Origin of the sequence: Bradyrhizobium sp. SZCCHNRI3052 (genome assembly GCF_032484895.1) — a bacterium.
GTDB lineage: Bacteria > Pseudomonadota > Alphaproteobacteria > Rhizobiales > Xanthobacteraceae > Bradyrhizobium.
In genome coordinates this window covers 394,696-852,172 of the sequence record NZ_JAUETW010000002.1, presented here as the reverse complement: position 1 = coordinate 852,172, position 457,477 = coordinate 394,696, and the positions used below count along the sequence as shown (strand labels likewise).

Genomic DNA, 457,477 nt, shown 5'->3' with positions numbered 1-457,477 from the left:
GCCGACCTCGCGGCCGCTGCCGCAACCGATGTCCGCGGTGCGGCCACCGGCGATGAAGAAGCGGAGGATGATGTCGTGCAGATCGGCCGGTGCCGGCTGCGCGTGCCAGTCGGCGGCAAACGCCGCCGCCCCATGATCATAGGCGGCGAGCGTCACACGATCCATCCTCAGCCCTCGATCTTGGAGAAGTCGGCAACGGCGCGCGTGGCGCTGCGGATTTCGTTCAGGAGCTTCAGCCGGTTTTCGCGGCTCTTGGCGTCGTCGTCATTGACCTTGACCTTGTCGAAGAACGCATCGACCGCCGGCCGCAGCTTCGCCATCGCGCGCATCGCTGCGGCGAAATCCTCCTTGGCGACGGCTGCACCCGCTTCCGCAGCGACCTCGCCGATCGCCTTCGCCAGCGCCTTCTCCTCGTCGAGCTTGTAGAGCGCGGCATCGGGCGCTCCGTCGAACTTGCGCTTGTCCTTCTTCTCCTCGATGGCGAGGATGTTGGACGCGCGCTTGGTGCCGGCGAGCAGGTTCTTGCCGTCGTCCGTCTCGAGGAATTTTCCGAGCGCCTCGACGCGGCGCACGACCATCAGCAGGTCATCCTTCATCTCCTCTTCCGGCGGAGGCTCACGATCCAGGGCCTCCTGGCTGCCGGCTGCTTCGATGAGATCGAGTTTGGCTGCACCACTTCTCACGGCATCCGACCGCCACCAAGGGGAAGGTGATGTCGCGAAAACGGCATCGACAAGATCGTGCCGGGCGCCTTGCTCACGAAGTTGCACTTTCAGACGGTCGGCGAAGAATGAGATGAGATCGACAACTGCCACTGGGACGCTGCGTCTACCAAACGTTTGCGCATCCACCCGCACAACAAACGTAGTGAACCCAGGCTTCTCACTACTCTCCACCTGCTTCACTTCGTTCCCCACTTCGCGCGCGCGAATTGCCGTAGCCAGTTGGAAAAACCAAGGCCCGCAGATACTAGCGAGGTGAAGTCGGAGATTATTTTCCAAGATGATCCGGATCACACCTAAAGCCGCGCGACGCAGCGCATACGGATCCTTCGATCCCGTCGGCTTTTCTTTGATCGCCCAGAACCCGACCAGGGTGTCGAGCTTGTCGGCGAGCGCCACGGCCACCGATACCGGGTCGGTCGGCACGCGATCACCCGGCCCCTGCGGCTTGTAGTGCTCCTCGCACGCCGCCGCGACGGACGCATCCTCGCCCTGGGCCAGCGCGTAGTACTTGCCCATCAGGCCCTGCACTTCCGGGAACTCACCGACGACCTCGGTGAGCAGGTCGGCCTTGGCGAGCTTGGCGGCGCGCGCAGTCTTCGCAGCATCGGCGCCGACCAGCGGCGCGATCTCGGCGGCGAGCTTCTCGATGCGTTCGATGCGCTCTGCCTGGGTGCCGAGCTTCTCGTGGAACACGATCTGCTCGAACTTCGGCAGCCGGTCCTCGAGCTTCGTCTTCAGGTCCGTCTCGTAGAAGAACTTCGCGTCCGACAGCCGCGCGCGGATGACGCGCTCGTTGCCGGCAATGATCGTCTTGCCGCCGTCAGTGGCCTCGATGTTGGCGGTCAGGATGAATTTCGGCGCCAGCCCGCCCGTCTTGGGATCGCGCACCACGAAGCATTTCTGGTTGTTGCGGATGGTGGCGCGGATCACCTCGCCGGGCACCTTGAGGTAGTCCGGATCGAACGAGCCCATCAGCACGACCGGCCATTCGACCAGGCCTGCTACCTCGTCGAGCAGCACGGGGTCCTCGACCAGCTCATAGCCTTGCGCAAACGCAAGCTGCTTGGCGTCGGTAACGATGGTGTCCTTGCGCCGGTCAGGATCGAGCACGACCTTGGCATCGAGCAGCTTGGCCTCATAGTCCTCGAAGCGGCGCACCGAAATCGGCGACGGCGACATGAAGCGGTGGCCGAATGTCGTCTGGCCCGCCTCGATACCGTCGACGGCGAAGCTGACGACATCGGGCTCCTCGGTTTCCAGGCCGAAGGTCGCCGTGATCGCGTGCAGCGGGCGCACCCAGTTCAGCGCGCCCGGCTTTTCCGAGCGCTTGCCCCAGCGCATCGATTTCGGCCAGGGAAAGGTCCTGACGATCACCGGCAGCATCTCGGCGAGCACGTCGAGCGTGGCGCGGCCGGGCTTCTCGATCAGCGCGACGTAGAAGTCGCCCTTCTTCGGATCGCGCTGGATCGTGGCCTCCTCGATCGAGGACAGGCCGGTGGCCTTGAGGAAGCCTTGGATCGCGGCATCGGCGCCGCCGACGCGCGGGCCCTTGCGCTCCTCCTTGAGATCAGCCTGCCGCGCCGGGATGCCGTGCACGGTCAGCGCCAGCCGCCGCGGCGTCGCGAACGCCTTGGCCCCCTCATAGACGAGGCCCTCGGCGACGAGCTTGTCGGTCACCATGCGGCGCAGATCGTCGGCCGCCTTGGCCTGCATGCGCGCGGGGATTTCTTCGGAGAACAGTTCGAGGAGAAGATCGGGCATATCTCAAGTCTCTCTGCACGAAGAACCACCCTCCCCTGGAGGGGGAGGGTCGCCTGCCAAGGGCAGGCGGGGTGGGGTGACCGCGATCTCCGTGTGAATGGCTTCGAGCACCGCCTCAGTCCTGGTCATAACGTCGTTGTTCCAAAATCGCAAAACGCGATAGCCTTCCGAGTTGAGCCAGCGCGTCCGGGCCTGGTCGCGCTGGATGTTCGCATCCTCTCCGTGCTGCGAGCCGTCCACCTCGATGATGAGGCGACGGGCCAGGCAGGCAAAATCTGCAATGTAGGGACCGATGACGACCTGTCGTCTGAAATGGGTCCCTTCGATCTCGAGGCGCCGCAGGTGACGCCACAGAATGTCTTCGGCCGCCGTCGTGTTTTCGCGCAGCCGTTTCGCGGTTCGGCGTTTGAAGTCGCTGATCGGCCGTTTGCCCATCTGGCACCTTCACCCCACTCCGCTCGCCTGCGATCAATCCTCCACCAAGTGAGGGTGATCACATCTTCCACCCACCAGCGCAGTGCCACCCTCCCCTGGAGGGGGAGGGTCGATTGCTCATGCGCAAGCATGAGCAATCGGGGTGGGGTGACAGTCTATCCATCATCAACAGTGCCCGAGCCGAGAGATCACCCCACCCCGGCACGCATCTCGCTTCGCTCGATCGCGTGCCGACCCTCCTCCTCCAGGGGAGGGTGAAGAGTCACTTCCCGCGTCGATATTGACTCAAACTCCCGCCCCGCCGGCCTCCGTATGCAGCCAGGCCTCGCCGCAGGCCTTGGCGAGCTCGCGGACGCGCAGGATGTAGCTCTGGCGCTCGGTGACCGAGATGACGCCGCGCGCGTCGAGCAGGTTGAAGACGTGGCTGGCCTTGATGCACTGGTCGTAGGCCGGCAACGCCATCTGATGCTCCCGGCGGTTACCCAGCTTTGAATTTTCTTGCCAGCCTGCGGCGAGATATTTGCGGCACGCGCCCTCGGCCATCTTGAACTGCTCGAACAGCATGTCGGTGTCGGCATGCTCGAAATTGTGCCGGGAATATTCCCGCTCGGCCTGCAGGAAGACGTCGCCATAGGTCACCTTGGCGTCGCCGTCGCGGCCGTTGAAGTTGAGGTCGTAGACGCGGTCGACGCCCTGCACGTACATCGCCAGGCGCTCGAGGCCGTAGGTGAGCTCGCCCGCGACCGGCGCGCATTCGAAGCCCGCGACCTGCTGGAAATAGGTGAACTGCGACACCTCCATGCCGTCGCACCAGCACTCCCAGCCGAGACCCCAGGCGCCGAGCGTCGGGCTCTCCCAGTCGTCCTCGACGAAGCGGATGTCGTGCACGGCGGCGTCGATGCCGATGGCGCCGAGCGACTTCAGGTACAATTCCTGAAGGTTCGGCGGCGATGGCTTCATGATCACCTGGAACTGGTAGTAGTGCTGCATCCGGTTGGGATTCTCGCCGTAGCGGCCGTCCTTCGGCCGCCGCGACGGCTGCACGTAGGCGGCATTCCACGGCTTCGGCCCGAGCGCGCGCAAGGTCGTCGCCGGGTGGAAGGTGCCGGCGCCCATCTCCATGTCGTAGGGCTGCAGGATCACGCAGCCCTGCTCGGCCCAGAACCGTTGCAGGGCCAGGATGAAGCCCTGGAACGAACGTTCGGGGCGCATGTGCGGAGGCAGCGAGTCCATCGTCGGTATCGGTCTTTCGCAGGCGTCAGAAAAGCGCGCGGACCGTATCGGCGGGGACATCAGGAATCAAGGCAATAGGGTCTCCGAACGGCGGCGACGTGCCGTCGTTCGAAGATCAGCGGCTCGCGTCAGCCCGGCCGGTAGGCGCCCGTGACGGGATCGCGGCGCAGAGTCTTGATCTCGGCGGCCTGTGCGGCCTCGGCGACGCGCGACAGCCGCGCCTCTTCGAGCTCGCGGTTGATCTTCTGCGCAGCCTTGTAGGCCCAGCGAACCACGGCAAGCCCGCCCAGCATACCCGCGAAAGCAACGAACGGCGGCATTGGTCGATCCTCGTTCATGAACAGAGCCACCCCGAATCCCATTGTCGCCGATCCCGGTTCCCCCCGCAATCCGGATTGCGAGGGGCGAAATGGCGCGCCCCCAGTCTAGAACCCAAAGCGGGCCCAGATCGCCCGGGTTTCGGCCGCGGAGATCACCTCCTCGGCCAGCCCCGTCCAGCCGAATCCCAGGCTGCCGGCGCCCGCGGCGCGGCGGCCGAGCAGACCTGACAACAGGCCGGACGCCGGCGCCACGACAGGCGTTGCGACCTTGTCGCCGAAGCGGGTGCGCAGCACCGCGCGCAGGTCGCCGATGGCGTCCGCCAGCCCCAGCGTGACGGCGCTGTCGCCGGCCCAGTACTCGCCGGTGAACAGCACATCGTCGGCGCCCTTCAGCCGGGTCGCGCGGCTCTCCTTGACCAGCGAGATGAACAGCGCGTGGATCTCGCGCTGGATCTTCTTCAGCCGCGCCACGTCGTCGGGATTCTCCGGCAGGAACGGATCGAGCATCGCCTTGTGCTCGCCGGCCGTATACAGCCGGCGCTCGATGCCGATCTTCTTGATCAGGTCCTGCAGCCCGAACGAGCCGCCGACCACGCCGATCGAACCGAGGATCGAGGACGGATCGCAGAAGATCTCGTCGCCGGCGCAGGCGATCATGTAGCCGCCGGAGGCCGCGACATCCTCGACGAACACGAGCACCGGCAGCTTCTTCTCCGCCGCGAGCTGACGGATGCGCAAGTAGATCTGGCGCGACTGCACCGGCGAGCCGCCGGGCGAATTGATCACCAGCGCCACCGCCTTGGCGTTGCGCATGGAGAAGGCGCGCTCCAGCACCTTGGCGACGCCCGCAAGCGTCAGGCCCGGCCGCAGCGGCGTCACCGCGCCGATCACGCCGGACAGGCGGACGACCGGTACCACCGGTACGCCGCGCAGCCGCGCCGGAAGCAGCGCCTTCAGCCGATCGAAGAGCCCGGCTGCATCGCTGGGTTGTGTCAAATTGTCCACCATCCTGTTACCTCGGATTAACCACTTTTTATCGCGCCGCTGCCATTCAAAGGGCTGGAACGAGCCTTGCAATCTCCTGGGCAATCGCACGGCGAGCCAAGGTGCAGAGTGCGGCGGAGGAATACATGAAGGTCTACCTGTTGATGCTGCTGATCGGTACTCTATTGACTGCGATCCGTTTCACGACGGTAACCGAACGCCAGTCCGAAGCTCAGACGCAATAACGCCCGACCACGATCAACCGTTCAGGGGGTGCTCAAGGCCAGCGCCCCCTGCCCCGACAGCACCCGCACGGCCTCGTCATTCGGCACGCCTGCCGCCTCATTCAGCACCACTCCGGCGAGAAGCTGGGTCGGCGCCCGCCCTCCCTTAACGGCCCTGACCAGGATACGGATCGCCGGCTTGCCCGCCTGGCCGTGAACCGGTTGAACGGCAAGACTGCCGAAGCCGCGCGCCAGCGCCGCGACAACCCCGCTCAAACCATCGGCCCGCCAGATCAAGGTCAGCACGCCACCGGATTTCAGCATCCGCCGCGCGGCATGCGTCCAGATCTCCAACGTCGTCGCCGTTGCCATGTGCGCGGTCGCGCGCGCGGCCTCGGGCGAGGCACGGTGACGCGCGGCATCGTGGAACGGCGGATTCATCAGCACGACGTCGACACTGTCGGGCCCGAGCCCTGCGGCCGCGAAAGCGGCCGCGTCCGCGGCGACGTCCAGCACCACGACCTCCGCGGGCAAGGCATTGGCGCGTGCGTTGTCGCGCGCGAGGCGCGCCAGATCCGGCTCGCGCTCGACCAGCGTCAAGCCGAGACCGCCCACGCGCCGGGCCAAGGCCAGCCCGGCCGTCCCCACGCCGGCACCGAGATCGACCACCCGCTCGCCCGAACGCGCGGCCGTCGCCGCCGCCAGCAGGATTGCGTCGTGGCCGGCGCGATGGCCCGTCGTGGGCTGCCGCAGCCGCAATTGGCCGCCGAGCACGGCGTCCTCGGAGATGTCGACAGCGTCACTCATCAGGGCGCAGCTCATGCGCCAGCCCGGCGTCGGTGAGAAGCCGCCGGGCCTGGAGATTGTCGTCCTCATGCACGAGGATCCGGCGCGGCAGGATGCCGAGCGAGCCCTCGATGATGCTCATGTTCTGATCGAGGACGAGGTGATGGATGTCGGCGCCATCGAGCAGCGCCCCGATCGCCGAAACCAGCACGATATCATTGGTCCGAACCAATTCCTTCAATCGTTATGTCTCCATGCGGGCTTGGGTCAAGAAGGGCTTCGGTCAACCAGGCTTGGGTCAAGGTTCCGTGTCTGCCCTTGCCGCCTGCGGCCGCAGTTTCTATTGTCGTTTCGAGCATAGCAAAATCGGAGACCAGAGTGGCGGTTATCGTACCTTTCGAGAGTCCATCGGGAGCCTCCATCGATGGGCTGGTCGCGCTGGTCGCAGCCGACATGGAACGGGTCAACGCTACGATTTTGTCGCGCACCGGCTCGGACGTCACGATGATCCCGGAGGTCGCAAACCACCTGATCTCCTCCGGCGGCAAGCGGTTGCGGCCGATGCTGACGCTGGCGATGGCGCATCTCACAGACTACACCGGCGACGGTCACGTCAAGCTGGCCGCGGCCGTCGAGTTCATGCACACGGCGACGCTGCTCCATGACGACGTGGTTGACGAGAGCGAAATGCGCCGCGGCAAATTGTCGGCGCGCATGCTGTGGGGCAACGAGGCCAGCGTGCTGGTCGGTGACTTCCTGCTCGGCCAGGCGTTCCGCATGATGGTCGAGGTCGGCTCGCTGCGTGCGCTCGACATTCTCTCGGCCGCCGCCGCCACGATTGCCGAGGGCGAGGTGATGCAGCTTGCCGCCGCCAAGAACACTGCAACCACCGAGGACGAATATCTCGCCGTGATCCGCGGCAAGACCGCCGAGCTGTTCGCCGCGGCCTGCGAGGTCGGGCCGGTGCTCGCCGATCGGCCCAAGGCCGAGCAGACCGCCTCGCGGTCCTTCGGCATGAATCTCGGCATCGCCTTCCAGCTCGTCGACGACGTGCTCGACTATGGCGGCAAGGCCGCCAAGCTCGGAAAGAATGTCGGCGACGATTTCCGCGAGGGCAAGATCACGCTGCCGGTGGTGCTGGCGTTCCGCCGCGGCAGCGACAGCGAGCGTGCCTTCTGGATCAAGGCGCTGGAGCGCGGCGAGATCAGCGATCACGATCTCGACCATGCGATCGGGCTGATGAACAAGCATCGCGCCTTGGAGGACACGATCAGCCGCGCGCATCACTACGGCGCCATGGCCGTCGACGCGCTGGCGCTGTTTCCGGCGTCACCGATGAAGACCGCGCTCGAGCAGGTGGTGGCGTTCTGTTTGGCCAGGTCGCATTAGTTGGTGAATCTGGGCCTGCCCTTCGTGATGTCATGCCCCGGCGCAGGCGGTGTGCGTTAATGCGCCCTCGCCCCTTGTGGGAGAGGGCATGCAGGACAGAGCAACAAGCTCGCTTGGGTGAGGGGTATGCCTCAGCAAGCGCGGCGTCCGCGGACAGATGCCCCTCACCCAACCCAGTACGTGGATGAGCCGGCGATGCCCTCTCCCACAAGGGAAGAGGGCGCTGTATCGGGAAGCCGCTCGCCGCTAGTAAGTAATTACGACTAACTCAACGTCCCCGCATGCACCCACCATTCGGGGTGCGCGACGGCGATCTCTGCGCCGGCGGCCTTCGCGTCGACCTCGCTGCCGTAGATCGCAAAGCATGTGGCGCCAGAGCCGGACATGCGTGCCAGCAGCACGCCGGCGCTCGCACGGAGAGCGTCGAGCACGGTGCCGATGATCGGCTGCACCTTTAAGGCTGGCGGCTCGAGATCGTTCTTCACCTGGTCGAGCGCGGCGCCCCAATGGGCGATGGTGGCACCGGCCTTCGGCCAGGACGGCGCCGTGAGAACATCCGTCACGCCGACCAGCAGATCGCCCGGCTTGAGGCCGAGCGCCTGGAACACGTCCTTGGTCGCCACCGGCACGCGCGGATTGATCATCACGCAGGGCAGGACGGGAAGCGCGAGCGGCTGCAGGTTCTCGCCGACGCCGGTCATGGTGCAGGCGTGCGAGGGCACGCAAACCGGCACGTCGGCGCCGGTCTTCAAGGCGACCGCAGTGAGGCGCGGGTCGTCCAGCGACAGGCCATTCAGCTTCGCCAGCAGCCGCAGCGCCGCTGCGGCATCGGCCGAGCCGCCGCCGATGCCGGCGGCGACCGGCAGCACCTTCTCCAGCGTGAAGGCGCCAAGCTTCAGGCCCGGAACGGCCTCCGCAAGCAGCCGCGCCGCCTTCAGCACCAGATTGTCCGTGGTCTCGCCGCAGGCCTCCGCGAGCGGCCCGGTTGTCGTCAGCCTCAGCTCCGGGCCCGGCACCAGCGTAAGCTGGTCCGCGCAGTCGGCGAAAGCAACGACGCTTTCGAGATCATGGTAGCCGTCGACCCTGCGGCCGACGACCCGCAGGGTCAGATTGACCTTGGCGCGCCCCTGCTCCTGCAGCGCGCCGGTGACCGTGGACGCCAACATCGGCGCAATGCCCCCAGCATGTTCGGTGGCGGATCCGGTATCGCGCTCGGCCAGCGGCCGAAACGAACGTGGCCGGCACCGCCACACGCTTCATCAAAATCATCCGGGCTCCCCGGCAAGCCGAGGAGCCCGTGATGGCTCTCACCTCGTGATCAGGGCGACCTAGCCGCCCTTGCCGTCGTCCTTCTTGGCGTCGGACGGCGTGTCCTTGCTGTCGTTGCTCGCCGCGGCCGGCGCCGGATCGTCGGTCAGGCCGTTCTGGATCTTGGCCTCGATCTTCGGCAGCTCCTCGGCCTCGGGCTTCAGGTCGCGGGCATGAGCCCACTGGAACTTGGCTTCCAGCTTGCGGCCGATCTTCCAATAGGCGTCGCCGAGATGGTCGTTGATGGTCGGATCCTCGGGCTTGAGGTCGATCGCGCGCTCGAGGTTCTTCACCGCCTCTTCGTAGTTGCCGATGCGGAAATAGGCCCAACCGAGCGAATCGACGATGTAGCCGTCGTCCGGGCGCTGCTCGACCGCGCGCTTGATCATCTTCATGCCTTCGTCGAGATTGACGCCCTGGTCGATCCACGAATAGCCGAGATAGTTCAGCACGTGCGGCTGGTCGGGCTGCAGCTCGAGCGCCTTGCGCATGTCGGCCTCGGCCTTCGGCCACTGCTTGGAGCGCTCCAGACAGATACCGCGATAATAGTAATAGACGCTGTTGGCCTTGTCGTTGTTGGCGGGCAGCGAATCGACGCCGAGCGAATAGGTCTTGGCGCAATCGGCGAACTTCTTGCGGCCGCGCTCGATGTTGCCGAGCGCCATGATCGCCTCCAGGTCCTTCGGATCCTGGGCAATCACGTCCTTGAGGATCTTGATCGCCTCGTCGCTGCGGTCGGCGCTGTCGAGATCGGTCGCCAGCTGGATCTGCGCATTGCGCTTCAGCGGCGAGCTCGCCGGCACCCGCTCATAGACCTTGATCGCCATCTGCGGCTTCTTCACCGTCTCGTAGAGATCGGCGAGTGACAGCAGCGCCAGCGGATGATTCGGCTGCAGGTGCAGCGCGAGCTGCAGATAGACCAGCGCCAGATCCTCGCCGCCGCGGCGACTCAACGTGGCGCCGATGCCGTACAGCGCCTCGGCGGCGCCGGCCTGGGCCGAATCGACCAGCGGCGGCAGCTTCCTGCCGGCCTTGGTCTCGCGCAGTCCCTCCTGCACCAGCGGATGGCGCGCGAGCTTCTTGTCGAAGGCTTCATAGATCGCGGTCGCCGCCGCCGCATCCTTGTTGCGCGACAGCCAATGCGCATAGGCCTCGGTGATGCGCAGCATCGAATCGTCGAGCTTGTAGGCGCGCTCGAACCGCGTGCCGGCGTCCTTCTCCTTGCCGGCCAGCTCCAGGATCATGCCGGCATGAAGATCCTTGAACAGCGGATACCATTCGGGACCGGTCAGCTTGTCGATATTGGCGACGGCGGCCTTCGAATCGCCCGCGCCCGCCGCGGCCCACGCCGACAGCAAGGTGGCGACGAGATCGGTGATCGGCCCGCGCACCGACTGGTTGATGTTGGTCTGGGCGGCAGCGTATTTCTTCTGCTTGATGTCCTGCACGCCGACCACGAGACGCGCGATGCGGTTGGACTTGTCGATCGTGAGCACGCGCTCGGCCAGCTTCACGGCCTCGTCGATATCGCCATCGGCGACCGAGGAGATGAAGGCGCGGTCGAGCAGCTCGTTGTTCTTCGGGTCGCTGCGTAGCGCCGAGCGGTAGAACGCCGCCGCCGAGGCCGCGTCGCGCTCGACGCTGGCGTGGCGGGCCGCCAGATAGCTGCCCGACGTGGTGAGCGACTTCAGATCGACGCCGGTCGGAAATTTTGCGGCGTTGTCCGCAGGATGATCCGGCGTCTGGGCCAGGACGGCACCGGGGATCAGCAAGGCAGAAACGGCAATTGCGGTCCAGCGATTGCGAATTGACAACATCACGGTGCGCTCTGGTTGTTGGAAATGACGGATCGGTACGGACACGAACCCGATCGGCAGCTCTTCAAGGCGCCGACAATGCCGCGTTTGGCGGCCAACCGCAAGGATCTGCAGGATATTCGGGTCAGCCGGGAGCCCCTTTGGCGAAGGTGACCTGCGTCAAACCGCGCCAGTATGGCCGTATCGTGGCCGGCTGCCCTCCCCGGAGCAGCCGACTCACGCAATCGTGCGTTATACGAGGCTACATCGCCTCGTAGTTCGGCCCACCGCCGCCTTCCGGAGGAACCCAGGTGATGTTGCCGTTGGGATCCTTGACGTCGCAGGTCTTGCAGTGGACGCAGTTCTGCGCGTTGATCACGAAGCGCGGGCTGGTGCCCTCCTCGACCCATTCGTAGACGCCCGCCGGGCAATAGCGGTTGGACGGCCCGGCATAGACGTCGTGCTCGGAGCTCTTCTGCAGCGCCATGTCGGCGACCTTCAGATGCACCGGCTGGTCTTCCTCGTGATTGGTGTTCGACAGGAATACCGAGGACAGCCGGTCGAAGGTCAACTTACCGTCCGGCTTCATCGCCGGCTTCGGCTTGTGCGCCTTGGCGGGATCGAGCGTGGCGCGATCGGGCTTGACGTGCGACTGGGTGCCAAACAACGAGAAACCGAGCGTGTTGCACCACATGTCGAAGCCGCCGAGCGCGACGCCGAGCACCGTGCCGAACTTCGACCATAGCGGCTTGACGTTGCGGACCTTGAACAGATCCTCGCCGACTGGCGAACCGCGCCAGGCGTTCTCGTAACTGACCAGTTCGTCATTGGCGCGGCCGGATGCGAGCGCGGCATTGACGTGCTCGGCCGCGAGCATCGCGCTGCCCATCGCGTTGTGCACGCCCTTGATGCGCGGCACGTTGACGAAGCCCGCGGCGCAGCCGATCAGCGCGCCGCCGGCGAACGACAGCCGCGGCACCGACTGGTAGCCGCCCTCGGTGATCGCGCGCGCGCCGTAGGCTAGCCGCTTGCCACCCTCGAACACGCCGCGGATTGAGGGATGGGTCTTGAAGCGCTGGAATTCCTCGAACGGCGACAGATAAGGATCGTCGTAGTTCAGGTGGACGACGAAGCCGACCGCGACCAGGTTGTCGTCGTAGTGATACAGGAACGAGCCGCCGCCGGTCTTCATGTCGAGCGGCCAGCCGAACGAGTGCTGGATCAGGCCCTTCTGGTGCTTGGCCGGATCGATCTGCCAGACCTCCTTGAGGCCGATGCCGAATTTCGCCGGCTCGCTCTTGGCGTCCAATGCGAACTTCGAAATCAGCTGCTTGGACAGGCTGCCGCGCGCGCCCTCGGCGAACAGCGTGTACTTGCCGAGCAGCTCCATGCCGCGCGTGAACGAGGCTTTCGGCTTGCCGTCCTTGCCGATGCCCATGTCGCCGGTGGCGATGCCGCGCACCGCGCCCTGCTCGTCATAGAGCACCTCGGTGGCCGCGAAGCCCGGATAGATCTCGACGCCGAGCGCCTCGGCCTTGCGCGACAGCCAGCGGCAGACATTTCCGAGCGAGCCGATGTAGCAATGATGGTTGTCCATCAAGGGCGGCATCGCGAAGCCCGGCAGCGAGATCGCGCTGCTCTCGGTCATCCAGAAGAACTTGTCGACCTTGACCTGGGTCTTCAGCGGGCAATCCTCGTCCGACCGCCAGTCGGGGATGAGCTTGTCCAGCGCCGCCGGATCGATCACCGCACCAGACAAAATGTGCGCGCCGACCTCGGAGCCCTTCTCGACCACGACGATGTTGAGGTCGGCATTGAGCTGCTTCAGCCGGATCGCGGCAGTCAGGCCCGACGGGCCGGCGCCGACGATGACGACGTCGAACTCCATGGATTCGCGCGGAGGTAACTCTTCGGTGCTCATGTCTCTCAATCTCAGGCCCGGCCGGTGCAGTGGATTTGACCTTTGCATCCCCCTGGCGCGTGCAAAGGTCAAACCCGGAGCTGCAACAGCAACAATGACTTAACTAGGGTTCCTGGAGGCGCCGGCGGTTCGCTGATGGGCTGGTCCTGAGGGGGAGCGAACGCTGGCGCCGGAACACTAGGGCGTTCCGTCCCTTTTTTGGGTTATTCCAAGCTCTTGTTTCCGATTTTTCGGGGCAGGACAACCACCGAAATGCATTCCGCCATGCGCCGAGGCGGCGTACATTGTTGCCACGATCGATCATGATGACCCCCGAGCCCCTCCCCGACGTCCGCCAACTGCTCGCCTTCTATCTGGAGGCCGGGGTCGATTGCGCCTTGGCCGACGAGCCGATCAACCGGCTGGTGGAGCCTGAGGCCGCATCCCCTGCCGCTCCTGCCGCCCGTCCGGCGGCGGCGCCGCAAGCCGGCCGGCTATCCGCGCCGGCGATCATTGCGCCGCGCGGCGAACCGCCGCCTCCGCCGGAAGCGGCCGTCGCCTCGGCCCGCGAGGCGGCGCTGACAGCGCCGACCCTGGAGGCGCTGCGCGAGCTCCTGGAGACTTTCGACGGTTGCGCACTGAAGCAGACGGCGTCGCGACTGGTGTTCGCCGACGGCAATCCGCAGGCGCGCATCATGCTGGTCGGCGAGGCGCCCGGCCGCGACGAGGACATCGAGGGCCTGCCATTCGTCGGCCGCTCCGGCAAGCTGCTCGACCGCATGATCGGCGCGATCGGGCTCGACCGCAGCAAGGTCTACATCGCCAACGTCATTCCCTGGCGCCCGCCCGGCAACCGGACGCCGACGCCGCAGGAGACGCAGATCTGCCTGCCGTTCATCCGCCGCCAGATCGAGCTGGTCGATCCCGACGTGCTGGTGACGCTCGGCAACCCGTCGACGCAGGCGCTGCTCGGCACCACCGAGGGCATCATGCGCACGCGCGGCAAATGGCGCGACTACGACACCGGCAAGCGCACCATCCGCGCGATCGCCACCTTCCATCCGGCCTATCTGTTGCGCTCGCCGTCCTACAAGCGGCTGTCATGGCAGGATTTGCGCGCGATCGCGAAGGTGATGGCGGTCTGAGCCGAACTCCCTCCGCGTCATTGCGAGCGAAGCGAAGCAATCCAGAATCCCGCCCAAGCCTCTGGATTGCTTCGTCGCTTCGCTCCGCGCAATGACGGCTTATGGAAAGCGCTACGGTCCCTTCGGCCGCACGATGGCCCAGCCGATGCGCAGCACCGGCTGGCGGCCATTGATCAGCCAGTCGAAGCTGCGCGGCACCTCCGGCACCAGCCCAGGAAAGCGCTGGGCGATCTCCGGCGGTGGGGTGCCGACCGTGTCGGAGGCGCGCCATACCACGACGCCGCCACTCTCGGCGAATTTGGCCGGCGTAACCCAGGGCGTCCGCTGCGGGGTGGCATCGAGGAACAGATGCGCGCGGCGGCGGCCGAGCGCGACCAGGCTGGCGAGTTGCGGATCGCCGGCGACCGCCTGCAGCGGCTGGTTGGTACGGCGCTCAAAACTCTCGACGAAGAAACGAGAGATGTCGCGGGCCGGCATCGCCGTCGCGACCTCGCGGTCGCCGAGCAACGGCAGCACCACAGCGCTGCCCGCCGCGAGGATGGCGGGCGCGGCGATCGCAACCGCCCAGACCAGGCGCAGCAGCCGCTGCCGCCGCAGATAGATCAGATCACCCGACGCGACCACCAGGGCAAGGCCGACCATGGTCAGGGTCACGGCAGTGCCGCCGAACACGGTCGAGAGGCCGAACAGGCCGGCGATCAGACTGCCGGCCAGCGCCGGTGCAATCGCGAAGCAATAGACGAAGTCGCGCGCGAGCGGCGGCACCGAGCGGCGATAGATGATCGGCGCATCGGTCTCGCCGCGATTGATCCAGCCGGCGTCGAGCAGCACCAGCAGCAGCACGGCCGAGATCGCCAGCAGCAGCTCCCCCGCCAGCGCGAGCCAATGCCAGGCGCGCGCCGAGAGCTCGGCGAGAACGGGCAGCGCCGGTAAGCCTACACTGTCGGAACGCAGCACGAAGATGAGATAAGGCAGCGCCAGCGCCACCACCACCAGCAGCGCGAACAGCGGATCGAACGAGCGCAGAACGCGGCGGCCCTGCGCGGTCGAGACCACGAAGCCCGCGATCAGCAGCAGCAGGCCGGCGGCGGCCGGCGTGGTCAGCAGCAGCAGGCCGGCCTCGATCGACCAGGCAAACCAGGCGTTGCGCCGGCCCTCGCCGAGAATCCGCCAGCTATGGAGCAGCAGCAGCGCCCAGAGCGGACGCGCCAGCACCTCCGGACCGAATTCCAGCGTGGGCGCACCGAACGCGGTGATGGTGATGGTCAGCAGCACGGCAAGCACCGCCTGCTGGCCGCCGACGATCGCCCCCGCCAGGAGATACATCACCCACAGACTGAGCGCCGAGCACAGTACAGCCAGCACGTAGACGCCGAGCAGATGATTGCCGGCAAGGCGATAGGCGACGTCCGACAGCCAGAACGACAGCGGCGGCCCGAGATCGGTGCCGACCTGGTACTCGCGTCCGAACGCGATGGTGGTGGCAAGCTGGCCGGGCGGGCTGCGATAGAACAGCATGGCCACGCCGAGCCACATCAGGGCCTGGCACAGCACCACGATGACGACGACCAGCCGCGGCCTTGCGCGGATCAGTTCGACAACCAGGGACGTGAAACGCATGAACGGCTGGATCGCTTGGCTGAATCGCTGAGGACGTCGAGGAGGCCGGCAGGACCGTCGCTCATCCGCAGCAGCCTCGCTGTCCGACGCCCGCAATCGATACCGTACGATCGGGGCGCACAACACCGCCCCTGCTGCGAGGAGTGACACTTCGTGCTGGCTGGCTGACCAAAACTATTAAGACCGCGGCGACCGCGAGGCAACCTGCATCAGACCCCGACCGAGATTTCGGTGGATGTCACCACGGTCACCTCGGCAAACAAATCCGGCTCCGGGACGTCGGTCCACGGCTGGTGCTTGCGCCGTGCGGCCACGACGGGTGCGAACAGGCTGCGATGATGCACCGACGGTCCGAGCCGGTCCAGCGCAGCGAGGTGCTCCGGCACGGCATACCCCTTGTGCTGCTCGAAGCCGTAGCCGGGGCAATCCTGCGCCAGCGCGCACATCAGCCGGTCGCGCGTGACCTTGGCGACGATCGAGGCGGCCGCAATCGACATCACCAGGCCATCGCCGCCGATCACCGCCTCGCAGCCGCAATCGACGTCGATGCGGTCGCGGCCGTCGACGAAGACGTGCTTCGGCGCCTCGGGCAACGCCCTCACGGCGCGCGACAGCGCCCACAGCGAGGCCCGCAGGATGTTGTCGCGATCGATTCGCGCCGGCGAGGCGACAGCCACCGCGAACGCCGACGTCTTGCAGATCTTGTCGAACAGCGCCTCGCGCTGCTCCGCGCTCAGCCGCTTGGAGTCATCGAGGCCTTTCGGGATGCGCGCGGGATCGAGAATCACGGCCGCGGCGACCACCGGACCGGCCAGCGGCCCCCGTCCCGCCTCGTCGCAACCGGCGACCGGCCAGATGCCCTGCTTGAGCAGCGCTCGCTCCCGCCGGAAGCTCGGCGGCGCCACCGCGATGACGCCCTTGCCGAGCTTGGCGGCCGACCTGCCGGCAGCATTCGTGGCAACAGGCTTGGTTGCGGCCTTTGCAGGTGCGCTCTTCGCCACGGCGCCGCTCGTCGCCTTCGCCCTGCCCGGCTTTTTCGATTGGTCGCGAATCATGGCGGGCATGGTGCGAAACGGCCCGCGGCGGCGCAACCCCGAACGGACCTCATTCCCCGCTATTCGCCCCTTGCCCGCGACCGACTACGCCGGCAGATGCACTCGATCATCCTTGCCGACATCAATCCCCGGCGCGATCACCACTTCCCAGACATGACCGTCCGGATCGGAGAAGTAGCCGCTGTAACCGCCATAGTCGGTTCGTTGCGCCGGCTTCAGCAGCATCGCGCCTTTCTCCACCGCCGACGCGAGCGCCGCATCGACCTCGGCCTCCGAGCGGCAGTTCCATGCCAGCGTCACGCCGCGGAATGCCTGGGGGCGCGGTGCGTCCGGCACGCCCGCATCATCGGCGAGCGCGCCCCACGGGTACAGCGCCAGCACCGTCCCGCCGGTCTCGAAGAATGCCACGGCCTCTCCGGTCGCGCGGAATTTTCGGGCGAAGCCGAGCGACGTATAGAAGGCGATGCTCCGCCGCATCTCGGATACACCGAGTGTGATGACGGTGAACCGCGGAACGCTCGCTTGTGCGCTCATCAACTGCTCTCCGCACGCTTCAGAACAGGCTGAGTTGCTGCCCGCCGCCCTTCGGCCGGACGAAATGATCGGTCGTCAACTTGGTCCGGCGCTTGTTCAGGCCGAGCTTTTCGCAGGCGATCTCGAAGCGGCGGCCGATCATCCAGGCCATCGGGCCCGTCCCCTTCATTCGCGTGCCCCATTGCGAGTCGTAATCGCGGCCGCCGCGCATGTCGCGGATCAGGGTGAAGACGTGGCGGTAGCGGTCGGGATAATGCTCGAGCAGCCATTCGCGGAACAGGTCGCGCACCTCCAGCGGAAGGCGCAGCAGCACATAGGCCGCCTCCTTGACGCCGGCATGGGCGGCGGCATCGAGGATGCGCTCGATCTCGCTGTCGTTCAGCGCCGGGATCACCGGCGCCACCATCACCGTGGTCGGAATGCCGGCCCTGGACAGCGCCTGCAGCGCCTCCAGCCGTTTCGACGGCGTCGAGGCCCGCGGCTCCATGGTGCGCGCCAGCTTCGGATCCAGCGTGGTCACGGAGATCGCGACCTTCGCCAGGTTCCTCTTGGCCATCCGCGCCAGGATGTCGGCATCACGCATCACCAGCGCCGACTTGGTCACGATCCCGACGGGATGGCCAACCTTTTCCAGCACCTCGAGGATGCCGCGCATGATCTTCCGCTCGCGCTCGATCGGCTGATAGGGATCGGTGTTGGTTCCGATCGCGATCATCCGCGGCTCGTAGCCGCTGGCCGCGAGCTCCTTTTCCAGGAGCGCGGGCGCATCCGGCTTCACGAACAGCTTGGATTCAAAATCAAGACCAGGCGACAGCCCGAGAAACGCATGGGTCGGCCGCGCGAAGCAGTAGACACAGCCGTGCTCGCAGCCGCGATACGGGTTGATCGAGCGATCGAAACCGATGTCCGGCGAGTCGTTGCGGGTGATGACCTTGCGCGAGGTATCGGTCGCGACCGTGGTCTTGAACGGCGGCAAGTCCTCGAGACTCTGCCAGCCATCGTCGAAGACGACGCGAGCCTCCGCTTCGTAGCGGCCGCTCGCATTGGATTGTGCACCCCGGCCGCGGCGCCGGCCCCGTTCGATGGCGACCGCGAGTTCGGGGAAGTCGTTTTCCGGGCCAGATGAAGGCGCGCCCACCGGCTCGGAGGGCACCGGGACCGGCGGGCGCTTGAGGGCATGTGAAGATGCTCGGCTCATGGCCAAGACATAGCACACAAAAAGAACAATACAAGAACAAAAGAGAACAACGTCTCGGAACGGTTCTGGAGCCACGGAAGGCCAACCATCACATTCCCGTTCTATCCTTCGCAGCGCACTGGAACGGAATGGTGCGGCGTTACTCTAATGCACTTCCCGCAGGCGCGAAGCGGACGGCAAGCGAGGTTCCATGAACATCACGTCTTCCCACCAGACCAACACGGCCGACGATCTCGACCTGCTCGATCGCTATTGGCGCGCGGCGAACTATCTCTCGGTCGGGCAGATCTATCTGCTGGACAACCCGCTGCTGCGCGAGCCGCTGAAAGCGGAGCACGTCAAGCCGCGCCTGCTCGGCCACTGGGGGACGACGCCCGGACTGAATTTCATCTACGCCCATCTCAATCGCGCCATCCAGGCGCAGGATCTCGACGTCATCTACGTGTGCGGTCCCGGCCATGGCGGCCCCGGCATGGTCGCCAACACCTATCTCGAAGGCAGCTACAGCGAGATCTATCCGGACATCACGCGCGATGCCGATGGCCTGCGCAAGCTGTTCCGGCAGTTCTCCTTCCCCGGCGGCATTCCGAGCCATGCCGCGCCCGAGACGCCGGGCTCGATCCATGAAGGCGGCGAGCTCGGCTACGCCCTGGTCCACGCCTATGGTGCGGCGTTCGACAACCCCGATCTGATCGTGGCCTGCGTGGTCGGCGACGGCGAAGCCGAGACCGGGCCCCTCGCCGCATCCTGGCATTCGAACAAGTTCCTGAACCCGGCCCATGACGGCGCGGTGCTGCCGATTTTGCATCTCAACGGCTACAAGATCGCCAATCCGACCGTGCTCGGCCGCATGGGCGATGCCGAGATCAAATGCCTGTTCGAAGGTTACGGCTACGAGCCGCTGTTCGTCGAAGGCGCGGAGCCGAAGGCGATGCATCGCCAGATGGCGGACGCGCTCGATGTCGCGCTCGCGAGCATCCGCTCGATCCAGCAGAATGCGCGTCAGCCGGATGCAACGATCCAACGGCCGCGCTGGCCGATGATCGTGCTGCGCAGCCCGAAGGGCTGGACCGGGCCGAAGGAGGTCGACGGCCTCAAGGTCGAAGGCTTCTGGCGCGCCCATCAGGTGCCGATCACCAATCCGCGCGGCAAGCCCGAGCATCTCGCGCTGCTCGAAGCGTGGATGAAAAGCTACGAGCCGGAAACGCTGTTCGACGCCCACGGCCGGCTCGTGCCGGAGCTGCAGGCACTGGCGCCGAAGGGCACGCGGCGCATGGGCGCCAACCTGCATGCCAATGGCGGTCTGCTCAAGCGCGAGCTCAGGCTCCCAGACTACCAGCATTTTGCGGTCGAGGTGTCCTCTCCGGGCCAGACCATGGCTGAAGCCACGCGCGAGCTCGGCAAGTTCCTGCGCGACGTGATCACGCTGAATGCAGAGACACGCAACTTCCGCATCATGGGCCCGGACGAGACCGCCTCGAACCGGCTCGATGCCGTATTCGAGGTCACCGAGCGGGTGTGGATGGAAGGCATCGAGCCCTACGATGTCCACCTCGCCCATGACGGCCGCGTGATGGAGGTACTGAGCGAGCATCTCTGCCAGGGCTGGCTGGAGGGCTATCTGCTCACCGGCCGCCACGGCCTGTTCTCCTGCTACGAGGCGTTCATCCACATCGTCGATTCGATGTTCAACCAGCACGCCAAATGGCTGAAGGTGTCACGCGAGCTGCCGTGGCGGCGCCCGATCGCGTCGCTGAACTATCTCCTGACCTCGCATGTCTGGCGGCAGGACCATAACGGCTTCAGCCATCAGGACCCCGGCTTCGTCGACCTCGTCGCCAACAAGAAGGCGGACATCGTCCGCATCTACTTCCCGCCGGACGCCAACACGCTGTTGTGGATCGCGGACCACTGCCTGCGCACCTACGACCGCATCAACGTCATCGTTGCCGGCAAGCAGCCGGCGCCGCAATGGCTGTCGATGCAGGAGGCGGCGACGCATTGCGACGCCGGCATCGGCATCTGGTCTTGGGCCGGCACCGAGCCCGCCGACGAGGAGCCCGACGTGGTGATGGCCTGCGCCGGAGATGTCCCGACCCTGGAGACGCTCGCAGCCGTCGACCTGCTGCGCAAGGAATTGCCCGACCTGAAGATACGCGTGGTCAACGTCGTCGACCTCATGACCCTGCAGCCGAAGCAGGACCATCCGCACGGCCTCAGCGACCGCGACTTCGACAGCCTGTTCACCACCAACAAGCCGGTGATCTTCGCCTATCACGGCTATCCGTATCTGATCCATCGCCTCACCTACAGCCGCACCAACCATGCCGGATTGCATGTGCGCGGCTTCATCGAGGAAGGCACCACGACGACGCCGTTCGACATGGTCGTGCTCAACGAGCTCGACCGTTTCCACCTCGCCATCGAGGCGATCGAGCGCGTGCCCGGCCTCAGCGTGTCGGCGGCCCATGTGAAGCAGAAATTCCGCGATGCGCTGATCGAGCATGCCCGCTACATCCGCGCGCATGGCGAGGACATGCCGGCGATCCGCGACTGGGTGTGGCCGAACAGCGCCGGCGGCACCACGCCGACACAGGCAGGCGACTGAGCCAGTCAAGCGCGAGCTTCAGCAACACGGCACCTTGAAATAGCACCGTTCGGGCGCAGCCCCGAACGGCGCGGCCAGGTGCGTGCTGCAAAATTCCGCAGCGCAGCGGGCTGATTTAGCTATGACAAGATGATAACAGTCATGCCGGAGGCGCGACAGATAGCGATGCCAGTTTCATGCTGAGCGTGATCATTCCGACCGAAGGTGTCGAGCAGACCGCCGTGGCCACCCTGTCCGCGCTGGTGCCGGGCGCCGCGGCCGGTGTCGTCACCGAGGTGCTGCTGGTCGATCGCTCGCCCGATTCCAGCGTGATCGAGCGGGTCGCGGACGTCGCCGGCTGCCACTTCATGAAGTTCGAGGGCTCCCAGGCCGCGGCCCTGGCTGCAGGGGCCGCCAGCGCGCGTGCGCCCTGGCTGATGTTTCTGCCCGCCGGCGCGATGCTCGATCCCGGCTGGATCGATGAAACCATGCAGTTCGTCCAGAGCGTCGCCACCGCCGGCCGGCCGCGCGCTGGCGTCTTCCGCTATGCCCGGTCTCCCTATGCCGCAATCAGCCTGCGCGACCGGCTGCGCGCGGTTGCGCGGGTCCTGGTCGGGCCGCTCGGCGACCAGGGTCTCCTGATCGCCAGGGATCACTACCGGCAGCTCGGCGGATACAAGCCCGACCACAAGCGCGCCGAAACGCGGCTGCTGCGTCAGCTCGGCCGTTCCTCGCGGACGATGCTGCGCAGCCGGATCGTGATGGTGTAGCGGCACGACAATACTTGCCAAAGTCAATCAATTGGTTGACAATGGCAAATATTGGAGGTGCCGCATGAATTCCGCCCCAGCCGACGGCCAGGTCGCCGCCATCCGCGCGTTCAACCGTTTCTACACGAGGAAGCTCGGCGCGCTGGACCAGCATCTGCTCGACAGTCCGTTTTCTCTGGCCGAGGCGCGTGTGCTCTATGAACTCGCACAGTACGACGCCATCTCGGCCAAGGAGATCGGTCTCTCGCTCGGCCTCGATGCCGGCTATCTCAGCCGCATCGTCCAGAGCTTCGACGAGCAGGGGCTGATCACCCGCACGCCTTTGCCAACCGATCGCAGGCAGCAGCAGCTCGGCCTGACCGCAAGAGGCCGGCAGGCCTATGCCAAGCTCGACCGCAGCTCGCAGAAGGAGATCGCGGCCATGCTGGCGCCGCTGGCGCCATCCGTGCGCGACCGGCTGGTCGGTGCAATGACGACGATCGAGACCGCCCTGGAGCCGCAGCAGCCGGGCCGCTCCCCAGTGCTGCTGCGCAGCCATCGCCCGGGCGACATCGGCTGGGTGGTTTCACGGCACGGCGCCGTCTACGCCGAGGAATATGGTTGGGACGTCTCGTTCGAGGCGTTGGTCGCCGAGATCGGCGCACAGTTCATCAGGAGCTACGACCCGGCGCGCGAGCACTGCTGGATCGCCGAGCTTGCGGGCGAGCCGGTCGGCTCGATCTTCCTGGTCAAGGGCAGCGACGAGGTCGCCAAGCTGCGGCTGCTGCTGGTCGAGAAGAAGGCCCGCGGTCTCGGCGTCGGCCGGGCCCTGACCGAACAATGCATCCGCTTCGCGCGCGAGAAGAACTACAGGACGATCGAGCTGTGGACGCAAAGCATTCTCACCGCCGCGCGCGACATCTATGCCCGCGCCGGGTTTCGCAAGATCGCCGAGGAGCCGCACGCCATGTTCGGCGTCCCGCTGACCGGCGAGACATGGCGGCTCGAGTTGTAGCCGGGCGGCTCGTGCAGCAACCGCCGGTAGGCCGAGATCACCGCCACAACAGGCTGCGCATGCCGATTGCGAAGTTCCCGCGCGCCGGTACTATCCCGCCAAACAGGGCGGGAGCAGTGATGGAATCGATGGTGCGATCGAAGCTTGCGGCGCTTGTCGCGCTCGCGGGCCTGTTTGGGGTCGAGGCTGGGACGGCGGCTCGCGCCGCGCCCAAAGGGCGCGCAACGGTCGCGATTACACGCACGACGGACTTCCTCTATCTGGCGGCACCAGCGGCGATCGAGATCAATGGCGCCAAGGTGGCGAGCCTTGGCCGCGGCGAGAGCTACAGCGGCTCGATTGCGCCCGGCGCCACCACGATCACCGTGTCGACATGGTCCTCGCCGGGCTCGTCGAACATTCGTTTCACCGCCGTGCCTGGCAAGGCCTACCGGATGGTCGTGGGACCGCGCGGCCAGAATTTCGCGGCCAGCATGATGGGCGGCCTCATTGGCGCGGCGATCGAAGGCGGCGGCGCTTTCGAGATCGTACCAACGAAGTGAGACGCGCGATCGACGCACGGTGCCGCATCGCGCCGTGGCCCTATGCCGTCGCGCCCTGCGCCTTGGGCCGGCGCAGATGCTCGTCGAGCCGCGGCATGATCTCGACGAAGTTGCAGGGTCGCGTGCGGTAGTCGAGCTGGGCGGCGAGGATGCCGTCCCAGCCGTCACGGCAGGCCCCCGGTGATCCCGGCAGGCAGAAGATGTATGTCGCACCGGCGACGCCGGCGGTGGCCCGGCTCTGGATCGTCGACGTCCCGATCTTGGCGTGGCTCAGCATGTGGAAGGCGATCGAGAAGCCGTCCATGCGCTTCTCGAACAGCGGCTCGATCGCTTCCGGCGTGACGTCACGGCCGGTGAAGCCGGTGCCGCCGGTGGTGATGACGACGTCGACGCCGGGATCGGCGATCCACGACTTCACCACCGCGCGAATCTTCTCGACGTCGTCGGTGACGATCTCGCGCGCCGCGAGCCTATGGCCGGCAGCGGTCAGGCGGTCACTCAGGGTGGTACCGGACTTGTCGTCGGCAAGCGAACGCGTGTCGGACACCGTCAGCACGGCGATGTTGAGGGGAATGAAGCTCTTGCTCTCGTCGATCGCCATCATCGCGTCTCCCTACAGCGAACTGGCGCTGAACGTATTGCAGGCCTGCACCGTGCCCTGCTGGTAGCCGATCATGAACCAGCGTTTGCGCTGCGCGGCGGAGCCATGGGTGAACGAATCCGGCACCACGCGTCCGGTCGCCTTCCGCTGCAAGGTGTCGTCGCCGATCGCCGAGGCCGTCGTCAGCGCGGCGTCGATGTCGCCCTCCTCGAGGAAGCCCGGACGCTTCTTGGCCTCGCGATTGACCCAGACCCCGGACAGGCAGTCGGCCTGCAGTTCGACCTTGACCTGCAGCGCGTTGGCTTCGGCCTTGTTGTCCGACTGCTGCTGCATCCGCGTCACGCGCGGCAGGATGCCGAGCAGGTTCTGGATGTGGTGCCCGGCCTCGTGCGCAATGATGTAGGCCGCGGTGAACTTGCAGGCGCTGCCCGAGCAGCCCCGGAAGCGCGTCTCGACCTCGCGGAAGAAGTTGGTGTCGAGGAAGATCTGCCGGTCCGGCGGACAGTAGAACGGCCCCATCGCCGACTGCGCCATGCCGCAGCGGCCGCCATTGGTGCTGTTGCGAAACAGCACGATCTTGGGCCCGGTGTAATTCTGGCCGCTGGCCTGGAAGATCTCGCTCCAGCGGTCGTCGATCTCGCCGAGCACGCCGGCGATCATGTCGCCCATCTCGTCCTTCGGCGCGCCGGTCTTGCCGGGCGAGCGCCGATCGGCCTGCTGGGTCGGTGCGCCGCCGTGGCTGAGCATCTCAGCGCCGCCGATCAGGATGCGCGGATCGATGCCGAAGGCGTAGCCGATCAGGCCGAGAACGATGATGGTGCCGATGCCCAGCCCGCCGCCGCCGATCGGCAGACCCATACCACCGCCCATCCCGCCGCCTTCGTCGCGACGGTCATCGATGTCGTCGCTGCGACGGAAATCATCGTAACGCATGGGCGGCCTTTCCTCACGATTCTTGCGCGGCTCTGCGCGAAATGCCTAACGCGGCAAACAGGTAAAATTTCCACTGTGTTAATCAATAACCCGGCCGGCAAATTTTGCCTAGCGCCGCCGAAAAAACTGGCCCGCGCCGAACCTCGATCGGCTGCGCTCGCGCTCGACCGGCGCGAAAAACCCATCGCAATCGGCGTCTTGCGCAGAGACCATCGTGTATCGACGAACGGAATTCGTCGCCGGTGCGCGTGATGAATGCGTGCGCATCGATGCGAATAATTTTCCGGGTTAAGTCCATTTTTACTTTGCCGGGTCAATGTGTGGGCAGTCGGTTGTTAGGTCCCGCGTCGCCGACAGCGTCGCCTGAGTCAGAGTTCTTGAGTCATGGTAGAGTCGCGTCGCGGGGCGTCTGCAAGGGCGCCCCGCACTAAATTTCAGACCCTCGAAGAGCAACGAATCATCGTCGGCGACTGCGTCGCCGAGATGTCGAAACTGCCAGGCGCATCGGTCGACCTGGTGTTTGCAGATCCTCCCTACAATCTGCAGCTCAAGGGTGAGCTCAAGCGTCCCGACGAATCGCAGGTCGATGCGGTCGACGACGATTGGGACAAGTTCTCCTCGTTCTCCGCCTATGACGACTTCACGCGCGCCTGGCTGCTCGCCGCGCGCCGCCTGATGAAGCCGAGCGCGACGATCTGGGTGATCGGCTCCTATCACAACATCTTCCGCGTCGGCGCGATCATGCAGGATCTCGGCTTCTGGATCCTCAACGACATCGTCTGGCGCAAGTCCAACCCGATGCCGAACTTCCGCGGCCGCCGCTTCACCAACGCGCACGAGACCATGATCTGGGCCGCGCGGGACGAGAAGGCGAAGGGCTACACGTTCAACTACGAAGTGCTGAAGGCCGCCAACGAGGACGTCCAGGCGCGCTCGGACTGGCTGATTCCGCTGTGCACGGGCGAGGAACGGCTGAAGGACGGCGACGGCAAGAAGATCCATCCGACGCAGAAGCCGGAAGGCCTGCTGGCGCGGGTGCTGCTGTCATCCTCGAAACCCGGCGATCTGGTGATCGATCCGTTCAACGGCACCGGCACGACCGGAGCCGTGGCAAAACGCCTCGGCCGCCGCTACATCGGCTTCGAGCGCGACAAGGTCTATGCGAAGGCGGCAGAGCGGCGCATCGCCGCGGTCGAGCCGCTGCCGGAGGCAACGCTCGCACCGTTCATGACGGCGCGCGAAGCGCCGCGCGTCGCCTTCTCGGAGCTGATCGAACGCGGCATGATCGCGCCCGGCACCAAGCTCGTCGACTCCAAGCGCCGCCACGGCGCGCTGGTGCGCGCCGATGGGGCCATCATGCTGGGTGACAAGGTCGGCTCGATCCACCGCATCGGCGCGGTGGCGCAAGGCTTGCCGGCCTGTAACGGCTGGACCTTCTGGCATGTCGAGACCAAGGGCGGGCTCAGGCTGATCGACGAATTGCGCGCCGAGATCCGCTCCGAGATGTCCGCCGCCTGACGCTCAGGAATTCCGGCGTTCCTGTCCGGAATAGCGCGCCAGCAGGTCTTCGACCTCGTACTGCTCATCGTAGCGAGCGTCGTCGCGCGGCACGACCGAGACCTGCGCTGTCGACTGCGACGATTTACCCCGGCGTCCCGCCAGCGCCGGATAGTAGCTGTCCACCGGCGGCAGGTGCATGCGATCGAGCTCGGGCTCCGCCGGCCAACGCGTGACGCGCCGGGCGGCCACCGGCTCGATGCGAAGCTGCCGCCTGCTCCGGGCGCGCGCAAACAGCACGCTGATCGAGAAGCCCGCGATCGCGACTGCGCCCAGGAAAGCAAACATCCGCGTCTTGGACGCATCATCCCCGGACATGCCGATCGTCACGGCCGGCGACGCATCCGCAGCGGCCAGCGCCGGCGTCGCGGGAGCAGCCGCTTCCGCGGCGTTGGTGTCGCTGGCGGCCGCGAGCGTGTAGGAGGACGCGCGGGGCGCGGCGGGCTGCGCCGCTGCCTGCAGCGTGCCGGACTGGTCGGGCCAACGCGTCGCAACAGCAGATTCGTTCACTGCCGCGCCGACCGGGTCGGGCGCAGCCGCCGCCGGCGCTGACGCCACGGGCGCCGGCGCGACGACCGGTGCAGACGCAGCCGGAAATGCAGCAGCCGACGGAAAGGCAGACGTCGCCGCCACGGTCGGTGTCGAGGACACGACCTTCACCTCATCGGCGGCGTCCTTGGACGACGATTGGATCTCGGCACGTGCATTTGCCGCGGTCGACGAAAGCTGAGCCCGTTCCTTCTGCGAGGCGAGCTTGCGCGTGACCAGCGACGCGCCCTTCGCTTCGCGATCGTCGTCGCGCAGATACCAGCACTGCTTCTTGGTCGCGCGATCGATGCGATAGAACCAGTGCTTCCCCGCCGGCGTCCCCGCAGGCTTTGCAAGGCATTCGTCTGCAGCCGATGCCGGTGTAAACTCGATTGTCGTCGCAGCCGCTCCCGCCAGCACGGCGACAGCAACGCACGGCAACAAACTCGTCGTTCGATTCGTCATCAGACCTCCGACGATTCAACGCGCCCCCGCTGCGCCGTTTCGGCGATGACTTCGTTCGGAATAAGGCTGCGGAGGTTCCATTTGTCGAAACAATGTTAGAACAGCGGTGTCCTTTGGATGCGTTCTAATATTTTCGGGCTGTTTTGTCGCAGCAACAGTGGGAATAGTCGATGATCTGTCTCCCGTCGTGCGTTGTCGCGCTCATGTGCAACACGCGGATGTGAGAAAACCCAAGACTGCAATCATGAATGCCAATCACCGCGACGCGCAAAGCCGACCTTGATGCGCGTGCGACTCATTTGATCTTCGTCAATGCCTTCTCGACGACTTCGCGCGTGTACGGCTTCTGAATCACCGGCATGTCGGACAGCTCCGCCGGAATCGGCGCACGCTCGCCATAGCCGGTCGCGAACATGAAGGGCACACCGAGTTCCTTCAGCCGGTGCCCGACAGGCAGGCTGCTTTCCGCGCCGAGGTTGATGTCGAGCAGTGCAAAGCTCGGCACCGCGCGCTCGATCGACTTCAGCGCCTGACTGACCGACGCCGCGGTGTCGATGTGCCGCGCTCCCAGCTCGAGCAGAATCACTTCGGCGCCCATCGCGATGATCAGATTGTCCTCGACGATCAGCACCGTACCGGACAGGCGCGGCGTGTCCTCTTCCTTGCGCTGGTGCCTGGAGGGTGCCCCCGTCATCGCCGGCACCATCTGGACGAAATTGGCAGGGATCACGAAGCGCGCCTGCACGCCGAGCAGGTCGAAGCGGATCTCGGCGTCGCCCTTGAGGTCGAACGGCACCGAACGCTCGATGATGGTGGTGCCGAAGCCGCGCCGCGACGGCGGCTGCACCGGCGGCCCGCCGCTCTCCTTCCAGTCGATGACCAGGCTCGCCCCGGGATCGAGCCGCCAGATCACTTGCACCTGTCCGGTGGAGTCGGCGAGCGCGCCGTATTTCGCTGAGTTGGTCATCATCTCGTGCACGACGAGCGCGAGCGTTGCGAACGCCTTGGGGTCGAGCGCGACCTCAGGACCTTCCATGCGCACCCGTCCGGCCCTTGAGCCGAGATAGGCGCCAGCCTCCGATTCGAGCAGATGGCGGAGCGCGACCGGGGCCCAATTCAGGTTGGTGATCTGGTCGTGCGCCCGCGCCAACGCCTGGATGCGGCCGCCGAGCACGGACGCGAACTCCTCCACCGAGGTCGCCGTGTCCTTGCTCTGCGCGACGAGGCCGCGCACGAGACTGAGGATGTTGCGGACGCGATGATTGAGCTCGGCGATCATCAGCTCCTGCCGCTCCTGCGCGCCGCGGCGCTCGCGCGCGGCGAGCTCGGAGAGTTGCAGGATCACTTCGAGCAGCGTGACGCGCAGGCTCTCGGCGATGCGCAAATCCGCCGCCGTCCACGGCTTCGACTGGCCGGCCACCGTCTGCTGCCACAGCTCGAAGCTCTTGCGCGGCGTCAGGCGGGAACCGTTCGGGCCCTCGGCATAGCTCTTGTTCGGATCGCCCGCCCAGTTGACCGCGCGCAGCACCTCGCGGCGGAAGAAGATCAGGCAGTCGCGCGGCGTGCGCGAGATCGGAATGGCGAGGAAGCCGGCGGCGCGATCGCGGAACGCCTCGCCCGCCGCGTAGACCTTGGCAATCTCGGCGCTGGCGCAGATGCGGCCGGGGGAGGTCCGGTTGATGAAGCCGATGAGGTCCTGCACCTCCTCTTCGGTCGGCGTCTCGCCGTCGAGCGTGATCTCGTCATCGGACCACACGGCGATGCCGTCGCACTCGATCATCTGGCGATAGTCGGCGACGAACTCCAGGATCGCGCGCTTGCTGTGGGCCTGCGCGGCCGCGCGCTCGATCAGCCGCTCCTGGATATGATGCGCGCGCGTCTCGTAGGCGATGTCGGTCTCGCGCTCGCGCGCCTCGAGCAGCCAGGAGTACATCTGACCGAACAGCTCGGCCGCAGTGCGCTTCTCGAACGACAGGTGATGCGGCGCATAATGATGGCAGGCGAACAGGCCCCACAGCTTGCCTTCGCGCAGAATCGAGACCGACATCGACGCGGCGACGCCCATGTTGCGGAGATACTCGATGTGAATGGGGGAGACCGCGCGCAGCACGCTCATCGACAGGTCGAGCAGTCCGGCATTGTGCGTCGGCGTCGACAGCAGCGGCGCCGGCGCGGCGTTGATGTCGGCGATGATCCGCAGCCAGTTGCGCTGATAGAGTTGCCGCGCCTGCTTGGGAATGTCCGAGGCCGGATAATGCAGCCCGAGGAACGGCTCCAGGCCGGAGCCCGCGACCTCGGCGATCACCTCACCCGAGCCGTCGGGATGAAACCGATACACCATCACCCGGTCGAAGCCGGTCAGCAGCTTGAGCTGGCGCGCCGCCTCCTGCGCCAGGTCCATCATCCCCGCCGTCTTGCGGATGCGGCCGAGCATCAACCGCACCAGTTCGCCGGAATTGACGCCGGGCTCGATCAGACTGGGCTCGGCCTCGACGACGAGATACGCACCGGAAAAGTGGATGGCGAGATCGAAAAGCTTGCCACGGCCCTGCAGATCGACGCCGAACACGCGCTCGACCGCATCGGGGCCGCTGAGATAGTCGACCCTGGCGCGGATCGCGGCCGCGGCCGCCTCCGAGAGCACGGCGTCGAGCGGCCGCTGCAGCAGCCAGCCGATATCGCCGCCGAGAAAATCCGGCGCGTTCTCCGAGGCCATGCATATGGTGAAGTCCGACACCAGCGCCAGCAGGAAGCCAAACGGCTGAACCGTCCCGGGAACATGGATCGGCTCGCGATCGCAATTGGTGAGGTTGACCGGCTCGTTCATGCTGCTGCCATCGCCTTCGCAAACATCGCGAACGCTTCGCGTGCACTCACGATCATCCTGACTTCCTCGTCGGCCGTCGTCCGCGCTTGCGCGAGTTGCGACAGGAAGCTGCGCCACAAGCCCTGCCGCGCGCCATGGCCGAGATAGCGCGTCGCGCGTCTCACCCGCGGATCGGCGGAGGCCGCGACCATGCGCAGCAGATACGCTGCGCCGAGCCGAGATCCCTCGAGTACGTAGAGCGTGCCGAATACGCCCGCACGGTCGAGCGAGGGTGCGGGAAGGTCCATCGGAACCGGCACGGCACCGAAATCCGCGAGATCGCAGGCGATCGCCTGCGATCGTCGGCGCTGCGGCCAGTCCTCGATCAGATCATCCACCCCGGCCTGATCGAGCGCCGCCTCCAACGGCAGCAGCGCGGCTGCGCTGGCCTGCAGGAACCGGCGGTAATGAGCCGTCGTGGTGAGATCGAAATGAACGAGCCCCTCGTCCAGCGCGCGGTGCGCCGAGGCCGTTGCCGCCTTCAGTCTCTCGCGGATGTCCTCGGTGCCGGTCGCGCGCAAACGGTCATCTGAAACGGCAGCCGGCAACATCAAGGGGTCCCAGAAAAGGAGATCGGTCGCAGGCGCGCCACGGCCTCCTGCAACGTCGATGGCCGGAGCTGGGTTCCGGCTTCGCGCGGCTATTTTTTCCCCTCTCCCGATGCGCCATGCTGGCGGGCGCTGTTCCGACGCCATGGCCTCGAGGATGGCCGTCAGCCCGCCAGCTCGGCCAGCGCCTTCTTGACGGCCGGCCGCCCGGACATGCGGCCAAAATGGTCGGCGACCTTCGGGAAGGCGTTGATGTCGACGCCGTCGCCTTCGAGCCATTGCGCGATCGTGAACAGATAGGGATCGCAGATCGTGTACTGCTCGCCCATCACCCAGGGGCCGCGCAGCATCTTCTGCTCGATCAGCGCGAAGCAGGCGCCCATCGTCTCCGGCACCTTCTTCTTCATGTCGGCGAAGGAGGACTCTTCGGTGGCCCAGCGATAGCCCCGCATCTTGTGCGCGTGGGCGATGTGGACCGTCGAGCAGAGATAGCTGTTGAAGGACTGCACCTCGGCAAAGGCGAAGACGTCGTCGAGCGGCGCAAGCCGCGCTTCCGGAAAGCGCTGCGCGATATAGGCGAGCATCGCCGGCGTCTCGGTCAGGACGCCCTGCTCCGTCACCAGCGCCGGCACGCGCCCCTTGGGATTGATCGCGAGATAGTCCGGGCTGTTCTGCTGGTTGGTCTTGAAGCTGAGCTTCTCGGCGACGTAGTCGGCGCCGGTCTCGGCCAGCGCGATGTGTGAAGCGAGCGCGCAGGTGCCCGGCGCGACATAGAGCTTGAGCATGGTGATCCCTGACAGATGATATCCGACCCTATCTGCACCGGTCCGGACCGTCCACCCCTGGCCGCCCGCGTGCGCCGTCATGGGCGATCTGCATTCTGCGGGCCGCGTGCTCGACCCGCGCGGATCCGGACACGACCCATGCCGATCGATGGCGATGCGACGACAGACATCCCGATGAAGGACATGAGCTCACCCTCTCGCGGCGCGCCGCGCCCGAGGTGTTGCCGAGAAGGACCCTCGCAAATGAGGAGGGCGCAGGGAATGCCGGGCGCTGGCCGCAACCCATGGCCCGCCTGCAGAAAGATAAGCAGGCGGCAGTCACCACAGGTCCAGCCGGTCATCCGGCATTCCCTGCGCGATGGGCTTTACGTCTTATACGTGATCTCCCTGGTGCGCCGGGCTTTCTGGCCACCATCCCCACGCGAAGCGAAGCTTCGTCGCGAGTTGACATCAGCATCGGGATGCCAGGACCACACGATTTCGACGTCCGCGAAAGGCCTCGCACCCGCGCCACGCCGGCAAGCCGCCGCAGCTCTGCACGAGGCCGGTCGACGTCGCTCGTCCTGACGACGCCGTCGCAGCCACCGCATCCCGCCCCGCGTGTCGTGACGACGCGTACGCCCCTCCTGCCGGGACGGAACGGCGTGGATAAGACACCTGATTTGGGGGTGGAGTCAAGCAATATTCTGAAAAACGGAAGCTGCGATTCGGAACGAAACCGGACGACAGATCGGGATGACGACCACGGTCGGCGCATTCTGCACGCCGAATGCGATCAGCACCGACCTGCACGACGCATCCGTCTCGTCGGTACTGCTCGCTACGGCAAGTTTTATGCACTGAAGATCATCTAGCCAGCCTTCGCAAGCGAGAAGGCCGTGGAGCTAAAGTGAATTCGTAATCATCGAATCACTTTCGACCACGAGGAGGCGAGGATGATGTATAGCGGGATTGATCTGCATTCCAACAACAGCGTTGTCGCGATCATCGACGATGCCGATAGTCGCGTAATCGTCTCATGCCGTCGGCGCCGGCGGACCGAGCGCGGTCTCGATCAGCAGCGTGTCGCAATATTCGATCCATTCTACGATGCGGCCGTTCTCCAGGCGAAGGACGTTGCAATAGCTGTTGTTGTAAACCTTGCCGTCGCTCGTCGTATTGCGGCCACGCGCCTCGACCACGACGCGGTCAGCCTCGGCCGTCAGCCGGATCGGGATGGTGGTGATGCGGCCGAGCCGCGCCCGCAGCGGCGCGAACAACTCGGCGAGAACGACCGCCTTGCCGTCATAGCTGCGCGACCAGGATCCGCTGCCCATGATGACGAAGCGGAAATCATCCGCAAGATGCGCGAGCAGCGGCTGCGCATTGCTCTTCGCCAGCTCGTCGAACACATGCTGCACGATCCGCTTGTTGTCATGACCCGTGGCTTCTACGGCGCTCATCGGCAAACTCTCCTTGAATTCGGTCATTGTCGCATCAACCGGTCTGCTTGAGCGCAGCCGGAAACGGTCCCAGCACCGCTTCCGTCAGCGCCGAGTCGCAATATTCGCGGATCTCGACGATGCGCCCCTCGTGCAGCCGAAAGATCAGGCAGTAGTCGTTGTTGTAAGGGCGCCCGGATCTAGTGCGCATCTCGCCCTTGCCCTCGATCACGACGAGGTCGTCCTCCGCCATGAAACGCAGCGGAACGGTGCGGCGTCCCTCCGCCAGCAGGCTGTTGAGATGGCCATGGAGATTGCGCAGCAGCGCGTCCTTGCCCCTGATCGTCTGCGACCACGAATATTGTCCCGTGATCACCATCGTAACGTCGTCGGCAATGGCCGCGACATAGGCCGCGCGGTCGCCGGCGGCGGCCTTGGTGAGCAGCTCTTGCATCAATCGCTTGTTGGCGCTGGCGGTCATGACATCTGTCTCCCGATCTCCTCTGCGACAGGGCGAAGCATGACGGGTGGCGGCGCATTCTTCCAATCGATATCGGATATGATATTAATTCGTCCTATGAATTTGGCCGCACTCGATCTCAATCTGCTGGTGGCGCTCGACGCGCTGCTCCGCGAGAGCAGCGTCAGCCGGGCTGCGCTGCGGATCGGACTGTCCCAGCCGGCCACCAGCCACGCGCTGCAGCGGCTGCGCGACTTGCTCGGCGATCCCCTCCTGGTCCGCACCGGCGCGCGGATGGAGCTGACCCCGCGCGCCCTTGCGCTGCAGGCCCCGCTCGCCCAGGCGCTGGATCAGGTGCGCGGCCTGTTCACGCCCGACGCGTTCGACGCTGCACGGAGCGAACGCCAATTTCGCCTGATGATGCCTGATCTCGCGGTCGAGCTGCTGATGCCGTCGTTGATGGCCAAGGTGACGCGCGCCGCGCCCAACCTCCGCATCGACGTCGTGCCTTGGCGAGGCCCTGCGATCTTCCACGCCGAGTTCGCCCGCACCATCGACATGGTGATCTCGATCGGCAACGCCTTCAAGGGCTTCCATCGCCAGTTGCTCTACACCGACAGCGATGCGCTGGCGGTGCGGCGCGGTCATCCGGCCGGCAGGCGACTGAACCGGCGAGACGCCTTCCTGGCCGCCCGGCATGTCGCGGTGGTGCTGCGCGGCCAGAGCGAGGACCTGATCGACGGCTGGCTGCGCAGCAAGGGCTGGGAGCGGCGGATCGCGCTGGTCGTGCCGAGCTACATCGAGGCGCTGCATGTCGCCGCGCGCACCGATCTCGTCGCCTTCGTGCCGCGCCGCCTGATCGCGGCGCTGGCGCAGGCCTTGTCGCTGTCGACCGTCGCGCCGCCGCTCGATCCTGGCATCGACGAACAATACATGTTCTATCCGACCAGGGCGCAGGTCGAGCCGGGGTCGATCTGGCTGCGCACGCTGATGCTGGAAACGGGTCGCGAACTCGGCGCGCCAGGACGTCCGACGAAACCGACTTGAGCATCCGGCGCCCGCGCGTCGTGCTCTGTCAGGCCGCCAACAGCAAAATGCGTTGATGCAGTTGAGGTCGCTCAGGGTGGGCAAAGCAGCCGCCCGGCAGGGCGGCGGCGTGCCCACCGCCGTGCTGCGTACTCCGAGTCAGATGGTGGGCACGGCGCGGGATCGAGCGCAGTCCGTGGTGAGTACGGTGATGGGCGCCTTTGCCCACCCTCCCCTCCAAACCGGCTAGCGCAGCAGCGGCATGAATTCCGGCTCGTTCAGTTTTTTGGCTGGCGTCCGCCTTGTTGTCAGGCTATCAGACGCCTGCTGCGCTGATGCGCACCGTAAGCGTCTCACGTCAGGCAACGCATTCAACGGATCGGCTCGATCCGGAGGAATGCAGGACGCGTTGCCCGTGATCGACCGATCGAATTCCGGAACTGCAATCATGAAACCATCTGGTGAACGGCGCGCGCGCAGAAAACTGCCGGCGCGCTATGCGGCCGTCGTCATGCCACTGACACTCTCGGTGCTGATGACGTTCGTCGTCTCCGCGATCGCCACGCTGAAGAGTCTTGGACCGACACAGGCGTTCATCGCGACCTGGCCCGCAGCATGGGCCATTTCCTGGCTCGTCGCGTTCCCCACGTTGCTCGCTGTCCTGCCGCTGGTGCGGCGGATGGTGGCGCTGGTGGTGGAGACGCCCAAGCCGAATTAACGAGCCGAATTGATCGGAGCAAGCGGGGCCGCCGAACTGCGGCCCCGTTTTACGCCCCGCCCCCGCGCAAGGGATGAACTGATCGCAAGCCTCGGGCATGATGTGCCGCGCGAACGCGGACGCGTCCCGGTCTCTGTTGCTCATTCAAGCCGCTGGTTGAGCAGTGAGTCCGCCTCGTCCACCGCTGTCGTCCCGGACAAGCCGCCGCCGTCGTGATGGGCAAAATGCCAATGACCCCTGTGCATCAAACCACTGCCTGTGGGTATGGGTCCCGGCTCAAGGCCGGGACGACGGCTGAGCGCGTGGATACAGTTCTCGTAGAAGGAACACATAGCGGAACGTCCCGCCCGCCCCGTGGTTTAAGCTTGAGGGTCGCATTATTTGGCGAGCGCCTTAGCCGCCTCCACCAGCCGCGCACTTGCGCTCGCGGTTGCGATCAGGGCGCCGTCGCCGTTGGTAAGACGTCCCTCGATGAAGGCGATGGTCTTGCCGAGTTGAAGCACGCGCGCCTCGCCCACGATCGGCCCGGGCTGCGCCGGCGCAAGATAGTTGACGGTCATGCTCACCGTCGTCGTGTAGAGCCGACCTTCGGTTCTGATAAAGACGGCGGGCCCCATCGTGTCGTCCAACATCGATGCAAGCAGGCCGCCCTGGATGAAGCCGGCGGGATTGCAGAACTCCTGCTTGCCGTCGAAGCCAATCTTAATCCAGCCGTCGGCCGGGTTGGCGTCCAGCAACCGCCATCCGAGCAGTTTTGCGCAGGGTGGCGGGGTCAGCGTATCGAGTGCGGTTGCGACCATGGGCGTCTCCTCTATGCGCCCGTTCTAGCTCCGCACTGCTGCCAGCCTCGTGTCAGCAGCGGCGAGATCAATCCCCAAGCCCGTGCGCGACGACCTTGCGCATCACATTGGGCAGCGCCTCGCCGTCGAGCGTCGCGATCGGCACCCAGCGCATGCCGTCCGGTGCGCGTGTCCGCGCCGGGACCCGCGCGGTATAGACCACGAGCTCCAGCGGGAAATGCGTGAAGACGTGGGTGACGACGCCGAGCTTGCGGTGCCAGCGTTTCACACCGGCCAGCTCCGGCGCCTGGGCGAGCGCGTCGGCATCGTCCTGGCCGGCGAGCCATTCCGAACCGGGAACCTCGGTCATGCCACCGAGCAGGCCCTTTGCGGGGCGCGAGCGCACCAGCAGCTCGTCGCCCCTGGTGACGACGAAGGCGGCGCCGCGCCGGAGCGTGCCGGTCTTCTTGGCGGCCTTGCGCGGGAACGTCTCCTGGTCGCCGCGCTCGCGTGCGGTGCAGTCCTCGCTCAAGGGACACAGCGCGCAGGCCGGCTTCTTCGGCGTGCAGATGGTGGCGCCGAGATCCATCAGCGCCTGCGCGCTGTCGCCGGCGCGCGACGGCCCGAGCAGGGTCGCTGCCAGCGCCTGGATCTGCGGCTTGGCCTGCGGCATCGCCTCTTCCACCGCGAACAGCCGCGACACCACGCGCTCGATGTTGCCATCGACCGGCATGGTCAGCCGATCGAACGCGATCGCGGCAATGGCCGCCGCGGTGTACGGACCGATGCCGGGCAGCGCGCGCAGCCCCTGCTCGGTGTCCGGGAACACGCCGCCATGCTCGCGCAGCACGGTGACGGCACAGGCATGCAGGTTGCGCGCCCGCGAATAATAGCCGAGGCCGGCCCACATCCGGAGCACGTCGTCGAGCTCGGCGCCGCCGAGCGCCGAGACATCAGGCCAGCGCGCCAAGAATTTCTCGAAATACGGCCCGACCGCCTTCACCGTGGTCTGCTGCAGCATGATCTCCGACAGCCAGACGCGATAGGGATCGGAGCGCTGCCCGGCCGGCGCGCGCCACGGCAGCCGCCGGCGGTGGCGGTCGTACCAGGCGAGCAGTTGTGCGGGGCGCTCGGCGGAGCCGCGATTCTCTGGTCGGCTCTTGCGCTTGGAAGGAAGGGCTGATGACACCATTGGCTTAATCTAGTACGTCAGGAGCCATCGTCGCCCGCTGGACCGCCGTCTCGTCTGCGGCATCCACGGCTTTCTTCGAGCCCAGGCGGCTCGGACGGGCGGCAGACCACGAGAAGCCTGCATCGATGGCAAAGCCCGGCCGCCTCACCGCAAAACCGCTGTCGCTCATGATGGGCGACGTGCTGACGGCCGCCTATGCCAAGCAGGGCTTTGCCGCGCGCGAGCTGGTGACGCGCTGGCCGGAGATCGCGGGGCGCGAGATCGCCGAGCACGCCCAGCCGCTGAAGATGCAATGGCCGCGGCCGGTCGAGGGCCAGCCGCAGGAGCCGGCGACGCTGATTTTGCGCGTCGAGGGGCCGATGGCGCTGGAGATCCAGCATTCGTCGGACGTGATCCTGGAGCGGGTCAACCGCTTCTTCGGCTGGCACGCGGTCGGCAAGCTGGCGCTGCGCCAGGGGCCGCTGTTGCGCCCCCCAGTGAAGCGCCGCCCGGTGCCGCCCGATCCGAAGACGGTCGCGAAGGTCGCGCAGACCCTGACCGCGATCGAGGACGACGCCCTGCGCGACGCGCTGGCCCGCCTGGGCGCCGCCATCAAGCGAAATTGACGCTGAGGCTTTGATCCCCATTTGCCGCCCGGCATTGCCTCCGGGTGGGTTTCAAGCTAGCGAAAAGCCGAGTTACGAGCGTTTCAGGCGCGAGATGCGCCCATTTCGGAGCAGAGCCTTGATCATCACCCGCCGCGCCTTCACCGCTGCCCTGTCGCTGACCGGCCTCGCCGCTCTGGCCGGCTTCTCCCCGCTGCGGCTGATCTCGGACGCGATGGCGCAGAGCGCCGCCGATGTCGCCAAGCCTCAGTCATTGCCCGACATGGCGATCGGACCGGCGGACGCTGCGGTGACCATCACCGAATATGCCTCCATGACCTGCCCGCACTGCGCGGCGTTCAACGCCACCGTGTTCCCGAAGCTGAAGGCCGAATACATCGATACCGGCAAGATCCGCTACATCTTCCGCGAGTTCCCGCTCGACATCAAAGCCGCCGCGGGCTCGATGCTGACGCGCTGCATCGCCAAGGACGACGCGCAGAAGTATTTTGCGGTCACCGACATGCTGTTCCGCTCGCAGAACGACTGGGTGGTGAAGAACACGACGGAGACGCTGACGCGGATCGGCAAGCAGGCTGGTCTCAGCCAGCAGCAGGTCGAGGCCTGCCTCAAGGACCAGGCGTTGCTCGACAAGATCGCCGCCGACCAGAAATATGCGAGCGACATTCTTAAAGTCGATTCGACGCCGACCTTTTTCATCAACGGCGAGAAGATCAAGGGCGAGGCTTCGATCGAGGAGTTTCAGAAGAAGATCAACCCGCTTCTGAAGAGCTGATTCGAATCACTGAGTCATCAAAGACACAGCGCGGCCCCTCAATGGGGCCGCTTCTGTTTCGTGGGCCGTTCGCCACGAGAAAGCCTTGGAAAAGCAGGCCCGGCGGGTTGCCCTGGGGACCAGCCCTCGCCATTGTCCCGCCCTCAGAATGAGGCGCCAGGGCGACTCAGTCCACATTGACATTGCCTTCCATGGTATTGTCGGGGCTGGGAGATTCGTCTCCCGCCAACAGAGAATCTGTGCATGAAACTCACGCGTCTTCGTCTTCACGGTTTCAAGACGTTCGTCGAACCGACTGACTTCGTGATCGAACCCGGCCTCACCGGCGTCGTCGGTCCGAACGGTTGCGGCAAGTCGAATCTGGTCGAGGCGCTGCGCTGGGCGATGGGCGAGACCTCGCACAAATCGCTGCGCGCCGCCGACATGGACGCTGTCATTTTCTCCGGCTCGAACACGCGGCCGTCGCGCAACCACGCCGAAGTGGTGATGACGATCGACAACAGCGATCGGACCGCGCCGGCCGCGGTGAACGACCGCGACATTCTCGAGATCTCGCGCCGCATCGAGCGCGAGGCCGGCTCGGTGTATCGCATCAACGGCCGCGACGTGCGCGCCCGCGACGTGCAGATCCTGTTCGCCGACGCCGCCACCGGCGCGCGCTCGCCGGCGCTGGTCCACCAGGGCAAGATCGGCGAGATCATTCAAGCGAAACCTGAGCAGCGCCGCCGCGTGCTGGAAGACGCCGCCGGCGTCGCCGGCCTGCATGCCCGCCGCCACGAGGCCGAGTTGCGGCTGAAGGCGGCGGAGACGAATCTGCTGCGCGTCGAGGACGTCATCGGCCAGCTCTCCGGCCAGATGGAAGGCCTGCGCAAGCAGGCGCGGCAGGCGATCCGCTACCGCGAGGTCGCGGCCAAGGTGCGCAAGGCCGAAGCGACGCTCTATCATCTGCGCTGGATGGGCGCGCATGCCGACCTCAACGACGCCGCGCATGTGCACGATGTCGCCGTTCGCGAGATGGCGGAGCGGACCCGCGAGCAGGCCGAATCGGCCCGCATCCAGGCGATCCGTTCGTCGCATCTGCCGGCGCTGCGCGAGGCCGAAGCCCGCGCCGCCGCGACGATGCAGCGGCTGAAGAATGCCCGCGATCTGCTCGACCGCGAGGAGGTGCGCGCCAAGGAGCGCGTTAGCGAGCTCGATCGCCGCCTGATGCAGCTCACCGCCGACGTCGCGCGCGAGCAGCAGCAGAACCAGGATGCCCAGGTCGCGCTGCAGCGCCTGGAGACCGAAGACGCGGAGCTGAAGGAAGAGATCAAGGCGCGCGTCGAGATGCGCAGCGGCGTCGACGAGCGCGTCGCCGAGGCCGAGGCTCTTCTCGCTGAGACCGAGCGCCAGTTCACCGAGCTGACGACGCAGCTCGCCGACCTCACCGCGCGCCGCAACCAGCTCGAAGCCAACGTCCGCAGCCATCGCGAGCGTCTCGCCCGCCTCGACCAGGACATCGCCAATGTCCGCGCCGACGAGGAGCGGCTGGCGCAGGAGACCGCGCATCTCGGTGATCTCGACACGCTCGCCGCCTCGCTCGAAGCGGCTGAGGAATCCGAGGCGCAGGCCGAGGCCGCGGTGCAGACCAACGAGTCGGCGCAGGCCAATGCGCGGCAGAAGCTCGAAGCCTCGCGCGCCCCGCTCGCCGAGGCCGAGAAGCGGGTGCAGCGGCTGGAGACCGAGGCGCGCACCATCTCCAAGATGGTCAACAGCGAGACCAAGAATCTGTGGCCGCCGATCATCGACGGCGTCACCGTCGCCAAGGGATATGAGAAGGCGCTCGGCGCCGTGCTCGGCGACGACCTCGATGCGCCGGTCGATGCCTCCGCACCGATGCACTGGACCGTCGCCGGCGCCGAGCTCACCGACCCCGCGCTGCCCGACGGCGTCGAGCCGCTCGCGGCCTATGTGCAGGCGCCGCCGGAGCTGTCGCGCCGCCTCGCCCAGATCGGCGTGGTGTCGCGCGATCGCGGCGCTCAACTCGTTTCTCAACTCAGGACCGGCCAGCGGCTGGTGTCGCCGGAAGGCGACGTCTGGCGCTGGGACGGCTTCATCGCCGCCGCGCATGCGCCGACCGGCGCGGCCCGCCGTCTCGCCGAGCGCGCCCGCCTGATCGACATCGAGGCCGAGCTGGAGCAGGCGCGCATCGACGCCGCCAACAAGCGCCAGGCGCTGGAGAGCGCCGAGGCCGAGGTGAGGGCCGCCACCGCCGCCGAGAGCGCCGCGCGCGAAGCCTGGCGCGCCGCGCAGCGCGAGGTGAACTCGGCGCGCGAGCGCCATGCCAATGCCGAGCGCGAAATCAATCGCCATTCGGCGCGCAAATCGGCGCTGGTCGAGGCCTCGACCCGTCTCGCCCACGACCGCGCCGAGATCGCCGAGCTGCACCAGAATGCGCTGGAGGCGATCGAGGAGCTGCCGGCGACCACCGAAGCCGATGGCCGGCTGGCGGCCGTGCGCGCCGAGATCGAGGCCAAGCGCCGCGCCGCGGCCCAGGTGCGCGCCGAGGCCCAGGCGCTGGCCCGCGAGGCCGAGCTCGCCGACCGCCGCGTGCAGGCGATCATCAACGAGCGCAACGACTGGTTCAACCGCATCCGCGGCGCCGGCTCGCAGATCGCCACCATCGAGGCGCGCATCGCCGAGGTGAGGGACGAGCGCGCCGAGCTCGACAACGCGCCGGAGATCTTCGCCGAGAAGCGCAGCGCGCTGATCGACGAGCTCGCCATCGCCGAGGAGGAGCGCCAGGTCGCGGCCGACGCGCTGGCCGAGGCCGAGACTGCGATGGGCGATACCGACCGCGCTGCGAAAGCGTCGCTGGAAGCGCTGTCGAAGTCGCGCGAAGCGGCCGCCCGCGCCGAGGAGCGGCTGGAGAGCGCCAAGCGCCGCATCGGCGACGTCGAGCGCGAGATCCACGACATGCTCGAATGCGAGCCGCAGGCGGTCGCGGCGATGGCCGAGATCGGTCCGGACACGCAACTGCCGCCGCTGCACGAGATCGAAGAGACCTTGGAGAAGCTGCGCCGCGACCGCGAGCGGCTCGGCGCCGTCAACCTGCGCGCCGAGGAAGAACTCACCGAGGTCGAGGGCTCGCATACCGCGCTGACCACCGAGCGCGACGACCTCGTCGAAGCCATCAAGCGGCTGCGCCAGGGCATCCAGAGCCTCAACAAGGAGGCGCGCGAGCGCCTGCAATCCTCGTTCGAGACCGTCAACGACCACTTCAAGCGGCTGTTCACCGAGCTGTTCGGCGGCGGCGAAGCGGCGCTGCACCTGATCGAGAGCGACGATCCGCTCGAGGCGGGCCTCGAGATCATCGCCAAGCCGCCGGGCAAGAAGCCGCAGACGCTGTCGCTGCTGTCGGGCGGCGAGCAGGCGCTGACGGCGATGGCGCTGATCTTCGCGGTGTTCCTCACCAACCCCTCGCCGATCTGCGTGCTGGACGAGGTCGACGCGCCGCTCGACGACCACAACGTCGAACGCTTCTGCAACCTGCTGCACGAGATGAAGGGCTCGACCGAGACCCGTTTCATCATCATCACCCACAACCCGATCACCATGGCGCGCATGAACCGGCTGTTCGGCGTCACCATGGCCGAGCGCGGCGTGTCGCAGCTCGTCTCGGTCGCGCTCGACGAGGCCGTGAAGATCCTCGACCAGCAGGTGGCTTGATCTTGCTCCGTCATTCCGGATCGCCGCCCGCGCGGCGGCCGGACTGACGCGTGGAGAGGACCGATGATCTCTCCTGATCTGCCCGCCGCGCTGAAGGCGTCCCTCGAAGCCATGCTGCACGGGCAGTCGCGGCAGGATGCAGCCGCCCGGGCGGCCCGCATCTCGGCCGCCTACCGCAGCGGCGGCAATTCCGGAACGATCACGAGCGACGCCGACGCCATTGCCTATGCCACGGTGCGAATGCCGGCGACCTACGCGGCGGTCGTTGCCAGCCTCAACGCCGTGATGCAGGCGAGCCCGGACTTCGCTCCGGCCTCGCTGCTGGATGTCGGTGCCGGACCAGCGACCGCGAGCTTCGCTGCGGCGGAAGCGTTTCCGCTGCTGACCTCGTTCAACGCCGTCGATTCCAATCCAGCGTTGCGCGGGCTGGCGCTGACGCTCGCTGACGACACGATGCGCCTCCGCGACCTCTCTTATGCGCTGGGACCGGCGCGAGCGCTGCTCGATCGTGCCGGAAGGGCCGATCTCGTCATCGCCAGCTACATGATCGGGGAGCTGACGGATGCCGAGCGCTCTGCGACCGTCGATGCGCTGTGGGCCAGGACCGGCGATACGCTGCTGATCGTCGAGCCCGGCACGCCCGCCGGCTATCAGCGCATCATCGCCGCGCGCGACCGCCTGATCGCAGCAGGCGCTCATGTCGCGGCGCCCTGCCCGCACGCAGCGCCGTGCCCCCTCGTGGCACCGGACTGGTGCCATTTCGCGCAGCGGCTGGCGCGATCGCGGGCACACCGCGAACTGAAAGGGGCTGACGTCCCGTTCGAGGACGAGAAGTTCAGCTTCGTTGCCCTCACCCGCAAGCCAGCAACGCATCGGCCCGCCGCACGCGTGCTCGCGCCGCCGTCGGTCACCAAGGTCGCGACAACCGCGAAGCTGTGCCAAGCCGATGGGACCGCTGCCACGGTCAATATCCCCCGCCGCGACAAGCCCGCCTTTGCCGCCGCCCGCCGCTGGGACTGGGGCGACGGCGTGGAGCCGCCGCCACGACCGTAGATACCGTCGCGGCCGCAGATGGTTAACGACAGGTCGTGTTTGTCTCTCATTTTCGCGATTTCGCGAAACCCGAGAGAAATCGATGCTTGCTACGGTGAGCTGCAACAGGCGCTGAATGCGCTGCTCACACGGGAACGCGTTTCGATGTTCAGGACGATGATGATCACCGCCGCGCTGCTGGCTTCGGCAGGAACGGCCCTGGCAAACGGCCACGGTGGTGGATCCTCGGCACCGCCCCCACCGAAACAGGAGGGCCCGCCGGCCAAGGCCATCGTCGGCAAGAACGGTCCCGTCCTGGTCGACCCAAAAGGGATGACGCTCTACTATACCGAGCGGGACAACACCGGGAACAAGTCGACCTGCGACGGTGCCTGTGCCGAGAAGCGGCCGCCGCTGATGGCCCCAGACAACGCGACCGCCAGCGGCGACTTCACCGTCATCACCCGCAGCGACGGCAAGAAGATGTGGGCCTACCGCTACCGGCCGCTCTACACCTCGCAGCTCGACAGCGCCCCCGGCGATATCAAGGGCAACGACCCCACGCAGCAATGGCGGGTCGCCCGTCCCTATTGAGCCCTGCGCATCGTTGCCTCCGACGCCAATTCGGTCGCCTGGGCGCCCATCGAACGGACCGGCCAGGCTCAAGCGACTTGAACGGGCATCCCCCCTGATGCGACCAATGCACGCCGGTCCATCTGCGGACCGGCGGCGCCGTCGCGTGTCGGCCGCCTCGTTCTCCCGCCCTCTCCCTCGGAGCCCGTCATGTCCGGCTGGATCGTCCTCGGCATCATCGTCATTCTCGTGCTGTTCGCCCTTGGCGCCTACAACCGGCTGGTCGCCCTCAGCCAGCGGGTCGGCCAGGCCTTTGCCGACATCGACGTCCAGCTCAAGTTGCGCCACGACCTGATTCCGAATCTGGTCGAGACCGTGAAGGGCTACGCTGCGCATGAGCGCGGCACCCTCGACGAGGTCATCAAGGCTCGCAATGCGGCGATGTCGGCGCAGGGCCCGGCCCAGGTCTCGGCCGCCGAAGGCCAACTTTCCGGCGCACTCGGTCGCCTGATCGCGCTGTCCGAGGCCTATCCGGACCTCAAGGCCAACGCCAACTTCCAGCAGCTCGCCGGCGAGCTCTCCGACATCGAGAACAAGATCGCCGCCAGCCGCCGCTTCTTCAACAACGCGGTCCAAGAGTATAATACCGGCATCCAGCAGATGCCCGCCGCACTGTTCGCCGGGACCTTCGGCTTCACACGCAAGGAGTTCTTCGATCTCGGCGCCAGCCGGACCGAAGTCGAGGCCGCGCCGAGCGTCAAGTTCTGATCCCGCGCCCTCCGCGCTGAAGGGTCCGACGCCATGGCCGCCTACGGTCTCTACACCCACATCGCATCGAACAAGACTCGTTCGGTGCTGCTGCTCGGCGGCCTGTTCCTGCTGATCTACGTGCTGGTGTTCGCCGGCGCGCTGATCGCGGAGGTCATGATCAACGGCAATGGCAGTGTCGCCTATTACATGAACGCGGCCACCCGCGACCTGATCAGGGCGCTGCCCTGGGCCACGCTGGGCGCGGCGGCCTGGATCGTGATCGCCTATTTCTTCCATCAGAAGATGATCGACGCGGTCACCGGCGGGACCGCGGTGACGCGTCAGGAGCAGCCGCGGCTTTACAATCTGCTCGAAAATCTCTGCATCTCGCGCGGCATCACCATGCCGCAGCTGAAGATCATGGACAGCCCGGCGCTGAACGCCTTCGCGACCGGCCTGAACCCGCGGCAATACGCGGTCACCGTCACGACCGGCCTGCTCGACGCGCTCGATGACCAGGAGATCGAGGCGGTGCTCGGCCACGAGCTGACCCATATCCGCAACGGCGACGTCCAACTGATGGTCGTGGCCGTCATCATCGCCGGCGTGGTCGGCTTCTTCGGTGAACTGTTCTTCCGCCTGTTCACCAACATGAGCTGGGGCGGCGGCTGGGGTCGCTCGTCGTCGTCCTCCTCCTCGTCCGACTCCGACCGCAAGGGCTCCGGCGGCGGGGCCATCATCGTCGTGATCATCGCGGTGGTGCTGATCGTGGTGGCCTGGCTGCTGTCCCAGGTGGTCAAGCTGGCCCTGTCGCGCACCCGTGAATACCTTGCCGATGCCGGGTCGGTCGAGCTGACCAAGAATCCGGACGCCATGATCACCGCCCTGCGCAAGATCGAAGGGCGCGGCGAACTGCCGGGCGCCACCTCCGCCGTCATGGAATTGTGCGTCGACAATCCGCGCGAGGGCTTTGCCGACCTGTTCGCCACCCATCCCTCGATCGATGCCCGGGTCCAGGCGCTGATCAGGTTCGCCGGCGGCCATGATCCGGGCCCGCTGGCGCTGCCCACGGACGAGGCACAGCCCGACGATACCGGAGCCGATGCTCCAGACGGCGACGCTCCGCCACCGTTGCCGTCCGGTGGTCCCTGGGGCCAGGCCGATGGCCCGGCCCCGCCATCTGGCCAGGGTCAAGCCGCTCCCCAGGGACCGTGGACCACCCCCGCGACCGGTCCCTGGGGCCGGCACTAGTCGCCGCCTTCGCCGCGGAATTCAGCCGCCAATCCCGTGCGACGGGCAATTGTCCTGCCATTCGCTTGCAAGTGCTTCCTCGCCGGCTCGAACGCGCGGGCCGGAATGCCTCCGATTGCTCCAGCCTGTTGCGGCGAAGGCGCAAATTTCCCCGGTCCCGTGCTGCAATGAATTTGAATTCTCCAGCGTTTCTGCCATGTTCGCGCCCAAAGCAGAATGCAATGCGCCGGCCCCCTGGCCGGCCTCAGGGCTGAAGGACTTTCCATGGCGAAACCGGCAGTGGTTGTGGTGGGTGCGGACAAGGGCGGGGTCGGCAAGACCACGGTGTCGCGGACGTTGCTCGATTATTTCAGCGCCAACAACGTCCCCACCCGGGCGTTCGACACCGAGCATCCGCGCGGCACCTTGAAGCGCTTCCACCCGGAGATCACCGAGATCGTCGACATGAATTCGACGCCGGACCAGATGAAGATCTTCGACACCCTGAGCGCGGTGGCGCCGTCGGTGACCGTGATCGACGTCCGCGCCGGCCTGATGTCGCCGACGCTCGCCGCGCTGCGCGACATCGGATTCCTCGACGCCGCCCGCTCCGGCCAGATCACCTTCGCGGTGTTCCACATCCTGGGCTCGTCGATCGCCTCGCTCGACGAGATCGCCGAGACGGCGAGCTACATGATCGGCGCGAAATATTTCCTGGTGAAGAACTTCATCAACAACACCAGCTTCTTCGAGTGGGACCAGTCGACCTACAATTCCTACTTCCACCGCATCAAGGACGCGACCGAGCTGACCATCCCGAAGCTCAACGAAATGGCGTTCGAGCAGGTCGAGGTCGCCTCGGTGCCGTTCCTCAAATTCGTCGCCAACAAGGGTCCCCGCGACGAGGCCGCCAACTACTCCTTCGTGCTGCGCGGCTATGTCCGGCATTGGCTCGCCAACGTCTGGAGCGAGTACGACCGCATCAAGCTGACCGACATCGTCGGCTCGACCAAGGCGGCGGCGCCGCGGCCGGCCGGGGAAAAATAGCAGCTCCGTGAAGGATGGGACTTTATCGCAACCGCATTTGACCTGATATAGGTCGGATGCCCGCGACGCCTGTCTACATCGTCTGCTCGCCCCGGCCGCAATCCGGGAAGACGCTGCTTGCGCGGGTGCTGAGCGAGTTCCTACTGCTGAAGAACGGCCAAGTGCTCGCCTTCGACGTCACCTTGCGCGAGCCGTCGCTGCTCGACTTCCTGCCGCAGATCACGGAGACCGCGACGATCGAGGACACCTACGGCAAGATCCAGCTGATGGACCGGGTGATCCTCAACGACGGCATCCCCAAGGTGATCGACCTCGGCTACTACTCGTTCGACGAGTTCTTCAAGATGTCCGAACAGATCGGCTTTTTGAAGGAGGCCGCGCGGCGGAACGTGGTCCCGATCATTCTGTTCTGCGCCGAAGGCGACCGGGTCTCGATGCGCGCCTACGATGCCCTGCGGCGCCAGATCCCGAAGCCCCAGCTGATCGTGGTCGAAAACGACCACGTCCTGCGCGAGGAGCTCCCCGACCTCTACAGCCGCAGCAAGCATCTGCACATTGCCGCCCTGCCCGCGTTCCTCAGAACCTATATCGAACGTTTTTCGTTCTCCTTCACCGGCTACCTGCGCCAGGAGAAGGACCCCTCCACCGAGCTCTATCAATGGATCCGGCGCAACTACTATGCGCTGCGCGAGATCGAGAATGAGCTTCTGATGCAGCGGTCCTGACGCCGCCGCGCGCTTCTCAGTGCCCTTCGAAGGAGATCAGCGTGCGCACGGGCACGTCGAGCGCGCGCAGCTTGGCGGCGCCGCCGAGATCCGGCAGGTCGATGATGAAGCAGGCCGCCACCACGGTCGCGCCGATCTGGCGCAACAGCTTCACCGCGCCCTCGGCCGTGCCGCCGGTGGCGATGAGGTCGTCGACCAGGATCACGCGCTCGCCGGGCTGCACCGCGTCGACATGCATCTCCATCTCGTCGGTGCCGTACTCCAGCGCATAGGACATGCTGACCGTCTTGTGCGGCAGCTTGCCTTTCTTGCGGATCGGCACGAACCCGGCCGACACCTGATGCGCCACTGCGCCTCCGAGGATGAAGCCGCGGGCCTCGATGCCCGCGACCTTGTCGATCTTGGAGCCGGCCCAGGGATGCACCAATTCGTCGACCGCGCGGCGGAACGCGCGCGCGTCCGCCAGCAGGGTCGTAATGTCCCGGAACAGGATGCCCGGCTTCGGATAGTCCGGAATGGTGCGGACGGTGTTCTTGATGTCCAGATCGAACGTCATCGTGCTCTCATTGCCTCGTTTGGCCGTGACCGCGAGGAATTCATCATTGCGAGCGAAGCGAAGCAATCCAGGGCCGCGAAAACAACTCTGGATCGCTTCGTCGCTCACGCTCCTCGCGATGACGGCAACCACCTCTCACTCCGGCTGATTGAGCCGGAACGCATTCTCCACGATCCTCAAACCCACGGCATCGCCGAGTGACATCAGCGATTCCGGATGGAACTGCACGCCGCCGACCGGCAGCGTCTTGTGCTCGATCGCCATCGCCACGCCGTCCTCGGTTGCCGCCGTGACGGTCAGCACCTCCGGCATGCTGTCGCGCTCGACGAACAGCGAATGATAGCGGCCGATGACGATCTCGTTCGGCAGGCCCTGCATCAGGCGGCCGCCGCGCACCTGGACCCGCGAGGGCCTTCCATGCGCCGGCTGGGCAAGCTGGCCGAGCTGGCCGCCGAAATACTCGCCCATCGCCTGCACGCCGAGGCACACGCCGAAGATCGGCAGCTTCTTCGCGAGCGCAGCGTCGATCGTCGTCGAGATCTTGAAGTCCTCGGGGCGGCCTGGCCCCGGCGACAGCACGATCAGATCCCAGCTTCGTTCGGCGAGCATCTTCAGCGCGTGGACATAACGCACCACGGTGACGTTGGCGCCGACCTGGCGGAAATAGTCGGCCAGCATGTGAACGAAGCTGTCGTCGTGATCGATCAGCAGCACGTTCTTGCCGGAGCCGGTGGCATCCGGCGCGGTCGACGACAGCGGCTTCGGCGGATCGCCGCGCAGCGCCTGGAACAGCGCCGCCGCCTTGACCTGGCACTCACGATCCTCGGCCGCGGGATCGGAATCGAACAAACAGGTGGCGCCGACACGGACCTCGGCGAGCCCGTCCTTCATGCGGATGGTGCGGATCGTCAGGCCGGTGTTGATCGAGCCGTCGAAATTCACCGCGCCGATGGCGCCGGCATACCAGCGCCGCGGCGAGCGCTCATTGTCCTCGACGAACTGCATCGCCCACAGTTTTGGCGCGCCGGTCACGGTCACGGCCCAGGCGTGGGTCAGGAAGGCATCGAGCGCGTCGAAGCCCGGCCGCAGCATGCCCTCGACGTGATCCACCGTGTGGAACAGTTTCGAGTAGGTCTCGATCTGCCGGCGCGCCAGCACCTTGATGGTGCCGGGCACGCAGATGCGCGCCTTGTCGTTGCGGTCGACGTCGGTGCACATGTTGAGCTCGAACTCGTCCTTCTCCGAGTTCAGGAGCTGGCGGATCTGCTCGGCATCGCCGATGGCGTCGCGGCCGCGGGCGATGGTGCCGGAGATCGGACAGGTCTCGACGCGACGGCCGTCGGAGCGGACGAACATCTCGGGTGAGGCCGAGACCAGGAACTCGCCGTCGCCGAGATTCATCAGCGCGCCATAGGGCGACGGATTGATCCGGCAGAGCCGCTGGAACACTTCCGCCGGCGAACGCTCGCACGGCTCGGCAAAGAGTTGGCCGGGCACCGCCTCGAACAGGTCGCCGCGGGCAAACGCGGCGCGGGCCTTCTCGACCGTCGCCTGGTACTCGCCGGGCGCGTGATCGGCAAACCCCTGGCGCGGCTCCTTGAGATAGATGCTGGCGTCGGTGTCGCGCGACAGGCCTTCCGTCGACTGTCCGTTCCAGGAAAAATCATAAGACAGCACGACGCCGCGGCCGGTGGCGCGGTCGTAGGCCAAGAGGCGATCCGGCACGTAGAGCACGATGTCGCGCTGGTCCTTCTCGCGCGGCCGCTTCTGCTGGAGGTCCTCGATCTGGAACACGAGGTCGTAGGCGAAGGCGCCGAACAGGCCGAGCAGCGGGTCGTCATTGGCCGAGAGCGCCGCGATCATCGCCCGCACCAGCGACATCACGCTGGCGCGCCGCGTGCGCTGGTCCTCCTCGACCGGGGCCGGGCCGCGGACGATGTGTCCAGCGAGCCGCGCCGGCGAAGCTTCGGTGATGACCACACAGGGCTCGCGCAGCGTGTCCTTCAGGAACGCGATCAGCACCTCGCCGCGGCGGTTCAGCGCCTGCAGGGTGAAGTCAGTGCCCTTGGTCTCCAGCACCAGCGGCGGATCGGCGAAGCCGAGGTCGAAACTCTCGTAGCGGCCGGGCACGGTCGTGCCCGAGGACAGCACCACGCCACGGCGGCGGTCGAGCAGGTCGATCAGGTCATCGAGCCGGCTGGCGCCACCGGAAAACTGCTCGACGGCGCGCGTGATCGCGAGCCCGCTGGAGGTGCGGTAGTCGCTGCGGGCCGGAAGGGCGAAAACGGTCCTGTTCATGGGGTCCTCTTGGGCGTCCTCTTACGGAATTTGCCGAGGAAACGCCACACAGGACCAACCGGAAGCCGCCGCTGCGTGGCGGCCCCTCTGCGATCTCATGTCAAACAAATCGCACCGGCCACCTTTTACAAGGTGCGCCACCAGAGACGGGCTGGGCGGACAAGGGTGCTCATGGGGCGGAACTGACCACGGCGGGCAGCCGGGGTCAAGGGCGGCGGGGCCACAAATGGGGGTGTGATGCCTCAGCCGATCAACAGAGGCGCCGCGGGCCGGCTGCCCGATACAGCGCCCTCGCCCCTTGTGGGTCCCCTTGTGGGAGAGGGCATGTGCGGCCCATCCGCTAACGCGGTTGGGTGAGGGGTCTCTCTCCGCAGCGGCGCTTGCAGAGGCATACCCCTCACCCAACCGAGCATGCCGCTCTGTCCTACATGCCCTCTCCCGTAAGGGGCGAGGGCGCAATAATACGCACCGGCGAGCCGAAGGCACTGGCGCCGACGAGAATGACAAAGGAACATGCAGCAGCATTCTCGCGACACATGATGCCCGAGTGATGATCATCAATTCCGCCCTCCAAGTCGAGGGCGCAGGAAAGGCCGGGCATCGGCTGATGCCCGTGGCCCGCCTGCAGCAAAAAAAGCAGGCGGCAGTCACCACAGGTCAGCCGGACGACCGGCCTTCCCTGCGCGATGGTCTGACGGCTTATACGCACTCTCCCCGGGGACCGGGCTGTCTTGCCCCCGTGACCGGCGGATCATCATCACCACCGGCGCGGCCTCAGCGTCGGGAGGCCAGGACCATGCGACTTCACCGTGCGCGCCCGCCGTTCGTCCGCACGACGTCTGCCATGCTGCGACGTGACACGCCCACCGCATCTCCACCCCGCGTGTCGTGACGATCGCGATACGCCCCTCGTGCCGGGGTGGGACGGAGATATCAGAGCACGAATTCCGAAAAATAGAAACAAGAATGTTTTTTGGCGAAGGACTGGACAGGGCAAATCAGCTTGAGGCGGCTGATGAATTTCGCGGGGCGGCGCATGATCGACCAGCCCGGCACGGAGATCATCGGCAGAGCGAATATCCGAATTGCCGGGCATGCAGTGCCCGGTCTATGCTGCATCGTCTCCCTTGCTGAAGGCATTCGTCCTTTGCGACGCCATCCCCTGGCCTTGCCCGCCATGCTCCTCTTTGCCGCGGCGACGGCGCCCGACGTTGTTGCGCAGGGCAAGCCGCCACTGGCCTGGTGCCTGGACCGCCGTTTCCCGGCCGACCAGCGGATCGAGAGCTGCACCTTCGCATTGCAGTCCGATCGATGGTCCGGACAAGATCAGATCCACGGCTATTTCAATCGTGGCAATGCGTACTATGAGAAACAGGAGTACGACCGCGCCATAGCCGATTTCACCGAAGCGATCAGGCTCGATCCCTCCTACCCGGCGGCCCGCAACAATCGTGGGTTCGCCTACGCAGGCAAAGGCGACTACGATCGGGCGATTGCAGATTATGACGAGGCGATCAAGCTCGATTCGAAGAAGCCGCTCTACTACTACAATCGCGGCTTGGCCTACTTCTCGAAAGAAAATTATGATCGGGCGCTCACGGACTTCAATCGAACGTTGGCGCTGGACCCCGAGCAAGCCAAGCCCTACGTTGATCGCGGCGCAGTCCATGTTCTGAGGAACGACTTCGATCGCGGTCTCGCAGATATAGACCAGGCGATCCGACGCGACCCGACTGACGCCACCGCATACACCCTTCGCGCCGCCGTGCATAAACACAAGAAGCAGTTCGACCGCGCCATCGCCGACTACAGCGCTGCAATCAAATTCGGCCTGACGCCCGCGAAAGCCCTTAACGCCCATTTCAACCGAGGGATCGCGTATTTCGAAACAGGTGACATCGATCACGCCATCGCCGATTTCGACGAAACGATCAGGCGCGATCCGGGTCACGTTCTTGCCCATGTCAATCGCGGCATAGCATATGACGATAAGGGCGATCACGACCGTGCCATCATAGATTTCGGCGTGGCGATCAAGCTCGAGCCGCAACACGCGAAAGCATACATGAACCGCGGCGCGGCCTACGACAAGAAAGGCGATCATGACCGCGCCATCGCCGATTTTGACGAGGCTCTGAGGCTTAATGGCAAGCTTGCAGAGGCCTTCAACCGTCGCGGTATCGCCTACGACGACAAAGGGAATCACGACCGGGCCATCGTCGACTTCGATCAGGCCATCAGGCTCGATCCGAGCTATGCCGATGCCTACAACAATCGCGGCCTCGCCTACAAGGAGAAGGCAGACTACGATCGCGCGATCGCCGACTTCGACGCGGCCATCGCCCTGGCGCCGGATTTCTCCGAGGCCCAAGGCAACCGGGATGAGGTTCGCGAACTGAAGAAGAGCCGCGGGGCTGCAATGCCGGCCCCGGAACGTTAGACGGGTCCGCGGCTGATGCGGACGCGGCGCTGGGTCCGGCCAACCCGGCTATTCCTGACGCGTCATGCGCAGCCGCCCGCTAACCGCAACTCACTGCGATGCATATCGAACAGGTCGCCACGAGACTCGAGGCGACCTGCTGCTACGAGCGCACGGGCGCGCGCGAACAACTCGATATCGCCCGTCTGCAGCACAATCGTCCCGGTTTCGCAAAGCGCCTCCCCGATAATGCTCGCCGTCTTCTGCCAGTCGGCCGTGGCAAATGACAGCAGCACCGAATCGAAGAACGAGATCGGCGCTGACAGCAATTCGCCGTCGCGAATGACGCGCAACGGCGCGTTCTCCGCTTTGAGGCGCGCCCAACGTTCTCGGCAGGCATCACGCCGACTCGGCGACAGAACGGTCCGCAGATCCCACAGTGCATTGTCGCGAATTGTCTCCGGCGACACTAAACCCAGGCTGACGGCCAGCCGTGGCGCCTTCGGCCCAGTCTCCCCTGCCCGCACGACTGTGTCGGTGAGATCGACGATCTCGATCGGCTCATCGCCGAGCCGCCACAGGAGTTCGAGGAAGCCGGCATATTCCTGGGTCGATCGCCGCGTGAACCAGGCGATCCGTCGGTTGTTGCTCGAGAGTGCCTCGTCCCAGAACGATGTTGCCTGGCCGCCCACCTCTTCCCAGCCTGACACTTGCAATTCCTGGTCCATCCAGGCGGTTCGCAGCTCCGGGTCGGGTGGATTGATCGGACCAAAGCTCAGGCTGTCGGCAAAGCCAATCACGCGGTCGCTGCGCCCAGCCTGCTGGAGCGCAGCGCGCAACGTGCCTGCAGCGGACATGTTGAAGACGACATGAAGGATCGCGTGGGGAATTGTTATCTCCCTTGCCAGACGTGCGTTCACGTGGGGCGAGTCACGATGACGCTTCCCTCGCGCCCCATCGCCGCGCGAGCTTGCTGAAGCGCACCGATGACTCGATCGAGCTCTTCGGCCGCCATGAAGACCTCGATGTCGCCGTCCGTCCTCAACGACAGCGCCAACCCGATGCTATCGCCGACGACGCGAACCAGCACGCATGCGTCGTCGCCGGACGACTTGTCGACGAACGTGATCGGCTCGGTGCTCATGCGGGATCCAGGATCATCTGATAGGCCATGCTAGCAGATATCGAAACGTCGTTGGATTCGACATGCCGCCAAACTGGCGGTGCGCTCCCCTCCCCCTTGCGGACAGGGGAGCTCACTGGCGTTGGGGCGAGCGGCACCTCACAACTTGCGAAGCCGAGCGCTCGCGCGGCAGCGGCTCTACAGCAGCGCCAGCGCGGCTTGTTTGAGGTGGGCGGCGATGGCATCGCGGGCTTCGCGTGAGCCGACGCTGCGCGCCATCGTCACCCCTCCCGAGAGGATCGCCATCAGCGACCAGGCCTTTTGCAGCCGAGCTTCATCGGTGCTCCCCTGCAACCCCTTTGCGATCTGCTGCGCGACCCTTTCGAGCGCGGTGCCATAGGCGGCCTTCGTTTCCTCGCTGGCGCGCGTCACGTCCGGCGTCAGGCTCTGCAGTCCGCAGCTCGAGTCCAGGATGCAATGGAGACGTTCTCCGAGATAGAATGCGATGAACGCCTCGGCCCAGCGCGCTCCCATCTGCTGCTGAAGACTCGCAATGCCCGTCCTGAGATCGTCCAGCCCGGCCAACGCGGCGGCTTCGAACGCGGCGTCCTTCGACTTGAAGTGACCGTAGAACGCGCCGGACGTGACCCCGGCTTCCTTGGCGAGGCCGTCGACGCCGATGCCGCCATAGCCAAGCCGGCGAAAGCCGCGCCCCGCGGCCTCCAACAACTTCGTCTTTGCTTCCTGCTTATGCTCGGCGTGGTACCGCATCTGGCGCCTTCCATAGCGATCGTTATTTCATGCTTGACTGATAACGATCGTTATTCTATTGGTTGATCACGGTCGTTATATAATGACCGCCGTTCCCCGGGACAACCGCCCTAGGGCGAGCACAGGAGGAGTCATGCCGATCAGTCTCACACTCACCGAAGGCGTCATCGCTGACGACCAGGCGCCGATCGCCATTGCGCGGATCACGGAATCGTTCCTGAGACACCATGGTCTGGCGGGCAACAGGATCATGGGGGCGAACGTCACGGCCCATCTGAACATCCTGCCGAAGGGCCATACCTTCGCCGGCGGCACGCCGGTCGATGGCGCCTGGATCGAGACCAAGACGCCGTCATTCGCGCTCGCCAGTCACGAGGTCCAGACGGCGTTCTTCGGCGAAGCCACCGACATCCTGCATGACCTCTCCGGCGGGGCGCTTGCCAGGGACCGGATCTGGTCCAACGGCGTCCACGCCGTGGACGGCACCTGGAATCTCGACGGCAGGCCGATGACCAACGACGCGCTCGTGGGGGCCATCACCGCAGGATGACCACGGTCGTCACGGCCGCTACCGCATTGCGCGGCGGCGGCCGTGATTGAATGCCGACCGCTCACGTCCCCGGCTTCACCAGCCCCAGCTCGGCGAACTTCATCTCCGTCGCCACCACCGCGTTCTCATACACCTCGCCGCGCTCGACGAAGTAGTTGAAGTAGCCGGCCGGCGTCTCCGGCTGGATCTCGACCAGCTCCACGGTTTTGTATTTCGGATCGGTGATCACGCCGCTCGCGATCAGGTCGTTGATGCGCTTGAGCGCGTCGACCTCGGCCTTGTAGCCGACCGAGAACCACATCTCCGTGGTCCAGTCCTGCACCTCGAACCAGTTGGCGGGCGCCTGGCCCTGCCACCCCTCGGCGAGCGGGCGGACGGCAAAGACGCGGTCGAAACCGTGCAGCTCGGAGATGATGCTGGCGCGGTGATAAGCGCCGTCCATCTGTCCCTGGGGCAGCTTGGTGAAGCCGTAGAGCGACAGCCACAGCGCGGCCTTGACCGCCTCCGGCGTGATCGGGCGGATGGCGCGCTCGGCCAGCACCTCGGAGGCGTAGCGCAGGTCGCGCTTGGCCGCCGATTGCCGCGCCTTGACGGCATGGGCGTTGGGAACCGACTTCTTCGCCGGCAGCAGCGCCCGCGCCGCCTCGTTGCCGTAGAGATAGCCGGTGCCGGTCTCGGGATCATAGGTGTTGAACACGACGCCGACCGACGTGGCGTTGAGCGTCTCCGCCGCGTGCGCGAAGTCGGCCTCGCTCCGCACCGGGACATATTGCTGCGCCGGCCACAGCCGGTCGGCGAGGGCGTTGAACGGGCCGTCACGCCAATCCGGCCAGGAGACGAAGCGCGCAAGCGCCTCGGCATAGGCGGGACGAAACACCCCGGGATAGCCGAACATCACCGTGCGCAACTGCGACGCCGGATCCCGGTGGCGGTCGGAGGACATCAGCTCGTTGCGCAGATCGAGACCCTGAAGCCACGCCGACAGCACCAGGATCTGGCCGGACGTCGCGGTGACGAGATCCGGCGTCACGCCCCAGGCGCGGGCAGTGTCAAGGAAGCCGGCGCCATGGGCGTTCAAGCCGCCCAGCCCGGCCAGCGCAAAGGCCACTCGCACGGCTTTCTCCATCAGCAGAGGGACCGGAGAACGCTACCTCAGATTGTTTCGGCGATGCAACCGGCGGCGAGACGCAGCGAATTCGAACATCGAACGAAGCGACGCGCTTCGAACATGATCAATGCTCAGATCTCGGCGGGATCCCGGTGATTCGCCGAAACGTGACGGCGCCAAGCGACGAAAAGCTGCAGCCGGCGGCTGTGTGGTGCCTCACAACCTCATGTTGCGCGCGTGCACGCCGCCTCGGGATCGACCCATGATTGTCGCAATCCAAAAAAGTTACATAACTTGGCTGTGCGCGAGGGCAACACTGTTGTCTATCTGCAATAGTGTGGCAATGATTGGTTAACCATATTGAATTACCTTGGTTAACATGGCCCGCGGCAAACAGCCCTCAGTGTCGCATGCGCTCCCGAAGCAGCCGACGCTGCTCGATTGCTTCCTCGAAGCGCAGGCAAAGCGGACGAAGCGTCGACGGCGCTCCGCCGACGCAGTGACCAGCGCCGACCCCTTGGCTCCTTCAGACGACGCTCCGACTCTTGGTGAGGCCGAAGCGCCCTCGGCCGAAACCAAGACCGCCCGCGCGGTTTGAGTCCGCACGGCGCGGTTTGGAACCGACGCGCCGGCCCTCAGCTCAGCCGAGGTGCTTGTGGAAAAACGCCGTGGCGCGGCCCCAGGCGAGCTCGGCGGCCCTGCGATCGTGCACGGTCATGCGCTGCTCGTTTACGAAGGCATGCTCGGCATCGTAGCGATAGAGCTCGAGCGACTTGCCGGCGGCCTTCATCGCCTTCTCGAAGCCGTCCACCAGCGCCGGCGTGCACCAATCATCCTTGTTGGCAAAGTGGGCCTGCAGCGGGATCTTGACGTCGGCCGGCTTCGCCGCCTGCTCAGGCGGAATGCCGTAGAACACGACGCCGGCGGCGAGCTCGTCGATCTTGGTCGCGCCGATGATCGTCACCGCGCCGCCGAGGCAGAAGCCGGTGAGGCCGACCTTGGCGCCGTTGCGCGCCAGATATTGCGCGGCCCCGCGCACGGTCTGCGTGGTCGCGTCCATGAAGTCGAGCGAGTTCATCTCCCGGCCCGCCGCATCCGTATCGTGATAGGGCACCACCGTGCCCTTGTAGAGATCGGGCGCCAGCGCGTTGAAGCCGGCGAGCGCGAAACGATCGCACATCCCCTTGATCTGGTCCTGCAGGCCCCACCATTCCTGGATGACGACGACGCCCGGCGCATCGGCCTGCGCGGCCTTGGCGAGATAGCCCTTGGCCTCCTGGCCATCGGGGCGCTTGAAGCTGATCAGTGTGCCCATGTGTTCCTCCGCAGGTTTTGTTGGAAGCTGAGGAGCGGGGTTTACCGCAAATGCGCGTCCGGCGCGACGGGAGGCGATCGGGTTCGCTGCAACGTGAGAGGATTCGTAGCCCGGATGAGCGCAGCGACATCCGGGGTCCTCGCCGGCACTGTTGCGATCCAGGATGTCGCTGCGCTCATCCGGGCTACGGGCGCTAGACCGGCATCGCGCGCGGCGCGAACAGGATCACTGCCATGCCGGCGAGGCAGATCAGGGCGCCGGCGGCGTCCCACGGATCGAGGCGATGGCCCTCGACCAGCCAGCCCCATAGCAGCGCCGCGGTGATATAGATGCCGCCATAGGCGGCGTAGGCGCGGCCGGCGAGCGGGCTGTCGGCCACGGTGAGAAGCGTCGCGAAGCCGGCGAGCGCGGCCATGCCGGGCAACAGCCATAGCGGCGACTGCCCGAGCCGCAGCCAAGCCCAGAACGCGAAGCAGCCGCCGATCTCCAGCACGGCGGCGCCGGCGAAGGCGAGAAGTGACGGCATGGGCGAACTCCGTTTTGCCGGCTGCGCCGCGGACAAGGCCTCCCCTGGCCCGAGCCCAACTAACACAGGGACAACAAAAAAGCCCCCGGAGGGGCTTTTCGTTTTCATCAGACGTTTCCGATCACCGCTCAATGCGCGGCGGCCCAGACCCGCTTCTTGGTGAAGTACATCAGGCCGGCGAAGATGATCAGGAAGATGAACACCTGATAGCCGATGCGCTTGCGCGCTTCCATGTGCGGCTCGGCGGTCCACATCAGGAAGGTCGCGACGTCGTGGGCATACTGCTTCACGGTGGCCGGCGAGCCGTCGTCGAACGTCACCTGGCCGTCGGACAGCGGCGGCGGCATCTTGATCGCATGCCCGGGGAAGTACTTGTTGTAGTACGAGCCGTCCGGAATGGTGACGCCGTGCGGCGGGGTTTCTTCATAGCCCTGCAGCAGCGCGTTGATGTAGTTCGGGCCCTGCTCCTGGAACTGGGTGAAGAAGTCGATCAGGAACCAGGGGAAGCCGCGCTTGTAGGAGCGCGCCTTGGCCATCAGCGACAGGTCCGGCGGGGCCGCACCGCCATTGGCGGCCCGTGCGGCCTGCTCGTTCGGGAACGGCGACGGGAAGTAGTCGGCCGGCCGGCCCGGACGCTCGAACATCTCGCCGGCGTCGTTGGGACCGTCCTTGATCTTGTACTCGGCCGCGAAGGCGGCCGCCTGCGCCGGCGAGTAGCCCGGGCCGCCGGGCTCGGCGAGATTGCGGAACGCCACATATTGCAGCGAATGGCAGTTCGAGCAGACTTCCTTGTAGACCTTGAGGCCGCGCTGCACGGCGCCGCGATCGAAGGTGCCGAACGGACCGGCAAACGACCACTTCGCCGAAGGCGGGTTCTCCTGGCCTTCGCTGGCACGGGCGTCGCCCATGCTGCCGGCGAGCAGCGACACCGCGGCGACCAGCGCGATCACGGTCGAGACCATCGGCGCCGCCTTGCGGCCGGACCTGGCCAGCACGTCGTCAGCGATCGAGTTCGGCAGCGGGCGCGGCCGCTCGATGCGCGCGAGCAGCGGCAGCACGATCAGGAAGTAGGCGAAGTACAGCACCGTCAGGATGCGGCCGAGCACGACATAGACACCCTCCGGCGGCTGCGCGCCGAGATAGCCGAGGCCGATGCAGACGACGACGAAGATCCAGAAGAACTGCTTGCCGAGCGGACGGTACTTGTTGGAGCGGGTCTTGGCCGAGTCGAGCCAGGGCAGGAACACCAGCACGATGATGGCCGCGAACATCGCGATCACGCCGGCGAGCTTGTTCGGGATCGAGCGCAGGATCGCGTAGAATGGCAGGTAGTACCATTCGGGCACGATGTGCGCCGGCGTCACCGCCGGGTTGGCCGGGATGTAGTTGTCGGCCTCGCCGAGATAGTTCGGCATGTAGAAGATGAACCAGGAATAGAAGATCAGGAAGCAGGCGACGCCGAAGAAGTCCTTGATCGTCGCGTAGGGCGTGAACGGCACCATGTCCTTCTCGGTCTTCGGCTCGACGCCGGCCGGGTTGTTCTGGCCAGTGACGTGAAGCGCCCAGACGTGCAGCACGACCACGCCGGCGATCAGGAACGGCAGCAAATAATGGAGCGCGAAGAAGCGGTTCAGCGTGGGATTACCGACGGAGTAGCCGCCCCACAGCAGGGTCACGATGCTCTCGCCGAAATACGGCACGGCCGAGAACAAATTGGTGATGACGGTCGCGCCCCAGAAGCTCATCTGGCCCCACGGCAGCACGTAGCCCATGAAGCCCGTCGCCATCATCAGGAGGTAGATGATGACGCCGAGGATCCAGAGCACCTCGCGCGGCGCCTTGTATGACCCGTAATACAGGCCGCGGAACATGTGGATGTAGACGGCGAGGAAGAACATCGACGCGCCGCAGGCATGCATGTTGCGCAGCAGCCAGCCGTAGTTCACGTCGCGGACGATCAGTTCGACCGACTTGAAGGCGAGGTCGGCATGCGGCGTGTAGTGCATCGCCAGGACGACGCCGGTCACGATCTGGATGCCGAGCATCATCGAGAGGATGGCGCCGAACGTCCACCAATAGTTCAGGTTCCGCGGCGTCGGATAGGCAATGAAGGACGAGTGGACCAGGCCGATGATCGGAAGTCGTTGCTCGAGCCACTTCAAGGCGGGGTGGCTCGGCTGGTAGTCAGAAGGTCCACTCATGATGCGTTCCTGAAGAAATTATCTTGCACGATCGAGCGTGAGCTCAAGACGAACGTCTGCTCAGCCGATCTGGATCTTGGTGTCGGAAACGAACTGATAGGGCGGGACGGGAAGATTGAGCGGCGCCGGCCCCTGGCGGACGCGACCGGAGGCGTCGTACTGCGAACCGTGGCACGGGCAGAAGAAGCCGTCGTAATTGCCTTCGTGGGCGATCGGGATGCAACCCAGATGGGTGCAGATGCCGATCACGACCAGCCACTGCTCGTGGCCGTCCTTGGTGCGGGACTGGTCGGTCGCCGGATCCGGCAGGCTCGACACCGGCACCGCGCGGACCTCCTCGACCTGCTTCTTGGTGCGGTGGGAGATGTAGATCGGCTTGCCGCGCCAGAACACCTTGATGTCCTGTCCTTCGGCGACGGGCGCGAGATCGACCTCGATCGGCGCACCGGCCGCGATGGTCGAGGCATCGGGATTCATCTGGGAGATGAAGGGCCACAGGGCGGCCACAGCACCGACAGCCGCGGTAGCGCCCGTGGCGACGAAAAGAAAATCCCGGCGTGTCGGATGATCCGCAGTAGACGCTGTCACGATTCCAACCCTTTCTTCGTTGCAGCCGGTGGAACCGCCCCGCTCGACGTCTTACGATCTCGACCTTGGAGATCACGTGACCGGGAGATCCTGCCGGCGCCCGCGTCCCCCGCGGCGGCAGAAAACGGCTCGCTCCACCGCCCCTGGGGAACAAGCCGTCCAGAATCGTTCTATTGGCACCCTTGCGATACGAGCGCAAGCCCGCTATCGGCCCTGCAGCACGCCATGCACCAATTCCCGCTTCGGAAGCGGACTTTCCGCCTCAGTCCTAAGACCAATTCGCATGCAGATCGCGCTCTATCAGCCCGACATTCCGCAGAACACCGGAACGATTCTGCGCCTGTGCGCCTGCCTCGGGCTCGCGGCCCACATCATCGAACCGGCGGGCTTTCCTGTGTCCGACCGGCAGTTCCGCCGCGCCGGCATGGACTATCTGGACCAACTGAATTGGCGGCGGCACGATTCCTGGAGCGCGTTCGAGGCCTGGCGGTCCGCAGAGGGCCATCGCCTGCTGCTGCTGACGACCAGGGCCGCGACCTGCTATCTCGACTTCAGTTACGGCCCGGACGACATCCTGCTGCTCGGGCGCGAGAGCGCCGGCGTGCCGGACGGCGTGGCGGCGGTCGCCGATGCGCGGCTGCGGATTCCGCTGCAGCCGGGGCTGCGCTCGCTGAACGTGGCGATGGCCGCGGCGATGGCCGCCGGCGAGGCGCTGCGCCAGACCGGACAATTCGTCCAATTGCAATCCGCACAAGGAGCCGGAGGGTGAGCTACGCGGTGAAGGAAATCTTCATGACCCTGCAGGGCGAAGGCGCCCAGGCGGGCCGCGCTGCCGTGTTCTGCCGCTTCGCTGGCTGCAACCTGTGGAGCGGCCGCGAGGCCGATCGCGCAACCGCGACGTGCCGGTTCTGTGACACCGACTTCGTCGGCACCGACGGCACGCTGGGCGGCCGTTATGAGACCGCCGCAGCCCTGGCCGAGGCCATCGGCGGGCAATGGACAGGCGGGGCCGCCGACCGCTATACGATCCTCACCGGCGGGGAGCCGCTGCTGCAGGTCGATGCCGACCTGATCGAGGCGCTCCACGCCCGCGGCTTCGCGGTCGGGGTCGAAACCAACGGCACGCTCATTCCGCCCGACGGGATCGACTGGATCTGCGTCAGCCCGAAGGCCGGCGCCGAGCTGAAGCTGCGGCAGGGCCACGAGCTGAAGCTGGTCTACCCGCAACACGGGGCCGAGCCGGAGACGTTCGCGGGGCTTGCCTTCGAGCGCTTCTCACTGCAGCCGATGGACGGGCCCGAAGCGGCCGCGAACACGGCGCGCGCCATTGATTACTGCCAGCATCATCCGGAATGGCGGCTCAGTCTGCAGACGCACAAGATGATCGGCATCAGGTAGGGATTGTGACTGACACGATGTGGGAATTGACCAAGTCGTTCACCTTCGAGGCCGCGCATACGCTGCCGATCACGACGCTCGGCGAAGCCAGCCAGGAGATCCATGGCCACTCCTTCCGCGCCGAGGTGACGGTGCGCGGCGATGCGACCCATCCCGAGACCGGCATGGTGGTGGATTTCGGCGTGCTGACGCAGCGGCTGAGCGAGATCCAGGCCATGCTCGACCACAAGTTCCTGAACAAGATCGAGGCGATCGGGCTGCCGACGCTCGAGAACCTGTCGCGCTTCATCTATGAGCGCGTCCGCTCGATCGGCCATGTCACCAAGGTCAGCGTCCACCGCGACAGCTGCCGCGAGACCTGCACCTATTTCGGTCCGCAGGGCTGATCGATTGTGGTAGGACCGAACCGTAGCGACAACAGCGCTGTCACCTCCGGCTGTCATGGACGCTTGATGGCAGGGTGAGCGCCAATGTGCCAGGGGAACGTCCATGACCACCGCCGCCATCGAGGATCGCAAGGCCCGCGCCCGCGCCTGGTTCGAGAGCCTGCGCGACCAGATCTGCGCGGCGTTCGAGCGGCTCGAGGACGAGGCGCCGGCTGACCTTTATCCGCGCACACCGAGCCGGTTCGTCCGAACGCCGTGGGAGCGCACCGACCATGCCGGCGGCCCGGGCGGCGGCGGCGTCATGAGCATGATGCACGGCCGGCTGTTCGAGAAGGTCGGCGTGCACTGCTCGACCGTGCATGGCGAGTTCGCCCCGGAATTCCGCAGCCAGATTCCCGGCGCCTCGGAAGACCCGCGGTTCTGGGCCTCGGGCATCTCGCTGATCGCGCATCTGTGGTCGCCGCACGTGCCGGCGGTGCACATGAACACGCGCTTCGTCGTCACGACGAAAGCCTGGTTCGGCGGCGGCGCCGACCTGACGCCGGTGCTGGACCGCCGCCGCACCCAGGAGGACGCGGATACGCTGGCCTTCCACGCCGCCATGAAGGGCGCCTGCGACGCCCATGCCGCGGTGGCCTCGTACGACAAGTACAAGCGCTGGTGCGACGAGTACTTCTATCTGCCGCACCGCAAGGAGCCGCGCGGCATCGGCGGCATCTTCTACGACCATCACGATTCCGGCGACTGGGAGGCCGACCTCGCCTTCACCCAGGATGTTGGCCGCGCCTTCCTGAAGGTCTATCCCGAGCTTGTCCGGAGCAATTTCAGCAGCCCCTGGACCGCCGCCGACCGCGAGGAGCAGCTCATCCGCCGCGGCCGCTACGTCGAATTCAACCTGCTTTACGACCGCGGCACCACATTTGGGCTTAAAACCGGCGGCAATGTCGACAGCATTCTGTCCTCGATGCCGCCCGAGGTGAAATGGCCCTGAAACTCGATTTGTTGAACCGCGTAGATTGATCATGACCGCCGCCCTGCCCCGCGCCATGCTGATCGACATGGACGACACCATCCTGTCGGCCTATGGCCGTCCCGAGATCGCCTGGAATATCGTCGCCACCGAGTTTGCCGACGAACTCGCGCCGCATACGCCGCAGGCGGTGGCCGCCGCGATCCTGGCCTCGGCACGCAGCTTCTGGTCGGTCGCCGGCGCCGAATGGCGGATGAAGCTGATCCAGGCGCGGCAGGAGGTGGTGAAGGACGGCTTCGCGGCGCTCGCCGGCCACGGTCCTGCTCTACCGACCGAGCTCGCGATCCGCATCGCCGATCGCTTCACCGGCTATCGCGACGAGCAGATGTTCGTCTTCCCCGGCGCGCATGAGGCGATCGACGCATTCAAGGCGCGCGGCGTCAGGCTGGCGCTCGTCACCAACGGCGAGGCCGGCCAGCAGCGCGCCAAGATCGAGCGCTTCGCGCTGGCGCACCGCTTCGACCACATCCAGATCGAGGGCGAGCACGGCTTCGGCAAGCCCGAGGAGCGCGCCTATTGGCACGCGATGGAGCGGCTCGGCGTCGGCCCGGAAGACACCTGGATGATCGGCGACAATCTCGAATGGGAGATCGTCGCGCCGCAGCGGCTCGGCATCTATTCGATCTGGATCGACGTCCATGGCGACGGCCTGCCGGAAGGCACCGACGTCAAGCCCGACCGCATCATCCGCTCGCTGACCGAGCTGGTGCCGGCGGGCTAGGCCCGCGCGGCGCCGGCGTCACTTCGCGCGCCGCGGACCTCCGGCGACTGCGCGCTTGTGCGCCTCCATCAGCATCGCCACGAAGGCCGTCACCTTCGGCGGGCGAAAGCGCGCCGCTGGGAACACGGCGTGGATGCCTCCGGACGGCAGTGTCCAGGACGGCAGGATGGCCACGAGGCGGCCGGCCGCGAGATCGTCCCTGATCAGGAAATCGGGCAGCACCGCCAGGCCGCCGCCGGCCAGCGTCGCGGCGAGCACCGCCGGCGTGGTGTTGATGGTAAGCGTCTGGCTCATCTCGACGCTCTCGCGCTCGACGTCGCCTTTCATGAACTGCCAGGTGAGCGGCTCCCTCAGCGCGGCATTCGCAATGAACGGCAACGCGGCGAGGTCGCGCGGATGCGCGACGCGCCTGACCACGTTCGGCGCGGCCACCAGCTGCTGCCGGAAGCTGCCGACCCGGCGGGTCTGCAGGGTGGAATCGTCGAGCCATCCCACGCGGATCGAGAGATCGATCTGGCTGGCGACGAGGTCGATCTTGCTGTCGGCGAGGATCAGCTCGACCCGGCAGGCCGGATAGGTCCGCGAGAACTCGGTTGCGATCGCGGCGAGCGTGCAGGTGCCGTAGTCGTTCGGCGCGGCGATGCGCAACAGTCCCATCGGCTCGGCGTTGCTCTGCGCCAGCTCGGCCAATGCGCTCTCGGCCTCGCGCAGGATGGCAGCACAGCGGGCATGCAGCAGGCGACCGGCTTCCGTCGGCTCGACCCTGCGCGTGGTCCGCACCAGCAGGTCGGTCCTGAGCTCGCGCTCGAGCTGGGCGACCTGCTGGCTGACCACGGCTTTGGTGATCCCGAGCCGATCGGCCGCGCGGGTAAAGGACGCTGCGTCCACCACGGCCGCGAAATAGACGAGGCGGTTGAGATTGATCGCCTCCATGCCGGCGGCTCCTTCTATTGTCCATTAACAGCATACAGTCTGTCTCATTATGCTGTATTTATGAACAAACGAGAACCCGCTATCTCGGCGCCATGCCGCTCCAAGACAGGGTTCCGGAAATGCGACTGACCTATCTGTTCGACCCGCTCTGCGGATGGTGCTACGGCGCCGGCCCGGCGGTCGAGACGCTCGCCGCCCACGACGCCATCACGCTCGAGCTGCTGCCCACTGGCCTGTTCGCCGGCCGTGGCGCCGGCAGGATGGATGCGCAATTCTCCGAATATGCCTGGAGCAACGACCAGCGCATCGCCAAGCAGACCGGCCAGCGTTTCACCGACGCGTACCGCACCCGCATTCTCGGCGCGGGCGGCGCCTTCGATTCGACAGCCGCATCGCTCGGCCTGACGGCGGTCCACGTCACCGACCCCGGCCGTGAGCTCACGGTCCTCAAGGAGCTGCAGCTTGCGCGCTACGTACACGGGCAGGACATCGTGAGCGTCGCGGGCGTCGGCGAAGTCCTTCGAGCGCAGGGCCTTGCGAGCGCCGCCGAGCGGATGCTGGCCCGGGATCACGCGCTGGTCGAGGCTTATGGCCGCCGGCTCCAGACCGCGCATAGCTTGATGCGACGCTACGGCTTGTCCGGTGTCCCGGCCCTGCTGGCGGGTGACGGCGAGCGGCAGAGGCCGCTGCCGGGCAACGCCTTGTACGAACCGCTCGACGGCCTGCTCGCACAACTCGGAGCAGCCTGAGCCGCTCCGTACTCGATGCCTGGCACAATCCACCCAGCCGTCGCACACGGCCGGAGCGCCGCCTGCTGCCCGGCCTCATCGTTTTATCACTCCAAGAAAGAGACTGACATGCCGACACGGAGACAGATCATGACGACAGCGATTGCAGGGACCGCCGCAGCCATTCTCGGTGCATCGGACAGCGGCCGTGCCGCTGGCAGCAAGCTGGTCTGGACACACTTTCCCGCCGGTCCGAACGGCTTCTTCCGCGCGCCCGTGCTGCTGAGGGGCCCCACCGAAGCACTGCTGATCGACGGCGGCTTCAACTATCCGGACGGCCGCGCGGTGGCGGCCGCAATCAAGGCGAGCGGCAAGACGCTGACGGCCATCTACATCAGCCAGTCGGACCCGGACTACTACTTCAGCCTCAAGCCGATCCGCGAGGCCTTTCCCGGCGTGAAGGTGATCGCCGCCACGGCGACCATCGAGGCGATCAAGGGCAATGTCGAGAAGAAGCTCGCCGTCTGGGGCCCGCAGCTGAAGGAGAACGGCCCGCAGACGATGGCCGACATCGTTCTGCCCGAACCGTTCGATGGCCCGTCGCTGTCGGTCGATGGCGAGACGATCGAGATCGTCGCCGCCGAGGGGCTGGCCAATCGGCGCTATCTCTGGGTGCCCTCGCTCGCAGCCGTATTCGGCGGCGTCATGATCTTCTCGGGTGTCCATGTCTGGACGGCCGACACCCAGAGCAAGGAGCAGCGCGCAGCCTGGATCGCGACCCTCGACAAGATCGCTGCACGCGCTCCGACGGTGGTGGTCGCCGGCCATGCCGTGGCGGACGCCGCCACCGACCTGTCGGGTGTTCGGCACACCAAGTCCTATCTCATCGCGTTCGAGGAGGAGCTCGCCAAGGCCAAGGACGCCGCAGCCCTGAAGGCCGCAATGGAGGCGAAGTTCCCCGGCCTCGGCATGGGCGTGGCCCTCGACATCGGCGCCAAGGTGGCGAAGGGCGAGATGAAGTGGGGCTGATGCAGGCCGCGGCCACATCAGGCTGACATGACAGAAGCGCCGGCCCGTCAGGACCGGCGCTTCGGCCTTTCGTGGATGGCCGCGTCGTGCCTCAGGCCGGGCGCTCGGCGACGTTGGGACGCCATTTGATCAGGCGGCTCTCGACGAGGTCGAGCAGCGCGTCGATGCGCGCGGAGGAGCTGCGCGCCCGCGTCGAGGCGCTCAACATCAGCTATGGCGTGGGCATGCTGCCGCGGGGGACGATCTCGGTCGGCGTCGCCGCCTATCCCGAGGCCGACCTCGATCTGACGGAGATCCTGCGCGTCGCCGACGGCGCGCTGTACCGCGCCAAGCACAAGGGCCGCAACCGGGTCGAGCTCGCCTCCGGCGGCATGGTGCCGCCGCTCGACGAGGTGACCACCCGCGCCGTCGCCGCGCTCGATGCCATCGTGGCACGCGCCGAGACCGGCACCATCACGCCATCCGATCGGGACACGGACCAGCAGGTGGCTTGACGCCGGAAGGCTACGCCGCCGGCAGCAGATGCCGCAGCGCTGATGCGATCATCACGCCGCCGCCGGTGATGACGGCGGCGTCGAGGATGGCGGCGTGGATGTGCACCGGCATGCGCGCGACGAAGGCCTTGGCGAGGAACGCGCCGGGCACCGCGACCGCGCCGATCAGCAGTGCGAACGCCAGGACCTGCACGGTGACCACGCCGGCCAAACCAAACACCGAGATCTTGATGACGCCCGTCGCCACCGAGATCATCGCGTCGGTGGCGACGACCGCGGCGCCTTCGAGGCCGGCGGCCATCAGCAGCGACAGCAGGATCACGCCGGAGCCGGAGGTGCCGCCGACCAGCACGCCATAGCCGACCGCTCCGGCAGCAAGCCCGCCATTGCCGATCCTGACCTCGCGCTTGCGCAGGATCCGCCGCAGCGGAACGCTCATGATGAGCATCGTGCCGATCACGAACGCCGCGCCGGCATTGGTCAGTCGCGTGTAGCCGTAGGCGCCGAGCGCGGTCGTGAGCGCGGCTGCCGCGATGACGATTCCGGCGCGCGTACGGTCGGCATGGCTGATATAGGCGACGACACGGCTGAGATTGGTGAGGATCGCCGAGATCGCGATGATCGGCACGACCGGCTCGGCCCCGACCATCGGCACCAGCACGAGCGGCATGAGAGCGCCGGTGCCGTAGCCGGCAAGACCACCGATGATGGAAGCGAATAGAGCGACGGAAGCGACGAGCAGGAGTTGCAGCAGCGAGATGTCGGCAAAACCTGCCAGAAAATTCATGAACGTCCGTCGCGGTTGACACGCGCCGCCGCCTGATCGGCGATCGCATTCAGCGATGCCTCGTCGAGCGGGAAGTCCGCGGCTAACCAGGCATCCTCTGCGAGGGTAAGCACATGACCGAGAAGCGGCCCCTCCGCAACCCCGCGCGCGATGAAATCGGCCGCCTTCAACGGCAATTTCGGCGGCGTGAAGCGCTGCGGCAACAGCGCACGCTCGCGCCAGCGCCGGTCGTCGCGATCGCGCGCCCGCGCCCAGCCGAGCATCAGGCGGTCGCGATAGACGGTCTCGCCGAGACGATACAGCAGACGCCGGACTCGCGCCTCGTCGGCGGAAGCGAACCGCCACCAGCGATGGCCCATGCCGTCGAGCGCCTTGGTCTCGGCGTTGGAGAGCTTCAGCCTGAAGCCGAGACGGCGCGCATCCTCGGTCACGGCGACCGCGAGCGCCGCGAGACGGCGGACCGGGCTCGGCGAAAGCTCCAGCTCGCGCTCGATGCCGATCATCGCGGCGAACGGACCGAGATAGGCGACGCCGCCGAGGATCGCCGTCAGCAACCCGCCATCCGCCATCGCCGTGACCGCGCCGACAGCGCCGTCGGTGACGAGCAGCTTCAGCATCTCCATGCGCACGCGCTCGGCTGACAGCGTGGCGAGCCCGGCACGGCCGGCGATGCAGGCCAGATAGCCCTCGCAATCGGGGGCGCCGTGACCGAACGCCGAATGGATGCGGAAGAAGCGCAGGATGCGCAGATAGTCCTCGGCGATGCGCTGGGCGGGGTCGCCGATGAAGCGCACGCGGCGCTGGGCGATGTCGGCGAGGCCGCCGACGTGATCATGCACCACGCCATCGGGCCCGACGGAGAGCGCATTGATGGTGAAGTCGCGCCGGTGCGCGTCGCCGACCCAGTCGCGGCCGAACTCGACCTTGGCCTTGCGGCCGAAGGTCTCGGTGTCCTCGCGCAGGGTCGTGATCTCGAACGGATGGCCGTCCAGCACCAGCGTCACGGTGCCGTGGTCGATGCCGGTCGGCACGCTCTTGATCGACGCCGCCTTGGCACGCCGGAGCACCTCCGCCGGCAGCGCCGTGGTCGCGATGTCGATGTCGCCGATGGCGATGCCGAGCAGCGCATTGCGCACGGCGCCGCCGACCACCCGTGCTTCCTCGCCATCGCAATTGAGCAGCGCGAGCACGCGCGCGGCGGGACCGGACGAGAGCCAGGGCGCGTGCAGCACCCGCGCGTCGATCATTTCTCGACCCCTGGAACGAGCCTGCCGTTCTCGACATGAGCGGGGACGTAGGTCGAACGCGGCGGCGCGCCGGAGAACTCGGCGAGCAGGACCAGACTTGCAATCACCAGCACCAGCGCCGCCACCGTCAATTTTGTGGTCAGATGAAAGGGCCAGTTGGCCGGCACCAACAGCCCCGATTTGGTCGCGAGCAAGAACAACACATAAACCGCAAAAGGAATGAGGAAAATTCCGATTTCCGTCAATACGCCACGGATCATGGCCGACCGATCCGCTCGTACAACACCCGAAGGATGCCCGCTGTCGCGCCCCATATGTAGCGCTCGGCGAACGGCATCGCGTAATACGAACGCTCCATGCCGCGAAACTCCTTGGAATGCAGCTGGTGATTGGCGGGGTCCATCAGGAAGGCCAGCGGCACCTCGAAGGCGTCGTCGACCTCGCCCTCGTTGATCTTGAGCGTGAATCCCGGCCGCACCCGCGCCACCGTGGGCAGGATGCGGAAGCCGAAGGCGGTGCCGTAGACGTCGAGATAGCCGATCGGGTCGACGAAGCTGCGGTCGAGCCCGATCTCCTCTTCGGCTTCGCGCAGAGCGGCATCGAGCGGAGAGGCATCGGTGACGTCGATCTTGCCGCCGGGAAAGGCGATCTGTCCGGCATGGCTCGAGAGGTTCGGCGAGCGCTGGGTCAGGAGGACGGTCGGCTCGGGGTGGTCGACCACCGGGATCAGCACCGCCGCGGGGCGGATCGGCTGCTCGCGGGAGATGATCTCGAGCATGCGGTCGGTGCCGGAATCTCCACTGGCCGGAATGACGTCCGGATCGAGCAGGGCCTGCGGAACGTCGAAGTGCAGCCGCGCGCGGCCCCGCGCGAAGAAATCGGCCGAACTGAGTTCAGCGGTCCTGTTCCTCACCATGGGCTGGTTCAAAGCGCCGCCCTCACCTCTGCTGCATCGGCCATGGGGAAGAACGCGCCGCCCGACCCCACGCCGAACATCACACGACCATCGATCATCCGCTCCTCACCCATGTCAACAAGCTCGTAGTACAGCGCCCGCGTCACCTTGGCCCAGAGATCGGCTCGCACATGCAGATAGGGCGTCAGCCCGCCGCTCTCGCCGGGCTCGAAGCGCAGCCGATGCTCGGCATCGCACGCGACCCAGTCGTCGACATTGGTGCGGAAATGCAGCAGCGGCCCGCGCGCATCGCTCTCCGTCCGCATTTCTACGGCCGTGAAGGGGGCATCATCGACGCGGATGCCGACCTTCTCCACCGGCGTGACCAGAAAATAGCGGTCACCCTCGCGCTTGAGGATCGTCGAGAACAGCCGCACCAGCGCCGGCCGCCCGATTGGCGTGCCCATGTAGTACCAGCTACCATCACCGGCGATTCGCATGTCGAGATCGCCGCAGAATGGCGGATTCCACAAATGCACCGGCGGCAGTTCCTTTGCCGATGTGCCAGCCTGCGTTGCCGCCGACGTCAGCCGATCGAGTCCGTTGTCGGTGGTCTGCCCTTGCTTCGCCATGGTTTGCCTTGAGTTTGCGTCCACCTTGGCACGATTGGTGCAAGATTCCATCGCCGTCGTCTGTGCAAAAGTTCCTGGCGGCCCTGCAGGTCATGTAAGGTCGCCATAACGTGATGCCGTCAATACCCCGTAATGCCGATAATATGGGGATAGTTTAACTCAACGAATACAGCGCCTTCGCATAGGTTGGCATCCGCTTCCCGGCAAACTGGAGCGGAACGTCCGTCCGAAAGTTCAAGATGCGGGGCAGAAGGAGCGACGGAAATGGCTGAGAGTGCCGAGAAGCTCGAGGATGCGATCGTCCGGTCGGCCGAACAGGTCTCCGGCCAGATCCGAGCGGCAAAGGATGCGATCTCCGGCGTCATCTTCGGCCAGGACCGCGTGGTGGAAAACACGCTGGTGACCATCCTGTCCGGCGGCCACGCGCTGCTGATCGGCGTCCCCGGCCTCGCCAAGACCAAGCTGGTCGAGACCTTGGGCGTGACGCTCGGCCTCGATGCGAAGCGCATCCAGTTCACGCCGGACCTGATGCCGTCGGACATTCTGGGCGCTGAGGTGCTGGACGAAAGCGCCGGCGGCAAGCGCTCGTTCCGCTTCATCGCCGGCCCGGTGTTTGCGCAACTCCTGATGGCCGACGAGATCAACCGCGCCAGCCCGCGCACGCAGTCGGCGCTGCTGCAAGCCATGCAGGAGCAGCACATCACGGTTGCAGGCGCCCGCCATGACCTGCCGAAGCCCTTCCACGTGCTCGCGACCCAGAATCCGCTGGAGCAGGAAGGAACCTATCCGCTTCCCGAGGCTCAGCTCGACCGCTTCCTGATGGAGATCGACGTCGACTATCCGGATCGCGATGCCGAGCGCCGCATCCTGTTCGAGACCACCGGCGCCGAGGAGAGTGCCGCCAAGGGCGCGATGACGGCCGATGCGTTGATCGCGGCCCAGCGTCTGGTGCGGCGCCTGCCGGTCGGCGATTCCGTGGTCGAGGCGATCCTGTCGCTGGTGCGCTCGGCGCGTCCCGGTCCCGAGGCCGGAGAGGCCGGCAAGCTGATCGCCTGGGGCCCCGGTCCCCGCGCCAGCCAGTCGCTGATGCTCGCGGTGCGCGCCCGCGCGCTGCTCGACGGCCGGCTCGCGCCCTCGATCGACGACGTGCTCGATCTCGCCGAGCCCGTGCTCAAGCACCGCATGGCGCTGACCTTCCCGGCGCGCGCCGAGGGACGCACCATTCCGGACGTGATCCGGCAATTGAAGAGCCGGATTGGCTGATGGCCGCAGCGACAGGGCACGCCGACAAGGAGATTCTCGCGATACGGCGTGCCGATGGCGAAAGCCGGACGCTGGCATCGTCGCTGCCGCGGCTGGTGTTGGAAGCCCGGCAGATTGCCGCCAACGTCATTCATGGCTTGCATGGAAGGCGCCGCGCCGGCTCCGGCGAAAGCTTCTGGCAGTACCGACGCTTCGTCTCCGGTGAGCCGTCGCAGCGCGTCGACTGGCGCCGCTCCGCGCGCGATGACCATCTCTATGTCCGCGAGCAGGAATGGGAGGCCGCGCACACGGTGTGGATCTGGCCGGACCGCTCGCCGTCGATGGCCTTCGCGTCGAAGGGCGCGCGCGACAGCAAGCTCGAGCGCGCGCTGATCGTGACCTTCGCCCTGGCCGAGCTGCTGGTGGCCGGCGGCGAACGCGTCGGCATTCCCGGCCTGATCAATCCGACCGGAAGCCGCAACGTGATCGACCGAATCGCGCAGGCGATGCTGCATGACGAAGCTGTCAGGCCGAGCCTGCCGCCGTCCTTCGTCCCCTCGGCGCTCGCCGAGATCGTCGTGCTGTCGGATTTCTGGTCGCCGATCTCCGAGATCAGCACCATGCTGGCGGGCCTGTCCGCGTCCGGTGCACACGGCACGATGGTGCAGGTGGTGGATCCGGCCGAGGAGACCTTCCCCTATTCGGGCCGCGTCGAGTTCGTCGAGCCGGAAGGCGGCGAGGTGATCACGGCCGGCCGCGCCGAGAGCTGGGCGCAGGACTACGTCGCTCGCGTGGCGCTGCATCGCGACCAGATCCGCGCCGAGACCGGCAGGCTCGATTGGCTGTTCACAACCCACACCACCAGCCGCTCGGCCGCCGAGCTGCTGCTGTTCCTGCATGCCGGCATGACCACGGCCAAAGGTAGCGCGCGCGGCGGCGTCAAAGTGGGCGCTGGCCCCGGAGGGCTCGGCGCATGATGGGCCTGCCGCTGTCGTTCGCCGAACCGCTGCTGCTGACCGGTCTCGTCAGCCTGCCGGTGCTGTGGTGGCTGCTGCGGGTGATGCCGCCGCGGCCGCGCCGCATCGAGTTTCCGCCGACCCGGCTGTTGTTCGACATCACGCCCAAGGAAGAGACGCCGTCGCGCTCGCCGTGGTGGCTCACCCTGCTGCGGCTGGTGGCGGCGGCGCTGGTGATCTTCGCCGCAGCCGGCCCGATCTGGAATCCGCGCACCGAAGCCGTCGGCAGCAAGGCGCCGCTGGTGCTGCTGCTCGACGACAGCTGGAGCGCGGCCGCAAGCTGGGACACGCGCATCAGGGCCGCCGACGAGATCATCGCCAACGCCGATGCCGACCGCCGCGGCGTCGCGCTGCTGCCGCTGTCGGAGCCCGCGCGTGACCTCACCTTGATGCCGGCCGGTGCTGCGCGCGTCGCGCTGCGCCAGATCGCGCCCAAGGCCTACACGACCGAGCGCGCCGACGCGCTGCCGCAGCTCGATCGCTTCCTGAAAGCGACCGGCGATGCCGAGATCATGTGGTTCTCCGACGGCGTCGATACCGGCCGCGGCAGCGAGTTCGTGGGGGGTCTCGCCAAGACGATCGGCGACCGCAGCCTGACCGTGTTCGAAGGCGGCACGCCCTCGCCGCTGGCGCTCGCCGGCGCCGAGAACGCGGCCGCCAAGATGACGGTGAAGGTGCTGCGGGCGGATCTCTCCGTTCCGGGCGGCATCGTGCGGGCGCTCGATGCCAAGGGCTCGCCGCTCGGCGAGGCACAGTTCAGCTTTGCCGCCGGCGCGCACGACGCCGAGGCGAGCTTCGACCTGCCGGTCGAGCTGCGCAACGACATCACCCGGCTCGAGATTGCGGGCGAGCGCTCGGCCGGCGCCGTGCAGTTGCTCGACAAGCGCTGGCGCCGCCGCGCCGTCGGCATCGTCTCCGGCGCAACCAGCGACACCGCGCAGCCGCTGCTCGCACCGACCTTCTATCTCACCCGCGCGCTGTCGCCGTTCGCCGATCTCAGGCTCGGCGATCGCGGCGCCCCGCAGCAGGTCATCACGCAGTTCCTCGACCAGAAGGTGCCGATGATCGTGATGGCCGACGTCGGCACGCTGTCGCCGGAGCTGCGCGACCGTCTCAACGGCTGGATCGAGAATGGCGGCGTGCTGGTGCGCTTCGCCGGCCCGCGCCTGGCGCAGGGCGACGACGACCTCGTGCCGGTGAAGCTGCGCCGCGGCGGCCGCACCCTGGGCGGCAGCCTGACCTGGGAGAAGCCGCAGCACCTGGCCGCGTTCGCCGCCGACGGCCCGTTCGCCGGCATCACTGTCCCGAAGGACGTCACCGTCAACCGCCAGGTTCTCGCCGAGCCCGACGCCGTGCTGGCGACCAAGAGCTGGGCGTCTCTCGAGGACGGCACGCCGCTCGTCACCGGTGAGCATCGCGGCAAAGGCCTGATCGCGCTGTTCCACGTCAGCGCCGACATGCGCTGGTCCGATCTGCCGATGTCCGGCGCCATGGTCGAGATGCTCCGCCGCATCGTCGACATGTCCGGCTACACCTCGACGCCGGGCCCTGGTCCCGCGGGTGAGACCGCCAAGGCCACGCTGGCGCCGCTGCACATCCTCGACGGCTTCGGCGCCTTCGGACCGCCGCCTTCGACCGCCAAGCCGCTACCGGCTGATTTCAACGACCGGGCTTCGCTGGATCATCCGCCCGGATTCTATGGCCCAGCCGAGGGACCTACCGCAGTGAACACGCTCAGCCCCGCCGATCGCATTCTGCAGCTCGACACGGCAGCGCTGCGCGCCAACCGCGCCAGCTACACCACCGCCGAGCCGCGCGATCTCCGGGGCATCCTGCTGTCGACCGCACTGCTGCTGTTCCTGATCGACGCCGTCATTGTCGCCCTGCTCGGCGGCGTGCTGGCCGCGTTGGCAAGACGACGGCGTGCGGCCCCCGCGGCCATCGCGCTTGCGGTGCTGGCAACCGGCGCCCTGCTCGCGGTCGCGATGCCGACGCCCGCACGCGCCGACGCCGCCAGCGATGATTTCGCGATGCGCGCGGTGTCACAGACGCGGCTTGCCTATGTCGTGACCGGCAATGCCGACGTCGATTCCATCGTCAAGGCCGGACTGACCGGGCTGACCTTGTTCCTGGCGCAGCGGACTGCGCTTGAAGCCGGCGATCCCGTCGGCGTCGATCCCGCCCATGACGAGCTTGCCTTCTTCCCGCTGATCTACTGGCCGATCGTGCCGGGCGTGCCGAAGCCGCCGCAGGACGCGATCAACAAGATCGACGCCTACATGAAGCAGGGCGGCACGGTGATCTTCGATACCCGCGACGCCGTCGAGGCTCCTCCGGGCGAGAACGGCGCGCAGCAGACCCCGGGCATGCAGTCGCTGCGCGAGATCCTGTCGTCGCTCGATGTGCCCGAGCTCGAGCCGGTGCCGCGCGAGCACGTGCTGACCAAGACGTTCTACCTGCTGCGCGACTTCCCCGGCCGCTTCACCGCGGGCCAGACCTGGGTCGAGGCGCTGCCGAAAGATGAGGACGAGGACAGCGCCTCCCGTCCGGCGCGTGGCGGCGACGGCGTCTCACCGATCATCATCACCTCCAACGATCTCGCCGGCGCCTGGGCCATCCGCCCCGACGGCCAGGCCATGCTGCCGATGGTTCCGGGCGAGCCACGGCAGCGCGAATTCGCCTTCCGCGCCGGCGTCAACATCGTGATGTACACGCTGACCGGCAACTACAAGGCCGACCAGGTGCACGCGCCGGCGCTGATCGAACGGCTCGGGCAGTGACAATGCGCGTCGTCGCTCTCGATATCGCAACAACAATGGTTGTCATGGCCGGGCTTGACCCGGCGATCCACGAGCAGCGACGCACGCTGCGCGACGTGGATGCCCGGCACGAGCCCGGGCATGACGACAACTGCGAGTTTGCCTCATGAACTACGGCATCGCGTTCACACCTCTGGTTCCGCCGATCGTGCTGTGGCTTGCGATCGGCGCAATCGTCGTCATCGCCGCGCTCCTGTTGCTCGGCCGCTCGCGTTCGGCCTGGATCCGCGTCACCGCGCTGGCTTTGATCGCGCTCGCGCTGGCCAATCCGCAGTTCACGCGCGAGGACCGCGAGCCGCTGAGCTCGGTCGCCGCCGTCGTGGTCGACAAGAGCCCGAGCCAGAATTTCGGTGACCGCAACAAGCAGACCCAGGCGGCCCAGGAGTCGCTGGTCGACAGCTTGAAGACGATCAAGGGCCTCGAGGTCCGCGTCGTCGATGCCGGCCAGGCCGACGGCGAGACCGACGGCACGCATCTGTTCAGCGCGCTGACCTCGGCGCTGTCGGACGTCCCCGTCGATCGGGTCGCGGGCGCCTTCATGATCACCGACGGCCGCGTTCACGACATTCCCGGCAACGTGGCCGCACTCGGCTTCCAGGCTCCGCTGCAGGCCCTGATCACGGGCCAGAAGGCCGAGCGCGACCGCCGCATCGCGATCACCGCCGCGCCGCGCTTCGGCATCGTCGGCCAGCCGCAGACCATCAGCTTCCGGCTCGACGACCAGGGCGTCAGCGGCGCCAGCGCGAAGGTCGTGATCCGCCGCGACGGCGAGGTCATCAGCGAGCGCACCTTGACCAGCGGCCAGGCCGCCAATGTCGACGTCGACGTCAAGCACGAAGGCCAGAACATCGTCGAGATCGAGGCCTCGCCGCTCGACAACGAGCTGACCCTCGTCAACAACCGCGCGGTGGTCTCGATCGATGGCGTGCGCGACAAGCTGCGCGTGCTCCTGGTGTCGGGCGAGCCGCATTCGGGCGAGCGCACCTGGCGCAACCTTTTGAAGTCGGACGCCAGCATCGATCTCGTCCACTTCACGATCCTGCGGCCGCCGGAGAAGCAGGACGGCACCCCGATCAACGAGCTGTCGCTGATCGCGTTTCCGACCCGTGAGCTGTTCCAGCAGAAGATCAACGAATTCCAGCTGATCATCTTCGACCGCTACGCCCGCCAGGGCGTGTTGCCGATCGCCTATTTCGACAACATCGCGCGCTACGTCCGGAATGGCGGCGCGGTGCTGGTCTCGGCCGGCCCGGACTACGCCTCCAACACCAGCATCTGGCGCACACCGCTCGATTCGGTGCTGCCCGCCGAGCCGGTCGGCGTCACCGAGAAGCCCTTCTATGCGCATCTATCTGACGCCGGCAAACGCCATCCGGTGACGCGCGGCCTCGAAGGCTCGGGCTCCGAGCCGCCGCGCTGGAGCCGCTTCTTCCGCACCGTGGAGACGCGCAATGCGGTCAGTCCGCCGGTCATGACCGGCGCCGACGGCAAGCCGCTGCTGCTGCTGTCGCGCTTCGGCGCCGGCCGCGTCGCGCTGCTGCTGTCCGACCACATCTGGCTGTGGGCACGCGGCTACGAGGGCGGCGGACCGCATCTCGACCTGCTCCGGCGCATGTCGCACTGGCTGATGCAGCAGCCGGATCTCGACGAGGAAGCACTGCGGCTGCAGATTCAAGGCAAGGATCTCGCCGTCATCCGGCAGACGATGGGCGACAGCGTCCCGCCGGTGACCGTGACCTCGCCGTCGGGCCAGACGCGTGAGCTCACTCTGAGCCAGGGCGATCCCGGCGAATGGCGCGCGACCCTTCCCGCCAACGAGCTCGGCCTGTGGCAGGCGACCGACGGCACCTTGAAGGCGCTGATCAATGTCGGCCCGACCAATCCCAAGGAATTCTCGGAGGTCACCTCGACCACCGAAACCCTGAAGCCGCTGGCACAGGCGACGGGCGGCGATGCCCGCCGCATCGGCGACGGCTCGGGCATCGACATGCCGCGCATCGTCCCGGTGAGGTCATCGACCTTGTTCAGCGGCGACGGCTGGATGGGCGTGCGCATGCGCGATGCCAGCGTGGTCAAGGGCGTCGGCGTGCTGCCGATGTTCGCCGGCGTGGTCGGCCTCTTGCTGCTGCTCGGCGCGCTCGCCGCGACCTGGGTGCGCGAGGGACGCTGACACGAAGACACAAGCACGCACCACCGCGGCGCGCCACGTGGCGCGAAGGGCACAGCGACGGGGATTCCGACCACCGTTGCAGTGCACTGATTGACAGCTGTGAAGCTCCCTTGCGATGTTATATTGTAACAAAGGCTGAGCCTCTCAGCCGAACGGGGTGGCCTATTCATATGAGCCAGAGCTGGCGATGAGCTGGTTTCGCGCGAACATCAAGGATGTCTCGCGGCTAGCGCTGCTGGCGCTGGTGCTGCAATTCGCGCTCGCGTTCGGCCATGTGCATTGCCTCGCCGGACAAGCCCGGGACGGCGGCGGCATCTCCATCGCCGAGCGGCACACTGGTCCCTCTCCCGCTGACCAAGATCCCGATCAACAGCCGTCGCCGGATGGCTGTGCCATCTGCGCCGTCATGGCGATGGCGCAGTCGATCCTGCTGTCACCGGCGCCAGTTCTGACGCCTCCTGAAGCGGTCGCATTCCGTCTGCCCGATGCGATCACCGCCACTGTCGCGGCTGTCGTCATCGACACCGCCTTCCAGCCGCGCGCTCCTCCCACCGCCTGATCTGAGCCGCTCGAAACGCTGCCCTGCGCGCGAGCGCACGGCGGCCGCGTGAAGGAATGGGTCCGTCGCACGACGACGGCAGGCGCATCCCGCCGGCAACGAAAGACGTGGGACGCCTGATCAGGATCAGGAAGTGAAAGATGTTGTCGAGAGCCTTGATGTCGGGCTGCAGTGCCGCAGCCATGTTGTGCGCTTTGGGTGCGCCCGCGCGCGCTGACGATCCTGCGAAGCCGGCGGCCGAACTGCCCGAGGTCACAGTGACCGCACCGAGCCCGATCCGTGCCCGCAAGCCGGTGGTGCCGCGGCCCAATCCCACAGCGCGCGTGGCCCGGAGCGGCCCACGCACGCCGGCGCCCGCGCGCGAGGCACAGACCGCGCCGCCCCCGCCGCAACAGGGCGTGCTGCCTGTCGTCACCGACCAGTTCGCGACCGTCACCGTGGTGCCGAACGAGGAACTGCGCCGCTCCGGCGCCGCCACGCTCGGCGACCTTCTCAATTCGAAACCCGGCATCACCGGATCGAGCTTCGCGCCGGGCGCATCGAGCCGGCCGATCATTCGCGGCCTCGACGTCAACCGCGTCGGCATCGTCGAGAACGGCCTCGGCGGCGGCGGCGCCTCGGATCTCGGCGAGGACCATTTCGTCCCGATCGATCCGCTCACCAGCGACCAGATCGAGGTGGTCCGCGGCCCCGCGGCGCTACGCTACGGCTCGACCTCGATCGGCGGCGTCGTCAGCGCCACCAACAACCGCATTCCGCAGGCCCTGCCGACCTGTTCGACCGCGCCGTTCCAGACCTATGGCCTGCCGGCGAGCGCTCCGGCCGCGGGCAGCGCGCCTTGCGTTACCGTGGAAACGCGCACCTCGTTCAGCTCGGTCGACCGCGGCGTCGAGGGCGGCGTGCTGCTCGATGCCGGCGGCGGCAATTTCGCGCTTCATGCCGATGCCTACGGCCGCAAGACCGGCGACTACTCCATTCCCGGCTATCCCTATCTGTTCGACCAGACCCGCCCGGTGAACGGCCGGCAACCGAACTCCGCCGCGCAGAACGATGGCGCCTCGATCGGCGGCAGCTACTTCTTCTCAGGCGGCTTCGTCGGCGCCGCGATCACGCAGACCGATGCGCTCTACCACATCCCCGGCATTGGCGGCGCCGACAGCCGGACCCGGATCGATGCGCACCAGACCAAGATCACCGCGAAGGGCGAGTATCGCCCGGACTCCGCGGCAATCGACGCGATCCGGTTCTGGGCCGGCGCGACAGACTATCGGCACAATGAGCTCGGCCTTGCAGCCGTCACCGACCCGACCACCGATGGCGTGCGCCAGACCTTCACCAATCGCGAGCAGGAAGCGCGCGTCGAGATGCAGATGATGCCCGTCAATCTGCGCTTCGCCACCCTGACGACCGCCTATGGCGTGCAGGCCGGGCACCAGGAGCTGAATGCGCCGAGCCCCGACAATCCCGGCTCGGTGTTCAACGGCCTGTTCGGCCCCAACACCAACAACCGCGTCGCCGGCTATGTCTTCAACGAGTTCGCCTTCTCGCCCTCAACCAAGGCGCAGGTCGCCGGCCGGATCGAGCACATCGCGCTGAACGGCTCCACGCCGAACTTCCCGGTCGACTATCTGCCGGACGGCACGCCGCAGGCCAACATCGCCCGAAATCCGTCATACACGCCGAAGAGCGCGAGCGTCGGCCTGTTGCAGAACCTGCCGGGCGATCTGGTGGCGAGCGTGACCGCGCAATATGTCGAGCGCGCGCCGAAGCCAGCCGAGCTCTTCTCGCGCGGCGGCCATGATGCGACCGCAACCTTCGACATCGGCAATCCGAACCTGACCATCGAGACCGCCAAGACCGTCGAGGCCGGGCTGCGCAAGGCCACCGGCCCGTTCCGCTTCGAAGCCACTGCCTACTACACGCAGTTCAGCAACTTCATCTATCGCCGGCTGACCGGCGTGATGTGCGGCGACGATTTTGCCTCCTGCGGCACCACCGGCACCGAGCTGAATCAGGCTGTCTACTCGCAGCGCAACGCGCTGTTCCGCGGCTTCGAGTTCCAGAGCCAGTTCGATGTTGCTCCGCTCGGCAGCGGCATCTGGGGCATCGAGAACCAGTTCGACGTCGTCCGCGCCACCTTCGCGGACGGCACCAACGTGCCGCGGATTCCGCCGATGCGCGTCGGCGGCGGCCTGTTCTGGCGCGATGCCAACTGGCTGACCCGCATCAACCTGCTGCACGCCTTCGCGCAGAACGACATCGCGCCGATCGCGGAGACTCCGACGCCGGGCTACAACCTGCTCAAGGCGGAGGTCAGCTACCGGACCAAACTCGATGCGAACATGTTCGGCGCGCGCGAGATGCTGGTCGGCCTCGTCGGCAACAATCTGCTCAACGAGAAGATCCGTAATTCGGTGTCCTACACCAAGGACGAGGTGCTGCTGCCCGGCATCGGCGTGCGGATCTTTGCCAACCTCAAATTCTGATTCGAGGAGGGCGCAGAACGCGACCAATCTGCGCCCCCTCCTTCGTCATTGCGAGGAGCGAAGCGACGAAGCAATCCAGAGACGTGGGCGGAACTCTGGATTGCTTCGCTTCGCTCGCAATGACGGAGAGACCGAGATTACTTCGCGTAATCCCAATCGGGCCGGATCGCACCCTCGACGCCCTCGAACGCGCCCTCGATCAGTTCGTTCACCAGCAGCCGGTTGTAATCCACCGGTCCCGGCATGATCGCCCTGCCCTTCGGCACCGGCTTGAAGCCGACGCGCGCGTAGTAGGCCGCGTCACCCACCAGCAGTATCAAGCGGTGGCCCTGCGCCCGCGCGTCCACGACCGAGCGCTCCATCAGCATGCGGCCGATGCCGTGCTTGCGGAACGGCGGCTCGACCGTCAGCGGCCCGAGCATCAGCGCCTTGGTGTCGCCGACGCAGATCGGCAGTTGCCGCACCGAGCCGACCAGCAAAGTGCCGATATGGGCGGTGAACGACAGCGCGAGCAGATGATCGACATGCTCGCGCAAGCGGTAGGCGCTCAGCACGAAGCGGCCGGGGCCGAAGGTGCGCTCATGCAGCCGCTCGATCGCCTGCGCGTCGCCCGGCTTTTCGGCGGAGATCGTAATGGACAGGTCACTCATGTGGGGTGGCGAGATAGCATTCTGGAGCGGCGCGGTCCATGGCGGGCCGTCCACGTGTTGACAGCATTCGCCCGCCCCCGAGGGTCACCGATGCCAGTTTTCTGAGCATTCGCGCGGCGTGACCGAAGATTGTGCTAAGATGTCAAGTTTCCGGAGCCGCCCTCGCTTAACCTGTCCCAGCTCATGAGCGTTGTGGTCGCCATCGCGGCCGCTTGGACCGCTCTGACGCAGCACGAGCGGCAGGTCGAAGATGACGGGTGCGTTCCGGTCGCGCCATCGCGGCGAAACTCATGTGTTCGACGATCTCAAGACGCTGCTGGCCTGCGCCTCGCCGCGCCGCTCTGGCGATGAGCTGGCTGGCATAGCAGCCGACAGCGCCGCGCGGCGGGTGGCGGCGCGGATGGCGCTCGCCGACGTGCCGCTGCGGCGTTTCCTCGACGAGCCGCTGATTCCCTACGAGAGCGACGAGGTCACGCGCCTCATCCTCGACAGCCACGATGCCGCCGCATTCGCGCCCGTCGCGTCGCTGACCGTCGGAGAATTGCGCGAATGGCTGATGTCCTGGGAGGCGGATGCCAACCGGCTGGCCGCCCTCGCGCCGGGCCTGACGCCGGAGATGGTGGCCGCGGTCTCCAAGCTCTGCGGCAATGGCGATCTCGTCGCCGTCGCGGCCAAATGCCGGGTCGTGACCCGCTTCCGCTCCACCATCGGCCTGGAGGGGCGGCTGTCGTCGCGGCTGCAGCCGAATGATCCGACCGACGATCCCCAGGCGATCGCCGCAGGCACGCTCGATGGCCTGCTGTTCGGCATGGGCGATGCGGTGATCGGCATCAATCCCGCGACCGACAATGTCGAGGCCTGCATCCGCCTGCTCACGATGCTCGATGATCTCAGGCTCAAATTCGAGGTGCCGACGCAGTCCTGCGTGCTGAGCCACGTCACGACCTCGATCCGGGCGATCGAGAAAGGCGCGCCGCTCGACCTCGTCTTCCAGTCGATCGCCGGCACCGAGGCTGCCAATGCCGGCTTCGGCGTGACCCTGAAGCTGCTCGCCGAGGCGCAGGACGCAGCCTTGTCGCTGAAGCGCGGCACGGTCGGCAACAACGTCATGTATTTCGAGACCGGCCAGGGCGCGGCGCTGTCGGCCGACGCCCATCACGGCCTCGATCAGCAGACCGTCGAGGCCCGCGCCTATGCCGTCGCGCGCGTGTTTTCACCGCTGCTGGTCAACACCGTGGTCGGCTTCATCGGTCCCGAATATCTCTACGACGCGAAGGAGATCATCCGCGCCGGGCTGGAGGATCATTTCTGCGCCAAGCTGCTCGGCGTGCCCATGGGCTGCGATGTCTGCTACACCAACCACGCCGAGGCCGATCAGGACGACATGGACGATCTGGCGCTGCTGCTCGCGGCGGCCAACGTCAACTTCCTGATCGCCGTGCCGGGCGCCGACGACATCATGCTCAACTATCAGAGCCTGTCGCATCACGACGTGATGCGGCTGCGGCATCTGCTCGGCCGCCGCCCGGCGCCGGAGTTCGAGGCCTGGCTGGCGCGGATGGGCCTGCTCGACCAAAGCGGCCGCGTGCCGCCATTGCCGGGCAGCGCGCCTTCCGTAGTCCGGCTGATCGGCCAGGGAGCGCGGGCATGAGGGGCGATCCGTTCGACCTGCTGCGCGGGATGACGCGCGCCCGCGTCGCACTCGGCCGCGCCGGCGACGGGCTTCCGACGGCCGCGAAGCTGGAATTCCAGATGGCGCATGCGCTCGCGCGCGATGCCGTATGGGGCAAGGTCAATTTCGACGGCATCGCCGACGCGCTCGCGCCGCGGGAGGTGATCGAGGTCGCGAGTGCAGCACCGGACCGCGCCAGCTATCTGCGCCGGCCCGACCTCGGGCGCCGCCTCGCCGCGGAGGAAGCCGACAGGCTGACATCCGGTCCGTACGATCTCGTCTTCATCATTGCCGACGGGCTGTCGGCGGATGCCGTCGAAAACCATGCCGCCGCTGTCGTGATCGCCACCGAGGCGCGTCTGACGGGCCTGTCCATCGGCCCGATCGTGCTGGCTTCGCAGGCGCGCGTGGCGCTGGGTGACGATGTCGGCGCCGCGATGCGCGCACGGCTGGTCGCGGTCCTGATCGGCGAGCGTCCGGGTCTGTCGGCCGCGGACTCCCTCGGAGTGTATCTGACGCTGCACCCGGCCCCGGGCCTGCGCGACAGCGCCCGCAACTGCATTTCCAACATTCACGACCACGGGCTCTCGGCCGAGCGCGCCGCCGACAAGCTGGCCTGGCTGGTGCGCGAGGCGCTGCGGATCGGCGTCACCGGCATCGGCCTCAAGGAGGCGGCGCCGGATGCCGCGATCGAGACGACCACATCGTCATCCCAAATCACCCATCACAAGCAGACAGGAGCGACTGGACATGAGTGACGAGGCCAAACCGACCCTTTCGAAGAGCCTGACCGGACTCCATCTGTGGGGCATCGCGGTCGGGCTGGTGATCTCCGGCGAATATTTCGGCTGGAGCTATGGCTGGGACAAGGCCGGCACGCTCGGCTTCCTCGTCACCACGATCTTCATCGCGGTGATGTATACGACCTTCATCTTCTCCTTCACCGAGCTCACCACCGCGATCCCGCATGCCGGCGGACCGTTCGCCTATTCCTACCGTGCCTTCGGCCCGCTCGGCGGCTTCGTCGCCGGCTTCGCGACGCTGATCGAGTTCGTGTTCGCTCCGCCTGCCATCGCGCTCGCCATCGGCGCCTATCTCAACGTCCAGTTTCCGGCGCTGTCGCCCAAGACCGCCGCGCTCGGCGCCTATCTGGTGTTCATGGCCCTCAACATCGCCGGCGTATCGATCGCCGCGACGTTCGAGCTGTTCGTCACGATCCTGGCGATTGCCGAGCTCCTGGTGTTCATGGGCGTCGTGTCGCCCGGTTTCTCCTTCGCCAACTTCGCCGCCAACGGCTGGGCCGGTGAGAATTCGTTCTCGCTGACGAGCATCGGCGGCATCGTCGCGGCGATCCCCTTCGCAATCTGGTTCTTCCTGGCGATCGAAGGTGCGGCCATGGCCGCGGAGGAGACCAAGAATCCGACCAAGACGATTCCGCTCGCCTACATCGCCGGGATTCTGACGCTCGTCGTGCTCGCCTTCGGCACCATGATCATGGCCGGCGGCGTCGGCGACTGGTCGAAGCTCGCCAACATCAACGATCCGCTGCCGCAGGCGATGAAGATCGTGGTCGGCGAAAACTCCGGCTGGCTGCACATGCTGGTGTGGATCGGCCTGTTCGGACTGATCGCCTCGTTCCACGGCATCATCATGGGCTACTCGCGGCAGATCTTCGCGCTGTCGCGCGCCGGCTTCCTGCCGGCCAAGCTCGCCGCGCTGCACCCGACCTGCCGCACGCCGCATTGGGCGATCTTGGCCGGCGGCGTGATCGGCATCGCCGCGATCTACTCCGACGAGCTCATCCAGTTCGCCGGGCAGACGCTGACGGCGAACATCGTCACCATGAGCGTGTTCGGCGCGCTCGTGATGTACATCATGAGCATGGCCGCGCTGTTCCGCCTGCGCGCCACCGAGCCCAACCTCATCAGGCCGTTCAAGGCGCCGCTCTATCCCGTGCTTCCGGCCGTGGCGCTGGTGTGTGCGACGCTCTCGCTGCTCACGATGATTTGGTTCAACCTGCAGGTGTTCGCGGCCTTCGTGGTGCTGTTCGCCGTCGGTCTGCTGCTCTATCGTCTGACGGCCGGCAAGCGCGGCAACGCGGCGAGTGACAACCTGCTCGACATCGCCTTGACCGAGGCCCGCGCCATGGCCGACTGATCCGCGAGGACTCGCGAGATCCAGGATCAAGGCAAGCCCTCCGCGTCCCTGCGCGGGGGGCTCTATCGATAGCCCGCTTCGGCAGGCACGTGACTTGCATAACTACGAGGTGTCAACCGACGGCGTACGTCCTCAAAGGCGAGGATTTCATGGCACAGCCTCCCGCAGCCGAACACCAGCATCCGCGCGACCGCAGCCGGAACATTCTGGCCGCTGCTGCGACCGGTGTCGCCGATTTCATCGCCCTGACGGGAGGCCGCCCCGAGGCGGTGTTCGAACGGGTGGGCATCGATGCCGAATGCCTCGGCCAGACCCGCCGCGCGCTCGACCTCGCCGACTACGTCGCGATGATGGAAGATGCCGCGCAGGAGACCGGTAACGACAATTTCGGACTGTGGTTCGGCCAGCGCTACCAGCCGCAGATGCTCGGCCTGATCGGCGAGATCGCACTCGCGGCGCCGACGCTGGGCTCTGCGATCGAGCATCTTGCGCTGTGGTTTCCCTGGCATCAGCAGGCGACCGAAACCCGTCTCACGCGCCATGACGGTTTGCTCCGGCTGGAATATCGCATTCTCGACGGCTCGATCGTCGATCGCCGGCAGGACGCCGAATTGACCATGGGCATGTTCGCGAACGTCTTCCGCGCCTGCCTGCCATCGGGCTGGGCGCCCGACATGGTGCTGTTCGAACATGCCCGGCCGGCTGCCTGGCGCGATCATGAGGCAGCCTTCGATGCCGACGTCGGCTGGTCACAAGGCACGAATGCGCTGGTGTTTCGCGACCGCGGCCTGGACCGCGCCATGCCCCAGGCCAATCTGTCTCGCCTGCAGCGGCTGACGACAGATCTTGCCGGTGTCGCCGGCTCCTGCGGCACGCCCGCGTTCCTCGATCTGGTCCGTGGCGAAATCCGGCGGCGGTTGTCGGCCGGCGCGCTTCATCTCGAGGAGGTCGCCGAGGCGCTGTCGACCACGTCGTGGACGTTGCAGCGCCGGCTTGCCGAGTTCGGCGCCACCTTCTCCGACCTCGTCGAGGTGACGCGGCTCGACCTCGCCCGCCACTATCTGCGCCAAGCGCATCTGCCGCTCGGCGACGTCGCCTTCCTGCTCGGCTATTCCGAGGCGTCCGCATTCTCCCGTGCGTTCTCGCGCTGGAGCGGCTGCAGCCCGCGGCAGTGGCGCCAACGGTCATTGCAGGCGACCGCTCGCAGCTAGCGCCACGCCGCCGGCATCAATCGGCCGGCATCGTCTTCTCGACCAGCCGCACCCAATAGGACGCGCCGTGGCCGAGAATGTTGTCGTTGAAGCGATAGGCCGGGTGGTGGCAATCCTTGCCGTCGCCCATGCCGAGGAAGACGAAGGCGCCGGGACGGGCCTGCAGCATGAAGGCGAAATCCTCGGCCCCCATCAGCGGCGGCGCATTGTCGACCACCCGCTCCGCGCCGACAACGTCGCGAGCGACGTCAGCGGCGACGCCGGTCTCGCGCGCATGGTTCATCGTGATCGGGTAGAGCCGCGTGTATTTCGTCGTCGCCTCACCGCCATAGGTGCGGGCGATGCCGTCGGCGACCTCGGCAATGCGGCGCTCCACCAGGTCCTGCACCTCGGGATCGAGCGTGCGCACGGTGCCCTTCAATTCGACGGTCTCCGGAATGACGTTCATCGCCTTGCCGGCCTCGACGACGCAGATCGAGATGACCGCCGACTTGATCGGATCGACGTTGCGCGACACGATCGACTGCAGCGCCGTGATGATGTGCGCGGCGATCAGCACGCTGTCGACCGCCTTGTGAACGCCGGCGCCGGCATGACCGCCCTTGCCGCGGACGGTGATCTCGAGCTGGTCCGATGATGCCAGCATCGGACCCGGCCGCAGCGCGAACACGCCTTCGGGCACGCCCGGCGCATTGTGCAGACCGTAGACCTCCTGGATGCCCCAGCGGGTCATCAATCCATCGTCGACCATCGCCTTGCCGCCGGCGCCGCCCTCCTCGGCGGGCTGGAAGATCACGATCGCGGTGCCGTCGAAATTGCGCGTGTCGGCGAGATGCTTGGCGGCACCCAGCAGCATCGCGGTATGGCCGTCATGGCCGCAGGCATGCATCAGGCCCGGCGTCTTCGACGCATAGGGCACGCCCGAGGCTTCCTCGATCGGCAGCGCGTCCATGTCGGCGCGCAGGCCGATGGTGCGACCTGAACTGGTCCGACGGCCGCGGATGACACCGACCACGCCGGTGCGCCCGATGCCCGTCACCACCTCGTCACAACCGAATTCGCGCAAGCGCTCGGCGACGATGCCGGCGGTGCGGTGCACCTCGTACATCAACTCCGGATGTTCATGGAAATCATGGCGCCAGGCGGCCATGTCGTCGGCGAGCGCGGCGATGCTGTTGAGGATGGGCATGGAGGCGGTGTTCTCGTTCAGGACATTGACGCCCGAACCATGACCGGAACGGCGGACGGACACAAGCTTCCGCCTGCATCAGCCCTCGATCGGGGCGTGTGACAGGTAGGCCAGCAGCTTCATCTCGCGGCGGCCGCGGGTGACGGTGTCGAGCACCAGGCCCGACGAGGCCGACAGCAACGCCATGATCATCAGGCCCATCGACAACACGGCGGTCGGCAGCCGCGGCACCAGTCCAGTCTCGATATAGGTGACGAAGATGGGAATCGCGAAGCCGATCGAGACCAGCGCGAGGAAGATGCCGATCGCGCTGAAGAAGCGCAGCGGCTTTTCCGAACGATAGAGCTTCAGGATCGTGCCGAGGATGCGGAAGCCGTCGCGCCAGGTGTTTAGCTTGGAGACGGACCCTTCGGGCCGCGCGTAGTATGGCGTCGCGAGCTCAGCGACCGGCAGCGCCAGCTCCAGCGCATGCACGGTCAGCTCGGTCTCGATCTCGAAGCCGTCGGAGAGCACCGGGAAGGATTTGACGAAACGGCGCGAGAATACGCGGTAGCCGGACAGGATGTCCTTGAAGGCCTGGCCGAACACCTCGGCGAGGAAGCTCGTCAGCATCCAGTTGCCGGTGCGATGGCCCATGCGGTAGGCGGCCTGCTCCTGGTCGACGCGCAGACCCACCACCATGTCGAGCCGCTCGCTCACGAGACGCGCAACCATGCCGGGCGCGCTCGGCGCGTCATAGGTCGCGTCACCATCGACCAGCACGTAGATGTCAGCATCGACATCGGCGAACATGCGCCGGACGACGTGACCCTTGCCCTGCCGCCGCTCAGAGCGCACCTCGGCGCCGGCCGCGCGCGCGACCTCGATGGTGCGGTCCTTGGAATTGTTGTCATAGACGTAGACGGTGGCCGTCGGCAGCGCCTGCTTGAAATCGCGGACCACGGTGGCGACCGCGGCCTCCTCATTGTAGCAGGGCACCAGCACGGCGATCCGCATCGAAGGTGATATCATCGACCCCTCTCCCACGGGACGGGAGACTGCCCTCATTCGGTGCAGAAATTCATAATGATCCGGCGGCAACGTGCTGTTCCGGCCGCCAGGTGGGAATGATCTTAACGCCGTCTAGCACCTCGCGCAGGCGGGACAGCGTGCCGAGCGTGGTTCCCTCCGGCAGCGCGTCGCGGGCGAAGAAGCCGGTCTCCACGATCTCGAGGTTCGGCTCCGGCGGCCGGTCCTGCGTGAACCTTTTGATAACGAAGACGGCGACGTGGTCGCGCGGCGAGACGTGGCCGTTGAGGAAGATGCCGTGCAGCTCCGGCTCGCCTTCGAGCGCGATCCGGCCCTCCTCGAACAGCTCCCGCGTCAGTGCCTCGATGAACGTCTCGCCGACCTCGACGCCGCCGCCCGGCAGGTGCCAACCCGAGACATAGCCGTGCCGGACCAGGAACACGCGGTTCTCGGCATCCAGCACCACGCCGCGGACGCCGAGCGTCATGCCGCGGGCGAAGCGCCAATAGAGGTGGAAGCCGCGCCGGAGCGCGGGCTCGAGCCGGATCCGCAGCCGGCTCAGATATGTCGTCATCGCTGTCGTCGTCCTGGTTGTTCTTGCGCTCGCTGGCAGGGCTTGTCATGAGAGCCGGGCACCACGAGGGATAGCACGAGATGACATCTGGGCGCGCTTGCATCCGCCATCGGCACCGAGGGGCATAATGGCTGCCTTCACGCTCGCCCATCTGTCCGACCCGCATCTCGCGCCACAGCACAAGCCGCGCCTGTCGGAGCTCGCCGGCAAGCGCGCGCTCGGCTATCTCAACTGGACGCGCAATCGCTACAAGTACCATCGCCGCGACATCCTCGATCTGCTGATCTCCGACCTGCACACGCAGATGCCGGACCAGATCGCCGTCACCGGCGATCTGGTCAATTTCGCGCTGGAATCCGAATTCCCCATCGCCCAGGCCTGGCTCCGGACGGTGGGGCCGCCGGACAGGGTCACCGCGATTCCCGGCAATCACGACGCCTATGTGCGCTCGACCCGGCTGCGCTTCGCCGAGAGCTTTGCCGACTATTTCGGCGGCGATGCCGAGGGACCGGCCACGTTTCCGTCGCTGCGCCGACGCGGGCCGCTCGCGCTGATCAGCCTGTCCTCTGCCGTGCCTTCGGCGCCGTTCATGGCGACGGGACGGCTCGGCCGCGCACAGCTCTCCGCGCTGGAGCAGATGCTCGAATCGCTGGCGCACGAGCAGCTGTTCCGCGTGCTGCTGGTGCATCATCCGCTGCGCTCGACCCACCGGATGAAGCGGCTGACCGACGCCGGGAAGCTGGTCGGCCTGCTCGCCCGCCACGGCGTCGAGCTGATCCTGCACGGCCACGACCACGTGCATTCGACGATCTGGATCGACGGCCCGGAGCGCAAGATCCCGGTCGTCGGCGTGCCCTCGGCCTCCTCGATCGCACATGGCCACTATCCGGCCGCGGCCTACAACATGTTTGCCATCAGCAGCGACGGCAATCACTGGCGCTGCGACATGACCGTGCGCGCGGTCAACGAGGCGCTGCGCGTGCGCGAGATCCGCGAGGTCCGCCTGCTTTGAGTCGCGGCCAGGCCGTCAGATCTGCTGCAGGCTCGCATAGAATGCGACCCCGAACAGCGACAGCGCGCCGAGCACGAAGCCGAGCACGAACGGCCAGATCCCACCGCGCCGGCGCGGCGCCTCGGCGATCGTCCTCGCCTGAGCCCGCGCGACGCTGAAGGCGCGCTCGCGCTCGACCATGCGGCGGGCGACGTAGTCGGTGACGGCTTTCACGATCGCAGCGATGTCGTGCGACTCGGCGAGCACGATGCGGCCGTTGCGGGTGTCCTGCACAAAGCGGTACTGCCGCTTGTCGCGTCCCATCACGACATGGGCGACGACGTCGATCCACAGCCGCGGCGTCTCACCCTGGCTGATGCCGCGATCGAACAGATCGAGCTGACTCGGGATCTCCGCGAACAGCGGGTCGAGCGCATCGTTGAGGATCTCCAGCCGCGCCACCTCGGCGTCGCGCAGGTCGACCACCACGCCTGTTCGGTCTGCGGCCTCGATCCGGGCCTGGCGCAGCGCTTCGCGCAGGCGCACGGGGCGGGAGTCTGTGCTGCTATCGGCGGCCTCGGACATCGCTCACGCTTTCACGGTTCGGCCCTGGTTTCGCCAGGTTCCCACCGTGTTAACCTAGCAGTAACCCAGTATTCTGCAATCCCCTTTCATCTTCAATGGGTTATAAGCACGCCGTCGTAACCACAAACGGACGTGGGCGGCCCCCTCCGGAATGACCCGGCTGAGACCGCCCCGTCCTTGGGCTCTTCCTCGAGCTTATTCAAATACCCGGCAATGCATTCCTTATCGGCGGTCAGGCCGCCGGAGCGCGCTGCGGCTCCTCGACGATCGAGAAGCGGACGCCAGCCTTGTGGCGGTTCTCCTCGGACACCTCGCGCCAGCAGTCCTCGGCTTCCTTGCGCGACTTGAACGGACCCTTCACCTGGGCCGAGCCTTCCACCAGCTTGTGGAAATTCATCGAGCCGAACTCGCCGCCGATCACCCAGAAATTGCTGCTCATGAGACTCTCCTTGAACCGTCACAACTTTGACAGTGCATTGCGAATTGCGTGAGAGGAGATAAACGCGAATCCGGCTGTTTCGTATAGAGCCCTTGTTTTCGAATGGTGATGTCATGTAACATCATCACTTGTCATAAATGTCATTTTGTAAAATTTGTCACAATCCAGGGCTGGCTACCCCCAAGGAGATCAAGATGCCCGGCGAATCCGGAAAGAAGCTGTTCGTCGGCCCGCGCTTCCGGCGCATCCGCCAGCAATTGGGGCTGTCGCAGACCCAGCTCGCCGAGGGCCTCGGCATCTCGCCGAGCTATGTCAACCTGATCGAGCGCAACCAGCGCCCGGTGTCTGCCCAGATCCTGCTGCGGCTGGCCGAAACCTACGACCTCGACCTGCGCGACCTCGCCAGCGCCGACGAGGACCGCTTCTTCGCCGAGCTCAACGAGATCTTCTCCGATCCGCTTTTCCGCCAGATCGAGCTGCCCAAGCAGGAGCTGCGCGATCTCGCCGAGCTCTGCCCCGGCGTCACCCACGCGCTGCAGCGGCTGTACGCGGCCTACACCGAGGCGCGCCGCGGCGAGACGCTGGTGGCGGCGCAGATGGCCGACCGCAACGAGGGCGCCCGTTTCGAGGCCAACCCGATCGAGCGGGTGCGCGACCTGATCGAAGCCAACCGCAACTATTTCGCCGAGCTCGAGCAGCAGGCCGAAAGCCTGCGCGACGCGCTCGACGTGCCGGCCGAAGGGCTCTATGCGGCGCTCGCCGCCCGTCTGCGCGAAAAGCATTCGGTGCAGACGCGGGTCATGCCGGTCGACGTCATGCGCGAGACCTTGCGCCGTTACGACCGCCATCGCCGCCAGCTCCTGATCTCCGAACTGGTCGACGGGCCCGGACGCACCTTCCAGCTCGCGGTGCAGCTCGGCATGGCCGAATGCCTGCCGCAGTTCGAACTCATCATCGGCCGCGCCGGCGCCATCGACGACACCGCGCGCCGGCTCTACCGCATGACGCTCGCGAGCTACTTCGCCGCCGCCGTCATGATGCCCTATGCGCCGTTCCTCACTGCTGCGGAGGCGCTGAGCTACGACATCAACGTGCTGGCGCAGCGCTTCAACACCGGCTTCGAACAGGTCTGCCACCGCCTCACGACCCTGTCGCGCCCGAACGCCCGCGGCATCCCGTTCTTCATGCTGCGCGTCGACAATGCCGGCAACGTCTCCAAGCGCTTCTCGTCGGGTACCTTCCCGTTCTCCAAGTTCGGCGGCACCTGCCCGCTGTGGAACGTGCATTCGACCTTCGACACGCCCGACCGCCTCCTCAAGCAGATCATCGAGCTGCCCGATGGTTCGCGCTATTTCTCGATCGCCCAGATGGTCCGCCGCCCGGTCGCGCCGCATCCGCTGCCGCAGCCACGCTTCGCCATTGGCCTCGGCTGCGAGATCAGGCATGCGTCGCGCCTCGTCTACGCCGCCGGCATGGATCTGGAGAAAACCGAGGGCACTCCGATCGGCGTCAACTGCCGGCTCTGCGAACGCGAAAACTGCGCCCAGCGCGCCGAGCCGCCGATCACGCGCACGCTGATCCTGGATGAGACGACGCGGCGCGTCAGCTCGTTCGCGTTCAGCAATGCAAGGGAGCTGTAGAGCCAACGCTCTCCTCCGCGTCATTCCGGGGCTTGCGCGAGCCGCGCCCCGGAATGACACCGAGTTTGCAGCTCCTCTCTCTGCGTCATTGCGAGCGAAGCGAAGCAATCCAGAGTCGCGCGCTGAGCCCTGGATTGCTTCGGCGCAAGGGCGCCTCGCAATGACGTGGAGAGACATAAGATCACCTTCTCGCGGCGCATCGGCGCCCGAGCTTTGCTGTTCGTTTGCCCCCTTGAATACAGAGGGCGCAGGGAAGACCGGGAGCTCGCCGCCCCCATGGCCCCCGTGCGAAAGAAATGCACGGGGCAGGAACCACAGGTTCGGCTGGGACATCCCGGCCTTCCCTGCGCGATGGCTTTACGGCTTACTCCGTGCTCTCCCCAGGGACCGGCTGTCTTGCCCCTGTCATCAGCGCCATCGTCGGCGCGAACTTGATCTCAGCACCGGGAGATCAGGACCACACGGCTTGATCGTGCGCATCAAACCGTTCGTCGGCACGATCGCTCGCGCTGCGGTTCGATACGCCCATCGCATCCCGCACCCCACGTTCGTGACGACCGCGATACGCCCCTCAGATCGAGGCGGGACGAGCGGAGTGAACATCAAATTCTGAAAAATGGAAACAAGAATATTTTTGCCGATGGGACTGGACACGAGTGATCCAGCTGAACTGGCTGACGAAATCAGTCCATCGGCGCACATAGAATTGACAGCTCGACAGGCCATGAGAGGAGAGCGCGCGCCGCGAATCCAACAAAACTGAGCGGCCGATTTGCCCGACGGGCGGGCGGGGATTTTCGCCGTCGCTGCGTCGCAACGACCGCAACAAACTCGGCCCCTGATCTCGCCATATCCTGCGATCGGGCAATGAAGACGTGATCCCGATAGGGGGAGACCAGATCGCGATCGAGCTGAACGTGATCAAGAACTCGGCATCGATAACGTCTCCAGCTCCTCGATGCCGATGGGAGGCTTGCTTCGCCACGCCATGATGAAAGCGCGCTTGGCCAAGCCGTCCTGAACACGAGCGATCTGCATCCGCTCTCTGGCAATCCGCGCCCGCAGCAGGGGATCGCGAGTTCCGGAGGCGGCGAGGCATTTGTTGATCACCCAACCGAACGGCTCGATGCCGGCGCGCCGCAGGTCCTCCTGGAGAGCGGCGGCCTCCGAAACGGGCGTCGTTTCCGGCAGGGTCACCAGGATGATCTGCGTGTAGGTGGAATCCTGCAACCGCATCAGCGGCGTGATCACCCGGCCGGCACCGCCCGGCTCCAATTGGCTCGTCAACTGGCGATGATAGGCCCCGGTCGCATCGAGTAGGAGCAGGGTATGACCGGTCGGCGCCGTATCGAGCACCACAAAGGCGCTCCGAGCCTCCGCAACCACGTGCGAGAAGGCATGGAAAACGGCGACTTCCTCCGTGCAGGGCGAAGCCAGGTCCTCAAGCAGGAGCGCCTTGCCCTGCTCATCCAGGTCGCGGCCGCGGCTCGCTAGTATTTTCGCGACATAGCGCTCCGTCTCGCGCCGAGGATCGATCCGGTCCACCGTCAGCCCTGGGCTCGCGGCGTCAACGACATCCGTGACGTGGGCCGCTGGATCGGTCGTGCTGAGGTGGACGGCATGCCCGCGCCTCGCGAGGCCGACAGCGATGGCAGCCGCAATCGTCGTCTTCCCGACGCCGCCCTTACCCATGACCATGATGAGGCCGCGATTGCGGTGAGCGATGTCATCGACCAGACGGTCGAGTCCCTGCACGTCAACCGGCACTCCAACTTGTTCGCCAGTCGACGTCTCAAGCCGTGGACCGGACGACGACAACACTGCCCTGAGCGCCGCGAGACCCACAATGTCGAACCCAACCAGTGGGATTTCGTCCCGCGGCAGCTTACGCAGCGAGTCCGGCATCGAGGCGAGAGCCTCATCCTGATCCCGCTCGAGTGAACTTGCGACCGCGTCAGTAGGGTCAGTGGCGCGGGATCGCCGGTGGCGCGTTCAGCAGGAAGGGACTCCAAAGCAGCCCCCTCTCGTTGACTTCCGATGGAACCCGACGCCTTCAGAAATGTTGCTCCGCAGTTCCATGCAGCAAAGCGAGAATAAGTTGAATCGCCGTCAGTTCATTCAATCTGCGGCTGCGATCCCGGTCGCCGCATCCTTGACGCGGAGCGCATCAGCCGCGCCGCCTGCGGCGCAGCCGTTCAATGCGGCCTATGTGCGCGACCTCGCGCGCAATCTCGCCGCCAAGCCCTACGCTGCGCCGGATGACAAGCTGCCGGACGCGCTGGCGAAGCTGAACTACGACGCCTACCGCTCGATTCGGTTCTTGCCGGACCATGCGCTGTGGCGCAGTGAGAACCTGCCGTTCCAGGCGCAGTTCTTCCATCGCGGCTCGATCTACAAGGACCGGGTCGAGATCTATGAGGTTGCGGACGGCAAAGCCAGCCCCGTGGCCTATCGACCCGAGGACTTTGCATTCGGTCAGCAAGTCCCGGCCTTCCCGGCGGCCGATCTCGGCTTTGCCGGCTTCCGCGTCCACGCGCCGATGAACCGGCCGGACTACTACGACGAGGTCTGTGTGTTCCTCGGCGCGAGCTATTTTCGCGCCGTCGCCAAGGGCGAGATTTACGGACTGTCGGCGCGCGGGCTCTCGATCGACACCGGCGAGGCCAAGGGCGAGGAGTTTCCGGTGTTCAAGGCGTTCTGGCTGGAGAAGCCGACGCAAGGCGCCACCGCAATGGTGGTGCATGCGCTGCTCGACAGCAAGAGCGCGACGGGCTCCTACCGGTTCACGATCCGCCCTGGCGAGACCACCGTATTCGACGTCGAGGCATCGCTGTATCCGCGCGTCGAGATCGCTCACGCCGGACTGGCGCCGATGACCAGCATGTTCTTCTTCGGACCCAACGACCGCAACGACGTCGACGATTTCCGCCCCGCCGTGCACGATTCCGACGGGCTTGCGATGTTCAACGGCAAGGGCGAGCAGTTGTGGCGCCCCCTGAGCAATCCGCGCGACCTGCAGGTCAGCGTGTTCAACGACCTCAATCCGCGCGGCTTCGGCCTGATGCAGCGGGAACGGACATACACCGCCTATCAGGATCTCGAATCGCATTTCGAACGGCGGCCGAGCCTGTGGATCGAGCCGATCGGCGACTGGGGTGACGGCGCGGTGGTGCTGTTCGAGATCCCCACCAACCAGGAAATCCACGACAACATCGCCGCCTTCTGGCGGCCGAAGACGCCGCTCGCGGCCAAGGGCGAGCACAACATGACCTATCGCCTGCATTGGGGGCCCGATGTGCCGAAGCCGAATACGCTGGCGCGCTTCACGCGCACTGGCGTGGCCACCCGCGGCGAAGGCCGGCTGTTCGTTCTCGAGCTCCAAGGCGACGCCTTGAAGAGCCTCGATCCGAACATCGTCAAGGGCGTGGTCAGCGCGGCGAAATCCGAGGTGACGAACATCGTCGCGCAGCCGAACCCGGAGACGCAAGGTTGGCGGCTCAGCTTCCAATGCGCGGTCGGCGATGCGCCGGTCGAGCTCAGGGCCGAACTGGTTGCCAACGACAAGCCCGTATCCGAAACCTGGGTCTATCGATGGACGCCATGACCGCAGCGCAGCCGCGTCCGACCTATGAGGCTAGCGACGCGAGCTTTCTCCCGGCCGAGGCGCCGCTCGCGATGGTGCCGTCGCCACTCAATCATGCCGCGCCCGGCCGACGTGCCATCACGAGCGGCGGCCGCATCGCATTCCGGCGCGCTCTCATCTTCGCCGGCACCGCGGCGCTGACGCTGGCGGGCTGCTACAAGATGTACGAGGTCGTCGAGGTCGGTGGCGTGACCGTGCTGGAAGGCATGGTACTCGTGCTGTTCTCGATCCTGCTCGCGTGGATCGCCTTTGCCTTCGTTTGCGCGCTGGCCGGCTTCTGCGCCCTGCTGGGGCGGCGGCGCGATACGATCGCGATCGACATCGACGGTCCCCTGCCCTCTTTGTCCGGCCGCACAGCCATGCTGCTGCCGACCTACAATGAGGATCCGGACGCGGTGATGGTGCGGCTGCGCGCCATGATCGAATCGGTCGCCGGGACGGGACAGGCCGAGCGCTTCGACTGGTTTCTGCTCAGCGACACCACCGATCCCGACATCTGGATCGGCGAAGAGGCTGCGTTCGTCGATCTGCGCCAATCCTGCGGCACAGATCGGGTGTTCTACCGCCACCGGGCCGACAATGTCGCCCGCAAGTCCGGCAACATCGCCGACTGGGTGCAGCGCTTCGGCGCGGCCTACGACTATATGATCATTCTTGATGCCGACAGCCTGATGAGCGGCGCGACCGTGGTCCGGCTGGCCCATGCCATGGAGAACGCGCCGCAGGCGGCGCTGATCCAGACCCTGCCCGTGATCGTCAACGGCACCAGCCTGTTCGCGCGGCTGCAGCAGTTCGCGAGCCGGCTGTACGGCCCGATGATCGCGGCCGGCAATGCGTGGTGGTACGGCGCGGAAGGCAATTACTGGGGCCACAATGCGATCATCCGGGTCGCGGCCTTCGCGCAAGACGCGGCGCTGCCCGAGCTCCCCGGGCGCAAGCCGTTCGGCGGACATATCCTGAGCCACGATTTCATCGAGGCCGCCCTGATGCGCCGCGCCGGCTGGGGAATCTACATGACGGTCGATCTCGACGGCAGCTTCGAGGAGGTGCCGCCGTCGCTGATCGATCACGCCGCGCGCGACCGGCGCTGGTGCCAGGGCAATCTGCAGCATCTCGCCGTGCTGCCGGCGCGCGGCCTGCACTGGGTGTCGCGGCTGCACCTGCTGATCGGCATCGGCGCCTATGTCACCGCGCCGTTGTGGTTTGCCTTTCTCGTGCTCGGCATCCTCATCTCGCTGCAGGCCAACTTCGTCAGGCCCGAATATTTCCCCAAGGGCTTTGCGCTGTTTCCGACCTGGCCGGCTCAGGACCCGGTGCTCGCCGCCCAGGTCTTCGCGGCGACGCTCGGCCTGCTCATGGTGCCGAAGCTGCTCGCCTGCCTCGTCACGTTGTTCACGCCGACGCGACGCCGAGGCTTTGGCGGCGGGTTGCGCCTCTGCGTCGCCGTGCTGGCGGAAACGCTGCTCGCGGCCCTGATCGCGCCTTCGATGATGATCTTCCAGTCGATCGCCGTGATCGAAATCCTGATGGGGCGCGACGCCGGCTGGCAGGTGCAGCGCCGCAGCGACGGCGGCGTGAGCCGGCAGGAGATCCTTCGCAAATTCGCGCTGCCGACGGTATGCGGCCTGGTCATGGCGGCGAGCGCCTATGCTGTCTCCGTCCCCCTGCTGGCCTGGATGTCGCCGGTCATCGCCGGCCTCGTGCTGTCGATTCCGATCGGTCTGCTCACGGGCGGCCGCAGCACCGGCGCGCGCCTGTTCACGACGCCCGAGGATCGCGCTCCGCCGCCGGTGCTGGTCCGCGCCAAGCAGCTTGCGGAGAATCTGCGGCCGGATCGCCGGGCGGCGCTGGTCGAACTGCGCCAGAACGCCGGTCTCTGCCGCCAGCACGTTGCGTCCCTGCCGCCGCCTCGGCGTCGCGAGCCGGGCGACATCGACGTCGACCTCGCCACCGCCAAAGCGCGGATCGCGGGGGCCGGCTCGTTCACGCAGGCGATCCGCTTCCTGTCGCGCCGTGAGATCCTGGCCGTGCTCAGGGATGGCGCGACGCTGGAGCAGCTCGTCGCACTTCCCGCATGAGCGCCTGGACGACCTGCCCTATTTGGTCAGATGCGCCGATGCGATCGCCTGCTGGAACAGCGCGGTAAGCGCTGCGCCGATGCTGCCGCTCGAATCGACCTCGTAGTAGTAGCCCGGGCTGGCGCACGATTTCATGATGCCGCTGATCGAATCCCGCCATGGCGCGATATAGGTCGTGTACCAGCTGTTGTTGGTGATCGCGAGATAGGTGGTGTAGAGCACGGCGATCTTGATGCCACGAGCCTTCAACGCATCGCAGGTCGTCGTGTTCAGCGGTTCCTGGCAGCGGCCGCCCGAGAGAACTGTCTTGCTGCAGGTGGTCGGATAGGAATAGTCGGCGACGCCATCGGAGACGAAGAACAGCCATTTCTGCGGGCTGGTCGACGAGCCATCGCCCTGGGTCGGGATGACGCCGTTCATCGCGGACATCGCACCGTCGAAATCGCTGCACATGTCGTTGTTGTAGCCGCTGTAGGGGATCGTCATCAGGTCGAGCGAACCGACCGACGATTTCACCGAGGACATGCTCGAGGACAGGCTGGCGATGGTCGTCAGGCCGAGCGAGCCGCAGTCGCTGCCCAGGCTGTACACCGCCATGCGGTACTGGTTGCTGACGACCTGGCTGGCGGTCGCCGTGTCCGTGAGCGACTGCGTCGCGCTCCGGACGACGTCGATGCGCATCGTCACGCCCTTCTTCTTGGCGATGGAATAATAACTGTTGGTCTGCAGCGTCTTCTTCGAGCTGGACGTATAGGTGTCGTGGCAGGCGAAGGCGCACTTGTCGGACGTCGCATTCTGCAGCGTCGTCATGTCGGCCGTGGTCGCGCCGAGACCCTGCGACGGCGAGTTGTCGAGCAGAACGTAAAAGTCCATGTAGGTCGGGAACGAGGCCGAAGCCGACGACGAGGCCGAGACCGTCATGGTCGGGTAGCCGAACATGTGCATGAAGGCCGTCTTGACCACCACGGTGGCGCTGCCGGTCACGGTCCGCGCGGTGACGCTATCGCTGATATCGATGTTCAGCGAGTCCGCCGCCAGATTGTGCGCCGACATCTGGCCGTTGAACATGTTGGTCGCCGCCGTCTTGGCGTCCGACGCGGCGCCGCGCATGGCGGTGTAGCCGGTCGCGGCCAGCATCGCGGCGTCCATCGAAGCCGACAGCTTCGCCTTGGCGCGCACGGCCATCGAATAGTCGATCGCCGAGCCGACGAAGGCGAGGATCGGGAGCAAAGCAAGCGCGAAGATGATCGCGATGTTGCCGCTCTGGTCGCGACGGAACCGCGACAATAGCCTGAGGTATCTATTTCCGGCCAGCACGGCCACACTCCAACGAACACGGTGATGTTGCCGGGAATGTTGCGGATCAAGCGTTGCATTGGAATTGATGGAATTGCCGAGAATTGGTTACGTTGCGTTTCCGATTGTCGTAAGCGGCCTTTCTGCGGTGCCGTTGCACCACTCGGAGCGACATGACCGCCATGCGGACGCTTTTTTTTGGCGGGCCCCGGCATCGAATGCCGGACGGATCTCATCGGCCCGCCGCCCCTGATCGGCGCGGCACCCCTCCTCTGGTACCCCGATTGCAAAGCGGCGGCACCGATTGCATAGTCCGCGCGGTTTGCAGCGCCGGGGCGCGCTGATTCTCTGGGGGAGTTGGGGACGACGATGGCGGATGCCGATCTTGATGCCGTGATCCGGCAACTGGCCAAGCAGCAGAACAAGGCCATTCTGGCAGCGGCGAAGAAGCGCAAGGACCGCTTCAACGGCATGGCCGTCAAGGCCAAGGACAAGGACGCCAAGGAGCGCTTCAAGCTGCTCGCCCGCGAGGCGGTCGAGCAGGCCAATGCCGCTGCCCGACGGCTCCTGATCTCCGCCGACAACGTCGCCGACAGCTACGCTCGCGCGATGCGCCAGGCCGCCGCCGCGGAGCTGCCCAGGAAGCCGGAGACCAAGCAGCCGGAGAAGAAGGCCGACGGTGCGGCGGCCAAGCCGCAAGGCGGCAAACAGGCTGGCAAGGCTGCCAGGAGGGATCCTGCGAGGCCCGCGCCGAAGAAGGCCGCCCGGAAGGCCTGAGCCGGCCATCGAGCGCGGGACGCCGCGCCACTCCGGAAAATTCCGCGCTCGATAGCAACCATCGCCGCGCCCTTCGACTTGCCTCCGCAACATTCTGTCCGGAGGACCGTATGAAGGCGCTGGTTTGGCATGGCAAAGAGGACATTCGCTGCAACACCGTCAGCGATCCCGAGATCGAGCATGACCGGGATGCCATCATCAAGGTGACGAGCTGCGCGATCTGCGGCTCCGACCTGCATCTGTTCCACAACTACATCCCGGCGATGATGCCCGGCGATATCATGGGCCACGAGACCATGGGCGAGGTCGTCGAGGTCGGTTCCGGCGTCAACGGCAAGCTCAAGAAGGGCGACCGCATCGTCGTTCCCTTCACCATCATCTGCGGCGAATGCGAGCAGTGCCGGCGCGGCAATTTCTCGGTTTGTGAGACCACCAACCGCAACAAGCATCTCGCCGAGAAGGTGTTCGGACACACCACCGCGGGCCTGTTCGGCTACACGCATCTCACCGGCGGCTATCCGGGAGGCCAGGCCGAATACCTGCGCGTGCCGTTCGCCGACGCCACGCACATCAAGGTTCCCGACGGCATGACGGACGAGCAGGCGCTGTTTCTCAGCGACATCTTCCCGACCGGATGGCAGGCAGCCGCGCAATGCGACATCGAGCCGGACGATACGGTCGCTGTGTGGGGCTGCGGCCCGGTGGGACAGATGGCGATCCGCAGCGCCATCCTGCTCGGCGCCTCCCAGGTGATTGCGATCGACCGCATTCCGGAGCGGCTGGCGATGGCCGAGGCCGGCGGCACCATCCCCATCAATTTCGACAAGGAGAGCGTGGTCGGGCGGCTGAACGAGCTGACCGACAACAAGGGCCCGGAGAAGTGCATCGATTGCGTCGGCTTCGAGAGCCACGTCACCCTTGCGCAGCCCGACAGCGTGATCGATCGCGCCAAGCAGATGTTCATGCTCGAGAACGACCGGCCGCACGTGCTGCGCGAGATCATCTATGTCTGCCGTCCCGGCGGCATCGTCTCGATCCCCGGCGTCTACAGCGGGCTGTCCGACATGGTGCCAATGGGCGCGCTGATGAACAAGGGCCTGACGATCCGCACCGGCCAGACCCACGTCAACCGCTGGACGGACGACCTCGTGCAGCGCATCGAGGATGGCCAGATCGACCCGTCCTTCGTCATCACCCACACCGTGCCGCTCGCGCAGGGACCTGAGATGTACCGCGCCTTCCGCGACAAGCAGGACAGCTGCGTCAAGGTCGTGCTGAAGCCATAAGGGATCGCATCGCATGTTTCATTTCTCGAATCTCGTGAGATCCAAGGGCGACCCCAAGATCATCTCGACCGGCCCCAGCTCGCTGACGCCGGCCGATCGTCTGGCCCGCGGGCTCGGCTGGTTCAGCATCGTGCTCGGCACGCTGGAGCTGCTGGCGCCGCACCGCGTCACGCATGCGCTCGGCATGGAGGGCCGCGAGGGACTGGTGCGGGCCTATGGCGTGCGCGAGCTGTTCGCCGGCGTGCTCACGCTGTCGGTGGAGAAGCGGGCCGGCCTGCTGAGCCGCGTCGCCGGCGACGGGCTGGACATGCTGACGCTGGCCGGTGAGCTCAGGCCGAGCAATCCGCGCGCGGGCAGCGTGCTGGCGGCGCTGGTCATGGTCGGAGGCATCACGGCGCTGGACTACATGTGCGCCCAGGACGTCAAGAGGCAGCACGATCCGCGGCGCGGCCGCAAGCGCCTCTATAGCGACCGCAGCGGCTTTCCCAGGGGAATCGCGGCCGTGAAGGGCGCGGCGCTGCCGCGGCCGTCGCGCAGCACCGCCGCGACCTAGCCGGCCTGTGACAAAGCGTCCTGAAGCTACGGCTTCAGGACGACAGAGAACAGGCGAAAGCCCGCGACCTTCGGAAACGCCTCCGCGGCCTCCGGCGAGACCAGGGCCACCACGGCCGCGCTCACCTCGCCATTGTTCAACCGGGTGATCGCGGTGGCCTGCCCTTCCAGCAGCAGCACCTCCGTCGCACCGGCCGCATTCATGGCCGCGGTGATCTTCGCGTTGGACTTGGCGTAGCGCTCGTCGATCGCGATCACCTTGCCGCTGAGATCGCCCAATCCGCGCACGGTGGGACGCGCCAGCAGCACCGCGACGAGATGACTGTCGGCGGGCCCCTCTGGGACACGCAGCGCGGTCATCCGCTCGGCCAGCTCGGCCGCCACCGTCACCGCAGCCACCATGACGTCGCTCTGGACCTTGGCCGGATTCGGCATATCCGTCGTGACGGAGGGGGTCTTGATCACCGGCGCGGGCGGGCCGTCAGCCGGCGCGACCGGATCGGGCCGCGGCGTGCGCGCCGGCGCCGCGAGCGGCTTTTCGATCGGCTTGTCAATCGCCTTTTCAATCGGCTTTTCAATCGTCTTGGCGGTGGCGATTGGCGACTTGACCCGGCGCTTTGCGGCGCGGGCGTGCTTGTGCTGCAGAGTCGCGCGGCGCGCGACCGCGGCTGCAGGCTTGTGGATCGTGTCGGCAGGCTCCAATGATTGCGGCGACTGGTCGGCGACGGGACCGTCCACGCAGGGCCTTCCGCTCAGATCGACGCAAGGCGAGGCCACCTGCGGCGTCACCTGGTGGCTGCAGCCGGCCAGGGCCAAGGTTGAAACGACGGCCAACGCGCCGAGACAAAGCGCTCTCACTTTTCCGCTCCTGACGACTCTCCCGCGCACGAGACGCGCCTCTGCTCCGGCCTGCTATTTCAACGGCCATCCGTTAAACTCAGGCTTAAGCGCCGGTCCCGGCACGCGGACTCAGTGAGGCGTGGTTAATGTCGCGCGCACAAGGCGGCGACATTGGCCGGCCTCGGCCGCGAGAATCCGGCATTCCCTCAGCGGATATCAAATAGACTTCACGCCGCCGCGGGGGGCGTGCACGAATTCCGTTGATCGGATCACCGCGCGCCGCCATGTTGCGGCAGGTTCGTCGCGACGCCCCGCGTTCCCTGCGCCCGCCGCGGCGGAACGAAGCGCCGCCGCAGATGTTTCTCGAACTTGCGAAGGATGCTCCATGGCCAAGACAGACCCCGCAGCCGGCAAGCCGATCGCCAATGCCGCGCTCGCCAACATTCCGCGGCTGATCACGGCCTATTATGCGCTGAAGCCCGACCCGCACGAGCCGACCCAGCGCGTCGCTTTCGGCACGTCGGGGCATCGCGGCTCGTCGTTGAAGACCGGCTTCAACGAGAACCACATTCTCGCCACCAGCCAGGCGCTCTGCGACTACCGCCGCCAGCAGGGCCTCGACGGCCCCCTCTTCGTCGGCATCGACACCCACGCGCTGGCCGAGCCGGCGCTTGCCAGCGCGCTCGAAGTGTTCGGCGCCAATGGCGTCGAGGTGATGGTCGACAAGGACGGCGGCTACACGCCGACGCCGGTGATCTCGCACGCCATCATCTCCTACAACAAGGGCCGCACGGCGCATCTCGCCGACGGCGTCGTCATCACGCCGTCGCACAATCCGCCGGAGGATGGCGGCTACAAATACAATCCGCCGCATGGCGGCCCCGCCGACACCGACGCGACGGCCGAGATCGAGCGGCAGGCCAATGTGTATCTGGCCAACGACCTCGATGGCGTATCGCGCATCAGCTACAGCCAGGCCAAGCAGCGCGGCTCGTTGCACGCTTACGACTACATCACGCCCTACGTCGCCGATCTCGCCAACACCGTCGATCTCGACGCCGTCAAGGCGGCCGGGATCAAGATCGGCATCGATCCGCTCGGCGGCGCGGCGATCGCCTACTGGGCGCCGATCATCGAGCGCTACGGTCTCAACGCTGAAATCGTCAACGACGTCGTCGATCCCACCTTCCGCTTCATGACCGCGGACTGGGACGGCAAGATCCGCATGGACTGCTCCTCGCCCTACGCGATGGCGAGCCTGATCGGCATGCGCGAGCGCTTCGACGTCGCGTTTGCCAACGACACCGACGCCGACCGCCATGGTATCGTCACCCGCTCGGGCGGGCTGATGAATCCCAACCACTATCTGGCGACGGCGATCTCCTACCTGTTCGCTCACCGGCCCGGTTGGCGAAGCGATGCCGCGATCGGCAAGACCATCGTGTCGAGCTCGATGATCGACCGCGTCGCGCGCAAGCTCGGCCGCAAGCTCGTCGAAACCCCCGTCGGCTTCAAATGGTTCGTCGAGGGCCTCGGCTCCGGCAGCTTCGGCTTCGCCGGCGAGGAGAGCGCAGGCGCCTCGTTCCTGAAGCGCGACGGCACGGTGTGGACCACCGACAAGGACGGCCTGATCCTCGGGCTGCTCGCGGCCGAGATCATGGCCAGGCGCGGCCGTGACCCGAGCGAGCTCTACAAGGAGCTGACGGCCGAGCTCGGCGCGCCGGTCTATGAGCGCATCGACGTGCCGGCGAGCCCGCCGGCAAAGGCGGCGCTGAAGGCGCTGACGCCGGAAATGCTGAACCTGAAGGAGCTCGCCGGCGATCCCGTTCGCATGGTGCATACGAAGGCTCCGGGCAACGGCCAGTCGTTCGGCGGCATCAAGGTCGAGACCGACTACGGCTGGTTCGCGGCGCGCCCCTCCGGCACCGAGGACGTCAACAAGCTCTATGCCGAGAGTTTTCGCGACGCCGAGCATCTCAAGCGGATCCAGAGCGAGGCCCAGGCGGCGCTGGCGAAGGTGGGATGAAAGGGCGAGTAGCGAATAGGGTTCTTGCCGTTTCCCATTCGCCATTCGCTGTTCGCCCCTGCCCCTTCCCTCCCGCCCCCCGCATCGGATATCGATGGCTGGACAACGACCTGACAGCCATCGGTGAGACCGGATGCGAAGCTCTTCGACTGCCTTGCGCGTCACCTTCAGCGCGCTCGCAACCTCGTTCACGCTGGTTGTCAGCGCCGCGGCGCAAATGGCGCCGGAGGCGGCCGCACCACGTCCGAAGCCGGCGCCATCGATGCGCGCCGCGGCCTGCCATAACGGCCAGAGCTTCGACCGGTTTCTCGCCGAGCTGAAGCAACGCGCCATTGCCGAAGGCGTGTCGCAGCGCGCGATCGCGGCCGCCTCGCCGTACCTCACCTACAACCAGGGCATCGTCAATCGCGACCGCGGCCAGCGGGTGTTCGGCCAACTGTTCACCGAGTTCGCCGGCCGGATGGCCGCGCCCTACCGGATGCAGAACGGCCAGCAGCACATCCGGATGCATGCGGCAGCGTTCGCGCGCGCTGAGAAGGAGTATGGCGTGCCCCCGGCGGTCATCGCCGCGTTCTGGGGCCTGGAGAGCGATTTCGGCGCCAACATGGGCAATTTGCCGGTGCTGCCGTCGCTGGTGTCGCTGGCCTATGATTGCCGCCGCAGCGAGCGCTTCCAGAATGAGACCATCGCCGCGCTGAAGGTCATCGACCGCGGCGATCTCGCGCCGGAGGAGATGATCGGCTCATGGGCCGGCGAGCTCGGTCAGACGCAGTTCCTGCCGACCCACTACGTCACCTATGCCGTCGACTATGACGGCGATGGCCGCCGCGACCTCTTGCGCAGCGCGCCCGACGTGATCGGCTCGACCGCGAACTACATCGCGACCGGACTGAAATGGCGCCGCGGCGAGCCGTGGCTGGAGGAGATCCGCGTGCCCCAGGCGTTTCCGTGGGAGCAGGCCGATCTCACCGTCAAGGCGCCGCGCAGCAAATGGGCCGGCCTCGGCGTGACCTATGCCGACGGCCGACCGCTGCCGAACGATGCGCTCGAAGCCTCGGTGCTGCTGCCGATGGGCCGCAACGGCCCGGCGTTCCTGGCCTATGCCAATTTCGCCGCCTACACCGAGTGGAACAATTCGCTAATCTATTCGACCACCGCGGCCTATCTCGCCACCCGCATCGCCGGCGCGGCGCCGATGCGCAAAGCCAGCGGCCCAGTCGCGCAACTGCCGTTCAACGAGATCAAGGAGCTGCAGCAGCTCCTGGTAAAGGCCGGTTTCGACGTCGGCAAGGTCGACGGCGTGCTCGGCCAGCAGAGCCGCATCGCGGTCAAAACGATGCAGTTGCGGCTCGGGCTGCCGGCCGATTCCTGGCCGACGGCGGAACTGCTCGTACGCATGCGGGGCACGCCGCGGGCGCAGGCGGCGCCGGCTTCAGCGACAGCGACACGGTAGGTGAGCCGACATCATCGCGCGGCGCTCCTCGTCTCTCGATTGCAGATGACTTATTGTCCGACTTCATGCGACCGTGTCGTCCGCTCTTCGCTATTCCAATTTATCACCTTGGAATTGGACGGCCAGATGATCGCTCAGGACAAAAGCGCGAGCAGACGGACAATTGAAGCCCAATTTGGCTTGTAGCGCCGATCTTCATCCTGACCCTGTTCGGCCACCCAGGCTCGTCGTTCTCCACGACCTCGATCCGGCATTTCGGCCACGGCTTGGGGAAATCCTCCAGGGGACGCGTCCACAATCGCCGTGACCTCAGCGTGAACGACTGGAATGCACGGCGACCGCAAAAACCAGAAAGATGCAGTTGCATTCTCTTGGACGCCGCCCCATCTCCGAGGGCGCGCGCTTTCGTCGCGACGTCTCCTGCCAAAAGAGAGCATCATGTCCTTTTACGATTCGACCGTGCCGGCCTACCTCCAGATCCTCGGCAGCCTGTCCGGCCTGCTCAGCAAGGCCGAGGCCCATTGCGAAGCCAAAAAGATCGCCCCCGAGGTGCTGCTCGGCGCACGGCTGTATCCGGACATGCTGCCGCTCTCCAAGCAGATCCAGCTCGCCTGCGACTTCGCCGCCAAGGGCTGCGCGCGGCTTTCCCATAGCGAGGTCCCGAGCACGCCCGACACCGAGACGACGTTCGCCGAGCTTCGCCAGCGGCTTGCCAGAACCATCGATTACCTGAAGACGTTCCAGCCGGCGCAGTTCGAAGGGGCCGATAGCCGCGACGTCACCTTTCCAAGCGGGCCCAACACCACGCTGACCCTGAAGGGGCAGGACTTCGTCAACCGCGTCTCGTTTCCGAACTTCTATTTCCACGCCGCGATCGCCCACGGCATCCTCCGCCACAACGGCGTCGAAATCGGCAAGCGGGACTTCCTGGGCGTCGCCTGATCCCTTTCGTCTATTGCGACAGGCTATCCAACGGATGGCCCGTTGCGGCCGCTCCATCGCGCGGCACGTCTGCGCCGGACGGATACCTCGCGGCATTGCGCTGTTCGCGGCAATGCACAACTGACCACGATCCCCTCCCCTCTCCTGGAAAGATCCCGATGAGTGCATCCAAACTGTTCGCGCCATATCAGCTCGGTCCGGTCACCCTCGCCAATCGCGTCGTGATGGCGCCGTTGACCCGCAACCGCGCGGTGGACGGCCTCGCGCCGGGTCCGCTGACGGCCGAATATTACAGCCAGCGCGCCTCCGCCGGCCTCCTGATCTCCGAGGCCAGCCAGGTCTCGCAGCAGGGCCAGGGCTACCAGGACACGCCTGGCATCTACTCCAAGGAGCAGATCGCCGGCTGGCGCAAGGTGACCGACGCGGTGCATGCCAAGGGCGGGCGCATCTTCATCCAGCTCTGGCATGTCGGCCGTATCTCCCATGTCTCGCTGCAGCCGAATGGCGGTGCGCCGGTCGCGCCCTCGGCGATCGCGGCCAAGACCAAGACCTTCGTCGGCGGCGCGTTCACCGACGTCTCGACGCCACGTGCGCTCGAGCTCGCGGAAATTCCCGGCATCGTCGCGGCGTTCAAGCAGGCAGCGCTGAATGCGATCGAGGCCGGCTTCGACGGCGTCGAGATCCATGGCGCCAACGGCTATCTGCTCGACCAGTTCGCCAAGGACGGCGCCAACAAGCGCACCGACGCCTATGGCGGGTCGATCGAGAACCGCGCAAAGCTGATGCTCGAGGTTGCCAAGGCCGTGTCGGAGGCGATCGGCGCCGACAGGACCGGCATTCGGCTATCTCCGGTGACGCCGGCCAACGACATCTCGGATTCCAATCCGCAGGCGCTGTTCGACTACATCGTCGACCAGCTCGCGGCGCTGAATCTGGTCTACATCCACGTGATCGAGGGGGCGACCGGCGGCCCGCGCGACGTTGCGCCGTTCGACTACGCGTCGCTGCGCAAGCGCTTCAAGGGCACCTACATCGCCAACAACGGCTATGACCTCGCGCTCGCGAACAAACAGCTCGATGCCAACGCGGCCGACCTGATCGCCTTCGGCCGGCCGTTCATCGCCAACCCGGATCTGGTCGAGCGGCTCAAGGTCAGCGCGCCGCTCAACGAGCTCGACCGCGCCACCCTCTATGGCGGCGGCGAGAAGGGCTACACCGACTATCCGACGCTGAAGGCGGCGCAAGCGGCGGAGTAGTCGCCATCACGTAGGGTTGGCACAGCAGCCGCTCGCAGGGCGGCCGCGTGCCCACCATGCCTCCGCGAGAGCGGAGGGAGCGGTGGGCACGGCGCACGAGAGGCCGCGCCTGTCGCAACATCTCGCTTCGCGCCTTTGCCCACCCTGCGCTTCTGCGATCCGGCACATCCCCACCTACATCATGCTGCCGGGCAGGAAGCACCGCACATCGATGCGCAGGCCCGTATTCAGCTCGCGATAATACACGGGCCATACCATCGTCCGGCCGGCGCGATTGGGCTCGGTCACCACGGCCTCCTCCGGAACGACCCACCATTGGCCTTCAATGCGAACACGGTAGCGGCCATCCTTCGTGTCCCAATCCGTGTCCGAGAGCGCGGTGCCATCCGCATCCGAGCAGCACGGCCCCTTGCCCGAACGCAAACTCTCGAACCAGCCCTTGAGCGGAGAATTGGCGTAACGCCCATCGAGATCGCGCGCCGCCGCATCGCCAAGCAGCAGAGAATGCGCCCCCAGACTGCCAGCGAGAAGCACGACAGAGATTGTCGCTCGTATCCAAGGAGGCACGTGGGGCCGGTGAACGGCATCCATCGATGACGCGATGATCGATACAAGGCTTGAAGATCTACGGCTCATGTGCACCACCTCGCTGCTCGATACGATGCGCAATAGCTGGTCGGGTTCTGTGGCGGAAGTTCGTAGTTGGCGGAAGCCGTCAGCAACTAATCGCGATGCTTCGTAAATTCCACAGGCGCACAGCGATCTCGTTCACGAGGTCAGCGGGATAATTGCCCAAAATCCATCGTGAGCAGACTCATCGACGATTCATACCGGTTGCGTAGGGTGAGCAAAGCAGCTGCCCGCAGGGCGGTCACGTGCCCGCCGTGCATCCGCGCAAGCGGAAGGAATGGTGGGCACGGCGCGCGGTGGAGTTGAGCTCGTGACATGCAGTATCGCACACGCGCCTTTGCCCACCCTACGGCAGCGGAGACACGTCACGCTTTTAGTCAAGCAACAAGAAGGCCGGGATTTCTCCCGGCCTTCCTGCCACGGTGGGGGCTGCCGTGGCGCGGCGCGGATGCGCCTATGGTCGTCAGGATGCGAAGCTCAGAACTTCGCCCGGATGCCGGCATAGGCCGCGAGCGGCATCCCCGGAACCATGCTACGCGGATCGTTCAGCGCGAACGCCGTTCCGCCACCGGCGGTGTTGAAGCCGGCGGGGTCGAACACGGTACCTGCCGAGTAATAGCGCTGATTGAACAGGTTCTGGATCAGGCCGAACACCTCGACGTTCTTGGTCACCTGATAAGATGTGTTGACGTTCACGACCCAATAGGCCGGGACCTTCGGGTAGACGTTGGTGTCGTCGTGCAGCAGGTACTGGCTGCCGACATAGTTGACGCTCGCCCCGACCTTCCAGGCGTCGGTCACGGCATATTCTGCGCCGAGCTTCAGGCGGTGCGCCGGAATGCCGGGAATGTGGTTGCCGGAGACGACGCCGACCGGCACCCGCAGGAACGGATCGTTGACGTCGAAGGCGCTGCGGAAGGTGGCGTCGATGAAGGTGTAGTTGGCGTAGGCGGTCCACCGGTTCCAGGCCAGGTCGAGCTTGGCCTCGACACCCTGGCGCAGCGTGGTGCCGGCGTTCTTGAAATAGCCGCGCACCGGGTTGGCCGGGTCGACGACTTGGATGATGTCGTCGGAATTCTCGGTACGAAACAGGCTGAGGCCCCAGCGCAGCCGCCAGCCATCATCGACCGCCGATTTGATCGGGGCCTTGCGGTAGGCCGGCAGATCGGCGGCGTAGGCCGAGCGGCCGCCGGAAATCTCGCCGCGCAGGCCGCCTTCGACGGTGCGCGACACCACCTGCTTGAGCGGCGGATCGGCGATCAGGAAGTTGTCGATCAGGCAGGGATTGGCCGGATCGGAGCAGCCGAGCTCGAGCGGCGTCGGCGCGCGGTTGGCTTCGGAGTATCCGGCATAGGCGGTCATGTCAGGCGTGATCTTGTAGGTCAGGCCGATCACCGGGTTGAAGCGCTGGAAATTGTTGTTGCTGTTCAGCAGCGGCGCGAAGCCGGTCTGGTCGCGCAGGTTGATCTGCGCCCAGTTGAAACGGCCGCCGGCGGTCAAGGCGAGCTGCGAGGTGATGTCGAAGGTGTTGGTCGCGTAGACGCCGAGATAGGTGTTCTTGGCATTCAGGTTGACCGGGGCGAGGCCGGCATTGGGCTGGTCGATGTAGACGCCGAGGCCGGTGACGAACAGGTTGTTGTCGATGGTGCCGAGCTCGGATGTGGCCTGGAAGTTGGTATTGCCGTGATCGACGCTGGCGCCGACGACGAAGTGGTTGTCATGGCCGAAGAGCTGCGTCGTTGAGGTCGCCTGCAGCGAGCCGCCATAGCTGTCGGTCTTGACGGTATTGCGGTCGATCTGGCCGAGCGCCGCATCGGCGGCCAGCGTGTTGGCGGTTGGGCCGTTGCGGTTGATGTCCCACGGGGTCCCCGCGGCGTCCTCAAGGACGAACACGCCGCCCCCGTCCCGCACTTCGGTGCTATTGCCATCGACGCGCGCGGATTTGTAGTTGCGGTAATAGCCGTTGGCCTGGATCGACAGCGTGTCGGTCGGCGTCCACTTTGCGCTCGCCTGCACCATCTGCATCTGCAGATGCAGCGACTGGGGCCAGGTATAGACGCTGGACCAGCGCTGGTTCAGCATCTCGATCGGTGTCGCGGCGACCGAGCCGAGCTTGTTGTCGGCACCGGTGAAGGAGAGATGGAATTCGGTGTTGTCGCCGCGCGCGCCGAAATCGGCATACATGCGCCGGATCTGCGAGGCCGACGAGTAGTCGCGCCAGCCGCGGTCATAGGCGCCTTCCGCCGCGATATAGGCCGAGTAGGTGCCGTTGTTCCAGCCGTATTGAGCGCCCGACTGGATCCGGCCGAACGAGCCGCCGAACAACTGCGCTTCCCCGCCCTGGTAGTTGAAGCCGTTCTTCATCTCGATCGACAGCGCACCGCCGGTGGCGTTGAGGCCGAACAGCGGATTGTTCGGCATCAGGGTCATGCGTGCGATCGCCATTTCCGGGATCAGGTCCCAGTTCACGACGTCGCCGAAGGCCTCATTGATGCGGGTGCCGTTCTGGTAGACGGCGATGCCCTGCGGCGTCCCGAGCACCGGCGAGGCAGTCTGACCGCGATAATTCAAGTCGCGCTGGAACGCGTTCCCGGTCTGGTCGCTGAGGGAGACCCCGGGCACCGATTGCAGGATGCTGTCGAGCAGCGTCGGCGCGCGGCTGTGGTCGAGCTCCCGCGCCCCGATGGTTTCGACATTGGAAGGAATCTTGTCCTTCGCGATCTCGCTGCCCTGAACGGGCGAGACGCCGACCACCTCGATGGTCTGCAGGGTTTGCTGCGCGAACGCAGCCGCAGGCAGCAACGCACAGGTCGCGAGAAGCGCGCTCTTCAGCGCCGACAGTCTGGTCAAGACGTCCCCCAGTTTCTTGTCGACCGGTTCCGGCAACAGCCCACGCCCCTGAGCCTTTACCCGCACCAGAACTGGCCGATTTACCCGTCTACGAACGTTAACATTCGTAAACAGCCCTCCAGTTCGTCGCAACGGGCAATATTCTTCGGCCCCTAGGGACAATCTTCCCGGATCCGGAAAGTGGCGATCGATTCGCCGAGCTATCTCCCAGCCTCGGCCGCACTGTTGCACCCGATCCTGGTTTGCAAGGGAACTCACATGGTAGAGAAAGCATCGGCGCCGTCGGCGCCATAAGGGCAAGACCTTCATCGGATGTATCGCGTTCTGCTCGTCGATGACCACCCGGTCGTGATCACGGCCTGCCGCTGGCTGCTGAACGAAGCCGGTATCCGCGCGCTGTCCGAGGCACACGATGCCGACAGCGGGTACGACGCCTATGTTCGTGACCGGCCGGACGTCGCGATCGTCGATCTGCGCCTGCACGGGCAGGAGCTCGGCGGCATCAATCTGATCGAACGCATGCGGTCGCACGATCCCCGCGCCCGGATCCTGGTCTTCAGCATGCATGCCGATCCGCGCATCGTCCGCTCGGCGATCGACGCCGGCGCCAGCGGCTATCTGCTGAAGGACGCGCCGCCGCACGAGCTGCCCAAGGCGTTGGAGCAGGTTCGAGCCGGCGGCACCTATCTCGATCCGCAGCTCGCCACCCGCATCGCCCTGCTCCGTGCCGACCCGGACGGCATGGCGGCCCCTGCGCTGACCCCGCGCGAGCGCCAGGCCCTTGCGCTGCTGGCCCAGGCGAAATCCTATCAGGCGATCGCCGACCATCTCGGCATCAGCTACAAGACCGTCATCAACCTGACCTACCGGCTGCGTCAGAAGCTCGGGGCCCGCAGCCTGCCCGACCTGGTTCGCCTCGCAGTGGAAATGTCCCGCCCAAGCATGTGAGGGCCAATCGCCTTCCTGCCGGCCCGCCACGAGCATCCGCCTGAAAGACGAGGGCCTGCGACGGTCTCCCGTCACAGGCCCTCGGGCTCATGTCTATGTCGCGTCGGTCCAGTGCGGACCGATGTCTCACTTCAGCAGCTTGGCCACCGACTTCAGCTCTTTCGAATCGAGCGTGCCGTCACCGTCCGGATCGGCCGCCTTGAAGCGGCCTTCCACCAGCGCGAGATACTCGTCCTTGGTCAGCGTGCCGTCATTGTCGGGATCAGCGGCCTTGAGATCCTTGGCCGAAACGCGGCCGCGCAGCTCCTTGGCGTCGAGCGTGCCGTCGTGGTCGCGATCGAGACGATCGAACAGCGCGCCGGCGGCGGTGCGGACCTCGTTCATGTCGGCGGTGCCGTCCTTGTCGGGGTCGATCGAGATCAGCAGCTTGGAACGGGCCGGTGCACTGACAGCGATCGTCGACGTGCCGACGATCGCGGCGATGCCGACGGCAGCGGCGGTCATCATCAGTTTCCAATTCATCGAATTGATCCTTTGTCTCCGCCGTCCGAGGGGCGGCGATGAAGGGCACGAAAACAACGTATGCGAGCGTCGGCGGTTTCACCGGCAACGCGCCACACATCGCTTTGACCTATGGGAGGCCTTGTCATTTCGCAAGTGCAAGAACGCGACGCCCGGGAAATTCCCGCAAGAGCGTCGGGACTAGAACCTCGGTCCGTGCAGAAAATATCTCCCCGGACGGTCACGACGCGGACCGCTATCGTGGTCGAAGACACCTCCTCCTGCCTCGGCGCGGGCATTGGCGACGTGGCGTCCGCGCTTGGCGACATGCCTTGCGGTTCTGGCACCGCTCCCCGATGACGCCTGTCGGACTTGCCCAACCTGATCTCTCTTGCCGGCCTGGGTTTGATTCCACCAGGCTTCCAGCTGATCCCGCAGCGGCTCCTCCGCGAAGGCGCGTCCATCCGGCAGCAGCGTGGACAGAAGCAGTGTGAGCGCCAGTCCAAGCCGCATCGGCCGAGCGGACAAGCGGCGACGATGACCGGGTGTGTGAAGCACGGGCGTGTCCATTCTCTGGCTGATCCGGCGATCAGCAATGCATGCTGCAACACATGTTTTCCTCGCTCTATGACCTCAATGTGTTAGCAGCACGCCACATTCATCACCGCGTTGAGATTCACTCGCGAAATGGCCGCCATATTGTCCCGGTCAAAATGTCCCGTTCGACTTGCCAAAACATCCCTATTCCTCATCGAAACAGCAAGGGCCGGAGCAATTGCGGCATTCGACGACTGATCGTTTCCCGATCGCGTCATCTTTCAGCCGACAGGCCCGCATGTTTTCGCCCAGCCGACTCGTTAGCTCATTAGTTGAAGGGAGCGCGGGGACATGCAGCCGAACGGCATCGCCAGGAGTACAAAAAGACGATCGCGATTGTACATGGCTGCCGGTGCTCTCGTGCTCGCGCCGTTCGGTGCAGCGGCCGAGGAGATCCAGGGCAATGACCCCGCCTCGCCCGGACATTTTCAGGTCGAACAGCGCTTCGGCTATCTGACAACCTTCAATCCGCAACAGAACGGCGGACGCCGCGTGCCGCAGCGTGCGGTCACCGGCGAGACCGAGATCGGCTACTCGCCAACCGAATGGTACGAGATCGCGTTGACCTCGCCCTACGCCTTTGCCCGCACCAATGTGCCGATGGCGCTGGGCAACGTGATGGACAATGGCGTGCCCGGCTATTCATTCCAGTCCGGCGGCGTCACCATTCGCCAGACCTTCATCCAGGGCGACCGGCTCGAGCGCACCGTCTTCCTCGGCCTGGTGTCACGCACCATCCTGGCGCCGCAGGGCGGCCTGACACCGGACCTGTGGGTCGCCAACAAGGCCGGCGCCGGCCAGCCCGGCGCGCCGCGTTTCGTGCAGGAGGCCACGCCGCGGGTGGCGCAGATGTTCACGCCGATCATCGGCGTCAACCTGCCCAACGACTATCAGCTCATCTTCAACGCGAACATGACCTTCGGCATCGACGGCGCCGGCTCGGCCTTCGAGCCCTCGGTGCGCTTCGTCAAGCGCCTCAGCGATCGCTGGACCGTCGGTATCGAGCATTTCTCCAATCTCGGACCGTTCGGCTACATCCTGCCCTGGAATCAGCAGATGCAGACGCTCTACGCAGTCGCCGACACCCGCTTCAAGGGCTTCGAATTCAGCTTCGGCGTCGGCTACGGCCTGACCAACGCCTCGCGCGGCCTTGCCGTCAAGACCAGCATCGGCAAGGATTTCTGACCCCGCGCGCCCTCATCCCATGACCAATCATAAGAAAAGGACACTCGTCATGCGTCGCCTCGTCACCGCCTGCGCGCTTCTCATGCTGGCCGGCTCCGCCGCGTCCGCCGAGGACGGCCCGCGCTTCCTCAACCGCACCGGCCAGACCATCGTGAAAATGTACCTGGCGGCCGCCGGCACCAAAACCTGGGGCGCCGACCAGTGCAAGAACGACGACGAGGGCGAGGTCGACCACAATGAGCGCATGACGCTGGTCGGCGTGAAGTCCGGCCGCTACGACATCAAGCTGTCCGAAAAGGGCGGCCGCACCTGCGTCGCCAAGAACATCGAACTCAAGGAAGGCGCGCAGTTCGTCGTGCGCGATACGGATCTGACCGAGTGCAGCAAATAAGCGGCACGCGGCGGCACCGATATCGCCCTGGATGGCGCCGCGCTCAGCGCGGCCTCAGATGGAGAGGGACCGTGCGCGAGACCTGCGCCTGAGCCATCGCCGGCGGAAAGCGCGGGAACGGCGCGGCGCGTTCGATGATGCCCATCGCCGCGCGGTCCAGCGCCGGCGAGCCCGAGCTTCCAGCGAGCCGCCGCGACAGCAGCCGGCCGTTACGATCGATCACGACGTTCAGCATGACGGTGCCGCTCGCGCCATTGCCGTCGGAGGGATAGGTCGCGGCGCGGCGGATCTGCGCCACCACCTCGGCGTTCCAACTGGCCTGGCCCTCGCGCGCCCCGACGCTGTCCTCGCCGGGATTGGGCGCCGACGCGACACGTGAAGGCCGGGCCGCCGGCGCCGCAGCCGGCTTCGGCGATGCGGGCTTCCTCTCGGCCCTCTCCTTCGTTTCCTTCTTCTCCACCGGCTTGCGCTCGACACGCTCGGGCACGGGAACGGGCTTCGGCTCCGGCGGTTTCGCCTCGATCGGTTTCGGTGGTGGCGGCGGCGGCAAGACGACATCGTCTGCACGCGGCGGCTCGGGCGCGAGGGCGACCTGTGGCGCGGGCTCCGGCGAGGGAACGACATCCGGCACCGGCTCCGGCTCGGAGGGAGCCGGGACAGGCTCAGCGACGGCCTCGCGCGCGACCGGGTCGTCCTTCACCGGCTCATCCTTTGGCGGCTCCACCGGCGGCGGCTCGGACGCCGGCGCATCCTGCGCCGTCGGCGCCGGCTCGCTCACCACCGCCGGGGTGAACACGACGTCGAAGGCCGGCGCCTGGGCACGCCCCTGCGGCGCGGGACGCAGCAGCAGATAGCCGACGGCGAGCCCGACGTGCAGCCCGCCCACCACCAGCGCGGCGATGGTCCACAGCGTCCGCTCCCGGCGCTGCTCGTGTTCGAACGGATCGAGCGTCAGAACGCTCACTGCGCGCCCCGGTCTTCCAGGGCAACGAGCGCGACCTTGGTGTAGCCGGCGCGGCGCAACGTGTTCATCAGCGCCATCACCTCGCCATAGGGCAGCGTCTGATCGGCGCGCAGCAGCACGCGCTGCTCGTGATCGGACTTGGTGGCGGCATCGAGCGAAGCGGCGATGTCGGCCTGCGCCACGCTCTGGTCGCCAACGGCGAGCGAGCGGTCGGCCTTGAAGGTGACGAAGACCGGCGTCTCCGCGCGCGGCTGCGGCTCGGCCGAGATCACCGGCAGGTTGACCGGGACGTCGACCGTGGCGAGCGGTGCCGCCACCATGAAGATGATCAGGAGCACCAGCATGACGTCGATGAACGGCGTCACGTTGATGTCGTGCGTCTCCTCGAACTCGTCGGGGCGCCGGGCAAGCTTGACGGCCATGGCTCACTCCGCCGGATTGGCGATCGACAGCAGCGGCGCGTCGACCGCGCGGATGGCGCTGCGCCGCACCTCTGTGGGCCCCGCGTGCTGCCGGTCGAGATCACGGCTGAGCAGGCGCATCACCGCCACCGATGCATCGGCGATGACGGCGCGATAGCCGCCGGTGGCACGCGCGAACAGGTTGTAGATCACGACCGCGGGAATCGCCGCGGCGAGGCCGAAGGCGGTGGCGAGCAGCGCCTCCGCGATGCCCGGCGCCACCACCGCGAGGTTGGTCGTATGCGCATGCGAGATGCCGATGAAGCTGTTCATGATGCCCCAGACCGTGCCGAACAGGCCGACGAACGGCCCGACCGCGCCGACCGTGGCGAGAATGCCGATGCCGCGGCCGATGCGCGCCACCGCCGCCGCCTCGATCCGCTCGAACTGCCAGGAGACACGCTCCTTGATGCCATCGGCGGGGAGGCCACGCGACTTGTCGATTTCGTTATCGGCGACGGCCAGCAGCCGTCCGACCACACCGTCGTCGGCGGAAATGCGTCCCGTCGCATCCGACAGCGCGCGCGCGGCCATCGCGATGCCGAGCGCGCTGCGCGAGGTGCGCAGCGCCGCGCGGAGCTGGATCGTCTTCACCACCAGAACGGTCCAGGTTGCGACTGAAGCCAGCGCCAGCCCGATCATCACCGACTTCACGACGATGTCGGCCTGCATGAACATGGTCCAGGGCGACAACGCCTCCGGCAGCGTGCTCGCGATATTGGCGATGTGCGCCTGATCCATGGCCGTACTCCCTCGGGGGCCCCGTGGTTGGTGATCACGATCCCGGCGTGGATCGCATGGGGCCATGCCGGATCGTGTCGAGGCCTTGTTGTTTCGCGTCGTTGGGGCAAAGTCACGGCGAAGATCGCGACAATCCCGATCGTCAAAGAGTGCCGCCTGTCCTCACCGGCTTCAAGGCACTTGCTGCGTGGAAGTTGTCCCAGGCGACCCGGGAATAATTCCCGAATGGAACGGGAAGCCCCTCGCCTCTGGGCCAAAAGAAAAGGCCGGGATTGCTCCCGGCCTTCGTGATGGGATCGCCCGGTCGAGCCGGGCGATGACTTCAGAGCGTTGGCTCACTTCGCCTCGGCGCGCTTCGGCGGGGTGGCCGGCCACGACTTGATCAGGGTGTCGTAGTCGATCGTCTCGCCCTTCGGCTTCTCGTTCGCGAGCTTGCGCTGCGGAGCGATGTTGCCGTCCTTGGCCGACTTGTTGAACCAGAACTCGGCCGATTCCTTCTTGTTCAGTTTCGGACCGCACTCGCCCTGGACCTTGGACTTCTCCAGACGCTCGAGGACGGAGTCCTGAGCGGCCGCGAGCGCGTCCATCGCCTGCTGCGGGGTCTTCGCACCGGACGACGCATCGCCGATGTTCTGCCACCACAGCTGCGCCAGCTTCGGATAGTCGGGCACGTTGTTGCCGGTCGGGGTCCACTGCACGCGCGCGGGCGAGCGGTAGAACTCGATCAGGCCGCCGAGCTTCGGCGCACGCTCGGTGAACGACTTGTCCCAGATGTCGGATTCACGGATGAAGGTGAGGCCGACATGGCTCTTCTTCAGCGACACCGTCTTGGAGACGATGAACTGCAGGTACAGCCAGGCGGCCTTGCGGCGATCCGGCGGGGTCGACTTCAAGAGCGTCGCAGAACCGGCGTCCTGGTAGCCGAGCTTCATGCCCTCCTTCCAGTACGCGCCATGCGGCGACGGGGCCATGCGCCACTTCGGCGTGCCGTCCGCATTCACGACCGGCAGGCCGGGCTTCACCATGTCGGCGGTGAAGGCGGTGTACCAGAAGATCTGCTGAGCGACGTTGCCCTGCGCCGGGACCGGACCGGCCTCGGAGAAGGTCATGCCCTGCGCCTGCGGCGGCGCATACTTCTTCATCCAGTCGAGATACTTCGCGATCGAGTAGACGGCCGCCGGGCCGTTGGTGTCACCGCCGCGCTCGATCGACGAGCCGACCGGACGGCAGCCTTCCATGCGGATGCCCCATTCGTCGACCGGCAGGCCGTTCGGGATGCCCTTGTCGCCGTTGCCGGCCATCGACAGCCAGGCGTCGGTGAAGCGCCAGCCGAGCGAGGGATCCTTCTTGCCATAGTCCATGTGGCCATAGACCTTGACGCCGTTGATCTCCTTGATGTCGTTGGTGAAGAACTCGGCGATGTCCTCATAGGCCGACCAGTTCACGGGCACGCCGAGGTCGTAGCCATACTTGGCCTTGAACTTGGCCTTGTAGTCCGGATTGGTGAACCAGTCGTAGCGGAACCAATACAGGTTCGCGAACTGCTGGTCGGGCAGCTGATAGAGCTTGCCGTCCGGCGCGGTCGTGAACGACTTGCCGATGAAGTCGTTGACGTCGAGCATCGGATCGGTGACGTCCTTGCCTTCGCCCTTCATGTAGTCCGACAGCGCGATCGTCTGGCCGTAACGGAAGTGGGTGCCGATCAGGTCGGAGTCGTTGATCCAGCCGTCATAGACGTTCTTGCCGGACTGCATCTGGGTCTGCAGCTTCTCGACGACGTCACCTTCCTGGATAATGTCGTGCTTGAGCTTGATGCCGGTGATTTCGCTGAACGCCTTGGCGAGAGTCTTCGACTCGTATTCGTGAGTCGTGATGGTCTCGGAGACGACGTTGATCTCCATGCCCTTGAAGGGCTCGGCGGCCTTCGCGAACCACTCGAGCTCCTTCTTCTGCTCTTCCTTCGACAGCGTCGAAGGCTGGAATTCGCTGTCGATCCACTTCTGGATCGTGGCGTCGTCCGCACGTGCCGGCACGGACAGCGTCATAGTGGCGGCGAACAGCGCAGCAGCGCTGGTCATCGCGAGATAGCTCGCCTTGGTCAGGTGATGCTTCCTAGGTTTCAAGTGTCGCATGCTTTCCTCCTTGAGCGACAGACGTATCCAGGTCCGGGTTGCCCCCGGATCTGCCCCTTTTCACCTGCGTCAGACGGTGCGGAAGATCGCAACGGCTGATGCAAGCGAAATTGCGGTCGCGAGCCACAGGCTCGAAACCTCAAACCCTTCCTCGCCGATCGGCAAGGTCGCAATCGTGTCGGTGCCGACCAGACCGATCCATACGAGATGAATGACGGCGGCCGAGATCAGCGAGATGAACAGCCGGTCGCCGCGCGTGGTCGGGATGCGCAGCACGCCGACCCGCTCGGCCTCCGGGTAGCGCGCGGCGAGCACGATCATGACGCCGAGCGTGCATGCGAGCGCAGCAAAGAAGATCGCGGTCGGCAAGGTCCATGCCATCCATGCGATGCTGTTCATGGCTATCGGCTCCAGGCGGTAATGGGCCCCCTCCCCCGCTTGCGGGGGAGGGTGGGGGTGGGGGCGCCGCGCGTCGGAGCGCCCGAGAGGAGAGATGCCCCCACCCGTATCGCATCTGACGATGCGATACGGCCTCCCCCGCAAGCGGGGGAGGCGGAACGGAGGCCGTGGCAACAAGCGTGCGTCATCACACCCGTCCCAGCGCGAAGCCGCGCGCGATGTAGTTGCGGACGAACCAGATGACGAGCGCGCCGGGGATGATCGTGAGCACGCCGGCAGCCGCGAGCAGGCCCCAATCCATTCCGGACGCCGAGACCGTGCGCGTCATCACCGCCGAGATCGGCTTGGCGTCGACGGAGGTCAGCGTGCGCGCGAGCAGCAGTTCGACCCAGGAGAACATGAAGCAGAAGAAGGCGGCGACGCCGATGCCGCTCGCGATCAGCGGCACCAGGATCTTCACGAAGAAGCGCGGAAACGAGTAGCCGTCGAGGAACGCCGTCTCGTCGATCTCGCGCGGCACCGACGACACGAAGCCTTCGAGGATCCAGACCGCGAGCGGGATATTGAAGATGCAATGCGCCAGCGCCACCGCCCAGGGCGTATCGAACAGGCCGATCGCCGAATACAGATTGAAGAACGGCAGCGCGTAGACCGCAGCCGGCGCCATGCGGTTCGACAGCAGCCAGAAGAACAGGTGCTTGTCGCCAAGGAAGCGGTACCGCGAGAATGCATAGGCCGCCGGCAGCGCCACGGCAATCGAGATCACCGTGTTGATGATCACGTATTTCAGCGAGTTGATGTAGCCGGAATACCAGCTCTCGTCGGTGAAGATGCGCATGTAGTTGGCCAGCGTCGGCTGATGCGGCCACAAGTTCATCGTGGTGACGATCTCGTTGTTGGTCTTGAAGCTCATGTTGACGAGCCAGTAGATCGGCAACAGCAGGAAGACCAGGAACAGCGAGATGATGATCCGACGGCCCGGAATGGTGTTCATCACGCGCCCCCTTTCACCGGCCGCCGCTCGGCGCCGGCATTGGTCATGATGGTGTAGAACACCCAGCAGACGATCAGGATGATCAGATTGTAGACCAGCGACAGGGCAGCCGCCTTGCCGAGATCGAACTGGCCGAGCGCGATCTTGACGAGCTCGATCGAGATGAAGGTCGTCGAATTGCCCGGCCCGCCGCCTGTGACGACGAACGGCTCGGTGTAGATCATGAAGCTGTCCATGAAGCGCAGCAGCACGGCGATCAGCAGCACGCGATGCATCTTGGGCAGCTGGATCGCGGTGAACACCGCCCAGCGCGAGGCGCCGTCGATCTGCGCAGCCTGGTAATAGGCGTCGGGGATCGACTTCAGGCCGGCATAGCACAGCAGCGCTACCAGGCTGGTCCAGTGCCAGACGTCCATCAAGATGACCGTGAACCAGGCGTCGGCGTCGTTCGAGACGTAATTGTAGTCCAGGCCGATGGCGTTGAGCGTGTAGCCGAGCAGGCCGATGTCGGAGCGGCCGAAGATCTGCCAGATCGTGCCGACCACGTTCCACGGAATCAGCAGCGGCAGCGCCAGCACGACGAGGCAGAACGCCACGGTCCATCCGCCCCGCGGCATCGACAGCGCCACGACGATTCCGAGCGGAACCTCGATGGCCAGGATCGCGAGCGAGAAGATCAGGTTGCGCCCGAGCGAGGCGAGGAAGCGGCCGCCGAGATCGGTCGAGGGATCGAGCAGCTCCTTGAACCAGCCGACGCCATTCCAGAAGAACTGGTTGTTGCCGAACGTGTCCTGCATCGAATAGTTCACCACCGTCATCAGCGGCAGGACAGCGGAGAACGCCACCAGCAGGAACACCGGCAGCACCAGGAACCAGGCCTTGTTGTTGATGGTCTTGTCCATCACTCAGGCTCCCTCGACGAGACGGCTGTCGGCATAGACGTGGACATAGGCTGGATCGAACTTCAGCCCGATCGCCGAGCCCTGCGGCGAGAAGCCGGCCGGCAGGCGCGCGGCGAACTTGACGTCGCCGACGCGAACGCGGGCGAAACGGATGCGGCCGAGATCGTCGACGCGTTCGATATTGGCGTCGAGCAGGCCCGGTCCGGGTTGAGCGACATCGACGAATTCCGGGCGGACGCCGATCTCGATCTTGGCGCCGGCCGGCAGCGCGTCGTAGCTGCGCGACAGCGTCAGGGTGTGGCCATCGATGCGGGCCTCGCGGCCCTTTACCTCGGCGGAGAGGATGTTCATGCCGGGCGAGCCGATGAAATAGCCGACGAAGGTGTGCGCGGGCTTGTCGAACAATTCCGCCGGCGTGCCGCTCTGCACCACGCGGCCGTCGTGCATCACGACGACGGTGTCGGCGAAGGTCAGCGCCTCGGTCTGGTCGTGGGTGACGTAGATCATCGTCAGGTCGAGCTCGCGATGCAGCGCCTTCAGCTTCGAGCGGAGCTGCCATTTCAGCTCGGGATCGATCACGGTCAGCGGCTCGTCGAACAACACGGCGGCGACGTCGGAGCGCACCAGGCCGCGGCCGAGCGAGATCTTCTGCTTGGCGTCGGCGGTGAGCCGTGTCGCCTTGCGATGGAGGTCCGGCGTCAGGTCCAAGAGCCGCGCGATCTCGGCGACGCGCTTGTCGATCTCCGCTTTCGGCACGCCGCGGTTCTTGAGCGGAAAGGCGAGGTTCTCGCCGACCGTCATGGTGTCGTAGATCACCGGAAACTGGAACACCTGCGCGATGTTGCGCTCGCGGGTCGAGGCTTTGGTGATGTCGGTGCCGTCGAACAGGATCTTGCCGTGCGAAGGCGTCAGAATGCCGGAGATCAGGTTGAGCAGCGTGGTCTTGCCGCAGCCGGACGGGCCGAGCAGCGCATAGGCGCCGCCCTGGCGCCAGGTCATCGTCACCGGCTTCAGCGCGTAGCTCTCGATATCGCCGCTGTTGCCGCTGTAGGCGTGGGCGAGATCGACGAGGTCAATGCGGGCCATGCGGCATCTCCCTCAGATCGCCGGCGCGGCGACCAGGCGGTCGCCGGCGTCGAACACGAACACATTGGACGGATCGAGCACCGCGTCGAGGATCTCGCCGGGCTCGTATTCATGGACGCCGTGCAGCACGGAGACCCAGTTCATGCCGTCGCGCGTCAGATGCACGAAGCTCTCCGATCCCGTGATCTCGGTGACCGAGACGATCGCAGGAAAGGCATGGCGGCCGTGACTGCCGTCGCCTTTGCCAAGCCCGAGCTGATGCGGGCGGAAGCCGACGCGGTAGGCGCCATCGGGCAGATCAGCATAGAGGCCGACCGCCGGCGCCTTGACCCCGCCGGCGTACTCCACGCTCTCGCCGCGCTTCTGGATCTCGACCGTATTCATCGGCGGGTCCGAGAACACCTGGCCGACACGCAAGGTGTCGGGTCGGCGATACACGGCCGCGGTATCGCCGGCCTGTAGCGCCTGCCCTTCCCACATGCAGATCGTGCGGCCGCCGAGCAGCAGCGCCTCCGACGGCTCGGTGGTGGCGTAGACGAAGATCGCGCCCGAGGCCTCGAAGATGCGCGGCAGCTCGGTGCGCAGCTCCTCGCGGAGCTTGTAGTCGAGATTGGCGAGCGGCTCGTCCAGCAGCACGAGATCCGCGCCCTTCACCAGGGCGCGCGCGATCGCGGTGCGCTGCTGCTGGCCGCCAGAGAGCTGCAGCGGCGTACGCTTCAGATAGGGCTCGAGCCGCAGCAGCCGGGCGGCTTCCGCCACGCGCTTCTCGATCTCCTGGCGCGACTTGCCTTGCACGCGCAACGGCGAAGCGATGTTCTCATAGACCGAGAGCGAGGGATAGTTGATGAACTGCTGATAGACCATCGCGACCGAGCGCTGCCGCACGTCGGCGCCGGTGACGTCCTTGCCGTCGACCAGCACCCGCCCCGTGGTCGGCCGGTCGAGGCCGGCGAGCAGCCGCATGATCGAGGTCTTGCCGGACAGCGTCGGCCCGAGCAGCACGCTCAGCGTACCGCGCTGCAACGTCAGCGAGACGTCGCGAATGGTGGTCACGCCGTCGACAATTCGGGAGACGTGATCGAGCGTCACGCTCATGCGCGCCCTCCCGCCTCGCGCGCCGGCACGGCGGAGCGCTCGCGATTGGCTGTGATCCACGCATCGAGCGCGGCGATCTCAGCCGCCGACATCCGCAACCCCAGCTTCGATCGCCGCCACACGATGTCCTCGGCCGTCAACGCCCACTCGTTCGTCATCAGGTACCTGACTTCACGCTCCGTCAAGGTGCCACCGAAATCCTGGCCGAGATCGGCCAAAGATGTCGCACCGGCGAGCATGGCCGCAGCCCGCGTGCCATAGGCATGGGCGATCCGCTTCGCATGTGCATCCGACAGGAACGGATAGGTCTTGCGGAGATCCGCAATCAACGGCCCGACGGCCGAAACCTTCATGTCGCCGCCGGGCAGCGACGCCTTGCCGGTCCATCCCTCCTCCGCCTTGCCCCCTTTCAGATAGGGCGCGAGACGCTCCAGCGCCTCTTCCGACAGGCGCCGGTAGGTGGTGATCTTGCCGCCATAGATCGACAGCAGCGGCAAGCCGCCGGGCGTATCGAGCTCGAACACGTAGTCGCGGGTCGCCGCCTTGGCCTCGGAGGCGCCGTCGTCATAGAGCGGACGCACGCCGGAATAGCTCCACACAACGTCGGCCGGCGTCACCGGCTTGGCGAGATATTCCCCGAGCGCGGCGCAGAGATAGGCGATCTCCTCGTCGGTCGCCTTCACCTTGGCCGGATCACCCTGATAGTCGCGATCGGTGGTGCCGATCAGCGTGAAATCCTGCTGATAGGGAATGGCGAAGATGATACGGCCGTCGGCGTTCTGGAAGATGTAGGCGCGATCGTGATCGTAGAGCTTGCGCACCACGATGTGCGAGCCCTGCACCAGCCGCACCTTGGCCTTGGCATTGACGCCGGCGCCGGTCGCCAGCACCTGCTCGACCCAGGGACCGGCGGCATTGACCAGCGCGCGCGCCTTGATGGTCTCGCGCTCGCCGGTCTGCGTGTTATCGGTCGTGACCAGCCAATGGCCGCCATCCTGACGGATCTCGGTCGCACGCGTGCGGGTGCGGATGACGGCGCCGCGATCGGCAGCATCCCGCGCGGTCAGCACGACCAGACGCGCATCGTCGACGAAGCAGTCGGAATATTCGAAGCCCTTGCTGTAGCGCCCGGGGATCAAGGGGCGGCCGACCTCGTCGCTGCGCAGGTTCACCGACCGCGTCGGCGGCAGCAGCTTGCGGCCGCCGAGATGGTCATAGAGGAACAGGCCGAGGCGCAGCAGCCAGGCCGGGCGCAGCCCCGAATGATGCGGCAGCACGAAGCGCAGCGGACGGATGATGTGGGGCGCGATCTGCCACAGGACTTCGCGCTCGATCAGCGCCTCGCGGACCAGCCGGAACTCGTAATATTCGAGATAGCGCAGGCCGCCATGCACGAGCTTGGTCGACCAGGACGAGGTTCCGCTCGCCAGATCATTCATTTCACAAAGGAAAACGGAATTTCCGCGTCCGGCGGCATCGCGCGCGATGCCGCAACCGTTCACGCCGCCTCCGATAATGGCGAGGTCGTAGATCCGCTCCAACAGACGCATCCCCCGGCAATCGCCTTGACTGCGGCGATTTCACTTTCAGTTTCGAGTTAAACACAAACGAAAGTGAAAGCAAATCGAAATTCGCATGTTGGGCCGCGGTTGGGCAAAACCTGCCCAAACCGGGATCAAGGAGCCTGCAAGAGTGGCGGAAAGTCAGGCGCGGCGGAGCACGGCGGACCCCGCCGTTTCGGTTGCCTCTACGGCGTCGTCGGCCTCGTCGGCGGACATCGCCGAGACCACCTCGATGCCGCGGCTATGGCAGAGGCTGGCCAGTCCGTCCGGCAGCGGCCGGTCGGTGACGAAGGTCTGGATCTGGCTGAGATGGGCGATGCGCACCGGCGCGCTGCGGTGGAGCTTGGTGGAATCGGCCACCAGCATCACGCTGCGGGCATTGGCGATGATCGCCTGCGCCACCTGGACCTCGCGATAGTCGAAGTCGAGCAGCGCGCCTTCCTCGTCGATCGCGGATGCGCCGATGATCGCATAGTCGACCTTGAACTGGCCGATCAGCTGCGTCGCGGTCGATCCGATCACGCCGCCGTCTGAGCGCCGCACCGTGCCGCCGGCCACGATCACCTCGATGCGCGGATGCGGATAGAGCAGCATCGCGACGTTGAGATTGTTGGTGATGACGAGCAGGTCCTGGTGCGACGACAGCGCGCTCGCCACCTCCTCCGTCGTGGTGCCGATATTGATGAACAGCGAGGAGCCGTTCGGAATCCGCGCGGCTGCGACCGCACCGATCGCCTTCTTCTCCTCGGCAGCGACGAAGCGCCGCGCCTCGTAGGCGAGATTCTCGACCCCGGAGGCGATGATGGCCCCGCCATGGATGCGCGTCAGCGCGCGCTGCTCGCACAGATCGTTGAGGTCCTTGCGGATGGTCTGGGCCGAGACTTCGAAGCGGCGCGCGAGATCCTCCACCATGACGCGGCCGGAGGCGCGCGCGATGTTGAGGATGTCGGTCTGGCGTTGAGAGAGGACGGCCATGGCAAGCTTTCGGGGACAAGCTGCACCATGGTGATGCTGATCGAGTCAAGCGTCAATCGGCAAGCACTGGGCGCATCGCAGCAATCGCCTGAAACGTCGCGCGCGGTCTGGTCCGGCCGACGTCCACCGCGTGCGCCCGTCTGCTCAGGCGGCTGCGCTCAGCTCGCCGGTCACGAGCCGAATCGCGGCGCGTTCGGCTTCGCGGGCATTGCGAAACACCTGGCCCTCGAGGGCATTGAAGCGATGGGACGCCGCGAAGAAGCGGAAGCCGCCGCGATCACGGACGACGATCCCCGCCGCCTGGGAGCTGACCTCGATGATGTAGGTGTCGGACATTGCGCAATCCCGTCGTTCATTCCGGGGCGTATAACCGAGCTCCATGACGAATGTTCCGTGCAGGGAGCCACCGGCCATTCCGATGTGAATGCCAACAGGAAATTGTGTGGATGTTATGTTGGCTGCGCTGCACGCACTCACGCCGTGACCCATGTCGAATCAGTGCGGATCATCCGGCACGAGCGTCACCTTGCGCAGCGACGCATCGGCTCCGCCGAGACGGTGTTGATGCTGACCGAGCAACTGATAGATCGTACGCAGATCCCTCAACACCTCGACGTGATGTTCACGAAACGCGCTGAGCTGATTCTCGTAGACGCAAATCCTGCGCTCGGCGTGGAGAAGCCGCTGCTGCAGCTTCTTCAGGACCTGCAAGGTCAGTTTCTCGTCAACGTCCGACATGGACTTCCTCCCACCCTGTTCGCGCAACACGCCCCCGCCGTTTCCTCTGTGCCGGCAATTTTTTCCGGCTGGCATTTTTTGCCTTGTGGATCGAAAACGAACTGCCGTCAGCGCTGCTCGTCCGAATGTGTCACTCGAAGCACGCAATACGGCAGAGACGCGGCAACGCGCAGCCAAGCAACCAGAACTTGCAATTATCGTAAAGACGCTCGCCCTGTGGACAAGGCGCATCTCGCGCGAGAGTGATCGCGGCAGACGCCGAGCGCGCATGCTCGGCCTTCGCGTCTCCGTCCCGCCCGACCCAAACAAACGCGTATCGCCGGATCGCGGTTCCTTATGCCGAGCGAGCGACATATGCGGCGGATTAACAGAGGTTACTTGCGCCGACAGACCGCGAATGTGATCAGGCTGTGACGGAGCCGTCGCGCCGGATCGGCTGCGGCCGGCCATCGTCGTCGATCGACACGTAGGTGAAGTTGCCGTCGGTGACGAGGATCGGCTGCTCCTCCTTCCGGCGCAGCACCCAGGCTTCGAGACGCACCGTCATCGAGGTGCGGCCGACGCGGACGAGATGCGCATAGACCGAAACGAGATCGCCGACATACACCGCCTTGCGGAAGTTCATCGCCTCGATCGCGACCGTCACCGTGCGCGACTTCGCGACCTTGGCGGCGTACACGCCGCCGCCGACGTCCATCTGGCTGAGCAGCCAGCCGCCGAAGATGTCGCCATTGGCATTGGTGTCGGCCGGCATCGCCAGGGTGCGTATGCAGAGATCGCCGCGGGGCTCGGTCGGCGCGGACAGCGCGGCATGGACGGTCGCTTCGGTCACGTCGGGTGGTCTCCAATTGCAGCAGCGTTCAAGAGGCGCAAGTCCGTCAGTCCGGCCTCGCCATTTCGAACATCGCCTCCTGCATGATCTCGAAATAGTCGCCGCGACGCCCGGCACGGACGATCGGATGCGCCAGCGCCGTCTGGTAGACGCCATCCTTGATCAGCGTCTTGTCGATATGCACGCCGACCACCTCGCCGAGCGTCAGCCAGGCCTGCGCCTTGGCACCGTCGGCGCCCTGCAGCTGGATGATCTGCGTCACCTTGCACTCGAACGCGACAGGGCTTTCGCCGACGCGCGGCACGTTGACGAACTTGCAAGCTACCGGCGTCACGCCCGCAAGCTTGAACTCGTCGACCTCGCGCGCGACATGCGCGGCGGTCGCATTCATCTGCGTCGCCAGGCCGCGCGTCACCAGGTTCCAGACGAACTCGCCGGTGTCCTGGATGTTGGCGACCGAGTCCTTCCACTGCGTCGAGGAGAAGCCGATGATCGGCGGCGTGTAGTTGAAGGCGTTGAAAAAGCTGTACGGCGCAAGGTTGACGTGACCGTCCGGATCACGCGACGAGATCCAGCCGATCGGACGCGGCGCGACGATGGCGTTGAAGGGATCGTGGCGCAGGCCGTGGCCGTTCTTCGGTTCGTAGAAATGCAGATCCCGTTCGGTCACGCCGTCGTCCCTTCCGTCATTGCGGGGAGCGCAAGCGACGAAGCTTCGCTCGAATGACGGCGAACTTAGCTTGCAGCGCGCCTGGAACCAAGGCCTGACAGCACGAAATCGATCATCTCGTCGATCGTCGGGCCCGGCTTGGTCGCGCATTGCGCGATCATCTGCGGATGGAAGAAGCGCATCATCGCGGTCGTCGCACATTTTGCCGCCAGCGGCAGATCGGTGACCGCGAATTCGCCGGACGCCGCGCCCTGCCCGATCACCCGGCCGATGATCTCGGTGATCAGCAGCATGTGCGCCTCGCAGACGTCCCAGCTCTCCTCCATCGCCACCGCGACCATCTCGTGCAGCTTGCTGTCGCCGACATAGCGCTCGGTGTTCATGCGATGGATCGTGCCGAGCAGCTCGCGCAGCCGCGGCGCCGCCGGGCCGGGCCGCTCCGCGATCATGATGGCGGCCGCCTCGACCTGGGCCATCAGCGTGTGGGCGACCCCCCGGTGGATCGCCTTCTTGGAGTCGAAGAACCGGTAGACATTCGCCGGGCTCATACGGAGCTCCTTGGCGATGTCGGCGACGGTCGTCTTCTGGTAGCCGATCTGTCGAAACAGGCGCTCAGCAACGACGAGAATGCGCTCGTGCGTATCGGATTCGATATGGTCGGAAACCAGGGTCATCATGCCTGCGATCTTGTTGGTCCTTCATTCGGCGGCCTCGGCCAGAGGAAGCGCGGGCCTCGGCACGTCAGTGTGCTGCGCTGCGGAATGATCCGCGTCTTTCGCTCCGCGCTCGTCCAGACTCTTGCGGAACCATAGGGCATACAATCCAGGCAAGTACAGCAGCGTCAGGAAGGTTGCAACGAACAACCCGCCCATGATGGTGATCGCCATCGGGCCCCAGAACGCCGAGCGCGACAGCGGGATCATGGCGAGGATCGCGGCGAGCGCGGTCAGCACCACGGGGCGGGCACGGCGCACCGTGGCCTCGATGATCGCCTCCTTGCGGGTCAGGCCATGGGCAACGTCGGTCTCGATCTGATCGACCAGGATCACCGCGTTGCGCATGATCATGCCGGCGAGCGCGATCAGGCCGAGCAGCGCCACGAAGCCGAACGGCGCGTTGGCGACATTGAGCCCGAGCGAGGCGCCGACGATGCCGAGCGGCGCGGTCAGGAACACCAGGATCAGCCGTGAGAAGCTCTGCAGCTGGATCATCAGCAGGGTCAGCATCACGATGACCATCAGCGGAAACAGCACGAAGATCGAGGCATTGCCCTTGGCGGATTCCTCGAACGCGCCGCCTGCCTCGATCCGGTAGGCGGGCGCGAGGTGGTTGCGGATATCCTGCAGCTTCGGCGAGATCTGGTTGGTGACATCCGGCGCCTGGACGCCATCCGCCACGTCGGCGCGCACCGTGATCGCCATGTCGCGGTTGCGACGCCACAGGATCGGCTCCTCGTGGGAATACTCGATCTTGGCGATCTGCTGCAGCGGCACGGCCACGCCGTTCTTCGAGGTGATGGTGAGGTCGCCGACATGGGCGAGATCCAGCCGTTCGGACGGCGCGGCACGCGCGACGACGCCGACCTTCTCGATGCCGTCGCGGATGGTCGTGACCTGCACGCCGGAGATCAGCATCGCCAGCGACTGCGACACGTCCTGCGGGGTCAGGCCGAGCGCGCGGGCACGATCCTGGTCGACGACCAGCTTGAGGTAGGGCGACTGCTCGTTCCAGTCGAGCTGCGGATCCCTGACATTCGGATTCTGGCGCATGACGTCGCGCACCTGATGGGCGATCTCGCGCACCTTCGCCGCATCCGGGCCAATGACGCGGAACTGGACGGGGAAGCCGACCGGCGGACCGAAATTGAAGCGATCGACGCGGACGCGCGCTTCGTTCAGCTCGCCATTCGCAGCCGCGGTCTCGATCTTGGCCTTGATGCGCTCGCGCGCGGCCACGTCCTTGGCGACGATCACGATCTCGGCGAAGGCCTCGTTCGGAAGTTGCGGGTTGAGGCCGAGCCAGAACCGCGGCGAGCCCTGCCCGACATAGGCGGTGTAGGTCTCGATGTCCTTGTCGTCCTTGAGCAGCTTCTCTGCTGATTTGGCAGCCTTCTCGGTGACACCGAATGCGGTGCCCTCCGGCAGCCGCAACTGCAGGAACAGCTCGGGGCGTTCCGACAGCGGGAAGAACTGCTGCTGGACGTGGCCGAAGGCCACGATCGATGCCGCGAACACGCCGACCGTCGCAGCGACTGTGGTGATGCGGTGATCGACGCACCAGCGGATCACGCGGCGCAGGCCGCGATACATGCGCGTATCGTAGATCGCGTGCTCATCATGGTCGTGATGAACCTTGATGTCGGGCAGCAGCTTGACGCCGATATAGGGCGTGAAGATCACCGCGACGAACCACGACGCGACCAGCGCGATGGCGACGATCCAGAAGATGCTGCCGGCATATTCGCCGACCGCCGAATTGGCAAAGCCGATCGGCAGGAAGCCGGCGGCCGTGACCAGGGTGCCGGTCAGCATCGGGAATGCGGTGGATTCCCAGGCAAACGACGCGGCGCGCATCCGGTCCCAGCCCTGCTCCATCTTCACCACCATCATCTCGACCGCGATGATGGCATCGTCGACCAGCAGGCCGAGCGCGATGATGAGGGCGCCGAGCGAGATGCGGTGCAGGTTGAGCCCCATGATGTTCATGACGATGAAGACGAGTCCGAGCACCAGCGGCACCGACAGCGCCACCACGATGCCGGTGCGCCATCCCAGCGCCAGGAACGACACGAACAGCACGATCACCAGCGCCTCGACGAACGAGTGCACGAACTCGCTGACGGCGTGCTCGACCACCTTGGGCTGGTCTGCGATCTGCTCGATCTCGATGCCCTGCGGCACGGCCTTCATGAAATCGGCGGCGGCGGCGTGCACCTCCTTGCCGAGCTCCAGGATGTTGGCCTCCTTGGCCGTGACCACGCCGATGCCGAGCGCGGGCTTGCCCTCCTGCCGCACCTTGAAGCTCGGCGGATCGACGTAGCCGTGGGTGACGGTCGCGATGTCGCCGAGCCGGAACACGCGTCCGTTGCTTTCGACCGGCGTCTCCGCCACCGCCTTGGCGCCGTCGAGCGCGCCGGTGACGCGCAGCGGCACGCGCTGCGACGAGGTCTCGACCGTGCCGGCCGGGGTCACATTGTTCTGCTTGGCCAACGAATCGAACAGGGCCTGCGGTGTGATGCCGAGCGTGGCGAGCTTGGCATGGCTGAACTCGACATAGATGCGCTCGTCCTGGGTGCCGTAGAGATTGACCTTGGTGACGCCGGTGACCTTGAGCAGGCGCTGGCGCAGGCCTTCGGCGGTCTTCTTCAATTGCGCATAATCGGCGCCGTCGCCGGTCATCATGAACAAGATGGAATCGACGTCGGAGAACTCGTCATTGACGAACGGCCCGACGATGCCCGACGGCAGCGACGACTGCACGTCGTCGAGCTTCTTGCGGATCAGGTAGAACAGATGCGGCACCTCTGCCGGCGGCGTCGAATCGCGGAAGGTCACCTGCATCGCGGTGAAGGCCGGCTTCGAATAGGTCTGCACCTTCTCGAAGTAAGGCAGCTCCTGCAGCTTCTTCTCGATGGGGTCGGCGACCTGGCTCTGCATCTCGGCCGCCGTCGCGCCCGGCCACATCACCGAGACGTTGACGACCTTGACGGTGAAGAACGGATCTTCGGCACGGCCGAGCTTCTGATAGGAGAAGAAGCCGGCGACGCCGAGCGCGATGATCAGGAACAGCACCAGCGGCGGATGATTGACCGCCCAGGCCGACAGGTTGAACCGCTTCATGGGTGCTCTCCGATGATCCGATATCGCTATTCCAGGCCATTCTCAGTGATCGTCATTGCGAGCGAAGCGACTTGTCCGCCATAGCCCGAAGGGCGACGGTGGAAGCAATCCAGGAATCCTTCCGTGGAAACAGTCTGGATTGCTTCGTCGCTTCGCTCCTCGCAATGACAACCATTACTTTCGTCATTCCGGGGCGATGCGAAGCATCGAACCCGGAATCTCGAGGTTCCGGGTTCGCACTGCGTGCGCCCGGAACGACAGGAGAACTAGAACGTCAGCGCCGACACGACGCGCACCCTCTGGCTGGGATCGATCTTCTGCACGCCGAGCGCCACGACCTTGTCGCCCTCGTCGACGCCTGACGTGACCAGCACATCCTTGCTGTCATAGGCCTTCACCTTCACCGGCTTCAGCGTCACCTCGCCCTTGTCGTTGACGACATAGAGCGACGGATCGCGGCCCTCGCTGAACAGCGCCGACAGCGGCAGCCGCGCGACGCGCGTGGTGGCGGGATCGGCGAGCGTCAAGGTCGCGGTCATACCGAGCGAGACGGCTTCGCCGGCGTCCGGCAGCGAGAACTTGGCGAGATAGGTGCGCGTCGCGGAATCGGCGGTGGGCGCGATCTCGCGCAGCTTCGCCGCATATTTCTTGTCGGCTTCCGACCACAGCGTGACGTAGGCGCTGCCGGTCTTGGCGCGTTCGAGCAGGGTCTCCGGGATCGCGACCACCGCCTCCTTCTCGGCGAAACGCGCGACACGGATCGCCGCCTGGCCGGCGGCAACGACCACGCCTGGCTCGATCATGCTCGCGGTGACGACACCGCGCGCGTCCGCAACCAGCGTCGCGTAGGACAGCGAGTTGCGGGTCAGCTCGACCGAGCGTTCGGCACGGTTGAGCCGTGCCCTCGCCTCGTCGGCGGACGCCCTGGCCTGGTCCATCTGAGCATCGGTGGTCCAGCCCTTGGCCCGCAGCTCCTTGGCTCGGGTCTCGGCGGCGGACGCCTGCGCAAGCACGCCGGTGGCGGCGCGGAATTCGGCTTCGGCCTGCTCGGCCTGGAGCTTCAGGTCGACCTCGTCGAGCGTGGCGAGCGGCTGGCCGACATCGACGGTCTGGCCGACCTCGACCAGGCGCTTGGCGACCTTGCCGGCGACGCGGAAGCCGATATCGGCCTCGATGCGCGGCCTGATGGTGCCGACGAAGCTGCGTTCAGGCGTCTCGGCCTCGTAATGCACAGGGGCGACCAGCACCGGCCGGATCGGCTCGGCTTTCTGGGCGACGGTTTCATTGCACCCGGCCAGGGCGACGGCCATGGCGGCCAGCGCAAGACCAGTCAACAGCTTGGAATAGCTCGCGAAAATCAGGCGGATCAACATGGGGCACCCTCGCTGCAGTTGCGAGGAAGTGTCGAATGTTGAGTGACGATTGTCAATATTCGTCAGTGATCATGACTTCGTGAACATCTGGACATGTTGCCGCAGGTGCTCATTGGCGCGGCTGGCAGGCTCTGAACTGCGTCAATGCCCACCCCCGCCGTCCTTTCGGGGCCGTGCCGGACAACGGTCGAAAGCCGAATGCCGATCACAGCATGCACGTGGGACTCACTCCGCCGGCGCCTGGTCCGCGAATTCGACCCTGCTCTCATGGCCGCCGAAGAACACGAGCAGCCCGGCGATCAGCGGCAACACCGACAACGCGAGCAGGCCGTGGGTGGTGGAGCCGGTGGTGTCCTTGATCCAGCCCACCAGATAGGGGCCGCCGAAGCCGGCGAGATTGCCGATCGAGTTGATCAGCGCGATGGCGCCGGCCGCTGCCGTGCCCGACAGCCACGCCGTCGGCAAGGTCCAGAACACGCCGAAGACACAGAACACGCCGATCGCGGCGACCGTCAGCGCGACCATGGTGAGCGTGGGATCGCCGATCACGCTCGAGGCGGCCAGCGCGACAGCGATCAGGATCAGCGGCGCGCCGACATGGATCACGCGCTCGCGCGTCGCATCGGAATGCCGCGCCCACAGGATCATCGCGACGGTGCCGAACGCATAGGGGATCGCGGTGACGAAGCCGGTCTGCACATTGCTCAGTCCGAACGCCTTGACGATCTGCGGCAGCCAGAACTGCATGCCGTAGAGCGCGCCGACGAAGCCGAAATAGATCAGGCTGAGCACGATCACCTTGGGCGACGACAGCGCCTCACCGAGCGTCATGTGTCCGGCGGCCTGCTTCGCCGCCGTTTCGGCCTCGAGCCTTGCCGCGAGCCAGGCCTTCTGCTCCGCCGACAGCCAGGCCGCGTGCTCCGGCCGGTCGGTCAAATAGAACCAGGTGACGACGCCGAGGATGATGGACGGAATTCCCTCGATGATGAACAGCCACTGCCAGCCCTGCAGCCCCATCAGGCCGTGCATGCCGAGCAGCAGGCCGGAGACGGGCGCGCCGATCACGGTCGAAATCGGCACGGCAACCGCGAAGGCGGCGAGGAAGCGCGCACGATACTGCGCGGGATACCAGTAAGTGAGATAGAGGATGATGCCGGGAAAGAATCCGGCCTCGGCGACGCCGAGCAGGAAGCGCAGCGTGTAGAAGCTCCAGGGGCCCGAGACCACGGCCATCAGCGCCGAGATGATCCCCCAGGTCACCATGATGCGGGCGATCCAGCGGCTGGCGCCGAACTTCTCCAGCGCGAGATTGCTCGGCACCTCGAAGATGAAATAGCCGATGAAGAAGATGCCCGCGCCCCAGGCGAACACCAGCGGCGAGAATTTCAGCTCCGCGTTCATGGTCAGCGCGGCGAAGCCGAGATTGACGCGATCCAGATAGGAGAAGAAATAGGCGAGCACCAGAAAGGGAATCAGCCGCCAGGAGATCGCGCGGATGGTCGCGGCCTCGATGTCGGAGCGGTCAGGTGCGGCCGGAGTGGTGGCGGACGGACTCATCGATCTCCTCCCGGGAGCTTTCTGGACATTGATAGTTGAAGGCGGTGTTGAGCATCGGTCGTGGCAAGTCAATCGGAAAACCTGACATCCCACAGCCCGTCGGCGCATCGCGGGGGCGCGGCGCGCGCATGACGACGCTATCCTCCTGGCGGCCGCCGCGCGCCGGCAAGCGCCGCCGCGCCGCGATGGCGTTTGCGACGGCACTGATCATGATCGCGCTCGGGCTCGCACTGCGCTTCGCCGGTCTCGGCCTCGGAGCGCCCGCCTTCATCGTCAAGTATGGCGGCTCCCTCCTCTGGGCGACGATGGTTTACATGCTGCTCGTCGCGCTGCTGCCGCGGATGTCACCGTGGCAGATCGGCGGGCTGGCGCTCGCCGTCACCGTGATCGTCGAAGCCTCCAGGCTGATCCACACGCCCTGGCTCGACAGCTTCCGCTTGACCTTGGCCGGCGCGCTGCTGCTCGGACGGATCTTCTCGCTGTGGAACATCGCGGCCTATGTCGTCGGCGTCGTCATCGGCATCTGGATCGACCGATGCGCGACGCGGCCTGCTGCGGCATAGGCCTGTCCACGGCAGGCCGCGATATCAACCGACAGCTCAGATCGGCCCCGCGCCGGCGAGGCCGAAGAAGGCCTTCAGCTCCTCCGCCAGGATGGCAGGCTGTTCTTCCGGAATGTAGTGACCGCACCCGGAGATGATGATGCCCTCGACGTGATCGGCGACCTCCCTGAGCGGCGCGGCCATGTCCACGATCGATCCCTGGTCGGCACCGACGGCCAGCACCGGCGGCTTCAGCTTGCCCCTTTGTTTCAGCTCGCGGTTCTGAAGCGCGGACAGTGCGGCGGCACGATAATAAGCGAGCCCGGCGCGCAAGCCGCCGGCCTTGGTCAGCACGCGGGCGTATTCGTCGAGATCGCTTTCGGAGAACGCCTGGGGATCGGCCCCTTTGCGGCGCAGGAACCACGCGAGATAGTCGCGTTCGCGGCCATGGATCAGCATCTCCGGGAGATCCGCGACGGCGTGGAACGCGAAGTGCCAGGTGCGCCACGCGCGGTCGGGCGCGAACGGCAGCGCCTCGGGCAAGGTGACGCCCGGAATTCCTGCATCGAGCAGGGCCAGACTGCGCACCTCGGCTTCGAACAGGGCCGCATAGGGATAGGCCACCCACGCGCCGATATCATGGGCCACCAGATGATAGCTGGTGACGCCGAGCTGCTGCAGCAGGCGATGCACCGCCGTGGCCAGGGCCTGCGTGTCGTAGCCTTCCGCTGGCCGGTCCGAGTCGCCCTGCCCCGGGAGATCCGGCGCGATGACCCGATAGCGCGACCCGAGCAGCGGCATGACCTTGCGCCAGGCAAACCAGCTTTCGGGGAAGCCTGCGAGCAGCACCACCACCTCGCCATCCGGCGGGCCACCGCTGACATAGTGCAGCCTGACACCCTCGACTGTCTCGAAGCGGTGGGTGAATCCCGGCAACGAGGGCTCGGCGCGACAGAACGGCTCAGCCGCGACCAGGCGCGACGGACTTTGGGCAGAGATGGCGTTCATCAACTCGGGCACGATCATTCTCCTTATTATAGAACAAATGTTTCCTAATTTGGCACGATGTCACGCGAACAAGGTCGCGGCTTGATTTGCGACGCTCATCATCTCGCTCTTGGCACGCCCCGTCTTGCCGACCACCCGCAGCCCCTGGATTACACAGAAAAGAGCGCCAGCCACGGCTTCCGCGTCGAGATTCGGCCGGATCGATCCGTCGGATTGTCCGAGCTTGATCAGATCGCACACCAGGCTCTCAACCCGGCGCATCGCCCCGCGGACCTTGGCGGCGGCCTCCGCATCCAAGGTGGCGAGCTCCGCCGCGCTGGTGACGACCATGCAACCGCGCCGGCCCTCGCCGTCACTGGCGGACTCGGCATAGAACTGCAGCAAGGCCCGCAGCTTGTCGCGGCCGCTGTGCTGCGCATCGAGACGTTCGCGCAGCTGTCGGTCACGCCGCGCGATGTAGTAATCGAGTGTCGCGAGGAAGATCGCGCGCTTGTCCTGGAACGCCTTGTAGAGACTTCCCGTCGCGAGCTTCATCGCGGCGCGTAGCTCGGCCAGCGACGCCGCGTGGTAGCCGCGCTCGCTGAAGACCACCAGCGCCCTGCTCAAGGCGGTATCCATGTCAAACTCGCGCGGCCGGCCAGGCCCACGGCGCTCGACGGCATCCTTCGGAGACTTCATCATGGCCGGATAATAGGAAACAATCATTCCCAATTCAAGCGAAAACGGACCTGTTGCTCCGGGCCTCAATCTCCAAGCTGAAACTTCTGGAACCGGTGCAGCTCATCCTCGATCTGCCGCTTCAGCGCCTTGCGCCGCTCGCCACGCGCGGCCTTGCCCTGGCCGACCCAGCTCCATTTCTGCATCAGGAGCTTGCCGTTCTGGCGGTCGGTCTTGAGGTCGAGCGCGGCGACGATCTCGTCACCGACCAGGACGGGCAGCGCGAAGTAGCCGAACAGGCGCTTGTCCTTCGGGACATAGGCCTCGAAGCGATGCTCGTAGTCGAAGATCGCCTGCGTCCGCTTGCGCTGGATGATCAGCGGATCGAACGGCGACAGAATGTGCACGCGCGCCGGATCGATCTCGATCGGCGCTGCCAATGCAGCGGGCGTGATCCAGTGCTCCTGCTTGCCGACGCCCTCCGCCGTCACCGGCAGCAGCTCGCCGCGCCGGACCCTGGCATCGATGACCCGGCGTACCGCGGCCTTGCTTGGCGCATTGAGATGGCAGAGCGAATCGAGGCTGACGACGCCTTGCGCGCGCAGGCCGCGGTCGAGCAGATAGGCTGCGATCTCGCGATCATTGGCGCCCTTCGGCAGCCGTTCCCAGCCGAAATGCCGGGTGGTGAGGTCGTAGGTCTTGAGCATGCCGTCGCGGCCCGACACCGTCAGCACGCCCTCATAGAAGCCGAGCTGCAGCGCGCGCTTCGACGGCTTGCGGCTGGCCCAGGCGTGGTCCTTCTCGCGCAGAACGTCGTCGTCGATGTCGCGGATCGTCAGCGCGCCGCCTTGGCGAATCAGCCGCATGACCTTGCGCGTATCCTCAGGCTTCACCGTCGTGAGCCAGCGATGGCCCTCGCGGCGGTGGCGGCGCATCGCCGGAACGAAGTAGCGGAAGTCCTGCACCGGAATATAGGACAGCGCGTGGGTCCAATATTCGAAGACGGTCTTGTCGGTGCTCTGCGCCTGCCTGAGATCGGCGCGGCGATAGGCAGGAATGCGGCTGAACAGGATGTGGTGATGGCAGCGCTCGATGACGTTGATGGTGTCGATCTGCACATAGCCGAGATGGGCAATGGCGGCGGCAACCGCCTCGGGGCCCGCGCCGAACGGCGCCTCGGCATCGAGCCGCTGCGCGCGCAGCCAGATGCGGCGCGCCTGCGGCTTGGGGAGCGGGATGGGCGTGGAAACGGCGGGCATGCCGCGCAATGGTGCGAGATTCGCCCCCGCTCCCGCAACGGCAAATCAGGCCGGCGAGATCCCCTAGCGGAACCTCAAGGCTTGGACTTGTCCGGAATGCTGCCGGTGGCGATCTCGGCCTTGCAGCTGGCGCGGCCGGGATCCGGCGCACGGCACTTGTAGATGCGGCCGGTCAGGCGGTCGACCAGCCAGGCCGTATCCTCGGAGGGACTTTCCAGGCCGACATAGCGGTTGCCGACCGCAGTGATCAGCGTCGACAGCAGGATCGATGCCGCAATGATGCCAGCTCCGATCAGCGTCGACATGGAACCCACTGATCCCGTCTGATCCTGACTGCTTGCCCGATGGGACTGATAGTCGCGCCTGTGCGATGGGTTGAACACGGCTTTGCTTTTCTGTTCGCGTTTCTTTGACTACGAATCCACTCGCCGTTCGCGTCCCTCAGGTTTGCGATTTTTTCCCGGCGAGCGCTATCCGGTAGAACCGCATCTGGCCGATTTGTTGTTCGCGGACCGGCCACCTGCCGATCGCTTTGCGGCAGCGCGCGGCGCATCCCGCGGACCACTCGCTTCGCCCCTCAAGGGCCGCCCGGTCCGGCAACGTGACGTCGATCACATTTGATGCTTTGAACCCGTTCTATCGTTCACGCATCCAATGGCCATAGGGCATGACGACCCGAGGATAACGACGATGACCCCATATTTTGGACGCTTTGCAGTTCAGGCGGCGGCGTTCTCCGCCATGCTGGCGATCGGCGCAGGCACCGCGCTCGCCGGCGAGGCCGTATCGGCCGACAAGATCCTCAACGCGCTGAAGCCGAAGGCCGTGACGCGCGGCATTTCGGTCGGACCGCAGGCGACTCCGCAGGCCGACGCGGCAGCGCAGGCGAAGCAAGCGGCCTTCATCGACAGCATGCGCAACCGCAAGACCCGCTCGCTGTCGCTCGGCGAGCGCGAGCAGATTGCCGAGATCGCGGCCACCAAGCCCAAGATCGATCTCGAGATCCAGTTCGACTACAACTCGGCCGAGATCAGCAAGGCCTCGATGCCGGCCGTGCAGGAGCTCGGCAAGGCGCTGTCCGATCCGAACCTGAAGGGCTCGACCTTCGTGGTCGCCGGTCATACCGACGGCATCGGCAGCGACGGCTTCAACCAGGATCTCTCCGAGCGCCGTGCCGACACCATCAAGCGCTATCTGGTCGAGAAGTTCGCCCTCCCCGGCCAGGACCTCGTCACGGTCGGCTATGGCAAGACCAAGCTCAAGGACGCGGCCAACCCGGCCGATCCGCTCAACCGGCGGGTCCAGGTCGTCAACATGGACACCAAAACCGCGGCGAAGTGAGCGCTCCGCCGCGCATCGCCCCGCCTGCCCACGGTCCCTGGCGGGCGGGGCGCTTTTTGTCCGGTTTCAGATCCAGCTCTGGAACAGCATCAGCCGGGTGAAGGTCTGCATCGTCGTGCCGATGAAGGCGGCGCTGACCGGCAGCATCGCGACGAAGCCCAGGATCGCGACGGCGACATAGCTCAACAGCACCCAGCGCGGCCAGCGGGTCAGCACATGGACGAGCGCGAGGCTCGCCAGCGTCGCCGACGGCAGGTAGTAGTAGATGAAGCTCAGCGCGCGCGGCAGCAGCGCCCAGGGCAGATAGCAGCCGAGATAGAACGCCAGGATCAGGAACGCCGTCGCGCTGCGCGTCGCGATGAAATCCCGGACGCAGATCGCGATCGCCGCAAGCGCCGGCCACAGCACCAGCGGATTGCCGAGCAGCACCACCGCGGCGATGTCGGTGTCGCTCGTCTTGTCGAACAAGAACCAGACCGGACGGACCAGCAACGGCCAGGTCGGCCACGCGCTCATATAGGTGTGGCCGGCGATCGCCGTGGTGACGCTGTCGTCAAAGATGCGCCGCTGCGCCTCGAAGATGCCCACGACGGACAGGCCGTGCAGCGGGACGAAGGTCGCGAGATAGCAGACGGTGGGCATCGCGACGAGGCACAGCACGATCTGCGGCCAGCTCAGTTGCGGCCATTGCTCGGGCCGATACCAGTCGGTCGGCTCGCCATCACCGAACGAGGTCTGCCAATGCTGCAACAGCTTGATGAGACCGACGATGAGAAGCGCCGTCAGCAGCGGAAACAGCCCGCTCCATTTGCAGGCGATCGCAAGGCCGAACAGCGCGCCCGCCAGCGCGAACACGACCTGCGGCCGGCGCTGCCGGAACGAAAACAGAAAGGCCGCGATCCCGAGCAGGCTGAAGGCGAGCGCGCCGATGTCGAGCATCGCGATGCGCGCCTGCACGAACAGCATCTGGTTGAAGGCCGCGAGCAGCGCCGCCGCAATGGCAGGCCATTGCGCCGCGAACAGCGCCAGGCCGCATAGATAGATCGCGGCCACGGCGAGCCCGCCGAGCACGGTACCGGGATAGCGCCATGCGAAGGCGTTATCGCCGAACGTCCTGATCGACAGCGCAATCAGCTCCTTGGCGAGCGGCGGATGCATCGGGTTGAGCTGCGGCGTCGCCGGCGCCAGTCCCAGCATCTGCCGCGCCGCCGGCACGTAATGCACCTCGTCGAAGACGAATTTCGGCGGCGAGGCGAGCCCGATCATCAGCACGACGTGCGCGATCGCGAAGATCAGCAATGCCGTCATCACACAGCGGCGGACCGACAGAGCGCCATCCTGCGCAACCTCGCCGTCCTCTTCGTCGTCATCGCGGCGAGCAGCAGATACCTTCATGGGCCTCCGCGTTGAACTGATCTCACGGTGGCGGCAACTAACCACCGAACGGTCATCGAGGCAAACTTGTGCCTATTTTACAACAACCCCGCGCGCCGTCTTCGGCTAGATTGGGCAAGGAACAATCTTCGGTGTGGATATGAATCAGCGTCGCCGAGCCTGTGTCGCTGCAATCTCGGCCGCCGCCCTGCTGGGCTTGGCGGGCGGGGCAAGCGCCGACGGCCGCATCGGCGAGGCCGTGCTGGTGCAGAAGGACGTGCTGCGCGTGGCAGGCGCGTCGAGCAGTCCGATCAATGTCGGCGACGGCGTCGTGCGCAACGAGACGGTGCGCACCGGCAATGACAGCGCCGCGCGGCTCGTCATGATCGACAGCACCAATCTCTCGCTCGGCGCCAACGCCACCCTGACGCTCGACCGCACCGTCTTCAACGACGAGACCAGCTATCGCGATATCGCGATCCGGCTCGGCACCGGCGCGTTCCGCTTCGTCACCGGCCATTCCGAGAAAACCGCCTACAAGATCAACACGCCGCTCGCGACCATCGGCGTGCGCGGCACCATCCTCGACATCCGCTCGCAGCGCGGCCAGACCATGGTCGTGCTGCAGGAAGGCGCTTCGCGGGTCTGCACCCTCACCTTCCAATGCCTCGAGCTGACGCAGCCGGGCGACACCGCGATCATCACCGCGACCGGCAACGGCCGAAGCGCGATCAAGAAGACCAGCAATCCGTCCTGGAGTTTTGCCGCGACCTGCGCGTCGACATCCGGCCTTTGCACGGTCACCGATCTCGCCAGCAATGCGCCGCCGCAGGACTTCACCGGCATCCTGTGCGGGCGATGACGATGAGAACGCACCGCGGTCAGCTTGCTCTCCTGATGACCGCCATCGCCGGCGGGCTGCTCGCGCTTGCGCTGCAAGCCGCGCCGGCCGCCGCGCAGAGCAGTTGCGGGGTGGACAATTTCGCGGCGGCGCCGTGCCCCAGCCCGTCGCCGTCGCCGACCTCCTCGCCCACCGCGACGCCGACGCCGTCGGCCACGCCGACATCGACCTCAAGTCCGACACCGACGCCCTCTCCCTCGATCTCGCCGACCCCGTCGCCGTCGCCCACCGGCGCGGGAAACAGCGCGAACGCGATCAACGGCCTCGCCGACCAGCGCTTCAACCAGATGATCACCAACCGCGTGCTCGGGCTGGTGCTGCTCGGCGTCAACGAGCAGGTCAACTGCAACGACTGCATTAGCGCATTCGGCTCGGCCGGCTCGTTCTCGGCCGGCATCCATGGCCGCAAGCAGCTCACAAACAATCTGGCGCTGCTCGCGGGCCTCGCCTACACGCACTACGACGAGAACGGCTACCACGTGACGTCGGCGCCGATCGGCGCCTTCGCACTGCGCTACGACTTCGTCGACTGGGGCTCGTCGCGGCCGTTCTTCGACGTCGGCACGATCCTGACGCCCTATGAGCGCGTGCGCTACGGCCGGAGCTATGCAACGAGCCTCGGCAACGTCACGGTGGACGGCACCACCACGGCATCGAACTACGCGGTCTACGGCCGCGCCGGCTGGATCAGCCGGCTCTCGCCGCGCGACGAGCTCGCGGCATCGGTCGAGCTGTGGCAGTTGTGGCAGCACGTCGCCGGCTATCGCGATCCCACGGTGGCCTTCAACCCGTTCGATGCGACGATCGCCGGCGGCACCGACCGCACCAGCCTGGTCAAGGTCGGTGGCCAGTGGACCCACCTGTTCGGCACGAGCATCGAGGCCAACATCAATGGCGGCTACGTCCAGTCGTTCGCGACCAGCTCCGGCATCGTCGCCACCGTCACCGGCAACGGCACGGTGACGCCGACCATGGGCAACCAGGGCTGGTTCGAATATGGCGGCCGGCTCGGCTTCCGCCTGCCGCAGGGCTGGATCGCCGATCTGTTCGTCAACGGCACGCTCGGCCCGCAGCCGGTCGGCAACACCATCCACGGCGGCATCGGCCTGCGCGTCCATTATTAGCGGCTGGCGCTGGCCCCTGGCGGGTGCACCAGGGCCGGCTGTTCGCCGACATCCTGCGAGTCGGGCTGCCGAGCGCGCTCAACGCGGTCATGGTCAATCTCACCGTCATCCTGGTGACCGCGCTCTACGCATTGGTGTGCAGCCGCGTTCTCTCGCCCCGGATCTGGCGTTCGCCTCGTTAGCGCGACATCCACCGGCGGGCGCAATCCGACCGCTTGCAACTCACAAGCCGTCACCGCCAAATACAGGCAATTCGCGCGACTGCTACCAATGAGTGGTGCGAACGGGCACCTGTCGATGATCCGGCAAACGGCCTGATAACCTTCCGCTTCCGCTACTCCGCTGCCGGTTTCCTTTACGGAACCGGATTCAGCATGCGGTAACGTCTGACCGCCACTTCCTTTGCAGCAGGGGCTCGCATCCGCCGGCATCGAGCCTCGGACAGCCATCAGCAGGAAGCGTCGCACATGACCGCATCGATTTCGTCGAAGACTCTTCGCGATCTGGCATGGAGATTTGGCCGCGCGAAGGACGGCCAGATCAGCATGATCTTCGCCATCACCATCATCCCGATCCTGGTGTCGGTCGGCGCCGCGGTCGATTTCGCCAAGTCGAGCGACACCAGGGCGCAGTTGCAGAAGTCGGTCGACGCCGCGGTCCTCGCCGGCGTGACCCAGGCGAGCGCGCAGCAGGTGTCGACCGCGAGCGCGGTGTTCTCGGGCAGCTTCAGAGGCCGGTTCGGCACCGGCACAACGGCGACCTTCACGCCCAACAGCGACGGCTCGCTGTCGGGCACTGCGACGACCTCGGTGAAGACCTCGTTCCTCAACGTGATGGGCACGACGTCGCTCGGCGTGACGGCGTCCGCAACGGCCAAGGCCGGCGCGCAGACCACGTCGCCCGTCTGCATCCTGCTGGTCAGCACCATCAACGCGCAATCATTGCTGGTGAATTCCGGGGCCCAGCTCAATGCGCCGAGCTGCGAGATCCACGTGCTGTCGACGCAGAGCCCGGCCGCGATGTTCAACGCCACGCTCAACGTCAAGCGCATCTGCATCAAGGGCACCAACATCACCAAGAACGGCGGCGTCACTCCGCCGGCCGAGACTGGCTGCGCGGCGATCTCCGACCCATTTGCCGGCAAGCTGCCCGCCGTCACGGTGGGCGCGTGCACCACCAACAACAAAGTCTATGATCCCGGCTCGGTCACCCTCAATCCCGGCGTCTATTGCGGCGCGACCAATTTCAACGGCTCCGGCACGCTGACGCTCAATCCGGGCCTCTACATCATCAAGGGCGGCGCGATGACCTTCAACTCGGGGTGGACGGTCACCGGCAGCGGCGTCACCTTCTACCTCGTCGACCAGAACGCGACGCTCACCTTCAACGGCAACGTCAATGCGACGCTGTCGGCGCCGACCAGCGGCACCTACGCCAATATCCTGATGTACGAGCCGAGCGGCCTGTCGACGACGAACCTGCCGATCAACGGCACCAGCAGCTCGTCCTACACCGGCCTGATGTATCTGCCGAGCCGCAACGTCACCATCAACTCGGTCTCGACCATGAGCAGCAACAGCGTCACGATGGTGTTCAACACGCTGATCCTGAACCAGACCAACTGGGCGATCGCGCCCGGCGCACTGTCGATGTCGGCGGCCAGTGGTCCGGCCGGCACGGCGTTCCTGTCGAGGTAGGTGCCATAGCTGAGCCAATTCTCGTGAGTGCTGTTTCAGTAGCTTGTCGCAGGGACTGACGACCCGGCTACACGAAAAGATATCAGCTCCTCTTTTAGGAGATGAAACGGAGCTGCATCCCGCCACCGATACTGCTTCCCTCTCCGCGTTCTTCACGGCAGAGGGAACGCGGTGTCGCTGGCGGCTGCAGCGTCGTTTCAGCACTGCAAGGGCTTCACCAGCTCACCAGAGCCGCTCGAGCCCTGCGTCTCGGCCGCCGCCTCTGCCGACTCCCCAAGCGGCCGCGAGCCCGCCCACTCACGCCTTCGTCGCCACTCTCTCCCCTTGACACCCTCTCCCGTTTCAGATGATGTTACGTTATAACATTGCATAAAGAGGCCGCATGCCCGCCCGCCGGCACCGACCCTTTCCCCTGAAGAGGCTGTTCGATCTCGATGCGCAAACTCCCCGTCACGGTCTTGTCCGGCTTCCTCGGGGCTGGGAAGACCACTTTGGTCAGCCACATCCTGAACAACCGCCAGGCTCGGAAGCTGGCGCCGCGCCAACGAGGCGGCCTGATCAGCATTCATCCGAACAACGGCTCGGGTGCAACGACCAGCGAGACACACGCGCGACAGTCGCCCCTGCTTCGCGTGTGAGAGGGAAGGCGGTATAGCCGCTCCCTGCCCGGCGGAGCCGTCGCGAGACGGCTCCGCCATTTCCTTGATGGCTACGACTTCGATTCGGCAGGATCGCGGTGCACCGGGTCGATCCACAGCACCGTCTCGGGCTTCTCGACCGGCTCGATGTCGATGTTGATCGCGACCGCCTCGCCGTCGCTGCGCACCAGCACGCATTCGAGCACTTCGTCCGGGCTCGCATTGATCTCCTGGTGCGGCACATAGGGCGGCACGAAGATGAAATCGCCGGGACCGGCCTCCGCGGTGAACTGCAGCCGATCGCCCCAGCGCATCCGCGCCTTGCCTTTCACGACGTAGATCACGCTCTCGAGATGGCCGTGATGATGCGCCCCGGTCTTGGCGTCAGGCCTGATCGTGACCGTGCCCGCCCACAATTTCTGCGCTCCGACGCGCGCGAAGTTGATCGCCGCCTTGCGGTCCATGCCCGGCGTCGACGGCACGTTGGAATCGAGCTGATTGCCCGGAATGACGCGGACGCCGTCGTGCTTCCAGCGCTCGTCGCCGTGATCGTGGGAATGGCCGTGCGCGTGATCGTGAGAGCCTGACATGATTTCTTCTCGGGATTTCGTCGGTTCGAGGGAACCAACCGTTCTTAGCCGAAATGCCGCAGCGAAGCTATTCGCAGTTCCGCGCGAACCTTTCTGCATTGCGTGCGTTGGATCGGTGGAGTTCACACGAACAACGGAGGACGAAATCATGGGTGCCACCACCGACAAGATCAAGGGCGTCGCCAACGAGACCATCGGCAAGGCCAAGCAGGGCATCGGCGAAGCCACCGGCTCCGAGCGCCTGCAGGGCGAGGGTGCCGTGCAGGAGATCAAGGGCAAGGGCCAGCAGGCGCTGGGCGATGCCAAGCAGGCGACCAAGGACGCGGTGAACACTGCCGCCGGCGCCGCCAACAAGAACCTCTGAGCAGGATCGGCGCGACCGCTGAGGTAGCGCGATGAAGCTCAATAGAAACTAAAAGGATCGGCTCCTCGTGGGCCGATCCTTTCGTTTTATATCACGTCCGAGAAATAGCTCATGCTTACGTCCGTCATCGCAAGCGAAGCGACGCGATCCAGAGTCCCCGACCGGACACTGGATTGCTTCGTCGCCTGCGGCTCCTCGCAATGACGGCGGTGAGAGCCTTTGCATCAACTCGGCTCGTGATGAGAGCGGGCGAAGGCAGCGTCTCTACTTCACGCCGAGCAGTTCGACGTCGAACATCAGCGTCGCGTTCGGCGGAATCACGCCGCCGGCGCCGCGGGCGCCGTAGCCCAGCTCGGGCGGAATGATCAGGGTACGCTTGCCGCCGACCTTCATGGTGGCGACGCCCTCGTCCCAGCCGGCGATCACGCGCTTCATGCCGATCGGGAATTCGAACGGCTCGTTGCGATCCACCGACGAGTCGAATTTCTTGCCCTTCTGGCCGTTCTCATAGAGCCAGCCCGTATAATGCATCACGCAGGTCTGACCGCGCGTCGGCGTGGCGCCGGTGCCTTCCTTGGTGTCGATGATCTGCAGTCCGGAGGGAGTGGTCATGGTCTTTCCTGTGGGTTTGGCGGAACTGGTCTGTGCCGAGACCGCGCGGGAGCCCAGCAAGACACCGGCCGCGGCCGATGCCGCCGCCATCAGCGCAACTCTTCTGTTCATCGGACGCCGCATGCTCCAGACCGCCTCTGCTCGTTCACGGGAGCCGCGGTTTAGCTCATGCGGGAGCGGCTGACCAGCCCGGCACCTGTTTCCGAAAAAAATAATCCTCTTGCCAATAATCGGAAATCATGATTATCTCCGCGCATCCCGCCTCATTGCGGAGGGGCGTTGCGCGCGATCGTCACGACACGCGAGGCGGGGAGCGATGGCCGCGATGAAGCCGCAGCGCATTTTCGGATGCGCGGACGAACGGCAGCTCGCGGACGTGAAGTCGCAGCGTCCTGATACCCCGATGCTGGTATCACGCGCAGTGCGCGCAAGCGCATTGTCGCAATGGTGGCCAACAAGCCCGGCGCACCAGGGAGACTGCGTATAAGCGTGAAGACCGTCGCGCAGGGAATGCCGGTTGAATCGGCTTTGCCTGTGGTACCTGCCGCCTGCATTTTTTTCGCAGGCGGGCCATGGGTGAGGCCTTCACCCGGCATTCCCTGCGCCCTCTGCCTTTCGAGAGGGACGAACTGATCGCAGACCTCGGGCGTCCGTGCCGCGAGAACGAGACCATGTGTCGATCGTTGTTTGAGCCGTGTATCCGCCCCCGTCCACCGCCGTCGTCCCGGACAAGCCGTGACGCGCGCCGCGTGTCGCGGCGCCGATCCGGACCCATACGCCGCGGCGGACGTGACGTGCGAAGAACTAACGGCTGGCCTGCCTCAAACCACTGCCTGGGGTCATGGGTCCCGGCGCAAGGCCGGGACGACAGTGGTGTGTGTGGATGCAGCTTGCGTAGCCACCATCGTCATTGCGAGGAGCGAAGCGACGAAGCAATCCAGAGTGACAGCCACGGCTCTGGATCGCGTCGCTGCGCTCGCGATGACGAATGGCGCCGCCTCAATACCCCAGCGCGCAGCCGTCCTTGCGCGGGTCGGAGCCGCCGGTGAGCGTGCCCTTGTCCCAGTCGATCCAGATCGCCTGACCGCCGCCGAGCGGCGACACCACCTTGGTGGTCTTGTGGCCGATCTTCTGCAAGCCCTCGACCACCTCGGCCGGCACGCCGTCCTCGAGCTGATAGACGCCCTCGTAATGCAGACCCCTGGCCATATCGATCGCTTCCTGCACGTCGCAGCCGTAGTCGAGGATGTTGGTCAGAACGTGGGTCTGGCCGACCGGCTGATACTGGCCGCCCATGACGCCGAACGACATCTGGGCGCGGCCCGCCTTGGTGGCGAGCGCCGGAATGATCGTGTGCAGCGGACGCTTGCCCGGGCCGATGCAGTTCGGATGGCCCGGCTGGATGCGGAAGCCGCCGGCGCGGTTCTGCAGCAGCACGCCGGTCTCGTTGGAGACGATCGCCGAGCCGAACGAATGCGCGATCGAGTTGATGAAGGAGCAGACGTTGCGGTCGCGGTCGACGACCGTGATGTAGACGGTCTCCGGATTCATCGGCGGCGCGACGTTCGGCAGGTCGAGCAGCTTGTCGAGGCTGATCTGCGAGATGTACTCGTCGGCGAACTCCTTGGCGAGGATGCTCGCGACCTCGGTCGTCATGTGCGCGGGATCGCCGATGTGCTGCTCGCGCATCATGTAGGCGATACGGGCGGCCTCGGCCTCGAGGTGGAAGCGCTCGACGCTGAGCGGATCGATGCGCGTGAGGTCGAAGCGCGAGAGGATGTTGAGCATCACCAGCATGGTGATGCCCGGACCGTTGGGCGGGCACTGCCAGACGTCGTAATCCTTGTAGGTGGTGCCGATCGGCGAGGTCACCTCGGTCTGGTGGTTGGCGAAATCCTCCAAGGTGTGCAGGCCGCCGATGCCGCGCAGGGTCTGCACCATGTCCTCGGCGACGGCACCGGTGTAGAAGCCCTTCGCCCCCTCCTTGGCGATGACGCGCAGGGTCTGCGCCAGCTCCGGCTGGCGGATCACGTCACCGACCGCTGCCGCCTTGCCATGCGGCAGAAAGTAGCGCGCGGTGTTGGTGCCGTTCTTGAGCTTCTCGAACTGGTTGTTCCAGTCGAACGCGACACGCGGCGCCACCACATAGCCGTCCTCCGCGGCGCGGATCGCGGGCTGCAGCAGCCGGTCGAGCCCGAGCCGGCCGTGGTCGCGCAGGATGCGGTCCCAGGCATCGATCGCGCCGGGGACGGACACCGCATGGGCCGAGGTCAGGGGGACCGAATGGATCTTGCGCTCGAGGTACCAGTCCACGGTCGCGGCGGCGGGCGCCCGACCCGAGCCGTTATAGGCCATGATCCGGCTTTCGCCCCTGGGCTGTACCAAGGCGAAGCAGTCGCCGCCGATGCCGGTCGATTGCGGCTCGATCACGCCGAGCAGGGCGCAGGCTGCCACCGCGGCGTCGGCCGCGGTGCCCCCGGCCCGCAGCACCTCGATCCCGGCCAGCGCCGCCTGCGGGTGCGATGTCGCGATCATTCCGTTCTGGGCGTGGACCGTCGACCTGCCTGGGAAGTGGAAGCTTCTCATCGTTGCTCGCTGCGTGATCGTGTGGTGGTTGGAATACCAGTGCTGGCCGGCTACATCGCACATTCCTTCCAGGCTCGGCAATGCCCGGGGATACCAGCTTTTCTATGGTCAGCTCTGCTGGTAAACGGCCGCATGCCCCTCGCCGTCGCCGCCTTCTATCAGTTCGTCACCCTGCCGGATTTTCGCGACCTGCGCGCGCCGCTCCACGCCTTTTGCGCCGAGCGCGGCATCAGGGGCAGCGTCCTGCTGGCCGAGGAGGGCATCAACGGCACCGTGGCCGGGACCGAGCCGGCAATTGCCGCCCTGGTAGGCGCATTTCGCGACGGAACGCTGTTCGCCGGCCGGCTGGACAATCTGGAGCTGAAATACTCGCGCGCCACGGCCATGCCGTTCCGGCGCCTCAAGGTGCGGCTGAAGCGGGAGATCGTGACGCTCGGCGATCCCGCCGCCGATCCGACCCGGCAGGTCGGGACCTATGTCAGTCCCGCCGATTGGAACGCGCTGATCGCCGCGCCGGATACCGTCGTGCTCGACACCCGGAATGCGTTCGAGGTGGCGATGGGGACGTTCGAAGGCGCGGTCGATCCAGGCCTGCAGAGCTTCGGGCAGTTCAAGGATTTTGCAGAACGCGCACTCGATCCTGCCAGGCACAAGCGGATCGCGATGTTCTGCACCGGCGGCATCCGCTGCGAGAAGGCGAGCGCGCTGCTGCTGGCGCGCGGCTTTTCCGAGGTCTACCACCTCAAGGGGGGCATCCTGAAGTATCTCGAGGAGATCCCGGAATCCGAGAGCCGCTGGCGCGGCGGCTGTTTCGTGTTCGACGACCGGGTGGCGCTCGGTCACGGGCTGCGGGAGCACAGCAAGGCCACCATCAAGGCCGTTCCGGAGGGCGCACGCGATGAGCAGTTCTGAGCCATCCAACGCGGAGCTCGGCGAGCGGATCGACACGCTGGAGATGCGCCTCACCTTCCAGGACGACACGATCGAGACGCTGAACCAGACCATCACTGCGCAGTGGCGCGAGATCGACGCGCTGAAGCGGCGGATCGCCCTGCTGGTCGAGCGGCTCGAGGACGCGCAAGGCAACGCCGAGGGGCCGCGCAATGAGCCTCCGCCGCACTACTGAGCGGGCGGCGATCTCAGGCCGGGACGGTCGCCGGCGCCTTGCCGGCGGGCAGATCGATCACCTCGCCGGCCATGATCAGACGGTCGCGGCCGGCGTCCTTGGCGGCATAGAGCGCGCGGTCGGCCGCCTCGATCAGCGAGGCCGGGCCGGCGGAGCGCTCGAAGCCCGGCCGGCACACCGCGCCGCCGATGCTCGCGGTGACGATGCCCACCGGGTTGTGATCGTGGACGATGCGGGCCTCGTGCAGTGCCCGCCTGATCCGCTCGCCGAGCCTGGCGCAGCCCCCGGCATCGGTGTTCGGCAGCAGGACGGCGAACTCCTCGCCGCCGTAGCGGGCCGCCAGATCCGAGCTGCGCTGCGCCTCGTCGGCCAGAATGCCGGCCACGGTGTGCAGGCATTCGTCGCCGGCCGGGTGGCCATAGGCGTCGTTGAAGGCCTTGAAGTGGTCGATGTCGATCATCAGCAGCGCCAGCGAAGTCTTGTCGCGGTAGGCCCTGCCCCACTCCTCCAGCAGCCGCTCGTCGAACCGGCGGCGGTTGGCGAGCCCGGTGAGGCCGTCCTCGATGGCCAGCGTCTCGAGCCGGCCCTGCAGCGTCTTCTGCTGCGTCACGTCGCGGGTGACGGCGACGAAGCCGTCGAGCGCGCCATCCGGCTGACGGGTGGCGCGGATCGTGGTCTCGACCCAGATCTCAGATTTGTCGCGGCGACGCATGCGATAGGTGGCGCGCGCCTCGTCGACGGCGCCCCTCCTGAGCTGATCGAGGATCTCCTGCAGTTGCGGGCGATCGAGCGGATGCACACCGGACAGCGCGCGCTTGCCCAGGAGCTGCGACGGGTGCCAGCCCAGCACGCGCATGGTCGACGGCGAAACGTAGCCGATGCAGTCGTCCAGCTCGATCCGCGTCACGATGTCGCTGGAGCCTTCGGCGAGCAACCTGAAGTTCTCCTCCTTTGCCGCCAGCGCCGCGGCGAGCTGCTGCCGCTGCAGCAACTGCTTCGCGAGGAAGATGCCGATCGCGATGACCAGCGCAACCAGACAGACCAGCACCGTCAGCCGGACCAGCGCGTCACGCGTCCATTCCGCCAGGACCTCCGCCTCGGTGCGCGTCACGAGAATGAGGAACGGATAGCGCTGCGCGTGCTGATAGAACCCGATGCGTTCGGACGGTTCGCCGAGCCGCCGGAAATGCAACGGCCCCGACGCCGGATGATAGGGTATCGCTTCAGGTATGGGGCGCCCAAGCGTCTGCGGGTCCGGCTCCGCATTGTCGGCGAGGACGGCTCCGTCACGGCTCATCAGGCTGATCGTGCCCTGACGACCGACGGCAAACTGACGGTAGAACTGAGCAAAATAGGCAACGTCGATGGTTGCCAGCACGACGCCGCCGAACCGGCCATCCGCGTGATTCCAGCGCCGCGACAGGGTGATGACCCATTGACCGCCGGCCCTGCTCTGCACCGGACGACCGATCAGCAGCGAGCGATCGGCCGAAATCCTGTGGTGTGCGAAGTAGTCGCGATCGGCATTGTTGTAGTTGGTGAGCGTGACGTCCTCGGTGGTGGCAAGCCAGTCGCCGTTTTCGCCATAGGCGAAGATGCCCCGGATGCGGCCGAGATTGGCCTTCCTCGTCTTCAGAATCGTCTGCAGTCGGGCGATCGCACCGGGCTTGCCGTCATCGGTCTCGAGCGCGGCGACGACGCCGCGCAACAGCGAATCCGCAAGCTCGAAGGTATCCTCAACGTGCTGGGTGAGCGAGTGAGCGAGGTTGCCGAGATCGGTTTCGGCATTGCGTACCTCCGCCTGTCGGGAAGTCCATTCGCCCCATACGCTGTAAGCGAGAATCGTGACCGACACGAGCGCAAGCACGCCAGCCGCCCACATTGGCAGGCGGCTTCGATCAACTCTGGTCGCACCAATGTCCATTCCGCGGGACTCTCCGGACGCCGCGAGAGTCCCATGGACATCTTATTTAACTCTGAAATGCGATTGGTCCGAGGGCGTCCGCACCGACCCGTAAGACTACGGCCGCTCCCGTACTACTACGGACAAACAACGGCGGCGCCACGCTCGAGGCGGGCGTTTAGCCTGTTAGTTCAGCGAACGAACACCGATCGCACCTTTTCCCAAAGCGATGGCGAATGGTCCAGGTCAACGTCATCGCCCTTCACGCGGGTCGTCGAGGGCTGCTGCAGGCTCACCGGATCCGATGCCGGAAACGTGTCCATCAGTCCCTTGTCGAGCTGCGTTGCAGTCGCACGGTCGAGACGCGCAGCTTCGCGCGGATCAACCGCGTGCTTGTCGTGCGGCGCGGGATTGAATTTCTCAGCCATGATCGATCTCCCTGTGGAACGACAACGCAGGGGCGACGGACGTGTTCCCCTCGATGTGACGTCCCGCAACTGTGGGGACGATCGCATCTCCGGCGACTCCCGAGCCGATATGACCTTGGCCGGAACCGCGTGGGCATGTATCACGGACGGTAAACTGTTCCCGAAGGTTGCGGAGCCCGAGCGTGAGTGAGACTGCCGTGAACAAGCCTTTCATCGACGTGCTGGCCGGTCGGCGCCAGAGCCTGCCTCCGGTGTGGATGATGCGGCAGGCCGGCCGCTATTTGCCGGAGTACCGCGAGGTCCGCGCCAAGGCCGGCGGCTTTCTCGACCTCTGCTTCAATCCCGAGCTCGCGGCTGAAGTGACGCTGCAGCCGATCCGGCGCTTCGGCTTCGATGCGGCGATCATCTTTTCCGACATTCTGGTGATCCCGCATGCGCTCGGCCGCGGCGTCCGCTTCGAGGTCGGCGAGGGCCCGCGGCTCGACCCGCTCGATGCGCCGGACAAGATCGCGACGCTGTCGGCGAAGGCAGATTTGTCGAAGCTGCAAGCGGTGTTCGAGGCGCTGCGCCGGGTGCGGGCCGAGCTGCCACCGAGCACCGCCCTGATCGGCTTTTGCGGCGCCCCGTGGACGGTCGCGACCTACATGGTCGCGGGCCAAGGCACGCCCGACCAAGCACCGGCGCGGCTGCTGGCCTATCGCCATCCCGAGGCGTTCGGCACGATCATCGACGCGCTGGTCGACAGCTCGATCGGCTATCTCTTGAAGCAGCTGGAGGCCGGAGCCGACGCGCTGCAGATCTTCGACACCTGGGCCGGGGTGCTGTCGCCGCGCGAGTTCGCGCGCTGGTCCGTCGCGCCGACGCGACGCATCGTCGAGGGCGTGCGCAAGGCGCGGCCGGATGCGAAGATCATCGGCTTTCCGCGCGGCGCCGGTGCATTGCTGCCGGGCTACGTCGCCGAGACCGGAATCGATGCCGTCAGCATCGACTGGACGGCGGAGCCGGGCCTCGTGCGCGAGCGGGTGCAGAGCAAGGTCGCGGTGCAGGGCAATCTCGATCCGCTGGCGCTGCTCACTGGGGGCGCGGCGCTCGACCAGGCGGTCGATGACGTGCTGGCGAGCTATTCCGGTGGACGGCACATCTTCAACCTCGGCCACGGCATCCTGCCGGAGACGCCGATCGCCCATGTGGAGCAGATGCTGGCGCGGGTGCGCGCCTACAAGGGATGACTTGCTAGCGCGGCCGGCTGCGCTCGATCAGCTCGGCCGCGCCGTTGGCGAGCAGCTCGAGCCCGACCGCCCGGCCGAGCTCGCGCGGGCGATCCGCCGGCGCCGAGCGCTGTGCTTCAATGAAGCGGCCGCCGTCCTCGTCGAGCACCGAGGCGGTCAGCGTCAGCTGTCCGCCGTCGATGGTCGAAAATCCTGCGATCGGCGAGTTGCAGTGGCCGTTGAGCACCCACAGCACCTCGCGCTCGGCGTCGGCGCAGGTCCGCGCCGCTGCATCGTCGATCGTCGCCAGGATGCGCCGCGTCTCCCAATCGGAGGCAGGGCACTCGACGGCGACGATGCCCTGCCCGACCGCCGGCAGCATGTCGGCGACCGGGAAGTCGTACGAGGCGCGATCAGAAAGACCGACCCGCTCCAGCCCGGAGCGCGCCATGATCAGCGCATCGGCCGGTCCCACGGCGCCGCCATCCGGCAGCCGCTGCAGCTCGCCATTGTCGAGCTTGCGGATGCGGGTGTCGGCCGCGCCGCGGAAATGGATCAGCTCGGCGTGCGGAAACAGCCGCCGCGCATAGGCGGCCCGGCGCACGGCATTGGTGCCGATCTTGAAGCCCCGGCCGCCATCGTTGCGGAATTGGTCCAGCGACAGCCCGCGCCGCAGCACCAGCACGTCGCCCGGCGGATCGCGCGACAGCAGCGCGGCAACCACCAGACCGGGCGTCTCCTCATTGCCCGGCATGTCCTTCAGCGAGTGCATCGCTGCATGCAGCCGGCCGTCCAGCATGGCACGGCGGATCTCGGCCACGAACGCGCCACCCTTGCCGCCGTGGGTGAGCAGCTTGCTGGTCTGGTCGGAATCGCCCGTCGTCTCGAACTTGACGATCTCGATGTCGAGCGACGGAATCGCCGCCTGCAGCCGACGGGCGATCTCCTCCGTCTGCGCCAAGGCCATCGTGCTCTTGCGGGTGCCGATCCGGAAACGTGTCACGAACTCATTCCTGCGTCAGCGCGCGTCCTGCAAGATCATGTCGGAGGCCTTCTCCGCGATCATGATGACCGGCGCGTTGGTGTTGCCCGAAACCAGATCCGGCATGATCGAGGCATCGACCACGCGCAGGCCGTCGACGCCGCGCACCCGCAGGCGTTGATCGACCACGGCGGCAGCATCGGTCCCCATCCGGCAGGTCGAGGTCGGATGGTAGATCGTGCTGCCGGTCTGCCGGCAATAGGCCAGGATGTCGTCATCGCTCACGATCTTGGACCCGGGATAGGCTTCATCCGAGACATACGGCTTCAGCGCCGGTGCCGCCAGGATTTTCCGCAGGATCCGGAGGCCCTCGATGTTGGCCCGCCGGTCAATTTCACTGGCGAGATAATTGATGCGGATTTCCGGCGGCACCGTTGGATCCGCGCTCCTGATCCGCAGCGAACCGCGGCTTTCGGGCCTGAGCTGGCAGACCGAGGCGGTGAAGCCGGAGAAGGTGTGCAACTTCTCGCCCATCTTGTCGGTCGAGAACGGGATGAAGTGGATCTGGATGTCCGGGCTCACGAGCCGCGGATCGGTCTTGAAGAACGCGCCGGCCGTACCCGCAGCGATCGTCAGCGGACCGTTGCGGAAGGCCGCATAGCGTACGCCAGCCAGCACCTTGCGCACCGGATTGTTGACGATGTCGTTCAGTGTGATGCGCTGGCTGCAGCGCATCACGATGCGCACCTGCAGATGGTCCTGCAGGTCACTTCCGACACCGGGCGCATCGAGGACCACGTCGAGGCCGTGCTGCTTCAACAGCTCGGCCGGACCGACCCCGGACAGCTGCAGCAGTTGCGGCGAGTTGTAGGCGCCGCTCGACACCAGAATCTCCTTGCGAGCGCGGGCCGTCCGCATTCGGCCGCGCTGGCTGAACGTGACGCCGCGGGCCCGGCGCCCCTCGAACAAAATCCGCTGGGCTAGCGCGTCGGTCTCGACGTGGAGGTTGCTGCGGCCGAGCGCCGGCCGCAGGTAGGAGGCCGCGCTGCTGGCGCGGCGGCCGCGACGGGTCGTCGTCTGGAAGAACCCCGCCCCCTCCTGGCTCGCACCATTGAAGTCACCATTGATGGGCAACCCGGCCTCGACCGCCGCTTTCACGAAGGCTTCAGACAACGGGTCCTCGTGCCGCCAGTCGGACACCGGCAGCGGGCCGTCGACGCCGTGGTAGACGTCGGCGCCGCGGGACTGATTTTCCGCCCGCTTGAAATAGGGCAGCACGTCGTCATAGCCCCAGCCGACATTGCCGCGCTGGCGCCAGCGGTCGTAATCCTCGTGCTGGCCGCGCACGTAGAGCAGGCCGTTGATCGAGCTGGAGCCACCGAGCACCTTGCCGCGCGGCTGGAACACGGAGCGGCCGTCGAGTCCGGGCTCCGGCTCGGTCTGGTACATCCAGTTGACGGTCTTTTCCTTGAACAGCTTGCCGTAGCCGAGCGGGACGTGGATCCAGATGTTGGTGTCCTTTGGACCCGCCTCGAGCAGCAGCACCGTGTGCTTGCCGTCGCTGCTGAGCCTGTTGGCGAGAACGCAGCCGGCCGAGCCGGCACCGACCACGACGTAGTCGAACTCACTGTCCGCCTCACGCAACACCACGCTGCCTTCCATCGCTTCCCCACCGGCCTTGTTGTTCTTTCATCCTCGATGATACCAAAAAGCAAGGACATGCAAGCGGCAAATCAGCAGGTCTGGTCGGCCATCTCAGTCATTGCGGCCTCAGCAGGCGCGCGGCGTGCCGCGCGACCATCATTTCCTCATTGGTGTGGACCACGCGCACGCGCACCCGCGATCGATCCGAAGATATCAAGGAATGGTTCGCACGATTGCGGTCCTCGTCCAGCACGATCCCGAGCCATTCGAAGCCTTGGCAGACGCGCTGGCGAATGTGCCATGCGTGCTCGCCGATACCGCCGCAGAACACGACCGCGTCGATGCCCGAGAGGACCGCGGTCATGGCGCCGAGCTCGCGCCTGATGCGGTCGACGAAGTAGTCGATCGCCTGCCGCGCCTCCGGCGTGCCGGCGGCCTCCAATTCGCGCATGTCCTGCGACAATCCCGACAATCCCTTCAGGCCCGAATGATTGTAGAGGAGATCGGTGACCGCTTCAGCCGTCATGCGCTTCTCCTGAAGCAGATAGAGAACGACGCCAGGGTCGAGCTGACCGCAGCGCGTGCCCATCGGCAGGCCGTCGAGTGCCGTGAAGCCCATCGACGAACCGATGCTCTGCCCATCCCGGATCGCACACATCGAGGCACCGTTGCCGAGATGCATCACGACCACCCGGCCCTTCTCGTCGAGCGGAGCGATCTCCTTCAATCGCGAAACGACGTATTCATAGGATAGGCCGTGAAAGCCGTAGCGGCGGATGCCTTGGTCGTAGAACTCACGCGGCAAGGCATAGGTATCATTGACCCAGGGGTGCGAACGATGGAACGCCGTGTCGAAACATGCGACCTGCACGGCGCCAGGAAAGGCACGATGGGCGGCGCGGACACCGGAGAGATTGTGAGGCTGGTGCAACGGCGCGAGCGGAATGAGCTTCTGCAGGTCATTCAGAACATCGTCATTGACGACGATCGGCTGCGTGAAAGCGAGCCCGCCATGGACGACGCGATGACCGACGGCGTCGACTTCGGTGCGCCCGATGGCGCGCTGCAGTACCTCGAGCACGACGCCGAGAGCCGCCTCGTGATCGGTGGCGCTCGCTGCATCGAGGCGTTCATCGGCCAGCGGAGCGCCCCTCAGCTTCGCTTCGAGATGCGGCGCGGCACTGCCAAGCCCTTCGATCTGGCCATACACGGTCTCCACAAGGTCGGCATCTTCCTCGAACAAGGCGAACTTGATCGAGGATGAGCCGGAGTTGAGGATCAGGATGTGTTGCATCGGTGATGCCGCCTCGTGACGAAGGATGAACTGATAAACTGCAGAAAATGCGAATTATTTCCATGACGATCCGAAGACGAACAAAACGCTAGGTTGTATTCTGGCGCCGAGATGACCGTCGGACCCGCGGGAGGGCCACTGCGTGAATATGCCTCGACATCTCCTGCCGACCACCGTGGTCGGAAGCTACCCGCAGCCGGATTGGCTGGTTGATCGCGCAATGCTCTCGAAGTCCGTTCCCCGCATTCGCATGCAGGGCATGTGGCGCATTCCCCGGCCGCTGCTCGACGACGCTCAGGACGATGCGACCATCGTCGCGATCCACGACATGGAACAGGCGGGGATCGACATCGTATCGGATGGCGAGATCCGGCGCGAAAGCTACTCCAACCGGTTCGCGACCGCGCTCGACGGCGTCGATGCCGACAATCCCGCCATCATCATCTCGCCGTCCGGGATCAAGACGCCAGTGCCGCGCGTCGCCGGTCCGATCACGCGGACGCACCCGGTCGAGCTGCGCGACATGGAGTTCCTCCGCCATAACACCAAGCGTGCCGCCAAGATCACGCTGCCCGGGCCGTTCACATTGAGCCAGCAGGCCCAGGACGATTTCTACGGCGACGACGAGGCACTCGCCATGGCTTTCGCCGAGGTCGTCAATGCCGAGGCCCGCGACCTGCAACGCGCCGGCGCCGACGTCATCCAGCTCGACGAGCCCTGGGTCCGCAACAATCCGCAGGCGGCGCGGCGCTATGCCGTCAAGGCGATCAACCGGGCTCTGGATCATATTACGGTGCCCACCATCGTTCACGTCTGCTTCGGTTATGCCGCCATCGTGCCGGGCTCCAGCAAGCCGAGCGGATATGCGTTCCTGGCCGAGCTTGCCGATTGCCACGCCGCGCAGATCGCTATCGAGGCGGCGCAGCCGCGGCTCGACCTCGGCGTTCTCAGGGATCTCTCGACCAAGACCATCGTGCTAGGCGTCCTCGATCTCGGCAATCCCGAGGTCGAGCCGGTCGCGGTCGTCGCCGAGCGCATCCGCAACGGCCTCAAAGTGGTGGCGCCGGAGCGGCTGGTCGTGGCGCCGGACTGTGGCATGAAATATCTGCCGCGAGCGACCGCTTTCGGGAAATTGAAGGCGATGTGCGCGGCGGCGGCGCGGGTGCGCGAGGAGCTCGCCTGAAAGCCCAATGTGGCAGATGCGGCGCATGTCAGGCGCGACCGCTCCACGATGGCGCCACCCTGCAAACCCATTTCCGGAATAAGGCAGGCGGTGAGCGCCGGGGGTCGGCTGGCCCGATTTCGTCGCGAGGGAGGCTCCGATGGCCGTCTGCATCACGTCGAGGAACGTCGCCGCCGCGATCGGCATGCTTGCCGGCGCAGCGGCGAGCGGGACCGCGATGGCCGACCCGCTCGACGACATCATGGGCGGCCTGATGCGCGACGCGCGCAGCTCGTTTGCGCGGATGGTGCCGATCGAGCTCGTACCGACCATGCCATCGCTCCAGCCGCCTCCCATCCAGCAGCCAACGGCACTGCCACCATCCTCTCGGCCCGCGCTCCCGCCGCAGGCTCAGGCCGTCAAGCCGCAGGCGGTAGCGAAACCATTGCGCCCCCGGCCGCCGCTCAGTCCCGCCGCGGCGACGTTGGCGGCTGCCGATGCTGCCGAGACGGTCGCCGACGCCAATCTCGATGCCGCGCTGGCGGCCAACGAGAAGGCCATTTCCGACCGCGACGCGGCGGAGGCGCTGGCGAAGGCCAATCCCACCGCAGCCAACATCGCGGCGGCCAAGGCCGCGGCCGAGGCGGCGTACACCGCCGAAGCTAACCTCACCGACGCGCTGTTGGCCGACAAGGAGACCGATGCACGTCTGAAGGCCGCACGCGCCGCCGTCGCAGCGCAGCAGAGCGGCCGGAAGTCCTCAGGCAAGCCGCCGTCGGCGATGTCGGTCAACCTGCTCGCCGACAAGTAGCCGGCGGCGCACTCACAGCGCGTCGGCCCGTTCCAGCGTGTCGATCGTGACCACGCCGTGGGCGCGGGAAACGCAGGCGCAGAGCTTGCGGCTGTCGTGCTTCTGCTCGGCGCTGAAGAACACGTCGCGATGATCGATCTCGCCCTCGACTTCGACCACGTCGACCGCGCAGACGCCGCACTCGCCGCGCCGGCAATCCGCCATGACCTCGTGGCCGGCGGCATTCAGCACGTCGAGCATCGAGCGGTCGCGCGGCACAACGATCTCCTCGCCGCTGTCGCGCAGCCGGACCTTGAACGGCTCGGTCGACAGCCGGCCGCTCGATCCGAACGTTTCATAGCTGAGATCGGCCGGCACGCGGCCGCACGCCGCCCACGCGCTGCGCGCGGCATCCAGCATCCGCATCGGTCCGCAGAACAGCACGGCTGCTCCGGACGGCAGACTCGAAAAAAGATCGGACAGGTCAAGCCGCTGCGACTGGTCCGCGGCATACACCGTGAGACGGTCGCCGAGCAGCGCCGCGAGCTCATCGACATAGGCCGCATCACCGCGCGATCGCACCGCATAGTGCAGCGAGACGTTCGGCGTCTTGCGCAGCAGCGCGTGCGCTGCTCCGACCAGCGGCGTGATGCCGATGCCGCCGGCGACCAGACAATAATGCGGACGCTGCCAATCGACCTGCAGCAGCGAGGTCGGGCTCGCCACATCCAGCCGGGCGCCGGGCTGCAGCGACCACAGATAGCGCGACCCGCCGCGGGAATCCTCGGCGAAGCGCACGGCGATCCGGTAGCCACGCGGGTCCGCCTCGCCGACCAGCGAATAGGAGCGGACATCGGGCTGGCCGGCGGCGAGGACGCCGACCTTGATGTGGCTGCCGACCGGATAGGGCGCGCAGACGTAGCCGTCGGGCCGCAGGATGAATTCGCGGATGCCCGGCGCAAGGTCGCGTGTCGAGACCAGGGTCGCAGGCGACCAATTGTCCTGGAAACGCATGATCGCCTCCTCAGCCGTTGATCTGCGTCTTGATCAGCACCGCCGCGGGCACCAGGTCCATCGGACCACGCGCCTTCACGGCGAGCCGCAGGTTGCGGGCCGCCAGCCGGGCATGCTCGCGCATGATGCTCTCGGCGCGGGCGCCCTCGCGGTTCTCGATCGCATCGATGACGATGCGGTGATGCTCCTGCGCGACCACCAGGATGTGACGCGCCTCCGGCAGCGCCGATTGCGCCATCACGAAGCCGCTCGGCGAGGCGAACGGCAGCGCGCTGGCGCGGTCGACCTGGCGGATCACCGGCGGGCTGCGCGACAGTTCGGCCAGCAGGGCATGAAAGCGCGCGTTCAGCGCCACATAAGCCGAGAACGCGTCGAACGAGAGCTCGGCCGGCGCGATCAGCTCGTCGATCTGGGCGAGGCACTCGCGCATCGGCTCGGTGTCGCGCACGGACACGCCGCGCTCGGCGGCGAGCCGCGCCGCCAGTCCTTCCATCGTGCCGCGCACCTCGATGGAGTCGAGCACGTCGCGCTCGGAGAACGATTTCACCATGAAGCCGCCGGACGGAATGGCCTCCAGCAGCCCCTCCTCCTCGAGCCGCACCAACGCCATGCGCACCGGCGTGCGCGAGACGCCGGCGGCCTCCACCGCCTGCAGCTCGGAGATGCGCTCGCCGGGGCGCAAGCCGCCGGTGAGGATCAGGTCGCGCAAGGTGAGCTGCGCACGTACGGTCTGCGAGATCGAACGCTCGCTGTCACGCTCGGCCATTCCATTCTACTCCGCGGCTTCACGCAGCGGCGTTTCGCGCGCGATCATCCGATCGATGATCCGCCGTGCCCACATTGCGCCTGCATCGATGTTGAGATTGTAGAACACGCGTCCCGGATTCTCGTCCATCGCGCGCTGCTGCGCTTCCAGGATCAGCTCGTCTTCGCGGAAGATGCCCGACACGCCCTCGCGGATCTCCGTCGTCAGCCGCTGCTCGGAGAGCTGGTAGTTGCGGGCGAACGCCCAGAAATAATGGCAGGTCTTGTCGGTCTCTGGCGTGATGGTGTTGAGCACCATGCCGTTGACGCCCTGCGAGCGGTCGCCCTCCGGCGCGCCCGTGCCGGCCGGTGCGACGCCGACGTCGATCGTCACCGTGCACGGCGCTTCGAAGCGGATGATCTGCCAGCGGTCCACCAGACCGGGCTTGCCGAGCTGCTTCGCCCAGAACGGCGGCGGCTCGATACCGCGCATCCAGCGCGTCACGGTTGCGGTGCGCTCGCCATGGGTGACGTCGAACGGCGCTTCCGCCACCGCGTCGTTGCCGATCGACGAGCCGTGCACGAAGGTCTCGTGCGTGAGGTCCATCAGATTGTCGACCACCAGCCGGTAGTCGCATTTGACGTGGATGGTCTTGCCATCGCCGGCCCAGGCCGGATCGTGATTCCAGTGCATGTCGGGAATGGCAGCCGGATCGGCCAGCGCCGGATCGCCCATCCACAGCCAGATGAACCGATGCCGCTCGACCGCCGGATAGGCCCGTACGCAGGCCGAGGGGTTGATGGTCTCCTGCGACGGCATGAAGGTGCAGCGGCCCTGCGGGCTGAATTTCAAGCCGTGATAGCCGCAAACGACGGTGTCGCCTTCCAGCCGGCCCTTGGACAGCGGCACCAGCCGGTGCCAGCAGGCATCTTCGAGCGCGGCGATGGTGCCGTCGGCCTTGCGGAACATCACGACGTGCTTGCCGCAGATCGTCCGCGGCAGCAGGGCCTGCTTGACCTCGGCGTCCCAGGCCGCGGCGTACCAGGCATTCATCGGAAAAGAAGCGGCCATGGCGTGTCCTCGTGGCGGTATACTTCTAGCTGGTCATTGTATACAGCAAACGGGGGAGGAGGCGCAAGTTCCGCCTTCTCCCGGCGGAAAACTGCCAATCCTGTATACAATAGCCGCACGGCGGTTCCGCTTCAAGGAACAAGGCTGACAGACAATCCCTTCTGATTCAAGCACTTGCGCTGATTCCGCTAGGCACTCCGAAAAAGACTCACCCGCTCGGTAACGGCCCCAGAGATCCGCCGGATCAGCCCCCTCGGCGAGAGCTGTTCCGTTCGGAGCGCGGCACCGGCGACGCAGGGGCCGATGATCACAGCCCCTCGCCCCGCAGCCACGCGGCGCCGCACGCATAGAGCGCTTCGACCTCCGGCCCCTTCAGCCCGGGCATGTCGCGCTTCACCGTGTAGCCGATGCGCGTCTGCAGATAGGCGAGATGCCGATACCCCACGGGAAACTGCTCCAGCAGCGCGCGATCCAGCGCCGGCACCGCGCCCGGCGTCACCGGGTCCATGCGATCCTTCTCGTAGATCGGCTGGCGCAGCACGATGCCCCATTTGCCCGCGCGCTTCTCGAGGAAGTCGTAGAAGCGGCCGGTGCAGAGCACGTCGCACACGACGCCTTCGACCTCGGCCCGCTGTGAGATCGTCATCTTGGTCTGGGAGATCGCGCGATGGCCGGCGAGATCGACCGAGATGCCGCCGAGAAAGTGCAGGATGTTGACACCCTTGGCCCAGGCCGCCTTGCTGATCTCGATGAACTCGTCACCGGTGCCCTGCGTCCACGTCGCCATCATCCGCCCATCCGGATGCCACACCGTGCGGAAACGCTCCCAATCACCGGCATCGCGCCAGATCGCCCAGTTCTGCAACAGTTCGCGGATCTGACGGTCGTCCTCGATCTCGGTGGCGGTCTTGGTCATGTGCATTTCCTCCGTGTTGCGCGGCTGCTGAATACATGGATCGGAGCAGCGCTGCAAAACTCACATTGCTGGTGATGAAGTCCAAAACGCGCCAAGCATTCGATGTCGTCCCGGGCAAGTCCGACAACGCGGAGCGTTGGCCGACGCCGACCCTGGATCCATACGCCGCGGCGGATGTGGCTGGGCGAGAATGGTCGACCATCGTGCCTCGCACATCTCCCTGGGGTTATGGATCCCGGATCGGCGCGCGCGTTGCGCGCTTGTCCGGGACGACAGTTGAGTAGATGTCGACACCTTCGGCCTCATCACGGAGGCGAACTGATAAGCATCTTTCATCCCGCGGCACGTCGTGCCCGGGTGATGCAGCATTCGTGTCCCTCTGAACAACGAGAGGGCGCGAGGAAGGCCGGACCTCGGCTGAGGCCCGTGGCCCGCCTGCTCAAAAGAATGCAGGCGGCAGGTACCACAGGTACAGCCGGACAGACCCGGCCTTCCCCGCGCGATCGGTTTTAACGGTGTCCTTCGTGCTCTCCCTGGGGATCGGCGTTCTTGCCCCCATCGCCCGCGCGTGCCGTCACAGCAACGACCCCGGACTTGACCTCAGCGTCGAGAGGCCAGGACCACACGACTTCGCCGTCCGTAACGCCCGCGCTCGTCAGGCGCAGCCGTCACGTCCATCGCAGCCCGCCTCCACGTTCGTGACGACGCGTACGTCCCTCTGCTCGAGGCGGGATACCGGATATAAGCATAATTTCTGAAAAACAGCAACCACTATTTTTGCCGCCGATCTCGGCCGGTGATGGCCTCGTGCCGTCGATGCGACAAAAAAGGTCCGGCCGGGCATGACGGAGCGTAAGCCACTGACCGCGAGCTGCGAGTCCTGGGTCGAGGTGCAGATCCGCATCTGCCCAGGACCATGGCGCATTCGACAATCTGCCGGCGTCGGCAAGCCGCTGGCGGATCTCGATCGGGCGCATGACCCGCTCTGGTGGGTGAAGCAGCTCGTCAGGCGCGAGCAGATCTCGATGCTGCCGCCGTCGCTCGAACTGCTGCGCAACGTCGAGAAGGTATTGGCGACCATCGAGACGCTGCCGGACGAAGCGGCGGTCCGTCGCTGTGATAGACCAGCAGCACGGCGTTGTCATGGTCAGCGGCTGTGGCGCGACGATCGTCAGCTTCGCTTTGCCGTTCGCTCCGGCCACAAAATCATTCGTCGTTCCGGCTCACCCTTCGCGTTGGCGACAACGGCGGTCTTCGCATCCTGTTCGATCAAGGCCGGCCGGACCCCCGCGACGTGGGAGACGTTCTGCGGACCGACAGCGGCCGGCGCGTCGGCGACGAAGGCATGGGGATCGAGCGGCTTCGGCTGCTTCGTCTCCGCCGAGAGGAACGCCGCGTGCGTGACGAACGACAGATGGGTCGCATCGGCGGCCCGGCCGGCGCGAGCGCCGCCAACATCAGCGCCGCACTTGTCTACCCGGCTAGGGGTTTCGATCGTTGCATGGTCTCATTCTCCTCGCGTCCGTGAACATCGACGCGCGATGCGCGTCGCGACAGGGCTATCTGCGCCCGAGCCCGCGGACTGTTCGCTCCAGGCACGACGAAGGTTACCGGTCCGCGTCGGTCGACGAACGGCGAGCTCAGTCGTGCGCGAAGACACGCGGCGCGACCCAGCCGAACATGCGACGGCCGAACAGGCCGCCCGCCCCGATCAGCAGGACAGCCGTTCCGACGTTCCACATCAGGATCATCACCGAGGCGTCGATCGTATGAAACAGCGCGAGCGCCGTCGACGTGATCGCAGATACGGCGACGCCGCCGGTCAAGGCGACGATGGTCGGCCGCAGCCGCGCCGCGTAGCGCAGCATCACCAGCAGGGCCAGCGACAACGGCAGGCTCGTCACGGCGAGCGTCGTGAAGCAGCGGGCCGCCTCGCCGGGGCTCATGCCGTCTGGACCGACCGCAACCCAGTCGGTGAGGCACTGGTAGCCGATGTTGGACAGCCATAGCGCCAGCGCCGGCAGCGGCAGCAGCATCCACCACCGCGAGCGGTCGGGAAGGCTGACCAGGAATGCCGCGATCGCGGCCAGCACGCCGGTCAGGATCGAGCCGACGAGGCTGGTCACGAATGGCGCATCGTGCAGACGTTGCACCAGATCTGGACGGATCCCCTGGTTGACGGCGAGCAGCGCCACCACGGCACCGGCCCCGATCAGCCAAGTGCAGGCGCGCAACAGCGGGGGCCGCAGCCGCTTCACGGGCCGCATGTCAGTCGCAAGAGAGTTGATCAGATCGTCGGTCTTGATCATGGCTCGTTCCGCGGAATGAGCAGCTTCTGAAGGCTCTTCAGAGCGCGGTGCATGTTCACCTTCAATGAGGTCGTGGACATTCCGGTTGCCGCCGAGGCCTCCTTGAGCGACAGCTCCCTGAGCTTCAACAGCCGCACGGCCTGCTGCTGCGCTGGCGGGAGATTGTCGATCGCCAGCTCCAATTCGCGGCGGTCGGGCGCCGCCTCCACGCCGGTCTCGGGCTCGGCTGCGATCTCGTGCTCGGGAGACAGCACAGTCTCGCGCCGCCATTGGCGCGACTGCCGCCGTACTCGGTCGATCAGGCGACGGTTGGTGATGGTCACCAGCCACGGCGCGAACGGGCGCGTCGGATCATAGGTGTGGCGGATCGAGTGAATGGTCAACAGCACGTCCTGCACCGCGTCCTCGATGTCGCTACGCTGCCTGCAGTGCCGCGCCGCGAGAGAGCGAAGGTAGGGCGAGATCTCCTGCAGCAGCCGCTGATAGGCGACACGATCGCCCTCCTGGGCATGCGCCATCAGAATCGCCCAATCGAGCGCGCGGCGTCCCGGCTTGACGTCCGCCCCGCTCTGCGCGTCCACCGCGACGAGCCTCAGCCGCGGCGCAGGAGCGCTCTGGTCACTGCCCATCGGCGCTCTCCAGTTTTCGACCGAGCGGCACGACGAGTTGATCGACGCTGAAGGGCCCGTGCCCGAGCGCGATGATCGCAACCGCCATCGCAGCCCAGGGCAGATGAAAATTGGCCCAGCCATCCGGGACGACGAGCTGGATGAAGGCGGTCATGACCAACAGCCCGAGCGCGCTGACCCTGGTCGCCAGCCCGACCACCAGGAGCACCGGCAGCACGATCTCGGCCACGCCATCGAGATGAGCAAAGGCTGCGGGCCAGGGAAAGTCATAGGTCTGTCCGAACAGGTGCAGCTTGAATTCGTCCTCGAACAGATACACCGCGGACGGCGACAGCGACAGCAAGCCATCCCATTTGGTGAGTCCGGATTTGAAGAACGGCACCGCGAGCGCGATGCGCAGCATCGGCGGCGCCACGATGAGAGCCAGTCGCGCGAGCCGATCGATCGCATCCGACATGGCCAAGGTGAGCGCCCGGCGGCCCGCGATCGTGCTCATGACGCCTCCCCCATCGTCGCGCGGTCGAAGCCGATCACCGCTCCGCCATGGATCAGATCGTGGAGGGTGCCGGCGAGGTCGAAGCCAACGTCCTCGCGCAGCGCATCTTCGACTGCCCTCAGCATCGACCGCCCGGCCGACAAGGCCTGAACGAACGCGAAACTGCCCGACGGGATCGCGCGAACCACGACGTCGGCCTCGGGACGGACGATCAGAACCGCCTCGCCGCCCGCGTCGAGATCGACCGGGCCAGGAATTCCCTCCGCGACATTCATCTGCCAGACCGTGAGCACGGGAAACGCCGAGCAGACCAGCCGCAGGGATGGATGCAGGCGCAGGCGGAGAGCCGGCAGATCGGCCGGCGCTAGGGCGGCGAAAGCCGCAGGCGTGACCGGCTGGGCTTCCGCCGCATGATAGGCCTCCGCCCAGGCGCGCTCGATCGCCGCGACATCGGCCAGATAAGGCAGTGTCGATGCCGGTGCGAAGCCGCGAATGAACGCCGCGAAGCCGCTGCCATAGTCGAGCAGGATCGGCGAGCACGGCAGTTCGGACAGCAGATGGCGGCGCGCCATGGCCTGGAAGAACTCCTCCCCGACGATGCGATGAACCGCCGGATAGGCGTCCTTCAGCGTCGCCGTCAAGCCGGCCACGACATTGTTGCGATAGACGCCGAACCGGCGCCCGCTCGGCGTCCCATCCGGTCCAACCAGGCCGGGAGGCACCGGCTGCGCGGGATCGAGCAGTGCGCGCGCAAAGCCGCCAAGACGTTCAGCAAGCGGCGGCGTCACAGGCCACCTCCATCGTCGGCGAGAGCATGATCGCCTCGGCCCGGCGCGCCTCCGCCGCGAGCACCGGCCATGGCGGCACCTCGGCGTCCCACTCGATCAATGTCGGCGCCGGGCCGGTCGCGCGGATCGCATGCGCATACAGCGACCAGACGACGTCGTCGACCGGCCGGTCGTGGGTGTCGATCAGCAGCGGCCTGCCGTGCTCGTCGGCTTCGCGGGAGTGGCCGGCGAGATGGATCTCGGCCACCTGCGCGAGCGGAAAGGCGGCAAGATAGCCATGCGGATCCCACTGCTGATTGGTCGCTGCGACATGGACGTTGTTGACGTCGAGCAGGAGACCGCAGCCGGTGCGACGCGCGATCTCGGCGATGAAGTCGGGCTCGGACCAGTTGCTCTCGGCGAACGCGACATAGGTCGATGGATTTTCCAGCAGCATCCGCCGGCCGAGCACGCTCTGCACCTCGTCGATGTGATCGCAGACGCGGATCAGGGTCTCGCCCGTATAGGGAACGGGAAGCAGATCGTTGAGGAAACCGGTGTCGTGCGTCGACCACGCCAGGTGCTCCGAGAACAGCCCCGGCTCGTAGCGGTCGACCAGATGCTTGAGACGGCCGAGATGGGCCTGGTCGAGCGGGCGGTCGGCACCGATCGACAATCCGACTCCATGCAGCGACAGCGGATAGCGCTCGCGAATAGCCGTGAGATAGCGGTGCGGTGGCCCGCCCGCGCCCATGTAGTTCTCGGCGTGAACCTCGAAGAAGCCGATATCGGGCCACGTTTCGACGATGCCGCGATAGTGCTCGGCCTTGAGGCCGACGCCGCCCCGCGCGGGGATCCGTCCGGCCGTCGAGAATTGTGCGCGTGCCACCCGAAGACTCCGATCGAGAGAAATGGCGGGCTGCAAGCAGCCCGCCGGCAATGTCTCAGGCCTTCGGCGTCAGGCTACCCGGCCCCTTGGGGGTCTGCATCGTCGTGCAGGTGCCCTTCGGCTCGAGCTTGAACGCATTGCCCTGATAGTCGGTCATGCTGGTGCCCGCGCAGGTCGTGCCGGCGCCGGCGAAGCAGTCGTTCTGGCCCTTCAGCGCGACGCCGAAGCACTTCTCCATCTTGCCGTCCTTCATGGCCTTCATGGTCTCGGCCTGCTTGGCCTTCATCATCTTTTCCATGTCGCCCTTGGCCATCATCTCCGCCGAGGCGGATGTGACGGCGAGCGCGCCGGCAGCGACCGCAAATGCACCGACGATCATTGCGGACAGCGTGCGATTGGACATGCGTGTTCCTCCATTCTCCGGGTTCAGCCTGCGGACATTGCAGGTGTCTGGCGGCCATCGGCGCGCCTGTACGATGGTTCGCTCCAGTGCGTTGGAAGGTTACGTCGTCTGCTTCGCGATTCATCTTTCAGTTGCGCCCGAGATAGTCGAGCAGATCGGCCGCCGCCGACGACGACCAGTCGGCCGCACCCGGGAGGTATCCGACGATCAGTCCTGAAGCCGAGATCAGATAGGTGATCGGCATGCCATACAGCGTGAACGGCGCAGGCCTGCCGCGACCGTCACCGGATTGCGCCACGTACCCGTTCGGATCGAGGCAGATCGGCAGCGACGTCAGCCGCAACGAGCGCACGAAACGACCGACACTGTCGCGATCGCTGCGGTCTTCGGACACCGCAACGACGTGCAGGCGCTCGCGCCCGACGCTGCGCGCGAGCCGATCGAGCTCCGGCAGCTCGATGCGGCAGGCCGTACACCACGAGGCCCAGAAGTTCAGCACGATTGGCGCGCCGCGCAGCGCGGCCAGATCGAGCGTACCGCCGTCGAGGCGAAACAGCCGCAGCGCCGGCAGGCTCTGCTGCGGCCGCAGCAGCGTGAGCTGATGACGGCCGGCTGCGAAGGCCGGGACCTCGTCGTCAGCAGACCCTGCCGAAGCGGGGCCGGCGCCTGCCATGAGCGCCGTCAACACACCGCCGATCACCTCGCGCCGTGTCGCAACAATCATCCCGCCCGTTCCTCGACGGCGAGGGCGGGCGAGGACTGCGGGACGGCCGGCCGGAACGCGATGAAGAAAAACAGCGGATTGGGCAGCCAGTACAGCCATCCGATCGACGGCTCGCGCCGGCCGTCCGGAAGCTTCAGGTCGAGCCACACGTACAGGAACTTGTAGATGCAGAGTCCGGGGATCCAGTTCGGACGCAGATGGCACGTTCTCAGGCAGCGCCGCCGGATGTAGAAGTTGCCCTCGAACGGCGTGATGTCCCAGAGGCCGACCGGCCCCTCGGCGATCACCTCGCCGCTCGGACGATGGGTAATGCGCACGATGCGCGGGCGCCTCACATGCAATTGGATACCTCCCGCCGGCGTGTCCTGATGCTGCCATTCGACGGTACGATGGCGGACCAAGAAAGGTTACCAGGCCACGCGCAGCCGCGGCGAAGTCATGCGCACCGGCGCGGATCGCGGTCAGCGCAGCGCGTGCGTTCGAGTTGCCCGCTCACATCCAATTGACCGGTCGTGATCGATCCAGGGCGGCGGCCCCCGCTTGATTCATTCGATCGCGTCCGATTAGTTAGCCGCAACCAACAGAACGGCGGAAACACAGTTTCACGACCTCCCAAGGTTTGCACAAGGCTTCGTCGTACGATGTGCTCTTCCGGATGACGACTCTCCCCATCGCACAGGCCGGGCCGCTCTGAACCGCCGCGCTCAGCGCACCCGACCACCTCAGCTTTCCCCGCTGACGACCGCCGGTTCGGTCGGCCAGATCCTTTCAGCTGCATCCGACGCTCGTGCCGCCGGTGATCGATCCTGCGTGTCGATGAGGACCTGGCGCTGCGACGGCCAACTCAGGAGCGACGCCCCGCATGATCTCCGCCGAACACCTGACCCGCCAATACGGGTCATTCACCGCCGTCGACGACGTCTCCTTTGAGGTCGGCGACGGCGAGATCGTCGGCCTGCTCGGGCACAACGGCGCCGGCAAGACCACCATCATGAAGATGCTGACGGGCTATCTCGAGCCGACCGCCGGCACGGCGACCATTCATGGCCATGACATCGGCACGCAGCGCCGTCAGGCGCAGGCGCTGATCGGCTACCTGCCGGAGAATTGCCCGCTGTATCCGGAGATGACGGTGGTCGAATTCCTCGACTACGCCGCGGAGCTGAGAGGAATCCCGCCGGGCGCCCGGGCGCAGGCGCTGCGCGACGCCATCGCCGCCACCGGCCTTGCGGAAAAGGCCACCGCGCCGATCGCGAGCCTGTCGCGCGGCTACCGGCAGCGGACCGGCGTCGCGCAGGCGATCCTGCACAAGCCGAAGATCGTGATCCTCGACGAGCCGACCAATGGCCTCGATCCGTCGCAGATCGCCCAGATGCGTGGACTGATCAGGGATCTCGCGAAGACCGCCACGGTGATCCTGTCGACCCACATCCTGCAGGAGGTGCGCGCCGTGTGCGAGCGCGTGCTGGTGATCAACCGCGGCCGGCTGGCGCTCGACACCCGGATGAGCGATCTCGGCGGCCCTGGCCGGTTGCGTCTCGTCACCAGCGGGCCGCCAGAACTGGTCGAGCGGCTGGTCACGGGGCTCGGCCTGGTGAAGAGCGTGGAGCGGCTGACGGCCGCCGAGCCCGGCCATGCCTATGCACTCAATCTCAATGGCCACGCGGCCAGCACCGTGGCGCCGGCCGTCGCCCGCGTGATCACCGACAACAAGCTGGATCTGTTCGCCCTGCATCCCGAACAGCGCGATCTCGAAACCCTGTTCGCCGACATCACCGGCGCCGGCGCGCCGACCCGTGAGGCCCTGCATGCATAACGTTCTTCGTATCGCCCGCAAGGAGCTGGCCGTCTTCTTCGCCTCGCCCGCGGCCTTCATCTTCATGGCGGCGTTCCTCGCGGTCACCCTGTTCCTCTTCTTCTGGGTCGACCGCTTCTTCGCCCGCAACATCGCCGACGTCCGACCGCTGTTCGAATGGATGCCGGTGCTGATGATCTTCATCGTGTCGGCCGTCACGATGCGGATGTGGAGCGAGGAGCGGCGCGCCGGCACGCTGGAGTTCCTGCTGACCTCGCCGGTCGCGCCGCTGCAGCTGGTCCTCGGCAAGTTCCTCGCCTGCCTCGCTTTGGTCGCGATCGCGCTGGCGCTGACACTGCCGCTCCCGATCACGGTGTCCATGATCGGCCGGCTCGACTGGGGACCGGTGGCCGGCGGCTATCTCGCCGCGCTGGCCCTCGCCTCCGCCTACATCTCGATCGGCCTGTTCGTCAGCGCCCGCTCCGACAACCAGGTGATCAGCCTGATCGTCTCCACCCTGATCTGCGGCGCGTTCTACCTGCTCGGCTCCAACACGCTGACCTCGCTCACCGGCAACGAAGGCGGCGAGCTGTTGCGCCAGCTCGGGGCCGGCTCGCGCTTCGAGTCGATCGCCCGCGGCGTCATCGACCTGCGCGATCTCTATTACTATCTCAGCATCTTCGGCGTGTTCCTGGTGCTCAACCTCTATGTGCTGGAGAGCCTGCGCTGGTCGTCGCAGGGCCGCGCGCCGCAGCACCGGCGCTGGCGCATGGTGGCCGCGCTGACGGTGGCCAATCTCGTCGCCGTCAATCTGTGGCTCGGCCAGCTCCCCGCCGCGCGGGCCGATCTCACCGCCGGACACATCTATTCGATCTCGGACGAAACCCGGAGCTATCTCGGCCAGCTGCAGGAGCCGCTGCTGATCCGCGGCTATTTCAGCGCCCAGACCCACCCGCTGCTGGCGCCGCTGGTGCCGCGGCTGCGCGATCTGCTGAAGGAGTACGAGATCGCAGGACAAGGCAAGGTCCGGGTCGAGTTCGTCGATCCGATGCAGAACGCCGCGCTCGAGGCGGAGGCCAACAAGCAGTACGGCATCCAGCCGGTGCCGTTCCAGACGTCGAGCAAGTATCAGGCGTCGGTGACCAACTCCTACTTCAACATTCTCGTCAAATATGGCGATGAATATACGACGCTCGGCTTCCGCGACCTCATCGAGGTCAAGGAGCGCGGTGACGGCGACAGCGAGCTCGACGTCAATCTGCGCAATCCGGAATACACGATCACCCGCGCGATCAAGAAGGTGCTGAACGGCTATCGCGGCTCCGGCGATGTGCTGGCCGGCCTGCCGCACCCGGTGACGCTGGAGGCCTATATCTCGGCCAAGAACCTGCCCGAGCCGCTCGCCAAGCTGAAGACCGCGCTGCAGGAGCTGATCAAGGACGACCAGAGCAAGACGCCGGGCAAGCTCGACGCGAAGATCGTCGATCCCGACGCGGATGGCGGCCAGATCGCCAAGACCCTGCAGGACGATTACGGCCTCGAGCCGCTCTCGGTCGGCCTGCTCAACCCGAAACGCTTCTGGTTCCATTTGATCCTGAAGAGCGGCGACAAGACCGAGCAGATCCAGCTGCCGGAGCAGCTCGACAAGGACGGCCTGAAGCGCAACATCGACGCCGAGCTGAAGCGCTTCACGCCCGGCGCGCTGCGGACCGTCGCGCTGTACACGCCCCCGGCGCAGCAGCCGATGCCGCAGCTCGGCATCCCCGGCGGCGGCGGGCCGTCGTTCGATCTGCTGCAGCAGAAGCTGCAGGAGAACACGCTCGTCGACGCCACCCAGCTGAAGGACGGCCGCGTCCCCGAGCGCGCCGACATCCTGTTCGTGGCCTCGCCGCAGCAGCTCGATCAGAAGCAGCTGTTCGCCGTCGATCAGTTCCTGATGAAGGGGGGCACCGTGATCGTCGCCACCTCGCCCTATCAGCCGTCGCTGCGCGGCAATCTCGATGTGGCCAAGACGCCCTCGGGCCTCGAGGACTGGCTGGCGTTCCAGGGCGTGAAGGTCGGCGACAGCATGGTGCTCGACCGCCAGAACGCCTCGTTCCCGATCCCGACCGAGCGCGACGTCGGCGGTGGCATCAAGGTGCGGCAGATCCGGCTGATGGACTACCCGTTCTTCGCCGACATCCGCAGCGACGGGCTGGCGCAGGGCGCCGCGCCCTCGGCCGGCACCCAGCAGCTGACGCTGTCCTGGGCCTCGCCGCTGACGATCGACGCCGACAAGGTCGGCAAGAAGCGGAAGATCGTCGATCTGATCCAGAGTTCGCCGCATTCGTGGACCGCCAAGACGACCAACGTCGTGCCGGACTTCAAGGCGCATCCCGACACCGGATTCCCTCCGGCCGAGAAGCAGGGGCGCCAGCTGCTCGGGGCCATGATGGAGGGCGAGTTCACGTCGTTCTTCGCCGGCAAGCCATCGCCGCTCGCCAAGGACGCTGCTGAGCCCAAACCCGATGCAAAGCCCGATGATGCCGCGAAGACAACGGCTGCCGACGCCAAGCCCAGCATCACCGGCGTGATCTCCCGCTCGCCCGAGAGCGCGCGGCTGATCGTGATCGGCTCGGGCACGTTCCTGTCGGACGACGTGCTGCAGCTCGCCTCCAGCGTCGACCGCACGCAGTATCTGGCACCGCTCGACTTCGCCCAGAACCTGGTCGACTGGTCGCTCGAGGACCGCGGGTTGCTGGCGCTGCGCAGCCGCGGCGGCCAGTTCTCGCGCACGCTCGCGCCGATGCAGAGCGGCGGCCAGATGTTCTGGGAATACCTGAACTATGCGCTCGCGCTCGCAGGGCTCGCACTCGTCTACATCGTGCGCCGCGTGCTGCGGCTCGGCGCCCAACGGAGATATCTCAACATGCTCGGCATAGCGGAGGCGCGGACATGAAAGGGCTTCCCATCCTGCTCACCGCGCTGCTGGGTGGCCAGCTCGCGCTGGCTCTCACCTTCGCGGTCAACCGCTCCGATCATGCCGCGTTCGACGCCAAGGAGCCGCTGGTCGCGTTCGCGCCGGCCAAGGTCGATCAGGTCGCGATCGACGACGACGCCGGCCACACCGTCACGCTCGCGCGGAAGGACGGCAAATGGGTGATCCCTGCGTTGTCGGACTTTCCCGCCGACACGACCAAGGTCAATGGCCTGCTCGACCGCATCGCCGGCCTGAAGAAGGGCTGGCCGATCGCGAAGACCGATGCCGCAGCCGAGCGCTTCAAGGTCACCGAAAAGGTTCATGAGCGCCGCGTGGTGCTGACGAGCGGCGGCAGCCGGGTCGGCGAGTTGCTGGTCGGGACCTCGCCGGCCTATCGCCAGGTGCATGTCCGGGCCGGCGATGCCTCTCCGGTCTACGCCGTCGAGCTGGCGACCTACGACATCGGCGCGGAGCCCAGCGCCTGGATGCAGCACGGCATGCTGGATACGCCGCGCGACAAGATCGCCAGCGTGAGCGTCGGTGACGTCACCATCGATGGCAAGGACGGCAAGTTCACGCTGGCGGGGCTCGGCAAGGACGAGAAGCCGCGGCCCGACAAGATCGATGCCCTGGTCAGCGCGATGGCGCATCCTCTCTTCGATGGCGTACGCGGCAAGGGCAAGGCGGCGCTGACCCAGACCGACGCGCCCGACATCACCGTCACGCTGAAGCGGACCGATGGAAGCCAGCTGATCTATCGCTACAAGAAGGACGCCGGTGGCGGCTATCTGTTCACGCGTTCGGCGGAGGACTATCTCTTCCACGTGAGCGCCGACACCGCTGCGCCGATCGTGCTGGCCACGCGCGCGGCATTGATCGAGCCGCCGAAACCGGACAAGGCGCCGAACGCCAACAGCTCGGGCAACAAGAACTCGAACGACAAGAGCTCGGAAGACAAGGTTTCGGGCGCGAAGAGCCCGGACGACAACGCCGCAAAGGCCGAGACGGCAGGCGCCAAGGCAGATCAGGCGCCGGCGGCTGCAGCACTGCAGGCTGCTCCGACGTCATCCCATGGCGCCGATCAGGCCTCTCACGGCGGCGCCGAGCCGCCAAAGTCGCCCGGAGGCTAGGTCCTCACGACGCGCGTATCCGGCTTCGCCGCGAGACTGGAGCCGGATCCCGCGCCGGGTAGCCTATTGTCGCTCGGCCCCGATCAGCCGCTGAGGAAAGGTATGATCAGCCAAGCGCCTCAATCCTTGGCTGTGCCACCGATGATCGTCAGTCGTGGGGGATGAGATTTTTTTCTCGCTCGGCGGCCGGTCGTGTCGGCACCGGCGATGCACGAACGTCCTTGGATCAGCCGGATCGCAACGACCCGGCTCGAGCGTAACCAATGGACCGCCCGGTGAACGAACGACGCGGCCTGCACTTGGAAGGAAGGGACGTCTGCCATGGCAAAGCACAAGAACACGATCTGTCTGTGGTTCGACAAGGACGCAGAGGCCGCCGCGCGCTTCTACGCCGAACTGTTTCCGGACAGCGAAGTGACGGCGGTCCATCGCGCGCCGGGTGACTACCCTTCCGGCAAGGCCGGCGACGTGCTGACGGTGCAATTCACGGTGTGTGGCATCCCCTGTCTCGGCCTCAATGGCGGACCTGCGTTCACCCACAACGAATCCTTCTCGTTCCAGATCGCCACCGACGATCAAGCGGAGACGGACCGCTATTGGAGTGCCATTGTCGGCAATGACGGCCAGGAAAGCCAATGCGGCTGGTGCAAGGACAAATGGGGCATCTCCTGGCAGATCACGCCGCGCGCGCTCACCGACGCGATGGCGGCCGGCGGAGCCGAGGCCAAGCGCGTGTTTGCCGCGATGATGACGATGAAGAAGATCGACGTCGCCGCCATCGAGGCAGCGCGGCGGGGATGACCCTCGCCAGCCGGAGCGCAGCATCGCCGCGCTCCGGCGTCACGGGCGCAGGCACCGCAGATGCAGGAATAGCGGCACGCGCAGCCAGCGCCGGCTGCTGTCGCGGGTGATAATTGCTTCGGGAATGGACGGCTCGCGCAGCGCCTCGATCAGGAATCCCTCCGCTTCCAGCGCTTCGAAATAGCTCTGCAGCGGGCGATGCGCGCTGTGGAAGGTCATGCTGAGCCCGTCGCGCTCGATTGCGTCGCTGAAGGTGTAGGAGTCCAGATAGCTGCCCTGGATGACGAAGGGCGCATCCGATGCCAGGCTCGCGAACCGCCCGGCCGAGTTGAGCGGGTGGACGATCGCCATGCAGAAGCGGCCGCCGCGCCTGAGAACCCGCGCAAGCTCGCGCACCGCGGCCGGCATCGCGTCAACGTCCTGCAGCGACATGAAGGCGATCGCGAGATCCGCGCATGCATCGGCCAGCGGCAGCGCGGCCGCGTCGGCACGCACGACGCCGATCGTGGGATCGGCCGCCCGGGCCGCGGCGATCAACGACGGCGATGCATCGACGCCGACCACTCTGTGCCCTTCGGAGGCGAGATGTCGCGACAGCCTGCCCTCGCCGCAGCCGATGTCGAGCGTGAGCGCACCGGGCGGCGGCAGCAAGCGGCTGAATTGCTCGCGATGGTGGCGCCAGAAGCTGTCGTGACCCGGCGCTCTCGCCCAGGCGAGCCACCGGCCGGCCTCTGCTTCCCACTGCTCGCGCAAATTCATCGCGGCCTCCTCGCCCGACCCTGCGGATTCAAGAGCCGCGCTTCTTAAACTGCTTCCTCGCCCAAGTCATCAGCGGCGCGGGTCGTTACCTGACGGGCATGCCCGTCCGTGTGCCGCTCGAGACCAACAGCGTCCTGTCCGATGTCGCCACAGCGCCGCACAGGCAGCCGTTCGACGCCAAAACAAATGCCACCGCCGGGGAACCATGGGATTGCCAGCAGATTGGTTCCATGACGCAATCCCCGCACCCGGAGTCATGTCATGACCATGAAGATTCTTACGATCACGCTCGCAGCCGCCGCGAGCACATTGATGGCCGCAGCCGCCTCCGCTGCCCCGCTCACGGCCGGAATATCGATCCTCCCGGAGAGCAGCATCCAGCAGGTTCGCATGGTCTGCAACGAGAACGGCCGCTGCTGGCGCCAAGGCCGCGAACGCCGTGTCATCATCCGCGAAGACCGCGGCGCCTACGGCTATGGCCGGCACGAGCGGCGCGGCTATGAAGGACGTGACTATGAAGATCGTGGCGGCATCGGCATCCACGCGCCCGGCGTGAGCGTCGGAATCGGCCGATAACACGTCCGACGTCTGACTCATGCCAAGGCATCGTGATCAGGACTGCAAATGATCTACAAATGAGCCAAGCGTCCGACGTTCGCATGTCGATGCAACGATGCTACGAACGTCGGATGAGCCGCAGGGCCAGACTCGCTCTCGCTTCAGGCGATGGCGGCGACCGGATCCTCACGACAAATAAATTCGGCTGGACCTCGCTATTGCGCGCGCACACACCATATGTTGATGATCACCGCGCGTCCCCCGGCTGCCATCGGTGACTGAGAGCCATGCGCTCCCGCCGCGACCAGAAGGCGGACAGCATGTCGAAAACTTCGAACACCTCTTCGAACACCACCACGTCCAGTGCGCGCGTAATTGGTGCGACCGCTCCTGGCGCCGCCATTCTTTGGGCTGCCGATCGTCGCCGCGATTCTGATCCGGTGGCCGCCGTTCGCAGCGAGGCGCTTGCGCCAGTTCACCCCGACAAGCCCTCCGAGCCGGCCAAGCGAGAGCGGTCATCGCTGCACGCGACGCTCGCCACCAGGGCGGAGAATGCGCTGGAGACGGCGGGCCTGATGCAGCAAGGCGGCGAGCGCGCTGCCGCGATCAGGAAGGCGACCATCCTCGCAAACGCCGCCGAGATACTCGGGCATTTCAACGGAAGTGTCCGTTCGCGAACGAAGTGACGCTGGGGCGGCCTGCTCCTGCGTACCATCGTGCCCGCCGAGGGCGGCATCCGGTGCAAGGACATGTCAGCCAATGCTCGAGATCAACCTCACTACAGAGCCTCCTCACGGCACGGTCGTGGATCCCGACTTTCTGCTGACGGAAATCATCGGGCTGAAGCGCCTGCTCGCCGAGGCCGAGAGCAATGCCAAGACCCGGTCCGAGCAGGCCGAAATCGAGGCGAGAGAACGCGAGACGGCGAGCAGGCTGCAAAAGCTCATTCTCGAGGAGCTGCACCATCGCATCAAGAATACGCTCGCGACCGTCACCGCCATCGTCTCCCAGAGCCTCCGCAACGTGCCGGCGACCAAGGATGCACAGCATGCCATCTCCGGGCGGCTCCTGGCCCTCGGACGGGCACACGATCTCCTCCTGCAAGCGAAATTGTCCAGCGGCGATCTCCGCACGGTGATCCGTACGTCCGTCCAGGCGTTCGACACGCCCGACGACTCACGCTTTGCGATCACCGGACCCGACGTGCTGGTGACGCCGGATGCCGTCATCGCCCTCGCGATGACGCTCAACGAGCTATGCACGAACGCCCTGAAGTTCGGCGCGCTGTCCGTGCCGGAAGGACGCGTCGATCTGCTTTGGACCGTCGACCAACGCCGGGTCCGCTTCGCCTGGACCGAAAGACACGGCCCGGTCGTTCAACAGCCCGCCAGCCGAAGCTTCGGAACCCGGCTGATCGAAACGCTCGGCGTGCAGCTCGGCGGCGAGGTTCAGTTGACCTATGCGCCGTCAGGGCTCTCCTACACGTTCGATGCGCCGATCGCCGTTCTCGACTCTCCCGTGAGACCGCCGATGCACGCAACAGAAAGGGATCTCCGATGTCGCTGAGCCAATTTCGCGTCGATGAGCAGCCGCATACGATGGACGGATTGCGCCTGCTCGCCCAAGATGGCGCCGTCGGCGTCGAGGCCTTCGTCAGCCGCAAGGTGATGGACATCTGGGCCGAGTCGATCGAGCACACGGGCGGCCGGCAGAGCCTGTTTCGTGTCCAATACAATGCGCTGGGACAATTGAACCTTGCTGCGATCGAGCGGATCGTGAGCAGGAAATATCGGCGCGGCGCCGCATCCAACCGGCAGCATCCCTTCATCGAGGTGCTGTTCTCGGATATCGCCGACAGCGGTGAAACGCTCAATCTGAGCGAGCTGGTGCGAGAGCCATTGCCGCCGTCATTCCATCGGCTTGCGTGAGACAGGCGGACGGCGCACCTCAGGTCTGACCGATCAGGGTGTGCGCGGACGCGGCGCAGATCTCCTCGAGGAAGTCGAGGAAGGCGCGGGCGCGCGAGGAGATCAGCTTGCGGCTCGGAAAGATCGCGGTCAGCTGGGCGGCGCGGGTGTCGAACGCGACCCCCCTGCCGATCTCGACCAGCCGGCCCTCGCCGAGCAACTCGACGCAATAGTGCTCCGGCAGAAAGGAAATGCCGGCGCCGTGGGCGACGGCCCGGCGCACCGCCAGCGGATTGTTGATGCGGGCGACATGCGCACCGACGTCGAAGCGGACGAGATGGCCGTGCTGCTTGATCATCAGGGTGCGATCGCCATAGCGCCGCTCGCAGATCATGAGATGGCGCTCCAGCGCGCGGACGTCCTCGCCGATGTCGTGCGCGGCGAGATAGGCGGGGCTGGTCACCCAGATCAGGCGGCCGCCGATCAGCACCTTCTGCGCCAGCTCGGAATTCTCCTGCACGCCGACCACGACCGCGATGTCGAAGCGGTCGGCCAGCATGTCGATCGCGCGCGTGGTTGCCTCGACATCGAGCTCGATGCGCGGATAGCGGCGGTGGAATTCGGCGAGCTGCGGCGCCAGGATCTCCTCGCAGAACGCCGGCGGTAGCGCCACCGAGAGCCGGCCGCTGGGCACGCCGACCAGCCCGGTCATGACCGCGTCGGCCTCCGAGACCTGATCCAGGATCTTCTGACATTGCTGGAAGAACAGCTCGCCCTCGCGGGTCACCCGGACGCGCCGCGAGTTGCGGTCGAACAGCCGGATGCCGAGATCCTGCTCAAGCCGGGCGACCGATTTGCTGACCGAGGATTTCGGCATGCCCAGGGACCGCGAGGCGCCGGTCATGCCGCCGGTCGCCACCACCGCATGGAAAACAGGAATGTCCTCGATCCGCCATTTCATCCGAGAGCCGCTCGTTCATCGAGAGAAACGATCCGTGCACGTTAGCATGATTGTCTAGCAGGGGAAACTTCGTATGGTCCGTCCCGGCGCGGCCGCGAGTGACAGTCAGCGGCGGCCCATTCGCGGAGGGACACATGGCCCGGATCATCGGCGGCATCGGCGCATCGCACTCGCCCACCATCGGCTTCGCACGCGACACCAATAAGCAGAACGACCCGGCCTGGAAGCCGATCTTCGACGGCTTCGCGGTCGTGCGCGACTGGGTGAAGCAGAAGGACATCGACGTCCTGTTCATGATCTACAATGATCACATCACCTCGTTCTTCTTCGATCACTACTCCGCCTTCGCGCTCGGCATTGACGACCGCTATGTCGCCGCCGACGAAGGCGGCGGACCGCGCAACGTGCCGCCGGCGAAGGGCCATCTCGGCCTGTCGCAGCACATCGCGATGGCGATGATGGCGGACGAGTTCGACATGTCGTTCTTCCAGGGCAAGCCGGTCGATCACGGCCTGCTGTCGCCGCTGTCGATGATGGGCGATGCCAGCGGCGCGTGGCCGGGCATGGTGGTGCCGCTGCAGGTCGGCGTGCTGCAGCTGCCGATTCCCAATGCGAAGCGGATGTGGAAGCTCGGCAAGACCCTGCGCAAGGCGATCGAGAGCTATCCGGAAGACCTGAAAGTGGCGATCTTCGCCACCGGCGGGCTGTCGCACCAGGTTCACGGCGAGCGCGCCGGCTTTCTCAACGAGGACTGGGACAACGAATTCCTCGATCTGCTGGAAAAGGACCCGGAGCGGCTCACTGCGATGCGGATCGCCGACTATGCGATCAAGGGCGGCATGGAAGGCGCTGAGGTGATCATGTGGCTGATCATGCGCGGCGCGCTGTCCGAGAACGTGAAGCTCGTGCACAGGCAGACCTACGCACCGTCGGTGACCAACATCGCTACCCTCGTGTTCGACGATCTCGGCGGCGCGCCCGACCCGCGGGAGGTCGCGGCCTATCGCGCGCATATCGGACATGAGCTCGCGGGCGCCGAGACGCTGGCTGGCACCTATCCCTTCACCCATGGCCGCAGCCAGGCCAATTTCCGCATCAACGACTTCCTGCACCGGCTCGTGATCCCCGCGCATCGCGCGAGATTCGTTGCGGAATTCGACGCGCTGGCGGACGAGCACGGTCTCACGGACGAGGAGCGCGACCTGATCCGCAACCGCCGCTGGATCGAGATGATCAGGCGGGGGGTCAGCTTCTTCGTGCTGGAGAAGATGGCGGCGGTGATCGGCGTCTCCAACCCGGAGGTCTACGCAGCCTTCCGCGGCGAGACGCTGGAAGCCTTTTTGAAGACCCGCAAGGTCCCGATGCGCTACTCCGTCGCCGGCGGCGCCAAGGCGGCCGCGATCGACGGACATTGATGGCGACGTACGAGCTGCGTCGCCCGGCAGGGGCGACGCAGCTCATGTCTGCGGCAGCTCGATCCCGCGCGCCTTGGCCCAGCGCTCCAGGACCTTGCGCTCGTCCGCGTTAGCGACGCGGTTGGCGAAGCCGCGGATCTGAACCGCGCGGTGCCGCGGGTTGAGCTCGATCGTCAGCAGCCGCTGCGTCTTGCCGGCGTGACGATAGCGCAGCGACCAGATCGAGGCGTGGCCGGCAATGCACTTGTCCGCGTAGCTCGCGACACAGTGATGCATCGCCCTGGACTCCGCGACGAGATCCTCGGCGGTCCGCAACTGCATGATGACATACGCGTCGCGCGTGGCCGAGCCCTTCGACGGGCTCCATGACCAGTCCGTCAGCGCGGCCCCCGGCCAATGCGCTGGCTCCGCGGTCCGTGCCGCCATGCGGCCACGGGCGATCTCGGCCCGCCGGCGCGCCGCCTCGATGCGCGCGATCACCGCGAGATCACGATGCCATGCGTTCATCAGCCGGCGCAGCGCGGCCAGCGAGCGGCCCTTGAGGCTGAACTGGCGCTGGCGCCGGCGACGATGCGCGATGTAGTCGCAGAGATCGTCGATCTCCTCGCCCGTCGTCGGATGTGCGCAGAAGAACTGCGCCGCCTCGCGCCAGAACGCGATCTCGCCGCGCGGCGTCCGCGCAATCCTGGACCGGGCGATCCGCAACACGATCGCCGGATCGCTCGTGTAGGACCGCGCGATCGCCTGCCATATCGCCTCGTCGAAGCCGACCTGCCCGAGCGGATGGAGAAAGGCGTGAACCTCCTTGCGCGACAGCCAAGCCGAGGCGCCTGCCTTGTACAGCGAGCCGCCGCCGGCGACCGCGATGTACCAGCGCTTGCGCAGGATCGTCTCGTCGCGGCCGAGCCCGCCGTCATCGATCCAGATCAGCTCCAGGTGCTGGGCCACCGAATAGCGGCCAAACAGATGACGCGCAGCCGCCAGCCGCAGCCGCGCGGCGTCGCGCGTCTTCAACTGGGGCTTCCAGCCTTCTGGATCGCGAATGATGTCAGCCTCGAAGCCGCGCCGCGCCTCGCGGATCGCATTGTGCAGATCCGGCGGCGAACGCGTCGGCCGCACCGCGCGGCGCAGCGTCAGCTGATAGGCTTCAACCCGCGCGCGCTCGGCCTCCCGCCGGCGCGCCATCAATGACTGTGCCATGGTCGTTCAACATGATGGAGTGACTGTCAGCCGAACGCACTGCGGGCGTCGGCACGGATCGTGTCGCGCACAGTGGACTTGACATGGCTGATGGCCTCTCGCGTTGAACGCTTTGGGTATTGAAACGGGCGACGCTCATACATCCGAACTGCAGATATTGCAAGCCGTCGCGCGCCACTCTTCAGCGCAGGCATGTCACGAGGCATCAGCGGCGGGGCACGCCAACGCTATATTCTTTCAGCCGCGCATCATCACGAAGCGCGGCGCTGTTAGTTGCAAATGATTCTATTCACCGACGAGCAGGATGCAGCGCCCAATCAGGCATGCGGCAGAACGTCGCACGCGCCCAACGAATATTTCTCCTCCGCCAGACAGAAACAAACAGACTGGAAAGCCGGCCCGCTGCCCGTTCGATGACGACTTTGCAGCGGCCGACGGCCCGATTGTGTAACTACAAAGCTCCTCACGTCACGACATGCACCATCCCGACGACCTGCATCGAAGCGATACAGGCGAACGCAGATGCATTGCCGACCAGGATTGTCATGCCGCGACAGCAGTAAAGTGTGAGGAGACGATCGAATGGCCACCAACTTCAATGCGACTGCGCTCGCCAACGGCACGTCCAACCTGCTCACGCGAGCGAGTGCGCTCAATCTGTCGACCGATCTGGTTCAAGCCGGCGTCGTCTTCGACGACGCCGTTCGCATCTCGCTCGGCCTCTATTCCGGCAGTCAAGGCAGCGGCAATTCGAACACCTTCCTGTCGAACTACACCACTGACATCCATGCGGTGCAGAACGATATCGCGGCCATCCTGGCCAACCCGAACGACGTGACGATCGGTGGCGAGACGTTTGCGCTGAACTCCACAGACATCGCCGCGCTGACCAACGTCCAGACCCAGCTCGGCACGCTGCTGACCGCGGCCGCGCAGACCACGAATGCGACGACATTGTCGGCGGCGTCGCAGACCATCCACGCGTTGCAGACCGAGATCCTGTCGGAGATCAACAACGACGCGCATCTGTCGGCGGCACTCAACAACGTCACCTTCACCGCCAATACCGGCGCGACCGACGTTGCGTTCCAGAACCTGCCGGCAGGCGCAGACGATCCGACCACGCTCGCGGCCGCGACGGCGGGCACCAGCCTGAAGGTGGTCGGCGAGGTCTTCAATGCCGCAGTGAGCGTCATCTCCGGCGGCATCAACGCGACCAATCTGACCCAAGTGACCAACGACCTGTCGGCGGTGCAATCGGGCCTCACGGCCATCCTCGCCAACGCGACCCTGCTCGCGCAGATCGAAGCCGGAGAAACCACCAACGCGGCAGCCGCCACGACGCTTCACCTCCAGACGGTGCTGAATCAGGTCACACTGCAGCTCGAGAAATACGATGCCGCCGCCGCGACCGGAAACACCACCGCGCTGCGAGGCACGGCGGACAATCTGCTCGACATCATCGACATCGTCCAGAACGACGCCGCTTTGAACGTCGCGGCCGGCGGTAACGGCAATCCGGGCCACACCGGCGGCTTCGCCGAGGATCCGGGCGGCCTCACCGGCACGGTCACGCGGTTCCAAGACAATCAGGCGCAAACCAATTTCTGGGCCACCTTCGTCGCCGAGGCGAACACGATCAACGCGCAACTGATGGCGATCGTGAACGGCAGCGGTACGGCCAGCCAGGCGCTGATCACGCAGATCGAGAACTACAACAATTTCGGCGCCAGCTTCGATGCCGCCCAGGGGGCCGTGTTCCAGGGCCGTTTCGACAACGAGCTCAACAATGGCACCCTGCAGGCGGACTCCGCCACCGCCATCAAAGGACTGCAGGGCATCCTGAACGGGGATACCGGCGCGGCGCTCACTTCGGACCTCGCGATGCTGACGGCTGCCGGCGAAGGCTTCGTCGCCGACGCGAACGACGTCAGCGGCAACAACATCGCGATCGGCGGCGCGACCTATGTCGGATCGGCAACGACGGTCTCCAAGGCGACATCGGTCGCCGGCCTCGCCCAGGGGACGACGAAGGTCACGGCCACGCCGAACATCGCAAACGGCACCGGCGGTACCAGCACGTCCACGGCCGCGACATCGAGCGGCGGAACCACGACCAAGACCGGGACGACGATCGCGACCAACGCCACCGGCAATACGACATCGACGACCACCAAGACGACCACTCAAGGCTCTTCGCACCATCACCACAACAACACGACGGCCGCCGCCCACAACTCGACCCCCGCCCACACCACGGCAGCGGCGCATTCTTCGACCGTCGTCGATCATCACCACCACGCATTGCACCACATCTGGGGCTGATATAGCCGACGGCGGGCGCCGGACATCGGTCACCGCTCCACGGTAGCTGTCGCGCAGGAAGTCGAGCTCGGCGCCCGCGAGCTGCGCGAGGTTGACCTCGACCTTGTCGCCGAAGCGCAACTGCTCCATGAGCGGAGCAAGGTGCGGAAAGGCCGCCGCCATCGTCTCGATGGTGGTGCGTTCGATCTGCAGCTTCATGGTTCGCACCTCGATGCCGTCCGACTCACGACGACACTCTCGTCGGCGGGCGCATCGCCGCTTCCGCCTTCGTCAGCAGCAGACGGTTCGCGGCGAGCGAGAACTCCTGCCAGGCGGCGGCGATGTCGCGCAGGATCGTCTGCAGATAATCCTTCGACGGCTTGTGCTCGAACGGAAAGTTCGACAGCGCGCAGGAGGTGCGGTTGAACGCGACGGCGTCGTCGAGCAGCGACTGCATGACATCGCGAAACGGCTTCTGGATCTCGGGCATCAGGGCGGAGCGACCGCGTTCGACGGCGACGTCGCGCATGTCGAAGGCAAGTGCGTCCAGCACCTGCAGCGCCGCAGCGAACACCTGCTCGGTGGCCCCGAGAAGAGCGAGCTGCGTCAGTTGTTCGCGCTGCTGCGTGGCGAGGCTGCGGTTGAGCCGCTGCCGATAATCGTCGAACGCGGCATCACGCTGCGCGGCGACCCAGGCGCCGAACCAGGCGAGGCTCGCAGCGTTGCCCGACAGCCCGTCGCCGATCGCCACGGCCGGCCGCCGCCCGGCGATCTCGCCCATGCTCCGGGCCATCGCACGCTCGATGCGCCTGGCGGCGTTCAGGGCACCTTCGAGATAGCCGGCCGCGTGGCTTGCGGTTTCGGCGCCACCGAGATGCAACCGCCCGTCCCATAGCGCCCGCCGCAGCATCGGATTGGCGATCTCGCTGTGCTCGCCGCGCGGCGTGGTGCGATCCAATGCGCTGCAGGTGAAGCGCTCGGCCGCCCAGTCCTGATAGTGCTGCTCACCGCCTTCCAGCGCGGAGCCGAACAGTTGCACCATCTGGCTGTCCATCAGCAACGGCAGCCCGACGCTGAAGGTCGCGCGCAGATCGGGCGGGAACGCAAGGAAGCCGCCGAGCGCTGCGCGGTCGCCGCCGGCATCGCAGGCATCGAAGGTCTCGCCGATCACGGCCTGCTCGTGGCTGACGAATGCATTGCCGGACCGGCCCTGGTCGCGCCAATGCGCCTGGTCGTAGGCGATCACGACCTTGGCCTGTGCCGCCATCCAGGTCTCGGCGCCACGCATCGCCTCGAAGGTCGCGTCGTCCAACGCGGGAAAGAAGCCGACGTGGTCGATCAGCAGCCGCGGCGGCAGCGCGAGCACGGCGCGCCTGGCCTCGATCGCGACCGATTCCGTTGCTGTGGCGAAGATCAGCCGCACATGCGTGCCGCAATCGACGATACGCATCAGCTCATGGCCGAGATGGATGAAGGGCTGCGGCAGATCGCGCGCCAGCGCCTCGATCAATTTCGTCATGCCGCCGGAGAGCCGACGCGCGCCCTGGTGGACCGGCGGCCCGCTGATCTGCTCGGCCGGCTTGTCCGCCTCTTCCAGATGGAGAACCGTGCCGTCATCGTGCTGGGCAAAGTCGGACAGGCCGAGCTCCGCGACCAGGCCGGCGAGCAGCGGCTGGGTGTCCGGCCAGAACCAGGTCGGGCCGAGGTCAAGCGCAAGCCCCGCCTTGCTCCTGGCCGACAGCACCCGTCCGCCCAGGCGATGTCGGGCTTCGAACAAAGCGAACGTGCTGCCGCGCTGCTGCAGGCTGCGCGCGAGTGCCATTCCGCACAATCCACCTCCGACAATGGCCGTTTCGAGCATGGCAGGACCTCGGCTGAAGCGTTGCGATCGCGTCTCGACCGCGTCCTGCAAAAAGCTTGCAAGTTTTTGCAGGCGCGCGGATGTGCGTTTCCAAACATTGCTTGATTTTCGCACCGGCTTGGCTCACGCCATCACAATGAGCGATGACCGCGAGATCCTGGCCGCCAATGCGGCCTTCTATGCCGCCTTCACGGACGGTGATTTCGCGGCGCTCGTCGCCCTCTGGGCCGATCGCGACGGCATCTCCTGCATTCATCCCGGCTGGCCGGCGATCGTCGGCCGCGCCGCCGTGATCGGCAGCTGGCGCGACATCCTCGCCAACCCGGGTCGGCCGAACATCGTCTGCGCGGATCCGCACGCGATCGTCGACGGCGATCATGGTCACGTGCTCTGCATCGAGCTGGTGGACGGCGCGGCGCTCGCCGCGGCCAATCACTTCGCGCGCATCGACGGCGCCTGGCGGATGATCCACCACCAATCCAGCCCGATCGCGCAGCTCGCAACGCCGGAAGACGACGCCGACGGCCATCGCCTCCACTGACCGCCGCATCTGGCACGAAACTTGATGTGTCCTCCCTGACCGGCAGCAATGTCGGAGATTGTTGATTTTCGTCGCGTCGGATTCGGACCGGATGTCCGTCTCCACGCAAGGCGATCTGCGACGGCTGCGACCAGCAATGTGCAGATGCCGACGGGAGACAGGGATGGCACGCGTTCTGACCGCCTATCTAAAACGCAGCGATGTGCCGACGCGCACAGCGTTGCAGCACGCCATCGACCTCACGCTCGGCCAGGCGCGGGGAGCACTGGGATGAACATCACGGCTCCGCTACAGCCGACCGCGATTCACGCCGTTCCCGCCGAGCTCTGCGGCTGCGGCTTCCGCTTGCTGATGATTCGGCAGTTCAACGTCGGTGCCGTGCCGCCGGCCTTCGCCATCATCGATCAGCGCGTCATGCGCATGCCGCAGCGGCTCGGCCGCCATGGCGTGTCGTTTGCCGCCACGTTCCTGCCCGAGGTGATGGCGTGGCTGATCGATCACCTCGGCCGGCCGTCGCTGCATGACGAGACCGGCCGCTCCTATCGCAATCCGCGCTGGCCGGTGGTGTGCTGGCATGACCAGGAACGCTATTGGCCGAGCGGCGCCGTCACGGTCGAGTGGTTCGCCGAGGTCGCCTTTCAGGATCACGCCTCTTGGATGGCGTTCCGTACCCATTGGCATGACGACCTGATGGGCCGGAATGGCGACGTTGACGCATCCGGTGGAGAAACCGATGCGTGCGAGCGGGACGCGGCGGGAAAGGAATTTGCCGACGACGCGTTGCAGCGAGCATGATTTGCCAAAGTCGCGCGACAGCATGACCGGACCTTGTCCGCGCAATTCTGCCGCGTGATAGTCGAGTGGCTACAGCAGCTCCGGAGGATCTCATGCGCTACGTCTCGTGGTTTGGGGGCTGGCTCGGCACCTTCCGTTCCGAGCGCATGGCGGAGCAGAGGACGACGGGACGAAACGCGGCCGTTCTTCCGAGGCGGTCCGCCGAGCTCTCGAGCGAGGACTTGTTCTACATTGCCATGCTGGGGCCGCACGTCTGACCGGCGCTGCCGCCGAGCGCAATCGGGTGCGGCGGGCTGGACAAACGGTCGTCATGCCGCCACACAAGGGCGACACTCCATGCGCCCCGGCCCGGGCTGCGCGCCGTGATTGTGGGTCCATGCCGCAGGTCTGCTCCACGGACGCATGAACGATGCCGGGGACCGCGGCGGACCTCACCTGCGGACTCCCGAATGACATCGCCGACGCCCTCTCACCTGCCCCGAAATGCATCCGATCAGCCGCGCCAGACGACCCCGACCGAGCTGCGGCGGCGCTGGCGTGCCGGCGAGGAGGTGGCGCTGCTCGATGTCCGCGAGGAGGGCCCCTACTCGCTGTCGCACCCGTTCTTCGCGGTGTCGCTGCCACTGTCGCAGATCGAGCTGCGCATCCTCGATCTCGTGCCGCGTCTGAATGTACCCGTCGTCGTTTATGATGACGGCGAAGGCTATGCCGCCCGCGCGGTGCCGCGCATTCATGCACTGGGCTACACCGACGTCGCGATGCTCGCTGGCGGGCTGTCGGGCTATGCGCGCCATGGCGAGGTGTTCCGGGACGTCAACGTGCCGAGCAAGGCGTTCGGCGAATTGGTCGAGGCCATCCGGCACACGCCGTCTCTGTCGGCCGACGAAGCCAAGGCGCTGATCGAGCGCGAGTCGAATCTGGTCGTGCTCGACGCCCGCCGCTTCGAGGAATATCGCACCATGAGCATCCCGCGCGGGGTCAGCGTCCCCGGCGGCGAGCTGGCGTTTCGGGCGCGCGAGCTCGCGCCGTCGCCCGACACCACGATCATCGTCAACTGCGCCGGACGCACGCGTTCGATCATCGGCACGCAGTCGTTGATCAATGCCGGGCTGCCGAACAAGATCTATGCGTTGCGCAACGGCACCATCGGCTGGACCCTTGCCGGCCATCAGGTCGAACGCGGCAGGACCGCGCGCATGCTGGAGCGGCCAGAGGCGAGCTACGCGACCGCGCTGGCGGATGCCAAGGCCTGGGCCGAGCGCGTCGGCGTCGGCGTGCTCGATGCCGCGACCTTCGCGCGCTATCAGGCCGAGGCTGGGACGCGCACGCTGTATTGCCTCGACGTTCGCACGCCCGAGGACTACGCCGCCGGCCATCCGGCTGGCTTCGCGTCGGCGCCGGGCGGCCAGCTGGTGCAGGCGACCGACGAGTGGGTCGGCGTGCGCGGCGCCCGCCTGGTGCTGTTCGACGATGACGGCGTGCGCGCGCGCATGACGGCGTCATGGCTGAAGCAGATGGGCTGGGACGTGGCGGTCGTGGGACCGGATGTCGTTGGAACGACCGAAACCGAAATCCGCGCCGCACGCCGACCGCCGCTGCCGCAGCTTGGCGACGCGGCAATCAGCGCCGAGCAACTCGCGGCCGATGCGGCGGCGTGGACCATCGTCGATCTCACGCGCAGTCCGAGCTACAAGGCCGGACACATTCCGGGCGCACATTTCGTGCTGGCGTCGCGCTTTTCATCGGATCTCGTCAAGCTGCCAGGCGATGGTCCGATCGTGCTGACAAGTGACGACGGCGCCGAGGCGGCCTTTGCGCTTGCGGATGCACGTGCCGCAACGACGCGTGAGCTCCGCGCGCTCACCGGCGGTACGCGCGCCTGGACGGCTGCCGGCCATGTGCTGGAGAGCGATCGGTCCTCATGGATCTCGCCTGCCGACGACGTCTACAAGCGTCCCTATGAGGGCACCGACAACGCCGCGGAAGCGATGCAGGCCTATATCGACTGGGAGCTGCAGCTCGTCGCCCAGCTCGCCAACGACAGCGTGTCGAATTTCCACGTGGTATAGGTCGGCGACGGACTCGACCTCGTCATTCCGGGGCGCGTGCCGGAATGACGATGGTGGATGCCGAAGAGCCCCGGCTAAGACGCCCTGTCAGAGAATGTGCGGCGTATAGCGCTCAGCGGCGCTGGTTGTAGACGTCGATGCAGACGGCACCGAGCAGCACCAGGCCCTTGATGACCTGCTGATAGTCGATGCCGATGCCGAGGATGGACATGCCGTTGTTCATCACGCCCATGATCATGGCGCCGATGACAGCGCCGCCGACCCGTCCGACGCCGCCATAGGCCGAGGCGCCGCCGATGAAGCACGCCGCGATGACGTCGAGCTCGAAGCCGAGGCCGGCCTTCGGCGTCGCGGTGTTGAGCCGGGCGGCGAAGATCAGGCCGGCCAGCGCGGCCAGCACGCCCATGTTGACGAAGGTCATGAACACCAGCCGCTCGGTCTTGATACCCGACAGCTTGGCCGCCTTGGCGTTGCCGCCGACCGCATAGATCTGCCGGCCGATCACCGTGCGGCGCGTCATGAAGCCGTACAGCGCGATCAGCGCGGTCATGATGACCAGCACGTTGGGCAGGCCGCGATGCGAGGCGATCAGGTAGGTAAAATACATCAATGCGCCGGCCAGCACGACGTTCTTGGCGGCGAAGAAGCCGAACGGCTCGACCTCGATGCCGTGCTCCACTTCGCGCGCGCGGCCCTTGACGCTGGCATAGACCAGAATGAGCGTCAGCACCGCGCCGATCGCGAGCGACGTGGGATAAAGGTGCGCCGCGCTCGGCATGAACTCAGGGATGAAGCCGGACGACAGCTTCTGGAACGTGCCCGGGAACGGCCCGACCGACTGCCCCTGCAGCAGCGCCAGCGCCAGACCCTTGAACACGAGCATGCCGGCCAAGGTGACGATGAAGGAGGGAATGCCGAAATAGGCCACCCAATAGCCCTGCGCGGCGCCGATCGCGGCGCCGACGATCAGGCAGGCGATGATCGCGAGCGGGAAGTCGACGTGATAGCGCACCATCAGCACGGCGGCGACCGCGCCGACGAAGCCCGCGACCGAGCCGACCGACAAATCGATGTGCCCGGTCACGATCACCAGCAGCATGCCCAGCGCCATGATGACGATATAGCTGTTCTGCAGCACCAGGTTGGTGAGGTTGAGCGGCTGCAGCAGGGTGCCGTCGGTCATGAACTGGAAGAACAGCATGATCACGAACAGCGACAGCAGCATGCCGTAGCTGCGCAGATTGTTCTTCAGGAAGCCGCTATGCGACTTCTCCTCCGGGAGCGAAACCGTCTTGTCGGTCATTGCTGGCGTCCTCCCGACCGCTTACGCGGCCGTCTCCTGGTTCTTGATGGTTTCGTTACGCATGATGGCGCGCATGATCTTTTCCTGCGTCGCCTCCGGCCCGGCGAACTCGCCGACGAAGGCGCCGTCATTCATCACGCAGATGCGGTCGCAGATTCCGAGCAGCTCCGGCATCTCCGACGAGATCACGACAACACCCCGGCCGGCATCCGCGAGCTCCTGGATGATACAGTAAATCTCATACTTTGCGCCAACGTCGATGCCCCGCGTCGGCTCGTCAAGGATCAAGACCTTGGGATCGGTCATCAGCCATTTCGACAGCACGACCTTCTGCTGGTTGCCGCCGGAGAGCTGGCCGGCCTCCTGATAGACGTCGGAGCAGCGGATGCGCATCCGGCCGCGGTAGCCGGACGCCGCCTTGAGCTCGGCGATGTCGTCGATCACGCCGTTCGGCGCGACCTGGGATAGGCTCGCCAGGGTGATGTTCTTGCGCACGTCGTCGGCCAGGATCAGGCCGAGCTGCTTGCGGTCCTCGGTGACATAGGCGAGGCCAGCATCGATGGCCGCCGGTACGCTGTTGAGATTGACGTCATGGCCTTCGAGGCGGGCGCGGCCCGTGATGTTGACGCCCCAGGAGCGGCCGAACAGGCTCATGGCGAATTCGGTGCGCCCCGCGCCCATCAGGCCGGCGATGCCGACGATCTCGCCGCGGCGCACCTGGAAGTTGACGTTCTTGATCACTTGGCGGTCGGAATGCTGCGGGTGGTAGACCGACCAGTTCTCGACCGTGAACACGGGCTCGCCGATCTTGGGCTGCCGCTCGGGGAAGCGGTGCGCCATGTCGCGATTGACCATGCTCTTGATGATGCGGTCCTCCAGGACCGGCTCGGCGCGACAGTCGATGCTGTCGACGCTGCGGCCGTCGCGCAGCACCGTGATGCGATCGGCGACGCGGGCGACCTCGTTCAGCTTGTGCGTGATCAGGATCGAGGAGATGCCCTGCTCGCGGAAGGTGACGAGGCGGTCGAGCAGCGCCTGGCTGTCGGCCTCGTTCAGGCTCGCGGTCGGCTCGTCGAGGATCAAGAGCTTGACGCGCTTGGACAGCGCCTTGGCGATCTCGACCAATTGCTGCTTGCCGACGCCGAGATCGGTGATCAGCGTATCCGGCGATTCCTTCAGGCCGACCTGGGCCAGCAGTTGCTGGGTGCGCCGGTAGACCTCGTCGCGATCGATGACGCCGAAGCGCTGCGGCGCATGCGACAGGAAGATGTTCTCGGCGATCGACATCAGCGGGATCAGCGCGAGCTCCTGGTGGATGATGATGATGCCGAGCGCCTCGGAATCGTTGATGTCGCGGAAGCGCCGCTCCTCGCCCTCGAAGATGATCTGGCCCTCATAGCGGCCATAGGGATAAACGCCGCTCAGCACCTTCATCAAGGTCGACTTGCCGGCGCCATTCTCGCCGACCAGGGCGTGGATCTCGCCCGCCTCGACCGTGAAGCTGACGTCGCGGAGCGCCTGCACGCCCACGAAGCTCTTGCTGACGCCGCGCATCTCGAGGATTGCCGTCATCGCCCTGTTTCCCGCAACACTTGAGCCGCCCTAAACGAGAGTAGCCGGCGAGCGCATGGCCGCGCTCGCCGGCCGGTTGAGATCACTCGACCTGCGACTTCTTGTAATAGCCGCTGCCGATCAGAACCTTCTCCCAGTTGCTCTTGTCGACGACGACCGGCTTGAGCAGATAGGCCGGGACGACCTTGACGCCGTTGTTGTAGGTCTTGGTGTCGTTGACCTGCACCTGCTTGCCGCTCAGCGCAGCATCGACCATGTCGGCGGTCACCTTGGCGAGGTCGCGGGTGTCCTTGAAGATGGTCGAGTACTGATCGCCGCGCAGGATCGCCTTGACGGACGGCACTTCGGCGTCCTGGCCGGAGATGACCGGCATCGGCTGGTTGCCGCTGCCATAGCCGACGCCCTTCAAGGAGGAGATGATGCCGATCGAGAGGCCGTCATAGGGCGACAGCACCGCGTCGACACGCTTGTTGCCGTAATAGGCGCTGAGCAGGTTGTCCATGCGGGCCTGGGCGGTGGCGCCGTCCCAGCGCAGGGTCGCGACCTTGTCCATGCCCTTCTGACCGGACGCCACCACGAGCTTGCCGGAGTCGAGATAGGGCTGCAGCACCGACATCGCGCCGTTGTAGAAGAAGTAGGCGTTGTTGTCGTCCGGAGAGCCGCCGAACAGCTCGATGTTGAACGGGCCCTTGCCGTCCTTCAGGCCGAGCTTGTCGACGATCGACTGCGCCTGCAGCACGCCGACCTGGAAATTGTCGAAGGTCGCGTAGTAGTCGACATTCGGCGTGTCGCGGATCAGGCGGTCATAGGCGATCACGGTGACGCCCTTCTCCTTGGCCTGCTTCAGCGCGTCGGACAGCGTGGTGCCGTCGATCGCCGCGATGACCAGCACCTTGGCGCCCTTGGTGACCATGTTCTCGACCTGCGAGAGCTGGTTCGGGATGTCGTCCTCGGCATATTGCAGGTCGGTGTTGTAGCCGCGCTCCTTCAGCACCTTGACCATGTTGTTGCCGTCGTCGATCCAGCGCGCCGACGACTTGGTCGGCATCGCGATGCCGATCGTCGGCTTGCTCTGGGCCATTGCAGCGCCGGACAGGGCCACGACGCCGAGGCCGGCCAGCGCGGCGGCCATGATGGTCTTGAAATTCAGCATGCTTCACTCCCTCTAAGATTTTCAGATTTGAACTAGGAATACGCGATTGCGTATCTTGATACCAGATGGCTGTTAGGCTGAACGACGCTCGACTCGATTGTTCCTCCTCTCAGATCGACAGCTTGACGTCAGGCTCGGCGCGACCGTGAGCGCCGACCTCGAGAAGGAAAGTCTGGCCATGGCCAGGGTCGGCCGCCTTGGCCGCCGCGTCCATGTCCTGCCAGGCCGACGTGACCAGCAGGCGCGACAGACCGGGACCGACGAAGGCCGGGCAGCTCGCCTGGCTGGCCGGAACCGCGATGCTGCGGAGATGCTCGCCCTGCGGGCTGTAGACATCGACGCAACCGCCGCCCCAGCGTGCGTTCCAGATGCGCCCCTCGGCATCGACGACCGCGCCATCCAGCCCACCGACGCCTGCATGGCACAGCAGCACCTCCGGCTCACCGCGCGGCAGGCCCGTCTCCGGGTCGAGCGCGACACGATAGAGGACGTTCTCGTCGGTGTCGGCGAAATAGCCGATCGCGCCATCCGGCGAGAAGCAGATCGCGTTGGGAATGGTGACGTTGGGGAACAGGCGGATGATCTCGCCGCGATGCAGCGCGTAGATCGAGCCCAGGCCGCACTCGGCGTTGCGGCCCATGGTGCCGATCCAGAACGTCCCGGAGGGATGAACCCGGGAGTCGTTCGACCGCGTCGCCCGATTGTCGGCTTCGAGCGGCAGATACAGGGATAGCGCACCGTCGGCGATGCTGCGGATGTAGAGCCCGTCCTCGGCCACAATCAACTGCCTGTTGGCATCGATACGGCCGAGCGCGCTCGCCATCCTGCCGAGGCCATGGCGGCGGAGTTCGCCGCTGCCGATCTTGGCCTCGAACAGCAGGCCTTCACGAATGTCGAACCACCAGGCGGTGTCGGTGTGGGGATCGTAGGTCGGCCCCTCGCCGAGATGGCAGCGCTCGTCGCAAAGGATCGTGGTCGGCACCTGCTCCATCATGCGGACGCTCCCGCGGTCGAGAAGCGATACACCGTCTCGTGCTTGTAGACGTCATCGGGCGCAAGACGCGCGCTGGGAAAATCCGGACGGTTCGGACTGTCCGGCCAGACCTGCGGCTCCAGGCAGAGCGCGTCGGATTGACGATAGACACGCCCCTTGCCGGTCACGGTCCCGTCAAGATAGTTGCCGGAATAGACCTGCAGGCCGGGCTGATCGGTCAGCAACTCCATGACGCGCCCCGAGCGCGGGGACGCCAGCCGGGCGGCCAAGCGCACCCCCGCCTGCTGTCGAACGCAGAAATTATGATCGTAGCCGCGACCGCATTTGATCTGCGGGTCGTCAGCGCGGATGCGGGCACCGACCGCATGCGGCTCGCGGAAATCGAACGGCGTGCCGGCGACGGCGTGCGGCGGCCCTTCCAGCGGGATCGCGGTCTCGTCGATCGCGAGATAATGGTCGGCTTCGACGGTCAGACGATGATCAAGGATGTCGCTGCCGGCGGCCAGGCCATCGAGATTGAAGAAGCTGTGGTTGGTCAGGTTGACCACCGTCGTCCGGGTGGTCCGGGCGCTGAAGCTGACAGCCAACTCCATCGGCCCGGTCAACTGATAGGTGACACGAACGTCGAGCCGCCCCGGATAATTGGCCTCGCCGTCGGGACTGACATAGAGCATCGTGACCGAGGGCTGGGCGCCGTCTTCGGTCGCGACGATCTGCCAGAGCTTGCGGTCGAAGCCGTCGGGGCCGCCGTGCAATGCATGTGCACCATTGTTGGCGTCGAGGCGCAGATCCTGACCGTCGAGCGAAAAGCGCGCCTTGGCGATGCGGTTGGCGTAACGCCCGACCGTCGCACCGAAGAACTTTCGGAGCTTGACGTAGCTCAGCAAGTCGTCATGACCGAGCACCACGTCATCGACAAGCCCCTGCGCATCCGGCACCAGCAGCGTCTGCAGCGCCGCGCCGTAGGTGATGATGCGCGCCTCGAAGCCGTGAGCCCCACGCAAGGTGACGCGCTCGACCTCGCGGCCGTCCGGCAGGCTGCCAAACACATCCCTGGTGATCCGCGCTTCTGCCATCGCTCTAGTCCTCGAACGGCTCGACGAATTGCCGGCGGCCGAGCAGGAACGCATCGGCCACCAGCCGCAGCGGCGCGAGATCGACGTCACCAGCGCCGGTCTTCGTCAGTTCGACGAAGCGACGATAGAGGCCGGGATATTCGCGTTCCTTCTCGTCGACCATCGGCTGATCGTCCGCGGTCATCCGCGCGCCGCCGAGCGACAGCTTCAACTGCCCAGCGTCGGTCTCGATCCGGATGTCCCAGCTCTGCGGCCCGGTCTGGCGGAAGTCGAACTCGGCCGCGATCGGCAGGTCGCTGGCTGTCGACAGTGACAGGTTGGCCGCGATCGGCGCCTGGCGGTTGGACGGAAACGACAGTTCGGCCTCGGTCAGGAACACCGGCTCGGGCAGGATGCGGGTCAGGATCGACAGCGCGTTGATCCCCGGATCGAACACGCCGAGCCCGCCCGGCTCCCAGATCCAGCCCTGCCCCGGATGCCAGACGCGCACGTCCTCCTTCCAGTCGATCCGCACGCTGCGGATCTGACGCGACGACAGCCACGCGCGCGCCGGCTCGACGGCCGGCGCATAGCGCGAATGCCAGGTCGCGAACAGCGTGCGCTGCTTGGCAGCCGCGAGCGCGATCAATGGATCGAGCTCGCTGACCGCCGCACCCGGCGGCTTTTCCAGCATCACATGCTTGCCGGCCTCGAGCGCAGCCTGCGCCTGCGCGCGGCGCACCTGCGGCGGCGTGCATAGCGAGACGGCGTCGATCTCCGGCCCGTCGCGCAGCAGCTCCTCGATGGTGCCGAAATGCGGCAGGCCTGGCAGAGAGGCGTTGCGGCTCGCCACCGCCGTCAGGGTCACGCCCTCGGTGGCGGCGATCGCCGGCACGTGCTGATCCCTGGCGATCTTGCCGAAGCCGACGATGGCGACACGAAGCTCGCTCATCTCTAGCGTCCCCAACGCAGCACGACTGGGTCGAGCCGGCGCGCGATCTCGATCAGTCCCTTCTGGGTCGCCGGATGAATTGGCGGCTGCGGCGCTCGCAGCGTGTCGTGGCGGATCACGCCGCCCGCCTTCATCAGGATCTTGCAGGTGGCAAGCCCGCACTGTCGGTTCTCGTAGTTGATCAGCGGCAGCCAACGCTCATAGGCCGCAGCCGCGGCCTCGCGGTCGCCCGCGAAATACGGATCGATGATCTTGCGAATGCCATCGGGATAGCCGCCGCCGGTCATCGCGCCGGTGGCGCCCGCGTCGAGATCGGCCATCAGGGTGATTGCCTCCTCGCCGTCCCACGGACCTTCGATCGCCGCGCCGCCTGCCTCGATCAGCGCGCGCAACTTGTCGGCCGCACGCGGCACTTCGATCTTGAAATAAGCGAGATTCTCGATCTCCTTGGCCATGCGCGCCAAGAACGGCACCGATAGCGGCGTGCCGGCGACCGGCGCGTCCTGCACCATGATCGGGATCGAGATCGCGTCGGAGACGCCGCGATAGAATTCATAGATGGAGGTGTCCGGCACGCGGAAGGTCGCGCCGTGATAGGGCGGCATCACCATGACCATGGCAGCGCCCTTCTCCTGCGCCCGGCGCGAACGCTCGGCGCAGACAAAGGTCGAGAAATGCGTCGTGGTGACGATGATCGGCACGCGGCCGGCAACATGCTCCAGCACCGTGGTCATCACCAGATCGCGCTCGTCATCGGTCAGCACGAACTGCTCGGAAAAATTGGCGAGGATGCATATGCCGTGCGAGCCCGCATCGATCATGAAGTCGATCGCGCGCTTCTGGCCTTCGAGGTCGAGACGACCGTCGGCGTCGAACACGGTCGGCGCCACCGGGAAGACTCCCTTGTAGAGCTTTCTGGCGGAAGCGGTCATGGGTACCTCTCAGTGATTGTCGCGCGGCACGGGCGAGCCGGTGCGGCCGACGAGGAAATCGAAATCGACGCCGCGATCGGCCTGCAGCACGTGATCGATGTAGAGCTTCTGATAGCCGCGGGCCGCATGCGGCTTCGGCGGCGTCCAGGCGGCGCGGCGTGCGGCCAGTTCCTCGTCGCTGACATGCAGATGCAGCCGGCGCGCGGCGACGTCGAGCGTGATCATGTCGCCGTTCTTCACCAGCGCCAGCGGTCCGCCGACGGTAGCCTCCGGCGCGACATGCAGCACCACCGTGCCGTAGGCCGTGCCGGACATGCGCGCATCGGAGATGCGGATCATGTCGCGCACGCCCTGACGCAGCACTTTCGCAGGCAGCGGCATGTTACCGACCTCGGCCATGCCCGGATAGCCCTTCGGCCCGCAGTTCTTCAGCACCATGATGCAGGACGCATCGATGTCGAGATTGTCGTCGTCGACCGCGTCATGCATCTCCTCGACGCTCTCGAACACGACCGCGCGTCCCGTATGGTTCATCAGTTCCGGCGAGGCCGCCGACGGCTTGATGACAGCGCCGTTGGGGGCGAGATTGCCGGTGAGAATGGCGATGCCGGCTTCCGTCTTGAACGGGGTCTCGAACGGTGTGATGACCTCGGCGTTCCAGTTCGGAGCCTCGGCGACATTGTCCCACAACGTCTTGCCGTTGACGGTGCGCGCGTCCTTGTGCAGCAGGCCGCGCTCGCCGAGCGCACGCAGCACCGCCGGCAGGCCGCCGGCGTAATAGAAGTCCTCCATCAGGAAGCGGCCCGACGGCATCAGGTCGACCAGGCAATGCACGTCGCGGCAGAGCCGATCGAAATCATCGAGCGTCAGCTCGACGCCGACACGGCCGGCGATCGCGAGCAGATGCACGACGGCATTGGTCGAGCCGCCGATCGCGGCCAGCGTGCGGATCGCGTTCTCGAACGCCTGGCGCGTCAGGATATCCGACGGCTTGAGATCCTCGCCGACCATCTGGACGATGCGCCGTCCGGCCATGCGGGCCAGCAGGTTGCGCCGCGCATCCGCAGCCGGAATCGCCGCATTTTCCGGCAAGCCGATGCCGAGCGCCTCGACCATCGAGGCCATCGTCGAGGCCGTGCCCATGGTCATGCAGCTGCCGGCGGAGCGGTTCATGCCGGCCTCGGCCTCGTGGAATTCCTTCAGCGTGATCTCGCCGGCGCGCAGCTGCTCGCTCATCGAGATGATGTTGGTACCGGAGCCGATGATCTGGCCACGATAGACGCCGCGCAGTTGTGGCCCGCCTGAAACACCGATCGCAGGCAGGTTGGCCGAGGCGGCGCCCATCAAGAGCGCCGGCGTGGTCTTGTCACAGCCCATCAGCAGCACGACGCCGTCGAGCGGGTGGGCGCGGATCGCCTCCTCGACATCCATCGAAGCGAGGTTACGGAACAGCATCGCGGTGGGGCGCATCGTCACCTCGCCGAGCGAGGAGACCGGAAACTCCAGCGGATAGCCGCCGGCATCGAGCACGCCCTGGCGGACATGCTCGGCGATGACGCGGAAATGCGCGTTGCAGGGTGTCAGCTCCGACCAGGTGTTGCAGATGCCGATGACCGGTCGGCCCTCGAAGCGATCCTGCGGCGTGCCGCTGTTCTTCAGGAACGAGCGATAATAGAAGCCCATCTTGTCCTGGCGGCCGAACCACGCCTGGCTCCGCAGCGTCTTCTTCTCGTTGTCGTTGCTCATTCCCGGTCCGTTCGTGCAGCCGACTGGGCATGGCGCCGCCGGCCGTTGTAGATGACTTCGATCATGGCCTCGGAGGCGCCGTCGGCGTCTCCATCCGCGATCGCGTCGATGATGCGCTGGTGCCAGACCAGCACGGTGTCGCGATCGGCGGTCTCGATCGGGGCGCTCAGGACGAACGAGGCGCGCAACGCGGCCTCGATGACAGCGCCGATCGAGCGCATGAAGGGATTGCCCGAGGCGTTGGCGACCGCGATGTGCAGCGCAAGGTCAGCCTCGGCGAAAGCGACCGATGTCGATGGCTCGCGCTCCATCTGCGCCATCGCCTTGCGCATCGCCGCGACGTCGTCATCCGTACGGCGTTCCGCCGCGAGCGCCGCGGCGCGCGGCTCGATCGCCAACCGGATCTCGGCGAGGTCGGCGAGGAAGCGCTTGTCGATGCCCGCGTCGAGGTGCCAGGCGAGCACGTCGGGATCGAACATGTTCCAGTCCGAGCGTCCGCGCACCACGGTGCCGACGCGGGCCTTGGTCGACAGCAGACCTTTTGCAACGAGGGTCTTCACGCTCTCGCGCAGCACCGGCCGTGAGACGCCGAAGGTCGCGGTCAGTTCGGCATCACCCGGCAGCCGCGCCCCCTCGGCCAGTCGGCCGGAGATGATGTCGATGCCGATGCTGCGAGCGACCTCGGCATGGTTGGAATGCGCGCGCCGGGTCGGAATCGAGACGATGTGCGACGTCGTCATGTCGGCGCCCCCATCGGCTTGGCCCCTGCGGGCTTGACGGATGAGCGGCGCGCGAGCGCCATCAGACCTTGTTGCAACGCAATGAAGACGAACAACAGAACCCCCGTGGCGATCTTGGTCCACCAGCTCGACAGCGTGCCGTCGAAGTTGATGTAGGTCTGGATCATGCCCTGGATCAGGACGCCAAGGAAGGTGCCGATGACCGAGCCCTGTCCGCCCGTCAACAAGGTTCCGCCGATCACCACGGCCGCGATTGTATCGAGCTCGACGCCAACGGCCGAGAGCGAGTAGCCGGCCGCGGTGTAGAACGAGAAGACGATGCCGGCGAGGCCCGCAAGCACGCTCGACAGCATATAGATGCGGATCGTCATCGGCCCGACCGGAATGCCCATCAGGGCTGTCGCCACACGGCTGCCGCCGAGCGCGTAGACGTTGGCGCCAAACCGGGTCAAATGCAGCAGCAACGCGCAGAGCACCAGGATCACGAGCATCGCCATCGCGATCGCGGTGAGCCGTCCGCCGCCTGGCAGCCGGATCGCAAAGTCGGAGACGGCACTGTAGATCGGAGCGGTGATCGGAATCGACTCGGTCGACAGCAGGAAGCTGACGCCGCGCGCCAGGAACATGCCCGCGAGCGTCACGATGAAGGGCGGCAGCTCAAATACGTGAATGACCGCCCCCATCGCGGCGCCGAACAGCGCGCACAGCACGAGCACCATTGCGAACGCGGCAAACGGCGGAATGCCCCAGCGCTCGACCGCCAGAGCCACGAACACCGTCGTGAAGCCGATCACCGAGCCGACCGACAGATCGATGCCGCCGGAGATGATGACGAAGGTCATGCCGGCCGCGACGATGCCGAGGAAGGCGTTGTCGGTGAGCAGATTAGCGACGACGCGGGTCGAGGCGATGTTCGGGAACTGCAGCGCGCACAACGCGAAGCCGGTGACCAGCACGAACGCCGTGATCGCAACCGAGGTCGAGGCCTTCATGGCTTGGTCCTCCGCCAGCGCGCGGTGAAGCGCGAGAGATCGCCGAGCCGCGGCGATTGCGCCAGCAGCACGGCAAGTACGACGACGGCCTTGACCAGCAGATTGAGCTCCGGCGGATAGCCCGACAGCAAAATGCCGGTGTTCATGGCCTGGATGATCAGCGCGCCGGCCACCGCCAGCACCAGGCTGAAGCGGCCGCCAAACAGCGAGGTGCCGCCGATCACGACGGCGAGGATCGCATCGAGCTCGAGCCACAGCCCGGCATTGTTGGCATCCGCCCCCATGATGTCGGCGGCCGCAATGACGCCCGCGAGCGCGGCGCACAGTCCGCACCAGACATAGACCGACAGGATCATGGCGCGGGTGCCGACGCCCGACAGCTCGCTGGCGCGCGCGTTGCCGCCGGTCGCCTCGATCAAGAGCCCGAGCGCGGTGCCGCGCACGACCGCCCCCGTCACCAGCAGCATGCCGATCGCGATCACGACCGGCGTCGGCAGGCCGAGCACGGCGCCGTTGCCCATCCAGACCAGATCGGGCGACGTGAACGTGACGATGCGCCCCTCGGTGATGAGCTGCGCGATGCCGCGTCCTGCGACCATCAGGATGAGCGTTGCGACGATCGGCTGGATACGCAAGAAGGCAACGAGGATGCCGTTCCAGAGCCCGCACACCAGACCGACAGCGAGCGCGGAGCCGATGACCACCGGCAGCGAATGCGTATCGGCGAGGCTCGCCGCGGTGGCGCCCGCGATCGCCATCACGGCACCGACCGAAAGGTCGATGCCTCCGGTCGCGATGACGAGCACCATGCCCAGCGACAGCAGCGCCACCGGCGTGCCGCGGTTCAGGACGTCGATGACGCTGCCGAACAGCCGGCCGTCCTGCAGATGGAGATTGAAGAACTGCGGCGACACCGCGCGATCGATGATCAGGATCAAGATCAGTGCGAGCGCTTGTGCCAGGCCACGGCGGGGAATGCGAAGCGTCATGATGCGGCCTCGCGCACGGACTCGGTATCCGCAGCGATCGCCGCAAGAATGCTGGAGACCTCGACGGCGTCGCCCTTCAGCTCCTCGACATGGGCGCGGTCGCGCAGCACGATGACGCGGTTCGAATAGGTCACGATCTCGTCGAGCTCGGAGGAGATCACAAGCAGCGCCAGCCCCTGCTCGCACAGCTCGCGCACCAGCCGGATGATCTCGGCATGGGCCCCGACGTCGATGCCGCGCGTCGGCTCGTCCAGAACGAGGAGCTTCGGCGACGTGGCGAGCCAGCGCGCCAGCAGCGCCTTCTGCTGGTTGCCGCCCGACAGCAGCCCGATCGGACGTTCCGGATCCGGCGGCCGGATGTCGAGCATGCGGATGTAACGCATCGCGATCTCGTCCTGCTCGCGCCGCGACAGTGGCCGGTGCAGGCCGCGCCGTGCCTGTAGCGCCAGCACGATGTTCTCGCGCACGGTGAGGTCGGCAACGATGCCCTCCGTCTTGCGCTCTTCCGGACAATAGCCGAAGCCGAGCCCGGCGGCATCGCGCGGCGAATTCAGCCGGACGGTCTCACCGTTGACGGTGGCCGCACCGCTGTCGGCGCGCTCGGCGCCGAACACGAGCCGTGCCGTTTCGGTGCGTCCGGAGCCGAGCAGGCCGGCGAGCCCGACCACCTCGCCGCGGCGCAGCTCGAGATCGAACGGCGCAAGGTAGCCCTGCTTGCCATAGCCCTTGAAACTGATGCAGACCTCGCGCGCCTTGTCCGGCTGGCTCGCTGCGCGTTCGTGGGTGGTCTCGGCCAGCTCCCGCCCGAGCATCATGCGGATCAGGTCGAGCCGCGGCAGATCGGCAATCTCGCGCGTGCCGATCAGCCGGCCGTTGCGCAGCACCGTGACGCGGTCGCAGATCTCATAGACCTGATCGAGGAAGTGGCTGACGAAGATGATGCCGATGCCATCAGCCGCGAGCTTTCGCATCACCTTGAACAGGATCTCGACCTCGTGGCGGTCGAGGCTCGCCGTGGGCTCGTCGAGAATGAGGACGCGCGCCGACAGATCGACGGCGCGCGCGATCGCCGTGATATGCTGGACAGCGACCGAGTAGCTCGAAAGCGGTGCGCCGACGTCGATGTCCAGCCCATAATCCAGCAGCAGCGCATGCGCGCGCCGCCGCATCTCGGCCTCGCGCACGACGCCGAACCGCGTCGGCTGCCGGCCGAGATACAGATTTTGCGCCACCGAGAGGTTCGGCAGCAGATTGACTTCCTGATAGACGGTGGCGATGCCGGCATCGACCGCGTCCTTGGCCGAGCGCGGCGCGATCTCCCGATCGGCCAGCCGCACGGTGCCGGCGTCCCGCGCGAAAACGCCGGTGACGACCTTGATCAGCGTCGACTTGCCGGCGCCATTCTCGCCGAGCAGTGCGTGGATCTCGCCCTCACCCAGCATGAAGTCGACATCCTGCAGCGCCTTGAGCGCACCGAAGCTCTTGGTGAGGCCGCGGATCTCCAGAAGAGACGGACGCATCGCCGGCGGAGCGGAAGGATCAGACATGACGAACTACTTGGGCAAGACCGGGAAGTCGACGCCCGCACGCGATGCGGGCGCCACGATTGATTTCCGTCGTCCCGGCAACAGCCAGGACGACGGCGAGATCTTCGGCTCAGTAGCCGAGCCCCTTCTTGCTGTCGTAGACCTTCTGCGGATCGTCAGCCGCGGTGTAGAGCTTCGATTCCGTCTGGATCCACTTCGGCGGAACGGTGCCCTTCTCCTTGAAGGCCACGATTGCGTCGAACGCCGGGCCCGCCATGTTCGGCGTCAGCTCGACGGTGGCGTTGGCTTCGCCGGCGGCGATCGCCTTGAAGATGTCCGGCACGGCGTCGATCGAGACGGTCAGGATGTCCTTGCCCGGCTTGAGCCCGGCTTCCTTCATCGCCTGGATGGCGCCGACCATCATGTCGTCGTTGTGGGCATAGACCGCGCAGATCGACTTGCCGCCGTTCTCGGCCTTGATGAAGCTTTCCATCACCTCCTTGCCCTTGGCACGGGTGAAGTCGCCGGTCTGGCTGCGAACGACCTTCAGGTTGGCGTTCTTGGCGACGACGGCGTCAAAGCCCTTCTTGCGGTTGGTGGCGACGCTGGCGCCGACCGTGCCCTGCAGCTCGACGACGTTGCAGGCCTTGCCGCCGACCGTCTTGGCGAGCCACTCGCCTGCCACCTCGCCCTCGTGCACGCTGTCGGAGGTGACGGCGGTCAGATAGAGGTCCTTGCCGGAGGGATCGATGTCGCGGTCGAGCAGCACGACCGGGATCTTGGCTTCCTTGGCTTCCTTCAGCACCGCGTCCCAGCCGGAGGCCACGACCGGCGCGAGGAAGATCGCGTCCACGCCCTGGGCGATGAAGGAGCGGATCGCCTTGATCTGGTTCTCCTGCTTCTGCTGGGCGTCGGCGATCTTCAGGTTGATCTTGCGCTTGGCGGCTTCAGATTTCGAGACCGAGGTCTCGGCGGCGCGCCAACCGGACTCCGATCCGATCTGCGAGAAGCCGACGGTCAGCTCAGCGGCGCCAGCAGACGTGGCAAGCAACAAGGCGGCCGTTGCCGAGGCCGCAAAGAGGGCTTTCAGGGTCATCAGACGTTCTCTCCCAAAAAGGTACTGTTTTTTGATGCGCCGCCGCGAACAGCGGTGCCGACGCACCTATTCACCCGCCTCGACGGCCGGTGACGTCCGTTATTCCACGGAACACTCGGGATGACTAGTCATATTATTTGACTGTAATACTTTTTGAGAATGACAAGCGCCGACGGAGGCCTACGCTGCCGAAGATGAACGTCGGACACAAACAAAATTTTAAGTTGTGGACAGGCCAGATCAGCGCAGCTTCGTCGCCTCGCGGGCGCGCTGCTCGATCGCAGCCCAGGCCCCGGCCTTGATGTCGGCCGCGGGGGCGACCCAGGAGCCGCCAATCGCAACGACCTTCTTATGCGCCAGCCATTGCGCAGCGTTGCCGGCATTGATGCCGCCCGTCGGGCAGAACCGTACGTTGGGGAACGGCCCGGCCAGCGCATCCAGCGCGGCGAGCCCACCGGCCGGCACCGCAGGAAAGAACTTCACCAGCTCATAGCCGCGCGTCACGCAGGCGATGAGATCAGAGGCGGTCTGAATGCCCGGCGCGAACGGCATTTCGCCCGCATTCGCGGCATCGAGCAGGCCGATCGACAGGCCCGGACTGATCGCGAAGGCTGCACCGAGCCCGGCGGCGCGCTCGTAGTCCGCCGGCGTCAGCACCGTGCCGATGCCGACAACGGCGTCCGGCACCTCATCAATGATCGCGCGTGCGGCATCGAGCCCCGCCTGCGTCCGCAAGGTGATCTCGATGACGCGGAGACCGCCGGTAACGAGCGCGCGCGCAAGCGGCACGGCATGCGCGGCGTCCTCGATCGTGATCACCGGAATCACCGGCGCCAGAGCGAACACCGCATCGAGCTTCGTGCGCTTGTCCAAATTGTTCATCATGCCTCGCTCATCGTCAGAATGTCCCGCGGCATCGCGGTGGCCGGGATCACGGCTCCCGGCGCCATGATCACGGCGCCGGCAAGCCGGTGGCCGGCCAACGCCGCCTTGCGGGGCGGCGCGCCCTTGATGCGCGCGGCGAGATAACCCGCATTGAAGGAATCGCCGGCCGCCGTGGTGTCGATCGGCTTGAGCACCGCAGGCGGCGCGATGTCGACCAGCACACCATCGGCATGGATCAGGCAGCCGCGTGCGCCGCGCTTGACGACGACCTCGCCGACCCCGGCTTCCTTGAAGCGGCGCAGGCTGACGGAGGCGTCGGCATCGCCGAACAGCATCTGCTCATCCTCGAGCGTCGGCAGCGCAACGTCGACCAGCGGCAGGATCGCGCGGAACGCGCGCTGCGCCACCTCGCGGCTGGCCCAGCCGCGCGGCCGGTAGTTGCCGTCGAAGACCACACGCGCGCCGCGCTTGCGCGCCACCGTCAAGAGCTCACGCAGCTTGGCCTTGCCGGTCTCGCCATAGAGCGAGAGGCTGATGCCGGAGAGATAGATCCAGTCGAAGCGGGAGAGCCTGTCGAGCATGTCGCGGTCGGCGCGATCGAACAGCTCGCGCGCCGGCGCGCGGTCGCGCCAATAGAGGAAGCTGCGCTCGCCCCGGGCATCGCGCTCGATCATGTACAGGCCGGGCACGCGGCCCTCGACCTGCAGCACCTCCGAGGTGTCGATGCCCTCGGCCTGCCAGGCCGCCAGCATCATGGCGCTCAAGGGATCATCGCCGAGCGCCGTGACGTAGGAGGTGGGCACGCCGAGCCGGGCCAGATAGAGCGCCGTGTTGAGCGTGTCGCCGCCGAAGCCGCGCCGGAACAGCGAGCCGTCCTCCTGCGCAAACTCCACCATGCACTCTCCGATGCAGGCGACTTTCATCGGCGTCAATCCATCCATCAAAACGTCAAATGAACCTTCATCGACCGGCCTCGATCGCTGGCGAGCTCGAAGGCGGCGACCGCCTGCTCGAATGGCAGCGCAGCCGAGATCAGCGGCTTGACGTCCAGCAGCCCCTCGCCCATCAGCCGCAGCGCCAGCTCGAATTCGCGGTCGAACCGGAACGTGCCGCGCAATTGCAGCTCCTTCGTGACCAGCGTGTTGACCGGCAAGGTCATCTCGCCGCCGAGCCCAAGCTGGACGATGACGCCGCCGGGCCTCATGACGTCGAGCGCCGCCCGCAGGGCGGCCTGGTTGCCGGAGGCCTCGAACAGCACGTCGAACGTGCCCTTCCCGCTCCGCCACGGATCGAGCGCCGACGGCTCCGCCCCGACATTGAACGCATGGCTGGCGCCGAGCGTGCGCGCCATCGCAAGCGGCGCGTCGGCGACGTCGGTCGCCACGATCTCGGCTGCGCCGCCGTAACGCGCGACCAGGATCGACAGCGCTCCGATCGGGCCGCAGCCGGTCACCAGCACGCGCTTGCCGAGCAGCGAACCGGCCTGGTGCGCGGCATGCAGGCAGACCGACAGCGGCTCGGCCATCGCGGCCTCTCCCAGCGACAACGACGGCGCGATCGGCACCGCCTGCGAGGCATCCACGGTGACGAACTCGCGGAAGCCGCCCTGCACGTGGGGATCGCGCATCGCGCTGCCCATGAAGCGCATGTCCAGGCACTGGTTGCGCCGCCCCTCGCGGCAATAGGCGCACTTGCCGCACGGCAGGCTCGGATTGACGGCGACGCGCGTGCCCTCGGCGAGGCCGGTCACGCCGGCACCGACCGCGGCGACGTGGCCTGCGATCTCATGACCCAGCGCCATCGGCTGCTTGATGCGGACCGTGCCGAAGCCGCCGTGATGGTAGTAATGCAGATCCGAGCCGCAGATGCCGCCGGCCTCGATCTTGACCCGGACCTCGCCGGGTCCCGGCGCCGGATCGGGAAAGCTGTCGATGCGCAGATCTTTCGGCGCGTGAATGACGACCGCACGCATGGCCGGCCTCCCTGTCTCGTGTCTTCCGCGATCCTACATCGCCGCCAGCATGCCGCCATCGACATAGATGGTCTGGCCGTTGACATAGGTCGACGCGTCGGAGGCCAGGAAGATCGCGGTGCCGACCAGTTCGTCGGGACGACCCCAGCGCTTCGCCGGGACGCGCGACATCAGCCAGTTGTTGAAGTCGGGGTTGCTCATCAGCGCCTGGTTCATGTCGGTCAGCATGTAGCCGGGACCGATCGCATTGGCCTGGATGCCGTGCGCGGCCCATTCGACGGCCATCGCGCGGGTCAGGTTGCGGATGCCGCCCTTGGCCGTGGTGTAGGGCCCGATCGTCGGCCTTGCCAGCTCGCTGCCGAGCGAGCCGATGTTGATGATCTTGCCGCTGTTGCGCGGAATCATCCGCTTGGCGGCCTCGCGCCCGATCACGAACGCGCTGGTGAGGTTGGTCTCGATGACGCGGCGCCACTCGTCGGTGGTGAACTCGACCAGCGGCTTGCGGTGCTGGATGCCGGCATTGTTGACGAGGATGTCGATCGCGATCCCCTGGTCATCGAAACGCGCGAAGGCGCTGACCACCGCCTGCTCATCGGTCACGTCGAACGGGCAGGCCTCGGCCTGATGGCCCGCGGCGCGGAATTCTTCCGCCGCCGCCAGCGTGCGCGCCGGGTCGATGCCGTTGATGACGAGCCGCGCCCCGGCCTTGGCAAAGCCTTCGGCAATGGCGCGGCCGAGGCCGCGGGAGGAGCCGGTCACCAACGCGGTCTTGCCGGAGAGATCGAAGAGTGAGGTCGACATCTGTTCAACTCGTGGACGACGTTCCGGCGGGCATCCTCGTTGACGGACAGCGCGCTGACAAGCGCGTTATCCTGCCCTGCCGATCAAACCGGGAGACGGTTAATGGCCGCGACGGCGGTCATCACCCCGCGGATCTCGGCGAGGCCCTTGAGCCGGCCAACCAGCGGATAGCCGGGATGCGTGCCGCGGCCGATGTCGTCGACCAGCTCATGACCGTGATCGGGGCGGAACGGGATCCGCCAGTCCGGATCGCCCTCGGCCTTGCGGCGCGCCTGCTCCTTGAGCAGCGTCGTCACGATCGCAACCATGTCGACATCGCCGCGCAGATGCTCGGCCTCCATGAACGAGCCGTCGAGCATCTTGGTGACGTTGCGCAGATGGACGAAGCGGATGTGCGGGGCGAACCGCTCGGCAAGCCGCGGCACGTTGTTGTGGCCGCCAGCGCCGAGCGCGCCGGTGCAGAACGTGATGCCATTGGCCTTCGACGGGGCGGCATCGACGATGAACTGCAGATCCTCGGCTGACGACACCACGCGCGGCAGGCCGAACAGGTCGCGCGGCGGATCGTCGGGATGGACGCACAGGCTGACACCGCACTCCTCCGCCACCGGCACCACCTCGCGCAGGAAGCGCGCGTAGTTGGCACGCAGCTCGGCATGGCCGATGCCGCGATATTTCTCCAGCATGCGGCGCAGGCCGGGCACGTCATAGCGGTCATAGGCGCCGGGCAACCCGGCCATGATGGTCGCGAGCAGCCGGTCCTTGTCGGCTTCGGAGGCCTGCGCCACCCAGGCTCTGGCGCGGTCGAGCACGTCGGAGGAGAATTCCGCCTCGGCGCCGGGCCGCTGCAGGATGTAGCAGTCGAACGCCGCCAGGCGATCCATGTCGAAGCGGAGCGCGGTGGCGCCGCCCGGCAGGCGGAAGGCGAGCTCGGTGCGGGTCCAGTCCAGCACCGCCATGAAATTGTAGCAGACGGTAGTGACGCCGCAGGCGGCGAGGTTGCGCAGCGACTGGCGGTAGTTGTCGAACAAGGACGTCAGATCGCCCTCGCCCAGCTTGATGGCCTCGGAGACCGGCAGGCTCTCGACCACGCTCCAGCGCAGCCGCAGCGATGAATCGCCTTCGATCAAGCCGATGCGCCTGATGATCTCATCGGTGCTCCACACCACGCCGTAGGGAATGTGATGCAGCGCCGTCACGATGCCGGTCGCGCCGGTCTGGCGAACCTGCGGCAAGGTGATGGGATCATCGGGTCCGAACCAGCGCCACGTCTGTTCCATGTCGTCACCTTCCAGAATGAATCAAGCGCGCGATCAGCGCCGCCGCCGTGCCCGCGTGCGCGGTTCGGCCTGCGACATCTCCTCCTGCCGGGCAAAGATGCCGTCAGCGCGGCGAAACACCTCGCGCAGATGCCGGCGCATCGCCGCGACCGCCTGGGCCTCGTTGCAGGCGGCCAGCCCGTCCAGGATCTCCTGATGCTGCGCGATCAGGAGCGGAATATGGCCGGCGTCCTCGATCAAGGTCAGATGGCGGACGCGGTCGAAATGGATCTTGGTCTGACGGATCACCTGCCAGACATGGGGATGCCGGCTGGTGCGGGCGATCGTCTGATGGAACGCCTCGTCATGGACGTAGAACTCCGCCGGCGTCGCCGCCGCCTTCTGCTTGTCGATCAGCTCGGTCAGCTCGCGCAGCGCCGTCGCATCGATGTAGCGGACGGCCTCGGCAACCAGCGCACATTCGAGATGCTCGCGGATGAACTGCGCCTCGCCGAACGCCTCGCGCGACACCGGCGCCACCACGCTGCCGCTTTGCGGATAGATGCGCACGAGGTCTACATCGGCGAGCTTGATCAGCGCCTCGCGCACCGGCGTGCGGCTGACGCCGAGCCGCTCGCACAGATCGAGTTCGGCCATCGGCGTGCCCGGCGGCAGCGCGCCGGAGACGATGTCCTCGAGCAGCCGCTCGTAGACCTGGTCGGCGAGCCGCCGGCCGGCCTTGCCGTCCAGTCGTGTCAGCGGTGTCAGATCGTCATCCATGACGGCAGTCTACCCGATTCACAGGAAGCCGATCGAGATCCATGGCAGGAACACGATCAAGAGCAGCGCAACGACGAGTGCGGCGAGATGCGGCCAGACGTGGCGGATGACCTCGTCCGGCGAGGCGCGGCCGATGGCGCAAGCGAGATAGAAGCCGACGCCGAAAGGCGGCGTGAACAGGCCGAGACCCATCGCGAACACCGCGATGATGGCGTAGTGCACCTCGTGCACGCCCATCATGCGCGCGATCGGGAACAGCAGCGGCCCGAACAGCACCACCGCCGGCACGCCCTCGAGCACGCTGCCGAGCACGACGAAGGCGAGCGCCGAAATCAGCAGGAAGCCCCAGCGGCCGCCGGGCACAGCCACCATGAGGTCCACGAGCTGCTGCGAGAAGCCGGACTGGGTCAGCGCCCAGGCCATGCCGGTCGCAGCCCCCACCACCAGCAGGATCGCGCCGGACAGCGACGCCGTATCGACCAGGATGGGATACACCCGCTTCCAGTCGAACTGGCGATAGACGAAGATGCCGACCAGCACGGTGTAGATGACGCCGATCGCCGCGACCTCGGTCGCGGTGGCGACGCCCTCGACCACAGCCGAACGGATCACGATCGGCAGACCGAGACCGGGAATAGAGATCGCAAACAGCCGCAGCCGCGTCTTGGCATCGAAACGCTGCGCGCCGCTCATGTCCTCCTTGCGCGTCTGCAGGAAGACGACGACGGAGAGTGCGATCAGGCCGACCACCGCCGGCAGCAGCCCGCCGGTGAACAGCGCCGCGATCGACACGCCCGTCACCGATCCGACCGTGATCAGCACGATCGAGGGCGGGATCGTTTCCGACATAACGGCCGAGGCCGACAGCAGCGACACCAGGTCGCCTTCCGAGCTGCCGCGCTGCTTCATCTCGGGAAAAAGCGCCGGCGCGACCGCGGCCATGTCGGCCGCCTTGGCGCCGGAGATGCCGGAGACCAGGTACATCGCGCCGAGCAGCACATATTGCAGGCCGCCGCGCAGATGGCCGATGAGCGAAACCAGGAACAGGATCATCGCCCGCGCCAGCCCGGCGATCTCGATCAGCGCACCCAGCAGCACGAACATCGGCACCGCCAGCAGCACCATGTGCGACATGCCCTCGCTGACCCGGCCAGGAACGATCAGGACCGGCACGGTCGTGCTGAAATGCAGATAGGCCACGGTGGCGAGCAGGAAGGTGAAGGCGATCGGCGTGCCGATCACCATGGCGCTGGCGACGAGCACAAAGAAGAAGATGAACAGATTGTAGTTGCCGAGATCCTCCAGCACAGGTGCGGCCGCATAGAGCGCCCCTGCACCGGCGAGCACCAGGGCCAGAGCGCCGACGATCTGCATGAGGCTCGCCTGCTGGATCAGCCGGTCGACCGCGGTGAGCAGCATCAGCAGCACGCCGACCAGCATCGCGGCCTCGCGATAGCCTTCGCTGATCTCGAGCACGGGCATCTGGCTGATCAGGTGGCTTTCGAGGTGGTGCCAGGACGGCATCACCAGCGCGACCAGCACGGTGCAGACCAGCATCAGGCCGAGCGCGTCGGTGCGCGCCCGCCACGCCGGCGACAGATTGCGGACGAAGGCGGTGAGCCGCATGTGCTCGGCGCGTCGCAATGCGACGACGGCGCCGAGCATCGCCAGCCACACGAACAGCACGGTGGCGAGTTCGTCGGACCAGATCAGCGGAGCATTGAACACGTAGCGCGCGGCCGTGGCCGCACCGAGCAGGACCAATTCGGCGACCACGATCGCGGCGGCCAGCGCCTCGACGGCGCGGCCTAGCAGATGATCGAAACGCGCAAAGGCACCATGCGACGGCACCGAGGTCGTCGCGGTCATGTCAACGGCCATTCCACCCTCCCCGCAAGATCCTGCTGATGTCCGCGCATGCGGACATGCATCAGGGATGCAACGGCAGCTCGCTCAGAGCTGGCCGACCGATTTCTCCAGCAGGCCCCACGCCTCGGCGCCGAACTTGGTCTTCCACTCGGTGTAGAAGCCGGCGGTGCGCAGCGCGTCGCGGAACGGCTTGGTGTCGACCTTGTTGAAGGTCACGCCGGCGGACTGCATGTCCGCCTGCGCCTTCTCGTTGAAGCTCTGGATGTCCTGGCGCTCCTTGACGGCGGCCTCCGACAGCGCCGCGGTGATGGCGTCACGGACGTCGGCAGGCATGACATTCCAGCGCGCTGCATTGGCGAAGATGTAGTGGCCGTCCCAGATATGGCCTGATAGCGCGATGTACTTCTGCACCTCGTAGAGCTTGGCGCTCTGGATCAGCGCCAGCGGATTCTCCTGGCCGTCGACGATGCGGGTCTGCAGGGCCGCATAGAGCTCGCCGAAATTGATCGGCGTCGGCGCCGCGCCGAGCGTCTTGAACAGCGTCACCCACAACGGATTGCCGGGCACGCGGATCTTGAAGCCCTTGAGATCGTCGGGCGAGGCGATCGGCTTGGCGCCGGAGGTGATGTTGCGATAGCCATTGTCGAGGCATTTCGGGAGCACGTGCAGGCCGACCTTGGCGAACTCGCCGCGCACATGGTTGCCGAGATCGCCGTCCATCGCCGACCACACCTGGTCGTAACTCTCGAACGCGAACGCCACCGCATTGATCCCGCCGATCGGCACCACCGTCTGGTTCACACCTGACGTCGACATGAAGTCGAGCGCGCCGCTGCGCACCTGCGAGAACATGTCGGGCTCGCTGCCGAGCTGGCTGTTCGGATAGACCTGCAGGTCGACCAGACCATTGGTCTGCTTCTTGATGACCTCCGACGCCTCGATGATCCGGACGACGCCGGGATGGGTGGCGGGAAACGCCGTGCCGTAGCGCAGGCGATACTTCGCCGACTGCGCCCGGGCGGGCGTGAACGCCAAGGCCGAGGCTCCCGCGAGCGCGGTGCCGACGAAACTGCGACGAGACATGGATGTGGGCAAAGACACTGGCAAACCTCCCCTGCCGGCCCGCTGCGGGGCCTTTGTATGTCATTCCTGTATGCGCTAAGCCTATAAGGGATACCAAATATGCTTTCAATCAAAAACTTGTATCCAAGATTTGGGATTGCTATACGACGGCAGCTCGCGGTCGAAATGGGCGAGAAGGATGGAGGAGCGCGTGAAGAGCCTCGTGGTGGAGCGGCCCGGCCGCCTGTCGATCGAAACGCGCCCGGTTCCCGAGCCTTCGGCAGGCGAGGTCCGCATCAAGGTCGAGCGCGCCGGGATCTGCGGCTCCGACATCCACATCCTCCACGGCAGCAACCCGTTCGCGCGCTATCCGCGCGTGATCGGCCATGAATTCTTCGGCCGCATCGACAAGCTCGGCGACGGTGTCAGCGCACGGCTCGGCGCCCGCGTGGTGGTCGATCCCGTGGTGGCCTGCGGCCAATGCTATCCCTGCTCGGTCGGCCGCCCCAACGTGTGCGCCCATCTCGCCGTGCTCGGCGTCCACCGCGACGGCGGCTTTTCCGAATATGCCTGCGTGCCGGCGGCCAACGCGCATCTGCTGCCGGACAGCGTCGACGACGACAAGGCGCCGCTGGTCGAGCCGTTCTCGATCGCCGCCAACATCACCGACCACACCAGCGTGTTCGCCTCTGACGTGGCGCTGGTCTATGGCGCGGGCCCGATCGGCCTGACCGTGATCCAGGTGCTCAAGCACGTCTACGGCGTGAAGCAGCTGATCGTCACCGATCGCATCGATGCCCGGCTCGAAGCGGCGCGGCACAACGGCGCCGACCGCGTCATCAACACCGCCAGCACCGCCCTGCCCGAGGCCCTCGCCGCGGCCGATGTGACGCCGACCTTGATCATCGATGCCGCCTGCCATCCCGCCATTCTCGCCGAGGCCATCGAGATCGCCTCGCCTGCGGCACGCATCGGTCTGCTCGGCTTCTCGGCCGAGCCGTCGACCATCGTGCAGCAGAAGGTGACCGCCAAGGAGCTCGCGATCCACGCTTCCAGGCTCAACAGCGGCAAGTTCGCCAAGGTCGTCGACTGGTTCGCGCGCGGCACGCTGCAACCCGAGCGTCTGATCACCCACCGCTTCGGGCTCGACGCCTACGCCGCCGCATTCGAGACGTTCGAGCACAACCAGACCGAATGCTGCAAAGTGCAGCTGATCTTCTGACGAGCCGATACGCCATGGACCGCCTCGGCCCCTCAACGCTCCACCGCCTGCCCGCCGGCATCCTCAGGCCGGACTACGACCGCGCGGCGGTCGCAACCGGCATCGTCCATCTCGGGCTCGGCGCGTTTCATCGGGGCCATCAGGCGCTCTATACCGACACGTTGCTCAAGGACGATCCGCGCTGGGGCATCCTCGGCGTCTCCCTGCGCTCGCCCGACACCCGCGATGCGCTGGCGCCGCAAGGCGGGCTCTACAGCGTGACGGCGAGCGACGGTGCCGGACATCAGCGGCGCGTCATCGGCGCGCTCACCGGCCTCGCCGTGGCGCCGGAAGATCCCGCGGGCCTGCTCGCGCGCCTCGCCGATCCCCGCGTGCGCATCGTCTCCACCACCGTGACCGAGAAGGGCTACAGCCACGATCCGGCGACCGGCGCGCTGCGCGCCGACGATCCCGACATCCGTCACGACAGCCTCAATGTCGGCCACCCCCGCAGCACGCTCGGCGTCATCACAGGCGGCTTGCAGCTGCGACGGCAACAGGGGCTGCCGCCCTTCGCCGTGCTCGCCTGCGACAACCTTCCGGCCAACGGCCATACCTTGCGCGGCCTCGTCATCGCCTTCGCCGAACTGATCGACCGCGATCTCGCGGCATGGATCGCGGACAAGGTCCGCTTTCCCTCGACCATGGTCGACCGCATCGTGCCGGCGACCACCGATGCCGTCCGCGCTGAGATCGGCGCCGCGCTCGGGCTCGACGATGCCTGGCCTGTCGTGACCGAGCCGTTCAGTCAATGGGTGATCGAGGACGATTTCGGCGGCGACCGTCCGGCGTGGGACCAGAGCGGCGCCCAGTTCGTCCGCGACGTCGCGCCGTTCGAGCTGATGAAGCTCCGGTTGCTCAACGGCGCGCACTCCACCATCGCCTATCTCGGCTATCTCATGGGCTGCGAGACGGTTGCCGCGGCCATGGCCGAGCCCGACCTCGCCGGGCTCGTCGAGGACATGATGTGCGACGAGGTCACGCCGACTCTGCCCGCGCTCGGCGGCTTCGACGTGACAGCCTATCGCGCCGCACTGCTGCAACGCTTCCGCAATCCGGCGCTGAAGCATCTGACAGCGCAGATCGCGATGGACGGCTCGCAGAAGCTGCCGCAGCGCCTGCTCGGCACCATCAGCGACCGGCTCGCCCGCGGCCAGCCGATCACCCGCCTCGCGCTCGCCGTCGCCGGGTGGATGCGCTACGTCAACGGCACCGACGAACACCGCCAGCCGATCGCGCTGCGCGACCCGCTGGCGGCCAGACTGCGGGCCCTGGCGGATGACGCCGGCCCGGTTGCGGGCCGGCTTGCGCCTGCATTGTTGTCGGTCACATCGGTGTTCGGCACCGAGCTGCCGAACGATCCTCGCTTCACAGATGCCGTGGAAACCGCGCTGGAAAGCCTGCTGAAGACAGGAACTCGGATCACGGTGGCGCAGACTCGCCGGACCGCGCGCTGATCCTGACCTGGTCGCCGAAGACGGACTGTCGACCAGGATCTACGGACGAAAGCGAGCCATGTCTGCCCGCTTAATCCCTCACGACACCAACCAACGAGCAAGCTACATTGATCCGCAGAAGAATGAGCGGGCTTCAATGCGATACTTCGGTCTTGGTCTCCTGATCCTGATTTCGATATCCGCGGCAGCGCTTGCAGACGAAGCCGCGTTCAAGCGTCAGCTCTACCGGCATCTCATGGCAAATTCCTGGGCGATCCCAGAACGATTGAGAACCAAGACAGTTCACGTGGGAGTTGTCTTTTCGATCGATCGGGACGGCAAGATCTTGAACGCGACGATTGACCAGAGCTCCGGCTCGGCCGACGACGATGCAGACGTTCTCGCAGGGCTGCGGCGCATGCGACCATTTCCGCCCGTCCCGGACGACCTGAACGTGCCGTTCGAGATCAAGACGACGTTCAATCTGGGCATGCAGAAGCGCATCGCCCATGTAGAGCTGCAATGGCCTCCAACCTCCGACACGTCCGGCCCCGAGATCTCCTATCGCAGCGAGGTCCAACACCAGTTGCGGATCGGTCCGCTCGTCCTGTCCGACGATGTCAAGAACGCCACCGAGATCCGCTCGATCATCACCTTTTCGATCGATCGCGACGGAAACCTCATCGACGTGAAAATGACCAAGACTTTTGGCGTGAAAGCCGTCGACGATCAGACGATCGCTTGGCTCCGGTCGGTCCAACCTTTCCCAAAGATCCCGGCAGAGCTCAGGGCGCCGATGAAACTGACAGCTGAGCTGGTCATCTCTCCCAAGGGAATCTGGAACGACGAAGAGACCCGTCGAAAGGTCAACGGCGTCTGCCGGGGCTGCTGACCAGAACGTCGTGGAGAGTTTGCCTCACGTACCCGGCAGCAGCTTGCCCGGGTTCATCAGCCCATGCGGATCGAGCGTGCGCTTGAGCTGTTGCATCAGCTCTAGCTCGAGCGGCGGCTTGCACAGCGGCATCTCGGATGTACGGAGCTGGCCGATGCCGTGCTCGGCGCTGATCGAGCCGCGGCGGCGGGTGATCTCGTCATGCACGAGGCGTGTGATGCGCGGGCCGTGGGCGTAGAACGCGTCCTCGGTCATCGCCAGCGGACGCATCAGATTGTAGTGCAGATTGCCGTCGCCGAGATGGCCGAATACCATCGGGCGGATGCCGGGCAGCGCCGCGCCGACCGCCGCGTCCATGACGTCGACGAAATCGGCGATCTCGGCGACCGGCACGGCGATGTCGTGCTTCAACGCCTTGCCCTCGCGCACCAGCGCCTCCGACACGCTCTCGCGCACGCGCCAGAATGCCTTCGCCTGCGTGCCGTCCTGCGCGACGACGGCGTCGGCGACGAGGCCCTGCGCCATCGCCTCCCCCAGCGCGGTTTCAAACCGCGTGGTCAGCGCGCGCTCGTCGCCGATGTCGCTGAGCTCGATCAGCACGGCGGCCTCAGGCAGCGCCGCGAAGGGCAGCCGCGTGTCCGGCATCTGCCGCAGGATCATCTCCAGCGTCGCCGCGGTCAGGAACTCGAACGCCGACAGGCGATCGCCGCAATGGGCGCGTGACAGCCGCAGCAGCTCCAGCGCGGCGGCCGCATCGGCGAGCGCGACGAAGGCCGTGGCGCGCGCGGTCGGCTGCGGAAACAGTTTCAGCACCGCGCCAGTGATGATGCCGAGCGTGCCTTCCGAGCCGATGAAGAGATCGCGCAGCGCATAGCCGGTGTTGTCCTTGCGCAAGGCGCGCAGGCCGTCCCAGATGCGGCCATCCGGCAGCACCACTTCGAGGCCGAGCGTGAGCTCGCGCATCACGCCATAGCGCAGCACGGCGACGCCGCCGGCGTTGGCCGCGAGATTGCCGCCGACGGTGCAGCTCCCCTCGGACCCGAGGCTGAGTGGAAACAGCAGGCCGGCCGCGCCGGCGGCCTCCTGCACCTTCGCCAGCACGACGCCGGCATCGACCACCATGGTCTGGCCGATGGGATCGAGCGCGCGGATGCGGTTCATCCGCGCCAGCGACAGCACGATCGCCCCGCCGCTCGCATCCGGTGTCGCGCCGCCGGACAGGCTCGTGTGGCCGCCCTGCGGCACCACGGCGACGCGGGCCTCGGCGCAGGCCGCCATGACCGCGGAGACCTCTGCCGTCGACGCAGGACGCACGACGGCGATGGCAGCGCCACGATACTTGCCCAGCCAGTCGCGCAGATATGGCGCCTGATCTTCGGCTGCGACGAGAACATGCGCTGCGCCGACGGCGCTCTGCAGCCTTTCGATCAGCTCCGTCATGACGCGCGATCCAACCCTTTGATGACCTGAGATGGCGATGCGCACAAACTAACAGCTCCGCCGATCGCGGCCCCAATACCAAGTTGTCCGCCGTCCATAATCGATTGTTATGGGCGAGGATCAGGCCGGTGCCAGCGCCATCGGCGGGTCGATATGCGGGACGGCATCGACCAGCTCGCGCGTGTAGTCGGTCTGCGGATTGGCGAACAGCGCCCGGCTCTCGCCCTGCTCGATGATGAGGCCTGTGCGCAGCACGATGGTGCGGTCGCACATCATGCGCACGACATTGAGATCGTGGCTGACGAACAGAAATGCGAGGTTGTCCTCGCGCCGAAGCCGGTTCAGGAGCTGCAGCACCACGGCCTGCACGGAGACGTCGAGCGCCGCGGTCGGCTCGTCCAGCACCAGCAGACGCGGCCGGCAGGCGATGGCGCGGGCGATTCCGACGCGCGCCTTCTGCCCGCCAGAGAGCTGATGCGGAAAGCGCGACAGCAGCTCGCGCGGCAGGCCAACACGCTCGGCGCATTCCTCGACCCGCCGGCGCAGTCTGTCGCCTGAGCGCATGTTCATCAGTCGCAGCAGCGGATGGGCGATGCAGTCGAACGCCGTGTAGCGCGGATTGAGGCTGTCGTTCGGATCCTGGAAGACGATCTGGATGTCCTTGCGCAGCTCGGAACGGTGGAAGTCGCGCGCCGGGATCTGGCCGATCGACTGGCCGTCGAACAGGATCTCGCCGGCGCTGGCATCGATCAGCCGACAGATCATGCGCGACGTCGTGCTCTTGCCGGAGCCGCTCTCGCCGACCAGGCCGACGCTCTCGCCGCCGCGCATGGTCATAGAGAAGTCCGCGACGCCCACGGTGCCGTCGTCGAAACGCTTGCTGACAGTCCTGACGTCGAGCAGCAGCGGCGTGCCGTGCGGCGGGGGCGGCAGCTCCGTCACCGCGACCAACGGAATGCGCTCGCCGTCCGGCACCAGATCCTCAATGCGCGAGGTCGCCGTCGGCGACGCCGCGACCAGCCGTTTGGTGTAGGGGTGCTGCGGCCGATGGAACAGCGTGAGCGGCTCGGCCTCCTCGACCAGCCTGCCCTGCTCCATCACCACGACGCGCGCGCAGTAGCGCGCGGCCAGCCCGAGATCATGCGTGATCAGGATCGTCGCCATGCCGCGGTCGGCGGCGATATGAGCGAGCAGGTCCATCACCACCTTCTGCGTGGTGACGTCGAGGCCGGTGGTCGGCTCGTCCGCGATCAGCAGCTGCGGGCTGCAGGAGATCGCGATCGCGATCATCACCCGCTGGCACATGCCGCCGGAGAGCTCATGCGGATAGGCGCTCATGCGCCGCTCGGGATCGCGGATCTGCACGGCCTTCAAGAGTTGCAGCGCCTCGGCCTGCGCCTCCTGCCGCGACAGCCGTCTATGCGCGAGGATCGCATCCGCAATCTGCTGGCCGACGGTACGGATGGGATTGAGGGCCGCGCGCGGGTTCTGGAAGATCATCGCCATCGCAGCACCATGCAGGCTGCGCAGATCGGCGCCGCCGGCGCGGGTGATGTCCTGGCCCTTGAAGCGGATCCGGCCGCCGGTGATGCGGCCGGCCTTGTCGAGCAGATGGGTGATGGCAAAGCCGGTCACCGATTTGCCGGAGCCGCTCTCGCCGACGAGGCCAAGCATCTCACCCGGTGCGAGCGACAGGGACACGCCGCGCACGGCCTCGACGATACCACGGCGGGTGGAGAAGGAGACCTTGAGGTTCTCGACCTCGAGCAGCGGTGCGCTCACGTTCTCATCCTCGGATGCGCCACGCTGATCATCTTCAATTCGCCCGTCATGTGCGCATCCGGGGATCGAGGATATCGCGCAGGCCGTCGCCGAGCAGATTGAAGCACAGCACCGCGCTCATCAGCGCAAGTCCGGGAAACGCCACCAGCCACCAGCGCCCCGTGGAGATGAAGCGGGCGCCCTCGGCGACCATGATGCCCCATTCCGGCGTCGGCGGCTTGACGCCGAGGCCGATGAAGGAGAGGCCCGCGGCATTGAGGATCGCCCAGCCGAGATTGAGCGACATCTGCACCGCCATCGCCGGCAGCACGTTCGGCAGCAGGAAACGCAGCACGACAGCGACATGGCTCTCGCCGCAGGCCCGCGCGGCCTCGACCCAGCCGAGGTTGCGGCGAATGTTCACCTCGGCGCGGGCGAAGCGGATGTAGAACGGCAGGTTGATGATCGCGGTCGCGATCACGATGTTCTCGACCCGATTGCCGAGCGCGGCGACCATCGCCATCGCCAGCACGAACAGCGGGAACGCCATCAGCACGTCGACGAAGCGGCCGACCGCCTTGTCGAGCCGGCCGCCGGCATAGCCGCAGAGTGCACCGATCACCGAGCCGAGCGCGAAGGACACAGCAACCGCCGTCACCGCGATCGTGAGGTCGAGCCGGCTCGCGACGATCAGGCGGCTGAGCACATCGCGACCGAGCTGGTCGGTGCCGAACCAGTGCGCCGCGCTCGGCGGCTGCAGCGCCTGCGGTACGTCGGAGACGACCGGATCATAGGGCGCGAGCCACGGCGCAAAGATCGCGATCAGCGCCAGCAGCAGCGCACCGCCAGCCGCGACAGCGGTGACCGGATTGCCGCGCAGCACGAAGGCAGTGTGGCGCAGGGTCGACGAGGTCTCGATCATGCTCATGCTCACGCCACCGTCGCCCTGGGATCGGCGATGCCATAGAGTACATCGACCAGCAGATTGACGATCACGAAGATCGTCGCCATCAGCAGCACGAAGCCCTGCACCGGCGCGTAGTCGGAGACCAGCAGCGCATCGAGCGCGTAGGAGGCGACGCCGGGCCAGGAGAACACCTTCTCCACCAGCACATTGGCGCCGAGCATGGTCGAGAACACGATCCCGGCGATGGTGATGACCGGCAGGATCGCGTTCCTCAGCGCATAGGTGACGACGATGCGCCACCACGACAGCCCGACCGAGCGCGCCGTACGCACGAAGTCGCTGCCGAGCGACACCAGCATCGAGGCGCGGGTGATCCGCGCCAGCGGCGCGATCACGAACAGCGCCATGGTCAGTGCCGGCAGCATCAGCTGCCGGGCCGCCGCCCACCAGCCCTCGACATCGCCGGCGAGCAGGAAGTCGATGATCAGGAAGCCGGTCCGCGACGGCGGCAGCGTGGCGAAGATATCGATGCGGCCCGTGGGGTCCGGCGCCAGGCCGAGCAGATAATAGAACACGTAGATCAGCAGCAGACCGGAGACGAAGGTCGGAACGCAGACGCCGAGCGAGCAGAACAGCCGCACGCCGTGATCGACCAGCGAGCCCGGCCGCAGCGCAGCCAGCACGCCGAGCGGCACCGCCGACACCAGCGCGATCAGCAGCGCCGTCAGGGTCAATTCGAGCGAGGCCGGCAGCCGCTCCTTGAGATCCTTGGCGACCGCCTGCCCGGTCATCATCGAGCGGCCGAGATTGCCGCGGCCGACGTCGTAGAGATAGATCGCGAGCTGGTTCGGCAGCGGCTTGTCGAGCCCGAGCTGCCGGCGGATGACCTCGATCTCCTCCTGGCCAGCATTGGGGCCGGAGGCAAAGAACACGGCCGGATCCCCCGGCAGCACGCGCATCAGCAGGAAGGTGAAGACCAGGACCCCGAACAGCGCCGGCAGCGACGAGACGAAGCGTCGTCCCGCCCGAGCCAAGGTTGCGCCGATCGTGCCCATGGTTATCAGCCGTCCCCCGTTACTTTCGGCTCAGGTTACGATAATCGACCTGCCGCGTGAACTGGTAGACGTAGCCGTCCACCGTGGGCTGCATCACCGCGTCCTGCGCCGCCTGCCAGATCGGGATCTGGAACATCTGGTCGAAATGGATGGCGTTGAGCGCCTTGCCCTGCTCCTCATATTTCGCCTTGTCGGCCTCAAAGCGCGCCTCCTGCGCGATCTTCTCCAGCTCGGCATTGTCAGTCGAGGAATAATTCCAGCGCTGCTTGCCCGTGTAGAAGTTGCGATAGAAATAGTCGGTCGAGGGCAGCCAGGCGACGATGCCTTCGGTGAAGAACGGCAGCTTCTTCTCGTTGATCGCGGTCGACATCTGCGCATCCGGCAGCTTCTGGATGTCCACCTTGATGCCGATCTTGGCGAGCGATTCCTTGACCAGTGCGGCCATCGGCTCGGCGGTCGCCGCCTGGCCGACATTGAAGCTGAAGGTGGTGGAGAAGCCGTCCGCCATGCCGGCGTCCTTCAGATAGGCCTTGGCCTTCTCCAGATCGAGCTTGATCGGCTGCGGGATCGGATAGCCGCCGCTCGGCGGCTTGCCGTCGGCCCACGTCGCGCCGTAGAGCGTCGCGCCGCGGCCGAACAAGGCCGCCTTGAACATGTCGTCATAGGGCAGCGCGTAAGCGATGGCGCGGCGCACATTGACGTTGTCGAACGGCGGGATGGTGTTGTTCATCGAGATGAAGGTCACCGCGTTGTATTGCGGCGTCGAGATCACCTTCAGCTTGCCCTTGCCTTCGAGCGACTGCACGTCGCTCGCCTGCAGGTCGATGACGAGGTCGGCGTCGCCGCGCTCCACGAGGTTGGCGCGCGTCGCCGGTTCAGGCACCGACTGGATGATCAGGCGCTTGAACGCCGCCGGCTTGTCCGGCGTGCCGCGATTCCAGGCCTCGTTGCGCTTGGCGATCACCTGCTCGCCGGGCTTGAAGGTCTCGACGATGTAGGCGCCGCTGCCGGCCGCGTTCTCCTTGGTCCAGTTCAGCGCCCATGGGTCTTCGGCCGTCGCATGCGCCTTGGCGAGCTTGGAGTTGATGATGATCGGATAGACGGTCGCGAGATTCGGCAGCGCCAGCTTGTCCGGCTTCGGCAAGGTCACTTCGAACGTCAGGGGATCAATGACCTTGAACTGATCGGCCGACGTCAGCGAGCCCGTCAGCAGTTGCGCCTTGCCGAGGATTGGCGCGGTGACGCAGCGGTCGAGCGACCATTTGACGTCCTCGGCCGTCACCGGCGAGCCGTCCTGGAACTTGGCGTCGGGGCGCAGCTTGAAGGTGATCTTCAAACCGTCAGAGCTGACCTGATAGGATTCAGCGAGCTCGCCGGTGATCGTGTCGAGATCGAACACCCACTTACCATTGAGCTGCTTGCGACCGAACGACACCAGCCGGTCGTAGCTCGACATCGACAGCGCGAAGGCCTCGCGCGTCGAGCCCGGAATGTTCGGATCGAGCGTGTTGACGGTGGCACCGGTGACATAGCGCAGAGTCTCGGCGCGGCTCTGCGCATGCGCCGATGGCGCAGCCAGCATCACCGCGAGCAAGGCGGGCGCAGCGAACAACGAACGTTTGGACATCTCGAAACTCATCGCCCTTGTTCCCTCATTGGTCTCAAAATCCGGGACTGAAATACCCTGCCAGCGGTCACCGGCGACGCAAGCGCATCAGATGGAAGCGCATCAGATGGGAGCGCATCAGATGGGAGTTCAGCAGCAAATCACGTGCCACGGCGCACCTCGGCCTGCTTCACATCGTAGGCCTGGAAGTTGGCCCAATGCTTGTCGATGTCGGCCTTGAACAGCCCGCGCGTCAGCCCATGCACGAGCTTCGGCACCGCCGTGGTCATTGCATTGATGGAAGATCCCGACGCGCCGAAGCTCATCGTCGAGGCAATGGCAAACACATGGACGTCGCGGATCCACGGCGTCCGGCCAGCCACACGCTCGCACAGCGCATAGTCGTCGGCGAGATAGGGAAAGGCGCCAAGCCGGTCGTTGCGCTCGCCGGCATCGGGCGTGTAGCGATCGCACCAACGCGCGATGTTGGCGGCAAAGCGCTGCAGCTCCGGACGCTTTGCGAAGTCCATCGAGATGCCCGTCGCGCTGACCACGAAATCGACTGTGACTTCGCCTTGCGGTGTCCGCAGCACGACTCCCTCGGACGTTTCGCACGCGATCAGCACAGGCGCGCCCTCATGCAGGTGGAACGCAGCATGACGGGCGCAGCGATCATAGGTGTGCTGGGGAAAGCCCTCGCGCAACTCGAGGACCGCGCGCATGAAACGCCAGCGCCAGACGTCGTCGAGTTCGGAGAAATGCCGCAGGAAACCGCGGAACGTCAGCCAGCGATAGGGTTGGATCAGTTGGATTTCCGCGCGGCGGCATAGCAGATCGACGCTGTTCGCACCGGCTTCGAGTGCAGCCGCCGCGTTGTCGAACGCCGAGGCACCGGCCCCGATCACGGCGACGCGGCGGCCGCGCAAGCTGTCGAAATCGATCTCGGCGCCGGAATGGGCGCAGCGCGTTGCGGGCAAATGGCGCAGCGGCTCCGGAATGCTCCAATCGCCCATCCCCTCCTGCCCGGTCGCCAGCACGATCTTGCGGGCATAGATCGTCGTCTCACCATCCTTGCTGCGCACGGTCGCCTGCAGCAGTCCGTCAGCGGCCGGTGCGATATCGACGACTTCGCAGCCGTTGCGCACGGGAAGGTCGAGCACCTCGCGATACCAGGCGAGATAATCTGCCCAATATTCGCGCGGGATCAGATCAAGATTGCGCCAGCTCTCGCCGCCAAACTTCGCCTCGTGCCACGCCTGATAGGTCAGACAGGGGATGTCGAGATCGGGTCCGGTGAAGTCCTTCGGGCTGCGCAGGGTCGGCATGCGCGCATAGCTGAGCCACGGTCCTTCGCGGCCTGCCTCGGCTTTGTCGAGCACGAGAACGTTGCTGACGCGGGAGCGCAGCAGCGCGAAGGCGGTGGCAAGACCCGATTGGCCGCCGCCGACGATCAGCACATCGCGCGCAGGCCGGCCATCGGGACCGATGACGGGCGTCAGCCATGGCATGCTGGGATGGGCGATCCTGGCAAGATCGCCACGGACCTGGGCCGTCAGCGCGGCGAGGCCATCGCTCATGCCGGGCACCGGAATTGACACGCGCAATCGCGATCGAAACGCTCGCTGTCGCTCACGCTCTCTCCATCAGTCATGTCACCCGGCACGCGAAGCTTAGCAAAGCAGGTCCGGCACCGACCATACCGATTTGTCCGCCGCCCATAACAGTTTGTTATGGGGCGGCAGCGGCGGCTAGAGTCGACAGCCATCCACAGCGAGACAAGAGGTCGCATGCCGCTCAATCTGCGCCAGATCGAGGTGTTCCGCGCGATTATGATGACAGGCTCGATCAGCGGCGCTGCGCGGCTGCTCTCGGTGTCGCAGCCCGCGATCAGCCGGCTGCTGGCCTATACCGAGGATGGCCTCAAGCTCAAGCTGTTCGAGCGCATCAGCGGCCGGGTGCAGCCGACGCCGGAGGCCAAGCGGTTGTTCGCGGAGGTCGAGCACGTCCATCGCGGCGTCGCGCGCATCAACGACCTCGCCGACGAGTTGCGCGCCGGCGGCACGGGCACCATCCGCGTGGTGGCGAGCCCGAGCGCGGCCCACAGCATGGTGCCGGAGGCGCTGGCGCGGCTGCGCGGCCGCTTTCCAGATCTGCGCGTCGAGTTCGAATCGTTGACCCTGCTGGAGATCGTCAGCCGCGTCGGCACAGCCCGCGCCGATCTCGGCATCACTGTGCTGCCGGTCGACGAGCCGACAGTCGCGGCAGAGACGATCGCGGAGGGCGCGCTGCACGTGATCATGCCGGCCGACCATGCCCTGACGAGGCTGCGCAGCATCAGACCGAAGGACATGCTGCCCTATCCGCTGGTCGGCTTCGGCCCGCAGACGCCTTATGGTCACATCGTCACGTCGGCCCTGGCCGGCGGCCCGGAGCCGACCACGATCGTGCGCTACACGCCCGACGCCTGCGCCATGGCCCGCGCCGGCGCGGGCCTTGCCGTGGTCGACCAATTCGTGCTGCGCGGCCGCGCCTGGCCCGACCTCGCGGCACGGCCACTCGCACCGAAGATTCCGATGCGCGCGTATCTCCTGACGCCTCGCTTCGAGCCGCTGTCTCGCAACGCGGCCGCGCTTGCGGACATTTTGCGCGGGCGCGATCGGAAGTCCGGCACGGCCAGGCGTTGAGCTACGCCGCGAGCCAGCCGCCATCCACCGGCAGCACGATGCCGGTCGTGAACGACGCCTCGTCGCTGGCCAGGAACAGCGCGGCGGCGGCGACCTCGTCGGCCGCGCCAAAGCGCTTCATCGCGTGGCGCTGGCGCGAGGCCTCGCGCACCGGCTCCGGATCGACGTGGCGCGCAAAGCTCCGGCGCAGCAGCGGCGTGTCGATCGCACCCGGCGCCAGCGCGTTGACGCGGATGCCGTCGGTAGCGAAGTCGACCGCCATGGTGCGGGTCAGGCTGATGATCGCGCCCTTGGCGGCGATATAGGCGCTGTTGCCCTTGCCGCCGGCGACCGCAAGCTGCGATGCCACGGTGATGATCGACCCGGCCTTCTGCTTCTGCATGATCGGCACCGCGACCTTGGCCCACAGCCAGGTGCCGCCGACATTGGCGCGGAACACCGCGTCCCAATCCATAGGATCGGTCGTGACCACGGTGCCGCCGCAGGAGAAGCCGGCAGCGGTCATCAGCACATCCAGCCGGCCGCGCGCGGCTGCCACGCTCTCGACCGTCGCCTTTGCAAAATCCGCATCACCGACATCGCCGACATACACGCGGCCCTCGCCTCCGGCATTGGCCAGGAGCAACAGGGTTTCCTCCGCGCCTGCCGCGTCGCGGTCGACCAGCGCAACATAAGCGCCCTCGCGCGCGAACATGACGGCGCTGGCGCGGCCGATGCCGGAGCCGCCGCCGGTGATGACCGCGACCTTCGCGTTGAGCCTCATGTCAGTCTCTCCCGTACTGATCGAACCAGCGGCCGAAATGCTCGGCCGATGCCGCGCAGTCGAAGCGCGCGCGCCAGCCGAACTCCTCGGCCAGTCGCGTCGTCGACAGCCGGCCGCGGCTCGGCGCGAACACCGGCACCGTCGGCGTCTCGCCCTGCTCCGCGAGCCGGCAGACGAAGCCGGGGCGGTCTTGCGCGAAGGCGCGGCCCCAGGCCTCGGCTGTAAACGTGGCTGCGCTGGAGATGTTGTAGAGCGTGTGCTGCGGCCTCTCGGCTTCCAGCAACCGGCAGACGGCGTCGGCGACGTCGACCGCATAGACCCAGTCCTTGTCGCCCGGCTCGTTCAGCAGCGCCGGCGCATTGCGCGCGCAACAGGCCGCGATCAGCGCCTGCGGCGATGGCGTGTCGCGCACGCGGCCGCCGCGCTCGAACGGGCCGAACACCGCCGACAGGCGCACGCTGATCACGTCGGTTTGCCACAGGTCCGACAGCCGCGCCGCGACGCGCTCAGAGGCGAACTTGCTGATCGCATAGAGCGACACCGGCTCGCACGGCGTGCTCTCCTCCAGCACGGCGAAGCGCTGACCGCTGGCGCCGTAGGACGCCGCCGAGGACAGGTTGATGACGCGGCGGATGCCGCTGCGCCGCGCCGCCTGCAGGATCGGCACCTGCGCCAGCAGATTGACCGCGAGGATGCGCTCGGGGTCGGATGCGTCACGCTCCGGACCGGCGGTAATCGCGGCGCCCATGACAACGGCATCGCAGCCGCCGGCGATCGCGGCCGCAACAGCGCTCGCATCGGTGACGTCGCCCTGCACGAGGTGCAGACGCTCGCGATACGGCGCAAAGGCGCGCTCCGCCGCGTTCGGCAGAGCCGCTGCGTCAAAGATCGTCGCGGCATGGCCGCGCTCGAGCAGCCCTTGCGCGATGTTGAGCCCGACGAAGCCGGCGCCGCCGAAGATCAGGACATGCATCAAGGAGGTCCTCGCCTGGACAGCGATCGACGAAGGGCATTCAGCTCTCCCCCCACGTCATGGCCTGGCGCCGTTCCGGCCATCCACGTCCGGCGGCATCCCGGGAAGCACGTGGATGCCCGGGTCGAGCCCGGGCATGACGGCGGAGAGCGGAGCGACCGCGTCAACATGATCAGCTACTCCAACAGCTCTTCGCGTCTAGAGCAGCTTCGCCCCAAAATTCTGCTCCGGGTCCATATCCGCGACCAGGCGCCCCGTCGGCTTCGCAGCCTCGCCGCCGCTGCGGGCGAGGAACTGGCCGGAGCCGGGCGCGGCCGACAGTCTGCCGTTGTCAATGATGACGCGGCCGCGCGACAGCACGGTCACCGGCCAGCCCTGCACGCTGCGCCCCGCAAACGGCGTGTAGCCGGCAAGGTCGTGCATGGCGGCACCGCTGATCGTGACGTGCTTGTCCGGATCCCACAGCGCGATGTCGGCATCGGCGCCGATCGCGATCGCGCCCTTCCTCGGATGCAGATTGTAGATCTTGGCCGGCGCCGTCGCCGTGAGCTCGACGAATTTGTTGAGGCCGAGCCGGCCCTTCGACACCATCGCATCGAACAGCAGCGGCAGCCGCAACTCCAGGCCCGGCAGGCCGTTGGCGATCTGCTTGAAGTTGGGGGTGGGGCCGGCGCGCAGCTTGCCGGTCTCGTCGAAGCGATACGGCGCGTGATCGGAGGAGATCGTCTGCAAATCGCCGAGCGACAGCGCCTGCCACAGCGCCTCCTGGTCGGGCGCGCGGCGCGGCGGCGGGCTGCACATCCACTTCGCGCCCTCGATGCCGGGCTTGTCGAGATCCTCGGCCGTCATGAACAGGTATTGCGGACAGGTCTCCGCGAACACCTTCAGCCCCTGCCCGCGCGCATCCCGGATCACTTTCGCACCTTCCGCGGTCGAGACGTGGAAGATCATGATCGGCTGATCGACGAGGGCGGCCATGCCGATCAGGCGGTTGAACGCCTCGGCCTCGGAGAAGCGCGCGTGGCTGATGGCGTGGTATTTCGGCGCGGTGTAGCCGCGCGACAGCAGCCGCTTCACCATCCAGGAGATGATGCCATGGTTCTCGGCGTGCGCGCACAGCATGGCGCCGCCCTCGCGCGCGGCGACGAGAATGTCGAGCAGCGGCTCGTCGTCGATCTTGAGCCGGTCGTAGGTCATGAAGATCTTGATCGAGCCGTGGCCCTGGCGGATCAGCGCCGGCAGGTCGCGCTCCAGCGTCTCCCTGGTCGGATCGGCGACGATCATGTGGAACGCGTAGTCGATCACGGCCCCCTTGCGCGCCAGCGCGTGATAGTCCTCGACCACCTGCGGCAACTGCATGCCGACATGCTGGGCCGCGAAGGAGATCACGGACGTGGTGCCACCGAAGGCGGCCGACGTGGTGGCGCTCTCGAACGTGTCGGCATTGACGATCCCTGCCGCCGAGAGCTGCTCGATATGGCAATGGCTGTCGACCCCGCCGGGCAGCACATATTTGCCGCGCGCGTCGATCTCGCGCTTCGCCGTTCCGAGCCCGCGGCCGATCGCCGCGATGGTCTCGCCTGTGATGGCGACATCGGCCTCGAACGTATCGGTGGTGGTGGCGACGCGCCCGCCTCGGATGATCAGGTCATAGGCCGGCTCGGTCATCGCGATCTCCTAGTTCTGCCAGATGGAACGCCGTGGACGCGAGGTGACCGCATCGGCCCCATTGCGTCAGCCGTGGCATAGTGGTTGCCTGTCACGCGCCGTCAACACTGAAGAAGCAGGTAGCTCCCATGTCCCGCCCGCGCATCACCGTGATCAATCCGAACTCCAACCAGGTGGTCACCGACGGCTTGGCGGCGGCGCTCAAGCCGCTGATATTCGCCAACGGGCCGGAGATCGTCTGCGAGACCTTGAAGGAAGGTCCATACGGCATCGAGAGCCAGAAGGATGCCGACAGCGTCACCCTGCCGCTGCGGCGTTTCGTCGAGGGCGACAACGCATCCAGCGCGTTCGTGATCGCCTGCTACAGCGACCCTGGCCTGCATGTCTGCCGCGAGGCCACGGCACGGCCGGTGCTCGGCATCGCCGAATGCGGCGTGCTCACCGCGCTGACCCGCGCCGATACGTTCGGCGTGCTCGCCATCGCGCAGCGCTCGATCCGCCGCCACATCCGCTATCTCCGCCAGATGGGCTTGATGGATCGGTTGGCCGCGGAACGCCCGCTGGACATGACCGTGGCGGAAACGGCGTCAGGTGAAGGCACCTTGGCGAAGATGATCGCGGTCGGCCGCGCGCTGAAGGACGAGGACGGCGCCGGCGCCATCGTGATGGGCTGCGCGGGCATGGCGCGGCACCGCAAGAACCTGGAGGACGCGCTGGGGATTCCGGTGATCGATCCGACACAGGCCGCGGTGACCATGGCGCTGGGCGCGGTCGCGTTCGCCGCGTGAGTGGCGCTGAGCCTTGCGCTCTGGATTGACTGATCTGCCCGACTGGTCGCCTCACACTCGGCTGTCGTCCGGGCCTTGAGCCGGGACCCATAACCACCGGCTGCAGTGAGGCAGGCAACTAACAGTCCCGTCCCTCGATGGCTTCCGCGGCATGGGTCCCGGCCGGGACGACACCGTCGTCGTCGCTGGAGTCGAGCACAACAACTGCGATCTGCTTAGCTCCGGTAGCCAAAAACTCTTTGTTCAGTCCGGCGGCACCGCGCCCGTGCGGCTGGTGATCAGCCCGTAATGCTCGATCCGCCGATGCCTTGCGAAATCGAAGATCGTCTGCTTGCCGAACCGCGTCGCATCGAGATCGCAGGGTGCGACCAGCACCTCGTCGCCTTCCGTCACCGCCTCCGCGACGATCTCGCCGTCGGGATTGACGATCAGGCTGCCGCCGATCAGGTGATGACCGTCCTCGACGCCGGCCTTCGCGACCGCGACGACCCAACACGAGTTGTGATAGGCGCCGGCCTGCGCGGAGAGCCGGTTGTGGAACAGGCGCTGCTGCAGTCCCTCGGCCGATTTCAATGAGTTCACCGACGGCGTGTTATAGCCGATCAGCACCAGCTCGACGTCCTGCAGCCCCATGACACGATAGGTCTCCGGCCAACGGCGATCGTTGCAGATCGCCATGCCGATAATGCCATCGAGACTGCGCCAGACGGGAAAGCCGAGATCGCCCGGCTCAAAATAGCGCTTCTCCAGATGCTGGTGGCTGCGCTCCGGCTCGAACTCCTCGTGGCCGGGCAGATGCACCTTGCGATACTTGCCGACGATGTTGCCGGCGCGGTCGGTGAGAACTGCCGTGTTGTAGTGGTGCCCGTCCGGTGTCAGCTCGGCATAGCCGAGATACATGGCCATCTGATGCTGCGCGGCGCGATCGAACAGCGGCTGCACGGCCGCATTGGGCATCTCGCTCTCGAACCAGCTGTCGACTTCGGCCTGATCCTCCATGTACCAGCGTGGAAAAAACGTGGTCAGCGCCAGCTCCGGATAGACGATCAGGTCGGCGTCCTTGCGCTTGGCCTCGTCCATCAGTGCGATCATGCGCGCGACGACCGCCTCGTGGCTGTCAGCGCGCTGAATCGGTCCCATCTGGGCGGCGGCGACGTTGATCACGCGCATTGCAGAACTCCTATCCGGACTCCGACGTCATTGCGAGCGAAGCGAAGCAATCCAGGGCTACACGAGGACGCTGGATTGCTTCGTCGCTTCGCTTCCCGCAATGACGAATGTGGCGACAGCGTCATGCAACACCCCTCATCGTTTCACCCCGGCCGGTGCAACACCGGCCGCATCCGCGAGAACGACGGCCGGCCGCGCTTGAGGCCCCAGAGCGGCTGCGCCAGGGTCGCCACGGCCTCGGTCGGCGTCGCCGCATCGATGCAGACGAGATCGGCCGGCGCGCCGACCTCGATGCCGTAGTCATCGAGCCGCATCAGCCGCGCCGCGTCGTGCGTGACCATGTCGAGACACCCCGCAAGATGATCCGGCCGCGAGACGTGGCAGACGTTGGCGTAGAGGTTCGCCATCCGGATCAGCGAGCCGTCGCCATAGGGCGTGAACGGGTTCAGCACGTTGTTGGTCGAGAGCGAGCAGGTCACCCCTCGCGCGCGCAGCGGCTCCAGCGGGACCACGCCGCGCGGGATCGCATGATCGTGCCGGCGCCCCATCAGATGCAGGTCGGTCGAGGGCAGCACGGTGACTGCGACGCCGGCATTAGCGAGCTGCGTTGCGATCGCGTCGAAACGCTCCGGCGGCAGCAGCGACAGCTGCGTGACGTGGCCGACCGCGACGCGTCCGCCCCAGCTGTATTCCTCCGTCTTGCGGCAGACATATTCGATCTGCATGTGATCGAGCGTCTCGGCAAGATCGAGATGCATGTCGATGTCGACGTCGTGGTCACGCGCGATCGCGAAGATGCGGTCGATCTGCGCCGGCGGGTCGGTGTCGAAATACGGGGCGGCGCCGATGGTGCGTGCGCCGCGGCGCAGGCCCTCGATCAAGAGCTCCTCGGTGCCCGGATAGTTGGTGAGCCCTTCCTGCGGAAACACGCAGATCTCGAGGTCGAGCGCCCAGGCATAGTCGCGCGCGAGCTGCTGGATCGCCTCGAAGCCGATGAAACCGATGCCGGGATCGAGCTCGACATGGGTGCGCATCCGCATCGTGCCGTGGCTGACGCAGCGTTCAACGGTCCGCTTCGCCCTGTCATAGACATCGTCGGCCGTGAAGTTGCGCTTGGCGGCCGCAGTCTCGCGCACCGCCTCTGCCACGGTCCCTTCCCTGATCGTGCAGCGGTCGAGGATGCAGGTCTTGTCGAGATGGATGTGCGTCTCGATGAAGCCGGGCACGACGAGACAGTTCTCGGCATCGCGCTGTTCGCCGTCGGCCTGCAATGACGGCGCGATCGCCACGATGGTGCCGTCGGAAATCCCGATATCGGCCCGGCGCAGCTCACTGTGCTGCGCCAGCACCGCATTGCGAATGATCAGGTCCATGCCGCCGTTGCCGTCGAGAATTCCAGATGCGCGCCAAGCTGGCGGCGTCGCCTGCAAAAGGCAAGCGCCATGCCAGGGCCCGACGCCGCGGGACCGCCGACCGGGATCCGAAACCATTCGTTTACAAATAACCGGCCACCCGGGACCACTTGTTTGGCGGGGAAAAACTGCTATATTGGTGCATGGAAAACGTGAACGCGTTCTGCTCAGGCCCGTCGTCAAGGCGGGCCGTTGCCGTTTTGGGGGTGGCTGTCCGATGACTCGCTCCAACCGTACGGATCACATCCGCCTGACCTCGCACCCGGTGCCAGGCGCCAAGCATAGTTTCCCGCTCCACTGGGGCGCCGAAAGCGCACGCGAGCGCGGACCCGTGATCGGCACGGTGTCGCGTCCGCAGGACCGCAACGTGATCGGCAGCCATGGCGGTTCCTACACGGTCTACCGTGCGCTCGCGGTATCATCTGGTGCGCTCGATCCGATCCGCCGCCCCGATCTCACCAACACCCATCCCGCCGCCACGATCGGCCCGTTCGCGCAGTGGCGAGATCCGGCGAAGATCGTCGCGCTCGATCCCTGGGGCCATCTGGTGGCCGAGAATTTCGGCGGCGAGATCGCGGAAGGAATCGATATCCGGCCGACGGTCGCCGTGACCAAGGCGCGGATCGAGCTTCCTGAGTTGCATGCGGCGCTCGCGGCCAAGCGCCTCGTTCATGACGGCGACGTCGTGCATGCCAATGGCAGCGTCTCCGTGGTGAAGATCGCGATCGACCCGGTGTGGTACCTGCCCGGCGTGGCCGCGCGCTTCGGCACCAGCGAGACCAGTCTGCGCCGCGGCCTGTTCGAGCAGACCGGCGGCATGTATCCGGAGCTGGTGACCCGGCCCGACCTGCAGGTATTCCTGCCGCCGATCGGCGGCACCACGGTCTATCTGTTCGGCGACGTCGACAAGCTCAATGACAGCCGGACGAAGATCACATGTCGCGTGCATGACGAGTGCAACGGCTCCGACGTGTTCGGCTCCGACATCTGCACCTGTCGCCCGTATCTGATCCACGGTATCGAAGAATGCGTTGCGGCCGGGCAGAACGGCGGCCTCGGCATCATCGTCTACAACCGCAAGGAAGGCCGCGCGCTCGGCGAAGTGACGAAGTTCCTGGTCTACAATGCGCGCAAGCGCCAGGAGGACGGCGACGCCGCGGCGGCCTATTTCGAGCGCACCGAATGCGTCGCCGGCGTGCAGGATGCGCGCTTCCAGCAGTTGATGCCCGACGTCATCCACTGGCTCGGCGTCAAACGCATCGACCGCTTCATCTCGATGAGCGACATGAAGCACGATGCGCTGGTTGGCCAGGGTGTCGACATCGTCGAGCGCGTGCCGATCCCCGACGAGCTGATCCCGGCGGATGCCCATGTCGAGATCGCGGCCAAGAAGGCCGCCGGCTATTTCTCGCTGGAGCCGCAGAAGCCCGAGGCGCTCGGCGACACCGTCGGCCGACCGCTCGAAAAGTACTAGCGCAGCGGCTGATCATGACCGACGTTTCATATCTCCTGTCCGCCCGCGCAGTGCGCGAGCGGGCGCATCAGCTGCTTGCGCTCGGTCTCGCCGACAGGCTGCCGCACTTCCGCATCGATCTCGCGAAGCTCGATGCGATTGCCGACCTCGTGCTCGACGTGACCCGCAGGGCCTATCCCGGCGGCGAGGTGCCGTTCCACTCGCGCTGGCGGCATTTCGTGGTCGGCGGTGTCGATCGCTGGGCCGCGATCGCCGACAAAGTGAATTGGCCGAATGCGGCTTCACGGGCGCGCGCCGAGTTCGATCTCGCCATCACCAGCGTGCTGCTCGACGCCGGCGCCGGCGCGGCGTGGCGCTATCAGGATGCCGTGACCGGCGCACGCATCGGCCGCTCCGAAGGGCTGGCACTGGCGAGCCTCGACATGTTCGCACGCGGTGCGTTTTCGGCCGATGCAAGCCATCCGCTGCGGGCCGACGCCGCGAAGCTGCAGCACATCATCGTCGCCGATCTCGAACGCGGCTTCCAGGTGAGCGCCGACAATCCGCTGGTCGGACTCGAAGGCCGCGTTGCGCTGCTGCGCCGGCTAGGCGAGGTCACGGCTGCAAAGCCGGATATCTTCGGTCGGAAGGATACCCCACGTCCCGGCGGTCTGTTCGATCAGCTCGCCGCCGGTGCGACCGGCGGCCACCTCCAGGCCGCCGACATTCTGCAGCAGGTGCTGCTGCAGCTCGGCCCGATCTGGCCGTCGCGGCTGACGCTGCAAGGCATCGCGCTCGGCGACTGCTGGCGCCATGCTTCCCTGGTCACCGATGACGCGACCAGCGGTCTCGTCCCATTGCACAAGCTGTCGCAATGGCTGAGCTATTCGCTGATCGAACCGCTGCAGCGCGCCGGCCTCGTGGTCGAGAACATCGACGGCCTTACGGGACTCGCCGAATACCGCAATGGCGGCCTGTTCGTCGACGGCGGCGTGCTGGTGCTGCGCGATCCCGCCGATGCCGCGCGGGCGCATGCCGTTGATTCCCCGCTGGTGGTGGAATGGCGCGCGCTGACCGTCGCCCTGCTCGATCGCCTGGCCGCGCTGATCCGCCAGCGCACCGGCCAGACGGCGGAACAGCTGCCCTTGGCGCGCATCCTCGAAGGCGGCAGCTGGGCCGCCGGCCGCAAGCTCGCCTTCGCCCGCCGCCCGGACGGCTCGCCGCCGCTGACCATCCTCAGCGACGGCACGGTGTTTTAAGAGGTGTTTGGCAGCCTTGCTTCATAACAGCCGACGTCATTGCGAGCGAAGCGACTTGTCCGCCATAGCCCGAAGGGCGACGGCGGAAGCAATCCAGAGCCCGGAAGAAAGTCTGGATTGCTTCGTCGCTTCGCTCCTCGCAATGACGCAATTCATAAGTTGCGCGTAGGGTGGGCAAAGCGCAGCGTGCCCACCATTCCAAGCTGAGCTAGTATCAGGTGGGCACGGCGCTTCGCGCCTTTGCCCACCCTACGCTTCGGAGATGAAAGCCATGGAAGGCGTCACGGTCGTCGATCATCCGCTGGTGCAGCACAAGCTGACCTTGATCCGCGACAAGTCGATCTCGACCAAGTCGTTCCGCGAGCTCTTGAAGGAGATCGGCATGCTCCTGTGCTACGAGGTCACGCGCGACCTGCCGCTCACGGAGGTCGAGATCGAGACGCCGCTGGCGCGAATGCAGTCGGCCAAGATCGCCGGCAAGAAGCTGGTGTTCGTGCCGGTGCTGCGCGCCGGCGTCACCTTCGTCGACGGCATGCTCGATCTGGTGCCGACCGCCCGCGTCGCCCATATCGGCCTGTATCGCGAGCCGCAGACCTTCACCGCCGTCGAGTATTTCTTCAAGGCGCCGTCCGACCTGCACGAGCGCCTCGCCGTCGTGGTCACGCCGGTGCTCGCGACCGGCAACAGCGCAGTCGCCGCGGTCGACCGGCTCAAGGAGCGCGGCGCCAAGGATATCCGCATGGTCTGCATGATCGCGGCGCCCGAGGGCGTCGAGCGCGTCCGCGGCCTGCATCCCGATGTCGCACTGTGGACCGCCGCGATCGACGACGGCCTCGACGACGACGCCTTCATCGTCCCCGGCCTCGGCGACGCCGGCGACCGCGCCTACGGCACGCGGTAGCAGCATTCAGCCGGCGAATGCGGCCTCCGCCTCCGGCAGCGCCCAGATCCTCTCGATCGCGGCAGTCCCTGCGGCGGTGATGGCAGCCTCGTCACCGTGGAGATAGCGGCCGTCGTGGATCAGCAGCCGGCCGTCGATCATCACCTGGTCGATGTTGGCGCGGTTCGCGAGCGCGATCAGGCCGCGGCGCGGGTCGTGTAGCGGCTGAAGATGTGGATGCGTCATGTCGACGACGGTGAGGTCGGCGGTCGCGCCGGGCGCGATGACGCCGAGATCGTCGCGCTTGATCATGGCGGCGGCCGTCGTGGTGACGGCGTCGATCAGTTCCGGCGCGCTCGCCGTCTCGGCGCTTCCCAGCGCGATCTTCGAGATCATCGACGCCGCGTTGAGCTCGCCGAGCAGATCCATGTTGTAGCCGTCGGTGCCGACCGCGGTGCGGACGCCATGCGCGGCGAAGCGGCCGAAGGCGGCGGTGACTCCGGCGCGCGCGAACACGCGCGGGCAGTTCAGCACGCCGGCACCACGCGCCGCCATCAGCGCAAGGTCCGCATCGGTCGACGCGTGGCAATGCGCCGCCAGCAGATCGGGTCCGAGCAGGCCGAGCCAGTCGAGATATTCGGCCGGGGTGCGGCCGCCATGGCGCTGCGCGATCGTCGCGACCTCGCCCGCGCTCTGCGCCATGTGCGTGGTGATGGGAACGCCGAGCTCGCGCGCCCGGCTGGCAGCCGCGCGCAACAGATCCGGTCCGCAGGTATCGGTCGCGTGCGGGCTCATCGCAAGACGAATGCGGCCGTCGCCCTGGCCGTGCCAGCGCTGATGGAGCGCATTCCAGACCGCCATGTCGGCCTCGCCGTCATCGCCGGCGTAAGTCACGACGCCGGAGGCATCCGCCTTGGCATCGCCGGTCGAGAACAGATAGGGCGCGCCATAGAAGCGCAGGCCCATCTCGAGAGCCGCATCGAACAGCTCCGGGATCGTGTTGCGGAACGGCTCCATCACCGTGGTGGCGCCGCCCTTCAGGAGCTGCAACACCCCCATGCGGCCGATCGCCAGCCGCTCCTCCACCGAAAGGATCTCGGCCCCGCGCTTGGACAGCGGCAACAGCACGGTGTAGACGATGCTCTTGTTGTTGCGCCGGCCGTTGCCGTCCTCGGTGAACGTGCGTGCGATCGCCTCGCTGAAGATGTGGTTGTGCAGGTTCAACAGGCCCGGCAGCACGAAGCGACCCGGACGATCGAACATCTCGTCCGCCGCCGGCCGATCACGCGTCACGGCCGCGATGCGCCTGCCCTCGACCAGCACCCAGTGATCGCGCAGGACGTCCTGCGCGCCGTCCTTGCGCGTCAGCACGTAGCTGCCGAAGATCGCCGTCGTACTCATGCGTCCTTCGCTTCCGCCGCCTCATGGCGCTGGTAGTTCGCCGCGATCTCGGCTCCGGTCGTGATCCACACGTCCCGGCACGATTTGGCGTAGGTCAGGAACTCGCGCAGCAGCCGGAAGCGCATCGGCCGGCCCGAGACCTGCGGATGCAGCACGGTCGTCACCATCGCGCCCCAATCGCGGACTTCGTCCAGCTCATCCTTCCACATCGACAGCACGTGCTCTTTCGGAAAGATCGAGCGCGGCGAGAACCGCGCCGACAGGCCGTGCATCCAGTCGTCATAGCTCGCGGTCACCGGGATTTCGATCGTGCCCGGCGAGCCGGAGGCCAAGCGATGGCGATAGGGCCTGACGTCATCGCGGAACGAGGAGGTGTAGACGATGCCCTGGCGCACCAGCGCTGTCAGCAGCTCCTCGCAGAACTCGCCGAACGGCGCGCGGTAGCCGATCGGCCGGATTCCGAGCCGGCGCTGGATCGCCTCGAAGCCGCGCTCGATCTCCTCGACGATGAAGGGATCGCCGGGATCCGGCAGCAGATGGTGATAGCCGTGATGGCCGATCTCGTGGCCCGCCTTCAGCACCGCTTCCGCCATCGCCGGATGCGCATCGACCGCCCATCCCGTGATGAAGAACGTCGCCTTGAGATCGAGCTCGGCGAGCAGCTCGAGAAGCTTCGGCGTGCCGACGCGCGCCTCGAAGCCGCCGAAGCTCATCGTGACCAGACGCGCCGCATGCGCGGGATCCTTCGAGGTCCAGGCGCTCTCGGCGTCGATGTCGAACGAAAGGAACATCGCCGCTCTGTGCGGCGCAGGCCATGGATAGCCCGGCGCCGGCGGCGCGGTGTTGGCGGGAACGACCGGGATTCCCGCGAGCGCCTTACTGTCCAGCATTGATCAGCACCTTCTCGATTCCATTGTCGCTCAGCTTCCACTTCGCCAGCAGCGCCTTGTAGCTGCCGTCGGCAATCAGGCCCTCCAGCGCGGCGCGCAGCGCCTCGCGCAGTTCGTCCGCCTTCACCGGCGTCGCCAGCCCCGTATATTGGTACGCGATGGGCGTGCCGACCGGCACGTAAGTGTTCGGCTCGAGATCCATGATGTAGGGCAAGGTCTCGTTGCCCTGCACGGCGGCGTCGATGCGGCCCTGCTTGAGCTGCGTGCGGGCGTCGGCCGAGCCCTCGGTGCCGACGAACTCGATTCCGCTCGCGCCGCAGTTCTTCTCGCTCCAGGCGGCGATGTCCTTCGGGAACATCGTGCGCCTGGAGGCGCCGACCCTCTTGCCGCACAGCGCCGTCGGCTCCTTGAACTCGCTGGCGCGCGAAGCCTGCACGAAGAATCGCGGACCGCTGCGCAGGTAGTCGATGAAGGTCGCGGTATCCTGCCGGCTCTTGTAGTCGGTCATGCCGGTCAGGATGATGTCGAAACGCTGCGTGGCGAGGCCCGGCATCAGCTGGTCGAAGCTGGTCTCCTGCCACACCGCGTTGACGCCGAGCTTCTTGGCCAGCGCCTCGCCGAGCTCGACGTCGAAGCCGGTCAGGGTCGCGGTGGCCGGATCCTTGAACTCCATCGGCGGATAGTTCGGCACCACCGCGATGCGCAGGCCGTTCTGCTTGATCTCGGCCGGCAGCTCGGCGGCGAGAGCCGCGCCCGCCACGGCCGCGCTCATGAGCCCAGCCAACACGATCGACTTCAATTCCATCACCTCACCCCACTTCAGCTGCCAGAAATGCCTTGGTCCTCGCCTCGCGCGGCGCACGCAGCACCTCGCCGGCCGGACCACTCTCCACGATCACGCCCTGGTCCATATAGACAACCCGGTCGGCGACCTCGCGCGCGAAGCCGAGCTCATGCGTGACGACCAGCATGGTCATGCCGGACCTCGCCAGCTCCTTCATCACACCGAGCACCTCGCCGACCAGCTCCGGGTCGAGCGCCGAGGTCGGCTCGTCGAACAGCACCAGCCGCGGCTTCATTGCGAGCGCGCGTGCGATCGCCACGCGCTGCTGCTGACCGCCGGACAGTTGCGCCGGATAGGACTGCGCCTTGTCGGCAAGGCCGACCCGGCGCAGCAGCGACAAGGCCTCGTCCTTCGCCTCGGCAAGCCTGCGCCTCTGCACCTGCACCGGCCCCTCGATCACGTTCTCCAGCGCCGTCATGTGCGGGAACAGGTTGAAGCGCTGGAACACCATGCCGCAGGCGAGGCGTTGCCGCGCGATCTCGCGCTCCGACAGCCGATGCAGCCGACCGGCCGTCTCGCGGAAGCCGAGCAGCGCGCCGTCGAGCCAGATGCCGCCGCTGTCCGCCGTGGCCAGCTGGTTGACGCAACGGAGCAAGGTGGTCTTGCCGGAGCCGGATTGCCCGATCAGGCACACCACCTCGCCCTCGAAGACATCGAGCGAGACTTGCTTGAGCGCCTGGAATTCCCCGAAGCGCTTGCTGACCTGACGGATGGCGACGAGCGGCGTCATCAGCGCCCCCGCGCGATGCCACGGGCAAAACGGTGTTCGAGCAGCATCTGCAGCGGCGTCAGGACCGAGACCACGAGCAGATACCAGAGGCCGGCGACGATCAGGAGCTCGATGACGCGCGAATTGGCGTAGTAGATGTTCTCGGCCGAGTGCAACACCTCCGGATACTGGATCACGCTGGCGAGCGAGGTCGCCTTGACCAGGCCAATGAACTCGTTGCCGAGCGGCGGGATCACCACGCGCATCGCCTGCGGCAGGATGATCCGGCGCAGCGCCTGCAGCCGTCCCATGCCGATCGCCTGCGCCGCCTCGTATTGCCCGATGTCGACCGAGAGCAGCCCTGCCCGCATCACCTCCGAGGTGTAGGCGCCCTGGTTGATGCCGAGCCCGAGCAGCGCGGCCAGGAACGGCGTCATCACGTCGACGGCGCGCGCGCTCCACAGGCCGGGGATGCCGATGGTCGGAAACACCAGCGCGAGGTTGAACCACAACAACAACTGGAGGATCAGCGGCGTACCGCGAAACAGCCAGGTGTAGCCGGCGGCGACCGACCGCAGCACCGGATTGGGCGACAGCCGCATGATCGCGACGACCACGCCGAGCGCGATGCCCAGCGCCATCGCCGCGACGGCCATGACCATGGTGTTGACGATGCCGCGCAGGATCACCGGCGCGGTCACGAAGCGTTCGACGTAAGACCATTCGATCTGGCCTCTGGCGAAGGCGCGGCCGATCGCCAGCAGGATCACGACAATGACGGCAGCCGTAAGCCAGCGGCCCCAATGCGCCTTGCGCGCGATCCTGTGCGCCGACAGGTCGGGAAAGCCATCGGCCAGTACGTCGGCGCGGCTCATTGCGGCGCCGCGTTGAGCATCGGCTCGCGCACCGCATTGGCGCCGAGACCCCATTTGTCGAGAATGGCCTTGTAGCTGCCGTCGGCGATCATCGACTTGAGCTGTTCGGTCACGACCTCGCGAAAGCCTGCATCGTCCTTGCGGAACATGATGCCCTGGTAGCCGAAGGCGATGGGCTCACCGACGATGCGATACTTGCCGGCCTCCTGCGACTGCGCATAGGGCAAGGTCTCGCTGCCCTGCACGGCGGCATCGATGCGGCTCTGCTTGAGCTGATTGCGGACATCGATCGAGTTCTCCCCCGGCACATATTGCGCGGCAGGCTTGCCTGCGGCCTCGCAATTGGCCTTGCTCCATTTCTCGATCTCCTGCGGGAAGCTCGTCGAGCGCGTGGTGCCGATCTTCCGGCCGCACAGATCGGTCGCGACCTTGGCATCGCTCTCCGCCAGCACGAAGAACTGCGGGCCGGTGACGAGATAGTCGACGAAGTCGGCGGTCTCGCGCCGCGAGGCACGGTCGGAGATGCCCGAGATGATGAAGTCGGCGCGCCGGGTCTGCAGCGAGGGAATGAGTTCGGCGAACGCCGTCTCGCTCCACACGATCTTGACGCCGAACCGCTTCGCCAGTTCGTTGGCGAGATCGATGTCGAGCCCCTTCAGCTCGTTGGTGGCGGGGTCGTGATATTCCATCGGCGCGTAGGTCGAGTTGACCGTGAGCTTGAGCACGCCAGCCTGCTTGATCTCAGCGGGCAGCTCCGCGGCCCCCGCCGGAGCAAGCGAGGCGAGGATGACGAAACCTGCGAACAACGAACGGCGCATCCTGCAACTCCCCACGTGAACGGCTAATCGACCACGACCGGCTCGACGGCGCCGGCGCGCTCGGTGATGAGCCTGTACTGATCCGGCCGGCGATGCGCCGCGAAGTTGAACATCTTGTCCTTGCCCTGGCGGCACAGATCGAGGTCGATGTCGGCGACGACGACCTCGTCAGCGAGCGTCTTCGCCCGCGCCACGATGCAGCCATTGGGATCGACGATGCAGGAGCCGCCGATCAGCCCGCTGCCGTCCTCGTCGCCCGCCTTTGCGACCGCGATCGCCCACGTCGCATTCATGTAGGCGTTGGCCTGCGCCACCAGGGTCGAATGGAAGGTACGCAGCGAGGCATCCTCGGTGTTGCCGCCATTCGGATCATAGGCCGCGGAATTGTAGCCGACGCAGACCAGCTCGACGCCCTGCAGCCCCAGCACCCGCCACGATTCCGGCCAGCGCCGGTCGTTGCAGATCATCATGCCCATGATGGCGCCGCCCCACTCGCGGCCGGCGCGCACGGCCGGAAAGCCGAGATCGCCATAGCTGAAATAGCGCTTCTCCAGCTGCTGATACTTGGCACTCGGGCGCGGCTCGACGGAGCCGGGCAGATGCACCTTGCGATATTTGCTGATGATCTCGCCGTCGGGATCGACCAGGATGGAGCTGTTGAAGCGGCGTCCGTCCGGTGTCAGCTCGGCATAGCCGACATAGAAGCCGACGCGAAGCGCCCGCGCCCGGTCGAACAGCGCGGCAACGGACGGGTTCGGCATCGCGCGCTCGAAATAGCTGTCGAGCTCATCGCCTTCGAGGATCCAACGCGGGAAGAAGGTCGTGAATGCGAGTTCCGGAAACACCACCAGCTTCGCGCCCTGGGCGGCCGCCTGTTCCAGGAGCCCGATCATGCGCGACAGCGTGTGCCCGCGGCTGTCGGCGCGCTGGGTCGGCCCCATCTGGGCGGCGGCGGCGCGGAAGATACGGCTCAAAACACTGCCTCCGATCTGTGCGTCATGCCTTTCCAGCAGGCGGCAGCACCGCCCTCTGCGACGCGCAAGAGAAGCATCAATGAAGCGAAACCGGCGCAGGAATTGCAACCAGTCGGGACGACCTCGGTCTATGATATTTTGGCCGAGATCATCACCCGGGCTAATAGGGCGACCATGCCATGAACCTGCGCCAGTTGGAGATCCTGCGGGCGGTCATCCGCCACCACACCACGGTCGCTGCCGCCGAGGAGCTCGCGCTGTCGCAGCCTGCGATCAGCAATGCGCTGAAGGCGATGGAGGCGCAGGCCGGCTTCACGCTGTTCGAGCGCGTCAACAACCGGCTGTTCCCGACACCCGAGGCGATGACGCTCTATGAGGAGAGCGAGGCGATCTTCACCCTGCACGCCCGGCTGGAAAACCGCGTGCGTGACCTGCGCGAGCAGAAGACGGGTCATCTGTCGATCGTCGCCACGCCGCCGCTCGCCTACAGCATCATCCCGCCGACCTTGTCAGGCTTCCTGCGGCGCCGGCCGCAGACGCGGATGTTCTTCGACGTGCGCCGCTACGAGGGCATCATCGAGGGCGTGCTCGGCAACGTCGCCGAGCTCGGCTTCGCGCTCGGACTGTCCGATCATCCCGGGATCGCCCATGAGGTCGTGCATACCGGGGAGATGGTGTGCGTGATGCCGGCCCGGCATCCGCTTGCCGAATGCGACGTGATTTCAGCGCGGGATCTCGCCGGCTCCCCGCTGATCGGCCTCGAACGCGGCACGCGCCTTGGCGAAGCCGTGCGCGAGAGCTTCCGGCAAGCCGATGCCGACTTCCAGCCGACCGTCGAAGTGCGTTACTGCAACACGGCCTGCGTGCTGGCTTCGACCGGCGTGGGCGTCGCCGTGGTCGATCCATTCTCGCCGCGCCAGGGCGCGCATGATCTCGCGGTACGGCCGTTCACGCCGAGCACCAAAGTCTCGGCCTATGTGCTGTGGTCGGAGGCGCGGCCGCTGTCGAACCTGGCGAAGACGTTTCGCAGCGAGGTGCGAAACGCGAGCCGCAGTCTTGCGGACGGCCTCGACGCGATCGGGGCTCCGAGCCTCGCCGCTTCCGCGCAGCGCGGCTGAGCTTGCCGATCGGCATGCGTCCATCAAACCCGTGGACGTATCGTTTGCGGCGCATCATCCGAAACGCCCGCCTGCGACGGGCTTCTCGGGAGGATGCTCCGCGTCACTGTCATCTTGCGGCTGGCGGCGGAATTGGTGCAGTGGACCATGGCTCGCCCGCCCGCAATCGCGCCGCCAGCGCCGCCGCGCAGCCGGCGAGCAGCTTCTCGCCCTTTGCAGCAGATGCCTTGCGCGCATCGCCTGCGACGCCGGAGGTGGTGATGTCGGCGAACGATCTGAACATTTTCAGCGACGGGACCAGCGAGCCCATGATGTCGAAGCTCGGCCCAAAGGCAGCGTCGAGCCTCGCCGCGTCGACGAGGCCGGGATGAGCCGCCATCATCATCGAGGTCTCGGCTTCGCAGGCATGCATCACGCCCTCCTGATCCTCGAGGACCTTGGCCATGGTCTCCCGCCCTTCCATGAAATAGGTCGTCGTCGCGATCGGCGCATTGAGCTCGCGCGTCAGTTCGCCGGTGAGGGTGGCCAGCGCCTGGATGTTGCCGCCATGGCCGTTGACGATCACGATGCGGCGGAAGCCGGCATTCAGAATCGAGCGGCACAGGTCTCTGAGCACGGCGTGGTAGGTGGAGAGACCGAGGGTGAAGGTGCCACCGAACGGAACGTGATGGTCGGCGAGCCCGCACCAAACGGTCGGCGCGACCACGATGGGATGGTCTGGAGTCAGCTCCAGCGCGGTGCGACGGCAGACCTCGCTGCACAGGAAGTCGTCAACTCCCGTCGGCAGATGCGGGCCGTGCTGCTCGGTCGAGGCCACCGGCAACAGCACGATCGCGTCTCGGGCCGCGAGCGCGCGAAGCGCTGCGGCGGAAAGTCTGTTCCAGGCGGTTTCGGTCATGATGGCTGCTCGCATGGTCGGAGATGAGGCAGATTGGCTCATATCACGCAGCCACCGCAACAGCCCATCTCGGCGTATCTGGCGCGCAGGCCGACAGTCGCCTGCGTGCACCCCAGCCCGCACGCCACTGCGCGATACTGCGCCCTCTCCCACAGGGACGAGGACGCGGCGACCGGCACCGTACCCTCGGCTACATCAGGAGCATGCTCTCCATGCACTCAAACATCGACAGCGATTGCGGCCTCGACAAGGTGCAACGGCCTTGCCGTCCTCACAACACCACGCCCCGCGCGGCAGGCCAGTCTCACGCCCGCGTCAATTCGATGTCGTGGGTCTGCTTCGTCTCCGCGTCGTACACCCTGATCTGCAACATCGGAAACCGGCGCTTGAGGTCATGCGCGCCGTTGTGTGCGCCATCCTTGGTCTTGAATTCGGTCTTGATCTGACCATCGACCACGACGGCATAGCCGGTCAGCGGAAGGTCTTTGCCGGATTTGTCTTGAGCAGGCTTGTTGTGAACAGACTTCTCTTGGGCAGACTTGAGCATTGCGAGCCGACGTCGATTCGTGAGTTGAAGGGGTGTCGAGCGCGCGATCTCTCCGCCTCGGACGACTCCGATGTAAGGTGAGTCTGTCGCGACGAGCAAGCGAAGACGTGTTCTTCACAAGCAGGGCGATTACGGGTTCAACCTGACGGCGCAGCGCCGGCTCGCGATGATCTCGGGATGTTCAGCGTGACCGAGGCGCGCAAGTTCCGGACTTGCAACGCGAACGTTCCGGTCGCTCGCCATCATGCTCGCCACCGCGAACGAGGAGCGCCGTGGTCGCGCGTCTCTCAGCGTCCGCAGCGCCCACCTCGCGCCGCCCCCAAGGCAGCAGCCCGATTCCAACTCGAGATGCGCTCTCCGACTGAGCACGGGTAGACGCAAAATCCCGGGGCCATCGGACGAACGAATCAGCATGACCGCCATGCGCGAATTGCCCGTCGTGCCAGTCTGCCGCAGATAAACAGCTTGCACCGTCGGGCAAATCAGGACGACATTTCCGCGCATCCCGCCTCATGAAGAGGGGCGTGTCGCGAACGTCACGAGACGTGGAGTGCGGGATGCGATGGACGCGACGTGTCGCAGCGGGTGTCATGCCTGCGGACGAACGGCACGGCGCGGACGGCGAAGTCGCATGGTCCTGGCGCCGCGACGCTGGCGTCAAGCTCGTGACGAGGTTTCAGCCTCGCGCGGGTGACGGTGGCAAGACAGCCCGTTCACCGGGGAGAATGCGTATAAGCCGTAACACTATCGCGCAGGGAAGGCCGGGATGTCTCAGCCGAACCTGTGGTTCCTGCCCCGTGCATTCTTTCCGCACGGGGGCCACGGGGGCGGCGAGCTCCCGGCCTTCCCTGCGCCCTCTCACTTGAAGAGGGCTCCGTCAAGCAAGACTCGGGCGCGATAGGCGCCGCGAGATCGCGACGTGCTGATTTGTAGACGTTCTGTTTGTCGATGGCTGTTTGTCGATGGCTGTTTGTCAGAGTGAACTGCTGACCATTGTCACGTGCCGTGCACGGGACCACGACGATCCCCGTAAGATGACGGATGGGCTTGCCGACCGCCGGTGCCGCTGCGGTAGCAAGGGATCGTAAACGACTGCGCCGGACGTTGACCCGCCATTTACCTCACGGTCCAACCACGACATCGTGATTTGATGCAGGTCAACATGCCCGGCCCGAACGCACCACCTACTGACAAGGCGTTCAAGCGAATCAGGCCTTGCCGTTACCTCGTTCGGCGTCCCTCGAACGGTCCTGTGCACTTGTCATCATGGAGAACCACATGAGCGAGACCGGCGTGACCGCCCTGGATCACACCGTCCAGGAAACCAACATCTGGCTGAAGGCCATCGAGCAACGCCTCGCGCTGGCGAGCCGGCAGCAGGCCTACAATGCACTGCGTGCCGTGCTGCATGTGCTGCGCGACCGTATGCCGATGGCCGTCGCCGTGAATTTCGGCGCCCAGTTGCCGATGCTCATTCGCGGGATCTACTACGAGGGCTGGCACCACGCGGCAACCCCGACCAAGGACCGCCATCTCGAATATTTCGTCGATGACATCTTCCGCCAACTGCCGCCGCAATTCCCGGTCGATCCGCTCACGGCTGCGCGCGGCATCTTCGAAATTCTCTGGGAGAAGCTCGATCCCGGCGAGTTCGACAAGCTGATGGGCCACCTGCCGGTGCCGCTGCGCAATCTGCGCGAGCCGGCGACCTGAGGGCCGGACCCCTTCGATCAGCTGGCCGGTATCGGTCGTCGGTACGGCGGCAGTGCGCCTCTCGCCTTCAATGCGCGAGCTGCCGGTACAGCGCCGGCAGCGCGGCGGGCAGTCGCCTGATGTTGCCGACGATGGCGTAGCCGCCGCGGCCGAACAGGGTGGGAAAATACGACTGCGCCGACGCATCGATGGTCACGCCGAACACCGCGACGCCGCCGCGCCGCGCTTCCTGCACCGCCTTGCGCGTGTCCTCGATCGCGAACCGTCCCTCATAGTGATCGACGTCGTTCGGCTTGCCGTCGGTCAGCACCAGCAGCAGGCGCTTGCGCTCGGATCGCTCGGCGAGCTGGCTGGCGGCATGACGCACCGCCGTGCCGATACGCGTATAGTAGCCGGGCCTGAGCGCGCCGATGCGGCGCTCGACCCGCCCGCTCATCGGCTCGTCGAATGCCTTCACGGTCTCCAGGCGGACCCATGAGTTGCGCCGCGAGGTGAAGGTGAGAATGCTGTGGCTGTCGCCGCAGGCCGACAGCCCATGCGCCAGCACCAGCAGCGCCTCCTTCTCGACGTCGAGAACGCGCACGCCGTCGATCCACGCATCGGTCGATAGGGACACGTCGACCAGGAGAGTCACCGCGAGATCATGCGCGAGCGGGCGCATCGCCAGATGCACGCGATCAAGTCCGCCATGGCCGGCATTGAGATCGCTGCGCGCGCGCACCAGCGCGTCGATGTCGAGGTCGTGGCCGTCGGCCTGCGCGCGCATCACCTCATGACGCGGCCGCAAGGTCTCGAACCTGCGCCGCACGCTGCGGATGCGCCGGCGCATCGCATCGTCCGGAGACCACGCCTCGCCCGCCTCGGCGGCATCGCCGGTCACGACGCGGCAATGGTCCGGCAGATAGGCCCCGCTGCGATAATTCCACTCGGGATACAGCCGACCGCTGTCGAGCCGGGCCGTGTCCACCGCCTCGGGCGGCAGGTCGAGATCGAACTTCAGCTTGCTCGCCGGACGCCCCTTGCGCCTGGCGATCGCGAGCTCATCGAGATCGTCGGCAGCCTTGCGGGCGTCGTCATCGTCGGTATCGTCGGAAGGGCGATCGACATTGACCATCTCCGCCATCGCCAGGATCTTCTCGAAGCGGTTGAGAATGAATGGATCGCGCTTGGCCGTGTCGTCGCGCTCGCGCCGCGCGAAGCGTTTGCGGGTGTCGGGTGCACCCTCCTGCTCTGCGGGCGTCTGCGTCTCGTCGTCCTCGCGCGCCGCGGCAACGGCATCGCGGCTCCAGCAATCGCCCCACAGCGGACACGGCAGCATCGGCCGATAGCCGGGCGGGGCGGCCTCCGGCAACGCGCCGCCAGCGATGACCGCATTCCACAGCGCGCCCTTGGGCGGCGCGCCGGCGCCGAGCAGGGCCATGACGATGTGCTCGACCTGCTGCTCGAGCCGAGGCAGCGGCCGCCGCGGACGCGCCACAGCCAGCGCTTCGGCGAGTTGCGCATGCGGACGCGCCAGTCCAGGGAAGCGCGCCAGCACCAGCGAGGTCGTCTCACAGGCCCGGCGCAGCGCCAGCAGATCATGCCGCAGCGGATCGCGCTCCGCGATCGGCTCGACCGCCATGGTCGCGAACCACGCCGCGAGCCAGTGATAGAGCTGCGTATTGAGCGCGCGACCCGGCAGCAGCGCGATGGTCTCCGGCAGGAACACGGTGGCGCCATCGCGCCCGGCCTGATCGAGGCATTCGTCGCCGAGGCCAATGCGCTGGCGCCAGCCGAGCCGATGGCCCGATTTGCGCGCCTTGGCTCCGGCGACCTGCACGCCGCTCTCGCCGCCCAGCGCGCGGAACATCACGGCGATGCGGCCGCTGATCTCGTTCAGGGCGACGGCCTGATCCGGATGGACCGGATAGCTCGAGGTCGTGCCGACCAGGCGATGCCAGGCGCGGCCGACGGTCTCCTCCAGTTCGAGGAAGTCGAGCATGGCTCACCCGATCACGGCATGCGCGACCTCGCGCAACGCGGCCTTGACGTCGGCGTCGTCGGTGAGCGGCTCGATCATCGCGGCGAGCACGGCGTCCGCGATGGATGCTCCGGCAGCGACGAGCGTCGCGCAATAGACCAGGAGCCGCGTCGAGACGCCCTCCTCCAAGTCATGGCCTTGCAGCGCTCGCAGCCGATGCGCGAGCGCCACCAGCGGCCGAACGCGCTCCGGCGCCAGCCCGCTCTCGGCGGCAACCACCGCGATCTCCTGCTCGGCGGGCAGGAAGCCGAATTCGATGGCGATGAAGCGCTGCCGTGTCGATGGCTTCAGCGCCTTGTGCAGCGACTGATAACCCGGATTGTAGGACACCACCAGCATGAAGCCGTCGGGCGCGAGCAGCTCCTCGCCGGTGCGCTCCAGCGGAAGAATGCGGCGGTCGTCGGTGAGAGGATGCAGCACGACGGTCACATCCTTCCGCGCCTCGACGACCTCGTCGAGATAGCAGATGCCGCCCTCGCGCACCGCGCGGGTCAGCGGGCCGTCGGTCCACACGGTGTCACCGCCCTTGAGCAGATATCGCCCGGTGAGGTCGGCGGCGGTGAGGTCGTCGTGACAGGCGACCGTGTGCAGCGGCAGGCCCAGTCGCGCCGCCATGTGCGCGACGAAGCGGGTCTTGCCGCAGCCGGTCGGCCCCTTCAGCAGCACCGGTAAGCGATGTCGGAACGCATGCTCGAACAGCGCGCATTCATTGCCGGTCGGCGTGTACGAGGGGAACGACAGGACGGTATCGATCGCGTGCAGCACGAGCTTCATGATCACTCTCCGAATCGGGGGATGCAGGCGGCGGCATCGGAGCCGCCGCCTGCGGGGTTTTACTCCGCCGGCTGCAGGGCGCCGGGGATGATCGCCTGCTTGGCGCGGCCGGGCACCAGCACGGCCCAGACGAACATCAGCGCCGCGATCGCCACGAACACACCGGAGCCGAGCCGAACCCAGTAGAACATCGCGAGCTGGTCCTGCACGTCCATGTAGCTCTGGCCGAGCACGCGCTGCAGATGCACCTGGATGATGCCGGCGAAGGTCAGCGCAAAGGTCATCGTCATCATCGCCGTGCACATGATCCAGAAGCTCGCCATCGAGAGCCACTGATTATACGGCGCACGCTGGCGCAGCTGCGGCACCGCATAGGCCATGACCGCGAGGTTGAGCATCACATAGGCGCCGAAGAAGGCGAGATGGCCGTGCGCGGCGGTCACCTGGGTGCCGTGGGTGTAGTAGTTCACGCTGGACAGCGTGTGCAGGAAGCCCCACACGCCGGCGCCGAGGAACGCCATGACGGAGCAGCCGACCGACCACAGCAGCGCGGCGCGATTCGGATGCTTGCGTCCCGCCTTGAGCGTCATCTGCACCGTGAAGATCACCATGGTGAAGAACGGCGCGACCTCGAGCGTTGAGAACAGCGAGCCGATCCACTGCCAATAGCCGGGCGCGCCGATCCAGTAGAAATGATGGCCGGTGCCGAGGATGCCGGAGAACAGCGCCAGGCCAATGATGACGTAGAGCCACTTCTCCACCACCTCGCGGTCGATGCCGTTGAGCTTGATCATCAGGAAGGCCAGGATCGAGGCCATGATCAGCTCCCAGACGCCCTCCACCCAGAGATGGACGATGTACCACCAGTACATCTTGTCGACGGCGAGATTGGCTGGGTTGTAGAAGGCGAACAAAAAGAAGATCGCGACGCCCCACAGACCGAACAGCAGGATGTTGGTCACCGTCGTCTTGCGACCCTTCAGGGCGGTCATCGTGACGTTGAACAGGAACATCAGGCAGACGACGACGATGCCGACCTTGATGATGAAGGGCTGCTCGAGGAACTCACGGCCCTCATGGTAGTGGAAGAGATAGCCGACGACGGCCGTGCCGGCCGCGCCGAAGAACATCCAGAACTGGATCTTAGCGAGCAGCGGGCTGTAGAGCTCGGTCTCGGTCTCCTCGGGCAGCAGGAAGTAGGTGGCGCCCATGAAGCCGATCAGCGACCACACGATCAGCGCGTTGGTGTGGATCATGCGGACGATGTTGAAGGGAAGCAGGACCGACAGCGTGTTCGGCAGCACGTAGATGGTGCCGGCGAGCAGGCCGAAGATGACCTGGGCGAGGAAGAGCGTCAGCGCGCCGTAGAAATACAGCATCGCGACCTTCTGGGTCTCATATCTCATCGCGGATCTCTCTCATGACGGGGACGGGATGCCGGCTCAGCCGGCCTTGTTCGGCGGCCAGTCCTGGCGCTTGATCGTGTCGGTCCATTGCAGGAAGTCGGCGAGGTCGTTGAGCTCCTGGTCGGACAGATTGAACTGCGGCATCTGCCTGCGGCCGGGCGCACCGGAGGGTTGCGACTGCATCCAGGATTTCAGCATCTCGCGCGCGGCGGCCGGGTCCTGCCTGCCGCCCCAGCGGTCCCAGACATTGCCGACCTCTGGCGCGAAATAGGCGCCCTCGCCGAGCAGGGTATGGCAGTTGATGCAGGAGTTTCTCTCCCAGACGTGCTTGCCGCGAGCGACTCCGTCGGACAGCGTCGACGCATTGGTCGAGGTCGTGACCATGTAGTAGTGGCTGTGCGCTGTGAGCCCGAGGAAGATCGCAAAGAAGAAGGCCGAACCGCCGTAGAAGACGTTCCGTGCGGCCGACTTGGTCAGGCGTTCCGCCATGACACGTCCTTTCCGTTTTGGTGAAGGTCGATGGTGAAGGCAATCTACCGGCACTGCCGGGAGTCTCTTTGTCGCGGCGCAAGCAGCACGGCGATGGCCCGTCAGACCAGCGCGCGGAGCGCCACCGCCAGCCCGGCGAGCGCAACCAGGCCTAGGAGCCACGATGCGAGCAGGCCGCGCCACAGCGCGGGCGCATGGCGCAGGCCGAGAAAATCCAGCACGATCACCCTGCCCTTTGCCAATGCGAGCGCGAGCACGAGGGCATCGGCGAGCCAGCGATTCGGCAGCAGCAGCGAGGCCGCGAGCGTGGCAACGGCGAAGCTCAGCAATTGAAGCCAGGCGAGCGTGAGGCGATCGCGGACCATGACTCATCCCACCAGATAGAGGATCGGGAACATCACGATCCAGACCAGATCGACCATGTGCCAGAACGCCGTCCCGGTCTCGACGCTGGTGGGCGCGGCATGACGACCGACGATTCCGAGGATGACCATCCCGAGTACGACGTGAAGCAGATGGAAGCCCGTGAGCAGAAAATAGAGCGTGAAGAACGGCGACGTCTCCAGGCCTGCGCCGGCGGCAATCTCCCTGCCATACTCGGTCAGCTTGACGGCAATGAAGGCCGTGCCGAGCAGGATCGCCAGCATGATCCAACGCCGTGCTGTGGCCGGCGATCCGCCTCTCGCCGCCGCCGCCCCGCGCGCCGCAGCCCACCCGCTCGTCACAAGCACGATCGTGTTCAATGCGGCGAGAGGTCCGTCCAGCATGGCCTGCCCGGCTGCGAACACGACTGGATTGACTGCGCGCGCCACGACGAAGGCGCCGAGCAGCAGGCCGAAAGCGACAAGCTCGCTGAGGATCAGGACCCACATCATGGGGTCGCCCGGCAACCCGTCGAGCACGCCCCAGCGCTCCGTTGGTTCCGGTTCGTATGTGAGTGCCGACACCGCCACCTCCGATCAGATGTCGGCAAAGCTAATCGGGGCGGCAGACATGCTCTTTGTCGGCGCACAAACAGCACGGCGCCTGGATGCGCTACGGGATCGACATCAGGAGCATGTCCATGACCGAAGCGCAGCTCGGCCTCGTCACCGCTACCCCGATCATCATCGTGTTTGCAGCGGCGCTGCGGCGCATGGGCGTGCTGTCGACCACGGGGACCGTGTCCGCGATCGCGCTCTCCGTTGCGATTGCGGTTGTCCTGTTCACCACGCAATAACCTGGCCTGGAACCTTTGCCGTCCTCGGGCGTCAGATCGTCCGGAGGTGCCGCATGGACGACAACCGGTTCGCAGAGCTGCTCGGCAACGCCGCCATCGGCGTCTGGGGCGACATGCCGCGCGACATCCAGGAAGCGCTGTTCGAGACGGCGATGCGCGGTCACGACGATCTGAGGCACGAACTCGCCAAGCTGCTTCACGACCGGCATCCGCGGACACAGCATCCGCCGCATCCGGCTTGAGCGGTCTCAGTCGCGATGATCATCAGCCCCGAACTGTGATGGCTCGTCGTAGCCCTTGCGGCTGCTGTAGAACAACAGCACCATCAGCCCGATCCCCACGATGAGCGAAAACACCACGCCGAGCGTGAGCGCGATCCAGCCCTCGGTCGGCATCGGATCGCCGGGCAAGGTCATGCCCTGATAGGCGAAGACGACGGCGGCCGCGAGAATCAGCAGCAATGCGACGATGATGGTGATGGGTCCTGCACGCATGGCGGTCGCACTCCTGACACGAGAACAGGACGCGACCACGATCGTTCCTGGACGGGTGCGGTAACGGCGCACGGCGGCAGTTCCGAAATTTGAGGACGGCGTCCCCATCCTTCTCGCTGCGCCGCCGAAAGCATCGCGCTGCATCCAATCGCGGCATCATCTGCTCAAGGATGACGCGCGCTCCACCGCGCCTTGCCGCGCGCCGCATGGCTGCTCTCGCGGCGGATCGCTAGGCGTCGGGGAACTTAGCTGATAACCATACCGGCCCCCTATCGGCAGCAGAGGACAAGGACCGGAGATGGACAACCGCAGCGAGATCTGGCGCGGCGTCGACGCGATCAAGACCCGTTTCATCGAGCTCAGCGACCGGGTGTGGAGCATGCCCGAGGTCTGCTACACCGAGGCCCGCTCGTCCGCCGAACACCTCGCCGAGTTGAAGCACCAGGGTTTTCGGATCATCGAAAAGGTCGCGGGCATCCCGACCGCGCTGATGGGCGAATGGGGCGAAGGCGGTCCGGTCATCGCGTTCATGGGCGAATACGACGCCCTGCCCGGCCTCAGCCAGGAGGCCGGCGTCGCCGAGCATCGTCCGATCGAGACCGGCGGCCATGGCCATGGCTGCGGCCACAATCTCCTGGGCTCGGCGGCGCTGCTCGCGGCAACCGCCGTGAAGGACTGGCTCGCCGCCAACAAGGTTCCGGGACGCGTGCGCTACTACGGCTGCCCTGCCGAGGAAGGCGGCGCCGCAAAGGCCTTCATGGTGCGCTCAGGCGCGTTCGAGGATGCCGACATCGCAATCACCTGGCATCCGTCGAGCTTCTGGGAAGTGGTGATGACGCCCTCTCTCGCCAACACGCGCGCCGACTTCATCTTCACCGGACGCACCTCGCATGCGGCCGCCTCGCCGCATCTCGGCCGCAGCGCGCTCGACGCGGTGGAGCTGATGAATGTCGGCGTCAACTACATGCGCGAGCACATGCCGAGCGACGCCCGCGTGCATTACGCGCTGCTCGACACCGGCGGCATTGCGCCCAACGTCGTGCAGGCGCATGCGCGCGTCCGCTACTCGATCCGCGCGCGCGACCTGCCCGGCATGAACGAGCTGGTCGGGCGCGTACACAAGATCGCGCAAGGTGCCGCGATGATGACCGAGACCAAGGTCGAGATGAAGATCATCTCGGCGGTCTCCAACATCCTGCCCAACACGCCGCTCGAAGAGGCGCTGCACGGGATCATGGAGGAGCTGGGGCCGCCGCATTTCGACGCGAGCGACAAGGATTTTGCCGGTCAGATCCAGGCGACCCTGACCGACAAGGACATCGAATCCGTCTACTACAGCATCGGCATGGATCCGACCGACAAGCCGCTGGCCGACTTCCTGGTGCCGCTGAACGCCAAGCGCAATCCGCAGATCGGCTCGACCGATGTCGGCGACGTCAGCTGGGTGGTGCCAACGGTGCAGGTGCACGCGCCGACGGTGGCGATCGGCACGCCGTTCCACACCTGGCAGGTCGTTGCGCAAGGCAAGACGCCGGCCGCGCACAAGGCGATGGTGCAGGCCGCCAAGGCGATGGCCGGTCTCGGCATCAAGGCGCTCAATGAGCCGGCGCTGATCGCAGCCGCCAAGGCCGACCTGAAGAAGCGGACGCTGCGCACGCCCTATGTCAGCCCGCTGCCCGCCGAGGTCGAGCCGCCGCTGACCATGTCGGTCGTTTGAGAGATACACTGGGGGGAAACACAATGGCGAAAACAGCGACAAGGAAGAAGCCGGAGGCAAAGACCGCCAAGCCGGCTCCGAAGCGCGTGGCCACGCGCGCCACGGCCAACAGGAAGCCCGCAAAGGCGAAGCCGCAGGCCAGACCACAGGCGAGGGCCGCCGCGCCGAAGCCGCGGCTGCCGAGAGGACCGGTCTGGCAGTGGTCGGCGCTCGACACCGCCGCTGCGATCCGCTCGGGCGCGGTCTCCTCGGTCGAGGTGACCGAGGCGCACATCGCGCGCATGCATGAGGTCAATCCGAAGCTGAATGCGGTCGTCGTCGATCTGTCCGAAGAAGCATTGAAAGCTGCGCGCGCCGCGGACAAGGCGCGCAACAAGGACGGCCTGCTGCATGGCGTGCCCGTCACCATCAAGGAGAACGTCGACTACCAGGGACGGCCAAACCCCAACGGCGTTCAGGCGCAGATGGGAATCATCGCGCCGTCGGACGCGCCCGTCGTGCGCAACCTCAAGAACGCGGGCGCGATCGTGCTCGGCCTCACCAACACGCCGGAATTCTCATTCCGCGGCTTCACCGACAACCCGCTGCACGGACTGACCTTGAACCCGTGGGATCCCGAGATCACCTGCGGCGGCTCGTCGGGCGGCGCTGGAGCTGCGGTCGCCGCCGGTATCGGCACCATCGCGCATGGCAACGACATCGGCGGCTCGCTGCGCTGGCCGGCGCATTGCAACGGCGTTGTCACGATCAAGCCGACGCAGGGGCGCATCCCGGCCTACAACGAAAGCGCCGCGGCCGAGCGGCCGATGCTGGCGCATCTGATGTCGTCGCAGGGCCCGCTGGCGCGTAGCGTCGCCGACGTCAGGCTGGCGCTGGAGGTGATGAGCCGGCGCGATCCGCGCGATCCCTGGTGGGTGCCGGCCCCGCTCGAGGGCGAGAAGCCCAAGCGGCCGATCAAGGTCGCGCTCGCCAAGATCCCCGATGACATGGACGTCGATCCTTCGGTGCAGGCCGCGCTGCGGCAGGCCGCCGATCATCTGGAACGCTCCGGCTACCGGGTCAGCGAGGTCGAGGTCCCCGACATCTCCGGCGTCTGGCAGACCTGGTGCGACGTCATCACCACCGAGGTGGTCGTGATGCAGGAGGCCAAGATGCTGGCCGTCACCTCGGAAGACTTCCACAAGGCGTGGGGCGGGATGCGGGCCAAGGCCGAGATCCTCGACCTCGCGGGCTGGATGAACGCGACGGCGCAGCGCTCCACCCATATCCGCGCCTGGCAGCTGTTCTTCGAGGATTATCCGGTGGTGCTGGCGCCGACGACGGTCAAGCCGACGCCGGGCCCGCGCGAGGACACGGTAAGCCCGGAGCGCGTGCGCGAAATCTTCTTCAACGAGATCCGCTTCATCTCGGCCATCAACGTGCTCGGGCTGCCCGGCGCGGTGGTGCCGGTGGCGGTTCACAATGGCCAGCCGATCGGCGTGCAGCTGATCGCCGGCCGCTATCGCGAGGATCTCGCGCTCGATGCCGCCGCGGCGATCGAGAAGCGTGCGGGCATGCTGGTGCGGCAGCTCTGGGAGCGGATGGCTTAGTCTCGCGCCGGCCCGAGAACCCCGGCTCTCGGGCCGTCATGTTTCCAACATCGCTTCAGCCTCGATTGTCGAAAGTCGTACACTGACGCCCATCGCGTTTGCCCGAGGGGCCCCTCGGGTTGACGGGACGTCGCCGACCTGTCTATTTTGATGTATACGAATGAATATAGCACGGCATCGGTACGGGCGCTGCGCCGGAACGGGACTTGCAATTCACCGAAGCGAACCCGTCTCTGCGATATGAACGAGGACAATTGTGATGAGATCGATGCGCTTCGTCGCCGCTGCCCTGTGCGCGGCTGCCGCTCTCCTGACTGGCGCAAATGCGTTCGCCGGGAGCGCCAACATCGCCGTGGCCGCCAACTTCACCGAGCCGGCCAAGGAGATCGCCGGTCTGTTCAAGGCCAAGACGGGACACGAATTGGTGCTGAGCTTCGGCGCGTCCGGACAGTTCTACACCCAGATCAAGGAGAACGCGCCGTTCGCGATCCTGCTCTCCGCCGACGACGAACGGCCGAAGAAGCTGGTCGACGAGGGCCTCGGCGTCGCCGGGAGCCGTTTCACCTACGCGATCGGCAAGCTCGTTCTGTGGAGCAAGGACCCGAACGCGGTGAGAGGCGAGGAAACGCTGAAGGCGAACGCGTTCAACAAGCTGTCGATCGCCAATCCCGCCGCCGCGCCCTATGGCGCGGCTGCAGTGGAGACGCTGAAGGCGCTCAATCTCTATGAGACGATCAAGCCCAAGATCGTGCAGGGCAACACGATCTCGCAGGCGTTCCAGTTCGTCGATACCGGCAATGCCGAGGTCGGCTTCGTCGCACTGTCGCAGCTGATGCCGAATGCGGGCGGCTCGCGCTGGCTGGTGCCGCAGAACCTCTACAGCGAGATCCGTCAGGATGCCGTGCTGCTGAAGGCATCCGCCGGCAACGAGGCGGCGACCGCGTTCCTGACCTTCCTCAAGACTCCGGAAGCCCGTGCGGTCATCGAGAAGTTCGGCTATGCTCTGGACCCGAAGTCCGGCAGCTGAGCGCTCACGTCGATGAACTTCCAAGGATGAACTTGCACGTCTCGGCCGATATCTGGCAACCGGTCAGTCTGACCCTCGAATTGGCAGCGATCACGACCGTCATTCTGATGATCGTGGGAACACCGATCGCATGGTGGCTGGCGCGGTCGCAGGCGTGGTGGAAGGAGGCGGTCGCAGCCCTGGTGGCGATTCCGCTCGTGCTGCCGCCGACCGTGCTCGGCTTCTATCTGCTGGTCGCGCTCGGCCCGAGCGGTCCGGGCGGGGCGCTGGCGTCCTTGTGGGGTGCACGCACCCTCGCCTTCACTTTCCCAGGCCTCGTGATCGGCTCGGTGCTGTTCTCGATGCCGTTCGTGGTGCAGCCGATCCGCAACGCCTTCGAGGCCATGGGCGAGAAGCCCCTGGAAGCAGCCGCCACGCTGCGGGCCACGCCCTGGCGCGCGTTCTGGACGATCGCCGTGCCGCTGGCGAGCCCCGGCTTCCTCACCGGCGCGATCCTCGGCTTTGCCCACACCGTCGGCGAGTTCGGCGTCGTGCTGATGATCGGCGGCAACATTCCCGGCAGGACAAAGGTGCTGTCGGTCGCGATCTACGACTACGTCGAGACCTCGCAATGGACCGAAGCCTCCGTGCTGGCGCTCGGCATGGTCGTGTTCTCGTTCGGCGTCATTCTGACGATGATGCTGATCGAGAAGAAGATGACGCGACGCGCGTCATGAGCACCGTCAAGGTCGATTTCCGCGGTACGCTCGGGCGCTTCGAGCTGAACGCGCGGTTCGAGGTGCCGGCGCGCGGCGTCACCGCGATCTTCGGCCCGTCCGGCTGCGGCAAGACCGCCGTCATGCGCAGCATCGCCGGCCTCAACCGCCTGGACGGACGATGCTCCGTCGCCGGCGACGTCTGGCAGGACGAGAAGACCTTCCGCCCGGTGCACCGGCGCCCGATCGGCTACGTCTTTCAGGAAGCCAATCTGTTCCCGCACCTCTCCGTCCGCCGCAACCTGATGTACGGGCATCCCGGCCCGTCCGGCCCCACCGCCATCGGCTTCGATGAGGTCGTGTCGCTGCTCGGCATTGCCAAGCTGCTGGAGCGCTCGCCGCGCCATCTGTCCGGCGGCGAGCGGCAGCGCGTGGCGATCGGCCGCGCGCTGCTCAGCCAGCCGAAGCTGCTGCTGATGGACGAGCCGCTGTCGGCGCTCGACCAGATCACCAAGGACGAGATCCTGCCCTATCTGGAGCGGCTGCATGCCGCGCTCGACCTGCCGATCCTCTACATCAGCCACGATATCGCGGAGGTCGAGCGGCTCGCCGATCAGCTGGTGCTGATGCGCAATGGCAGCGTCCTGGCTTCAGGTCCGCTGTCCGTGCTCCAAGCCGACCTGACACTGCCGCTCGCGCTCTCCCGCGATGCAGCGGTCAGTCTCGACGCCACCGTTCTGAAGCACGACGCCGTCGACGGCATGGTGACGCTTGCGGTGCCGGGCGGGCATTTCGTGCTGCCGGCCGAGCCGCTTGCGTCGGGAACACGCCGCCGCCTGCGCGTGCTGGCCGATGACGTCAGCCTCGCCTTGGAAACGCCGAGCCGCAGCACCATCGTCAACGTGCTACGCGCGAAGATCCTGGAAATCCGCAGCCAATCGGACCACCGCGTCACCGCCCTGCTCGGCCTCGGCGAGGACGGCCAGGGTGCACGATTGCTGTCGCGGGTCACCCAACGCTCGTGGAACGAGCTCGGCCTGCAGGCAGGGCTTGCCGTCTACGCCCAGGTCAAGGGCGTCGCGCTGGTGCGCCGCGAAGAGCCCATCGCCTGATCGGCACGCGCCGACCTGCCCCGCACCATCACAACATGTTGTATAAGCGACAATATAGCATCCGATGTTATATCCTAAACAATACAGCTTTGCATCAGACAAACCGAGGCTGCCTGCTTTTCCTCAATGCAATGAACATGTTGATCGGCGCGCAACGATCTGGCCCGCGGCTTGCTCATTCGATCTCGCAACACGAGGTCATCAGCATGAAAGCCGCCGCCGTCACTTGGCATCCGAACGCGCCCAAGCCGCTCGCGCTGGTGCTGGGCACCAACGAGATCGCCTCCGCGATCGCGGCCAAGCTCAACCATGAGCGCTTCGCGCTCGTCCTCTGTCACGACGCCTTTCCGCCGGTGATCCGACGCGGCATGGCCTTCCACGACGTCCTGTATGGCGAGGCCTGCGACATCGACGGCGTGGTCGGCTGCCGGGCCGAGGGCATCGCGGACGTCGTGCGCATTCATCGCGAGCCCAGCCAGGTCGCCGTCACCGGGATGCATCTCACCGACATCATCGCGTTCCGCTATCCCGCGGTCATCGTCGACGCACGGATGCAGAAGCATCTGGCCACGCCGGATCTGCGCGGCGTTGCCGGCATCGCCGTCGGCATCGGACCGCGCTTTGCGGTCGGGCACAATTGCGACATCGCGATCGAGACGCATCCTTGCGACACCGGCGCGATCGTGGCGCACGGCACCACGCGCGACGCGGACGGCAAGGCGCGTGCGCTCGGCGGCGCCGGCCGCGAGCGCTTCGTCTATTCCAATCAGGACGCCGTCTGGCATACGCCGCTCGACATCGGCACCCGCGTCTACAAGGGACTGCAGCTCGGCTCGCTCGGCGGCACACCTGTGCTGGCGCCGCTCGATGGCGCACTGCGCGGCATCGCCCGCGACGGATTGCGCGTGCCGGCCAACGTCAAGCTGCTGGAGATCGATCCGCGCGGCCGCCACGCGGCATGGACCGGCATGGACGACCGCGGGCGATCGATCGCCGCGAGCGTCGTCTCGGCGGTCCACGCGATCGTGCAAACCGGTCGGAAGGCGGGCCGCGTCTCCGCCAACGTGTGAGGAGGACTGCCATGGGTGTCGCTGAGGTCGGGACGTGTCAGATCGTGGCGCTGCAGGGCGCTGCGTCCACCGTCATCCAGGAGCTGCTCGATGAGCTCACCACGCGGCTCGCAGGCATCGGGCTGCGCGTCTCCGGCGTGATCGAGAGCAGCGCCGACAAGACCAGGCCGTGCAAGGCCATGATGCTGCGCAGCCTCGACGACGACCGCGTGTTCTCGATCTCGCAGGATCTCGGCCCGGGATCGCAGGGCTGCAATCTCGATCCCGAAGGATTGGTGCTGGCCTGCGCCGCCGTGCAGCAGTCGATCGCGCGCGGCACGGATGTCGTGATCCTCAGCAAGTTCGGCAAGCAGGAGGCGACGGGAGGAGGCCTCGCCGACGCCTTCGGCTCGGCGATGTCAGCCGGGCTTCCGATCATCACGGCGGTATCGCCCGCGATGATGGAGACATGGACGCGCTTCGCCGGCGTGTTCGCCGAATGCGTCCCGGTCGATGTCGCGCGCCGTCCCGGCTGGATCGAGGCGTGGTCCGGCCGCATGGTGACAGCGCGAAGCCCGCGTGACATGATCGGCTCACAACGCGAGCGGATCGGAATAGGATGAAGCGCGAAGCTCAGATCGCATTGACCATCACTTTCGGCAACGGCGGAAGTCTGTCGCCCGAAGATCTGCTGCTGATCGACTTCATCCGCCGGGAGCGCTCGATCCTCGGCGCCGCGCGCGCGAGCGGCATCTCCTACCGCAAATGCTGGCTGATGGTCGATGCGCTCAACCGCACCTTCGAGACGCCAGTGTTCGAGACTCATCCGGGGCGACGGGGCGGCGGCGCTGAGATCACGCCGTTCGGCGAGCGGCTGATCGCGCTGTATCGCTCGATGGAGCGGCGCACCCGCACGGCCACCGCCGCGGCGCTCGCTGAGCTGCAGAAGGCTACCGATCCCCGCTATCAGAAGCGGGCCAGCGGCGCGGCCGAGGCAGCTCCGAAGGCCGAACCGCGCCGGGCCCGATCGCGACGCTCTTGATCATCGCCCAGGCCGACAGATCCGGCTCCAACGCCAGCCGCTCGACGGACTCCAGCGTGACCAAGGCGTGCAGCTTCGTCGCACCGAGATCGAACGTCACCCGCACATAGGGCGGATCGAGCGGCAGGATCTCCTCGATCCGGCCGGGTAGCCGGTTGGTGATCGAAACATCCATCGGCCGCGACAGCGCGATCGACACGTCGCGGGCCTCGATGGTCACGGAGACGCCGGCGTCGATCGCGGCGTCGACCATCGGCACGCGCAACTCGCCGTCGGCGAAGAACAACGTCGACATGCCATATTGCAGATCATGGCGCAGCACGCGCGCCGGCACCGTCGTGCTGAGAACGACGGACGAGGCTGAAGACGATGCAGACGAGCCGGTCATCGCGCGGCAGCCTCCACAGCCTCAGGGCCGGTCGTGATCGTACAGGACGCGAACGCGGATCGTGCCCTCCACCGCGCGCAGCTCCGACAGCAGCGCCTCGCCCTCACCGCCGACCACGTCGGTCTCGAGCACGACATAGCCGACCTCGGGATCGGTCTGCAGATATTGCGCGAGGATGTTGATGTTGTGCCGCGACACCGCCTCGTTGACCTGGCGCAGCACGCCGGGCACGTTGCGATGAACGTGGATGAAGCGCGTGCCCGTCGGGCGCGCCGGCAGTTGCACCTGCGGAAAGTTCACGGCGCCGAAGGTCGAGCCGACATCGGAATAGTCGATCAGCTTGCGCGCAACCTCGCCACCGATGCGGTCCTGCGCCTCCTCGGTGGAGCCGCCGACATGCGGGGTCAGGATCACGTTGGGCAGGCCCTGCAGCGGCGAGACGAACGGATCGGCGTTCGATGCCGGTTCGACCGGAAACACGTCGACGGCAGCACCTGAGAGCTTGCCCTCGCGCAATGCGCTGGCCAGCGCATCGATGTCGACCACCGTGCCGCGCGAATTGTTGATCAGATAGGCCCCGTCCTTCATGTGACGGATCTGGCGCTCGCCGATCATGTTGGCGGTCGCCGGCGTCTCCGGCACGTGCAGCGACACGACGTCGCTCATCGCCAGGAGCTCGTCGAGGCTCTCGACCGGCTCGGTGTTGCCGTGACGGAGCTTGTCGGTGAGATCGAAGAAGATCACCCTCATGCCCATGGCCTCGGCGAGGTTCGACAGCTGCGAGCCGATGTTGCCATAGCCGATGATGCCGAGCGTCTTGCCGCGCACCTCTCGGCTGCCATTGGCCGACTTGTCCCAGCCGCCGGCATGCGCCGACACCGAGCGCGGGAAGATGCGGCGCATCAGCATCACGACCTCGGCGATCGTCAGCTCGGCGACACTGCGGGTGTTCGAATAGGGCGCATTGAACACGGGGATGCCGAGCCGCTTCGCGGCATCGAGATCGACCTGGTTGGTGCCGACGGAGAAGCAGCCGACCACCATCAGCCGGTCGGCGGCCTGCAGCACATCGGCGGTGAGATGCGTCCGCGAGCGAATGCCAAGCATGTGCACGCCCGACAGCATACGCTTCAACTCCGCCGAACCGAGCGCCTTCGGCAGCCGCTCGATTTCCGTATAGCCGTTGGCCTCGAACATGCGGACGGCCGAGTCGTTCACGCCCTCGAGGAGCAGAACGCGGATCTTTTGCTTGGGAAGCGATAACGGCATGGGCCTGGCCTGGTTCAGTCGTGGATGTGGCGTAGTGTAGCGGTTGTTACAGTCGCGATGCGTTGAAACTTGGTGAATGCGACGCGGCAGGGTCGCTTTCTGTCGCTTTCTCAGGGTCTTGTCCACTCCGTCGCGGCCTTTTGACCGGCGATGCAAAATCAGCGCCTGGCATACCGGCCGCACCGCACGGCCCGCACTGCAACAACCGCAGATCGCTGTTTTGGCTGCTGACAAACCATGCGAGCAGAGCTAGCCTTTCTTCCAATCACAAAATCATCGGGAGGTCAGCATGTCAGACGGGGTTGTCGAGACACGCGCGTCGGAGGTGTCGGGCGGTGAAACGCAGACGGTCGATGTCGCCGTCGTGGGTGCCGGATTTGCGGGACTTTACCTGCTGCACCGCCTGCGCAAGGCGGGCTTCTCGACCGTGGCTCTGGATACGGCCAACGATGTCGGCGGCACCTGGTACTGGAACCGCTATCCCGGCGCGCGCTGCGACATCCAGACCGTCGACTACAGCTACACCTTCGATCCCGAGCTCGAGAAGGCGTGGCAATGGTCGGAGAAATACGCCACCCAGCCGGAGATCCTGCGCTATCTCGGCTTCGTCGCCGATCGCTACGATCTGCGCCGCGACGTCCGCTTCGGCACCCGCGTGCTCGGCGCCTCCTGGGATGACGCCAAGGAGCGCTGGCTGCTGACGACCGACAAGGGCCCCGCCGTCTCCTGCCGCCACTACATCATGGCGACCGGCTGCCTGTCGCAGCCGAAGCCGCCGGAGATCGACGGCGTGCACGACTTCAAGGGCGAGAGCTACTTCACCAGCCGCTGGCCGCATGACGGTGTCGACCTCCGCGGCAAGCGCGTCGCGGTGATCGGCACCGGCTCATCCGGCATCCAGTCGATTCCGATCATCGCCGAGCAGGCAGCACAGCTCACGGTTTTCCAGCGCACACCGAACTTCGCACTGCCGGCGCATAACGGCCCGCTCCCGGCCGATCGCGCCGCGCAGCTCGCAGAGGATCGCAATGGGCTGCGCGAGCAGGCGCGCTGGTCGATGGCTGGCGTGCCGATCCCGCCGGCCACCGACTTCAGCTGGGCGTTGAGCGAGGCCGAGCGCCGCGAACGTTTCGAGAAGCTGTGGGCGTCGGGCGACCTCGTCGGCATGCTGACGCAGCTCTGGGCCGACCAGGGTGTCGACCCCGACGGCAATGCGCTGCTCGCCGACCTCATCCGCGAGAAGATCCACGAGATCCTCAAGGATCCCGAGACCGCCGCCGCGCTCACGCCTCACGACCATCCGTTCGGCGCCAAGCGCCCGTGCCTGGACACCAACTACTATCAGACGTTCAACCGGCCCAATGTCACGCTGGTCAATCTGCGCCAGGAGCCGATCACATCCATCACCGCTGATGGCATCAAGACCGACAGGCGCAGCTTCGACATCGACGTCATCGTGTTCGCGACCGGCTTCGATGCCATGACCGGTGCGATCCGCGCCGTGCATCCGATCACCGGGCGCGGCGGCAAATCGCTGGAGGATGTCTGGGCCAACGGACCGCAAACCTATCTCGGGCTCACGGTCGCAGACTTTCCCAATCTGTTCCTGATCACGGGTCCCGGCAGCCCATCGGTGCTGTCGAACATGGCGGTCTCGATCGAGCAGCATGTCGACTGGGTCGTCGATCGTCTCGTCGCCCTGCGCGAAGCCGGGTTCACGACCATCGAGGCCACGGAGACTGCGCAGGCCGGCTGGGCACGCCACATGGCGGACTGCGCGACCGTGACGCTGCATCGGCTCGCCAACACCTGGTACACCGGTGCCAACGTGCCGGGCAAGCCGCAGACCCTGATGCCCTATACTGGCGGCGTCGGCCCCTATCGCGGCATCTGCAACGAAATCGTCAGCCGCGGCATGCTCGGCTTCAAGCTGTCAGGTCCGAACGGCGCGTCCCAATGCAATGACGGCGAGATCGTGCGGCTGCAGCCGGATGTCAGGCTGGTGCTGAACATGCTGGCCGAGATGAACTTGCCGCCGATCGAATCGATGGGCGCCGCTGGCGCCCGCGAATTCGTTGCGCAGTTCAACGCGACGAGGCCGCCTGGACGTCCCGTCGGCGAAGTCAAGGATGGCACATTGCAGGGCGCCGACGGTCCCCTGCCCTATCGGCTGTATCGGCCGGCGACGCCTGGGCCGCATCCGATCGTCGTCTACTTCCATGGCGGCGGCTGGGTGCTCGGCGACGAGCAATCGGACGATCCATTCTGCCGCGACATGTGCCGCCGCTCCAACATGATCTTCGTCAGCGTCGGCTATCGCCACGCGCCCGAGCACCGCTTCCCGGCGGCGGCCGAGGACGGCTATGCGGCGACGCGCTGGGTGGCCGAGCACGCCGCCGAGCTCGGCGGACGCGACGGACCGGTGCTGGTGGCCGGCTGGAGCGCCGGCGCAAACATCGCTGCGGTCACTTGCCAACTCGCGCGGGATCGCGGCGGGCCTCTCATCGGCGGACAGTTGCTGGTCTGCCCGGTGACCGATTGCAGCTTCGATCGGCCGTCCTACACCGACAACGCGGCCGGCTATTTCCTGACGCGCGGCCTGATGTACTGGTTCTGGGACATCTACTGCTCGCCGGCGGATCGCACCGATCCGCGCGCGTCGCCGTTGCGGGGCAAGCTGCAGGGCCTGCCGCCGGCCTACATCGTCACCTGCGAGTTCGATCCGCTGCGCGACGAGGGCGTCGCCTATGCGGAGGCGCTCGCCGCCAACGGCGTGCCGGTCGGGCAGCTCAAGGCCCACGGCCACTTCCACTCGTCGTTCACGATGGTCGACGTCGTCATCACCGGCGTCGGCGGCCGCATGCAGATGGCGGAGGCGCTGCAGGCATTCACCCAGTCTGCGGAAGAAGGCGAATCGCAGGAGATCAACGCCGCCGCCAGCTGACCAGCGGAGGCTGCGGCCGAGACGTATCGCAACGGCCCGCAACTTTGCGGGTCGTTGCCGCAACGCGCAGCTTGCGCCGGATGGCCCACGCTGTCACCGAGACAACGAGCCATGCCGTCGTTGCGGCGACGAAGGCGGTCGCGACGCTTGACTGAACCAGCGTCGAGAATACGGCCGCGAACGCCAGCATGCCGAGGCTGCCGAGCACTGCACCTGCGGTGTCGAGTGCGGCCGCTTCGCGTCCGCGCCGCTCGCCGGACAATCCCTGACGGCGCTTGCGCCTGATCTCGTGCGCCTCGATCAGGGTGACGCTGGCACAGAAGATCGCCGGCAATGCCAGGAAGAGGCCGCCGATCGCAGGACCGAAGGCTTTGGCAATGAGCCCGGTCGCGACTGTGGCGGCGCCGCCCAGCGCAAAGCGGATGACGTATTCATGCCACCTGCCGTCCTTCAGCGCCGAGGGCGAGATGCGGATCAGCATCACGCCCCTCCGGAGAAGACCGCCTGCAGTCCCAGCGCTGCGACCAGCCACACGGCCGTTGCGAGCAGGCTCGCGCTCAATGCGCGCATATGCCGCCGCATCAGCAGCCGGCACACGGTCATGCTATAGAGACAGAGCGCGGCTGCGCCGAACATCATCGAACGGCTCTGGACCGCCGCATAGGCGGCATCATGCGTGACAACCGCAACGCCCAACGTTGCCAGCGCGACCGAGGGCGCTGCTCCGAACAGCCCGGCAAAGCTCTTCGGACGCAACACATCGCCAATTATCGCGAATGTCGAAACGATGACGCCGCCGATCAGGAAGCGGATGACGGATTCGGTCATGTCCGGCTTGCTCCCGGTGGTTCGTAGCCGGTCCATGCGCGCAAGCTGCGCTCGAGGGCAGCGCCGAGCATGAATCCGACAACGACGTCGCTGGCCCAATGCGCAAGCAGCATCACGCGCGTGACGCTGAGCCCGACGGCAGCACTCCTCACCGCAATCCTTGCGCGTGCCGGCAGCGGACCGGCGGCGGAGTAGAGCGCACCCATGTGCAGCGCATGTCCCGAGGGAAAGGCGTCCTGTGCATGGCCGGACGGCGCCACGCCGTTGAGATGGCCGCGCAAGGTGGTGCGATCCGGCCGGGTCTGATCGAAGATCGCCTTCAAGGCATGCGGCAGAGCCGAAGCCGCAACCGTGACCAGCAATGCATGAGTGGTCGTCGCGCGAACGCGGCTGCTTTGGCCGCGCATCACGAGCCAAGCCACCGATGTCAGGGCCAACCACACCTTCTCGTCCGCACCCCACGCGAGGCCGCGTGCGAGCTTTTGCAGCCACGGCTCCGTGGTTCGTGCAGCGACGTCCGCAATGATGCGGTCCGCCTTGGTCGGCTCGACGTGGATGGCCGTGGCGGAACTTTGCTTGAGAAAGGGCACCGAAATTGCCGGTGTGATCTTCTTCCCGATGGCGCGGATCATGGCACTTGCCAAGAACGAACGATATGTTCACCTACAACGCCGAGCCCTCACCACGGGTTTCAGGAACAGTCACGAAACTGTCGCGAGTTACCAGCTCAGCCCTGATCGCGAATAGTCTCGTCATACGCCTTGACCGAGGCGCGAGCTGTCTCCCGCACATCGCTCGCGCTCATGCCCGGCTTGTACAGGCTCGAGCCGAGACCGAAGGCGCGCACGCCGACGGCGACGTAGGAGGCGAGCGTCTTGTCCGACACACCGCCGACGGCGCCGACCACGACGCCTTTCGGCAGGACGGCAAGTTGCGCTGCAATCCCCGACGGACCGAGCACCGACGCCGGAAAGTATTTCAGGGCCGAGGCGCCGCAACGCAAAGCAAGAAAGGCCTCCGTCGGCGTGAAGACCCCGGGCATGGTGACCATGTCGTAGGCCTGCGCCGTCGCCAGCACTTCGACATCGACGTTGGGGCTGACCATCAGACGCCCGCCGGCCTCCGCGACACGCACGCAATCTGCGGCATTGACGACCGTCCCTGCACCGATCAGGCAGTCCTTGCCGAACCGGGCGGCGAGACGCTCGATCGAGACGAACGGTTCCGGCGAGTTGAGAGGAACCTCGATCAGCTCGAAACCGGCTTCGATCAGGACATCGACGATGGCCTCGGACTCGTCGGGTTTGATACCGCGCAGGATCGCAACGAGCGACCGCTTGACATGCGGCCAGGCAACGGACTTTGTCATGGTCGGAAACGCGCTCCCCAGATCTGCCGCGCGGCCTTGACCAGGCCGCGCCGGGACGCCTGCTCGGCATCACATTCGTTCACGTCGAAACCAGCAGCGGCCAGCGCCGCGCGATAGAGCCGGCCGAGCCGGCCCGCTCCGATCAACCGGAGTGGAAGCTCGGCGCCAAACCGCGCCCGAGCGTCGGCGATCTCACTGCCGATCAGAAGCCCGGAGAGCCTCGCAGCCCCATCGGACCGCTGCTCAAAACCGAGGAGCTGGGCTGCGCGCAGCCGGAACAGCGCATTGGTCAGTGCCGTCGGCGCGGCAAGCGACGCTACGAAGCTCTCGCGGAACGCCGCGTCGTGCTCGACGGCCGAGGCCTCCGGTTCGACGGCGTGCATCAAAATGCTATGTTGAGAGACGACCGCGAACAGCTCGCCGGTCATGTAGGTGGCAAAGTCGATCACAGCGCCGGCATCGATCCGGATCCATTTGCTGTGGGTGCCCGGAATGCAGACGATCCCGGTGAAGTCCGGCTCGGTGACGCCGAGCAGCTGGGTTTCCTCGCCGCGCATCACGTCCGGCTGATCCGCCCGCGCCTGCGCCAATCCCGGCAGAATCCTGACGTCGCCATCCGTGTCGACGCCAATCGCGCCGGCATGCAGCGCCTCCAGCCGGGTGGGCGTGTGCAGATAAGGCGCCTCGACCCAGCCTTGCCGCGCGCCGGCCATGCCGCAGATCAGCACCGGAACATCGGCCGGCGCGCCGAGCTTCGCCAGATGGTCGCGCAGCACCGGCGCGAAGCCAGATGTCGCGCAATGCAGCATGCCCTCGCTACCGCGGCTCTCGGCCAGCTCCGTCCCATCTCCGGCCATCAGCCAGGCGCGGAAGCTGGATGTCCCCCAGTCGACGGCGACAAGGGCCGGCGTTGCTGACGAATAGACGGCGGTCACACCCTGCTCCCCGATCACTTCGACATCTGGCAATGCCATGCCGCGCGTGCCGCGCAAACAACAAATTGAGCGGTGCACGATTATGCACGTTGTTATTCTTGTTTATGCCTGATATGAGGACGGCATGTCAGACCTTCCACTGGCGCGCCGCGACCAGATCGCCGGCCGCCTCTCGGCGGGGCACGCGGTCGTCGCGGCCGCCCTGGCCCACGAATTCGGCGTCTCCGAGGATGCCATCCGGCGCGATCTTCGTGCGCTTGCCGCCGAAGGACGCTGCCGCCGGGTGTATGGCGGCGCATTGCCGATCGCCGGCGGCATGACACCGATGGCGGCGCGGATCGGGCAAGATCGCGAACGCAAGCTGGCGCTCGCCCGGACGGCCGCCCGCGGCATCGCGCGTGGCGAATTTCTCTTCCTCGATAGTGGCAGCACCAATCTCGCCCTCGCTGAAGTCCTGCCCGATGATTTCGATCTCACCGTCGCAACCAACGCCATCGACATTGCCGCAACCGTGCTGCACCGGCAGGACCTGCAGCTGATCATGATCGGCGGCTCCGTTCACCCCGCAGTCGGCGGCTGTGTCGACGCCGACGCCCTCATGCAGGTGCAGCGCTTGAACATCGACCGCTGCTTCATCGGCGTCTGCGCTGTATCGGCGCAAGGCGGCATCAGCGCGGTTGATCCGACTGACGCAGCATTCAAGCGGACGCTGCTGTCGCTGAGCCGCGTAAGCGTCGCAATGGTCACCAACGAGAAGCTCGAGACCCGAGCCCCCCACCGTATCGCCGGCGCCAAGACCATCAGCCAGCTCACCGTCGAGCATGATGCGCCGGCGGCCCGCCTCGCCCTGCTCAAACGGGCGGGAGCCGCCATCATGACGGCCGCCCCGCCGGTGTGACGGCGCCCTTCAGAAAGTCAGGAATCTTCCAAATGAGTTCTGATCACAGCGCGGCGCGGCTCGCGACCCGCCTGGCCTTCTTCGTCGCCGGCTTCGGCATCGCCTGCTGGGCACCGCTGGTGCCGTTTGCCAAACAGCGGCTCGGCGTCGATGATGCGACGCTCGGGCTGCTACTGCTCTCGCTCGGCGTGGGCTCGGTCGCATCGATGCTGGCCGCCGGACTGCTGACCGCCCATTATGGCAGCAAGCCGGTCGTCATCGTCAGCGGCATCGCTCTCGCGCTGTTCCTGCCGCTGCTGGCGATCGCAGCAACGCCAGCGACTCTCGCACTCGCATTGTTCGCCTTCGGTGCGGCGCTGGGCTCGCTCGACGTCGCGGTGAACATCCAGGCGATCGACGTCGAGCGGCTGAGCGAGCGTCCGCTGATGTCGGGTTTCCATGCCCAGTTCAGCATCGGCGGCTTCGCGGGCTCCGGCGTCATGACCGCGCTGCTCGCGTTCGACGTCGCGCCGCTGCTCGGCACGCTCGCCTGCTGTGCCCTCGCCCTGGCCGCGATGATCGTGGCTGCCCCGCGACTGATGGCGAGCAAACCCGCGCAATCGGGGCCTCTGCTCGTGCTTCCGCACGGCGCGGTGCTGCTGCTGGCGGCACTCGCCGCAATCATGTTCCTGGTCGAAGGCGCGATGCTCGACTGGAGCGCGCTGCTGCTCGCCGGTTCCGGCCGCCTGCCGGCCGCGCAGGCCGGACTGGGGTACATCATGTTCTCGATCGCAATGACCGCAGGGCGCCTTGTCGGTGACGCGGTGGTTGCACGGATCGGTGATCGCGCAACGTTGCTCGGGGGCAGCGCCACCGCCATCGCGGGCTTCGTCCTGCTGCTCACGGCTCCGTGGGTTGCTGCTGCCATGGCGGGCTTTGCGCTGATCGGCCTCGGCGCGTCGAACCTGGTCCCGGTGCTGTTCCGCCGAGCCGGGGCGCAGACCGCCATGCCGGTCGGGCTGGCCGTCGCGGCCGTCACCACCGCAGGCTACTCAGGCGTGCTGCTGGGCCCCGCAGGCATCGGCTTCATCGCCGCAGCCACCAGCCTGCCGGCCGCATTCTGGATGTTGGCCGCACTGCTCGTCATCGTGCTGCTGAGTGCGCCGTTGGCCGCGAGCACGCAGCCTTAGGAACGAGGCGCGCCGCTCCGGTTTGACCCGGCATCTCATGCCTCGGCCATTCGTCTGCACGAAGCGACGTCGTCTATCGCTGAGCTGCCGATCTCACGCCTGAGTCGAACCATCTTGGAGCACGCTCTCGCGCATTTCCTGATAGCGCGCACCGGTCTGCGGCTTGACGAACAGCGCCGCGACGATCGGATGCCGCGCCCTCAGCTCGCTCTCGATCGCAACCACGGCGCGCTCAATGTCGTCGGCACGCTGATCGTCCGCAAACTCGATGCTCAGCGCAACAACGACATGCTGCGGTGACAGCTGCACCGTGAGCAGGCCATTGGCTGACTTGACGCCCTTCCTCTTGCGCGCGATGTCGAGGATCGAACGCGCCAGCTCCGGGTCCGCCGGCTCGCCGATCAGGAGACTCTTGCTCTCCCGCGCGAGCACCATCGAGGTCGCCGCAAGCAGCACACCGATCAGGATCGATCCGATGCCGTCCCATGCCGGCTCATCGAAGGCGACGGCCGCAGCCATCGCGGCAGCAGCAATCACGATGCCGATCAGTGCCGCGCTGTCCTCGAACACGACCATGAAGGCCGGCGGGTCCTTGCTGCGCCTGAACGCCTCGAGATAGGAGAGACCCGGCGCAGCCGCGCGAAACCGCCGCACCGCCACCCACCAGGAGCCTGCCTCGAACACGAAGGAGAGCCCGAGCACGACGTAGTTCACCGTCGGGTCTTCGATCGGCAGCGGATGCATCAGGTGCGCCACGCCTTCGTACAGCGAGACGCCGGCGCCCAGCGCGAACAGCAGCAGCGCAACGATGAAGCTCCAGAAATAGAGCTCACGGCCATGGCCGAGCGGATGCCGCTGGTCGGGCGGACGGCTTGCGCGATGAAAGCCGTAGAGCAGCAGCAGTTCGTTCGAGGTGTCGACGGCGGAGTGGATCGCCTCGCTCATCATGGCCGAGCTGCCGGTCCACGCCGCCGCGGCGGTCTTGGTGCAGGCCACAAGCAGATTGCCGGCAAGCGCGGCATAGACGGCAACCTTGGAATCCGCGTTTGCCGCCATGTCGCCTGCCTGTTCCCTGCGCTCGTGCGCCGGGCAACGCGAGCTGCGGAGCATCGGTTCCCTTGGCGCGCTTGCGGACGTCGCCGCGCCGGAGCAGGATCGCCCGATCCGCAACGGAGCAGAGTGACGATGGCGCCGAGAGATGAGGCGAGAGACGGACAGAGGCAAGCCGGCGCCCAAGACCGGGACACACACTTCCTGCGCCACAGCTTCGCCATCGCCCGCCGCGCGACATCCAACGGCAATCATCCATTCGGAGCGGTGCTGATCGCTGCCGACGGCCGCGTTCTGATCGAGGCCGAGAACGGCTACATGCCAGCTCATGACGCCACGGCCCATGCCGAGCGGCTGGCTGCGACCCAGGCCTGCGTTTCGCTAGCGCCCGAGATCAGGGCGGCGGCCACGCTGTATTCGTCGGCAGAGCCGTGCGCGATGTGCGCGGGCGCCATCTACTGGGCCGGCATCGGACGCGTGGTCTATGGCCTCAGTGAGCGGCGGCTGCGCGGCATTACCGGCAATCATCCGGAGAACCCGACCCTCGACCTGCCGTGCCGCGACGTGTTCGCGAGCGGCCAGCGTGCGACCGAAGTCGTCGGCCCCCTGCTGGAGGAGGAAGCCGCGACGCTGCATGAGGGAGCCTGGGACAAATGAGGCAGGCGCCGCGACCGGAGGCGCGGCGCCTGCTTGCGTGGCTCGATCGATATCAGAACTTCACGGTCACGCCCGAATACAGCGACGACTCGGTGCAGGCGCCCGTGGCGACACGGGTGCCGCCGACACCGGCGACGGAACAGCCGACCGCGTTGTTGTGGTCGAGGCCGAACTTGTTCTGCCAGTAGCGATAGGCCACCCAGACGTCGATCAGGTGGCTCTGCTTCTCACCCCACATCGCCTTCGACGCATCGAAGGTCAGGCGGATCGGCTCGGAATTGAACTCGACCTTGGTCGGATAGACGCCGTTCGCGACGCTGGCCGGGAGCGGCTCGGTGTCGGTGCCCTTCTTGCCGTACCAGCCGGCGCGGCCCGAGATCGAGAAGAATTGCATGCTCTCCGGCAGGAAACCGAGATCCATGTAGTAGTTGGTCTCGACGGCCCAGGTCGGCTTGAACGAGGTATTGCCGTCATTGATGCAGGGGTTCGACCAGCCGGCCCCGCACTGCGAGAACGAATTGTGGTTGGCGAACTCCCAATACATCAGGGGAGCGACGTTGAAATAGCCCTTGTAGGGCAGGTTGAACGCGAACTGCAGGCCGGCAACCACGTCGCGTTTGGCGGCCCCGAAATAGCGGTTCTCGGTATTGGCATCCATGCCCACCTCGAACGAAATGTTCTGCAGCGGGCCCATCGTGAAGGCCTTGGTGTTGAAGATCTGGTTCCAGCCGAAGGTCGAGCGGAACAGTCCGTAGATCTCGGTCGCACCGGCACAGCTCGCCGGCGTGAAGGCGAAACCTGCGTTGGGCGACACGATCCCGCCGGTCTGCGTGCAAGGCCCAGCGGGGTCGTTGTGGTCCGACTTGAACAGCGAGATCGTGAAGAAGTTGGTGCCGTAACCCCAGACGTCGAAATGGGTGAACGAGTAGACCTGCTTGGCGGTCTTGGCGTTGAATGTGCCGTTGCCGTTGACACTCCATGCACCAGGCTGGCTGGCATCGAAGATATAGGAGTAGCTGACGCGATTGTCGACGACGAGGAAGAACGGCACCTCGGCCGGCGCCTTCTTCGCGATCGCCTTGGCGGGCAGGTCAGCGGCCCCCGCTGCACCGACCGACGTCAGCGCTGCCGCGCCCATTGCGACGACCGCCGCGATTGTTTGACGTAACGACATTCAGAACACCCCCAGTTGACAAGCGCCGATTCCCGACTTGCATGCACAGTTGCGCCGTTCCACGGGTGGGAGAAGCCTCAACTTTCTCCAGGACTTGCCCGCAGTTTGATCAAGGTTCCGCCGTATTGCAGCGGCGACGACATCGGTCGCGAGCTTGGGCATGGGACGATTGGCCGCGGCCACGACGCTCCTAGACCCCGATCTTGCGGCTTCACATTGCTGAAGTTTTTCCGAAAAGCCCCGCCTGGCCTTCCGCGCGCGTTCGCGGCAACGCGCGAGCGCAAGCGCGCCCCTGGACGCGCATGGGATGACGCTGCTCATCCAACGGGCAACGTGCTGCGGGCGGATCGATTTCCGGCCGGTGTCTCAAAACTGCCACAGAACTTTATCGTTCGCTCCGCTCGACCGATTGCGGGACGTGATGCCTGCAACCGCTGGCGCACTGCATTCGCCGAACGCGGCGCGATGGACGCTTGGACAAGAGTTGGGCAGACGATGGCGCTTTTCGCCTCTTACGCGCCGCGGCAAATTAGATCACAATTGAGGCAGCTTCATTCCCCTGCCCCATGACGCAGCAAATGCCTGACCCCGCGCCGGCCGATCCGAACCCTACGCCTCCGCTCCTGCAGACGATCGGATTGACCAAGCGCTATGGCGACTTCGTTGCCAACGACAAGATCGACATCGAGATCCGGCCACGCGAGATTCACGCCTTGCTCGGCGAGAACGGCGCCGGGAAGTCGACGCTGGTGAAGACGATCTACGGACTGGTGCAGCCGAGCGCCGGTGAGCTGCGCTGGCAGGGTGTGCCCATCACGCTGTCCGGTCCCGCGGAAGCGCGATCCCTCGGCATCGGCATGGTATTTCAGCATTTCTCCCTGTTCGACAACCTCACGGTGGCTGAGAACGTGGCGCTCGGGCTCGATGGCAAGGAGCCATTCAAGGCCATGTCGGCGCGGCTCGCGGACGTCGCGCGCGACTACGGACTGCCGCTCGATCCGAAGCGCGAAGTCTGGCAACTGTCGGTGGGCGAGCGGCAGCGCATCGAGATCGTGCGCGCGCTCATGCAGAATCCGAAATTCCTCATCCTGGACGAGCCCACCGCCGTGTTGACGCCGCAGGAGGCCGACCAGTTGTTCGTCGTGCTCGAGCGACTGAAAGCAGAAGGCCGCGCCATCCTCTACATCAGCCACAAGCTCGAAGAGGTGAAGCGGCTGTGCGACACTGCCACCATCCTGCGCGGCGGCAGGAAGGTCGCGACCTGCAATCCGAAGCTGGAGACGGCTGCCTCGCTGGCGCGCATGATGGTGGGGACCGAGATCAAGGACGTGAAGCCGCCGGCCGAGCGGCGCACCACCGTGCCGCGTCTGGTCGTCAATGATCTCACCCTCGCCCCCAGCGAGCTGCATGGCGTGGGCCTCAAGAACATTTCCTTCGAGCTGAAGGGCGGCGAGATCCTCGGCATCGCCGGTGTCGCCGGCAACGGCCAGGACGAGCTGTTTGCTGCGTTGTCCGGCGAACGCCTCGTCAAAGAGCCCGGCGCGATCATCATCGACGGCCTCGCCTGCGGCAATCTCTCGATCACCGAGCGCCGCAAGATGGGCGCGGCGTTCGTGCCGGAGGAGCGGCTGGGGCATGGCACCGCGCCGCGGATGAGGTTGTCCGAGAATGCGCTACTGACCGGGCACGCCGCGGGCGACATGGTCCGGCACGGCTTCATCAACGCCGCAGCGACATTGCGGACGGTCGATCTGACGACCGAGACGTTCGATGTCCGCAAGGCCAAGCGCGATCCGGAAGCGGCGAGCCTGTCCGGCGGCAATCTGCAGAAGTTCGTCGTCGGCCGCGAGATCCTGCGCACGCCGGCGGTGCTGGTCGTCAACCAGCCGACCTGGGGCGTCGACGCAGGTGCCGCCGCGATCATCCGCCAGGCGCTGATCGATCTCGCCAGCGCGGGCGCTGCCGTCCTCGTGACCAGCCAGGACCTCGACGAACTGATCGAGATCGCCGACCGCATCGCGGTGATGTTTCACGGACACTTGTCGGAGGCGCTGCCACGCGCGGAGGCGACGCGGGAAAGGCTCGGCCTGTTGATGGGTGGCGCCAGCCTCGAGAAGGAGGCGGCGCATGCAGCTCGTGCTTGAGAAGCGCGCCGAGCGTTCGCGCACCATCGCGCTGGTTTCGCCGCTGATCGCGATCGGACTGACGCTGGTGACCATGAGCGTGCTGTTCGCCGTGCTCGGCAAGAACCCGATCACCGCGCTCGGCGTCTACTTCATCGCGCCGCTCACCGACGGCTATTCTCTGCAGGAGATCGCGGTGAAGGCCACGCCGCTGGTCATGATCGCGATCGGCTTGTCGCTGTGCTACCTCGCCAACGCCTGGAACATCGGTGCCGAGGGCCAGTTCCTGATCGGGGCCGTTGCCGGCAGCTGGATCGCGGTGAAGACGCAAGGCACCGAAGCGGGACACTGGGTGCTGCCGGCGATGCTGGTCGCAGGCGCCGCAGCCGGCGCGCTCTATGCGCTGATCCCGGCGCTGTGCCGCGTCAAGTTCGGCGCCAGCGAGATCCTCATCAGCCTGATGCTGGTCTATGTCGCCGATCTCCTGCTCGACTATCTCGTTCGCGGCCCCTGGCGCGATCCCGCCGGCTTCAACTTCCCCACCACGGCGGAGTTCGATCCGGTCGCCACCGTGCCGGTGCTGATCGAGGGCGGACGCCTGCATCTCGGCAGCATCATCGCACTGATTGTTGTTGCCGGCGCCTTCGTGCTGCTCGAGCGCACCATCAAGGGGTTCGAGATCCGAGTCGTGGGCGTGGCGCCGCGTGCGGCACGGTTCGGCGGCTTCAATGCGAACCAGCTCATCCTTCTGACGTTCGCCGTGTCGGGCGCATTGGCCGGTCTCGCAGGGATCATCGAGGTGGCGGGACCCATCGGACATCTGCAGCCTGGCATCTCGCCGGGCTATGGCTTCACCGCGATCATCGTGGCCTTCCTCGGACGGCTCAATCCGGTTGGAATATTCATTGCAGGGCTTTTTCTCGCATTGACGTTCATTGGCGGCGAGCAGGCCCAGATCACGATGAAGATTCCGCTCGATGTGACCAAGGTGTTCCAGGGCATCCTGCTGTTCTACGTGCTCGCCTGCGACTCGCTCATCCTCTACCGTTTCAAGCTCGTCTTCGCCGCGCGGCAGGTGCAAAGTGGTGCTGGTTGAAGCAATCATCCTGTCGGTGCTCGCCGCATCGACGCCGCTGCTGCTGGCGGCCACCGGCGAGCTGGTCACCGAGCGCTCGGGCGTCCTCAACCTCGGCGTCGAGGGCATGATGATCGTCGGCGCGGCCTGCGGCTTCGGCGGGGCCTGGCTGTCCGGCTCGATCATCGTCGGCGCGCTGTGCGGCATCGTCGCCGGCATGCTGATGTCGCTGATCTTCGCGTTCATGACCCTCGGCCTCGCCGTGAACCAGGTGGCGACGGGCCTCGCGCTGACCATTCTCGGCACCGGTCTGTCCGGCCTGATCGGCGCGCGCTTTGTCGGCGAACGCATCAGCACCGCGCCGCACCTTTCCATTCCCGGCCTCAGCGACATCCCGCTGGTCGGCCGTATCGCGTTCGGCGAGGATGCGTTCGTCTATCTGTCGCTCGTCTTGATCATCGCCGTCTGGTGGTTCCTGTACCGCACCCGTGCCGGCCTGGTGCTGCGCGCCTGCGGCGACAACCATGTCTCCGCCCACGCGCTCGGCTATCCCGTGCTGCGCATCCGTTTGCTCGCGGTGCTGTTCGGCGGCGGCTGCGCCGGGCTCGCCGGCGCCTATCTGCCGCTGGCTTATACGCCGTTCTTCATCCCCGGCATGACCGCGGGGCGCGGCTGGATCGCGCTGGCGCTGGTCGTGTTCGCATCCTGGCGACCGGGCCGCCTTGTCATCGGCGCCTACCTGTTCGGTGCGGTGACGATCCTGCAGCTGCATGCGCAGGGCGCCGGCGTCGGCATCCCCTCGCAGTTCATGTCGGCGCTGCCGTACCTCGCCACCGTGATCGTTCTGGTGCTGCTGTCGCGCGCCCGCACCGGCGGCTCCACCGCGCCGGCAGCGCTGGGGACGGTGTTCGTGCCGGATCGCTGAACCAATCATCCGGAGCGCCAGCGATGGGGCGCGGTGCTCTGGCGCACGAGGTTTTCCCCGGATTGTTTGGAGGCATGGACGATGATGAAAAGGCTTCTGGGGGCTGCCGCCGCGCTGGTGCTGGCGGGAAGCATTGCCGGCGTGGCGCACGCCGCCGACAAGCTGAAGGTCGGCTTCATCTATCTCGGACCGATCGGCGACCTCGGCTGGACCTATCAGCATGAGCTCGCGCGCCAGGCGCTGGTGAAGGAGCTCGGTGACAAGATCGAGACGACCTATCTGGAGAACGTACCGGAAGGCCCGGACGCCGAGCGCGCCATCGAGCAGTTGGTCCGCGCCGGCAACAAGCTGATCTTCACGACCTCGTTCGGCTACATGGATCCGACCCTGAAGGTCGCCAAGAAGTATCCCAACGTGCATTTCGAGCACGCCACCGGATACAAGCGCGACAAGAACATGTCGACCTATTCGGCGCGCTGGTATCAGGGCCGCTACATCCAGGGCATCATCGCCGGCAAGATGTCGAAGGCCGGCGTGCTCGGCTATATCGGCTCGTTCCCGATCCCGGAGGTCATTTCGGGCATCAACGCCACCATCATCGGCGCGCAGACGGTCAATCCGAACATCAAGGTCAAGATCATCTGGGCCAACACCTGGTTCGACCCGGGCAAGGAAGCCGACGCCGCCAAGGCACTGATCGACCAGGGCGCCGACATCATCATGCAGCACACCGACAGCCCGGCTGCCATGCAGATCGCAGCCGAGCGCGGCAAGCTCGCCTTCGGCCAGGACTCCGAAATGATCAAGTTCGGCCCCAAGGCGCAGCTCACCTCGATCCTCGACACCTGGGGCCCCTACTACATCGCGCGCGTCAAGGCCGAGCTCGACGGCACCTGGAAGTCGGAGGACACCTGGGGCGGCCTCGATTCCAAGATGTTCGAGATGGCGCCCTATACCAACATGCCCGATGACGTGAAGAAGCTGGCCGAGGAGACCCAGGCCGCGATCACCGCCGGCAAGCTGCACCCGTTCAAGTGCCCGGTGCTCGGCCAGGACGGCAAGGAGATCGAGTGCAAGGGCGGCGACCATCTCGCCGACGGCCAGATCCTCGGCATGAACTTCTACGTCAAGGGCGTCGACGACAAGGTGCCGGGCAAGTAGACGCAGCACCCGGCAAGAACTCCCCCCACACGTCGGGGGGAGTTCTCGAGCGGATATTTTCCAACGCTGCGCGCTTCACCCTCCCCGCATGGCCTTGGCGGCCGCGCTGTGCCGATCGATCAGCCCGCCGACGTCCAGCCCCGGAATGGCGCCGTCGATCACGGTCCAGCGGCCGCCGACCATCACGCGGTCGGCGCGATGCGCGCCGCACAGCACCAGCGCCGCGATCGGATCCCCTGAACCCGAGAAGCGCAGCTCGTCGAGCTTGAACAGCGCGAGGTCGGCGGCCTTGCCGACCGCGATCTCGCCGAGCTCCGGCCGGCCGACGCAGGCGGCCGAGCCCTTCGTCGCCCAGCGCAGCGCATCCTTGTGGCTGATCCGGCCAACGCCGTAGCGCGCCCGCTGCAGCAGGAACGCGGCACGCACCTCCTGCATCAGGTTTGAGCCGTCGTTCGACGCCGAGCCGTCGACGCCGAGGCCGATCCCGACGCCCGCCTCCTCCATCTCGCACACCGGGCAGCAGCCGGATGCGAGCAACTGGTTCGAGCAGGCGCAGTGAGTGATCGCGGTCTTGGCCTTGCCGAGCCGTTTCATCTCCTCGGCATTGAAGAAGATGCCGTGCGCCAGCCAGGTTCGCGGTCCGAGCCAGCCATGCTTCTCCAGATAGTCGAGCGGACGGCAGCCGAACATCGCCTCGCAGAAGCGGTTCTCGTCCTCGGTCTCCGCGAGATGGGTATGCAGCCGCACGTCGAGCTTGTCGGCGAGATCGGCCGTCTTCTGCATCAGCGATCCCGTGACCGAAAACGGCGAGCACGGCGCCAGCGCGATCTGCACCATCGCATCCGGCCCGCGCTCGTGATAGGTCGCGACCACGCGCTCGCTGTCGGCGAGGATCGTATCCTCGTCCTGCACCACACTGTCCGGCGGCAGTCCGCCGTCGCGCTCGGACAGGTTCATCGAGCCGCGGGTCAATAGCACTCGAATGCCCAGCCGCTTCGCAGCCGCCACCTCGATGCCGACCGCGTCCTCGAGGCCGGCCGGAAACACGTAGTGATGATCGGTCGTCGTCGTGCAGCCGGACAGCATCAGCTCGGCCATCGCAACCGTGACCGCCGCATCCAGTGCCTCCGGCGTCAGCTTTGCCCAGATCGGATAGAGCGCCTTCAGCCAGGGGAACAGCTCGCGGTCCATCGCAGCCGGCAGCGCGCGCGTCAGCGTCTGGTAGAAGTGATGATGGGTGTTGATCAGCCCGGGGATCACGACATGCCCGCTGGCATCATAGATCGCCGCATCAGCGGTGGCCGGCTCGGCCCCGGCAGGCACCAGCTCGGCGATGCGGCCGTCCTTGACGACGACACCGCGCGCAGCACCCTCGGCGAGAATGGCGAGCGGGTCCTTGATCCAGATCGGCGTCGTGCTCATGGCTGTCTCGTCTCGGTGATTGGGCGTTTGCATGTGCCGGTAACTTGCAAGCGGAAGGCCGGCGTCATCCTATTGCCAGTTGGCGCTGGTCTTGCAAGGATTCCACCCGCGATAGGCTGCGCCCACGAGCTGGCTTCACCATGGATCTGAACACCATCACGGCGGTCGTGCGCCCGAGGACGCGGGCCGAGCTGCCCAGCTGGCAGGCAGGCGATGCCTGGCTGGCCGGCGGCACGTGGCTTTTCTCGGAACCGCAGCCGCGCCTGTCGCGGCTGATCGATCTCCACGATCTCGCCTGGCCGTCTCTCAGCATCAGCGATCAGGGCCTGTGCATCGCCGCGACCTGCAGCGTCGCCGATCTGGACGCGCTGCCCTGCCCGGCCGAGTGGATCGCGGCGCCGCTGATCGATCGATGCTGCCGCGCGTTCCTCGCTTCGTTCAAGATCTGGAAGACGGCGACCGTGGGCGGCAATCTCTGCATGTCGCTGCCAGCCGGGCCGATGATCTCGCTGCTCGCCGCGCTCGAGGGCGTCTGCACGATCTGGAAGAACGACGGCAGCGAGCAGCGCATCCAGGTCACCGACTTCGTCACCGGAAACAACAGCAACGTGCTCGCGCCTGGAGATCTGCTGCGCCAGATCGACGTTCCGCTGGCCGCGCTGAAGCGCCGCACTGCCTTCCGCCAGATCGCCCTCACCCCGGTCGGACGCTCCGGCGCGCTGCTGATCGGCACCTCGGGCCGCAGCGGCGACCTGCTGCTCACGGTAACCGGATCGACTATCAAGCCGCAGCAGCTGCGCTTTGCCACGATGCCCGACCCAACCGAATTGCGCGCCGGCATTCTCGGCAGCATCCCAGACGCGTCGTATCATGATGATGTTCATGGCAGGCCCGCCTGGCGCAAGGCGATGACTCTGCGCCTCGCCGAGGAGATCCGCGCCGAGCTCGCGGGCTTCAGGCCATGAGCGTGATCGTCGATGGCAAGGAGGTCGATGCTGCCCCGCGCCCCGGGCAATGCCTGCGGACCTTTCTGCGCGACACCGGCCATTTCGGCGTCAAGAAGGGCTGCGACGCCGGCGATTGCGGTGCCTGCACTGTGCTGCTCGACGGCGAACCGGTGCACAGCTGCCTGATCCCTGCCTTTCGTGCCGATGGCAAGGCGGTCACGACTGTCGAAGGCCTCGCGACCGATGACGGCCTGCATCCGATGCAGCAGGCCTTCCTCGATGCGCAGGCGTTCCAATGCGGCTTCTGCACCGCCGGCATGATCGTCACCTGCGCCTCGTTGAACCAGGCGCAGAAGAAGGATCTCGGCGCGGCGCTGAAGGGCAATCTGTGCCGCTGCACCGGCTATCGCGCCATCGAGGACGCGCTGCTCGGCCACGTTCATGTCGAGCAGGTCACAGCCGGCGAAGCCTTCGGACGCAGCCTGCCCGCCCCCGCCGGCCCCGACGTCGTACGCGGCCGGGCGCGCTATACCTTCGACACGACGGTCGAAGGCCTGCTGCACGTCAAGCTCGCGCGCTCGCCGCACGCGCATGCGCGCATCGTCGGCATCGACAAGAGGTCTGCGCTGGCCGTGCCCGGCGTGCATGCGGTGCTGACGCACGAGGATGCGCCGGCGGCTCTGTTCTCCACCGCGCGCCATGAGCAGGCGTGGATGGATCCGGCCGACACCCGCGTGCTCGACGATGTCGTGCGCTTCATCGGCCAGAAGGTCGCGGCCGTCGTCGCCGAGACCGAGGCAGCGGCCGAAGAGGCCTGTCGGTGTCTCGTCGTCGACTACGAGATCCTGCCTGCCGTGGTCGATCCCGCTGACGCGATCGAGCCCGGCGCGCCGGTCATTCACGCCGGCCGTGGCAGCGCGCATCGCATCGCGGACGTCGCCCGCAACATCGTCGCCGAGACCCATGGCGAGTTCGGCGACGTCGCCGCCGCGCTCGCGTCCGCCGCCGCGACCTATGAAGGCACCTTCACCACCCAGCGCGTGCAGCATGCGGCGCTGGAAACGCACGGCGGTCTCGCTTGGCTCGACGAGAAGGGCGTGCTCACCGTCCGTTCCAGCACGCAGGTGCCGTTCCTGACGAAACGGGCGCTGTGCGAGATCTTCGACCTCGCGCCCGATAATGTCCGCGTGTTCTGCGAGCGCGTCGGCGGCGGCTTCGGCGGCAAGCAGGAGATGTTCGTCGAGGACATCCTCGCGCTCGCCGCGCTGAAGACAAAGCGCCCCGTGAAGCTCGAATTCACCAGAGAGGAGCAGTTCATCGCGACCTCGACGCGGCATCCGATGCGCGTCACGGTCAAGGCCGGCGCCGACAAGGATGGCAAGCTGACCGCGCTGCAGCTCGATGTTCTTTCCAACACCGGCGCCTACGGCAATCATGCCGGGCCCGTGCTGTTCCATGCCTGCGCCGAGTCGATCTCGGTCTACAATTGTCCCAACAAGAAGGTCGACGGCCTCGCCGTCTACACCAACACGGTGCCGGCCGGCGCCTATCGGGGCTACGGCCTGCCGCAAACCACCTTCGCGGTCGAAGCCGCGATCGACGAGCTCGCGCGGCAGCTCGGCATCGACGCTTTCGAGATGCGACGCCGCAACATCGTCAGGCTGGGCGATGCCATGCTGGCGCCGCCGGCATCGGAGCCCAGCGACGTGCTGTACGGCTCCTACGGGCTCGACCAGTGCCTTGATCTGGTCGAGCGCGCGATGGCCGAGGCCACGCCGACGCCGGAGCTGGCGGCCGAGTGGCTGAAGGGCGATGGCATCGCGCTGACGATGATCGACACCGTGCCGCCCGATGGCCATATCGCCGATGCCACCGTCAGCCTGCGCGACGACGGCGGCTTCGTGCTCACCGTCGGCACCGCCGAATTCGGCAACGGCACCAGCACCGTCCATCGCCAGATCGCCGCGACCGTGCTCGGCACCACCGTCGATCGCATCACGCTGAAGCAGTCCGACACGGCGCATGGCGGCCACGACACCGGCGCCTATGGCTCGACAGGCACCTTCGTCGCGGGACGCGCGACCCAGGCTGCGGCCGAGGCGCTGGCCGAGACGATCAAGCGGTTCGCTGCCGACAGGTGGAACGTCGCTCCCGGCGCCTGCGTGATCGCCGATGATGCAATCACCTGCGGCGCACACCGTCTCGCTTTCGCCGAGCTCGCGAACGCCAGCGGATCGCCGCTCACCGCGAGCGGCAGTTCGCAGGGCACGCCGCGCTCGGTCGCGTTCAACGTCCAGGGCTTTCGCGTCGCTGTGAACAAGGGGACCGGCGAGATCAGGATCCTCAAGAGCGTGCAGGCCGCGGATGCCGGCCGGGTCGCCAATCCGATGCAGTGCCGGGGCCAGGTCGAGGGCGGCGTGGCCCAAGCGCTCGGTGCCGCGCTGTACGAGGAGATCGTGATCGACGACATGGGCCGCGTGATCAATCCGCGCTTCCGCGACTATCACCTGCCGTCCTATGCCGACGTGCCGCGCACCGAGGTGCTGTTTGCCGACACCCACGACACGATCGGCCCATTGGGGGCGAAGTCGATGAGCGAGAGCCCCTATAATCCGGTCGCCGCCGCGCTCGGCAACGCGCTGCGCGCTGCGACCGGCATCCGCTTCGCGGTCGTGCCATTCAAGCCGGACCGGCTGCTTCCGCAGTTGCAGGAGAAATTCGGCGAATGAGCCGGTCTGGGGAAACGGCTGCGCTATGGCTTGGGTCGGCGATCGTACGACCAACCGAACACGCCGCTCCGCCGGGTCTCGGGCTCCGGTTCCGCAGCCGGCTCCGACGGCTGGGCGGCCGCCTGTGGCGGGGCGGCGGGAGCGACCGGCTTGGGGATGCTCTCGCATTTCATCGCATAGACCAGCTTGCCGTCCTCGGTTCGTCCGATCGGCGCGCAGGCATCGGCGCGCTTGGCCGTGCTCTGCTTGGGTGCGGTCTGCGCCGCCGCCAGAGGCACACTAGCGAACTGTCCCAGCACCAGCATGATCAGAACCAGTCTCGTCATTCCGCCCGTCCCGCTTGTCAGACCGCCACATTGAACGCAATCGCGCCACCGGAGTCCACCGCATCACGCGCGCATGACAGCTAATCTGTTGTGCACTGACTGCCACAGCGACGCGCTGGAAATCAGATGCGATCGATGCCACAGATGAGACGCAGGCACTCGGCTCTGGACTTGCCCTGTCGAAGGAGATGAGCGCACGATGTGGGCTTCGATCATATCGGAATGGCTGAGCCTGATCTTCCGCTGGCTGCACGTGATCGCCGCCGTCGCCTGGATCGGCAGCTCGTTCTACTTCATTGCGCTCGACCTCGGCCTGAGGCCGCGCGAGGGCCTGCCGACCGGCGTGATGGGCGAGGCCTGGCAGGTGCATGGCGGCGGCTTCTACCACATCGTCAAATATCTGGTGGCCCCGGCGCAGATGCCGAGCGAGCTGACCTGGTTCAAATGGGAGGCCTACACCACCTGGCTGTCCGGCTTCGTGCTGATGATCGTGGTGTACTATCTCAACGCCGACCTGTTCCTGGTGGACAAGTCGATCCTCGATCTCACGCCCCTTCAGGCCGGCCTGTTCAGCTTCGGCTCGCTGGCGCTGGCGTGGCTGCTCTACGAGGCCGCCTGCCGCAGCGGCCTTGCCCGGCACGAACTGCCATTCGCGATCGGCGGCTACATCTTCCTCGTCGCGCTCACCTACGCCTTCACCCACGTGCTGAGCGGCCGCGGCGCCTTCAACCAGATCGGCGCCATCATCGGCACCATCATGGTAGCCAACGTGTTCGCGGTGATCATCCCCAACCAGAAGAAGATCGTCGCCGCGCTGCTCGCCGGCGAGGCGCCGGATCCCAAGCTTGGCAAGGCCGGCAAGGAGCGCTCGGTCCACAACAACTATCTGACCCTGCCGGTGGTGGTGCTGATGATCAGCAATCACTATCCGCTCTTGTTCGGCACCCGCTACAATTGGGTGATCGTCGCCATCGTGCTCGCGCTCGGACCCGTCATCCGGCATTTCTTCAACGAGCGTCACAAGGGCAACCCGTCGCCATGGTGGGTGTGGGGCGTGGCCGCCGCCGGCATGATCGGCATCCTGCTGCTGTCCGCGGCCGGCCCACGCGACGCCAAGGTCGCCGCAACGGCACAGCCGAGTTTCGCGCAGGTCGAGGAGATCGTGACCTCCCGCTGCAGCATGTGCCATGCCGCCGAGCCGGTGTGGGACGGCATCGTCAGCGCGCCCCGGGGCGTGCGGCTCGACACCGCCGAGCACATCCAGCGCAATGCGCGGCTGATCGCGCGCAACGCCGCCTGGTCCAACGCGATGCCGCCCGGCAACATCACCGAGATCACCGGCGAGGAGCGCGCCGTGCTTGCGGCGTGGGCCAGCGCGCAGTAGCAGCACGTCTGCCGATCGTCTTGCTGGCCATCTCAAACAGCCGGTCTCGTCGGGTACTGATGCGCAGAAACGCATTTGATCCGTTACTCGGAGAGATGACGCGGCTTCGCGTTGCCGCGACGCGATGCGCCCGGATCGTGCGATATCTCGGCCCTCATCGTAACGAGAGGGCGCAGGGAAGACCGGACCCCGGCGACGATGGATGCTCGCTTCGGTTCCCCACGACGAATGCGAGAAGCCGGCACAAGGACAACCGGATCTTCGCAACGCGGAGTTGAACTGCGACGCGTGCGACGACGATTGAGCTGGAGCACATCCGATTGTCGTCATGACCTTGCGGCAAAATTTACCACCCATTGGGACGCGGCTTGGCGGCAGAAAACATGGCGTTAGAGTGGCGCCCACAATCAGCTACCAGCGAAACGCCCCATCATGTCGATCTCCGTCAAAGGCCGGCTGGCCATTGTCGCGCTCATCGCGCTTGCCTGCTTCGCAAGCTCGGTGCTGAAGCTCTATCTGGGGCTGCTGTGCATCTCGCTGCTCTTGAGCTTTGCCGTGGTCGGCGTCGTGGCCCGGCTGGTCGAAGGGATCGCCATCAGGCGCGACCGGAGCAGCGAGCGGCGTCTGGCACGTCGTCGCGATCGCTCCGCTCTCATCGACGAGCCGCAGCCGGTGTCGATGACGACGATGGATCATGTCGACACGCCGTCGCCGGCGGGCCCCGTGCGATGAGCGGGATGCGTACGTCCGCGCCGGCCTCGTCGTTCCGCCTGATCGTCAGCATCGTCGCCAGCGCCGAACGACGTCTACGGTCATCGATCCACCGTCTCGCGATCGCGCGCTGAAGGACTGCGATTATCGCACATCGGAGAATGGCAAATGGCGCTACGAGCTCGATCGTTGGAACGTCGACGACCAGATCGTCCTTCCGGCCCAGCCGATCGCGGACACGGCGACGCCGCGCACAGTGGCGATGCATCGGAAGAGCAGCGCGTGGCCGTTCAAATAGCTGCCCTGATCGCATCGATACGCCGCCTGTACCTCATGCCTTCGTCCGCTTCCGCTTCGCCTCGAGAGCGTTCAGATAGGTAGCCATCATCTCCGGCAACGCGGCGACCACGATGTCGCGACTGCGCGGATCCTGCTCGCGCGTGAACAGCAGGGTGCCGAGCACGACGGCATCGAGCGTAGTGGCCGCCTGTTTGCCCAGTTCGTCGCCAAGCCTGGCGCGCATGACGCGGTCGATGACGGCCCTGAACTCGGCATGCACGGTCTGGTCGTGCAGATCGAGCGTCGCCAGCGCATCGGGATTGCGGACGAAGTAGCGGATCGCCCAGCCGATCAGTTGCTCGATGACCTCGGCGGGCGCCAACGCTGCCCATTCCGCATCGCTCCGCTGCAGCACGCGATCGAATGCCGGCTGCAGCTCGGCATCGTGACGTTCGGCGAGCGCATCCAGCATCTGATCCTTGTCACGGAAGAAATGATAGACCGAGCCAATCGAGGCGCCGGCGCGCTGGGCCGCGGCATGCATGCTGACGGCACCAATCCCGGACTCGGCGATGATGGCGGCTGCGGCGTCGAGCAGCTGCTCGCGCCGCTCACGGCCCCGCGCCTGGCGCGGCGCACGTGATGTCGTGCGCGCGGGGTCATTCAGGTCAGTCGCAGCTTTGCGTCGCACGTTCGCGTCATGCCTTGGCTCACCGCGGCGGCAGCGATGGCCGATGTCCCAACGGGAGCGCCCGGCAACCCGCACAGGGGGAATTCGAAACCGCCACGAGAATGTTACTAGACGAATTATTCTAGATTTGATTGTCTAATTCACGCACTGTCAAGAGGATGGTGTTCAACTTTCGCGTGAACCTTGCCTGCAACGGCGGGCGGCTGCGCGGGTTCTGCGCGCTGCTGACGACCAACAGGCGCTTTCCGGTCCTTGCGTGCTTGCGCGGCAGGACGGGAATGATCGCCACCACCCAACCGGGCCGAAGATACGACCATGTCTCCATTCACAGGATTCCCCTTCCTTCGGGCGCCGGGCTCACGCCTGCTGACCGCGGCCGGCTGTGCTGCCGTCGGCCTGCTGCTGGCCGGCTGCGAGCAGAAAACGGCCGCAACCGCACCGCCGTCCCGGCTGGTGCGAACCGAGGTGGTCAAGCTGTCGGAGCGCCGGCAATCGATCACGCTGACCGGCGACGTCCAGGCGCGCGTGCTCGCCGACCTGTCGTTCAGGGTCAGCGGCCGCGTCACGGAGCGGCTCGTCGAGGTCGGCGCGCACGTCAAGGCCGGACAGTTGCTCGCCAGGATCGATCCGGCCGAGCAGCAGGCCGACCTGGATTCCGCCGAGGCCGCCGTGACCGCCGCGGAGTCGCAGGTGAAGGTCGCGACCTCCAACTTCAATCGGCAGCAGACGCTGCTCTCCAGCGGCTTCACGACGCGCGCGACCTTCGACCAGGCCCAGGAGACGCTGCGGACGGCGGAAGGCTCGCTGGAATCCGCCAAGGCCCAGCGCGACACCGCCAAGGACGCGCTGACCTTCACCGAGTTGCGCGCCGACGCCGACGGCACGATCACCGCGCGCAATATCGAGGTCGGCCAAGTGGCGCAGGCGGCGCAGTCCGTGTTCACGCTCGCGCGTGACGGCGATCGCGATGCCGTGGTCGACGTCTACGAGGCGGCGCTGTCGTTGAAGTTCGACGGCACCAAGGCCGCGATTGCGCTGCTCTCGGATCCCTCAGTGACGGCCAAGGGTCAAGTGCGCGAAGTCTCGCCGACCATCGATCCCAAATCCGGGACCGTCCGTGTCAAGATGGCAATCGAAAATCCGCCGCCCGAGATGATCCTCGGCAGCGCTGTCAGCGTCACCGGCTTCATCAAGCCGGAGCAACGCATTGTGCTGCCCTGGAGCGCGCTCACCGCGGCCGGCAAGACGCCGGCGGTGTGGCTGGTCGATGCCGCCGACAAGACCGTGTCGCTGAAGCCGATCACGATCGAGGACTACGAGACCGGCGCGATCGTGGTGTCGGCCGGGCTGCAACCGGGTGACCGCGTCGTGACCGATGGCGGCAAGCTGCTCAGCGTCGGCCAACAGATCGCATTCAACGAGGAGAAGCGGTCGTGATGACGCCCATGCGTTGTGTTCTTCCGCTCGGCGCGCTCGCTCTGCTCGCCGGCTGCAACGAAAAGGCCGCCGCTCCCGAGCCGGTCCGGCCGGTGCTGTCGATGAAGATCGAGCCGCAGGCGGCCAACGGCTCGGCCGTCACCGGCACGATCGAGCCGCGCTACAAGGCCGATCTCAGTTTCCGCGTGCTCGGACGGCTGATCGCCCGGCCCGTCTATGTCGGCGACATGGTCAAGCAGGACCAGGTCGTCGCGGCGATCGATCCGGCCGCGCTCGAGCTCGCCGTGCGTGCCTCGGCCGCCGAGGTCTCGCGCAGCCAGGCGCAACTGACCAATGCGACCGGCACCGAGGGCCGGCAGCGCACCCTGCTGGAAACCGACGCCACCACCAAGGCGACCTTGGAGAGCGCCGAGCAGTCGCGCGCGGCCGCCCAGGCCTCCGTCGTCAAGGCGCAGTCCAATCTCGCCAAGGCGCGTGAGCAGCTCGGCTACGCCCAGCTCAAGGCGGATTTCGCCGGCATCGTCACCGCGGTCGGCGCGGAGGTCGGCCAGGTCGTCTCGCCGGGACAGAGCGTCGTCACGGTGGCGCGGCCCGACATCCGCGAGGCCGTGATCGATGTCGGCGACGACATTGCCGGGGCCTTGCAGGCCGGCACGCCGTTCACCGTGCGGCTACAGGTGGATCCCAGCGTCAGCGCCGCCGGCAAGGTGCGCGAGATCGCGCCGCGCGCCGACGCCACCACGCGCACGCGCCGCATCCGCATCACGCTCGACAATCCGCCCGAGATCATGCGGCTCGGCACCACGGTGACCGCCTCGCTCGATATCGAGCAGAAGACCGTCATCCGGCTGCCGCGCTCGGCTGTGCTCGAGCAGAACGACAAGAGCTTCGTCTGGCTGGTCGACGCTACCAGCAAGACGGTGAAGCGACAGGAAATCACGATCGCCCGCAACGAGGACGGCAGCGTCCGCGTCACCGGCGGCCTCGAAGCCGGGCAGCGCGTCGTCACCGCCGGCGTGCACAGTCTCAAGGATGGCCAGTCCGTCCGCATCGATCAGGAATCTCAGCCGTGAAGTCCTTCAACCTCTCCGACTGGGCGCTCGAGCACCGCTCGCTCGTCTGGTATTTCATGATCGCTTTCATGGCTGCGGGCCTCTTCTCCTACGTGCATCTCGGCCGCGAGGAGGATCCGTCCTTCACGATCAAGACGATGCTGATCCAGGCCAAATGGCCCGGCGCCTCCGCCGAGGAGATGACGCGCCAGGTCACCGACCGCATCGAGAAGAAGCTGGAGGAGCTGCCGGCGCTCGACTACACCAAGAGCCTGACGGTGCCCGGCCAGACCACCGTGTTCGTCAATCTGCGCGACACCACCAAGGCACGCGACGTCGTCCCGACCTGGCTGCAGGTGCGCAACCTGATCAACGACATCAGGGGCGACTTCCCGTCCGGCGTCGTCGGGCCGGGATTCAACGACCGCTTCGGTGACGTGTTCGGCAACATCTACGCCTTCACCAGCGACGGCCTCAGCCAGCGCCAGCTGCGCGACCGCGTCGAGGAGGTTCGCGCCAAGGTGCTGACCGTGCCCAATGTCGGCCGCGTCGACATCGTCGGCGCGCAGAACGAGGTGATCTATCTCGAATTCTCGCCGCGCAAGGTGGCCGCGCTCGGCATCGACCAGCGCACCATCCTGACGGCGCTCCAGGCGCAGAATGCGGTGTCGCCGTCCGGCGTGCTGCAGGCCGGCCCCGAGCGCGTCGCCGTACGCGTCTCCGGCCAGTTCACCTCCGAGGAGAGCCTCAAGGCGATCAACCTGCGCATCAACGACCGCTTCTTCCCGCTCACCGACGTCGCCACCATCACCCGCGGCTATGAGGACCCGCCGACGTCGCTGTTCCGCTTCAACGGCCAGCCGGCGATCGGGCTTGCCATCGGCATGAAGGCCGGCGCCAATCTGCTCGATTTCGGCGAGGCGCTGAAGGAGGAGATGACCAAGGTCATCGCCGACCTGCCGGTCGGCGTCGGCGTGCATCTCGTCTCGGACCAGCCCAAGATCGTCGAGGAAGCCGTCGGCGGCTTCACCAAGGCGCTCTATGAGGCCGTGATCATCGTGCTCGCGATCAGCTTCGTCAGCCTCGGCGTCCGCGCCGGCCTCGTGGTCGCGATCTCGATCCCGCTGGTGCTCGCCATCACCTTCCTGTTCATGGCCTACACCGGCATCTCGCTGCAGCGCATCTCGCTGGGCGCGCTGATCATCGCGCTCGGCCTCTTGGTCGACGACGCCATGATCGCGGTCGAGATGATGGTGGCGCGGCTCGAGGTCGGCGACTCCTTGCGCAAGGCCGCAACCTACGTCTACACCTCCACCGCCTTCCCGATGCTGACGGGAACGCTGGTGACGGTCGCGGGCTTCATTCCGATTGGCCTCAACAACAGCGCCGCCGGCGAGTTCACCTTCACGCTGTTCGTCGTGATCGCGGTGTCGCTGGTCGTGTCCTGGATCGTCGCCGTGCTGTTCGCGCCGCTGCTCGGCGTCACCATCCTGCCCGCGACCTTGCCGAGTCACCATGCCGAGGGCGGCCGGCTGACGCGGATCTTCCGCGCCATGCTCAATGCCTGCATGCGGAACCGCTGGACCACGATCGTCGCCACGGTCCTGATCTTCGGGCTGTCGGTGTTCGGCATGCGCTTCGTGCAGCAGCAGTTCTTCCCCTCCTCCGACCGTACCGAGTTGGTGATCGACTTCAACCTGCCGCAGAACTCCTCGATCGCCGAGACCAACGCGCAGATGGCGCAGTTCGAGCAGGAGGCGCTGAAGGGCAATCCCGACATCGACCATTGGTCGACCTATGTCGGCTCCGGCGCCCAGCGCTTCGTGCTGTCGTTCGACGTGCAGCCGGCCGACGTGTCGTTCGGCCAGATCATCATCGTCACCAGGAGCCTCGAGGCGCGCGACCGCGCCCGCGCCAAACTGCAGGCCTATCTGACCAAGACGTTCCCCGGCACCGACGCCTATGTGCATCTGCTCGACATCGGCCCGCCGGTCGGCCGCCCGGTGCAGTATCGCGTCAGCGGGCCCGATGTCGCCAAGGTGCGCGAGATCGCGCAGGAATTGGCCGGCGTCCTGCGCGGCAACAGCCATCTCGGGGCGGTCATCTTCGACTGGATGGAGCCGGCGCGCGTCGTGAAGGTCGACGTGCTGCAGGACAAGGCGCGCCAGCTCGGCGTCACCTCGGAGGACATCGCGAATGCGCTGAACAGCGTGCTCGACGGCACCTCGATCACCCAGGTGCGCGACGACATCTATCTGATCGACGTACGCGGCCGCGCCCAGGCCAAGGAACGGCAGTCGCTGGAGACCTTGCGCGACCTGCAGCTCTCCGGATCCAACGGCCAGTCGATCCCGCTCGCGGCGCTCGCGACCCTGCGCTACCAGATCGAGCAGCCGGAGATCTGGCGCCGCTCGCGCCAGCCGACGCTGACCTTGAAGGCCAGCGTGATCGATCAGGTGCAGCCGAACACGGTGGTCGATCAGCTCAAGCCGGCGATCACGGCCTTCGACGCCAAGCTTCCGGCCGGCTACAAGGTCGTCACCGGCGGCAGCGTCGAGGAGAGCGCCAAGAGCCAGGCGCCGATCATCGCGGTCGTCCCGATCATGCTGTTCACCATGGCCACCATCCTGATGCTGCAACTGCAGAGCTTCCAGCGGCTGTTCCTGGTGTTCGCGGTGGCCCCGCTGGCCTTGATCGGCGTCGTCGCAGCACTGCTGCCGAGCGGCGCGCCGCTGGGCTTCGTCGCCATCCTCGGCGTGCTCGCGCTGATCGGCATCCTGATCAGAAACTCGGTGATCCTGATCGTGCAGATCGAGCATCTGCGCGAAGAAGGACGGCCGCCGTGGGAGGCCGTGATGGAGGCGACCGAGCACCGCATGCGGCCGATCATGCTGACGGCGGCCGCGGCCTCGCTGGCGCTGATCCCGATCGCGCGCGAAGTGTTCTGGGGTCCGATGGCCTATGCGATGATGGGCGGCATCATCGTCGGCACGGTGCTGACCTTGCTGTTCCTGCCGGCGCTCTACGTCGCCTGGTTCCGCATCAAGGCGCCGGACACGACGGCGACGTCCGAGGCCACGCCGCACGGGGCGTGAATCGCGGATAATTGCGTGGGATAAGCCGTTCGCGTGGGTTAAACGCCACGCGGCGGCCGGTTAGATTCGGCTTTCATGGAAGGAAGCGAATCATGACCGATCCTCAGATCGTCTGCCCCTCCTGCCGCACCGAGATCAAGCTGACCGAGCAGCTCGCAGCGCCCCTGATCGCGGAGACGCGCCGGCAGTTCGAGAGGCAGCTCCAGGCGAAAGAAGCCGATTTCGGCCGCCGCGAGGCGCAGCTCAAGGCCGCGCAGGAGCAGATCGCACAGGCCAAGGCTGCGATCGACCAGCAGGTCGCCACCAAGCTGAAGGCCGAACGCGCTGCGATCGCGCAGGCCGAGGCCGAGAAGGCACGACAGGCGGTGGCCGACGAGATGGGCAACCGCGATCGCCAGCTCGCCGAGCTGCACGAGGCCATCGTCAGCAAGGACGCCAAGCTGGCGGATGCGCAGAAGGCGCAGGCGGAGATGATGCGCAAGCAGCGTGAGCTCGACGAGGCCCGCCGCGAGCTCGATCTCACCATCGAGACCAAGGTGCAGGAAAATCTCGTCGCGGTGCGCGACAAGGCGCGGCTCGAGGCGGAGGAGTCTCTGAAGGCCAAGGTCGCCGAGAAGGAGACCCAGATCGCAGGCATGCAGCGCCAGATCGAGGAGCTTCGCCGCAAGGCCGAGCAGGGCTCGCAGCAGCTGCAGGGCGAGGCACTGGAGATCGAGCTGGAGTCACAACTGCGCGCGCGCTTTCCCCGCGACCTGGTCGAGCCGGTTCCGAAGGGCGAGTTCGGCGGCGACGTGATCCATCGCGTGGTCGGCCCCGGTGGCCAGGCCTGCGGCGCGATTCTGTGGGAATCCAAGCGCACCAAGAACTGGAGCGATGGCTGGCTGGTGAAGCTGCGCGACGACCTGCGCGCCGCCAAGGCCGACATCGCGCTGATCGTCTCGAGCGCGCTGCCCAAGGGGGTCGACGGCTTCGACCTGATCGACGGCGTCTGGGTCGCCGAGCCGCGCTTCGCGCTGCCACTGTCGCTGGCACTGCGGCAGTCGCTGATCGACGTCGCCTGCAGTAAGCTCGCGCAGGAGGGCCAGCAGACCAAGATGGAGATGGTCTACGCCTATCTCACGGGGCCCCGCTTCCGCCACCGCATCGACGCCATCGTCGAGCGCTTCACCGAGATGCAGTCGGATCTCGACCGCGAGCGCAAGACCATGATGCGGCTGTGGGCCAAGCGCGAGGAGCAACTGCGCAGCGTGCTGGATTCGACGGCGGGCCTGTATGGCGACCTGCAGGGCATCGCCGGCCGCGCGATGCAGGAGATCGAGAGCCTCGACGTGCTGCTGATCGAGGGCAAGAGCGAGGCGGCGGAGTAGCGCACACCGGCCGCCGCCCCGATCCGAGGTGTGCCAGCACCAGCTGCGCGCTTATGCTTTCCGACGCGGCCGCGTCTCGCATTCCCACGGCGGCATGCGGATGCAGATGACCGCTACTGCTTCGCGATCTGCGTGCTCGCCTGTGCGTCCCTTGGCACAGCGCCCTTGTCGACCCATTCCGGCGGTGCGCCCAGACGGTTGGCGACCATGCCGATGACCCCGGGATCCCTGCCGAACGCCTCGCACGCCGCGTTCTTCGGCTTGCCGCCGAGCGCCGCGCCGATCCGTTCGATCGACGGCAGCTTCGGCACCTTTCCGAACGGGGTCTCGCCGGTCACCAGCATCTGGCCGAAATCGGCGCTGAACGAACCTGCCAAATCATAGGCATCGCCGGCCTGCGACAGCACCGGCGAGTTGGTGAACGAATTGGCGCCGCGCGCCCATACCATTGCGGCCTGCTGCCGGCCCTTGCGGTCGAGTGCCTCAGCCTCGATCGTGAGACTGCCGAGCCCGATCGGCAGCCGCGGCACCGGAACGGGAACGCCGAGCGCGCCCGGCACGGCCGACACGACCTTCGACGCACCGGCGGCGACCGGATCGGTCGGCGTCGCCTGGGTGATGAAGGTGCGCGTCGTCAGATCGGCCCTCTGATTGGGCGCCACGACCGTGAAGCGTTCGCTCAGGTTGAGACACAGCGCGCGGTCGACGGCATTGGCGACGAGCTGCCGCTGCTGGTCCGTCAGCACCGCGCCGGCCTGGCCCGAGAAGGATGTCGGCATGATACGCACGGTCTGGGCCGCGAGCACATTGTCCTTGTCGACGTTGAGCTGCGACTTGGCGAGCAGGCCGTTCGATTCCGCCAGCGACTGATAGGATGCGAGCGCGCCGCTCTGCGTCATCTGCGCCGTGGCGCAGCCCGACAGGCCGAGCGCCGCGCACAGCATCATCAGGCGGATGGTGGCGGGGGTACAGGATCTCACGAAAGCCGCGACGTCGATCTCGACCATGCTTCTCCCGCCTCACGCCCACGATGATCGCCCTCTCGCGGGCGGCGCATCCTTCTCCGAGATTTCGGACGGCGTGGGGCGGAAGAATGGAGAGATGTTTCGAAACGGCACCAACAAGGGAGACGGTGTGGCGAGCGCGGCTCGCTCCGGCGCCATTATGGCCGAGAGAAGACGGTTCACCCCACCAGCTTGTCCAGCGTGATCGGCAAATCCCGTATGCGCCTTCCGGTGGCGTGATAGACCGCGTTGGCGATCGCCGCGGCGACGCCGACGATGCCGATCTCGCCGACGCCCTTGATGCCCATCTTGTTGATGATGCGATCCTCCTCGTCGACGAAGATCACCTTGATATCGTGAACGTCGGCATTCACCGGCATGTGATATTCGGCGATGTTGGCGTTCATGATGCGCCCGAACCGCTGGTCGATCTGGGCTTCTTCGTGCAACGCCATGCCGATGCCCATGACGACCCCGCCCATGATCTGGCTCGAAGCCGTCTTGGTGTTGAGGATGCGCCCGGCGGCGACGGCATTGACGATGCGCGTCACTCTGATGACGCCGAGCTCCTCGTCGACCTTCACTTCGGCGAAAACCGCCGAGTGGGCGTTGTGGGCGTGCTTGTCGTCGTCCTCGAAATCCGAGCCGCGCTCCTTCTCGATGCGGTCCTTGCCACCGTGACGCATCACGTCCGACATCGCCAACGACCGGCTGCGATCGGAGATGGCGACGATGGCGCCATCGGCGAGCGTCACTTCGTCGGCGGTGAGCCCCTGCAACGGCGAGCCCGGGATGGTGTGCGCGATCTTCAACAGCTCCGCCCGGATATCATCGGCGGCGTTGACGATCGCATGCGAGATCGAGGCTGCGGTCCACGAACCTCCCTCTACCGGCGCCTTGGGCAGCGTGGAGTCGCCCAGCTTCACATTGATGCTGTCGAGCGGCACGCCGAGCATGTCGGCGGCGACCTGCGCCATGATCGTGTAGGTGCCGGTGCCGATATCGGAGGTCGCGCTCGCCACCTCGACATGTCCATTCGCCGTCATCATGATCCGCGTCGCGAACGGCATCTGCAGTGCCTCCCAGGCGCCGCTCGCCATGCCCCAGCCAACGAGTTCTCGGCCATCACGCATCGACCGCGGCTCGGGATTGCGCTTCGACCAGCCGAACGCCTCGGCGCCCTGCTGATAGCACTCCTTCAGCCGCTTGCTGGAGAACGGCAGATCCTTGTCCTGATCCCGATCGGAATAGCAGCGCAGGCGCAATTCGAGAGGATCCATCTTCAGCGCGACGGCGAGCTCGTCCATCGCGCATTCCAGCCCGTAGATGCCACTGGCGGCGCCGGGCGCGCGCATGTCGCCGGGCGTCGGCACGTCGAGCTTGGCGAGGCGGTGCGTCGCGCGCGAAGTGGCGGAGGTGTAGAGCACATCGCCCCAGCCGATGTCGTTGCGCGAGAACGCCTCGTGCTGCGAGGTCATCGCAACGGCCTCGTGCGTCAGCGCCGCCAGCGTACCGTCCTCACGGGCGCCGAGCGCCAGCCGCTCGATCGTCGCAGGGCGATAGCACAGGCCATACATCTGGGCGCGGCTGAGCACGACGCGCACCGCGCGCTTCAGCTTCAGCGCGGCCATGGCGGCGAGCACCACCTGGTATTGCGGCCGCAGCCCGGAGCCGAACGCGCCGCCGACGAACGGCGACATCACCTGGACGTCGTCCTCCTTCAGCTGGAACACGCTGCAGACGTAGCGCTGCACATTCTGCACGCCCTGGGTCTTGTCGTAGACCACGAGCTTGCCGCCCTCGCGCCAGAGCACCGTCGACGCGTAGAGCTCCATCGGGTTGTGATATTCGATCGGGACGCCATAGTCGGCATCGTGACGCACGGCTGCGCCGGCAAGCGCCTTTGTCGCGTCGCCGCGCGGCTTGAGCGGCTTGTCGACCTTGAAAGCCTGCTCGCGCCGCGCATGCAGGTCGGTCGCGAAGCTCTCGGCCAGATACTCTACCGCGACCAGCGTCGCCGCGAAACGCGCAGTGTCCTCGTCCTCGGCGACGACCAGCGCCACCGGCTGGTAGTTGAAATGCACCCGGTCGTCATAGAGCGGACGATAGGGCGAGCCGTCCTCCGGCGCGACCTCGTCGCGATAGGCGTCATCCTTGTCCGCCATCCTGACCCGGTTGGCGTGGGTCAGCACGTCGAGGACGCCGTCGACAGCCAGGGCGCGGCTGGTATCGATGCGCACGATCCGCCCCTTCGAAATGGTGGAATTGACCACGACGCCGAAGGCGAGATCTGGCGCGGTGAACTCGGCGGCATATTTGGCGACACCGGTGACCTTGGCGCGGCCGTCGATGCGGGAGGTGGCTGTGCCGATGCGAGCTGTCATGACATCACCGGATGGTCTTGATGGCTTGAATCTGGGGCGTTGCGTTCGCGGCCTGGGTCAGGGTGCGCACGATGGCGCGGCGCGCCAGCGGGATCTTGAAGGCGTTGTGCGTGGCGGCTTTCGCATCGCTCAGCAGGATCTTCGCAGCGCGGCCGAACGCCTGGGGATCCGGCGCCTGCCCGCGCAGCGCGGCTTCGGCGGCCTCATTGCGCCACGGCTTGTGGGCGACGCCGCCGAGCGCCAGGCGCGCCTCGCCGATGCGGCCGCCGTCGAGCTCGAGCGCAGCGGCGACCGAGACCAGCGCGAATGCGTAGGACAGGCGATCGCGGATCTTCAGATAGTTGTGATTCGCGGCGAAGCCCTGCGGGGGCAGCTCGATCGCGGTGATGATCTCGTCGACGCGCAGCGTGTTGTCGAGATCCGGCCGGTCGCCGGGCAGCCGATGGAAGTCAGCAAGGGCGATGACGCGCTCGCCCGAGGAGCCCGCGACCAGCACCTTGGCGTCGAGCGCGGCGAGCGCCACGCACATGTCGGAGGGGTGGGTCGCGATGCAATCGGCGCTGGTGCCCAGGATGGCATGGCTGCGGTTGAGACCGTCGACCGCCGAGCAGCCGGCGCCGGGCGTGCGCTTGTTGCAGGGCGTGGCGACGTCGTAGAAGTAGGCGCAGCGCGTCCGCTGCAGCAGATTGCCGCCGGTCGAGGCCATGTTGCGCAGCTGCGCCGAGGCGCCGGCGAGGATCGCGCTCGCCAGCAGCGGATAGCGGCTCTCGATGAGGGGGTGATAGGCGAGCGTGCTGTTCGGGACCAGCGCGCCGATCCTGACGCCGCCGGCGCTCGTCTCCTCCACATTCGTCAGCGGCAGGCGGCTGATGTCGATCAGCTGACGCGGCTGCTCGACGTGATACTTCATCAGGTCGATCAGGTTGGTGCCGCCGGCGATGAACTTGGCCTCCGGCGTCGCCACCTTGAGCTTGACGGCCTCGGCGACATCGCTGGCGCGCGTGTAGTCGAAATTGTTCATCGGCTGCCTCCCATCGCCTGCTCGATGGCGCCGACGATGTTCGGATAGGCGCCGCAACGGCAGATGTTGCCGCTCATCAGCTCGCGGATCTCGCCCTTCGTTTTCGCCCTGCCCTCGGCGATCAGGCCGGCGGCCGAGCAGATCTGGCCCGGCGTGCAATAGCCGCATTGGAAGGCGTCGTGATCGATGAAGGCCTGCTGCAGCGGGTGCAGCTCATCACCCTTGGCGAGTCCCTCGATGGTCGTGATCTCGGCGCCGTCTTTCATGACCGCGAGCGTCAGGCAGGAGAGCACGCGGCGGCCGTCGATCAGCACGGTGCAGGCGCCGCATTGGCCGTGATCGCAGCCCTTCTTGGTGCCGGTGAGGTCGAGATGATTGCGCAGCAGATCGAGCAGCGTGGTCCAGGGCGCCACCGGCAGCGTGTGCGACTGGCCATTGATCTGAAGCGTGACGGACAGAGGGGCAGGCTTTGCGGTGGACGCGGCGCTCTGGCGCGGTGGCGACGGGCTCATGCGGTGTCTCCGTTGACGGACCCGCATCAACCCGCGATGGCGCGAATGGTTCTTGGCAATCTTCGAGCAGCGGACAGCAGGAATTGCTCAGCCGGCACGCGCAGAATGCGCACGGCAGAACCGCTTGCCGATCAATCGTTTCGTCAACCAGACTCAGGCGGCGCGGCCGAGCCACGCCCGCATCTTCTGCGCCAGGCTGCGGCGTGGCGCACCATCCAGCGCCTCCGCATCCGCGGCGGCCACGTCTTCGCGCGGCGCGGCGGCTTCTGCGCCGGCATTCGGCACGTCCGACGGCCTGTCCTTATTCGGGCTGCTTTCGGCATCCGGCGCGGCCTTGCTCGGCACGAGCGACTTGATCGCTGCGGCCACGGCCTCGATACGCTCGAGGTCCGCCGGCTCACGCTCGCTTGCAGCGGGTTCGGCCGCCATCGGGACCGGGTGGGCCTCCACCGGCACTGCCGCCGGATCCGAAGCAGTCGGTTCGGATTGACCGAGGTCGGGCGCCGCAGCCGCGAGCACGGCTTCGGCGGGCTGCTCGCCCGGCACGGCGATCGCGAGGTCGGCGATCTCCGGAGCCGGCGCTGGGGCGGGCTGCTCCACGACCCGGCTGCGGCGCTTCCTGGCGGTTGCAGGCTTTGCCGCCACCGCCGCCGTCTCCGCTGCGACCTTCTCGACCGGCTTCTTGTCAGCGGCGGTCTTCGCCGCCACCTCGGGCGCTGACTTCGCCTTGGTCTTGCGGATCAGGCCTGCGAGCGCGTACGGCCCGACGGTCTCCAGGAACGTCTTCTCATGATCGCGCGACAGCCGCCCCACCGCCGCATCGAGCGGCAGCCAGTCGACGGCGCGGACATCGTCCATGAGCGGCTGCGACGGCTCGCCGGCCGCTTCCATGCGCCAGTAGTGCACGACCTTGGCACGCGTGCCGGTATCGTAAACCAGGGTGCCGAGGAATTCATGCACGGTGACCTTGTGGCCGGTCTCCTCCAGCACCTCGCGCCTGGCGGCGTCGCGCGGCGTCTCGCCGTCGTCGAGCTTGCCCTTCGGCAGCACCCATTCGTCGCGCTTGCGCAGGCGCACGACCGCGATGCGCGGCGGCTGTTCCCGCCGCAGCACGATGCCCCCTGCCGCCATGATCGGCGCTCTCGCCATCGCCTCTCCCGAGCCGCAACGACCGCAACTCCCGCGGTCCGATTCGCCAGTTGAACGCTCCGATATAGGACCGCGCAACGCCGAAATCGAGATTCCGCAAGCGTGGACCTGACATTCATCCGGCGGCGACGCGCCTGCGCCACAGTGGCTGTCCGGCCCGGATGCGGGCGCCTTCCGCCACATCGCGGCAGAATGTGAAGTCGCCGGGCGCGAGCAGGATGATGGTGGAGCCGTGCTCGAACCAGCCGAGCTCGTCCCCCTTGCGCACATTGTTGTTACAGGCATAGGCGAGCGGTCGCTCGGTCTGCGCGTTCAATACGCGGTCGAGCGCATGCAGGCGGATACTCGCCACCAGGATCGCCGCCACCGGCACGATCGTGAACGGCTCGCCGGAGGCAAGATGCGTGCGGATCACCGCGCGCTCGTTCTTGCAGAACAGCCGCTCGACCCGCTTCAGCGCGATCGGATTGACGTTCCAGACGTCGCCATGGATCAGGCTGACATGCTCGATCGTCATGTCGGCCGGCGCGTGGAAGCGGTGATACATGCTCGAGGTCAGACGCAAGGTGACGAAGCTGCCGTTGCGATGGGTCTCGACCACGGCCGGATCGGCGACGAGCTCGCGCAGCGAATAGGGCGCGCCCTTGATCTGGTAGAGCTCGCCGTCGCGGATCCGGCCGTGGGCGCCGATGATGCCGTCGGACGGGCTGGTGACGATGGCGGGATCGGGATCGAACGGCCGCAGGCCGGGCTTCAGCTCGCGCGTGAAGCAGGCGTGCAGGCTCTTGAAGCGGCTCTCCTTGGCCTCGGAGAGATCGAGGTCGGAGAACAGCTTCCACAGCGCGATCGACGCGTCCCGGACGAGCGGGTTCTCGATCTTGGAGAACCAGCCCATGAAGCGGGTCAGCGCGGCGCGTGGCACGCGGTTGGTGAGCAGGAAGTTGAGGTCTTCCTGTTGGGTGACGGAGGCGATCAGGCTTTTGACTGTCATGAATCTGTCAGCAGGAGGGGTTAGCGCTTTTGGACATGATGGAAAACTCGATTCCTTATGTATCGCTCGCCGTTGGCGCTGCCGTGACGGCCGCCATGGCCCCGAAGGTCAAGGCCCGCATCGAACTGTCGCGCGCCAAGCACCGCTCGCTGGCGGGCCATTCCAAGATGTCGCGCCGGATCTCCAGGCTGATCCCGCGCTATGAGTTCGAGATCGACGACTTCTTCCGGTCCGACGGCGCACCGCGGGCGATCGCCACGAAGCGCCAGGACGGCTTCTTCCGGCTCGGCGCGCTGTTCCAGGAGAAGTTCGCCAAGAGCCGCGCGCTGACGGCGGAAGCCGCAAGCCGCATCTCCGACCTGCAGTTCACCCAGAGCTACCGGGTCCCGTTCCAGTACAGCCGTCTGGTCAAGGAGCAGCTCGGCGCCGGCTCGTTCATGCAGGCTTCCTCCGGCGTGACCCTGACCGATCTCGACGGCAACCGGTTCTACGATCTCACCGGCTCCTACGGCGTCAACATCTTCGGCTATGACTTCTACAAGGAGTGCATCGCGGCTGCCGAGCGGCGCGCGAGCGCGCTCGGCCCGGTGCTCGGGCTCTATCACCCGGTCGTCGCTGACAACGTGAAGCGCCTGACCGAGCTGTCCGGCATGGACGAGGTCTCGTTCCACATGTCCGGCACCGAGGCGGTGATGCAGGCGGTGCGGCTCGCCCGCTACCACACCGGCCGCACGCATCTGGTCCGCTTCGCCGGCGCCTATCACGGCTGGTGGGGCGACGTACAGCCCGGCGTCGGCAACCCGATCGCGCCGCACGAGACCTACACCTTGGCCGAGATGTCCGAGCGCACGCTGCACGTCCTGCGCACGCGGCGCGACATCGCCTGCGTGCTGGTCAATCCGCTGCAGGCGCTGCATCCAAACGGCAATGCGCCCGGCGACTCGGCGCTGGTCGATTCCTCGCGCAAGGGTCGCTACGACCGCGAAGCCTACACCGCCTGGCTGAAGCAGCTGCGCGAGGTCTGCACGGAACGCGGCATCGTGCTGCTGTTCGACGAGGTGTTCCTCGGCTTCCGGCTCGCGCCGGGCGGCGCCCAGGAGTATTTCGGCGTCAAGGCCGACATGGTGACCTACGGCAAGAGCCTCGGCGGCGGCCTGCCGATCGGCGTCGTCTGCGGCAAGCGCGAGCTGATGCGCCGCTTCCGCGACGACCGCCCGGCCGACATCTGCTTCGCCCGCGGCACCTTCAACTCGCATCCTTATGTGATGGCGGCGATGGACGAGTTCCTGAGCCGGCTCGACAGCCCGAACCTCCGCGCCATCTACGACGGCCTGGATGAAACCTGGAATGGCCGCGCCGCGCAGCTCAACGCCGCGCTGGCCGAGCACGACCTGCCGGTGCGCGTCTCCAATATGCATTCGATCTGGCTGGTCGAATACACCGTGCCGTCGCGCTACAATTGGATGCTGCAATACTACCTGCGTGCCGAGGGCCTGGCGCTGAGCTGGGTCGGCACCGGCCGCTTGATCTTCAGCCTGAACTACACCGACGCCGATTTTGCCGAGGTGACGAAGCGCTTCGTCTCGGCGGCCGAGAAGATGAAGCAGGACGGCTGGTGGTGGAACGACGGCACGCTCACCAACAAGGCGATCAAGCGGCAGATTCTGAAAGAGATGCTTGGCGCCGTGGTCAAGCGCTGAGCTCGCTGCCACCCTCCCCTGGAGGGGGAGGGTCGCCTCACGAGACGCGCAGCGGCGCGTGAGGCGGGGTGGGGTGATCCCTCGACGCAGTTCAGTGATCGTGGAGAGATCACCCCACCCCGACGCCCGCTGCGCGCGCGTCGACCCTCCCCCTCCAGGGGAGGGTGGCACCGCCGCTTCGGCTTCTGGCGCGATCGATCTCACTTTGGCCTTCCCACAAACACCGATGCCCGGGACCGGCCCGGGCATCGCGCAACTCTGACGCAGCGGCCGGCTCAGGCGTGCTGCTCTTCGAGGCCTTCGTTCATCAGGTGCAGGCCGGGGTCGATCAGCTCGCCACGCAGCAGCGCCAGCGGAGCCGCGCGGTACTGCATGAAATCGTTGAACGGGTCGGTGATGATCTTGGTCATCCAGACCAGCCCGGTCTCGACGTCACGGATGAAGAACAAATGAATGGTGCGGAACAGCAGGCCGCCGATACCGATCACGAGCCACAGCTTGGCGGTCTCGCGCACGAAGTCCATCGCCGAGGTCCAGGGCGGCAGCAGGCCGAACAGGGTCGGCTGCAGATAGAGCACCACGGGGGCCGCGGCCCAGATCGACATCAGCACGACCTTGCGCTGCAGATTGTAGCCGACCTTGATCTCTTCCTTGTGCTCGTGGGTCGCCTGGTTGACGTGGTCGTAGCCCTTCGGCTCGAAGAAGAAATGGCCCGCCTGGCGCGAGGTCATCGACACCAGCCAGCCGATCAGCGCCGAGACCAGCGGGTCGAACACCATCATCACATAGGCGATCATGAAGCTGAGCGCGCTGACGAAGTGGAGGCTCTGGTTGATACGGCTGTGATGATAGTAGCGATGGTCGTCCCAGCGCTGGATCCGCAGCTGCTCCAGGAAATGCTTGATCATGGTTGCTCCGAAGAATGAGTTGCAGGTCTTGTACAGGGATTCGGTGTAGATCGCATGACATCATCAAGATGTCATGCGATCGGACGCAGCGAAACGTTTCGGACTACGTAGAACGTCGCGGAGGCGGTAGAGGGCGGCCGCGGCTTCAGGCCGCGGCGGCACGCTCCAGCTTGCGGAAGCGGACCAGCGAGAAATGGCCGAGCGGCGGGATCAGGCGGCGCTCGACCAGCTCCATGCGCTCGGCGCCGGCGAGCCAGCGCAGGTAGCGCGACCAGCCGAACTCGGCGGTACGGAAACCGAGCCGGCGCACCACCGGCTGCAGCGCCTGCTCGATCACCCGGCGCAGGCCGTCATCGGCGCTGACGCGGGTCAGGATGATCAGTTCGCCGCCCGGGCGCAGCACGCGCGCGAACTCGTCCAGCGCGACCTCCGGGTTCGGCACCGCGGTGACGACATATTGCGCCATCACGACGTCGAACGAATCGTCGGGAAAGTCGAGCTGCTCGGCGTCCATCACCGCGAGACCCTCGACGTTCTTCAGCCGCTGGTCGGCGACGCGCCGCATCGCCTTGCCGAGCATCGCCTCGGAGATGTCGGTGCCGAACACGCGGACATGCGGCGCATAGAGCGGCAGCGAGATGCCGGTGCCGACGCCGACCTCGAGCACGCGCCCGCCGAGCTTGTTCGTGGCTGATATCGCGGCCTTGCGGCCCTTCTCGAACACGCCGCCGAACACGAGGTCGTAGATCGGTGCCCAGCGGTCATAGGCCTGCTCGACCTGCTCGCGATCGAAGTCGAGCTCCCGCGCGCCGCCGAGCTTCATGGTTTCTGCCATCGTTACATCTCACTTGGGTTTGGAATTGATGGAGTGACGCAAAGTTCGCCGTCAGCCGCGCACGGCGCTCTGACCGGCCAGCACCGGTGTCGGACGCACGACGCGGGACGGCTGCAGCACGGCGAGATTGCCGATGAACTGGCGCGCGCTGTTCTCCCAGGAGCGGTCGAGCGCAAATGCCCGGCAGGTCTCGCGCGACATCGTCAGCGCCTTCAGGCAGGCGGCGCGCAGGTCCCAGTCGATCGCCCCGATCGGATGATCGGCGATGACGTCGAGCGGACCGGTGACGGGGAAGGCCGCGACCGGCGTGCCGCAGGCCAGCGACTCCAGCTGCACGACGCCGAACGTATCGGTCAGGCTCGGAAACACGAAGACGTCGGCGGCCGCCATGTGCGCGGTCAGATCGTTGCCGGTCTTCTCGCCGAGGAAATGCGCCGCCGGGAAGCGACGCTCCAGCTCCGCCTTTTGCGGGCCGTTACCGATCACCACCTTCGAGCCCGGCAGGTCGAGCGCAAGGAAGGCTTCCAGGTTCTTCTCGACCGCGACGCGGCCGACGGTCATGAACACCGGACGCGGCAGATCCAGCGCGACCGGCGCGTCCGGATTGAACAGCTTCGTATCGACGCCCCGGGTCCAGAAGCCGAGCCGCTTGAAGCCGCGCGACGCGAGGTCCTGCTTCAGCGAATTGGTCGCGACCATGGTCATCGCGGCGGCGGCGTGGAAGCGGCGCATCACCCAATAGCCGACGGCATCGGGAATGCCGGTGCGCACAGCGACGTACTCCGGAAAGCGCGTCGTGTAGGACGTCGTGAACGGCAGGCCATGGCGCAGGCAGTAGCGGCGCACCGCCCAGCCGATCGTGCCTTCGGTGGCGATGTGGATCGCATCCGGCGCCGCCGCCTCGATGCGCCGGGCGATCTCGCGGCCGTTGGTCACGGCGAGCCGCAGGCCCGGATAGGTCGGCACGCCGAACGACGGAAAGCCTTCCGGCGTGAGGAAGGTGATGTCGGCGCCGAGCCCGGCGGCCGCGCGAGCCAGCGAGGTGAGCGTGCGCACCACGCCGTTGACCTGCGGGTGCCAAGCGTCGGTTGCGATTAAGATCCGCATAAGGCGATCCGGAAAGTTGCAGCGATTCTGAACAGCCGCAAATTCCGACATTGTTATTTCAGGCGTGTGACGTCATCGAACTGTCGAAGGGTCTTTTTGCCCGCCAACTGCTGTTTTCCCCGCGATCTGTGGCTGTCCCGCGCGGCTGCTGTCGTGAAACCGTCATGAAACAAACGGTTAAGCCGACGAAACCTTTTTGCGCGCAGCGCGCAAACGCAACGAAACTTTTCTCCCCTATGAGTTGCAGCATCGGGCGCGGGTCAATGCGCCGCAGAGAATGATGACAGGCAACTGATTTTGACGACGCCGGTCGAGACAAGCACGGCGCGCACCAAGCGATCAAACGAGGGGACGTCCATGTTCACGTCAGGCACAGTCGGTTCGCGATCCCGCATCCTGTTCGCTGCGCTGATCGTCGGTACGTTCGCTGCGGCAACGCCGACGCAAGCCGCGCCTCCGGCCCCGCTCCCGTTCCCTTTCCTGCCGCCGCCGCCGATGGCGACCTACGAGCCGCCGGCAACGACGCCGCAACTGATCACGCCGCGCGAGGACGAGGCAACCGCTTATGAGATGCCCGCGCGCCTGCGCCGCCAGGTCGTGAGCTACGCCACCCGCGAGGCACCCGGCACGATCATCATCGACACACCAAACAAGTATTTGTACTACGTGCTCGGCAGCGGCCAGGCGATGCGCTACGGCATCGGCGTGGGCCGCGACGGCTTTACCTGGTCCGGCGTGCAGTCGGTGACCAGGAAGGCGGAATGGCCGGACTGGACGCCGCCGCCGGAGATGATCGCGCGCCAGCCTTATCTGCCGCGTCACATGGCCGGCGGTCCCGGCAATCCGCTCGGCGCCCGCGCGATGTATCTCGGCGGCACCGTCTACCGCATTCACGGCACCAACGCGCCCGAGACGATCGGCACGCATGTGTCGTCGGGCTGCATCCGTCTGACCAATCGGGACGTGATCGACCTCTATGCCCGCGTCAGCGTCGGCGCCAAGGTGATCGTGCTGCCGATGGAGCGCCGCGCCGATCTCGGCCGCATGACCCGCTGACCTGCGCGGGCCGCACCGCTCGTTCCTTCTCCCGGATCCTCCCTGACTGGACCGCCGAGGCCCGAAAGCCGCGGCGGTCATTTCTTTGCGCGCATGCCGCCGTTCACCATCACGGCCGATTGATGATGGTCCGCGTCACGGGCTGCCCTGGCGCGCCTCCGTCCGGCCCTGTAAGCTCGGCAATCTTGTATTAACCGCGATCTCGCCGCTTCCGGCATGGGCTGGCGCGGCAGTTGGAGTCCGTGGATCCGACATGAACCTTCCGACACCGCGACCGGATTGGCAGAGCAGGCCGCATCCGCTCGCCCCGAAAACGCAGCCGCCGCCGCGGCGCTCGCCGCCCCGGCTGCGGCTGATCCTGATCGGCACCGCCGGCCTTGCCGCCGTCGTGCTGATCGGCATCATCATCGTGGAGGTGTTTCTGTTCTCGGGCAGCACGCCGGCGCCGCAGCTGACCCAACTGCCGCCGCTGCCGCCGGCCACGCGCAACTCGATCATCATGACGCCGGTCTCGATCTCGCTCGGCGCGATTCGTGACGCCGCCGAAAAGGCCACGCCGCGCAATTTCTCCGGCAAGGCCGACAACCCCGTCAACCAGATCCTGCAGAATGCCGACATCGGCTGGACGGTCGCCCGCGGCGCCATCGCCGCCACCGGCACCCAGGACACTTTGTCGCTGACGACGCCGCTCTCGGGCCGGCTGAACGTCACCGGATCGCTGTCCGCCAAAGCGACCGGCGCGCTCGGCGACGCCATCGGCGGCCTGCTCGGCGCGGATGCCGCCAAGCAGATTGGCGGCATCAACATCAAGAACCTGAACGCCACCGCCGACATCAGGGGCAACGTCCTGATCGCGATGCGGCCACGGCTGGCCGCCTCCTGGTATGTCGAGCCGAACTTCACCGCCCAGGTCAATCTCGGCGACACCGCGCTGACCGTCGCCGGCGCCCGCGTCAACGTGCCCGCGCAGATGAAGCCGGTCATCGACAAGACCGTCAACGACCAGCTCAGCGCGCTCAGCGACAGGCTGCGCAAGGACCCGACCATGCGGCGCGTGGCGCAGGCGCAGTGGGCCCGCGCCTGCCGCTCGGTGCCGCTTCAGGGCACCACGCCGGGACTGCCCGCCGTCTGGCTCGAGATCAAGCCGACACGGGCGCTGGCCGCGCAGCCCGCGATCGATGCGAACGTCGTCAGCGTCACCATGGGGATCGAGGCGGAGACCCGGGTCACGGCGGCCGAGACCAAGCCGGAGTGCCCGTTCCCGGACAAGATCACGATCGTTCCGCCCACCGCGGGCACCGTCAACGTCGCGGTTCCGATCGATGTCCCATTCACCGAGCTCAGCAAGCTCGTCGACTCGCAGCTCGCCGGGCGGACGTTCCCCGAGGACGGCTCCGGCCCGGTCACGGTCACGGTGAAGCATGCGACCGTCGTGCCCTCGGGCAACCGGCTGCTGATCTCGCTGCAGGTGAAGGGAAAAGAGAAGGAGAGCTTCTTCGGCCTCGGCGCCGACGCGACGGTGCACATCTGGGGACGGCCGATGGTCGATCAGGCGCAGCAGATCCTGCGGCTGTCCGACCTGCAGCTCGCCGTCGAATCCGACGCGGCGTTCGGCCTGCTCGGCGCCGCCGCGCGCGCCGTGGTGCCACATCTGCAACGCGCGCTGCTAGAGCGGTCGGTGGTCGATCTCAAGCCGTTCGCCGACAATGTCCGCGACAAGATCGCGACCGCGATTTCCGAGTTGCAGAAGAACGAGAACGGCATCCGCGTCGACACCGACATCAACAACCTCGCTTTGACCGACATCGCCTTCGACGCCACCGTGCTGCGCGTGATCGCCTCGGCGGAGGGCACGATGTCGGTTCGAGTCAATACATTGCCAGGACTGTGACGGGCCGTTTCGGAACGTCGCATCCCGTCGCTGCACGCGTTTGCGGACCGTGCAACGACCGGCAATGATTCAATCGGACCTGCCCTGGTCTGGCGACACTTACGAATGTCCGCGCCGTTTCCGGTAACCCGATGCAGCCGTATCGCGCGAGCGTGCGGCGGCCCCGAGGCCATACGTTTCGCGAGGCTTGACGCGCCCTCACGAATTCCGCAACACGGCGCAGAGAGACGTTGTCGGGCCCTTTCCGCGCGCCCGTCGCAGGAAATATTCCGTAACAAAATTCTTCGCAAAACGCCGCGATTCTAGGTCACTTGTCGGTATGGCCCAGACACAACCACACATTCTTGTCGTCGAGGACGACCGCGAGACGCGGACGCTGATCGCGAAATATCTGCGCAACAATGCCTGCAACGTGACCACCGCGACCGACGGCCGCGAGATGACCCGCATCATGGGCGACCACCGTGTCGATCTCCTGATCCTCGACGTCATGCTGCCCGGCGAGGACGGCCTGACCTTGTGCCGCAAGCTGCGCGCGGAATCGCAGGTGCCGATCATCATGCTCACCGCGCGCGGCGAGGACGTCGACCGCATCCTCGGACTGGAGATGGGCGCCGACGACTATCTGCCAAAGCCGTTCAATCCGCGCGAGCTGCTCGCCCGCATCAACGCGGTGCTGCGCCGGCAGGCGGCCGCGATGACGGCGAGCGCAACCGAAGGCGCGACGGCGCTGAGCTTCCTCGGCTGGACGATCGACTTCCGGCTGCGCGAACTACGCAATCCCGAAGGCGCACGCGTCGCGATGACGAGCGCCGAGTTCGATCTGCTCCGCACCTTCTGCGAGCGGCCGGGCCGCGTGCTGTCGCGCGACAGCCTGCTCGACCTGACGCAGGGCCGCAGCGCCGGCTCGTTCGAGCGCTCGATCGACGTGCTGGTCAGCCGCATCCGCCGCAAGATCGAGCCGGACCCGCAGGAGGCCACCATGATCAAGACCGTGCGCTCCGGTGGCTACATGTTCACACCCGTCGTCGAGGTGGTGACTGGCCCGCAAAGCCATTGACCGGCCCGATCGAATGGCGATGTCATGATGTCGTTCGGCTTTCTCAACCTCAAGGGAATCCGCGGCCAGATCACGGCGCTGGTCGCCATTTCGATCGTGGCGCTCCATGCCATCATCACGGCGACGTTCCTGATCTATCGCGCCGAGCAGCCCGACCCCGAAAACGAAGTCGGGCCACTTCAGCTCGCGACCGCCATCCGCATTCTTGGACGCGCGCCCGCTGCCGAACGGCCTCGACTGATCTCCGACATTGCCCGCGCCTATCCTGAGTTCGAGCTCAAGCCTCACGTGGGGCCTCTGCCGGGTGATTCCGGCCGCCGGCGCGAGCCGGCCGGCCCCGACGTCGAGGCCGGGACCGGTGGCGACGAGCGCCGCCCGGCCCCTCCGGAGCTCGCCGACGGACGGCCTCACGGTCCAGGCGGCTTTCGTGGCCTTGGCCCAGGCTATCGCGTCTTCATGCCGCCGCCCGGCTCCCAGACGCGCACCGTCATCTTCGCTCTGCCCGATGGCAACATGATTTCGGCCCGAATGGCCGACCGGCCGCACCGGCCACCGTTCTGGGGCGCTCCATGGCTGACGACGATCATGTTCGCGCTGATCAGCACGACACTGCTCGGCCTGTGGGCGGCCCGCGCGCTGACCTCACCGCTGTCGAGCTTCGCCAAGGCTGCCGAGAGCTTCAGCGTCGATGGCGATGCCACTGCCCTGCCCGAGCGCGGACCGGAAGAGATCCGGTCGCTGGCGCGCGCCCTGAACCGTATGCGCCAACGCATCACGGCGCTGATGAACGACCGGACCAAGATGCTGGCGGCCATCAGCCACGATCTGCGGACACCGCTGACCCGCATGCGGCTGCGCTGTGAGTTCGTCGAGGACGAGCTGCAGCGCAATCGCATGCTTTCCGATCTCGATCAGATGCATGCGATGCTGGGCTCGGTGCTGTCATTCCTGCGCAACGGCCGCAAGCTCGAGCCGATGACGCTGGTCGATATCGCGAGCATCCTGCAGCTCGTCGCCGACCAATTCGCCGATGTCGGCCACAGCGTCACCTATATCGGCCCGGCGCACGCGATGGCGACGGTGCGTCCCGACGACCTGATGCGTTCGGTCACCAACCTGGTCGAGAACGCCGTGAAGTACGGCAAGGAAACCGTCATCAGACTGGTGGCGTCGGGGAAGTGCCTGACGATCGACGTGGAGGATGATGGACCCGGGATCGCCGATGCGCGCAAGCCCGACATGCTGGAGCCCTTCGTGCGCGGCGACGATGCCCGCAACATGGACGAGGCCACCGGGTTCGGCCTGGGCCTCTCGATCGCGAAGGCGATCGTCCAGGCGCATGGCGGCGAGCTGTCATTGCACGATCGCAAGCCAAGCGGACTGATCGCCCGCATCGAGCTGCCGCTCGGCCAGACCACCTTGCGCCCCGCAGCATGACGCGCGAACGCGCCCGGACGGATCCGGGCGCGCCGCTTGGGCAGTCAGCTAGACGTCAGTGACGCCGTTTACTCCGAGTACTTGAACTCGGGCATCGACTTCAGCTGGTCCTTGGTGGCGTTGATCATCGCATGGTCGGGATACCAGCGATTCTTCGAGGAGCTCATCGACGAGGATGACGAAGTGCCGGTGGCGGCGCCGGTCGTCGTGGCCGGCGGCGTGGTCGCCTTGCCCGAGGCCGGAGCGTTGGAGGCGGTGTTGGCCTGAACCGGCTGGTCCGAGAACTTGATCTGGTCGAACGAGACAGCGACGAGGTGCTCACCCATGCCGAGGAATCCGCCGACGCCGATCACGACGCCCCTGACTGCGCCGCTCTTGTCGATCAGCAGATCGTCGATCGAGCCGACATTCTCGTTGTTGTTGTTGTAGACCTTCACGCCGACGAGCTTGGAGCTGCGCCAGTCGCCCTGATAGGACACGACGGTGGTGTCGCTCTTGATCGTGGTGTTGGTTGTGGTGGTGGTGCTCTCCGCAGCAAAGGCGGCGGTCGCGAGCAGCAGGGAACCGGCGAGGCCGGCCGCAACAGTCTTCATCATCATGTGGTGTCTCCTCTAGGTGGATGGTGACGAGAGAACGGCAATGGACAGTCGGCGTTCCGCGGGAACCACGATTTCGTCATGCTGCGCGACAAGCAGCCTCAGTGCGCCGCGGCAGTGTCACTTTGTGACGTTCGGGGGATCCGGGTGACGTCGCTCACATCGCCAAGCCGCACCGCCGCGCCTAGCACGGGAGCCCGACTAACAGGTCTACATTGGCTGGAGCTGGTGTAAGCCTATTGCTGCTAGCTCGGTTTCACCTCTCCCCCGCCTGCGGGGTGGGTCGGATTGCATCGCCAGTTGCGATCCGGGTAAGAGGGTACAGATCTCCCCATCGGCGCTTCCCGTGGGTCTGCCCTCCCCCCCAACCCTCTCAGCGCGAGCGAAGCTCGTCGCGCCCCCGTAAGAACGGGGAGAGGGAGCCGACCGTCAGCGCTGCAACGTCCCGCAATAGTCAATCGAGCCTACGCCGCCATCGCGCCGTTCTCGTCGACGGACTCGGCATAGAAGGCGATGGTTTCGTAGCGATAGTCGCAGAGGCGGCAGTGCCAGAGATAGGCGGTGCGGCGGCCATCCTTTTCGACCCAGGACGGCAATGCGATCGCCTCGCCACATTGGGCGCAGGGATTGTTGCGCGGCAGATCCACGACGCGAACCGTGGATGGCATCGCGTCGATGTCGAATGAATGGTCGATGCTGGGTGAATGATCGTCGGCTGCCTTCACGGCCATGACGCGCTCCCTCTCTGTTCAGTCTTCTTGAATGAGTCAGGCATGCTGTCGAACTGACGGCCCTGATCTTAGCCGCGCGGCGGTTGTTTTGCACGCGCCGGGATGCCGCGCGACATCCGACCTCACGGAGATGGGATCAACGCGTTTGATTCAATTGCCGCCGGAGAGACCGCCGGTTCCGCGACATGACGGGCACCCGCCTTGCGCAGATGGATGGTGGCGATGTCGTCAGCATAAACCTTCTGCCAGCCGTCGACGTGATCGAGCAGCTTGGTCGCAGCACTCTGCGTCCGCAGCAGGGTCGCCTCGATGTCGTAGTCCTTGAGCAGGCGGAACAGATTGTCCGGCTCCATCAGGCCGGACGCGGCGTTGTGATCGACGAAGAACTTTTCGCCATAGAGCTCGGTGCGGCCGTCGATGAACGGCGCGACACCGGCTGAGATCAGGTAGCCGCCGAAATCATAGTCATTGAGAACCCGCGTGAGGTTGAGCTTCTTCAGCTCTGTCACGGCCGCGACCGGGGTGCCGCGCATGTTTGGCGTGTAGTTCAGGATCGAAGCCGAGGCGACCGTGCCGGCGCCGAGCGCGAGCATCACTGCCGCCGTCAGCGCCGCTCCCGACGCGCGCCCCCGCGGCAGCACGGGCAACGCGCCCGCCTGCCGCGCCAGCGGTGCGGCGAGCACCAGCGGGCCGACCAACGCCAGGATTTCCGCCGCGCGCGCCTGCGCCAGCGCCATGTGCAGCAGGCCGAGCAGCATCAGGATCCGCACCGGAGGCAGCCTGAGACCATGGAACAGCGCGAACCCGATGGCGATCAGCAGGCAGATCTCGAACGGACCGAGCCCCTGGAAATCGGTCGCCTTCCATTCCACGATCAGCGGCAGCGCCTGGCCCAGCGAGAGGATCTTCTGCGACGCCAGCAGCGCATTCCAGCCATAGGGCGTGCAGCAGCTCGCCGCCAGCGCGAGCGCGGCAAACCCGGCCCAGCGCAGCGCCAGGCCGGAGCGGACCGAGCGATCGGCATTCACCAGCGCGTCGAGCGCGGCGGGCGCGATGAAGAACAGGCCGAACACGAATCCGCCATGCAGATTGGCCCACAGCGCGATCAGCGGCACCAGCTGCCATGGCGGCGCGGCCCTGCGATCGGCCGCATCGACAAGTCCGGCGATCCAGGCGACCAGGATCGGAAACGCCAGCACATGCGGCCGCGCCAGCAGATGCGGCAGGCAGAGCAGGAACGCCGCGACCACGAACACCAATGTCGTGGCGTCGCGCAGATGCCGGCCGAGGGCGCGCGCGAACAGCGCGAAGGACAGCGCGGTCGCCGAGGCCGCCAGCACCACCGGCCCGGTCCAGCCGGCGAACGTGTAAACGGCGGCATAGGCGACCTGCGCCAGCCACTGCGTGGAGATCCACGGCGCGCCGCGCATGGTGAAGGAATAGACGTCGACCTCGGGGACCGCGCGGTGGTCGATGATCCACTGTCCCACCGTGATCTGCCACAGCGTATCGGGATCGTTGAGCAGCCGATTGCCGGAGATCAGCAGCAGCGCATAGACGCCGGCGCCGACCCATAGTGGCAGCAGCGCCTGCGCGCGCCCGGCGGTCGCTTCGGTGTGGGTGACGGACAGCGTCATCGCGGCATGGCCCCGTTGGCGGAATTGCTCCGCCAGCCAAGCATGCACGGCATAATTCGCGGTAAACCGCCGGCGCATCCGGACCCGACCGGGCGTCTTCGCCCCATTGTTGCCACATTATCGCCCGGCGTTTGCGCCAATTACGGTGTGCAAAGTGTAAAGCGCGTGCTGGGGGGCTACTCGGCATGCGTGTGGTTCCCGGGGGATCCTGACACATGAGACGTCTTGTGCTCACGGCCTGCATTGCAGGCTTCGCGATGGCTGGTCCCGTGCCGCCTGCAATGGCTGCCGATGATGCGAGCACCGCATCGGACAGTGCGGCCAAACCGAAGGCCGGCAAGGTCAAGCTCGCCCATGTCCGCTCTGACGGAACCAGGGAGCTGGCGGCACGCAGCGCGGTGACCAAGGCCGCGCGCGAGGTCGAGGCGATCGAGGCCGTCAGCAGCGCCGACAGCTCGCCGCCGATGGACGCCAATGCCTCAGCCCCCGCCGACACCGATGCCATCCCGGCCGCTGCGGCCGAGCCCCGCGAGGCCGAGCGCAAGGCGGCCGAGGCCAAGCCGCGCCACATCGACACCGGCCATCCGCACATCGACGCGCTGGTGGCGGTGCACGCCGCCGCCAACAACATTCCGGAATCGCTGATCCACCGCGTCATCGTGCGCGAGAGCAAATACCAGAAGGACCTGGTCGGCCGCTGCGGCTGCATCGGCCTGATGCAGATCAAGCTCGGCACCGCGCGCGGCCTGGGCTACACCGGCGACGCACAGGGCCTGCACGATCCGAACACCAATCTCACCTATGGCGTGCGCTATCTCGCCGGCGCCTACCGTGCCGCCCGCGGCGATCACGACCGCGCCGTGCTCTACTTCGCCAGGGGCTACTACGAGGAGGCCAAGCGGCAGCGCCTGGCGGACGCGCGGCCCGCCGGCCGCTCCGAGCGGACGAGCGGCCCGCTCGACATCACCCCGAAGATTGCAACCGGCCGCCACGCGCGGGCGCACTGATCGCCATTGGTTCCAAGGGCCACCGGCTTTGTCTTTCCGTGACACTCCGTTGACACGGGGGGATATCGGTCTATTTTAAGTGCGTTCCGAGGGGAGCTCCGAGGGGAGCTGAGATACCGCAGCGTGATGCGGTGACCCTTTGAACCTGATCCGGGTCATGCCGGCGAAGGGACAGGGATGCAGCAGACAACCACGCGCGGGGATGTCCCCGTTTCCATCATCGGTGCGGGCATCGCGGGTGCCTGGCAAGCCTTGCTGCTCGCGCGCGCGGGCCGCGAGGTCACGCTGCACGAGCGCAGCGACGCCGATCTGATGCTCTCCACCAGCCATTGGGCCGGCGGCATGCTGGCGCCTTATTGCGAGAGCGAGGTCGCCGAGCCGATCATCAGCCGGCTCGGGCTCGCCTCGCTCGACATCTGGCGGCGCGAGCTGCCGGACACGCCGTTCAACGGTTCGCTGGTGATCGCGCATGCCCGCGACCGCGCCGACTACGACCGCTTCGCCCGCCGCACCTCCGGCTATCAGCGGCTCGACGCGCAGCAGCTTGCGGCGTTGGAGCCGTCGCTGGAGGGCCGCTTCCGCGAGGGCCTGTTCTATCCGACCGAGGGCCATGTCGAGCCACGCCGCGTGCTGCCGAAGCTGCATCAGCGCATCGTCGAGGCTGGCGGCCGCGTGCTGTTCAACAGCGACGTCACGGCTGACGATCTCGACGGCCTCGTGATCGACTGCCGCGGGCTGGAGGCGCGCGACGCCGAGCCCGAGCTGCGCGGCGTCAAGGGCGAGATGATCCTGATCGAGACCGCCGAGGTGCAGCTCGCGCGGCCCGTGCGGCTGATGCATCCGCGCTTCCCGCTCTATCTGATCCCGCGCGAGGACAACCTGTTCATGCTGGGGGCGACTTCGCTCGAGGCCGAGGACACCGGCGTCAGCCTGCGCTCGGCGCTGGAATTGCTCGGTGCCGCCTACTCGGTGCATCCGGCGTTCGGCGAGGCGCGCATCCTCGAATTCGGCTCGGGGCTCAGGCCGGCCTATCCCGACAATCTGCCGCGCATCACCATCAAGGGCGAGCGCGAGATCCGCGTCAACGGCCTCTACCGCCACGGCTTCCTGATCGCGCCGGCGCTGGCGCAGGCGACCTTGAACTATCTCGCGCACGGCCAGATCGACAACGAGGTGATGCGATGCGCGTGACCGTTAATGGCGAGGCCCGCGACATCAGCGCGACCAGCGTCGCCGCGCTGCTCTCCGAGCTCGACTACGAAGGCACCCATTTCGCGATCGCGCTGAACTACGACGTGGTGCCGAAGAGTCGCTGGGCCGAGACGCAGCTCAAGACCGGCGACGAGATCGAGATCATCACCCCCCGGCAGGGAGGGTGATGCTCATGGAGCTCGCGCCACAACCACCACTGTCATCGCCGGCTTTCGCGGGGATGACAGGCTTCGTTGCGGCGACCACCGTCCGACATGACGGAGACCATTGATGCCCACCTTCTACGACAAGACTTTCGCCTCCCGCCTGCTGATCGGCACCGCGCTCTACCCCTCGCCTGCGATCATGCAGGACGCGATCCGCGCCTCGGGCGCGCAGATCGTCACCGTGTCGCTGCGGCGCGAGGCCGCCGGCGGAAAGACCGGCGATGCGTTCTGGAAGCTGATCAACGCGCTCGATGTCACCGTGCTGCCGAACACCGCCGGCTGCCGCAGCGTGCGCGAGGCGGTGACGACGGCGAAGCTCGCGCGCGAATTGTTCGGCACGAGCTGGATCAAGCTCGAAGTGATCGGCGACAACGACACCCTGCAGCCCGACGTGGTTGGTCTCGTCGAAGCCGCTGATATCCTGATCAAGGACGGTTTCGAGGTGTTCCCCTACTGCACCGAGGATCTCACGGTCGCGATGCGGCTGGTCGATGCCGGCTGCAAGGTCGTGATGCCCTGGGCGGCGCCGATCGGCTCGGCCAAGGGCATCATCAACCGCGACGCGCTGAAGCTGCTGCGCGACCGCCTGCCCGATATCACCCTGGTGGTCGACGCCGGCCTGGGCGCGCCGAGCCACGCGGCGGAGGCACTTGAGCTCGGCTACGACGCCGTGCTGCTCAACACGGCGATTGCCAAGGCTGCCGACCCGGTGGCGATGGCCCGCGCCTTCCGGCTCGGGGTCGAAGCCGGCCGCACCGCCTACGAGGCCGGGCTGATGGACGCCCGCGATTTCGCCTCGCCCTCCACCCCTGTCGTTGGGACACCGTTCTGGCATGCCGTATCCTGATCGCTTCTATCCCGTCGTCGACAGCCTCGCCTGGGTCGAGCGCCTGACCAGGCTCGGCGTCGGCACCGTGCAGCTGCGCGCGAAGGACCTCAACGACGGCGAGGCGCTGCAGATCGTCACCGACGCGCTGGCGATCACCAAGGGCACGGCGACGAAGCTGATCGTCAACGACTACTGGCGCGCCGCGATCGTTGCCGGCGCGCAGCACCTCCATCTCGGCCAGGAGGACCTCGCCGACGCCGACGTCGCCGCGATCAAGGAGGCCGGCCTGACGCTCGGCCTCTCGACGCATGACGATGCCGAGCTGGAGACCGCGCTCGCCGCCAAGCCCGACTATGTCGCGTTGGGGCCGATCTTCCCGACGACGCTGAAGGCGATGCGCTTCGCCCCGCAGGGCATCGCGAAGATCGGCGAGTGGAAGAAGCGTGTCGGCACCATCCCGCTGGTCGCGATCGGCGGCATCAAGCTGGAGCAGGCCGCGGAGATCTTCGCCGCCGGCGCCGACTCCATCGCCGTCGTCAGCGACGTGACGCAGAACCCCGACCCCGACGCCCGCGTCCGCGCGTGGCTCGATGCGACCAAGGAGCCGGCATGATGCGCGCGGATTTTGCGAATGCGTCTGAGAATTGTTGCAGGAGATCACCTCCGCGAACGCGGTGTGCCCCCCTCCCCCTTGCGGGGAGGGGGCGCACTGCACTCGCCGCAAGACCTCCCGCCAACACATCGCCTCTGAACGCCGGGCGCTTTGGCCGGAATAACAACAATTGAGAAGGAGGATCCCATGAACATCCGCTCCAATCCCGACACCACCCTGCCCGCCGTCACCACCGGCCCGCTGCCGTCCTCGCGCAAGATCTACGCAACGCCGGACTCCGCGCCCGACCTGCGCGTGCCGCTGCGCGAGATCATCCTCTCGGAAGCGGCCTCCGAGCCGAACCTGCCGGTCTACGACACCTCCGGCCCCTACACCGATCCGACCGTGACGATCGACGTCAATGCCGGCCTGTCGCGCGCCCGCATTGCCTGGGTGCGCGAGCGTGGCGGCGTCGAGGAATACGAAGGCCGCGACATCAAGCCCGAGGATAACGGCAATGTCGGCGCCGACAAGGCCGCAAAGTCGTTCACCGCGCATCACAAGCCGCTGCGCGGCCTCGACGGCCACAAGATCACCCAGCTCGAATTCGCCCGCGCCGGCATCGTCACCAAGGAGATGATCTACGTCGCCGAGCGCGAGAATCTCGGCCGCAAGACCCAGCTCGAGCGCGCCGAAGCTGCGCTTGCCGACGGCGAGAGTTTTGGCGCATCCGTGCCCGCCTTCATCACCCCGGAGTTCGTGCGCGACGAGATCGCGCGTGGCCGCGCCATCATTCCCTGCAACATCAACCATGCCGAGTTGGAGCCGATGATCATCGGCCGCAACTTCCTCACCAAGATCAACGCCAATATCGGCAACTCGGCGGTGACATCCTCCGTTGAAGAGGAAGTGGACAAGATGGTGTGGGCGATCCGCTGGGGCGCCGACACCGTGATGGATCTCTCGACGGGCCGCAACATCCACACCACCCGCGAATGGATCCTGCGCAACTCGCCGGTGCCGATCGGCACCGTGCCGATCTACCAGGCGCTGGAGAAGTGCAACGGCGATCCGGTCGCGCTGACCTGGGAGCTCTACAAGGACACCCTGATCGAGCAGTGCGAGCAGGGCGTCGACTACTTCACCATCCACGCCGGCGTGCGTCTCGCCTACATCCACCTCACCGCGAACCGCGTCACCGGCATCGTCTCGCGCGGCGGCTCGATCATGGCGAAGTGGTGCCTCGCGCATCACAAGGAGAGCTTCCTCTACACGCATTTCGAGGAGATCTGCGACATCATGCGCAAGTATGACGTCTCGTTCTCGCTCGGCGACGGCCTGCGCCCCGGCTCGATCGCGGATGCCAACGACCGCGCCCAGTTCGCCGAGCTGGAAACACTTGGCGAGCTCACCAAGATCGCGTGGGACAAGGGCTGCCAGGTCATGATCGAGGGCCCCGGCCACGTGCCGATGCACAAGATCAAGATCAACATGGACAAGCAGCTCAAGGAGTGCGGCGAGGCGCCGTTCTATACGCTCGGGCCGCTGACCACCGACATCGCGCCGGGCTACGACCACATCACCTCGGGCATCGGCGCCGCCATGATCGGCTGGTTCGGCTGCGCCATGCTGTGCTACGTGACGCCGAAGGAGCATCTGGGCCTGCCGGATCGCAACGACGTCAAGACCGGCGTCATCACCTACAAGATCGCCGCCCACGCCGCCGACCTCGCCAAGGGCCATCCCGCCGCGCAACTGCGCGACGACGCCCTCTCCCGCGCCCGCTTCGAGTTCCGCTGGACCGACCAGTTCAACCTCGGCCTCGACCCGGACACGGCCAAGAGCTTCCACGACGAGACCTTGCCGAAGGAAGCCCACAAGGTCGCGCATTTCTGCTCGATGTGCGGCCCGAAATTCTGCTCGATGAAGATCACCCAGGACGTCCGCGACTACGCCGCGACGCTGAATGATCCAGCCACCGTCGGCATGACCATCAGCGGCACCATCGAGGACGGCATGGCCCAGATGAGCGCCAAGTTCAAGGAAATGGGCGGCAGCGTGTATCTGGATGCGGAGAAGGTGAAGGAGAGCAACAAGGCGTTGTCCTGAAGCCCGCTCAGTTCCACTCTCTCCGTCGTCATGGCCGGGCTTGACCCGGCCATCCATCGAAGCCGGGCGCAAGCCCGGCTTTTCTTTATCCAGCTCAGTAAGACCGAGAGCGCAAGGCGGCAAGCGCCGCCCGGGTGAGTGGATGCGATACCCGGGCTACAGCTCTCTCACATGTCGCGTCGCGTGGCGGCCGCGATGTCCGAACCGAAGATGGATGTGGTCAAATCACATTTTGCCTGCCAGATGAGCTGTCGTCATTTCGTTTCGACGAGACCAATATTTGGCATCGCTATCGCTTTCGACCAGCCGCATCGCCCAGCCACGGGGAGGGCAACGCAGTCACCTAGCAGCCCCAGATCAAATAAGTGAATTGTTCTCGATCACGTCGAGCGAAGGTGAATCCGATATCCGAACTGCCAGCTCCTGTTCGGCTAGCAACTATGGCTCTGCAATTTCATCCATAAATTGATTTATATCAAGGAGCGCACCTAAAAATTGCATTCTATTTTATAGGCAATCGATCAACTGGAGATTGATATGGAGATTCGCTCACTGGGTCGAGGGATCGAAGTCGAGTTCGATGTTCGCCCCACTTCTCATGGCTACATCCTGATCCACCGATTGCGCGGCAAAGACCAATACACGGTGACTTGTTGCTGTGAAGGGAAGGGCTGCGTTAGCCAAACCTGCACCTACGCTGATGGTGAGCCGCCGTCTCCGACCTGCGATTGCACAGGACCTTCGCCATCGGTGACTTGCTGAACAAGCGCCCGTCATTTGAACTGACAATATGCTTATCGCATGATGGTTCACCCGAAAACGCGATAACTTTCGAGTTGCGCAAAGCCTAATGCCGGGTGGTCGTAACGCCCGATCGCTTGGCGCAGCCTCTCTGCCCCTCTTCTAGTCGGAGGCCGACAGATGTCGAACCAGCAGCACGAAACTCTGACAATCTCGCAAGACGGACAGTTCCTTCTCGATGCAACCGGCCGGCGCGTGAAACAATTCGTTGAGAGAGTAAGGGCCTTCGGCCCCATGTCGGCAAAAGGCAAAGATGGCATCGAATTCGATCCGGCCGCCGCCTTTGAGAAGGGACAATTTGGCCAAGGATTCAATATCCATCCATGTAATTTCCGCAAGGAATGCATTGCATGGGATTCAAATGGCAACTGCACTCAGTCCGTTACAACTTACGATATTTGCTACGATGACCCTGACTGAGAGTGCCGCGACAACGACTACATAGTTGCGAGAGGCACAAATAGTCGGGGGTATGTGCCCATTGCCGCGATATCGGCGGATGGGTATAAACAAGCTCCATGCCGACCCCTTTGGTCTGCCGCCCTATCCTGCCCATACCACCTGCGTGGCATGAGCGCTGCCCGATCCGAAGATGCTGATCGAGGGTGTCGCGGCGCTCGTCGTAACGTGAGCTGGTCAGGCCGAGGGCGTTGCGCGATCCGCTTCGGAGCGCGCGAATGCCCCCGCACCCGACCGTCGACCGACCTACGGCACGTTGATCTGCTTCCTGCTCGTGGCGCCGATCACTTCGATCCCCTTCGTGCCGCGCACGTGTGTGATGTCGAGGACAACGTGATACGGCGCGGTCTGCGGCAAGCCGATGCCGCTTTGGCAGCCGACCACCTCGATGCCCCAATATTCGGGTTGCCGGATATAGATCAGCGGATGCAATTCGACCTTCATCGTGACCCAGGGCTTGGTGCCGGTGACGATCAGGAAGTAGGTGTTCGGAACGATGCCGGGCACCACGGTTGCGCTGTCGAACGTGATGATCCTGCATGAGGTGGACTGAGGTAGAGCCTCGAAAGCCTTGATATGCGCTTCTTCCATGACAAGCTCCGTTGAAATGAAACTCAAAAATTGGCCGCGCTCAAACAATCGCGGATTTTAGACTTCAATTCCGCGATTTACAACCAATGATTGTCACTCCGTGTTGGTGACACCGACACCGTCGTGGACGCGCATTCACCCGTCTAGCGCCCCCACTCCAGAAGATGCTGATCGAGGACGTCGCGGCGGCCGCGACACCGCAGGGTGGGCAAAGCCGCCGTCGGCGCTCGCAGAGCGGCGGCGGAGGCGTGCCCACCGCGGAGGGCATGGTGGGCACGCGTCAGCCGACGCGCGGCGATGCAGCGAGACGTCGCTTTGCCCACCCTGCGGTTTTGCCGATGAGGCGACGGTCAATGACTATGATCGTCGTCCAGCGATCGTGCTGCCGATCAGCGGACGCCGCTCTGCCGTTCACGCGACCTCGAGGAGCGGAAGATGCCGGTCGAGCAACACGCCGTTGCGCTCCGCAGCAGCACCGCGAGTTTCCCTTCGCATCACCTGCACTGACGCCGCCGTTTGCCGCCACCGCGGCGGCCTGCCTCATTCCGCCGCAACCCTGCGTCGTGATGGCCCCCGTCCTGCTATTTCGTCTCTTGCGGTCGATTTAAATTTTAAATAAGATTTAATAGTCCGAAACATTATCTCCGAAAATTTCACGATAGATGTTTTATTCATTGCCGATCCATGCCCTGTTGCGCCTCGTCGGCGCCGCCACGGCGCCGCTGCGGGAGGCGATCCGGGAGGCCTTCCAGGCCCAGGTCTATCCGCTCGGCTACGTTCCCTCGCATGACGGCATGCGCGGGCTGATGACGCTGGGCGTCGTCACGGCGCATGTCTCCCACAGCCTCGTGCCGGGCGCGGTGCTCTATATCGACCTGTTCTTCGTCGCCAGCGCCTATTACATCACCGGCCTGCTGCTGCGGGACATCGACAAGCACGGCCACATCAGGTTCCGGCAGTTCTATGCGCGGCGCTTCGCCCGGATCGTGCCGCCGCTGCTCCTGATGCTCGCGGCCTATCTGCTGTTCACTTGGCTGCTGCGGCCGCCATTCCTGCCGGCGGTCGAGCGCGCGGCGATCGCGCTCTCCTACATCGCCAACTACTGGTACGTGCTCGATCCGAAGACGATCGAGGACATCGGCCACACCTGGACCCTGTCGACCGAGGAGCAGTTCTATCTGCTGTGGCCGCTGACCTTCGCGTTCCTGGTGAAGCGGTTCGGCGTGACCTGGCGGCTGGTCGGCGCCATCTGCGCCATCGCGGCCGCAATCTGGGCCTGGCGCGTGGCGCTGGTGATGGATGGCGCGGAGTGGCGTCGGCTCTACACCGCGTTCGATACCCGCGCCGATGCGCTGATGGCAGGCTGCGCCATGGCCGTCGTGCTCAGGCTGGTGCCGCAAGGCGCCTATCCCGCGCTCGATCGTCTGTGGCCGAAGCTCGCATGGCCGCTGTTGATCTACTGGATCATGGTCACCTTCCTGTTCTGGCCAGCGGACGGGCCGAGCATGAACTACTATCTGTTCGGCAGCATGGTGTGCGGCGTGCTTCCGGGCATCCTCGCGCTGACCATGCTGGGGCGGAGCCACGGCACGATCTGCCATCGCATCTTCGAATGGCCGGTGGCGATCTTCCTCGGCCGGATCTTCTACGGCATCTATCTCTGGCATCTGCCGATCCTGAACTTCCTCGACAGCTACGGCGTGTGGTGGCCGCTGCGGCTCGCGATCGGGCTGCCGCTGTCGATCGTGGCGGCGACGCTGTCCTACGCCTATCTCGAGCGCCACTTCCTGCGCCGGCGCGCGCAGCCGGTCACCTCGCCGCCGATCGTCACGGGCGCGTCTCCGGTGCTGGTTCCGGCAGCGAGCTTCGGCGCGGATCTCCGCTTCTCGTCGCATGCGAGCACCGAAGGCGTCCGCCCCTGAGCCGTGCGCCGAGGTCGCCGAAACGACCGCGCCAGCCCCGCAATCAAGTCGACGCGCCGAGCCTGCAGACCCGCCTCCCCTTCCGCCGGGATCATCAGGAGTGATCAGGTGACCACGATCGCGCGCTTTTGACGCACACGTTCTGCAGACTTGCCTTCAAAATGAGCGAGACCGCTCCGACATAGGGCCACCCGCTGGCCGGGCCAGTTCGTTGCCGGAGTTGACGATGCCTCGTTTCACCACAATCTTTTTTGCTGCATCTCTCGCGGCCGCGCTGCTCGCCGCCGCGCCCGCCCAGGCCGGCTACTACATCATCCGCTGGGACAACACCGGCATCTGCCAGGTCTGGAGCGAGGCCTTCGCCTTCAAGCCGGTCGCATGGCCGTCGAGCTATCAGGTCATCAGCCGGCCGGTGCCGACGTTCAACGACGCCGTGACCCGGCAGATCAGGCTGCGCCAGCAGGGCCGCTGCACGCTGTGAGCCCGCGCGCGCCTTATGGCATCACGTGACGGCGGCAAGTCGTCGTTTCACATCCCGGACATCGCTGTGAATGACGGCACGCGCGGCTTGCGTTGCGCGCGCTTTTGTCGCACCACTTTGGCCTTGGTCCGGCCGCAAGGCCGGTGGCCCGCGCGGGCGGGCGATTGTCGTTGTTTTGTTTGAGGAGATTGATGATGCGTCGCCTGACCACGCTCGCCGCCGCCGCGGCCATTGCAGCCGCCTCGATCGTGCCCACCGCCTTCGCCGCGCCTGCGCCCAAGTCCGGCTACTACGTGATCCGCTGGGACAACACCGGCATCTGCCAGATCTGGAACACCGAGCTGCAGTCGAAGCCGGTGGAGTGGCCGTCGACCTACAAGATCGTGTCCAAGCCGGTGCCGACCTTCGTCGAGGCGACCAACATCCAGCTCAAGCTGCGCGACGAGCGCCGCTGCTTCCTGTAAGCGGCGTTCGCACGCAGTCGTACATGGCGGCGGTCAGGCTGCGCTGACCGCGCTCGCCTGCATCGGCACGAAGCCGGGCAGATCGGCGATCCGCGCCAGCCATGCTTGCACGTTGGGGTACGGCGTCAGCGATACGCCGCCTTCGGGCGCATGCGCGGTGTAACTATAGAGCGCGACGTCGGCGATGGTCGGCGTCGCGCCGGTCAGATAGGGTCGCGCGGCAAGTTCGCATTCCATCACCCCGAACAGGCTGTTGGCGAGCTGGTGCGCCCGCGCCATGTCCAGCGGCACGCCGAACAAGGTCGCAACCCGCGCCGCCGCTGGGCCGAACGCGAGCGGACCGGCCGCCGCCGACAGCCAGCGCTGGACCTGGGCCTGGCCGAGCGGATCGCGCGGCAGCCACGTGCCGGAGCCGTCATAGCGGCCGGCGAGATAGACCAGGATCGCATTGGAATCGGGGATCACGGCATCGCCGTCGACCAGCACCGGCACCTGGCCGAACGGATTGAGCGCGAGGAAGTCCGGCCGCTTGTGCGCGCCGCCCTTGAGGTCGACCTCGACGAGCTCGCAAGGCAGGCCGAGCAGGCTCAGCATCAGCCGCGCGCGATGCGCGTGGCCGGAGAGGGCGAAATAGTACAGACGACGTTGCGACATCAGGTGCTCCCGTGGCTCCGCGTCACCTAGACCAGGGACGCCGCAGCAACAATGCGGCCTCCCTGCAACAGGCTGTTGCAGCGGCTGCAACAATGCGACAACGCCAGCCATGAACCGCCTGCCCGACCAGCTCCAGCCCGGCCTGCGCCTCGTCTTCGTCGGCACCGCCGCGAGCGAACGCTCGGCGGCGACCGGGCACTACTACGCCCATCCCGGCAACCGTTTCTGGCGCACGCTGTTCGCGGTCGGCCTGACACCGCGGCTGTACCAGCCGCAGGAATTTCCGGCGCTGCTGTCGCTCGGCATCGGCTTCACCGATCTGTGCAAGCTGGGCGCGGGCATGGACCATGTCGCGCTGAAGGCCGGCGTCGACGCCGCCGGTTTCGCCGCAAAGATCCGACACCATCGCCCGGCAACCGTCGCCTTCACCAGCAAGAAGGCCGCGAGCCTGTTTTATGGCAAGCCGACCGGCACGATTGCGCTGGGGCGGCAGCCGGAGCGGGATGGCTTTCCGACAACGTTCGTGCTCGCCTCTCCGTCCGGTGCGGCGTCTGGCGCGTGGACGTCGCAGCCGTGGCAGGAGCTGGCAGCGCATGTGGCTTGCGCTTCCGGAACTCTGGTCATCCGAGATCGTCTCGATTGAGGCGGAAGGCCGCGGAGGACTGGATGCCCCGCCGACGCGGGACATGACGGTCCAAGGTGCCGCGCTCTGGCTCGCGCTCGCAAGTGCAGCGGATCGAGCTCCGCCGCAGCTCAACATGCAGGCGTCATCGTCCGCGAAGGCGGACGATCCAGTACGCGAAGGCGGCGCGATCGCATGAAATGCCGCGGCGTCGCCATGCCTCGCGCGATCAACAACCGGTTTGCCCGACAGGCAATCTCCGCATCCCCGCCATGCACCAACTGCCCGTCGTGTTAGTTTGCCGCACGTCCGCGCGCTTGCCATGTCGGGCAAATCAGGACGATGTTTCCGCTCAACCCGCCTCATGCAGAGGGACGTACGCGTCGTCACGATACGTGGAGGTGGGCCGCGGTGGACGTGATCGCTGCGCCCGACGAGCGCGAGCGTCACGTACGGCGAAATCGTGATGTCCTGATACCCCGAAGCTGGTATCACGTGCGTGCTCATGCGGAAGCGTGACGCGTGCAATCGCGGCCAACAAGCCGGCGCGCCAGGGAGACCACGTATAAGCCGTCAGACCATGCGCGCAGGGAAGGCCGGGATGTCTCCGCCGAACCTGTGGTTCTGCCGCGTGCTTATCTGTTGCACGCGGACCATGGGAGCGGCGAGCTCCCGGCCTTCCCTGCCCCTCTCAATTTTCGATGGGGCTCGTACGATGCATCCCTCGCGCACGCGATGCGGCGAGAACGCGGACTTATGAGCAGGAGTGAGGGAGAGAGATGGTGTTGGCAGTGCTCAGCACGCAACGACGGTCCTCGCCCGCGCAGGCGGGCGATGACACCTGTTGTGAGTTGCTACGCAGCCACGATGACGACGACGATGACGCAACTACCTGATCGTGATCGCGAGCCCGGACAGATCGACGTTCGCCAAGAGGCCGATCTGCTCACCCGCGAGTTCCAGCACCGCGCCCTTCTGGTTGGTCAGCACGATGCCGCGCACGCCGCGGCCGACGGCGAGGCCCGCGCCGGCGGCGCCGTAGACGCCCTCGACGTCGGACGGACGCCAGATGTTGCTGACGCGGCCGCGCAGCACCGTGCGCGAGCCGCCGAACACCAGGCCCCAGTCGAGGCCGCCGGTCGACAGCGGATAGGCGCGGCCGTGGAAGTTCAACACGCCGCTGCCGCCGGAGCCGCCGATGATCCACCCCGCCTTGTAGATGGTCAGCGTGATGAAGCCGCCATCCGCGTGCGCCGTGGCCGGAATGACGGCGCCGCAAGCAGCCGTCAGTGCCACCAGCAGACCGCGAAGCGAGGATGCAATTGTCATGGATGAAGTCTCCAGCGAAGTGAATTTGGGCTTGAGGTCATTCGATGGCCGTGTGTGACGATCGTGCCCCACCAAGCGAATCGATCGGGCCGAATTTAGCCCTTTGCGCGGCACCACGCATGCGCCGCCGCCGGTGTGTTCGAAATGACGCGCTCTCACCGCAGGAATTTGGCAATGCAAACGGCCCGCCGCCGACATTGACGATGGCTGTCGGAGGGCATGCCGACCGGGCGGGCCGTGATGTGCCGCCGGCCGCCGGCGAAATGGGTCGAGACCCGCGCAGAACCAAGGCGATTTCGGGGTATTTGGCGCGCTGGAGGCGGCCGGACGCCGGCGTTAAGGCCCCATTAACCTTGTCCGACCACGGTGATTTACGGGCTGGATGTTTAGTTGGTCTCGATGTTTACGCGTCGTTTCAGTGGCGGCGCGGGCGTTGATCGGGAGGAGTTATGTCGCAAGAGTTGTCATCCGAAGCCGCAAGTCCGTCACTCGTGCCGCTTGCCATGCCACCGTCGCGCTCCGCGGCGGAGGTCCTGCCGCTGTTGATCGGCACGCCCTTGTCCGAGATCGAGCGCGAGCTGATCGTGCAGACCCTGGCGCGCTGCAACGGCAATCGTACCCACGCCGCAAGGCTGCTCGGCATGCCCGTGCGTACCTTGCGCAACAAGATCCGCATCTACACGGCCGACGGCATCGCGGTGCCGGCCTATTCGGCCTGATCCGACGGCGGCCACGCGATATCCCATCGCGTGGAACTCATCAGGATGCGGCGCCGATTGATGTTGATCAATCGGCCTCGCAGCCCTGCTGCAATTGCTGCCGTCGTCGCGGCTCTGTTAGGCTTCGCTGCGAATCAAAGACGTGTAGCGGAGTTGCGGTAGTGGCAAGGAATCCGGCCGGACGCGGCCTGCAGGGCCCGGTGGGTCCACGTGGCCCGCAAGGGCAGCCCGGGCGGCGCGGACCGGATGGTCAGCGCGGCAAGCCCGGTCCCGACGGCAAGGCGGGTCCGCAAGGCAGGCCCGGTCCGCAGGGGCCCCGCGGCGAGGCCGGTCCGCCAGGCAAGCCGGGACCTGCCGGACCGCAAGGTCCGCAGGGCGAGCCGGGAGCGCCAGGCACTCTGCCGACGATCGATCAGCTGATGCCCTGGCTGGAGCAGATCTTCGCCGCCTATGACGACTACAAGCGCAACCGCGATCGCGAGGCGCATGAGCGCGAGGCCGAGCTGGTCGCGGTGCGCGACATCTTCGCCGCCACCACGCATGACGATGCACTGGACGAGGCCTTCGAGGACGACGATCCGCACGACATCGACCTCCCGAAGAAGAAGAAAAAGAAGAAGGGCAAGAAAAAGAAGAAGCACGACAAGCACGCCCAGGGGCGCGACGACCACGACGACGAGGGTTTCTGAGCTTCGCCCTCCGTCAGGGCACGATGGGCCTCAGCGCGGGCCGAACCGGGCCGCCGAGCGTTCCCGCGCCTTGGCCGCCTCGATCTCGCGGTCGCGCGGCGGCGCCTGGGTCTGCAGCGAGGTCAGGAGCCGCCGCGCGGCGTCGGCCACCTCCTCGACCGCGCGGGCGAAGGCGGCCTCGTTGGCCTGCGAGGGCGCGTTGAAGCCGGACAGCTTGCGCACGAATTGCAGGGCCGAGGCCTGAATTTCAGCCTCCGTCGCCGGCGGCTCGAAATTGAACAGCGTCTTGATGTTGCGGCACATGATGAGTCCCATCAATCCGGTACTGAACCAGGTCGCAGACCGTGCTATCATGCCCCCGACGCGGCCGGAAGAGTCGCGCATGATCAGGGGGAGTCCATGTTTCGACCGCTTGCCGCCGTTCTTGCCGCCGTCATCGTTGTTTGCGCGCCGGCCCGCGCCGCCGACTATCCCGCCCCGAAGCAGGGCGACTTCGTCGTCAAGGATTTCAAGTTCCACACCGGCGAGACGCTGCCGGAGCTGAGGCTGCACTATACGACCGTCGGCGAGCCGACCGGGCAGCCGGTGCTGGTGCTGCATGGCACCGGCGGCTCAGGCGGAAGCATGCTGGTGCCGACCTTCGCCGGCGAATTGTTCGGCAAGGACCAGCCGCTCGATGCGAGCAAATACTACATCATCATTCCCGACAGCATCGGCCACGGCAAATCGTCAAAACCCTCCGACGGGCTGAAGACGAAATTTCCCGCCTATGACTATGCCGACATGGTCGACGCGCAGCACCGCCTGCTGACCGAGGGGCTCGGCATCAAGCACCTGCGGCTCGTGATCGGCAATTCGATGGGCGGCATGCACAGCTGGGTGTGGGCCACGCGCTATCCGGACTTCATGGACGTCGCGGTGCCGATGGCCTCGCAGCCGACCGAAATGGCGGCCCGCAACTGGATGCTGCGCCGGCTGATGCTGGAGACGATCCGCAACGATCCCGACTACAACGGCGGCAACTACACCGCGCAGCCGCGCATGATGAAATACGCCGTCACGGCCTACGCCACCGCCTCGGCCGGCGGCACCATCGCCTACCAGCTCGCGGCACCGACCGCCGCCAAGGCCGACAAGCTGATCGAGGAGCGGCTCGCCACGCCGATCCCCACCGACGCCAACGACTTCATCTATCAGTGGGACTCGTCGCACGACTACAATCCGTCCGCCGATCTCGACAAGATCAAGGCAACCGTGATGCTGATCAACTCGGCCGACGACGAGCGCAATCCGCCGGAGACCGGCGTCACGGTCGACGCGATGAAGCGCGTCGCCAACGGCAAGCTCTTCCTCATCCCGACCTCGGCCGAAACGCGCGGCCACCTGACCACCGGAAATGCGAAGTTCTACGCCGAGCCGCTGCGCGAATTGCTGGCGACGGCGCCGCAGCGCGGCATGTAGATCGGCGGAGGGAGCAAACGAATGCGCAGGACGATGCTGGCCGCTGTCACGATCGGCTCGTTCGCCTGCGCGACCGTCGCGGCCGCCTTCGACAACGGGCAGTTCGACAACGTCCCGCCCGACATCCGCGCGTGGTTCAAGAGCGTGATCGCGCCGAACGGCGTGCCATGCTGCGATGTCTCCGACGGCCACCGCACCACCTATGACGTCCGTGACGGCACCTATTGGGTACCGATCGAAGGCCGGTGGATGCCGGTGCCGGAACGCGCCATCATCCGCGACCGCGGCAACCCGATCGGCGAAGCCGTGGTGTGGTACGTCCATCACCGCGGCGACATCATCATCAGCTGTTTCGTTCCCGCCGATGCGGTATGATGTGCGCCATCTGACTGCGACTGCTGCGAGTCGTTAGCGACAAGACAGGTCTCAAGCGAGATTTTCAGCTCGGCTCGCGGGCTCGTGACCGGACCCTGTTGACGCAGGTCAACAAATACGGAAATTGGCCGAAATAGTGTGCAGAATGCGTCATGCATGAACGCGAAGATTCCTGATCGAAATGCTCAAGCGATTGTTTTTCCGGTCCGCAGGCCGTCTGGCCCGCGCGTCTCTCGCGCTGGCTCTCGTCGTCGCGTCCTGCGCTGCGTTGGCCGATGATGAGCTGAAGCTCACGCCAAGCCAGGCGCAGAACCTCGGCGTGCGCGTGACGCATCCGATCTCCAGCCGGATGGACAGGACGCTGCCTTATCCCGCGCAGATCGTCATTCCCACGCCTCAACTATGGGTCGTCAGCGCGCCGGTCGCGGGGATGATCACCAACCTCGCTGTTGCCCGCGGCGATCGCGTGACCGTCGGACAGCCGCTGCTCACGCTGGAGAGTCCGAGCTTCGTCTCGCTCCAGCGCGATTACCTGCACGCGCTGGCACAGGAGGGACTCGCGGCTCAGCAGTTGAAGCGCAACGCCGACCTGTTCGAAGGCAAAGCCATCCCGCAACGCGTGCTGGAGTCGAGCCAGGCCGAAGCGCGCCAGGCCAGCATCGTCGTCGCCGAACGACGGCAGATGCTGCACATCAGCGGGCTGTCGGACGAAGCCATCGCCCGGCTCAGCAATGAGGCGGCGATCAGCGCGACACTCACCGTGACGGCGCCACGCGCCGCGTCCGTGGTCGAGATCGCGGTATCGCCGGGCCAGCGCCTTGAGCAGGCCGCGTCCCTGGTAAAGCTTGCGCGGCTGTCGCCGCTATGGGCCGAGATCGCGATCCCCGCGACCAACATCGGCGCCATCAAGACCGGCGCCAAGGTCGACATCGAAGGCTATGCGACACCGGGCCAGGTCATCCTGGTGTCCGAGACGACAGATGCCGCCACGCAGACCATTCTCGTCCGCGCCGAGATTCCAAACAACGGTGAGCTGCATTCCGGACAGATGGCGGCCGCTCGCATCGGCTTCATCTCGGCAGGCGAAAGCGCATGGGAGATTCCCTATAGCGGCCTCGTCCGTCGCGGCGAGCAGACCTCGGTGTTCGTCGCCACGGAAGGCGGTTTCCGGCTCGTCCCCGTGACGCTGCTCGCGGAGGATCAGGATCACGTCGTCATCGCCGGCCCCCTCACGGACAAGGACGAGATCGCCATCGGCGGCATCTCGGCGCTGCGCGGCATCCTCTCGCGACTGGGGCAGTAGATGCTACAGCGGCTTGTCGCATTCGCGCTGTCGCAGCGGCTCTTCGTCATCCTGAGCACACTGCTGGTGATCGGCGCTGGCGCCGTCGTCCTGCCGAGCCTGCCGATCGATGCCTTTCCGGACGTCTCGCCGGTCCAGGTGAAGATCATCATGAAGGCCCCCGGTCTGACGCCGGAAGAGGTCGAGCAGCGCATCACGGTCCCGATCGAGCTGGAGCTGCTCGGATTGCCGAACAAGAAGATCCTGCGCTCGGCGACGAAATATGCGCTGGCCGACATCACCGTCGACTTCGAGGACGGCACCGACATCTACTGGGCCCGCAATCAGGTCTCGGAGCGGCTCTCCAACATTTCGCGCGACTTCCCCGAGGGCGTGAGCGGCGGCCTTGCGCCGATCACGAGTCCGCTCGGCGAGATGTTCATGTTCACGATCGACAGTCCCGATCTGTCGCTGGCCGAGCGCCGGACCTTGCTCGACTGGGTCATCCGCCCGGCCCTGCGCACCGTGCCCGGGGTTGCCGACGTCAACGCGCTCGGCGGCTATGTTCGCGCCTTCGAAATCGTGCCGCGGAACGATGCGCTGGCGGCGCGCGGCATCTCGTCCGAGCTGTTTCGCAAAGCCATCGAGGCCAACAGCCGCAACGACGGTGCCGGGCGGGTCAACCAGGGCGAGGACAGCGCGCTGGTCCGCATCGAGGGCAGCATCCGCGGCATCGACGACATCCGCGCGATCATCGTCGACACCCGCGACGGAATCCCGATCCGGGTCAGCGACGTCGCCCGGGTCAAGATCGGCGCCCTCACCCGCTATGGCGCCGTCACGAAAGACGGCAAGGGCGAGACGGTCGAGGGGCTCGTGCTCGGCTTGCGCGGGGCCAACGCCGGACAATTGGTGCGCGACGTTCGGGCGCGGCTGGATGAGCTGAAGCCGTCGCTACCGAGCAGCGTCACCATCAACGTGTTCTACGACCGCAGCCGGCTGGTCAACCGCGCCGTCGGCACGGTGGTGCGGGCGCTTGGCGAAGCCACGGTGCTCGTCGTCGTGCTGCTGCTGCTGTTCCTCGGCAATTGGCGCGCCTCGCTGGTGATTGCGCTCAGCCTGCCGCTCGCGATCGTGATGGCGCTGATCGTGATGCGGGCTGTCGGCATGTCCGCCAACCTGATGAGTCTCGGCGGCCTTGCGATCGCCATCGGCATGCTGATCGACGCGCTGGTCGTGGTGGTCGAGAACATCGTCGGCAATCTCGCAAAGCACGATCACGCAAGCACCACGCCGCTGATCCACATCGTCTACCGCTCGGTCTGCGAGGTTCTGCAGCCGGTCGCCTCGGGCGTCCTGATCATCATCATCGTGTTCGTTCCGCTGCTGACCTTGCAGGGGCTGGAGGGCAAGCTCTTCATTCCGGTCGCGCTGGCGATCATCTTCGCCCTGGCCGCGTCGCTGCTGCTGGCGCTGACGGTGCTTCCGGTCGCAACATCCTTCGTGCTCACATCCGCGTCGCATGACGATCCATTGCTGATCCGCGCAGCGCAGCGCGTCTATGCGCCCGCGCTCGACTGGGCGCTCGGCAACGAGCGCAAGGTGATCATCGCGGCGCTGGTCTGCCTCGTTGCCGCGGGATATGGCTACACCCGGCTGGGCAAGACCTTCATGCCGACGATGGACGAAGGCGACGTCATCGTCAGCGTGGAGACGCTGCCGTCCGTCAATCTCGACGAGTCCCTCGCCATCAATGCCCGGCTGCAGACGGCGTTGATGAAGGTGCCAGACGTCGCCGGCATCATCGCGCGCACCGGCTCGGACGAGCTCGGGCTCGATCCGATGGGACCCAATCAGACCGACACGTTCTTGGTGCTCAAGCCGGCAGACCAGCGGCAGACCAGCGACCGGGATGTCCTGCTCGAGACGCTTCGCGAGGTTCTGACCGGCTTCCCCGGTGTCTCGCTCAGCTTCACGCAGCCCATCGACATGCGCGTGCAGGAGATGATCAGCGGCGTCCGCGGCGACGTCGCGGTCAAGATCTTCGGCCCGGACATCACCAAGCTCAACGAGATCGCAGCGAAACTGTCGGCGATTCTATCCGATATCGATGGAGCCCAGGACGTCTACACGACCCTTAACGAAGGCGCGCAGTACTACACGATCGTCGTCAACCGGATGGAGGCGGGCAGGCTCGGGCTCACGGTGGACTCGATCTCGGCCTCCCTGCGCACGCAGATCGAAGGCCGAACGATCGGCACCGCGCTCGAGGAGGGACGCCGGACGCCGATCCTGGTCCGCGGCGGCGAGGCCACGCGGCAGGCGCCGACGATGCTGGCGGCGCTGCCGCTGACGCTTGCGTCCGGCCAGCATGTTGCGCTCTCGCAGGTCGCACGCATCCAGCGGGTCGATGGCCCGGTGAAGATCGATCGTGAGGACGGCAACCGCATGAGCGTGGTTCGCAGCAATGTCCGCGGCCGCGACATGGTCGGTTTCGTCCAGGCGGCTCAGCAAAGGGTCGCAGCCGAGCTGCCGCTGCCGTCCGGCTATCGGCTGACATGGGGCGGGCAGTTCGAGAACCAGCAACGTGCGGCCGCGCGTCTATCGGTCGTGGTGCCGGTCGCGATCGGCTTGATCTTCGTGCTGCTCTTCACCACGTTCGGCTCGGTGCGCCAGGCCCTGCTCGTCCTCGTCAACATTCCGTTTGCGCTGATCGGCGGCGTGTTCGCGCTGGTCTCGAGCGGTGAATACCTCTCCGTTCCAGCCTCCGTCGGCTTCATCGCACTACTCGGAATCGCCGTGCTCAATGGTGTCGTGCTGGTGTCTTATTTCAACCAGTTGCGCGCTCACGGGGTCCCCGAGCAGCGCATCGTGGTCGAAGGCGCCAAGCGCAGGCTGCGGCCTGTGCTGATGACGGCGAGCATCACGGCGTTGGGTTTGATCCCGCTGCTGTTTGCATCGGGGCCCGGATCGGAGGTCCAGCGTCCGCTCGCGATCGTCGTGATCGGCGGCCTGCTGTCGTCCACGCTGCTGACGCTGATCCTGTTGCCGATCCTGTATCGCCGCTACGGCGCTGCTGCGAAGGAAGCCACATGAGCAGCCAAGCCGTCTGCCTGACCCTGATCGTGCCGGATGCACTTCACAGCGAGGTACTCGACCATCTGAGCGAGCAGACCGATCTCGTGACGGGCTTTACCGCCTCGGAAGCAGCCGGACACGGTGCGCGCGTCCGGCTACGGAGCGCTGCAGAGCGGGTGAAAGGACATGCCGACGAGGTCGTCGTGCGGATCGTGTTGCCGGAAGAGGATCTCGAGCGGCTCCTCGAGCGGCTCAGAAGCGCGTTTGCGGGAACGCAGCTCGTCTATTGGGTCGTACCCGTCACCGCCTTCGGCATCATCGCGTGAGCGGGTTCGACGTCAGGGGCGGTCGATTCAAGGCTTGAAACACCAGCCCTGAATCGCCTCCCGTTCCGAAGCGGACTGCCGCCTCGCCGACGCCGTCAGTGCTCGCTCTCGAGGCCGCCGACGTGCTTCTGCGTGTAGAGTTCGAGACCGATGCGGTCGATGAGGTCGAGCTGGGTCTCGAGGAAGTCGATGTGATGCTCCTCGTCCTTCATCAGCTGCTCGAACAGGTCGCGCGACACGTAGTCCTTGACGCCATGACAATAGGTTGCGGCTTCCTGATACAGCGTCCGCGCACCGATCTCGGCGGCGAGATCGCATTCGATGATCTCCTTGACGTTCTGGCCGATGCGCAGGGGATCGAGCACCTGCATGTTGGGGAAGCCGTCGAGGAAGAGAATGCGGTCGGTGAACTTGTCGGCGTGCTCCATCTCCTCGATGGATTCCTTGCGCCAGACCTTCGCCATGTCGAGAAGGCCCCAATTGTTCAACAGACGATAGTGCAGCCAATATTGGTTGATGGCAGTCAGCTCGCTGCGCAATCCCTTGTTGAGATATTCGATGACCTTGGGGTCGCCCTGCATGGATAAGCTCCGAAAAAGTTAGAGGCCGCAGGCGCTCAATAACAGGTTCGAAGTGCGGAGACGACCCCCGTTCATGTGCATTTTTCGGGCGGAGAACGACGCGACTGACGGCAATGCCTGTCAGCAGGCAGCGAGCGCGAAACGGCTCTGAAGGTCGTCATCGATCGCCTTCACCGGTGTCGTCCCATGGTGGTGGCCGTGCTGACAGCCGGCCTGGCAGGCGCGAGCACAGGGACCCAGCGCCTCGTCGATGATCGTCTTGATCGTGCGCGCACAGCGGCCGCATTCCGCGCTGCACCCCAGGCAACCGTAGACCTGCTTGGGGTTCCGCGGCAGTTCGTCCGCGGACTTCACCGCGTTGCGGATATCGTGATCGCTGATGACGTTGCAGGAACAAACAATCATGAGAAACCGGCCAATCGTCCTTGGTCAGGTATCGATAGTCATCCGCAGCTACCCGCGCAAAGGGAAAACGGCGCTTTTGAAGCTATTCCAATTTCGCGATCAATCTAGAATGCCTCCAACTGTACGAGCTTGCCGCAGATCAAAGTTACCGCCGAATAACAATGGTGGGCGGCGATCGAGCAGGCGAAACTCAGTCGCCACCACCACCGTCCCCTCCACCACCGTCCCCACTGTCACCTCCGCCGTCGATCGGGTTTCCCATGACGTCCGACGAGGTATTGGAAAACCAACTTGCGAGACCGCCGCCCTGACTGGAGCTGGACCCCCCGTGGGAGTCGACGCTGGTGCTGTCCGCGGACGAACGGCGGCGGTTGGGCCTGCGGTCGACACGAACCAACAGCGCGTAGCAGACGGCCGAGGTCAATCCGATCGCCACGACCATCGCCATCGTGGGGGTCATGCCGGCTCCAATGCGGCAGTGAATTTTGTGCAATGCAGCATTGAACGTATCCTGGACTTGGGTCGTCCAATGGGACGCCCCCGTTCATTGATCATTCAAGCGGGATGTGTGAACCTGCCGTATCGCTTGATACGCGATCCGCCGACCTGGAGTGAGAGAGGTTAAGGTCATGAAGAAGACTCTTGCGGCCCTGGCCGCCGTCGCAACGCTGTCGACCGCAGCGCTGGCCCCTGCTCCTGCTGAAGCGCGCAATGGTCGTGTCGCCGCCGGTGTCGCTGCCGGCCTGCTCGGGGGTGCCCTCATCGGTGGCGCCATCGCTGCGGGCAGCAATCCCTATTATTATGGGCCCGGATATTCTTACGAACCGGGCTACTCCTATTACGGCGGGCCTGCCTACGTCGCCGATCCTGGCTACGCCTGCTATTGGCAGCGCCAGCGCTTCTGGGACGGCTACGGCTGGCGGATTCGCCGCGTCCGGGTTTGCGAGTGATCGTTCACCTTCATTAATTCCATGACCTTGCACCGGAATTTCGAGAACGGCGGCCGGCACGGCCAGAAAAAACCGTTTTTCCGTCGCATCAGGTCGAACAGAGTTTACGAAGGGTTGACGGATTGTCGTGTTTTCTCACGATGCTGACGGCCCAGATCGTGCGTGAATCACCAACCCGGCGCCTGCGAGGGCGCCTTCCAGGAGATCTCGGAACATGAAGAAGATCCTGACCGCAGTGCTTGCGGTTGCGACCATCGCCGGTTCGCTGAGCGTGACGGCACCGGCCGCCAAGGCTGGCGACGTGGGTGCCGGCGTGGCAGCCGGCCTGATCGGCGGCGCCCTGCTCGGCGGCGCGATCGCGTCCAGCCGTCCGGCCTATGGCGGTCCGGTCTACGTCGAAGCCCCTCCGCCGGGCCCGCCGCCGTGCGTGTGGCGCCGTGAGCGCTATTGGGACGGCTATGGCTGGGTGTCCCGCCCGGTTCGCGTCTGCTACTGATCCTGACGATACATCTCGATGCGAAAAGCCCGGCCTTGCGGCCGGGCTTTTTACTGCCGGCTCCGGCCTTCGCACCGAATCGGCCGCTCAGCGCGCGGCGTTGATCGCCTGCAGCACCGATTCGCTCGGCCAGCAGTCGACCTTCAGGCCCGCCTTCTTCTGAAATGCGCCGAGCGCGGCGCGGGTCTGCATGCCGGCCTTGCCGTCGAGCTTGTCGCCGTAGAGACCGAGCCGCGTCAGGCCCTTCTGCATCGCCTCGACGTCCTTGCTCCGAAGCTGCTTTGACGCCGACCATGGTGTCGCGAACGGAGCCGGGCTCGTCATACGGTCCGCGAGGTGACCGACGAACAGCACATAGAGATCGGAAAAATTGTATTCCTTGATGACGAAGTAGTTCGCCGTCGTCAGGAACGCCGGACCATAGATGCCCTCAGGCTGCAGCAGCGACGCGGGCTGCTGCTGCTCGGCTGCGCTGAGCCGCTGGCCGCGTACCGGGACAAAGCCGGCGCGCAGCCATTCGCCGATCGGCTTCTTCACCTCCGGCACGCCGATCGCGCAGTCGACAGTCGCTGGCGGCTTGACCTCGTAGGCCCAGCGCAGGCCGCGCTGCCACCCCTTGTTGGCAAGCTGCAGCGCCGCCGAGCCCAGCGCGTCCGGCACCGAATGCCAGAGATCGACCTTGCCGTCGCCATCGAGATCGACACCGTGCTTGTAGTACTCCGACGGCAGGAACTGGGTGAGCCCGACCGCCCCGCCCCATGACGCCCTGAGATCGCGGCGCGACACCACGCCGTCGCTCAGCATCTTCAGCGCCATGATGAACTCGGTGCGGTACTGGTCCTTGCGGCGGCCGACATAGGCCTGCGTCGCCAGCACGCGCAGCGCATCGTAGGGCAGCGCATAGCGGCCGAAATCGGTCTCCCGGCCCCAGATCGCAAGCACGACCGGCCCCGGCACGCCGAAGCGGCGCTCGATCTCGGCGAGTGCCGGACGATATTGCTGGATCAGCTTCTCGCCGTGCGCGGCCAGCCGCGCGATCGACGCTTCCTTGATGTAGTCGGCTGGCACCTGCACGAACTCGGCCTGCGCCGGCGCCCCCGTCGCGGGCCGGCCGGGCAGCAGCAGATCGGGAAGCTTGTAGTCAGGCTCCAACCCGCGCGTCTCCGCCTCGAACGCCGCACGGGAGACGCCCTGCTCCTTGGCTTCGGGCCAGAGCGAGTTGATGAACTGCGTGAAGGCGGCGTCAGCCGCGCTCGCTTGGCCATCGCCGAACATGCAGAGCGCCAGACCGACGAGAACGAGCCTGCGCAAACGGAGTAGCAGCTGCCGAACCATGCCTCAGGGCTACCATAGCCCGCGGCACTTGTGAACGTCAGCAGGCCACCGACGGAACCCGAGGCTGCCGCTCAATGCCCCGCCTGCTTCGTCTCTTCGATCGCGGCATTCGACAATTTGTCGACCACGGCGATGCCGATCGCGGAGAGGATGAAGACCGTGTGGATGATCGTCTGCCACATCACGCCGGTCTCGGTGTAGTTCGACTTGCCCGACGAAAGCGCGCCGGCCTCGATGAAGGTGCGCAGCAGGTGGATCGACGAGATGCCGATGATGGCCATCGCCAGCTTGATCTTCAGCACGCTGGCATTGACGTGGCTGAGCCATTCCGGCTCGTCGGGATGGCCCTGCAGATTGAGCCGCGACACGAACGTTTCGTAGCCGCCGACGATCACCATCACGAGCAGGTTCGAGATCATGACCACGTCGATCAGTCCGAGCACGGCGAGCATGATCTGCTGCTCGGAGAAATCGAACGCGTGCGCGAACAGGTGCCAGAGCTCCTTCAGGAACAGCACGACATAGACGCCCTGCGCGATGATCAGCCCGACATAGAGCGGCAGCTGCAGCCAGCGCGAGCCGAAGATCAGCATGGGAATGGGGCGCAGCGCTCCGCCCTTGGAGGACAGGGTCGCGTCGGAGGAAGACATGTGAAGAATCTCGCGGCTGGGAGGGATTGCGGATCATGTATCTACGCAATCGCAGCACGCGGAAAAGCGACAACTGGCCGCAGCCGGGGCGCGACGCTTTGTCTCGGAACAGAGACCGCGTCGCGCCTCGCGAGATCAGGGATCAGCGCGTCAGCTTCTTGTACTTGACCCGGTGCGGAATCACGCTGTCCTGGCCGAGCCGGCGCATCTTGTCCTTCTCGTAGTCCTGGAAGTTTCCTTCGAACCATTCGACATGGCTGTCGCCCTCGAAGGCCAGCATGTGGGTCGCGATGCGGTCGAGGAACCAGCGATCGTGGCTGATGATGACGGCGCAGCCGGCGAAATCCTCCAGCGCCTCTTCGAGCGCACGCAGGGTGTCGACGTCGAGGTCGTTGGTCGGCTCGTCGAGCAGCAGCACGTTGGCGCCCGACTTCAGCATCTTGGCGAGATGAACGCGATTACGCTCGCCGCCGGACAGCGCCCCGACCTTCTTCTGCTGGTCGGCGCCCTTGAAGTTGAACGCCGAGCAATAGCCGCGCGAGTTCACTTCCTTCTTGCCGAGCAGGATCAGCTCGTTGCCGCCGGAGATCTCCTCCCACACGGTCTTGTTGCCATCGAGCGCGTCGCGCGACTGGTCGACATAGCCGAGATGCACGGTCTCTCCGATGGTGATGGTGCCAGCGTCCGGCTTCTCCTGCCCGGTGATCATGCGGAACAGTGTGGTCTTGCCGGCGCCGTTCGGACCGATCACGCCGACGATGCCGCCCGGCGGCAACTTGAAGGTGAGATTGTCGATCAGCAGGCGGTCGCCGAAGCTCTTGGACAATCCGTCGAAATCGACGACGTTCTGGCCGAGCCGCTCGGCGACCGGAATGATGATCTGGGCGGTCTGGGTCTGCTTCTCGCTGGCCTTCTTGAGCAGCTCCTCATAGCGCTGGTAGCGCGCCTTGGACTTGGCCTGGCGGGCCTTCGGCGAGGCCGCGATCCACTCCTGCTCGCGCGCCAAAGTGCGCTGATGCGCGGCATCCTCGCGGCCCTCCTGCTCCAGCCGCTTCTGCTTCTGCTGCAGCCAGGACGAATAATTGCCCTCGTAGGGGATGCCCTTGCCGCGATCGAGCTCCAGGATCCAGCTGGTGACGTTGTCGAGGAAGTAGCGATCGTGGGTCACGATCAGGATCGCGCCCGGATAATTGCGCAGGTGACCTTCGAGCCAGGACACCGATTCGGCGTCGAGATGGTTGGTCGGCTCGTCCAGCAGCAACAGCTCGGGCTGGTCGAGCAGCAGCTTGCACAACGCGACGCGGCGGCGCTCACCACCGGACAGCTTGGTGACGTCGGCATCGTCGGGCGGACAGCGCAGCGCATCCATCGCCTGGTCGACCTTGCTGTCGAGATCCCAAAGGCCCTGCGCCTCGATCTCGTCCTGCAGCTTGGTCATCTCGTCGGCTGTCTCTTCCGAGTAGTTCATCGCCAGCTCGTTGTAGCGATCGAGGATCGCCTTCTGCTTGCCGACGCCGAGCATGACGTTCTCGCGCACCGTGAGCTTCGGATCGAGCTGCGGCTCCTGCTCGAGATAGCCGACGCGGGCACCCTCGGCCACCCAGGCCTCGCCGGTATAGTCCTTGTCGATGCCGGCCATGATCTTGAGCAGGGTCGACTTGCCCGAGCCGTTGACACCGAGCACGCCGATCTTGGCGTCCGGATAGAACGACAGGTGAATGTTATCGAGCACCTTGCGGGTCGGGTAGGTCTTGGACAGACCCTGCATGAAATAGACGAACTGGCGCGCCATCGCGTGTCCCTTGAAGCCTGCCGGAATTTTCGGAAAATGGTTGCCGCTGATGTAACCGCGCGGTCCCCAAAGGGCAACCGGCGAGCCGGTCTCGGCGGGAACAAATGCCGGGAGAATCACGGTCGTTCCTGCGCCGGCCCGGCCTGCCGCCCACGGACGAATACGGGTCCATCACCTTGTGTGTGGCGGATCACGACAATTGCAACCATCTTTTAATTAATTCGGCGGGACACTCGGTCTCGGCCCGCAAGACCCCGCGCGCCCAAGCGGCAAAAGCCGCGACCGACAACAGCGAGAGCCCGTCATGGCAGCCTTCACCTCAGCCTCCCTGCCCGCTCCGGCGGCACACCGCAAAGACCGATCTGGGATCGCGGACGACATCCGCGGCTTCTGGCGCGAATTCGTCGCGCGCGCCTTCAACCCGTACCGGCCAGAATTGCACTACATGCGCGGCCCCGGCCCCGCCTGGCGCGCCAAGTACGGCCATGACGCCGCGTTCAGGCTGAAGACCCGCCTCGACTGATGTCTCCTGGTTCCGCGTGAGAGCGTGACGATGCCTTGCGCAACCACCGCGTTGCGCGCAAGCATGGCTCCATTCCTGACGGCATTCACCATTGCCGCCGTCCCCCGATGAATGGACCCTGCCGATGACACGGCTGCGCTGTGCGATCCTCGACGACTATTACGATACGGCCCTCTCGTTGGCCGACTGGCCCCGGCTGGCCGACAGAGTGGATGTGACGGCTTTCACACAGCCGTTCGGCAACGAGGAAGCGGCCGCCGGCGCGCTCACCGATGCCGACATCATCTGTGCGATGCGCGAGCGGACGCCATTGCCGCGCTCCCTGATCGAGCGGTTGCCGAAGCTGAAGCTCCTGATCACCTCCGGCATGCGCAACGCCGCCATCGACCTGGAGGCCGCCAAGGCGCGCGGCATCATGGTCTGCGGCACGCAATATGGCCGTGACCCCACCGCAGCGCTCACCATGGGCCTGATCCTGGAGCTGACCCGCAGGATCGGCCAGGAGAATGCTCTCATGCATGCCGGGCAGCCCTGGCAGACGCTGGGCGGCGTGGAGATCGAGAGCAAGACGCTGGGCGTGATCGGGCTGGGCAAGCTCGGCACCAAGGTCGCCGGGCTCGGCAAGGCGTTCGGCATGAACGTGATCGCCTGGAGCCCCAACCTGACGCCCGAACGCTGCGAGGCGGCGGGAGTAGGCTACGCGACCAAGGAGGAGCTGTTCACCGCCGCCGACGTCATCACCGTCCACGTCGTGCTCAGCGACCGCTCACGCGGGCTGGTGGGCGCGGCCGACATCGCGCGCATGAAGGCCACCGCCTATCTCGTCAACACCTCGCGCGCGCCGATCGTCGACGAGGCCGCATTGCTGCAGGCACTGCGCGACAAGCGCATCGCCGGCGCCGGCCTCGACGTGTTCTCCGTGGAACCGCTGCCCGTCGCCCATCCGCTGCGCCAGCTCGGCAATGTCGTGCTCACGCCGCATCTCGGCTACGTCACCGAGGAGAGTTTTCGCGCCCATTACGGCCAGATGGTCGATTGTATCGCCACCTGGCTCGCAGGAGCCGAGCCGCCGCGCCGGCTGGCTTGAAGCAGGCGAGCGCGGCCCTCACAGCAAAACACCCTCCGCGAGGAGGGTGTTTTCAACGTAATCAGCGCGCCCACGCCCGCCTCAGCGGATCGTCACCGGCGGCGGCAGCGGCTGCATGTTGGCGGGCTGGCCAGCCGCCGGCACAGTCGCCTGGGCCTGGACGGGCGCCGGAGCCGGAGAGGCCGCGGCAGCAGCCATGTTCTTGCCGGAACCCGGAGGTGCACCGCCCGGCATCACGACCACGCGGGTGCCGACCTTGACCCGGTCGAACAGGTCGGCGACGTCGTCGTTCAGCATGCCGATGCAGCCGGAGGACACGAACTTGCCGATCGTCGACGGCTGGTTGGTGCCGTGGATGCGGTACACGGTCGAGCCGAGATACATCGCGCGGGCACCGAGCGGATTGCCCGGCCCGCCGGCCATGAAGCGCGGCAGATAGGGCTGCCGCTCGATCATCTCGCTCGGCGGATACCAGTCCGGCCACTCGGTCTTCTTGGTGATCTTCTGCACGCCGGTCCAGGTGAAGCCTTCGCGGCCGACGCGGACGCCGTAGCGCATCGCCCGGCCGTTGCCGAGCACCAGATAGAGGTAGGTGTTGGGCGTATCGACGACGATCGTTCCCGGCGGCTCCTTGGTGACGAAGTCGACCTCCTGGCGGCGCAGGTTCGCCGGCAGCGGCGCTGGCGCCGCATCGGGTTGTTCCTCAGGCGGCAGAGCTGCTACCGTCATCGGACGATCTCCGGCGGACGGGGCCTGCGCCGCGCCCGCGACGGCGGGAGCGCCGCCGACGGCGCCGGGCGGCCGCGGCGCGCCTGCGTCGCCACCGGGCGCGCTGTTGCCATAGGCGCCACCATAGGCCTGTTGGCTGGAGGCGGGACGATCACCGTAGATCACCGGGGGCGGACCAGCCGGGCGGCCATACCGCGGATCATCCGGGGACATCACCGGGCCGGTCGGAGCGGCCCCATAGACCGTCGCACCGGCCGGACGTCCATATCGGGGATCGTCGGGAGAAAGGATGGGACCGGTCGGAGCCGCAGCACCATAAACCGGCGAATTGGCTGGACGACCGTAGCGCGGATCGTCCGGCGAGATCACCGGGCCGGGCGGCGGCAACGCCGCGGAATTGCCGGGCGCATCCTCATCGTCGAGCGCGTCAAAATCCTGCCCCTGCCCGCGCGCGTCGGCCGGGTAAGGCGTCGGCGCCGGTGAATACGCTCCAGGCGCGGTCTGATAGACCTGCTGTGCCTCGGCAAACGAAGTTGCCGTCACGCCCGCTGCCGCGACCGCGCAAACCGTCAGGATTTGTCTGATCATCATCGCCCTTGCAGTATCCCCAAGCCGCCGATTGGGACCTTTGCTGTGCCAGATGGCCGAAGATAGCGGCGCATTCAAGACAATTCCGGCCAGAGCGGCCCGACTTCGGCAATTTGTGATCATGTCTCCGTCGTTGCACGGAAGTCTCACGCCGCCGAAAAAGTGCGGCGAAGCCCCCGCAGGCCCTATCGATGCCGTGATTTGCCGAGCGGGCGGGAACACTTCCGGTATTCTGACCTGAGCCTGATTCGCGATGCACGGCAGAAGCCGGCCTCGTCGCGAACGCGGCTATTCCCTGTGATCACCGCGTTCCCTACTGGCTCGAATGTCTCGGCAGTCCCCGCTGCCGTGGCGAGAGTTACCGTCAATGCTTCCCGGCTTTCGTTTTCTGGTCGCCGCGATCGTCTGTTCCATCTCTCTCACCATCTTCGGCATGGGCGCCGCGGCCCTGTTGCGCGCCGCCCACGAGCAGTTCGCCAGCAACGCGTCCTGGCGCACGACTCAGGCGTCGGGCTTCACGACCTTCCTACCGCCGGCCGAGCCCACGCCGGTGCTCGCAGTGCTGCGGGTGGATTCGATTCCGACACCGCCGGTGACGCCGCCGCCGGTCGTGGCCGATGCTGCCCCGGCAACGTCCGAACAGCCGAGCGCGCCGTCGACGGCGGCGCCGCTCACAGAAGCGCCCGAAGTGACACCCGTTGCGGTGGCCACCGACGTGCCGACGCCCTCGCTGCCCGCGGAAACGGTCGACACGTCCCGCACCTCCGCCATTGTCGCGACCGCGTCCGCGACGAACGACCGGATCGAGAGCACCAAGCCGGAGCGCCCCATTCCGGACACGACCGCTTCGATCGTCGCTCCGGTCGAAAAAGCGTCCGACAGGCCGAGCATGGACAGCTCGCCCGAGACTGCAGCGCCGGCCCCGCCGCGGGCGTCGAGCGAAACGGCGGCCGCCGTGGTCGCACCACCGCCGCCAGTTCCTCAGGTCATCGCCAGCGCCGATCCGATGATGACGACCGCAGCCGCCGCTTCAACCGCGCTCGCGCCCGTTCCGGCGGTGCTCGATCCGATCGCGGCCAAGCTCGCCGCGCTGGCCGAACAGCCGGCTCATCAGGAGCGGCCCGCCGCCAGCGAGCATCGTGCCTCGGTGAAGGTCGCGAGCGTTCAGTTGCGCCGGAGCATCCTCAAGAAGCGCCAGGCCCGGGAGAAGCAGATCGCTGCGCGCCGCGCCAAGCAGCGGCGCATCGCCCAGCGGCTCCGGTCGGCTCGGCAAGCCGCGGCCGCCCAGCAGCAACAGACTGCCTTCCCCGATCCATTCGGACAGCAGCCGTTTGGTCAACCGCAGGCGGTCGGCCAGCAGGCTGCCGGGCCGCGCACGCGATAGGCGGAGCCAGCCGATCAGGCCGGCCCCGTCGCAACCGGCGGACCGTTCTCGATGCCCCACTCCGACCACGAGCCGTCGTAGAGCGCGGTGTCGCGGATGCCGAGACGATAGAGCGCCAGCGTCAGCACGGCCGCCGACACCCCGGAGCCGCAGGAGGTGACGATCGGCTTGGCGAGATCGACGCCAGCGGCGCCGAATGCCTCGCGCAACCGGTCGAGCGGCTTCATCACGCCGGTCGCCGCGTCAAACAGCTCCGCATAAGGCAGATTTCGGCTGCCGGGAATATGGCCGGATCGGAGGCCGGGCCGCGGCTCGGCGACCTCGCCCGCGAAGCGCGGCGCCTGCCGTGCATCGATCACCTGCTCGGCATTGCCGGCGAGATTGGCAACCATCTGCTCGATCCGGCGCACGCGCGCGGCATCGAACTTCGCGCTGAACGTGCCGAGCGCCGGCGTGACCTGTCCGCTCTCGACCGGGCGCCCCTCCGCCATCCACTTCTTCAGCCCGCCGTCGAGCACGCGCACATCCGTGTGGCCGAATGACAGGAACATCCACCAGGCGCGCGGCGCGGCGACCCAGCCGCCGGAATCATAGACCACGACCGTATCGCCATTGCTGACGCCGAGCCGGCCCGCGTCGCGGCCGAACTGCTCGGCGCTCGGATACATGTGCGGCAGCGGATTGGAATGGTCGGAGACCTCGTCGACGTCGAAGAACACGGCGCCGGGGATGTGCGCCTTCAGATAATCGTCCTTCGGGAGCGGCAGCACACCTGGCATCTTGAAGGTCGCGTCGAGCACCTTCACCTTGGGATCGCCCAGATGCGCAGCGAGCCAGTCGGTGGAGACGAGAGGGTCGTCGTGGATGGTCATGCGCAAGAGCTCCGGACTTCACATTCAGTCGTCATCGCCGGAGTTGATATCCGGCGATCCACCTTGTCGAAGCGATGGACACGCGGGTCAAGTCCGCGCGGGATGGGCAGCGATCAATCCCTCTTCTTGGGCGCCCAGGCCTCGACCGGCCCGCCGGCGTCGCGCCACGCCGCGAAGCCGCCGCCGATATGGGCGACAGGCGTCAGACCCATGTCCTGTGCGGTCTTGGCCGCGAGCGCCGAGCGCAGGCCGCCGGCGCAATGAAAGATGAACGTCTTGTCCTGCTGAAAGATCGGCTTGGCGTAGGGGCTCTGCGGGTCGATCCAGAACTCCAGCATGCCGCGGGTGCACGAGAACGCGCCGGGAATCCTGCCCTCGCGCTCGATCTCTCGGGGATCCCTGATATCGACGATCACGACATCGTCGCGCTTCGCCGCCGCGATCGCCTCAGCCGCCGAGAGCGTCTCGATCTCGGCGTTGGCTTCATCGAGCAGCGCCTTGATGCCGCGCGTGATGGTCTGGGGCATGCCTTCTTCCTTCGTCGTGTCCAGCCGTCGCGCGGCGCCGTTTCGACCTCGTCATTCGGGGTGGTCGGTCAGGACCGAACCGCCCGGAATGACGGGACTGCCTACCGGACCAGCTCCTTCATCGCCGCTTCCAATCCCTCAATCGTGATCGGATACATGCGCTCGGAGAAGATGCGGCGAATGATGGTGGTGGACTCAGAATAGTCCCAGTGCTTCTGCGCCACCGGATTGAGCCACACCGCGTGTGGATAGGTGCGGATGACGCGGTCGAGCCACACCGACCCCGGCTCTTCGTTGACGTGCTCGACCGAACCGCCGGGCACCATGATCTCATAAGGCGACATCGAGGCGTCGCCGACGAATACGACCTTGTAGTCGTGCGGGTACTTGTGCAGCACGTCCCAGGTCGGCGTGCGGTCGGTGAAACGCCGCTTGTTCTGCTTCCACACGCCCTCGTAGAGGCAGTTGTGGAAGTAGAAATATTCCATGTGCTTGAATTCGCTCTTGGCGGCCGAGAACAGCTCCTCGACCTGCGCGACGTGGGAATCCATCGAGCCGCCGATGTCGAAGAACACCAGCACCTTCACCGCATTGCGCCGCTCGGGACGCATGTGCACGTCGAGATAGCCGTGGTTGGCGGTTTCGCGGATCGTGGTGTCCAGATCGAGCTCGTCGGGCGCACCGGTGCGGGCGAACTTGCGCAGCCGGCGCAGCGCCACCTTGATGTTGCGGATGCCCAGCTCGACATTGCCGTCGAGATCCTTGAACTCGCGCCGGTCCCATACCTTCACGGCGCGGTTGTTGCGGTTCTTCTCCTGACCGATGCGGACGCCTTCGGGGTTGTAGCCATAGGCACCGAACGGCGAGGTGCCGGCGGTGCCGATCCACTTGTTGCCGCCCTGATGACGGCCCTTCTGCTCCTCCAGGCGCTTCTTCAAGGTCTCCATGAGCTTGTCCCAGCCCATGGCCTCGATCTCTTTCTTCTCCTCCTCGGTGAGGTATTTCTCGGCCAGCTTCCTCAGCCATTCCTCGGGAATCTCGGCCTTCTCCATCGCGTCGAGCAGGTTCTCCAGCCCCTTGAACACGGTGCCGAATACGCGATCGAACTTGTCGAGATTGCGCTCGTCCTTCACCAGCGCGGTGCGCGAGAGATAGTAGAAGTTCTCGACCGAATGCTCGGCGAGGTCGGCGTCGACGGCCTCTATCAGCGTGAGATATTCACGCAAGGAGACCGGGACCTGCGCGTCGCGCAGTGCTGTGAAGAATTGCAGGAACATGCCCATTAGATCGCGCGGCTGGGAGGGCGCGTCAAGGGCCGCTCCACGCCCCACGCTGGACCCGCCGGCATTTTGCTCTACAATCCCTGGAACAACAGGTGGAATGGGGGCTTTGATGGGTATTATTGCAGCACTGATCATCGGCGCCGTCGCGGGCTGGCTGGCGGGGCTGATCGTGCGCGGCGCAGGTTTCGGCCTGATCGGCAACATGGTCATCGGCATCATCGGCGCGCTGGTCGCAAGCTACGTGCTGCCGGCGCTGCACATTGCGCTTGCCAGCGGCACGCTGGGGGCGATCCTGGACGCCACGATCGGCGCCGTCATCGTGCTCGTGATCCTCTCATTGATCAGGCGCGCTTGATTATTTCTGCTTCCGATGGCAGCCATCATCTTAAGGCCGCAGCCGCGTTGCCGCTGTGTAGCCACTCAACACAAGTTCGAACGATGAGCGAGACGCAATGAAATTTACCGGCACCCAGGACTACGTCGCCACCGACGACCTCAAAGTGGCCGTCAATGCGGCGATCGTGCTCGAGCGCCCGCTGCTGGTGAAGGGCGAGCCGGGGACGGGCAAGACCGTGCTGGCTGAGGAAGTCGCCAAGGCCGTCAACGCGCCGCTGCTCACCTGGCACATCAAGTCGACCACCAAGGCGCAGCAGGGCCTTTACGAATACGACGCCGTCTCGCGGCTACGCGACAGCCAGCTCGGCGACTCCAGGGTGTCCGACATCAAGAACTACATCAAGCGCGGCAAGCTGTGGGAGGCCTTCACGGCCGAGCAGCGACCGGTGCTCTTGATCGACGAGATCGACAAGGCCGACATCGAGTTTCCGAACGACCTGCTGCTCGAGCTCGACCGGATGGAATTCCACGTCTACGAGACCAACGAGACCATCAAGGCGAAGCTGCGCCCGATCGTCATCATCACGTCCAACAACGAGAAGGAGTTGCCGGATGCGTTCCTGCGCCGCTGCTTCTTCCACTACATCAAGTTCCCCGATCCGGATACGATGGGCCGCATCGTCGACGTGCACTTCCCGAACATCAAGAAGCGACTGGTCGAGGAGGCCCTGCGCATCTTCTTCGAGGTCCGCGACGTGCCCGGCCTGAAGAAGAAGCCGTCGACCTCCGAGCTGCTCGACTGGCTCAAGCTGCTGCTCAACGAGGACATCGGTCCTGAGCAGCTGCGCGAGCGCGACCCGCGCAAGCTGATCCCGCCGCTGCACGGTGCGCTGCTCAAGAACGAGCAGGACGTCCACCTGTTCGAGCGGCTCGCCTTCCTCAGCCGGCGCGAGGTGTGAGGCGCCCAGCTCCATCCGACCGGCGCGTCATTGCGGCGCCGTCTTCTTGATCAGGCGTCCGAGCGCGCGCATGATCCCGTCGACGGCAATCGGCTTCTCGCAGCGGAGGATCTTCGAGAAGCGGTCCGGGATGACCGATTCGTCATAGCCGGTGGTGAAGACGAAGGGCACGCCGCGTTCGACTAGCAGATCGGCAACCGGAAACGCCATGTCGCCGCGCAGATTCACGTCGAGAACGGCGCCTTCGATCCGCCCCTCGCGTTTGATCAAGGCGAGCGCGTCGGGGACGGTTCCGACCGGGCCCAGGATCGTGCCGCCGGCGTCGCCGAAGGCGCAGCGCAGCTCATCGGCAAGCATGTACTCGTCCTCGACGATGAGGATATGACGGTCGCGAAGCGAGCGTTCAGGCATGATCCTCGAGCTCCAGTGTGGTGAGCGAAACGGGAATCGATATCGTGCAACGGACACCGTCGGATTCGAAGGCGTACGAGGTCCTCGCGCTGAGCTGATAGGGCAAGGCCTGTTCGATCAGCTCGCGCCCCTGCCCCGTGCCGCTGGGCATCGTGTCTGGCGGCGGCATGTCGACGCCGCTTTCGCGCCACTCGATATGCAGCCAGGGCTGTCCCTCCGCGCCTTCGCGCTCGAGCGACCAGACCACGCAGAGCCGGCCCGACGGCTGCGCCAGCGCGCCATACTTGACCGCGTTGGTGGCGAGCTCGTGCAGCGCCATGGCAAGGGTCTGAACGGTCGACGACCGCAGCCTTACGCCGGACGGCCCCGACAGCCCGATGCGCTCCGAACCGCCGGCGACAGCCCACAGCTCGCTACGGATCAGATCGTCGAAGGTGACGCGATCATGCTCCTTGAGGCGGGACAGCAGGCCCTGGGCGCGTGACAGCGTATCCAGCCGATCACGGAAGCGAGCTCGAAAATCGCCGAGATCGGTGCTGGCGCGCGCCGTCTTGTCGGCCATCGAGCTGACCACGCCCAGCAGGTTGCGGGTGCGATGCTGCAGTTCGGCCACCAGCACCTTCTGCCGCTCCTCCCATTCACGCCGCTCGGTCACGTCGACCATGGCGCCGGTCATGCGGATCGGTCGTCCCGCGTCGTCATAGAAGAAGCGCCCACGGCCGTAGAGGTAGCGAATTGCGCCCCCCGGATGCACCACGCGAAACTCGCTGACATACTCTTGGTGCGCCTCCATCGCGCGGTGAAGCGCGGCTTCGGCTGCGGGACGATCGTCGGGATGGATGCGCGCCGCCCAGGCCTCGTAGCTCGGAGTCAGTTCGCCAACGCCATAGCCTTCCATGCGGAAGTGCTCGTCCGACCAGTAGACCTCGCCGGTCGCGACGTTCCAGTCCCACAGGCCGAGCCGACCGACCTCGACCGCGCTGCGCAGGCGCTCCTCGCTCTTGCGCAACTCCCGTTCGGCCTTGTTCTGCTCGGAGATGTCGCGCGCCGTCCCGAACCACTCGATGATCTCGCCGTCACGCCCGAGAATGGGGATGGCGCGCGAATGGATCCAACCGAGGCTGCCATCGATCCGGATGATACGGTGCTCCAGCTCAAACATGCCCTTCGTCGCGACCGCCCTGCTGATCGCCGCAGTCACCTGCGCCTGATCGTCCGGATGAATGTATTTCGCGAGCCAGCCTTGGCTCGGGTTCATTGTATCGGCGATGAAGTCCTTGCCCTGCAACTGGCGCATCTCCCGCCAGTCGGGGCTCATGCGATAGATGACGTCGGAACTCGCGGTTACGAAAGCGCGATAGCGCTCCTCGCTGGCGCGCAGCCGCTCCGTCGCTTCGGCACGCAGACGGGCCATCTTGAGATGCGCCTCGACGCGCGCCAGCAGTTCACGCGCACTGAACGGCTTGATGAGATAGTCATCCGCACCGGCCTCCATGCCTTCGACGCGGCTCTCTTCTCCGGCCCGGGCCGACACCAGGATCACCGGGATAGTGCCGACCCGTTCATCGGCGCGCAGCCGCGCAAGCAACTGCATGCCGTCGATGCGCGGCATCATCACATCAGACAGAACGAGGTCGGGCTTGTCGCGGGCGATGGCCGCGAGCGCGGCTTCGCCATCGGCGACGGTCTCGACATCGTAGCGCGAGGCGAGCAGGCGGCGGACATAGTCGCGCATATCGGCATTGTCGTCGGCCAGCAGGATACGGGGGCGCGGCCCGGCCCTGCCGGCTGAGGGGGTGGTGATGTCGATGTCCGGAACGGCATGCGCGTCGAGCGGCGGCGGATCCGGCAGCCAGCGCAACGCCTCCTCGATGAAGGGCCGCGCACCGCGAAGGATCGGTTCCTGCGCTGGCGCCGCGTCGACCTGGTCGAACGGCAGATGACTTCGTCCCCTGGGAATCCTGACCGCGAACGTGCTGCCCTGCCCGGCTTCGCTGGTCGCTGCGACGGATCCGCCGTGCAGCTTGGCGAGCTCATGCACCAGCGCGAGCCCGATGCCCGAGCCTTCATGGGTGCGGCCGTACGCGCCGGCGACGCGATGGAAACGCTCGAACAGCCGCGGCAGCTCGTGCTGCGGGATGCCGGTCCCGGTGTCCTTCACGCTCAGTTCGAAATGACGATCGCAGGTGACGACCCGGACCTCGATGTCGCCCGCAAAGGTGAATTTGAACGCGTTGGACAGCAGGTTGAGGACGATCTTCTCCCACATTTCGGGATCGACATAGGCCGGCTCCGGCAGCGGCGGGCAATCCACCATCAGCCTGAGACCGGCGGCCTCGATCGCCGAGCGGAAGGTGCTGGCGATCTCCGCGGTCAGGCTCGCGAGATCGACCGGCGCGTAGACCGCCTGCATCCTGCCGGCCTCGATCCGCGAGAAATCCAGCAGCGTGTTGACCAGCTTGAGCAGCCGCAAGACATTGCGCTCGGCGATCTCCAGCCGGTCGCGATCCGCAGGCGGCAAGGCCTGCGACCGCAGCAGGACATCTTCGAGCGGACCGAGCATCAGCGTCAGCGGCGTACGGAATTCGTGGCTGACATTGGTGAAGAACGCGGTCTTGGCCCGATCGATCTCGGCGAGCGCCTCTGCGCGGCGCCGCTCCTGTTCATAGGCCAGCGTCTCCGCAAAGGAGCTGCCGAGCTGAGCGGCCATCAGATCGAAGAAGCCCTGGTGCTCGGCATCGAGGGCGCGGCGCGGATTGACGCCACAGATCAGGATCGCCGTCGCCTGCTCCCGGCCCGTCGCAACCGGCAGCACCAGCGCCAGCTGTGGCGGCTCGGGCCATGCGCCGGTCGGCACGCCGGCAAATTTCGCACGATCCAGCACGACGCGAATCGGCGCCACCGCGCGCGCCGCCGCTCGGATCGGCCACAGCCCGTCACTGTCGAGGGCAATCTGCGCCGGCGCGATGGCGCTGTCCGGGTGCCCCCCCGCGGCGCTCAACAACCGTGCCGATCGCTGATCCTCGCTGAGTTGGTAGATCAGCGCAAACGGGACATCATGCGGATTCTCGGCGAGGACGTCGGTGGCTTCGCGACAAGCATGCGCCAGACTGTCGGCACGGCCGCGCGCGGCGAGATCGCGCAAGGTCCGCATACGGCGCTCGCCCACGACCCGGGCCGTCGTCTCGATGACGGGGGTGAAGACGCCGCCGACGCCGCCGGTCTCATCGCGAATCGGCGAATAGGAGAACGAAAAATAGGTCTCCTCCAAGTAGCCGTGGCGGTCGATGAACAGCCGCATGTCGCGTGAGCGGGTCGCTTCGCCAAGCCTAACGACGTGCCGCAGCATCGGGCCGATGACCTCCCAGATCTCGGACCATACCGCGCGCCCTGGCGCCCCCAGCGCCGCGGGATGCTTCTGCGAGCCGAGGATCAGGCGATACTCGTCATTGTAGAGCATGACGAGCTCCGGGCCCCACCAGATCAGGATCGGGAACGCGCAGTCCAGGCAGGTGCTGATCGAAGTGCGCAAGGACTGAGGCCAGCTCTCGGGCGGCCCCAACGGCGTCCGCGACCAATCATGGATGCGCATGAGCGCCCCCATCTCCCCGCCACCCTGCAGGAAGTCGGCTCCGCGCGCGAACGCCTTGAACGTCGCGTGACCGGCATCCGAATGCTCGTTCACTCCTGGCCCCTTTTTCGCCGCACAGTACCGTCAAATGCGCGCGGGCCCAAGCGCCGGCCCTCACGGCAAGAGGCGCGTCGACAGGGAACTGGGCAGCCCGCGATCGGGTTCCATCTGCGAACCATCCACAGCCCATCCCGCAATCTGGGACAGTCCATTGCAAACGCTCGACGTGCGCGCCCGCGCTTGTTAAGCGCCAGCCTCTGCGTGAAGCGGGCTTGAGTCGGGGCACATGACGGTTGCAATCGAGATGGGGCAGACGGCGGCGGGATCGCCTGCGGCCCTGGACCTCGAGGAACTGCTGGCGACCCGGCTCCTGGTGCAGGGCAATTCCGGCTCCGGCAAGTCGCATCTCCTGCGCCGCCTGCTGGAGCAGAGCGCGCCCTGGGTGCAGCAGACGATCATCGACCCGGAGGGCGACTTCGTCACGCTGGCCGAGCGATTCGGCCATCTCGTGATCGCGGCCGAGGACCACACCGAGCGCGCGCTGCAGGTCGCCGGCGAACGGGCGCGGATGCATCGCGTCTCGACGGTGCTCAACCTCGAAGGCCTCGACGCCGAGAATCAGATGCGGCGCGCGGCCGCCTTTCTCAACGGCCTGTTCGAGATCTCCCGCGACCACTGGTACCCGATGCTGGTCGTGGTCGACGAAGCCCAGCTGTTCGCACCGGCCGTCGCGGGCGAAGTCTCCGACGAGGCCCGCAAGGCCTCGCTCGGCGCGATGACCAACCTGATGTGCCGCGGCCGCAAGCGTGGGCTGGCGGGCGTGATCGCGACGCAACGACTGGCGAAGCTCGCCAAGAATGTCGCGGCCGAGGCCTCGAACTTCCTGATGGGCCGCACCTTCCTCGACATCGACATGGCCCGCGCCGCCGACCTGCTCGGCATGGAGCGGCGCCAGGCCGAGGCGTTCCGCGATCTCGAGCGCGGCCAGTTCATGGCGCTCGGCCCCGCGCTGTCGCGCCGTCCACTCGGCCTGCGCATCGGCCCGACCGACACCAAGCCGCGCAACGCGACGCCGCGGCTGATGCCGCTGCCGGAGGCCTCGCTCGAGGACGCCCGCGCGGTGATTCTCGCCGCACCGCCGCCCGAGACCAACGCGCGGCCGCAGCGCAAGCCGCAACCGGAGCTGCTCGACCAGCTCATGGCGGCGAAGTCCGCCGCGCTCGAGCTGCGCCCCGAACCGCCAGCACCCGCCGTCAGCGAGGAGGAGCTCGCCGAACGCAAAGCCCGCGTCGAGCGCGTGCTGCGCGCGGTCTTGGCCGAGCCCGACGCCGGCTTCCGCGCCGTCGGCGTGCTCTACCAGGAATTCGTCGTCCGCTGCCGCATCGAGGGGCTGGGCACGGCCGTGCCCGACCTCAACGAGTTCCGCCGCATGCTGACCCGCGCCCGCGCCGGGCTCGGCGGCGACGAGACGGCCGACGATGCCGGCTGGCAGGACGTCACGCTGCGCGCCTCGCTGCTGCCTGAGGACATGCAGGGCGTGTTCATGATGATCGCCCGCGCCGCCAAGGACGGCCGCCCCTGCCCGAGTGACGCGGCGATCGCCCGCGCCTATGGCTCGCATTCGTTGCGCCGGGCGCAGCGCCTGCTGACCTATATCGAGGACCAGGGGCTCATCGTCTGCCAGCTCGACGGTGCCGGCCGCCGCATCGTCACCCTCGTCGAACTTGCCTGGGCGACGGCGCCCGGCGATCCCAATGCCGACGACGCAGCACCCGAAGGTCTCGTCACCTCGTCATCTTGAGGATGCGCCCAAATCGCTCCGGGCGCATCCCGATATCGTTCGCGATCAGGTCGCGGCGATCCTGCCCATCGCCGGGTCGCTGATGCTGGGCCGGCCGTTCTCGACGTGACCCGCGAGCTGCCAGTTGAAGTTGGCATCGCTGTCCGTCGTGACCGTCAGGTCGTACCAGCCATGGGTCTGCTGCAGGCGAACCCGCGTCTCCAGCCGCTGGCCACGCTGCAGGCGGTGCCGCTCGCTGCGTCCCGTATAGTTGTCGGCCAGTGTCACGACACAGCTCGCCCCCTTGTTGGTGAGCGCGATCGCAAGGCTGCGCGAATCGTCGTCATCATCCCAATCACAGAGATGGACCGTATCGACGTCGACCAGCGCGGCGGTGGTGGCGACGCCGCCCTTGAAGTGGCGGAAGAAGCCGTTCGGGCCGTACACCGACAGATCGTACTGGCCGGCGCTGGCCGCGAGGTCCCACACGCCGTGCAGCGATTTCCCGGCTTCGACGGTGTAGCTCCACGGACCGGTCGCGGTGTTGCCGGAGCGGACGTGGAAGCAGGCGCCCGCCTGCCCCGGATTGGCGAAGCGGATCGCGAACGTCTTGTGCGCAGCATCGGCGTCGCCATCGACCCTGAGATCGTAGGGCAGCGGGCGCGCCGGGCGAATGCCCGGCTCCTGCTGCGGCAACGCCTGCTTGGCCGGCGGCACCGGATGATAGTCGTCGAAGCGGGCACCGGAGGTGATGTCGGCGGCCGGCGGCTTGTAGCCGGCCGTGCTCGGCAGCGGCGCCATGCCTTCGTTGGGCGAAGTGAAGTTGAACGCCGAGGTGAGATCGCCGCACACCGCGCGCCGCCACGCCGGGATGTTGCTCTCGAACAGATCGGGCGCCTTGTGATGGAAGCGGCGCTCGATGAAGCGGATCACAGACGTGTGGTCGAACACTTCCGAGCACACGAAGCCGCCGCGCGACCACGGCGACACCACCAGCATCGGCACGCGGACGCCTAGTCCGTAGGGGCCGGCAACGTGGCTTCCGTCGCCAGCGAAGAGGTCCGTGCTCACATCGACGGTCGACTGGCCCCAGGCCTGCGACATCGCCGGATACGGGCCGACGACATGGTCGAAGAATCCGCCGCCCTCGTCGTAGTTGATGAGCAGCGCGGTCTTGCTCCACAGCTCGGGGTTCGACGTCAGGATGTCGAGCACCTTGGAAATGTACCAGGCGCCCGGCCCGGGCAGCCAGTTCGGATGCTCGCTGAACGCCTCCGGAGCTGCGATCCACGACACCTGCGGCAGGGTGCCGTTGCGGACGTCGTTGCGCAGCCCGTCGAACAGATTCTCGAACGTGCCGCCATTGGCGATGTTGCTGCCGCGCAGCGCCTTCTCGTATAGCGGGCTGCCTGCTTGCGAATTCTGATACTGGTGGAAATACAGCAGCGAGTTGTCGCCGTAATTGCCGATCCACGGATTCTGGGTCCAGCCCCAGGAGCCTTCCGCCGTCAGGCCGAGACCGACGTCCTGGTAGACCTTCCAGGAGATGCCGGCCTTCTCCAGCCGCTCCGGAAACGTGGTCCAGTCGTAGCCGGCTTCCGCATTGGTGATGACCGGGCCGCCGCCCTTGCCGTCGTTGCCGTCCCAACCGGTCCACAAGTAGTAGCGATTCGGATCGGTCGGGCCCATCACCGAGCAGAAATAGGAATCGCACACCGTGAAGGCGTCGGCCAGCGCATAGTGCCAGGGCAGATCCTGCCGGTTCAAGCAGGTCATGGTCGTGGTGCCCTTGTTGGCGATCCACTTGTCGTAGTTGCCGTTGTTCCAGGCCTTCTGGCCGTCGTTCCAGCCATGGGCGACGTCCTCGACATAGACCTGGCCGGCATTGTCGACGCGGAACGGCATCACTGCCCCCGCGCCGTTCGGCTGCTGCCACACCGGATTGCCATTCGGCAGCTTCACGGCGCGCGGATCGTTGAAGCCGCGGACGCCGCGCATCGCGCCGAAATAATGATCGAAGGCGCGGTTCTCCTGCATCAGCACCACGATGTGCTTGACGTCCTCGATGCTGCCGTGGCGGTTGAACGCCGGAATGGCATGCGCGCGCTCGATGCTCTGGCCGAGGGCGGCGGTCGCAGCCGACGCTCCGAGCAGCCGCAGGAACTCGCGCCGGTTGTGCGCGATCGTGTTCGACATCTCGTTCATTCCCCATGGTGATGACGGTGTCGAGCGGCTTAGGTCGGCGCGTTAACAACCGCGTGACCGGGCGGTAAAGGATGTGTGGCAGGCTTTTGACGCCGCGCGGCGGAGCGGCATTCGCGGCGAGGGCGCCCTGCCGCGATGCGCGTCGAAGCCGCCATTGCCCTTGCGCCGGAGACGAAAAGCTGAATGATCCGTTCGGGTTGCGACGACGACAGGCCGGGCCGCCCCCGGATTTTGGCGCGTTGCGTTGTTGAGGATGATTTGCATATGCCGACGTTGACGGTGCAAGCGGCGGGTCTGCAGGGAGCGCCGGTATGGGCATGGCTGCAGGTCGTATCCAACGGACTGATCGCCAGCGCCTTCTTCACCATCGCCTTCGTCGTCGGCACGTTCCTGCGGCGGCGCTGGCGCGACGTCATGTTCCGCGGAATCGTCGGGGCGCTTGCGACCTTCGTGGCCGTCGTCGGGGTCACCCGCCTGCTTGCGATCGTCGATCTCTGGGTACCGACCTCGACCATCACGGACGTCATCAACGTCTTTCTCGGCGTCACCTCGATCGGAATCATCGTCATCATGATCAAGATGCTGCCGCAGCTTCTGGTGCTGCCGACGCGCATCACCTTGCAGAAGGCCTATGCGCAGCTCGAGGAGGAGATCCGGCAGCGCCGCGCCGCGGAAGCGATGGTGCGGCGATTCCAGGAAATCGAGGCCAACGAGGCCCAGGTCCGTCAGGCGCAGAAGATGGAGGCGATCGGCCAGCTCACCGGCGGCGTCGCGCACGACTTCAACAACATCCTGACCGTCATCACCGGGACGATCGAGATCCTTGCCGATGCGGTCAAGGACAAGCCCCAGCTCGCCGGCATCGCCGGCATGATCAGCGCCGCCGCCGAGCGCGGCGCCGATCTGACCCGGCACCTGCTCGCCTTCTCGCGCCGCCAGCCGCTGCAGCCGCGCGCCACCGACATCAATGCGCTCATCGTCGAGGCCGGCCGTCTGCTGCGGCCGACGCTCGGCGAGCAGATCGAGATCGAATCGATGCTGGCCCATGACAGCGCGCCGGCGCTGATCGATCCGAGCCAATTGTCGACCGCGATCCTCAACCTCGCGCTCAATGCGCGCGACGCGATGCCGGACGGCGGCAAGCTGACCCTGGAGACCAAGAACGTCACGCTCGACGAGCACTACGCGCAACTGAACCGCGACGCCAAGCCCGGAAGCTACGTCATGATCGCGGTCAGCGACACCGGCCAGGGCATTCCGGCTCCACTGCTCGACAAGGTGTTCGAGCCGTTCTTCACCACCAAGGACGTCGGCAAGGGATCGGGCCTCGGGCTGAGCATGGTCTACGGCTTCGTCAAGCAATCGAACGGCCACGTCAAGATCTACAGCGAGGAAGGCCACGGCACGACGGTCAAGCTCTATCTGCCGCGCGCCGCCGGACTGCCGGAGACGCCGGCCGCAGAGCCCGGCCGGCCGGCGGTCGCGCGCGGCGACGAGACCATCCTGATCGTCGAGGACGATGCGCTGGTGCGCGACTACGTCGTGGCTCAGGTGCGCCGTCTCGGCTATCGCACGCTGTCGGCCAGCAATGCCGCCGATGGGCTGACAATCATCGACAGCCAGGAACGCATCGACCTGCTGTTCACCGACGTCATCATTCCCGGCGGCATGAACGGCCGGCAGCTCGCCATCGAGGCCGAGAAGCGCCGCCCCGGACTGAAGGTGCTCTACACATCTGGCTACACCGAGAACGCGATCGTGCATCATGGCCGGCTCGATGCCGACGTGCTGCTGCTGGCAAAGCCGTATGTCAGCGCCGATCTCGCGCGCATGATCAGGACGGCGCTGGAAGCGTAAGGCGAACCGCGATGGTGGCGCCGGTCGATGTCTCGTTTGCCAGAGCTCGCGCGTCACGACCGGTGTCGTCCCGGCCTTGCGCCGGGACCCATGGCCACCGGCCATGGTGGCGAAGCGAAATCGATCCACCAGCGTGCCTCACACAAATTCCTGGGGTTATGGGTCCCTGTGTCTGGAAAGTCTGCCATGATGATGGTGGGCGGGAAGCCGTTGGGTCCTTGGCGCTAGACGCCGTGAGCCGGCTCGGTCTCCCGCCCGTTCCATTTATCAACCTGAACAGTTGCACGAGGCTGCGCCAACAGACCTCGCATCACAGGGACAGGCACCGTGATCGTACCTTTTCGTTGCGTCGGAATCGACGTTTGCAAACCCTATCTCGATATTTTTGATGAAGCCGTGGGGGCGCCGGAGCGCATCGCCAACGGGCCACAGGCCATCACACAGCTGGTGGCGCGTTGGGGATGCGATGTTCTGGTGGTCTTTGAGGCCACGGGTGTCTACGACCTCGAACTGCGCGAGGCCCTGCGTCGGGCGGGCATCCGCTTTGCGCGGATCAACCCGGCTCGAGCTCGCGATTTCGCCCGCGCCAGCGGCCAACTCGCCAAGACCGATCCGATCGACGCGCGAACGCTGGCAGCCTTTGGGCGCGCCATGCAGCCAGCCACCGAGCAGGCCATGACGCCTGCCCAAAGCGCCCTCGCCAGGCTTGCAAAACGGCGGGATCAACTGGTTGCCATGCGCGCCCAGGAAAAGAACCGCCGCAGCGAGGCCGAGGACCGCGCCATGGCCGAACGCATCAGCCGCCTGATCGAGGTCCTCAATGACGAGATCGTCGAGATCGAGGCCGAGATCAACGCGCTCATCAAAGCCGAGCCGGTGCTTGCGGAGCAGGCACAGCTGATGCGCTCCGTGCCCGGTGTGGGACCCGTCGCCTGCATGCAACTCATCACCCAGATGCCGGAACTCGGCCATCTCGGGCCAAAGGAGGTAGCCGCTCTTGCGGGCCTGGCTCCCTTCAATCGCGATAGCGGGGCGTATCGTGGCAAGCGCAAGATCGGCGGCGGCCGGAAGCGTGTCCGCGACGCCCTCTACATGGCCGCCCTCAACGCCGTCCGCCGCGCCGATCGCTTCAAGATCTTTTACAACCGTCTGCGCCAAGCCGGTAAACCCGCCAAGCTCGCCCTCATCGCCGTCGCCAGGAAGCTTCTAACCATCCTGAATGCCATGATGCGCGACCGAAAACCTTATGCGATCACTCCATCAACATAACAGTTGCCGGATCGGCGCGCTGTGCGCGCTTGTCCGGGACGACACCGGGGATTGGGTTGGCGACATGAGCAGCCATGGAGATGAGCGCGTGCGTTCCCGCGGCCTACGAGGCCCGAGGTGATGGGTTCGTCGTGTCCCTCCTGATCATGAGAGGGCGCGAGGAAGGCCGGACCTCGGCTGAGGCCCGTGGCCCGCCTGCTCAAAAGAATGCAGGCGGCAGGTACCACAGGTACAGCCGGACAGACCCGGCCTTCCCCGCGCGACGGTGTTAACGGTGTCCTTCGTGCTCTCCCTGGGGATCGGCGTTCTTGCCCCATCGCCCGCGCGTGCCGTCAAGCAACGCTCACGGACTTGACCTCAGCGTCGAGAGGCCAGGACCACACGACTTCGCCGTCCGTGCCGCCTGCGCTCGTCTGGCACAGCCGTCACGTCCATCGCAGCCCACCTCCACGTTCGTGACGACGCGTACGTCCCTCTGCTCGAGGCGGGATGGGCAAGACCATCGGTCTGATTTGCCCGACGACGCAAGCCGGCGCGGCTGCGGCAAACTAACTCGACGGGCATTTCGCGCATACGAAGCATGCGGAGATTGCTCGTCGGGCACATCTGGCCGGTGCTCCATCCAGACGTGATGCCGTGAAGGTCGGCTGACGATCAGCGGACGGACGGAGCAGCGGCGGCTTCACCCCGCGCCGCCAGCGGCAATGACGCCTGCCTCAGACTTTCCGACGGGGTCTCACCATAGATCTTTCGATACTCCCTGGCGAAATGCCCCGGATTGCTGAAGCCACATCGCAGGGCGATCGACGTCACCGTGTCACCCGCTTTCGCATCATACAGCATGCGGTGCGCATGTTGGATTCGCGTCAGCTTGATCTTCTCGGCCAAGGACACGCCACTCTTCGCGAAGTACTGATAGACCGTGCGGGGGCTGACGCCGTAGCGAACCGCGAGTTGCTGGATCGATATCTTCTGATCCCAGTTCGTCTCAATGTGTTCCAGGATCCTGCGAATGGGCTCCGGCACCTGGCGATCGCGATCGAGATGATCCGCGGTGACGTCGATCGTCGCGCCGACGAGATGGGTTCGTCCGTCGGACGGGCTGTAGACGGAGGTCGCCATGCCACGGACCCAGCGCACCGCACCGGCTTTGCCAAGCACCCGGTAGTCGCGCGTGTAGCCGGTTCGCTTCATGATCGCACGACGGATGACCTGCGCGAGCCCGTTCCGATCCTCGGGATGCACATGGCACAACATGTCGCGCAGCGACGATGGCGACGCCGGCGGAAAATCTCCCTTGGAATCGTCTGCATCGACGATCAGGTTGAACGTCGACAGCCCAGCGAGCTTCTCCGCGGCCGCAAGCTGTTCTTCCAGGATCCTGGTTGTCGTGATGTCCTCGACCACGGCGCAGAACCACTTCAGGCGGCCCCTGGCGTCCCTGACGGGATTGACGGTCACGCGTCCCCACACGACGCTTCCGTCCGGCCGAAGATAGCGCTTGTCGAGCTGATAGGTCGCGATCTCGCCTGCAAGCAGCTTGTCGTGCTGCAGCCGATTGCGCTCCCGGTCCTCTGGATGCGTCAGATCGACAAAGGTCAGCCCATCGGTCTTGAGCTGCTCCAGCGTGTATCCGACGATCCGGCAGCATTCGGCGTTCGCAAACCGGATATGTCCCGTTGCACTGTCGATGATCGAGATGCCGATGCCGAGGCTGTCGAGAAACACCCTCGGCACCGCGATGACTTCGGCAATGTCCTTCTCTGGCATGTCGAAGCCGATACCATCCAATCTGGTTGGAGCCTAGCGCCGAGGATCATGTCGATCGTGATCTAAGGCAATCCCGGCCCTGCGACACTTGAACACGCCCCGCAGATTCACGGCCATTCCTGCACAATCAGAACATCTCTGCAGATTGCTGCCTAACCGAATCTTACTGACGAGCTGTTAGATTGAACAAAGCCCCCGGGAATTTACGGGAATCATCGAGTTCGGGAATGATCGCAGTCAGCGCCGTCTCTGGATCACAGCAACTACCGCGTGATCACGAGGATGTGCACATCGCTGGCGTGATCGTTTGCACAGGAGACCATCATGTTTGGCCGCAAGAACAACGCCGCATCCCTGGCCGCCCTGGCCGCAAACGCGATCACCGCGAAGGTGATGGTCGCTGACGACAAGCTCAACATCGTCTACATGAACGAGGCGGTACGGGCGCTGATGCGTGAGGCGGAGGCCGATCTCAAGACGCAGTTGCCGAACTTCCGCGTCGACGGCCTCATCGGCACCAACATCGACGTCTTCCACAAGGACCCGACCCACCAGCGCCGCATGCTGCAGGCCCTCGCCTCCGAGCACCGGGCCACCATCAAGATCGGCAAGTGGACGTTCGATCTGATCGCGCAGCCCTTGAAGCACCCGGACGGAAGCCGCGCCGGAACGGTCGTCGAGTGGTCCGACGCCAGCGTGCGGCTGCAGAACCTCGACTACAGCGCTCAGGTCGCGGCCATCGGCCGATCACAGGCCGTGATCGAATTCAACCTGGACGGCACCATCGTCACCGCCAACGACAATTTTCTGAATGCGCTGGGCTACAGCCTTCCGGAGATCCAGGGCAAACATCACAGCATGTTCGTTTCGCCGGAGGAGCGCAACAGTGCCGCCTATCGCGAGTTCTGGGCCGCCCTGAACCGCGGCGAATATCAGGCCGCGGAATACAAGCGAATCGGAAAGGGCGGCAAGGAGGTATGGATTCAGGCGTCCTATAATCCGGTGTTCGATCAGAACGGAAAGCCCTTCAAGGTCGTCAAGTTCGCCACCGACGTGACCGCTCAGAAGCTTCGGAATGCCGATCTCGCCGGACAGATCGCCGCCATCAGCAAATCGCAGGCCGTGATCGAGTTCGAACTGGACGGCACCATCATCGACGCCAACAACAATTTCCTGCAGGCGCTCGGCTATACGCTGTCCGAGATCAAGGGCCGCCATCATTCGATGTTCGTCGATCCGTCAGAGCGCGACGGTGCGGCCTACCGCAACTTCTGGGCCGCCCTGAACCGCGGCGAATATCAGGCCGCGGAATACAAGCGGATCGGAAAGGGCGGTCGCGAGGTCTGGATTCAGGCCTCCTACAATCCAATCCTCGACCTCAACGGCAAACCGTTCAAGGTCGTGAAATACGCCACCGACGTCACCAAGCAGGTGCTGGTGCGGATGGGCAACGAGCGCGTCCGCGGCATGATGGAGTCCGTCGCCGCGGGTGCCGAGGAATTGAACGCCTCGGTGCGCGAGATTTCCGAGGCCATGACGAAGTCCCGCGAGACCGCGATGGGGGCGGCTGACCGGGTCGCCTCCGCCGATTCGCAGGCCAAGCGCCTGAGCGAGGCGACGCAGGCGATGAGCGGCATCGTCGAGCTGATCGGCAACATCACCGGGCAGATCAACCTGCTGGCACTCAATGCCACGATCGAATCGGCGCGCGCCGGCGATGCCGGCCGCGGCTTTGCGGTGGTCGCGTCGGAGGTCAAGAATCTCGCCACGCAGGCCAAGGCCGCCACCGACAAGATCGGCGCGGAGATCGCCGGACTGAACGGAATCTCCAGCGAGGTCGTGAATGCGCTGAACGCGATCAAGGTCGAGATCCAGAACGTCAGCGAATACGTCACCTCGACCGCCGCCGCCGTCGAGGAGCAGAGCACGGTCACCGGCGAGATGTCGTCCAGCATGCAGCGCGCAGCCGCAGAGGCGCAGGCGATCGCAGCAGGCAGGGCGTAGAGGCCGCCTGAGCACGGCGCTCCCTCGCAAGGGCCGCGGCGAGGATCAATCCTGCGTCGCGTCCCAGGTCACCGGCAGATTGAGCAGGCCGCGAAAGGCCCAGCCGCCGATGCGCACCGGCTCGGTGTCACGCAGGCGCAGGTTCTTGAGCCGCGCGAACAGCGTCGGCAGCGCGACGTCGGCGATCATCGCGCGCGAGGCCCAGGCGCCCGCACAGAAATGCGGGCCAGCACCGAAGGCGATGCTCTTGGAGACGTCGCGGCGGACGTCGAAGCGATCGGGGTCGGTGAAATGCGCCTCGTCGCGATTGGCCGAGCCGAACATCAGGAACACGCGCTCCTCCGGTTCGAAGGCGACGTCGCGAATCGTCCAGGGCTTGGCGATGCGCCGGGGCGACATGCCGATCGGCGAGATCCAGCGGGCATATTCCTCGAACACCTGGAGCCAGCGCACCTCGCCATTGATGGCCAGCGCGAGCTGCTCGGGATGCGTCAGCAGCGCCCACACCGTGCCGGCGATGGCATCGCGCGGTTCGTTCTGGCCGCCCGAGATGGCGAGCTTGATGTTGGCGCGGATGCTCTCCATCGGCATTTGCGTGGCGAGCATCACGCCAAGCAGGCTCTGGTTCGGGGTCTTCTCCAGCACCGGCAGCATGTCGTCGATGGCAGCGTCGATGCCTGATGTCGCGGCGTTGCAACGCGCCTCGACCGCGGGATCGCCGGTGTAGTTGGCGATGCCGTCGATCATCGCCTGCGACCACGCATTCATGTCCTGGAAGCGCATGTTGGTGAGGCCGGTGATCAGCTTCAGGCACTCGGCCGAGAACGGCAGCGCGAAATCGCCGACGAGATCGACATCCCTCGCCGGGTCGAGCGAATCGAGCAGCCGGTCGGCGTGGGCCTGAAACTGCGCCAGCCAGTGCACGCGCACGGCGCGCGGCGACACCGCCGGCGCGATCGCCTGACGCTCCGCCATGTGCGCCGCGCCGTCCTTGCGCATCATGTTGTGGCCCATCAGCCGGTTCATCAGGCCCTGCGGCTGATGTGAGCTGAAGACGTCGATCTGCTTCTCGGAGACAAAGATGTCGTCGCGACGGCACAACAGCGTGCTGCCGAGCTGCGGCACGAAGGCGATCGGCGTCTCCTGGCGCATGCGAGCCAGCGCCGGATAGGGATCGGCCCAGAACGCGGCGGTATCGATGTCGAAATGCGGTGCTGTGCTCACTCTCGGTCTCCGGTTCTGACGGCGCAGGCTAGCCGCACGCTCCGGCAACGTCTGTCCCGGCGATGGGTGACAGCGGGCGAGCCCCTCGCTCAGTTCAGCGGCCGCGGTGTCGTCATCAGGCGGAGGGCGATCGCGAACAGCTCGTTCTGCGAGGCGATGCCGAGCTTCTCATAGGCGCGCTTGCGATAGGTGAAGACGGAGTTGAGGGCGATGCCGAGAGCCCCGGCGATCGCCTCGGAGGTGAAGCCTTCGAGGATGCGACGGCAGACGTCCTTCTCCCGCGCGGTGAGGACCGACAGCGGTCCGCCGGCGGCGAACAACGAAGCAAATCTGTCGGCCGGATCCATCGCGGCAGCGCGATCCTGGCAATGACGCGCGACGATGGCCCCCACGATCGGGGCGACCGCGGCGATGCGCTGGCGCTCGTGGGGCGCAAAACCGCCTTGGGCAGCAGTGCGATAGAAGTTCACGTAGGTGCAGTGCTCGCCGACCCAGATCGCGGTGGCGGCCTTGTCGACGATCTCGGAGTCCTCGAAGAACAGCTTCCGGTAGCCCTTCGGGTACATGCGGCGCGCGAAGTTCGGCAGCAGGATGTGGCGCGCCTCCGCGCGCTCGCGAAAGATCGTATCCCGGTTCGGATCGGCGATGTGGAAGTGCTCCGAATAGGCCGCGCCGAGGTCGGGCCCGATCGCGATGTTCCCCGTGCTGAGCAGGCAGCGCGCCGAGCGCTGGTCCTCGAAGGCGAACACCATGCAGTGGCCGACATCGGCAACGATGCGCAACGTCTCGATCAGGACTTGCGGAAATGCGGGCTGTCCGATCGCGAGCACCATCGCGCCGACGGCACCGGCCGCCTCGATGCCAGGCTCCTGAGCCTCCATGCGTTCCTCCCGGATCTCTTTGTTCGCCGAAACCTAGCAGCAACCCGCCCTGGCTGGAAGCGCCGCCCCGCGTCACCAACCACGGGGACAGACACGAGGCCGCCGGTCCGGCTACGCTCATCGGCCAAAGTCTCGGCCAGTCAACGCGCCGAGCACGCTCAACGGGGAGGATACGCGATGAGAGCCGCGCTCACGGCGATCGGAATTGCTGCAACGATGGCTTTCGGCGCGCCCGCGCGCGCCGACATCAAGGTCGGTATCGTGGTGTCCGCAACCGGGCCCGGCTCGGCGCTCGGGCAGCCGCAGATCAAGGCGGTGGCCGCGCTGCCGAAGGAGATCGGCGGCGAGAAGATCGTCTACATCGCGCTCGACGACGAATCCGACAGCGTGAAGGGACTGCAGAACGCGCGCCGCCTGGTGATCCAGGACGGTGTCGACGTCATCATCGGCTCCTCGCTGACGCCGGTCACCATGCCGATGCTCGACGTCGCGCTCGAAAGCAGGACGCCGCTGCTGTCGCTGGCGGCCTCGACCGCGATCGTGCAGCCGATGGACGACAAGCGCAAATGGGCATTCAAGGTCGTGCCCAATGACGACATCATGGCCGCGGCGATGCTCAAATACATCGCCAAGACCGGGGTGAAGACGCTCGGCTTCATCGGCGTGTCCGACGGCTATGGCGAGGGCTATTATCAGGAGGTGACGAAGCTGGCGCCGAAGCTCGGGCTCACGGTGACGACGCACGAGGTCTATGCGCGCGGCGACACCAGCGTCACCGGCCAGGCGCTCAAGGTGATCGCCACCAATCCGGATGCGGTGTTCATCGCGTCCGCCGGCACGCCGGCGGTGCTGCCGCAACAGGCGCTGCGCGAGCGCGGCTATGCGGGGAGGATTTTCCAGACCCATGGCGTCGCGACGCAGGAGTTCATCAAGCTCGGCAAGGAGAATGTCGAGGGCGCGGTGTTCGCCGGCGAAGCGTTCTCGATCGCCGACGACCTCCCCGCGGAGGATCCGTTCCGCCGCGCCAATGACGAATTCGTTTCAGCCTATCTGGCCGCCAATGGTGACAAGCCGAACATCTTCGCCGCACATCTGTGGGACACCGCCACGCTGCTCAAGCGCGCCATCCCGGGCGCATTGAAGGCGGCCAAGCCGGGCACCGCAGAGTTTCGCGCCGCACTGCGCGACGAACTGGAGCGCGGCAAGGACGTCTATCTCAACAACGGCCTCTCCAACATGAGCCCGACCGACCACAACGGCTACGACGAGCGCTCGGCGTTCCTGATCAAGGTCGAGGGCGGGAGATTCAGGCTGGTGAAGTAGTCAAGCTCGTGATCGGAAGCATAGTCTGCCGCGCAGGCGGTGCACTCCCCTCCCCCTTGCCGGGAGGGGTCGGGGGTGGGGGTCCACGAGTCCCACTGTCAATGATGTGCGATTGAACGCGCGCGAGACAGACTAAATCGTAGAGGGCGAAGTCAATGCTCACGCCGAAGCCCATCTGCCGAACGTGAGCTTGCAACTTAGTTCAGCGCCCGGGGACCCCCACCCCCGCCCCCTCCCCGCAAGGGGGAGGGGGGCGCACTGGTCGTGCGGCACGACACGGGCTCGAACGATAAGCGGCGACGGCCCCAACTACGCCGACAAACTCTCCGCCACCGGCGCCTTGCCCAAAATCAGGTCCGCCGCCTTGTCGCCGATCATCAAGGTCGCGGCGTTGAGGTTGGCGGAGATCATGCGCGGCATGATCGAGGCGTCGGCGACGCGCAGGCCCTCGAGACCATGGACGCGGAGCTGGTCGTCGACCGTTGCCCAGGTCGAGTCCGCTGGGCCCATCCGGCAGGAGCAGCCGGGATGGAAGGTGGTGGTGGCGCGCTGCGTCGCCGCGGCCAGGAACTCGTCGTCGCTGTTCACCTTCGGTCCCGGGAAATCCTCATAGGCGTAGTACGGCGCGAGCGGGGCCGAGGCCAGCAGCCGGCGCGCCAGCTTCATGCCGGCGACGACCACGCGGCGGTCGAGCTCGGCGGTGAGATAGTTGGTCTGGATCAGCGGCGGCGCGAACGGGTCGGCGGAGCGGATGCGGACGTAGCCGCGGCTCTCCGGGCGCTGCTGCCAGGAAGCGACCGTCATGCCGGGCTCGTCCTCGAGCTGGCCCTGCACGCCCTCCTTGTAGCTCGCCGGCGTGAAGGTGAGCTGCAGGTCGGAGCGCTCCGCGGTCTCGCCGGAGTGCCAGAAGCAGTAGACCATGGTCGGCGACAGCGACAGGATGCCGCGCCGCGTCACCGCCCATTTCAGCGCCTCGCCCCATAGATTGAGGCCGCGCGCGAGCTCGTTGACGGTCTTGATGTTCTTGACACGCGCCACCGTGCGCGGCGCGTAATGGTCCTGCAGGCCCTCGCCGACGCTGTTGAGCGCATGGCGCACCTCGATGCCATGCTCCTGCAGCAGCGCGGGCGCGCCGATGCCCGAGAGCTGCAAGAGCTGCGGCGAGTTGTAGGCACCACCGGACAGGATCACCTCTTTTCGCGCGCGCACCTCGACCGGCGCCCCGCCGCGCCCGCCGCGGCTGTAACGCACGCCGACCGCGCGTTTGCCTTCCAGCACAACGCCGGTGGCATGGGCGTGGGTGCGAACCTCGACGTTCGGCCGCTTGCTGGCCGGACGCAGGAATGCGGTCGCCGACGACACGCGGCGGCCGTTCTGGATGGTCCGCTGGACGTATGAGACGCCTTCCTGAATGGCGCCGTTGTAGTCCGGGTTGCGCGGGATACCGAGCGAGACAGCGCCATCCATGAAAGCCTCGCACAGCGTGTCCTTCCATTCCATGGTGGTCACGATGAGGTTGCCGTCGCGGCCGCGATACTGGTCCTCGCCGGCGCCGATGCGCTTCTCCATGCGCTTGAAATTCGGCAGCACGTCGGAATAGCTCCAGCCGCGATTGCCCATCTGCGCCCAGGTGTCGAAATCCTGGCGCTGGCCGCGATTGTAGACATGGCCGTTGATCGAGGAGGAGCCGCCGAGCGTCTTGCCGCGCGGCGCGTAGATGCTGCGTCCCGCCGTGTACGGCCCCGGCTCCTGCTGATAGCCCCAGTTGATGCTCTTCATGTAGAAGGTCTTGATGAAGCCGGCGGGCAGATGGATGTAGGGATGCCAGTCGCGCGGCCCCGCCTCCAGCACGCACACCGTGACCTCAGGGTCCTCGCTGAGGCGGCTCGCCAGCACGCAGCCGGCGGAGCCGGCGCCCACGATCACATAGTCGAAGGTATCCATCTGGTCGTTCGTCCCGGTCTCGTCATCATCAGCCGCGCGAGGCGGCAAGCGGCCATAGCGCGGTCATCGCGGCTTGTCATTCAATTGGTAGTCGAGATGCGCCTTCACGGTCGGCCATTCGGCCGCGGTGATGCTGTAGACGACGGTATCCCGCAGCGTGCCGTTCGGCGCGATCTGGTGGCTGCGCAAAATGCCGTCCTGCTTGGCGCCGAGCCGCTCGATGGCGCGCCGGCTCTGGTGGTTGAAGAAATGGGTGCGGAACTCGACGGCGATACAGTCCATCGCCTCGAAGGCGTGCGCCAGCAGCAGCCGCTTGCACTGCGTGTTGAGCGCGCTGCGCTGCACCCGCTTCGCATACCAGGTCGAGCCGATCTCGACGCGGCGGTTGGCGGCATCGACGTTCATGTAGGTGGTCATGCCGGCGACACGGCCGTCGGCATCGAGCACCGTGAACGGAAGCATGCTTCCCGTGGCGAACAGGCCGAGCCGCCGCTCGATCTCCTTGGTCATGGTCTCGGGTTTCGGAACTGCGGTGTACCACAGCTTCCACAATTCGCCGTCACTGACGGCCTCGACCAGCGCGTCGTGATGGTCCGCCGACAGCGGCACAAGGCTCGCATGCGGGCCGCGAAGGGTGACTGGTTCAAGAAAGGGCATCAGCAGTGTCCGTCATTGCGAGGAGAGCGAGCGACGAAGCAATCCAGAGTCGCATGTGCCGCTCCGGATGGCTTCGCTGGCGCTCGCGATGACGGAACTATCACGTAGAGCGTCACTTGTTCAGAAAATTCAGCGCCAGGCCCGGTCGCGGCCAGTCCATCGCCACCAGCTCACCCCTGCCCGACAGCGTGATGTAGGCCGTCTTCAGCTCGGGACCACCGAAGGCGATGTTCGTCGTGACCCGGTCACCGGTCGGCACCTGCTCGACCAGCGTGCCGTCGGGCGCGATCACGCTGATGCAGCCGGTCACCAGCGTGGCGACGCAGACATTGCCGTTCGCCTCGACCGCGAGCGAATCGAACATCTGGTAGCCCCCGAGCCCCGCGATCGGGCGGCCGCGCTCGCCGCGATAGATCACCTCGCGCGGCTTCACGGTGCCGGACTCGGCGAGATCGTAGGCCCAGAGACGCGCGGTCGGCGTCTCCGCGATGTAGACCGTCTTCTCGTCCGGCGACAGCCCGATGCCGTTGGCCGGCAGAATGCCGTGGACGGCCTCGATGATCTCGCTCATGCCGGGCTTGAGGTAATAGAACGCGCCGACGTCCATGTCGCGGGCGCGGCGCTTGCCGAGGTCCGAGAACCACAGGCCGCCGTGACGGTCGAACACCAGATCGTTCGGCCCGCGCAGCGCGTGCTCGCCGCAGCGGCTGACGACGGTCTCGATCTTGCCGCTCTGCAGATCGACGCGCTGGATCGAGCCGCCGAGATAGTCCTCGGGCTGTGGGCCCGGCATGATCATCTTGCCGGTCGGAATCCAGGAAAAGCCGCCATTGTTGCAGATGTAGATCTTGCCGTCGGGCCCGAGGGCTGCGCCGTTCGGCCCGCCCGGAATCTGCGCCACGATCTCCTTGCGGCCGTCGGGAAACACCCGCGTCAGGCGCTTGCCGCGGATCTCGACCAGCACCACCGAGCCGTCGGGCATCACCACGGGCCCTTCCGGAAATTCCAGATCTGTGGCGAGCACGCGCATGTCGGACATCGGACGACCTCCCGCTTTCGTCGCCGCGCTGCGGCGCATGGTTGTTAGGCGTGAGTTATCGCAAAGCCGGCACGGCTTGCCAAGCAAGCGGCTGAGCGCGAGACCGCAGAGCAGCCCTGCTGAGGGAGACGCTTGCAGCGTGTCGACGCAAGTTGGTACCGCGCGCGATGTTTAGCGGATCACCGGCAGCCAGATTTCCAGGCCGCCATTGCCGGTGAGCGGGTCGAAACGCCGATCATAGCGCTCGAAGTTCGGCGCATCGGCGATCTCATAGCCCGACTGCGGCAACCAGCGATTCCAGATCGTGTGTACAGTGCGGCGGATCGACGAGACGTGGCCGGAATGCGTGAACACGGCGAACGTCGCCGCCGGAACCCGCACGCGGCTGAAGGTCCGAGGCAGGTCGGAAAAATCGGCCACCTCGACGCCGGCGATGTAGTCGAAATTGCCGGCATCGTCGCCGTTGCAGCACACGCCATAAGCCACCACGCCGCGGCGCGCCGGAACCTCGTGCACGATCTCGTTGAAGCGGCGCCACAAGGCGGGAATGCCCGCGCCATTGTCGACGCTGACGCGATCGCCGAGGCCGGCGACGAGCAGCGGCTGCGCGGTGACGAAGCGTGGGGCGGCGAGATCATCGAGCGGGGTCTGGTTCATCAGGATCGGCTCCTGCAGTGCGAGGCCATCGAGGCGCGCACGGGCGCGCACCGCTTCCGGCGTGACGCCGAACTGGTCGCGGAACGCGCGCGTGAACGCTTCGTGGGAGCCGTAGTCAGCCTCGAGCGCGAGACTGAGAATGTCGGGTGCGCCAGAGGCCAGAGCCCGTGCCGCCTCGCTGAGACGGCGCAGCCTGACATAGCGCATCACCGAGACGCCGGTCGCCGCCGCGAACGCGCGCACGATGTGGAAGCGCGACACGCCGGCGATGGCCGCGACCTCATCCAGCGTCAATGGCGCCGACAGATGGCTCTCGATGAACCAGAGCGCTTTCTGGGCCGGGTTGGTGGACACGCCTCTCTCCTATCGAAGCGCCCGATCCTGCGCGCGGAGATCCACATGCGCTTGATCGTTGTTGCGCTGCGGGCCGTGCTATTTGCCGGCCGGCTTCGCCGGCGCCGCGTCCTTGGCGGCCGGCGCATCGGCCTTCTTCCTCAGCTCGTCCGCAAGTTTCGCCTGCGACGCCTTGAGTTCGTCGATCAGGCCCTGCTGCGAGATCAGCGCAGCCTTCAGCGCCTGGATCTGCCGATTCGCCGCATCGAGCTTCTGCTGCTGATCGAGCGATTGCTTGGTCATCGTCTTCTGCAGGAAATCGATATTGCTCTGCAGACATGATGTCCGTCGATCCATCGCCTTTTCTGCAGTGCAGATTTCGATGCCCGGAATATCCTGCGCATGTCCGGCAGAACTCACACCTGTCGCGAGCGCGCTCGCGGCAAAGATGATTCGCGCGGCAATGAATTTTCGCATCACAATTTTCTCATTGGCTTGCCCAACACATGATTTTGCGTGGAACTGACGGAGTTTCCTGATTGATACCATACTGAGACCTCAATCGCGCATTGAAGTTCCGGCTGGGACCCGTTTTTAGGGAGATGGACAGAATGGCTACGCGCGAAAAACGGCTGGCGCAATTCGACGGCAGCGGTGAGCCGCCGCCCGGACAGACGGTCGAGGTGCTGTGCGAGGATCACAGCGGCACCTATCAACTGCCGTTCCCCTGCTTCTACATTGATGGCAAATGGCACAACAAGGAATCCGGCGGCGCGCTCGAAGCCACCGTCATCGGCTGGCGGTTCCCGCGCGCGCGATTTGACGAGCGCAATGGACGCCGTCCGCAGCCGAGCTTCGTTGCCGATCGCGCTTCGTCTTATTGATCATGCCGGGCCCTGAGTTCTGCTCAGGGCCGGTCTTGCCGAAAATATGGTTTTGAACGCAGATTGAGCATCACGACCGGATAGGCCATCAGCAGCGAGCCGGCGACGATCGCGAGGGCAGCCGTTCCAACGTCGAGCACACCGTCACCCCACGCTCGCCGCCACATCGCAATTGCAATCGGAAAGAACAGAATCAGCGCCGTCGCCAGCCCCGGCGAGAATCTGCCTCCGCTGCGCAGGAACGGCAGGATGTGGAAGAAGACGGCGTTGATGATCATCAGCGCCGCGTAGGTGAGCGCGGCCGGCGGCCACGTCTCGGCAAGCTCTGCCTGCACCGCGCCGAGCACGACCACCAGCGCGTTCGTCACGTAGAAGTCGCTCCACTCGACCGGCAGCTTCATCACCGCCCGCGCCCAATTGCGCCAATCGAACGTGTATTCCTCGAGAATATGCGCGCCGTAGGCCGCGAGCGCGAGCCAAGCCAATGTGGTCAAGGTCATGATCGATGCTCCCCTCGCGGGTGATGGACCGGCGCCAGACCGGTCGCAAGGGGCAATGTAGAGCACCAAGGCGCGAGACAGGCAGCGCGCGTGCCGTGTTTCAAAATGCGACGGCGCTGCCTTGCAGTCTTAATCCTTGGAACGCTGCTGGAACGAATCGCGTCCGAATCGGATGCCGCATCGGGTGCGCGATCTGTTCACGCTAGATGTCGGACACATCGGAGACGACCCACCACATCGTGAGGGGAAGCTTCCGGCCGCTTGCCGCAACCGGATGCCAAAGACTAACGGAGAAGCAGATCTGGCGCTCAGGTCCAGGGCGTGACCGGCGGCACGTTGTCGGTCGCCGGCGGCATCTCGACCGTCTTGAAGTCGGCCGGGCTGACGATCTCCATATATTCCATGTCAGGGGAATAATCGTAGAGGTAGTGCACGATGCCGGGACGCTGGTGCACGACGTCGCCGGCCTTCACCAGGGTCGGCTTGTCCTCGTACATGAAGCGGGCCCAGCCCTTCATCATGATGACGATCTGGAAATCGCAATCATGGCGATGCCAACCTGTGCCATCCACCGGCGGACAATCCGGATTGGCCTTGACGAGGTGGCAGATCACCTGGCCGCCGGTGGCGTCGGCGATGCCGAGATCGCGGTACAGGAAGAAGTCGCGCAACCCACCGCCCTTGTAGTCGGTGTCCTCGGGCTTCACGTGCGAGAACTTGGTCACCACTGCATGCTGGTTCATGACGGCCTCCACCGGTTGATCGCGACATCGGCGACCGTTGCGGCCCATCGATCGGCCACAGCGGCCACCACGTCCGAAAGCGGATTGTGCCATGCGAAAACCACGCCACGCTCTGTCTGCAACGCAGAGATCGGTAGGCCAGGGCGGCATCGCGAGCCGAACTGATTGCCAACAACCGGGTTTTGGCCGACGCCACACGGCAATGGTGACGTGCTGACAGCTCGCGCCACGCGCCGAGAAGACGCAAATCCGGCTTCAAATTGAGCAGCCGCTGCCCGCGGCGTGAGCCGTTCTCGCTGGAGCCGCGGCTGCAAAGGGCCGCGGGCACGCGCCGCTGACGGCAGAACACCTAGTACTCGACCTCCAGCTCCTCGATCTCCTCGGGCTCGGCCTTGGCGGCCTCGATCCATTGCTGCATCTCCGGCATCGCCATGATCAGGTCGGCATAGGCCCTGAGCCGCGGCTCGAGCTTCACGTCATAAGTCACGAAGCGCGTCACCACCGGCGCATACATCGCATCCGCCATGCCACGCTGGCCGAACAGAAATGGGCCGCCGGATATGTCCAGGCAGTCGCGCCAGATCGCCCAGATGCGATCGATGTCGGCCTGCGCCCGCGTCCAGACCTTGAAGCCCGGAAAGTGGCCCTTGAGATTGACCGGCAGCGACGCCCGCAGGGTCGTGAAGCCAGAATGGATCTCGCCCGAAATCGAGCGGCAATGCGCGCGCTGGATGCGGTCGGCTGGCAGCAGGCCCGCCTCCGGAAAGGTCTCGTTGAGGTACTCGCCGATCGCCAGCGTATCCCAGATCGTCGCACCATCGTGGCGCAGGCACGGCACCAGGATCGAGGACGACAGCAGCAGGATCTCGGCGCGAGCCGATGCGTCGTCCGGACCGACGATCACCTCGTCAAAATCCAGTCCGGCAAACCTGGCGAGCAGCCAGCCGCGCAGCGACCACGACGAGTAATTCTTGCTGCTGATGGTCAACGTCGCTTTGGCCATGTCGCCCTACCCTCTTGCCGCATTGTCGTTTGTCGTTCGCCCATCGTGCCGCTCGTGCGACCGGCATCATGCGCGGAGCCGGATACGTCGGAGATATCATCGAGCAAGCGACATGCCAGTTTTTCAGGCAAGACTCGGCCGTTCTGGCTCCGATATTGCATACAGCAATGCATGTAATGGATCGGACGCGATGGCGCTGCTGTACCAAGCCTATCAGAACCACATGGACCTGACCGAGCCGTGGCGCCAGAGCGCGGCAGCCGCCATGCGCTATCTCAACCTGATCCCATCAGGGCTATCCAGCCGCGCCATGCGGCGTCTGTCCGCCGCGCTTGAGCTGATCTCCCGCTCAGCCTTGACCTACGCCCGCCCGGCGTATGGCATCGATAGCGTGATGGTCGGCAACCGCGAACTCGCCGTCACCGAAGAGGTCACGTTCAAGACGCCGTTCGGCTCGCTCCTGCACTTCAAGAAGGACGCTGCGCCGGAGCAGCCCAAGGTGCTGCTTGTCGCGCCAATGTCCGGCCATTTCGCCACCCTGCTGCGCGGCACCGTGAAGACGCTACTGCAGGATCACGACGTCTATATCACAGACTGGCACAATCCGCGAGACATCCCGCGCGATCACGGCCGCTTCGGTCTGGAAGATTACACCGATCATCTCATCAGTTTTCTCAGCCAGCTCGGTTCGCGGCCGCACATGGTCGCGATCTGCCAACCGTCGGTGTCGGCACTCGCGGCCACCGCCGTGATGTGCGAGGACGACCATCCGTCGCGCCCCGCCACCTTGACCTTGATGGCCGGACCGATCGACACGCGGATCCAGCCGACCAAGGTCAACGAGTTCGCCAAGAGCAAGCCGATCGACTGGTTCGAGGACAATCTGATCCACTACGTGCCCTTTCAATGCAGGGGCGCCTTCCGAAAGGTCTATCCGGGCTTCGTGCAGCTCACGGCCTTCGTCTCGATGAATCTCGAACGCCACGTCAAGCAGCACATGGATCTCGCCAACCATCTCGCCAAAGGCGAGGTCGAGAAGGCCGAGACGATCAAGACCTTCTACGACGAGTACTTCGCGGTGATGGATCTGCCGGCGGAGTTCTACATCGAGACGGTGCGCGACGTTTTCCAAGAGCATCTGCTGCCGCAAGGCAGACTGATGCATCACGGCCGTCCCGTCGACCCGAAGGCAGTCCGGCGCATCGGCCTGATGACGGTCGAGGGCGAGCGTGACGACATCTGCTCGATCGGCCAGACGCTCTCGGCGCAGGACATCTGCACCAACGTGCGCGCCTATCGCCGCGTCCATCACATGCAGGCCGGCGTCGGCCATTACGGCGTGTTCAGCGGCAAGAAGTGGAACAACGAGATCTATCCGCTGCTGCGGGATTTCGTGCACGTCAATTCGTGAAGCGACCGCGCTGCACGCGTTGCAGCGTGGCCGACGGCGCCTCCCCGAACTTGTTGCGATAGGCCCCCGCCATCCGCCCGAGATGGGTGAAGCCAAGGTCGAAGGCGATGTCGATGATCCGCGCCTCCGGTGGAGCCGCCATCAATTGCGCATTGAGCCGCGCCAGCCGGATGTCGAGCAGCATGTCGGAGATCGACATCCCGAAATGGCGGCGAAAGCCGCCCTGCAGCGCCCGGATCCCCACGCCTGACGACGCCGCAAGTTGCGCCAGATCGAGCGGTTCGGCTGCGTGCGCTGCCAGAAGATCACGCGCCCGGCGGACGGCCTGCGGCAATGTCTCGACCCGGCCGGAATGCAGCCTGATCGCCTCCGCCAGGCCATTGCCGGGCTGCTCGAACAGAATGTCCAGCAGCGTCTCGCGCCAATTGGCTGCCGCAACCGGTGGCAGGCCGCGCCCACCGCCGAGACGCTCGGCGAGGTCCGCGAGCCCGAGCATGTGAGCCCGGAGCCGCGAGCCAGGACATCCCGACAACGCGATTGCGGGATCGAATTCGATCGGTTGCACCGCGCGCCCGGACAGCGCTGCTGCGCGCTGTTCCACGAGACGGCGGTCGAGCAACAGGATCAACTGAGCGCAAGCGTCCCAGACCATCCGCGTGGGCAATGTCGGCGACAGCAGTGATGCCGCATGGTCTGGCGCCGTCGCGACCTCGCCGGCCCCGGCAAAGACCCGCGCGGTCCCCGCCAGCGGGAGCTGCAGCAGAAAGAAGCGGTCGAGACAGCCCGGATCGATGGTTACCGCACCGCCATAGGCGACGTAGTTGATGGAAAAGCCATCGAATGCCGCGCAATTATGCAGAGCGAGGAAATCGCGCGCAGTATCCGCCTCCGGTTGCAGCCCATGCGGACAGAAGATGCGGCCTATTTGTTCAGCCGCCTCATCGACATCGTGCGTTGCAACACGGCCATAGGCTGTAAGCCGCGGCACAGCCGGAGACTTCCAACTACGATCAGCGGCTGCATCTGCAGTCATGGCCTACGTCGCCCGTCGAGATCGTTTGAAACCTATAATAATTAGCAACTGACGTCGAGGGATTCGTTTTCTGGATAGACTCGGCGTCGCCCCGGCTTGATCCTCCCACGCGTGCAGCAAGGAGATCCGGCATGATCACACTCGAAAAAGGCATCACGCGCGCAGGTACCGGCTATGCCGGCAAGACCTGGAATATCCTGGGTCAGCTCTATTATCCGAAAGCCGTCACCGACTCCACGTTCGCCTTCGAGACCAACAGCGAGCCCGGGCAGTTCGTGCCGGTTCACGTTCATCCCACCCAGGACGAGTTCATCCTGGTGCAGGAAGGCGTCCTCGACCTCAAGCTCGACGGCGTCTGGGTCAAGGCGAATGCCGGCGACCTCGTGCGCATGCCGCGCGGTATTCCGCATGGCTACTTCAACAAATCCGACAAGCCGGCGCGCGCGCTGTTCTGGGTCTCCCCGATGCAGAAGCTGGAAGCGCTGTTCAACATGCTCGACAATCTCGCCGATCCAGCCGAAGTGGTGCGGATCTCGGCGGAACACGAGGTCGACTTCCTGCCCCCGGAGGCCAACGACTAGGCGGCAGCGCGGGCCCCAGCGGGCGCCCCCGCCCTTTTGTTGCGGTACGAACGGCGCGCGATCATCGCTATCGGCTCCGTGCGCCTGCGGCATGAGCAGCGGCTGCGCTCGAACGAGATGCGATCGGCGAGATCCGTCTCGCCCTGATTTCGATGCTGCCGCATCCGTCGGCATCGCACGCCTCGGTCGCGCCGGGCGACCTTCGTCGCCATCAAACTCTCGCGGGCTTCTGCAGCGCGGCGGGCGAATGCCGCCCGAACGCGGCTGCGCGCTCGACAACAAGGAGGTCCCATGATCAGCCGAAAGAATGTCTGTGTGATCGGCGCCGGCGTCTCCGGCCTGGCTGCAGCCAAAGCATTCACCGCCCGCGGGCACGACGTCACCATCGTCGAGCGGAGCGTCGATCTCGGCGGCGTCTGGGAGCCCGCGCGGTCCTATCCCGACGTGCAGACGCAGAGCCCCAAGGAGCTCTATCGCTACACCGACAAGGCGATGCCGGATCACTACCCCGAATGGCCGAAGGGACCGCAGGTCCATGCCTATCTTGCCGACTACGCGAAATCCCACGACCTCATCCGCCTGATGCGGTTGAACACGACCGTGCTTGCGATGCAGCGCCGCAGTGACGGCAAGCCTGGATGGAGCCTCGACCTCAAAACAGGAGACCGGACGCGCCGGGAGGATTTCGATTTCGTCGCCGTCTGCACCGGTCAGTTCAACGAGCCGCAGACGTTGTCGCTTGGCGGCGAAGATCAATTCGCGGCCGCCGGCGGCTTGATCCTGCATTCCTCGAAATACAACGATGCCGCGCTCACGAAGGGGCGCGACGTGGTGGTCCTCGGCGGCTCGAAATCGGCAACCGACATCGCGGTCAACGCCGTGCGCTCCGGCGCGCGCTCGGTCACGATCGTGCTTCGTGAAGCGGTGTGGCGCATTCCCTACTTCATCGGCGGTCTGATCAACTTCAAGCGCATCCTCTATATCCGCGCCCAGGAGCAGATGTTCCCAAGCTGGGGCATGGGCCCGCTCTCGCGCCTTGCCCATCTGCTGGCCAAGCCGCTCGTCTCGGCCAATTGGCGCGGCCTGGAAAGCCTGCTCAAGATGCAGTTGAAGCTCGCCAAATGCAACATGGTGCCGAAGGGCAGGATCGAGGACGGCGTGAACTGCTCAGTCCCGATCGCGACGCCCGACTTCTTCCCGATGGTCGCAGACGGCCGGATCAAGGCCGTCTACGGCACCTTCGGCCATTACGAGCCGAACACCATCGTGACCAGCGGCGGCGAACGAATTCCGGCCGACGTCGCGATCCTCGCCATCGGCTACAAGCTCGGGGTCCCGTTTCTGTCGGATGCCGACCGCGCCAGACTGGTCGATCCGGACGGGCAGTACCGGCTCTATCGGCTGATCGCCAATCCCGATCTTCCCGACATGGGATTCGTCGGCTTCAATTCGAGCTTCTGCACCGTGCTCTGTGCGGACATGGCCGCCAACTGGCTGGTGCGGTATGCCGACAAACAGCTGGCGCATCAACCGAGCGAGCGCGAGATGCGCGACAACATCGAGATGATGCTGCATTTCAAGCGGATCGAGCGCCCTGCCGCGGGCGTGTATGGCGGACTTTGCGTCGCGCCCTATCACTTCAAGCATTTCGATGAACTGCTTGCCGACATCGGCGCTCAGCGCCGACGGCGCAATCCATTGGCCGAGATGTTCACGCCGCCCGATGCGGACGCGTATAACGACTTTCTCGCATCCGCGCCGGCCCATCAGGCCGGCTGAGGTGGCGGCGAACAGTCTCGCCGCGCTGCAGACACAGTGACGCCGCAAGCGCGACGCATTGCAGAGGGATGGCCGGCCCTGTGGAGCGCTGGCCTTCCCGACACAGTCGGGCTATCCAAGGCGCCCCGGCCTCCAGCCGTTCGCCTCGGAGCCTGCCATGATCCTCTCGACCCATCTCCGCACCATCGGTCTCGCCGCTTCGGCCGCGTTCCTCCTGACCACCGCGGCCCAAGCCGCAGAAGTCCACGTCATGATCTCCGGCGGCATGACCGCTGCGTTCAAATCCCTGGTGCCGGAATTCGAGCGGCGCTCGGGTCACAAGGTCACGATTGCCTACGGCCCGTCGATGGGAACAACCACGAATGCGATTCCCGTTCGCCTCGAGCGCGGCGAACCGGCCGATGTCCTCATCATGGTGGGCTACGCGCTCAGCGATCTCACCACCAAGGGCAAGGTGACGCCGGATAGCCGCGCGGACCTCGCCAACTCGCCGATCGGCGTCGCGGTCAAGTCGGGGACGCCGCATCCCGATATTTCGAACGCGGAAGCCGTGAGACGCATGCTGATCGCCGCCAAGACCATCGCCTATTCGGACAGCGCGAGCGGCGTCTACGTCTCCACCGAGATGTTCGACAAGCTTGGCATCAAGGACGAGATGAAAGGCAAGGCGCGGATGATTCCGGCCACTCCCGTCGGCGAGATCGTCGCCCAGGGCGAAGCGGAGATCGGCTTTCAGCAGATCAGCGAGCTCAAGCCGGTGAAGGGCATCGACATCGTCGGGCCGCTGCCGGCCGGACTGCAGAAGATCACCGTGTTCTCCGCCGGCATCGCTACGGCCGCCAAGGAGCCGGAGGCCGGCGAGGCGCTCATCAAGTTCCTGCAATCACCGGACGCGCGTCACGTCATCGCGGAAAGCGGCCTCGATCCGATTGTGAGGCGGGCGCCGAACTGACGATGAAGCGTGCCGGCTGAGACGATGGCTCTCCCCCGCCGGTGGCGTGGGAGAGTCGGCCAAGCAGCGTCGGGTGCGCTTACTGGGTGAGCAAAGTCGACTCGCTCAGATTGTTGGCGCCGTAGGCCTTCTTGAGCAAACCGTTCGCCTTGGAATCCGTCATGAACTTGGTGACGAAGGCCAGCGACTGCGGATGCTTCAGCGGCACCGCGACCGCGGTGTCCGTCTTCTTGAAGGTCTCGGCGAGCACCTTGGTGCCGGAAATCTGCTTGGCGATGAGATTCAATTGATCGCGCGCCAGCGCGAGCGCGTCGATCTCGCCGGCGCTGAGCAGCGCATAGACTTCCTCGTAGGATTTGAAGCCGGTGACGGTCGCCTTCTTCAGGAAAGCCTTGGCACCGCGCAGCACGGTCGTGTCGTTGATGGCCGCAACCTCGGTGCCGGCCTGGTCCAGCGCGGCGATGTTGGCGACGTCGAGACCGGCGCGGATGATGAAGGTGGTCTCGACCGAATCGTAGACCGGACCGAACGAGACCTTGGTTTCGCGCTCCGCGTCCTTCGGCATGAAGGCCACATCCCAGACGCCCCGAGCAGCTTCATCGGTGATCGCATTGGAATTCGGATGCTCGACGAACTCGACGGGCACACCGACCTGCGCGGCCATGGCCTTGCCGAGTTCGACCGGAACGCCTGAATAGCCGCTGTCCGACTTGACGCACCAGAACGCACCGCCGGCGGGGCCAACGGCAATGGCGACACGAAGCTTGCCGGTCGGCGCGATTTCTTCCTTCAAGCCGGCTGCGCCGGCGGCGTTGCCGGCAAACGTGACTACCGCAGCTGCCAGGGCTGCGTCACGCAGCCAGCGCCAAAACGCCATGGCCCTCTCCCATTGGATTGCAGGTTGGATACGAGCCGCACCTTGCCGGGAGCACCGTTAAATACAACTTACCTCGCTTGCGCAAAGCAGCATGCGACGCGCAAAACTTGCGCGTCGCAATTACGGTTTCAAATAACTCGATACCGAAAACCGATTAAGCGTCGCTTAAACGCAGCGCCGAACCGCGACGCCATTGACGATGACCGTGCGGCACGCCGCAGCCGCCACCGGCGGCTTGCGAACCACCACGGCGCCCGCCGCACCGGCGCAGCCGGCCCGCACGACGCCCCGAGCGCAGACCACGGCGTTGGCATCCGACATCGACACGAACGGCATCGCCGCCAGGATGAACAATCCGCACAGCGTGGAAATAATGGCACGTGAGACAATGGCGCTCATCTTCAAACTCCTGATCATGATCTCATTGGTCAAATATCCACCCCGTCGCGACCTTGCCTGGGACTTCCCCGCCCGACAATTGTGACAATTTGGGTGGATCGCGCTCGTATGCATCTCGGATGGTAACCATGGACGGCAGCCGCTCCGCATCAGCGATTGGCCGCGAACTGCGCGAGCATGCCCTTGCAGCCAGGCGTCAGCGCGCCGGCATTGGCCGCGAGGCACTGCGCGATTCGACCGCCACCCGGCTCGATGCCGCTGCACAACGCCCGCGCGTCGGCGCCGCAGGCGGCCCTCACGATGCGCAACTCCTCGAGCGGCCGCAGCGGTCGCAGCACCAGCGCCGGCGCCGTCGGTGCAGCGGTGGTTGCCACCGCCGGCGCGGCGACAGCCGCAGTCGCCGGCGCGGCGCCGCCGCGCGAAGACGCCATCGCCTGGGCGCAGGGAGCGGACAGCTTGGCCTTGTTCTGCTCCAGGCATTGCAGCGCCGCGGCGCCGCCCGGCGGCACGCTGCTGCAGACCTTGCGGTAATCGGAGCCGCAGGCACTCCGGATCGCGGCCACCTGCGCCTCGCTCGGTTGGGCTGCGGGCGCTGACGCCGCTGCAGCCGGCTTGGCCGCCGGGGACTGCGTAGGCACGGCCGCAACGGCCGCGGCCGGCTGCGCCGCTGCCTTCGGAGGCTCGGGAGGCTTGCTCGCCTCGGCGACGGCCGGCTTGGCCGGGGCGGACGGCGCCGAAGCCGGCTTGGCTTCCGCGGCAGGCTTGGTTTCCGCCGGCGGCTTGGCCTCCGCCGCGGGCCTGGTCTCTGCCGCGGGCTTGACCTCTGCCGCAGGCTTGGCCTCTGCCGCGGGCTTGGCCTCCGCGGCAGGCTCGAGCGCCTTGACCGCCGTCTGACAAGATGAGGACAGGCTCGCGATGTTCTTCTGCAGGCATTGGAACGCCGCCGTGCCGCCGGGCGGCACGCTCGCGCATTTCGCCATGTAGTCGGACCGGCACGCCGACTTGATCGCGTTGCGCTGCGCATCGCTCTGCGCCAGCGCCTGCGTGGCTGCAAGGCCGGCCGCCGCGGCCATCCCGAGCACCAGCATTCTCCTGAAGCGATTGATCATCGGTCGATCCTCAATGGTGTCGTGCTTCAATGACTTGTCGCCAGCGCAGCCGCCCGCATGGTGGCCAATCGGGTCTCATCAGTATGCGCACGCGCATATCGGCCCAGGCTGCGCCGGCGGCGGATGCCTGGCAATTGGGAAAATTTGGGTGGATCGCATTCTCACTCCGCCGGCGCCGGCCGCAGCGCCGGCTGCGCCGCCGGAAGCTCCGGCGGCAGGATCAGCGCGGCGATGACCGCAACCAGGCAGAGCGCGGCGAAGGCCTGCAGCATGGTGACGAAGCCGCCGCGCTCATACAGCCAGGCGACGAGGCCGACGGAGGCGCCGGCCGCGGTGAAGCCGATGAAATAGCGCACCGCATAGGCGCGCGAACGCCATTCCTCGGCCGTGTACTTGCCGACCATGGCGTCGTTGACTGTGACCTGCCCGAACGCACCCATGACGATGCCGATCGAGGCCACGATCAGCGCCCAGTCGCGCGCGTCGGCGGCGAGATACAGCAGCGGCGCCAGCACCAGCGACAGCGGCAGCGCGATCGTCTTCAGCGCGTGGCGATCGAGCAGCCGCCCGATCGTGTACTGCGTCATCGCGCCGAACACGTAGACACCGGCCGCGATCACGCCGAGCAGTGCCGGGCTCTGCGTCAGCCCCGCCAGCCGTTCCGCGAACAGTTTTGGCAGCGCCACGGTGATCGCGTTGAACGTCGTCGAGATCGCGATCACCACCAGCAGCAGCGCCAGCACCACGCGCCACATCTGGTCGCGCGCGACGCGGGCCTGCGCCGCCGCCTGCTTCGATCCCCGGCGGTCCTCATGCGCAACCGCCAGCGCGAATACCACGCCGATCGCCACCGTGATCACCCCGGGTACGACGAAGGCGAAGCGCCAGCCGAGATATTGCCCGACCACGCCGGTGACCAGCACCGACGAGGCGACGCCGAGATTTCCGAACACGCCGTTCAGCCCCATGTCGCGACCGAGCCGGTCGGCGTAGGACACCAGCATCGCGGTTCCCACCGGGTGATAGATCGAGGCGAACAGACCGATCGAAAGCAGCGCCGCGCCGAGCTGCCACGGCGTCTGCACCAGGCCGACCGAGATCATCGACAGGCCGATGCCGAGATAGAAGATCAGCATCATGTGCCGCCGGCTCCAGCGGTCGCCAAGCCAGCCGGTCAGGAGCGACCCGGCGCCGAAGGCGATGAAGCCCGGCGTCGCATAGGGCAAGAGGTCCGCATAGGCCATGCCGAGCGCCGGGCCCATGATGATGACCGCGGCTGCGAAGATCAGCATCGCATAATGGTCGATGAAATGGGCCGCGTTGACGAAGCCGATGACGCGGCGGGCGCTGTTCATGGGAGCTGTCCTCGATTCCTGACGGATCGGTTATAGTCGACGCGACCAACGAGAAGCCGCCAATGACCGTCGTGGACACGCCATTGAAGCCGCTCGGCGCCGACCGGGTGACGACCGAGCCCGGCGTCCATCTGATCGCGCGCCTCTATCACAAGGGCGCGCGGCTCGATCCGCACATGCACCGCGAATCCCAGTTGATCTACGCCTCGCGCGGCACGATGCAGGTGACGACGCCGCGGGGACGCTGGCTGGTGCCACCGGACCGCGCGGTCTGGGTGCCGGCGCGCCATGGCCACGCCATCGACATGCTGGCCGACAGCCAGATGCGGACGCTGTATTTCGAGCTGGACTGGCTGAAGCGGGAGACGCGGGGCGCGCGGCTCGACCGCGAGTTCGTGGTGCAGGTCTCGCCGCTGCTGCACCAGGCGATCCTGGCGCTGTTCGCACAGGACGGCGGGCCCGAGCGCACGGCGCTGCTGGTGCGGCTCGCTCTGCTCGAGTTGCGCCGCGCCGAGGATTCCTCGACCTTCATCCCCTTGCCGCAGGATCCGCGCGCGCGCCGTGCCGCCCAGCTCGTCCTCGCCTCTCCCGCGAGCGAGCAAGACCTGGCGACCCTGGCGGGCAAGGTCGGCAGCTCGGCCCGCACCCTGTCGCGGCTGTTCGCGGCGGAGACGCGGCTGAGCTTCAAGGCGTGGTGCCAGCGTGCCCGGATCGCCGCCGCGATCGAGCGGCTGTCCACCGACCGTCACCTCTCCGTCAAGCAGCTCGCCGCCGATCTCGGCTATGCCAGCGTGCCGGCGTTTTCGCATGCCTTCAGGCAGGTCACCGGCCGCACTCCGACCGAATTCGCGGAGCAGACAGGTGCATGACACGCCGGCCGCATATGCGCGCCGCGACGGCGGCGTTGACGATTTGTTATGTTTGAATGTGACCAGCTTTGCCATAAATCCATGTAACATCGCCCTCATCACGCTCTGGGATTCGACCGACATCAGATGGCCAATGCCTTTTTCACCGACCTGATCACCACAATTTCCGAGCGAGGCCGGACGCTGCTGCGCGGCGGCGGCGCTCCTGTCGAGAAGCACGATGCGACGAGCCTGGCCGAGCTGTGCGAGGCGCTGGTGTCCGGCGCCGGCGAAGCCTCGGGCACGGCGATGGCCCGCGACGTGCTCGACGGCTATCACGATCTCGACCCCGAGGGGCGCAAGGCGTTCTTCACCGCGCTGGTCCATGATTTCGGGCCCGACAAGGCCAGGCTCGCCAAGGCGATCGACGACTGGCGTGCGGCGCCATCGGACGAAGGCGCGAGCGCGCTGCATTTCGCCTCCGAGCCGCGCCGGCAGGAGCTGATCCGCCGGCTCAACCGCGCGCCGGGCGGCACGCCCGAGCTGGTGGCGATGCGCACCGATCTCCTGGATCTGTTGAAGGCCAATCCGGAACTCGCCGCGCTCGATCGTGACGTGGTGCATCTCTTGAGCTCGTGGTTCAATAGGGGGTTTCTCGTGCTGCGTAAGATCGACTGGTCGACGCCGGCGAACATTCTGGAGCAGATCATCCGCTACGAGGCGGTGCATGAGATCCACGACTGGGACGATCTGCGCCGCCGCATCGATCCGGTCGATCGCCGCTGCTACGCCTTCTTCCATCCGGCGATGCCCGACGCGCCCTTGATCTTCGTCGAGATCGCGCTGACCGAGACGATCCCCGGCGCCATCGCGCCGCTGCTCGCGGTCGACCGTCCGCCGGTGCCGGCCGACCGCGCCCGCACCGCCGTGTTCTATTCGATCTCCAACACCCAGCGCGGGCTCGGCGGCATCTCGTTCGGCAACTTCCTGATCAAGCAAGTGGTGGAGGAGTTGAGGCGCGAGCTGCCGAAGCTCGACACCTTCGTGACCTTGTCGCCGGTGCCGGGCTTCATGAATTGGCTGAAGTCGACGGCCGATGCGACCGAAGAGGATCGCAACGTGCTCAAGCTCCTGAACGAGCCGCGCTGGGTCGAGGACGCCGAGATGTCCGCCGAGCTGCGCCCCGTGATCGAGCCGCTCGCCGCGCACTACTTCCTGAGGGCGCGCACGTCGAAGGGAAAGGTGATCGATCCCGTCGCGCGCTTCCACCTCGGCAACGGCGCGAGGCTCGAGCGCATCAACTGGCTCGGCGACCTCTCGTCCAAGGGACAGCGCGAATCCGCGACCGTGATGGTGAACTACCTGTATCGGCTCGAGGACATCGAGAAGAACCACGAAGCCTATGCCAATGACGGCGAGGTCGTCGCCTCCAGCGCGGTCAAGAAGCTGCTGCGCGCCGAGGGCCGGCGGCTGCTGGATATGCGGCTGTCGTCGTAGTTGGTCCCCTATACGGCGCATGGGACGAACCACGCGAACCACAAAGTCAGTGTCATCCCGGCGAACGCCGGGATCCATAACCCCAGGACGTGATTTGGGGCGGACTCGTCGTTAGACCTCGCGTCCCACATCCGCCGCGGAGTATGGGTCCCGGCGTTCGCCGGGACGACGCTGTAGGAAAACCGCTTTCACATCTCAAACAGCTGGAGGACGTGCGACCGCGGCCTCGCGACGCCTGACGCCCGAGTGCTGCGAAACACGTCACCCTCATCAAATACAGAGGGCGCAGGGAAGACCGGGTGCTGGCCGCAACCCATGGCCCCCGTGCGTGAGAAAGTGCACGGGGCAGGAACCACAGGTACGACCGGTGCATTCCGGCCTTCCCTGCGCGATGGTTTGAACGGTGTCCTTCGTGCTCTCCCTGGGGATCGGCGTTCTTGCCCCCATCGCCCGGGCGTGCCGTCAAGCAACGCTTGCGGACTTGACCTCAGCGTCGAGAGGCCAGGACCACACGACTTCTCCGTCCGCGACGGCGCCGGTCGTCTACCAGCACCTCCACGGCCACCGCATCCCTGCCCCGACGTTCGTGACGACGCGTACGCCCCTCTGCGATGGAGCAGGATGCACGCAATATTGCTGATTTTCGGAATTTGTCAAGAGGGAAGATTCGGCTCCGGGCGTGACGCGCAACGGACCCTGTCCTGCCGCACCCTCATGACGCCTTCTTCGCCTCCACGTGCCGTGCAAAACTGTCGAGAATCGCCTGCCAGCCGCCCTGCTGCTGCTCCACCGAATGCGTCGTTTCCGGATCGAAGACGACGCGAACGACAACGCCTTTAGGACCGGGCTCGAAGTGAACCTCGGCCTTCCGGTCGCCGAAGGCGTAGGCGATCAGCTTGTGCTCGACCACCTTGGTGTAGGTGCCGGCGAAGTCGAACCCCATGCTGCCGTCCTTGGCCTCCATCCGCGACGAGAACGCGCCGCCTTCCCGCAGGTCGACCGTGGCCTTGGTCGTATGCCAGTCGTCGGACGCGGCGTTCCATTTCACGATGTCGGCCGGCGTCGTATAGGCGCGCCAGACCTGATCGATGGGGGCTGCGACGGTGGTTACGACGGTGATGCGCATGGATATTGCTCCTGGCTCGATTGCGACGCTTGCTGCAAGTGTGAAGCGGGTGTGCTCGAAGGACGATACAGGCTGGCTAGTCCCGACAGCTGATCGCATAATCTTGCAACAGAACACCTGGCGCCAAGATTTTCAGTGATCTACCTGCAGCAACCCCACCGGCAACTTTGGACCAAAACAGCCCATTACCGACTTGAAGCCCAACGCCGTTATCATGCATTGTACACCTGTAACCATGAGCAACGTTCGTGCCCAAGCCCCGCCAAATTGCCCCAAGGCCGGCCTTGACCGACGCGCAAATTTGCGCGGCGTCGTACGTCGGCAGTGACGAACACAAAGACCGGAAGTGGTGGAGTGGCCTCGGAGGCGCATATGTAAACGAGCGAGGCGTAGCAAGTCGACCGAAGAAGCAGCACACGACCATCTGTCCTTTAGTAGAAGATGAGGATCGTGAACACGCAACTGGGTGGGTTCAAGTAGCCCTAAGGAGCGGCCACTTCCTATTCCTGGAAGCAGACAAAGACTATCCGAGTAAAATTTGGCACAAAGATGAGAACGATCGATATTGGTTCGGTCGCTGCATCAACAGCGTACTCGGTCACTACAAGGGCTGGCCAATCGATGAGAGTGAGCGCGATGAAGTTTTCGGCAAGATTTCTTGAGGATGCCGCGAACGCTATCCCGGAAGAACGGGCCACGGTCGCGGATCTGCAGATATTTGTCTCAGAACAAAACGTCACCATGCACCTTCGAGACAATTCGACTCGAACCGGGCTCCCAACCGATCACGTAACAATCCCTTTGTACAATCTCGCGGAGGGCATTGCTTACGATTGGTGGAGTTTGTTCGGCGGCCGCGACCAAGAATTCAGATTAATGAAGTATCGCTCCGGATTTCTGGTCCCGGACGTTCGTTTCAAATTTGATGGCGTCGCGTTTGAAGTTTCAGCACCGCAGAAGGTCTACAAGAATCCAGATGTTCGATTCTGGGCAGGACCAACCGAGGTACTTTCTCGCCCTCAGGCGGAGTTTGCTTTATCCGACATAGTGCAGCAGGTAATCCAGCAACTGGATCGAAAGAAGTTTCGCGAAAGCAGCGCCGCTCTCCGCTGGGCGAGAGTGCAGGAATCCAGAGAAAGACCGGAGGAGGCCGCATTCTGCGAAAGTGCCGGTGCGCTTGGTTTGGATCCGTATCAGATCGCTGATGCAGACGCTCTAACGATAGACCGAGCTTCATCCCTTTTCGAAGATCGCGAGGCGCTGGACGAGTTTTTATCGGGAGCACGACCCTATACGCCTAATCAAATGCTCGATTGGATCGTCCAAGCCGAAAAGCGACCTAAGTACAAATCTACCCTCCCAGGCTTACGCGATCTTGTGACTGAAGCAGAAAAGATAACACCGAGCCACTCCATCGAATCGAGCTGGGCGCTAGGGTATCGGCGAGCAAGAGCCATGCGGAAGGCACTGAATCTGGCGAACGAAAAGCGCATTCGCTCTTCGAAACAATTAGCGAGTATGCTTGGAGCCAGCGAGAGTTACTCTCCGGCAGGGACGGTGAATGGAATACGTGCTATTCGGCACGACTATGATGGTCATATTTCGATACACCTCCGCAATCACGGCAAGAGTGCGACACAAGCGCGATCTGAAATGTTTAGTTTTGCGCGCGCGATCGGCGACGCTGCCTGCTTTCCGAATTCAGGGCGTTCTGCAATCAATGAATTGCATTCCGCTTATCGGCAGGCGGCCGGGAGGGCTTTTGCGGCCGAATTTCTAGCTCCCATCGAGGAAATCAAATCAATGCAGAAAGATGGATGGGATAGAATCTCGATAGAGGATGAATTTTGCGTCTCTGCACATGTCATTGAACATCAGATCGAAAATGCAGATCGGATCAACCTAGCGTGTGCAGCATGATCGGTCATCACGAGGACAAACGCTCCGATCGCCGTACGGCATTTTGGGTTCTTTGTTGCTCAAGACCCACGGACCTCCGGAAGCGAGTCTTTTGGATGGCCTCGGAACACGTTTAGGCTTCGACTTTTCACTGCGGCCGCAGCCGCAGCCACGCCGGCGGCAGATTGGCCGTCAGCCACGCTGCAATCACCTTCTGCTTCCGGTGATACGCCAGTCCCACCGCGACCACCGCGACGCCGATCAGCGACAGCGCGAACGGGAACAGCAGCGAGTCCTTGAAGACGACGTCGGCGAGGTGGCCGAGATACATCGTGATGCCCAAGGCGCCGAACACGGCGTAGGCGCGGCGGACGATGATGACGGCGATCGCAAGCAGGCCGACGTTCAGCAGGCAGTAGATCGCCTTGCCGAGCTCGGTGGCGCCTTCGGTGGCGCTGACGCCGCCCCAGAAGGCCATCAGGCCGAACAAGTGCATCCAGAAGCCGAAGTCGCGGCTGTGGCTGTTGTAGTCGACGATCCACGCCACCGCGAGAATGCCGAGGCCGAACCAGATCGAGACGATGCGGCGCATCTCCCAGTCGAAATGGCTGACGTTGAAGATCCAGGGCGTGAGGTCCATCGACATGAACCACAGTGCGACCGACATGATCGCGACGATGAAGGGCACGCGATAGAAGCGCAGCGCGATCGCGCTCGCCGCGATGGTGGCGATCTCCATGAACAGCCAACTGCCCTTGATCCAGACGTAGAAGTCGTGGACCGTGCCGGGCTTGCCGAACTTTCCCCACCAGCCGAATTCGGCCTGGACGCCGTAGACGGCGAGCGGCGCCATCGACACGGCGATGGCGATCAGCAGGCCGCCGGGAACGCGCAGGTCGCGGCGCCAGAGGTGGTCGCCGGCGAAGCCGAAGGCGGCGGCATAGGCGAGCGCGCAGGCCGTCAGGGCGCGGCCGCCCATCTGCGAGAACGCCACGGTCGAGAACAGGCCCATGGCGCCGATGACGATCAGCGCGCCGGCGTACCAGAGCAGATGCGCGGCATCGAATTTGGCGTGCGCCGCGGGACCCGCCTTCGCCTGTTGCTCGAGGTAAGTCAGCAACCGCTGCAACTCGTCGGGCCCGATCGCGCCGGCCCCGGCTGCGGCGCGCAGATCTTGTTCCGAATAGGACATCGTCTTCACCCTCTGTGATCTCGCTGGAGACGGCACGCAGGGGTCCGATCGCGCAAACGCCTGGGGACGTCGCGCGTCGGAACCGGTGCCGACGGGGCGGATATGGGTGAGTGTAGCGGAATGTGAGCGACGTTCAATATAATTTTGAACGACGCTCAAATATCTACGACCAACGTTCTAAATTACCCATCGCGACGCGGGTGCTAAAGCTGCTTCGACCCCGCCCTTCTCCACACCGTCATAGCCGGGCTTGTCCCGGCCATCCATGTCGTGCGCCTGGAATGACGACGTGGATGCCCGGGACAAGCCCGGGCATGATGAGTCCTGGGTTGGCGGTTTGCCTCATCGCTGAGGCCAGAGGTTGGCGGATACGACCACCAGAGGCCCGCAGCGCAGTCGCCTCAATCCTTGAAATACGGCTCGACCGGGCCGTGGACCTTGATGGTCAGCGGGTTGCCGTGGCGGTCCTTGGCGTTCCCTGCGGCGACGCGGATCCAGCCTTCGCTGATGCAGTATTCCTCGACATTGGTCTTCTCGGCGCCCTTGAAGCGGATGCCGACGTCGCGCGACAGGATCTCCGCATTGTAATAGGGGCTCTTCGGATCGACCGACAGCCGGTCAGGAAATGGGGTCGCAGTCGTCTCGTTGTCGCTCACAGCAGTGCCTCGATCTCTTTCTTCAACGCCTCGGGCGTGGTGGTCGGCGCATGGCGCGACACCACGTGACCGGTGCGATCGACCAGGAATTTGGTGAAATTCCACTTGATCGCTGAGCCCAGCAGGCCCGTCTTCTCGCCCTTCAGGAACCGGTATAGCGGATGCGCGTCCGCACCGTTGACGTCGATCTTCGCAAACAGCGGGAAGGTGACGTCGTACTTGCCGGCGCAGAACGCGCCGATCTCCTCGGCCGTGCCGGGCTCCTGGGCGCCGAACTGGTTACAGGGAAATCCGAGCACGGCAAAGCCCCTGTCAGCATAGGCCCGGTGCAGCGCCTCGAGGCCGCGATATTGCGGCGTGAAGCCGCAGGCGCTGGCGGTGTTGACGATCAGCAGCACCTGGCCCTCGAAGCGCTTCAGCGGCACCTCCTCGCCGGACAGCGAGGTCGCGGTGAAATCATAGATGCCGGCCATCAGCCCAGCACCGGATCGATCGGCGACGGCGGCGTGCCGCCGGCCTCGATCGCCTCGCCGGCAGCGAGGCACATGTCCTCGCGAAAGCGCTGGCCGACAAGCTGGACGCCGACCGGGACGCGGCCGACCATGCCGGTCGAGACCGTCAGGCCCGGCAGGCCGAAGAACGGAATCGCGATCTGCGTGAGCTGGGCGTGCCAGACCTGCCTGAAGGACTCCTCGTCCTTGCGGTCGAGCTGATCGGCGAACGGCAGCATGCCCGACACCGGCATCAGCAGCAGCGGATGCTGCTCCATGAACAGGAGCCATTGCCGGGTCAGCGCGGCGCGGCGCGCGAGCGTCTGCGACAGGTCGAACGGGTGAACCTTGTCACTGACGCCGCGCAGGCAGGCGAGCGCGCCAGGGTCGCCCTCCTTCTCGGCTGCCACAAGCTGCGCCTCGTAGCCGTCGCCGAGCCACAGCCGGGTCTGCAGCAATGCGGCCTCCTGCATCGGCGGCGTGTCCGCGATCTCCTCGACGGTCCAGCCGGCGGCTTCGAGCCGCCCGGCGGCATCGCGCAGCGCGGCCACGACCTCCGGCACCGGGTTCAGCCCGTCCGGATTGACGCACAGCGTGACGCGCTTCGGCAGCGGCGGGCCCTCGAGCGGCACCGGCATCCACCAGACGTCGCGGACGTCGCGCGCCGACATCGCCGCCAGCGCGATCCTGATGTCGTTGATCGTGCGGGCGAGCGGCCCCGAGACGGCGCTGATCTGCGGTCCGATCGGGCGCTCGGGGAACTGTGTATTGAAGGCCGGGATGCGGCCGACCGTCGGGCGCAGGCCGTGGATGCCGCAGGCGTAAGCGGGATAGCGGACGGAGCCGGCGATGTCGGTGCCATGGCCGATATGGCCGATGCCCGCCGCAGTGGCCGATCCTGCGCCGCCCGAGGAGCCGCCCGGCGTGATGCCGGGGTCGCGCGGATTCTTGGTGTGGCCGTGGATGAGGTTGCTGGTGAACCAGCGATAGGACACCGCCGGTGTGTTGGTGCGGCCGAGCAGCACCGCGCCCGCCTTCACCAGATTGTTGACGACCGGATTGTGTGCCGACGCGATCGCGCCCTTCTGCAGATTGAGGCCGTTGGTGGTGGCGAAGCCGGCCTGGTCGACATTGACCTTGATCGTCACCGGCACGCCGGCGAGCGGCCCCGGATCCTCGCCGCGCGCCAGCCGGGAGTCGATGGCGTCGGCCTGCTGCAGCACGTCCTCGGGGCGATGGTCGATCACGGCGTTGATCGCGGGATTGACCGCATCGAGCCGCGCCAGCGCTGCGGTCGCGGCATCGCGGGCGGAGACCTGTTTCGACTTGATGAGGGCGGCGAGGTCGGCAGCCGGCAGGCGCCAGAGATCGGTCATGGGGAACTCCGTGGTGACGGGGCTTGTTCTAGCGCGAGCACTTGTCGGGAGAAAGCCGTCGCGGCGCGGCACTCCAGCATAGCTTCGGCAGCAAACCGCATGGGTCTTGTTGCACTCGCCCTCGCCTCCTCGTCATGGCCGGGCTTGTCCCGGCCATCCACGTCGTGCAGCGCGCGTGGACCGACGTGGATGCCCGGGACAAGCCCGGGCATGACGGAGAGACAAACTGGCCGCGTGTTAGGGGTGCGAAGTGCGGTCGCGATCAATACCCATCCTGCATCGATCGATCCGGAATCAGGCTTGGTCAAGCTTCACGTTCGACTTTAAGACCTGAAGCAAGCACATCACAAAAGGGGGAAACCACATGATCAGACCGGGCACCATCATGGCCGCAACATTCGTTCTCGCCGCTGCAGCAACGCTGGCGCCGCGCGCGGGCCACGCCGAGACCTATGCCTATGTCGGCAACGCCGACAGCAACGACATCAGCGTCTTCAAGTTCGATGCTTCCACCGGCGAGATGATCCCGGCGCAGACGGCTTCCTTCGTCGGCGTCGACAAGCCGGGCTCGTCGACCCCGCTCGCGGTCAGCCCGGACAAGACGGTGCTGATCGCCGGAATCCGCTCGCAGCCGTTCCAGGCCGAGAGCTTTGCGATCGATGCCAAGACCGGTCAGCTCAGCCACATCGGCAACGGCCCGCTCGCCGACAGCATGGCCAACATCGCCTACGACCGCACCGGCAAGGTGCTGTTCAGCGCCTCCTATGGCGGCAACAAGGTGGCGGTGAATCCGATCCAGGCCAATGGCGTCGTCGCGGCGCCGAGCCAGGTGATCCCGACCGGGCTGAACGCCCACGCCTTCCTGCCCTCGCCCGACAACCGCTTCGTGTTCGCGACCAATCTCGGCTCCGACCAGGTGCTCGGCTTCGCCTTCGACGCCGCGACGGGCACGCTGACGGCCAGGGAGGCGCTGACGGTGAAGACGCCGGAGAAGTCAGGGCCGCGCCACTTCATCTTCCACCCGAACGGCAAGTTCATCTACCTTCTGCACGAGCTCAACGCGGATCTCGCGGTCTATGCCTATGACGCGGAGAACGGCACCTGGAGCGAGCAGCAGCGCACCACCGCCCTGCCCTCAGGCTTCACCGGCAAGCCCTGGGCGGCCGATCTGCACGTGACGCCGGATGGCAAGTTCCTCTACGCCTCGGAGCGAGGCTCGAACACGATTGCCGGCTTCAAGGTCGATGCGGCCAGCGGGCGCGTGAGCCTGATCGGCAGCGTGCCGACCGAGACCCAGCCACGCGGCTTCGCCATCGATCCCACCGGGCGCTATCTCGCCGCCGTCGGCGAAGTGTCGAACGGGATGACGGTGTATCGGATCGACCCGGCCAGCGGCGCGCTCACGAGCCCGAAATCCTACGCCGTGGGCAAGAAGCCGAACTGGGTGGAGTTCGTCAGCCTGCCGTGAGCGAACGACAGGGCCGCCACGAGATCGGACGTGGCGGCCCGGCGTTTCCATCGGCGCTGCGAGTGCCTATATGCAACGCCATGACGATGCCTGCCGCCCAGCCTGACCGCCATCCCCTCGCAGTTCAACATCCGGAACTCGACGACGCCTCGATCCGCCTGCTGGTCGAGACCTTCTACGGGCGCGCAAGGGAGGACGAGCTGATCGGCCCGATCTTCAACCGTACCGTGGAGGATTGGGACGACCATATCGGCAGGATCAGCGATTTCTGGTCGTCGATGTTCCTGAAGACCGGCCGCTACAGCGGCGCGCCGATGCGGCCGCATCTGTTGCTATCGTTGCAGGGGCCGCATTTCGACCGCTGGCTGCAACTGTTCGAGGCGACGGCGAAGGACCTGCTCGCGCCGGAGCTCGCGGAGCTCTTCATCGTCCGCGCCCGCCGCATCGCCGACAGTTTCGAGATGGGCATCGCCAGCACGCGCGGCGACATCGCGCGCCCGCGCCATTCGGTCTGATCTCGGCCGCAAGCACGCGGGCGTTCGGGAAACGGCCATGCGGCCGTTCTGCGCTCAATGGCGCGTCATCGATTGCGCCGGCATGTTGAAGATCGCTTCGGAGAACGGGAACTCCAGCACGATCTCACCGTCCTCGTCGGTCACCTCGATGACGGCCGTCATCAGCGCCGCGTTGCCGCCTTCGGTCCGCAGCAGTTCCTTGATCATGTCGCGCGCGACTTCCCAGGCGCGGTCGGGACTGCGCAGCACCTCGCCGTCGGTGTCGGAGACCAGTTCCTCGCCGATCCGTGTGTTGAAGAAATATCTAGGCATCATCAGCTTCCAATGGGGTCGCGCGCTGGGGTTTTGAAGTCTCGAACATCTCACGACTGCTTTATCCGGCCAGCTCAGCCCCCCAAGCTAGGGACCGAATTGAACGGTGTTGCGAAGCCATCGATCACGAATTCGTTGTTTTCACGGCTCGTTCCGACGAAAACGGCAGCAACTCGCATCTGCAACTTCGCACTGCAATAAACAGGCCTGAGAGGCTCAAACAAAAAGATTCCACTGGCGAACTTTTCGTAGCACGGTAGTTTATTGCTGAGGACGATAACCGTCCCGACTTGAAGGAGAGGACAATGGCCTGGAAAGCACCGAAGATCGTTGAAGTGCCGGTCGGCATGGAAATCAACATGTACGCCTGCGCGGCCCGCAAATAATTCGCGGGTGTGACGTCCAGGTCTCGGCGATCAGGACGTCGACGCTTGAGGGTGGGGATCAGCGACTGCGTATGTGCCAGCCCGTACGCTGGTCGGATGTCCCACCCTCGTCACCTTCCCTGCGGGCGGTCCTGACCGTTGGTCAGCCTGCCTGTCGGAGATCCTGCCGCTGGTAATCGCGTGCGCCACCACAGCTGAATTCCAGGAGACGGCTCATGCTTCGCCTCGTCGTCCTGGGCGCCGCCGCAGGCGGTGGAGTGCCACAGTGGAATTGCGGCTGCGCCGTGTGCCGTGCCGCGCGCACCGATCATCCCGAGATCAGCAACAGCCAGGCCTCGGTCGCGGTCAGCGCTGATGGCGCCAACTGGTTCCTGATCAACGCCTCGCCCGATCTGCGCCAGCAGGTTACCCGCACGCCGCAACTGCATCCGAAGCCCGGCGCCCTGCGCCACAGTCCGATCGCCGGCGTGATCCTGACCAATGGCGAGATCGACGCGGTCACGGGGCTGCTGTCGATGCGCGAGAGTTCACCTTTCTCGATCCATGCGCACCCCAAGGTGCTTGCGATCCTCAGATCGAACAACATCTTCGATGTGCTGAAGGACGAGACCGTCAAGCGCGTGCCGATCGTGATCGACGTACCGTTCCGGCCGCTGCTGCAGGACGGCCGGCCCTCGGGCCTGGAGATCACGGCCTTCGCCGTCTCGGGAACGAGCGCGTGGTATCTGCGCGACAAGCAGCATCCCGGCGGCAGCTCCTCGACCGGCGACACGCTGGGCCTGAAGATCGCCGATCTCGAAGGCGGGCAATATTGCTACGTCATCGCCGCCTGTGCCGGCGTGGACGATGATCTGAGAACGAGATTGAGGGGCGCGCCCTTGGTGCTGTTCGACGGCACGGTGTGGCGCGACGACGAGATGATCCAGGCCGGACTCGGCAACAAGACCGGGCAGAGCATGGGACATATCGCGATGTCCGGAGAAAGCGGCGCGATCAAGCAGCTGGCGGACCTCGCGATCGGCAGGAAGGTCTTCCTGCACATCAACAACTCCAATCCGGCGTGGCTGCACGCCTCACCCGAGCGGCAAACGTTGGAACGCGAGGGATGGGAAATCCCCGCTGAAGGGATGGAGATCGTACTGTGAGTGAGGTCAATCTGAGCGGAATGACGGCGCTGTCGATCGGACGCGGCGTGACGCTGAACAGTGCAAGCGAATTGGAAGCAGCACTTCGCCATATCGGCGCGACGCGCTATCACAACCACCACCCGTTTCATAAGCTGCTGCACGGCGGCAAGCTCAACAAGGGCCAGGTGCAGGCCTGGGCGCTCAACCGCTACTACTACCAGTCGACGATCCCGCTGAAGGACGCGATGGTGATGACGCGCTTCCGCGACCGCGCCACGCGGCTGGAATGGCGGCACCGCATCGAGGATCATGATGGCGATGTCGGCAGCGAGGGCGGCATCGAGCGCTGGATCAAACTGACCGAAGGCCTCGGCCTCGACACGGCCTACGTCGAATCGACCGAAGGCATCCTGCCGGCCACCCGCTTCGCGGTCGAAGCCTATGTGCATTTCTGCCGCGACCGCTCGCCGCTGGAGGCGATCGCCTCGTCGCTGACCGAGCTGTTCGCGCCGAGCATCCATGAAGAGCGCATCTCGGGCATGCTCGAGCACTACGATTTCGTCAACAACGACACGATGAGCTACTTCAAGCGCCGTCTCACCCAGGCGCCGCGCGACGCGAACTTCGCGCTGCATTACGTCAAGGAGCACGCCACCACGCCGGAGCAGCGCGCCGCCGTGTGCAACGCGCTGATCTTCAAGACCAACGTGCTGTGGGTGCAGCTCGACGCGCTGTATCATGCCTATGTCGAGGGCCACATCCCGCCCGGCGCCTTCGTGCCGAAGGAGGGCTGAGCGTGGTCTTCGCGGCTCTCTCAAGGGTACCGGTGCCACCCTCCCCTGGAGGGGGAGGGTCGGCTCGCGCAAAGCGCGAGGCGGGGTGGGGTGAAGCCACCTGCCGCGGTGCGTATGGAGAGATCACCCCACCCCGTTGCGCATCGCGGGCGATGCGCAACGACCCTCCCCCTCCAGGGGAGGGTGGGCACCGCCGATGCCGCAGCATCGGACAGAACGCAACAATCATCGGCTAGAGACCCGCCATGGCCCCGCGTCACATCCAAGTTGCCGAGACCAGCCGCGTGGTGCTGCCGCGGCATGCCAAGCTGAAGTTCGACGAGACCCGGCAGGTCTGGGTGATCCTGGCGCCGGAACGCGTGCTGGCGCCGGACGAGATCGCAATCGAGGTGCTCAAGCTGTGCGATGGCGCGCGCAGCGTTGCTGATATCATCGACGAGCTCGCGGCGAAATATGCCGCGCCTCGCGACGTCATCGCGACCGATGTGGTTGCCATGCTGCAGGATCTCGCCGACAAGGGATTCCTGACCGAGGTTCGGGAGACGACATCATGACCGAGCTGACCGACACCTCACCGCCCATCGACAGCAATGACGGCCTCGCCGTGCTGGAGCGGCGCGGTTCCGTGGCCGAAACCTACGGCATTCCGCTCGCCGTGCTGCTCGAACTCACGCATCGCTGTCCGCTGCAATGCCCCTATTGCTCCAACCCGCTGGAACTCGATCGCGCCGGACAGGAGCTGACCACCACGGAATGGAAGAAGGTGCTGTCCGAGCTCGCCGAGATCGGCGTGCTGCAGATCCACTTCTCCGGCGGCGAGCCGACCGCGCGCAAGGATCTGGTCGAGCTGGTGCAGCATGCCAACGACGTCGGCCTCTACACCAACCTGATCACCTCGGCCGTGCTGCTGACGCGGGAGCGGCTGAAGGAGCTGGCCGATGCCGGGCTGTCCCATGTCCAGATCAGCTTCCAGGGCAGCGAGGCCGGCATCGCCGACCGCGTCGGCGGCTACAAGGGCGGCCACGTCAAGAAGCTCGAGGTCGCGCGCTGGACCCGCGAGCTCGACCTGCCGCTGACGGTCAACGCCGTGATGCACCGGCAGAACCTGCATCAGCTGCCCGACATCATCCAGATGGCGATCGATCTCGATGCCGACCGGCTCGAGGTCGCCAACGTGCAATATTACGGCTGGGCGCTGAAGAATCGCGCCAGCCTGATGCCGACCTACGCCCAGCTCGAAGAGACCGACCGCATGGTCGAGGAGGCGCGCGAGCGGCTGAAGGGCACGCTGACGATCGACTACGTCGTGCCGGACTACTACGCGCTGCGGCCGAAGAAGTGCATGGGCGGCTGGGGCCGGCAGTTCTTCAACATCTCTCCCTCGGGCAAGATCCTGCCCTGCCACGCCGCCGAGAGCATCACCGGGCTCGACTTCATGTCCGTGCGGTCGAACCATTCGATCGCCTGGATCTGGCAGAACTCCGAGGCCTTCAACCGCTACCGTGGCACCGGCTGGATGAAGGAGCCGTGCAAGTCCTGCGAGTTCCGCGAGATCGATTTCGGCGGCTGCCGCTGCCAGGCGTTCGCGCTGACCGGCGATGCGGGGAATACCGATCCGGCCTGTACGCTGTCGCCGCTGCACGAGAGCATCTTCAAGCAGGCCGAGCGTGACGCGGCCTCGGGCCAGGACCGCTTCCTCTATCGCAATTTCGCCGGCGGCACGCCCGAGAGCAATGATGCCTGACGCCGAAGCCGGCCGCGCCTCCGCGCGCCGCAGCGATCCGTTCGCGCCGCTGACGTCGGAATGGCTAGATGTCTCCGGCGGTCACCAGATCTACGTCGAGAGCAGCGGCTGCGCCGCCGGCATCCCCGCGGTCTATCTGCATGGTGGGCCGGGCTCCGGATGCCAGCCGGATCACCGCCGACTGTTCGATCCCGAGCGCTTCCATGCCGTGCTGTTCGACCAGCGCGGCGCCGGCCGCTCGCGTCCTGCGCGCAGCCGCGACAACAACACCCTGCCCGACCTGATCGCCGACATGGAGGCGATCCGCGAAAAGTTCGGTTTCGACCGCTGGATCGTCGCCGGCGGCTCCTGGGGCGCCACCTTGGCGCTGGCCTATACGCAGGCGCACCCGACGCGCGTCACGGGGCTGGTGCTGCGGGCGACGTTCCTCGGCACCCGTGCGGAAGTGGAGACGGCCTTCGGCGAGACGCTGGCGCGCTTTCACCCTGCCCTGCACCGCGACTTCCTGGAGGTGCTGCCGGAGAACGAACGCGCCAACCCGTGCGACGCCTATTTCCGCCGCATCCTCGATCCCGATCCGGCGATTCATGGCCCGGCTGCGCGCGCCTGGCACGACACCGAGCGGGCGCTGTCCGAGATCAAACCGGCCCGCGCCCATCTGGATCGGCTCGCCATCCGTTCCGGCACCGCCTTGCCGGCGACGCCGTTCATGGAGGCGCATTACTTCTCGCAGGACAGCTTCATGGCGAAAGGCCAGTTGCTGCGTGATGCGAGCAGGCTCAGCGGGATTCCCGGAATCATCGTGCAAGGCCGCTATGACCTGCTCTGTCCGCCCTCCACCGCCGCGCGCCTGGCCGAAATCTGGCGCGACGCCGAAATCCGTGTCGTCGAAGCCGCAGGTCACAATCTTTATGATCCCGGCATCCGCGATGCGGTCATGAAAGCCATCTGCGATATGGCGACGCGCACGACTGCGCCTTAAACACATGGTCATCTCTCCTCATCCTGAGGAGCCATGCGCGGCATGGCGTCTCAAAGGATGAGGCCCCAGACATCCCCCGCCTCATGGTTCACCAGGCAATGCGCAGCATTGTCCGGGAGACGCGCCAAGTGACGCCCTCACCATGAGGATTGGCCGCTGAACAAGGACATCTGCAATGCCCATCGCCGGGAAAGGCATGCTTTTGACATCGATGAACATCGATGCTGAGCATGAAGCCGATTTCAACCATTGGTATGACAGCGAACATCTCGAAGAGCGCGTGGCCATCCCCGGCTTCATCGAGGCGCGACGCTATGTCGCCGAGCAGGGCAGCCCGAAATATCTCTGCCTATATTCGACCGAAACGATCGACGTGCTCGACAGCGCGGCCTACCGCGCCCGGCTGGAGTCGCCGACGGAATGGTCGAAGGCGGTGATGGCGCGGTTCAAGAACATGATCCGCAGCGTCGCGCGCATCACGATCTCGATCGGCGCCGGTCGCGGCGCCGTGCTGGGCATCATCCGCCTGCGGCCCAAACCCGGGCAGGACAAAGCGTTGCGCGACGCGCTGCAGGTCGAGCTCGACCCAAGCAAGCTGAGGGGCATCATCTCAATGCATCTGCTCGAAGGCGATGCCGACCTCTCCGGTCCCGCGGCCGGAGTTCCTGCGAGCTCGCGCGATGCCGACTGGTTCATCCTCATCGACGGTACCGACAGTCATGCCATCGCCACCTTGATGACCACCCGCTTCGCGGCGATCGACGGTCCGCTGGCGACGCAGATCTCGGCCGGCATCTATCGCCTGATGTGGGACTTGAGCCGCGCCGACATCGCGGCGGCGAAGTGAGTTAGATCCCGCCTCTCTCCACATCGTCATGGCCGGGCTCGTCCCGGCCATCCACGTTGTGCGGCATCCTGGGAACGACGTGGATGCCCGGGACAAGCCCGGGCATGACGGTGGAGCGCGTGGCAGCCCGCGTGCTCCACCCTCCATTCTTTAATTTATCATCATCCTCGCAATCTATCGTCACCGAAAATGCCGCATCGCAACACGTGGCAGCATCAGGCCGGCAATGCGGCGCCGCACACTGTGCATGAGGGGCAGCTTTGCAAATTTGCCTTTGTGCGCGCCTTGGAATGGCTCTAGTCTGATAAGACTATTCAATTGAGCCATTCAAAAAACAGAAGGGCGACGAACAGGACCTGCTCCGGACCCACATCGATCCCTAGCCGATCCTGAACAAGCAGTCGTCCTCACGTCAGGAAGGCCGCGCGCTCATGGTTCGCCGCGCGGACAGGGTATGAATGAGAGCGACTGATATCTCGGCCCCCGACTACTTTCACAAAGTGGTCGACTGCCAATGGGCTTGTCCCGCACACACTCCGGTCCCTGAATACATCCGCCTGATCGCTGAGGGTCGCTACAGCGACGCCTACATGATCAATTGGAAATCGAATGTATTCCCGGGCATTCTCGGACGCACCTGCGATCGCCCTTGCGAGCCCGCCTGCCGACGGGGGCGTGTCGAGGAAAGCCCGGTCGCGATCTGCCGCCTGAAGCGCGTTGCGGCCGATTTCAAGGACGACATCCATCAGCGCCTGCCGCGCCCTGCCCCGAAGAACGGCCGGCGCATCGCGCTGGTCGGCGGCGGCCCGGCCTCGCTGACGGTGGCGCGCGATCTCGCGCCGCTCGGCTATCACTGCACCGTGTTCGATGCCGACCCAAAGCCCGGCGGCATGATGCGCTCGCAAATCCCCAAATTCCGCCTGCCCGACAGCGTCATCGACGAGGAGACGGGCTACGTGCTCGGCCTCGGCGTCGACTACAAGGCCGGCCATCGCGTCGACAGCCTCAAGACGCTGCTGGCCGAGAACTATGATGCCATCTTCATCGGCTCCGGCGCGCCACGCGGCCGGGAGCTGAACATTCCCGGACGCAAGGAAGCCGCCGCGAACATCCATCTCGGCATCGACTGGCTCTCCAGCGTCTCGTTCGGACACACCGACAAGATCGGCAGGCGCGTGATCGTGCTCGGCGGCGGCAACACCGCGATGGATTGCTGCCGCACCGCGCGACGGCTCGGCGGCGAGGACGTCAAGGTCATCGTGCGCTCCGGCTTCGAGGAGATGAAGGCGTCGCCCTGGGAGAAGGAGGACGCGCTGCACGAGGACATTCCGATCCTCAACTATCTCGTGCCGGTCGCCTTCAATCACGACAATGGCAGGCTCACCGGCGTCACCTTCCAGAAGGTGAAGGCCGAATATGACGCCAGCGGCCGTCGCTCGCTGGTGCCGTCGGGCGAGCCCGATGTGACCTATGACTGCGACGACGTGCTGGTCGCCGTCGGCCAGGAGAACGCGTTCCCCTGGATCGAGGCCGATTGCGACATCGCGTTCGACAAATGGCACATGCCGGTGGTCGATCCGACAACCTTCGTCTCGACCAACCCGAAAGTGTTCTTCGGCGGCGATGCGGCATTCGGTCCGAAGAACATCATCTGGGCGGTCGCCCAGGGCCACGAGGCGGCGCTGTCGATCCACCGCCTGCTGTCCGGCGAGGACATCACCGAGCGGCCGCTGCCCGAGGTGCATGTCTCCTCGCAGAAGATGGGCATCCATGAATGGAGCTATGACAACGACGTTTCGTCCGAGAAGCGCTTCAAGGTGCCGCACCGCGACAAGGTGGTCGCGCTGAAGGACATCCGCGCCGAAGTCGAGCTCGGCTACGACGTCAAGCTCGCGCTCGGCGAGGCGCATCGCTGCCTGAATTGCGACGTGCAGACGGTGTTCTCCGACACGCTGTGCATCGAATGCGACGCCTGCGCCGACATCTGTCCGATGGACTGCATCACCTTCACCGACAACGGCGAGGAGGCGGATCTGCGTTCGCGCCTGAAGGCGCCGGCGCCGCATCCCGACCAGAGCCTCTACGTGTCCTCGGATCTGAAGACCGGGCGGGTGATGGTGAAGGACGAGGACGTCTGCCTCCATTGCGGCCTGTGCGCCGAGCGCTGTCCCACCGGTGCGTGGGACATGCAGAAATATTTCATCGAGACGACTCACGCAGGTAACGCATGTCCCAGCAAGCGCCGCTCAGCAGCGTAAACGACTTCGTCGTCCGCTTCGCCAACGTCAACGGCTCCGGCTCGGCCAGCGCGAACGAACTCTTCGCGCGCGCCGTGCTCCGCCACGGCGTGCCGGTCAGCCCGCGCAACATCTTCCCGTCGAACATCCAGGGCCTGCCGACCTGGTACGAGGTGCGCGTCACCGAAGCGGGCCATCTCGGCGCCCGCGGCGGCGGCACTGATTTGATGGTGGCGATGAACCCGCAGACCTGGGACAAGGACGTCGCCGGTATCGCGCCGGGCGGCTATCTGTTCTACGATTCCACCAAGCCGATGCCGGCAACCAAGTTCCGCGACGACATCACCGTCATCGGCGTGCCGCTGACCGCGATCACCAACTCGACCTATTCGGATCCGCGCCAGCGCCAGCTGTTCAAGAACATCATCTATCTCGGCGCGCTCTCAGCGCTGCTCGACATGGATCCGAAGCTGATCGAGCAATTGATCGGTGAGCAGTACAAGGGCAAGGAGAAGCTGCTCTCCTCCAACGTCCACGCGCTGCATCTCGGCCGCGACTGGGCGCTGCAGAATTTGAAGTGCCCGATCGGCCTGCGCATCAAGAAGGCCGACAAGGTCGGCGACCGCATCTTCATCGAGGGCAACAACGCCGCCGCGCTCGGCGCCGTCTATGGCGGCGCCACGGTCTGCGCCTGGTACCCGATCACGCCGTCGTCGTCGCTGGCCGAAGCGTTCAGCAACCACTGCAAGAAACTGCGGCACGATCCGGAAACCGGGCAGGCCAAATACGCGATCGTGCAGGCCGAGGACGAGCTCGCCTCGATCGGCATGGTGGTTGGCGCGTCCTGGAACGGCGCCCGCGCCTTTACCACGACATCGGGCCCCGGCGTGTCGCTGATGACCGAGTTCATCGGCCTCTCCTACTTTGCCGAGATCCCGGCCGTGATCATGAACGTGCAGCGCGCCGGCCCCTCGACCGGCATGCCGACGCGGACGCAGCAATGCGACCTGATCGCCTGCGGCTATGCCTCGCACGGCGATACCAAGCATGTGATGCTGTTCCCCGAAGATCCGGCGGAGGCGTTTGAGTTTGCCGCTGCGGCGTTCGACCTCGCCGAGCGGCTACAGACCACGATCTTCCTGATGCTCGATCTCGACATCGGCATGAACCAGCAGCTGTCCCGGCCGCTGAAGTGGGACGACGCCAAGCAGTATGACCGCGGCAAGGTGATGACGGCGGAAATGCTCGACGAAGGCCGCGACTTCGGCCGCTATCTCGACGTCGACGGCGACGGCATTCCGTTCCGCACCTACCCCGGCACGCATCCGACGAAGGGCTCCTACTTCACCCGCGGCACCTCGCGTGACCGCTACGCGCGCTATTCCGAGGAAGGCGCCGTCTATGCCGACAACGTGCAGCGCCTGCTGCGCAAGTTCCAGACCGCGCAGGACATGGTGCCGCGGCCGCTGCAGGCCAATGCGAGCAAGCCGACCAGATATGGCGTGATCTATTTCGGCTCGACCGCGCCGGCGATGGACGAGGCAATCGGACTGCTAGAGGCGCGCGGCTGTCAGCTCGACCGCCTGCGCATCCGCGCCTTCCCGTTCCATTCGAGCGTGGCGAGCTTCATCGCCGAGCACGACTTCGTCTATGTGGTCGAGCAGAACCGCGACGCGCAGCTGCGCCAGCTGATCGTCACCGAGAACGGCATCGACCCGGTCCGGCTGGTGCCGATTCTGCATTATGACGGCACGCCGATCACGGCGCGCTTCATCGCCGATGCGATCGGCGACCACCAGGACCACATCAAGGTCACACCGCTGCGCAAGGCGGTGTCATGACTTTACAGCCACTCTCTCCACGGTCATGCCCGGGCTTGTCCCGGGCATCCACGCCTCTCTTTCCTCGGACTCCCACGTGGATGGCCGGGACAAGCCCGGCCATGACGGCACTGGGCGACAGGGTGCTCTCATGACCTACATCGCAAAGCCGAAATTCCAGCATCCCGGCATCAAGAAGAACGCACTCGGCTACAGCCATCGCGACTACGAGGGCAAGATCTCGACCTTGTGCGCCGGCTGCGGCCACGATTCGATCACGGCCTCGATCATCGAGGCCTGCTTCGAGCTGTCGATCGAGCCGCATCGGGTGGCAAAAATCTCCGGCATCGGCTGCTCGTCGAAGACACCGGACTACTTTCTCGGCAATTCGCACGGCTTCAACACCGTGCACGGCCGCATGCCCTCGGTGCTGACCGGCGCCAACCTCGCCAACCGCGAGCTGATCTATCTCGGCGTCTCCGGCGACGGCGATTCCGCCTCGATCGGCTTCGGCCAGTTCGCCCACGCGATCCGGCGCGGCGTGAACATGACCTATATCGTCGAGAACAACGGCGTCTACGGCCTGACCAAGGGCCAATTCTCGGCGACCGCCGACCGCGGGTCGAAGTCGAAGAAGGGCGTCACCAACACCGACAATCCGATCGACCTGGTCGGCATCGCGCTGCAGCTCGGGGCCACCTATGTGGCGCGGTCGTTCTCCGGCGACAAGAAGCAGCTGGTGCCGATCATCGAGGGCGCCATCCGGCACAAGGGCGCGGCGTTCATCGACGTCATCAGCCCGTGCATCGCGTTCAACAATCACGCCGGCTCAACCAAGAGCTTCGACTATGTCCGCGAGCACAACGATGCCGTGAACCGGTTGGACGTGCTGACCGGGCGCGATCCGATCGAGATCGACCAGGATCCGGGCACGGTGCAGATCGTCGAGCAGCACGACGGCTCCAGGCTGGCGCTGCGCAAGATCGACGCCGACTACGACCCGCACGACCGGCTCGGCGCCATGACCTTCCTCCAGAAACATGCCGCGCAAGGCCAGATCGTGACCGGCCTGCTCTATGTCGACCCTGAGGCCGACGATCTGCACAGCCACCTCAACACGGTGGAGCGACCGCTCAACCGGCTGGAGGCAGCGGATCTGTGCCCTGGGCAGGCCGCGCTCGACAAAATCAATGCGAGTCTGCGCTAGGCAGACCGCTGCGTGGAAAGCGTGTGCTCTGTAGCCGTCCATCGAGACGCCCGCCTCCGGCGGGCTCCTCAGGACAAAGGTGGAGTGCATTGCGCCCGCTTCTGGCGGGGCTATCGCATTTCACAATCGGAGTTTTGCGCTTGTCTATCTCCACGTCATGGCCGGGCTTGTCCCGGCCATCCACGTCGTTCGGCACGCTGATAACCACGTGGATGCCCGGGACAAGCCCGGCCATGACGGAGTAACTAACTGTCAGATCGTTCGTTGCGACAGCTCGGCATATCCTGGTGAGCCGCGCCCTCGCTCCTCATCATGAGGAGCGCCGCAGGCGCGTCTTGAACCATGAGGCCCGTCATCGTTGATGACGATTACGCCCGCAACGCGCTTGCCCAGACGCGATCGAGCTGCGCGATCGCCTCGCGCAGCGGCAGCGCGGACAGCGCGTCATCTCCGCCGGTCACAAGGCCGAACTCCCGCAGCCTGATCAAGGCCTCCTCGACATTGAACGCGCGGCTCAATCCAAACATCTGCTGCAGCAACTCCTCGACATGGCTGCACAATGCTGCACGCGAGAGCGGCACCGACGCCAGCAGCAGGCCGCCATAGGCCAGCATCGCTTCCTTCCAGTCCTGGTCCTCGGCCTCGCCGATCAAATAGTTGAAGATGCCGGAATTGTTGTTGACGTTGCGGAAGTAGATGTTGTCGGTGACCTGCTTCTGATGGATCAGCGACTGGCGATGGAAGTTGCCCCATTGCCGCAGGATGAAGGCGCCGAGCGCGAACAGGCCCGACAGCGCCGCCAGCGCCTGCTCCGTATCGTTGTCGTGCACGGTGCCGCTGAGGCCGAGATAAAAGCCGGCGACGATGAACAGCACGGTGAGCGTCGAAGCCAGCTTGAGCAGGATCGGTACGCCGCCGACCAGCGCCGGCACGCCCAGCGTCAGTTGCTCGCGCAGGCCCATGACGACGCGGACGTTCGGCAGCAGCGCCTCGAGGTCGAAGCGCGCGATGTGGCGGAAATATTTGAACAGCACCGCGCCGCCGCGGATCTTGTTGCGGCCACGCCAGGCGGCGGTCTTGCGCTTCTTCTGAGACGGCTCGTCTGGCCTGGTCGCGACCATCAGGATGATGTCGTCGTAGACCTCGATCTCCTGCTTGCGCCTCCGCAGGCCATACAGCATGGGGACCTCGATGGTCTCTTGATGCGTGCCGCGCCGGAACATGCGGACGGCGCGAAAGTCGGAGACCGGCGCCCTCAGCTTGACCCTGACAAGCGCGTGCTCGGCGAAGGCGCGCTCGATCTCATCGTGGCTGATCTCGATGAAGTTCGCTTCGCTCAGCACCCGGACGAATTCGTCGGTGAGGTTGCAATAGGCGGTGTCGAGCTCCTGAGCGGAGCGATGGCGGCCGGCGGGGACCTCGGGATCGAAGTCGAAATAGACGTCGCGCAGCCGATCGAGCTCGTCGAAATATTCGTGGTGCAGGATGGCGCCGAGCATGTGCGCCAGCTGGCGCAGGTCGGCCGCCAGGGCGTCATCCAGGCCGCCATGCGAAATGACGGTGTCCAGGACGTCGGACTTGCGTATCGGAATGAACCGGTCCCGCCGATCCGTTGCCGCCGTCTCCTTTGGTCCAACCACGCGCCTTACGCCCGAGCTTTGATCATCGTCCGCAACGGCCGGCTGCAACCACCCGGCCAACGGCGGGCACCATAGCGGGCTCATCAGCCTTGCGCCACTCGACGCGGGATGGAAAAGCTTGGTGAGGCCGGCCGGGAGGGAGAGATCGTGACCAATGATGTAAAGAGGGTGTCCGCATTTCGCGCCATTCGCGCCATCGACTACACGGTGATCCTCGCCCGCGACTGGGACGTCATGCGGCAGTTCTACGAGGAGGTCCTGGGCTTTCCGCTGCTCCGGGAACTGTCGCAGGGGTGGATCGAATTTCAGATCGGCTCCAACACGCTCGCGCTCGCTCGGCCGCAGCGGCTGACATCGCACCAGCCGACACCGCCGGGAAGCGCGGCGCTTCAACTCGCCTTCAAGGTGGGACGCGTCGACGTCGACCGCTGCGCGGCCGAGCTGACGGAGAAGGGCGTCGCGCTCCTGGAGCAGCCGAGGGACCAGCCCTTCGGCCATCGGACGCTGTTCTTCAGGGATCCCGACGGCAATCTGCTGGAGATCTTCGCGGAAATCTGACGTCGCTCAGGGCTTGGCGGCCGCGCTAGGCGGCCGCCGGTTGTATCCGGGGATTGAGCACGTACTCCTTCAGCACCTTGTCGGTGGCGGCGTCGACTTCGACCAGCGACACGTCGTAGCTCCAGAGATCGGCGAGATGCTGCAGCACGCGCTTGGTGTCGGTCTCGTTGAGCTGGGCGCCCTTGACCACCGTATGTCGCAGCATCAGGCGGCGATCGCCGGCGAGATCGACATCGACCACCTCGATGTTCGGGTCGATGTAGCCGACATCGTACTGTTTCGACAGCTCGCGCCGGATGCGACGATAGCCGCGCTCGTCATGGATGGCGTCGACCAGGATGCCGGCGCGTTCGGCCGGATCGTCATGCAAATGGAACAGCTTGAAGCGCCGGATCAGGTTGGGGCTGAGGAACTGGCTGATGAAGCTCTCGTCGCGATAATTCGCCCAGACGTCACGCAGCACCGCCATTTCGTCGCCGGTGCCGGCGATGTCCGGAAACCATTCGCGATCCTCGTCGGTCGGGTCCTTCACGATGCGCTCGATGTCCTGCATGATCGCAAAGCCGAGCGCATATGGGTTGAAGCCGGAGAAGCGCGGATCGTCGAACTCCGGCTGGAACACGACGTTGGTGTGCGACTGCAGGAACTCCAGGAAGTTGCCGTCGGTGAGGCGGCCGTCCTGGTGCAGCCGGTTCATGATGCGATAGTGCACATAGGTCGCCGTGCCCTCGTTCATGACCTTGGTCTGGCCCTGCGGATAGAAATACTGCGCGATGTGGCGAACGATGCGCAGCAACTCGCGCTGCCAGGGCGCCAGCCGCGGCGCGGTCTTCTCCAGGAAATAGAGCAGGTTCTCCTGCGGGAGGCCGAGCAGCGCGCGGCGCCGCTCGACGTTCAGCATCGCATTGGTCTTGACCGGGCCGGTCGGCACCGTGCGCCAGAGATCGTTGAACTGGCCCTCCTCGTAGAGCCTGCGCTTGCCGGCGCGCTTCTCCTCCTCGCGGAAGTCGAGCTTCTTCTTGCCCGGATAGCGGTCGACGCCGTGCGACATCAGCGCATGCGCCGCGTCGAGCGTATGCTCGACCGCGAGCCGGCCATAACGCTCCTCGCATTGCGCGATGTAGCCGCGGGCGAAATCGAGATAGTCGAGGATGCCGTCGGCGTCGGTCCACTGCTTGAACAGATAGTTGTTCTTGAAGAAATGGTTGTGGCCGAACGCCGCGTGCGCGATCACCAAGGTCTGCATCGTCGCCGTGTTCTCCTCCATCAGATAGGAGATACAGGGCGAGGAGTTGATCACGATCTCATAGGCGAGGCCCATCAGGCCCTTGCGGTACGAGGCCTCGTGATAGGCGAAGTGCTTGCCAAACGACCAGTGTTTGTAGAACAGGGGCATGCCGACCGAGGAATAGGCGTCGAGCATCTGCTCGGCCGTGATCACCTCGATCTGGTTGGGATAGGTGTCGAGCCCGAGCTCCTTCTCGGCGACGGCTTCGCAGGCATCGTGGATGCGCTGCAGGGTGAGGAAATTCCAGTCTGCGCCCTCGAACAGCAACCCGCTCATGACGCCGCCCTCTCCTGCGTGGTGCCGCGACGCTGAAACAGGTCGTGGAACACCGGGAAGATCTCGCTGCGGTCGCGGACCTTGCGCATCGACAGCGGCTCGCCATTGGCGCGCAGCCGCTCATACAGCGACCACAGCGCCGAGTCGGGCATCTCGAACGAATAGGTGCCGGATTCGCCGACCTCGAGATAGGCGAAGAACTGCGACACCGGCAGGATGTTGTCGGTCAAGAGCCGCGCGACGTTCTCGGAATCCGAGGTGGCGTTGTCGCCGTCGGAGGCCTGCGCCGCGTAGATGTTCCAGTCCGACGGGCGGAAGCGCGAGCGGACGATGTCGTGCATGCATTGCAAGGCGCTCGACACCAAGGTGCCGCCGGACGCCGGTCCGTAGAAGAACGTCTGCTCGTCGACCTCCTCGGCGCGATCGGTATGGCGGATGAAGACGATCTCGACATGGCGGTAGCGCCGGGTCAGGAACACGTAGAGCAGCATGTAGAATCGCTTGGCGAGGTCCTTCATGTGCTCCGACATCGAGCCGGACACGTCCATCAGGCAGAACATCACGGCCTGTGCGATCGGCTTCGGCACGGCCTCGAAGCGCCGGTAGCGGATGTCGATCGGGTCGATGAAGGGGATGCGCTTGGCCTTCGCCTTCAGCGCCTCGATCTCGGCCAGAAGCGCGGCGCGCTTGTCGTCGTCGGTCTCCTGCTCCAGCTGGGCTTCGAGCTCGGCAATCGCCTCCGGCCGCGGACGGCGCAGCGCGACGCGGCGGGCCAAGGCGCGGGTGACGGTGCGGCTGATCGAGATATTGGCCGGCGAACCCGAGGTCGAATAGCCCGCGCGTACCAGCCCCTCGCTCTCGGCCTCGGCGAATTTGCGCTTGGCGAGATCGGGCAGTTCGAGATCGTCGAGGAAGAGGTTGACGAACTCCTCCTTGCTCAGCACGAAGCGGAACGCGTCCTCGCTGTCGCCTTGTCCGGGCGCCGACTTGCGGCCGCTGCCGTCGCCGGAGCGCGGCAGGATGTCGCCTTCGACGAACTTCTTGTTGCCGGGCAACACCATGTCGCGGGTGCCGCCCTCGCGGCGGAAGCGAGGCTCGTCCATGCCGTCGAGCGGGATCGAGACCTCGCCGCCCTCCAGCACGTCCTTGATGTCGCGGTCCTGCGAGGTCTTCTTGACCGCTCCCTGAACCAGGGCCTTGGCGCGGCGCAAAAATCGCTGGCGATTTTCGAGACTTTTGCCGCCCGGATTCAGGCGCCGATCAATGATGTGCATGACCACGTTCCATACGCCTCCTGCTGCAGCGGCTTCGACTCCTGCTCTCCCCCGCCGCGATGCCGCGGTGCAGTATCGGACCCGACACTGCAACGGCACCCTCTGCCTGTCCGACGCCTCCCAGCGAAGCTCAGCGTCGAACGTTTCGCTCGTTTCGTAGCCCTGGCGCCGACGTCAGACCGATGGCCTGCCGCACCTGCAGTGAACATCGGCGCCGGACCACGATCAACCCGCCTGCTTCACGCGCATGTACCACTCGACCAGCCGGCGGACCTGCCGCTCGGTGTAGCCGCGTTCGACCATGCGCGCGACGAAGTCGTCGTGCTTCTTCTCGGTCTCGCCGTCCTTCTTGGTACCGAACGAGATGACCGGAAGCAGATCCTCGACCTGCGAGAATATCCTCTTTTCGATGACTTCGCGGATCTTTTCGTAGGAGGTCCAGGACGGATTTTTGCCACCATTCTGGGCCCGGAAGCGCAGCGAGAACTTGACAACCTCGTTGCGGAAATCCTTCGGGTTGGCGATCCCGGCCGGCTTCTCGATTTTGGTCAGCTCCTGGTTCAGCAGCTCGCGATTGAGCAGCTGTCCCGTATCGGGATCCTTGAAGTCCTGATCCTCGATCCAGGCATCGGCGTAGTCGACGTAGCGGTCGAACAGGTTCTGGCCGTAATCGGAGTAGGATTCCAGATAGGCCTTCTGGATCTCGTGACCGATGAACTCGGCGTAGCGCGGCGCCAGATCCGCCTTGATGAATTCGAGGTAGCGCTTCTCGATCTCCTCGGGCAGTTGCTCGCGCTTGATCGACTGTTCCAGCACGTACATCAGATGCACGGCATCGGCCGACACTTCCGCCGTGTCGTGATTGTAGGTCGCAGCCAGCACCTTGAAGGCAAAGCGCGTGGAGATGCCGTCCATGCCCTCGTCGACGCCGGCGGCGTCGCGATATTCCTGCACGCTGCGCGCCTTCGGATCGGACTCCTTGAGGCTCTCGCCGTCATAGACCCGCATCTTGGCGTACAACGTCGAATTCTCGTGCTTGCGCAGGCGCGACATCACCGAGAATCTGGCGAGCGTGTCCAAGGTCGCGGGCGCGCAGGGCGCGGCGGAGAGCTCGGAGCCCTGGATCAGCTTCTCATAGATCTTGCGCTCCTCGGTGACGCGCAGGCAGTACGGCACCTTGATGACGCAGATCCGGTCGATGAAGGCCTCGTTGTTCTTGTTGGTCTTGAAGCTCTGCCACTCCGCCTCGTTGGAGTGGGCGAGGATCACGCCATTGTAGGGAATCGCGCCGATGTTCTCGGTGCCGATATAGTTGCCCTCCTGCGTCGCCGTCAGCAGCGGATGCAGCATCTTGATCGGCGCCTTGAACATCTCGACGAATTCGAGGATGCCCTGGTTGGCGCGGTTGAGGCCGCCCGAATAGGAGTAGGCGTCGGGATCGTTCTGGGCGTAGGTTTCGAGCTTGCGGATGTCGACCTTGCCGACCAGCGAGGAGATGTCCTGGTTGTTCTCGTCGCCGGGCTCGGTCTTGGCGATGCCGATCTGGCGCAGCCGCGACGGCTGGATCTTGGCGACGCGGAACTGCGAGATGTCGCCGCCGAAGGCTTCGAGCCGCTTGTAGCACCACGGGCTCATCAGGCCCGACAGGCGGCGGCGCGGAATGCCGTATTTCTCCTCGAGCATCGGGCCCAGCGTGTCGGGATCGAACAGGCCGAGCGGCGACTCGAACACGGGGCTCAACTCATCTCCCGCCTTGAGCACGTAGATCGGATGAGTTTCCATCAACTGCTTCAACCGTTCGGCGAGCGACGACTTGCCGCCGCCGACCGGTCCGAGCAGATAGAGGATCTGCTTGCGCTCTTCGAGACCCTGCGCGGCGTGACGGAAGAATCCGACGATGCGCTCGATCGTGTCTTCCATGCCGTAGAAGCCGGCGAACGCGGGATACAGCCGAACCGTCCGGTTCAAAAAAATACGGCCAAGGCGTGGGTCCTTGGCCGTATCGATCATCTGAGGCTCACCGATCGCAGCTAGTAGTCGTTCAGCGGCGTTCGCGTATCGCATCGGGTCGGTTCGACACGATTCTAGATATTCCTGCATCGACATGTCGGTCTGGCTGCGTGCCTCGAACGACCTTGCGAACGCGTTGAACAACGAATCGTTGTACATGATCCCTCTCCACGTAGGTTCCGCTGCACTGCTGCAACGGGCCGAGATCCAAGTACGTTCCTGCTGATCCCGAACCGACTCAGAGTGAAGCGCGCTAGCCCCCATTGGGCACCGTCTTCGTCCTTTTCCGCAACGCAAAGTGCATGCAGCATATGCCCTATCAACATGCACTTCGCTCAATAGTTCGGCAAAAGCCGGCCGACTCTCTCCATTTGTACCCCATTGTCTCTGCTTCGCAACATCCGCAATACCCCGGCACCGTAGTCTTCCTGCGCCGCACAAGGTGTTGTGAAGCCACGTGAACTGGCGGCGAGACAGCACCGGGATCAGTCTGTCTTCCGGAAGTGAACCGCGAGTGAACGCCAACGGTCGCGCAGCTGCGCCAGGCAGCGAATGTCTCATTCGCGGCGCGACATGATGCGCGCCGGCCACGGTGGTCGAACAGATGGCCCCGCTGCGCGCACGTCAACCATCGCTCACGCGACGCCATCGTGATCAGGCGAGCGATGAACGCGCGCATCTCACAGCCATTCGCACATGTTCACCGCTAGAACCGAATGCCGTGACGTAACGCGCGGCCGAAACCGGACGGATCACTCGATGCTGATCATTGCCATGATCAGGTTGCGGCTCGCCACCGAATGTCTGCAAGCAGAAAGCATCATGGGTTATCCGCCGATCACGAGCCGCAGCCGACGCGACAATCGCAAGACGCTCGCCTTGATCCGTGACGTGAGGCACCATTACCCAGAACACATGTGGCCGCTTTCCGGCATTGCAAGGCGGAGAAGGTCTGATCGACGGCATTTGCTCGCCACGATGGGAGACCTCCGGCGCGCGGGTGTCGCGGAGGCCGACGCGAGCCGAACGCTGGCCGCGCTTGGCGAACCTTCCCCACGCCTTGGTCGAACGGTCGGCAGCAGGCTTCAGGCTGCCTGCACGTTTCCCGCGGGCGCGCGCCGCCGGCACGTCGAGCCCGGCGCGAAGCTCTTGGGATTCCAGAGGGATCAATCCATTATGAATGGCGTTCTCCTGTAGGCTGGCGCATAGTTGTTCATGTGAGTTCCACGATCTGGCAGGCCGCCAGGCGGGAACCCGAAAAAGCAAGCCGACGCACATAGATAGGCATCATGAATCCGGTCAAAGCTCTCGAAGAACACGGCCAGGCGGTCTGGCTCGATTTCCTCGCACGCGGCTTCGTCGCCAAAGGCGACCTGAAGCGGCTGATCGATGAGGATGGCGTCAAGGGCGTCACCTCGAATCCCGCGATTTTCGAGAAGGCGATCGGCAGCTCCGATGAATATGACGCGCCGATCGCCACGGCGCTGAAGAACGGCGATCGATCGCCGACGCAGCTGTTCGAGGCCGTCGCCGTCGAGGACATCCAAAATGCTGCCGACGTGTTGCGGCCGGTCTACGACCGCTTCGATGGCAATGACGGCTTCGTCAGCCTCGAAGTCTCGCCCTATCTGGCGATGGACAGCAAAGCGACCATCACCGAGGCCGAACAGCTCTGGAAGGCGGTCGACCGCAGGAATCTGATGATCAAGGTGCCGGCGACCGACGCCTGCCTGCCGGCCATCCAGCACCTGATCTCCAAGGGCATCAGCGTCAACATCACCCTGCTGTTTTCGCAAGACGTCTACCGGCAGGTCGCCGAAGCCTACATTGCCGGCCTCGAGGCCTACGTCGGCGCCGGCGGCGATCCGTCGCATGTCGCCAGCGTGGCGTCGTTCTTCGTCAGCCGCATCGACAGCGTGGTCGACAAGCAACTGGACGAGAAGATCGCCCAGGCCAACGATCCCTCGGAGAAGGAGCGGCTGGCCGCGCTCAAGGGCAGGATCGCCATCGCCAACGCCAAGATGGCGTATCAGGACTACAAGCGGCTGTTCGCGGGCGCGCGCTGGGAGCGGCTGGCCGAGCAAGGCGCCAAGCCGCAGCGGCTGCTCTGGGCCTCCACAGGTACCAAGAACAAGGATTACAGCGATGTCCTCTACGTCGAGGAGCTGATCGGGCCGAACACCGTCAACACCGTGCCGCCGGCCACGCTGGACGCCTTCCGCGATCACGGAGAGGTGCGCGACAGCCTGGAGGAAGACGTCGACGCCGCCCAGGCCGCCCTGGAGGATCTGGCGAAGACCGGCATCTCGCTCGACGACATCACCGCAGATCTCGTGGTCGACGGCGTCAGGCAGTTCGCGGACGCCGCCGACAAGCTCTACGGCGCGGTTGCGCACAAGCGCGCCGTCGTGCTGGGGACAGGACTTGGGCAGCAGACGATCGCCGTTGCTGCTGATCTCGAGAAGAAGGTCGCCTCCGCGACCGAGGACTGGCGCAAGGACGCCAGGATCCGCCGGCTCTGGCATAAGGATGCGACGGTCTGGACCGGCCATGACGAGCACAAATGGCTGGGCTGGCTGACCAGCGCGGAGAAAGCCGATATCGCCGATTATGAGGACTATGCGCAGCGGGTGAAGGGACAGAAGTTTTCCGACGCCGTGGTCCTTGGCATGGGCGGCTCCAGCCTCGGGCCGGAAGTGCTCGCCGAGACGTTCCCGCGCAGGGCCGGCTTCCCCAGGCTGCACGTGCTCGATTCCACCGACCCCGCGCAGGTGCGCGCGATGGAGAAGGCGATCGACATCACCCGTACGGTGTTCATCGTCTCCTCGAAGTCGGGCGGCACCACCGAGCCGAACGCGATGAAGGACTACTTCTTCGCGCGCGTCTCCGAGGCGATCGGGCCGAAGAAGGCCGGCCATCGCTTCATTGCCGTGACCGATCCCGGCTCGTCGCTGGAGAAGGCGGCCAAGGCGCAAGGCTTCGCCCGCATCTTCCACGGCGAGCCGACCATCGGCGGCCGCTATTCGGTGCTGTCGCCGTTCGGCCTGGTGCCGGCCGCCACCGCCGGCATCGACGTGCGCAGGCTGATTACGCAGGCGCTGTCAATGGTGCGCTCCTGCGGGCCCGACGTGCCGCCGCCGCAGAACCCGGGCGTTCAGCTCGGCTTGGCGATGGGTCTCGCCGGCCTCGAAGGCCGCGACAAGATAACGATCTTCGCCTCGCCCAAGATCGCCGATTTCGGTGCCTGGGCCGAGCAGTTGATCGCGGAGTCCACGGGCAAGGAAGGCAAGGGCCTCATCCCGATCGATGGCGAGCCAGTCGCCTCGCCCGAGGTCTACGGTCATGATCGCTTCTTCATCGACATCAGGATCGGCGGCGACGACGTGGCCGGCCATGATGCAAAGCTCGCCGCGCTCGAGGAGGCCGGCCATCCGGTCGTGCGCATCGTCATGAAGTCGATCGACCAGCTCGGCCAGGAATTCTTCCGCTTCGAAATGGCGACCGCCGTTGCCGGCGCCGTGCTCGGCATCAACCCGTTCGACCAGCCCGACGTCGAATCGGCCAAGATCAAGACCCGCGAACTGACGGCGGCGTTCGAGCAGAGCGGCGCGCTGCCGGCCGAGGAGCCGGTGGTCTCGATCAAGGGCTGCGAGCTCTACACGGATGCACAGAACGTCGAGAGCCTGCGCGAGCATGGCGCCGACGGCACGCTCGCGTCCTGGCTGAAGGCGCATCTCGGCCGCGCCGGCGACGGCGACTACATCGCCCTGCTCGGCTATATCGACCGCAACGCAGGCAATATCGACACGCTGCAGCGGATCCGGCTGAGGCTGCGCGATGCCAAGCACCTCGCCACCTGCGCCGAGTTCGGTCCGCGCTTCCTGCACTCGACCGGCCAGGCCTACAAGGGCGGTCCGGACAGCGGCGTGTTTCTCCAGATCACGGCCGACGATGCCCAGGATCTGCCGATCCCCGGGCAGAAGGCGAGCTTCGGCGTGATCAAGGCGGCGCAGGCGCGCGGCGACTTCGACGTGCTCACCGAGCGCGGGCGCAGGGCTCTTCGGGTCCATCTCAAGGGCAATCTGAAATCGGGCCTGAAGATGCTCGACAGCGCGATCAGTGAAGCGCTGAGCTAGGAAGGGCATCGTCGATGCAATTGGGAATGATCGGTCTCGGGCGGATGGGCGGCAACATCGTGCGCCGCCTGATGCGCGCCGGACACGCCTGCGTGGTCTATGATCGCGACGCAAAGGCCGTCGCCGCGCTGGTTTCCGAGGGCGCCACCGGCGCCGCGAGCCTCGAGGAGTTCGTCGGCAAACTCGCCCTCCCGCGGCACGCCTGGGTCATGCTGCCGGCCGGCAAGATCACGGAAGCCACCGTCGAGCAGCTCACCAAGCTGATGAGCCGAGACGACGTCGTCATCGACGGCGGCAACAGTTTCTGGCAGGACGACGTCCGCCGCGGCAAGGCGCTCAAGGAGCGCGGTCTGCACTACGTCGACGTCGGCACCTCCGGCGGAGTCTGGGGCCTCGACCGCGGCTACTGCATGATGATCGGCGGCGACAAGCCGGTCGTCGACCGACTCGATCCGATCTTCGCGACGCTAGCGCCAGGCATCGGCGACATCCCGCGCACACCGGGCCGTGACGGCCGCGACCCGCGCGTCGAACAGGGCTACATCCATGCGGGGCCGACTGGCGCCGGCCATTTCGTCAAGATGATCCACAACGGCATCGAATATGGCCTGATGCAGGCCTATGCCGAGGGCTTCGACATCCTCAGGAATGCGAACAGCGCGGCGCTGCCCGAGGCGCATCGCTTCGACTTCGATCTCGCTGACATCGCCGAGGTGTGGCGCCGCGGCAGCGTCATTCCGTCCTGGCTGCTCGACCTCACCGCCAGCGCGCTCGCGCGGCAGCCCGGTCTGGAGAAATATTCCGGCTATGTCGAGGATTCCGGCGAGGGCCGCTGGACCGTGAATGCGGCGATCGACGAAGCGGTGCCGGCCGAGGTGTTGACCGCCGCCTTGTTCGCCCGTTTCCGCTCGCGCCAGGAGCACACCTTCGCGGAAAAGATTCTCTCGGCGATGCGCGAAGGCTTTGGCGGGCACAAGGAGCCTGAACAGCACCCAGACCCGGCGCGCCAGAGCGCGCCCGAGATCGTCAAGCCCAGGGACGACCGCGCGTGACCCCGCTGCATCCGCACCAGCCGCAACATCAGAAGCCTGACGCTTGCGCCTTCGTGATCTTCGGTGTGACCGGCGATCTGACCCATCGGCTCGTCTTGCCATCGCTTTACAATCTCGCGGCCAATCATCTGCTGCCGGACAGGTTCTGCATCGTCGGCATTGCCCGCAAGGGCACGTCGAGCGAGCAACTGCGCGACAATCTCATGGAAGGCCTACGCAAATACGCCACACGCCCGATCGAGGATGAGATCGCGCAGCGCCTGTTGCAATGCGTGACTGCGATTGAGGCCGATCCGAAGGAGCCGGAAAGCTTCGATCAGTTGAAGGCGAAGCTGGAAAAGCTGGAAGCCGCGCGGGAGACCCACGGCAATCGGCTGTTCTATCTCGCGACGCCGCCGAGCGCCTTTGCGCCGATCGCGCAACAGCTCGGGCGCGTCGGGTTGCTGCGCGAGGACGGCAAGGCTTGGCGCCGCCTCGTGGTGGAAAAGCCGTTCGGCACCGACCTCGCCTCGGCCAAGAAGCTGAACGACGAGCTTCTGCAGCTCGTGACCGAGCACCAGATCTACCGGATCGATCATTACCTCGGCAAGGAGACGGTGCAGAACATCCTGGTGCTGCGTTTCGCCAATGGCATGTTCGAGCCGATCTGGAACAGGCATCACATCGACCACGTGCAGATCACCGTCGAGGAGAAGCTCGGCGTCGGCACGCGCGGCAGCTTCTACGACGCGACCGGCGCGCTGCGCGACATGGTCCCCAACCATCTCTTCCAATTGCTGTCGCTGGTGGCGATGGAGCCGCCGGCACGGTTCGATGCGCATACCGTCCGCTCCGAGAAGGCGGAGGTGCTGTCGGCGATCCAGCCGTTGAGCGAACGGGAGGCGCTGCTCAATTCGGTGCGCGGCCAGTACACGGCTGGCATGATCGGCGATGCCGAGCTACCCGACTATCTGAGGAGCAAGGACGTCCGCCCCAACAGCACCACCGAGACCTATGCCGCCTTCAAGCTCACGATCGACAATTGGCGCTGGGCCGGCGTTCCGTTCTATCTGCGCACCGGCAAGGCGCTCGGCGCCAAGCGCACCGAGGTCGCGATCAAGTTCCGCCAGGCGCCGTTCGCGATGTTCAGTTGCACGCCGATCGAGACCCTGGCCGAGAACTATCTGGTCATCGGCATCGAGCCGACCCAGAGCATCACGCTGCAGTTCAACACCAAGGTGCCCGGCCCCACCATCCGCACCGATGGCGTGCAGATGAAGTTCAATTACAAGGACTATTTCCAGGCCGAGCCCGCCACCGGATACGAGACGCTGATCTATGACTGCATGATCGGCGACAACATCCTGTTCCAGCGCGCCGACAGCGTCGAGGCCGGCTGGAAGGCCGTCGAGCCGTTCATCGGGGCGTGGAAGAAGGCCGGCCGCGATGGCCTGCATTCCTACGCGGCCGGCAGCGAGGGACCTGAGGCGGCGGCCGATCTCCTGGCCCGCGACGGCCGCAGCTGGCGCAAGCTGATTTAGCCGTGGCCGGGCCGCAGAACCGCAAACTCGTGCGAGTCGCGGACCAGGCGACGATGGCGAGGGTCGCGGCCGAACATCTCCTGGCCCGCATCGACGCAAATCCGGGGACCATAGCCGTCTGCCTCACCGGGGGATCGAGCCCGAGGCAGCTTTATCAGCTGCTGGCGACGGACGCCTATCGCGAGCGGATTGCATGGCCGCGCGTGCACTGGTTCATCGGCGACGAGCGCTATGTTCCGGCCGGAGATCCCCTGCACAACATGACCATGGCCCGCCACGCGTTCCTCGATGCCTGCGCGCCGGCCGCCAACATCCACCCGATCGCGACCGATAGGTCGGACCCGGAGGCCAGTGCCCGCGACTATCAGCGCACGCTGGAAGCGTTCTACGGCGCCGGGCGGCTCGCCCCCGCGCGGCCGCTGTTCGACCTTGTGCTGCTCGGCATCGGCCCCGACGGCCATGTCGCGTCGCTATTCCCCGGTTTTCCCGCCGTTGATGTCGCCGATCGCTGGGTCGTCGGCGTCGACAAGGCTCACGTCGCTCCCTTCGTGCCGCGGATCAGCCTGACCTTGCCTGCGCTCGCCTCCTGCCGAACCATGCTGTTTGAGATCGCCGGTACCGACAAGCGCGCGATCATGACGCGGGTGCTGGCCGGTGAGGACCTGCCGGCCAATCGCGCCCGCTCAAATCGGGAGACGATCCTGCTCATCGACAGCGAGGCCTGGCCGGAGGGGCGAAGTGGCGACATCTGACCTGCCCCATGCGCTCGTCATCATGGGCGTGTCCGGCTCCGGCAAGAGCACGATCGGGAAAACATTGGGGCAACGCCTCGGCTGGCGCTTCGAGGATGGCGACAGCTTTCACCCGCCCGCAAACGTCGCCAAGATGAGCGCCGGCCACCCGCTCACGGACGAGGATCGCTGGCCCTGGCTGCAGGCGATTGCCCAGGAGATCGCGCGTTGCCGTACTGCGGGCCAGCACATCATCATCGCCTGCTCTGCACTCAAGAAGGCCTATCGCGATATCCTGGTCGGCGGCTGTAACGATGTCCGCATGGTCTATCTCCAAGGCAGTCAGGAGCTGATCGGCGGACGGATGAGCCATCGCAAGGGGCACTTCATGCCGCCGGGCCTGCTCGCCAGCCAATTCGCCACCCTGGAACCACCTGACGCCGCCGAGCGTCCCATTACAGTCTCGGTCGACGCGCCAGTCGCGGCGATCGTGGACGACATCATGCAACAGCTTCACGCCGGTCGGGGCTGCGCCTGACCCGCGAACAGGAAGGGCTCATGACCCGCATCGCTCTCGTCGTATCCGACGTCGACGGCACGCTGCTGACCAAGGACAAGGTTCTGACCGAGCGGGCCGCGAAGGTGGCACGACGCCTGCACGAATGTGGCGTCGCCTTCACGCTCACCTCGAGCCGCCCTGCGATCGGCATGCGCCTTCTGATCGAGCCGCTGCAGATCAGCCTTCCGGTCGGCCCCTTCAACGGCAGCTCGATCATCGGCGCTGACATGCGCCCGCTCGAGCAGAGCCTGATCCCGCCCGCGGCCGCCGCGCGCTGCGTCGATCTTCTCCAACAATCCAGGGTCGACATCTGGGTCTTCACCAATGATGCCTGGCTGACGCGCAATCCGGACGGCGAGTACGTCCCGAACGAGCGGCGCGCGATACGCGCGGAGCCGACGATCGTCGACGATTTCTCCCCCTATCTGTCGAACGCCTGCAAGATCGTCGGCGCCAGCAGCGATTTCGAGCTGCTGGCGCACTGCGAGAGCCAGATGCAGCAGACGCTGGGGACCGAGGCGACGGCGGTCCGCTCGCAGAGCTACTATCTCGACATCACTCCGCCCGGGCGCAACAAGGGCACCTTCGTCACGGCGATGGCCAAGCGGCTCGGCGTTCCGCTCGACCAGGTCGCGACCATCGGCGACATGCACAATGATGTCGCGATGTTCGAGGTGAGCGGATTGTCGATCGCCATGGGCAATGCCAGCGACGAGGTGAAGAGCAAAGCCAAGCGCATCACCACGTCCAATCAGGACGAAGGCTTTGCCAATGCCATGGAGATGATCCTGGCGGAAAACGCGCAAGGCTCATCCGCAAGCTGACGCGCGGCAGCTCAGGCTCCCGACCGCTGCCTTGCGGGTTTGTCGCTGGCCTTCTTGGCGCTGCTCAGATTTTGCGCCGTGTTGATCAGCGCGATATGGGTCAGCGCCTGGGGAAAGTTGCCGGTCTGCCGCCGTGCCTCGGTGTCGTATTCTTCGGCCAGCAGTCCAACGTCGTTGGCGATGTTCACCACGCGGCGGAACAGCGTCTCGGCCTTCTCCGTATCGCCCGCCAGGACATGGGCGTCGGCCAGCCACAGCGTGCAGGCCAGGAACGCGCCTTCGATCGGCTGCTGCTCGTCCGGCGGGACCTCGCGCGGATCGTGCCGGAGCACGAAGCCGTCCCGCAGCAGATGCTCCTCAATCGCGTCGACCGTGCCGCGAATGCGCGAATCGGAGCACGGCAGGAAGCCGACCGCCGGCAACAGCAGCAGGCTGGCATCGAGCAGCCGCGAGCCATAGGACTCGACGAAGCTGCCGAGGCTTTCGTCGTAGCCCTTGGCGCAGACATCGTGATGAATCGTCTCGCGCAGCCGCCGCCAGCGCTCCAGCGGCGCCTTGAACCCGAATTTCTCCGCGCTCTTGATCGCGCGATCGAACGCCACCCAGGTCATCACCTTGGAGAACACGTAGTGACGGCCATCGCCGCGGCGTTCCCAGATGCCGTGGTCGGGCTGGTCCCAGACGTCGGTGAGATGGTCGAGCACCGCGCATTCCAGGTCCCAGGTGCCGTCGTCCAGCTTGAGCTTGGTCATGCGGGCCTGATGGAAGGCATCCATCAGCTCGCCGTAGACGTCGAGCTGGAGCTGCGCATGCGCGGCATTGCCGATCCGCACCGGCTGGGCACCCTCGTAGCCCGGCAGCCACTCGGCCTCCCACTCCATCAGCCGCCGCTGGCCCATGATGCCATACATGATCTGCATGTAGGCGGGAGCGCCCGCCGCGGCGCGCAGCAGCCAGTTGTGCCAGGCCAGCGCTTCCTCGGTGTAACCCGAGTTCATCAACGCGAGCAGCGTGAACGTCGCGTCACGCAGCCAGCAGAATCGGTAGTCCCAGTTGCGCCGGCCGCCGAGCTTCTCCGGCAGCGAGGTGGTCGGCGCCGCGACGATGCCGCCGGTCGGCGCGTAGGTGAGCGCCTTCAAGGTGATCAGCGAGCGCATCACGAGTGCGCGATGCTCGCCCTGATGGGTGCAGCGCCGCGACCAGTCGGCCCAGAACGTTTCGGTGTCATCCAGCGCCTGATCCGGATCGATCGCCTTGGGCGCCGGCAGATGCGACGGACCGTAGGTGAGCACGAAAGGCACGGTTTCGCCGGCAGCGACCTCGAACTCCGCCACCGTGGTCATGTCCGCGCCGCGGGTCGCGACCGGCGTATGCAGCACCGCCATGTCCTGGCCGCAGATGGCGAGCAGCGCGGAGCGATCCTCGGAACGCTTGACCCAGGGAATCTCGATGCCGAACCCGAAGCGGATGATAAGCTCCATCCGCATGGCGACCCGGCCGGAGACGCCGCGGACCAGCCGAACGACATCGGAGGCCCTGCCCCGCGGCGGCATGAAATCGATCATCTCGACGGTGCCGGTCGCAGTTTCGTATCGCGTCTCGAGGATGAGGCTGTCGCCGCGATAACGGCGAGACGTCGATCGGACGTCGCCGCGCGGCTCGATCAGCCAGCGGCCATGGCTGCGATCTCCCAGCAAGGCTGCGAAACAGGCATCCGAATCGAACGCCGGCCAACACAGCCAGTCGATCGACCCGTTCCGGCTCACCAGGGCAGCCGTCTCACAATCACCAATCAGCGCGTAGTCTTCGATCTTGCAGGACATTTGGCATCCGCGTGCAACTGCCCCCCGCAATCCCCCCGTTCTAAACGCCGGCCGGGCTGATCCGTTCGGCGGTCGCCGCCTTCAACGCCGCGACGCTGGTCGCACCGGCGATGTCCTCGAGCTTGATCGGCATCTTGCGGCGCCAGTTCGGATGCTCGTCGATCGTGCCGGGAATATTGGGCTGATCGACCACTTCCAGCAGATCCTCCAGGGAAATCACCAGCAGCCGGGACCGCGTCCGCGACAGGAAGGCGATCGCTGAGTGGACATCGTTGGCTTGAATGCCGTGTTGGCGGAGCACCTCGTCCCAGAGCCCCAACGCATCCCAGCGATCCTGGTCGCTTTCACCAGGATCGATGCCCAGCCCGCGTTTGGTCTTGAGATCGCCGAACGAGCGCCAGCCGGCGTAGGTCGAGAGGTCGTGGGTATTCAGCGTCACCAGCGCGTTCGGCGGATAGAAGTCGACATCGCGGAAGCGGCCGTTGTCGTCGCGTTCGAAGATCATCACCTTGTAGGACCACAATCCCCAATCGGCCATCTGTTCGCGAAAGCCCTCCGGCACGGTGCCGAGATCCTCGCCGATGACGATGCATTCATTGGCGACGCTCTCGATGACGGTCGCGGCCAACAGCGCCTCGAACGGCATCTGCACGTACGCGCCCTGCTTGGCCGGAAATCCGTGCGGCACCAGATAGAGTCGCTTCAAACCGAGCACATGGTCGAGCCGGATCGCGCCGGCATGCCGCATCGACGCCCGAACCATCTCCCGGAACGGCTCGAAATTCTTCAGCGCCAGTCCGGGCGCGTTGAACCCGGCGAGCCCCCAGTTCTGCCCGACCGTGTTCAAGGGATCGGGGGGCGCCCCGACCGAGAGCGTGCGCGAAATGGCGCCCTGCTCGTTCCAGGCATCGAAGCCGTCGGATTGAACGCCGACCGCGACGTCGAGATACAAGCCGACCTTCATTCCCAGCCGATGCGCGAGATCCCGGCAATGGCGCAATTGTCGCTCGGCGAGCCATTGCACATAGGCGATGAACTCGGCCTCCCTCCGGTCGGGGCCGCTGAGCAGCGCCGCGCAGCGCGCAGCATCGGGCTGCCGCCACTCCTCGGGCCAGTCCCACCAGGGCTTCAGGAAGCGATGCCGCAACACCTCGAAGCAGGTGAAGCGGGCCAGCAGCTCGCCACGCTCGGCCCGATAGGCCTTGAACTCCGCAGCGGCCGCGGCGTCGGGCGCAGCCATGAAAGCGTCGAAGGCGGCACGCAGGGCCGGCCATTTCAACGCCGCCACACCCTTGTAGTCCACCAGCTCGGCCTGCCGCAGCGGCTCCAGCACCTTGCTGCCGGGCCCCTTCGCGAAGCCCGGGGCCTGCTCGACATCGACATAGAGCGCATTCAGGAACAGCCGGCTGTTCGGCGCGTAAGGGCTGAAATCGCCCGGCCGGTCGTCGAACAGCGCGTGCAACGGATTGAGGCCGACGCCATCGGCGCCGAGTTCGGCGCAAAGCGTGATGAGATTGGCAAGGTCGGTGAAATCGCCCATGCCCCAGTTGCGGCCGGATCGAATGCCGTAGAGCTGCACCGCCAGCAGCCAGACACGGTCGAAATCACCGGCGAAGGCCTTCGCCGGTGCGACGAGCAGCGGCAGCTCCTCGCGGTACGACGACGCATCCACCAGCTCGAGGCGGTAGCTGCCGACCGGCAGATCACCCGGCCACTCGACCAGGGCCTCGCCGGCGTCTCCCTTCGCGATCTCAGCGTCGCCACGCCTGATGGTCCACCTGACCGGCAGCTTCGCCGCCTCGGTCAGGCGGCTGCGCGCGGGCTGCCCAGAGCGAATCACCACCGCATCGCTCAGCAGCCGATGCGGCGTGGGCCGGGGAAAGGCCTCCACGATGATCTTGAGGGCCGCTTCGTCGGTCACACGACGGTGCCCCTGACCATCGTAGAATTCTGTCAGGATTCCGAGACTATGGGCTTCGCTGTAGAGATCCATTCGGCACGCGATCTGGACGTAACGGCAAGTCGTACGTCGTAAAATTGTTGTGGGACGGCAAGAGGATAAGCCCCTAACGCCGCGGCAAGGCCGTCGTTCCCCGGGGAACAAAACGAGCCTTGCGGCTTTGTAATTGGGGTCGTCTCGGTTTCTAGCGAACCGGGACGCCGTTTTATTGTCAATGGCATCACCGTGAACAAATTTGCGCACACGTTCGAGAGCGTCGCCCTCAAAGACGCTTTCTCCCCTATTCTGCCCTCTTTTGAGGAGAGCCGCATCTGTCGAGGCCGAGACATCTTTCGAGACGCCTCCGATCGCAGCCGCATCATCATCCTCTCTCCTAGGTGAGGGCCTCATGAACCTGATGTCATCCCTGGATTCGCCCAGCCTGCAGACCGAGCCCGACGGCGACGGTCTCTGGTACAAGGACGCGATCATCTATCAGCTGCACGTCAAGGCGTTCGCCGACAGCAACAATGACGGCGTCGGCGACTTCGCCGGCCTGACCGACAAGCTGGACTATCTGCAGGACCTCGGCGTCACCACGCTGTGGCTGCTGCCGTTTTACCCCTCGCCTGGCCGCGACGACGGCTACGACATCGCCGATTACGGCAGCATCAATCCCGATTTCGGGACGATGAAGGAGTTCAAGCGCTTCATCCAAGAGGCCAAGCGGCGCGGCCTGCGGGTGATCACCGAGCTCGTGGTCAATCACACCTCCGACCAGCATCACTGGTTCAAGCGCGCCCGGCGCAGCCCGCCCGGCTCCAGCGCCCGCAACTGGTACGTCTGGAGCGACACCGACCAGAAATATCTCGGCACCCGAATCATCTTCACCGATACCGAGAAGTCCAACTGGACCTGGGATCCGGAGGCCGGCCAGTTCTACTGGCACCGCTTCTTCTCGCACCAGCCGGACCTCAACTTCGACAATCCGCGCGTGGTCAACGCGATCATCCAGGTGATGAAACGCTGGCTCGATGCCGGCGTCGACGGCTTCCGGCTTGACGCCATCCCCTACCTCTGCGAGCGCGACGGCACCAACAACGAAAACCTCCCCGAGACGCATGCGATCATCAAGCGCCTGCGTGTCGAGCTCGACAATTACGCCAAGGACAAGCTGCTGCTGGCGGAAGCCAATCAGTGGCCGGAGGACGTTCAGGAATATTTCGGCCAGGGCGACGAATGCCATATGGCCTATCACTTCCCGCTGATGCCGCGCATCTACATGGCGATCGCCCAGGAGGACCGCTTCCCGATCACCGACATCCTGCGCCAGACGCCCGACATTCCCGCGACCTGCCAATGGGCGCTGTTCCTGCGCAATCATGACGAGCTGACCCTGGAGATGGTCACCGACGTCGAGCGCGACTATCTGTGGTCGACCTACGCCAACGATCCGCGTGCGCGCATCAATGTCGGCATCCGCCGCCGCCTCGCGCCGCTGATGGACAATGACCGGCGCAAGATCGAGCTGATGAACTCGCTGCTGATGTCATTCCCCGGCACGCCGATCATCTATTACGGCGACGAGATCGGGATGGGTGACAACATCTATCTCGGCGACCGCAACGGCGTACGAACGCCGATGCAATGGACGCCCGACCGCAATGGGGGCTTCTCGCGCGCCGACCCGGCGCGGCTCTACGCGCCGATGATCATGGACCCGGTGTACGGCTACGAGGCGGTCAATGTCGAGGCGCAGTCGCGCAGCCTGTCGTCGCTTTTGAACGCCACCAAGAAGCTGATCTCGGTGCGCAAGTCGACGCTGGCCTTCGGCAGGGGCACCATGACCTTCATCCGCCCGGCCAACCGGTCGGTTCTGGCCTATGTCCGCCAATACAAGGACGAGGTCATCCTCTGCGTCGCCAACCTGTCGCGCTCGGCGCAGGCGACCGAGCTCGATCTCTCGCCATTCAAGGATCGCGTCCCGATCGAAATGCTCGGCCGCTCGCGCTTTCCCGCCATCGGCGAACTGCCTTACATGATCACGCTCGCGCCCTACGGATTCTACTGGTTCCAGCTCAAGGAGCGCGAGAAGTCGGAGCCCATCATCCAGCGCGCGGTACCGGAGTTCGAGACGCTGGTCGTGCCGCTCGGCTCGACCTGGGTATCGCTGGCTCGCACTCGCAGCGTGTTCGAACGCGACGTTCTGCCCGGTCATCTGGCGCGCGCACGATGGTACCCCGAGCGCTCGGCGGACGCGATCCATCCGACGCTGACCTCGGCGATCCCGTTCTGCGACATCGGCGACAACCGGCCCTGGCTGATCTTCTTCAAGGCCGCCGAGCGCGACGAGAAGCGGCGCTATCTGCTGCCGATGCAGATCGAGTGGGTGCGTTTCGATCGCGATCGCTACAATCCGCAGGCCTTCGCCGCCGTGCGCCAGGGCGCCCGCGAGGGAACGCTGCTCGATGCAGCGACGAGCCCGATCTTTCTTGCGCTGCTCCTGCACAATCTGAAGCAAGCGTTGACGGTCGAGGAAAACGGGGTGCGCCTCGAATTCCGGCCGACGTCGCGGTTTCCCGACAAGCAGATCCGCGAATCGGAGCAGGTGCGCGTGGTCGAGACCGACCGCTGCAGCAGCAAGGCGGTGGTCAACAACGAGTTCTTCATCAAGCTCCGCCGCGAGCTGGAGGCTGGTCCGCACCCGGAGATCGAGATCGGCGGTTTCCTCACGGAGACCGTAGGCTTCGCCAATGTCCCGCCGCTGCTCGGCAGTGTCGAGGTGATCCAGGAGGGCGAGCGGCAGACCGTCGGCTGCGTCCACGGCTTCGTCGAGAACCAGGGCGACGGCTGGACCGTCAGCGCCGCCTATCTCGATCGCTACGTCGACGACCAGCGCGTGTTCGCCGCGAGCGGCGACGAGCGGCAGAGCGAGGAGCTGTCGCCCTATCTGCGCTACATGGCGCAGGCAGGCCGTCGCGTCGGCGAGTTGCATGCGGCGCTCGCCTCGCGCAGCGACATCGTCGATTTCGCGCCCGAGCCCACGAACGCAGATCATCTCGATCACTGGATCGACCGGCTGCGCGGCCAGGCTGACCGGATCCTCACGGGCCTGAGCGAGCGCCGCGATCACCTCAAGGATCCGGAACGAGGGCTGGTCGACCAGGTGCTCGCCAGGCGCGGCGAGCTGTCGGAGCGCCTCAGCAGCCTGATCCCGCACCATATCGGCGGCTGCGACATCCGGCTGCATGGCGATTTCCATCTCGGCCAGATCCTCATCGTCAAGGACGATATTTTCATCATCGACTTCGACGGTGACGAGGAGCAGCCGCTTGCGGAGCGTCGGCGCAAGGCGCCGCCGGCGCGCGACATCGCAGGCTTCCTGCGCTCGATCGATTGCTCGGTCCGCGTCGCCCAGGAGCGCGCCCTGAGGGCGAGCCAGGACGATCACGGCCGTATCGCCGCCGCGCTGTCGGAATGGCGCGACCAGGCCGCGACCGCCTTCTTGGCTGGCTATCGCGAGATCAAGGCCAGTCAGCGCCTCTGGCCGGACGATCCGCATACGGCGGAGGCGCTCCTTAACTTTTTCATGCTGGAAAAAGCCCTCGGAGCGCTCGAATATGATCTGGCTCACCGGCCGGACTGGTTGCGCATCGCATTGAGCAACCTGCTTCGCGTCCTGTCCGAGCCAGCATCAGCCAGCGAGTCCTCATGACCCATCTTTCTCCCGAGGCGTTTGCGATCATCGAAGGTCGGCATGCCGACCCGTTTCGCTATCTCGGTCAGCACAATGTCGACGGGCGGACGGTCGTGCGCGCGTTCCTGCCCGAGGCCTCCCGCGTCGAGGTGGTCGGCGAGCACGGCGACGTCGCCGCGCTGACGCGCATCCATGATGCCGGCCTGTTCACCGGGACCATGCCGTCGCTGCAGCGCTATCGGCTTCGGGCGACATTCGGCGACCACGTCACCGACCTCGAAGATCCTTATCGTTTCCTGCCGATCCTGAGCGACTTCGACCTGCATCTGCTCGGCGAAGGCAATCATGAGCGGCTCTACGACAAGCTCGGCGCGCATCCAATGGTGCTCGACGGCGTCGACGGCGTCGGCTTCGTCGTGCTCGCGCCGAACGCGCGTCGCGTCAGCGTGGTCGGCGATTTCAACTTCTGGAATGCGCGGCGCCACCCGATGCGCGTCCGCGGCAACGGCTACTGGGAGCTGTTCATTCCCCGCGCCAGGGCCGGCGACCACTACAAGTTCGACATCATCGGCCCGCAGGGCGAGCACCTGCCGCTGAAATCGGACCCGATGGCCTTCGCGGCCGAGATGCGTCCCAAGACCGCATCGATCGTGGTCGACGAGTCCAGCCTGCCGCGACCTCGGCCGGCGCCGCATGACATCAACAAGCTGAACAGGCCGGTCTCGATCTATGAGGTGCATCTCGGCTCCTGGCGGCGCAAGGACAATAACCAGTGGCTGACCTATCGCGAACTCGCCGAGCAACTGCCGGCCTATGCACGCGACATGGGCTTCACGCACATCGAATTCCTGCCGGTCAGCGAGCACCCGTTCGACGGCTCCTGGGGCTATCAGCCGACCGGCCTGTTCGCGCCGACCAGCCGCTTCGGCAGTCCTGAGGACTTCTGTGCGCTGGTTGATGCGTGCCACCGCGAGGGCCTCGCGGTGTGGCTCGACTGGGTGCCAGGCCATTTCCCGGATGACCCGCACGGCCTAGGCCATTTCGACGGCACCGCGCTGTACGAGCACGCCAACCCGATGCAGGGCCGGCAGCTCGACTGGGGCACGCTGATCTACAATTACGGCCGCACCGAAGTCGCCAATTTCCTGCGCTCGAACGCGCTGTTCTGGCTGGAGCGCTACGGCATCGACGGTCTGCGCGTCGATGCCGTCGCCTCGATGCTCTATCTCGACTACAGCCGTCCGTCCGGCGGCTGGATTCCGAACAAATATGGCGGGCGCGAGAACCTCGAGGCCATCGAGTTTCTGCGCCGGACCAATATCGACGTGTTCGGCCATTTCCCGCAGGCGACGACGGCTGCCGAGGAATCCACGGCGTGGCCGCAGGTGTCTCGCCCGGTCGACATGGGCGGGCTCGGTTTCGGCTACAAGTGGAACATGGGCTGGATGCACGACACCTTGCGCTACATCAGCAAGGACCCGATCCACCGCAAATATCACCACGGCGAGATCCTGTTCGGCCTGCACTACGCCTTTTCGGAAAACTTCATCCTGCCGCTGTCGCATGACGAGGTCGTGCACGGCAAGCGCTCCATCCTTGGCCGGATGCCGGGCGACGACTGGCAGCGTTTTGCCAACCTGCGTGCGTATTACAGCTTCATGTTCGGGCATCCCGGCAAGAAGCTCCTGTTCATGGGCTGCGAGCTCGCCCAGGAGCGCGAGTGGAATCACGATACCTCGCTCGACTGGCATCTGCTCGGCGACGCCAAATATGCCGGCATCCAGGCCCTGATCCGCGACCTCAACCACCTCTACCGCAACGTGCCGGCGCTGCATGAGCGGGACTGCGAGCCGGACGGCTTCGAGTGGTTGATGACCGACGACTCCGACCGAAACGTCTTCGCCTGGGTGCGCAAGGGCTTCGATGAGCACGCGCGCTGCGTCGTGGTCGTGAACTTTTCGCCCAACGTGTATTACAATTACCGGGTCCGCGTGCCGTTCGGCGGCAGATGGAGGGAAGCTTTCAATTCCGACTCCCTGCATTATGGCGGCAGCAATGTCGGCAACGTCGGCCAGGTCCATGCCTCTGAAGAACACCAGCTCAACCTCATCCTCCCGCCCATGGCAGCGGTATTTCTCCTCCCGGAAGCCTGACGCAATGCGCCTGGCCGCTGGAAGCCACGCCCGTCTCGGAGCAACCTGGGACGGACGGGGGACCAATTTTGCCCTGTTCTCCGCCAATGCCGAGAAGGTCGAGCTCTGCCTGTTCGACAGCCAGGGCCGGCGCGAGATCGAGCGCATCGAACTGCCGGAGCGGACGGAGGATGTCTGGCACGGCTATCTCAACGATGTCTCGCCGGGGCAGCTCTATGGCTACCGTGTCTACGGTCCTTACGAGCCGGAGCAGGGCCACCGCTTCAATGCCAACAAGCTGCTGCTCGACCCCTATGCCAAGCGGCTCGCCGGCCGGCTGGTCTGGAGCGACGCCCATTTCGCCTACCGCGCCGGCTCGCCGCGCGAGGATCTCTCGTTCGACCGGCGCGACAACGCCCGCGGCATGCCCAAGGCTGTCGTCATCGACGAGACCTTCAACTGGGGCCGGCGCGAAATGCGGCCGCAGATCCCGTGGGAGGACACGATCATCTACGAGGCCCATGTCAAGGGCCTGACCAACAAGCGCGACGACGTCCCACCCAATCTGCGCGGCACCTATGGCGGGCTGTCGTCGCCGGCGATGATCAAGCATCTGAAGCGGCTCGGCGTCACGACGATCGAGCTGCTTCCCATCCACGCCTTCATCGACGACCGCATGCTGGTCGAGAAGAAGCTGGTCAACTACTGGGGCTACAACACGATCTCGTTCTTCGCGCCGGAGCTTCGCTACGCGCAGGACAATCCGCTCGATGCCTTCCGGACGACGGTGGCAAGGCTGCACGATGCCGGCATAGAGGTCATGCTCGACGTCGTCTACAACCATACCGCCGAGGGCAACCATCTCGGACCCACCCTGTGCTATCGCGGCATCGACAACGCGTCCTACTACTGGCTGAAGCCCGACAATCCGCGCTTCTACGACGATTTCACCGGCTGCGGCTCGTCCGTTAACCTGACGCATCCGCGTGTGCTCCAGATGGTGATGGACTCGCTGCGCTACTGGGTGGAGGTCTGCCACGTCGACGGCTTCCGCTTCGACCTTGCCACCACCCTGGCGCGCGAGAAGCACGGCTTCGACCGGCGCAGCGGCTTTCTCACCGCGATCCGCCAGGACCCGGTGCTGGCGAGCGTCAAGCTGGTCGCAGAGCCCTGGGACGTCGGTCTCGGCGGCTATCAGGTCGGCGCATTTCCCTCGCAATGGTCCGAATGGAACGACCGCTATCGTAGCGCCATGCGTCGCTACTGGAGTGGCGAAGGCAGCCTGATCGGCGAGGTGTCAAGCCGCATGACCGGCTCGTCCGACATCTTCAACCATGACGGCCGCACCCAGCGCGCCAGCGTCAATCACGTCACCGTCCATGACGGGTTCACGCTGGCCGATCTCTTCAGCTACAACAGCAAGCACAATGAGGCGAACGGCGAGGACAATCGCGACGGCTCCAACGACAACCACAGCAACAATTTCGGTCATGAGGGGCCGACCGACGACGTGACGATCACGGCGCTGCGGCGGCAGTCGCGCAAGAACCAGCTCGCCTGTCTGTTCCTCGCGCAGGGCCTGCCGCTGCTGCTCGCAGGCGACGAGGTCGGCAACTCGCAGCATGGCAACAACAACGCCTATTGCCAGGACAACGAGGTCGGCTGGGTGGACTGGAGCGGCATGGGCCGCGAGGGCGATGATCTCATCGACTTCATCGCGCACATGACCGAGCTGCGCCGCCGCTTCGGCCAGATTCGCGCACGTCGCTGGCTCGATGGCCGCCGCCCGGACGGCAGCTTCGGCGTGCTGTGGCTGACGCCTTCGGCGGAGGAGATGACACAAACCGACTGGACCTTTCCCGACGGACGATTTCTCGCCTATGTGCTCGCTCCGGTGGAACAGGAACAGGCTCCGATCTTTATCGTTCTGAACGCGGCCCCCGAAGAGATCGGATTCAAATTGCCCAAGCTTGCCGAGTACAAGACGTGGCAACAGGTCCTGAACACCACCGAAGCCCAGCAGACGCCGATCGATTTCGCGTCCGGTGCGGACCTCAAGGCCCCGTCCCGCTCCGTGCTGGCGTATGCGGGCCAGTCATGAACGGCCGTCAATTCGGACCTCGGCTCACGCAGGACGGCACGACGTTCCGGCTGTGGGCGCCTGCCGCCAGGCGCGTCGATCTGATCCTCGACGTCAAGCATGAGATGCAGCGCGGGGATGGCGGTTGGTATTCGCTCGACGTCGCCGGCGCCGGCGCCGGCACGCGGTATAAGTTCCGTATTGACGATGAGCTCGACGTTCCAGATCCCGGCTCGGATTTCCAGCCGGAGGATGTCTCCGGCCCGAGCGAAATCATCGACCACCGTGCCTACACCTGGCGCTCCGAAAACTGGCGCGGTCGTCCATGGCAGGATGCCGTGTTCCTCGAAAGCCATGTCGGCACCTTCACGACGGAAGGCACCTACCGCGCAATGATCGACAAGCTCGATCATCTCGTCGAAACCGGCATCACCGCGCTCGAACTGATGCCGCTGGCGGACTTCGCCGGCTCCCGCAACTGGGGCTATGACGGCGTGCTGCTCTACGCGCCGGACAGCGTCTATGGGCGTCCCGATGATCTGCGCGCGCTGATCGACGAGGCGCATCTGCGTGGCATCATGGTGTTTCTCGACGTCGTCTACAATCACTTCGGTCCGGAGGGAAACTACATCGGCCGCTATGCGCCGACCTTCTTCACCGACGCGCATACGCCGTGGGGCAGCGCGATCGACTACCGGCTCTCCGAAGTGCGCGCCTTCGCGATTCAGAACGCGTTGCATTGGCTGACGGACTATCGCTTCGACGGCCTGCGCTTCGACGCCGTGAATCACATCCTGTCCAACGAGGGTGAGATCCCGATGCTGCACGATCTCAGCGCCGCCGTGGGCAAGCTGGTCGAAGCAACCGGGCGGCACATCCATCTCGTGCTGGAAAACGGCGACAACCGCGCCAGCATGCTGGATTCCGCAGAGGAGCCGCCGCGCGGCAAATTTCGCGCGCAGTGGAACGACGACTATCATCACGCCTGGCACGTGATCCTGACCGGCGAGAGCGGCGGCTATTACGGCGACTACCAGCAGGCGCCGCGCCGCGATCTCGCTCGCGCGCTCGCCTCCGGCTTCGTCTACCAAGGCGAACCCGCGGCATTCTGGGGCGGCGATCCGCGGGGCGAGCCGAGCGGTCATCTGGCCCCCGGCGCGTTCGTCAACTTCCTGCAGAACCACGACCAGATCGGCAACCGCGTGTTCGGCGACCGCCTGGAGGCGCTGGCGTCGCCGGAAGGGATCGCGGCGGCACTCGCGGTGACGCTGCTCGCGCCCACCGTCCCGATGCTGTACATGGGCGAGGAATGGGGCTCGAAGCAGCCGTTCCCGTTCTTCTGCGACTTCCAGGGCGACCTCGCGCATGCCGTGCGCAACGGACGCCGCAGGGAGTATGAGTGGGCGTACGCCAAATATGGCGACGAGGTTCCCGATCCGCTCGACATCGAAACCTTCAAGTCCGCAATCATCGACTGGGACTCCCGCAATGCGTCGCCGGGGCGCGAGCGTCTCGCGCTGGTGCGCGCGCTCCTTGCGGTGCGTCACAAGGAGGTTGCGCCGCGGCTTCCGGGAGCGAAATTCGGCGAGGCGGACGTGACCGATGACGGTCGCCTGAGCGCGCATTGGCTGATGGGCGATGGCAGCCGGCTAAATCTGCTTGCCAACGTCTCCGACAAGGAGCTCGCGGCTTCGCCGACCGGCGTCCCGGGCACCCCGATCTGGGGCGACACGCCTGGAGACCGCCTGCCGCCGTGGTCGGTGTTCTGGAGCATCGGGGGATAGCATGCCTCCGGCCATTCCTCTCGCGACCTATCGCCTGCAGCTCGCGGGTGATTTCGACTTCGAATCGGCCGCACGCGTCGTGCCATATCTGAAGGCGCTCGGGATCAGCCACGTCTACGCTTCGCCCTTCATGACGGCGCGGAAAGGCTCGACACATGGCTACGACATCACCGATCATTCCAAGCTCAATCCCGAGCTCGGCGGCGAGGACGGCTTTGCGAAACTGTGCGCGGCGCTGAAGCAGCACGATCTCGGCCTCATCCTCGACTTCGTGCCGAACCATGTCGGCGTGCATTTCGACGACAATCCATGGTGGCTCGACGTGCTCGAATGGGGCCAGGCTTCGCCGCACGCCGCCTCGTTCGACATCGACTGGGACCAGTTGCCGTACCGCGCGCGCGGCGGCGTGCTGCTGCCGATCATCGGCACCTCCTACGGCCACGCGCTCGAACATGGCGACATCGAGCTGCGCTACGACCCGGACGAAGGCTCGTTCTCCTGCTGGTACTTCGAGCATCGGCTGCCGATCGCGCCGGAGCGCTATGGCGAGGTACTGCGCATCATCGTCAAGGAGGCCGGTGACGAGAGCAGCGAGGCCGGCAAGGCGATCCTCGACCTGGCGTCGCGCTATCGCGGCTTGCGCCATCCGAACCGCAAGGAAGCGCCGGCGTTCAAGGCGGCCCTCAAGGCCATTCCCGGCGCGGCCGACGTCATTGCCCAGGGGATCGCAGCCTATAAGGCCGGCGACCGTGGTGCGCAGACGCTCGCTCTGCATCATCTGCTGGAGCGACAGCACTACAAGCTCGGCCATTGGCGGCTTGCGTCCAGCGACATCAACTACCGCCGCTTCTTCGACGTCAACACGCTGGCGGGCCTGCGCGTCGAGGATGCCGGCACGTTCGAAGCGATCCACCGGCTGGTCAAGAAGCTGATCGCGGATGGCCAGTTGCAGGGTCTGCGGCTCGACCATATCGACGGCCTGCGCGATCCCGCACAATATTTCCAGCGCCTGCGGCGGCTGATCCGCGACGCTCGGGGGCCCGCAGCCGGGCCGTTCTACGTCGTCATCGAGAAGATTCTCTGCGAGCACGAGAAGCTGCCGGGTTTTGCCGGCGTGCACGGCACCACCGGCTACGAGTGGATGAACGTCATCACCCAGGTCCTGATCGACGGCAAAGGTCTGGAGCCCTTGGACGAGATCTGGCGCCAGATCAGCAACAAGCCGCCGAAGCTCGCGCCTGTGATCAAGGAGGCCAAGCGGCGCGTGCTGGAGACGCTGCTGACCAGCGAATTCACCGTGCTGACCCGCCTGCTGGCGCGCATCGCCAACGGCCACTACTCGACGCGCGACTATTCGGAAGACATCCTGCGCCAGGCGCTCGAGCTGTATGTTCTTCACTTCCCGGTCTATCGCACCTATCTCACCACAGCCGGCCCGACCGAGACCGACCGCAAGCTGATCGACCACGCCATCGCAGGCGCCCGGGCCGAATGGTTCGCCTCCGACGGCTCGATCTTCGAGTTCCTGCGCGATGCGCTGACCATGGATCTCATCAAGCGCGACCGCAGCACCAACCACAGCGTCCCGCGTGTGCGCCGCTTCGCCCTCAAGGTGCAGCAGTTCACCGGGCCGATGATGGCGAAGTCGCTGGAGGACACCGCCTTCTACCGCTTCCACCGACTGCTCGCGCTCAACGAGGTCGGTGGCGATCCAGCGGCGCATGCTCTGGCGATCGCCGACTTCCACAAGCTGATGCGGGACCGCGCCAGGCATTGGCCGCACGGCATGACCGCCACTGCTACCCACGACACCAAGCGCGGCGAGGATGCGCGCACGCGGCTCGCCGCCATCACCGAGCTGCCCAACGATTGGACGTCCGCAATGGCGCGCTGGAAGACCTTGAACGCGCCGCACGTCGTCACGGATGGCAAGATGCGCGCGCCCTCGGCGGCGTTCGAATACATGCTGTACCAGACGCTCGTCGGCATCTGGCCGGCAAGCGGCACCGATGGCACCCTGCCCGAGCGGCTGCAGGCCTATGCGCTGAAGGCCGCGCGCGAGGGCAAGGAGGAGACCAGCTGGCTCAATCCGAACGAGGCCTATGAGAACGGCCTGCGCGCCTTCATCGACCGCATCCTGGATCGCGAGCGCTCGTCCGAGTTCCTGCAGTCGCTGGAGACGCTTTCCAGGCGGCTCGCTTTGCTCGGCGCGCTGAACTCGCTGACCCAGCTTACGCTGAAGGCGACGATGCCCGGCGTGCCGGATTTCTATCAGGGCACCGAGTTCTGGGACCTTTCGATGGTCGATCCGGACAACCGCCGCCCGGTCGATTTCGCCGCGCGTGAGCACGCGCTGCGTGCGTGCGAGACTCCCGACTGGGCCCACCTCGCGGACCATTGGCCGGACGGCCGCATCAAGCTCGCCTGGACGCGGGAGCTGCTGAAGCTTCGCAACCAGATGCCCGCCGTGTTCACCGACGGCTCCTACGAGCCGCTCGAGGTGAGCGGACGTCATGCCGATCACATCATTGCCTTCGCACGACGGCGTGGGCGCGACGCCGTCGTCGTCGTCACCGTGCGCAACTTTGCACCCTTCACCGACGGTGGCCGGGTGTGGCCCCACGCAGATGGTTTCGACGCCGAGGTTCATGCCCGCGGCTACACACCTGCGGACATGCAGGACGGCATCCTCACGGTGTCCTCCATCTTCACGCATTTGCCTGCAGCGACGATCCCGGCGCGGACCGACGCGGCAGCCCACCCGTCTGGTCGACGTCGGACAGCAGCGGCCCCGACCTGATCAGCTCTTCTTCGTCAACAGCAGCTGGCCGCGGCTGCGGATCGCGGATTGCGCCGCCTCGGCAAAGCGCTGCAGCAGCCAGGGCAGCACGACCTCGACACGCACGTGATCGTCGGCGACGTCGACATGGCCCGACGCCGCCTGACCGAGCGCGCGAACGCGAAAGATCATCTTGTCGCCCTCCCAGCGCTCTTCGTCGACCTTCAGGACCGGAACGCTGGTCGCGGCGCGGCTGAGACCGGCCTGGAGCCGGCGCACGGCCTCGTCCTTGCCGAGGCGATGCGGAATGGAAACGACAAGCGGTCTTGACATCGCGATCTCCTGACTAACAACCCGCTCTACGTAGTCATCGTTGGCTACGACCGCAAAGACACAATCCGCATTTTAGCTGTTCCCTTACGGAACTTTCGAAGTTCCGGCCAGTTTTCTCGTCGACGGCAGAGCACGTTGTCGCCCCGCTGCCGGGCACTGGAGGGAAGCACATGTCCATCGGAACTATCATCCTGATCATTCTCATCATCGCCCTGCTCGGCGGCTTCTCCGGCATCGGCGGCGGTCCGTTCTACGGCACCGGCTACTACGGCGGCGGCGGTCTCGGCCTGATCATCGTCATCGTGCTGATCCTCGTCCTGCTCGGACGTATCTGATCTTCTGATGCGATCGACTCGGGCAGACAGCACGTCTGCCCGAGCGACTACGAGGTCTCTGCGAGCGTCTTCATGGCCGCCTTGATAGAGCCAGCGGCATCTTCATAACCATCCCACGCCTTGGTCTTGGCCAGCAGCGCCGGTACGGTGCGGACGGTGTAGCGCTCGGGTTCGAGCCCGTTCTTCACCTGCGCCCAGGTCAGCGGCATCGACACGGTGGCGCCTTCGCGAGCGCGCGGCGACAGCACGGCGACCGCCGTCGACATCCGGTCGTTGCGCAGATAGTCGAGGAAGATCTTCCCCTTGCGCAGCTTCTTCGACATGTTGAGCAGGTACTGCTCCGGGCGGTCGTTCGCCATCCATTGGCACACGCCCTGTGCAAACGCCTTCGCTTCGGGCCAGCTCACCTTGTCGCGCGCGCCGTGCAGCAACGGCGTCACCACATGCAGACCCTTGCCGCCCGTGGTCTTGCAGAAGCTCTCGAGTCCGAGGCTCTTCAAGCGCTGGCGCATCTCCTTGGCGGCCGCGATCACCTCCTCGAACGCGACGTTCGGCGCCGGATCGAGATCGAACACCAGCCGACCCGGGACGTCATAGGCGTCCGGCGCGCAATTCCATGGATGCAGCTCGACGGCGGCGACCTGGGCCACCGCGATCAATCCCTCGACGCGGTCGATCTGCAGATACGGTTTGCGGTCGCCCGAGACCTTGACCAGCTCCAGCAGGTCGGACATGCCCTGCATGCCGTGCCGCTGGAAGAATTTTTCGCCACCGATGCCATCAGGCGCACGCACGATCGAGCACGGCCGCCCCCTCAGATGCCCGATCATCCAGTTGCCGACGGCTTCCAGATAGGTCGCAAGATCAAGCTTGGTGACGGGCTCGCCGTCGCCGGCGTCCGGCCACAGCGCCTTGTCGGGCTTGGAGATCGCAACGCCCATCACGGTCGCCGAGCCCTTCGTGCGTGACGGCGTCTTGTGCAGCGTGGTGCCGACGGTCGCGACGCTCGCGGCGGCCCGCGCCACCGGCCTGGCAACCTTCGTCGTCACCACCGGCGCCTCGGCAACGACCTCGCGCGCCGGCTTGTCCTCACGCAGTCCCTTGAACGAGGCCTGCCTGACATTGCCGTCGCCGGTGAAGCCCGCAAACTCGATCTCGGCGACCAGCTCGGGCTTGAGCCAATGCACGTCACGCGTCTTGCGCGGCGCGTTCTTGCCGCTGAACGGGCTCTTGTCGGATGCCGCCGCCTTCAGCGCCGGCATGATCTCCTTCACCGTGTCCTGGCCGAAGCCGGTGCCGACGATCCCGACATAAGCGAGATGATCGTCCTTGTTGACGCCGACCATCAACGATCGGAATTTGCCGTTGGTCGTCTTCCAGCCGCCGATGACGACCTCGTGGCCGGGCCTGGTCTTGGCTTTGGTCCAGCTCTCCGTCCGTCCCGAATGATAGGCCGAGTCCAGCTTCTTGGAGACGATGCCCTCCAGCGACAGCTTGCGTGCGGACTCCAGCACGGCTTCGCCGTCGCTCTCGAAGTGCTCGACGTAGCGGATCCGCGGTGTCTTGCCCTTGATATGCGCCTTCAACAGCTTCGCCAGCCGCGCCTTGCGCTCGCGCAACGGCTGGCGGCGCAGGTCGAACTCCTCGGCGAACATCAGGTCGAAGGCGAAGAAGATCAGCTCGTCGGTTTCACCCGCCGAGATCGCCGCCTGCAGGGCGGAGAAGTTCGGATTGCCGTCCTTGTCGAGCGCGACGATCTCGCCGTCGATGATCGCGTCCGGCAGCTTCGCAGCCTCCTCCGCAATCGCGCCGAACTTGGCGGTCCAGTCCAGGCCCTTGCGGGTCTTCAAGGTCGCCTCGCCGTCCTCGACCCTGATCTGGACGCGGTAGCCGTCGAACTTGATCTCGTGCGCCCAGCCCTCGCCGCTCGGCGGTTGCGCGACCGACGTACAAAGCTCGGGCGGCACGAAGTCGGGCAGCGACGATACCGTCTTCGGCGCAACGCGGGCCTTGGTTCCGTTTGCCTTCGCGGCCCTCGCCTTCGGTGATGAGGCCTTCGTAATCGGCTTGGTTTCGCTGTCACTGCGGTTGGAGTGCCACACCGCATCCGCGTTCATGCGCTGCGTCTTGGCGAGCATGAACGGCTTCGGCGCCTTGCCCTTGCCGGCCGCGATCTGCTCCATCGTGCGGCCCGAGGCGACCGACTTGTCGGCATCCAGGATATCGTTGGCCTCGCCTTCCCGGGCAAACTCGTCGCGATGCTTGATCAGCAGCCAATTGGTCCGCTTGCCGCCGGTGCGATCGTGGCGCATCCGCACCAGCACCCAGCTGCCATGCAGCTTTTCGCCCTCGAGAGTGAATTTGAGATCGCCCTTCTTGAACCCGCGCTCCGGGTCCTCGCTGTCCCAATAGCCGCGGTCCCACAGCATGACGGTGCCGCCGCCATACTCGCCTTCCGGGATCGTACCTTCGAAATCGCCGTAGTCGAGCGGATGATCCTCGACCTCGACCGCCAGCCGCTTGTCGTGCGGATCGAGCGACGGCCCCTTGGTGACGGCCCACGACTTGAAGACGCCGTCGAATTCGAGCCGCAGGTCGTAGTGCAGGCGTGTTGCGTCATGCTTCTGGATGACGAAGCGCGGCCGCGCCGTACGCGCGACCTTGGCGTCGCCGGACGGCTCCGCCGTCTTGTCGAAATCGCGCTTCTTGCGATAGGTGGAAAGCTTCCCGAGCGCCACGGTGATCCCTCGCGTTGAGTGGTAGCGTAGCAAAGCCGGCGAACTCGTGGAACCGGCCGCATCGGCAGGATAACTTCGGGCAAAGTTCCGCGTTCCCGCGGCTCATGGAGGGCCCAGGCTGTGCTGGCGTCCGCCCTCTGCCAGTCGAGAGGGCGCAGGGAAGGCCGGGAGCTCGCCGCCCCCATGGCCCGCCTGCAGAAAGAAATGCAGGCGGCAGGTACCACAGGTGCAGCCGAGACATCCCGGCCCTCCCTGCGCGACGGCTTTAACGGCTGCTTCGCGTTCTCCCCGGTGCGCCGGGCTTGTTGGCCACCGTGTCGCGACAATGCGCCTGCGCGCATTGCGCTGGATACCAGCATCGGGGTATCAGGACCGCGCGACTTGACCGTGCATGCGGATTGTTCGTCGGCGCGACTGAATCACGCTGCAACCCGGCACACCCATCGCATTCCGCTGCCGACGTCCGTGACGACCGCGATACGTCCCCTCCGACGCAACGGAACGGGCCGGACCATAATGCTGATTTTACGAAATCGTCAAGCGAATTATTTTTTCCCGAAGCGACCTTCGCCGGGCCCATGGAACCCACACCGATGCTTGCCCGTTGCAGCCTCGTCCGGATTGTCCAAGGAGACCACGATGGCCCCCCGCGCCTACTGGAAAGGCTCGCTCAAACTCTCGCTCGTCAGCTGCCCCGTCGTGCTCTATCCGGCGTCGACGTCGGTCGAGAAGACGCGCTTCCATCTGATTAACCGCGAGACCGGCAACCGGCTCAAGCAGCAGATGGTGGACGCCGAGACCGGCGACATCGTCGAGGGCGACCAGAAGGGCCGCGGCTATGAACTCGCCAAGGGACAGTATGTCGAGATCGAGCCGGAGGAGCTCGAGGCGGTCCAGATCGAGAGCAACCATACGATCGACATCGACAGCTTCGTGCCGCGCGACGAGATCGACCAGCGCTATCTCAACCACCCCTACTACATCGCCCCCGACGGCAAGGCGGCGCTCGACGCCTTCGCGGTCATCCGCGACGCCATGAAGGACCAGGAGCGCGTGGCGCTGGCGCGGATCGTGCTGACCAACCGTGAGCACGTCATCGCCATCGAGCCGATGGGCAAGGGCATGCTCGGCACCACGCTGCGCTTTCCCTATGAGCTGCGCGACGAAGCCGAGTTCTTCGACGACATCAAGGCGCCGAAGATCAGCAAGGACATGGTCGAGCTGGCCGGCCACATCTTGCAGACCAAGGCAGCCCATTTCGACCCCTCGGAGTTCAAGGATCAGTACGAGACCGCGCTGAAGGCGCTGGTGAAGCGCAAGGCCTCGGGCAAGCCGATCAAGCTGCCAGAACCGGCGGAGCGGCCCGACAACGTCGTCAGCCTGATGGATGCGCTGAAGCAGAGCCTGAACGGCAAGAGCCGAAAAAAGACAGCGCGTGCGGCGTCGCGGCGGACGCGCACGCATCGACGCCCGGCGAAGAAGGCGCATCGGTCGGCGGCGCGGCAGAGGAAGGCGGGGTGAAAGCCAGCAGCTGCCTGCGTGGCGCAAGCGGCCTCCACACCCACCGCCGTCGTCCCGGCGAACGCCGGGACCCATACTCCGCGGCGGGTGTTGTAAGACAAGACTTGTCCCACATCCCGCGCAATAACATCTCCCTGGGGTTATGGGTCCCGGCGTTCGCCGGGACGACAGCGGAGAATTTTGCGACGGCTGCGGGTCATGGCGTGCGCGATGATCGTAGCCCGAATGATCGCCTCGTCAGCTCTTCTTCGACTTCTTCTTCGTCGTTTTCTTGGTAGTCTTCTTCGTGCTCTTCTTGCTCGCCTTCTTGGCCGTCTTCTTCGCTGAGGCCCTCGCGCTCTTTTTCGCGGGCACCTTCTTGCCTTCGCGGCGCGCCTCCGACAGGCCGATCGCGATGGCCTGCTTGCGGCTCTTGACCTTGCGACCGGAACCGCCGCTGCGCAGCGTGCCGGCCTTGCGCTTCTTCATGGCCCGGCCGACCTTGGCCGATGCCTTGCGCGAGTATTGTCGTGCCATGAACATCCTCCCGATTGCGACACGTAAACCGCGTCGGCGAGACGAAAGTTCCAAAGCGCAAGCTGATGCCGCGTACCTCCACCCATGCTTTCACGATCGCGGGAATCGAAGCCCGCCGATACATCGAGATTCCAATGCAGCTTCGCGCTCGTCGTTTCGATGACGGATAGACCGAGAAGCCAATCAGACGTTCTGATCCGCCGCATGAGGCGCAACTGGACAAGGCGACGTTCCGAATGATGCGTCCCTGGCCTCTTCCTCAGTCAGCAATTTCAGGAGCACCGTCCGCTTGGACTCATCGTTGAATTCAGCGAGACGTTTCCTGAACAGGATGAGGTTCTGCAGATGAATGTATTCTTCCATGACCGACCTCACTGATGGGAGCCAAGAACGACGTCGATGGACGAACGGCAAACGAAATCCAGGTGTGCAATATCTTTGATCTCATCGGGTCTTCCGAACCCGTCAAGGTCTGGATCTTGTGCTGCGATCTCGAACAGTCCCTGCAGGCTGAAAGATCGAACGCGCAGAACCCCTCACCGGGACATAGGCCGGCCTTCATGCCGAAGCGGCACTGCAACGCATCGGGCTGACCTTGATTGAGATGAATTTCGGGCATGATGCTCTTCCCAGTATCGCCGATGACAACCTCTGCGCCGCACTCGGCAGCCTCGCCCCCCCCAAATTCAGATCGTGTTCTGACAAGCCGAGACATGGCACGTCCCGTGTTTACACCGTCGTGCATGCAAACGCACGATCAGCTGCGCCGATGAGGTGGCACGACCGCGGTCTCGATCATCCGTTGATCCGGAGAACGGGCGCCTGCGGACGTACTGTGCCGCAGCGCGAGATGACCGGCTGGTCAAAATTGCTCGAAAATATAACGAAACGAGCTGATGCCGCCCGCGGTACACGCAAGCTCGCCCATCGAATGGCGATGCCAACGCCCCTGACACACAGGACCAGTCGGCCGATACGGCCAAAGCTCAGTCCGGCGCGCGCAGCCGATAGCCGATGCCGGTCTCGGTCAATACGAATTGCGGGCGCTCGGGATCGACCTCGATCTTCTGCCTGAGCTGACGTACATAGACGCGCAGATATTGCGCGTCGGTCAATTCGTCCCACAGCTCCTTGAGCAGGAAGCGGTGCGTCAGCACCTTGCCGGCGTGCTGCACCAGGACGCGGAGCAGATCGTACTCCTTGGGCGACAGCTTGATCTCGCGGTCGCCGACCTTGACGATGCGGCGGACGAGATCGACGGAGAGATCGCCGGTGCGGAACACCGGACGCTCGCCCTGCACCTGCAACTGATGCCGCAACGCCGCGCGCAGCCGCGCCAGCAGCTCATCCATGCCGAACGGCTTGGTGATGTAGTCGTCGGCGCCGAGATCGAGCGCCTGGACCTTGCCCGCCTCGTCGCCGCGGCTGGACAGCACCACGACCGGCACGGCCTCGTTGCGGCCACGGATGGTTCGCAGCAGCTCGAGCCCGTCGACGTCGGGCAGGCCAAGGTCGAGAATGATCAGCGCCGGCTCCTGGCCCAACAGCTCCAGCGCGATCCTGCCGTTCGAGGCTTCGAGAATCTCGTAGCCCTGCGTGGTCAGGCCCATCCGCAGCAGCTTGCGGATCGGCGGCTCGTCGTCGATCACGAGCACCTTGATCGGAGCGCCGGTCATGCGGCCGTATCCAGCGGTCTGGCCTGCGCCGGCACGGGCAGGCGGATGGTGAGGACCGCGCCGGGCCGATCGGTGCGGTTGCCGGCGAAGATGCGGCCATGCATCGCCTCGATGAAGCCGCGCGAGATCGCGAGCCCCAGACCGGTGCCGGGCCGCACCTGGTCGCCCTTCTGCACGCGATAGAACTTGTCGAACACGTGCTCGACCTCCGCGGCGGGAATGCCGTCGCCTTCGTCACGGATCTCGAGCATGACCCAGTTGTTGTCGCGGGCCGCGCGGATCGCGATCGAGGTCTCGGGAGGCGCATATTTGGCGGCGTTGTCGAGCAGATTGAACAGCACCTGCTCGAACAGCACCGCGTCGACCTCGACCATCGGCAGATCGGGGGCCAGCTCGAGCGAGACATGATGACCGGCGAGGATCTTGCTCGCGCGCCGCAGCGCGCTGCCGACGATCTCGCCGACGTCGTGGCGCGCGGCGTTCGGCACGATTGCGCCCGATTCCAGCCTGGTCATGTCCAGGAGATTGGCGATGAAGCGGTTGAGCCGTTCGGATTCGTCGATGACGGTGGCGAGCAGGTCGAGCTTCTCCTTGTCGGACAGCCGGGCCGCGAGATCGCGCATCGTCGAGGCCGCGCCGAGCACGGAGGCGAGTGGCGTCTTCAGATCGTGCGAGATCGAGGTGAGCAGCGCCGAGCGGAGCCGGTCCTGCTCCATGGTGCGCTTGACCTTGTCCATGTCTTCGACCAGCAGCACGCGCTCGATCGCGAGCGCGCCCTGGTCGACCAGGGCATCGAGCAGCCGGCGCTGGTCCGGCGTCAGCAGCGGCCCGGTGCGATCGTCATCAATGCCGATGACGCCGATCGAGCCGCGCCCGGTGCGCATCGGCAGGAACAGCCGCTTGGCGCCCGGCAGCGTGTCGGAGCCGCGGCCGGCGGCGCGGTCGTTGCTCCAGGCCCAGCTCGCGGCGGCGAGGTCGGCGTCGTCGAGCTGATCCTCCGGCGGGTAGCCGGTCATGACCGTGAGCTTGCCGTCCTGCGGCAGCAGCAGCACGACCCGTACCTTCAGCATCAACGCCGCCTGATAGGCCGTGGCCCACAGCACGTCATCGAGGGTCGCGGTGCCCGCAAGCTTGCGGCTGAAGGCATAGAGCTGCTCGGTGGTCCGGACGCGGTGGGTGGCGGCGTCAGCCTGAACGCGAACGCGCGCGGCGACGTTGGACACCAGGATCGCGATCAACATGAAGAAGAAGAACGCGCCGATGTTGGTCGGATCGGTGATCGTGAACGTATACAGCGGCGGCAGGAAGAAGAAGTTGTAGCAGAGCGAGGCGGCGAGGCTCGCCAGCAGTGACGGCCACAGGCCGTAGCGTGCGGCGACGCCGACCACGGCCGTGAGGAACACCAGATCGACGTTCTCGATGCCGAAGACGGGCTGGATCAGCTCGGCGAGGCCAAGGCCGACAGCCGTGATCAGCAGCGCCTTCAGATAGGGCTTCGGCTGCAGCGGCTCGCTGCGCGCTCGCGTCTGCACCGAGCTGCTCGTGGTGTCCGGCGCCTCCTCGCCGGCGATGACGTGGATGCTGATGTTGCCGGCGCCCCTGACGAGGTCGTGGACCACGGAGCCCCTGATGATCTCGAACAGGCGCGAGCGGCTCGACTTGCCGATGATGATCTGGGTGACGTTGTTGGCCTGCGCGAAGTTGATGAGGTCATCCGCGATACGCCGGCCGACGCCCGGAATCGTCAGCGCCTCGCCGCCGAGAGTCTCGGCCAGCCGCAGCGTATCGGCGAGCCGGTCGCGCTGCTTGTCCGTGAGCTGCAGGTTGCGCCGGGTCTCGATGGTAACGGCGGTCCACGGCGCGTGGACGCGGTCGGCGAGCCGCTTGGTGTAGCGCACCAGCCCTGTCGCTCGCGGGTCCTCCGACACGCAGACGAGGATGCGCTCGCCGGCTGCCCAGGGGCCGGCGATGGCATTGGCCTGCATGTGGGTGAGTAGTTGCTCGTCGACGCGCTCGGCCGTCCGGCGCAGCGCGAGCTCGCGCAGCGCGGTCAGGTTGCCGGGCGAGAAATAATGCTCCAGCGCCCGCTCTGCCTGCTTGGGCACATAAACCTTGCCCTCCTTCAGTCGCTGGATCAGATCGTCGGGCGTGAGGTCGATCAGTTCGATGGCGTCGGCGCGGTCGAGGACCGAGTCCGGGACGGTCTCGCGCACGCGCACATGGGTGATCTGGGCGACGACGTCGTTGAGGCTCTCGATGTGCTGGACGTTGACCGCCGTGTAGACGTCGATGCCGTGCGACAGCAGCTCCTCGACGTCGAGATAGCGCTTGGGGTGGCGGCTGCCCGCCGCATTGGTATGCGCGAGCTCGTCGACGATCGCGAGCTTGGGGCGGCGCGCGATCACGGCATCCAGATCCATCTCCTCGACGATCTGGTCCTTGTAGGAAATACGTTTGCGCGGGACGACCTCCAGGCCGCGCACCAGCGCCTCGGTTTCGGCGCGGCCATGCGTCTCGACGAAGCCGATCACGACGTCGACGCCGGCCCTCAGCTTGGCATGCGCGCTCGACAGCATCTCATAGGTCTTGCCGACGCCGGGGGCGGCGCCGACGAAGATCTTGAGCTTGCCGGCAGGACTGTCCTCCCGCCGGGCCGCTTCGAGCAGGGCCTCCGGCGAGGGACGTTGGTCAGGATCGCGGCGTTGACTGGCCATGCGGCATTATAGACGGAGGGACCTCGGCGCCAAGGCCAAGACCTTCAAGGCCAAGACCTTCAGGGCGTCATTGCGGTTTGGCAGCATCGAGTGCCAGGTTGAGCGCAAGCACGTTAACGCGGGGTTCGCCGAGCAGTCCGAGCAGACGGCCCTGGGTCTGCCGGGCGATCACGGCCTGGACGCTCGCCTCCGGCAAGCCGCGTGCCTTGGCCACCCGCGGCACCTGGAACAGCGCCGCCTCCGGCGAGATGTCCGGATCGAGCCCGCTCGCCGAGGTCGTCACCAGATCGACCGGCACGGCCTGCGCGGGATTCTCCGCCTTCAGCTTGTCGACGTCCTCCTTGACGCGGTCGGCCAGCGCCTTGCTGGTCGGGCCGAGATTGGAGCCGGACGAGTTGGCGGCGTTGTAGGGCGCAGAAACCGTCTTGGTGGAGTCGTTCGGATCGGCGGCCGAGGTCGCCGACGGACGGCCGTGGAAATATTTGTCGTCCTTGAACTCCTGACCGATCAGCGCCGATCCGATCACCTTGCCGTTGCGCGTGATCAGGCTGCCCTCGGCCTGCGCCGGAAAGATGGTGCCGGCGACGACGGTCATGGCGAGCGGGTAGAGCAGCCCGGTAATCAGGGTCAGCGCGACCAGGACCAAGATGGCGGGACGGATTTCTTTGAGCATGAGAATCTCCTGTGTCTCTCCCGTCATTGCGAGGAGCGAAGCGACGAAGCAATCCAGAGTCGCGTGGCCCGAGACAGTCCTGGATTGCTTCGCTTCGCTCGCAATGACGGCGGTTGGGGCTTTAAGCCAGATGCAAGGCGGTCACGATCAGGTCGATCGCCTTGATGCCGATGAAGGGGATGATGATGCCGCCCAGCCCGTAGATCATCAGGTTACGGCCGAGCAGCGCGCCGGCGCCGATGGCGCGGTAGGCGACGCCCTTCAGCGCCAGCGGGATCAGCGCGATGATGACGAGCGCGTTGAAGATGATCGCCGACAGGATCGCGCTCTGCGGGCTCGCCAGGTTCATGACGTTCAGCACGTTGAGCTGCGGGTAGAACGCCAGGAACATCGCCGGGATGATCGCGAAATATTTGGCGACGTCGTTGGCGATCGAGAACGTCGTCAGCGCGCCGCGCGTCATCAAGAGCTGCTTGCCGATCTCGACCACCTCGATCAGTTTGGTCGGGTTGGAGTCGAGATCGACCATGTTGCCGGCTTCGCGCGCGGCCTGCGTGCCGGTGTTCATGGCAACGCCGACATCGGCCTGCGCCAGCGCGGGCGCATCGTTGGTGCCGTCGCCGCACATCGCCACCAGCTTGCCCTTGGCCTGCTCGTCGCGGATCAGCTTGAGCTTGTCCTCAGGCGTCGCCTGCGCCAGGAAATCATCGACGCCGGCTTCGGCGGCGATCGCCGCCGCGGTCATCGGGTTGTCGCCGGTGATCATGATGGTGCGGATGCCCATCCGGCGCAGCTCGGCGAAGCGTTCGCGGATGCCGCCCTTGACGATGTCCTTGAGCTGGACGACGCCGAGCAGGCGCCCGTCCCTGGCGACCGCGAGCGGCGTGCCGCCGGATTTGGCGATGTCGTCGGAGATTGCACGGATCTCGCGGACAAGCTCGCTCTCGACCGGCTGAACCGCGCGCACCGTGTTGCCGGAGACGGGCTGGGTGGGGCCGCCGCCGATGGAGTTGAGGATGGCGTCGACCGCACCCTTGCGCACCGAGGAGCCGCCGGCATCGACGCCGCTCATGCGGGTCTGCGCCGTGAACGGCACGAAGGTGGCGCCGAGCTCGGCCATGTCGCGGCCGCGGATGCCGTATTTGTCCTTCGCGAGCACCACGATCGAGCGGCCCTCCGGTGTCTCGTCGGCGAGCGATGCGAGCTGCGCCGCGTCGGCGAGCTCCTGCTCGCTCACGCCCTTGACGGGACGGAATGCAGTCGCCTGGCGATTGCCGAGCGTGATGGTGCCGGTCTTGTCGAGCAGGAGCGTATCGACGTCGCCAGCGGCCTCGACCGCGCGGCCCGACATCGCCAGCACGTTGAAGCGCACCAGGCGGTCCATGCCAGCGATGCCGATCGCCGACAGCAGCGCGCCGATCGTGGTCGGGATCAAGGTCACGAACAGCGCCACCAGCACCACCACCGAGATCGAGCCGCCGGCATAGGCCGCGTAGCTCGGGATCGT

General features: G+C 66.0%; 410 protein-coding genes, 2 pseudogenes and 1 riboswitch (2 of these 413 running past the window's edge). Of the genes and pseudogenes, 187 read left to right on the top strand and 225 right to left on the bottom strand.

Features of this window, described 5'->3' with window-relative positions; translation table 11 throughout:
* The 8 genes from QW887_RS09090 to QW887_RS09055 form a co-directional block, all read right to left on the bottom strand.
* Positions 1–165: the 5' end (the start) of a class I SAM-dependent methyltransferase gene (locus tag QW887_RS09090; protein ID WP_315826961.1), read on the bottom strand. It extends 429 nt beyond the left edge of the window; only the first 165 of its 594 coding nucleotides appear in the window; its start codon is at positions 163–165; its stop codon lies off the left edge, out of view.
* A 2-nt stretch (positions 166–167) separates the two neighbouring features.
* Complete coding sequence (gene glyS, locus QW887_RS09085) at positions 168–2,486, bottom strand: glycine--tRNA ligase subunit beta (RefSeq protein WP_316194389.1); 2,319 nt, start codon at positions 2,484–2,486, stop codon at positions 168–170.
* 3 nt (positions 2,487–2,489) lie between these two features.
* Positions 2,490–2,921 (bottom strand): endonuclease domain-containing protein, encoded by a 432-nt coding sequence (locus tag QW887_RS09080; RefSeq protein WP_316194388.1) that lies wholly within the window; start codon positions 2,919–2,921, stop codon positions 2,490–2,492.
* A gap of 285 nt (positions 2,922–3,206) precedes the next feature.
* Positions 3,207–4,154, bottom strand: a complete 948-nt coding sequence (locus QW887_RS09075; protein WP_315750428.1) for a glycine--tRNA ligase subunit alpha — start codon at positions 4,152–4,154, stop codon at positions 3,207–3,209.
* 128 nt (positions 4,155–4,282) lie between these two features.
* Entirely contained in the window at positions 4,283–4,474 is a 192-nt protein-coding gene (locus tag QW887_RS09070) for a hypothetical protein (RefSeq protein ID WP_315717238.1), read from the bottom strand.
* A 105-nt stretch (positions 4,475–4,579) separates the two neighbouring features.
* On the bottom strand, positions 4,580–5,482 hold the full coding sequence (locus QW887_RS09065; RefSeq protein ID WP_315717239.1) for a S49 family peptidase: 903 nt from the start codon (positions 5,480–5,482) through the stop codon (positions 4,580–4,582).
* A gap of 242 nt (positions 5,483–5,724) precedes the next feature.
* Complete coding sequence (locus tag QW887_RS09060) at positions 5,725–6,489, bottom strand: tRNA1(Val) (adenine(37)-N6)-methyltransferase (protein ID WP_315717240.1); 765 nt, start codon at positions 6,487–6,489, stop codon at positions 5,725–5,727.
* The gene (locus QW887_RS09055) at positions 6,482–6,709 is read right to left on the bottom strand and encodes a DUF2007 domain-containing protein (protein WP_006613556.1); all 228 of its coding nucleotides are present in this window, start codon (positions 6,707–6,709) and stop codon (positions 6,482–6,484) included. The genes QW887_RS09060 and QW887_RS09055 overlap by 8 nt, the downstream gene beginning before the upstream one ends.
* Positions 6,710–6,846: 137 nt before the next feature.
* Here QW887_RS09055 and QW887_RS09050 point away from each other — a divergent pair, with 137 nt between their 5' ends.
* Positions 6,847–7,857 (top strand): polyprenyl synthetase family protein, encoded by a 1,011-nt coding sequence (locus QW887_RS09050; protein ID WP_315717243.1) that lies wholly within the window; start codon positions 6,847–6,849, stop codon positions 7,855–7,857.
* 263 nt (positions 7,858–8,120) lie between these two features.
* Here QW887_RS09050 and QW887_RS09045 read toward each other — a convergent pair whose 3' ends face one another.
* From QW887_RS09045 to QW887_RS09035, 3 genes are all read right to left on the bottom strand, one after another.
* Positions 8,121–9,023, bottom strand: a complete 903-nt coding sequence (locus tag QW887_RS09045; protein ID WP_315717244.1) for a 4-(cytidine 5'-diphospho)-2-C-methyl-D-erythritol kinase — start codon at positions 9,021–9,023, stop codon at positions 8,121–8,123.
* A gap of 162 nt (positions 9,024–9,185) precedes the next feature.
* Positions 9,186–10,982, bottom strand: a complete 1,797-nt coding sequence (locus QW887_RS09040; protein ID WP_315717245.1) for a tetratricopeptide repeat protein — start codon at positions 10,980–10,982, stop codon at positions 9,186–9,188.
* Between the two features lie 241 nt (positions 10,983–11,223).
* Complete coding sequence (locus QW887_RS09035) at positions 11,224–12,882, bottom strand: electron transfer flavoprotein-ubiquinone oxidoreductase (RefSeq protein ID WP_315717246.1); 1,659 nt, start codon at positions 12,880–12,882, stop codon at positions 11,224–11,226.
* Positions 12,883–13,187: 305 nt separating this feature from the next.
* Here QW887_RS09035 and QW887_RS09030 point away from each other — a divergent pair, with 305 nt between their 5' ends.
* Positions 13,188–14,006 (top strand): uracil-DNA glycosylase, encoded by an 819-nt coding sequence (locus QW887_RS09030; protein WP_316167476.1) that lies wholly within the window; start codon positions 13,188–13,190, stop codon positions 14,004–14,006.
* A 111-nt stretch (positions 14,007–14,117) separates the two neighbouring features.
* Here QW887_RS09030 and QW887_RS09025 read toward each other — a convergent pair whose 3' ends face one another.
* The 4 genes from QW887_RS09025 to QW887_RS09010 form a co-directional block, all read right to left on the bottom strand.
* Positions 14,118–15,626: a glycosyltransferase family 39 protein gene (locus tag QW887_RS09025; protein WP_316194387.1), complete on the bottom strand. Its 1,509-nt coding sequence runs from the start codon at positions 15,624–15,626 to the stop codon at positions 14,118–14,120.
* Positions 15,627–15,835: 209 nt separating this feature from the next.
* A complete protein-coding gene (locus tag QW887_RS09020; protein WP_315826968.1) occupies positions 15,836–16,690 on the bottom strand; it encodes a ribonuclease HII in 855 nt (284 codons plus the stop codon).
* A 75-nt stretch (positions 16,691–16,765) separates the two neighbouring features.
* Positions 16,766–17,215: a VOC family protein gene (locus QW887_RS09015; protein ID WP_316167472.1), complete on the bottom strand. Its 450-nt coding sequence runs from the start codon at positions 17,213–17,215 to the stop codon at positions 16,766–16,768.
* Between the two features lie 19 nt (positions 17,216–17,234).
* Positions 17,235–18,413, bottom strand: a complete 1,179-nt coding sequence (locus QW887_RS09010; RefSeq protein ID WP_315717250.1) for a PA0069 family radical SAM protein — start codon at positions 18,411–18,413, stop codon at positions 17,235–17,237.
* 190 nt (positions 18,414–18,603) lie between these two features.
* Here QW887_RS09010 and QW887_RS09005 point away from each other — a divergent pair, with 190 nt between their 5' ends.
* The 4 genes from QW887_RS09005 (at position 18,604) to QW887_RS08990 (ending at position 23,306) form a co-directional block, all read left to right on the top strand.
* Positions 18,604–21,021 carry a phosphoketolase family protein gene (locus QW887_RS09005; RefSeq protein WP_316194386.1) on the top strand — a complete coding sequence of 806 codons (2,418 nt, stop codon included), beginning with the start codon at positions 18,604–18,606 and terminating at the stop codon, positions 21,019–21,021.
* Between the two features lie 176 nt (positions 21,022–21,197).
* Positions 21,198–21,770, top strand: coding sequence for a glycosyl transferase (locus QW887_RS09000; RefSeq protein WP_316167468.1), 573 nt, complete (start codon positions 21,198–21,200; stop codon positions 21,768–21,770).
* Between the two features lie 64 nt (positions 21,771–21,834).
* Entirely contained in the window at positions 21,835–22,764 is a 930-nt protein-coding gene (locus QW887_RS08995) for a helix-turn-helix domain-containing GNAT family N-acetyltransferase (RefSeq protein ID WP_315717253.1), read from the top strand.
* Between the two features lie 119 nt (positions 22,765–22,883).
* The gene (locus QW887_RS08990) at positions 22,884–23,306 is read left to right on the top strand and encodes a hypothetical protein (RefSeq protein ID WP_315826972.1); all 423 of its coding nucleotides are present in this window, start codon (positions 22,884–22,886) and stop codon (positions 23,304–23,306) included.
* 40 nt (positions 23,307–23,346) lie between these two features.
* On the opposite strand, the gene moaB is transcribed toward QW887_RS08990, so the two are convergent.
* Both moaB and QW887_RS08980 read right to left on the bottom strand, forming a co-directional pair.
* Positions 23,347–23,910 (bottom strand): molybdenum cofactor biosynthesis protein B, encoded by a 564-nt coding sequence (moaB, locus tag QW887_RS08985; protein WP_315739947.1) that lies wholly within the window; start codon positions 23,908–23,910, stop codon positions 23,347–23,349.
* 9 nt (positions 23,911–23,919) lie between these two features.
* Positions 23,920–24,840, bottom strand: coding sequence for a neutral zinc metallopeptidase (locus QW887_RS08980; RefSeq protein WP_315717256.1), 921 nt, complete (start codon positions 24,838–24,840; stop codon positions 23,920–23,922).
* A 384-nt stretch (positions 24,841–25,224) separates the two neighbouring features.
* Between QW887_RS08980 and QW887_RS08975 the strand changes: the two genes are divergently transcribed.
* Positions 25,225–26,358: a site-specific DNA-methyltransferase gene (locus tag QW887_RS08975; RefSeq protein WP_315717257.1), complete on the top strand. Its 1,134-nt coding sequence runs from the start codon at positions 25,225–25,227 to the stop codon at positions 26,356–26,358.
* 3 nt (positions 26,359–26,361) lie between these two features.
* On the opposite strand, the gene QW887_RS08970 is transcribed toward QW887_RS08975, so the two are convergent.
* The 6 genes from QW887_RS08970 to QW887_RS08945 all read right to left on the bottom strand — a co-directional run bounded on the left by QW887_RS08970 (position 26,362) and on the right by QW887_RS08945 (position 33,491).
* A complete protein-coding gene (locus QW887_RS08970) occupies positions 26,362–27,390 on the bottom strand; it encodes a hypothetical protein (protein WP_315717258.1) in 1,029 nt (342 codons plus the stop codon).
* Between the two features lie 295 nt (positions 27,391–27,685).
* Entirely contained in the window at positions 27,686–30,217 is a 2,532-nt protein-coding gene (locus QW887_RS08965) for an HWE histidine kinase domain-containing protein (RefSeq protein ID WP_316194385.1), read from the bottom strand.
* On the bottom strand, positions 30,214–30,807 hold the full coding sequence (locus tag QW887_RS08960) for a biliverdin-producing heme oxygenase (RefSeq protein ID WP_316194384.1): 594 nt from the start codon (positions 30,805–30,807) through the stop codon (positions 30,214–30,216). The genes QW887_RS08965 and QW887_RS08960 overlap by 4 nt, the downstream gene beginning before the upstream one ends.
* A 161-nt stretch (positions 30,808–30,968) precedes the next feature.
* A complete protein-coding gene (locus tag QW887_RS08955; protein ID WP_315750418.1) occupies positions 30,969–31,589 on the bottom strand; it encodes a glutathione S-transferase family protein in 621 nt (206 codons plus the stop codon).
* 1,016 nt (positions 31,590–32,605) lie between these two features.
* Positions 32,606–33,031 (bottom strand): nuclear transport factor 2 family protein, encoded by a 426-nt coding sequence (locus tag QW887_RS08950; RefSeq protein WP_315750417.1) that lies wholly within the window; start codon positions 33,029–33,031, stop codon positions 32,606–32,608.
* A 34-nt stretch (positions 33,032–33,065) separates the two neighbouring features.
* Positions 33,066–33,491: a nuclear transport factor 2 family protein gene (locus QW887_RS08945; RefSeq protein ID WP_315750416.1), complete on the bottom strand. Its 426-nt coding sequence runs from the start codon at positions 33,489–33,491 to the stop codon at positions 33,066–33,068.
* 96 nt (positions 33,492–33,587) lie between these two features.
* Here QW887_RS08945 and QW887_RS08940 point away from each other — a divergent pair, with 96 nt between their 5' ends.
* Positions 33,588–34,517: a LysR family transcriptional regulator gene (locus QW887_RS08940; protein ID WP_316194383.1), complete on the top strand. Its 930-nt coding sequence runs from the start codon at positions 33,588–33,590 to the stop codon at positions 34,515–34,517.
* Positions 34,518–34,944: 427 nt separating this feature from the next.
* Positions 34,945–35,214, top strand: a complete 270-nt coding sequence (locus tag QW887_RS08935; protein WP_316194501.1) for a DUF2798 domain-containing protein — start codon at positions 34,945–34,947, stop codon at positions 35,212–35,214.
* A gap of 377 nt (positions 35,215–35,591) precedes the next feature.
* On the opposite strand, the gene QW887_RS08930 is transcribed toward QW887_RS08935, so the two are convergent.
* Both QW887_RS08930 and mutY read right to left on the bottom strand, forming a co-directional pair.
* Positions 35,592–36,014, bottom strand: coding sequence for a PaaI family thioesterase (locus tag QW887_RS08930; protein WP_315750414.1), 423 nt, complete (start codon positions 36,012–36,014; stop codon positions 35,592–35,594).
* Positions 36,015–36,081: 67 nt separating this feature from the next.
* Positions 36,082–37,185, bottom strand: coding sequence for an A/G-specific adenine glycosylase (gene mutY / locus QW887_RS08925; RefSeq protein WP_316194382.1), 1,104 nt, complete (start codon positions 37,183–37,185; stop codon positions 36,082–36,084).
* Between the two features lie 125 nt (positions 37,186–37,310).
* On the opposite strand from mutY, the gene QW887_RS08920 reads away from it, so the two are divergent.
* The 9 genes from QW887_RS08920 (at position 37,311) to QW887_RS08880 (ending at position 47,630) form a co-directional block, all read left to right on the top strand.
* Positions 37,311–37,790 (top strand): DUF721 domain-containing protein, encoded by a 480-nt coding sequence (locus QW887_RS08920; protein ID WP_315717265.1) that lies wholly within the window; start codon positions 37,311–37,313, stop codon positions 37,788–37,790.
* A gap of 118 nt (positions 37,791–37,908) precedes the next feature.
* The gene (locus QW887_RS08915) at positions 37,909–38,565 is read left to right on the top strand and encodes a DsbA family protein (protein ID WP_315717267.1); all 657 of its coding nucleotides are present in this window, start codon (positions 37,909–37,911) and stop codon (positions 38,563–38,565) included.
* A 243-nt stretch (positions 38,566–38,808) separates the two neighbouring features.
* On the top strand, positions 38,809–42,273 hold the full coding sequence (smc, locus tag QW887_RS08910) for a chromosome segregation protein SMC (RefSeq protein WP_316192295.1): 3,465 nt from the start codon (positions 38,809–38,811) through the stop codon (positions 42,271–42,273).
* A gap of 63 nt (positions 42,274–42,336) precedes the next feature.
* On the top strand, positions 42,337–43,326 hold the full coding sequence (locus QW887_RS08905) for a small ribosomal subunit Rsm22 family protein (protein WP_316183786.1): 990 nt from the start codon (positions 42,337–42,339) through the stop codon (positions 43,324–43,326).
* 144 nt (positions 43,327–43,470) lie between these two features.
* Positions 43,471–43,899, top strand: coding sequence for a hypothetical protein (locus tag QW887_RS08900; RefSeq protein ID WP_316171353.1), 429 nt, complete (start codon positions 43,471–43,473; stop codon positions 43,897–43,899).
* Between the two features lie 189 nt (positions 43,900–44,088).
* Positions 44,089–44,646, top strand: coding sequence for a LemA family protein (locus QW887_RS08895; protein ID WP_315717271.1), 558 nt, complete (start codon positions 44,089–44,091; stop codon positions 44,644–44,646).
* A 33-nt stretch (positions 44,647–44,679) separates the two neighbouring features.
* Positions 44,680–45,879, top strand: coding sequence for a M48 family metallopeptidase (locus QW887_RS08890; protein WP_316171351.1), 1,200 nt, complete (start codon positions 44,680–44,682; stop codon positions 45,877–45,879).
* A 264-nt stretch (positions 45,880–46,143) separates the two neighbouring features.
* Entirely contained in the window at positions 46,144–46,905 is a 762-nt protein-coding gene (locus QW887_RS08885; protein WP_009025709.1) for a hypothetical protein, read from the top strand.
* 56 nt (positions 46,906–46,961) lie between these two features.
* A complete protein-coding gene (locus QW887_RS08880; RefSeq protein WP_315717273.1) occupies positions 46,962–47,630 on the top strand; it encodes a hypothetical protein in 669 nt (222 codons plus the stop codon).
* 16 nt (positions 47,631–47,646) lie between these two features.
* Here the strand turns inward: QW887_RS08880 and QW887_RS08875 are convergent, their stop codons facing one another.
* Positions 47,647–48,186, bottom strand: coding sequence for an adenine phosphoribosyltransferase (locus tag QW887_RS08875; protein WP_172133418.1), 540 nt, complete (start codon positions 48,184–48,186; stop codon positions 47,647–47,649).
* A 135-nt stretch (positions 48,187–48,321) separates the two neighbouring features.
* On the bottom strand, positions 48,322–50,484 hold the full coding sequence (locus tag QW887_RS08870; protein WP_316183787.1) for an anthranilate synthase component I: 2,163 nt from the start codon (positions 50,482–50,484) through the stop codon (positions 48,322–48,324).
* A gap of 1,015 nt (positions 50,485–51,499) precedes the next feature.
* Between QW887_RS08870 and QW887_RS08865 the strand changes: the two genes are divergently transcribed.
* Positions 51,500–52,924, top strand: coding sequence for a tetratricopeptide repeat protein (locus QW887_RS08865; RefSeq protein WP_316175816.1), 1,425 nt, complete (start codon positions 51,500–51,502; stop codon positions 52,922–52,924).
* Between the two features lie 62 nt (positions 52,925–52,986).
* On the opposite strand, the gene QW887_RS08860 is transcribed toward QW887_RS08865, so the two are convergent.
* The 3 genes from QW887_RS08860 to QW887_RS08850 form a co-directional block, all read right to left on the bottom strand.
* Positions 52,987–53,823: a DUF3658 domain-containing protein gene (locus QW887_RS08860; protein WP_316175817.1), complete on the bottom strand. Its 837-nt coding sequence runs from the start codon at positions 53,821–53,823 to the stop codon at positions 52,987–52,989.
* Positions 53,820–54,047 (bottom strand): hypothetical protein, encoded by a 228-nt coding sequence (locus tag QW887_RS08855; protein WP_315717277.1) that lies wholly within the window; start codon positions 54,045–54,047, stop codon positions 53,820–53,822. The genes QW887_RS08860 and QW887_RS08855 overlap by 4 nt, the downstream gene beginning before the upstream one ends.
* A gap of 177 nt (positions 54,048–54,224) precedes the next feature.
* Positions 54,225–54,797: a TetR/AcrR family transcriptional regulator gene (locus QW887_RS08850; protein WP_315717278.1), complete on the bottom strand. Its 573-nt coding sequence runs from the start codon at positions 54,795–54,797 to the stop codon at positions 54,225–54,227.
* Between the two features lie 133 nt (positions 54,798–54,930).
* On the opposite strand from QW887_RS08850, the gene QW887_RS08845 reads away from it, so the two are divergent.
* Positions 54,931–55,347, top strand: a complete 417-nt coding sequence (locus QW887_RS08845) for a 4-oxalocrotonate tautomerase (protein ID WP_316175818.1) — start codon at positions 54,931–54,933, stop codon at positions 55,345–55,347.
* A 61-nt stretch (positions 55,348–55,408) separates the two neighbouring features.
* On the opposite strand, the gene QW887_RS08840 is transcribed toward QW887_RS08845, so the two are convergent.
* The 5 genes from QW887_RS08840 to petA form a co-directional block, all read right to left on the bottom strand.
* The gene (locus tag QW887_RS08840) at positions 55,409–56,461 is read right to left on the bottom strand and encodes a hypothetical protein (RefSeq protein ID WP_316175819.1); all 1,053 of its coding nucleotides are present in this window, start codon (positions 56,459–56,461) and stop codon (positions 55,409–55,411) included.
* 634 nt (positions 56,462–57,095) lie between these two features.
* On the bottom strand, positions 57,096–57,770 hold the full coding sequence (locus QW887_RS08835; protein ID WP_315717281.1) for a dienelactone hydrolase family protein: 675 nt from the start codon (positions 57,768–57,770) through the stop codon (positions 57,096–57,098).
* A gap of 193 nt (positions 57,771–57,963) precedes the next feature.
* Positions 57,964–58,296: a YnfA family protein gene (locus QW887_RS08830; protein ID WP_316175820.1), complete on the bottom strand. Its 333-nt coding sequence runs from the start codon at positions 58,294–58,296 to the stop codon at positions 57,964–57,966.
* Between the two features lie 128 nt (positions 58,297–58,424).
* Positions 58,425–60,497 (bottom strand): cytochrome c1, encoded by a 2,073-nt coding sequence (locus QW887_RS08825; protein WP_316167450.1) that lies wholly within the window; start codon positions 60,495–60,497, stop codon positions 58,425–58,427.
* Positions 60,498–60,557: 60 nt separating this feature from the next.
* Positions 60,558–61,088: a ubiquinol-cytochrome c reductase iron-sulfur subunit gene (petA, locus tag QW887_RS08820; RefSeq protein ID WP_315717369.1), complete on the bottom strand. Its 531-nt coding sequence runs from the start codon at positions 61,086–61,088 to the stop codon at positions 60,558–60,560.
* 280 nt (positions 61,089–61,368) lie between these two features.
* Here petA and QW887_RS08815 point away from each other — a divergent pair, with 280 nt between their 5' ends.
* The 5 genes from QW887_RS08815 to QW887_RS08795 all read left to right on the top strand — a co-directional run bounded on the left by QW887_RS08815 (position 61,369) and on the right by QW887_RS08795 (position 64,620).
* Entirely contained in the window at positions 61,369–61,854 is a 486-nt protein-coding gene (locus tag QW887_RS08815) for a tRNA (cytidine(34)-2'-O)-methyltransferase (protein ID WP_315750403.1), read from the top strand.
* Positions 61,851–62,483 carry a 7-carboxy-7-deazaguanine synthase gene (gene queE, locus QW887_RS08810; protein ID WP_316193427.1) on the top strand — a complete coding sequence of 211 codons (633 nt, stop codon included), beginning with the start codon at positions 61,851–61,853 and terminating at the stop codon, positions 62,481–62,483. Before QW887_RS08815 ends, queE begins: the two co-directional genes overlap by 4 nt.
* A gap of 17 nt (positions 62,484–62,500) precedes the next feature.
* Positions 62,501–62,869: a 6-carboxytetrahydropterin synthase gene (locus tag QW887_RS08805; protein WP_315750453.1), complete on the top strand. Its 369-nt coding sequence runs from the start codon at positions 62,501–62,503 to the stop codon at positions 62,867–62,869.
* 103 nt (positions 62,870–62,972) lie between these two features.
* Entirely contained in the window at positions 62,973–63,860 is an 888-nt protein-coding gene (hemF, locus tag QW887_RS08800) for an oxygen-dependent coproporphyrinogen oxidase (protein WP_315717287.1), read from the top strand.
* 31 nt (positions 63,861–63,891) lie between these two features.
* Positions 63,892–64,620 (top strand): HAD family hydrolase, encoded by a 729-nt coding sequence (locus QW887_RS08795; RefSeq protein WP_315750400.1) that lies wholly within the window; start codon positions 63,892–63,894, stop codon positions 64,618–64,620.
* Positions 64,621–64,638: 18 nt separating this feature from the next.
* On the opposite strand, the gene QW887_RS08790 is transcribed toward QW887_RS08795, so the two are convergent.
* Entirely contained in the window at positions 64,639–65,553 is a 915-nt protein-coding gene (locus QW887_RS08790) for a LysR family transcriptional regulator (RefSeq protein ID WP_315750399.1), read from the bottom strand.
* Between the two features lie 119 nt (positions 65,554–65,672).
* Here QW887_RS08790 and QW887_RS08785 point away from each other — a divergent pair, with 119 nt between their 5' ends.
* The 3 genes from QW887_RS08785 (at position 65,673) to QW887_RS08775 (ending at position 67,804) form a co-directional block, all read left to right on the top strand.
* Positions 65,673–66,302: a DsbA family protein gene (locus QW887_RS08785; protein ID WP_316175822.1), complete on the top strand. Its 630-nt coding sequence runs from the start codon at positions 65,673–65,675 to the stop codon at positions 66,300–66,302.
* A gap of 108 nt (positions 66,303–66,410) precedes the next feature.
* Positions 66,411–67,310, top strand: coding sequence for an MBL fold metallo-hydrolase (locus QW887_RS08780; protein WP_315717291.1), 900 nt, complete (start codon positions 66,411–66,413; stop codon positions 67,308–67,310).
* A 71-nt stretch (positions 67,311–67,381) separates the two neighbouring features.
* Positions 67,382–67,804, top strand: a complete 423-nt coding sequence (locus QW887_RS08775) for a diguanylate cyclase (protein WP_315750398.1) — start codon at positions 67,382–67,384, stop codon at positions 67,802–67,804.
* Positions 67,805–67,814: 10 nt separating this feature from the next.
* Here the strand turns inward: QW887_RS08775 and QW887_RS08770 are convergent, their stop codons facing one another.
* From QW887_RS08770 to QW887_RS08750, 5 genes are read right to left on the bottom strand one after another with little or no spacing between them, the layout of a single operon-like run.
* The gene (locus tag QW887_RS08770) at positions 67,815–68,591 is read right to left on the bottom strand and encodes a TSUP family transporter (protein WP_315750397.1); all 777 of its coding nucleotides are present in this window, start codon (positions 68,589–68,591) and stop codon (positions 67,815–67,817) included.
* The gene (locus tag QW887_RS08765) at positions 68,588–69,838 is read right to left on the bottom strand and encodes a CCA tRNA nucleotidyltransferase (RefSeq protein ID WP_315750396.1); all 1,251 of its coding nucleotides are present in this window, start codon (positions 69,836–69,838) and stop codon (positions 68,588–68,590) included. The genes QW887_RS08770 and QW887_RS08765 overlap by 4 nt, the downstream gene beginning before the upstream one ends.
* Positions 69,835–70,098, bottom strand: coding sequence for a DUF6111 family protein (locus QW887_RS08760; RefSeq protein WP_315717295.1), 264 nt, complete (start codon positions 70,096–70,098; stop codon positions 69,835–69,837). Before QW887_RS08760 ends, QW887_RS08765 begins: the two co-directional genes overlap by 4 nt.
* Entirely contained in the window at positions 70,095–70,754 is a 660-nt protein-coding gene (locus tag QW887_RS08755; RefSeq protein WP_409998624.1) for a CoA pyrophosphatase, read from the bottom strand. The genes QW887_RS08760 and QW887_RS08755 overlap by 4 nt, the downstream gene beginning before the upstream one ends.
* An 8-nt stretch (positions 70,755–70,762) precedes the next feature.
* A complete protein-coding gene (locus tag QW887_RS08750; protein ID WP_316175824.1) occupies positions 70,763–71,365 on the bottom strand; it encodes a DUF1285 domain-containing protein in 603 nt (200 codons plus the stop codon).
* A 264-nt stretch (positions 71,366–71,629) separates the two neighbouring features.
* On the opposite strand from QW887_RS08750, the gene QW887_RS08745 reads away from it, so the two are divergent.
* The 7 genes from QW887_RS08745 (at position 71,630) to QW887_RS08715 (ending at position 81,657) form a co-directional block, all read left to right on the top strand.
* Positions 71,630–72,628, top strand: a complete 999-nt coding sequence (locus tag QW887_RS08745) for a MoxR family ATPase (RefSeq protein WP_315717298.1) — start codon at positions 71,630–71,632, stop codon at positions 72,626–72,628.
* On the top strand, positions 72,628–73,584 hold the full coding sequence (locus tag QW887_RS08740) for a DUF58 domain-containing protein (protein ID WP_315750392.1): 957 nt from the start codon (positions 72,628–72,630) through the stop codon (positions 73,582–73,584). Before QW887_RS08745 ends, QW887_RS08740 begins: the two co-directional genes overlap by 1 nt.
* Positions 73,581–76,403, top strand: coding sequence for a DUF4159 domain-containing protein (locus tag QW887_RS08735; protein WP_316175825.1), 2,823 nt, complete (start codon positions 73,581–73,583; stop codon positions 76,401–76,403). Before QW887_RS08740 ends, QW887_RS08735 begins: the two co-directional genes overlap by 4 nt.
* 2 nt (positions 76,404–76,405) lie before the next feature.
* Positions 76,406–76,552 carry a hypothetical protein gene (locus QW887_RS08730; RefSeq protein WP_316175826.1) on the top strand — a complete coding sequence of 49 codons (147 nt, stop codon included), beginning with the start codon at positions 76,406–76,408 and terminating at the stop codon, positions 76,550–76,552.
* On the top strand, positions 76,549–78,612 hold the full coding sequence (locus QW887_RS08725) for a hypothetical protein (RefSeq protein ID WP_316175827.1): 2,064 nt from the start codon (positions 76,549–76,551) through the stop codon (positions 78,610–78,612). Before QW887_RS08730 ends, QW887_RS08725 begins: the two co-directional genes overlap by 4 nt.
* Positions 78,613–78,799: 187 nt before the next feature.
* Positions 78,800–79,171 (top strand): DUF2946 family protein, encoded by a 372-nt coding sequence (locus tag QW887_RS08720; protein WP_315717303.1) that lies wholly within the window; start codon positions 78,800–78,802, stop codon positions 79,169–79,171.
* Between the two features lie 158 nt (positions 79,172–79,329).
* Positions 79,330–81,657, top strand: coding sequence for a TonB-dependent receptor (locus QW887_RS08715; RefSeq protein ID WP_315717371.1), 2,328 nt, complete (start codon positions 79,330–79,332; stop codon positions 81,655–81,657).
* A gap of 137 nt (positions 81,658–81,794) precedes the next feature.
* Here QW887_RS08715 and QW887_RS08710 read toward each other — a convergent pair whose 3' ends face one another.
* Complete coding sequence (locus tag QW887_RS08710) at positions 81,795–82,307, bottom strand: N-acetyltransferase (protein ID WP_315717304.1); 513 nt, start codon at positions 82,305–82,307, stop codon at positions 81,795–81,797.
* Between the two features lie 250 nt (positions 82,308–82,557).
* Between QW887_RS08710 and QW887_RS08705 the strand changes: the two genes are divergently transcribed.
* The 4 genes from QW887_RS08705 (at position 82,558) to QW887_RS08690 (ending at position 87,347) form a co-directional block, all read left to right on the top strand.
* A complete protein-coding gene (locus QW887_RS08705; RefSeq protein WP_315717305.1) occupies positions 82,558–83,958 on the top strand; it encodes an ethanolamine ammonia-lyase subunit EutB in 1,401 nt (466 codons plus the stop codon).
* Positions 83,955–84,737, top strand: coding sequence for an ethanolamine ammonia-lyase subunit EutC (gene eutC, locus QW887_RS08700; protein WP_315717306.1), 783 nt, complete (start codon positions 83,955–83,957; stop codon positions 84,735–84,737). The genes QW887_RS08705 and eutC overlap by 4 nt, the downstream gene beginning before the upstream one ends.
* Complete coding sequence (gene eat, locus QW887_RS08695) at positions 84,730–86,136, top strand: ethanolamine permease (RefSeq protein WP_316194381.1); 1,407 nt, start codon at positions 84,730–84,732, stop codon at positions 86,134–86,136. The genes eutC and eat overlap by 8 nt, the downstream gene beginning before the upstream one ends.
* A gap of 149 nt (positions 86,137–86,285) precedes the next feature.
* On the top strand, positions 86,286–87,347 hold the full coding sequence (locus QW887_RS08690; RefSeq protein WP_315717308.1) for an AraC family transcriptional regulator: 1,062 nt from the start codon (positions 86,286–86,288) through the stop codon (positions 87,345–87,347).
* A 16-nt stretch (positions 87,348–87,363) separates the two neighbouring features.
* On the opposite strand, the gene QW887_RS08685 is transcribed toward QW887_RS08690, so the two are convergent.
* The 3 genes from QW887_RS08685 to QW887_RS08675 form a co-directional block, all read right to left on the bottom strand.
* Positions 87,364–88,536 (bottom strand): M20 aminoacylase family protein, encoded by a 1,173-nt coding sequence (locus tag QW887_RS08685; protein ID WP_315717310.1) that lies wholly within the window; start codon positions 88,534–88,536, stop codon positions 87,364–87,366.
* Positions 88,537–88,614: 78 nt separating this feature from the next.
* A complete protein-coding gene (locus tag QW887_RS08680; protein ID WP_315717311.1) occupies positions 88,615–89,547 on the bottom strand; it encodes a glycosyltransferase family 2 protein in 933 nt (310 codons plus the stop codon).
* A 49-nt stretch (positions 89,548–89,596) separates the two neighbouring features.
* Positions 89,597–90,118, bottom strand: a complete 522-nt coding sequence (locus tag QW887_RS08675; protein ID WP_315717312.1) for an NUDIX domain-containing protein — start codon at positions 90,116–90,118, stop codon at positions 89,597–89,599.
* Between the two features lie 127 nt (positions 90,119–90,245).
* Here QW887_RS08675 and QW887_RS08670 point away from each other — a divergent pair, with 127 nt between their 5' ends.
* Entirely contained in the window at positions 90,246–91,130 is an 885-nt protein-coding gene (locus QW887_RS08670) for a metallophosphoesterase (RefSeq protein WP_315717313.1), read from the top strand.
* A gap of 15 nt (positions 91,131–91,145) precedes the next feature.
* Here QW887_RS08670 and QW887_RS08665 read toward each other — a convergent pair whose 3' ends face one another.
* Together QW887_RS08665 and QW887_RS08660 are read right to left on the bottom strand one after the other, a co-directional pair.
* Positions 91,146–91,694: a hypothetical protein gene (locus QW887_RS08665; RefSeq protein WP_315717314.1), complete on the bottom strand. Its 549-nt coding sequence runs from the start codon at positions 91,692–91,694 to the stop codon at positions 91,146–91,148.
* Between the two features lie 232 nt (positions 91,695–91,926).
* Positions 91,927–92,133 carry a hypothetical protein gene (locus QW887_RS08660; RefSeq protein WP_315717315.1) on the bottom strand — a complete coding sequence of 69 codons (207 nt, stop codon included), beginning with the start codon at positions 92,131–92,133 and terminating at the stop codon, positions 91,927–91,929.
* 194 nt (positions 92,134–92,327) lie between these two features.
* Here QW887_RS08660 and QW887_RS08655 point away from each other — a divergent pair, with 194 nt between their 5' ends.
* The gene (locus QW887_RS08655) at positions 92,328–93,773 is read left to right on the top strand and encodes a short-chain fatty acyl-CoA regulator family protein (RefSeq protein ID WP_315717316.1); all 1,446 of its coding nucleotides are present in this window, start codon (positions 92,328–92,330) and stop codon (positions 93,771–93,773) included.
* Between the two features lie 921 nt (positions 93,774–94,694).
* On the opposite strand, the gene QW887_RS08650 is transcribed toward QW887_RS08655, so the two are convergent.
* Positions 94,695–95,678, bottom strand: coding sequence for an ArsA-related P-loop ATPase (locus tag QW887_RS08650; RefSeq protein ID WP_316194380.1), 984 nt, complete (start codon positions 95,676–95,678; stop codon positions 94,695–94,697).
* A gap of 193 nt (positions 95,679–95,871) precedes the next feature.
* On the opposite strand from QW887_RS08650, the gene QW887_RS08645 reads away from it, so the two are divergent.
* Positions 95,872–97,377 carry a glucan biosynthesis protein G gene (locus QW887_RS08645; protein ID WP_316167427.1) on the top strand — a complete coding sequence of 502 codons (1,506 nt, stop codon included), beginning with the start codon at positions 95,872–95,874 and terminating at the stop codon, positions 97,375–97,377.
* Positions 97,365–99,494 (top strand): glucans biosynthesis glucosyltransferase MdoH, encoded by a 2,130-nt coding sequence (gene mdoH, locus QW887_RS08640; RefSeq protein WP_315717319.1) that lies wholly within the window; start codon positions 97,365–97,367, stop codon positions 99,492–99,494. Before QW887_RS08645 ends, mdoH begins: the two co-directional genes overlap by 13 nt.
* 18 nt (positions 99,495–99,512) lie before the next feature.
* On the opposite strand, the gene QW887_RS08635 is transcribed toward mdoH, so the two are convergent.
* The gene (locus QW887_RS08635; RefSeq protein ID WP_315717320.1) at positions 99,513–100,811 is read right to left on the bottom strand and encodes a TadE/TadG family type IV pilus assembly protein; all 1,299 of its coding nucleotides are present in this window, start codon (positions 100,809–100,811) and stop codon (positions 99,513–99,515) included.
* Positions 100,812–101,159: 348 nt separating this feature from the next.
* On the opposite strand from QW887_RS08635, the gene QW887_RS08630 reads away from it, so the two are divergent.
* From QW887_RS08630 to QW887_RS08620, 3 genes are all read left to right on the top strand, one after another.
* Positions 101,160–101,567, top strand: a complete 408-nt coding sequence (locus tag QW887_RS08630; RefSeq protein WP_315717321.1) for a hypothetical protein — start codon at positions 101,160–101,162, stop codon at positions 101,565–101,567.
* Between the two features lie 110 nt (positions 101,568–101,677).
* Positions 101,678–102,853, top strand: coding sequence for a zinc-dependent alcohol dehydrogenase (locus QW887_RS08625; RefSeq protein ID WP_315717322.1), 1,176 nt, complete (start codon positions 101,678–101,680; stop codon positions 102,851–102,853).
* Positions 102,854–102,866: 13 nt separating this feature from the next.
* Positions 102,867–103,406 carry a hypothetical protein gene (locus QW887_RS08620; RefSeq protein WP_315717323.1) on the top strand — a complete coding sequence of 180 codons (540 nt, stop codon included), beginning with the start codon at positions 102,867–102,869 and terminating at the stop codon, positions 103,404–103,406.
* Positions 103,407–103,432: 26 nt separating this feature from the next.
* Here the strand turns inward: QW887_RS08620 and QW887_RS08615 are convergent, their stop codons facing one another.
* On the bottom strand, positions 103,433–104,263 hold the full coding sequence (locus QW887_RS08615; RefSeq protein ID WP_315717324.1) for a hypothetical protein: 831 nt from the start codon (positions 104,261–104,263) through the stop codon (positions 103,433–103,435).
* A 367-nt stretch (positions 104,264–104,630) separates the two neighbouring features.
* Here QW887_RS08615 and pgm point away from each other — a divergent pair, with 367 nt between their 5' ends.
* The 4 genes from pgm to QW887_RS08595 all read left to right on the top strand — a co-directional run bounded on the left by pgm (position 104,631) and on the right by QW887_RS08595 (position 109,922).
* Positions 104,631–106,271: a phosphoglucomutase (alpha-D-glucose-1,6-bisphosphate-dependent) gene (gene pgm / locus QW887_RS08610; RefSeq protein WP_315717325.1), complete on the top strand. Its 1,641-nt coding sequence runs from the start codon at positions 104,631–104,633 to the stop codon at positions 106,269–106,271.
* 217 nt (positions 106,272–106,488) lie between these two features.
* Positions 106,489–107,724 carry a lytic murein transglycosylase gene (locus tag QW887_RS08605; RefSeq protein ID WP_315717372.1) on the top strand — a complete coding sequence of 412 codons (1,236 nt, stop codon included), beginning with the start codon at positions 106,489–106,491 and terminating at the stop codon, positions 107,722–107,724.
* Between the two features lie 438 nt (positions 107,725–108,162).
* Positions 108,163–108,666 (top strand): DUF1993 domain-containing protein, encoded by a 504-nt coding sequence (locus QW887_RS08600; protein ID WP_315717326.1) that lies wholly within the window; start codon positions 108,163–108,165, stop codon positions 108,664–108,666.
* A gap of 158 nt (positions 108,667–108,824) precedes the next feature.
* Positions 108,825–109,922 carry an alkene reductase gene (locus QW887_RS08595; RefSeq protein ID WP_315717327.1) on the top strand — a complete coding sequence of 366 codons (1,098 nt, stop codon included), beginning with the start codon at positions 108,825–108,827 and terminating at the stop codon, positions 109,920–109,922.
* Positions 109,923–110,096: 174 nt separating this feature from the next.
* Here QW887_RS08595 and QW887_RS08590 read toward each other — a convergent pair whose 3' ends face one another.
* Both QW887_RS08590 and QW887_RS08585 read right to left on the bottom strand, forming a co-directional pair.
* Positions 110,097–110,513 carry a hypothetical protein gene (locus QW887_RS08590; protein ID WP_315717373.1) on the bottom strand — a complete coding sequence of 139 codons (417 nt, stop codon included), beginning with the start codon at positions 110,511–110,513 and terminating at the stop codon, positions 110,097–110,099.
* Between the two features lie 516 nt (positions 110,514–111,029).
* Positions 111,030–113,402 carry a TonB-dependent receptor gene (locus tag QW887_RS08585; RefSeq protein ID WP_315717328.1) on the bottom strand — a complete coding sequence of 791 codons (2,373 nt, stop codon included), beginning with the start codon at positions 113,400–113,402 and terminating at the stop codon, positions 111,030–111,032.
* A 312-nt stretch (positions 113,403–113,714) separates the two neighbouring features.
* Between QW887_RS08585 and QW887_RS08580 the strand changes: the two genes are divergently transcribed.
* On the top strand, positions 113,715–114,350 hold the full coding sequence (locus QW887_RS08580) for a response regulator transcription factor (RefSeq protein WP_316175830.1): 636 nt from the start codon (positions 113,715–113,717) through the stop codon (positions 114,348–114,350).
* A gap of 126 nt (positions 114,351–114,476) precedes the next feature.
* On the opposite strand, the gene QW887_RS08575 is transcribed toward QW887_RS08580, so the two are convergent.
* Positions 114,477–114,833: an EF-hand domain-containing protein gene (locus QW887_RS08575; protein WP_316171621.1), complete on the bottom strand. Its 357-nt coding sequence runs from the start codon at positions 114,831–114,833 to the stop codon at positions 114,477–114,479.
* 957 nt (positions 114,834–115,790) lie between these two features.
* Here QW887_RS08575 and QW887_RS08570 point away from each other — a divergent pair.
* Positions 115,791–116,633 carry a hypothetical protein gene (locus QW887_RS08570; RefSeq protein ID WP_315717330.1) on the top strand — a complete coding sequence of 281 codons (843 nt, stop codon included), beginning with the start codon at positions 115,791–115,793 and terminating at the stop codon, positions 116,631–116,633.
* Positions 116,634–116,682: 49 nt separating this feature from the next.
* On the top strand, positions 116,683–117,024 hold the full coding sequence (locus tag QW887_RS08565) for a hypothetical protein (RefSeq protein WP_315717331.1): 342 nt from the start codon (positions 116,683–116,685) through the stop codon (positions 117,022–117,024).
* A 43-nt stretch (positions 117,025–117,067) separates the two neighbouring features.
* On the opposite strand, the gene QW887_RS08560 is transcribed toward QW887_RS08565, so the two are convergent.
* From QW887_RS08560 to QW887_RS08470, 19 genes are all read right to left on the bottom strand, one after another.
* Positions 117,068–117,988: a TonB family protein gene (locus QW887_RS08560; RefSeq protein WP_316194379.1), complete on the bottom strand. Its 921-nt coding sequence runs from the start codon at positions 117,986–117,988 to the stop codon at positions 117,068–117,070.
* Entirely contained in the window at positions 117,985–118,410 is a 426-nt protein-coding gene (gene exbD / locus QW887_RS08555; RefSeq protein WP_316194378.1) for a TonB system transport protein ExbD, read from the bottom strand. The genes QW887_RS08560 and exbD overlap by 4 nt, the downstream gene beginning before the upstream one ends.
* Positions 118,411–118,413: 3 nt before the next feature.
* Positions 118,414–119,190, bottom strand: a complete 777-nt coding sequence (gene exbB, locus QW887_RS08550; RefSeq protein ID WP_316194377.1) for a tonB-system energizer ExbB — start codon at positions 119,188–119,190, stop codon at positions 118,414–118,416.
* 335 nt (positions 119,191–119,525) lie between these two features.
* Positions 119,526–121,268 carry an ABC transporter substrate-binding protein gene (locus tag QW887_RS08545; protein ID WP_315717375.1) on the bottom strand — a complete coding sequence of 581 codons (1,743 nt, stop codon included), beginning with the start codon at positions 121,266–121,268 and terminating at the stop codon, positions 119,526–119,528.
* Between the two features lie 123 nt (positions 121,269–121,391).
* A complete protein-coding gene (locus tag QW887_RS08540) occupies positions 121,392–121,721 on the bottom strand; it encodes a DUF2160 domain-containing protein (RefSeq protein WP_315717336.1) in 330 nt (109 codons plus the stop codon).
* 187 nt (positions 121,722–121,908) lie between these two features.
* The gene (locus QW887_RS08535; RefSeq protein ID WP_316193101.1) at positions 121,909–122,715 is read right to left on the bottom strand and encodes a carbohydrate ABC transporter permease; all 807 of its coding nucleotides are present in this window, start codon (positions 122,713–122,715) and stop codon (positions 121,909–121,911) included.
* Complete coding sequence (locus QW887_RS08530; RefSeq protein WP_315717338.1) at positions 122,715–123,617, bottom strand: sugar ABC transporter permease; 903 nt, start codon at positions 123,615–123,617, stop codon at positions 122,715–122,717. The genes QW887_RS08535 and QW887_RS08530 overlap by 1 nt, the downstream gene beginning before the upstream one ends.
* Before the next feature lie 3 nt (positions 123,618–123,620).
* Positions 123,621–124,703: an ABC transporter ATP-binding protein gene (locus QW887_RS08525; RefSeq protein WP_316194376.1), complete on the bottom strand. Its 1,083-nt coding sequence runs from the start codon at positions 124,701–124,703 to the stop codon at positions 123,621–123,623.
* A gap of 12 nt (positions 124,704–124,715) precedes the next feature.
* Complete coding sequence (locus tag QW887_RS08520; RefSeq protein WP_315717340.1) at positions 124,716–125,798, bottom strand: ABC transporter ATP-binding protein; 1,083 nt, start codon at positions 125,796–125,798, stop codon at positions 124,716–124,718.
* Positions 125,795–127,348: a glycerol-3-phosphate dehydrogenase gene (glpD, locus tag QW887_RS08515; RefSeq protein WP_316194375.1), complete on the bottom strand. Its 1,554-nt coding sequence runs from the start codon at positions 127,346–127,348 to the stop codon at positions 125,795–125,797. Before glpD ends, QW887_RS08520 begins: the two co-directional genes overlap by 4 nt.
* 153 nt (positions 127,349–127,501) lie before the next feature.
* Positions 127,502–128,335: a DeoR/GlpR family DNA-binding transcription regulator gene (locus QW887_RS08510; protein ID WP_315717342.1), complete on the bottom strand. Its 834-nt coding sequence runs from the start codon at positions 128,333–128,335 to the stop codon at positions 127,502–127,504.
* Positions 128,336–128,479: 144 nt separating this feature from the next.
* The gene (locus QW887_RS08505; RefSeq protein ID WP_315717343.1) at positions 128,480–128,671 is read right to left on the bottom strand and encodes a hypothetical protein; all 192 of its coding nucleotides are present in this window, start codon (positions 128,669–128,671) and stop codon (positions 128,480–128,482) included.
* Positions 128,672–128,830: 159 nt separating this feature from the next.
* The gene (locus tag QW887_RS08500) at positions 128,831–129,073 is read right to left on the bottom strand and encodes a hypothetical protein (RefSeq protein ID WP_315717344.1); all 243 of its coding nucleotides are present in this window, start codon (positions 129,071–129,073) and stop codon (positions 128,831–128,833) included.
* 403 nt (positions 129,074–129,476) lie between these two features.
* Positions 129,477–129,905 (bottom strand): acyl-CoA thioesterase, encoded by a 429-nt coding sequence (locus QW887_RS08495; protein ID WP_315717345.1) that lies wholly within the window; start codon positions 129,903–129,905, stop codon positions 129,477–129,479.
* 46 nt (positions 129,906–129,951) lie between these two features.
* The gene (locus QW887_RS08490; RefSeq protein WP_315717346.1) at positions 129,952–130,575 is read right to left on the bottom strand and encodes a flavin reductase family protein; all 624 of its coding nucleotides are present in this window, start codon (positions 130,573–130,575) and stop codon (positions 129,952–129,954) included.
* 65 nt (positions 130,576–130,640) lie between these two features.
* A complete protein-coding gene (locus tag QW887_RS08485; RefSeq protein WP_315717347.1) occupies positions 130,641–131,252 on the bottom strand; it encodes a TetR/AcrR family transcriptional regulator in 612 nt (203 codons plus the stop codon).
* A gap of 21 nt (positions 131,253–131,273) precedes the next feature.
* Positions 131,274–134,414 (bottom strand): efflux RND transporter permease subunit, encoded by a 3,141-nt coding sequence (locus tag QW887_RS08480; RefSeq protein ID WP_315827008.1) that lies wholly within the window; start codon positions 134,412–134,414, stop codon positions 131,274–131,276.
* A gap of 266 nt (positions 134,415–134,680) precedes the next feature.
* Complete coding sequence (locus QW887_RS08475) at positions 134,681–135,787, bottom strand: efflux RND transporter periplasmic adaptor subunit (RefSeq protein ID WP_315827009.1); 1,107 nt, start codon at positions 135,785–135,787, stop codon at positions 134,681–134,683.
* 225 nt (positions 135,788–136,012) lie between these two features.
* Positions 136,013–137,344, bottom strand: a complete 1,332-nt coding sequence (locus QW887_RS08470; RefSeq protein ID WP_315827010.1) for an MFS transporter — start codon at positions 137,342–137,344, stop codon at positions 136,013–136,015.
* Positions 137,345–137,472: 128 nt separating this feature from the next.
* Here QW887_RS08470 and QW887_RS08465 point away from each other — a divergent pair, with 128 nt between their 5' ends.
* Positions 137,473–137,907, top strand: a complete 435-nt coding sequence (locus tag QW887_RS08465; protein ID WP_315827011.1) for a DUF2809 domain-containing protein — start codon at positions 137,473–137,475, stop codon at positions 137,905–137,907.
* 36 nt (positions 137,908–137,943) lie between these two features.
* Here QW887_RS08465 and QW887_RS08460 read toward each other — a convergent pair whose 3' ends face one another.
* The 4 genes from QW887_RS08460 to QW887_RS08445 form a co-directional block, all read right to left on the bottom strand.
* Positions 137,944–138,906 carry an alpha/beta hydrolase gene (locus QW887_RS08460; protein ID WP_315827012.1) on the bottom strand — a complete coding sequence of 321 codons (963 nt, stop codon included), beginning with the start codon at positions 138,904–138,906 and terminating at the stop codon, positions 137,944–137,946.
* 48 nt (positions 138,907–138,954) lie between these two features.
* Positions 138,955–139,512 (bottom strand): TetR/AcrR family transcriptional regulator, encoded by a 558-nt coding sequence (locus tag QW887_RS08455; protein WP_316192129.1) that lies wholly within the window; start codon positions 139,510–139,512, stop codon positions 138,955–138,957.
* Between the two features lie 125 nt (positions 139,513–139,637).
* Positions 139,638–140,810 carry a winged helix-turn-helix domain-containing protein gene (locus QW887_RS08450; protein ID WP_316194374.1) on the bottom strand — a complete coding sequence of 391 codons (1,173 nt, stop codon included), beginning with the start codon at positions 140,808–140,810 and terminating at the stop codon, positions 139,638–139,640.
* A gap of 74 nt (positions 140,811–140,884) precedes the next feature.
* On the bottom strand, positions 140,885–141,115 hold the full coding sequence (locus QW887_RS08445) for a hypothetical protein (protein ID WP_315717355.1): 231 nt from the start codon (positions 141,113–141,115) through the stop codon (positions 140,885–140,887).
* 385 nt (positions 141,116–141,500) lie between these two features.
* Between QW887_RS08445 and QW887_RS08440 the strand changes: the two genes are divergently transcribed.
* The gene (locus QW887_RS08440; RefSeq protein WP_315717358.1) at positions 141,501–142,151 is read left to right on the top strand and encodes an OmpA family protein; all 651 of its coding nucleotides are present in this window, start codon (positions 141,501–141,503) and stop codon (positions 142,149–142,151) included.
* Between the two features lie 66 nt (positions 142,152–142,217).
* Here QW887_RS08440 and QW887_RS08435 read toward each other — a convergent pair whose 3' ends face one another.
* Positions 142,218–143,546: a phospholipid carrier-dependent glycosyltransferase gene (locus QW887_RS08435; protein WP_315827015.1), complete on the bottom strand. Its 1,329-nt coding sequence runs from the start codon at positions 143,544–143,546 to the stop codon at positions 142,218–142,220.
* Between the two features lie 139 nt (positions 143,547–143,685).
* Here QW887_RS08435 and QW887_RS08430 point away from each other — a divergent pair, with 139 nt between their 5' ends.
* The 5 genes and pseudogenes from QW887_RS08430 to QW887_RS08410 all read left to right on the top strand — a co-directional run.
* The gene (locus QW887_RS08430; protein WP_315717360.1) at positions 143,686–144,387 is read left to right on the top strand and encodes a FecR domain-containing protein; all 702 of its coding nucleotides are present in this window, start codon (positions 143,686–143,688) and stop codon (positions 144,385–144,387) included.
* On the top strand, positions 144,384–145,550 hold the full coding sequence (locus QW887_RS08425; RefSeq protein ID WP_316194373.1) for a hypothetical protein: 1,167 nt from the start codon (positions 144,384–144,386) through the stop codon (positions 145,548–145,550). The genes QW887_RS08430 and QW887_RS08425 overlap by 4 nt, the downstream gene beginning before the upstream one ends.
* Positions 145,551–145,573: 23 nt before the next feature.
* On the top strand, positions 145,574–145,732 hold the full coding sequence (locus QW887_RS08420; protein ID WP_315750456.1) for a hypothetical protein: 159 nt from the start codon (positions 145,574–145,576) through the stop codon (positions 145,730–145,732).
* 285 nt (positions 145,733–146,017) lie between these two features.
* Positions 146,018–147,247, top strand: coding sequence for a Tad domain-containing protein (locus QW887_RS08415; RefSeq protein ID WP_315827018.1), 1,230 nt, complete (start codon positions 146,018–146,020; stop codon positions 147,245–147,247).
* 434 nt (positions 147,248–147,681) lie between these two features.
* A pseudogene (locus tag QW887_RS08410) lies at positions 147,682–147,783 on the top strand (GTP-binding protein); the annotation flags it as partial.
* Between the two features lie 173 nt (positions 147,784–147,956).
* Here QW887_RS08410 and QW887_RS08405 read toward each other — a convergent pair.
* Positions 147,957–148,475 (bottom strand): cupin domain-containing protein, encoded by a 519-nt coding sequence (locus QW887_RS08405; protein WP_315717363.1) that lies wholly within the window; start codon positions 148,473–148,475, stop codon positions 147,957–147,959.
* 148 nt (positions 148,476–148,623) lie between these two features.
* Here QW887_RS08405 and QW887_RS08400 point away from each other — a divergent pair, with 148 nt between their 5' ends.
* Positions 148,624–148,839 carry a CsbD family protein gene (locus tag QW887_RS08400; RefSeq protein ID WP_315750360.1) on the top strand — a complete coding sequence of 72 codons (216 nt, stop codon included), beginning with the start codon at positions 148,624–148,626 and terminating at the stop codon, positions 148,837–148,839.
* Positions 148,840–149,103: 264 nt separating this feature from the next.
* Here the strand turns inward: QW887_RS08400 and QW887_RS08395 are convergent, their stop codons facing one another.
* Both QW887_RS08395 and ggt read right to left on the bottom strand, forming a co-directional pair.
* Positions 149,104–149,562, bottom strand: a complete 459-nt coding sequence (locus QW887_RS08395) for an FKBP-type peptidyl-prolyl cis-trans isomerase (protein WP_409998083.1) — start codon at positions 149,560–149,562, stop codon at positions 149,104–149,106.
* A gap of 888 nt (positions 149,563–150,450) precedes the next feature.
* Entirely contained in the window at positions 150,451–152,037 is a 1,587-nt protein-coding gene (gene ggt / locus QW887_RS08390) for a gamma-glutamyltransferase (RefSeq protein WP_315718254.1), read from the bottom strand.
* 132 nt (positions 152,038–152,169) lie between these two features.
* On the opposite strand from ggt, the gene QW887_RS08385 reads away from it, so the two are divergent.
* Both QW887_RS08385 and QW887_RS08380 read left to right on the top strand, forming a co-directional pair.
* Positions 152,170–152,949, top strand: a complete 780-nt coding sequence (locus QW887_RS08385; protein WP_316194372.1) for a rhodanese-related sulfurtransferase — start codon at positions 152,170–152,172, stop codon at positions 152,947–152,949.
* Positions 152,936–153,163, top strand: a complete 228-nt coding sequence (locus tag QW887_RS08380; RefSeq protein ID WP_315718252.1) for a SlyX family protein — start codon at positions 152,936–152,938, stop codon at positions 153,161–153,163. The genes QW887_RS08385 and QW887_RS08380 overlap by 14 nt, the downstream gene beginning before the upstream one ends.
* 13 nt (positions 153,164–153,176) lie before the next feature.
* On the opposite strand, the gene QW887_RS08375 is transcribed toward QW887_RS08380, so the two are convergent.
* Together QW887_RS08375 and QW887_RS08370 are read right to left on the bottom strand one after the other, a co-directional pair.
* Entirely contained in the window at positions 153,177–155,087 is a 1,911-nt protein-coding gene (locus QW887_RS08375; protein WP_315718251.1) for a diguanylate cyclase, read from the bottom strand.
* Between the two features lie 170 nt (positions 155,088–155,257).
* Positions 155,258–155,494 carry a hypothetical protein gene (locus QW887_RS08370; RefSeq protein ID WP_315718250.1) on the bottom strand — a complete coding sequence of 79 codons (237 nt, stop codon included), beginning with the start codon at positions 155,492–155,494 and terminating at the stop codon, positions 155,258–155,260.
* A gap of 197 nt (positions 155,495–155,691) precedes the next feature.
* On the opposite strand from QW887_RS08370, the gene hemE reads away from it, so the two are divergent.
* The gene (gene hemE / locus QW887_RS08365; protein ID WP_409977991.1) at positions 155,692–156,723 is read left to right on the top strand and encodes a uroporphyrinogen decarboxylase; all 1,032 of its coding nucleotides are present in this window, start codon (positions 155,692–155,694) and stop codon (positions 156,721–156,723) included.
* Positions 156,724–156,727: 4 nt separating this feature from the next.
* On the opposite strand, the gene hemC is transcribed toward hemE, so the two are convergent.
* The 3 genes from hemC to QW887_RS08350 all read right to left on the bottom strand — a co-directional run bounded on the left by hemC (position 156,728) and on the right by QW887_RS08350 (position 160,622).
* The gene (gene hemC / locus QW887_RS08360) at positions 156,728–157,705 is read right to left on the bottom strand and encodes a hydroxymethylbilane synthase (RefSeq protein ID WP_315718248.1); all 978 of its coding nucleotides are present in this window, start codon (positions 157,703–157,705) and stop codon (positions 156,728–156,730) included.
* A gap of 15 nt (positions 157,706–157,720) precedes the next feature.
* Positions 157,721–159,346: a choline dehydrogenase gene (locus QW887_RS08355; protein WP_316194371.1), complete on the bottom strand. Its 1,626-nt coding sequence runs from the start codon at positions 159,344–159,346 to the stop codon at positions 157,721–157,723.
* A 97-nt stretch (positions 159,347–159,443) separates the two neighbouring features.
* Complete coding sequence (locus QW887_RS08350; protein WP_316194370.1) at positions 159,444–160,622, bottom strand: acetate/propionate family kinase; 1,179 nt, start codon at positions 160,620–160,622, stop codon at positions 159,444–159,446.
* A 148-nt stretch (positions 160,623–160,770) separates the two neighbouring features.
* Between QW887_RS08350 and QW887_RS08345 the strand changes: the two genes are divergently transcribed.
* Positions 160,771–161,805, top strand: a complete 1,035-nt coding sequence (locus QW887_RS08345; RefSeq protein WP_315750450.1) for a cobalamin-independent methionine synthase II family protein — start codon at positions 160,771–160,773, stop codon at positions 161,803–161,805.
* Positions 161,806–161,944: 139 nt separating this feature from the next.
* Positions 161,945–162,595 carry a hypothetical protein gene (locus tag QW887_RS08340; RefSeq protein ID WP_316194369.1) on the top strand — a complete coding sequence of 217 codons (651 nt, stop codon included), beginning with the start codon at positions 161,945–161,947 and terminating at the stop codon, positions 162,593–162,595.
* Positions 162,596–162,607: 12 nt separating this feature from the next.
* Here QW887_RS08340 and QW887_RS08335 read toward each other — a convergent pair whose 3' ends face one another.
* The 4 genes from QW887_RS08335 to QW887_RS08320 form a co-directional block, all read right to left on the bottom strand.
* Positions 162,608–163,588, bottom strand: a complete 981-nt coding sequence (locus tag QW887_RS08335; protein ID WP_315718243.1) for a PDR/VanB family oxidoreductase — start codon at positions 163,586–163,588, stop codon at positions 162,608–162,610.
* A 10-nt stretch (positions 163,589–163,598) separates the two neighbouring features.
* Positions 163,599–164,354, bottom strand: coding sequence for a GntR family transcriptional regulator (locus QW887_RS08330; protein ID WP_315718241.1), 756 nt, complete (start codon positions 164,352–164,354; stop codon positions 163,599–163,601).
* A gap of 6 nt (positions 164,355–164,360) precedes the next feature.
* Positions 164,361–165,404, bottom strand: coding sequence for an aromatic ring-hydroxylating dioxygenase subunit alpha (locus QW887_RS08325; RefSeq protein ID WP_315718240.1), 1,044 nt, complete (start codon positions 165,402–165,404; stop codon positions 164,361–164,363).
* 307 nt (positions 165,405–165,711) lie between these two features.
* Positions 165,712–166,320, bottom strand: a complete 609-nt coding sequence (locus tag QW887_RS08320; protein ID WP_315718238.1) for a nuclear transport factor 2 family protein — start codon at positions 166,318–166,320, stop codon at positions 165,712–165,714.
* 842 nt (positions 166,321–167,162) lie between these two features.
* Here QW887_RS08320 and QW887_RS34885 point away from each other — a divergent pair.
* A pseudogene (locus tag QW887_RS34885) lies at positions 167,163–167,387 on the top strand (DnaJ family domain-containing protein); the annotation flags it as partial.
* Between the two features lie 573 nt (positions 167,388–167,960).
* Here QW887_RS34885 and QW887_RS08315 read toward each other — a convergent pair.
* The 8 genes from QW887_RS08315 to QW887_RS08280 form a co-directional block, all read right to left on the bottom strand.
* On the bottom strand, positions 167,961–168,629 hold the full coding sequence (locus QW887_RS08315; RefSeq protein WP_315718237.1) for a DUF1109 domain-containing protein: 669 nt from the start codon (positions 168,627–168,629) through the stop codon (positions 167,961–167,963).
* Positions 168,626–169,258, bottom strand: a complete 633-nt coding sequence (locus tag QW887_RS08310) for a sigma-70 family RNA polymerase sigma factor (protein ID WP_315827024.1) — start codon at positions 169,256–169,258, stop codon at positions 168,626–168,628. Before QW887_RS08310 ends, QW887_RS08315 begins: the two co-directional genes overlap by 4 nt.
* Positions 169,248–169,754: a DoxX family protein gene (locus QW887_RS08305; protein ID WP_409977990.1), complete on the bottom strand. Its 507-nt coding sequence runs from the start codon at positions 169,752–169,754 to the stop codon at positions 169,248–169,250. Before QW887_RS08305 ends, QW887_RS08310 begins: the two co-directional genes overlap by 11 nt.
* Positions 169,751–170,542 (bottom strand): DNA-binding domain-containing protein, encoded by a 792-nt coding sequence (locus tag QW887_RS08300; RefSeq protein WP_316194368.1) that lies wholly within the window; start codon positions 170,540–170,542, stop codon positions 169,751–169,753. The genes QW887_RS08305 and QW887_RS08300 overlap by 4 nt, the downstream gene beginning before the upstream one ends.
* Entirely contained in the window at positions 170,523–171,410 is an 888-nt protein-coding gene (locus QW887_RS08295; RefSeq protein ID WP_316194367.1) for a DUF692 domain-containing protein, read from the bottom strand. Before QW887_RS08295 ends, QW887_RS08300 begins: the two co-directional genes overlap by 20 nt.
* Positions 171,411–171,465: 55 nt before the next feature.
* A complete protein-coding gene (locus QW887_RS08290; protein ID WP_316194366.1) occupies positions 171,466–171,813 on the bottom strand; it encodes a DUF2282 domain-containing protein in 348 nt (115 codons plus the stop codon).
* A gap of 127 nt (positions 171,814–171,940) precedes the next feature.
* The gene (locus QW887_RS08285) at positions 171,941–172,537 is read right to left on the bottom strand and encodes a TlpA disulfide reductase family protein (RefSeq protein ID WP_316167702.1); all 597 of its coding nucleotides are present in this window, start codon (positions 172,535–172,537) and stop codon (positions 171,941–171,943) included.
* Positions 172,534–172,872, bottom strand: coding sequence for a hypothetical protein (locus QW887_RS08280; RefSeq protein ID WP_315769939.1), 339 nt, complete (start codon positions 172,870–172,872; stop codon positions 172,534–172,536). Before QW887_RS08280 ends, QW887_RS08285 begins: the two co-directional genes overlap by 4 nt.
* Positions 172,873–173,399: 527 nt before the next feature.
* Here QW887_RS08280 and QW887_RS08275 point away from each other — a divergent pair.
* From QW887_RS08275 to QW887_RS08260, 4 genes are all read left to right on the top strand, one after another.
* Positions 173,400–174,353, top strand: a complete 954-nt coding sequence (locus QW887_RS08275; protein ID WP_316194365.1) for an ABC transporter ATP-binding protein — start codon at positions 173,400–173,402, stop codon at positions 174,351–174,353.
* The gene (locus tag QW887_RS08270; protein WP_316194364.1) at positions 174,346–177,270 is read left to right on the top strand and encodes a Gldg family protein; all 2,925 of its coding nucleotides are present in this window, start codon (positions 174,346–174,348) and stop codon (positions 177,268–177,270) included. The genes QW887_RS08275 and QW887_RS08270 overlap by 8 nt, the downstream gene beginning before the upstream one ends.
* Complete coding sequence (locus tag QW887_RS08265; protein ID WP_315718227.1) at positions 177,267–178,421, top strand: DUF4340 domain-containing protein; 1,155 nt, start codon at positions 177,267–177,269, stop codon at positions 178,419–178,421. The genes QW887_RS08270 and QW887_RS08265 overlap by 4 nt, the downstream gene beginning before the upstream one ends.
* Before the next feature lie 321 nt (positions 178,422–178,742).
* Entirely contained in the window at positions 178,743–179,222 is a 480-nt protein-coding gene (locus QW887_RS08260) for a VOC family protein (RefSeq protein ID WP_315827031.1), read from the top strand.
* 39 nt (positions 179,223–179,261) lie between these two features.
* On the opposite strand, the gene QW887_RS08255 is transcribed toward QW887_RS08260, so the two are convergent.
* A complete protein-coding gene (locus QW887_RS08255) occupies positions 179,262–179,981 on the bottom strand; it encodes a class I SAM-dependent methyltransferase (protein ID WP_315718225.1) in 720 nt (239 codons plus the stop codon).
* Between the two features lie 267 nt (positions 179,982–180,248).
* Between QW887_RS08255 and QW887_RS08250 the strand changes: the two genes are divergently transcribed.
* From QW887_RS08250 to QW887_RS08235, 4 genes are all read left to right on the top strand, one after another.
* The gene (locus QW887_RS08250; RefSeq protein ID WP_315718257.1) at positions 180,249–180,557 is read left to right on the top strand and encodes a hypothetical protein; all 309 of its coding nucleotides are present in this window, start codon (positions 180,249–180,251) and stop codon (positions 180,555–180,557) included.
* Between the two features lie 269 nt (positions 180,558–180,826).
* Complete coding sequence (locus QW887_RS08245; RefSeq protein ID WP_315827032.1) at positions 180,827–181,225, top strand: hypothetical protein; 399 nt, start codon at positions 180,827–180,829, stop codon at positions 181,223–181,225.
* A gap of 73 nt (positions 181,226–181,298) precedes the next feature.
* Entirely contained in the window at positions 181,299–182,105 is an 807-nt protein-coding gene (locus QW887_RS08240; RefSeq protein WP_315718223.1) for a sensor histidine kinase, read from the top strand.
* Complete coding sequence (locus QW887_RS08235) at positions 182,096–182,467, top strand: signal transduction histidine kinase (RefSeq protein WP_315750346.1); 372 nt, start codon at positions 182,096–182,098, stop codon at positions 182,465–182,467. The genes QW887_RS08240 and QW887_RS08235 overlap by 10 nt, the downstream gene beginning before the upstream one ends.
* A 19-nt stretch (positions 182,468–182,486) precedes the next feature.
* Here QW887_RS08235 and QW887_RS08230 read toward each other — a convergent pair whose 3' ends face one another.
* The gene (locus tag QW887_RS08230; protein ID WP_315750345.1) at positions 182,487–183,407 is read right to left on the bottom strand and encodes a LysR family transcriptional regulator; all 921 of its coding nucleotides are present in this window, start codon (positions 183,405–183,407) and stop codon (positions 182,487–182,489) included.
* A gap of 134 nt (positions 183,408–183,541) precedes the next feature.
* On the opposite strand from QW887_RS08230, the gene QW887_RS08225 reads away from it, so the two are divergent.
* Entirely contained in the window at positions 183,542–184,822 is a 1,281-nt protein-coding gene (locus tag QW887_RS08225; protein WP_315827033.1) for a gallate dioxygenase, read from the top strand.
* Between the two features lie 42 nt (positions 184,823–184,864).
* Here the strand turns inward: QW887_RS08225 and QW887_RS08220 are convergent, their stop codons facing one another.
* Positions 184,865–186,022 (bottom strand): PcfJ domain-containing protein, encoded by a 1,158-nt coding sequence (locus QW887_RS08220; protein ID WP_315827034.1) that lies wholly within the window; start codon positions 186,020–186,022, stop codon positions 184,865–184,867.
* A 582-nt stretch (positions 186,023–186,604) separates the two neighbouring features.
* Here QW887_RS08220 and QW887_RS08215 point away from each other — a divergent pair.
* A complete protein-coding gene (locus tag QW887_RS08215) occupies positions 186,605–188,347 on the top strand; it encodes a hypothetical protein (protein ID WP_315827035.1) in 1,743 nt (580 codons plus the stop codon).
* 223 nt (positions 188,348–188,570) lie between these two features.
* Here QW887_RS08215 and QW887_RS08210 read toward each other — a convergent pair whose 3' ends face one another.
* Positions 188,571–190,187 carry a flavin monoamine oxidase family protein gene (locus QW887_RS08210; protein WP_316171577.1) on the bottom strand — a complete coding sequence of 539 codons (1,617 nt, stop codon included), beginning with the start codon at positions 190,185–190,187 and terminating at the stop codon, positions 188,571–188,573.
* Between the two features lie 136 nt (positions 190,188–190,323).
* Here QW887_RS08210 and QW887_RS08205 point away from each other — a divergent pair, with 136 nt between their 5' ends.
* The 3 genes from QW887_RS08205 (at position 190,324) to QW887_RS08195 (ending at position 193,592) form a co-directional block, all read left to right on the top strand.
* The gene (locus QW887_RS08205) at positions 190,324–190,728 is read left to right on the top strand and encodes a nuclear transport factor 2 family protein (RefSeq protein ID WP_315718215.1); all 405 of its coding nucleotides are present in this window, start codon (positions 190,324–190,326) and stop codon (positions 190,726–190,728) included.
* Between the two features lie 276 nt (positions 190,729–191,004).
* A complete protein-coding gene (locus tag QW887_RS08200) occupies positions 191,005–191,523 on the top strand; it encodes a hypothetical protein (RefSeq protein ID WP_315718256.1) in 519 nt (172 codons plus the stop codon).
* Between the two features lie 449 nt (positions 191,524–191,972).
* The gene (locus QW887_RS08195; protein ID WP_315827037.1) at positions 191,973–193,592 is read left to right on the top strand and encodes a rhodanese-like domain-containing protein; all 1,620 of its coding nucleotides are present in this window, start codon (positions 191,973–191,975) and stop codon (positions 193,590–193,592) included.
* A 112-nt stretch (positions 193,593–193,704) separates the two neighbouring features.
* On the opposite strand, the gene mmsB is transcribed toward QW887_RS08195, so the two are convergent.
* From mmsB to QW887_RS08090, 21 genes are all read right to left on the bottom strand, one after another.
* Positions 193,705–194,895, bottom strand: coding sequence for a multiple monosaccharide ABC transporter permease (gene mmsB, locus QW887_RS08190; protein WP_315750338.1), 1,191 nt, complete (start codon positions 194,893–194,895; stop codon positions 193,705–193,707).
* A 21-nt stretch (positions 194,896–194,916) separates the two neighbouring features.
* A complete protein-coding gene (mmsA, locus tag QW887_RS08185) occupies positions 194,917–196,467 on the bottom strand; it encodes a multiple monosaccharide ABC transporter ATP-binding protein (RefSeq protein ID WP_315750337.1) in 1,551 nt (516 codons plus the stop codon).
* An 82-nt stretch (positions 196,468–196,549) separates the two neighbouring features.
* On the bottom strand, positions 196,550–197,620 hold the full coding sequence (gene chvE / locus QW887_RS08180) for a multiple monosaccharide ABC transporter substrate-binding protein (RefSeq protein ID WP_315827038.1): 1,071 nt from the start codon (positions 197,618–197,620) through the stop codon (positions 196,550–196,552).
* 109 nt (positions 197,621–197,729) lie between these two features.
* Positions 197,730–198,611, bottom strand: coding sequence for an SMP-30/gluconolactonase/LRE family protein (locus tag QW887_RS08175; protein ID WP_315827137.1), 882 nt, complete (start codon positions 198,609–198,611; stop codon positions 197,730–197,732).
* The gene (locus QW887_RS08170; protein WP_315827039.1) at positions 198,611–199,690 is read right to left on the bottom strand and encodes an aldose epimerase family protein; all 1,080 of its coding nucleotides are present in this window, start codon (positions 199,688–199,690) and stop codon (positions 198,611–198,613) included. Before QW887_RS08170 ends, QW887_RS08175 begins: the two co-directional genes overlap by 1 nt.
* A 4-nt stretch (positions 199,691–199,694) precedes the next feature.
* Positions 199,695–200,621, bottom strand: coding sequence for a Gfo/Idh/MocA family oxidoreductase (locus QW887_RS08165; protein WP_315827040.1), 927 nt, complete (start codon positions 200,619–200,621; stop codon positions 199,695–199,697).
* Between the two features lie 2 nt (positions 200,622–200,623).
* Entirely contained in the window at positions 200,624–201,553 is a 930-nt protein-coding gene (locus QW887_RS08160; RefSeq protein ID WP_315827041.1) for a dihydrodipicolinate synthase family protein, read from the bottom strand.
* Positions 201,554–201,562: 9 nt separating this feature from the next.
* On the bottom strand, positions 201,563–203,299 hold the full coding sequence (locus tag QW887_RS08155) for an IlvD/Edd family dehydratase (RefSeq protein ID WP_315718202.1): 1,737 nt from the start codon (positions 203,297–203,299) through the stop codon (positions 201,563–201,565).
* Positions 203,296–204,039: a FadR/GntR family transcriptional regulator gene (locus tag QW887_RS08150; RefSeq protein ID WP_315718201.1), complete on the bottom strand. Its 744-nt coding sequence runs from the start codon at positions 204,037–204,039 to the stop codon at positions 203,296–203,298. Before QW887_RS08150 ends, QW887_RS08155 begins: the two co-directional genes overlap by 4 nt.
* Entirely contained in the window at positions 204,036–205,031 is a 996-nt protein-coding gene (yjfF, locus tag QW887_RS08145; protein WP_316175845.1) for a galactofuranose ABC transporter, permease protein YjfF, read from the bottom strand. Before yjfF ends, QW887_RS08150 begins: the two co-directional genes overlap by 4 nt.
* Positions 205,028–206,020 (bottom strand): ABC transporter permease, encoded by a 993-nt coding sequence (locus QW887_RS08140; protein ID WP_315718199.1) that lies wholly within the window; start codon positions 206,018–206,020, stop codon positions 205,028–205,030. Before QW887_RS08140 ends, yjfF begins: the two co-directional genes overlap by 4 nt.
* The gene (locus QW887_RS08135; protein ID WP_316175846.1) at positions 206,017–207,567 is read right to left on the bottom strand and encodes a sugar ABC transporter ATP-binding protein; all 1,551 of its coding nucleotides are present in this window, start codon (positions 207,565–207,567) and stop codon (positions 206,017–206,019) included. Before QW887_RS08135 ends, QW887_RS08140 begins: the two co-directional genes overlap by 4 nt.
* A 109-nt stretch (positions 207,568–207,676) precedes the next feature.
* Positions 207,677–208,642 (bottom strand): galactofuranose ABC transporter, galactofuranose-binding protein YtfQ, encoded by a 966-nt coding sequence (gene ytfQ, locus QW887_RS08130; RefSeq protein ID WP_316175847.1) that lies wholly within the window; start codon positions 208,640–208,642, stop codon positions 207,677–207,679.
* A 240-nt stretch (positions 208,643–208,882) separates the two neighbouring features.
* Positions 208,883–209,527: a bifunctional 4-hydroxy-2-oxoglutarate aldolase/2-dehydro-3-deoxy-phosphogluconate aldolase gene (eda, locus tag QW887_RS08125; RefSeq protein WP_315718195.1), complete on the bottom strand. Its 645-nt coding sequence runs from the start codon at positions 209,525–209,527 to the stop codon at positions 208,883–208,885.
* Complete coding sequence (locus QW887_RS08120) at positions 209,524–210,420, bottom strand: sugar kinase (RefSeq protein WP_409977992.1); 897 nt, start codon at positions 210,418–210,420, stop codon at positions 209,524–209,526. The genes eda and QW887_RS08120 overlap by 4 nt, the downstream gene beginning before the upstream one ends.
* A 47-nt stretch (positions 210,421–210,467) precedes the next feature.
* Positions 210,468–211,499, bottom strand: coding sequence for an L-idonate 5-dehydrogenase (locus QW887_RS08115; RefSeq protein ID WP_315718192.1), 1,032 nt, complete (start codon positions 211,497–211,499; stop codon positions 210,468–210,470).
* Between the two features lie 33 nt (positions 211,500–211,532).
* Entirely contained in the window at positions 211,533–212,300 is a 768-nt protein-coding gene (locus tag QW887_RS08110) for a glucose 1-dehydrogenase (protein WP_315718191.1), read from the bottom strand.
* A gap of 83 nt (positions 212,301–212,383) precedes the next feature.
* Complete coding sequence (gene uxuA / locus QW887_RS08105; RefSeq protein ID WP_315718190.1) at positions 212,384–213,580, bottom strand: mannonate dehydratase; 1,197 nt, start codon at positions 213,578–213,580, stop codon at positions 212,384–212,386.
* A 33-nt stretch (positions 213,581–213,613) separates the two neighbouring features.
* Positions 213,614–214,339: a GntR family transcriptional regulator gene (locus tag QW887_RS08100; RefSeq protein ID WP_315718189.1), complete on the bottom strand. Its 726-nt coding sequence runs from the start codon at positions 214,337–214,339 to the stop codon at positions 213,614–213,616.
* Positions 214,340–214,357: 18 nt separating this feature from the next.
* On the bottom strand, positions 214,358–216,220 hold the full coding sequence (locus tag QW887_RS08095; RefSeq protein WP_315718187.1) for a TRAP transporter large permease subunit: 1,863 nt from the start codon (positions 216,218–216,220) through the stop codon (positions 214,358–214,360).
* A gap of 72 nt (positions 216,221–216,292) precedes the next feature.
* Positions 216,293–217,309: a TRAP transporter substrate-binding protein gene (locus tag QW887_RS08090; protein ID WP_315750324.1), complete on the bottom strand. Its 1,017-nt coding sequence runs from the start codon at positions 217,307–217,309 to the stop codon at positions 216,293–216,295.
* 172 nt (positions 217,310–217,481) lie between these two features.
* Here QW887_RS08090 and QW887_RS08085 point away from each other — a divergent pair, with 172 nt between their 5' ends.
* Genes QW887_RS08085 through QW887_RS08075 form a run of 3 tightly spaced genes read left to right on the top strand, consistent with a single transcriptional unit; the run spans position 217,482 to position 220,859 of the window.
* Positions 217,482–218,492, top strand: coding sequence for a Zn-dependent oxidoreductase (locus tag QW887_RS08085; RefSeq protein ID WP_315718184.1), 1,011 nt, complete (start codon positions 217,482–217,484; stop codon positions 218,490–218,492).
* A 14-nt stretch (positions 218,493–218,506) separates the two neighbouring features.
* A complete protein-coding gene (locus QW887_RS08080) occupies positions 218,507–219,988 on the top strand; it encodes a mannitol dehydrogenase family protein (protein ID WP_316194363.1) in 1,482 nt (493 codons plus the stop codon).
* Between the two features lie 58 nt (positions 219,989–220,046).
* Positions 220,047–220,859 carry a TonB family protein gene (locus QW887_RS08075; protein ID WP_315718180.1) on the top strand — a complete coding sequence of 271 codons (813 nt, stop codon included), beginning with the start codon at positions 220,047–220,049 and terminating at the stop codon, positions 220,857–220,859.
* Between the two features lie 24 nt (positions 220,860–220,883).
* On the opposite strand, the gene QW887_RS08070 is transcribed toward QW887_RS08075, so the two are convergent.
* From QW887_RS08070 to QW887_RS08045, 6 genes are all read right to left on the bottom strand, one after another.
* Positions 220,884–222,299, bottom strand: a complete 1,416-nt coding sequence (locus tag QW887_RS08070; RefSeq protein WP_315827052.1) for an FAD-binding oxidoreductase — start codon at positions 222,297–222,299, stop codon at positions 220,884–220,886.
* 120 nt (positions 222,300–222,419) lie between these two features.
* On the bottom strand, positions 222,420–224,081 hold the full coding sequence (nikE, locus tag QW887_RS08065) for an ABC transporter ATP-binding protein (protein WP_315718178.1): 1,662 nt from the start codon (positions 224,079–224,081) through the stop codon (positions 222,420–222,422).
* A 46-nt stretch (positions 224,082–224,127) separates the two neighbouring features.
* A complete protein-coding gene (locus QW887_RS08060) occupies positions 224,128–224,988 on the bottom strand; it encodes an ABC transporter permease (protein WP_315827053.1) in 861 nt (286 codons plus the stop codon).
* Positions 224,989–224,990: 2 nt separating this feature from the next.
* Positions 224,991–226,022 (bottom strand): ABC transporter permease, encoded by a 1,032-nt coding sequence (locus QW887_RS08055; RefSeq protein WP_315718176.1) that lies wholly within the window; start codon positions 226,020–226,022, stop codon positions 224,991–224,993.
* 19 nt (positions 226,023–226,041) lie between these two features.
* Positions 226,042–227,661, bottom strand: coding sequence for an ABC transporter substrate-binding protein (locus tag QW887_RS08050; protein ID WP_316194362.1), 1,620 nt, complete (start codon positions 227,659–227,661; stop codon positions 226,042–226,044).
* Positions 227,662–227,789: 128 nt separating this feature from the next.
* On the bottom strand, positions 227,790–229,205 hold the full coding sequence (locus tag QW887_RS08045) for an NAD(P)/FAD-dependent oxidoreductase (RefSeq protein WP_316194361.1): 1,416 nt from the start codon (positions 229,203–229,205) through the stop codon (positions 227,790–227,792).
* A gap of 210 nt (positions 229,206–229,415) precedes the next feature.
* On the opposite strand from QW887_RS08045, the gene QW887_RS08040 reads away from it, so the two are divergent.
* Complete coding sequence (locus tag QW887_RS08040) at positions 229,416–230,312, top strand: LysR substrate-binding domain-containing protein (RefSeq protein WP_315750315.1); 897 nt, start codon at positions 229,416–229,418, stop codon at positions 230,310–230,312.
* A 1-nt stretch (position 230,313) separates the two neighbouring features.
* On the opposite strand, the gene QW887_RS08035 is transcribed toward QW887_RS08040, so the two are convergent.
* The 3 genes from QW887_RS08035 to hydA all read right to left on the bottom strand — a co-directional run bounded on the left by QW887_RS08035 (position 230,314) and on the right by hydA (position 233,716).
* Positions 230,314–231,075, bottom strand: a complete 762-nt coding sequence (locus QW887_RS08035) for an SDR family oxidoreductase (RefSeq protein ID WP_316194360.1) — start codon at positions 231,073–231,075, stop codon at positions 230,314–230,316.
* A gap of 1 nt (position 231,076) precedes the next feature.
* Positions 231,077–232,048, bottom strand: coding sequence for an NAD(P)-dependent oxidoreductase (locus QW887_RS08030; RefSeq protein ID WP_316194359.1), 972 nt, complete (start codon positions 232,046–232,048; stop codon positions 231,077–231,079).
* Positions 232,049–232,246: 198 nt separating this feature from the next.
* The gene (hydA, locus tag QW887_RS08025) at positions 232,247–233,716 is read right to left on the bottom strand and encodes a dihydropyrimidinase (RefSeq protein WP_316194358.1); all 1,470 of its coding nucleotides are present in this window, start codon (positions 233,714–233,716) and stop codon (positions 232,247–232,249) included.
* A gap of 128 nt (positions 233,717–233,844) precedes the next feature.
* Between hydA and QW887_RS08020 the strand changes: the two genes are divergently transcribed.
* Positions 233,845–234,504, top strand: a complete 660-nt coding sequence (locus tag QW887_RS08020; RefSeq protein ID WP_316194357.1) for an aspartate/glutamate racemase family protein — start codon at positions 233,845–233,847, stop codon at positions 234,502–234,504.
* 243 nt (positions 234,505–234,747) lie between these two features.
* Here the strand turns inward: QW887_RS08020 and QW887_RS08015 are convergent, their stop codons facing one another.
* Both QW887_RS08015 and QW887_RS08010 read right to left on the bottom strand, forming a co-directional pair.
* The gene (locus QW887_RS08015; RefSeq protein WP_316171551.1) at positions 234,748–235,674 is read right to left on the bottom strand and encodes an N-carbamoyl-D-amino-acid hydrolase; all 927 of its coding nucleotides are present in this window, start codon (positions 235,672–235,674) and stop codon (positions 234,748–234,750) included.
* A 143-nt stretch (positions 235,675–235,817) separates the two neighbouring features.
* On the bottom strand, positions 235,818–237,047 hold the full coding sequence (locus QW887_RS08010; RefSeq protein ID WP_316171732.1) for an amidohydrolase family protein: 1,230 nt from the start codon (positions 237,045–237,047) through the stop codon (positions 235,818–235,820).
* Positions 237,048–237,303: 256 nt separating this feature from the next.
* Here QW887_RS08010 and QW887_RS08005 point away from each other — a divergent pair, with 256 nt between their 5' ends.
* The 3 genes from QW887_RS08005 (at position 237,304) to upp (ending at position 240,699) form a co-directional block, all read left to right on the top strand.
* Entirely contained in the window at positions 237,304–238,560 is a 1,257-nt protein-coding gene (locus QW887_RS08005) for a GTP cyclohydrolase II (RefSeq protein ID WP_316194356.1), read from the top strand.
* A 14-nt stretch (positions 238,561–238,574) separates the two neighbouring features.
* Positions 238,575–239,798 (top strand): URC4/urg3 family protein, encoded by a 1,224-nt coding sequence (locus tag QW887_RS08000; RefSeq protein WP_316194355.1) that lies wholly within the window; start codon positions 238,575–238,577, stop codon positions 239,796–239,798.
* A gap of 271 nt (positions 239,799–240,069) precedes the next feature.
* On the top strand, positions 240,070–240,699 hold the full coding sequence (gene upp, locus QW887_RS07995; protein WP_231327004.1) for a uracil phosphoribosyltransferase: 630 nt from the start codon (positions 240,070–240,072) through the stop codon (positions 240,697–240,699).
* A 6-nt stretch (positions 240,700–240,705) separates the two neighbouring features.
* On the opposite strand, the gene QW887_RS07990 is transcribed toward upp, so the two are convergent.
* The 7 genes from QW887_RS07990 to QW887_RS07960 are packed head-to-tail and all read right to left on the bottom strand — an operon-like array spanning position 240,706 to position 247,189.
* A complete protein-coding gene (locus QW887_RS07990; protein ID WP_315717748.1) occupies positions 240,706–242,079 on the bottom strand; it encodes an amidohydrolase family protein in 1,374 nt (457 codons plus the stop codon).
* On the bottom strand, positions 242,076–242,969 hold the full coding sequence (locus QW887_RS07985; RefSeq protein ID WP_315717749.1) for a polysaccharide deacetylase: 894 nt from the start codon (positions 242,967–242,969) through the stop codon (positions 242,076–242,078). The genes QW887_RS07990 and QW887_RS07985 overlap by 4 nt, the downstream gene beginning before the upstream one ends.
* Positions 242,956–243,774, bottom strand: coding sequence for an ABC transporter substrate-binding protein (locus QW887_RS07980; protein ID WP_315717750.1), 819 nt, complete (start codon positions 243,772–243,774; stop codon positions 242,956–242,958). Before QW887_RS07980 ends, QW887_RS07985 begins: the two co-directional genes overlap by 14 nt.
* A gap of 4 nt (positions 243,775–243,778) precedes the next feature.
* Positions 243,779–244,543 (bottom strand): amino acid ABC transporter ATP-binding protein, encoded by a 765-nt coding sequence (locus tag QW887_RS07975; protein ID WP_409998623.1) that lies wholly within the window; start codon positions 244,541–244,543, stop codon positions 243,779–243,781.
* On the bottom strand, positions 244,543–245,397 hold the full coding sequence (locus QW887_RS07970; protein WP_315717751.1) for an amino acid ABC transporter permease: 855 nt from the start codon (positions 245,395–245,397) through the stop codon (positions 244,543–244,545). The genes QW887_RS07975 and QW887_RS07970 overlap by 1 nt, the downstream gene beginning before the upstream one ends.
* A complete protein-coding gene (locus QW887_RS07965) occupies positions 245,394–246,215 on the bottom strand; it encodes an ABC transporter substrate-binding protein (RefSeq protein WP_315750303.1) in 822 nt (273 codons plus the stop codon). Before QW887_RS07965 ends, QW887_RS07970 begins: the two co-directional genes overlap by 4 nt.
* A 23-nt stretch (positions 246,216–246,238) precedes the next feature.
* Positions 246,239–247,189, bottom strand: coding sequence for an N-carbamoyl-D-amino-acid hydrolase (locus QW887_RS07960; RefSeq protein ID WP_315750302.1), 951 nt, complete (start codon positions 247,187–247,189; stop codon positions 246,239–246,241).
* 179 nt (positions 247,190–247,368) lie between these two features.
* Here QW887_RS07960 and QW887_RS07955 point away from each other — a divergent pair, with 179 nt between their 5' ends.
* Positions 247,369–248,307: a LysR family transcriptional regulator gene (locus tag QW887_RS07955; RefSeq protein ID WP_316194354.1), complete on the top strand. Its 939-nt coding sequence runs from the start codon at positions 247,369–247,371 to the stop codon at positions 248,305–248,307.
* A gap of 109 nt (positions 248,308–248,416) precedes the next feature.
* Here QW887_RS07955 and QW887_RS07950 read toward each other — a convergent pair whose 3' ends face one another.
* Both QW887_RS07950 and QW887_RS07945 read right to left on the bottom strand, forming a co-directional pair.
* A complete protein-coding gene (locus tag QW887_RS07950) occupies positions 248,417–249,205 on the bottom strand; it encodes a creatininase family protein (RefSeq protein WP_316194353.1) in 789 nt (262 codons plus the stop codon).
* Positions 249,206–249,509: 304 nt separating this feature from the next.
* The gene (locus tag QW887_RS07945; RefSeq protein WP_410052179.1) at positions 249,510–249,851 is read right to left on the bottom strand and encodes a hypothetical protein; all 342 of its coding nucleotides are present in this window, start codon (positions 249,849–249,851) and stop codon (positions 249,510–249,512) included.
* Positions 249,852–251,030: 1,179 nt separating this feature from the next.
* On the opposite strand from QW887_RS07945, the gene QW887_RS07940 reads away from it, so the two are divergent.
* Complete coding sequence (locus QW887_RS07940; protein ID WP_315750299.1) at positions 251,031–251,465, top strand: DUF2267 domain-containing protein; 435 nt, start codon at positions 251,031–251,033, stop codon at positions 251,463–251,465.
* Positions 251,466–251,532: 67 nt separating this feature from the next.
* On the opposite strand, the gene QW887_RS07935 is transcribed toward QW887_RS07940, so the two are convergent.
* The 6 genes from QW887_RS07935 to QW887_RS07910 form a co-directional block, all read right to left on the bottom strand.
* Entirely contained in the window at positions 251,533–253,446 is a 1,914-nt protein-coding gene (locus tag QW887_RS07935) for a nitric oxide reductase activation protein NorD (protein WP_315717758.1), read from the bottom strand.
* 3 nt (positions 253,447–253,449) lie between these two features.
* Entirely contained in the window at positions 253,450–254,259 is an 810-nt protein-coding gene (locus QW887_RS07930) for a CbbQ/NirQ/NorQ/GpvN family protein (protein ID WP_316167627.1), read from the bottom strand.
* A gap of 59 nt (positions 254,260–254,318) precedes the next feature.
* Positions 254,319–255,665: a cbb3-type cytochrome c oxidase subunit I gene (locus tag QW887_RS07925; RefSeq protein ID WP_316167625.1), complete on the bottom strand. Its 1,347-nt coding sequence runs from the start codon at positions 255,663–255,665 to the stop codon at positions 254,319–254,321.
* Positions 255,666–255,701: 36 nt separating this feature from the next.
* Entirely contained in the window at positions 255,702–256,154 is a 453-nt protein-coding gene (locus QW887_RS07920) for a cytochrome c (protein WP_315717761.1), read from the bottom strand.
* Positions 256,155–256,255: 101 nt separating this feature from the next.
* Positions 256,256–256,519, bottom strand: coding sequence for a cytochrome C oxidase subunit IV family protein (locus QW887_RS07915; protein ID WP_315717762.1), 264 nt, complete (start codon positions 256,517–256,519; stop codon positions 256,256–256,258).
* A gap of 3 nt (positions 256,520–256,522) precedes the next feature.
* Entirely contained in the window at positions 256,523–257,101 is a 579-nt protein-coding gene (locus QW887_RS07910) for a cytochrome c oxidase subunit 3 family protein (protein ID WP_315750296.1), read from the bottom strand.
* A 116-nt stretch (positions 257,102–257,217) separates the two neighbouring features.
* Here QW887_RS07910 and QW887_RS07905 point away from each other — a divergent pair, with 116 nt between their 5' ends.
* Complete coding sequence (locus QW887_RS07905) at positions 257,218–257,373, top strand: hypothetical protein (RefSeq protein ID WP_315717764.1); 156 nt, start codon at positions 257,218–257,220, stop codon at positions 257,371–257,373.
* Between the two features lie 53 nt (positions 257,374–257,426).
* The gene (locus QW887_RS07900; protein WP_172112235.1) at positions 257,427–257,615 is read left to right on the top strand and encodes a hypothetical protein; all 189 of its coding nucleotides are present in this window, start codon (positions 257,427–257,429) and stop codon (positions 257,613–257,615) included.
* A 6-nt stretch (positions 257,616–257,621) separates the two neighbouring features.
* Here the strand turns inward: QW887_RS07900 and QW887_RS07895 are convergent, their stop codons facing one another.
* Positions 257,622–257,867: a hypothetical protein gene (locus QW887_RS07895; RefSeq protein WP_315717765.1), complete on the bottom strand. Its 246-nt coding sequence runs from the start codon at positions 257,865–257,867 to the stop codon at positions 257,622–257,624.
* A 298-nt stretch (positions 257,868–258,165) separates the two neighbouring features.
* Between QW887_RS07895 and QW887_RS07890 the strand changes: the two genes are divergently transcribed.
* From QW887_RS07890 to QW887_RS07855, 8 genes are all read left to right on the top strand, one after another.
* Positions 258,166–259,584, top strand: coding sequence for a M20 family metallopeptidase (locus QW887_RS07890; RefSeq protein ID WP_315827071.1), 1,419 nt, complete (start codon positions 258,166–258,168; stop codon positions 259,582–259,584).
* Positions 259,585–259,607: 23 nt separating this feature from the next.
* Positions 259,608–261,173, top strand: coding sequence for an amidase family protein (locus QW887_RS07885; RefSeq protein ID WP_315827072.1), 1,566 nt, complete (start codon positions 259,608–259,610; stop codon positions 261,171–261,173).
* Positions 261,174–261,432: 259 nt separating this feature from the next.
* Positions 261,433–262,200: a molybdate ABC transporter substrate-binding protein gene (gene modA / locus QW887_RS07880; protein ID WP_315827073.1), complete on the top strand. Its 768-nt coding sequence runs from the start codon at positions 261,433–261,435 to the stop codon at positions 262,198–262,200.
* Between the two features lie 26 nt (positions 262,201–262,226).
* The gene (gene modB, locus QW887_RS07875) at positions 262,227–262,916 is read left to right on the top strand and encodes a molybdate ABC transporter permease subunit (RefSeq protein ID WP_316171718.1); all 690 of its coding nucleotides are present in this window, start codon (positions 262,227–262,229) and stop codon (positions 262,914–262,916) included.
* Positions 262,913–264,007 (top strand): molybdenum ABC transporter ATP-binding protein, encoded by a 1,095-nt coding sequence (gene modC, locus QW887_RS07870; RefSeq protein WP_316171717.1) that lies wholly within the window; start codon positions 262,913–262,915, stop codon positions 264,005–264,007. The genes modB and modC overlap by 4 nt, the downstream gene beginning before the upstream one ends.
* A 206-nt stretch (positions 264,008–264,213) precedes the next feature.
* Entirely contained in the window at positions 264,214–265,077 is an 864-nt protein-coding gene (locus QW887_RS07865) for a xanthine dehydrogenase (RefSeq protein ID WP_315827076.1), read from the top strand.
* Between the two features lie 11 nt (positions 265,078–265,088).
* On the top strand, positions 265,089–265,679 hold the full coding sequence (locus QW887_RS07860; protein WP_316194352.1) for a DUF2478 domain-containing protein: 591 nt from the start codon (positions 265,089–265,091) through the stop codon (positions 265,677–265,679).
* Positions 265,676–266,098, top strand: a complete 423-nt coding sequence (locus QW887_RS07855; RefSeq protein WP_315717774.1) for a LysR family transcriptional regulator — start codon at positions 265,676–265,678, stop codon at positions 266,096–266,098. Before QW887_RS07860 ends, QW887_RS07855 begins: the two co-directional genes overlap by 4 nt.
* Here QW887_RS07855 and QW887_RS07850 read toward each other — a convergent pair.
* Both QW887_RS07850 and serA read right to left on the bottom strand, forming a co-directional pair.
* Positions 266,007–266,486 (bottom strand): TOBE domain-containing protein, encoded by a 480-nt coding sequence (locus QW887_RS07850; RefSeq protein ID WP_316194351.1) that lies wholly within the window; start codon positions 266,484–266,486, stop codon positions 266,007–266,009. The two genes, QW887_RS07855 and QW887_RS07850, sit on opposite strands and share 92 nt — an antisense overlap.
* Positions 266,487–266,507: 21 nt before the next feature.
* The gene (gene serA / locus QW887_RS07845) at positions 266,508–267,755 is read right to left on the bottom strand and encodes a phosphoglycerate dehydrogenase (protein ID WP_316194350.1); all 1,248 of its coding nucleotides are present in this window, start codon (positions 267,753–267,755) and stop codon (positions 266,508–266,510) included.
* 289 nt (positions 267,756–268,044) lie between these two features.
* Between serA and QW887_RS07840 the strand changes: the two genes are divergently transcribed.
* Positions 268,045–270,699 (top strand): flavin-containing monooxygenase, encoded by a 2,655-nt coding sequence (locus tag QW887_RS07840; RefSeq protein ID WP_316194349.1) that lies wholly within the window; start codon positions 268,045–268,047, stop codon positions 270,697–270,699.
* On the opposite strand, the gene QW887_RS07835 is transcribed toward QW887_RS07840, so the two are convergent.
* The 5 genes from QW887_RS07835 to QW887_RS07815 form a co-directional block, all read right to left on the bottom strand.
* Entirely contained in the window at positions 270,680–271,180 is a 501-nt protein-coding gene (locus QW887_RS07835; protein ID WP_315717778.1) for a DUF3147 family protein, read from the bottom strand. The two genes, QW887_RS07840 and QW887_RS07835, sit on opposite strands and share 20 nt — an antisense overlap.
* The gene (locus QW887_RS07830; RefSeq protein ID WP_316194348.1) at positions 271,180–271,527 is read right to left on the bottom strand and encodes a DUF3147 family protein; all 348 of its coding nucleotides are present in this window, start codon (positions 271,525–271,527) and stop codon (positions 271,180–271,182) included. The genes QW887_RS07835 and QW887_RS07830 overlap by 1 nt, the downstream gene beginning before the upstream one ends.
* A complete protein-coding gene (locus QW887_RS07825) occupies positions 271,524–272,159 on the bottom strand; it encodes a phosphatase PAP2 family protein (protein WP_316194347.1) in 636 nt (211 codons plus the stop codon). The genes QW887_RS07830 and QW887_RS07825 overlap by 4 nt, the downstream gene beginning before the upstream one ends.
* Positions 272,160–272,254: 95 nt before the next feature.
* Positions 272,255–272,896 (bottom strand): 2-dehydro-3-deoxy-6-phosphogalactonate aldolase, encoded by a 642-nt coding sequence (locus QW887_RS07820; protein WP_315750281.1) that lies wholly within the window; start codon positions 272,894–272,896, stop codon positions 272,255–272,257.
* Complete coding sequence (locus QW887_RS07815; protein WP_316194346.1) at positions 272,893–273,870, bottom strand: 2-dehydro-3-deoxygalactonokinase; 978 nt, start codon at positions 273,868–273,870, stop codon at positions 272,893–272,895. The genes QW887_RS07820 and QW887_RS07815 overlap by 4 nt, the downstream gene beginning before the upstream one ends.
* An 85-nt stretch (positions 273,871–273,955) precedes the next feature.
* Between QW887_RS07815 and QW887_RS07810 the strand changes: the two genes are divergently transcribed.
* Positions 273,956–274,729 carry a DeoR/GlpR family DNA-binding transcription regulator gene (locus tag QW887_RS07810; protein ID WP_316194345.1) on the top strand — a complete coding sequence of 258 codons (774 nt, stop codon included), beginning with the start codon at positions 273,956–273,958 and terminating at the stop codon, positions 274,727–274,729.
* Positions 274,730–274,761: 32 nt separating this feature from the next.
* Complete coding sequence (locus tag QW887_RS07805; RefSeq protein WP_316193131.1) at positions 274,762–275,898, top strand: MFS transporter; 1,137 nt, start codon at positions 274,762–274,764, stop codon at positions 275,896–275,898.
* 93 nt (positions 275,899–275,991) lie between these two features.
* Here the strand turns inward: QW887_RS07805 and QW887_RS07800 are convergent, their stop codons facing one another.
* The gene (locus QW887_RS07800; RefSeq protein WP_316194344.1) at positions 275,992–276,954 is read right to left on the bottom strand and encodes a cation diffusion facilitator family transporter; all 963 of its coding nucleotides are present in this window, start codon (positions 276,952–276,954) and stop codon (positions 275,992–275,994) included.
* Between the two features lie 129 nt (positions 276,955–277,083).
* On the opposite strand from QW887_RS07800, the gene QW887_RS07795 reads away from it, so the two are divergent.
* The gene (locus QW887_RS07795; protein WP_316194343.1) at positions 277,084–277,605 is read left to right on the top strand and encodes a nucleoside deaminase; all 522 of its coding nucleotides are present in this window, start codon (positions 277,084–277,086) and stop codon (positions 277,603–277,605) included.
* A gap of 52 nt (positions 277,606–277,657) precedes the next feature.
* Here the strand turns inward: QW887_RS07795 and QW887_RS07790 are convergent, their stop codons facing one another.
* On the bottom strand, positions 277,658–278,779 hold the full coding sequence (locus QW887_RS07790; protein ID WP_316171710.1) for a hypothetical protein: 1,122 nt from the start codon (positions 278,777–278,779) through the stop codon (positions 277,658–277,660).
* Between the two features lie 578 nt (positions 278,780–279,357).
* On the opposite strand from QW887_RS07790, the gene QW887_RS07785 reads away from it, so the two are divergent.
* From QW887_RS07785 to QW887_RS07770, 4 genes are all read left to right on the top strand, one after another.
* Positions 279,358–280,923 (top strand): ABC transporter ATP-binding protein, encoded by a 1,566-nt coding sequence (locus QW887_RS07785; RefSeq protein ID WP_316171709.1) that lies wholly within the window; start codon positions 279,358–279,360, stop codon positions 280,921–280,923.
* Complete coding sequence (locus QW887_RS07780) at positions 280,907–281,998, top strand: ABC transporter permease (protein ID WP_315750273.1); 1,092 nt, start codon at positions 280,907–280,909, stop codon at positions 281,996–281,998. The genes QW887_RS07785 and QW887_RS07780 overlap by 17 nt, the downstream gene beginning before the upstream one ends.
* Positions 281,985–282,902, top strand: a complete 918-nt coding sequence (locus tag QW887_RS07775) for an ABC transporter permease (protein ID WP_315717789.1) — start codon at positions 281,985–281,987, stop codon at positions 282,900–282,902. The genes QW887_RS07780 and QW887_RS07775 overlap by 14 nt, the downstream gene beginning before the upstream one ends.
* Before the next feature lie 81 nt (positions 282,903–282,983).
* Positions 282,984–284,063, top strand: a complete 1,080-nt coding sequence (locus tag QW887_RS07770; RefSeq protein ID WP_315717790.1) for a BMP family ABC transporter substrate-binding protein — start codon at positions 282,984–282,986, stop codon at positions 284,061–284,063.
* 75 nt (positions 284,064–284,138) lie between these two features.
* On the opposite strand, the gene QW887_RS07765 is transcribed toward QW887_RS07770, so the two are convergent.
* On the bottom strand, positions 284,139–285,485 hold the full coding sequence (locus tag QW887_RS07765; RefSeq protein ID WP_315717791.1) for an 8-oxoguanine deaminase: 1,347 nt from the start codon (positions 285,483–285,485) through the stop codon (positions 284,139–284,141).
* A gap of 140 nt (positions 285,486–285,625) precedes the next feature.
* Here QW887_RS07765 and QW887_RS07760 point away from each other — a divergent pair, with 140 nt between their 5' ends.
* Complete coding sequence (locus QW887_RS07760) at positions 285,626–286,450, top strand: FAD binding domain-containing protein (protein ID WP_315717792.1); 825 nt, start codon at positions 285,626–285,628, stop codon at positions 286,448–286,450.
* On the top strand, positions 286,447–289,161 hold the full coding sequence (locus tag QW887_RS07755) for a molybdopterin-dependent oxidoreductase (RefSeq protein WP_315717793.1): 2,715 nt from the start codon (positions 286,447–286,449) through the stop codon (positions 289,159–289,161). Before QW887_RS07760 ends, QW887_RS07755 begins: the two co-directional genes overlap by 4 nt.
* A gap of 23 nt (positions 289,162–289,184) precedes the next feature.
* On the opposite strand, the gene QW887_RS07750 is transcribed toward QW887_RS07755, so the two are convergent.
* A complete protein-coding gene (locus QW887_RS07750) occupies positions 289,185–289,487 on the bottom strand; it encodes a hypothetical protein (RefSeq protein ID WP_315717794.1) in 303 nt (100 codons plus the stop codon).
* Between the two features lie 199 nt (positions 289,488–289,686).
* Between QW887_RS07750 and QW887_RS07745 the strand changes: the two genes are divergently transcribed.
* Together QW887_RS07745 and QW887_RS07740 are read left to right on the top strand one after the other, a co-directional pair.
* Positions 289,687–290,871, top strand: coding sequence for a urate hydroxylase PuuD (locus tag QW887_RS07745; protein WP_315717795.1), 1,185 nt, complete (start codon positions 289,687–289,689; stop codon positions 290,869–290,871).
* 432 nt (positions 290,872–291,303) lie between these two features.
* Entirely contained in the window at positions 291,304–291,603 is a 300-nt protein-coding gene (locus QW887_RS07740) for a hypothetical protein (RefSeq protein WP_315717796.1), read from the top strand.
* Between the two features lie 310 nt (positions 291,604–291,913).
* Here the strand turns inward: QW887_RS07740 and QW887_RS07735 are convergent, their stop codons facing one another.
* Positions 291,914–292,552 carry a TetR/AcrR family transcriptional regulator gene (locus QW887_RS07735; RefSeq protein ID WP_316174820.1) on the bottom strand — a complete coding sequence of 213 codons (639 nt, stop codon included), beginning with the start codon at positions 292,550–292,552 and terminating at the stop codon, positions 291,914–291,916.
* A 315-nt stretch (positions 292,553–292,867) separates the two neighbouring features.
* On the opposite strand from QW887_RS07735, the gene QW887_RS07730 reads away from it, so the two are divergent.
* The 4 genes from QW887_RS07730 to QW887_RS07715 all read left to right on the top strand — a co-directional run bounded on the left by QW887_RS07730 (position 292,868) and on the right by QW887_RS07715 (position 299,503).
* On the top strand, positions 292,868–293,989 hold the full coding sequence (locus QW887_RS07730) for an efflux RND transporter periplasmic adaptor subunit (protein ID WP_316174822.1): 1,122 nt from the start codon (positions 292,868–292,870) through the stop codon (positions 293,987–293,989).
* Positions 293,986–295,062: an efflux RND transporter periplasmic adaptor subunit gene (locus QW887_RS07725; protein WP_315769637.1), complete on the top strand. Its 1,077-nt coding sequence runs from the start codon at positions 293,986–293,988 to the stop codon at positions 295,060–295,062. The genes QW887_RS07730 and QW887_RS07725 overlap by 4 nt, the downstream gene beginning before the upstream one ends.
* The gene (locus tag QW887_RS07720) at positions 295,059–298,136 is read left to right on the top strand and encodes an efflux RND transporter permease subunit (protein ID WP_316174823.1); all 3,078 of its coding nucleotides are present in this window, start codon (positions 295,059–295,061) and stop codon (positions 298,134–298,136) included. The genes QW887_RS07725 and QW887_RS07720 overlap by 4 nt, the downstream gene beginning before the upstream one ends.
* Positions 298,137–298,228: 92 nt before the next feature.
* On the top strand, positions 298,229–299,503 hold the full coding sequence (locus tag QW887_RS07715) for a DUF2130 domain-containing protein (protein ID WP_315717800.1): 1,275 nt from the start codon (positions 298,229–298,231) through the stop codon (positions 299,501–299,503).
* Positions 299,504–299,616: 113 nt separating this feature from the next.
* Here the strand turns inward: QW887_RS07715 and QW887_RS07710 are convergent, their stop codons facing one another.
* The 6 genes from QW887_RS07710 to asd all read right to left on the bottom strand — a co-directional run bounded on the left by QW887_RS07710 (position 299,617) and on the right by asd (position 306,564).
* Positions 299,617–300,510, bottom strand: coding sequence for a DUF3313 domain-containing protein (locus tag QW887_RS07710; RefSeq protein WP_409977982.1), 894 nt, complete (start codon positions 300,508–300,510; stop codon positions 299,617–299,619).
* 176 nt (positions 300,511–300,686) lie between these two features.
* Entirely contained in the window at positions 300,687–302,891 is a 2,205-nt protein-coding gene (locus QW887_RS07705) for a xanthine dehydrogenase family protein molybdopterin-binding subunit (protein WP_316174825.1), read from the bottom strand.
* Positions 302,892–302,895: 4 nt separating this feature from the next.
* On the bottom strand, positions 302,896–303,912 hold the full coding sequence (locus tag QW887_RS07700) for a xanthine dehydrogenase family protein subunit M (RefSeq protein WP_316194342.1): 1,017 nt from the start codon (positions 303,910–303,912) through the stop codon (positions 302,896–302,898).
* Entirely contained in the window at positions 303,909–304,424 is a 516-nt protein-coding gene (locus QW887_RS07695) for a (2Fe-2S)-binding protein (RefSeq protein ID WP_315717803.1), read from the bottom strand. Before QW887_RS07695 ends, QW887_RS07700 begins: the two co-directional genes overlap by 4 nt.
* Before the next feature lie 153 nt (positions 304,425–304,577).
* Complete coding sequence (locus tag QW887_RS07690; protein WP_315827100.1) at positions 304,578–305,573, bottom strand: NUDIX domain-containing protein; 996 nt, start codon at positions 305,571–305,573, stop codon at positions 304,578–304,580.
* Positions 305,574–305,688: 115 nt separating this feature from the next.
* Positions 305,689–306,564, bottom strand: coding sequence for an archaetidylserine decarboxylase (gene asd, locus QW887_RS07685; protein ID WP_316194341.1), 876 nt, complete (start codon positions 306,562–306,564; stop codon positions 305,689–305,691).
* Between the two features lie 35 nt (positions 306,565–306,599).
* Here asd and QW887_RS07680 point away from each other — a divergent pair, with 35 nt between their 5' ends.
* Positions 306,600–308,264 carry an aminotransferase class III-fold pyridoxal phosphate-dependent enzyme gene (locus QW887_RS07680; RefSeq protein ID WP_410052602.1) on the top strand — a complete coding sequence of 555 codons (1,665 nt, stop codon included), beginning with the start codon at positions 306,600–306,602 and terminating at the stop codon, positions 308,262–308,264.
* A gap of 275 nt (positions 308,265–308,539) precedes the next feature.
* On the opposite strand, the gene QW887_RS07675 is transcribed toward QW887_RS07680, so the two are convergent.
* The 3 genes from QW887_RS07675 to QW887_RS07665 form a co-directional block, all read right to left on the bottom strand.
* On the bottom strand, positions 308,540–309,172 hold the full coding sequence (locus QW887_RS07675) for a hypothetical protein (protein WP_316194340.1): 633 nt from the start codon (positions 309,170–309,172) through the stop codon (positions 308,540–308,542).
* A 145-nt stretch (positions 309,173–309,317) separates the two neighbouring features.
* Positions 309,318–310,007, bottom strand: coding sequence for a class I SAM-dependent methyltransferase (locus QW887_RS07670; RefSeq protein WP_315717807.1), 690 nt, complete (start codon positions 310,005–310,007; stop codon positions 309,318–309,320).
* A 51-nt stretch (positions 310,008–310,058) separates the two neighbouring features.
* Entirely contained in the window at positions 310,059–311,114 is a 1,056-nt protein-coding gene (locus QW887_RS07665; protein ID WP_316194339.1) for a glycosyltransferase family 1 protein, read from the bottom strand.
* A gap of 357 nt (positions 311,115–311,471) precedes the next feature.
* On the opposite strand from QW887_RS07665, the gene QW887_RS07660 reads away from it, so the two are divergent.
* The 4 genes from QW887_RS07660 (at position 311,472) to QW887_RS07645 (ending at position 316,558) form a co-directional block, all read left to right on the top strand.
* Positions 311,472–312,170 carry a L,D-transpeptidase gene (locus tag QW887_RS07660; protein ID WP_316194338.1) on the top strand — a complete coding sequence of 233 codons (699 nt, stop codon included), beginning with the start codon at positions 311,472–311,474 and terminating at the stop codon, positions 312,168–312,170.
* A 253-nt stretch (positions 312,171–312,423) separates the two neighbouring features.
* Complete coding sequence (locus QW887_RS07655; RefSeq protein ID WP_316194337.1) at positions 312,424–314,061, top strand: DUF4403 family protein; 1,638 nt, start codon at positions 312,424–312,426, stop codon at positions 314,059–314,061.
* Positions 314,062–314,380: 319 nt separating this feature from the next.
* The gene (locus QW887_RS07650; RefSeq protein ID WP_315717811.1) at positions 314,381–315,121 is read left to right on the top strand and encodes a response regulator; all 741 of its coding nucleotides are present in this window, start codon (positions 314,381–314,383) and stop codon (positions 315,119–315,121) included.
* A gap of 24 nt (positions 315,122–315,145) precedes the next feature.
* Positions 315,146–316,558: an ATP-binding protein gene (locus tag QW887_RS07645; protein WP_316194336.1), complete on the top strand. Its 1,413-nt coding sequence runs from the start codon at positions 315,146–315,148 to the stop codon at positions 316,556–316,558.
* 68 nt (positions 316,559–316,626) lie between these two features.
* Here QW887_RS07645 and QW887_RS07640 read toward each other — a convergent pair whose 3' ends face one another.
* The 3 genes from QW887_RS07640 to QW887_RS07630 form a co-directional block, all read right to left on the bottom strand.
* The gene (locus tag QW887_RS07640; protein WP_316194335.1) at positions 316,627–317,157 is read right to left on the bottom strand and encodes a PRC-barrel domain-containing protein; all 531 of its coding nucleotides are present in this window, start codon (positions 317,155–317,157) and stop codon (positions 316,627–316,629) included.
* A gap of 461 nt (positions 317,158–317,618) precedes the next feature.
* A complete protein-coding gene (locus QW887_RS07635; protein ID WP_315717814.1) occupies positions 317,619–317,885 on the bottom strand; it encodes a hypothetical protein in 267 nt (88 codons plus the stop codon).
* 122 nt (positions 317,886–318,007) lie between these two features.
* Positions 318,008–319,522 (bottom strand): hypothetical protein, encoded by a 1,515-nt coding sequence (locus QW887_RS07630; protein WP_316194334.1) that lies wholly within the window; start codon positions 319,520–319,522, stop codon positions 318,008–318,010.
* A 215-nt stretch (positions 319,523–319,737) separates the two neighbouring features.
* Here QW887_RS07630 and QW887_RS07625 point away from each other — a divergent pair, with 215 nt between their 5' ends.
* The 7 genes from QW887_RS07625 (at position 319,738) to QW887_RS07595 (ending at position 326,698) form a co-directional block, all read left to right on the top strand.
* Positions 319,738–320,529 (top strand): lytic transglycosylase domain-containing protein, encoded by a 792-nt coding sequence (locus QW887_RS07625; protein WP_316183802.1) that lies wholly within the window; start codon positions 319,738–319,740, stop codon positions 320,527–320,529.
* A gap of 79 nt (positions 320,530–320,608) precedes the next feature.
* Positions 320,609–320,719: riboswitch (TPP riboswitch) on the top strand.
* Entirely contained in the window at positions 320,707–321,720 is a 1,014-nt protein-coding gene (locus QW887_RS07620; protein ID WP_315717817.1) for an FAD-dependent oxidoreductase, read from the top strand. Its footprint overlaps the riboswitch before it by 13 nt.
* Positions 321,711–321,908: a sulfur carrier protein ThiS gene (thiS, locus tag QW887_RS07615; protein WP_315750253.1), complete on the top strand. Its 198-nt coding sequence runs from the start codon at positions 321,711–321,713 to the stop codon at positions 321,906–321,908. The genes QW887_RS07620 and thiS overlap by 10 nt, the downstream gene beginning before the upstream one ends.
* Positions 321,909–322,011: 103 nt before the next feature.
* On the top strand, positions 322,012–322,794 hold the full coding sequence (locus QW887_RS07610) for a thiazole synthase (RefSeq protein WP_315717819.1): 783 nt from the start codon (positions 322,012–322,014) through the stop codon (positions 322,792–322,794).
* Positions 322,781–323,389 carry a thiamine phosphate synthase gene (locus QW887_RS07605; protein WP_315717820.1) on the top strand — a complete coding sequence of 203 codons (609 nt, stop codon included), beginning with the start codon at positions 322,781–322,783 and terminating at the stop codon, positions 323,387–323,389. Before QW887_RS07610 ends, QW887_RS07605 begins: the two co-directional genes overlap by 14 nt.
* 186 nt (positions 323,390–323,575) lie before the next feature.
* Entirely contained in the window at positions 323,576–325,477 is a 1,902-nt protein-coding gene (gene thiC, locus QW887_RS07600; RefSeq protein WP_316194333.1) for a phosphomethylpyrimidine synthase ThiC, read from the top strand.
* 921 nt (positions 325,478–326,398) lie between these two features.
* Complete coding sequence (locus tag QW887_RS07595; RefSeq protein WP_316191912.1) at positions 326,399–326,698, top strand: hypothetical protein; 300 nt, start codon at positions 326,399–326,401, stop codon at positions 326,696–326,698.
* A gap of 285 nt (positions 326,699–326,983) precedes the next feature.
* Here QW887_RS07595 and QW887_RS07590 read toward each other — a convergent pair whose 3' ends face one another.
* The gene (locus tag QW887_RS07590) at positions 326,984–327,328 is read right to left on the bottom strand and encodes a hypothetical protein (protein ID WP_315717823.1); all 345 of its coding nucleotides are present in this window, start codon (positions 327,326–327,328) and stop codon (positions 326,984–326,986) included.
* A gap of 662 nt (positions 327,329–327,990) precedes the next feature.
* Between QW887_RS07590 and QW887_RS07585 the strand changes: the two genes are divergently transcribed.
* The 3 genes from QW887_RS07585 to QW887_RS07575 all read left to right on the top strand — a co-directional run bounded on the left by QW887_RS07585 (position 327,991) and on the right by QW887_RS07575 (position 330,195).
* Entirely contained in the window at positions 327,991–329,250 is a 1,260-nt protein-coding gene (locus QW887_RS07585) for an acyltransferase (protein ID WP_316194332.1), read from the top strand.
* A 226-nt stretch (positions 329,251–329,476) separates the two neighbouring features.
* Positions 329,477–329,731, top strand: a complete 255-nt coding sequence (locus tag QW887_RS07580) for a hypothetical protein (protein WP_315717825.1) — start codon at positions 329,477–329,479, stop codon at positions 329,729–329,731.
* A 194-nt stretch (positions 329,732–329,925) separates the two neighbouring features.
* On the top strand, positions 329,926–330,195 hold the full coding sequence (locus QW887_RS07575) for a hypothetical protein (protein ID WP_315827115.1): 270 nt from the start codon (positions 329,926–329,928) through the stop codon (positions 330,193–330,195).
* A gap of 33 nt (positions 330,196–330,228) precedes the next feature.
* Here QW887_RS07575 and QW887_RS07570 read toward each other — a convergent pair whose 3' ends face one another.
* Positions 330,229–330,849, bottom strand: a complete 621-nt coding sequence (locus QW887_RS07570; RefSeq protein ID WP_315717828.1) for a glutathione S-transferase — start codon at positions 330,847–330,849, stop codon at positions 330,229–330,231.
* Between the two features lie 109 nt (positions 330,850–330,958).
* Between QW887_RS07570 and QW887_RS07565 the strand changes: the two genes are divergently transcribed.
* On the top strand, positions 330,959–331,492 hold the full coding sequence (locus QW887_RS07565) for a mismatch-specific DNA-glycosylase (RefSeq protein WP_316194331.1): 534 nt from the start codon (positions 330,959–330,961) through the stop codon (positions 331,490–331,492).
* An 867-nt stretch (positions 331,493–332,359) separates the two neighbouring features.
* Here QW887_RS07565 and QW887_RS07560 read toward each other — a convergent pair.
* Positions 332,360–332,800: a hypothetical protein gene (locus QW887_RS07560; protein ID WP_316194330.1), complete on the bottom strand. Its 441-nt coding sequence runs from the start codon at positions 332,798–332,800 to the stop codon at positions 332,360–332,362.
* Between the two features lie 449 nt (positions 332,801–333,249).
* On the opposite strand from QW887_RS07560, the gene QW887_RS07555 reads away from it, so the two are divergent.
* Together QW887_RS07555 and QW887_RS07550 are read left to right on the top strand one after the other, a co-directional pair.
* Entirely contained in the window at positions 333,250–333,519 is a 270-nt protein-coding gene (locus tag QW887_RS07555; RefSeq protein ID WP_315717831.1) for a helix-turn-helix domain-containing protein, read from the top strand.
* Positions 333,520–333,680: 161 nt separating this feature from the next.
* The gene (locus QW887_RS07550; RefSeq protein WP_315717832.1) at positions 333,681–334,208 is read left to right on the top strand and encodes a collagen-like protein; all 528 of its coding nucleotides are present in this window, start codon (positions 333,681–333,683) and stop codon (positions 334,206–334,208) included.
* Positions 334,209–334,238: 30 nt separating this feature from the next.
* Here QW887_RS07550 and QW887_RS07545 read toward each other — a convergent pair whose 3' ends face one another.
* Positions 334,239–334,511: a DUF2277 domain-containing protein gene (locus QW887_RS07545; protein ID WP_315717862.1), complete on the bottom strand. Its 273-nt coding sequence runs from the start codon at positions 334,509–334,511 to the stop codon at positions 334,239–334,241.
* A gap of 96 nt (positions 334,512–334,607) precedes the next feature.
* On the opposite strand from QW887_RS07545, the gene QW887_RS07540 reads away from it, so the two are divergent.
* The 5 genes from QW887_RS07540 (at position 334,608) to QW887_RS07520 (ending at position 340,730) form a co-directional block, all read left to right on the top strand.
* A complete protein-coding gene (locus QW887_RS07540) occupies positions 334,608–335,669 on the top strand; it encodes an alpha/beta fold hydrolase (protein WP_316194329.1) in 1,062 nt (353 codons plus the stop codon).
* Positions 335,670–335,690: 21 nt separating this feature from the next.
* A complete protein-coding gene (locus tag QW887_RS07535) occupies positions 335,691–336,044 on the top strand; it encodes a hypothetical protein (RefSeq protein ID WP_409977983.1) in 354 nt (117 codons plus the stop codon).
* A 181-nt stretch (positions 336,045–336,225) separates the two neighbouring features.
* Positions 336,226–337,347: an efflux RND transporter periplasmic adaptor subunit gene (locus QW887_RS07530; RefSeq protein WP_315717834.1), complete on the top strand. Its 1,122-nt coding sequence runs from the start codon at positions 336,226–336,228 to the stop codon at positions 337,345–337,347.
* On the top strand, positions 337,348–340,422 hold the full coding sequence (locus tag QW887_RS07525; protein WP_315717835.1) for a CusA/CzcA family heavy metal efflux RND transporter: 3,075 nt from the start codon (positions 337,348–337,350) through the stop codon (positions 340,420–340,422).
* Positions 340,419–340,730 carry a DUF3240 family protein gene (locus tag QW887_RS07520; protein WP_315717836.1) on the top strand — a complete coding sequence of 104 codons (312 nt, stop codon included), beginning with the start codon at positions 340,419–340,421 and terminating at the stop codon, positions 340,728–340,730. Before QW887_RS07525 ends, QW887_RS07520 begins: the two co-directional genes overlap by 4 nt.
* 95 nt (positions 340,731–340,825) lie before the next feature.
* Here QW887_RS07520 and bfr read toward each other — a convergent pair whose 3' ends face one another.
* Both bfr and QW887_RS07510 read right to left on the bottom strand, forming a co-directional pair.
* Complete coding sequence (gene bfr, locus QW887_RS07515; protein ID WP_316171679.1) at positions 340,826–341,311, bottom strand: bacterioferritin; 486 nt, start codon at positions 341,309–341,311, stop codon at positions 340,826–340,828.
* Positions 341,312–341,431: 120 nt separating this feature from the next.
* Positions 341,432–341,716, bottom strand: a complete 285-nt coding sequence (locus QW887_RS07510; RefSeq protein ID WP_315717838.1) for a bacterioferritin-associated ferredoxin — start codon at positions 341,714–341,716, stop codon at positions 341,432–341,434.
* A 629-nt stretch (positions 341,717–342,345) separates the two neighbouring features.
* Here QW887_RS07510 and QW887_RS07505 point away from each other — a divergent pair.
* Both QW887_RS07505 and QW887_RS07500 read left to right on the top strand, forming a co-directional pair.
* A complete protein-coding gene (locus tag QW887_RS07505) occupies positions 342,346–342,666 on the top strand; it encodes a hypothetical protein (RefSeq protein ID WP_315717840.1) in 321 nt (106 codons plus the stop codon).
* Between the two features lie 214 nt (positions 342,667–342,880).
* The gene (locus tag QW887_RS07500) at positions 342,881–343,162 is read left to right on the top strand and encodes a hypothetical protein (RefSeq protein WP_257169446.1); all 282 of its coding nucleotides are present in this window, start codon (positions 342,881–342,883) and stop codon (positions 343,160–343,162) included.
* Between the two features lie 87 nt (positions 343,163–343,249).
* On the opposite strand, the gene QW887_RS07495 is transcribed toward QW887_RS07500, so the two are convergent.
* The 3 genes from QW887_RS07495 to ettA all read right to left on the bottom strand — a co-directional run bounded on the left by QW887_RS07495 (position 343,250) and on the right by ettA (position 346,939).
* The gene (locus QW887_RS07495) at positions 343,250–344,437 is read right to left on the bottom strand and encodes a lytic murein transglycosylase (protein WP_316194328.1); all 1,188 of its coding nucleotides are present in this window, start codon (positions 344,435–344,437) and stop codon (positions 343,250–343,252) included.
* A 131-nt stretch (positions 344,438–344,568) separates the two neighbouring features.
* On the bottom strand, positions 344,569–345,147 hold the full coding sequence (locus QW887_RS07490) for a TIGR00645 family protein (RefSeq protein ID WP_315717843.1): 579 nt from the start codon (positions 345,145–345,147) through the stop codon (positions 344,569–344,571).
* A 142-nt stretch (positions 345,148–345,289) separates the two neighbouring features.
* Positions 345,290–346,939 (bottom strand): energy-dependent translational throttle protein EttA, encoded by a 1,650-nt coding sequence (gene ettA / locus QW887_RS07485; RefSeq protein ID WP_315717864.1) that lies wholly within the window; start codon positions 346,937–346,939, stop codon positions 345,290–345,292.
* Between the two features lie 304 nt (positions 346,940–347,243).
* On the opposite strand from ettA, the gene QW887_RS07480 reads away from it, so the two are divergent.
* On the top strand, positions 347,244–347,462 hold the full coding sequence (locus tag QW887_RS07480; protein WP_315717844.1) for a hypothetical protein: 219 nt from the start codon (positions 347,244–347,246) through the stop codon (positions 347,460–347,462).
* A 124-nt stretch (positions 347,463–347,586) separates the two neighbouring features.
* The gene (locus QW887_RS07475) at positions 347,587–348,549 is read left to right on the top strand and encodes a D-2-hydroxyacid dehydrogenase family protein (protein WP_315750242.1); all 963 of its coding nucleotides are present in this window, start codon (positions 347,587–347,589) and stop codon (positions 348,547–348,549) included.
* Positions 348,550–348,630: 81 nt separating this feature from the next.
* Here the strand turns inward: QW887_RS07475 and QW887_RS07470 are convergent, their stop codons facing one another.
* A complete protein-coding gene (locus QW887_RS07470; RefSeq protein WP_316194327.1) occupies positions 348,631–349,869 on the bottom strand; it encodes a L,D-transpeptidase in 1,239 nt (412 codons plus the stop codon).
* Between the two features lie 364 nt (positions 349,870–350,233).
* Between QW887_RS07470 and QW887_RS07465 the strand changes: the two genes are divergently transcribed.
* Complete coding sequence (locus QW887_RS07465) at positions 350,234–351,250, top strand: hypothetical protein (protein WP_315750240.1); 1,017 nt, start codon at positions 350,234–350,236, stop codon at positions 351,248–351,250.
* Between the two features lie 14 nt (positions 351,251–351,264).
* Here the strand turns inward: QW887_RS07465 and sseA are convergent, their stop codons facing one another.
* From sseA to QW887_RS07450, 3 genes are all read right to left on the bottom strand, one after another.
* Entirely contained in the window at positions 351,265–352,122 is an 858-nt protein-coding gene (gene sseA / locus QW887_RS07460) for a 3-mercaptopyruvate sulfurtransferase (protein ID WP_316167569.1), read from the bottom strand.
* A gap of 113 nt (positions 352,123–352,235) precedes the next feature.
* Positions 352,236–352,649, bottom strand: coding sequence for a rhodanese-like domain-containing protein (locus QW887_RS07455; RefSeq protein ID WP_316173029.1), 414 nt, complete (start codon positions 352,647–352,649; stop codon positions 352,236–352,238).
* 101 nt (positions 352,650–352,750) lie between these two features.
* The gene (locus QW887_RS07450; RefSeq protein WP_316171676.1) at positions 352,751–353,926 is read right to left on the bottom strand and encodes a VWA domain-containing protein; all 1,176 of its coding nucleotides are present in this window, start codon (positions 353,924–353,926) and stop codon (positions 352,751–352,753) included.
* Positions 353,927–354,041: 115 nt separating this feature from the next.
* Between QW887_RS07450 and QW887_RS07445 the strand changes: the two genes are divergently transcribed.
* Both QW887_RS07445 and QW887_RS07440 read left to right on the top strand, forming a co-directional pair.
* Entirely contained in the window at positions 354,042–354,287 is a 246-nt protein-coding gene (locus QW887_RS07445; protein ID WP_315717851.1) for a GlsB/YeaQ/YmgE family stress response membrane protein, read from the top strand.
* Positions 354,288–354,384: 97 nt separating this feature from the next.
* A complete protein-coding gene (locus QW887_RS07440) occupies positions 354,385–355,227 on the top strand; it encodes a MoxR family ATPase (RefSeq protein ID WP_315717852.1) in 843 nt (280 codons plus the stop codon).
* 27 nt (positions 355,228–355,254) lie between these two features.
* Here the strand turns inward: QW887_RS07440 and QW887_RS07435 are convergent, their stop codons facing one another.
* Both QW887_RS07435 and QW887_RS07430 read right to left on the bottom strand, forming a co-directional pair.
* Positions 355,255–355,638, bottom strand: a complete 384-nt coding sequence (locus tag QW887_RS07435; RefSeq protein ID WP_315717853.1) for a response regulator — start codon at positions 355,636–355,638, stop codon at positions 355,255–355,257.
* Positions 355,631–359,323, bottom strand: coding sequence for a PAS domain-containing protein (locus QW887_RS07430; protein WP_315750237.1), 3,693 nt, complete (start codon positions 359,321–359,323; stop codon positions 355,631–355,633). Before QW887_RS07430 ends, QW887_RS07435 begins: the two co-directional genes overlap by 8 nt.
* 232 nt (positions 359,324–359,555) lie before the next feature.
* Here QW887_RS07430 and QW887_RS07425 point away from each other — a divergent pair, with 232 nt between their 5' ends.
* A complete protein-coding gene (locus QW887_RS07425; RefSeq protein WP_315750236.1) occupies positions 359,556–361,070 on the top strand; it encodes an ATP-binding protein in 1,515 nt (504 codons plus the stop codon).
* Between the two features lie 45 nt (positions 361,071–361,115).
* On the opposite strand, the gene QW887_RS07420 is transcribed toward QW887_RS07425, so the two are convergent.
* Entirely contained in the window at positions 361,116–363,245 is a 2,130-nt protein-coding gene (locus QW887_RS07420) for a phosphocholine-specific phospholipase C (RefSeq protein WP_315750235.1), read from the bottom strand.
* A gap of 273 nt (positions 363,246–363,518) precedes the next feature.
* Between QW887_RS07420 and QW887_RS07415 the strand changes: the two genes are divergently transcribed.
* Together QW887_RS07415 and QW887_RS07410 are read left to right on the top strand one after the other, a co-directional pair.
* A complete protein-coding gene (locus tag QW887_RS07415) occupies positions 363,519–365,111 on the top strand; it encodes an ATP-binding protein (protein ID WP_315717857.1) in 1,593 nt (530 codons plus the stop codon).
* A gap of 327 nt (positions 365,112–365,438) precedes the next feature.
* Positions 365,439–366,380, top strand: coding sequence for a transposase (locus QW887_RS07410; RefSeq protein ID WP_315751903.1), 942 nt, complete (start codon positions 365,439–365,441; stop codon positions 366,378–366,380).
* 654 nt (positions 366,381–367,034) lie between these two features.
* Here QW887_RS07410 and QW887_RS07405 read toward each other — a convergent pair.
* Entirely contained in the window at positions 367,035–368,150 is a 1,116-nt protein-coding gene (locus QW887_RS07405) for a PAS domain S-box protein (protein WP_316194326.1), read from the bottom strand.
* A gap of 324 nt (positions 368,151–368,474) precedes the next feature.
* Here QW887_RS07405 and QW887_RS07400 point away from each other — a divergent pair, with 324 nt between their 5' ends.
* Positions 368,475–370,154 (top strand): PAS domain-containing methyl-accepting chemotaxis protein, encoded by a 1,680-nt coding sequence (locus tag QW887_RS07400; RefSeq protein ID WP_316194325.1) that lies wholly within the window; start codon positions 368,475–368,477, stop codon positions 370,152–370,154.
* 45 nt (positions 370,155–370,199) lie between these two features.
* Here QW887_RS07400 and QW887_RS07395 read toward each other — a convergent pair whose 3' ends face one another.
* Positions 370,200–371,378: a cytochrome P450 gene (locus QW887_RS07395; RefSeq protein ID WP_316194324.1), complete on the bottom strand. Its 1,179-nt coding sequence runs from the start codon at positions 371,376–371,378 to the stop codon at positions 370,200–370,202.
* A gap of 89 nt (positions 371,379–371,467) precedes the next feature.
* Positions 371,468–372,259, bottom strand: coding sequence for a helix-turn-helix transcriptional regulator (locus QW887_RS07390; protein WP_315718060.1), 792 nt, complete (start codon positions 372,257–372,259; stop codon positions 371,468–371,470).
* 177 nt (positions 372,260–372,436) lie between these two features.
* On the opposite strand from QW887_RS07390, the gene QW887_RS07385 reads away from it, so the two are divergent.
* Complete coding sequence (locus tag QW887_RS07385) at positions 372,437–373,582, top strand: ABC transporter substrate-binding protein (RefSeq protein ID WP_316186794.1); 1,146 nt, start codon at positions 372,437–372,439, stop codon at positions 373,580–373,582.
* A gap of 309 nt (positions 373,583–373,891) precedes the next feature.
* Here QW887_RS07385 and QW887_RS07380 read toward each other — a convergent pair whose 3' ends face one another.
* The 5 genes from QW887_RS07380 to QW887_RS07360 form a co-directional block, all read right to left on the bottom strand.
* Positions 373,892–375,526 (bottom strand): GMC family oxidoreductase, encoded by a 1,635-nt coding sequence (locus QW887_RS07380; protein ID WP_316167553.1) that lies wholly within the window; start codon positions 375,524–375,526, stop codon positions 373,892–373,894.
* A 63-nt stretch (positions 375,527–375,589) separates the two neighbouring features.
* Positions 375,590–376,183: a GNAT family protein gene (locus tag QW887_RS07375; protein WP_316173020.1), complete on the bottom strand. Its 594-nt coding sequence runs from the start codon at positions 376,181–376,183 to the stop codon at positions 375,590–375,592.
* Positions 376,184–376,295: 112 nt separating this feature from the next.
* A complete protein-coding gene (locus tag QW887_RS07370; RefSeq protein WP_316194323.1) occupies positions 376,296–377,222 on the bottom strand; it encodes an SMP-30/gluconolactonase/LRE family protein in 927 nt (308 codons plus the stop codon).
* A gap of 171 nt (positions 377,223–377,393) precedes the next feature.
* Positions 377,394–378,233 (bottom strand): AraC family transcriptional regulator, encoded by an 840-nt coding sequence (locus QW887_RS07365; RefSeq protein ID WP_316194322.1) that lies wholly within the window; start codon positions 378,231–378,233, stop codon positions 377,394–377,396.
* 78 nt (positions 378,234–378,311) lie between these two features.
* Positions 378,312–378,689, bottom strand: a complete 378-nt coding sequence (locus tag QW887_RS07360) for a hypothetical protein (RefSeq protein WP_315718055.1) — start codon at positions 378,687–378,689, stop codon at positions 378,312–378,314.
* 134 nt (positions 378,690–378,823) lie between these two features.
* Here QW887_RS07360 and QW887_RS07355 point away from each other — a divergent pair, with 134 nt between their 5' ends.
* Positions 378,824–379,096 carry a hypothetical protein gene (locus QW887_RS07355; RefSeq protein ID WP_315718054.1) on the top strand — a complete coding sequence of 91 codons (273 nt, stop codon included), beginning with the start codon at positions 378,824–378,826 and terminating at the stop codon, positions 379,094–379,096.
* 23 nt (positions 379,097–379,119) lie between these two features.
* Here QW887_RS07355 and QW887_RS07350 read toward each other — a convergent pair whose 3' ends face one another.
* The 3 genes from QW887_RS07350 to QW887_RS07340 form a co-directional block, all read right to left on the bottom strand.
* Complete coding sequence (locus tag QW887_RS07350; RefSeq protein WP_315750227.1) at positions 379,120–379,596, bottom strand: HXXEE domain-containing protein; 477 nt, start codon at positions 379,594–379,596, stop codon at positions 379,120–379,122.
* A 308-nt stretch (positions 379,597–379,904) separates the two neighbouring features.
* Complete coding sequence (locus QW887_RS07345) at positions 379,905–380,339, bottom strand: cupin domain-containing protein (RefSeq protein WP_315718052.1); 435 nt, start codon at positions 380,337–380,339, stop codon at positions 379,905–379,907.
* Positions 380,340–380,688: 349 nt separating this feature from the next.
* On the bottom strand, positions 380,689–381,342 hold the full coding sequence (locus QW887_RS07340) for a glutathione S-transferase family protein (protein WP_315718051.1): 654 nt from the start codon (positions 381,340–381,342) through the stop codon (positions 380,689–380,691).
* Positions 381,343–381,532: 190 nt separating this feature from the next.
* Between QW887_RS07340 and QW887_RS07335 the strand changes: the two genes are divergently transcribed.
* On the top strand, positions 381,533–382,753 hold the full coding sequence (locus QW887_RS07335) for a polyhydroxyalkanoate depolymerase (protein ID WP_315750226.1): 1,221 nt from the start codon (positions 381,533–381,535) through the stop codon (positions 382,751–382,753).
* On the opposite strand, the gene QW887_RS07330 is transcribed toward QW887_RS07335, so the two are convergent.
* Positions 382,743–383,786, bottom strand: coding sequence for an AraC family transcriptional regulator (locus QW887_RS07330; protein ID WP_315718049.1), 1,044 nt, complete (start codon positions 383,784–383,786; stop codon positions 382,743–382,745). The genes QW887_RS07335 and QW887_RS07330 overlap by 11 nt on opposite strands.
* A gap of 131 nt (positions 383,787–383,917) precedes the next feature.
* Here QW887_RS07330 and QW887_RS07325 point away from each other — a divergent pair, with 131 nt between their 5' ends.
* The 3 genes from QW887_RS07325 (at position 383,918) to QW887_RS07315 (ending at position 387,098) form a co-directional block, all read left to right on the top strand.
* Entirely contained in the window at positions 383,918–384,367 is a 450-nt protein-coding gene (locus QW887_RS07325) for a cupin domain-containing protein (RefSeq protein ID WP_315718048.1), read from the top strand.
* Positions 384,368–384,658: 291 nt separating this feature from the next.
* Entirely contained in the window at positions 384,659–386,146 is a 1,488-nt protein-coding gene (locus QW887_RS07320; RefSeq protein ID WP_316194321.1) for a flavin-containing monooxygenase, read from the top strand.
* A 157-nt stretch (positions 386,147–386,303) separates the two neighbouring features.
* Positions 386,304–387,098 carry a substrate-binding domain-containing protein gene (locus tag QW887_RS07315; RefSeq protein WP_315718045.1) on the top strand — a complete coding sequence of 265 codons (795 nt, stop codon included), beginning with the start codon at positions 386,304–386,306 and terminating at the stop codon, positions 387,096–387,098.
* A 79-nt stretch (positions 387,099–387,177) separates the two neighbouring features.
* On the opposite strand, the gene QW887_RS07310 is transcribed toward QW887_RS07315, so the two are convergent.
* From QW887_RS07310 to QW887_RS07295, 4 genes are all read right to left on the bottom strand, one after another.
* Positions 387,178–387,975: a transporter substrate-binding domain-containing protein gene (locus tag QW887_RS07310; RefSeq protein ID WP_315718044.1), complete on the bottom strand. Its 798-nt coding sequence runs from the start codon at positions 387,973–387,975 to the stop codon at positions 387,178–387,180.
* A 165-nt stretch (positions 387,976–388,140) separates the two neighbouring features.
* A complete protein-coding gene (locus tag QW887_RS07305) occupies positions 388,141–388,374 on the bottom strand; it encodes a hypothetical protein (RefSeq protein ID WP_315718042.1) in 234 nt (77 codons plus the stop codon).
* 149 nt (positions 388,375–388,523) lie between these two features.
* Positions 388,524–389,483 (bottom strand): hypothetical protein, encoded by a 960-nt coding sequence (locus tag QW887_RS07300; RefSeq protein ID WP_316194320.1) that lies wholly within the window; start codon positions 389,481–389,483, stop codon positions 388,524–388,526.
* Positions 389,484–389,644: 161 nt separating this feature from the next.
* A complete protein-coding gene (locus tag QW887_RS07295) occupies positions 389,645–390,838 on the bottom strand; it encodes an MFS transporter (RefSeq protein WP_316194319.1) in 1,194 nt (397 codons plus the stop codon).
* Positions 390,839–390,900: 62 nt separating this feature from the next.
* Here QW887_RS07295 and QW887_RS07290 point away from each other — a divergent pair, with 62 nt between their 5' ends.
* Both QW887_RS07290 and QW887_RS07285 read left to right on the top strand, forming a co-directional pair.
* A complete protein-coding gene (locus tag QW887_RS07290; RefSeq protein WP_316194318.1) occupies positions 390,901–391,707 on the top strand; it encodes a helix-turn-helix transcriptional regulator in 807 nt (268 codons plus the stop codon).
* A gap of 126 nt (positions 391,708–391,833) precedes the next feature.
* The gene (locus QW887_RS07285; RefSeq protein ID WP_315775937.1) at positions 391,834–393,183 is read left to right on the top strand and encodes a malonyl-CoA decarboxylase; all 1,350 of its coding nucleotides are present in this window, start codon (positions 391,834–391,836) and stop codon (positions 393,181–393,183) included.
* 712 nt (positions 393,184–393,895) lie between these two features.
* On the opposite strand, the gene QW887_RS07280 is transcribed toward QW887_RS07285, so the two are convergent.
* Complete coding sequence (locus QW887_RS07280; RefSeq protein WP_316194317.1) at positions 393,896–394,309, bottom strand: SRPBCC family protein; 414 nt, start codon at positions 394,307–394,309, stop codon at positions 393,896–393,898.
* A 284-nt stretch (positions 394,310–394,593) separates the two neighbouring features.
* Between QW887_RS07280 and QW887_RS07275 the strand changes: the two genes are divergently transcribed.
* Positions 394,594–394,971, top strand: a complete 378-nt coding sequence (locus QW887_RS07275) for a hypothetical protein (protein ID WP_316194316.1) — start codon at positions 394,594–394,596, stop codon at positions 394,969–394,971.
* Entirely contained in the window at positions 394,946–396,229 is a 1,284-nt protein-coding gene (locus QW887_RS07270) for a hypothetical protein (RefSeq protein WP_316194315.1), read from the top strand. The genes QW887_RS07275 and QW887_RS07270 overlap by 26 nt, the downstream gene beginning before the upstream one ends.
* Positions 396,230–396,356: 127 nt before the next feature.
* On the opposite strand, the gene QW887_RS07265 is transcribed toward QW887_RS07270, so the two are convergent.
* The 4 genes from QW887_RS07265 to QW887_RS07250 form a co-directional block, all read right to left on the bottom strand.
* Entirely contained in the window at positions 396,357–397,400 is a 1,044-nt protein-coding gene (locus QW887_RS07265; RefSeq protein WP_316194314.1) for a hypothetical protein, read from the bottom strand.
* A 401-nt stretch (positions 397,401–397,801) separates the two neighbouring features.
* Entirely contained in the window at positions 397,802–398,056 is a 255-nt protein-coding gene (locus tag QW887_RS07260; protein ID WP_315718031.1) for a DUF3297 family protein, read from the bottom strand.
* The gene (locus QW887_RS07255; RefSeq protein ID WP_315755283.1) at positions 398,053–398,529 is read right to left on the bottom strand and encodes a glutathione peroxidase; all 477 of its coding nucleotides are present in this window, start codon (positions 398,527–398,529) and stop codon (positions 398,053–398,055) included. Before QW887_RS07255 ends, QW887_RS07260 begins: the two co-directional genes overlap by 4 nt.
* On the bottom strand, positions 398,529–399,923 hold the full coding sequence (locus tag QW887_RS07250) for an amidase family protein (protein WP_316194313.1): 1,395 nt from the start codon (positions 399,921–399,923) through the stop codon (positions 398,529–398,531). Before QW887_RS07250 ends, QW887_RS07255 begins: the two co-directional genes overlap by 1 nt.
* Positions 399,924–400,287: 364 nt before the next feature.
* Between QW887_RS07250 and QW887_RS07245 the strand changes: the two genes are divergently transcribed.
* Both QW887_RS07245 and QW887_RS07240 read left to right on the top strand, forming a co-directional pair.
* Positions 400,288–401,391: a lactonase family protein gene (locus QW887_RS07245; protein ID WP_316194312.1), complete on the top strand. Its 1,104-nt coding sequence runs from the start codon at positions 400,288–400,290 to the stop codon at positions 401,389–401,391.
* 80 nt (positions 401,392–401,471) lie between these two features.
* Positions 401,472–401,906 carry a group III truncated hemoglobin gene (locus tag QW887_RS07240; RefSeq protein ID WP_315718027.1) on the top strand — a complete coding sequence of 145 codons (435 nt, stop codon included), beginning with the start codon at positions 401,472–401,474 and terminating at the stop codon, positions 401,904–401,906.
* Between the two features lie 54 nt (positions 401,907–401,960).
* Here QW887_RS07240 and QW887_RS07235 read toward each other — a convergent pair whose 3' ends face one another.
* The gene (locus tag QW887_RS07235) at positions 401,961–402,218 is read right to left on the bottom strand and encodes a DUF6894 family protein (protein ID WP_315718026.1); all 258 of its coding nucleotides are present in this window, start codon (positions 402,216–402,218) and stop codon (positions 401,961–401,963) included.
* Between the two features lie 305 nt (positions 402,219–402,523).
* Here QW887_RS07235 and pqqA point away from each other — a divergent pair, with 305 nt between their 5' ends.
* From pqqA to QW887_RS07185, 10 genes are all read left to right on the top strand, one after another.
* A complete protein-coding gene (gene pqqA / locus QW887_RS07230; protein WP_012029362.1) occupies positions 402,524–402,604 on the top strand; it encodes a pyrroloquinoline quinone precursor peptide PqqA in 81 nt (26 codons plus the stop codon).
* Between the two features lie 215 nt (positions 402,605–402,819).
* Positions 402,820–403,749, top strand: a complete 930-nt coding sequence (gene pqqB, locus QW887_RS07225) for a pyrroloquinoline quinone biosynthesis protein PqqB (protein ID WP_315718025.1) — start codon at positions 402,820–402,822, stop codon at positions 403,747–403,749.
* A gap of 20 nt (positions 403,750–403,769) precedes the next feature.
* Complete coding sequence (pqqC, locus tag QW887_RS07220) at positions 403,770–404,525, top strand: pyrroloquinoline-quinone synthase PqqC (protein ID WP_409977980.1); 756 nt, start codon at positions 403,770–403,772, stop codon at positions 404,523–404,525.
* Between the two features lie 245 nt (positions 404,526–404,770).
* A complete protein-coding gene (gene pqqD, locus QW887_RS07215; RefSeq protein WP_315828310.1) occupies positions 404,771–405,079 on the top strand; it encodes a pyrroloquinoline quinone biosynthesis peptide chaperone PqqD in 309 nt (102 codons plus the stop codon).
* A complete protein-coding gene (gene pqqE / locus QW887_RS07210; protein ID WP_316166635.1) occupies positions 405,076–406,269 on the top strand; it encodes a pyrroloquinoline quinone biosynthesis protein PqqE in 1,194 nt (397 codons plus the stop codon). The genes pqqD and pqqE overlap by 4 nt, the downstream gene beginning before the upstream one ends.
* On the top strand, positions 406,262–407,251 hold the full coding sequence (gene pip / locus QW887_RS07205) for a prolyl aminopeptidase (RefSeq protein WP_316166634.1): 990 nt from the start codon (positions 406,262–406,264) through the stop codon (positions 407,249–407,251). The genes pqqE and pip overlap by 8 nt, the downstream gene beginning before the upstream one ends.
* A 175-nt stretch (positions 407,252–407,426) precedes the next feature.
* On the top strand, positions 407,427–408,098 hold the full coding sequence (locus tag QW887_RS07200; protein WP_315750210.1) for a DUF4286 family protein: 672 nt from the start codon (positions 407,427–407,429) through the stop codon (positions 408,096–408,098).
* 458 nt (positions 408,099–408,556) lie between these two features.
* A complete protein-coding gene (locus tag QW887_RS07195) occupies positions 408,557–410,356 on the top strand; it encodes an FAD-dependent oxidoreductase (protein ID WP_316166632.1) in 1,800 nt (599 codons plus the stop codon).
* A complete protein-coding gene (locus tag QW887_RS07190) occupies positions 410,326–412,176 on the top strand; it encodes a 2-oxoacid:acceptor oxidoreductase subunit alpha (protein ID WP_316194311.1) in 1,851 nt (616 codons plus the stop codon). The genes QW887_RS07195 and QW887_RS07190 overlap by 31 nt, the downstream gene beginning before the upstream one ends.
* 130 nt (positions 412,177–412,306) lie before the next feature.
* Positions 412,307–413,362: a 2-oxoacid:ferredoxin oxidoreductase subunit beta gene (locus tag QW887_RS07185; RefSeq protein ID WP_315718016.1), complete on the top strand. Its 1,056-nt coding sequence runs from the start codon at positions 412,307–412,309 to the stop codon at positions 413,360–413,362.
* Positions 413,363–413,730: 368 nt separating this feature from the next.
* Here QW887_RS07185 and QW887_RS07180 read toward each other — a convergent pair whose 3' ends face one another.
* The gene (locus QW887_RS07180) at positions 413,731–415,002 is read right to left on the bottom strand and encodes a TMEM143 family protein (protein ID WP_315750209.1); all 1,272 of its coding nucleotides are present in this window, start codon (positions 415,000–415,002) and stop codon (positions 413,731–413,733) included.
* Between the two features lie 147 nt (positions 415,003–415,149).
* Between QW887_RS07180 and QW887_RS07175 the strand changes: the two genes are divergently transcribed.
* Positions 415,150–415,560 (top strand): VOC family protein, encoded by a 411-nt coding sequence (locus QW887_RS07175; RefSeq protein WP_315750208.1) that lies wholly within the window; start codon positions 415,150–415,152, stop codon positions 415,558–415,560.
* A gap of 25 nt (positions 415,561–415,585) precedes the next feature.
* Here the strand turns inward: QW887_RS07175 and QW887_RS07170 are convergent, their stop codons facing one another.
* The 3 genes from QW887_RS07170 to QW887_RS07160 form a co-directional block, all read right to left on the bottom strand.
* Positions 415,586–417,124, bottom strand: a complete 1,539-nt coding sequence (locus QW887_RS07170) for a SpoVR family protein (protein ID WP_315750207.1) — start codon at positions 417,122–417,124, stop codon at positions 415,586–415,588.
* Positions 417,121–418,398: a YeaH/YhbH family protein gene (locus QW887_RS07165; RefSeq protein WP_315718011.1), complete on the bottom strand. Its 1,278-nt coding sequence runs from the start codon at positions 418,396–418,398 to the stop codon at positions 417,121–417,123. Before QW887_RS07165 ends, QW887_RS07170 begins: the two co-directional genes overlap by 4 nt.
* A gap of 225 nt (positions 418,399–418,623) precedes the next feature.
* On the bottom strand, positions 418,624–420,567 hold the full coding sequence (locus QW887_RS07160) for a PrkA family serine protein kinase (protein ID WP_315718010.1): 1,944 nt from the start codon (positions 420,565–420,567) through the stop codon (positions 418,624–418,626).
* Positions 420,568–421,167: 600 nt separating this feature from the next.
* Between QW887_RS07160 and QW887_RS07155 the strand changes: the two genes are divergently transcribed.
* From QW887_RS07155 to QW887_RS07125, 7 genes are all read left to right on the top strand, one after another.
* Positions 421,168–421,605 carry a hypothetical protein gene (locus QW887_RS07155; RefSeq protein WP_316194310.1) on the top strand — a complete coding sequence of 146 codons (438 nt, stop codon included), beginning with the start codon at positions 421,168–421,170 and terminating at the stop codon, positions 421,603–421,605.
* A gap of 92 nt (positions 421,606–421,697) precedes the next feature.
* Positions 421,698–424,544, top strand: a complete 2,847-nt coding sequence (locus tag QW887_RS07150) for a bifunctional transaldolase/phosoglucose isomerase (protein WP_316194309.1) — start codon at positions 421,698–421,700, stop codon at positions 424,542–424,544.
* Positions 424,545–424,558: 14 nt separating this feature from the next.
* Positions 424,559–425,596, top strand: coding sequence for a phosphogluconate dehydrogenase (NAD(+)-dependent, decarboxylating) (gene gnd / locus QW887_RS07145; protein WP_315718007.1), 1,038 nt, complete (start codon positions 424,559–424,561; stop codon positions 425,594–425,596).
* Positions 425,593–427,116: a glucose-6-phosphate dehydrogenase gene (zwf, locus tag QW887_RS07140; RefSeq protein WP_315718006.1), complete on the top strand. Its 1,524-nt coding sequence runs from the start codon at positions 425,593–425,595 to the stop codon at positions 427,114–427,116. The genes gnd and zwf overlap by 4 nt, the downstream gene beginning before the upstream one ends.
* Before the next feature lie 2 nt (positions 427,117–427,118).
* Positions 427,119–427,868 carry a 6-phosphogluconolactonase gene (pgl, locus tag QW887_RS07135; protein ID WP_315718005.1) on the top strand — a complete coding sequence of 250 codons (750 nt, stop codon included), beginning with the start codon at positions 427,119–427,121 and terminating at the stop codon, positions 427,866–427,868.
* Between the two features lie 22 nt (positions 427,869–427,890).
* Entirely contained in the window at positions 427,891–428,385 is a 495-nt protein-coding gene (locus QW887_RS07130; RefSeq protein WP_315718004.1) for a gluconokinase, read from the top strand.
* A 20-nt stretch (positions 428,386–428,405) separates the two neighbouring features.
* A complete protein-coding gene (locus QW887_RS07125) occupies positions 428,406–429,230 on the top strand; it encodes an HAD family hydrolase (RefSeq protein WP_316194308.1) in 825 nt (274 codons plus the stop codon).
* 11 nt (positions 429,231–429,241) lie between these two features.
* On the opposite strand, the gene QW887_RS07120 is transcribed toward QW887_RS07125, so the two are convergent.
* Together QW887_RS07120 and malQ are read right to left on the bottom strand one after the other, a co-directional pair.
* Positions 429,242–431,053, bottom strand: a complete 1,812-nt coding sequence (locus QW887_RS07120) for a glycoside hydrolase family 15 protein (RefSeq protein ID WP_315718002.1) — start codon at positions 431,051–431,053, stop codon at positions 429,242–429,244.
* A 40-nt stretch (positions 431,054–431,093) separates the two neighbouring features.
* A complete protein-coding gene (malQ, locus tag QW887_RS07115; RefSeq protein WP_315718066.1) occupies positions 431,094–433,046 on the bottom strand; it encodes a 4-alpha-glucanotransferase in 1,953 nt (650 codons plus the stop codon).
* A gap of 355 nt (positions 433,047–433,401) precedes the next feature.
* Here malQ and treS point away from each other — a divergent pair, with 355 nt between their 5' ends.
* The 5 genes from treS to treY are packed head-to-tail and all read left to right on the top strand — an operon-like array spanning position 433,402 to position 445,485.
* Positions 433,402–436,707 carry a maltose alpha-D-glucosyltransferase gene (treS, locus tag QW887_RS07110; protein WP_315718001.1) on the top strand — a complete coding sequence of 1,102 codons (3,306 nt, stop codon included), beginning with the start codon at positions 433,402–433,404 and terminating at the stop codon, positions 436,705–436,707.
* On the top strand, positions 436,704–438,842 hold the full coding sequence (glgB, locus tag QW887_RS07105) for a 1,4-alpha-glucan branching protein GlgB (protein ID WP_316194307.1): 2,139 nt from the start codon (positions 436,704–436,706) through the stop codon (positions 438,840–438,842). Before treS ends, glgB begins: the two co-directional genes overlap by 4 nt.
* Before the next feature lie 4 nt (positions 438,843–438,846).
* A complete protein-coding gene (glgX, locus tag QW887_RS07100) occupies positions 438,847–440,922 on the top strand; it encodes a glycogen debranching protein GlgX (protein ID WP_315750201.1) in 2,076 nt (691 codons plus the stop codon).
* Positions 440,919–442,685: a malto-oligosyltrehalose trehalohydrolase gene (gene treZ, locus QW887_RS07095; RefSeq protein WP_316194306.1), complete on the top strand. Its 1,767-nt coding sequence runs from the start codon at positions 440,919–440,921 to the stop codon at positions 442,683–442,685. The genes glgX and treZ overlap by 4 nt, the downstream gene beginning before the upstream one ends.
* Before the next feature lies 1 nt (position 442,686).
* Positions 442,687–445,485, top strand: coding sequence for a malto-oligosyltrehalose synthase (gene treY, locus QW887_RS07090; RefSeq protein ID WP_316194305.1), 2,799 nt, complete (start codon positions 442,687–442,689; stop codon positions 445,483–445,485).
* Here treY and QW887_RS07085 read toward each other — a convergent pair whose 3' ends face one another.
* Complete coding sequence (locus QW887_RS07085) at positions 445,486–445,797, bottom strand: polyhydroxyalkanoic acid system family protein (RefSeq protein WP_315717996.1); 312 nt, start codon at positions 445,795–445,797, stop codon at positions 445,486–445,488.
* Positions 445,798–445,967: 170 nt separating this feature from the next.
* Here QW887_RS07085 and QW887_RS07080 point away from each other — a divergent pair, with 170 nt between their 5' ends.
* Entirely contained in the window at positions 445,968–446,132 is a 165-nt protein-coding gene (locus QW887_RS07080) for a DUF3309 family protein (RefSeq protein ID WP_006614022.1), read from the top strand.
* A gap of 47 nt (positions 446,133–446,179) precedes the next feature.
* Here the strand turns inward: QW887_RS07080 and ligD are convergent, their stop codons facing one another.
* Positions 446,180–448,870: a DNA ligase D gene (ligD, locus tag QW887_RS07075; RefSeq protein WP_316194304.1), complete on the bottom strand. Its 2,691-nt coding sequence runs from the start codon at positions 448,868–448,870 to the stop codon at positions 446,180–446,182.
* A gap of 639 nt (positions 448,871–449,509) precedes the next feature.
* On the opposite strand from ligD, the gene QW887_RS07070 reads away from it, so the two are divergent.
* Complete coding sequence (locus QW887_RS07070; protein WP_315717994.1) at positions 449,510–450,391, top strand: Ku protein; 882 nt, start codon at positions 449,510–449,512, stop codon at positions 450,389–450,391.
* A 237-nt stretch (positions 450,392–450,628) separates the two neighbouring features.
* On the opposite strand, the gene QW887_RS07065 is transcribed toward QW887_RS07070, so the two are convergent.
* The 6 genes from QW887_RS07065 to kdpB all read right to left on the bottom strand — a co-directional run.
* Positions 450,629–450,907, bottom strand: coding sequence for a DUF6496 domain-containing protein (locus QW887_RS07065; RefSeq protein WP_315750196.1), 279 nt, complete (start codon positions 450,905–450,907; stop codon positions 450,629–450,631).
* Between the two features lie 183 nt (positions 450,908–451,090).
* On the bottom strand, positions 451,091–451,270 hold the full coding sequence (locus tag QW887_RS07060) for a hypothetical protein (protein WP_315738670.1): 180 nt from the start codon (positions 451,268–451,270) through the stop codon (positions 451,091–451,093).
* A gap of 623 nt (positions 451,271–451,893) precedes the next feature.
* Complete coding sequence (locus QW887_RS07055; RefSeq protein WP_316194303.1) at positions 451,894–452,583, bottom strand: response regulator transcription factor; 690 nt, start codon at positions 452,581–452,583, stop codon at positions 451,894–451,896.
* Entirely contained in the window at positions 452,580–455,297 is a 2,718-nt protein-coding gene (locus QW887_RS07050; RefSeq protein WP_316166613.1) for a sensor histidine kinase KdpD, read from the bottom strand. The genes QW887_RS07055 and QW887_RS07050 overlap by 4 nt, the downstream gene beginning before the upstream one ends.
* A gap of 67 nt (positions 455,298–455,364) precedes the next feature.
* The gene (locus QW887_RS07045) at positions 455,365–455,970 is read right to left on the bottom strand and encodes a K(+)-transporting ATPase subunit C (RefSeq protein ID WP_315750193.1); all 606 of its coding nucleotides are present in this window, start codon (positions 455,968–455,970) and stop codon (positions 455,365–455,367) included.
* A gap of 121 nt (positions 455,971–456,091) precedes the next feature.
* A protein-coding gene (kdpB, locus tag QW887_RS07040) for a potassium-transporting ATPase subunit KdpB (protein WP_316194302.1) crosses the window boundary here: on the bottom strand, positions 456,092–457,477 show its 3' portion. The gene runs 732 nt beyond the window's last position; only the last 1,386 of its 2,118 coding nucleotides appear in the window; its start codon lies off the right edge, out of view — the gene reads right to left on this strand; it ends in the stop codon at positions 456,092–456,094.

Excerpts from the sequence above, each read along its gene's own strand:
- glyS (WP_316194389.1), bottom strand. The coding sequence starts at position 2,486 with ATGCCCGATCTTCTCCTCGAACTGTTCTCCGAAGAAATCCCCGCGCGC.
- QW887_RS09080 (WP_316194388.1), bottom strand. The coding sequence starts at position 2,921 with ATGGGCAAACGGCCGATCAGCGACTTCAAACGCCGAACCGCGAAACGG.
- QW887_RS09075 (WP_315750428.1), bottom strand. The coding sequence starts at position 4,154 with ATGGACTCGCTGCCTCCGCACATGCGCCCCGAACGTTCGTTCCAGGGC.
- QW887_RS09070 (WP_315717238.1), bottom strand. The coding sequence starts at position 4,474 with ATGCCGCCGTTCGTTGCTTTCGCGGGTATGCTGGGCGGGCTTGCCGTG.
- QW887_RS09065 (WP_315717239.1), bottom strand. The coding sequence starts at position 5,482 with ATGGTGGACAATTTGACACAACCCAGCGATGCAGCCGGGCTCTTCGAT.
- QW887_RS09060 (WP_315717240.1), bottom strand. The coding sequence starts at position 6,489 with ATGAGTGACGCTGTCGACATCTCCGAGGACGCCGTGCTCGGCGGCCAA.
- QW887_RS09045 (WP_315717244.1), bottom strand. The coding sequence starts at position 9,023 with ATGTTGGCGTCCACGGTCACCGGCGCGCTGCAGGAGCAGGGGCGCGCC.
- QW887_RS09040 (WP_315717245.1), bottom strand. The coding sequence starts at position 10,982 with ATGTTGTCAATTCGCAATCGCTGGACCGCAATTGCCGTTTCTGCCTTG.
- QW887_RS09035 (WP_315717246.1), bottom strand. The coding sequence starts at position 12,882 with ATGAGCACCGAAGAGTTACCTCCGCGCGAATCCATGGAGTTCGACGTC.
- QW887_RS09030 (WP_316167476.1), top strand. The coding sequence starts at position 13,188 with ATGACCCCCGAGCCCCTCCCCGACGTCCGCCAACTGCTCGCCTTCTAT.
- QW887_RS09025 (WP_316194387.1), bottom strand. The coding sequence starts at position 15,626 with ATGCGTTTCACGTCCCTGGTTGTCGAACTGATCCGCGCAAGGCCGCGG.
- QW887_RS09020 (WP_315826968.1), bottom strand. The coding sequence starts at position 16,690 with ATGCCCGCCATGATTCGCGACCAATCGAAAAAGCCGGGCAGGGCGAAG.
- QW887_RS09015 (WP_316167472.1), bottom strand. The coding sequence starts at position 17,215 with ATGAGCGCACAAGCGAGCGTTCCGCGGTTCACCGTCATCACACTCGGT.
- QW887_RS09010 (WP_315717250.1), bottom strand. The coding sequence starts at position 18,413 with ATGAGCCGAGCATCTTCACATGCCCTCAAGCGCCCGCCGGTCCCGGTG.
- QW887_RS09005 (WP_316194386.1), top strand. The coding sequence starts at position 18,604 with ATGAACATCACGTCTTCCCACCAGACCAACACGGCCGACGATCTCGAC.
- QW887_RS09000 (WP_316167468.1), top strand. The coding sequence starts at position 21,198 with ATGCTGAGCGTGATCATTCCGACCGAAGGTGTCGAGCAGACCGCCGTG.
- QW887_RS08995 (WP_315717253.1), top strand. The coding sequence starts at position 21,835 with ATGAATTCCGCCCCAGCCGACGGCCAGGTCGCCGCCATCCGCGCGTTC.
- QW887_RS08990 (WP_315826972.1), top strand. The coding sequence starts at position 22,884 with ATGGAATCGATGGTGCGATCGAAGCTTGCGGCGCTTGTCGCGCTCGCG.
- moaB (WP_315739947.1), bottom strand. The coding sequence starts at position 23,910 with ATGATGGCGATCGACGAGAGCAAGAGCTTCATTCCCCTCAACATCGCC.
- QW887_RS08980 (WP_315717256.1), bottom strand. The coding sequence starts at position 24,840 with ATGCGTTACGATGATTTCCGTCGCAGCGACGACATCGATGACCGTCGC.
- QW887_RS08975 (WP_315717257.1), top strand. The coding sequence starts at position 25,225 with ATGGTAGAGTCGCGTCGCGGGGCGTCTGCAAGGGCGCCCCGCACTAAA.
- QW887_RS08970 (WP_315717258.1), bottom strand. The coding sequence starts at position 27,390 with ATGACGAATCGAACGACGAGTTTGTTGCCGTGCGTTGCTGTCGCCGTG.
- QW887_RS08965 (WP_316194385.1), bottom strand. The coding sequence starts at position 30,217 with ATGAACGAGCCGGTCAACCTCACCAATTGCGATCGCGAGCCGATCCAT.
- QW887_RS08960 (WP_316194384.1), bottom strand. The coding sequence starts at position 30,807 with ATGTTGCCGGCTGCCGTTTCAGATGACCGTTTGCGCGCGACCGGCACC.
- QW887_RS08955 (WP_315750418.1), bottom strand. The coding sequence starts at position 31,589 with ATGCTCAAGCTCTATGTCGCGCCGGGCACCTGCGCGCTCGCTTCACAC.
- QW887_RS08950 (WP_315750417.1), bottom strand. The coding sequence starts at position 33,031 with ATGAGCGCCGTAGAAGCCACGGGTCATGACAACAAGCGGATCGTGCAG.
- QW887_RS08945 (WP_315750416.1), bottom strand. The coding sequence starts at position 33,491 with ATGACCGCCAGCGCCAACAAGCGATTGATGCAAGAGCTGCTCACCAAG.
- QW887_RS08940 (WP_316194383.1), top strand. The coding sequence starts at position 33,588 with ATGAATTTGGCCGCACTCGATCTCAATCTGCTGGTGGCGCTCGACGCG.
- QW887_RS08935 (WP_316194501.1), top strand. The coding sequence starts at position 34,945 with ATGAAACCATCTGGTGAACGGCGCGCGCGCAGAAAACTGCCGGCGCGC.
- QW887_RS08930 (WP_315750414.1), bottom strand. The coding sequence starts at position 36,014 with ATGGTCGCAACCGCACTCGATACGCTGACCCCGCCACCCTGCGCAAAA.
- mutY (WP_316194382.1), bottom strand. The coding sequence starts at position 37,185 with ATGGTGTCATCAGCCCTTCCTTCCAAGCGCAAGAGCCGACCAGAGAAT.
- QW887_RS08920 (WP_315717265.1), top strand. The coding sequence starts at position 37,311 with ATGGCAAAGCCCGGCCGCCTCACCGCAAAACCGCTGTCGCTCATGATG.
- smc (WP_316192295.1), top strand. The coding sequence starts at position 38,809 with ATGAAACTCACGCGTCTTCGTCTTCACGGTTTCAAGACGTTCGTCGAA.
- QW887_RS08905 (WP_316183786.1), top strand. The coding sequence starts at position 42,337 with ATGATCTCTCCTGATCTGCCCGCCGCGCTGAAGGCGTCCCTCGAAGCC.
- QW887_RS08900 (WP_316171353.1), top strand. The coding sequence starts at position 43,471 with ATGTTCAGGACGATGATGATCACCGCCGCGCTGCTGGCTTCGGCAGGA.
- QW887_RS08895 (WP_315717271.1), top strand. The coding sequence starts at position 44,089 with ATGTCCGGCTGGATCGTCCTCGGCATCATCGTCATTCTCGTGCTGTTC.
- QW887_RS08890 (WP_316171351.1), top strand. The coding sequence starts at position 44,680 with ATGGCCGCCTACGGTCTCTACACCCACATCGCATCGAACAAGACTCGT.
- QW887_RS08885 (WP_009025709.1), top strand. The coding sequence starts at position 46,144 with ATGGCGAAACCGGCAGTGGTTGTGGTGGGTGCGGACAAGGGCGGGGTC.
- QW887_RS08880 (WP_315717273.1), top strand. The coding sequence starts at position 46,962 with ATGCCCGCGACGCCTGTCTACATCGTCTGCTCGCCCCGGCCGCAATCC.
- QW887_RS08875 (WP_172133418.1), bottom strand. The coding sequence starts at position 48,186 with ATGACGTTCGATCTGGACATCAAGAACACCGTCCGCACCATTCCGGAC.
- QW887_RS08870 (WP_316183787.1), bottom strand. The coding sequence starts at position 50,484 with ATGAACAGGACCGTTTTCGCCCTTCCGGCCCGCAGCGACTACCGCACC.
- QW887_RS08865 (WP_316175816.1), top strand. The coding sequence starts at position 51,500 with ATGAATTTCGCGGGGCGGCGCATGATCGACCAGCCCGGCACGGAGATC.
- QW887_RS08855 (WP_315717277.1), bottom strand. The coding sequence starts at position 54,047 with ATGAGCACCGAGCCGATCACGTTCGTCGACAAGTCGTCCGGCGACGAC.
- QW887_RS08850 (WP_315717278.1), bottom strand. The coding sequence starts at position 54,797 with ATGCGGTACCACGCCGAGCATAAGCAGGAAGCAAAGACGAAGTTGTTG.
- QW887_RS08845 (WP_316175818.1), top strand. The coding sequence starts at position 54,931 with ATGCCGATCAGTCTCACACTCACCGAAGGCGTCATCGCTGACGACCAG.
- QW887_RS08835 (WP_315717281.1), bottom strand. The coding sequence starts at position 57,770 with ATGGGCACACTGATCAGCTTCAAGCGCCCCGATGGCCAGGAGGCCAAG.
- QW887_RS08830 (WP_316175820.1), bottom strand. The coding sequence starts at position 58,296 with ATGCCGTCACTTCTCGCCTTCGCCGGCGCCGCCGTGCTGGAGATCGGC.
- QW887_RS08825 (WP_316167450.1), bottom strand. The coding sequence starts at position 60,497 with ATGAGTGGACCTTCTGACTACCAGCCGAGCCACCCCGCCTTGAAGTGG.
- QW887_RS08815 (WP_315750403.1), top strand. The coding sequence starts at position 61,369 with ATGCAGATCGCGCTCTATCAGCCCGACATTCCGCAGAACACCGGAACG.
- QW887_RS08805 (WP_315750453.1), top strand. The coding sequence starts at position 62,501 with ATGTGGGAATTGACCAAGTCGTTCACCTTCGAGGCCGCGCATACGCTG.
- hemF (WP_315717287.1), top strand. The coding sequence starts at position 62,973 with ATGACCACCGCCGCCATCGAGGATCGCAAGGCCCGCGCCCGCGCCTGG.
- QW887_RS08795 (WP_315750400.1), top strand. The coding sequence starts at position 63,892 with ATGACCGCCGCCCTGCCCCGCGCCATGCTGATCGACATGGACGACACC.
- QW887_RS08790 (WP_315750399.1), bottom strand. The coding sequence starts at position 65,553 with ATGGAGGCGATCAATCTCAACCGCCTCGTCTATTTCGCGGCCGTGGTG.
- QW887_RS08785 (WP_316175822.1), top strand. The coding sequence starts at position 65,673 with ATGCGACTGACCTATCTGTTCGACCCGCTCTGCGGATGGTGCTACGGC.
- QW887_RS08780 (WP_315717291.1), top strand. The coding sequence starts at position 66,411 with ATGCCGACACGGAGACAGATCATGACGACAGCGATTGCAGGGACCGCC.
- QW887_RS08770 (WP_315750397.1), bottom strand. The coding sequence starts at position 68,591 with ATGAATTTTCTGGCAGGTTTTGCCGACATCTCGCTGCTGCAACTCCTG.
- QW887_RS08765 (WP_315750396.1), bottom strand. The coding sequence starts at position 69,838 with ATGATCGACGCGCGGGTGCTGCACGCGCCCTGGCTCTCGTCCGGTCCC.
- QW887_RS08760 (WP_315717295.1), bottom strand. The coding sequence starts at position 70,098 with ATGATCCGTGGCGTATTGACGGAAATCGGAATTTTCCTCATTCCTTTT.
- QW887_RS08755 (WP_409998624.1), bottom strand. The coding sequence starts at position 70,754 with ATGGTGAGGAACAGGACCGCTGAACTCAGTTCGGCCGATTTCTTCGCG.
- QW887_RS08750 (WP_316175824.1), bottom strand. The coding sequence starts at position 71,365 with ATGGCGAAGCAAGGGCAGACCACCGACAACGGACTCGATCGGCTGACG.
- QW887_RS08745 (WP_315717298.1), top strand. The coding sequence starts at position 71,630 with ATGGCTGAGAGTGCCGAGAAGCTCGAGGATGCGATCGTCCGGTCGGCC.
- QW887_RS08740 (WP_315750392.1), top strand. The coding sequence starts at position 72,628 with ATGGCCGCAGCGACAGGGCACGCCGACAAGGAGATTCTCGCGATACGG.
- QW887_RS08735 (WP_316175825.1), top strand. The coding sequence starts at position 73,581 with ATGATGGGCCTGCCGCTGTCGTTCGCCGAACCGCTGCTGCTGACCGGT.
- QW887_RS08730 (WP_316175826.1), top strand. The coding sequence starts at position 76,406 with ATGCGCGTCGTCGCTCTCGATATCGCAACAACAATGGTTGTCATGGCC.
- QW887_RS08725 (WP_316175827.1), top strand. The coding sequence starts at position 76,549 with ATGAACTACGGCATCGCGTTCACACCTCTGGTTCCGCCGATCGTGCTG.
- QW887_RS08720 (WP_315717303.1), top strand. The coding sequence starts at position 78,800 with ATGAGCTGGTTTCGCGCGAACATCAAGGATGTCTCGCGGCTAGCGCTG.
- QW887_RS08715 (WP_315717371.1), top strand. The coding sequence starts at position 79,330 with ATGTCGGGCTGCAGTGCCGCAGCCATGTTGTGCGCTTTGGGTGCGCCC.
- QW887_RS08710 (WP_315717304.1), bottom strand. The coding sequence starts at position 82,307 with ATGAGTGACCTGTCCATTACGATCTCCGCCGAAAAGCCGGGCGACGCG.
- QW887_RS08705 (WP_315717305.1), top strand. The coding sequence starts at position 82,558 with ATGACGGGTGCGTTCCGGTCGCGCCATCGCGGCGAAACTCATGTGTTC.
- eutC (WP_315717306.1), top strand. The coding sequence starts at position 83,955 with ATGAGGGGCGATCCGTTCGACCTGCTGCGCGGGATGACGCGCGCCCGC.
- eat (WP_316194381.1), top strand. The coding sequence starts at position 84,730 with ATGAGTGACGAGGCCAAACCGACCCTTTCGAAGAGCCTGACCGGACTC.
- QW887_RS08690 (WP_315717308.1), top strand. The coding sequence starts at position 86,286 with ATGGCACAGCCTCCCGCAGCCGAACACCAGCATCCGCGCGACCGCAGC.
- QW887_RS08685 (WP_315717310.1), bottom strand. The coding sequence starts at position 88,536 with ATGCCCATCCTCAACAGCATCGCCGCGCTCGCCGACGACATGGCCGCC.
- QW887_RS08680 (WP_315717311.1), bottom strand. The coding sequence starts at position 89,547 with ATGATATCACCTTCGATGCGGATCGCCGTGCTGGTGCCCTGCTACAAT.
- QW887_RS08675 (WP_315717312.1), bottom strand. The coding sequence starts at position 90,118 with ATGACGACATATCTGAGCCGGCTGCGGATCCGGCTCGAGCCCGCGCTC.
- QW887_RS08670 (WP_315717313.1), top strand. The coding sequence starts at position 90,246 with ATGGCTGCCTTCACGCTCGCCCATCTGTCCGACCCGCATCTCGCGCCA.
- QW887_RS08665 (WP_315717314.1), bottom strand. The coding sequence starts at position 91,694 with ATGTCCGAGGCCGCCGATAGCAGCACAGACTCCCGCCCCGTGCGCCTG.
- QW887_RS08660 (WP_315717315.1), bottom strand. The coding sequence starts at position 92,133 with ATGAGCAGCAATTTCTGGGTGATCGGCGGCGAGTTCGGCTCGATGAAT.
- QW887_RS08655 (WP_315717316.1), top strand. The coding sequence starts at position 92,328 with ATGCCCGGCGAATCCGGAAAGAAGCTGTTCGTCGGCCCGCGCTTCCGG.
- QW887_RS08650 (WP_316194380.1), bottom strand. The coding sequence starts at position 95,678 with ATGCCGGACTCGCTGCGTAAGCTGCCGCGGGACGAAATCCCACTGGTT.
- mdoH (WP_315717319.1), top strand. The coding sequence starts at position 97,365 with ATGGACGCCATGACCGCAGCGCAGCCGCGTCCGACCTATGAGGCTAGC.
- QW887_RS08630 (WP_315717321.1), top strand. The coding sequence starts at position 101,160 with ATGGCGGATGCCGATCTTGATGCCGTGATCCGGCAACTGGCCAAGCAG.
- QW887_RS08625 (WP_315717322.1), top strand. The coding sequence starts at position 101,678 with ATGAAGGCGCTGGTTTGGCATGGCAAAGAGGACATTCGCTGCAACACC.
- QW887_RS08620 (WP_315717323.1), top strand. The coding sequence starts at position 102,867 with ATGTTTCATTTCTCGAATCTCGTGAGATCCAAGGGCGACCCCAAGATC.
- pgm (WP_315717325.1), top strand. The coding sequence starts at position 104,631 with ATGGCCAAGACAGACCCCGCAGCCGGCAAGCCGATCGCCAATGCCGCG.
- QW887_RS08605 (WP_315717372.1), top strand. The coding sequence starts at position 106,489 with ATGGCGCCGGAGGCGGCCGCACCACGTCCGAAGCCGGCGCCATCGATG.
- QW887_RS08600 (WP_315717326.1), top strand. The coding sequence starts at position 108,163 with ATGTCCTTTTACGATTCGACCGTGCCGGCCTACCTCCAGATCCTCGGC.
- QW887_RS08595 (WP_315717327.1), top strand. The coding sequence starts at position 108,825 with ATGAGTGCATCCAAACTGTTCGCGCCATATCAGCTCGGTCCGGTCACC.
- QW887_RS08590 (WP_315717373.1), bottom strand. The coding sequence starts at position 110,513 with ATGGATGCCGTTCACCGGCCCCACGTGCCTCCTTGGATACGAGCGACA.
- QW887_RS08580 (WP_316175830.1), top strand. The coding sequence starts at position 113,715 with ATGTATCGCGTTCTGCTCGTCGATGACCACCCGGTCGTGATCACGGCC.
- QW887_RS08570 (WP_315717330.1), top strand. The coding sequence starts at position 115,791 with ATGGCTGCCGGTGCTCTCGTGCTCGCGCCGTTCGGTGCAGCGGCCGAG.
- QW887_RS08565 (WP_315717331.1), top strand. The coding sequence starts at position 116,683 with ATGCGTCGCCTCGTCACCGCCTGCGCGCTTCTCATGCTGGCCGGCTCC.
- exbD (WP_316194378.1), bottom strand. The coding sequence starts at position 118,410 with ATGGCCGTCAAGCTTGCCCGGCGCCCCGACGAGTTCGAGGAGACGCAC.
- exbB (WP_316194377.1), bottom strand. The coding sequence starts at position 119,190 with ATGGATCAGGCGCACATCGCCAATATCGCGAGCACGCTGCCGGAGGCG.
- QW887_RS08545 (WP_315717375.1), bottom strand. The coding sequence starts at position 121,268 with ATGACCAGCGCTGCTGCGCTGTTCGCCGCCACTATGACGCTGTCCGTG.
- QW887_RS08540 (WP_315717336.1), bottom strand. The coding sequence starts at position 121,721 with ATGAACAGCATCGCATGGATGGCATGGACCTTGCCGACCGCGATCTTC.
- QW887_RS08535 (WP_316193101.1), bottom strand. The coding sequence starts at position 122,715 with ATGAACACCATTCCGGGCCGTCGGATCATCATCTCGCTGTTCCTGGTC.
- QW887_RS08530 (WP_315717338.1), bottom strand. The coding sequence starts at position 123,617 with ATGGACAAGACCATCAACAACAAGGCCTGGTTCCTGGTGCTGCCGGTG.
- QW887_RS08525 (WP_316194376.1), bottom strand. The coding sequence starts at position 124,703 with ATGGCCCGCATTGACCTCGTCGATCTCGCCCACGCCTACAGCGGCAAC.
- QW887_RS08520 (WP_315717340.1), bottom strand. The coding sequence starts at position 125,798 with ATGAGCGTGACGCTCGATCACGTCTCCCGAATTGTCGACGGCGTGACC.
- glpD (WP_316194375.1), bottom strand. The coding sequence starts at position 127,348 with ATGCGTCTGTTGGAGCGGATCTACGACCTCGCCATTATCGGAGGCGGC.
- QW887_RS08510 (WP_315717342.1), bottom strand. The coding sequence starts at position 128,335 with ATGGCCGTCCTCTCTCAACGCCAGACCGACATCCTCAACATCGCGCGC.
- QW887_RS08505 (WP_315717343.1), bottom strand. The coding sequence starts at position 128,671 with ATGTCCGACACCTACATCATCGAGGTCAGCTCCCAGGCGGCGGGGATC.
- QW887_RS08500 (WP_315717344.1), bottom strand. The coding sequence starts at position 129,073 with ATGTCGGACGTTGACGAGAAACTGACCTTGCAGGTCCTGAAGAAGCTG.
- QW887_RS08485 (WP_315717347.1), bottom strand. The coding sequence starts at position 131,252 with ATGATGACCCTGGTTTCCGACCATATCGAATCCGATACGCACGAGCGC.
- QW887_RS08480 (WP_315827008.1), bottom strand. The coding sequence starts at position 134,414 with ATGAAGCGGTTCAACCTGTCGGCCTGGGCGGTCAATCATCCGCCGCTG.
- QW887_RS08475 (WP_315827009.1), bottom strand. The coding sequence starts at position 135,787 with ATGTTGATCCGCCTGATTTTCGCGAGCTATTCCAAGCTGTTGACTGGT.
- QW887_RS08470 (WP_315827010.1), bottom strand. The coding sequence starts at position 137,344 with ATGAGTCCGTCCGCCACCACTCCGGCCGCACCTGACCGCTCCGACATC.
- QW887_RS08465 (WP_315827011.1), top strand. The coding sequence starts at position 137,473 with ATGACGACGCTATCCTCCTGGCGGCCGCCGCGCGCCGGCAAGCGCCGC.
- QW887_RS08455 (WP_316192129.1), bottom strand. The coding sequence starts at position 139,512 with ATGGATACCGCCTTGAGCAGGGCGCTGGTGGTCTTCAGCGAGCGCGGC.
- QW887_RS08450 (WP_316194374.1), bottom strand. The coding sequence starts at position 140,810 with ATGCCCGCCGTTTCCACGCCCATCCCGCTCCCCAAGCCGCAGGCGCGC.
- QW887_RS08445 (WP_315717355.1), bottom strand. The coding sequence starts at position 141,115 with ATGTCGACGCTGATCGGAGCTGGCATCATTGCGGCATCGATCCTGCTG.
- QW887_RS08440 (WP_315717358.1), top strand. The coding sequence starts at position 141,501 with ATGACCCCATATTTTGGACGCTTTGCAGTTCAGGCGGCGGCGTTCTCC.
- QW887_RS08435 (WP_315827015.1), bottom strand. The coding sequence starts at position 143,546 with ATGAAGGTATCTGCTGCTCGCCGCGATGACGACGAAGAGGACGGCGAG.
- QW887_RS08430 (WP_315717360.1), top strand. The coding sequence starts at position 143,686 with ATGAATCAGCGTCGCCGAGCCTGTGTCGCTGCAATCTCGGCCGCCGCC.
- QW887_RS08425 (WP_316194373.1), top strand. The coding sequence starts at position 144,384 with ATGACGATGAGAACGCACCGCGGTCAGCTTGCTCTCCTGATGACCGCC.
- QW887_RS08415 (WP_315827018.1), top strand. The coding sequence starts at position 146,018 with ATGACCGCATCGATTTCGTCGAAGACTCTTCGCGATCTGGCATGGAGA.
- QW887_RS08405 (WP_315717363.1), bottom strand. The coding sequence starts at position 148,475 with ATGTCAGGCTCTCACGATCACGCGCACGGCCATTCCCACGATCACGGC.
- QW887_RS08400 (WP_315750360.1), top strand. The coding sequence starts at position 148,624 with ATGGGTGCCACCACCGACAAGATCAAGGGCGTCGCCAACGAGACCATC.
- QW887_RS08395 (WP_409998083.1), bottom strand. The coding sequence starts at position 149,562 with ATGAACAGAAGAGTTGCGCTGATGGCGGCGGCATCGGCCGCGGCCGGT.
- ggt (WP_315718254.1), bottom strand. The coding sequence starts at position 152,037 with ATGAGAAGCTTCCACTTCCCAGGCAGGTCGACGGTCCACGCCCAGAAC.
- QW887_RS08385 (WP_316194372.1), top strand. The coding sequence starts at position 152,170 with ATGCCCCTCGCCGTCGCCGCCTTCTATCAGTTCGTCACCCTGCCGGAT.
- QW887_RS08380 (WP_315718252.1), top strand. The coding sequence starts at position 152,936 with ATGAGCAGTTCTGAGCCATCCAACGCGGAGCTCGGCGAGCGGATCGAC.
- QW887_RS08375 (WP_315718251.1), bottom strand. The coding sequence starts at position 155,087 with ATGGACATTGGTGCGACCAGAGTTGATCGAAGCCGCCTGCCAATGTGG.
- QW887_RS08370 (WP_315718250.1), bottom strand. The coding sequence starts at position 155,494 with ATGGCTGAGAAATTCAATCCCGCGCCGCACGACAAGCACGCGGTTGAT.
- QW887_RS08355 (WP_316194371.1), bottom strand. The coding sequence starts at position 159,346 with ATGGAAGGCAGCGTGGTGTTGCGTGAGGCGGACAGTGAGTTCGACTAC.
- QW887_RS08350 (WP_316194370.1), bottom strand. The coding sequence starts at position 160,622 with ATGCAACACATCCTGATCCTCAACTCCGGCTCATCCTCGATCAAGTTC.
- QW887_RS08345 (WP_315750450.1), top strand. The coding sequence starts at position 160,771 with ATGCCTCGACATCTCCTGCCGACCACCGTGGTCGGAAGCTACCCGCAG.
- QW887_RS08340 (WP_316194369.1), top strand. The coding sequence starts at position 161,945 with ATGGCCGTCTGCATCACGTCGAGGAACGTCGCCGCCGCGATCGGCATG.
- QW887_RS08335 (WP_315718243.1), bottom strand. The coding sequence starts at position 163,588 with ATGCGTTTCCAGGACAATTGGTCGCCTGCGACCCTGGTCTCGACACGC.
- QW887_RS08330 (WP_315718241.1), bottom strand. The coding sequence starts at position 164,354 with ATGGCCGAGCGTGACAGCGAGCGTTCGATCTCGCAGACCGTACGTGCG.
- QW887_RS08325 (WP_315718240.1), bottom strand. The coding sequence starts at position 165,404 with ATGGCCGCTTCTTTTCCGATGAATGCCTGGTACGCCGCGGCCTGGGAC.
- QW887_RS08320 (WP_315718238.1), bottom strand. The coding sequence starts at position 166,320 with ATGACCAAGACCGCCACCGAGATCGAGGACGACCGTCAGATCCGCGAA.
- QW887_RS08315 (WP_315718237.1), bottom strand. The coding sequence starts at position 168,629 with ATGATCAAGACCGACGATCTGATCAACTCTCTTGCGACTGACATGCGG.
- QW887_RS08310 (WP_315827024.1), bottom strand. The coding sequence starts at position 169,258 with ATGGGCAGTGACCAGAGCGCTCCTGCGCCGCGGCTGAGGCTCGTCGCG.
- QW887_RS08305 (WP_409977990.1), bottom strand. The coding sequence starts at position 169,754 with ATGAGCACGATCGCGGGCCGCCGGGCGCTCACCTTGGCCATGTCGGAT.
- QW887_RS08290 (WP_316194366.1), bottom strand. The coding sequence starts at position 171,813 with ATGTCCAATCGCACGCTGTCCGCAATGATCGTCGGTGCATTTGCGGTC.
- QW887_RS08285 (WP_316167702.1), bottom strand. The coding sequence starts at position 172,537 with ATGATTGTTGCGACACGGCGCGAGGTGATCGGCGGTGTGTTGACGGCG.
- QW887_RS08275 (WP_316194365.1), top strand. The coding sequence starts at position 173,400 with ATGATCTCCGCCGAACACCTGACCCGCCAATACGGGTCATTCACCGCC.
- QW887_RS08270 (WP_316194364.1), top strand. The coding sequence starts at position 174,346 with ATGCATAACGTTCTTCGTATCGCCCGCAAGGAGCTGGCCGTCTTCTTC.
- QW887_RS08265 (WP_315718227.1), top strand. The coding sequence starts at position 177,267 with ATGAAAGGGCTTCCCATCCTGCTCACCGCGCTGCTGGGTGGCCAGCTC.
- QW887_RS08260 (WP_315827031.1), top strand. The coding sequence starts at position 178,743 with ATGGCAAAGCACAAGAACACGATCTGTCTGTGGTTCGACAAGGACGCA.
- QW887_RS08255 (WP_315718225.1), bottom strand. The coding sequence starts at position 179,981 with ATGAATTTGCGCGAGCAGTGGGAAGCAGAGGCCGGCCGGTGGCTCGCC.
- QW887_RS08250 (WP_315718257.1), top strand. The coding sequence starts at position 180,249 with ATGAAGATTCTTACGATCACGCTCGCAGCCGCCGCGAGCACATTGATG.
- QW887_RS08245 (WP_315827032.1), top strand. The coding sequence starts at position 180,827 with ATGCGCTCCCGCCGCGACCAGAAGGCGGACAGCATGTCGAAAACTTCG.
- QW887_RS08240 (WP_315718223.1), top strand. The coding sequence starts at position 181,299 with ATGCTCGAGATCAACCTCACTACAGAGCCTCCTCACGGCACGGTCGTG.
- QW887_RS08235 (WP_315750346.1), top strand. The coding sequence starts at position 182,096 with ATGTCGCTGAGCCAATTTCGCGTCGATGAGCAGCCGCATACGATGGAC.
- QW887_RS08230 (WP_315750345.1), bottom strand. The coding sequence starts at position 183,407 with ATGAAATGGCGGATCGAGGACATTCCTGTTTTCCATGCGGTGGTGGCG.
- QW887_RS08225 (WP_315827033.1), top strand. The coding sequence starts at position 183,542 with ATGGCCCGGATCATCGGCGGCATCGGCGCATCGCACTCGCCCACCATC.
- QW887_RS08220 (WP_315827034.1), bottom strand. The coding sequence starts at position 186,022 with ATGGCACAGTCATTGATGGCGCGCCGGCGGGAGGCCGAGCGCGCGCGG.
- QW887_RS08215 (WP_315827035.1), top strand. The coding sequence starts at position 186,605 with ATGGCCACCAACTTCAATGCGACTGCGCTCGCCAACGGCACGTCCAAC.
- QW887_RS08210 (WP_316171577.1), bottom strand. The coding sequence starts at position 190,187 with ATGCTCGAAACGGCCATTGTCGGAGGTGGATTGTGCGGAATGGCACTC.
- QW887_RS08205 (WP_315718215.1), top strand. The coding sequence starts at position 190,324 with ATGAGCGATGACCGCGAGATCCTGGCCGCCAATGCGGCCTTCTATGCC.
- QW887_RS08195 (WP_315827037.1), top strand. The coding sequence starts at position 191,973 with ATGACATCGCCGACGCCCTCTCACCTGCCCCGAAATGCATCCGATCAG.
- mmsB (WP_315750338.1), bottom strand. The coding sequence starts at position 194,895 with ATGACCGACAAGACGGTTTCGCTCCCGGAGGAGAAGTCGCATAGCGGC.
- mmsA (WP_315750337.1), bottom strand. The coding sequence starts at position 196,467 with ATGACGGCAATCCTCGAGATGCGCGGCGTCAGCAAGAGCTTCGTGGGC.
- chvE (WP_315827038.1), bottom strand. The coding sequence starts at position 197,620 with ATGCTGAATTTCAAGACCATCATGGCCGCCGCGCTGGCCGGCCTCGGC.
- QW887_RS08175 (WP_315827137.1), bottom strand. The coding sequence starts at position 198,611 with ATGGAGCAGGTGCCGACCACGATCCTTTGCGACGAGCGCTGCCATCTC.
- QW887_RS08170 (WP_315827039.1), bottom strand. The coding sequence starts at position 199,690 with ATGGCAGAAGCGCGGATCACCAGGGATGTGTTTGGCAGCCTGCCGGAC.
- QW887_RS08165 (WP_315827040.1), bottom strand. The coding sequence starts at position 200,621 with ATGAGCGAGCTTCGTGTCGCCATCGTCGGCTTCGGCAAGATCGCCAGG.
- QW887_RS08160 (WP_315827041.1), bottom strand. The coding sequence starts at position 201,553 with ATGACCGCTTCCGCCAGAAAGCTCTACAAGGGAGTCTTCCCGGTGGCG.
- QW887_RS08155 (WP_315718202.1), bottom strand. The coding sequence starts at position 203,299 with ATGAGCAACGACAACGAGAAGAAGACGCTGCGGAGCCAGGCGTGGTTC.
- QW887_RS08150 (WP_315718201.1), bottom strand. The coding sequence starts at position 204,039 with ATGACGACGTCGCACATCGTCTCGATTCCGACCCGGCGCGCGCATTCC.
- yjfF (WP_316175845.1), bottom strand. The coding sequence starts at position 205,031 with ATGAAGGCCTCGACCTCGGTTGCGATCACGGCGTTCGTGCTGGTCACC.
- QW887_RS08140 (WP_315718199.1), bottom strand. The coding sequence starts at position 206,020 with ATGACGCTTCGCATTCCCCGCCGTGGCCTGGCACAAGCGCTCGCACTG.
- QW887_RS08135 (WP_316175846.1), bottom strand. The coding sequence starts at position 207,567 with ATGTCTGATCCTTCCGCTCCGCCGGCGATGCGTCCGTCTCTTCTGGAG.
- ytfQ (WP_316175847.1), bottom strand. The coding sequence starts at position 208,642 with ATGACCCTGAAAGCCCTCTTTGCGGCCTCGGCAACGGCCGCCTTGTTG.
- eda (WP_315718195.1), bottom strand. The coding sequence starts at position 209,527 with ATGATGAACAATTTGGACAAGCGCACGAAGCTCGATGCGGTGTTCGCT.
- QW887_RS08115 (WP_315718192.1), bottom strand. The coding sequence starts at position 211,499 with ATGCGTGCGGTCGTCATTCACGCGCCGAAAGATCTGCGCATCGACAGC.
- QW887_RS08110 (WP_315718191.1), bottom strand. The coding sequence starts at position 212,300 with ATGTCGACCTCACTCTTCGATCTCTCCGGCAAGACCGCGTTGGTGACC.
- uxuA (WP_315718190.1), bottom strand. The coding sequence starts at position 213,580 with ATGGAACAGACGTGGCGCTGGTTCGGACCCGATGATCCCATCACCTTG.
- QW887_RS08100 (WP_315718189.1), bottom strand. The coding sequence starts at position 214,339 with ATGGATGACGATCTGACACCGCTGACACGACTGGACGGCAAGGCCGGC.
- QW887_RS08095 (WP_315718187.1), bottom strand. The coding sequence starts at position 216,220 with ATGGCCGTTGACATGACCGCGACGACCTCGGTGCCGTCGCATGGTGCC.
- QW887_RS08080 (WP_316194363.1), top strand. The coding sequence starts at position 218,507 with ATGGACCGCCTCGGCCCCTCAACGCTCCACCGCCTGCCCGCCGGCATC.
- QW887_RS08075 (WP_315718180.1), top strand. The coding sequence starts at position 220,047 with ATGTCTGCCCGCTTAATCCCTCACGACACCAACCAACGAGCAAGCTAC.
- QW887_RS08070 (WP_315827052.1), bottom strand. The coding sequence starts at position 222,299 with ATGACGGAGCTGATCGAAAGGCTGCAGAGCGCCGTCGGCGCAGCGCAT.
- QW887_RS08060 (WP_315827053.1), bottom strand. The coding sequence starts at position 224,988 with ATGAGCATGATCGAGACCTCGTCGACCCTGCGCCACACTGCCTTCGTG.
- QW887_RS08055 (WP_315718176.1), bottom strand. The coding sequence starts at position 226,022 with ATGGGCACGATCGGCGCAACCTTGGCTCGGGCGGGACGACGCTTCGTC.
- QW887_RS08050 (WP_316194362.1), bottom strand. The coding sequence starts at position 227,661 with ATGAGTTTCGAGATGTCCAAACGTTCGTTGTTCGCTGCGCCCGCCTTG.
- QW887_RS08045 (WP_316194361.1), bottom strand. The coding sequence starts at position 229,205 with ATGAGCGATGGCCTCGCCGCGCTGACGGCCCAGGTCCGTGGCGATCTT.
- QW887_RS08040 (WP_315750315.1), top strand. The coding sequence starts at position 229,416 with ATGCCGCTCAATCTGCGCCAGATCGAGGTGTTCCGCGCGATTATGATG.
- QW887_RS08035 (WP_316194360.1), bottom strand. The coding sequence starts at position 231,075 with ATGAGGCTCAACGCGAAGGTCGCGGTCATCACCGGCGGCGGCTCCGGC.
- QW887_RS08030 (WP_316194359.1), bottom strand. The coding sequence starts at position 232,048 with ATGCATGTCCTGATCTTCGGCGGCGCCGGCTTCGTCGGGCTCAACATC.
- hydA (WP_316194358.1), bottom strand. The coding sequence starts at position 233,716 with ATGACCGAGCCGGCCTATGACCTGATCATCCGAGGCGGGCGCGTCGCC.
- QW887_RS08020 (WP_316194357.1), top strand. The coding sequence starts at position 233,845 with ATGTCCCGCCCGCGCATCACCGTGATCAATCCGAACTCCAACCAGGTG.
- QW887_RS08015 (WP_316171551.1), bottom strand. The coding sequence starts at position 235,674 with ATGCGCGTGATCAACGTCGCCGCCGCCCAGATGGGACCGATTCAGCGC.
- QW887_RS08010 (WP_316171732.1), bottom strand. The coding sequence starts at position 237,047 with ATGGACCTGATCATTCGCAATGCGGTGCTGGCGCAGCACAGTGAGCTG.
- QW887_RS08005 (WP_316194356.1), top strand. The coding sequence starts at position 237,304 with ATGACTCGCTCCAACCGTACGGATCACATCCGCCTGACCTCGCACCCG.
- QW887_RS08000 (WP_316194355.1), top strand. The coding sequence starts at position 238,575 with ATGACCGACGTTTCATATCTCCTGTCCGCCCGCGCAGTGCGCGAGCGG.
- upp (WP_231327004.1), top strand. The coding sequence starts at position 240,070 with ATGGAAGGCGTCACGGTCGTCGATCATCCGCTGGTGCAGCACAAGCTG.
- QW887_RS07990 (WP_315717748.1), bottom strand. The coding sequence starts at position 242,079 with ATGAGTACGACGGCGATCTTCGGCAGCTACGTGCTGACGCGCAAGGAC.
- QW887_RS07985 (WP_315717749.1), bottom strand. The coding sequence starts at position 242,969 with ATGCTGGACAGTAAGGCGCTCGCGGGAATCCCGGTCGTTCCCGCCAAC.
- QW887_RS07980 (WP_315717750.1), bottom strand. The coding sequence starts at position 243,774 with ATGGAATTGAAGTCGATCGTGTTGGCTGGGCTCATGAGCGCGGCCGTG.
- QW887_RS07975 (WP_409998623.1), bottom strand. The coding sequence starts at position 244,543 with ATGACGCCGCTCGTCGCCATCCGTCAGGTCAGCAAGCGCTTCGGGGAA.
- QW887_RS07970 (WP_315717751.1), bottom strand. The coding sequence starts at position 245,397 with ATGAGCCGCGCCGACGTACTGGCCGATGGCTTTCCCGACCTGTCGGCG.
- QW887_RS07965 (WP_315750303.1), bottom strand. The coding sequence starts at position 246,215 with ATGCGCCGTTCGTTGTTCGCAGGTTTCGTCATCCTCGCCTCGCTTGCT.
- QW887_RS07955 (WP_316194354.1), top strand. The coding sequence starts at position 247,369 with ATGAACCTGCGCCAGTTGGAGATCCTGCGGGCGGTCATCCGCCACCAC.
- QW887_RS07950 (WP_316194353.1), bottom strand. The coding sequence starts at position 249,205 with ATGACCGAAACCGCCTGGAACAGACTTTCCGCCGCAGCGCTTCGCGCG.
- QW887_RS07940 (WP_315750299.1), top strand. The coding sequence starts at position 251,031 with ATGAGCGAGACCGGCGTGACCGCCCTGGATCACACCGTCCAGGAAACC.
- QW887_RS07935 (WP_315717758.1), bottom strand. The coding sequence starts at position 253,446 with ATGCTCGACTTCCTCGAACTGGAGGAGACCGTCGGCCGCGCCTGGCAT.
- QW887_RS07930 (WP_316167627.1), bottom strand. The coding sequence starts at position 254,259 with ATGAAGCTCGTGCTGCACGCGATCGATACCGTCCTGTCGTTCCCCTCG.
- QW887_RS07925 (WP_316167625.1), bottom strand. The coding sequence starts at position 255,665 with ATGAGATATGAGACCCAGAAGGTCGCGATGCTGTATTTCTACGGCGCG.
- QW887_RS07920 (WP_315717761.1), bottom strand. The coding sequence starts at position 256,154 with ATGGCGGAACGCCTGACCAAGTCGGCCGCACGGAACGTCTTCTACGGC.
- QW887_RS07915 (WP_315717762.1), bottom strand. The coding sequence starts at position 256,519 with ATGGTCCGCGATCGCCTCACGCTCGCCTGGCTTCAATTGCTGAGCTTC.
- QW887_RS07905 (WP_315717764.1), top strand. The coding sequence starts at position 257,218 with ATGACCGAAGCGCAGCTCGGCCTCGTCACCGCTACCCCGATCATCATC.
- QW887_RS07900 (WP_172112235.1), top strand. The coding sequence starts at position 257,427 with ATGGACGACAACCGGTTCGCAGAGCTGCTCGGCAACGCCGCCATCGGC.
- QW887_RS07895 (WP_315717765.1), bottom strand. The coding sequence starts at position 257,867 with ATGCGTGCAGGACCCATCACCATCATCGTCGCATTGCTGCTGATTCTC.
- QW887_RS07890 (WP_315827071.1), top strand. The coding sequence starts at position 258,166 with ATGGACAACCGCAGCGAGATCTGGCGCGGCGTCGACGCGATCAAGACC.
- QW887_RS07885 (WP_315827072.1), top strand. The coding sequence starts at position 259,608 with ATGGCGAAAACAGCGACAAGGAAGAAGCCGGAGGCAAAGACCGCCAAG.
- modA (WP_315827073.1), top strand. The coding sequence starts at position 261,433 with ATGAGATCGATGCGCTTCGTCGCCGCTGCCCTGTGCGCGGCTGCCGCT.
- modB (WP_316171718.1), top strand. The coding sequence starts at position 262,227 with ATGAACTTGCACGTCTCGGCCGATATCTGGCAACCGGTCAGTCTGACC.
- modC (WP_316171717.1), top strand. The coding sequence starts at position 262,913 with ATGAGCACCGTCAAGGTCGATTTCCGCGGTACGCTCGGGCGCTTCGAG.
- QW887_RS07865 (WP_315827076.1), top strand. The coding sequence starts at position 264,214 with ATGAAAGCCGCCGCCGTCACTTGGCATCCGAACGCGCCCAAGCCGCTC.
- QW887_RS07860 (WP_316194352.1), top strand. The coding sequence starts at position 265,089 with ATGGGTGTCGCTGAGGTCGGGACGTGTCAGATCGTGGCGCTGCAGGGC.
- QW887_RS07855 (WP_315717774.1), top strand. The coding sequence starts at position 265,676 with ATGAAGCGCGAAGCTCAGATCGCATTGACCATCACTTTCGGCAACGGC.
- QW887_RS07850 (WP_316194351.1), bottom strand. The coding sequence starts at position 266,486 with ATGACCGGCTCGTCTGCATCGTCTTCAGCCTCGTCCGTCGTTCTCAGC.
- serA (WP_316194350.1), bottom strand. The coding sequence starts at position 267,755 with ATGCCGTTATCGCTTCCCAAGCAAAAGATCCGCGTTCTGCTCCTCGAG.
- QW887_RS07840 (WP_316194349.1), top strand. The coding sequence starts at position 268,045 with ATGTCAGACGGGGTTGTCGAGACACGCGCGTCGGAGGTGTCGGGCGGT.
- QW887_RS07835 (WP_315717778.1), bottom strand. The coding sequence starts at position 271,180 with ATGCTGATCCGCATCTCGCCCTCGGCGCTGAAGGACGGCAGGTGGCAT.
- QW887_RS07830 (WP_316194348.1), bottom strand. The coding sequence starts at position 271,527 with ATGACCGAATCCGTCATCCGCTTCCTGATCGGCGGCGTCATCGTTTCG.
- QW887_RS07825 (WP_316194347.1), bottom strand. The coding sequence starts at position 272,159 with ATGATCCGCGCCATCGGGAAGAAGATCACACCGGCAATTTCGGTGCCC.
- QW887_RS07820 (WP_315750281.1), bottom strand. The coding sequence starts at position 272,896 with ATGACAAAGTCCGTTGCCTGGCCGCATGTCAAGCGGTCGCTCGTTGCG.
- QW887_RS07815 (WP_316194346.1), bottom strand. The coding sequence starts at position 273,870 with ATGGCATTGCCAGATGTCGAAGTGATCGGGGAGCAGGGTGTGACCGCC.
- QW887_RS07810 (WP_316194345.1), top strand. The coding sequence starts at position 273,956 with ATGTCAGACCTTCCACTGGCGCGCCGCGACCAGATCGCCGGCCGCCTC.
- QW887_RS07805 (WP_316193131.1), top strand. The coding sequence starts at position 274,762 with ATGAGTTCTGATCACAGCGCGGCGCGGCTCGCGACCCGCCTGGCCTTC.
- QW887_RS07800 (WP_316194344.1), bottom strand. The coding sequence starts at position 276,954 with ATGGCGGCAAACGCGGATTCCAAGGTTGCCGTCTATGCCGCGCTTGCC.
- QW887_RS07795 (WP_316194343.1), top strand. The coding sequence starts at position 277,084 with ATGGCGCCGAGAGATGAGGCGAGAGACGGACAGAGGCAAGCCGGCGCC.
- QW887_RS07790 (WP_316171710.1), bottom strand. The coding sequence starts at position 278,779 with ATGTCGTTACGTCAAACAATCGCGGCGGTCGTCGCAATGGGCGCGGCA.
- QW887_RS07785 (WP_316171709.1), top strand. The coding sequence starts at position 279,358 with ATGCCTGACCCCGCGCCGGCCGATCCGAACCCTACGCCTCCGCTCCTG.
- QW887_RS07780 (WP_315750273.1), top strand. The coding sequence starts at position 280,907 with ATGCAGCTCGTGCTTGAGAAGCGCGCCGAGCGTTCGCGCACCATCGCG.
- QW887_RS07770 (WP_315717790.1), top strand. The coding sequence starts at position 282,984 with ATGATGAAAAGGCTTCTGGGGGCTGCCGCCGCGCTGGTGCTGGCGGGA.
- QW887_RS07765 (WP_315717791.1), bottom strand. The coding sequence starts at position 285,485 with ATGAGCACGACGCCGATCTGGATCAAGGACCCGCTCGCCATTCTCGCC.
- QW887_RS07760 (WP_315717792.1), top strand. The coding sequence starts at position 285,626 with ATGGATCTGAACACCATCACGGCGGTCGTGCGCCCGAGGACGCGGGCC.
- QW887_RS07755 (WP_315717793.1), top strand. The coding sequence starts at position 286,447 with ATGAGCGTGATCGTCGATGGCAAGGAGGTCGATGCTGCCCCGCGCCCC.
- QW887_RS07750 (WP_315717794.1), bottom strand. The coding sequence starts at position 289,487 with ATGACGAGACTGGTTCTGATCATGCTGGTGCTGGGACAGTTCGCTAGT.
- QW887_RS07745 (WP_315717795.1), top strand. The coding sequence starts at position 289,687 with ATGTGGGCTTCGATCATATCGGAATGGCTGAGCCTGATCTTCCGCTGG.
- QW887_RS07740 (WP_315717796.1), top strand. The coding sequence starts at position 291,304 with ATGTCGATCTCCGTCAAAGGCCGGCTGGCCATTGTCGCGCTCATCGCG.
- QW887_RS07730 (WP_316174822.1), top strand. The coding sequence starts at position 292,868 with ATGTCTCCATTCACAGGATTCCCCTTCCTTCGGGCGCCGGGCTCACGC.
- QW887_RS07715 (WP_315717800.1), top strand. The coding sequence starts at position 298,229 with ATGACCGATCCTCAGATCGTCTGCCCCTCCTGCCGCACCGAGATCAAG.
- QW887_RS07710 (WP_409977982.1), bottom strand. The coding sequence starts at position 300,510 with ATGGTCGAGATCGACGTCGCGGCTTTCGTGAGATCCTGTACCCCCGCC.
- QW887_RS07705 (WP_316174825.1), bottom strand. The coding sequence starts at position 302,891 with ATGACAGCTCGCATCGGCACAGCCACCTCCCGCATCGACGGCCGCGCC.
- QW887_RS07700 (WP_316194342.1), bottom strand. The coding sequence starts at position 303,912 with ATGAACAATTTCGACTACACGCGCGCCAGCGATGTCGCCGAGGCCGTC.
- QW887_RS07695 (WP_315717803.1), bottom strand. The coding sequence starts at position 304,424 with ATGAGCCCGTCGCCACCGCGCCAGAGCGCCGCGTCCACCGCAAAGCCT.
- QW887_RS07690 (WP_315827100.1), bottom strand. The coding sequence starts at position 305,573 with ATGGCGAGAGCGCCGATCATGGCGGCAGGGGGCATCGTGCTGCGGCGG.
- asd (WP_316194341.1), bottom strand. The coding sequence starts at position 306,564 with ATGACAGTCAAAAGCCTGATCGCCTCCGTCACCCAACAGGAAGACCTC.
- QW887_RS07680 (WP_410052602.1), top strand. The coding sequence starts at position 306,600 with ATGATGGAAAACTCGATTCCTTATGTATCGCTCGCCGTTGGCGCTGCC.
- QW887_RS07675 (WP_316194340.1), bottom strand. The coding sequence starts at position 309,172 with ATGATCAAGCATTTCCTGGAGCAGCTGCGGATCCAGCGCTGGGACGAC.
- QW887_RS07670 (WP_315717807.1), bottom strand. The coding sequence starts at position 310,007 with ATGGCAGAAACCATGAAGCTCGGCGGCGCGCGGGAGCTCGACTTCGAT.
- QW887_RS07665 (WP_316194339.1), bottom strand. The coding sequence starts at position 311,114 with ATGCGGATCTTAATCGCAACCGACGCTTGGCACCCGCAGGTCAACGGC.
- QW887_RS07660 (WP_316194338.1), top strand. The coding sequence starts at position 311,472 with ATGTTCACGTCAGGCACAGTCGGTTCGCGATCCCGCATCCTGTTCGCT.
- QW887_RS07655 (WP_316194337.1), top strand. The coding sequence starts at position 312,424 with ATGAACCTTCCGACACCGCGACCGGATTGGCAGAGCAGGCCGCATCCG.
- QW887_RS07650 (WP_315717811.1), top strand. The coding sequence starts at position 314,381 with ATGGCCCAGACACAACCACACATTCTTGTCGTCGAGGACGACCGCGAG.
- QW887_RS07645 (WP_316194336.1), top strand. The coding sequence starts at position 315,146 with ATGATGTCGTTCGGCTTTCTCAACCTCAAGGGAATCCGCGGCCAGATC.
- QW887_RS07640 (WP_316194335.1), bottom strand. The coding sequence starts at position 317,157 with ATGATGATGAAGACTGTTGCGGCCGGCCTCGCCGGTTCCCTGCTGCTC.
- QW887_RS07635 (WP_315717814.1), bottom strand. The coding sequence starts at position 317,885 with ATGGCCGTGAAGGCAGCCGACGATCATTCACCCAGCATCGACCATTCA.
- QW887_RS07630 (WP_316194334.1), bottom strand. The coding sequence starts at position 319,522 with ATGACGCTGTCCGTCACCCACACCGAAGCGACCGCCGGGCGCGCGCAG.
- QW887_RS07625 (WP_316183802.1), top strand. The coding sequence starts at position 319,738 with ATGAGACGTCTTGTGCTCACGGCCTGCATTGCAGGCTTCGCGATGGCT.
- QW887_RS07620 (WP_315717817.1), top strand. The coding sequence starts at position 320,707 with ATGCAGCAGACAACCACGCGCGGGGATGTCCCCGTTTCCATCATCGGT.
- thiS (WP_315750253.1), top strand. The coding sequence starts at position 321,711 with ATGCGCGTGACCGTTAATGGCGAGGCCCGCGACATCAGCGCGACCAGC.
- QW887_RS07610 (WP_315717819.1), top strand. The coding sequence starts at position 322,012 with ATGCCCACCTTCTACGACAAGACTTTCGCCTCCCGCCTGCTGATCGGC.
- QW887_RS07605 (WP_315717820.1), top strand. The coding sequence starts at position 322,781 with ATGCCGTATCCTGATCGCTTCTATCCCGTCGTCGACAGCCTCGCCTGG.
- thiC (WP_316194333.1), top strand. The coding sequence starts at position 323,576 with ATGAACATCCGCTCCAATCCCGACACCACCCTGCCCGCCGTCACCACC.
- QW887_RS07595 (WP_316191912.1), top strand. The coding sequence starts at position 326,399 with ATGTCGAACCAGCAGCACGAAACTCTGACAATCTCGCAAGACGGACAG.
- QW887_RS07590 (WP_315717823.1), bottom strand. The coding sequence starts at position 327,328 with ATGGAAGAAGCGCATATCAAGGCTTTCGAGGCTCTACCTCAGTCCACC.
- QW887_RS07585 (WP_316194332.1), top strand. The coding sequence starts at position 327,991 with ATGTTTTATTCATTGCCGATCCATGCCCTGTTGCGCCTCGTCGGCGCC.
- QW887_RS07580 (WP_315717825.1), top strand. The coding sequence starts at position 329,477 with ATGCCTCGTTTCACCACAATCTTTTTTGCTGCATCTCTCGCGGCCGCG.
- QW887_RS07575 (WP_315827115.1), top strand. The coding sequence starts at position 329,926 with ATGCGTCGCCTGACCACGCTCGCCGCCGCCGCGGCCATTGCAGCCGCC.
- QW887_RS07570 (WP_315717828.1), bottom strand. The coding sequence starts at position 330,849 with ATGTCGCAACGTCGTCTGTACTATTTCGCCCTCTCCGGCCACGCGCAT.
- QW887_RS07565 (WP_316194331.1), top strand. The coding sequence starts at position 330,959 with ATGAACCGCCTGCCCGACCAGCTCCAGCCCGGCCTGCGCCTCGTCTTC.
- QW887_RS07560 (WP_316194330.1), bottom strand. The coding sequence starts at position 332,800 with ATGACAATTGCATCCTCGCTTCGCGGTCTGCTGGTGGCACTGACGGCT.
- QW887_RS07555 (WP_315717831.1), top strand. The coding sequence starts at position 333,250 with ATGTCGCAAGAGTTGTCATCCGAAGCCGCAAGTCCGTCACTCGTGCCG.
- QW887_RS07545 (WP_315717862.1), bottom strand. The coding sequence starts at position 334,511 with ATGTGCCGCAACATCAAGACGCTGTTCAATTTCGAGCCGCCGGCGACG.
- QW887_RS07540 (WP_316194329.1), top strand. The coding sequence starts at position 334,608 with ATGTTTCGACCGCTTGCCGCCGTTCTTGCCGCCGTCATCGTTGTTTGC.
- QW887_RS07535 (WP_409977983.1), top strand. The coding sequence starts at position 335,691 with ATGCGCAGGACGATGCTGGCCGCTGTCACGATCGGCTCGTTCGCCTGC.
- QW887_RS07530 (WP_315717834.1), top strand. The coding sequence starts at position 336,226 with ATGCTCAAGCGATTGTTTTTCCGGTCCGCAGGCCGTCTGGCCCGCGCG.
- QW887_RS07525 (WP_315717835.1), top strand. The coding sequence starts at position 337,348 with ATGCTACAGCGGCTTGTCGCATTCGCGCTGTCGCAGCGGCTCTTCGTC.
- QW887_RS07520 (WP_315717836.1), top strand. The coding sequence starts at position 340,419 with ATGAGCAGCCAAGCCGTCTGCCTGACCCTGATCGTGCCGGATGCACTT.
- bfr (WP_316171679.1), bottom strand. The coding sequence starts at position 341,311 with ATGCAGGGCGACCCCAAGGTCATCGAATATCTCAACAAGGGATTGCGC.
- QW887_RS07510 (WP_315717838.1), bottom strand. The coding sequence starts at position 341,716 with ATGATTGTTTGTTCCTGCAACGTCATCAGCGATCACGATATCCGCAAC.
- QW887_RS07505 (WP_315717840.1), top strand. The coding sequence starts at position 342,346 with ATGAAGAAGACTCTTGCGGCCCTGGCCGCCGTCGCAACGCTGTCGACC.
- QW887_RS07500 (WP_257169446.1), top strand. The coding sequence starts at position 342,881 with ATGAAGAAGATCCTGACCGCAGTGCTTGCGGTTGCGACCATCGCCGGT.
- QW887_RS07495 (WP_316194328.1), bottom strand. The coding sequence starts at position 344,437 with ATGTTCGGCGATGGCCAAGCGAGCGCGGCTGACGCCGCCTTCACGCAG.
- QW887_RS07490 (WP_315717843.1), bottom strand. The coding sequence starts at position 345,147 with ATGTCTTCCTCCGACGCGACCCTGTCCTCCAAGGGCGGAGCGCTGCGC.
- ettA (WP_315717864.1), bottom strand. The coding sequence starts at position 346,939 with ATGGCGCGCCAGTTCGTCTATTTCATGCAGGGTCTGTCCAAGACCTAC.
- QW887_RS07480 (WP_315717844.1), top strand. The coding sequence starts at position 347,244 with ATGGCAGCCTTCACCTCAGCCTCCCTGCCCGCTCCGGCGGCACACCGC.
- QW887_RS07475 (WP_315750242.1), top strand. The coding sequence starts at position 347,587 with ATGACACGGCTGCGCTGTGCGATCCTCGACGACTATTACGATACGGCC.
- QW887_RS07470 (WP_316194327.1), bottom strand. The coding sequence starts at position 349,869 with ATGATGATCAGACAAATCCTGACGGTTTGCGCGGTCGCGGCAGCGGGC.
- QW887_RS07465 (WP_315750240.1), top strand. The coding sequence starts at position 350,234 with ATGCTTCCCGGCTTTCGTTTTCTGGTCGCCGCGATCGTCTGTTCCATC.
- sseA (WP_316167569.1), bottom strand. The coding sequence starts at position 352,122 with ATGACCATCCACGACGACCCTCTCGTCTCCACCGACTGGCTCGCTGCG.
- QW887_RS07455 (WP_316173029.1), bottom strand. The coding sequence starts at position 352,649 with ATGCCCCAGACCATCACGCGCGGCATCAAGGCGCTGCTCGATGAAGCC.
- QW887_RS07450 (WP_316171676.1), bottom strand. The coding sequence starts at position 353,926 with ATGTTCCTGCAATTCTTCACAGCACTGCGCGACGCGCAGGTCCCGGTC.
- QW887_RS07445 (WP_315717851.1), top strand. The coding sequence starts at position 354,042 with ATGGGTATTATTGCAGCACTGATCATCGGCGCCGTCGCGGGCTGGCTG.
- QW887_RS07440 (WP_315717852.1), top strand. The coding sequence starts at position 354,385 with ATGAAATTTACCGGCACCCAGGACTACGTCGCCACCGACGACCTCAAA.
- QW887_RS07435 (WP_315717853.1), bottom strand. The coding sequence starts at position 355,638 with ATGCCTGAACGCTCGCTTCGCGACCGTCATATCCTCATCGTCGAGGAC.
- QW887_RS07425 (WP_315750236.1), top strand. The coding sequence starts at position 359,556 with ATGACGGTTGCAATCGAGATGGGGCAGACGGCGGCGGGATCGCCTGCG.
- QW887_RS07420 (WP_315750235.1), bottom strand. The coding sequence starts at position 363,245 with ATGTCGAACACGATCGCGCACAACCGGCGCGAGTTCCTGCGGCTGCTC.
- QW887_RS07415 (WP_315717857.1), top strand. The coding sequence starts at position 363,519 with ATGCCGACGTTGACGGTGCAAGCGGCGGGTCTGCAGGGAGCGCCGGTA.
- QW887_RS07405 (WP_316194326.1), bottom strand. The coding sequence starts at position 368,150 with ATGCCAGAGAAGGACATTGCCGAAGTCATCGCGGTGCCGAGGGTGTTT.
- QW887_RS07400 (WP_316194325.1), top strand. The coding sequence starts at position 368,475 with ATGTTTGGCCGCAAGAACAACGCCGCATCCCTGGCCGCCCTGGCCGCA.
- QW887_RS07390 (WP_315718060.1), bottom strand. The coding sequence starts at position 372,259 with ATGGAGGCTCAGGAGCCTGGCATCGAGGCGGCCGGTGCCGTCGGCGCG.
- QW887_RS07385 (WP_316186794.1), top strand. The coding sequence starts at position 372,437 with ATGAGAGCCGCGCTCACGGCGATCGGAATTGCTGCAACGATGGCTTTC.
- QW887_RS07380 (WP_316167553.1), bottom strand. The coding sequence starts at position 375,526 with ATGGATACCTTCGACTATGTGATCGTGGGCGCCGGCTCCGCCGGCTGC.
- QW887_RS07375 (WP_316173020.1), bottom strand. The coding sequence starts at position 376,183 with ATGCCCTTTCTTGAACCAGTCACCCTTCGCGGCCCGCATGCGAGCCTT.
- QW887_RS07370 (WP_316194323.1), bottom strand. The coding sequence starts at position 377,222 with ATGTCCGACATGCGCGTGCTCGCCACAGATCTGGAATTTCCGGAAGGG.
- QW887_RS07360 (WP_315718055.1), bottom strand. The coding sequence starts at position 378,689 with ATGCGAAAATTCATTGCCGCGCGAATCATCTTTGCCGCGAGCGCGCTC.
- QW887_RS07355 (WP_315718054.1), top strand. The coding sequence starts at position 378,824 with ATGGCTACGCGCGAAAAACGGCTGGCGCAATTCGACGGCAGCGGTGAG.
- QW887_RS07350 (WP_315750227.1), bottom strand. The coding sequence starts at position 379,596 with ATGACCTTGACCACATTGGCTTGGCTCGCGCTCGCGGCCTACGGCGCG.
- QW887_RS07345 (WP_315718052.1), bottom strand. The coding sequence starts at position 380,339 with ATGAACCAGCATGCAGTGGTGACCAAGTTCTCGCACGTGAAGCCCGAG.
- QW887_RS07340 (WP_315718051.1), bottom strand. The coding sequence starts at position 381,342 with ATGGCCAAAGCGACGTTGACCATCAGCAGCAAGAATTACTCGTCGTGG.
- QW887_RS07335 (WP_315750226.1), top strand. The coding sequence starts at position 381,533 with ATGGCGCTGCTGTACCAAGCCTATCAGAACCACATGGACCTGACCGAG.
- QW887_RS07330 (WP_315718049.1), bottom strand. The coding sequence starts at position 383,786 with ATGACTGCAGATGCAGCCGCTGATCGTAGTTGGAAGTCTCCGGCTGTG.
- QW887_RS07325 (WP_315718048.1), top strand. The coding sequence starts at position 383,918 with ATGATCACACTCGAAAAAGGCATCACGCGCGCAGGTACCGGCTATGCC.
- QW887_RS07320 (WP_316194321.1), top strand. The coding sequence starts at position 384,659 with ATGATCAGCCGAAAGAATGTCTGTGTGATCGGCGCCGGCGTCTCCGGC.
- QW887_RS07315 (WP_315718045.1), top strand. The coding sequence starts at position 386,304 with ATGATCCTCTCGACCCATCTCCGCACCATCGGTCTCGCCGCTTCGGCC.
- QW887_RS07310 (WP_315718044.1), bottom strand. The coding sequence starts at position 387,975 with ATGGCGTTTTGGCGCTGGCTGCGTGACGCAGCCCTGGCAGCTGCGGTA.
- QW887_RS07305 (WP_315718042.1), bottom strand. The coding sequence starts at position 388,374 with ATGAGCGCCATTGTCTCACGTGCCATTATTTCCACGCTGTGCGGATTG.
- QW887_RS07300 (WP_316194320.1), bottom strand. The coding sequence starts at position 389,483 with ATGATCAATCGCTTCAGGAGAATGCTGGTGCTCGGGATGGCCGCGGCG.
- QW887_RS07295 (WP_316194319.1), bottom strand. The coding sequence starts at position 390,838 with ATGAACAGCGCCCGCCGCGTCATCGGCTTCGTCAACGCGGCCCATTTC.
- QW887_RS07290 (WP_316194318.1), top strand. The coding sequence starts at position 390,901 with ATGACCGTCGTGGACACGCCATTGAAGCCGCTCGGCGCCGACCGGGTG.
- QW887_RS07285 (WP_315775937.1), top strand. The coding sequence starts at position 391,834 with ATGGCCAATGCCTTTTTCACCGACCTGATCACCACAATTTCCGAGCGA.
- QW887_RS07280 (WP_316194317.1), bottom strand. The coding sequence starts at position 394,309 with ATGCGCATCACCGTCGTAACCACCGTCGCAGCCCCCATCGATCAGGTC.
- QW887_RS07270 (WP_316194315.1), top strand. The coding sequence starts at position 394,946 with ATGAAGTTTTCGGCAAGATTTCTTGAGGATGCCGCGAACGCTATCCCG.
- QW887_RS07265 (WP_316194314.1), bottom strand. The coding sequence starts at position 397,400 with ATGTCCTATTCGGAACAAGATCTGCGCGCCGCAGCCGGGGCCGGCGCG.
- QW887_RS07255 (WP_315755283.1), bottom strand. The coding sequence starts at position 398,529 with ATGGCCGGCATCTATGATTTCACCGCGACCTCGCTGTCCGGCGAGGAG.
- QW887_RS07250 (WP_316194313.1), bottom strand. The coding sequence starts at position 399,923 with ATGACCGATCTCTGGCGCCTGCCGGCTGCCGACCTCGCCGCCCTCATC.
- QW887_RS07245 (WP_316194312.1), top strand. The coding sequence starts at position 400,288 with ATGATCAGACCGGGCACCATCATGGCCGCAACATTCGTTCTCGCCGCT.
- QW887_RS07240 (WP_315718027.1), top strand. The coding sequence starts at position 401,472 with ATGACGATGCCTGCCGCCCAGCCTGACCGCCATCCCCTCGCAGTTCAA.
- QW887_RS07235 (WP_315718026.1), bottom strand. The coding sequence starts at position 402,218 with ATGCCTAGATATTTCTTCAACACACGGATCGGCGAGGAACTGGTCTCC.
- pqqA (WP_012029362.1), top strand. The coding sequence starts at position 402,524 with ATGGCCTGGAAAGCACCGAAGATCGTTGAAGTGCCGGTCGGCATGGAA.
- pqqB (WP_315718025.1), top strand. The coding sequence starts at position 402,820 with ATGCTTCGCCTCGTCGTCCTGGGCGCCGCCGCAGGCGGTGGAGTGCCA.
- pqqC (WP_409977980.1), top strand. The coding sequence starts at position 403,770 with ATGACGGCGCTGTCGATCGGACGCGGCGTGACGCTGAACAGTGCAAGC.
- pqqD (WP_315828310.1), top strand. The coding sequence starts at position 404,771 with ATGGCCCCGCGTCACATCCAAGTTGCCGAGACCAGCCGCGTGGTGCTG.
- pqqE (WP_316166635.1), top strand. The coding sequence starts at position 405,076 with ATGACCGAGCTGACCGACACCTCACCGCCCATCGACAGCAATGACGGC.
- pip (WP_316166634.1), top strand. The coding sequence starts at position 406,262 with ATGCCTGACGCCGAAGCCGGCCGCGCCTCCGCGCGCCGCAGCGATCCG.
- QW887_RS07200 (WP_315750210.1), top strand. The coding sequence starts at position 407,427 with ATGCCCATCGCCGGGAAAGGCATGCTTTTGACATCGATGAACATCGAT.
- QW887_RS07195 (WP_316166632.1), top strand. The coding sequence starts at position 408,557 with ATGAGAGCGACTGATATCTCGGCCCCCGACTACTTTCACAAAGTGGTC.
- QW887_RS07190 (WP_316194311.1), top strand. The coding sequence starts at position 410,326 with ATGTCCCAGCAAGCGCCGCTCAGCAGCGTAAACGACTTCGTCGTCCGC.
- QW887_RS07185 (WP_315718016.1), top strand. The coding sequence starts at position 412,307 with ATGACCTACATCGCAAAGCCGAAATTCCAGCATCCCGGCATCAAGAAG.
- QW887_RS07170 (WP_315750207.1), bottom strand. The coding sequence starts at position 417,124 with ATGAGCGGGTTGCTGTTCGAGGGCGCAGACTGGAATTTCCTCACCCTG.
- QW887_RS07165 (WP_315718011.1), bottom strand. The coding sequence starts at position 418,398 with ATGCACATCATTGATCGGCGCCTGAATCCGGGCGGCAAAAGTCTCGAA.
- QW887_RS07160 (WP_315718010.1), bottom strand. The coding sequence starts at position 420,567 with ATGTACAACGATTCGTTGTTCAACGCGTTCGCAAGGTCGTTCGAGGCA.
- QW887_RS07155 (WP_316194310.1), top strand. The coding sequence starts at position 421,168 with ATGCTGATCATTGCCATGATCAGGTTGCGGCTCGCCACCGAATGTCTG.
- QW887_RS07150 (WP_316194309.1), top strand. The coding sequence starts at position 421,698 with ATGAATCCGGTCAAAGCTCTCGAAGAACACGGCCAGGCGGTCTGGCTC.
- gnd (WP_315718007.1), top strand. The coding sequence starts at position 424,559 with ATGCAATTGGGAATGATCGGTCTCGGGCGGATGGGCGGCAACATCGTG.
- QW887_RS07130 (WP_315718004.1), top strand. The coding sequence starts at position 427,891 with ATGGGCGTGTCCGGCTCCGGCAAGAGCACGATCGGGAAAACATTGGGG.
- QW887_RS07125 (WP_316194308.1), top strand. The coding sequence starts at position 428,406 with ATGACCCGCATCGCTCTCGTCGTATCCGACGTCGACGGCACGCTGCTG.
- QW887_RS07120 (WP_315718002.1), bottom strand. The coding sequence starts at position 431,053 with ATGTCCTGCAAGATCGAAGACTACGCGCTGATTGGTGATTGTGAGACG.
- malQ (WP_315718066.1), bottom strand. The coding sequence starts at position 433,046 with ATGGATCTCTACAGCGAAGCCCATAGTCTCGGAATCCTGACAGAATTC.
- treS (WP_315718001.1), top strand. The coding sequence starts at position 433,402 with ATGAACCTGATGTCATCCCTGGATTCGCCCAGCCTGCAGACCGAGCCC.
- glgB (WP_316194307.1), top strand. The coding sequence starts at position 436,704 with ATGACCCATCTTTCTCCCGAGGCGTTTGCGATCATCGAAGGTCGGCAT.
- glgX (WP_315750201.1), top strand. The coding sequence starts at position 438,847 with ATGCGCCTGGCCGCTGGAAGCCACGCCCGTCTCGGAGCAACCTGGGAC.
- treZ (WP_316194306.1), top strand. The coding sequence starts at position 440,919 with ATGAACGGCCGTCAATTCGGACCTCGGCTCACGCAGGACGGCACGACG.
- treY (WP_316194305.1), top strand. The coding sequence starts at position 442,687 with ATGCCTCCGGCCATTCCTCTCGCGACCTATCGCCTGCAGCTCGCGGGT.
- QW887_RS07085 (WP_315717996.1), bottom strand. The coding sequence starts at position 445,797 with ATGTCAAGACCGCTTGTCGTTTCCATTCCGCATCGCCTCGGCAAGGAC.
- QW887_RS07080 (WP_006614022.1), top strand. The coding sequence starts at position 445,968 with ATGTCCATCGGAACTATCATCCTGATCATTCTCATCATCGCCCTGCTC.
- QW887_RS07070 (WP_315717994.1), top strand. The coding sequence starts at position 449,510 with ATGGCCCCCCGCGCCTACTGGAAAGGCTCGCTCAAACTCTCGCTCGTC.
- QW887_RS07065 (WP_315750196.1), bottom strand. The coding sequence starts at position 450,907 with ATGGCACGACAATACTCGCGCAAGGCATCGGCCAAGGTCGGCCGGGCC.
- QW887_RS07060 (WP_315738670.1), bottom strand. The coding sequence starts at position 451,270 with ATGGAAGAATACATTCATCTGCAGAACCTCATCCTGTTCAGGAAACGT.
- QW887_RS07055 (WP_316194303.1), bottom strand. The coding sequence starts at position 452,583 with ATGACCGGCGCTCCGATCAAGGTGCTCGTGATCGACGACGAGCCGCCG.
- QW887_RS07050 (WP_316166613.1), bottom strand. The coding sequence starts at position 455,297 with ATGGCCAGTCAACGCCGCGATCCTGACCAACGTCCCTCGCCGGAGGCC.
- QW887_RS07045 (WP_315750193.1), bottom strand. The coding sequence starts at position 455,970 with ATGCTCAAAGAAATCCGTCCCGCCATCTTGGTCCTGGTCGCGCTGACC.